This is a genomic window from Leisingera sp. ABM4_103, assembly GCF_056158685.1.
Window position 1 is genome coordinate 2,454,548 of record NZ_JBSWTU010000005.1, and the last position, 431,813, is coordinate 2,886,360.

The 431,813-nt window shown below is 64.0% G+C and carries 476 protein-coding genes, 3 tRNA genes, 1 other RNA gene, 1 pseudogene and 1 riboswitch (2 of these 482 running past the window's edge); of the genes and pseudogenes, 259 read left to right on the plus strand and 222 right to left on the minus strand.

Annotated features, from left to right (window positions below; all coding sequences use genetic code 11):
• A protein-coding gene (locus ACXAED_RS13555) for a ribose-phosphate pyrophosphokinase (protein ID WP_475050597.1) crosses the window boundary here: on the minus strand, positions 1–822 show its 5' portion. It extends 201 nt beyond the left edge of the window; 822 of the gene's 1,023 nt are visible here — the first part of the coding sequence; it begins with the start codon at positions 820–822; the stop codon falls past the left edge of the window.
• Between the two features lie 107 nt (positions 823–929).
• Here ACXAED_RS13555 and ACXAED_RS13560 point away from each other — a divergent pair, with 107 nt between their 5' ends.
• From ACXAED_RS13560 to ACXAED_RS13575, 4 genes are all read left to right on the plus strand, one after another.
• Complete coding sequence (locus tag ACXAED_RS13560) at positions 930–1,532, plus strand: DsbA family protein (protein WP_475050598.1); 603 nt, start codon at positions 930–932, stop codon at positions 1,530–1,532.
• Positions 1,529–2,329: an alpha/beta fold hydrolase gene (locus ACXAED_RS13565; RefSeq protein ID WP_475050599.1), complete on the plus strand. Its 801-nt coding sequence runs from the start codon at positions 1,529–1,531 to the stop codon at positions 2,327–2,329. The genes ACXAED_RS13560 and ACXAED_RS13565 overlap by 4 nt, the downstream gene beginning before the upstream one ends.
• A 69-nt stretch (positions 2,330–2,398) precedes the next feature.
• On the plus strand, positions 2,399–3,157 hold the full coding sequence (locus tag ACXAED_RS13570; protein ID WP_475050602.1) for a nuclear transport factor 2 family protein: 759 nt from the start codon (positions 2,399–2,401) through the stop codon (positions 3,155–3,157).
• Positions 3,158–3,250: 93 nt separating this feature from the next.
• Complete coding sequence (locus ACXAED_RS13575) at positions 3,251–3,844, plus strand: DsbA family protein (protein WP_475050604.1); 594 nt, start codon at positions 3,251–3,253, stop codon at positions 3,842–3,844.
• Positions 3,845–3,862: 18 nt separating this feature from the next.
• On the opposite strand, the gene ACXAED_RS13580 is transcribed toward ACXAED_RS13575, so the two are convergent.
• The 7 genes from ACXAED_RS13580 to ACXAED_RS13610 form a co-directional block, all read right to left on the minus strand.
• A complete protein-coding gene (locus ACXAED_RS13580; RefSeq protein WP_475050605.1) occupies positions 3,863–4,897 on the minus strand; it encodes a threonine aldolase family protein in 1,035 nt (344 codons plus the stop codon).
• Positions 4,898–4,984: 87 nt separating this feature from the next.
• A complete protein-coding gene (locus ACXAED_RS13585) occupies positions 4,985–5,191 on the minus strand; it encodes a hypothetical protein (protein WP_475050608.1) in 207 nt (68 codons plus the stop codon).
• A gap of 159 nt (positions 5,192–5,350) precedes the next feature.
• Entirely contained in the window at positions 5,351–5,833 is a 483-nt protein-coding gene (locus tag ACXAED_RS13590) for a YcgN family cysteine cluster protein (RefSeq protein ID WP_475050610.1), read from the minus strand.
• A complete protein-coding gene (locus tag ACXAED_RS13595) occupies positions 5,830–6,762 on the minus strand; it encodes a bifunctional riboflavin kinase/FAD synthetase (protein WP_475050613.1) in 933 nt (310 codons plus the stop codon). Before ACXAED_RS13595 ends, ACXAED_RS13590 begins: the two co-directional genes overlap by 4 nt.
• Before the next feature lie 161 nt (positions 6,763–6,923).
• Positions 6,924–7,391: a GFA family protein gene (locus ACXAED_RS13600; RefSeq protein ID WP_475053113.1), complete on the minus strand. Its 468-nt coding sequence runs from the start codon at positions 7,389–7,391 to the stop codon at positions 6,924–6,926.
• Between the two features lie 511 nt (positions 7,392–7,902).
• The gene (locus ACXAED_RS13605) at positions 7,903–8,346 is read right to left on the minus strand and encodes a MaoC family dehydratase (RefSeq protein ID WP_475050615.1); all 444 of its coding nucleotides are present in this window, start codon (positions 8,344–8,346) and stop codon (positions 7,903–7,905) included.
• A 197-nt stretch (positions 8,347–8,543) separates the two neighbouring features.
• Entirely contained in the window at positions 8,544–9,419 is an 876-nt protein-coding gene (locus ACXAED_RS13610) for a TIGR01459 family HAD-type hydrolase (protein WP_475050617.1), read from the minus strand.
• 192 nt (positions 9,420–9,611) lie between these two features.
• Between ACXAED_RS13610 and ACXAED_RS13615 the strand changes: the two genes are divergently transcribed.
• The gene (locus tag ACXAED_RS13615) at positions 9,612–11,516 is read left to right on the plus strand and encodes a methyl-accepting chemotaxis protein (RefSeq protein ID WP_475050619.1); all 1,905 of its coding nucleotides are present in this window, start codon (positions 9,612–9,614) and stop codon (positions 11,514–11,516) included.
• Between the two features lie 588 nt (positions 11,517–12,104).
• Here the strand turns inward: ACXAED_RS13615 and ACXAED_RS13620 are convergent.
• The 3 genes from ACXAED_RS13620 to ACXAED_RS13630 form a co-directional block, all read right to left on the minus strand.
• Positions 12,105–13,025 carry a manganese-dependent inorganic pyrophosphatase gene (locus tag ACXAED_RS13620; RefSeq protein WP_475050622.1) on the minus strand — a complete coding sequence of 307 codons (921 nt, stop codon included), beginning with the start codon at positions 13,023–13,025 and terminating at the stop codon, positions 12,105–12,107.
• Positions 13,026–13,132: 107 nt separating this feature from the next.
• Positions 13,133–14,113, minus strand: a complete 981-nt coding sequence (locus ACXAED_RS13625; protein ID WP_475050624.1) for a TraB/GumN family protein — start codon at positions 14,111–14,113, stop codon at positions 13,133–13,135.
• Between the two features lie 47 nt (positions 14,114–14,160).
• Positions 14,161–15,144 (minus strand): TraB/GumN family protein, encoded by a 984-nt coding sequence (locus ACXAED_RS13630; protein ID WP_475050625.1) that lies wholly within the window; start codon positions 15,142–15,144, stop codon positions 14,161–14,163.
• A gap of 149 nt (positions 15,145–15,293) precedes the next feature.
• Between ACXAED_RS13630 and ACXAED_RS13635 the strand changes: the two genes are divergently transcribed.
• The 8 genes from ACXAED_RS13635 (at position 15,294) to ACXAED_RS13670 (ending at position 22,941) form a co-directional block, all read left to right on the plus strand.
• Entirely contained in the window at positions 15,294–15,965 is a 672-nt protein-coding gene (locus tag ACXAED_RS13635; protein ID WP_475050628.1) for a DUF2161 domain-containing phosphodiesterase, read from the plus strand.
• 175 nt (positions 15,966–16,140) lie between these two features.
• Positions 16,141–17,142: an isopenicillin N synthase family dioxygenase gene (locus tag ACXAED_RS13640; protein ID WP_475050630.1), complete on the plus strand. Its 1,002-nt coding sequence runs from the start codon at positions 16,141–16,143 to the stop codon at positions 17,140–17,142.
• A gap of 192 nt (positions 17,143–17,334) precedes the next feature.
• A complete protein-coding gene (locus ACXAED_RS13645) occupies positions 17,335–17,622 on the plus strand; it encodes a co-chaperone GroES (RefSeq protein WP_475050633.1) in 288 nt (95 codons plus the stop codon).
• 63 nt (positions 17,623–17,685) lie between these two features.
• Entirely contained in the window at positions 17,686–19,335 is a 1,650-nt protein-coding gene (gene groL / locus ACXAED_RS13650) for a chaperonin GroEL (RefSeq protein ID WP_475050636.1), read from the plus strand.
• 138 nt (positions 19,336–19,473) lie between these two features.
• Positions 19,474–20,055, plus strand: a complete 582-nt coding sequence (locus ACXAED_RS13655; RefSeq protein ID WP_475050638.1) for a GNAT family N-acetyltransferase — start codon at positions 19,474–19,476, stop codon at positions 20,053–20,055.
• Positions 20,056–20,104: 49 nt separating this feature from the next.
• Positions 20,105–20,974 (plus strand): DMT family transporter, encoded by an 870-nt coding sequence (locus tag ACXAED_RS13660; RefSeq protein ID WP_475050641.1) that lies wholly within the window; start codon positions 20,105–20,107, stop codon positions 20,972–20,974.
• A 45-nt stretch (positions 20,975–21,019) separates the two neighbouring features.
• Entirely contained in the window at positions 21,020–21,796 is a 777-nt protein-coding gene (locus ACXAED_RS13665; protein WP_475050643.1) for an alpha/beta fold hydrolase, read from the plus strand.
• Positions 21,793–22,941, plus strand: a complete 1,149-nt coding sequence (locus tag ACXAED_RS13670; protein ID WP_475050645.1) for an alpha-D-ribose 1-methylphosphonate 5-triphosphate diphosphatase — start codon at positions 21,793–21,795, stop codon at positions 22,939–22,941. The genes ACXAED_RS13665 and ACXAED_RS13670 overlap by 4 nt, the downstream gene beginning before the upstream one ends.
• A 157-nt stretch (positions 22,942–23,098) precedes the next feature.
• Here ACXAED_RS13670 and ACXAED_RS13675 read toward each other — a convergent pair whose 3' ends face one another.
• The 5 genes from ACXAED_RS13675 to ACXAED_RS13695 form a co-directional block, all read right to left on the minus strand.
• A complete protein-coding gene (locus ACXAED_RS13675; protein ID WP_475050646.1) occupies positions 23,099–24,175 on the minus strand; it encodes a 5-(carboxyamino)imidazole ribonucleotide synthase in 1,077 nt (358 codons plus the stop codon).
• The gene (purE, locus tag ACXAED_RS13680; protein ID WP_475050649.1) at positions 24,168–24,656 is read right to left on the minus strand and encodes a 5-(carboxyamino)imidazole ribonucleotide mutase; all 489 of its coding nucleotides are present in this window, start codon (positions 24,654–24,656) and stop codon (positions 24,168–24,170) included. The genes ACXAED_RS13675 and purE overlap by 8 nt, the downstream gene beginning before the upstream one ends.
• A gap of 245 nt (positions 24,657–24,901) precedes the next feature.
• Positions 24,902–25,393 (minus strand): 2TM domain-containing protein, encoded by a 492-nt coding sequence (locus ACXAED_RS13685; protein ID WP_475053116.1) that lies wholly within the window; start codon positions 25,391–25,393, stop codon positions 24,902–24,904.
• A gap of 221 nt (positions 25,394–25,614) precedes the next feature.
• Complete coding sequence (locus ACXAED_RS13690) at positions 25,615–26,898, minus strand: uracil-xanthine permease family protein (protein ID WP_475050652.1); 1,284 nt, start codon at positions 26,896–26,898, stop codon at positions 25,615–25,617.
• 342 nt (positions 26,899–27,240) lie between these two features.
• The gene (locus ACXAED_RS13695; protein ID WP_174148795.1) at positions 27,241–27,465 is read right to left on the minus strand and encodes a YdcH family protein; all 225 of its coding nucleotides are present in this window, start codon (positions 27,463–27,465) and stop codon (positions 27,241–27,243) included.
• A 181-nt stretch (positions 27,466–27,646) separates the two neighbouring features.
• On the opposite strand from ACXAED_RS13695, the gene ACXAED_RS13700 reads away from it, so the two are divergent.
• The 3 genes from ACXAED_RS13700 to ACXAED_RS13710 all read left to right on the plus strand — a co-directional run bounded on the left by ACXAED_RS13700 (position 27,647) and on the right by ACXAED_RS13710 (position 29,290).
• Entirely contained in the window at positions 27,647–28,060 is a 414-nt protein-coding gene (locus ACXAED_RS13700; RefSeq protein ID WP_027244437.1) for an Hsp20 family protein, read from the plus strand.
• A 5-nt stretch (positions 28,061–28,065) separates the two neighbouring features.
• On the plus strand, positions 28,066–28,290 hold the full coding sequence (locus ACXAED_RS13705; RefSeq protein WP_475050655.1) for a DUF1150 family protein: 225 nt from the start codon (positions 28,066–28,068) through the stop codon (positions 28,288–28,290).
• A 115-nt stretch (positions 28,291–28,405) separates the two neighbouring features.
• A complete protein-coding gene (locus ACXAED_RS13710; RefSeq protein ID WP_475050657.1) occupies positions 28,406–29,290 on the plus strand; it encodes a PhzF family phenazine biosynthesis protein in 885 nt (294 codons plus the stop codon).
• Between the two features lie 15 nt (positions 29,291–29,305).
• Here the strand turns inward: ACXAED_RS13710 and ACXAED_RS13715 are convergent, their stop codons facing one another.
• The 5 genes from ACXAED_RS13715 to trxB all read right to left on the minus strand — a co-directional run bounded on the left by ACXAED_RS13715 (position 29,306) and on the right by trxB (position 36,785).
• Positions 29,306–30,082: a hypothetical protein gene (locus tag ACXAED_RS13715; protein WP_475050660.1), complete on the minus strand. Its 777-nt coding sequence runs from the start codon at positions 30,080–30,082 to the stop codon at positions 29,306–29,308.
• A 260-nt stretch (positions 30,083–30,342) separates the two neighbouring features.
• Positions 30,343–32,418: a bifunctional sulfate adenylyltransferase/adenylylsulfate kinase gene (locus ACXAED_RS13720; RefSeq protein ID WP_475050662.1), complete on the minus strand. Its 2,076-nt coding sequence runs from the start codon at positions 32,416–32,418 to the stop codon at positions 30,343–30,345.
• A 236-nt stretch (positions 32,419–32,654) separates the two neighbouring features.
• Positions 32,655–34,334, minus strand: coding sequence for an adenylate/guanylate cyclase domain-containing protein (locus ACXAED_RS13725; RefSeq protein ID WP_475050664.1), 1,680 nt, complete (start codon positions 34,332–34,334; stop codon positions 32,655–32,657).
• 73 nt (positions 34,335–34,407) lie between these two features.
• Positions 34,408–35,466 (minus strand): Hint domain-containing protein, encoded by a 1,059-nt coding sequence (locus ACXAED_RS13730; RefSeq protein ID WP_475050665.1) that lies wholly within the window; start codon positions 35,464–35,466, stop codon positions 34,408–34,410.
• A 377-nt stretch (positions 35,467–35,843) separates the two neighbouring features.
• Entirely contained in the window at positions 35,844–36,785 is a 942-nt protein-coding gene (gene trxB / locus ACXAED_RS13735; protein ID WP_475050668.1) for a thioredoxin-disulfide reductase, read from the minus strand.
• A 239-nt stretch (positions 36,786–37,024) separates the two neighbouring features.
• Here trxB and ACXAED_RS13740 point away from each other — a divergent pair, with 239 nt between their 5' ends.
• Positions 37,025–37,525, plus strand: a complete 501-nt coding sequence (locus tag ACXAED_RS13740) for an Lrp/AsnC family transcriptional regulator (protein ID WP_475050671.1) — start codon at positions 37,025–37,027, stop codon at positions 37,523–37,525.
• 177 nt (positions 37,526–37,702) lie between these two features.
• A complete protein-coding gene (locus ACXAED_RS13745; RefSeq protein ID WP_475050674.1) occupies positions 37,703–38,137 on the plus strand; it encodes a CBS domain-containing protein in 435 nt (144 codons plus the stop codon).
• A 90-nt stretch (positions 38,138–38,227) separates the two neighbouring features.
• Here ACXAED_RS13745 and ACXAED_RS13750 read toward each other — a convergent pair whose 3' ends face one another.
• The 5 genes from ACXAED_RS13750 to lgt all read right to left on the minus strand — a co-directional run bounded on the left by ACXAED_RS13750 (position 38,228) and on the right by lgt (position 42,461).
• A complete protein-coding gene (locus tag ACXAED_RS13750; protein WP_475050677.1) occupies positions 38,228–39,013 on the minus strand; it encodes a Hint domain-containing protein in 786 nt (261 codons plus the stop codon).
• A gap of 319 nt (positions 39,014–39,332) precedes the next feature.
• Positions 39,333–39,455 carry a hypothetical protein gene (locus ACXAED_RS13755; RefSeq protein ID WP_475050678.1) on the minus strand — a complete coding sequence of 41 codons (123 nt, stop codon included), beginning with the start codon at positions 39,453–39,455 and terminating at the stop codon, positions 39,333–39,335.
• A 290-nt stretch (positions 39,456–39,745) separates the two neighbouring features.
• A complete protein-coding gene (gene pgeF, locus ACXAED_RS13760) occupies positions 39,746–40,501 on the minus strand; it encodes a peptidoglycan editing factor PgeF (protein ID WP_475050680.1) in 756 nt (251 codons plus the stop codon).
• Positions 40,498–41,565, minus strand: a complete 1,068-nt coding sequence (locus ACXAED_RS13765) for a class I SAM-dependent methyltransferase (protein WP_475050683.1) — start codon at positions 41,563–41,565, stop codon at positions 40,498–40,500. The genes pgeF and ACXAED_RS13765 overlap by 4 nt, the downstream gene beginning before the upstream one ends.
• On the minus strand, positions 41,562–42,461 hold the full coding sequence (lgt, locus tag ACXAED_RS13770) for a prolipoprotein diacylglyceryl transferase (protein ID WP_475050685.1): 900 nt from the start codon (positions 42,459–42,461) through the stop codon (positions 41,562–41,564). Before lgt ends, ACXAED_RS13765 begins: the two co-directional genes overlap by 4 nt.
• 97 nt (positions 42,462–42,558) lie before the next feature.
• Between lgt and ACXAED_RS13775 the strand changes: the two genes are divergently transcribed.
• The 7 genes from ACXAED_RS13775 (at position 42,559) to ACXAED_RS13805 (ending at position 46,972) form a co-directional block, all read left to right on the plus strand.
• On the plus strand, positions 42,559–42,807 hold the full coding sequence (locus ACXAED_RS13775) for an accessory factor UbiK family protein (protein ID WP_421054680.1): 249 nt from the start codon (positions 42,559–42,561) through the stop codon (positions 42,805–42,807).
• A gap of 138 nt (positions 42,808–42,945) precedes the next feature.
• Positions 42,946–43,299, plus strand: coding sequence for a hypothetical protein (locus ACXAED_RS13780; protein WP_475050687.1), 354 nt, complete (start codon positions 42,946–42,948; stop codon positions 43,297–43,299).
• Between the two features lie 119 nt (positions 43,300–43,418).
• The gene (locus ACXAED_RS13785) at positions 43,419–43,970 is read left to right on the plus strand and encodes a 2OG-Fe(II) oxygenase (protein WP_475050689.1); all 552 of its coding nucleotides are present in this window, start codon (positions 43,419–43,421) and stop codon (positions 43,968–43,970) included.
• 360 nt (positions 43,971–44,330) lie between these two features.
• Positions 44,331–44,831, plus strand: a complete 501-nt coding sequence (locus tag ACXAED_RS13790) for a type III secretion system chaperone family protein (RefSeq protein ID WP_475050690.1) — start codon at positions 44,331–44,333, stop codon at positions 44,829–44,831.
• A 39-nt stretch (positions 44,832–44,870) separates the two neighbouring features.
• A complete protein-coding gene (gene proC, locus ACXAED_RS13795) occupies positions 44,871–45,686 on the plus strand; it encodes a pyrroline-5-carboxylate reductase (RefSeq protein WP_475050692.1) in 816 nt (271 codons plus the stop codon).
• Positions 45,679–46,017 (plus strand): tRNA-binding protein, encoded by a 339-nt coding sequence (locus tag ACXAED_RS13800; RefSeq protein WP_475050693.1) that lies wholly within the window; start codon positions 45,679–45,681, stop codon positions 46,015–46,017. The genes proC and ACXAED_RS13800 overlap by 8 nt, the downstream gene beginning before the upstream one ends.
• Position 46,018: 1 nt before the next feature.
• On the plus strand, positions 46,019–46,972 hold the full coding sequence (locus ACXAED_RS13805) for a 2-hydroxyacid dehydrogenase (RefSeq protein ID WP_475050694.1): 954 nt from the start codon (positions 46,019–46,021) through the stop codon (positions 46,970–46,972).
• 9 nt (positions 46,973–46,981) lie between these two features.
• Here the strand turns inward: ACXAED_RS13805 and ACXAED_RS13810 are convergent, their stop codons facing one another.
• Positions 46,982–47,239 carry a hypothetical protein gene (locus tag ACXAED_RS13810; RefSeq protein WP_475050695.1) on the minus strand — a complete coding sequence of 86 codons (258 nt, stop codon included), beginning with the start codon at positions 47,237–47,239 and terminating at the stop codon, positions 46,982–46,984.
• A 75-nt stretch (positions 47,240–47,314) separates the two neighbouring features.
• Positions 47,315–47,896, minus strand: a complete 582-nt coding sequence (locus ACXAED_RS13815) for a thymidine kinase (RefSeq protein ID WP_475050697.1) — start codon at positions 47,894–47,896, stop codon at positions 47,315–47,317.
• 378 nt (positions 47,897–48,274) lie between these two features.
• Between ACXAED_RS13815 and ACXAED_RS13820 the strand changes: the two genes are divergently transcribed.
• The 3 genes from ACXAED_RS13820 (at position 48,275) to ACXAED_RS13830 (ending at position 50,810) form a co-directional block, all read left to right on the plus strand.
• The gene (locus tag ACXAED_RS13820; protein WP_475050699.1) at positions 48,275–48,739 is read left to right on the plus strand and encodes a hypothetical protein; all 465 of its coding nucleotides are present in this window, start codon (positions 48,275–48,277) and stop codon (positions 48,737–48,739) included.
• Entirely contained in the window at positions 48,732–49,460 is a 729-nt protein-coding gene (gene arsH / locus ACXAED_RS13825; protein WP_475050700.1) for an arsenical resistance protein ArsH, read from the plus strand. Before ACXAED_RS13820 ends, arsH begins: the two co-directional genes overlap by 8 nt.
• Positions 49,461–50,096: 636 nt before the next feature.
• Entirely contained in the window at positions 50,097–50,810 is a 714-nt protein-coding gene (locus tag ACXAED_RS13830; RefSeq protein ID WP_475050702.1) for a trypsin-like serine peptidase, read from the plus strand.
• Positions 50,811–50,893: 83 nt separating this feature from the next.
• Here ACXAED_RS13830 and carB read toward each other — a convergent pair whose 3' ends face one another.
• Positions 50,894–54,250: a carbamoyl-phosphate synthase large subunit gene (gene carB, locus ACXAED_RS13835; RefSeq protein WP_475050705.1), complete on the minus strand. Its 3,357-nt coding sequence runs from the start codon at positions 54,248–54,250 to the stop codon at positions 50,894–50,896.
• Between the two features lie 199 nt (positions 54,251–54,449).
• Here carB and ACXAED_RS13840 point away from each other — a divergent pair, with 199 nt between their 5' ends.
• The 5 genes from ACXAED_RS13840 to ACXAED_RS13860 all read left to right on the plus strand — a co-directional run bounded on the left by ACXAED_RS13840 (position 54,450) and on the right by ACXAED_RS13860 (position 61,239).
• Positions 54,450–55,655 (plus strand): aminodeoxychorismate synthase component I, encoded by a 1,206-nt coding sequence (locus tag ACXAED_RS13840; protein ID WP_475050707.1) that lies wholly within the window; start codon positions 54,450–54,452, stop codon positions 55,653–55,655.
• A complete protein-coding gene (locus ACXAED_RS13845) occupies positions 55,598–56,251 on the plus strand; it encodes an aminotransferase class IV family protein (protein ID WP_475050710.1) in 654 nt (217 codons plus the stop codon). The genes ACXAED_RS13840 and ACXAED_RS13845 overlap by 58 nt, the downstream gene beginning before the upstream one ends.
• Positions 56,252–56,580: 329 nt before the next feature.
• Positions 56,581–58,359, plus strand: coding sequence for an aspartate--tRNA ligase (aspS, locus tag ACXAED_RS13850; RefSeq protein WP_475050711.1), 1,779 nt, complete (start codon positions 56,581–56,583; stop codon positions 58,357–58,359).
• A gap of 259 nt (positions 58,360–58,618) precedes the next feature.
• Complete coding sequence (locus ACXAED_RS13855; RefSeq protein ID WP_475050712.1) at positions 58,619–60,004, plus strand: DUF1800 domain-containing protein; 1,386 nt, start codon at positions 58,619–58,621, stop codon at positions 60,002–60,004.
• Positions 60,005–60,018: 14 nt separating this feature from the next.
• On the plus strand, positions 60,019–61,239 hold the full coding sequence (locus tag ACXAED_RS13860; RefSeq protein WP_475050713.1) for a DUF1501 domain-containing protein: 1,221 nt from the start codon (positions 60,019–60,021) through the stop codon (positions 61,237–61,239).
• Between the two features lie 623 nt (positions 61,240–61,862).
• Here ACXAED_RS13860 and ACXAED_RS13865 read toward each other — a convergent pair.
• Together ACXAED_RS13865 and ACXAED_RS13870 are read right to left on the minus strand one after the other, a co-directional pair.
• Positions 61,863–62,003 (minus strand): hypothetical protein, encoded by a 141-nt coding sequence (locus tag ACXAED_RS13865; RefSeq protein WP_475050714.1) that lies wholly within the window; start codon positions 62,001–62,003, stop codon positions 61,863–61,865.
• A gap of 1 nt (position 62,004) precedes the next feature.
• Complete coding sequence (locus tag ACXAED_RS13870; protein ID WP_475050716.1) at positions 62,005–62,724, minus strand: response regulator; 720 nt, start codon at positions 62,722–62,724, stop codon at positions 62,005–62,007.
• A gap of 176 nt (positions 62,725–62,900) precedes the next feature.
• On the opposite strand from ACXAED_RS13870, the gene mce reads away from it, so the two are divergent.
• Positions 62,901–63,305, plus strand: a complete 405-nt coding sequence (gene mce / locus ACXAED_RS13875) for a methylmalonyl-CoA epimerase (protein WP_475050717.1) — start codon at positions 62,901–62,903, stop codon at positions 63,303–63,305.
• A gap of 56 nt (positions 63,306–63,361) precedes the next feature.
• A complete protein-coding gene (locus tag ACXAED_RS13880) occupies positions 63,362–63,637 on the plus strand; it encodes a DUF1467 family protein (protein WP_475050719.1) in 276 nt (91 codons plus the stop codon).
• A 318-nt stretch (positions 63,638–63,955) separates the two neighbouring features.
• Here the strand turns inward: ACXAED_RS13880 and ACXAED_RS13885 are convergent, their stop codons facing one another.
• The 9 genes from ACXAED_RS13885 to ACXAED_RS13925 form a co-directional block, all read right to left on the minus strand.
• The gene (locus ACXAED_RS13885; RefSeq protein WP_475050721.1) at positions 63,956–64,645 is read right to left on the minus strand and encodes an EI24 domain-containing protein; all 690 of its coding nucleotides are present in this window, start codon (positions 64,643–64,645) and stop codon (positions 63,956–63,958) included.
• Positions 64,642–65,220 (minus strand): nitroreductase family protein, encoded by a 579-nt coding sequence (locus tag ACXAED_RS13890; protein ID WP_475050723.1) that lies wholly within the window; start codon positions 65,218–65,220, stop codon positions 64,642–64,644. Before ACXAED_RS13890 ends, ACXAED_RS13885 begins: the two co-directional genes overlap by 4 nt.
• Before the next feature lie 397 nt (positions 65,221–65,617).
• The gene (locus ACXAED_RS13895; RefSeq protein ID WP_475050726.1) at positions 65,618–65,980 is read right to left on the minus strand and encodes a hypothetical protein; all 363 of its coding nucleotides are present in this window, start codon (positions 65,978–65,980) and stop codon (positions 65,618–65,620) included.
• Complete coding sequence (locus ACXAED_RS13900; RefSeq protein ID WP_475050728.1) at positions 65,977–66,957, minus strand: hypothetical protein; 981 nt, start codon at positions 66,955–66,957, stop codon at positions 65,977–65,979. The genes ACXAED_RS13895 and ACXAED_RS13900 overlap by 4 nt, the downstream gene beginning before the upstream one ends.
• A gap of 172 nt (positions 66,958–67,129) precedes the next feature.
• Positions 67,130–67,411: a hypothetical protein gene (locus ACXAED_RS13905; RefSeq protein WP_475050729.1), complete on the minus strand. Its 282-nt coding sequence runs from the start codon at positions 67,409–67,411 to the stop codon at positions 67,130–67,132.
• 545 nt (positions 67,412–67,956) lie between these two features.
• Positions 67,957–68,388 carry a DUF4376 domain-containing protein gene (locus ACXAED_RS13910; RefSeq protein ID WP_475050730.1) on the minus strand — a complete coding sequence of 144 codons (432 nt, stop codon included), beginning with the start codon at positions 68,386–68,388 and terminating at the stop codon, positions 67,957–67,959.
• Positions 68,389–68,605: 217 nt separating this feature from the next.
• The gene (gene istB / locus ACXAED_RS13915) at positions 68,606–69,337 is read right to left on the minus strand and encodes an IS21-like element helper ATPase IstB (RefSeq protein ID WP_027234437.1); all 732 of its coding nucleotides are present in this window, start codon (positions 69,335–69,337) and stop codon (positions 68,606–68,608) included.
• Positions 69,334–70,833 (minus strand): IS21 family transposase, encoded by a 1,500-nt coding sequence (gene istA, locus ACXAED_RS13920; RefSeq protein ID WP_475046390.1) that lies wholly within the window; start codon positions 70,831–70,833, stop codon positions 69,334–69,336. The genes istB and istA overlap by 4 nt, the downstream gene beginning before the upstream one ends.
• Positions 70,834–71,073: 240 nt before the next feature.
• The gene (locus ACXAED_RS13925; RefSeq protein ID WP_475050732.1) at positions 71,074–71,991 is read right to left on the minus strand and encodes a DUF6236 family protein; all 918 of its coding nucleotides are present in this window, start codon (positions 71,989–71,991) and stop codon (positions 71,074–71,076) included.
• Between the two features lie 704 nt (positions 71,992–72,695).
• Between ACXAED_RS13925 and ACXAED_RS13930 the strand changes: the two genes are divergently transcribed.
• A complete protein-coding gene (locus ACXAED_RS13930; RefSeq protein WP_475050734.1) occupies positions 72,696–72,977 on the plus strand; it encodes a DUF167 domain-containing protein in 282 nt (93 codons plus the stop codon).
• 3 nt (positions 72,978–72,980) lie between these two features.
• On the opposite strand, the gene ACXAED_RS13935 is transcribed toward ACXAED_RS13930, so the two are convergent.
• Positions 72,981–73,229, minus strand: a complete 249-nt coding sequence (locus ACXAED_RS13935; RefSeq protein WP_421054140.1) for a hypothetical protein — start codon at positions 73,227–73,229, stop codon at positions 72,981–72,983.
• A gap of 151 nt (positions 73,230–73,380) precedes the next feature.
• On the opposite strand from ACXAED_RS13935, the gene ACXAED_RS13940 reads away from it, so the two are divergent.
• From ACXAED_RS13940 to ACXAED_RS13960, 5 genes are all read left to right on the plus strand, one after another.
• Positions 73,381–74,094 (plus strand): M48 family metalloprotease, encoded by a 714-nt coding sequence (locus ACXAED_RS13940; protein ID WP_475050737.1) that lies wholly within the window; start codon positions 73,381–73,383, stop codon positions 74,092–74,094.
• A gap of 2 nt (positions 74,095–74,096) precedes the next feature.
• Positions 74,097–74,489: a YigZ family protein gene (locus ACXAED_RS13945; protein ID WP_475050739.1), complete on the plus strand. Its 393-nt coding sequence runs from the start codon at positions 74,097–74,099 to the stop codon at positions 74,487–74,489.
• An 86-nt stretch (positions 74,490–74,575) separates the two neighbouring features.
• Positions 74,576–74,839, plus strand: a complete 264-nt coding sequence (locus tag ACXAED_RS13950) for a DUF6455 family protein (protein WP_475050741.1) — start codon at positions 74,576–74,578, stop codon at positions 74,837–74,839.
• A gap of 43 nt (positions 74,840–74,882) precedes the next feature.
• Entirely contained in the window at positions 74,883–75,140 is a 258-nt protein-coding gene (locus tag ACXAED_RS13955; protein ID WP_475050743.1) for a DUF6455 family protein, read from the plus strand.
• The gene (locus tag ACXAED_RS13960) at positions 75,140–75,415 is read left to right on the plus strand and encodes a DUF6455 family protein (protein ID WP_475050746.1); all 276 of its coding nucleotides are present in this window, start codon (positions 75,140–75,142) and stop codon (positions 75,413–75,415) included. Before ACXAED_RS13955 ends, ACXAED_RS13960 begins: the two co-directional genes overlap by 1 nt.
• Before the next feature lie 75 nt (positions 75,416–75,490).
• Here ACXAED_RS13960 and ACXAED_RS13965 read toward each other — a convergent pair whose 3' ends face one another.
• The 3 genes from ACXAED_RS13965 to rimO form a co-directional block, all read right to left on the minus strand.
• Entirely contained in the window at positions 75,491–75,733 is a 243-nt protein-coding gene (locus ACXAED_RS13965) for a CDGSH iron-sulfur domain-containing protein (RefSeq protein WP_475050748.1), read from the minus strand.
• A 171-nt stretch (positions 75,734–75,904) separates the two neighbouring features.
• Positions 75,905–76,681 carry a hypothetical protein gene (locus ACXAED_RS13970; protein WP_475050750.1) on the minus strand — a complete coding sequence of 259 codons (777 nt, stop codon included), beginning with the start codon at positions 76,679–76,681 and terminating at the stop codon, positions 75,905–75,907.
• A gap of 13 nt (positions 76,682–76,694) precedes the next feature.
• A complete protein-coding gene (gene rimO, locus ACXAED_RS13975) occupies positions 76,695–78,113 on the minus strand; it encodes a 30S ribosomal protein S12 methylthiotransferase RimO (RefSeq protein WP_475050752.1) in 1,419 nt (472 codons plus the stop codon).
• Positions 78,114–78,577: 464 nt separating this feature from the next.
• Between rimO and ACXAED_RS13980 the strand changes: the two genes are divergently transcribed.
• Entirely contained in the window at positions 78,578–80,494 is a 1,917-nt protein-coding gene (locus ACXAED_RS13980; protein ID WP_475050755.1) for an AsmA family protein, read from the plus strand.
• A gap of 213 nt (positions 80,495–80,707) precedes the next feature.
• On the opposite strand, the gene ACXAED_RS13985 is transcribed toward ACXAED_RS13980, so the two are convergent.
• From ACXAED_RS13985 to ACXAED_RS14000, 4 genes are read right to left on the minus strand one after another with little or no spacing between them, the layout of a single operon-like run.
• The gene (locus ACXAED_RS13985; protein WP_475050758.1) at positions 80,708–82,204 is read right to left on the minus strand and encodes a phosphomannomutase/phosphoglucomutase; all 1,497 of its coding nucleotides are present in this window, start codon (positions 82,202–82,204) and stop codon (positions 80,708–80,710) included.
• Between the two features lie 21 nt (positions 82,205–82,225).
• Positions 82,226–83,059 carry a 3-deoxy-8-phosphooctulonate synthase gene (gene kdsA / locus ACXAED_RS13990; protein ID WP_475050759.1) on the minus strand — a complete coding sequence of 278 codons (834 nt, stop codon included), beginning with the start codon at positions 83,057–83,059 and terminating at the stop codon, positions 82,226–82,228.
• 15 nt (positions 83,060–83,074) lie between these two features.
• Positions 83,075–84,766 carry a KpsE/RkpR family capsule polysaccharide export protein gene (locus ACXAED_RS13995; protein ID WP_475050761.1) on the minus strand — a complete coding sequence of 564 codons (1,692 nt, stop codon included), beginning with the start codon at positions 84,764–84,766 and terminating at the stop codon, positions 83,075–83,077.
• A complete protein-coding gene (locus tag ACXAED_RS14000; RefSeq protein WP_475050764.1) occupies positions 84,744–85,403 on the minus strand; it encodes an ABC transporter ATP-binding protein in 660 nt (219 codons plus the stop codon). Before ACXAED_RS14000 ends, ACXAED_RS13995 begins: the two co-directional genes overlap by 23 nt.
• A gap of 240 nt (positions 85,404–85,643) precedes the next feature.
• Here ACXAED_RS14000 and ACXAED_RS14005 point away from each other — a divergent pair, with 240 nt between their 5' ends.
• The 3 genes from ACXAED_RS14005 (at position 85,644) to ACXAED_RS14015 (ending at position 87,557) form a co-directional block, all read left to right on the plus strand.
• Positions 85,644–86,261 (plus strand): uracil-DNA glycosylase family protein, encoded by a 618-nt coding sequence (locus ACXAED_RS14005; RefSeq protein WP_475050766.1) that lies wholly within the window; start codon positions 85,644–85,646, stop codon positions 86,259–86,261.
• The gene (locus ACXAED_RS14010; protein ID WP_475050768.1) at positions 86,258–87,049 is read left to right on the plus strand and encodes an SseB family protein; all 792 of its coding nucleotides are present in this window, start codon (positions 86,258–86,260) and stop codon (positions 87,047–87,049) included. Before ACXAED_RS14005 ends, ACXAED_RS14010 begins: the two co-directional genes overlap by 4 nt.
• 94 nt (positions 87,050–87,143) lie before the next feature.
• A complete protein-coding gene (locus ACXAED_RS14015; protein ID WP_475050770.1) occupies positions 87,144–87,557 on the plus strand; it encodes an ester cyclase in 414 nt (137 codons plus the stop codon).
• 65 nt (positions 87,558–87,622) lie between these two features.
• On the opposite strand, the gene yghU is transcribed toward ACXAED_RS14015, so the two are convergent.
• On the minus strand, positions 87,623–88,498 hold the full coding sequence (gene yghU, locus ACXAED_RS14020) for a glutathione-dependent disulfide-bond oxidoreductase (protein ID WP_475050772.1): 876 nt from the start codon (positions 88,496–88,498) through the stop codon (positions 87,623–87,625).
• Positions 88,499–88,771: 273 nt separating this feature from the next.
• On the opposite strand from yghU, the gene ACXAED_RS14025 reads away from it, so the two are divergent.
• The gene (locus ACXAED_RS14025; protein WP_475050775.1) at positions 88,772–89,290 is read left to right on the plus strand and encodes a YHS domain-containing (seleno)protein; all 519 of its coding nucleotides are present in this window, start codon (positions 88,772–88,774) and stop codon (positions 89,288–89,290) included.
• A gap of 149 nt (positions 89,291–89,439) precedes the next feature.
• Here ACXAED_RS14025 and ACXAED_RS14030 read toward each other — a convergent pair whose 3' ends face one another.
• Positions 89,440–90,303: a LysR family transcriptional regulator gene (locus tag ACXAED_RS14030; RefSeq protein ID WP_475050776.1), complete on the minus strand. Its 864-nt coding sequence runs from the start codon at positions 90,301–90,303 to the stop codon at positions 89,440–89,442.
• Positions 90,304–90,413: 110 nt separating this feature from the next.
• Here ACXAED_RS14030 and ACXAED_RS14035 point away from each other — a divergent pair, with 110 nt between their 5' ends.
• From ACXAED_RS14035 to ACXAED_RS14055, 5 genes are all read left to right on the plus strand, one after another.
• A complete protein-coding gene (locus tag ACXAED_RS14035; protein WP_475050777.1) occupies positions 90,414–91,571 on the plus strand; it encodes an ABC transporter ATP-binding protein in 1,158 nt (385 codons plus the stop codon).
• 22 nt (positions 91,572–91,593) lie between these two features.
• Complete coding sequence (locus tag ACXAED_RS14040; RefSeq protein ID WP_475053118.1) at positions 91,594–92,556, plus strand: carbohydrate ABC transporter permease; 963 nt, start codon at positions 91,594–91,596, stop codon at positions 92,554–92,556.
• Entirely contained in the window at positions 92,553–93,515 is a 963-nt protein-coding gene (locus ACXAED_RS14045) for a carbohydrate ABC transporter permease (RefSeq protein WP_475050778.1), read from the plus strand. The genes ACXAED_RS14040 and ACXAED_RS14045 overlap by 4 nt, the downstream gene beginning before the upstream one ends.
• Before the next feature lie 110 nt (positions 93,516–93,625).
• Positions 93,626–94,873 (plus strand): ABC transporter substrate-binding protein, encoded by a 1,248-nt coding sequence (locus tag ACXAED_RS14050; RefSeq protein WP_475050780.1) that lies wholly within the window; start codon positions 93,626–93,628, stop codon positions 94,871–94,873.
• 64 nt (positions 94,874–94,937) lie between these two features.
• Entirely contained in the window at positions 94,938–95,768 is an 831-nt protein-coding gene (locus tag ACXAED_RS14055) for a metallophosphoesterase (RefSeq protein WP_475050781.1), read from the plus strand.
• A gap of 301 nt (positions 95,769–96,069) precedes the next feature.
• Here ACXAED_RS14055 and ACXAED_RS14060 read toward each other — a convergent pair whose 3' ends face one another.
• Positions 96,070–96,666 (minus strand): GcrA family cell cycle regulator, encoded by a 597-nt coding sequence (locus tag ACXAED_RS14060; protein WP_027234793.1) that lies wholly within the window; start codon positions 96,664–96,666, stop codon positions 96,070–96,072.
• Between the two features lie 162 nt (positions 96,667–96,828).
• Between ACXAED_RS14060 and ACXAED_RS14065 the strand changes: the two genes are divergently transcribed.
• A complete protein-coding gene (locus ACXAED_RS14065) occupies positions 96,829–97,641 on the plus strand; it encodes an ABC transporter permease (protein ID WP_475050783.1) in 813 nt (270 codons plus the stop codon).
• A 36-nt stretch (positions 97,642–97,677) separates the two neighbouring features.
• On the opposite strand, the gene ACXAED_RS14070 is transcribed toward ACXAED_RS14065, so the two are convergent.
• The gene (locus tag ACXAED_RS14070; protein ID WP_475050786.1) at positions 97,678–98,589 is read right to left on the minus strand and encodes a DMT family transporter; all 912 of its coding nucleotides are present in this window, start codon (positions 98,587–98,589) and stop codon (positions 97,678–97,680) included.
• Between the two features lie 438 nt (positions 98,590–99,027).
• On the opposite strand from ACXAED_RS14070, the gene ACXAED_RS14075 reads away from it, so the two are divergent.
• The 3 genes from ACXAED_RS14075 to ACXAED_RS14085 all read left to right on the plus strand — a co-directional run bounded on the left by ACXAED_RS14075 (position 99,028) and on the right by ACXAED_RS14085 (position 102,193).
• Positions 99,028–100,203, plus strand: coding sequence for an acetylornithine transaminase (locus tag ACXAED_RS14075; RefSeq protein ID WP_475050788.1), 1,176 nt, complete (start codon positions 99,028–99,030; stop codon positions 100,201–100,203).
• Between the two features lie 78 nt (positions 100,204–100,281).
• Positions 100,282–101,208 carry an ornithine carbamoyltransferase gene (gene argF, locus ACXAED_RS14080; protein ID WP_475050789.1) on the plus strand — a complete coding sequence of 309 codons (927 nt, stop codon included), beginning with the start codon at positions 100,282–100,284 and terminating at the stop codon, positions 101,206–101,208.
• Positions 101,209–101,473: 265 nt separating this feature from the next.
• Positions 101,474–102,193, plus strand: a complete 720-nt coding sequence (locus tag ACXAED_RS14085) for an SDR family NAD(P)-dependent oxidoreductase (RefSeq protein ID WP_475050792.1) — start codon at positions 101,474–101,476, stop codon at positions 102,191–102,193.
• Between the two features lie 65 nt (positions 102,194–102,258).
• Here the strand turns inward: ACXAED_RS14085 and ACXAED_RS14090 are convergent, their stop codons facing one another.
• From ACXAED_RS14090 to hrpB, 3 genes are all read right to left on the minus strand, one after another.
• Positions 102,259–103,740 (minus strand): inorganic phosphate transporter, encoded by a 1,482-nt coding sequence (locus ACXAED_RS14090; RefSeq protein WP_475050793.1) that lies wholly within the window; start codon positions 103,738–103,740, stop codon positions 102,259–102,261.
• Between the two features lie 90 nt (positions 103,741–103,830).
• Positions 103,831–104,289: an NUDIX hydrolase gene (locus ACXAED_RS14095; protein WP_475050795.1), complete on the minus strand. Its 459-nt coding sequence runs from the start codon at positions 104,287–104,289 to the stop codon at positions 103,831–103,833.
• A 310-nt stretch (positions 104,290–104,599) separates the two neighbouring features.
• Positions 104,600–107,047: an ATP-dependent helicase HrpB gene (gene hrpB, locus ACXAED_RS14100; RefSeq protein WP_475050796.1), complete on the minus strand. Its 2,448-nt coding sequence runs from the start codon at positions 107,045–107,047 to the stop codon at positions 104,600–104,602.
• A 352-nt stretch (positions 107,048–107,399) separates the two neighbouring features.
• Here hrpB and meaB point away from each other — a divergent pair, with 352 nt between their 5' ends.
• From meaB to ACXAED_RS14120, 4 genes are all read left to right on the plus strand, one after another.
• Positions 107,400–108,377, plus strand: a complete 978-nt coding sequence (gene meaB, locus ACXAED_RS14105; RefSeq protein WP_475050798.1) for a methylmalonyl Co-A mutase-associated GTPase MeaB — start codon at positions 107,400–107,402, stop codon at positions 108,375–108,377.
• 215 nt (positions 108,378–108,592) lie between these two features.
• Positions 108,593–108,883, plus strand: a complete 291-nt coding sequence (gene rpmB / locus ACXAED_RS14110; RefSeq protein WP_019296104.1) for a 50S ribosomal protein L28 — start codon at positions 108,593–108,595, stop codon at positions 108,881–108,883.
• A 138-nt stretch (positions 108,884–109,021) separates the two neighbouring features.
• Positions 109,022–109,372 carry a DUF2946 family protein gene (locus tag ACXAED_RS14115; protein ID WP_475050800.1) on the plus strand — a complete coding sequence of 117 codons (351 nt, stop codon included), beginning with the start codon at positions 109,022–109,024 and terminating at the stop codon, positions 109,370–109,372.
• A gap of 57 nt (positions 109,373–109,429) precedes the next feature.
• Complete coding sequence (locus tag ACXAED_RS14120) at positions 109,430–109,918, plus strand: copper chaperone PCu(A)C (RefSeq protein WP_475050802.1); 489 nt, start codon at positions 109,430–109,432, stop codon at positions 109,916–109,918.
• A 95-nt stretch (positions 109,919–110,013) separates the two neighbouring features.
• On the opposite strand, the gene ACXAED_RS14125 is transcribed toward ACXAED_RS14120, so the two are convergent.
• The gene (locus ACXAED_RS14125) at positions 110,014–110,712 is read right to left on the minus strand and encodes an NAD-dependent deacylase (protein ID WP_475050804.1); all 699 of its coding nucleotides are present in this window, start codon (positions 110,710–110,712) and stop codon (positions 110,014–110,016) included.
• Between the two features lie 49 nt (positions 110,713–110,761).
• On the opposite strand from ACXAED_RS14125, the gene ACXAED_RS14130 reads away from it, so the two are divergent.
• Complete coding sequence (locus ACXAED_RS14130; RefSeq protein ID WP_475050805.1) at positions 110,762–111,199, plus strand: low molecular weight protein-tyrosine-phosphatase; 438 nt, start codon at positions 110,762–110,764, stop codon at positions 111,197–111,199.
• Here the strand turns inward: ACXAED_RS14130 and ACXAED_RS14135 are convergent, their stop codons facing one another.
• The 4 genes from ACXAED_RS14135 to ACXAED_RS14150 all read right to left on the minus strand — a co-directional run bounded on the left by ACXAED_RS14135 (position 111,200) and on the right by ACXAED_RS14150 (position 114,736).
• Positions 111,200–112,165 (minus strand): LysR family transcriptional regulator, encoded by a 966-nt coding sequence (locus tag ACXAED_RS14135; RefSeq protein WP_475050807.1) that lies wholly within the window; start codon positions 112,163–112,165, stop codon positions 111,200–111,202. It lies immediately after the preceding gene.
• A gap of 169 nt (positions 112,166–112,334) precedes the next feature.
• Positions 112,335–112,646, minus strand: coding sequence for a hypothetical protein (locus tag ACXAED_RS14140; protein ID WP_475050809.1), 312 nt, complete (start codon positions 112,644–112,646; stop codon positions 112,335–112,337).
• A 161-nt stretch (positions 112,647–112,807) separates the two neighbouring features.
• On the minus strand, positions 112,808–112,990 hold the full coding sequence (locus ACXAED_RS14145; protein WP_475050810.1) for a hypothetical protein: 183 nt from the start codon (positions 112,988–112,990) through the stop codon (positions 112,808–112,810).
• A gap of 231 nt (positions 112,991–113,221) precedes the next feature.
• On the minus strand, positions 113,222–114,736 hold the full coding sequence (locus tag ACXAED_RS14150) for a hypothetical protein (protein ID WP_475050812.1): 1,515 nt from the start codon (positions 114,734–114,736) through the stop codon (positions 113,222–113,224).
• A gap of 38 nt (positions 114,737–114,774) precedes the next feature.
• Here ACXAED_RS14150 and lepA point away from each other — a divergent pair, with 38 nt between their 5' ends.
• The 4 genes from lepA (at position 114,775) to ACXAED_RS14170 (ending at position 118,703) form a co-directional block, all read left to right on the plus strand.
• Positions 114,775–116,589: a translation elongation factor 4 gene (gene lepA / locus ACXAED_RS14155; RefSeq protein ID WP_475050814.1), complete on the plus strand. Its 1,815-nt coding sequence runs from the start codon at positions 114,775–114,777 to the stop codon at positions 116,587–116,589.
• 154 nt (positions 116,590–116,743) lie between these two features.
• Positions 116,744–117,649, plus strand: a complete 906-nt coding sequence (locus ACXAED_RS14160; RefSeq protein WP_475050815.1) for a hypothetical protein — start codon at positions 116,744–116,746, stop codon at positions 117,647–117,649.
• Between the two features lie 2 nt (positions 117,650–117,651).
• Positions 117,652–118,182: a hypothetical protein gene (locus ACXAED_RS14165; protein WP_475050816.1), complete on the plus strand. Its 531-nt coding sequence runs from the start codon at positions 117,652–117,654 to the stop codon at positions 118,180–118,182.
• Positions 118,183–118,463: 281 nt separating this feature from the next.
• On the plus strand, positions 118,464–118,703 hold the full coding sequence (locus ACXAED_RS14170) for a hypothetical protein (RefSeq protein ID WP_475050818.1): 240 nt from the start codon (positions 118,464–118,466) through the stop codon (positions 118,701–118,703).
• A 68-nt stretch (positions 118,704–118,771) separates the two neighbouring features.
• Here ACXAED_RS14170 and ACXAED_RS14175 read toward each other — a convergent pair whose 3' ends face one another.
• Positions 118,772–118,909 (minus strand): entericidin A/B family lipoprotein, encoded by a 138-nt coding sequence (locus ACXAED_RS14175; protein WP_008557432.1) that lies wholly within the window; start codon positions 118,907–118,909, stop codon positions 118,772–118,774.
• 181 nt (positions 118,910–119,090) lie between these two features.
• Here ACXAED_RS14175 and ACXAED_RS14180 point away from each other — a divergent pair, with 181 nt between their 5' ends.
• From ACXAED_RS14180 to ACXAED_RS14200, 5 genes are all read left to right on the plus strand, one after another.
• Complete coding sequence (locus tag ACXAED_RS14180; RefSeq protein ID WP_259944836.1) at positions 119,091–119,417, plus strand: TraR/DksA family transcriptional regulator; 327 nt, start codon at positions 119,091–119,093, stop codon at positions 119,415–119,417.
• 153 nt (positions 119,418–119,570) lie between these two features.
• On the plus strand, positions 119,571–119,867 hold the full coding sequence (locus tag ACXAED_RS14185) for a TraR/DksA family transcriptional regulator (protein WP_475050820.1): 297 nt from the start codon (positions 119,571–119,573) through the stop codon (positions 119,865–119,867).
• A gap of 221 nt (positions 119,868–120,088) precedes the next feature.
• Entirely contained in the window at positions 120,089–120,742 is a 654-nt protein-coding gene (locus ACXAED_RS14190) for a protein-L-isoaspartate O-methyltransferase family protein (RefSeq protein ID WP_475050822.1), read from the plus strand.
• A 133-nt stretch (positions 120,743–120,875) separates the two neighbouring features.
• Positions 120,876–122,282 (plus strand): TolC family outer membrane protein, encoded by a 1,407-nt coding sequence (locus tag ACXAED_RS14195; protein ID WP_475050824.1) that lies wholly within the window; start codon positions 120,876–120,878, stop codon positions 122,280–122,282.
• A gap of 75 nt (positions 122,283–122,357) precedes the next feature.
• Positions 122,358–123,479 (plus strand): hypothetical protein, encoded by a 1,122-nt coding sequence (locus ACXAED_RS14200; protein ID WP_475050826.1) that lies wholly within the window; start codon positions 122,358–122,360, stop codon positions 123,477–123,479.
• A gap of 282 nt (positions 123,480–123,761) precedes the next feature.
• Here ACXAED_RS14200 and ACXAED_RS14205 read toward each other — a convergent pair whose 3' ends face one another.
• A complete protein-coding gene (locus ACXAED_RS14205) occupies positions 123,762–125,222 on the minus strand; it encodes a cobyric acid synthase (protein WP_475050828.1) in 1,461 nt (486 codons plus the stop codon).
• Between the two features lie 197 nt (positions 125,223–125,419).
• Positions 125,420–125,737, minus strand: a complete 318-nt coding sequence (locus ACXAED_RS14210) for a DUF6280 family protein (RefSeq protein WP_065270891.1) — start codon at positions 125,735–125,737, stop codon at positions 125,420–125,422.
• 217 nt (positions 125,738–125,954) lie between these two features.
• Here ACXAED_RS14210 and efp point away from each other — a divergent pair, with 217 nt between their 5' ends.
• Entirely contained in the window at positions 125,955–126,518 is a 564-nt protein-coding gene (efp, locus tag ACXAED_RS14215; protein WP_420395470.1) for an elongation factor P, read from the plus strand.
• A 142-nt stretch (positions 126,519–126,660) separates the two neighbouring features.
• Here the strand turns inward: efp and ACXAED_RS14220 are convergent, their stop codons facing one another.
• The 3 genes from ACXAED_RS14220 to ygfZ are packed head-to-tail and all read right to left on the minus strand — an operon-like array spanning position 126,661 to position 128,801.
• The gene (locus ACXAED_RS14220; RefSeq protein WP_475050830.1) at positions 126,661–127,206 is read right to left on the minus strand and encodes a hypothetical protein; all 546 of its coding nucleotides are present in this window, start codon (positions 127,204–127,206) and stop codon (positions 126,661–126,663) included.
• Between the two features lie 60 nt (positions 127,207–127,266).
• Positions 127,267–128,070 (minus strand): fructosamine kinase family protein, encoded by an 804-nt coding sequence (locus tag ACXAED_RS14225; protein ID WP_475050831.1) that lies wholly within the window; start codon positions 128,068–128,070, stop codon positions 127,267–127,269.
• Positions 128,067–128,801, minus strand: a complete 735-nt coding sequence (gene ygfZ, locus ACXAED_RS14230; RefSeq protein ID WP_475050833.1) for a CAF17-like 4Fe-4S cluster assembly/insertion protein YgfZ — start codon at positions 128,799–128,801, stop codon at positions 128,067–128,069. Before ygfZ ends, ACXAED_RS14225 begins: the two co-directional genes overlap by 4 nt.
• A gap of 98 nt (positions 128,802–128,899) precedes the next feature.
• Between ygfZ and ACXAED_RS14235 the strand changes: the two genes are divergently transcribed.
• On the plus strand, positions 128,900–129,580 hold the full coding sequence (locus ACXAED_RS14235; protein WP_475050835.1) for a TIGR04283 family arsenosugar biosynthesis glycosyltransferase: 681 nt from the start codon (positions 128,900–128,902) through the stop codon (positions 129,578–129,580).
• Positions 129,581–129,693: 113 nt separating this feature from the next.
• Here the strand turns inward: ACXAED_RS14235 and ACXAED_RS14240 are convergent, their stop codons facing one another.
• Positions 129,694–131,559: an ABC transporter ATP-binding protein gene (locus ACXAED_RS14240; protein ID WP_475050837.1), complete on the minus strand. Its 1,866-nt coding sequence runs from the start codon at positions 131,557–131,559 to the stop codon at positions 129,694–129,696.
• Between the two features lie 208 nt (positions 131,560–131,767).
• Here ACXAED_RS14240 and ACXAED_RS14245 point away from each other — a divergent pair, with 208 nt between their 5' ends.
• Positions 131,768–132,976: a pyridoxal-phosphate-dependent aminotransferase family protein gene (locus ACXAED_RS14245; RefSeq protein ID WP_475050839.1), complete on the plus strand. Its 1,209-nt coding sequence runs from the start codon at positions 131,768–131,770 to the stop codon at positions 132,974–132,976.
• Positions 132,977–133,006: 30 nt separating this feature from the next.
• Here ACXAED_RS14245 and ACXAED_RS14250 read toward each other — a convergent pair whose 3' ends face one another.
• Both ACXAED_RS14250 and ACXAED_RS14255 read right to left on the minus strand, forming a co-directional pair.
• The gene (locus ACXAED_RS14250) at positions 133,007–133,201 is read right to left on the minus strand and encodes a histidinol phosphate aminotransferase (protein WP_475050841.1); all 195 of its coding nucleotides are present in this window, start codon (positions 133,199–133,201) and stop codon (positions 133,007–133,009) included.
• A 90-nt stretch (positions 133,202–133,291) separates the two neighbouring features.
• Positions 133,292–134,404 (minus strand): pyridoxal phosphate-dependent aminotransferase, encoded by a 1,113-nt coding sequence (locus tag ACXAED_RS14255; RefSeq protein WP_475050843.1) that lies wholly within the window; start codon positions 134,402–134,404, stop codon positions 133,292–133,294.
• A gap of 133 nt (positions 134,405–134,537) precedes the next feature.
• Here ACXAED_RS14255 and ACXAED_RS14260 point away from each other — a divergent pair, with 133 nt between their 5' ends.
• From ACXAED_RS14260 to ACXAED_RS14270, 3 genes are all read left to right on the plus strand, one after another.
• On the plus strand, positions 134,538–135,323 hold the full coding sequence (locus tag ACXAED_RS14260) for a crotonase/enoyl-CoA hydratase family protein (RefSeq protein ID WP_475050845.1): 786 nt from the start codon (positions 134,538–134,540) through the stop codon (positions 135,321–135,323).
• A 415-nt stretch (positions 135,324–135,738) separates the two neighbouring features.
• Positions 135,739–135,936 carry a hypothetical protein gene (locus ACXAED_RS14265; protein WP_475050847.1) on the plus strand — a complete coding sequence of 66 codons (198 nt, stop codon included), beginning with the start codon at positions 135,739–135,741 and terminating at the stop codon, positions 135,934–135,936.
• Positions 135,933–136,208 (plus strand): hypothetical protein, encoded by a 276-nt coding sequence (locus ACXAED_RS14270; RefSeq protein ID WP_475050849.1) that lies wholly within the window; start codon positions 135,933–135,935, stop codon positions 136,206–136,208. Before ACXAED_RS14265 ends, ACXAED_RS14270 begins: the two co-directional genes overlap by 4 nt.
• 117 nt (positions 136,209–136,325) lie before the next feature.
• Here ACXAED_RS14270 and ACXAED_RS14275 read toward each other — a convergent pair whose 3' ends face one another.
• From ACXAED_RS14275 to ACXAED_RS14285, 3 genes are all read right to left on the minus strand, one after another.
• Positions 136,326–137,228 (minus strand): fructose bisphosphate aldolase, encoded by a 903-nt coding sequence (locus ACXAED_RS14275; protein WP_475050850.1) that lies wholly within the window; start codon positions 137,226–137,228, stop codon positions 136,326–136,328.
• A gap of 80 nt (positions 137,229–137,308) precedes the next feature.
• Complete coding sequence (locus ACXAED_RS14280) at positions 137,309–137,641, minus strand: DnaJ family domain-containing protein (RefSeq protein WP_475050851.1); 333 nt, start codon at positions 137,639–137,641, stop codon at positions 137,309–137,311.
• 42 nt (positions 137,642–137,683) lie between these two features.
• Positions 137,684–139,054 (minus strand): aminotransferase-like domain-containing protein, encoded by a 1,371-nt coding sequence (locus ACXAED_RS14285; RefSeq protein WP_475050853.1) that lies wholly within the window; start codon positions 139,052–139,054, stop codon positions 137,684–137,686.
• A gap of 146 nt (positions 139,055–139,200) precedes the next feature.
• On the opposite strand from ACXAED_RS14285, the gene ACXAED_RS14290 reads away from it, so the two are divergent.
• Positions 139,201–139,581 (plus strand): DUF983 domain-containing protein, encoded by a 381-nt coding sequence (locus tag ACXAED_RS14290; protein ID WP_475050855.1) that lies wholly within the window; start codon positions 139,201–139,203, stop codon positions 139,579–139,581.
• A 161-nt stretch (positions 139,582–139,742) separates the two neighbouring features.
• Here the strand turns inward: ACXAED_RS14290 and ACXAED_RS14295 are convergent, their stop codons facing one another.
• Positions 139,743–141,386, minus strand: a complete 1,644-nt coding sequence (locus ACXAED_RS14295; RefSeq protein WP_475050856.1) for a CTP synthase — start codon at positions 141,384–141,386, stop codon at positions 139,743–139,745.
• 172 nt (positions 141,387–141,558) lie between these two features.
• Positions 141,559–141,924 (minus strand): preprotein translocase subunit SecG, encoded by a 366-nt coding sequence (secG, locus tag ACXAED_RS14300; protein ID WP_475050858.1) that lies wholly within the window; start codon positions 141,922–141,924, stop codon positions 141,559–141,561.
• A gap of 172 nt (positions 141,925–142,096) precedes the next feature.
• Between secG and nthA the strand changes: the two genes are divergently transcribed.
• The 5 genes from nthA to ACXAED_RS14325 all read left to right on the plus strand — a co-directional run bounded on the left by nthA (position 142,097) and on the right by ACXAED_RS14325 (position 145,820).
• Positions 142,097–142,711, plus strand: a complete 615-nt coding sequence (nthA, locus tag ACXAED_RS14305; protein ID WP_475050860.1) for a nitrile hydratase subunit alpha — start codon at positions 142,097–142,099, stop codon at positions 142,709–142,711.
• Complete coding sequence (gene nthB, locus ACXAED_RS14310; protein WP_475050862.1) at positions 142,708–143,385, plus strand: nitrile hydratase subunit beta; 678 nt, start codon at positions 142,708–142,710, stop codon at positions 143,383–143,385. Before nthA ends, nthB begins: the two co-directional genes overlap by 4 nt.
• Positions 143,382–143,714, plus strand: a complete 333-nt coding sequence (locus ACXAED_RS14315) for a nitrile hydratase accessory protein (RefSeq protein ID WP_475050863.1) — start codon at positions 143,382–143,384, stop codon at positions 143,712–143,714. Before nthB ends, ACXAED_RS14315 begins: the two co-directional genes overlap by 4 nt.
• Before the next feature lie 553 nt (positions 143,715–144,267).
• On the plus strand, positions 144,268–145,581 hold the full coding sequence (locus tag ACXAED_RS14320) for an adenylosuccinate synthase (RefSeq protein ID WP_475050864.1): 1,314 nt from the start codon (positions 144,268–144,270) through the stop codon (positions 145,579–145,581).
• Positions 145,581–145,820 carry a DUF2842 domain-containing protein gene (locus tag ACXAED_RS14325; protein ID WP_475050866.1) on the plus strand — a complete coding sequence of 80 codons (240 nt, stop codon included), beginning with the start codon at positions 145,581–145,583 and terminating at the stop codon, positions 145,818–145,820. Before ACXAED_RS14320 ends, ACXAED_RS14325 begins: the two co-directional genes overlap by 1 nt.
• A gap of 167 nt (positions 145,821–145,987) precedes the next feature.
• On the opposite strand, the gene ACXAED_RS14330 is transcribed toward ACXAED_RS14325, so the two are convergent.
• Complete coding sequence (locus tag ACXAED_RS14330) at positions 145,988–148,195, minus strand: chemotaxis protein CheA (RefSeq protein ID WP_475050867.1); 2,208 nt, start codon at positions 148,193–148,195, stop codon at positions 145,988–145,990.
• A 140-nt stretch (positions 148,196–148,335) separates the two neighbouring features.
• Between ACXAED_RS14330 and ACXAED_RS14335 the strand changes: the two genes are divergently transcribed.
• Complete coding sequence (locus tag ACXAED_RS14335) at positions 148,336–148,998, plus strand: thiamine diphosphokinase (RefSeq protein WP_475050868.1); 663 nt, start codon at positions 148,336–148,338, stop codon at positions 148,996–148,998.
• On the opposite strand, the gene ACXAED_RS14340 is transcribed toward ACXAED_RS14335, so the two are convergent.
• The 4 genes from ACXAED_RS14340 to ACXAED_RS14355 form a co-directional block, all read right to left on the minus strand.
• Positions 148,985–149,899 carry a DMT family transporter gene (locus ACXAED_RS14340; RefSeq protein WP_475050869.1) on the minus strand — a complete coding sequence of 305 codons (915 nt, stop codon included), beginning with the start codon at positions 149,897–149,899 and terminating at the stop codon, positions 148,985–148,987. The two genes, ACXAED_RS14335 and ACXAED_RS14340, sit on opposite strands and share 14 nt — an antisense overlap.
• Before the next feature lie 224 nt (positions 149,900–150,123).
• Positions 150,124–151,497 carry an L-serine ammonia-lyase gene (locus ACXAED_RS14345; protein WP_475050870.1) on the minus strand — a complete coding sequence of 458 codons (1,374 nt, stop codon included), beginning with the start codon at positions 151,495–151,497 and terminating at the stop codon, positions 150,124–150,126.
• Complete coding sequence (locus ACXAED_RS14350; protein WP_475050871.1) at positions 151,497–152,204, minus strand: glutathione S-transferase family protein; 708 nt, start codon at positions 152,202–152,204, stop codon at positions 151,497–151,499. The genes ACXAED_RS14345 and ACXAED_RS14350 overlap by 1 nt, the downstream gene beginning before the upstream one ends.
• A gap of 163 nt (positions 152,205–152,367) precedes the next feature.
• Positions 152,368–152,817 carry a hypothetical protein gene (locus ACXAED_RS14355; RefSeq protein WP_475050873.1) on the minus strand — a complete coding sequence of 150 codons (450 nt, stop codon included), beginning with the start codon at positions 152,815–152,817 and terminating at the stop codon, positions 152,368–152,370.
• A 77-nt stretch (positions 152,818–152,894) separates the two neighbouring features.
• Here ACXAED_RS14355 and ACXAED_RS14360 point away from each other — a divergent pair, with 77 nt between their 5' ends.
• The gene (locus ACXAED_RS14360; protein ID WP_475050874.1) at positions 152,895–153,332 is read left to right on the plus strand and encodes a MarR family winged helix-turn-helix transcriptional regulator; all 438 of its coding nucleotides are present in this window, start codon (positions 152,895–152,897) and stop codon (positions 153,330–153,332) included.
• Positions 153,333–153,364: 32 nt separating this feature from the next.
• Here the strand turns inward: ACXAED_RS14360 and ACXAED_RS14365 are convergent, their stop codons facing one another.
• Positions 153,365–154,141, minus strand: a complete 777-nt coding sequence (locus tag ACXAED_RS14365) for a methyltransferase domain-containing protein (protein WP_475050876.1) — start codon at positions 154,139–154,141, stop codon at positions 153,365–153,367.
• Positions 154,142–154,282: 141 nt separating this feature from the next.
• Between ACXAED_RS14365 and rpiA the strand changes: the two genes are divergently transcribed.
• From rpiA to ACXAED_RS14395, 6 genes are all read left to right on the plus strand, one after another.
• On the plus strand, positions 154,283–155,071 hold the full coding sequence (gene rpiA, locus ACXAED_RS14370) for a ribose-5-phosphate isomerase RpiA (protein ID WP_475050878.1): 789 nt from the start codon (positions 154,283–154,285) through the stop codon (positions 155,069–155,071).
• A gap of 387 nt (positions 155,072–155,458) precedes the next feature.
• Positions 155,459–156,814 (plus strand): glutathione-disulfide reductase, encoded by a 1,356-nt coding sequence (gor, locus tag ACXAED_RS14375; RefSeq protein WP_475050880.1) that lies wholly within the window; start codon positions 155,459–155,461, stop codon positions 156,812–156,814.
• A gap of 79 nt (positions 156,815–156,893) precedes the next feature.
• A complete protein-coding gene (gene hflK, locus ACXAED_RS14380) occupies positions 156,894–158,048 on the plus strand; it encodes an FtsH protease activity modulator HflK (RefSeq protein ID WP_475050882.1) in 1,155 nt (384 codons plus the stop codon).
• The gene (gene hflC / locus ACXAED_RS14385) at positions 158,048–158,929 is read left to right on the plus strand and encodes a protease modulator HflC (RefSeq protein WP_475050883.1); all 882 of its coding nucleotides are present in this window, start codon (positions 158,048–158,050) and stop codon (positions 158,927–158,929) included. Before hflK ends, hflC begins: the two co-directional genes overlap by 1 nt.
• Positions 158,929–159,123 carry a DUF2065 domain-containing protein gene (locus ACXAED_RS14390; RefSeq protein WP_259958806.1) on the plus strand — a complete coding sequence of 65 codons (195 nt, stop codon included), beginning with the start codon at positions 158,929–158,931 and terminating at the stop codon, positions 159,121–159,123. The genes hflC and ACXAED_RS14390 overlap by 1 nt, the downstream gene beginning before the upstream one ends.
• A 307-nt stretch (positions 159,124–159,430) precedes the next feature.
• On the plus strand, positions 159,431–160,867 hold the full coding sequence (locus ACXAED_RS14395) for a Do family serine endopeptidase (RefSeq protein WP_475053119.1): 1,437 nt from the start codon (positions 159,431–159,433) through the stop codon (positions 160,865–160,867).
• A 73-nt stretch (positions 160,868–160,940) separates the two neighbouring features.
• On the opposite strand, the gene ACXAED_RS14400 is transcribed toward ACXAED_RS14395, so the two are convergent.
• From ACXAED_RS14400 to ACXAED_RS14415, 4 genes are all read right to left on the minus strand, one after another.
• The gene (locus tag ACXAED_RS14400; protein WP_475050885.1) at positions 160,941–161,453 is read right to left on the minus strand and encodes a class I SAM-dependent methyltransferase; all 513 of its coding nucleotides are present in this window, start codon (positions 161,451–161,453) and stop codon (positions 160,941–160,943) included.
• Between the two features lie 354 nt (positions 161,454–161,807).
• Entirely contained in the window at positions 161,808–162,476 is a 669-nt protein-coding gene (locus ACXAED_RS14405) for a Crp/Fnr family transcriptional regulator (protein WP_475050886.1), read from the minus strand.
• Between the two features lie 87 nt (positions 162,477–162,563).
• Positions 162,564–163,094 (minus strand): peptidoglycan-binding domain-containing protein, encoded by a 531-nt coding sequence (locus tag ACXAED_RS14410; RefSeq protein WP_475050887.1) that lies wholly within the window; start codon positions 163,092–163,094, stop codon positions 162,564–162,566.
• A gap of 74 nt (positions 163,095–163,168) precedes the next feature.
• Positions 163,169–163,618 carry an OB-fold nucleic acid binding domain-containing protein gene (locus ACXAED_RS14415; RefSeq protein WP_475050889.1) on the minus strand — a complete coding sequence of 150 codons (450 nt, stop codon included), beginning with the start codon at positions 163,616–163,618 and terminating at the stop codon, positions 163,169–163,171.
• A 166-nt stretch (positions 163,619–163,784) separates the two neighbouring features.
• Between ACXAED_RS14415 and ACXAED_RS14420 the strand changes: the two genes are divergently transcribed.
• The 3 genes from ACXAED_RS14420 to ACXAED_RS14430 all read left to right on the plus strand — a co-directional run bounded on the left by ACXAED_RS14420 (position 163,785) and on the right by ACXAED_RS14430 (position 166,882).
• On the plus strand, positions 163,785–164,108 hold the full coding sequence (locus tag ACXAED_RS14420; protein ID WP_475050891.1) for a 2Fe-2S iron-sulfur cluster-binding protein: 324 nt from the start codon (positions 163,785–163,787) through the stop codon (positions 164,106–164,108).
• The gene (locus ACXAED_RS14425) at positions 164,108–164,950 is read left to right on the plus strand and encodes an FG-GAP repeat domain-containing protein (RefSeq protein WP_475050892.1); all 843 of its coding nucleotides are present in this window, start codon (positions 164,108–164,110) and stop codon (positions 164,948–164,950) included. The genes ACXAED_RS14420 and ACXAED_RS14425 overlap by 1 nt, the downstream gene beginning before the upstream one ends.
• Before the next feature lie 207 nt (positions 164,951–165,157).
• Positions 165,158–166,882 carry a DUF1217 domain-containing protein gene (locus ACXAED_RS14430; RefSeq protein WP_475050893.1) on the plus strand — a complete coding sequence of 575 codons (1,725 nt, stop codon included), beginning with the start codon at positions 165,158–165,160 and terminating at the stop codon, positions 166,880–166,882.
• Between the two features lie 101 nt (positions 166,883–166,983).
• Here ACXAED_RS14430 and purD read toward each other — a convergent pair whose 3' ends face one another.
• On the minus strand, positions 166,984–168,249 hold the full coding sequence (gene purD, locus ACXAED_RS14435; RefSeq protein WP_475050894.1) for a phosphoribosylamine--glycine ligase: 1,266 nt from the start codon (positions 168,247–168,249) through the stop codon (positions 166,984–166,986).
• A 134-nt stretch (positions 168,250–168,383) separates the two neighbouring features.
• Here purD and xseA point away from each other — a divergent pair, with 134 nt between their 5' ends.
• On the plus strand, positions 168,384–169,898 hold the full coding sequence (gene xseA / locus ACXAED_RS14440) for an exodeoxyribonuclease VII large subunit (RefSeq protein WP_475050895.1): 1,515 nt from the start codon (positions 168,384–168,386) through the stop codon (positions 169,896–169,898).
• A gap of 41 nt (positions 169,899–169,939) precedes the next feature.
• On the opposite strand, the gene ACXAED_RS14445 is transcribed toward xseA, so the two are convergent.
• Positions 169,940–170,335: a hypothetical protein gene (locus tag ACXAED_RS14445; protein WP_475050896.1), complete on the minus strand. Its 396-nt coding sequence runs from the start codon at positions 170,333–170,335 to the stop codon at positions 169,940–169,942.
• 146 nt (positions 170,336–170,481) lie between these two features.
• Here ACXAED_RS14445 and ACXAED_RS14450 point away from each other — a divergent pair, with 146 nt between their 5' ends.
• The 4 genes from ACXAED_RS14450 (at position 170,482) to ACXAED_RS14465 (ending at position 174,006) form a co-directional block, all read left to right on the plus strand.
• Positions 170,482–171,123 carry a lysoplasmalogenase gene (locus ACXAED_RS14450; protein ID WP_475050897.1) on the plus strand — a complete coding sequence of 214 codons (642 nt, stop codon included), beginning with the start codon at positions 170,482–170,484 and terminating at the stop codon, positions 171,121–171,123.
• Positions 171,124–171,200: 77 nt separating this feature from the next.
• Positions 171,201–172,379: a signal recognition particle-docking protein FtsY gene (gene ftsY / locus ACXAED_RS14455; RefSeq protein ID WP_475050898.1), complete on the plus strand. Its 1,179-nt coding sequence runs from the start codon at positions 171,201–171,203 to the stop codon at positions 172,377–172,379.
• A gap of 83 nt (positions 172,380–172,462) precedes the next feature.
• On the plus strand, positions 172,463–173,365 hold the full coding sequence (locus ACXAED_RS14460; protein WP_475050900.1) for a DMT family transporter: 903 nt from the start codon (positions 172,463–172,465) through the stop codon (positions 173,363–173,365).
• 29 nt (positions 173,366–173,394) lie between these two features.
• Positions 173,395–174,006, plus strand: coding sequence for an inner membrane-spanning protein YciB (locus ACXAED_RS14465; protein WP_475050901.1), 612 nt, complete (start codon positions 173,395–173,397; stop codon positions 174,004–174,006).
• Between the two features lie 106 nt (positions 174,007–174,112).
• Here ACXAED_RS14465 and ACXAED_RS14470 read toward each other — a convergent pair whose 3' ends face one another.
• Complete coding sequence (locus ACXAED_RS14470; protein WP_475050903.1) at positions 174,113–174,802, minus strand: glutathione S-transferase N-terminal domain-containing protein; 690 nt, start codon at positions 174,800–174,802, stop codon at positions 174,113–174,115.
• Between the two features lie 135 nt (positions 174,803–174,937).
• A riboswitch (SAM riboswitch) is annotated at positions 174,938–175,016 on the plus strand.
• A 59-nt stretch (positions 175,017–175,075) separates the two neighbouring features.
• Between ACXAED_RS14470 and metZ the strand changes: the two genes are divergently transcribed.
• From metZ to ACXAED_RS14535, 13 genes and pseudogenes are all read left to right on the plus strand, one after another.
• Positions 175,076–176,266, plus strand: a complete 1,191-nt coding sequence (gene metZ / locus ACXAED_RS14475; protein WP_475050905.1) for an O-succinylhomoserine sulfhydrylase — start codon at positions 175,076–175,078, stop codon at positions 176,264–176,266.
• 84 nt (positions 176,267–176,350) lie between these two features.
• Positions 176,351–177,965 (plus strand): annotated as a pseudogene (locus ACXAED_RS14480) (GMC family oxidoreductase).
• Between the two features lie 161 nt (positions 177,966–178,126).
• Positions 178,127–179,230, plus strand: coding sequence for a GTP cyclohydrolase FolE2 (gene folE2 / locus ACXAED_RS14485; protein WP_475050906.1), 1,104 nt, complete (start codon positions 178,127–178,129; stop codon positions 179,228–179,230).
• 293 nt (positions 179,231–179,523) lie between these two features.
• Positions 179,524–180,435 (plus strand): hypothetical protein, encoded by a 912-nt coding sequence (locus ACXAED_RS14490; protein WP_475050908.1) that lies wholly within the window; start codon positions 179,524–179,526, stop codon positions 180,433–180,435.
• Positions 180,436–180,482: 47 nt separating this feature from the next.
• The gene (locus tag ACXAED_RS14495) at positions 180,483–181,931 is read left to right on the plus strand and encodes a TrkH family potassium uptake protein (RefSeq protein ID WP_475050909.1); all 1,449 of its coding nucleotides are present in this window, start codon (positions 180,483–180,485) and stop codon (positions 181,929–181,931) included.
• A gap of 178 nt (positions 181,932–182,109) precedes the next feature.
• Positions 182,110–183,348: an aspartate kinase gene (locus tag ACXAED_RS14500; protein ID WP_475050911.1), complete on the plus strand. Its 1,239-nt coding sequence runs from the start codon at positions 182,110–182,112 to the stop codon at positions 183,346–183,348.
• 272 nt (positions 183,349–183,620) lie between these two features.
• Entirely contained in the window at positions 183,621–185,861 is a 2,241-nt protein-coding gene (gene ptsP, locus ACXAED_RS14505; protein WP_475050912.1) for a phosphoenolpyruvate--protein phosphotransferase, read from the plus strand.
• A 193-nt stretch (positions 185,862–186,054) separates the two neighbouring features.
• A complete protein-coding gene (locus ACXAED_RS14510; protein WP_475050914.1) occupies positions 186,055–188,349 on the plus strand; it encodes a bifunctional salicylyl-CoA 5-hydroxylase/oxidoreductase in 2,295 nt (764 codons plus the stop codon).
• Positions 188,346–189,101, plus strand: coding sequence for an SDR family NAD(P)-dependent oxidoreductase (locus ACXAED_RS14515; RefSeq protein ID WP_475050916.1), 756 nt, complete (start codon positions 188,346–188,348; stop codon positions 189,099–189,101). Before ACXAED_RS14510 ends, ACXAED_RS14515 begins: the two co-directional genes overlap by 4 nt.
• Complete coding sequence (locus tag ACXAED_RS14520) at positions 189,098–189,550, plus strand: MarR family winged helix-turn-helix transcriptional regulator (protein WP_475050918.1); 453 nt, start codon at positions 189,098–189,100, stop codon at positions 189,548–189,550. The genes ACXAED_RS14515 and ACXAED_RS14520 overlap by 4 nt, the downstream gene beginning before the upstream one ends.
• Entirely contained in the window at positions 189,550–190,353 is an 804-nt protein-coding gene (locus tag ACXAED_RS14525; protein WP_475050919.1) for an enoyl-CoA hydratase family protein, read from the plus strand. The genes ACXAED_RS14520 and ACXAED_RS14525 overlap by 1 nt, the downstream gene beginning before the upstream one ends.
• A 110-nt stretch (positions 190,354–190,463) precedes the next feature.
• Complete coding sequence (locus ACXAED_RS14530) at positions 190,464–191,624, plus strand: acyl-CoA dehydrogenase family protein (protein WP_475050920.1); 1,161 nt, start codon at positions 190,464–190,466, stop codon at positions 191,622–191,624.
• A gap of 1 nt (position 191,625) precedes the next feature.
• Complete coding sequence (locus tag ACXAED_RS14535) at positions 191,626–193,239, plus strand: AMP-binding protein (RefSeq protein ID WP_475050921.1); 1,614 nt, start codon at positions 191,626–191,628, stop codon at positions 193,237–193,239.
• Positions 193,240–193,362: 123 nt separating this feature from the next.
• Here ACXAED_RS14535 and ACXAED_RS14540 read toward each other — a convergent pair.
• A tRNA-Cys gene (locus ACXAED_RS14540) sits at positions 193,363–193,436 on the minus strand.
• A 138-nt stretch (positions 193,437–193,574) separates the two neighbouring features.
• Positions 193,575–194,267 (minus strand): CbiX/SirB N-terminal domain-containing protein, encoded by a 693-nt coding sequence (locus ACXAED_RS14545; protein WP_475050922.1) that lies wholly within the window; start codon positions 194,265–194,267, stop codon positions 193,575–193,577.
• Between the two features lie 175 nt (positions 194,268–194,442).
• On the opposite strand from ACXAED_RS14545, the gene ACXAED_RS14550 reads away from it, so the two are divergent.
• From ACXAED_RS14550 to ACXAED_RS14565, 4 genes are all read left to right on the plus strand, one after another.
• Positions 194,443–194,516, plus strand: a tRNA-Gly gene (locus tag ACXAED_RS14550).
• Between the two features lie 213 nt (positions 194,517–194,729).
• Positions 194,730–196,529 carry an ABC transporter transmembrane domain-containing protein gene (locus ACXAED_RS14555; RefSeq protein ID WP_475050923.1) on the plus strand — a complete coding sequence of 600 codons (1,800 nt, stop codon included), beginning with the start codon at positions 194,730–194,732 and terminating at the stop codon, positions 196,527–196,529.
• A gap of 210 nt (positions 196,530–196,739) precedes the next feature.
• The gene (locus ACXAED_RS14560) at positions 196,740–198,635 is read left to right on the plus strand and encodes an acyl-CoA synthetase (RefSeq protein WP_475050925.1); all 1,896 of its coding nucleotides are present in this window, start codon (positions 196,740–196,742) and stop codon (positions 198,633–198,635) included.
• A gap of 119 nt (positions 198,636–198,754) precedes the next feature.
• Positions 198,755–199,681 (plus strand): alpha/beta hydrolase, encoded by a 927-nt coding sequence (locus tag ACXAED_RS14565; RefSeq protein ID WP_475050926.1) that lies wholly within the window; start codon positions 198,755–198,757, stop codon positions 199,679–199,681.
• 6 nt (positions 199,682–199,687) lie between these two features.
• On the opposite strand, the gene ACXAED_RS14570 is transcribed toward ACXAED_RS14565, so the two are convergent.
• The 10 genes from ACXAED_RS14570 to ACXAED_RS14615 all read right to left on the minus strand — a co-directional run bounded on the left by ACXAED_RS14570 (position 199,688) and on the right by ACXAED_RS14615 (position 209,558).
• Positions 199,688–200,245: a DUF4453 domain-containing protein gene (locus ACXAED_RS14570; protein ID WP_475050927.1), complete on the minus strand. Its 558-nt coding sequence runs from the start codon at positions 200,243–200,245 to the stop codon at positions 199,688–199,690.
• Positions 200,246–200,313: 68 nt separating this feature from the next.
• A complete protein-coding gene (locus ACXAED_RS14575; RefSeq protein WP_475050928.1) occupies positions 200,314–201,150 on the minus strand; it encodes an alkaline phosphatase family protein in 837 nt (278 codons plus the stop codon).
• A gap of 132 nt (positions 201,151–201,282) precedes the next feature.
• Positions 201,283–202,101 (minus strand): DUF2182 domain-containing protein, encoded by an 819-nt coding sequence (locus tag ACXAED_RS14580; RefSeq protein ID WP_475050930.1) that lies wholly within the window; start codon positions 202,099–202,101, stop codon positions 201,283–201,285.
• Between the two features lie 12 nt (positions 202,102–202,113).
• A complete protein-coding gene (locus ACXAED_RS14585) occupies positions 202,114–202,755 on the minus strand; it encodes a DUF1326 domain-containing protein (protein ID WP_475050931.1) in 642 nt (213 codons plus the stop codon).
• 215 nt (positions 202,756–202,970) lie between these two features.
• The gene (locus tag ACXAED_RS14590) at positions 202,971–204,608 is read right to left on the minus strand and encodes an ABC transporter ATP-binding protein (protein ID WP_475050932.1); all 1,638 of its coding nucleotides are present in this window, start codon (positions 204,606–204,608) and stop codon (positions 202,971–202,973) included.
• Positions 204,605–205,420, minus strand: coding sequence for an ABC transporter permease (locus ACXAED_RS14595; RefSeq protein ID WP_475050933.1), 816 nt, complete (start codon positions 205,418–205,420; stop codon positions 204,605–204,607). The genes ACXAED_RS14590 and ACXAED_RS14595 overlap by 4 nt, the downstream gene beginning before the upstream one ends.
• Entirely contained in the window at positions 205,417–206,373 is a 957-nt protein-coding gene (locus tag ACXAED_RS14600) for an ABC transporter permease (RefSeq protein WP_475050934.1), read from the minus strand. The genes ACXAED_RS14595 and ACXAED_RS14600 overlap by 4 nt, the downstream gene beginning before the upstream one ends.
• Positions 206,374–207,957, minus strand: coding sequence for an ABC transporter substrate-binding protein (locus ACXAED_RS14605; protein WP_475050936.1), 1,584 nt, complete (start codon positions 207,955–207,957; stop codon positions 206,374–206,376). It lies immediately after the preceding gene.
• A gap of 427 nt (positions 207,958–208,384) precedes the next feature.
• Complete coding sequence (dtd, locus tag ACXAED_RS14610) at positions 208,385–208,831, minus strand: D-aminoacyl-tRNA deacylase (RefSeq protein WP_475050938.1); 447 nt, start codon at positions 208,829–208,831, stop codon at positions 208,385–208,387.
• A 22-nt stretch (positions 208,832–208,853) separates the two neighbouring features.
• Positions 208,854–209,558, minus strand: coding sequence for a nitroreductase (locus ACXAED_RS14615; RefSeq protein ID WP_475050939.1), 705 nt, complete (start codon positions 209,556–209,558; stop codon positions 208,854–208,856).
• A gap of 106 nt (positions 209,559–209,664) precedes the next feature.
• Between ACXAED_RS14615 and ACXAED_RS14620 the strand changes: the two genes are divergently transcribed.
• The gene (locus tag ACXAED_RS14620; protein ID WP_475050941.1) at positions 209,665–210,084 is read left to right on the plus strand and encodes an Hsp20/alpha crystallin family protein; all 420 of its coding nucleotides are present in this window, start codon (positions 209,665–209,667) and stop codon (positions 210,082–210,084) included.
• A 105-nt stretch (positions 210,085–210,189) separates the two neighbouring features.
• On the opposite strand, the gene ACXAED_RS14625 is transcribed toward ACXAED_RS14620, so the two are convergent.
• The 6 genes from ACXAED_RS14625 to ACXAED_RS14650 form a co-directional block, all read right to left on the minus strand.
• A complete protein-coding gene (locus ACXAED_RS14625; protein ID WP_475053122.1) occupies positions 210,190–211,311 on the minus strand; it encodes a TFIIB-type zinc ribbon-containing protein in 1,122 nt (373 codons plus the stop codon).
• Between the two features lie 88 nt (positions 211,312–211,399).
• A complete protein-coding gene (locus ACXAED_RS14630) occupies positions 211,400–212,581 on the minus strand; it encodes an SPFH domain-containing protein (RefSeq protein ID WP_475050942.1) in 1,182 nt (393 codons plus the stop codon).
• Between the two features lie 25 nt (positions 212,582–212,606).
• The gene (locus tag ACXAED_RS14635) at positions 212,607–213,524 is read right to left on the minus strand and encodes a DUF2927 domain-containing protein (protein WP_475050943.1); all 918 of its coding nucleotides are present in this window, start codon (positions 213,522–213,524) and stop codon (positions 212,607–212,609) included.
• Positions 213,525–213,553: 29 nt separating this feature from the next.
• The gene (locus tag ACXAED_RS14640) at positions 213,554–214,744 is read right to left on the minus strand and encodes a toxic anion resistance protein (protein ID WP_475050944.1); all 1,191 of its coding nucleotides are present in this window, start codon (positions 214,742–214,744) and stop codon (positions 213,554–213,556) included.
• Between the two features lie 18 nt (positions 214,745–214,762).
• On the minus strand, positions 214,763–215,656 hold the full coding sequence (locus tag ACXAED_RS14645; protein WP_475050945.1) for a 5-bromo-4-chloroindolyl phosphate hydrolysis family protein: 894 nt from the start codon (positions 215,654–215,656) through the stop codon (positions 214,763–214,765).
• Positions 215,657–215,830: 174 nt separating this feature from the next.
• Positions 215,831–216,856: a pseudouridine synthase gene (locus tag ACXAED_RS14650; RefSeq protein WP_475050946.1), complete on the minus strand. Its 1,026-nt coding sequence runs from the start codon at positions 216,854–216,856 to the stop codon at positions 215,831–215,833.
• A gap of 61 nt (positions 216,857–216,917) precedes the next feature.
• Between ACXAED_RS14650 and ACXAED_RS14655 the strand changes: the two genes are divergently transcribed.
• The 4 genes from ACXAED_RS14655 (at position 216,918) to ACXAED_RS14670 (ending at position 218,977) form a co-directional block, all read left to right on the plus strand.
• On the plus strand, positions 216,918–217,367 hold the full coding sequence (locus tag ACXAED_RS14655) for a nucleoside deaminase (RefSeq protein ID WP_475050948.1): 450 nt from the start codon (positions 216,918–216,920) through the stop codon (positions 217,365–217,367).
• 93 nt (positions 217,368–217,460) lie between these two features.
• Entirely contained in the window at positions 217,461–218,042 is a 582-nt protein-coding gene (locus ACXAED_RS14660) for a TetR/AcrR family transcriptional regulator (RefSeq protein WP_475050949.1), read from the plus strand.
• A 21-nt stretch (positions 218,043–218,063) separates the two neighbouring features.
• Entirely contained in the window at positions 218,064–218,357 is a 294-nt protein-coding gene (locus ACXAED_RS14665) for a YciI family protein (protein WP_475050951.1), read from the plus strand.
• Positions 218,354–218,977, plus strand: coding sequence for a DNA-3-methyladenine glycosylase I (locus ACXAED_RS14670; protein ID WP_475050953.1), 624 nt, complete (start codon positions 218,354–218,356; stop codon positions 218,975–218,977). Before ACXAED_RS14665 ends, ACXAED_RS14670 begins: the two co-directional genes overlap by 4 nt.
• 105 nt (positions 218,978–219,082) lie before the next feature.
• Here ACXAED_RS14670 and ACXAED_RS14675 read toward each other — a convergent pair whose 3' ends face one another.
• The gene (locus ACXAED_RS14675; RefSeq protein WP_475050954.1) at positions 219,083–219,775 is read right to left on the minus strand and encodes a metal-dependent hydrolase; all 693 of its coding nucleotides are present in this window, start codon (positions 219,773–219,775) and stop codon (positions 219,083–219,085) included.
• A gap of 174 nt (positions 219,776–219,949) precedes the next feature.
• Here ACXAED_RS14675 and gatC point away from each other — a divergent pair, with 174 nt between their 5' ends.
• The 7 genes from gatC to ACXAED_RS14710 all read left to right on the plus strand — a co-directional run bounded on the left by gatC (position 219,950) and on the right by ACXAED_RS14710 (position 224,767).
• Positions 219,950–220,237 (plus strand): Asp-tRNA(Asn)/Glu-tRNA(Gln) amidotransferase subunit GatC, encoded by a 288-nt coding sequence (gatC, locus tag ACXAED_RS14680; protein ID WP_222478346.1) that lies wholly within the window; start codon positions 219,950–219,952, stop codon positions 220,235–220,237.
• A gap of 5 nt (positions 220,238–220,242) precedes the next feature.
• Positions 220,243–221,730 carry an Asp-tRNA(Asn)/Glu-tRNA(Gln) amidotransferase subunit GatA gene (gene gatA / locus ACXAED_RS14685; protein ID WP_475050956.1) on the plus strand — a complete coding sequence of 496 codons (1,488 nt, stop codon included), beginning with the start codon at positions 220,243–220,245 and terminating at the stop codon, positions 221,728–221,730.
• A 41-nt stretch (positions 221,731–221,771) separates the two neighbouring features.
• Positions 221,772–222,527: a hypothetical protein gene (locus ACXAED_RS14690; RefSeq protein WP_475050957.1), complete on the plus strand. Its 756-nt coding sequence runs from the start codon at positions 221,772–221,774 to the stop codon at positions 222,525–222,527.
• On the plus strand, positions 222,527–223,216 hold the full coding sequence (locus tag ACXAED_RS14695; RefSeq protein ID WP_475050958.1) for an N-acetylmuramoyl-L-alanine amidase: 690 nt from the start codon (positions 222,527–222,529) through the stop codon (positions 223,214–223,216). The genes ACXAED_RS14690 and ACXAED_RS14695 overlap by 1 nt, the downstream gene beginning before the upstream one ends.
• A 186-nt stretch (positions 223,217–223,402) precedes the next feature.
• Positions 223,403–223,837, plus strand: an RNA gene (gene rnpB / locus ACXAED_RS14700) — RNase P RNA component class A.
• 119 nt (positions 223,838–223,956) lie between these two features.
• Positions 223,957–224,124, plus strand: a complete 168-nt coding sequence (rpmG, locus tag ACXAED_RS14705; RefSeq protein ID WP_008554190.1) for a 50S ribosomal protein L33 — start codon at positions 223,957–223,959, stop codon at positions 224,122–224,124.
• 211 nt (positions 224,125–224,335) lie between these two features.
• Positions 224,336–224,767: a hypothetical protein gene (locus ACXAED_RS14710; RefSeq protein WP_475050960.1), complete on the plus strand. Its 432-nt coding sequence runs from the start codon at positions 224,336–224,338 to the stop codon at positions 224,765–224,767.
• A 28-nt stretch (positions 224,768–224,795) separates the two neighbouring features.
• Here the strand turns inward: ACXAED_RS14710 and ACXAED_RS14715 are convergent, their stop codons facing one another.
• The 3 genes from ACXAED_RS14715 to ACXAED_RS14725 all read right to left on the minus strand — a co-directional run bounded on the left by ACXAED_RS14715 (position 224,796) and on the right by ACXAED_RS14725 (position 226,549).
• Positions 224,796–225,269, minus strand: coding sequence for an N-acetyltransferase family protein (locus ACXAED_RS14715; RefSeq protein ID WP_475050961.1), 474 nt, complete (start codon positions 225,267–225,269; stop codon positions 224,796–224,798).
• Positions 225,270–225,354: 85 nt separating this feature from the next.
• Positions 225,355–226,131: a Bax inhibitor-1/YccA family protein gene (locus tag ACXAED_RS14720; protein ID WP_475050962.1), complete on the minus strand. Its 777-nt coding sequence runs from the start codon at positions 226,129–226,131 to the stop codon at positions 225,355–225,357.
• Positions 226,132–226,327: 196 nt separating this feature from the next.
• The gene (locus tag ACXAED_RS14725; protein ID WP_475050964.1) at positions 226,328–226,549 is read right to left on the minus strand and encodes a DUF1127 domain-containing protein; all 222 of its coding nucleotides are present in this window, start codon (positions 226,547–226,549) and stop codon (positions 226,328–226,330) included.
• A 125-nt stretch (positions 226,550–226,674) separates the two neighbouring features.
• On the opposite strand from ACXAED_RS14725, the gene ACXAED_RS14730 reads away from it, so the two are divergent.
• Entirely contained in the window at positions 226,675–227,556 is an 882-nt protein-coding gene (locus ACXAED_RS14730) for a LysR family transcriptional regulator (protein WP_475050966.1), read from the plus strand.
• A 232-nt stretch (positions 227,557–227,788) separates the two neighbouring features.
• Here ACXAED_RS14730 and ACXAED_RS14735 read toward each other — a convergent pair whose 3' ends face one another.
• On the minus strand, positions 227,789–228,757 hold the full coding sequence (locus ACXAED_RS14735) for an NADPH:quinone oxidoreductase family protein (protein WP_475050968.1): 969 nt from the start codon (positions 228,755–228,757) through the stop codon (positions 227,789–227,791).
• A 352-nt stretch (positions 228,758–229,109) separates the two neighbouring features.
• On the opposite strand from ACXAED_RS14735, the gene ACXAED_RS14740 reads away from it, so the two are divergent.
• The 3 genes from ACXAED_RS14740 to ACXAED_RS14750 all read left to right on the plus strand — a co-directional run bounded on the left by ACXAED_RS14740 (position 229,110) and on the right by ACXAED_RS14750 (position 231,830).
• The gene (locus ACXAED_RS14740) at positions 229,110–229,481 is read left to right on the plus strand and encodes a helix-turn-helix domain-containing protein (RefSeq protein ID WP_039168241.1); all 372 of its coding nucleotides are present in this window, start codon (positions 229,110–229,112) and stop codon (positions 229,479–229,481) included.
• A 98-nt stretch (positions 229,482–229,579) separates the two neighbouring features.
• A complete protein-coding gene (gene hisN / locus ACXAED_RS14745) occupies positions 229,580–230,371 on the plus strand; it encodes a histidinol-phosphatase (protein WP_475050970.1) in 792 nt (263 codons plus the stop codon).
• A 118-nt stretch (positions 230,372–230,489) separates the two neighbouring features.
• Entirely contained in the window at positions 230,490–231,830 is a 1,341-nt protein-coding gene (locus tag ACXAED_RS14750) for an 8-oxoguanine deaminase (protein ID WP_475050971.1), read from the plus strand.
• Positions 231,831–231,870: 40 nt separating this feature from the next.
• Here ACXAED_RS14750 and guaD read toward each other — a convergent pair whose 3' ends face one another.
• Entirely contained in the window at positions 231,871–233,157 is a 1,287-nt protein-coding gene (gene guaD, locus ACXAED_RS14755; RefSeq protein ID WP_475050973.1) for a guanine deaminase, read from the minus strand.
• A 145-nt stretch (positions 233,158–233,302) separates the two neighbouring features.
• Here guaD and mgtE point away from each other — a divergent pair, with 145 nt between their 5' ends.
• The 4 genes from mgtE to ACXAED_RS14775 all read left to right on the plus strand — a co-directional run bounded on the left by mgtE (position 233,303) and on the right by ACXAED_RS14775 (position 238,181).
• A complete protein-coding gene (gene mgtE / locus ACXAED_RS14760; RefSeq protein ID WP_475050975.1) occupies positions 233,303–234,691 on the plus strand; it encodes a magnesium transporter in 1,389 nt (462 codons plus the stop codon).
• A gap of 9 nt (positions 234,692–234,700) precedes the next feature.
• Positions 234,701–235,264, plus strand: a complete 564-nt coding sequence (locus ACXAED_RS14765; RefSeq protein ID WP_475050977.1) for a 5-formyltetrahydrofolate cyclo-ligase — start codon at positions 234,701–234,703, stop codon at positions 235,262–235,264.
• Positions 235,265–235,377: 113 nt separating this feature from the next.
• Positions 235,378–236,190 (plus strand): TIGR00282 family metallophosphoesterase, encoded by an 813-nt coding sequence (locus ACXAED_RS14770; protein ID WP_475050978.1) that lies wholly within the window; start codon positions 235,378–235,380, stop codon positions 236,188–236,190.
• 212 nt (positions 236,191–236,402) lie between these two features.
• On the plus strand, positions 236,403–238,181 hold the full coding sequence (locus ACXAED_RS14775; RefSeq protein ID WP_475050979.1) for an SLC13 family permease: 1,779 nt from the start codon (positions 236,403–236,405) through the stop codon (positions 238,179–238,181).
• A 286-nt stretch (positions 238,182–238,467) separates the two neighbouring features.
• Here the strand turns inward: ACXAED_RS14775 and ACXAED_RS14780 are convergent, their stop codons facing one another.
• Positions 238,468–240,243 (minus strand): SLC13 family permease, encoded by a 1,776-nt coding sequence (locus tag ACXAED_RS14780; protein WP_475050980.1) that lies wholly within the window; start codon positions 240,241–240,243, stop codon positions 238,468–238,470.
• Positions 240,244–240,366: 123 nt separating this feature from the next.
• Between ACXAED_RS14780 and ACXAED_RS14785 the strand changes: the two genes are divergently transcribed.
• Positions 240,367–241,107 carry a YebC/PmpR family DNA-binding transcriptional regulator gene (locus ACXAED_RS14785; RefSeq protein ID WP_475050981.1) on the plus strand — a complete coding sequence of 247 codons (741 nt, stop codon included), beginning with the start codon at positions 240,367–240,369 and terminating at the stop codon, positions 241,105–241,107.
• A gap of 134 nt (positions 241,108–241,241) precedes the next feature.
• On the opposite strand, the gene ACXAED_RS14790 is transcribed toward ACXAED_RS14785, so the two are convergent.
• The 3 genes from ACXAED_RS14790 to ACXAED_RS14800 form a co-directional block, all read right to left on the minus strand.
• Positions 241,242–242,090, minus strand: coding sequence for a COG3904 family protein (locus tag ACXAED_RS14790; protein WP_475050982.1), 849 nt, complete (start codon positions 242,088–242,090; stop codon positions 241,242–241,244).
• Between the two features lie 85 nt (positions 242,091–242,175).
• Positions 242,176–242,868 (minus strand): nitroreductase family protein, encoded by a 693-nt coding sequence (locus ACXAED_RS14795; protein ID WP_475050983.1) that lies wholly within the window; start codon positions 242,866–242,868, stop codon positions 242,176–242,178.
• A 16-nt stretch (positions 242,869–242,884) separates the two neighbouring features.
• Positions 242,885–243,769: a LysR family transcriptional regulator ArgP gene (locus ACXAED_RS14800; RefSeq protein ID WP_475050985.1), complete on the minus strand. Its 885-nt coding sequence runs from the start codon at positions 243,767–243,769 to the stop codon at positions 242,885–242,887.
• A 90-nt stretch (positions 243,770–243,859) separates the two neighbouring features.
• Between ACXAED_RS14800 and ACXAED_RS14805 the strand changes: the two genes are divergently transcribed.
• The 4 genes from ACXAED_RS14805 to ACXAED_RS14820 all read left to right on the plus strand — a co-directional run bounded on the left by ACXAED_RS14805 (position 243,860) and on the right by ACXAED_RS14820 (position 247,564).
• Positions 243,860–244,462, plus strand: coding sequence for a LysE/ArgO family amino acid transporter (locus ACXAED_RS14805; protein ID WP_475050987.1), 603 nt, complete (start codon positions 243,860–243,862; stop codon positions 244,460–244,462).
• Positions 244,463–244,546: 84 nt separating this feature from the next.
• On the plus strand, positions 244,547–245,479 hold the full coding sequence (locus ACXAED_RS14810; protein WP_475050989.1) for a pirin family protein: 933 nt from the start codon (positions 244,547–244,549) through the stop codon (positions 245,477–245,479).
• A 93-nt stretch (positions 245,480–245,572) separates the two neighbouring features.
• Positions 245,573–246,493 (plus strand): DMT family transporter, encoded by a 921-nt coding sequence (locus tag ACXAED_RS14815; protein WP_475050991.1) that lies wholly within the window; start codon positions 245,573–245,575, stop codon positions 246,491–246,493.
• A 66-nt stretch (positions 246,494–246,559) separates the two neighbouring features.
• Entirely contained in the window at positions 246,560–247,564 is a 1,005-nt protein-coding gene (locus tag ACXAED_RS14820; RefSeq protein ID WP_475050993.1) for a DUF1036 domain-containing protein, read from the plus strand.
• A 10-nt stretch (positions 247,565–247,574) separates the two neighbouring features.
• On the opposite strand, the gene betI is transcribed toward ACXAED_RS14820, so the two are convergent.
• Positions 247,575–248,150, minus strand: a complete 576-nt coding sequence (gene betI / locus ACXAED_RS14825) for a choline-binding transcriptional repressor BetI (protein ID WP_475050995.1) — start codon at positions 248,148–248,150, stop codon at positions 247,575–247,577.
• 159 nt (positions 248,151–248,309) lie between these two features.
• Between betI and ACXAED_RS14830 the strand changes: the two genes are divergently transcribed.
• The 5 genes from ACXAED_RS14830 to ACXAED_RS14850 all read left to right on the plus strand — a co-directional run bounded on the left by ACXAED_RS14830 (position 248,310) and on the right by ACXAED_RS14850 (position 254,903).
• Positions 248,310–249,518, plus strand: a complete 1,209-nt coding sequence (locus tag ACXAED_RS14830; RefSeq protein ID WP_475050997.1) for a BCCT family transporter — start codon at positions 248,310–248,312, stop codon at positions 249,516–249,518.
• Positions 249,519–249,644: 126 nt separating this feature from the next.
• Entirely contained in the window at positions 249,645–251,153 is a 1,509-nt protein-coding gene (gene betC, locus ACXAED_RS14835) for a choline-sulfatase (RefSeq protein ID WP_475050999.1), read from the plus strand.
• A 56-nt stretch (positions 251,154–251,209) separates the two neighbouring features.
• Positions 251,210–252,667 (plus strand): betaine-aldehyde dehydrogenase, encoded by a 1,458-nt coding sequence (gene betB, locus ACXAED_RS14840; protein WP_475051001.1) that lies wholly within the window; start codon positions 251,210–251,212, stop codon positions 252,665–252,667.
• A gap of 166 nt (positions 252,668–252,833) precedes the next feature.
• Positions 252,834–254,489 (plus strand): choline dehydrogenase, encoded by a 1,656-nt coding sequence (gene betA, locus ACXAED_RS14845; RefSeq protein WP_475051003.1) that lies wholly within the window; start codon positions 252,834–252,836, stop codon positions 254,487–254,489.
• Between the two features lie 174 nt (positions 254,490–254,663).
• Positions 254,664–254,903: an HP1242/YdcH family protein gene (locus tag ACXAED_RS14850; protein ID WP_475051005.1), complete on the plus strand. Its 240-nt coding sequence runs from the start codon at positions 254,664–254,666 to the stop codon at positions 254,901–254,903.
• Between the two features lie 87 nt (positions 254,904–254,990).
• Here the strand turns inward: ACXAED_RS14850 and ACXAED_RS14855 are convergent, their stop codons facing one another.
• Positions 254,991–255,470 carry a DUF1579 domain-containing protein gene (locus tag ACXAED_RS14855; protein WP_475051007.1) on the minus strand — a complete coding sequence of 160 codons (480 nt, stop codon included), beginning with the start codon at positions 255,468–255,470 and terminating at the stop codon, positions 254,991–254,993.
• A gap of 501 nt (positions 255,471–255,971) precedes the next feature.
• Here ACXAED_RS14855 and ACXAED_RS14860 point away from each other — a divergent pair.
• Positions 255,972–256,280 carry a hypothetical protein gene (locus tag ACXAED_RS14860; RefSeq protein WP_475051008.1) on the plus strand — a complete coding sequence of 103 codons (309 nt, stop codon included), beginning with the start codon at positions 255,972–255,974 and terminating at the stop codon, positions 256,278–256,280.
• Between the two features lie 78 nt (positions 256,281–256,358).
• Here the strand turns inward: ACXAED_RS14860 and ACXAED_RS14865 are convergent, their stop codons facing one another.
• The 3 genes from ACXAED_RS14865 to ACXAED_RS14875 all read right to left on the minus strand — a co-directional run bounded on the left by ACXAED_RS14865 (position 256,359) and on the right by ACXAED_RS14875 (position 259,906).
• Positions 256,359–257,186 carry a patatin-like phospholipase family protein gene (locus ACXAED_RS14865; protein ID WP_475051010.1) on the minus strand — a complete coding sequence of 276 codons (828 nt, stop codon included), beginning with the start codon at positions 257,184–257,186 and terminating at the stop codon, positions 256,359–256,361.
• 44 nt (positions 257,187–257,230) lie between these two features.
• Positions 257,231–258,619, minus strand: coding sequence for a helix-turn-helix domain-containing protein (locus tag ACXAED_RS14870; protein WP_475051011.1), 1,389 nt, complete (start codon positions 258,617–258,619; stop codon positions 257,231–257,233).
• Positions 258,620–258,694: 75 nt separating this feature from the next.
• Entirely contained in the window at positions 258,695–259,906 is a 1,212-nt protein-coding gene (locus ACXAED_RS14875; protein WP_475051013.1) for a multidrug effflux MFS transporter, read from the minus strand.
• A gap of 181 nt (positions 259,907–260,087) precedes the next feature.
• Between ACXAED_RS14875 and ACXAED_RS14880 the strand changes: the two genes are divergently transcribed.
• The 8 genes from ACXAED_RS14880 to ACXAED_RS14915 all read left to right on the plus strand — a co-directional run bounded on the left by ACXAED_RS14880 (position 260,088) and on the right by ACXAED_RS14915 (position 267,933).
• Positions 260,088–262,868, plus strand: coding sequence for a hypothetical protein (locus ACXAED_RS14880; protein ID WP_475051014.1), 2,781 nt, complete (start codon positions 260,088–260,090; stop codon positions 262,866–262,868).
• On the plus strand, positions 262,865–263,245 hold the full coding sequence (locus ACXAED_RS14885; protein ID WP_475051016.1) for a hypothetical protein: 381 nt from the start codon (positions 262,865–262,867) through the stop codon (positions 263,243–263,245). Before ACXAED_RS14880 ends, ACXAED_RS14885 begins: the two co-directional genes overlap by 4 nt.
• Positions 263,246–263,254: 9 nt before the next feature.
• Positions 263,255–264,463: a hypothetical protein gene (locus ACXAED_RS14890; RefSeq protein WP_475051018.1), complete on the plus strand. Its 1,209-nt coding sequence runs from the start codon at positions 263,255–263,257 to the stop codon at positions 264,461–264,463.
• Between the two features lie 168 nt (positions 264,464–264,631).
• Positions 264,632–266,164 (plus strand): acyl-CoA carboxylase subunit beta, encoded by a 1,533-nt coding sequence (locus ACXAED_RS14895; RefSeq protein ID WP_475051019.1) that lies wholly within the window; start codon positions 264,632–264,634, stop codon positions 266,162–266,164.
• Positions 266,165–266,244: 80 nt separating this feature from the next.
• Positions 266,245–266,673 carry a hypothetical protein gene (locus tag ACXAED_RS14900; RefSeq protein WP_475051022.1) on the plus strand — a complete coding sequence of 143 codons (429 nt, stop codon included), beginning with the start codon at positions 266,245–266,247 and terminating at the stop codon, positions 266,671–266,673.
• Entirely contained in the window at positions 266,670–267,164 is a 495-nt protein-coding gene (locus tag ACXAED_RS14905) for a DUF6497 family protein (protein WP_475051023.1), read from the plus strand. Before ACXAED_RS14900 ends, ACXAED_RS14905 begins: the two co-directional genes overlap by 4 nt.
• A 214-nt stretch (positions 267,165–267,378) precedes the next feature.
• Positions 267,379–267,519 (plus strand): hypothetical protein, encoded by a 141-nt coding sequence (locus ACXAED_RS14910; protein WP_008556504.1) that lies wholly within the window; start codon positions 267,379–267,381, stop codon positions 267,517–267,519.
• 69 nt (positions 267,520–267,588) lie between these two features.
• Entirely contained in the window at positions 267,589–267,933 is a 345-nt protein-coding gene (locus ACXAED_RS14915) for a hypothetical protein (RefSeq protein WP_475051025.1), read from the plus strand.
• Positions 267,934–268,019: 86 nt separating this feature from the next.
• On the opposite strand, the gene ACXAED_RS14920 is transcribed toward ACXAED_RS14915, so the two are convergent.
• A complete protein-coding gene (locus ACXAED_RS14920; protein ID WP_475051027.1) occupies positions 268,020–269,162 on the minus strand; it encodes a DcaP family trimeric outer membrane transporter in 1,143 nt (380 codons plus the stop codon).
• A 677-nt stretch (positions 269,163–269,839) separates the two neighbouring features.
• Here ACXAED_RS14920 and ACXAED_RS14925 point away from each other — a divergent pair.
• From ACXAED_RS14925 to ACXAED_RS14935, 3 genes are all read left to right on the plus strand, one after another.
• Positions 269,840–270,043, plus strand: a complete 204-nt coding sequence (locus tag ACXAED_RS14925; RefSeq protein WP_008555836.1) for a hypothetical protein — start codon at positions 269,840–269,842, stop codon at positions 270,041–270,043.
• A gap of 128 nt (positions 270,044–270,171) precedes the next feature.
• On the plus strand, positions 270,172–272,217 hold the full coding sequence (locus ACXAED_RS14930) for an acetyl-CoA carboxylase biotin carboxylase subunit (RefSeq protein ID WP_475051029.1): 2,046 nt from the start codon (positions 270,172–270,174) through the stop codon (positions 272,215–272,217).
• A 147-nt stretch (positions 272,218–272,364) separates the two neighbouring features.
• Positions 272,365–272,868 (plus strand): hypothetical protein, encoded by a 504-nt coding sequence (locus ACXAED_RS14935; RefSeq protein ID WP_475051031.1) that lies wholly within the window; start codon positions 272,365–272,367, stop codon positions 272,866–272,868.
• A 19-nt stretch (positions 272,869–272,887) separates the two neighbouring features.
• Here the strand turns inward: ACXAED_RS14935 and ACXAED_RS14940 are convergent, their stop codons facing one another.
• Positions 272,888–273,322 (minus strand): DUF4174 domain-containing protein, encoded by a 435-nt coding sequence (locus ACXAED_RS14940; RefSeq protein WP_475051032.1) that lies wholly within the window; start codon positions 273,320–273,322, stop codon positions 272,888–272,890.
• A 177-nt stretch (positions 273,323–273,499) separates the two neighbouring features.
• Between ACXAED_RS14940 and ACXAED_RS14945 the strand changes: the two genes are divergently transcribed.
• The 7 genes from ACXAED_RS14945 (at position 273,500) to ACXAED_RS14975 (ending at position 280,222) form a co-directional block, all read left to right on the plus strand.
• Positions 273,500–274,432: a hypothetical protein gene (locus tag ACXAED_RS14945; RefSeq protein WP_475051033.1), complete on the plus strand. Its 933-nt coding sequence runs from the start codon at positions 273,500–273,502 to the stop codon at positions 274,430–274,432.
• Entirely contained in the window at positions 274,398–276,527 is a 2,130-nt protein-coding gene (gene scpA, locus ACXAED_RS14950; protein ID WP_475051035.1) for a methylmalonyl-CoA mutase, read from the plus strand. The genes ACXAED_RS14945 and scpA overlap by 35 nt, the downstream gene beginning before the upstream one ends.
• A 293-nt stretch (positions 276,528–276,820) precedes the next feature.
• Positions 276,821–277,309 (plus strand): MAPEG family protein, encoded by a 489-nt coding sequence (locus ACXAED_RS14955; protein ID WP_475051036.1) that lies wholly within the window; start codon positions 276,821–276,823, stop codon positions 277,307–277,309.
• A gap of 101 nt (positions 277,310–277,410) precedes the next feature.
• Entirely contained in the window at positions 277,411–278,019 is a 609-nt protein-coding gene (locus ACXAED_RS14960) for a VOC family protein (protein ID WP_475051038.1), read from the plus strand.
• The gene (locus ACXAED_RS14965) at positions 278,016–278,537 is read left to right on the plus strand and encodes an N-acetyltransferase family protein (RefSeq protein ID WP_475051040.1); all 522 of its coding nucleotides are present in this window, start codon (positions 278,016–278,018) and stop codon (positions 278,535–278,537) included. Before ACXAED_RS14960 ends, ACXAED_RS14965 begins: the two co-directional genes overlap by 4 nt.
• Positions 278,538–278,547: 10 nt before the next feature.
• A complete protein-coding gene (locus ACXAED_RS14970; protein ID WP_475051042.1) occupies positions 278,548–279,246 on the plus strand; it encodes a TerB family tellurite resistance protein in 699 nt (232 codons plus the stop codon).
• Positions 279,227–280,222: an endonuclease/exonuclease/phosphatase family protein gene (locus ACXAED_RS14975; protein WP_475051043.1), complete on the plus strand. Its 996-nt coding sequence runs from the start codon at positions 279,227–279,229 to the stop codon at positions 280,220–280,222. Before ACXAED_RS14970 ends, ACXAED_RS14975 begins: the two co-directional genes overlap by 20 nt.
• 54 nt (positions 280,223–280,276) lie before the next feature.
• On the opposite strand, the gene ACXAED_RS14980 is transcribed toward ACXAED_RS14975, so the two are convergent.
• On the minus strand, positions 280,277–281,326 hold the full coding sequence (locus tag ACXAED_RS14980) for a hypothetical protein (protein WP_475051045.1): 1,050 nt from the start codon (positions 281,324–281,326) through the stop codon (positions 280,277–280,279).
• Between the two features lie 185 nt (positions 281,327–281,511).
• On the opposite strand from ACXAED_RS14980, the gene ACXAED_RS14985 reads away from it, so the two are divergent.
• Positions 281,512–281,892, plus strand: a complete 381-nt coding sequence (locus tag ACXAED_RS14985; RefSeq protein ID WP_141890694.1) for a hypothetical protein — start codon at positions 281,512–281,514, stop codon at positions 281,890–281,892.
• A 15-nt stretch (positions 281,893–281,907) separates the two neighbouring features.
• Here ACXAED_RS14985 and ACXAED_RS14990 read toward each other — a convergent pair whose 3' ends face one another.
• From ACXAED_RS14990 to ACXAED_RS15010, 5 genes are all read right to left on the minus strand, one after another.
• On the minus strand, positions 281,908–283,482 hold the full coding sequence (locus tag ACXAED_RS14990) for a Ppx/GppA family phosphatase (protein ID WP_475051047.1): 1,575 nt from the start codon (positions 283,480–283,482) through the stop codon (positions 281,908–281,910).
• A 52-nt stretch (positions 283,483–283,534) separates the two neighbouring features.
• Positions 283,535–284,242, minus strand: coding sequence for an HdaA/DnaA family protein (locus ACXAED_RS14995; protein WP_421053891.1), 708 nt, complete (start codon positions 284,240–284,242; stop codon positions 283,535–283,537).
• 5 nt (positions 284,243–284,247) lie between these two features.
• A complete protein-coding gene (locus tag ACXAED_RS15000; protein ID WP_475053124.1) occupies positions 284,248–285,321 on the minus strand; it encodes an AI-2E family transporter in 1,074 nt (357 codons plus the stop codon).
• Positions 285,322–285,636: 315 nt separating this feature from the next.
• Entirely contained in the window at positions 285,637–286,614 is a 978-nt protein-coding gene (locus ACXAED_RS15005; protein ID WP_475051049.1) for an isopenicillin N synthase family dioxygenase, read from the minus strand.
• Entirely contained in the window at positions 286,611–287,975 is a 1,365-nt protein-coding gene (locus ACXAED_RS15010; RefSeq protein WP_475051051.1) for an FAD-dependent oxidoreductase, read from the minus strand. Before ACXAED_RS15010 ends, ACXAED_RS15005 begins: the two co-directional genes overlap by 4 nt.
• A gap of 287 nt (positions 287,976–288,262) precedes the next feature.
• Here ACXAED_RS15010 and ACXAED_RS15015 point away from each other — a divergent pair, with 287 nt between their 5' ends.
• The 7 genes from ACXAED_RS15015 (at position 288,263) to ACXAED_RS15045 (ending at position 295,309) form a co-directional block, all read left to right on the plus strand.
• Positions 288,263–289,864 (plus strand): BCCT family transporter, encoded by a 1,602-nt coding sequence (locus tag ACXAED_RS15015; protein WP_475051053.1) that lies wholly within the window; start codon positions 288,263–288,265, stop codon positions 289,862–289,864.
• A 171-nt stretch (positions 289,865–290,035) separates the two neighbouring features.
• Positions 290,036–291,394, plus strand: coding sequence for a proline--tRNA ligase (gene proS, locus ACXAED_RS15020; RefSeq protein ID WP_475051055.1), 1,359 nt, complete (start codon positions 290,036–290,038; stop codon positions 291,392–291,394).
• A 176-nt stretch (positions 291,395–291,570) separates the two neighbouring features.
• A complete protein-coding gene (locus tag ACXAED_RS15025) occupies positions 291,571–292,857 on the plus strand; it encodes a lipoprotein-releasing ABC transporter permease subunit (RefSeq protein WP_475051057.1) in 1,287 nt (428 codons plus the stop codon).
• A complete protein-coding gene (locus tag ACXAED_RS15030) occupies positions 292,850–293,533 on the plus strand; it encodes an ABC transporter ATP-binding protein (protein ID WP_475051059.1) in 684 nt (227 codons plus the stop codon). The genes ACXAED_RS15025 and ACXAED_RS15030 overlap by 8 nt, the downstream gene beginning before the upstream one ends.
• A 254-nt stretch (positions 293,534–293,787) precedes the next feature.
• On the plus strand, positions 293,788–294,432 hold the full coding sequence (locus ACXAED_RS15035) for a hypothetical protein (RefSeq protein ID WP_475051061.1): 645 nt from the start codon (positions 293,788–293,790) through the stop codon (positions 294,430–294,432).
• 139 nt (positions 294,433–294,571) lie between these two features.
• The gene (locus ACXAED_RS15040) at positions 294,572–294,889 is read left to right on the plus strand and encodes a bactofilin family protein (RefSeq protein ID WP_475051063.1); all 318 of its coding nucleotides are present in this window, start codon (positions 294,572–294,574) and stop codon (positions 294,887–294,889) included.
• A gap of 78 nt (positions 294,890–294,967) precedes the next feature.
• Positions 294,968–295,309: a zinc ribbon domain-containing protein YjdM gene (locus ACXAED_RS15045; protein ID WP_475051065.1), complete on the plus strand. Its 342-nt coding sequence runs from the start codon at positions 294,968–294,970 to the stop codon at positions 295,307–295,309.
• A gap of 41 nt (positions 295,310–295,350) precedes the next feature.
• On the opposite strand, the gene ACXAED_RS15050 is transcribed toward ACXAED_RS15045, so the two are convergent.
• The 6 genes from ACXAED_RS15050 to ACXAED_RS15075 all read right to left on the minus strand — a co-directional run bounded on the left by ACXAED_RS15050 (position 295,351) and on the right by ACXAED_RS15075 (position 300,643).
• Entirely contained in the window at positions 295,351–295,737 is a 387-nt protein-coding gene (locus ACXAED_RS15050; RefSeq protein ID WP_475051066.1) for a hypothetical protein, read from the minus strand.
• A gap of 167 nt (positions 295,738–295,904) precedes the next feature.
• A complete protein-coding gene (locus tag ACXAED_RS15055) occupies positions 295,905–296,339 on the minus strand; it encodes a DMT family transporter (RefSeq protein WP_475051068.1) in 435 nt (144 codons plus the stop codon).
• Between the two features lie 153 nt (positions 296,340–296,492).
• A complete protein-coding gene (locus tag ACXAED_RS15060) occupies positions 296,493–297,173 on the minus strand; it encodes a hypothetical protein (RefSeq protein ID WP_475051070.1) in 681 nt (226 codons plus the stop codon).
• Between the two features lie 18 nt (positions 297,174–297,191).
• Complete coding sequence (locus ACXAED_RS15065) at positions 297,192–297,848, minus strand: DNA-3-methyladenine glycosylase I (protein ID WP_475051071.1); 657 nt, start codon at positions 297,846–297,848, stop codon at positions 297,192–297,194.
• A gap of 27 nt (positions 297,849–297,875) precedes the next feature.
• Entirely contained in the window at positions 297,876–298,637 is a 762-nt protein-coding gene (locus ACXAED_RS15070) for a hypothetical protein (RefSeq protein ID WP_475051072.1), read from the minus strand.
• Positions 298,638–299,227: 590 nt separating this feature from the next.
• Complete coding sequence (locus ACXAED_RS15075; RefSeq protein ID WP_475051073.1) at positions 299,228–300,643, minus strand: pyridoxal phosphate-dependent decarboxylase family protein; 1,416 nt, start codon at positions 300,641–300,643, stop codon at positions 299,228–299,230.
• 313 nt (positions 300,644–300,956) lie between these two features.
• Here ACXAED_RS15075 and parE point away from each other — a divergent pair, with 313 nt between their 5' ends.
• The 6 genes from parE (at position 300,957) to ACXAED_RS15105 (ending at position 307,175) form a co-directional block, all read left to right on the plus strand.
• Positions 300,957–302,915, plus strand: a complete 1,959-nt coding sequence (parE, locus tag ACXAED_RS15080) for a DNA topoisomerase IV subunit B (protein WP_475051075.1) — start codon at positions 300,957–300,959, stop codon at positions 302,913–302,915.
• 9 nt (positions 302,916–302,924) lie between these two features.
• Positions 302,925–303,473 (plus strand): hypothetical protein, encoded by a 549-nt coding sequence (locus ACXAED_RS15085; protein WP_475051077.1) that lies wholly within the window; start codon positions 302,925–302,927, stop codon positions 303,471–303,473.
• A gap of 355 nt (positions 303,474–303,828) precedes the next feature.
• Complete coding sequence (locus ACXAED_RS15090) at positions 303,829–304,437, plus strand: carboxymuconolactone decarboxylase family protein (protein WP_475051079.1); 609 nt, start codon at positions 303,829–303,831, stop codon at positions 304,435–304,437.
• Positions 304,438–304,618: 181 nt separating this feature from the next.
• Positions 304,619–305,560: a polyphosphate kinase 2 gene (ppk2, locus tag ACXAED_RS15095; RefSeq protein WP_475051080.1), complete on the plus strand. Its 942-nt coding sequence runs from the start codon at positions 304,619–304,621 to the stop codon at positions 305,558–305,560.
• 63 nt (positions 305,561–305,623) lie between these two features.
• Positions 305,624–306,259: a DUF1007 family protein gene (locus ACXAED_RS15100; protein WP_475051081.1), complete on the plus strand. Its 636-nt coding sequence runs from the start codon at positions 305,624–305,626 to the stop codon at positions 306,257–306,259.
• A 1-nt stretch (position 306,260) separates the two neighbouring features.
• Entirely contained in the window at positions 306,261–307,175 is a 915-nt protein-coding gene (locus tag ACXAED_RS15105) for a nickel/cobalt transporter (protein ID WP_475051083.1), read from the plus strand.
• 3 nt (positions 307,176–307,178) lie between these two features.
• Here the strand turns inward: ACXAED_RS15105 and ACXAED_RS15110 are convergent, their stop codons facing one another.
• Complete coding sequence (locus ACXAED_RS15110) at positions 307,179–307,829, minus strand: TIGR02453 family protein (protein WP_475051085.1); 651 nt, start codon at positions 307,827–307,829, stop codon at positions 307,179–307,181.
• A gap of 118 nt (positions 307,830–307,947) precedes the next feature.
• On the opposite strand from ACXAED_RS15110, the gene ACXAED_RS15115 reads away from it, so the two are divergent.
• A complete protein-coding gene (locus tag ACXAED_RS15115; protein WP_475051086.1) occupies positions 307,948–309,330 on the plus strand; it encodes an MATE family efflux transporter in 1,383 nt (460 codons plus the stop codon).
• A gap of 25 nt (positions 309,331–309,355) precedes the next feature.
• Here the strand turns inward: ACXAED_RS15115 and ACXAED_RS15120 are convergent, their stop codons facing one another.
• Positions 309,356–309,724, minus strand: coding sequence for a DUF1428 domain-containing protein (locus tag ACXAED_RS15120; protein ID WP_475051087.1), 369 nt, complete (start codon positions 309,722–309,724; stop codon positions 309,356–309,358).
• 170 nt (positions 309,725–309,894) lie between these two features.
• Here ACXAED_RS15120 and ACXAED_RS15125 point away from each other — a divergent pair, with 170 nt between their 5' ends.
• Positions 309,895–310,341, plus strand: coding sequence for a nucleoside deaminase (locus ACXAED_RS15125; RefSeq protein WP_475051089.1), 447 nt, complete (start codon positions 309,895–309,897; stop codon positions 310,339–310,341).
• A 13-nt stretch (positions 310,342–310,354) separates the two neighbouring features.
• On the opposite strand, the gene ACXAED_RS15130 is transcribed toward ACXAED_RS15125, so the two are convergent.
• On the minus strand, positions 310,355–310,717 hold the full coding sequence (locus tag ACXAED_RS15130; RefSeq protein WP_475051091.1) for a PRC-barrel domain-containing protein: 363 nt from the start codon (positions 310,715–310,717) through the stop codon (positions 310,355–310,357).
• A gap of 145 nt (positions 310,718–310,862) precedes the next feature.
• On the opposite strand from ACXAED_RS15130, the gene ACXAED_RS15135 reads away from it, so the two are divergent.
• Entirely contained in the window at positions 310,863–311,642 is a 780-nt protein-coding gene (locus ACXAED_RS15135; RefSeq protein ID WP_475051092.1) for a hypothetical protein, read from the plus strand.
• Between the two features lie 21 nt (positions 311,643–311,663).
• On the opposite strand, the gene ACXAED_RS15140 is transcribed toward ACXAED_RS15135, so the two are convergent.
• Positions 311,664–312,077, minus strand: a complete 414-nt coding sequence (locus tag ACXAED_RS15140) for a hypothetical protein (RefSeq protein WP_475051094.1) — start codon at positions 312,075–312,077, stop codon at positions 311,664–311,666.
• Between the two features lie 14 nt (positions 312,078–312,091).
• Positions 312,092–313,294 carry a pyridoxal phosphate-dependent aminotransferase gene (locus tag ACXAED_RS15145; protein ID WP_475051095.1) on the minus strand — a complete coding sequence of 401 codons (1,203 nt, stop codon included), beginning with the start codon at positions 313,292–313,294 and terminating at the stop codon, positions 312,092–312,094.
• A gap of 96 nt (positions 313,295–313,390) precedes the next feature.
• Between ACXAED_RS15145 and ACXAED_RS15150 the strand changes: the two genes are divergently transcribed.
• The 3 genes from ACXAED_RS15150 to ACXAED_RS15160 all read left to right on the plus strand — a co-directional run bounded on the left by ACXAED_RS15150 (position 313,391) and on the right by ACXAED_RS15160 (position 314,646).
• Positions 313,391–313,807: a helix-turn-helix domain-containing protein gene (locus ACXAED_RS15150; protein ID WP_475051097.1), complete on the plus strand. Its 417-nt coding sequence runs from the start codon at positions 313,391–313,393 to the stop codon at positions 313,805–313,807.
• A gap of 7 nt (positions 313,808–313,814) precedes the next feature.
• On the plus strand, positions 313,815–314,072 hold the full coding sequence (locus tag ACXAED_RS15155; RefSeq protein WP_475051099.1) for a succinate dehydrogenase assembly factor 2: 258 nt from the start codon (positions 313,815–313,817) through the stop codon (positions 314,070–314,072).
• Between the two features lie 76 nt (positions 314,073–314,148).
• Positions 314,149–314,646, plus strand: a complete 498-nt coding sequence (locus ACXAED_RS15160; RefSeq protein WP_475051100.1) for a MarR family winged helix-turn-helix transcriptional regulator — start codon at positions 314,149–314,151, stop codon at positions 314,644–314,646.
• 523 nt (positions 314,647–315,169) lie between these two features.
• Here ACXAED_RS15160 and ACXAED_RS15165 read toward each other — a convergent pair.
• On the minus strand, positions 315,170–316,093 hold the full coding sequence (locus ACXAED_RS15165; RefSeq protein WP_475051101.1) for a hydrogen peroxide-inducible genes activator: 924 nt from the start codon (positions 316,091–316,093) through the stop codon (positions 315,170–315,172).
• Between the two features lie 143 nt (positions 316,094–316,236).
• Between ACXAED_RS15165 and ACXAED_RS15170 the strand changes: the two genes are divergently transcribed.
• Positions 316,237–316,476, plus strand: coding sequence for a YdcH family protein (locus ACXAED_RS15170; RefSeq protein WP_475051102.1), 240 nt, complete (start codon positions 316,237–316,239; stop codon positions 316,474–316,476).
• Between the two features lie 11 nt (positions 316,477–316,487).
• On the plus strand, positions 316,488–316,679 hold the full coding sequence (locus ACXAED_RS15175) for a hypothetical protein (RefSeq protein WP_475051103.1): 192 nt from the start codon (positions 316,488–316,490) through the stop codon (positions 316,677–316,679).
• Between the two features lie 134 nt (positions 316,680–316,813).
• Here ACXAED_RS15175 and ACXAED_RS15180 read toward each other — a convergent pair whose 3' ends face one another.
• The 3 genes from ACXAED_RS15180 to ACXAED_RS15190 all read right to left on the minus strand — a co-directional run bounded on the left by ACXAED_RS15180 (position 316,814) and on the right by ACXAED_RS15190 (position 319,656).
• Positions 316,814–317,242 carry a VOC family protein gene (locus ACXAED_RS15180; protein WP_475051104.1) on the minus strand — a complete coding sequence of 143 codons (429 nt, stop codon included), beginning with the start codon at positions 317,240–317,242 and terminating at the stop codon, positions 316,814–316,816.
• A gap of 74 nt (positions 317,243–317,316) precedes the next feature.
• Complete coding sequence (locus ACXAED_RS15185; RefSeq protein WP_475051106.1) at positions 317,317–318,723, minus strand: porin family protein; 1,407 nt, start codon at positions 318,721–318,723, stop codon at positions 317,317–317,319.
• 30 nt (positions 318,724–318,753) lie between these two features.
• Positions 318,754–319,656, minus strand: a complete 903-nt coding sequence (locus ACXAED_RS15190) for a HupA family protein (RefSeq protein WP_475051108.1) — start codon at positions 319,654–319,656, stop codon at positions 318,754–318,756.
• 247 nt (positions 319,657–319,903) lie between these two features.
• Between ACXAED_RS15190 and ACXAED_RS15195 the strand changes: the two genes are divergently transcribed.
• Positions 319,904–320,737: a thymidylate synthase gene (locus ACXAED_RS15195; protein ID WP_475051110.1), complete on the plus strand. Its 834-nt coding sequence runs from the start codon at positions 319,904–319,906 to the stop codon at positions 320,735–320,737.
• Positions 320,738–320,755: 18 nt separating this feature from the next.
• Entirely contained in the window at positions 320,756–321,235 is a 480-nt protein-coding gene (locus tag ACXAED_RS15200; protein WP_475051111.1) for a dihydrofolate reductase, read from the plus strand.
• 71 nt (positions 321,236–321,306) lie between these two features.
• Here ACXAED_RS15200 and ACXAED_RS15205 read toward each other — a convergent pair whose 3' ends face one another.
• Positions 321,307–321,513: a cold-shock protein gene (locus tag ACXAED_RS15205; protein ID WP_475051112.1), complete on the minus strand. Its 207-nt coding sequence runs from the start codon at positions 321,511–321,513 to the stop codon at positions 321,307–321,309.
• A gap of 191 nt (positions 321,514–321,704) precedes the next feature.
• On the opposite strand from ACXAED_RS15205, the gene ACXAED_RS15210 reads away from it, so the two are divergent.
• Entirely contained in the window at positions 321,705–322,022 is a 318-nt protein-coding gene (locus tag ACXAED_RS15210; protein ID WP_475051113.1) for an arsenate reductase family protein, read from the plus strand.
• Positions 322,023–322,064: 42 nt separating this feature from the next.
• Positions 322,065–322,433 (plus strand): hypothetical protein, encoded by a 369-nt coding sequence (locus ACXAED_RS15215; RefSeq protein ID WP_475051114.1) that lies wholly within the window; start codon positions 322,065–322,067, stop codon positions 322,431–322,433.
• Between the two features lie 75 nt (positions 322,434–322,508).
• Here the strand turns inward: ACXAED_RS15215 and ACXAED_RS15220 are convergent, their stop codons facing one another.
• The 5 genes from ACXAED_RS15220 to thrS all read right to left on the minus strand — a co-directional run bounded on the left by ACXAED_RS15220 (position 322,509) and on the right by thrS (position 327,209).
• Positions 322,509–323,045 carry a DoxX family protein gene (locus tag ACXAED_RS15220; protein WP_475051115.1) on the minus strand — a complete coding sequence of 179 codons (537 nt, stop codon included), beginning with the start codon at positions 323,043–323,045 and terminating at the stop codon, positions 322,509–322,511.
• Between the two features lie 4 nt (positions 323,046–323,049).
• The gene (locus tag ACXAED_RS15225) at positions 323,050–323,805 is read right to left on the minus strand and encodes an HvfC/BufC N-terminal domain-containing protein (protein WP_475051117.1); all 756 of its coding nucleotides are present in this window, start codon (positions 323,803–323,805) and stop codon (positions 323,050–323,052) included.
• Positions 323,802–324,656, minus strand: a complete 855-nt coding sequence (bufB, locus tag ACXAED_RS15230; RefSeq protein ID WP_475051119.1) for an MNIO family bufferin maturase — start codon at positions 324,654–324,656, stop codon at positions 323,802–323,804. Before bufB ends, ACXAED_RS15225 begins: the two co-directional genes overlap by 4 nt.
• Before the next feature lie 69 nt (positions 324,657–324,725).
• Complete coding sequence (locus ACXAED_RS15235; RefSeq protein ID WP_475051121.1) at positions 324,726–325,031, minus strand: BufA1 family periplasmic bufferin-type metallophore; 306 nt, start codon at positions 325,029–325,031, stop codon at positions 324,726–324,728.
• Positions 325,032–325,262: 231 nt separating this feature from the next.
• Positions 325,263–327,209, minus strand: a complete 1,947-nt coding sequence (gene thrS / locus ACXAED_RS15240; protein WP_475051123.1) for a threonine--tRNA ligase — start codon at positions 327,207–327,209, stop codon at positions 325,263–325,265.
• Positions 327,210–327,489: 280 nt separating this feature from the next.
• Here thrS and ACXAED_RS15245 point away from each other — a divergent pair, with 280 nt between their 5' ends.
• A complete protein-coding gene (locus ACXAED_RS15245; protein ID WP_475051124.1) occupies positions 327,490–327,738 on the plus strand; it encodes a hypothetical protein in 249 nt (82 codons plus the stop codon).
• Positions 327,739–327,839: 101 nt separating this feature from the next.
• Here the strand turns inward: ACXAED_RS15245 and ACXAED_RS15250 are convergent, their stop codons facing one another.
• Positions 327,840–328,844: an Lnb N-terminal periplasmic domain-containing protein gene (locus tag ACXAED_RS15250; RefSeq protein ID WP_475051125.1), complete on the minus strand. Its 1,005-nt coding sequence runs from the start codon at positions 328,842–328,844 to the stop codon at positions 327,840–327,842.
• Positions 328,845–328,977: 133 nt separating this feature from the next.
• Here ACXAED_RS15250 and ACXAED_RS15255 point away from each other — a divergent pair, with 133 nt between their 5' ends.
• The 3 genes from ACXAED_RS15255 (at position 328,978) to ACXAED_RS15265 (ending at position 331,100) form a co-directional block, all read left to right on the plus strand.
• A complete protein-coding gene (locus ACXAED_RS15255) occupies positions 328,978–329,727 on the plus strand; it encodes an alpha/beta hydrolase (protein WP_475051126.1) in 750 nt (249 codons plus the stop codon).
• 102 nt (positions 329,728–329,829) lie between these two features.
• Positions 329,830–330,255, plus strand: coding sequence for a VOC family protein (locus ACXAED_RS15260; protein ID WP_475051127.1), 426 nt, complete (start codon positions 329,830–329,832; stop codon positions 330,253–330,255).
• A gap of 122 nt (positions 330,256–330,377) precedes the next feature.
• Positions 330,378–331,100 (plus strand): alpha/beta fold hydrolase, encoded by a 723-nt coding sequence (locus tag ACXAED_RS15265; protein ID WP_475051129.1) that lies wholly within the window; start codon positions 330,378–330,380, stop codon positions 331,098–331,100.
• Here ACXAED_RS15265 and ACXAED_RS15270 read toward each other — a convergent pair.
• On the minus strand, positions 331,097–331,669 hold the full coding sequence (locus ACXAED_RS15270) for a DUF6151 family protein (RefSeq protein ID WP_475051130.1): 573 nt from the start codon (positions 331,667–331,669) through the stop codon (positions 331,097–331,099). The genes ACXAED_RS15265 and ACXAED_RS15270 overlap by 4 nt on opposite strands.
• 4 nt (positions 331,670–331,673) lie before the next feature.
• Complete coding sequence (phaZ, locus tag ACXAED_RS15275; RefSeq protein WP_475051131.1) at positions 331,674–332,948, minus strand: polyhydroxyalkanoate depolymerase; 1,275 nt, start codon at positions 332,946–332,948, stop codon at positions 331,674–331,676.
• Between the two features lie 133 nt (positions 332,949–333,081).
• On the opposite strand from phaZ, the gene ACXAED_RS15280 reads away from it, so the two are divergent.
• Together ACXAED_RS15280 and ACXAED_RS15285 are read left to right on the plus strand one after the other, a co-directional pair.
• Positions 333,082–334,884: a PHA/PHB synthase family protein gene (locus ACXAED_RS15280; RefSeq protein WP_475051132.1), complete on the plus strand. Its 1,803-nt coding sequence runs from the start codon at positions 333,082–333,084 to the stop codon at positions 334,882–334,884.
• Positions 334,885–335,016: 132 nt separating this feature from the next.
• A complete protein-coding gene (locus ACXAED_RS15285; protein ID WP_475051134.1) occupies positions 335,017–335,466 on the plus strand; it encodes a phasin family protein in 450 nt (149 codons plus the stop codon).
• Between the two features lie 106 nt (positions 335,467–335,572).
• Here the strand turns inward: ACXAED_RS15285 and ACXAED_RS15290 are convergent, their stop codons facing one another.
• Positions 335,573–337,321, minus strand: a complete 1,749-nt coding sequence (locus tag ACXAED_RS15290; RefSeq protein WP_475051135.1) for an adenylate/guanylate cyclase domain-containing protein — start codon at positions 337,319–337,321, stop codon at positions 335,573–335,575.
• 117 nt (positions 337,322–337,438) lie between these two features.
• On the minus strand, positions 337,439–338,308 hold the full coding sequence (locus ACXAED_RS15295) for an NAD-dependent epimerase/dehydratase family protein (protein WP_475051137.1): 870 nt from the start codon (positions 338,306–338,308) through the stop codon (positions 337,439–337,441).
• Positions 338,309–338,507: 199 nt separating this feature from the next.
• Between ACXAED_RS15295 and phaR the strand changes: the two genes are divergently transcribed.
• Positions 338,508–339,065, plus strand: a complete 558-nt coding sequence (phaR, locus tag ACXAED_RS15300) for a polyhydroxyalkanoate synthesis repressor PhaR (RefSeq protein WP_475051138.1) — start codon at positions 338,508–338,510, stop codon at positions 339,063–339,065.
• Positions 339,066–339,152: 87 nt separating this feature from the next.
• Here the strand turns inward: phaR and ACXAED_RS15305 are convergent, their stop codons facing one another.
• From ACXAED_RS15305 to ACXAED_RS15385, 17 genes are all read right to left on the minus strand, one after another.
• Positions 339,153–339,350 (minus strand): hypothetical protein, encoded by a 198-nt coding sequence (locus ACXAED_RS15305; RefSeq protein ID WP_475051140.1) that lies wholly within the window; start codon positions 339,348–339,350, stop codon positions 339,153–339,155.
• Positions 339,351–339,403: 53 nt separating this feature from the next.
• A complete protein-coding gene (locus ACXAED_RS15310) occupies positions 339,404–339,874 on the minus strand; it encodes a hypothetical protein (RefSeq protein ID WP_475051142.1) in 471 nt (156 codons plus the stop codon).
• Between the two features lie 143 nt (positions 339,875–340,017).
• Positions 340,018–341,223, minus strand: a complete 1,206-nt coding sequence (locus tag ACXAED_RS15315) for a DegT/DnrJ/EryC1/StrS family aminotransferase (protein ID WP_475051143.1) — start codon at positions 341,221–341,223, stop codon at positions 340,018–340,020.
• Positions 341,224–341,370: 147 nt separating this feature from the next.
• On the minus strand, positions 341,371–342,681 hold the full coding sequence (locus tag ACXAED_RS15320) for an NAD(P)/FAD-dependent oxidoreductase (protein WP_475051145.1): 1,311 nt from the start codon (positions 342,679–342,681) through the stop codon (positions 341,371–341,373).
• Between the two features lie 103 nt (positions 342,682–342,784).
• Positions 342,785–344,143 carry a glutamine synthetase family protein gene (locus ACXAED_RS15325; protein ID WP_475051146.1) on the minus strand — a complete coding sequence of 453 codons (1,359 nt, stop codon included), beginning with the start codon at positions 344,141–344,143 and terminating at the stop codon, positions 342,785–342,787.
• Positions 344,143–344,823, minus strand: coding sequence for a type 1 glutamine amidotransferase (locus ACXAED_RS15330; RefSeq protein WP_475051147.1), 681 nt, complete (start codon positions 344,821–344,823; stop codon positions 344,143–344,145). The genes ACXAED_RS15325 and ACXAED_RS15330 overlap by 1 nt, the downstream gene beginning before the upstream one ends.
• A gap of 70 nt (positions 344,824–344,893) precedes the next feature.
• Positions 344,894–346,228, minus strand: a complete 1,335-nt coding sequence (locus tag ACXAED_RS15335; protein ID WP_475051148.1) for a glutamine synthetase family protein — start codon at positions 346,226–346,228, stop codon at positions 344,894–344,896.
• Between the two features lie 191 nt (positions 346,229–346,419).
• Entirely contained in the window at positions 346,420–347,226 is an 807-nt protein-coding gene (locus tag ACXAED_RS15340) for an ABC transporter permease (RefSeq protein WP_475051150.1), read from the minus strand.
• On the minus strand, positions 347,223–348,107 hold the full coding sequence (locus tag ACXAED_RS15345; protein ID WP_475051151.1) for an ABC transporter permease: 885 nt from the start codon (positions 348,105–348,107) through the stop codon (positions 347,223–347,225). Before ACXAED_RS15345 ends, ACXAED_RS15340 begins: the two co-directional genes overlap by 4 nt.
• A 111-nt stretch (positions 348,108–348,218) precedes the next feature.
• Positions 348,219–348,926: a transporter substrate-binding domain-containing protein gene (locus tag ACXAED_RS15350; protein WP_475051153.1), complete on the minus strand. Its 708-nt coding sequence runs from the start codon at positions 348,924–348,926 to the stop codon at positions 348,219–348,221.
• A gap of 46 nt (positions 348,927–348,972) precedes the next feature.
• Complete coding sequence (locus ACXAED_RS15355; protein ID WP_475051155.1) at positions 348,973–349,752, minus strand: ABC transporter ATP-binding protein; 780 nt, start codon at positions 349,750–349,752, stop codon at positions 348,973–348,975.
• Positions 349,753–349,886: 134 nt separating this feature from the next.
• Positions 349,887–350,660, minus strand: a complete 774-nt coding sequence (locus ACXAED_RS15360) for a phosphate/phosphite/phosphonate ABC transporter substrate-binding protein (protein ID WP_475051157.1) — start codon at positions 350,658–350,660, stop codon at positions 349,887–349,889.
• Positions 350,657–351,097 carry a tellurite resistance TerB family protein gene (locus ACXAED_RS15365; RefSeq protein ID WP_475051159.1) on the minus strand — a complete coding sequence of 147 codons (441 nt, stop codon included), beginning with the start codon at positions 351,095–351,097 and terminating at the stop codon, positions 350,657–350,659. Before ACXAED_RS15365 ends, ACXAED_RS15360 begins: the two co-directional genes overlap by 4 nt.
• Positions 351,097–351,558 carry a tellurite resistance TerB family protein gene (locus ACXAED_RS15370; protein ID WP_475053126.1) on the minus strand — a complete coding sequence of 154 codons (462 nt, stop codon included), beginning with the start codon at positions 351,556–351,558 and terminating at the stop codon, positions 351,097–351,099. Before ACXAED_RS15370 ends, ACXAED_RS15365 begins: the two co-directional genes overlap by 1 nt.
• A 43-nt stretch (positions 351,559–351,601) precedes the next feature.
• Positions 351,602–351,895, minus strand: coding sequence for a DUF1330 domain-containing protein (locus ACXAED_RS15375; RefSeq protein WP_475051161.1), 294 nt, complete (start codon positions 351,893–351,895; stop codon positions 351,602–351,604).
• 184 nt (positions 351,896–352,079) lie between these two features.
• Positions 352,080–355,151, minus strand: coding sequence for a valine--tRNA ligase (locus ACXAED_RS15380; RefSeq protein WP_475051163.1), 3,072 nt, complete (start codon positions 355,149–355,151; stop codon positions 352,080–352,082).
• Positions 355,152–355,468: 317 nt separating this feature from the next.
• Complete coding sequence (locus ACXAED_RS15385; RefSeq protein WP_475051165.1) at positions 355,469–356,470, minus strand: sterol desaturase family protein; 1,002 nt, start codon at positions 356,468–356,470, stop codon at positions 355,469–355,471.
• A gap of 138 nt (positions 356,471–356,608) precedes the next feature.
• On the opposite strand from ACXAED_RS15385, the gene ACXAED_RS15390 reads away from it, so the two are divergent.
• Positions 356,609–357,490 (plus strand): LysR substrate-binding domain-containing protein, encoded by an 882-nt coding sequence (locus ACXAED_RS15390; RefSeq protein ID WP_475051166.1) that lies wholly within the window; start codon positions 356,609–356,611, stop codon positions 357,488–357,490.
• Between the two features lie 3 nt (positions 357,491–357,493).
• Here ACXAED_RS15390 and ACXAED_RS15395 read toward each other — a convergent pair whose 3' ends face one another.
• A complete protein-coding gene (locus ACXAED_RS15395; protein WP_475051167.1) occupies positions 357,494–357,931 on the minus strand; it encodes an Lrp/AsnC family transcriptional regulator in 438 nt (145 codons plus the stop codon).
• 105 nt (positions 357,932–358,036) lie between these two features.
• On the opposite strand from ACXAED_RS15395, the gene ACXAED_RS15400 reads away from it, so the two are divergent.
• The 3 genes from ACXAED_RS15400 to ACXAED_RS15410 are packed head-to-tail and all read left to right on the plus strand — an operon-like array spanning position 358,037 to position 362,588.
• A complete protein-coding gene (locus ACXAED_RS15400) occupies positions 358,037–359,188 on the plus strand; it encodes a type III PLP-dependent enzyme (protein ID WP_475051168.1) in 1,152 nt (383 codons plus the stop codon).
• Between the two features lie 48 nt (positions 359,189–359,236).
• The gene (locus ACXAED_RS15405; RefSeq protein WP_475051169.1) at positions 359,237–361,534 is read left to right on the plus strand and encodes a xanthine dehydrogenase family protein molybdopterin-binding subunit; all 2,298 of its coding nucleotides are present in this window, start codon (positions 359,237–359,239) and stop codon (positions 361,532–361,534) included.
• Positions 361,512–362,588, plus strand: a complete 1,077-nt coding sequence (locus ACXAED_RS15410; RefSeq protein ID WP_475051171.1) for a DUF2235 domain-containing protein — start codon at positions 361,512–361,514, stop codon at positions 362,586–362,588. Before ACXAED_RS15405 ends, ACXAED_RS15410 begins: the two co-directional genes overlap by 23 nt.
• Positions 362,589–362,681: 93 nt before the next feature.
• On the opposite strand, the gene ACXAED_RS15415 is transcribed toward ACXAED_RS15410, so the two are convergent.
• From ACXAED_RS15415 to ACXAED_RS15425, 3 genes are all read right to left on the minus strand, one after another.
• Positions 362,682–363,197 carry a DUF2867 domain-containing protein gene (locus tag ACXAED_RS15415; protein ID WP_475051172.1) on the minus strand — a complete coding sequence of 172 codons (516 nt, stop codon included), beginning with the start codon at positions 363,195–363,197 and terminating at the stop codon, positions 362,682–362,684.
• Positions 363,198–363,291: 94 nt separating this feature from the next.
• The gene (locus ACXAED_RS15420; protein ID WP_475051173.1) at positions 363,292–363,771 is read right to left on the minus strand and encodes a PaaI family thioesterase; all 480 of its coding nucleotides are present in this window, start codon (positions 363,769–363,771) and stop codon (positions 363,292–363,294) included.
• Positions 363,772–363,835: 64 nt separating this feature from the next.
• Positions 363,836–364,705: a methylenetetrahydrofolate reductase gene (locus ACXAED_RS15425; RefSeq protein ID WP_475051175.1), complete on the minus strand. Its 870-nt coding sequence runs from the start codon at positions 364,703–364,705 to the stop codon at positions 363,836–363,838.
• Between the two features lie 98 nt (positions 364,706–364,803).
• Between ACXAED_RS15425 and ACXAED_RS15430 the strand changes: the two genes are divergently transcribed.
• Positions 364,804–365,709 carry a LysR family transcriptional regulator gene (locus ACXAED_RS15430; RefSeq protein ID WP_475051177.1) on the plus strand — a complete coding sequence of 302 codons (906 nt, stop codon included), beginning with the start codon at positions 364,804–364,806 and terminating at the stop codon, positions 365,707–365,709.
• 97 nt (positions 365,710–365,806) lie between these two features.
• Here the strand turns inward: ACXAED_RS15430 and ACXAED_RS15435 are convergent, their stop codons facing one another.
• Positions 365,807–366,826, minus strand: a complete 1,020-nt coding sequence (locus ACXAED_RS15435; RefSeq protein WP_475051178.1) for an NADP-dependent oxidoreductase — start codon at positions 366,824–366,826, stop codon at positions 365,807–365,809.
• A gap of 191 nt (positions 366,827–367,017) precedes the next feature.
• Here ACXAED_RS15435 and ACXAED_RS15440 point away from each other — a divergent pair, with 191 nt between their 5' ends.
• Positions 367,018–367,803, plus strand: coding sequence for an inositol monophosphatase family protein (locus tag ACXAED_RS15440; protein ID WP_019295568.1), 786 nt, complete (start codon positions 367,018–367,020; stop codon positions 367,801–367,803).
• A 143-nt stretch (positions 367,804–367,946) separates the two neighbouring features.
• Here ACXAED_RS15440 and ACXAED_RS15445 read toward each other — a convergent pair whose 3' ends face one another.
• From ACXAED_RS15445 to putA, 4 genes are read right to left on the minus strand one after another with little or no spacing between them, the layout of a single operon-like run.
• Positions 367,947–368,324: a GFA family protein gene (locus ACXAED_RS15445; protein WP_475051180.1), complete on the minus strand. Its 378-nt coding sequence runs from the start codon at positions 368,322–368,324 to the stop codon at positions 367,947–367,949.
• A gap of 32 nt (positions 368,325–368,356) precedes the next feature.
• Positions 368,357–368,707 carry a hypothetical protein gene (locus tag ACXAED_RS15450; protein WP_475051181.1) on the minus strand — a complete coding sequence of 117 codons (351 nt, stop codon included), beginning with the start codon at positions 368,705–368,707 and terminating at the stop codon, positions 368,357–368,359.
• Between the two features lie 3 nt (positions 368,708–368,710).
• Entirely contained in the window at positions 368,711–369,481 is a 771-nt protein-coding gene (locus ACXAED_RS15455) for a rhomboid family intramembrane serine protease (RefSeq protein ID WP_475051183.1), read from the minus strand.
• 53 nt (positions 369,482–369,534) lie between these two features.
• Positions 369,535–372,948 (minus strand): bifunctional proline dehydrogenase/L-glutamate gamma-semialdehyde dehydrogenase PutA, encoded by a 3,414-nt coding sequence (putA, locus tag ACXAED_RS15460; RefSeq protein WP_475051184.1) that lies wholly within the window; start codon positions 372,946–372,948, stop codon positions 369,535–369,537.
• A gap of 125 nt (positions 372,949–373,073) precedes the next feature.
• Between putA and ACXAED_RS15465 the strand changes: the two genes are divergently transcribed.
• The 3 genes from ACXAED_RS15465 (at position 373,074) to ACXAED_RS15475 (ending at position 374,407) form a co-directional block, all read left to right on the plus strand.
• Positions 373,074–373,544, plus strand: coding sequence for an Lrp/AsnC family transcriptional regulator (locus ACXAED_RS15465; RefSeq protein WP_475051186.1), 471 nt, complete (start codon positions 373,074–373,076; stop codon positions 373,542–373,544).
• Positions 373,545–373,610: 66 nt separating this feature from the next.
• Positions 373,611–374,216 carry a tetratricopeptide repeat protein gene (locus tag ACXAED_RS15470; protein ID WP_475051187.1) on the plus strand — a complete coding sequence of 202 codons (606 nt, stop codon included), beginning with the start codon at positions 373,611–373,613 and terminating at the stop codon, positions 374,214–374,216.
• Between the two features lie 105 nt (positions 374,217–374,321).
• Positions 374,322–374,407: transfer RNA gene (locus ACXAED_RS15475), tRNA-Leu, on the plus strand.
• A 110-nt stretch (positions 374,408–374,517) separates the two neighbouring features.
• On the opposite strand, the gene ACXAED_RS15480 is transcribed toward ACXAED_RS15475, so the two are convergent.
• The 18 genes from ACXAED_RS15480 to ACXAED_RS15565 form a co-directional block, all read right to left on the minus strand.
• Positions 374,518–375,564 carry a tyrosine-type recombinase/integrase gene (locus ACXAED_RS15480; protein WP_475051189.1) on the minus strand — a complete coding sequence of 349 codons (1,047 nt, stop codon included), beginning with the start codon at positions 375,562–375,564 and terminating at the stop codon, positions 374,518–374,520.
• Entirely contained in the window at positions 375,561–375,770 is a 210-nt protein-coding gene (locus tag ACXAED_RS15485) for a hypothetical protein (RefSeq protein WP_475051191.1), read from the minus strand. Before ACXAED_RS15485 ends, ACXAED_RS15480 begins: the two co-directional genes overlap by 4 nt.
• Positions 375,770–376,012: a hypothetical protein gene (locus ACXAED_RS15490; RefSeq protein ID WP_475051193.1), complete on the minus strand. Its 243-nt coding sequence runs from the start codon at positions 376,010–376,012 to the stop codon at positions 375,770–375,772. The genes ACXAED_RS15485 and ACXAED_RS15490 overlap by 1 nt, the downstream gene beginning before the upstream one ends.
• Positions 376,009–376,383 carry a hypothetical protein gene (locus tag ACXAED_RS15495; RefSeq protein ID WP_475051195.1) on the minus strand — a complete coding sequence of 125 codons (375 nt, stop codon included), beginning with the start codon at positions 376,381–376,383 and terminating at the stop codon, positions 376,009–376,011. Before ACXAED_RS15495 ends, ACXAED_RS15490 begins: the two co-directional genes overlap by 4 nt.
• Positions 376,380–376,712: a hypothetical protein gene (locus tag ACXAED_RS15500; RefSeq protein WP_475051196.1), complete on the minus strand. Its 333-nt coding sequence runs from the start codon at positions 376,710–376,712 to the stop codon at positions 376,380–376,382. The genes ACXAED_RS15495 and ACXAED_RS15500 overlap by 4 nt, the downstream gene beginning before the upstream one ends.
• Before the next feature lie 286 nt (positions 376,713–376,998).
• Complete coding sequence (locus tag ACXAED_RS15505) at positions 376,999–377,640, minus strand: Lar family restriction alleviation protein (RefSeq protein ID WP_475051198.1); 642 nt, start codon at positions 377,638–377,640, stop codon at positions 376,999–377,001.
• Entirely contained in the window at positions 377,637–377,933 is a 297-nt protein-coding gene (locus ACXAED_RS15510) for a hypothetical protein (RefSeq protein WP_475051199.1), read from the minus strand. The genes ACXAED_RS15505 and ACXAED_RS15510 overlap by 4 nt, the downstream gene beginning before the upstream one ends.
• Entirely contained in the window at positions 377,930–378,259 is a 330-nt protein-coding gene (locus ACXAED_RS15515; RefSeq protein ID WP_475051201.1) for a hypothetical protein, read from the minus strand. Before ACXAED_RS15515 ends, ACXAED_RS15510 begins: the two co-directional genes overlap by 4 nt.
• Positions 378,260–378,264: 5 nt before the next feature.
• Complete coding sequence (locus ACXAED_RS15520; protein ID WP_475051202.1) at positions 378,265–378,528, minus strand: DUF2312 domain-containing protein; 264 nt, start codon at positions 378,526–378,528, stop codon at positions 378,265–378,267.
• Positions 378,529–378,573: 45 nt separating this feature from the next.
• A complete protein-coding gene (locus tag ACXAED_RS15525; RefSeq protein ID WP_475051204.1) occupies positions 378,574–378,798 on the minus strand; it encodes a hypothetical protein in 225 nt (74 codons plus the stop codon).
• 159 nt (positions 378,799–378,957) lie between these two features.
• The gene (locus tag ACXAED_RS15530; RefSeq protein WP_475051205.1) at positions 378,958–379,335 is read right to left on the minus strand and encodes an HNH endonuclease; all 378 of its coding nucleotides are present in this window, start codon (positions 379,333–379,335) and stop codon (positions 378,958–378,960) included.
• Positions 379,332–379,676, minus strand: a complete 345-nt coding sequence (locus ACXAED_RS15535; RefSeq protein ID WP_475051206.1) for a hypothetical protein — start codon at positions 379,674–379,676, stop codon at positions 379,332–379,334. Before ACXAED_RS15535 ends, ACXAED_RS15530 begins: the two co-directional genes overlap by 4 nt.
• A 1-nt stretch (position 379,677) precedes the next feature.
• Positions 379,678–379,866 carry a hypothetical protein gene (locus ACXAED_RS15540; RefSeq protein WP_475051207.1) on the minus strand — a complete coding sequence of 63 codons (189 nt, stop codon included), beginning with the start codon at positions 379,864–379,866 and terminating at the stop codon, positions 379,678–379,680.
• Positions 379,866–380,459, minus strand: a complete 594-nt coding sequence (locus tag ACXAED_RS15545) for a hypothetical protein (RefSeq protein WP_475051208.1) — start codon at positions 380,457–380,459, stop codon at positions 379,866–379,868. Before ACXAED_RS15545 ends, ACXAED_RS15540 begins: the two co-directional genes overlap by 1 nt.
• Positions 380,456–381,154: a lambda exonuclease family protein gene (locus ACXAED_RS15550; RefSeq protein WP_475051209.1), complete on the minus strand. Its 699-nt coding sequence runs from the start codon at positions 381,152–381,154 to the stop codon at positions 380,456–380,458. The genes ACXAED_RS15545 and ACXAED_RS15550 overlap by 4 nt, the downstream gene beginning before the upstream one ends.
• Positions 381,155–381,253: 99 nt before the next feature.
• Positions 381,254–381,526, minus strand: a complete 273-nt coding sequence (locus ACXAED_RS15555) for a hypothetical protein (RefSeq protein WP_475051210.1) — start codon at positions 381,524–381,526, stop codon at positions 381,254–381,256.
• Positions 381,523–381,906: a hypothetical protein gene (locus tag ACXAED_RS15560; protein WP_475051211.1), complete on the minus strand. Its 384-nt coding sequence runs from the start codon at positions 381,904–381,906 to the stop codon at positions 381,523–381,525. The genes ACXAED_RS15555 and ACXAED_RS15560 overlap by 4 nt, the downstream gene beginning before the upstream one ends.
• Before the next feature lie 5 nt (positions 381,907–381,911).
• Positions 381,912–382,346, minus strand: coding sequence for a hypothetical protein (locus tag ACXAED_RS15565; RefSeq protein ID WP_475051212.1), 435 nt, complete (start codon positions 382,344–382,346; stop codon positions 381,912–381,914).
• Positions 382,347–382,501: 155 nt separating this feature from the next.
• Between ACXAED_RS15565 and ACXAED_RS15570 the strand changes: the two genes are divergently transcribed.
• Positions 382,502–382,903: a hypothetical protein gene (locus ACXAED_RS15570; protein ID WP_475051214.1), complete on the plus strand. Its 402-nt coding sequence runs from the start codon at positions 382,502–382,504 to the stop codon at positions 382,901–382,903.
• Between the two features lie 142 nt (positions 382,904–383,045).
• Here the strand turns inward: ACXAED_RS15570 and ACXAED_RS15575 are convergent, their stop codons facing one another.
• Positions 383,046–383,435 carry a helix-turn-helix domain-containing protein gene (locus ACXAED_RS15575; protein ID WP_475051216.1) on the minus strand — a complete coding sequence of 130 codons (390 nt, stop codon included), beginning with the start codon at positions 383,433–383,435 and terminating at the stop codon, positions 383,046–383,048.
• Positions 383,436–383,754: 319 nt separating this feature from the next.
• On the opposite strand from ACXAED_RS15575, the gene ACXAED_RS15580 reads away from it, so the two are divergent.
• The 27 genes from ACXAED_RS15580 to ACXAED_RS15710 all read left to right on the plus strand — a co-directional run bounded on the left by ACXAED_RS15580 (position 383,755) and on the right by ACXAED_RS15710 (position 398,696).
• Positions 383,755–383,985 carry a hypothetical protein gene (locus ACXAED_RS15580; RefSeq protein WP_475051217.1) on the plus strand — a complete coding sequence of 77 codons (231 nt, stop codon included), beginning with the start codon at positions 383,755–383,757 and terminating at the stop codon, positions 383,983–383,985.
• Positions 383,982–384,266 (plus strand): hypothetical protein, encoded by a 285-nt coding sequence (locus ACXAED_RS15585; RefSeq protein WP_475051219.1) that lies wholly within the window; start codon positions 383,982–383,984, stop codon positions 384,264–384,266. Before ACXAED_RS15580 ends, ACXAED_RS15585 begins: the two co-directional genes overlap by 4 nt.
• Positions 384,263–384,553 (plus strand): hypothetical protein, encoded by a 291-nt coding sequence (locus ACXAED_RS15590; protein ID WP_475051220.1) that lies wholly within the window; start codon positions 384,263–384,265, stop codon positions 384,551–384,553. Before ACXAED_RS15585 ends, ACXAED_RS15590 begins: the two co-directional genes overlap by 4 nt.
• Positions 384,546–384,707, plus strand: a complete 162-nt coding sequence (locus tag ACXAED_RS15595) for a hypothetical protein (RefSeq protein ID WP_475051221.1) — start codon at positions 384,546–384,548, stop codon at positions 384,705–384,707. The genes ACXAED_RS15590 and ACXAED_RS15595 overlap by 8 nt, the downstream gene beginning before the upstream one ends.
• Positions 384,704–384,877, plus strand: a complete 174-nt coding sequence (locus ACXAED_RS15600) for a hypothetical protein (RefSeq protein WP_475051222.1) — start codon at positions 384,704–384,706, stop codon at positions 384,875–384,877. Before ACXAED_RS15595 ends, ACXAED_RS15600 begins: the two co-directional genes overlap by 4 nt.
• Positions 384,874–385,182 carry a hypothetical protein gene (locus tag ACXAED_RS15605; protein ID WP_475051223.1) on the plus strand — a complete coding sequence of 103 codons (309 nt, stop codon included), beginning with the start codon at positions 384,874–384,876 and terminating at the stop codon, positions 385,180–385,182. Before ACXAED_RS15600 ends, ACXAED_RS15605 begins: the two co-directional genes overlap by 4 nt.
• Before the next feature lie 109 nt (positions 385,183–385,291).
• On the plus strand, positions 385,292–385,414 hold the full coding sequence (locus tag ACXAED_RS15610) for a hypothetical protein (RefSeq protein ID WP_475051224.1): 123 nt from the start codon (positions 385,292–385,294) through the stop codon (positions 385,412–385,414).
• Positions 385,411–385,881: a helix-turn-helix domain-containing protein gene (locus ACXAED_RS15615; protein WP_475051225.1), complete on the plus strand. Its 471-nt coding sequence runs from the start codon at positions 385,411–385,413 to the stop codon at positions 385,879–385,881. The genes ACXAED_RS15610 and ACXAED_RS15615 overlap by 4 nt, the downstream gene beginning before the upstream one ends.
• A complete protein-coding gene (locus ACXAED_RS15620; RefSeq protein ID WP_475051226.1) occupies positions 385,862–387,355 on the plus strand; it encodes a DEAD/DEAH box helicase in 1,494 nt (497 codons plus the stop codon). Before ACXAED_RS15615 ends, ACXAED_RS15620 begins: the two co-directional genes overlap by 20 nt.
• Before the next feature lie 2 nt (positions 387,356–387,357).
• Entirely contained in the window at positions 387,358–388,290 is a 933-nt protein-coding gene (locus tag ACXAED_RS15625) for a DUF7146 domain-containing protein (RefSeq protein WP_475051228.1), read from the plus strand.
• A complete protein-coding gene (locus ACXAED_RS15630) occupies positions 388,287–388,631 on the plus strand; it encodes a helix-turn-helix domain-containing protein (protein ID WP_475051230.1) in 345 nt (114 codons plus the stop codon). Before ACXAED_RS15625 ends, ACXAED_RS15630 begins: the two co-directional genes overlap by 4 nt.
• Positions 388,631–388,876 carry a hypothetical protein gene (locus ACXAED_RS15635; protein WP_475051232.1) on the plus strand — a complete coding sequence of 82 codons (246 nt, stop codon included), beginning with the start codon at positions 388,631–388,633 and terminating at the stop codon, positions 388,874–388,876. The genes ACXAED_RS15630 and ACXAED_RS15635 overlap by 1 nt, the downstream gene beginning before the upstream one ends.
• A gap of 12 nt (positions 388,877–388,888) precedes the next feature.
• A complete protein-coding gene (locus ACXAED_RS15640) occupies positions 388,889–389,215 on the plus strand; it encodes a hypothetical protein (RefSeq protein WP_475051233.1) in 327 nt (108 codons plus the stop codon).
• Positions 389,216–389,235: 20 nt separating this feature from the next.
• On the plus strand, positions 389,236–389,847 hold the full coding sequence (gene nusG / locus ACXAED_RS15645; RefSeq protein ID WP_475051234.1) for a transcription termination/antitermination protein NusG: 612 nt from the start codon (positions 389,236–389,238) through the stop codon (positions 389,845–389,847).
• Positions 389,847–390,089 carry a hypothetical protein gene (locus ACXAED_RS15650; protein WP_475051236.1) on the plus strand — a complete coding sequence of 81 codons (243 nt, stop codon included), beginning with the start codon at positions 389,847–389,849 and terminating at the stop codon, positions 390,087–390,089. The genes nusG and ACXAED_RS15650 overlap by 1 nt, the downstream gene beginning before the upstream one ends.
• 611 nt (positions 390,090–390,700) lie before the next feature.
• Positions 390,701–390,961, plus strand: a complete 261-nt coding sequence (locus tag ACXAED_RS15655; protein WP_475051238.1) for a spike base protein, RCAP_Rcc01079 family — start codon at positions 390,701–390,703, stop codon at positions 390,959–390,961.
• A complete protein-coding gene (locus ACXAED_RS15660; RefSeq protein ID WP_475051240.1) occupies positions 390,962–391,324 on the plus strand; it encodes an HNH endonuclease in 363 nt (120 codons plus the stop codon).
• A gap of 131 nt (positions 391,325–391,455) precedes the next feature.
• Positions 391,456–391,854 carry a P27 family phage terminase small subunit gene (locus ACXAED_RS15665; protein WP_475051241.1) on the plus strand — a complete coding sequence of 133 codons (399 nt, stop codon included), beginning with the start codon at positions 391,456–391,458 and terminating at the stop codon, positions 391,852–391,854.
• Positions 391,832–393,613, plus strand: a complete 1,782-nt coding sequence (locus ACXAED_RS15670; protein ID WP_475051243.1) for a terminase large subunit — start codon at positions 391,832–391,834, stop codon at positions 393,611–393,613. The genes ACXAED_RS15665 and ACXAED_RS15670 overlap by 23 nt, the downstream gene beginning before the upstream one ends.
• Positions 393,614–394,837 (plus strand): phage portal protein, encoded by a 1,224-nt coding sequence (locus tag ACXAED_RS15675; protein ID WP_475051244.1) that lies wholly within the window; start codon positions 393,614–393,616, stop codon positions 394,835–394,837. It begins immediately after the preceding gene.
• Positions 394,821–395,510 (plus strand): HK97 family phage prohead protease, encoded by a 690-nt coding sequence (locus ACXAED_RS15680; protein ID WP_475051245.1) that lies wholly within the window; start codon positions 394,821–394,823, stop codon positions 395,508–395,510. Before ACXAED_RS15675 ends, ACXAED_RS15680 begins: the two co-directional genes overlap by 17 nt.
• Before the next feature lie 26 nt (positions 395,511–395,536).
• Positions 395,537–396,748, plus strand: coding sequence for a phage major capsid protein (locus ACXAED_RS15685; RefSeq protein WP_475051246.1), 1,212 nt, complete (start codon positions 395,537–395,539; stop codon positions 396,746–396,748).
• A 62-nt stretch (positions 396,749–396,810) separates the two neighbouring features.
• Positions 396,811–396,993, plus strand: coding sequence for a hypothetical protein (locus ACXAED_RS15690; protein WP_475051247.1), 183 nt, complete (start codon positions 396,811–396,813; stop codon positions 396,991–396,993).
• The gene (locus ACXAED_RS15695) at positions 396,990–397,562 is read left to right on the plus strand and encodes a head-tail connector protein (protein ID WP_475051248.1); all 573 of its coding nucleotides are present in this window, start codon (positions 396,990–396,992) and stop codon (positions 397,560–397,562) included. Before ACXAED_RS15690 ends, ACXAED_RS15695 begins: the two co-directional genes overlap by 4 nt.
• Complete coding sequence (locus ACXAED_RS15700) at positions 397,559–397,885, plus strand: phage head completion protein (protein ID WP_475051250.1); 327 nt, start codon at positions 397,559–397,561, stop codon at positions 397,883–397,885. The genes ACXAED_RS15695 and ACXAED_RS15700 overlap by 4 nt, the downstream gene beginning before the upstream one ends.
• On the plus strand, positions 397,885–398,289 hold the full coding sequence (locus ACXAED_RS15705) for a DUF3168 domain-containing protein (RefSeq protein ID WP_475051252.1): 405 nt from the start codon (positions 397,885–397,887) through the stop codon (positions 398,287–398,289). Before ACXAED_RS15700 ends, ACXAED_RS15705 begins: the two co-directional genes overlap by 1 nt.
• The gene (locus tag ACXAED_RS15710) at positions 398,289–398,696 is read left to right on the plus strand and encodes an HK97-gp10 family putative phage morphogenesis protein (protein WP_475051254.1); all 408 of its coding nucleotides are present in this window, start codon (positions 398,289–398,291) and stop codon (positions 398,694–398,696) included. The genes ACXAED_RS15705 and ACXAED_RS15710 overlap by 1 nt, the downstream gene beginning before the upstream one ends.
• Here the strand turns inward: ACXAED_RS15710 and ACXAED_RS15715 are convergent.
• Positions 398,680–398,985: a hypothetical protein gene (locus tag ACXAED_RS15715; RefSeq protein WP_475051255.1), complete on the minus strand. Its 306-nt coding sequence runs from the start codon at positions 398,983–398,985 to the stop codon at positions 398,680–398,682. The genes ACXAED_RS15710 and ACXAED_RS15715 overlap by 17 nt on opposite strands.
• A 14-nt stretch (positions 398,986–398,999) precedes the next feature.
• Here ACXAED_RS15715 and ACXAED_RS15720 point away from each other — a divergent pair, with 14 nt between their 5' ends.
• From ACXAED_RS15720 to ACXAED_RS15800, 17 genes are all read left to right on the plus strand, one after another.
• Positions 399,000–399,161, plus strand: a complete 162-nt coding sequence (locus tag ACXAED_RS15720; protein ID WP_475051256.1) for a hypothetical protein — start codon at positions 399,000–399,002, stop codon at positions 399,159–399,161.
• A gap of 1 nt (position 399,162) precedes the next feature.
• Positions 399,163–399,609: a phage tail tube protein gene (locus ACXAED_RS15725; RefSeq protein WP_475051257.1), complete on the plus strand. Its 447-nt coding sequence runs from the start codon at positions 399,163–399,165 to the stop codon at positions 399,607–399,609.
• On the plus strand, positions 399,609–400,142 hold the full coding sequence (locus ACXAED_RS15730) for a gene transfer agent family protein (RefSeq protein ID WP_475051258.1): 534 nt from the start codon (positions 399,609–399,611) through the stop codon (positions 400,140–400,142). Before ACXAED_RS15725 ends, ACXAED_RS15730 begins: the two co-directional genes overlap by 1 nt.
• Positions 400,142–402,187, plus strand: a complete 2,046-nt coding sequence (locus ACXAED_RS15735) for a hypothetical protein (RefSeq protein WP_475051259.1) — start codon at positions 400,142–400,144, stop codon at positions 402,185–402,187. Before ACXAED_RS15730 ends, ACXAED_RS15735 begins: the two co-directional genes overlap by 1 nt.
• Entirely contained in the window at positions 402,187–402,849 is a 663-nt protein-coding gene (locus ACXAED_RS15740; protein ID WP_475051260.1) for a hypothetical protein, read from the plus strand. Before ACXAED_RS15735 ends, ACXAED_RS15740 begins: the two co-directional genes overlap by 1 nt.
• A gap of 57 nt (positions 402,850–402,906) precedes the next feature.
• Positions 402,907–403,503 (plus strand): hypothetical protein, encoded by a 597-nt coding sequence (locus tag ACXAED_RS15745; protein WP_475051261.1) that lies wholly within the window; start codon positions 402,907–402,909, stop codon positions 403,501–403,503.
• Positions 403,500–403,928 (plus strand): DUF6950 family protein, encoded by a 429-nt coding sequence (locus ACXAED_RS15750; protein WP_475051264.1) that lies wholly within the window; start codon positions 403,500–403,502, stop codon positions 403,926–403,928. The genes ACXAED_RS15745 and ACXAED_RS15750 overlap by 4 nt, the downstream gene beginning before the upstream one ends.
• A gap of 287 nt (positions 403,929–404,215) precedes the next feature.
• Complete coding sequence (locus ACXAED_RS15755; protein ID WP_475051266.1) at positions 404,216–407,917, plus strand: phage tail protein; 3,702 nt, start codon at positions 404,216–404,218, stop codon at positions 407,915–407,917.
• A complete protein-coding gene (locus ACXAED_RS15760) occupies positions 407,914–408,291 on the plus strand; it encodes a hypothetical protein (RefSeq protein ID WP_475051267.1) in 378 nt (125 codons plus the stop codon). Before ACXAED_RS15755 ends, ACXAED_RS15760 begins: the two co-directional genes overlap by 4 nt.
• Positions 408,291–408,692, plus strand: a complete 402-nt coding sequence (locus ACXAED_RS15765) for a DUF4376 domain-containing protein (RefSeq protein WP_475051268.1) — start codon at positions 408,291–408,293, stop codon at positions 408,690–408,692. The genes ACXAED_RS15760 and ACXAED_RS15765 overlap by 1 nt, the downstream gene beginning before the upstream one ends.
• A gap of 89 nt (positions 408,693–408,781) precedes the next feature.
• The gene (locus tag ACXAED_RS15770) at positions 408,782–408,994 is read left to right on the plus strand and encodes a hypothetical protein (RefSeq protein WP_475051270.1); all 213 of its coding nucleotides are present in this window, start codon (positions 408,782–408,784) and stop codon (positions 408,992–408,994) included.
• Entirely contained in the window at positions 408,991–409,452 is a 462-nt protein-coding gene (locus ACXAED_RS15775; protein ID WP_475051271.1) for a hypothetical protein, read from the plus strand. Before ACXAED_RS15770 ends, ACXAED_RS15775 begins: the two co-directional genes overlap by 4 nt.
• 3 nt (positions 409,453–409,455) lie before the next feature.
• A complete protein-coding gene (locus ACXAED_RS15780; RefSeq protein ID WP_475051273.1) occupies positions 409,456–409,965 on the plus strand; it encodes an N-acetylmuramoyl-L-alanine amidase in 510 nt (169 codons plus the stop codon).
• Positions 409,958–410,140 (plus strand): hypothetical protein, encoded by a 183-nt coding sequence (locus tag ACXAED_RS15785; RefSeq protein ID WP_475051274.1) that lies wholly within the window; start codon positions 409,958–409,960, stop codon positions 410,138–410,140. Before ACXAED_RS15780 ends, ACXAED_RS15785 begins: the two co-directional genes overlap by 8 nt.
• Positions 410,137–410,388 carry a hypothetical protein gene (locus tag ACXAED_RS15790; RefSeq protein ID WP_475051276.1) on the plus strand — a complete coding sequence of 84 codons (252 nt, stop codon included), beginning with the start codon at positions 410,137–410,139 and terminating at the stop codon, positions 410,386–410,388. Before ACXAED_RS15785 ends, ACXAED_RS15790 begins: the two co-directional genes overlap by 4 nt.
• A 133-nt stretch (positions 410,389–410,521) precedes the next feature.
• Positions 410,522–411,487, plus strand: a complete 966-nt coding sequence (locus tag ACXAED_RS15795; RefSeq protein ID WP_475051277.1) for a hypothetical protein — start codon at positions 410,522–410,524, stop codon at positions 411,485–411,487.
• Between the two features lie 134 nt (positions 411,488–411,621).
• Complete coding sequence (locus ACXAED_RS15800; RefSeq protein ID WP_475051279.1) at positions 411,622–412,848, plus strand: hypothetical protein; 1,227 nt, start codon at positions 411,622–411,624, stop codon at positions 412,846–412,848.
• A gap of 314 nt (positions 412,849–413,162) precedes the next feature.
• Here the strand turns inward: ACXAED_RS15800 and ACXAED_RS15805 are convergent, their stop codons facing one another.
• Genes ACXAED_RS15805 through ACXAED_RS15855 form a run of 11 tightly spaced genes read right to left on the minus strand, consistent with a single transcriptional unit; the run spans position 413,163 to position 415,833 of the window.
• Positions 413,163–413,408 carry a hypothetical protein gene (locus ACXAED_RS15805; RefSeq protein ID WP_475051281.1) on the minus strand — a complete coding sequence of 82 codons (246 nt, stop codon included), beginning with the start codon at positions 413,406–413,408 and terminating at the stop codon, positions 413,163–413,165.
• Positions 413,409–413,426: 18 nt separating this feature from the next.
• Positions 413,427–413,708, minus strand: a complete 282-nt coding sequence (locus ACXAED_RS15810; protein WP_475051282.1) for a hypothetical protein — start codon at positions 413,706–413,708, stop codon at positions 413,427–413,429.
• Between the two features lie 27 nt (positions 413,709–413,735).
• Positions 413,736–413,906: a hypothetical protein gene (locus ACXAED_RS15815; protein WP_475051284.1), complete on the minus strand. Its 171-nt coding sequence runs from the start codon at positions 413,904–413,906 to the stop codon at positions 413,736–413,738.
• 17 nt (positions 413,907–413,923) lie between these two features.
• Positions 413,924–414,142, minus strand: a complete 219-nt coding sequence (locus ACXAED_RS15820; RefSeq protein WP_475051285.1) for a DNA translocase FtsK — start codon at positions 414,140–414,142, stop codon at positions 413,924–413,926.
• Positions 414,143–414,160: 18 nt separating this feature from the next.
• A complete protein-coding gene (locus tag ACXAED_RS15825; RefSeq protein WP_475051287.1) occupies positions 414,161–414,322 on the minus strand; it encodes a hypothetical protein in 162 nt (53 codons plus the stop codon).
• 21 nt (positions 414,323–414,343) lie between these two features.
• Positions 414,344–414,535 carry a hypothetical protein gene (locus ACXAED_RS15830; protein ID WP_475051289.1) on the minus strand — a complete coding sequence of 64 codons (192 nt, stop codon included), beginning with the start codon at positions 414,533–414,535 and terminating at the stop codon, positions 414,344–414,346.
• A gap of 14 nt (positions 414,536–414,549) precedes the next feature.
• Positions 414,550–414,834: a hypothetical protein gene (locus ACXAED_RS15835; protein WP_475051290.1), complete on the minus strand. Its 285-nt coding sequence runs from the start codon at positions 414,832–414,834 to the stop codon at positions 414,550–414,552.
• Between the two features lie 14 nt (positions 414,835–414,848).
• The gene (locus ACXAED_RS15840; RefSeq protein ID WP_475051291.1) at positions 414,849–415,034 is read right to left on the minus strand and encodes a hypothetical protein; all 186 of its coding nucleotides are present in this window, start codon (positions 415,032–415,034) and stop codon (positions 414,849–414,851) included.
• 24 nt (positions 415,035–415,058) lie between these two features.
• Positions 415,059–415,316 (minus strand): hypothetical protein, encoded by a 258-nt coding sequence (locus tag ACXAED_RS15845; RefSeq protein ID WP_475051292.1) that lies wholly within the window; start codon positions 415,314–415,316, stop codon positions 415,059–415,061.
• A 29-nt stretch (positions 415,317–415,345) separates the two neighbouring features.
• On the minus strand, positions 415,346–415,555 hold the full coding sequence (locus tag ACXAED_RS15850) for a hypothetical protein (RefSeq protein ID WP_475051294.1): 210 nt from the start codon (positions 415,553–415,555) through the stop codon (positions 415,346–415,348).
• A gap of 14 nt (positions 415,556–415,569) precedes the next feature.
• On the minus strand, positions 415,570–415,833 hold the full coding sequence (locus tag ACXAED_RS15855; RefSeq protein WP_475051295.1) for a hypothetical protein: 264 nt from the start codon (positions 415,831–415,833) through the stop codon (positions 415,570–415,572).
• Positions 415,834–415,940: 107 nt separating this feature from the next.
• Here ACXAED_RS15855 and ACXAED_RS15860 point away from each other — a divergent pair, with 107 nt between their 5' ends.
• The 4 genes from ACXAED_RS15860 (at position 415,941) to ACXAED_RS15875 (ending at position 418,364) form a co-directional block, all read left to right on the plus strand.
• Entirely contained in the window at positions 415,941–416,102 is a 162-nt protein-coding gene (locus ACXAED_RS15860; protein ID WP_475051297.1) for a hypothetical protein, read from the plus strand.
• A 57-nt stretch (positions 416,103–416,159) separates the two neighbouring features.
• Positions 416,160–416,945: a GIY-YIG nuclease family protein gene (locus tag ACXAED_RS15865; RefSeq protein WP_475051299.1), complete on the plus strand. Its 786-nt coding sequence runs from the start codon at positions 416,160–416,162 to the stop codon at positions 416,943–416,945.
• Between the two features lie 11 nt (positions 416,946–416,956).
• Entirely contained in the window at positions 416,957–417,157 is a 201-nt protein-coding gene (locus ACXAED_RS15870; RefSeq protein ID WP_475051300.1) for a hypothetical protein, read from the plus strand.
• Between the two features lie 475 nt (positions 417,158–417,632).
• Positions 417,633–418,364, plus strand: a complete 732-nt coding sequence (locus ACXAED_RS15875; protein ID WP_475051301.1) for a helix-turn-helix domain-containing protein — start codon at positions 417,633–417,635, stop codon at positions 418,362–418,364.
• Here ACXAED_RS15875 and ACXAED_RS15880 read toward each other — a convergent pair.
• The 8 genes from ACXAED_RS15880 to ACXAED_RS15915 form a co-directional block, all read right to left on the minus strand.
• Positions 418,341–419,027 (minus strand): hypothetical protein, encoded by a 687-nt coding sequence (locus ACXAED_RS15880; RefSeq protein ID WP_475051304.1) that lies wholly within the window; start codon positions 419,025–419,027, stop codon positions 418,341–418,343. The two genes, ACXAED_RS15875 and ACXAED_RS15880, sit on opposite strands and share 24 nt — an antisense overlap.
• 250 nt (positions 419,028–419,277) lie before the next feature.
• On the minus strand, positions 419,278–419,667 hold the full coding sequence (locus ACXAED_RS15885; protein ID WP_475051305.1) for a rhodanese-like domain-containing protein: 390 nt from the start codon (positions 419,665–419,667) through the stop codon (positions 419,278–419,280).
• Positions 419,668–419,677: 10 nt separating this feature from the next.
• A complete protein-coding gene (locus tag ACXAED_RS15890) occupies positions 419,678–420,598 on the minus strand; it encodes an MBL fold metallo-hydrolase (RefSeq protein ID WP_475051306.1) in 921 nt (306 codons plus the stop codon).
• Between the two features lie 204 nt (positions 420,599–420,802).
• Positions 420,803–421,267: a preQ(1) synthase gene (queF, locus tag ACXAED_RS15895; protein ID WP_475051307.1), complete on the minus strand. Its 465-nt coding sequence runs from the start codon at positions 421,265–421,267 to the stop codon at positions 420,803–420,805.
• Positions 421,268–421,283: 16 nt separating this feature from the next.
• Positions 421,284–421,991, minus strand: coding sequence for a 7-carboxy-7-deazaguanine synthase QueE (queE, locus tag ACXAED_RS15900; RefSeq protein WP_475051308.1), 708 nt, complete (start codon positions 421,989–421,991; stop codon positions 421,284–421,286).
• The gene (gene queD / locus ACXAED_RS15905) at positions 421,988–422,341 is read right to left on the minus strand and encodes a 6-carboxytetrahydropterin synthase QueD (RefSeq protein ID WP_475051310.1); all 354 of its coding nucleotides are present in this window, start codon (positions 422,339–422,341) and stop codon (positions 421,988–421,990) included. The genes queE and queD overlap by 4 nt, the downstream gene beginning before the upstream one ends.
• On the minus strand, positions 422,341–423,042 hold the full coding sequence (gene queC / locus ACXAED_RS15910) for a 7-cyano-7-deazaguanine synthase QueC (RefSeq protein ID WP_475051311.1): 702 nt from the start codon (positions 423,040–423,042) through the stop codon (positions 422,341–422,343). Before queC ends, queD begins: the two co-directional genes overlap by 1 nt.
• Positions 423,043–423,282: 240 nt before the next feature.
• Positions 423,283–424,173: a LysR family transcriptional regulator gene (locus ACXAED_RS15915; RefSeq protein WP_475051312.1), complete on the minus strand. Its 891-nt coding sequence runs from the start codon at positions 424,171–424,173 to the stop codon at positions 423,283–423,285.
• Between the two features lie 109 nt (positions 424,174–424,282).
• On the opposite strand from ACXAED_RS15915, the gene ACXAED_RS15920 reads away from it, so the two are divergent.
• From ACXAED_RS15920 to ACXAED_RS15930, 3 genes are all read left to right on the plus strand, one after another.
• A complete protein-coding gene (locus ACXAED_RS15920; RefSeq protein WP_475051314.1) occupies positions 424,283–425,041 on the plus strand; it encodes a class II aldolase and adducin N-terminal domain-containing protein in 759 nt (252 codons plus the stop codon).
• A gap of 23 nt (positions 425,042–425,064) precedes the next feature.
• Complete coding sequence (locus ACXAED_RS15925; protein ID WP_475051315.1) at positions 425,065–426,057, plus strand: sterol desaturase family protein; 993 nt, start codon at positions 425,065–425,067, stop codon at positions 426,055–426,057.
• A gap of 96 nt (positions 426,058–426,153) precedes the next feature.
• Positions 426,154–426,342, plus strand: coding sequence for a hypothetical protein (locus tag ACXAED_RS15930; protein WP_475051316.1), 189 nt, complete (start codon positions 426,154–426,156; stop codon positions 426,340–426,342).
• On the opposite strand, the gene ACXAED_RS15935 is transcribed toward ACXAED_RS15930, so the two are convergent.
• On the minus strand, positions 426,339–427,139 hold the full coding sequence (locus ACXAED_RS15935; protein WP_475051318.1) for an alpha/beta fold hydrolase: 801 nt from the start codon (positions 427,137–427,139) through the stop codon (positions 426,339–426,341). The two genes, ACXAED_RS15930 and ACXAED_RS15935, sit on opposite strands and share 4 nt — an antisense overlap.
• Positions 427,140–427,200: 61 nt before the next feature.
• Between ACXAED_RS15935 and ACXAED_RS15940 the strand changes: the two genes are divergently transcribed.
• The gene (locus ACXAED_RS15940; protein WP_475051319.1) at positions 427,201–427,566 is read left to right on the plus strand and encodes a hypothetical protein; all 366 of its coding nucleotides are present in this window, start codon (positions 427,201–427,203) and stop codon (positions 427,564–427,566) included.
• Between the two features lie 780 nt (positions 427,567–428,346).
• Here the strand turns inward: ACXAED_RS15940 and glyA are convergent.
• The gene (glyA, locus tag ACXAED_RS15945; RefSeq protein WP_475051320.1) at positions 428,347–429,642 is read right to left on the minus strand and encodes a serine hydroxymethyltransferase; all 1,296 of its coding nucleotides are present in this window, start codon (positions 429,640–429,642) and stop codon (positions 428,347–428,349) included.
• A 169-nt stretch (positions 429,643–429,811) separates the two neighbouring features.
• On the opposite strand from glyA, the gene ACXAED_RS15950 reads away from it, so the two are divergent.
• On the plus strand, positions 429,812–430,573 hold the full coding sequence (locus ACXAED_RS15950; RefSeq protein ID WP_475051321.1) for an NAD kinase: 762 nt from the start codon (positions 429,812–429,814) through the stop codon (positions 430,571–430,573).
• 438 nt (positions 430,574–431,011) lie between these two features.
• On the opposite strand, the gene ACXAED_RS15955 is transcribed toward ACXAED_RS15950, so the two are convergent.
• Positions 431,012–431,813 carry the 3' portion of an amidase family protein gene (locus ACXAED_RS15955; RefSeq protein WP_475051322.1) on the minus strand. 644 nt of this gene lie beyond the right edge of the window, so the window shows 802 of its 1,446 coding nt (coding positions 645–1,446); its start codon lies beyond the right edge, outside the window; the stop codon is at positions 431,012–431,014.

The following is a 431,813-nucleotide window of genomic DNA, read 5'->3' on the forward strand; positions in this document are numbered from 1 at the left end:
CGAGTTGGTGACGCGCTCCACCGCCGGGCCGCTCATGACACCGTGGGTGATATAGGCGTGGACTTCCTTGGCGCCGTTATCCAGCAGCACCTGCGCCGCCTTGCACAGGGTGCCGGCGGTGTCGCACATGTCGTCGACGATCAGGCAGATCTTGTCCTTCACGTCGCCGATCACGGTCATCTCTGCAACTTCACCCGGCTTCTCGCGGCGCTTGTCGACGATCGACAGCGGCGCGTTGATGCGCTTGGCCAGCTCGCGGGCGCGGGCCACGCCGCCGACGTCCGGCGACACCACCATCAGCTCGCCCATCCGGTCCTTGAACTGGTCCTTCACGTCCAGCGCAAAGATCGGGCTGGCATACAGGTTGTCCACCGGAATGTCGAAAAAGCCCTGGATTTGGGCTGCGTGCAGGTCCATGGTCAGCACCCGCTCGATACCCGCACCGGTCAGCATGTTGGCCACCAGCTTGGCCGAAATCGGCGTGCGCGCCTTGGTGCGGCGGTCCTGGCGGGCATAGCCGAAGTAAGGGATCACTGCGGTGATCCGCTGGGCCGAGGACCGGCGCAGCGCGTCGGAGATGATCAGCAGCTCCATCAGGTTGTCATTGGCCGGGTTCGAGGTCGGCTGGATGATGAACATGTCCTCGCCGCGGACGTTCTCATAGACTTCGACGAAGATCTCGCCATCATTGAACCGCTCGACGCGGGCATCCACCAGGCCCTGGTCGACACCGCGGTGCATGCTCATACGGCGGGTGATGGCTTGGGCAAGAGGAAGGTTGGCGTTCCCAGCAATCAGCTTGGGTTCGTTCAAGGTCGGCATTGGCTGTTATCCCCAGGCAGCAATGGCAATGTGTCAAATTCGTGATATTGAACCCCGCTTATCATGCACTTACCTTCGCGCAAAGTTCTAAGCGGGAGATACATCCTATGGCAGTAATTGATTTCTACTTTTCCACCCTTTCGCCGTTTTCCTATCTCGCAGGAACCCGCCCGTGGGAGATTGCGGCCCGCCACGGGGCAGAGGTGAACTGCAAGCCGCTGGACATCCTGGCGCTGTTTTCCCGCACCGGCGGCACGCCTCCGGGCGAGCGGCATCCGTCGCGCCAGGAATACCGGCTGATCGAGCTGCAGCGGCAGGCGGCCAAGCTCGGTCTGCCGATCAACCTGAAACCGGCCCATTGGCCAACCAATGCGGCGCCCTCGTCCTATGCCATCATCGCGGCGCAAAACACAGGCGGCGGCGATATGGGGCAGCTGGTCCATTCGATCCTGCGCGCCTGCTGGGCGGAGGAGAAGGACATTGCCGGTGACGCGGTGATCCGCGCCTGCCTCGAGGGCGCCGGCTTCGACCCCGCGCTGGCGGACAGCGGCCTCCTGGCCGGCGCGGAGACCTATGCGCAAAACCTCGAGGATGCGGTCACAGCCGGCGTCTTTGGCGCGCCGTTCTGGGTGACGGCGGACGGCGCTAGGTTCTGGGGCCAGGACCGGCTGGAGGACCTGGACGCGCATCTGGCGGAGACGGCGGCGTGAAGGATCAGCTGGACGGTATTTTCTCGCGCAGCTTCGGGCAGGGCCCGCGGCCTGTGCTGGCGGTGCATTGCTCGCTGGCCCATTCCGGCGCCTGGCGCGGCCTGGCAGAGGTGATGGCGGAGGAAATCACCCTCACCGCCTTTGACATGCTCAGTCACGGCCGCAGCCCGGACTGGGACGGGCAGGGCAATTACCAGCTGCTGAACGTGGAGGCAGGCCTCGCGCTGCTGACGGACCCGGTGGACCTGGTCGGCCATTCCTTCGGGGCCACTGTCGCCCTGCGCATGGCGATGGCCAAGCCGCATCTGGTGCGCAGCCTGACTCTGATTGAGCCGGTGCTGTTTGCCGTCGCCAAGGCCGATGCCCCGGACGTGCTGGCCGCGGTGGAGGCCGACAGCCAGCCCATCGACGCCGCCTGGGCCGCCGGCGATCTGGAGCTGACGACCCGGCTGTTCAACCGCCTGTGGGGGCCGGGAGAGCCGAAGTGGCCGGACCTGCCAGAGCAGCTGCGCGCCGCGATGATGCGCGCAATGCCGGTGATCCCCGCCAGCCACGGCACGCTCTACCTGGATGAGAACGGCACCCTGGCGCCGGGGGCGCTGGATCCGGTCACGATGCCTGCACTGCTGGTCACCGGATCGGACAGCCCGCCGGTGATGGCAGAGATCGCCCAGGGCCTCACCCGCCGCCTGGGCAATGCCCGCGCCGTATCGGTGCCCGGCGCAGGCCACATGCTGCCGGTGACGCATCCGGCAGAGACGGCTGAACTCTTGCGCGGGTTCTGGCAGCGGGCCTGAGCCTTTGCGCCGCCGCTGCAGGCAAGGCAGGATAAGCCAGCACGGGCTGCAGCGGCGGAGGACGCACCGATGGCATCGAAGAAGGATCTCTTGAAAACGCTCCTCAAGGGCTTGGAGACCGGCGACCCCGCGGCTGCCGCTGTGGTCAATGAGGACAAGTACATCCAGCACAACCCCCAGACCCATGAGGGCAGCGAAGGGCTGGCCGAGCTGTTTGCCCGCCTCGCCAAGACCTCCCCCAAGGTGCGTTTCATACGGGTGTTCGAGGATGGCGATTTCGCCTTTGCCCATGTCGAGTACGACTTCTCCTCCCTGCGCGCAGCCTTCGAGGTGTTCCGGTTTGAGGACGGCAAGGCGGTGGAGCATTGGGACAACATCCAAGCCCTGCGCGGCCCCAACCCCTCCGGCCGGGGGATGCAGGACGGCACCACGGAGATCACGGATCTGGACAAGACCGAGGAGAACCGGACCCTCGCGCGCCGCTTCACCGAGCAGGTGCTGATCGGGCAGCGGCTGGACCTTTTGCCGGACTATGTCCGCGCGGATCTTATCCAGCACAGCCCGGACCTGGCGGACGGTTTGCCCGCGCTGCAGGAGGCTCTGGCGGCCACGCACGACGGCACACCCGCGATCCGGTACCAGCGCCTCCACCGGGTGCTGGCGGAAGGCGACTTCGCTCTCTGCGCCAGCGAGGGTCATCTGAACGGCTCGCACACCAGTTTCTACGACCTGTACCGTATCGCAGACGGCAAGATCGCGGAGCATTGGGACACGGTCGAGACCATCCCGCCGCGCAGCGCATGGAAGAACGACAACGGCAAGTTCTGAACCGCCAGGGTCCGCTCCCTGGCCCCGGACGTTTGATTCTGACGGCACTGACCCTAGACTGGCAGGCAGTTGGTTCATCGGCGGGAGGGTCACATGCCCGGACTTGATTTCTGGTATTCGATCGGCAGCACCTACACCTACTTGACCGTGATGCGGATCGCGGACGCGGCGGCCGAGGCCGGCGTTGCGGTCCGCTGGCGCCCCTTCAACGTGCGCCACGTGATGACGGTGCAGAACAACATCCCCTTCAAGGACAAGCCGGAAAAGACCGCCTACATGTGGCGCGATGTCGAACGCCGCGCGCAGCGCTATGGCTTCCATGTGCGGCTGCCGGCGCCCTATCCGCTGCCGGAGCTGGTGCTGGCCAACCAGGTCGCGGCGCTCGGCGCGGCGGAGGGCTGGGGAGAGGCCTATACCCAGGCCGCCTACCGCTGCTGGTTCGAGGCGGGCCAGCCCGCGGGCGAGGACCCGAACCTCAGCGCCAGCCTGGAGGCCGCAGGCCAGGATCCGGCCCGTGTGCTGGAGGCGGCGCAGTCAGAGGAAACTGTCCGGATGCTGGCCAAAGCGACAGACGAAGCAATGGCCCTTGGCATCTTCGGCGCGCCCAGCTTTGCGGTGGGCAAGGAGATCTTCTGGGGCGACGACCGGCTGGAAGACGCGCTGCTCTGGGCGCAGGGCCGCCAGTAACCGCGGCCCGGCCGCACTTTAAAGCAACGACAGGAACGCCCGGATATCCTCTTCCGGAACCGACCAGTCGCAGACAAAGCGGGCTGTGACCAGCTCATGCTCCGGCCCCTGCAGCAGCCCGTCCCACAGGTGGTAGATGGCGCCTGCGGCGAACAGTTCCTGATGCTTCCCGCGGGGCAGGGCGGCAAAGATCATGTTGGCCTGCGGCGGATGGGTGAAATGCGCACCCGCCGCCTCCAGACCCTCGGCCAGCAGCGCCGCCTTGGAATTGGCCGCGCGGGCGTTTTTAAGCCACAGATCATCGTTCAGATAGGCGAGCATCTGCGCCGACAGATACCGGTGCTTGGAAAACAGATGCGCCCCGCGCTTGCGGCGGTACTCGAACTCCTGCGCGTGTTTGGGATCAAAGAAGATCACCGCCTCCACCCCCAGGCAGCCGTTCTTGGTGCCGCCGAACGACACCGCATCCACGCCAGCCTTCCAGGTCATCTCCGCCGGCGTGCAGCCCAGCGACACCAGCGCATTGGTGAACCGCGCGCCGTCCATATGCACCGGCAGCCCGTATTCCTTGGCTGCCGCGCAGACCGATTGCAGCTCCGTCAGGCTGTAAACGGTGCCGAACTCCGTGACTTGCGTCAGCGACACCGGCCCCCGCTGCGGCCCATGCACACCGCGGGTCTCCTCGCCCTCGATGGCGGCGCGCAAAGCCTCAGACGTCATCTTGTCCGCATCTGTGACCAGCGTCAGCTTGGCACCGCCGCTGTAGAACTCCGGCGCGTTGCATTCATCCATGTTGATATGGGCAGGCTTGGTGCAGAACACCGTCTGCCACGGCTGCGCCAGCGTCGACAGCGCCAGCACATTGGCCGCAGTGCCGGTCGCCACCAAGTAAACCGCCGCCTCCGGCGCCTCGAAAATCTCCCGGATCCGCGCCGTCACCTCGGCCATTTCCGCATCGGCGCCATAGCCCATGGCATAGCCCCGGTTGGCCGCGGCCAGGGCGTCAAGGATCTGCTGCGGCACCGGGCCGGAATTGTCGGAGGCGAAATGCATCGGGCTGTGTCCTTGGTCTGCATGCGGTTACGCCCCAAGCAGTAGGCAGTTCTGCGGCGGATTCCAAGCCGTGCCTGTCCCGCGCTTTCAGAACATTTGCGCGAACAGATACCCCATTGCGAAGCCGGTGCAGGTGCCGGCAATGGCCCAGACGGTCAGCTGCCGCGCCAGATGATACCTGTGCCAGGCCTGGATATCATTGGCCTGCCGGCCGCTCAGATCCAGGGTCGAGAGGAACTCTTTCGCCTTATAGATTTCCCGCCGGCTGAAATAGGCGCCGTGCTTGAATGGCATTGACCGCCCTCCTGCTGGAATACCAGTTCGGACCCGGAGCCGCTGCTGTGCCGGCCCGGCGCCCGGTTCTTCCCAGAATGCGGGAGGGGGAGTGCGCTTTGCAACCCTGAATTGCAAGGGTGCTTAATGAAACCGACCCGGCCGGCGGGGCAAACCCGCTCAGCCCAGGGGCTCGTCGATGATGTGGTCTTCCCACTCTTCTTCGGCGATCTCGAACTCCGACACCGTCCAGCCGCGCACCGAAACCCCGGCCTCATGCACGCTCTCCGGGGTGCCCGTCAGCAAAGGGTGCCATTCCGGCAGCGGTTTGCCCTGCCACAGCAGCCGGTAGGCGCAGGTTTCCGGCATCCAATAGGCGTGGGTGTCCAGGTTGTCCGGTTTCAGCACGATGCATTCCGGCACGAACTGATGCCGGATCGGATACTGCGCGCAGCGGCAGGTGCTGTCGTCCAGCAGGCGGCAGGCCACCCGGGTCAGCGCCACCTCGCCGCTGTCCTCATCCTCCAGCTTGTTCAGGCAGCACTTGCCGCAGCCGTCGCACAGCGCTTCCCATTCCTTCTGGCTCAGCTTTGCCAGCGGCTTCTTCTCCCAGAAGCGCGCGCCCAGGCCGGAGCGGTCGATCACGTCCTTGCCCCGTCTCATAGCGCCGCCAGGATTTCGCGCGCCTGGGCGCAATCCGCGTCCATCTGGGCGGTCAGCGCGTCCAGCCCGTCGAACTTCAGCTCAGGCCGCAGGAATTCCACCAGCCCGACCGACAGCGTCGCCCCGTAAAGGTCGCCGGAGAAATCGAACAGGAAGGTCTCGATATTCGGGACCACGCCGCCGAACATCGGCCTGACCCCGATGGAGGCCGCGCCGTGATAGCTGCCCTGATGCGGGCCGTCCAAGACATCGACCAGCACCGCATAGACGCCAAAGCGCGGCTGGTGCAGCCCCTCGATCGACATGTTGGCGGTGGGAAAGCCCAGCTCCCGCCCGCGCTGCTCGCCGCCGATCACCACCCCCTCGATCCGGTGCCAGTGGCCCAGCATCTCCTTGGCATCCGCAGGCCGCCCCTCGCTCAGCGCGTTGCGGATCGCGGTAGAGGACACCGCGTGCTCGGAATACTCCATCAGCGGCGCAATGGTGACGCCAAACCCGTATTGCGCGCCAAACCGCTGCAGGTCTTCGGCATTGCCGGCCCGGCCCTTGCCGAAACAGAAATCGGCACCCACCACCACATGCGCCAGACCCAGCCCTTCGGCGATCACGTCGCGGGCGAATTCCTCCGGCGTCAGGCTCGACAGCGCGGTGTTGAAGTTCAGCTCATACAGCCGCTCCACCCCCAGCTTCTCCAGCCGGTGAGCGCGGGTCTCGGCCCGCATCAGGCGGAAGGGCGGGGCATCGGGCGCAAAAAACTCGCGCGGATGCGGCTCAAACGTCATCACCCCCAAGGGCGCCCCGGGAGCGGCCTCGCGGGCCAGCTCGATCACCGATTGATGGCCCAAATGCACGCCGTCGAAGTTGCCGATGGCAACAGTGGCGCCCCGGTCCTGGTCTTCGACGAATTCAAAATCTCTGACGATACGCATGGCGCATCCGTACCCGCACCCGCGCGGCGGTTCAAGCGGCCAGTGGCGGGGGAAGGAAGAGAGCAGGGGCGGCTCTGTCAGGGAACAGCGCCAGCGCTGCCCGGTGGCGCGCAACGCCAGGCCAGTATGTGCCTGCAGGCGGCAGTTTCAGATACAGCCGGTCAGTCCTTGCTGCCGGGCAGTTTGCCTTGCGTGAAAGCGATGCTTGGATCGGCTGAGTGCTCAACGTCCCCGCCTGCAATTTCCACCCAGGAATGCTTCCGGTGCTCATAAACCGAAAACCGCGGTGCGGGGAATTGAGGGTCTGCAAATGCGCCAACAGGAACTGCAATGACCCCCGGCCAGCCTTCGATTACAAATGCCAGTGTCGAACCGCAGTCCGGGCAAAACTTGTAAGTTGCCTTGTGGCCGCTGTCGGCAACGCGCTCCCAAATTGCGAACTTTCCGCGGACCGTCACATCGGCATCCGGCCAACGGGCCTGAGCGGCAAAGACGCTGCCGGAGCGTTTTTGGCACTCAAGGCAGTGGCATACCGAGACCCGGACCGGCTCACCTCTGCAGGTTGCGGTCAGCTGGCCGCATCTGCATGTTGCTGTTCGTTCGACCATCGTTGCTCCAGTGTGTTTCATCGCTGGAAAACCAGGACCAGCTCCCTTGCTATCACTTTCCGGGTGCAACTCAAAACCGGCCCCGCCAGGCGCGCGGGACGCCGCAACCGCAAAACACGCGCAACCCGACCCTGACAGGGGTGGTTGAGCCTTGGCCCGTTGCTTTTCCGCCGCACGCCCCCTTCACGCAATCCTCATGGCCATATGCCAGACTGCCAGACGATCGAGATCACCCGCCATGGGCTCGCGCGCGGGGCCATGATACGAGGCGCAGGCATCTGTGCGGCTGCCTGCGCGACACCCGGAGACCGGCCCTGATAAAAAGGGGGTCGCTCAGGAAATCCTGTCCGAGCAGGCCCCGAGGGGGCTGTCCACCTCCACCCGGCGGCGCCGCCCCCTTAATTGGGACACAGCGTTCCAACAGCACGAAACGAACGAAACAACAGAGACCAGCAAAGCAAAACCGCCAAGGGCAAAGGCCCCGGGCGGCTGAAACTGCTGGCAAATGCTGGCTGGCCAGCAGGCTGCCGGCTCAGTCGAACTTGCGCGACGGCGCCATCACCATCGCCTCGCCCACCAGAACCTTCTTGCCGTCGACCATGCAGCGGCAGTCCAGTTTCACCCGGCGCTTGTCGATCACGATGTCGGTCACCTCGACCTCTGCCAGCACCATGTCGCCGGGACGCACCGGGGCCAGGAACTTCAGCGACTGGCTCATGTAGATGGTGCCATGGCCGGGCAGCTGCTCGCCGATCACCGCCGAGATCAGCCCCGCCGTCAGCATCCCATGCGCGATCCGGCCCTCAAAGATCGTGTCGCGGGCATAATCGTCATCCATATGCACCGGGTTATGGTCGGTGGAGACATCGGCAAACATCCGGATGTCCTCATCGGTGATGGTTTTGCGCAGGTAACGCACCATTCCCATCTCGATGTCTTCGATGCAGATGGTTCCGCGCGGCATGTTGTCCAACATTCGATCCTCCGTTCACCTGTCTGGCCTCAGGTGCCGATGAAATAATTGCGCGCTCCATTGCCCGCTTGCGCAACTTTATTACTTTGCAGTTGCAGAAAATCAAGAGGGTTTGGCAAAAGAAAACCCCGCCTGTTGCGGCGGGGTCTGGTCGTTCAGGTCTGCGGGATACCCGGGGCCTGCTGCCCGGCAGGGGCGTTTTACCGCAGGAAACCAATGGCATAGGTCGGGCCGGACTGTTCCTTCTGCAAATAGGCCTCCAGCGCTTCGGGGTCCGGCTGGACCGATGTTTTTGTCTCTCTGGCCGCAAGGCCGCCGGTGATGAACAGGGAATCGATGCCTTCCCCCATGGCGCCGGCAATATCGGTGTGCGGCCCGTCGCCGATCGCCAGGATCTCCGCGTCGGCAATGTCCTGGCCCAGCTCCGCCAGCCGGCGGCGCGCCAGATCATAGATCGGCGGGTGCGGCTTGCCGAAATACAGGCTCTCGCCGCCCATCTCGGTATAAAGCCGCGCCAGCGCGCCCGCGCACCACTCCCGCGTCTCGCCGCGGTCGACCACGATATCGGGGTTGGCGCACAGCAGTTTCATCCCCATCTGCTTGGCATAAAGGAAATCGGGCCGGTTCACTGCCGGGTCCGCATGCGGGTCGAACGGACCGCAGCAGACGATGCCCTCGGCCTCCTTCAGCGGCACCCGGGTGATCTCCACCGGGTTGTGGATGACATGCAGCGGCTCGAAAAAGCCCGCGTCGCGCTCCCATTCACCCATGAAATACACCTTGTTGCCGACCGCCCCGGTGAACATCGCCGCCCGCGCGGAATCGCCGGAGGTCGAGATGGTGTCATAGGCGTCGTCGGGCACGTTGAACTGCCCCAGCTGCGCCGCCACGCCCGCGCGCGGTTTCGGGGAGTTGGTGACCAGCACCACAATACCGCCCTGCGCCCGGTACGCCTGGAGCGCCGCCACCGCGTCCGGAAAGGCAGTGATCCCGTTGTGCACGCAGCCCCAAAGGTCGACAAACAGTGCCTTGTAACGGCTGGAGACTTCGGAAAGGGAGGTAATGATCTGGGTCATGGGGTCTACTTTCGCGCAAAGGTCCTTTGGTCTCACCTATGGCAGAGCCTCCTGGCGAAGGCCAGTGCAGCGGCGGCGGGCGCGGCACCAAAAAAAGCGCGCAAAATCGTGTCAGAGCCTCTGCGGCTTCAGGAGTGATTAAATCTAAGCGGAAATAATGGGCGTCACAATCAGCTCTAAGGTGTGTTGCCCATGTTCCGTACGATGTCCATGAAGTCCCGGTTTCTTATCTCCGGTATCATTTCGGTCGCCGCGATTTTGATTCTGTCCTCCTTCGCGATTTACAGCCTCTGGCAAAGCGAGCTGGAACTGGAACGGCAGATCAGCGCGACGCAGGCCTCCCGTCATGTGCTGCGGGCAGACATGATGCATGACGCGGTGGAGGCTTCGGTGTTTGCCGCCGTTCTGGCCGGGCGGGATGGCGCGCAAACGGCAAGGGCAGACGCACGGGCCGAAGTGGCAGAGAGAGATGCGGTCTTCCGCCAGGAGCTGTCGGCGCTTCAGGCCATGGATCTGGAGGACGATGTGCGTGGCCTGCTGGAAACCGCGCTGCCGCAAGTGGACCAGTTTCTGCTTTCGGCCGGCGGGACCACGGATGCCGCGCTCAGCGGCGGCGCCGGGCTGGATGCGGCGTTGGCGTCCTTCCAGCTGCGGTCTGAGCAGCTTGGGGCCGTCCTCGGCCCGCTTGGGGACAGGATCGTCAGCAACGCGCGCGCGACAGCCGTGTCTGCCCGCGCCCATGACATGATGCTGCTTTATTCGCTGCTCGCGGTCTCCGCTGCCCTGATCCTCCTGTCAATCTACAATGCCCGCAAAATGATGCTCAACATCGTGCGCCCGGTCGGGCGGCTGCGCGATGCCCTGCAGGAAGTGGCCGAGGGTGAATTCGGCATCAGGGTTTCCGACAGGATGCGGAGCGACGATTTCGGAGAAATCGCCAAGGACATTGATAGGGTGTCGGCGCGGGTGATCGACGCTCTGGAAGAACAGAACGCGCTGCGCGAGGAAAGCGAGCAGGTGATCGAGCGCTTGCGCAGCGGTCTCCAGCGGCTGTCCAATGGCGACCTGAGCGACCGGATCGGTGAGAAATTCAATAGCGATTACGACGCTTTGCGCGTGAATTACAATGAAACCGTCGACAAGCTGAATGAGCTGATGTCCGACGTGGTTCAGGCGGGTGCCCGCATTCAGCAGCAATCGGCTGAAATCCAAGCCGCGTCGGACGATCTGTCGTCGCGCACCGAAAGCCAGGCAGCGACGCTGGAGGAAACCGCCGCCGCGCTGGAGCAGATGACCGCCAGCGTCAACTCCTCGGCGCACAACGCCCAGCAGGTCCAGGACGTGGTGAACACTGCCCGCAAGGAGGTGGAGCGCAGCGGCGAAGTGGTCGAAGGCGCCATTGCCGCAATGAACGAGATCGAGCAGTCCTCGCATCAGATTTCGCAAATCATCGGGGTGATCGACGACATCGCCTTCCAGACCAACCTGCTGGCGCTCAATGCCGGGGTCGAGGCGGCCCGGGCCGGCGAGGTCGGGCGCGGCTTTGCCGTGGTGGCCTCAGAGGTGCGGGCGCTGGCGCAGCGCTCTTCGGAGGCGGCCAATGAAATCAAGACCCTGATCAGTGCCAGCACCGCTCATGTGGAAGACGGGGTGCGCAAGGTGGATGGCGCCGGCCAGGCGCTGACCGGGGTTGTCAGCCAGGTCGGCACCATCGCCGAGCTGGTGTCCGGCATCTCCAGCGAATCCGGCGAGCAGGCGCAGGGGCTGAATGAGATCAATTCGGGTGTGTCCCAGCTGGATCAGGTGACTCAGCAGAATGCATCCATGGTTGTCCAGGCCGGCTCTGCCATCCGCGCGATGAATGCCGAGACCGTGGGGCTCAACCGGCTGGTGCGCCAGTTTGTCCTGCGCGGCGGCGGGAACGCCGTGGAGGCCGCAGCCGCAGAGACACGCGCGGCCCCGGTGCCGGCGCAGCCGCCCCGGCCCGTGGCTGAGGCGGAAGGAGAGCCGCTCGCTGATGCCGCCTGGGAGGATTTCAACGACGGCAGCGAAGCCTGGCCGGACCGTAATGGCGCAGCCCTGCCGCGTTCGGCCTGACCCGAACGGTCCCGCGGCGCGGCCGGGCCGGGCCGCACTCCATCCTGGCAGAATTCCAACCCTATCAATATCGATAGATTGGCGCGGGGCCGGCGGTTGGGCAACATTGTTGCGCGGTCCGGCCAGCTGGCGGGGCCGCGGTGTCTGGCAGGCGCACGCGTGTAGTGAGTAACGGCGGCCTTTGCGAGCGAGGGGCGTCAGGTACGCCGGGGGGCAAAGCCGGCCGGTGATTGGCGGCGCCAGCCAGATGCCTTTGCCCACGGCACCGTTTGCTGGATTTCCGAAAACAGTTTCAGCGGGTTGGTGCGGACTCAGCGTGTCAAGATGGCTGTTGAGGCTTCTGTCCGGGCGCTCCGGCCAGTCAAGCGGATCAAGGCAGCTTCGCCGGAAGCGGCTTTGCTGTTTTATGGGGCCGGAACCCGAACCGGAACAAACACTCAGATGCCTGCTGGGCGCCGCACCGCGGTCTCCGCACAATCAGCAAAGACAGGGGGCTCCAAGCCCGCGGACACAGGCCGCCACAGCATCCCGCCACGAAAAAAGGCGCCCCGCGGGGCGCCTTTTGCGGTTCTGCAAACCTGAAGCGGATTACATTTTCAGGTTCGGAATGATCTGTTTCTTGCGGGACATGATGCCCGGCAGCACCACGGTGTCGCCCGAGGCATCGGCGCCGAAGGACTTGCTTGCCACGGTCTTGACCAGGTCGTTGGGCACCAGCAGGGTGGCTTCCTCGTTCAGGATGTCGACCACGAACAGCAGCACCTGATCGACGCCGTCCTCAGACGCGACGGTGGTCATGGTGTCCATCAGCGACGCCTTGCGGTCCAGCACCACGGCCGGCGCGGTGGTTTCCAGAACCGAGACGCGGAACTTGGTGCCGTCGACCTCATATTCCTTGGAGTCCATGCGCAGCAGTTCGGCATCGGAGAAGGAGGAGACGTCGGACTTGGCAGCAAACATCTCAGCCGCGTAGTCGGCAATATTGATGCCCAGGTCGGCAGCCAGCTTCTCGGCCACTTCCTTGTCGTGGGCGGTGGTGGTCGGCGAGCGGAATTCCAGGGTGTCGGACAGGATGCAGGTCAGCGCTGCGCCCTTGACCGCCTCGGGCATCTTGGCGGCATCGTCGCCCATCAGGTCGTGCATGATGGTGGCGGTGCAGGCCAGCGGGCGGATGGTGATGTCGATCGGGCCTTTGGTTTCCAGGCCGCCGACCAGCTTGTGGTGGTCGATGATCGCCTGCACGTCGGCGCCGTTGATGTTGGCGGGCAGCTCGGCCGGGTTGTTGGTGTCGACGATCACAACAGCCGCGTCATCAGCGACGTCGGCGATGATTTCCGGCTTTTCCAGGCCCCAGCGCTGCAGCATGAAGGCCGCTTCGGTGTTCGGCTCGCCCAGCAGTTTGGGCTCGGCAGCAACGCCTTTCACCTCGTTCAGGTACCAGGCCCAGACGATCGGGGAGCCGGTGGAGTCGGTGTCGGGGGATTTATGGCCGAAAACTTGAATGGTCATGGGGCTGTCCTGTTCACTCATGAGGTCAGTAAAGGGGAGATTTGCGCGCCTTATAGGACCGGCGCGCACGCTTGTCACCCCGCTGCTGCTGCAATGCGGCGATGTGCTCAGAAGGGTGCGCGTTCGAGGGTGTAGCCCTGCTGCTGCAGCAGGTTCAGCACGCCGTTCTCCCCCGGCAGGTGCAGCGCGCCTGCGGCCACCACGATCACGCCGTCCTCAGCCGCTTCAATCACCGGGATCCAGGCCTGGTTGCGCTGGTCCAGCAGCTCTTGCATCGCGTCGGTCCAGATGGCCTCCCGCTCTTCCTGCGTCAGGGCGCCGCTTTCCAGAAACTCCTGCTCGCTCAGGTACAGGGCGTGCAGCACCTGCTGGTCAAAATAGGCCTCAGCCGTGGTAAAGAAATTGTCCTGGCCGCCGCCCAGCAGAGCGGTAAAGGCGCGCAGCTGGCGGACCTGCTCCTCCAGCGGGTCGCCGTCCAGCATCCGGATCACGGACATCGGGTCTTCCAGCGACCGGATTGGCACGCCGGCCTCCTCGGCAGCGGCGGCCAGGCGCAGGTCGAGGCCGTTCTTGAACTCCGGCTGCCGCAGCACGCAGGGCGGCACCGCCATCGACAGGGCCAGGAACCAGGGCCGCATCTTGGCGGCCATCCAGGGCGCGACCCCGTGCGCGCGGGCCTTGGCGGAGAGGCTCTCCCACTCCTCCTGCGGCAGGCGGTCGATCAGGGTCGGGCCTTCGGTGATCAGCATCAGCGACGGGGTGCGGCCGAGTTCATTTTCAAACGCGGCCTTGTCGGCGGGGCTGGCCTCCATCAGCAAGAGATCGGCCTGGCGGACCACCGGTGCCAGAGCGCTGGTGATCCGGTCCATCCGCGGGTCGTTGATGTGCAGGGTGCCGATCACGTGAACAGTGCGGGCGCCGCGGCGGGCAATCCAGTGGTTGCCTTCGGCAAAGGGGGCCGCCGCGGCCCGTGCCTGGAGCCGGGCCAGATCGTCCGCCGGAAGGGTGGTGCGCAGATCGGTGCCGGTGCAGGCGGCCCACAGCGCGGCGGGCAGCAGCAGGAAGAGAACGGAGAGGAAAAGCCGCATGAAAGACAGGTCCTGAAAAGGGTGGCGGAAATGGATGCGCCCCATCCCTACCACGGGGCGCGGCTGAGGCTGAAGCCCTTGGCATTCAACAGGTTCAGCACGCCGTTCCTGCCAGGCAAATGGGCCGCGCCGACCGCAACCACGATCCGCTCCTGCCGGGCAGCCAGGATCACCTTCATCCAGCGTTTGTTGCGCTGGTCCAGCAGGCGGTCATTGTACTGGCGCCACAGCCGCGCGGTCTCGGCGCCGGAGAAGCTGCTGTACTGGGCGCTGATCCACGGCGCGAGCACGAAGGCGGACCAGACGCTTTGGTCGAAATAGGCTTCGACCGGGGTGGCATCCTCTGGTTTGTCCGATTGCACCAGCTCCAGTTCCAGTTCCAGCATCCGCGCCTGATCGCGCAGCGGCAGGCTGGCGATGGCCGTCAGCGCCTGCGCCGGGGTTTCCAGCGCGCCGATGGGGATGCGTTTGCGGCTGGCGAAATCCGAGATCCGGTCGTCCAGGCCGCGCTTCAGGCCAAAGCCATAGGGGCGGCAGCCGCTTTGCACGAGGAACATGGAAATCGCCCAGGGCTGCATCCGGTTCATGGTTTCCACATTGGCGCCGGAAACCCGGGCGGTCAGCTCGAAATGCTGCCAGGCCTCCTTGCCCAGCAGGTGCCGCAGCTCCTGCCCCTGCGGCAGCAGAAAGCTGCGGGCGAGGGAGGCGGGCATGGCGTCAACGTCGCCCATTTCGGCTTGCACTGTCTCCAGGTAAATGGCCTGGGCCGAGGCCAGCGCCGGGCGCAGGTTGCGCATCACCCGCGCCATGCGGGAATCGCCGCCATGCATGGTGCCGATCACGTGGATGGTGCGGTTGCCCTTGGTCGCGACCCAGTGATTGCCGCGGGAAAACGGGGTGGCGGCCATTTCGCGCTCCAGCCGCGCTTCGGTGGCGGGCGGCAGGTGATCGCGGTAGTCGATGCCGCGGCAGGCGGCAAAGCCGGCAGTGGCCTGCAGCGCCAGGGCCAAGGCAAGTGCAATCCGTTTCATCAAGCGCCCTTTCCCCGGGGTTCCGGTACTGTGGCCTGAGCATTTGACCCTAGGGCGGAGCAGGGGGCGCGGCAATGGCAAACCCGGCACCGGGGCGCAAATTCGGGCGGCGGATTGCCAAGGGCGGCGCTTGATGCCAGTCATGGGGCATGGAACGGGAAGAACAGCTTTATGCGCCGGTGAAGGCGCTGCTGGAAGGGCAGGGCTACGCCGTCAAGGGCGAGGTGGGGGCCGCCGATGTGGTGGCGGTCCGCGGTGCGGAGCCGCCGGTGATTGTCGAGCTGAAGCTGAAGTTTTCGCTGTCGCTGTTTCACCAGGCGGTGGCCCGTCTGGCCATCACCGACCATGTCTATATTGCGGTGCCGCGGCCCAACGGGCGGCAGGCGCGGCGGATGCTGAAGGACAATCTGGCGATGTGCCGGCGGCTGGGTCTGGGGCTGATCACGGTGCTGGCGGACGGCCGTGCGGAGGTGCATTGCGATCCCGGGCCGTATGCGCCGCGCAAGTCCAGGAAAAAACAGGCACGGCTGCTGCGCGAGTTCCAAGCCTTGCGCGGCGACCCCAACGCGGGCGGCGCCACCCGGCATGGCATTGTCACCGCCTACCGCCAGGACGCGCTGGCCTGCGCCGCGCATCTGGCCGGAACCGGCGCCTGCAAGGGCAGTGAGGTCGCCAAGGCCACCGGCGTGGCCCGCGCTACCCAGTTGATGGCCAGGAACCACTATGGCTGGTTCGAGCGGGTGGAAACCGGCATTTATCAGCTTACCGAGGCGGGCCGCGAGGGGCTGGTGCATTGGGCGGAAAGCTGGGAGGGGGAGTGAAGCTGTAAGCTTGGCTTTCTCCAATCTAATGTGTGCGGTTGCCTATGCGACTTATTTTCATCTCAGTTTCCGAAGTTCGGTTTAATTCAACTCATGTGAGTTGCATTTTTTCCCTGTTGAGCAAGAGCCGGTCTGCGCCGATGACGGGCGCAACTTTGCACAAGGGGAGAGAGCAATGGCAGATCAGGACATCGACCGGCTTCAGGACCGGCTGCGGGCGCAGCGGGTTTCCTTCGACAAGATCCCGGTGATCGACGTCAGCGCGCTGAACACGGGCGGCAGCCTGTTTGAGGTGGCCAAGGAAATCCGCTGGGCGCTGACCAACGTTGGCTTCTTCTACGTGAAGAACCACGGGGTGCCGGAGGCGGTTGTGAACGGCGCCTTTGATGAGACCCGGGCGTTCTTTGACCTGCCGCTGCAGGACAAGATGGACCTGCATATCTCCAAATCGGGCCTTGCCCTGCGCGGCTATATCGAGATTTTCGGCGAGAACACCGACCCCGCGAAGACCAAGGACCTGAAGGAATGTTTCGACATCGGGCCGGCCGGGCTGGCCGGGCATGCGCCGTTCTTCGGCCCCAACCTGTGGCCCGCGGCGCAGCCGGAATTTCAACGCGCGGTCTATGGCTACCATCAGGAGATGAAGGGCCTGGCGCAGCGGCTGATGCGGGCGATTGCGGTCAGCCTGGATCTGGAGGCGGATTTCTTTGTGCCGCGGATGCAGAAGCCGATCACCATCCAGCGGCTGCTGCATTACCCGCCGCAGGAGGGCCGGATTGATGAGAGCGTGATGGGGATCGGCGCCCATACGGATTACGGCAGCCTGACTATCCTGGCGCAGGATGATGTGGGCGGTTTGCAGGTGATGAACCGCGACGGCCAATGGGTCGAGGGGCCGCCCGTTGCCGGAACCTTTGTCATCAACATCGGCGATCTGGTTCAGCGGCTGACCAATGATCTGTATCTGGCCAACCTGCACCGGGTGGTGAATGCTTCGGGCCGGGAACGCTATTCGATCCCGTTTTTCATTGATGCGGATGCGGACGCGGTGTTCCAGCCGCTGGACAGTTGCGTCAGTGCGGAAAACCCGGCGCGCTATGAACCGGTCACCTGCGGCGCGCACAAGTTCGGCCGCTTTAAGGACAGCTTCCCGCACCTGAAAGACAAGGCCGCATAAGGCCGCGAAATAGGCGGAACAGAGGGCGCTCCGGCGCCCTCATTTTTTTTGCTGATTCCATGTTGACAACATGCGGGGGCATTCCTAGCTTCCCCGTCGTTAGCACTCACCCCGTGTGAGTGATAACGGCCCCGCCGGGGAGGCGGAGGTCCAACAGATAACAACCTTTGAGCCTTTCAAGGAGCTGCAAAGATGGCATTGAAACCGCTTCATGACCGCGTGCTGGTGCGCCGCACCGAAAGCGAAGAAAAAACCGCGGGCGGCCTGATCATCCCCAATTCCGCCAAGGAAAAGCCGAGCGAAGGCGTTGTGGTTGCTTGCGGCGCAGGCGCCCGCAAGGACAGCGGCGAGCTGATCGAGATGGCCGTGTCCGCTGGCGACCGCATCATGTTCGGCAAGTGGTCCGGCACCGAAGTGACCGTCGACGGCGAAGAGCTGCTGATGATGAAGGAAAGCGACATCATGGGCATCATCGAGTAAGCCGTCCGGCTTCTCTGATCCCTGATCGCTGAAACCCACAGAATTTCTCTAGGAGAGTGAAAAATGGCTGCTAAGGACGTCAAATTCGACACCGATGCCCGCAACCGCATGCTGAAAGGCGTCAACATTCTGGCCGACGCCGTGAAAGTGACCCTGGGCCCGAAAGGCCGCAACGTGGTTCTGGACAAATCCTTCGGCGCACCGCGCATCACCAAGGACGGTGTGTCCGTGGCGAAGGAAATCGAACTGGAAGACAAGTTCGAGAACATGGGCGCCCAGATGGTGAAGGAAGTTGCTTCCCGCACCAACGACGAAGCCGGCGACGGCACCACCACCGCAACCGTTCTGGCCCAGGCGATCGTCAAAGAAGGCCTGAAGCAGGTTGCTGCCGGCCTGAACCCGATGGACCTGAAGCGCGGCATCGACCTGGCAACCGCCAAAGTCGTGCAGGGCATCAAGGACATGGCCCGCGAAGTGAAAGACTCCGACGAGGTTGCGCAGGTTGGCACCATCTCCGCCAACGGCGAAGCTGAAATCGGCCGCCAGATCGCTGACGCGATGCAGAAAGTCGGCAACGAAGGCGTCATCACCGTCGAAGAGAACAAAGGCATGGAAACCGAGACCGACGTGGTCGAGGGCATGCAGTTCGACCGCGGCTACCTGTCGCCCTACTTCGTCACCAACCCCGACAAGATGGTCGCGGATCTGGAAGACTGCATGATCCTGCTGCACGAGAAGAAACTGTCTTCGCTGCAGCCGATGGTTCCGCTGCTGGAGCAGGTGATCCAGTCGCAGAAGCCGCTGCTGATCATTGCTGAGGACGTCGAAGGCGAAGCGCTGGCAACCCTGGTTGTCAACAAGCTGCGCGGCGGCCTGAAAATCGCAGCCGTCAAGGCACCGGGCTTCGGCGACCGCCGCAAGGCCATGCTGCAGGACATCGCGATCCTGACCGGCGGCCAGGTGATCTCCGAAGATCTGGGCATGAAGCTCGAGTCCGTGACCATGGACATGCTGGGCACCGCCAAGAAAGTCACCATCACCAAAGACGAAACCACCATCGTCGACGGCGCTGGCGAGAAGGCCGAGATCGAAGCACGTGTTGCCCAGATCCGCACCCAGATCGAGGAAACCACCTCTGACTACGACCGCGAGAAGCTGCAGGAACGCGTTGCCAAACTGGCAGGCGGTGTTGCCGTGATCCGCGTCGGCGGCATGACCGAAGTGGAAGTGAAAGAGCGCAAGGACCGTGTGGACGACGCTCTGAACGCGACCCGCGCAGCCGTGCAGGAAGGCGTGATCGTCGGCGGCGGTGTTGCCCTGGTGCAGGCCGGCAAGGGCCTGGAAGGCCTGGAAGGCGCCAACGCCGACCAGAACGCAGGCATCAACATCGTCCGCAAGGCCATCGAGGCGCCGCTGCGCCAGATCGCCGAGAACGCAGGCGTCGACGGTGCCGTGGTTGCCGGCAAGATCCGCGAATCCGTGGACAGCGCATTCGGCTACAACGCGCAGACCGGTGAATATGGCGACATGTTCTCCTTCGGCGTGATCGACCCGGCCAAAGTGACCCGTACCGCTCTGGAAGACGCATCCTCGGTTGCTGGTCTGCTGATCACCACTGAGGCCATGGTTGCCGACAAGCCCGCCAAAGAAGGCGCGGCAGCCGGCGGCATGCCCGACATGGGCGGCATGGGCGGCATGGGCGGCATGATGTAAGCATCAGCCATCCATCCGGATGACTTTGGGGCTGCCTTCGGGCGGCCCCTTTCCGTTTCGGAGGGGAGAAGAAGGCCCGCCTTGCGGGCCTGCCTGCGGCGCGAGTATTTGTGCAAAGGTGAATGCAGGAGGTTTGGGATGGTCGTCGGGCCGGATACTTTGAATGAAGTGAAGGAAGAGCACTTTGACGAGGTCGAGGCGCTCTTGCTTGCCGCCTTTCCCACCGATGCCGAAGTGCGGCTGGTGCGGCAGCTGCGGGCAGATGGGGACGTGCTGCATGAGTATCGCAAGTCTTGGGACGGTAAGATTGGCGGCTATCTTGCCCTGAGCCGGATGCAAGCGCCCGCGGGCTGGGCTTGCCTGGCACCAATGGCGGTGCGGCCGGAATGGCAGGGCGGCAGGCTGGCGGAGCGCAATCCGAATATGGAGGCCGGCGGGCCTGAGGATGAGTCGTATCGCAGGCCGTGGCGGTTCGGCACCCGGATGCTGCGGGAACTGGCGCAGTACTATGAGATGCCGGCGGAGGCGTTTGCAGGGCAGCTTCCCGAAACCATCGTCGTTCTGGGTAAACCCTCTTTCTACGGCCGCTATGGCTTCAGCCGGGAGCGGGCGCAGAAGCTCAAGAGCCCCTATCCGCTGGAATACACGCTGATCCTACGCCGCGGCTATGATGTGCCGGAGGAGGAGCTGGCCTACCCGCGGGCATTCTCAGGCCTCTAACACGAAGAAATCAGTGGTCCTGCGTGCCTTGCCACGCTACCCCTTGAAAATGCGCCTGTTTCTTCTCGTCTCCCTGACCATGATTGCCTTTGCCGCGAACTCCATCCTCAGCCGGCTGGCCATCGGGGGCGGGTATATGGATGCTGGCAGCTTTGGTCTGCTGCGGCTGGCCTCCGGCGCGGCGATGCTGGTCGTTCTGTGCCTGGCGCAGGGGCAGGCGGTGCGGCAGGACCTGCGGGCGAGCCTGGGGGGCGGGGCGGCGCTGACGCTTTATATGGCCGGGTTTTCGCTTGCGTATCAGCAGCTTGATGCGGGCCTTGGCGCGCTGGTGCTGTTCGGCGTGGTGCAGGTGTCTATGTTCCTGTGGGGCGCGCTGCGGGGCAATCCGGTCAGCGGCGGCCAGGTGGCGGGCGCGGTTCTGGCCTTTCTGGGGCTGGCTTATGTGGTCTGGCCCGATGGCTCCGGCACAGCGCCCCTTGGCGCGTCGCTGTTGATGGCGGCGGCGGGGCTGGGCTGGGGGATCTACAGCATCCTGGGCCGCGGGGCGGTGCAGCCGCTGGCAGCAACGGCGGTGAATTTCCTATGGTCCACGGCGATGTTTCTGCCCGTTGCCCTGTGGCTGGGCGGCAGCACGGTGAGCCTTTACGGCGCGGTGCTGGCGGTTGTGTCGGGGGCGGTGACCTCTGGCATGGGCTATGCGCTGTGGTACCGGCTGCTGCCGCAGATCCTGCCTGCAGTGGCCGCAACGGTGCAGCTGAGCGTGCCGGTGATTGCAATTGTTGCAGGGGCCGTTCTGCTGGGGGAGGCGATCGGGCTGCGGCTGGTTTTCGGCTCCATTGCGGTGCTGGGCGGCATCGCGCTGGTGGTGCGGCGGGCGCCCGCGCGCAAGGCGCAGGCAGCCGAACAGGCCGCCAAGTAGCCGCAAGGTCTTCCCTGTGCCGCCGCTTGCGCTTATCTGGGCGTCATGCGTGAGTTTGCCAAACCTTTGCTTGCCGCGGCTGCGGCGCTGCTGCCGCTGCCTGCGGCGGCCGATTGCGTGATCCTGCTGCACGGGCTGGCGCGCTCCGAGACGTCTTTTGCGGTGATGGAGGAGGTGCTGCAGTCGCGCGGGTATGATGTGGTGCGGCCCGGCTATGCCTCGACGGAGGAGACCATTCAGGTGCTGGCAGAGGAAACCCTGCCGGAGGCTTTTGCAGCCTGCGGGGCGCAGCAAACCCATGTGGTCAGCCACTCGATGGGGGGTATCCTGCTGCGCCACTGGCTGCAGGGCAACAGTCCTGCAAACCTGGGCCGGGTGGTGATGATGGGGCCGCCCAACCAGGGCAGCGAGCTGGTGGATGAGCTGGGGGACTGGGAGGTGTTCGGCCTGTTGAACGGCCCCGCCGGCCTGCAGCTGGGCACCGGGGCGGAGAGCCTGCCCAGGCGCCTGCCGCCGGTGAATTTCGAGCTGGGGGTGATTGCCGGGAATGAGACGCTGAACCCGGTGTTTTCCTCGCTGATCCCGGGTGCAGATGACGGCAAGGTTTCGGTCGCCAGCACCAAGGTTGACGGAATGGCCGCGCATCTGACCCTGCCGGTGACCCATACCTACATGATGAACAACCCGCAGGTGATGGCGCAGACGCTGCATTTCCTGGAGGAAGGGCGGTTTGAACCCTCGCTCACCTGGCTGGCGGCGGTGGAAGAGATTATCAGCGAGGCCTGCCAGCTGAATGGCGGCTGTGAAGAGGCGGAAGAATGACGTTGGAACTGACCCTGCAGGGCGGTGATGTGCTGCGCCCCGGCGGGCTGCAGCGCGGCGGTGAGATTGCGATCGCGGGCGGGCTGGTGGCGGATGCGCCCGCCGGGCGGGCCGTGGATTTGTCCGGCTATCTGGTGCTGCCGGGGATCGTGGACGTGCATGGCGACGGGTTCGAGCGCCATCTGGCACCGCGCCGGGGGGCGATGAAGCAGATGGCCGAGGGCGTGGTGGCCGCCGAGGCGGAGCTGGCCGCCAACGGCATCACCACTGCGGTGCTGGCGCAGTTCTACTCCTGGGAAGGCGGCCTGCGCGGGCCGGAGTTTGCGGCGCAGGTGTTCGAGGGCATCAAAGCGGTGCGCGGGTCGCTCGTGACCGATCTGCTGCCGCAGCTGCGGTTCGAGATCCATATGCTGGAGGAGTACGCCGGGCTGGCCGCCAGGGTTGCCGAATGGCAGGTGCCCTATGTGGTGTTCAACGACCACCTGCCGCATGAGCGGCTGGCGGCGGGCAAGAAGCCGCCGCGGCTGACCGGCCAGGCGCTGAAGGCGGGGCGCAACCCGGAAGTGCACTGGCAGATGCTGAAGGACATGCACGCGCGCCGGGATGAGGTGCCGGGCAGGCTGGATGCGCTGTGCCGCGAACTGGCGGCGCTGGATGTGCGCCTTGGCAGCCATGACGACCAGACCGCAGAGGACCGTGCCGTCTGGCGCGAGCGCGGGGCGCGGATTGCCGAGTTCCCCGAGACGCTGGAGGCGGCTGAGGCCGCGCGGGGCGCCGGAGATCCGGTGATCCTGGGTTCGCCCAACGTCGTGCGGGGCGGCTCGCACAAGGGCAATGCCTCGGCTTTGGAGCTGATCGCCATGGGGCTGTGCGATGCGCTGGCCTCTGACTACCACTATCCCAGTCCGCGCCGCGCGGCCTTGATGCTGGAACGCTCGGGCCTGCTGGATCTGGAGGGAGCCTGGCGGCTGGTCTCACACGGGCCTGCGCAGCTGTTGGGGCTGACCGACCGCGGGAGATTGGAGACCGGCAAGCGCGCCGACATTCTGGTGCTGGACAAGCAGACCCAGCGGGTCGCCGCGACGATTGCCGGCGGGCGGGTCAGCTATATGTCGGGGGAGATTGCGGGCCGTTTCATAGCCTGAGGGGGACGCGCCGCGCATCAGGCCGGATGACCCTCTTTGCGGCGCGTGAAACCGGCGGGGCCGGTTTCACCTTGCGTGACTTCCTCTTGCCGGAAATATCCCGGGGTTTGGGGCAGAGCCCCAAGTTGGGGGCTTGTCCGGGGGCAGTGCCCCAGCCTCAGGATTGCGGCTTTTGCACCCGGTTCACATGGCCCATCTTGCGGCCCGGCTTGGCTTCCGCCTTGCCATAAAGGTGGATGGCGCAATCGGCTTCCTTGGCCAGTTCGGGCAAGCGCTCCACGTCGGCGCCGATCAGGTTTTCCATCACCACGTCGGAGTGGCGCTGGCCGTCGCCGAGCGGCCAGCCGGCCACCGCGCGGATGTGCTGTTCGAACTGGTCGACGGTGCAGCCGTTCTGGGTCCAGTGGCCGGAATTATGGACGCGCGGGGCGATCTCGTTGACGATCAGGCCCTGCGGCGTGACGAAGAGTTCGACGCCGAGGACGCCGACATATTCCAGCGCGTTCAGGATCTTGCCAGCCATCAGCACCGCGTCCATGCGCTGTCCGGTGGTCAGCTTGGCAGGCACGGTGGTGGTGTGCAGGATGCCGTCGCGGTGAACGTTTTCTCCTGGGTCGAAACAGGCGATCTCACCCGTCGTGCCGCGGGCAGCGATCACGGAGACCTCGTGGGTGAAATTGACGAAGCCTTCGAGGATCGAGGGCGCGCCGGCCATGGCGGCGAGCGCTTCGCCGGCGTCCTCAGCCGCCTTGATGCGGGCCTGGCCCTTGCCGTCATAACCGAAGCGGCGGGTTTTCAGGATCGAAGGGGCGCCGATCTCTGCCAGGGCGGCGTCGAGGCTGGCCTGGTCAGTGATGTCGGCGAAGGGGGCTGTTTGCAGGCCGAGGTTCTGCAGGAAGGTCTTTTCCGTCAGCCGGTCCTGGCTGATCCGCAGCGCCTCGCGGCCCGGGCGGATCGGTTTTTGCGATTCCAGGAGATCCAGCGCGGAGGTCGGGATGTTCTCGAACTCATAGGTGATGACGTCGACGGAGGCTGCAAAGGCGGCGAGCGCCTCTGCGTCCTCGTAGCCCGCGGTGGTCACCTGGTCGGCGACATGGCCTGCGGGCGGGTTGGCGCCCGGTTCAAAGATATGAGTCTTGAAGCCGAGGCGGGAGGCCGCAACCGAGAGCATCCGGCCGAGCTGGCCGCCGCCGAGGATGCCGATGGTGGAACCGGGTGCGAGCACGTCAGTCATCGGAGGGTTCCTCGGGGATGGAGGCGGAGAGGGCGTCGCGCCAGTCGTCGAGGCGCTGGGCGAGGTCCGCGTCCTGCAGCGCCAGGATGCCCGCGGCCATCAGGCCCGCGTTGGCGGCGCCGGCGGCGCCGATCGCCATGGTGGCGACGGGGAAGCCCTTGGGCATCTGCACGATGGAATAAAGCGAGTCGACACCGGACAGCGCCCGGGTTTGGACCGGCACGCCGACCACCGGCACGCGGGTCTTGGAGGCGACCATGCCGGGCAGGTGGGCCGCACCGCCGGCGCCTGCGATGATCACCTGCAGGCCGCGGTCCGCTGCGGATTTTCCGTAGCTCCACAGCCGGTCCGGGGTGCGGTGGGCAGAGACGATCTTGGCCTCGTATTCAACGCCCAGTTCATCGAGGATATTGGCGGCTTCCTTCATGGTGGGCCAGTCGGATTGGCTGCCCATGATGATGCCCACTTTGATGTCGGCCATGGCTGGTGGCTCCTGTCGCGGCTTGTGGAGCGCGCACTATAGGGAAACCTGGGTTTTACGCAATGCGGGTTGGATGGGAATACGGGTGGATTTGCCCTGTTTTCCGGGGGCTGGCGCTATGCCGCAGGGGGCTCCCGCCCGCGCGGGGATGCAGCGGAGCTGCACCGCCCCCGCGGTTGGGCGTGGCGCCGCGCGGGCGTGCGGCGCGGGCGCTTCTTATGGCCGGCAGAAGGGCTGGCCGGGCGCTATCCCCGGTTGCGGCGGGACTTCAGGCGCCGTGCGATCTGGCGGTCTTCCCAATCCTGGCCAAATAGGCCGATCACTTCGAAGACGCTGAACCCGTGTATCGCGAGGCCGATGCCCCAGCCGAGAGCGGGCCAGATAACCCAGAAGTGCCCGGGGCTGGTCAGCAGATTCAGGATCAGCAGCGCGGCTATTACCACGGCGTATTGGATGGCATGAGTGTAGAAGGCCCGGATGTCGCGCGCATACTGCATGGCGTCCTGTTCCTCTTCACTCGGTTCCGGCGCGGCTGCTGCTGGGGTGGTCTGCATGTCCTGTTCCCTTCGAAGGCTGGAGAATTCCGTTTCCAGAACAGCGGCAATGCATTTCAGGGTTTCCGGGCTTGCCTTGGCGCCGCGTTCGATCCGCTGCAGCGTGCGGGTGCTGATCCCGGCCATGCCGGCGAGCTGCTCTTGCGACAAGCCATTTTCGAGGCGTAGCTTTCTGACAATCACTTTGAGCAATCCTGCTGTTCACATGCGGACGGTCTAACCGGGCCGGGAAATTTGGCCACGACAGGACCCTGACACGCACCCGACAATTGAGTGCACGCAACGGTTTTATCGTCATTTCCGGGGAGGGGCCACAGGTTGGGCCGCGGCTTTGCGGCCATCGCCGCCGGGCGGCGAGGCCGCGGAGGGCTGCGCCCGCCGGATTAGGCGGGCGCAGCGCAGGATCAGTCCCGCTGTTTCGGCAGGATCAGGTTCAGCAGCAGGCCCGCAACGCCGGAGAGGCCGATGCCTGCCAGGGTGAAGCCTTCGCCGAATTGCAGTGTCAGGCCGCCGAGGCCGATGATCAGAACGGTGGAGATGATCACCATGTTGCGGGCCTCGGTCAGCGCCTCGCCCAGTTTGGCCAGAACCGACAGGCCGACCACGGTGACCATGCCGAAGAGCAGGATCATGATACCGCCCATCACCGGCATCGGGATGGTGGAGAGAGCGCCGGAGAGCTTGCCGACAAAGGACAGCGCAATCGCGAACATCGCCGCCCAGGTCATGATCGCCGGGTTGAAGGCGCGGGTCAGGGTCACGGCGCCGGTCACCTCGGAATAGGTGGTGTTGGGCGGCCCGCCCAACAGGCCCGCGGCGGCGGTGGCGAGGCCGTCGCCCAGCATGGTGTTCTGGATGCCGGGCTTCTCCATGTAGTCGCGCTTGGTCACGTTGGAGATCGCCAGGATGTCGCCGAAATGCTCAATCGCGGGGGCGATGGCGACCGGCAGGATGAACAGGATGGCGGCCAGGTTGAATTCCGGCGCGACAAAGCCGGGAACCTTGAACCAGGGGGCATCGGCCACGGCGGCGGTGCTGACCAGGGTTTCGCCGGTCACAGCGCCGAGGATCAGGGCCGCGATATAGCCTGCGGCGACACCGGCCAGGATCGGCACGATGCGCATGATGCCGCGGCCGAGGATGGCGGTCAGCATCGTGGTGCCGAGCGAAATGGCGGCGAGCAGCAGCGCGGTGTTGCGCGGCATAACCTGGGTGTCGCCTGCCAGGCCGGTGGCCATGTTGACCGCAACCGGCGCCAGCGACAGGCCGATCACCATGATCACGGGGCCGACCACCACCGGCGGCAGCAGCCGGTGCAGGAAGCCGGAGCCAAAGGCGCGGATGGCGAAGCTGAGCGCCACATAGAGCAGGCCCGCCGCAGCGAGGCCGCCGGTGGTGGCGGCCATGCCCCAGGTCTGCACGCTGTAGATGATCGGCGCGATGAAGGCGAAAGACGACGCCAGGAACACCGGCACCTGGCCGCGGGTCACGATCTGGAAGATCAGTGTGCCAAGCCCCGCAGTGAACAGCGCCACGCTGGGGTCGAGGCCGGTCAGCAGCGGCACCAGCACCAGCGCGCCAAAGGCGACAAACAGCATCTGGGCGCCGATCAGCGCTTGTTTCGGTGTGAAGTTGTAATCAGCAGCCTGCGTCTCAGGCGCCGGGATCTGTTCCCTCGCAGCGGTCATTGTCTCGCTCGTTTTTTGTTCAGAGGCTTGTTTCCGAAGGCTTCGCGGGGAAACCGCCGGAGACAATCGGGCTGCTCCTAGCGGGTTCATGGCTGTTTGACCATCCGTTAAGGCGGATAATCCGGGCCGGAATGCCTGCCGGCAGCGGGGCAGGCGGGCGGGACGGCAGCGCTCCTTCAGGCGCGCTGCCGCGCCCAACGCCAGGCTGGGCAGCCCGGCTGCACCGCCAGGGGGCGGGAGAGCTTGGCTTTTGGAAAAAATGCTGCGTTCTGCAGCGGGATCCCGGGCAGCTTCGGCTCCGGGCAACAGGCACTGTGCGCGGCCGGTCCGGCCGGCGCGGCGTCAGGCGATAATGTCCGGGGTCAGCCGGTCTTCGATCAAGGCGATCTTGTCCTTGAGGATGAGCTTTTGTTTCTTCAGGCGGCGGATGGTCAGCTGGTCGGCGGTGCCGCGCTCTTCCAGCGCGGAAATCGCTTCGTCCAGATCGCGGTGCTGCCTGCGGAAAACCTCCAGCTCAACCTTGAGGACCTCATCCGTCTTCATCGACACATCTGTGGGTGCATTCATGGGCGACTCTGCAAAGCTGATGAATGAAGTGAGGCTGAAGATACTTCGTTAACGGCTTTTCCGCTAGACCTATGAGCACATGCTCTTGTGAAACCAGCAGGAACTTCCCATATTCTTTCGCAGGCGGCTGCCGTGTGAGGGGCCGTAAGCATCCGTCGCTTTGGCATAAAGGACGATTAAAGTGTCGAAACTTACCTTGGGCTCCTACCCGCATATGCTGGGGTTTGAGCAGCTGGAACGCCTCCTCGAACGCTCGGCAAAATCGGGCAACGAGGGCTATCCGCCGTATAATATCGAACAGACTTCCGATTTTTCCTACCGCATCACCCTGGCCGTGGCCGGTTTCGCCGAGGAGGACCTCGCGATCACCGTCGAGGACCGGCAGCTGGTGATCCGCGGCCGCCAGCGCGACGACAGCGAAGGGCGGGTATTCCTGCACCGCGGCATCGCGGCGCGCCAGTTCCAGCGCATGTTCGTGCTGGCCGATGGCGTCGAAGTGGGCGAGGCGGTGATGGAAAACGGGCTGCTGCATGTGGATCTGACCCGCTCGCGGCCGGAAACCGTTGTCCAGACGATCAACATCAAGAAGGGGTAAGAGCTATGCATACACCGTTTGACTTCAAGCAAGGCGCTGACCGGACCGTCTATGTGAAGGCGGTCGCGGTGGCAGATCTTCCCGCGGACGTGCAGCAGAACGCGGGCGGCCGCGAGCAGCTTTATGCGGTGCACGATGCCGAGGGCGGCCAGCTGGCGCTGGTGGCGGACCGCAGCCTGGCCTTTGTGCTGGCGCGCCAGAACGACATGACGCCGGTGCCCGTGCACTAAGTCCAGCGGGCGTCCAAGTGTAAGGCCAGCGGATTGACTTCCGCTAACAGGCTTTCAAGATGCGAAAGGCGGGCAGGGGCCCGCCTTTTTGATTTTCTGAAACCGGGGGACGGCAATGGCACGCTATGATTTCGACTGGGTGGATGCGTTCTCTGCCCATGCTTTCGGCGGCAACGGCTGTGCAGTGGTGCATGGCGGCGCGCATCTGCCGGAGGCGGTCTGCACGGCTTACGTGCGGGAGACCTCGCTTGTGGAATGCACCTTCACCGGCCCGTCGGAGGTGGCGGACGTGAAGGTGCGCTATTTCCTGGCCAGCCGCGAGATCCCCTTTGCCGGCCACCCGACCGTTGCCACGGTGGCGGCGATGCGGGACCGCGGGCTGATTGAGGGTGACAGCATCACGCTGGAAACCGGGGCGGGGATTGTGCCGGTCAGGCTGGACGGCGATCTGATCGAAATGACGCAAGTGGCGCCGGAGTTCGGCCCCTTTGCCGATCCCGGGCTGGTGGCAGAGGCGGTGAGCCTGCCGGTTGAGGCGATCGTGGGGCAGCCGCAGAAGGTCTCCACCGGGCTGCCGTTCTGCGTCACTGTGCTGCGCGACCGGGCGGCGCTGGAGGCAGCAAAGCTGAATCTGGAGGCGCTGGCGGCCTTGGGCCAATCGCTGGGGGCTGATGGCATCGACATGATGGAGCCGTTTCTGGTGACGCTGGAGGGGGCGACGGAGGCGGGCGACACATTCTCGCGCCTGCTGATGGCGCCGCCCAGCCCGCCGGAGGATCCGTTCACCGGGTCCGCCACCGGGGCGATGGCGTCTTATCTGTGGCATCACGGCCTGATGGAGAAGACGGAATTCACGGCGGAGCAGGGTCACGGCCTGGGCCGCCCCGGCCAGGCGCGGGTGGTCCGCGTTGGCAGTGCGGAGGCGATTGAGGGCGTGCGCGTTGCGGGTGAAGGGTTTGTGCTGATGCGCGGCACGGTGGACCTGCCAGCGGCCTTGTGAGCGCAGGCGGCGGCGTCAGGCGGGTTCTGCCGCCGCCAGTCCGTATTCGCGCAGCGTCAGGTCAAACGCGCTGCCGCTGCGGGGCGGCTGGGTGGAGGGGCCTTTCTGATGCACGTGCAGGCCGATGATATCGGGTTGCCCCAGCAATGAGGCCGTGTGCGCCGGGTCATAGAAATCGCAGCTGGCACCGGGCAGGTAGTACATTGATTTCATTGGCTTGGCCTCCCCGAACCGGTTCTGCCGCTTGAGGATCCGCACCATTGCCTCGTTGCCGTAGACGGTCATGCCGAGGTCGGTTGCGCGGAACTTGCGGCCGAGCGCGCGCAGCAGCGCGGGCTTGACCACCCTCCGCTTGAAGCCCAGCCAGTCCGGCCAGAGGTCCGGGTGGTCCAGCACCTTGAGGAAATCGCAGACGAAGGGATCGTCCGGCGGAAAGTACAGCGCGGAATAGCCCACGGTTGAAGCGCCGTCGAAGGCGAACCAGGCTTGATCCGGGTCCGGCTGGAAGTCCTGGAACAGGATGACGTCGGTATCGAGCCAGAACCCAAGCCCCTGTTTCTGAAGGGCGATCCGGAAGATGTCGGAGTAGCTGAGCCGTTCCTGGCGCGGGCTGTACCGGGTGCGGATCAGCGGTTTCAGGCGCTCCAGCGTGTCCAGCGGCAGGATCTCCCCGGCCGGTTTCAGGCGGACGCCGGGCGGCACGCCAAGGGGCGGGCAGGCGGGGTCGGGAACGTAGAGATCCACGCCGCAGGTGTGGCGCTGCCAGGACAGGAGGGCCAGTTGTGTCAGCAAAGGCAGCTCTTCACCGATCCAAAGAGAAACAGCTCGCACCTGAAATCCGCCTGTAATTCTATATATTTGCCACAGGATTAGCGGATTTCCGCCGACGCGGAAAGCGTTCCGGCGCAGGGCCGTGCGCATCAGCGGGGGACCGTTGCCTTTTTGACCACGGCTAAGAAAGGGGCGCTGCATCGGTTCAGGGGCCTTGGGGCGCTGAACAGAAAACGGCCCGCCGGATGGCGGGCCGTTCCAAAATCTCGCTGCCGTCAGGCTCAGGCTTTGATCAGGCCCATGCTTTCCAGCTTGAGCAGCACCTGGTGGGCGCAGTTGTCGACGTCGACGTTCTCGGTCTCGACCGACAGTTCCGGGTTCTGCGGCACGTCGTAGGGGTCGGAGATGCCGGTGAACTCTTTGATCTTGCCTTCGCGGGCCAGTTTATACAGGCCCTTGCGGTCGCGGCGCTCGCATTCCTCGATCGAGGTGGCAACGTGTACTTCGACGAAGGCGCCGAACTGTTCGATGTCCTCGCGCACGGCGCGGCGGGTGGTGGCGTAGGGCGCGATCGGGGCGCAGATGGCGATGCCGCCGTTCTTGGTGATCTCCGACGCGACATAGCCGATGCGGCGGATGTTGAGGTCACGGTGCTCTTTCGAGAAGCCCAGCTCGCTCGACAGGTTCTTACGAACGATGTCGCCGTCCAGCAGGGTCACGGGGCGGCCGCCCATTTCCATCAGCTTGACCATCAGCGCGTTGGCGATGGTGGATTTGCCGGAGCCGGAGAAGCCGGTGAAGAACACGGTGAAGCCCTGCTCGGCGCGCGGCGGCTTGGTCTTGCGCAGCTCGGCAACCACCTCGGGGAAGGAGAACCATTCCGGGATTTCCAGGCCCTCGGCCAGGCGGCGGCGCAGTTCGGTGCCCGAGATGTTGAGGATGGTGACGTTATCGCGGTCTTCGATCTCGTCGTTCGGCTCGTACTGGGCGCGCTCCTGCACATAAACCATGTGCTTGAAGTCCACCATTTTCAGGCCGATTTCCTCTTCATAGGCGCGGAACAGCTCCTGTGCGTCGTAGGGGCCGTAGAAGTCTTCGCCTGCGGAGTTCTTGCCCGGGCCCGCGTGGTCGCGGCCGACGATGAAGTGGGTGCAGCCGTGGTTCTTGCGGATCAGGCCGTGCCAGACCGCCTCGCGCGGGCCGGCCATGCGCATTGCCAGGTTCAGCAGCGACATGGTGGTGGTGGCCGCCGGGTATTTGTCCAGAACCGCCTCATAGCAGCGCACGCGGGTGAAGTGGTCGACGTCGCCCGGCTTGGTCATGCCGACAACCGGGTGGATCAGCAGGTTGGCCTGGGCTTCGCGCGCGGCGCGGAAGGTCAGCTCCTGGTGGGCGCGGTGCAGCGGGTTGCGGGTCTGGAAGGCCACGACCTTGTTCCAGCCCAGCTTGCGGAAGTAGGCGCGCAGCTCGTTCGGGGTGTCGCGGCGGCCGCGGAAGTCATAGTGGACGGGCTGCTGGATGCCGGTCACGGGACCGCCCAGGTAGACCTTGCCCGCGGTGTTGTGCAGGTAGTTCACCGCCGGGTGGGCGTCGTCATCGGCGCCAAAGACCTTCTCCGCCTCGCGCGCCTTGTTCGGCACCCAGTTGTCGGTGACGGTCATGGTGGCGAGGATCACGCCTTCCTGGTCGCGCAGCGCGATGTCCTGGCCCGCTTCCAGCTTGGCGGCGAAGTCTTCAGACACATCCAGGGTGATCGGCATCGGCCACAGGGTGCCGTCCGCCAGGCGCATGTTTTCGACAACGCCGTCATAGTCGGCCTCGGACAGGAAGCCCTTGAGCGGGTTGAAGCCGCCGTTCATCAGCAGTTCCAGGTCGCAGATCTGGCGCGGGGTCAGGTCCCAGCTGACCAGGTCGGCTGCTTCGACCTTCAGTTTCTGCGCGCTTTCGTAGGAGACATAAAGCTCAGGGATGGGAGCCAGGTTGCTTTGCATCGGATGGGTCCTGTGTTTGAGAGGGGGAAGGCCGCTTGCGGAGCCGGTGAGTTCCGCATGCAGCGCGTTGTATTCTGCGAGCTTGCGGGCGAGGAAACGATCGGTGAGGCGCACTTTTTCCGCAGCGCCCCGGGTGGTGAGCGAATAGGCGAACCGCTGCCGTTTGTCGGGGCCGGGGCGGGCGCTGACGGTGATCAGGCCGCCCTCTGCCGCCAGCCGAAGCTGGGTATTCAGCCGCCCGAGCGAAATCCCCAGCGCCGCAGCGGTCGCGCGCTGCGACGCATCCGGCGCCGTGTCGAGCTGGCGCAGGAGGCGGAAGAGCAGGTCTTCCTCGTCCGGGGTGGATATTGTCGCAATGTCGGTCACGGCGGGCAGCAGTAGGCTCAACGGGTTAAAAGTGTGTTCACGCGTGAACGCATTGCATGGTTCGGCCCGGAAGCAAAGCGCAATTTAGGCCGGATTGGCGATTTTTTGCCAAGTTGTTTTGGTGCAACGCATCCGTGTGTGCGGCAGAATATTCCCCAGAGGCGTGTCTGGCGGACGGTATCGTCCAGGGCAGCTGCCGGGCCGCAAACAGGTGTTCCCGCTGGCGGGCGGCAGGCTCAACCCTGTTCCCTGCCAAGCAGGCGGGGCAGGGCGGCCGCGTGTTCCACCGGCAGAGCGGCCAGCGGCGCGGAGACGCCCCTGAGCTGGAACTCCTGCAGGGCAAACCGCTCCGGCGCGTAGCCTGCGGCCTGCAGCACGCGGGCGGAAACCAGCAATTCGATTCCCAGCTCCTTGGTCTTGGCTTCCAGGCGGCTGGCGGTGTTGACGCTGCCGCCGATGATGGTGCGCGGGGCATGGCCGGCGCTGCCGATCTCGCCCAGCACCAGCTGACCCAAGTGGACACCGATGCCGATTCGGATCTGCGGCTCGCCATCCGCCGCCAGCCGGGCGTTGAAGTCCTGCAGCGCGGTGCCGATGGCGGCGGCGGCGTCCAGCGCGGCCTGGGCGGAACGGGCCGGGCTTGGGGCCTCGAACAGCGCCAGCAGGCCGTCGCCGAGGTATTTGTCGACGGTGCCGCCTGCCGCGATGATGGCGGGGACGATGGCGTCGAAGAACCGGTTGAGCAGGAACACAACGTCATAGGGCAGCTGTCCGGAGGTGCGGGCGGTGAAGCCGCGCATGTCGAGGAACAGGACGGCGAGCTGCTGTTCGCTGCCCTGACTGGCATGGGCGCGCCCCTTGCCCCCGTCGGGGCGGAACATGCGGGTGACGGTAAGCGGCGTCTCAGGCCGGATCTGGCAGGCCAGGCGCATATTGGCAGGCGCCTTGACCGCGGCCAGGCTGCGGGCCTCGGGCGGGGCGGGCGGCGGCAGCGCCTCGCCGCCTTCCTCCACCACAACCCGGCAGGTGGTGCAGCGCCCCTTGCCGCCGCAGAGCGAGGTGTGGTGGACGCCATTTGCCTGGGACATCTCCAGCAGGGTCAGGCCGCGTTCGGCGCGGATCTCGGGGCCGAAGGCATAGCGGATGCGCACCGCCCGGCGCCGCCGCAGCAGCCGGTTGATAACATGCGCCGCGGCTGCCAGGGCGAGCAGGATCAGGAATGCGGCGAACCAGCGGTTGTCCGTCTGGAACAGCTCGGCAAAGACCTCGCGGCTGGGCCAGTTGAATTCCTCCATCAGCGCCGGGCGCTGGCTGCCCTCCACGAACAGGCCATGGATGCGGCGGCCCTCGGTCAGGAAGCCGGCCAGGGCGAAGCCGGGGATGAACACCGCCAGCCCCGCCATCCAGGGGATGAGCTGCCGCCACCAGCGGGTCAGGCGCAGCCAGTAATGCAGGCCGATGCAGCCGTGGATCCAGACCGCCAGCAAGAGCGCGCTTTGCTGCCAGGCCTCCGGCGAGGCCCACATCAGCACGATCACATAGGCCATCTCGTCGTTGACGCCGTGGATTTCATGCGAATAGCGGGTGAAGAGCAGATGGCTGAGCAATTGAAGCGGGATCAGAAAGCCCAGCAGGGTTTGCAGCGCCTCGCCGGGCCGCATCCTGAGGCTGCGGCGGCGGGCCAGGTTCCACAGCGCCAGACCGGCGTGCAGGATCAGGGAGGCGTAAAGGATGAGGCCGCCGGGAAAGCTGCGGGTGATCAGCTGGCGGGCGTCCTGGAACTCCTCCATCCAGACCGGGGACAGCAGCCCCAGGCCGATATTAATGAAATGAAAGAAGACATAGGTGAACAGCACCAGGCCGGTGACGATCCGGGTGCGGGTGATCCAGTTGCCCTGCCAGAGCGCGCTCGCCAATCCGGTCCTCCTGCCTTGGGGTGTCCGGGGCAGACTGCGGGCCGCGCGCGCGCCGGTCAAGGCGGCAGGCGGGTCAGGCGTGCGGCAGTGCGGCCAGCAGGCGGCTTTCGTTTTGTTTCAGAACCATGCGGGCGGCCGGGTAGCTGCTGCCCGCATCGCGGGCCAGATCCGGGAACAGCTCCAGGATTTCCTGCCGGGTGGCGCCTGCGTCCTTGCCCAGGGCGCGGGCGCCCGGCTGGAAGCTCTCGGTCCACATGCCGTTGGAAAACACCGCCTGATGGCGGCTGAACAGCAGGTGGACGTAAGTGGTGCGGTCCACCTGCGGCTGGCTGACATTGGGATGCGCCTGCAAGTGGCTGGCGGCGGCGAACACCTCCGGCTCGCCGAACAGCATCTGGCAGTTTGCGCCCTTGAGCAGCAGCCGGTGCTGCGGCGACACCCACAGATCCTGCGCGGGCTGGCCGGGGCCAAAGGCGTTGGCGGCGATCCGCACCGGCTGCAGGTGCGGGCAGGCCTGCATCCAGCTGCGCCCGACCTGGCGGATGCCGGCCCAGAGCACCGGCTGGAACCCGTTGTCCCGGGTCAGCACCATGTCGCCGGGGCACAGCCGCTCCACCGGGCGCAGGCCCTGGTCGGTGCAGATCGTGGTGCCGGATACGAAGCAGGGCACAAAGCTGGAGTATTCCGAAGACCCGTAGTTGCTGCCGGAGATTTTCTCGTAGCGGGCGCCATCCTTCAGCGGCGTGTCGGTCGAGAAGCCCCAGACATCGGAGGTGTAGCCGTTCTGCGAGAATACCGTGATGGTGATGACCGGGCCGAACGGGCTTCCGTATGCATCGACCTCCTGCACGTAGTGGTGCGATTCGGCCTCGACCGGGGTGCCGCTGGCCACCATGGAGCCGCCATCAATGATCTTGTGGCCCCATTCCTTGTCATCCTCCATGATGTCGGCGCTGCCTGCGGTGTCTTCCAGGGTGACCTGTTCGATGGGGTAGCTGGAATTGTAGGTGAACACCGTGCCGACGGGCGTGTCGGAGTTGTTGATGATCGAGCTGCCCGAGGACATGTAGGGGGAGCTGCCATCCACAGTGAATGCGTTCGCGTTGAACGCGCTTAAGGTGCGAATAGCCATAAAGCCCCCGGCAGAAAAGGATTTGGTTGCGGTGTTTTTCAGTAGGTTTCGCGCCTCAACCGCTAACGCCGGGTTAAGGTGCCGCGGGAAGTAAGCCGCATTTTAGCAATTGCCTGCCGGAGGTGGCTGCGCTGATAAGTCTATTTTAATCATAGGGTTGCGCAATTTTAACGCAGCAGCAGGCGAGGCGCGTGCGACGCCGGCGCAGTGCGCCTGCCGGCTGAACCGGAACTTGGAAGGCGCGCGCAGGGCTGGCAGATTCTATTGCGGTCTGCGGAGCGCGCGAAAGCCGCGAAGGCGTGCCGGGAAGCAGGCAGAAGCCCCGGCTGCGGGCGGTGTCAGGGCCCCCGGAAAAACCGGGCGCCCCTGAGAATTTTTTAGTCCTGCTCTGCCAGGAAGCGTTCGGCGTCCAGTGCGGCCATACAGCCCATGCCGGCCGAGGTCACCGCCTGGCGGTACTTGTGGTCGGTCAGGTCGCCCGCGGCGTAAATGCCGGGGATCGAGGTCTCGGTGGAGCCGGGCTTGACCTTGACGTAGCCGCCGTTGTGCAGCTCCAGCACGTCCTTGACCAGCTCGGTCGCCGGGGCGTGGCCAATGGCGACAAAGACGCCCTTGCAGGGGATTTCCTTCAGCTCGCCGGTCTGCACGTTCTTGACCACTACGCCCTCGACCCCCAGCGGGTTGTCGGTGCCCACCACCTCTTCGAGGGTGTGGAACCACAGGGTCTCGATCTTGTCGTTCTTGAGCAGGCGGTCCTGCAGGATCTTTTCGGCGCGCAGCTCGTCGCGGCGGTGGATCAGAGTTACCTTGGAGGCGAAGTTGGTGAGGAACAGCGCCTCTTCCACGGCGGTGTTGCCGCCGCCGATCACCACGATCTCCTGGCCGCGGTAGAAGAAGCCGTCGCAGGTGGCACAGGCGGAAACGCCGAAGCCCTTGAACTTCTCTTCCGACTCCAGGCCCAGCCATTTGGCGCGGGCGCCGGTGGCCAGGATCACCGCGTCAGCGGTGTAGGTGGTGCCGCTGTCGCCCTTGGCCACAAACGGGCGGGAGGAGGTGTCGAGCGAGGTGATGATGTCGCCGATGATTTCGGTGCCCATCGCCTTGGCGTGCTCCTGCATCCGCACCATCAGGTCGGGGCCCTGCACCTCGGTGTCGCCGGGCCAGTTCTCGACTTCGGTGGTGGTGGTCAGCTGGCCGCCGGGCTCAATGCCCTGGACCAGAATGGGTTCCAGCATGGCGCGGGAGGCATAGACCCCTGCAGTGTAGCCGGCAGGCCCGGAGCCGATGATCAGAACCTTGGTGTGGCGCGTCTCGCTCATGTTCGTCCCTTACGTAAGCAGCATGGCGGGCTTGCCGCCGTCAGGAAATGCATATAGCGGCAGGACCCGCTGGCTTAAACCCCCAGCCTTTGCATGCCGCGGGATGCAGATTTGCGGAAGCCGCCCGGGATTGCGGCTTGCACCTTCGGAGTGCAAAGAATATTGCGCGGCGATGAAACATTATTGCGCGGCCCAGTGGCGGTGCTATAAGAAACGCAAAATTCACAGGAGTTTCCGGCATGGTCACAACCCGTCTAGATCCGATTGATCGCAAGATTTTGTCGGAGCTTCAGGCCGATGGGCGGATGACCAACGTCGAGCTGGCCAAGCGGGTCGGCATTTCGGCACCGCCCTGCCTGCGCAGGGTGCGGGCGCTGGAGGAGGCCGGGCTGATCCACGGCTATCATGCGGATGTGAACGCGCGCGAGCTGGGATTCGAGGTGCAGGTCTTTGCCATGGTGGGGCTGGAGAGCCAGGCCGAGGTGGAGCTGAGCGCCTTTGAGGAAAAGTGCCGCAGCTGGCCGCTGGTGCGCGAGTGCCACATGCTGAACGGCGAGGTGGATTTCATCCTGAAATGCGTCTCCCCGGATCTCAGCACCTTTCAAAGCTTTCTGACCGCCGATCTGCTGACCACGCCGAATGTGGCCAGCGTCAAGACCTCGCTGGTGATCCGCGGCGCCAAGGATGAGCCGGGCGTGCCGTTCGAGGTGCTGGAGGAGCGGCTGGCCCGCGAGGCCTGATCCTGCGCCGGCCCTGCGGGGCCGCATCCGAGGCGCGGTGCACCGTTCTTGATCCAAGTCACTGTTTCTTGATCCAAATCATCGACGCGGCGGCGGAAACGCCGGATGCTGAAGGGGCGGGGCATGCCGGTATGTCGGTTTGACCCGGTCGTTGTTCCGCCGACTGGAGGTGTAACGATGGCAACTGTTCAGCAAATACTTGATGGCAAGGACAAGAGGCTGCACACGCTTCCGCCGGAGGCCATGGTGGTCGATGCCCTGAAGCTGATGGCGGAGGAGGACGTGGGGTCGGTTCTGGTGATGTCCGGCGGCAGGCTGGCCGGGATTTTCACCGAGCGGCACTATACCCGCAAAGTCTTTCTGGCGGGCAAGACCTCTCCGAAGACGCCGCTTGCCGATGTTATGGCAACGGATTTCACCAGCGTCGAACCGGGGCAGAGCGCCGAAGCCTGCATGGCGCTGATGGTTGAAAAGCATGTCCGGCACCTGCCGGTCCTGAAGGGCGGGCAGCTGGCCGGGATTGTCTCGATCGGCGACCTGATGAAAAGCATCATCGACGAAGAGCAGTTCAACGCCAGCCAGCTGGTGCGTTATGTGCGCGGCATGAACTGACCCTTGCCACTGCGGCGGCCGGCGGGCCGGTCCGGCGGTGCCGGGCCGTGCCTCCTGCCGTATGCAAGTGCCGGGTCCGCCGGATGGCGCCTACAGCAGCGCGCCGCTGGCGGCGGGGCCTTGGCTGTCGGCACGCGGATACGCCAGCGGACCGAAGTCCTGGATGCTGTCGGCATGGGCAAACAGGTTCAGGAACAAGGTCTTGATCGCATAGCTTGCCAGCTTCAGCGCATCCGGGCCGGGGTGGTAGGTTTCAAACTCCAGCCCGCCGGCAATGATCACCGCATGGCGGGGCAGGCACAGGTGATACATTTCCACCGGTGTCGGCGGCGCGGTTTCAAAAATGCTCATGCCGTCCTGGAACTCGGCCACGGGGGTCAGCAGCGGGCCCTTGCCGCTGCTCTGCATGTGCGGCGGTGTGCGCAGCAGCCGGGCGGCGGGGCCGGCGATCAGGCTGGAGGCCGGTTTCTGCAGGCCCAGGCTGTCGGCCATGAAGCTGGTGAGGCGGTGGCTGCGGCCGCGGCTGCCGGGCCGGGCGGGCAGCAGGCTGGTGCGGCCGATCCAGACCAGCGGCTGGCTGCCGCCGCCGCTGGTCAGCAGCTCGTCGCCGGGCAGCAGATCCTCGACCGCCACCGGGCCAGCACTGGTTTCGACCAGCGAGCCGCGCGAAAACGCGCAGAAGGCGTCCTCGAACAGCGGCAGCGCCGGGGCGATGTGGCGGGTTTCCGAGATGGCACCGCTTGGCAGCAGGCTGCTGACCTCGAACCGCCGCAGCTGCGGTTTGTTGGCCGCGCGCAGGACTGCCGGATCCTGCAGGAAGGCATTGGCTTCGACGGCATTGGCTGCAGCCCTCTGCAGCGAATGGGGGATGGTCATTTGCGGACCTCTCCTTTCAAACTGCCCGTTTGCATCGGCCCCCACCGGCAACACAGACGCGCTTGAACGATCTATATGTGCCCAAAAGGCGGGATTTAATTCGAATTGTCAAAGAATCTGAAGCAAACTGGTTAACGGCCGGCCCTTTGCCGCTGCGGGCGGGACCCAGCGGCAGGCCGGGATGGTGCTAAGGCGATTCTGCTAATGAAGCGTCAAGACCGGTCCGGCCTTTGCCAGTCCGGTTGGGTGCCCGGGCGGCGGCAACGGGCTGGCGCAGCTGCACCAGTGCTGACCGCCGCGCGGGCACCCGTCCCCGGCGTTAACTCAGTTTCCGCTTGGGCGCCTGGCCGGCAGACTGGCGTGCAGCAGCCCAGGGCAGGGTCACGGTTTCGCTCTTGGCGGTGCGGATGATGGAGGCAATGAAACGCTTGTTCATCTTCATGGTCGGTCTGTCCTTCGCCCGGCAGCGCCGCCCTTCTGCGGAGCGGCGGCTGTTTTGTGTTGTTCTGACCTCGTTATGGGTAATCTTTGCGCCGCGAATATGACCAGCCCGGGGCATTTTCACTGCATGAGCGTCCGCGCCGGGGACTGGCAGGCGGGCAGGGTGGGTACGGTTAGGCGGCTGATTTGGCACGGAAAATTCTGCGCTTTGAGCGCGGCTTACCCGGCGGAAGACAGCAATTGCGGCGGAATTTCTTAAAATCCGCCACAATTCGCCGGGTTAACGGGCGCTTAAAGCCGGATGCAGGAGATCAGGCGGCCGTAGTCGGCCTCTTTCGCGTGGGTCGCGCGGCGGTAGGAAAAGAATTTCTCCGCATCGGAATAGGTGCAGTGGCGGGTCCATTCCGCGGCGCCGGCGCCGGCCTCGCGCAGCTTGTGCAGGCCCAGGCCCGGCAGGTCGAACAGGTAGCGGCCGCCCTCGCCGTTGGCAAAGAAACGGGCGTAGGCGTCGTCCTGCATCATGAAGTCGTCAAAGAACTCCGGGCCGACTTCATAGGCGCGCTGGGAGATGGTCGGGCCGATCACCGCGGCGGTGTTTTCGCGCCGGGCGCCGAGGGACTCCATGGCATCCAGAGTGGCTTCGAGCACCCCGTCGAGGGTGCCGCGCCAGCCCGCATGGGCGGCGCCGATAACCCCCGCTTCAGGGTCGGAAAACAGCACCGGCTGGCAGTCGGCGGTCAGAATCGACAGCGCCAGGCCCGGCACATTGGTGACCATCGCATCGGCGCGCGGGCGGTCCTGCGACGGTTCGGTGATAACGGCCACATCTGCGCTGTGGACCTGGTGCACCGCGCTCAGATGCTCTGCCGGCACCTCCATCGCGGCTGCGACGCGGTTGCGGTTGATCTGCACCGCCTCGCGCTGATCGGTCGAACCCAGCCCGCAGTTGAGGCCCTTGTAGATGCCGGAAGACGCACCGCCCCTGCGGGTGAAAAACCCGTGCCGCACCGGGCCAAGCAGTTCGGACGTCAGAATTTCAAGCGTCATGGGTTCAATCCTGGCGGAGGGGCGGCCTGCGAAGGGTAGAGGCCGAGCACTTTGAACAGGTTTCCCATTTCCTCCGGGTGCGTCAACCGCCGATGTGCGGCGATCAGGGTTTCCAGACCTTCGCCCTGCAGCGGCGCGGCGAGGGCGCGGGCGCGGCCGGTGATGCCGAGCCGTTCGAGGAATACCCCTTGGGGGGTGAGGCGGGTGAAGCCGCAACCATTGGTTTTTGCGGCCATGGCCAGCGCTTCGAAGTCCACATGGGCGGTAAGGTCGGCTTCGCCCGGCGTTTGCAGCGGATCGGCAGGTTCATGCGCGCGCAGGGCTTGAAGGGTGTCCCCGAGGGCCCGCCAGTCGCCGTAATCCACGATCAGCGCCGCGCCGCCGCGGGAGGCGATTTGCGCGGCGATGGCGGCGGTGACGGGGCCGGCGGCCTCGCACAGTTCGACCACATCGCCGTCTTGCGTATCTTCCAGCCGGTGGTCCAGCGCGGGCTGCGGCGCGGGGGCCTCAAGGCCGAAGCTGAGCGCGCCGTCCCTGAGGCCGATGCGCTTTTCGCTCCAGTGGCCGCCGCTGCGGGCAAACTGGCGGATGGGCAGGGCGTCGAAGAACTCGTTTGCCACCAGGAACAGGGGCTGGTCCGGCAGGTCTGTGACACTGTCCAGCCATTCCGGGGCATAGCCCTCCAGCGCCTTGGCTTGCGCCGCACGCAAGGCGGGCGAGGCCTCGACCAGGCGGATTTCCATCGCCGCATGAAACCCCGGCACGCCGCGGGTAGCGCGCAGCAGGTCGGCCATCAGGGTGCCGCGGCCGGGGCCAAGTTCCGCCAGCGTGAAGGGGGCAGGCGACCCCTGATCGAGCCAGGCCTGCGCCAGGGCGAGGCCCACCAGTTCGCCGAACATCTGGCTGATTTCCGGAGCGGTGGTGAAATCGCCCTGAACCCCCAGCGGGTCGCGGGTGGTGTAATAGCCGAATTGCGGGTGCAGCAGGCACTCCGACATGTAGTCCGCCACCGAGATGGGGCCGTCCTCCCTGATGCGGGCGGTGAGGTGATCCATCAGGCTCATGCCGGGCTCCGGGCGGATTGCCGGGCGCGGATCAGGAAATAAAGGCCGATGGCGATCATCGGCAGCGACAGCGCCTGGCCTTGCGTCAGGCCGATGCCATCAATGTGCCAGGCCAGCCCCAGCGGGTTGCCGGGGGTGACGAACTGCGCGTCCGGCTGGCGGAAGAATTCGACGATGAACCGGGCCAGGCCATAACCCGCCAGGAACAGGCCCAACAGCCGTCCCGGGGTGTGAAAGGCGCCCCGCCGCCAGGCGAGGTACAGCAGTACGGCGCCGAGGATCAGCCCCTCCAGAATGGCTTCATAGAGCTGGGAGGGGTGGCGGGCGCAGAGCTCCCCCAGCGCCTGGCCGCAGTCCTGCGCCGCCTGGCCGGGGAAGGCGACACCCCAGGGCAGGTCCGTCGGGCGGCCCCACAGCTCAGCATTGATGAAATTTGCCATCCGCCCCAGCAGCAGCCCCGGCGGCACCGTGTGGGCGACCAGGTCAGAGATCTGCAGTTTCGGTATGTTGTGGCGCGCGGCAAAGATCAGGGTGGCCAGCACCACGCCGATCAGCCCGCCGTGAAAGGCCATGCCGCCCTGCCAGATCTTCAAGATCTCCGCAGGGTTCGCCAGGTAATAGGCCGGCTGGTAGAACAGCACGAACCCCAGGCGCCCGCCCAGGATCACCCCGAGAATGATCCAGGTCAGCAGATCCTCGACCTGTTCGGGGCTCATCGGAGGCTGGCTGGCGGGCCAAAGCGCGGGGCGGCGCAGCGCGGCCACCGCCAGACGCCAGGCAATGACGATGCCAGCGATATAGGCCAGCGCGTACCAGCGCAGGGCGAACTCGAACGAGCCGAGGGAGATCGAGAAAATCTCGGGCGAGAGGTCGGGGAATTGGATCAAGGCCTGCATGTGCGACTGAATGCCTTTGCGGGTTATGGGAAGTCAACGGCTTGCCGCCGCGGCTTTGCTTGCCCATATAGGGGACAACCTTGAGACGGAGAAGAACATGCAGACCCGCAACAAGATCCTGGACGATATTTCGCAACTGATGACCAATGCGATGGGCGTGGCCCAGGGCGCCAAGGACGAGGCGGACACGGCGCTGAAAGGCATGATTGACCGCTGGCTGGCCGACCGTGATTTCGTGACCCGCGAGGAGTTCGACGCGGTGCGCGCGATGGCGCAGAAGGCGCGCGAGGAAAACGAGGCGCTGAAGGCGCGGCTGGACGCGCTGGAGGCGAAAGACAAGGCCTGAGGCTTGAACTGGGGCAGGTTGCCCGCCCCGCGCTGAATTGAGGCCCGCCGCTGAGGGATCTGCGGCGGGCTTTTTTGTTTTGAGAGAATTGCTACCTTGCTAGAACAGGTTGAGGCTGTTCCCGGCAAAGGAAGTAACATGCGTATCACTGTTGCGTTTGATGAGCTGGGAAAGGATGAATTGCCACCGCTGGGAGAGGCGTTCTGGCTGGCAGATATTCCGGCTCATAGAGCCTATGCCGAAAGTCTCTGGAAGCATGAAGCAGGTGTGCCGAACAGCGCATTGTTTGCAGTGCCCCGCAGCGGGGCGCCACTAGCTGGGCTGTTCGAGCCGTTCGAGCAGGTTGAAGTCCACTTTCCCGAATGGAGTGAAGTCCTGTTCGCCAGAGTTGGCCTGACGCCTGAGCATTCTGCGTATTTTGCGGACCGCGGCTTTGCTGCTGAAACTGTGCGAAGCGGTTTTATTGTGCGCCGGTCTGCGCACAGCGCATAGCTGCTCTGTGGTGCAACGGATAAAAACAAGTCGCTTTCTGTCCGCCGGGTCGAAAACCGTCCAGCGCCTGCAGTGTAGTCCAGTACATGCTGCCTCTGCTGCTTGAAGAGGAGTGTGGCATGGTTGCGGTCTATTCGGTGCCCAATGCGTTCAGCACGCAGGAATGCGCGGAGATTTTACGGAAAGTAGAAGCGGAGCCGGACAGCGAGGCGCGGCTGGTGGGGCAGACCCGCGACCACAACCTGCGCCGGGCCAGCGTGGTGTGGCTGGATGACGTGCCGGGCACCGGATGGGTGATGGACCGGCTGATTTCTGTGGTGCGCCGGGCCAACCGGGAGCAGTTCAACTTTGATCTGCGCGAATTTGCCGAAAGCCCGCAGGTGGCCAGCTATGCGGGAGAGGAAAACGGGCATTTCACCTGGCATTCCGACATCGGAGACGGGCCGGTGGCGGGCAAGCGCAAGCTGACCCTGGTGGTGCAGCTGAGCAAGCCGGGATCCTATGATGGCGGCGAACTGGAAATCATGCCGGGCGCCCATGTGGTAGCCGCCAGCCGGGTGCAGGGCAGCTGCACGGTGTTTCCCAGCTTCCTGCTGCACCAGGTGACGCCGGTCACCCGCGGCACGCGCCGGTCGCTGACCGTATGGGCCCACGGTCCCGCCTTCCGCTGAGAGAAGCAGGCTGGCCTGCGGGATTGCGGCTGGAAGGCTGCGCCGCGGGCCAGCCTGTACGGCGCTGCGGGCGGTGGCCGGCGACACGGCAGGCGGTTGACGGCAACGCAATATATGGGGCTTTTCTGGCGCCCCGCTCGTTTCGCGCACCCCTCTGCAAAATGCCGGCATTTTGGGGGCTGTGGATAGTTCGTCCACAAGTTATTGCAGATATCCCCAAATAAAGGGTTGCCAGATTATGAAATCAGCCCCACCATATTTAGTATGGGAGCGGGGATGCCTCCCCGGCCCGTAGCACAAAAACCTGGCTATTGGGCGCCTCTGTGCCTCGTAAGCCGGGCAAAATAGAGAGGTGGCATCATGGCACTATCCGAGCTTCACCTGGAAGAAGACATCCATCCCATCGACATCGTCGAGACCCTGGCGTCGCACCACGACTGGGACTTTGACCGGGTTGGCGATGACCAGATCGCGATGTCGGTGGAAGGGCAGTGGCGCACCTATTCGCTGACACTGGCCTGGTCGGGCTATGAGGAATGCCTGCGGCTGGTCTGCAGCTTTGAGATGGAGCCGCCGGAGGCGGAGCTGCCGCGGCTCTATGAGCTGATCAACCAGATGAACGACCAGTGCTGGGAAGGCTCCTTTACCTATTGGGCGGATCACAAGCTGATGCTGTTCCGTTATGGGCTGATGCTGGCCGGCGGCCAGATGGCCAGCCCGCAGCAGATTGACGCAATGCTGAACGCAGCCGTGGCCAATGCGGAGCGCTACTATCCGGCGATCCAGCTGGCGGTCTGGGGCAAGCGCAGCCCGCAGGAGGCGATGCAGGTCGCCATTGCAGAGGCTTACGGGCGGGCGTAAACCTTGCCCTGAACCTGAGATTTAGGGGAGGGGCGAAAGATGGATATGCAGGAAATCGCTGCGCGCGGGCTGGTGCTGCTGGGCTGCGGCAAGATGGGATCGGCGATGCTGGCCGGCTGGCTGGAGGGCGGATTGCCCGCATCCTCGGTCTGGGTGATTGACCCGAACCCCTCGGACTGGCTGAAGGGCACCGGCGTTCACCTGAATGCGGAGCTGCCCAAGGCGCCGGGCATCGTGCTGATTGCGGTGAAGCCGCAGATGATGGGCGAGGCACTGTCGACGCTGCAAAGCTATGGCAACGGCCAGACGCTGTTCATTTCGGTGGCGGCGGGCACCTCGATTGCAACGTTCCAGGACATTCTGGGGGCCGAAACCCCGATCGTGCGGGCAATGCCGAACACCCCGGCCGCGGTGGGCCGCGGTATCACCGCGATCATCGGCAATGCCCACGCCGCGCCCATGGACTTGGAACGGGCCGAAGGGCTGCTGCAGGCCGTGGGCCAGACCGTGCGGCTGGACAACGAAGGCCAGATGGATGCGGTGACTGGCGTCAGCGGCTCCGGCCCGGCCTATGTGTTCCACTTGATCGAGACGCTGGCCGCGGCGGGCGAGGCGCAGGGGCTGCCGGCGGAGCTGGCGATGAAACTGGCCAAGGCAACCGTGGGCGGCGCCGGTGCGCTGGCCGAGGCGGCTGAGGAAAGCCCCAGCCAGCTGCGCATCAACGTGACCAGCCCCAATGGCACCACACAGGCGGCCTTGGAAGTGCTGATGGATGAGCGGGACGGCTTCCCGCCGCTGCTGAAACGTGCCGTTGCGGCGGCAACGGAGCGGTCAAAGGAGCTGTCGCGTGGCTGAGATTACTTTTGACGACTTCCTGAAGGTCGACGTCCGCGTCGGCGAAGTGGTCCGAGCGGAGCCGTTTCCCGAGGCGCGCAAGCCGGCAATCAAGCTGTGGGTCGATTTTGGGGGCGAAATCGGCGTAAAAAAGAGCTCAGCGCAGATTACGGCGCATTACATGCCGGAAACGCTGGTGGGCAAGCAGGTTCTGGCCGTCGTAAACTTCCCGCCGCGGCAGATCGGCACGTTCATGTCAGAGATCCTGGTTCTGGGCCTGCCGGATGAAAACGGAGAGATATTCCTGGCGGGCCCCGACGGAAAGGTCCCGCTGGGCGGGAGGATGCACTGAGATGAAAATCTGGATAGCGCGGCCGATGACGGCAGCGGTCACGGCACGGGCGCGGGAGGCCTTTGCCGATCTGGAGATCCGTGAGACCAACGCGGTGATGAGCGAGGCGGAGATGCTGCGGGCACTCCAGGAGTTCGACATTGTCGTGCCGACGCTGGGCGACAAGTTCACGGCGGAGATCTTTGCCAAGGCGGGCACGCCCCGCTGCAAGCTCTTGGCCAACTTCGGGGTCGGCTACAACCATATCGACGTGGAGGCTGCGCGGGCCGCGGGTGTCGAGGTGACCAACACGCCCGGTGCCGTGACCGATGCCACCGCCGATATCGCGATGACGCTGATCCTGATGTCGGCGCGCCGCGCCTCGGAAGGCGAGCGGATGCTGCGCAAGGGCGATTGGGAGGGCTGGCACCCGACCCAGATGCTGGGCCTGCATGCGACCGGCAAGCGCGTCGGTATCGCCGGCATGGGCCGCATCGGCCAGGCGATTGCGCGGCGCTGCCACTTCGGGTTCGGCATGGATGTGTCCTATGTGGCGCGCTCTGCGAAGGATCTGGATTTCCCGGCCGACCGTGCTGAAAGCCTGACGGCGATGGCGGGGCAGGTGGATTTCCTGGTGGTGGCGGTTCCGGGCGGAGCGGAGACCTATCACCTGATCAATGCCGAGGTGCTGAACGCGATGCAGCCCCACGCGCATCTGATCAACATCGCCCGCGGCGAAGTGGTGGCGGAGGCGGCGCTGATCGAGGCGCTGCAAAACAACCGCATCGGCGGGGCAGGTCTGGACGTCTACGAGTTCGAGCCGAAGGTGCCGCAGGCGCTGATTGATCTGGACAACGCCACCCTGCTGCCGCATCTGGGCACCGCCACAGAAGAAGTGCGCAGCAACATGGGCCATATGGCGCTGGATAATGTCGCGGCTTACTTGGCTGGAGAGGCGCTGCCAAACCGGGTCTGACGCGGGCGGTCAGCTGTCCTTGGGATCATCGCGGGGCTCGTCGCGGCGGTGATCCCAGGCGGGGTCGTCCTTCTTGATCTTGCGGGTCATCCAGGCGCCTGCGGGCCAGGCCGTTACGGCGGCGATGGCGACACAGACGGCAATGGACTGCCAGGAGTAGTAGCCAAGGGTGAAAGAAGCGATGATCAGGGCGCCTGCGATGCAGGCGCCTGCCAGGCTGGCCATGTGAAAGCGCAGCTTGCCTGCGAGCGGATCCCGTGCGGTCATGACGATCTCCTGTAGTAAAGGTTGCACAGGAGGAAAACGCAGACGGTGCCGGCCGGGTTCCGCACCGGTGGTGCTCTAGCGGCTGCCGACGGCCTCGCGCCAATGGCGGCGGCACAGCGAGACATAAGTCTCATTGCCGCCGATCTGAACTTGGTCGCCCTCGGTCATGACACGGCCATGATCGTCCTGGCGGACCACCATTGTGGCTTTCTTGCCGCAGTGGCAGATGGTGCGCACCTCGCGCATCTCGTCCGCCAGCGCCAGCAGGGTGGCGGAGCCGGGGAACAGGTTGCCCTGGAAATCCACCCGCAGGCCATAAGCCAGCACCGGCACCCGCAGGTCATCGACTACGCGGGCCAGCTGCCAGACCTGCTCCGGCTCCAGGAACTGCGCCTCGTCCACGAAAATGGCCGCCACCGGGCCGCGCGCCAGCCGCTGTTCGATGCGCTGGTACAGGTCGTCGCCGGCCGAGAACATGTCGGCCTCCTCGCCGATGCCGATGCGGGAGGCGATTTTGCCCGCGCCGGCCCGGTCATCCAGCTGGGCTGTCAGCAGGTAGGTGTCCATGCGGTTTTCGCGGTAGTTGTGCGAGGCCTGCAGCAGCACCGTCGACTTGCCCGCGTTCATGGTGGAGTAATTGAAATAGAGCTTGGCCATGGCGGCGGGTTTACCCGCACAGGGGAGGAGGGAAAACCGGATTCGCGCAGGTTTTTCCGCGGCAGCGGCAGACCGGCATCAGCTGGGATGGCCCCCCGGGGCTGGCATGGCCGGGGTGGAACAAAACCCCGTGTAACGGCCAACGCCAATAGCCCCGGAAGGCGCAAGTTCCGGGCAGACCAATTACCCTTACCGCGGGACGTCACTCACCCGTCCCGCTTCGCACCGGACAACAGATGCCAATCGCACCATGTCACTCGCTAAATCCCTGAAAACCTGAGGGATGGATAAGGTATCGCAATTCCTCTACAACTCAGGAATGGGAAATTAACCGGTTCGTTCCCCATGGGGGCGGCAGGCAAGCCAGGTAGGATGTATATGGCTGAAATCGGAACGTATCTGAAGAAGCACACCGAAGCGCTGGTGAAGGATGTCGGCATCGAAGCGGCCTGCCAGATTACCGGCAAGTCCAAGGCGACGCTGGGACGGTATTACTCGGACAATGCCGAACATACGGACCGGTTCATGCCGGTGGATGCGGTGGCCAAGCTGGAAGGCGCGGCGTCTTATCCGCATGTGACCTCTGCGCTGGCGGACCTGAAGAACATCACGCTGTCCTACAACGGCAACGGCTCCGCCGAGGAGACCGGCCGCAGCGGCGGGGTGAATGCTGATGTGATCGCGCTGAGCCAGCGGTTTGCCCAGCTGATGAGCGAATACCAGGCGGCCATCGAGGACGGCATCATCACCGTCAATGAGGCCAAGCGGCTCTTGCGGGAAACCGTGCTTTTGCAGCAGGTGCTGCTGGACATGAAACTGCACCTGGAAGAAGAAAGTGCCTGAAACGCCTGATCTGAGCGGCCTGCCTGCGGTTGCGGCAGGGGAATTGCACCCGATTGACGTGGACGCGCTGGCCGCGCCCGGCGATCTCCGCCATCCGCCGCGAATCCTGCTGCTGTATGGCAGCCTGCGCGAGGTGAGCTATTCCCGCAAGGCGGCGGAGGAGGCGGCGCGGGTGCTGCAGGCCTTGGGCTGCGAGACGCGGATCTTTGACCCCTCCGGCCTGCCTTTGCCCGATGATGCGGGCGCGGCGGAGCATCCAAAGGTGGCGGAGCTGCGCGATCTGGCGGTCTGGTCCGAGGGCATGGTCTGGTCCAGCCCGGAGCGCCACGGCGCGATGACCGGCATCATGAAGCTGCAGATCGACTGGCTGCCGCTGTCGCTGCAGGGGGGCATCCGCACCACGCAAGGCAAGACGCTGGCTGTGATGCAGGTCTCGGGCGGATCGCAAAGCTTTAACGCGGTCAATCAGATGCGCATCCTGGGCCGCTGGATGCGCATGGTGACGATCCCGAACCAAAGTTCGATCCCCAAGGCCTGGCTGGAATTCAGCGAGGGCGGGCGGCTGCCGGAAGGCCCGTACTACCGCCGTCTGGTGGACGTGATGGAGGAGCTGGTGAAATTCACCTGGCTGGTGCGGGGGCGCAAGGACTATCTGGTCGACCGCTACTCGGAACGGGTGGAAAGCGCCGAAGAGGTGCACAAGCGCGTGTCGCAGAAGTAACCCTGGCAGGATTGGCCCCAGGTCAAAAAGAAGCCCCGGCGCTGCTGCCGGGGCTTTTTGCGTGTCAGATCAGCGGTATCAGCGGGACATCGCAGGCGGCGAGCATCAACAGCGCAGTGACAAGCAGGGGTAGCCGCATCCGGGGGCTCCTTTTATGTGTATTACAGTTGCCGCGAACACTGCCCTGCCGCTGCAACCGCGGCAAGTGCCGGCGTCTCTCACAAGCGGGAACATGCGCGGATTGCGCTGCCGGCACGGCGCGCTGTGCTGTTAAAGACTCGGGCCGCGCCGGACGTTGGATTTAGGCATTTGTTAAGGCTCATTTGTGCCGCATTTGGGCCGCGAAGTTACCGCCAAACGCAGTTTTCCCGCGAAAACAGGGGAAATTGCGGCCTGTCTTCCTAACGAAAACCATAAGGTTTTCCAGTGATTTGACCTGCATTTTAGGAAAACCGGAGGGAGGTGTTAAGAAAATAAGGGGTTTCCCCACCGTGGCCGATGCACGCGGGGCGGGTTTTAACCTTCTGTTAATCCTGTCGCATTCTGCCCATGTTTCTGCCCGCGCGGCACCGCAGCAAGCCGCATTCAAGCCTCAGGACTCACGCACCATGCCGGTGTGGGAAAATGGAGTGGGTCATGAGACGATTTCTAGGAATTGCCGCCGCTGTGTTGATGAGTTTTGGTGCCGGAGCTGCCGCCGCAGACGGGCAGCGGGCCCCGGTGCAGTCCGTCCCCGGATGGGAGGCGGTGGGCCGGTTGAACATCGGCGGGCGAAGCATGTGCACCGCGAGCCTGATTGCTCCGGACATGGTGCTGACCGCTGCGCATTGCATGTACGACATCCGCACCGGCCGTGCGGTCAATCCGCGGAGCGTCGAGTTTGAGGCGGGCCTCAACGGCCGCCAGTCGAAGGCCGCGCGCAGAGTATCCAAGGTGGCGATTCACGCTGGATACCAGCATGGGCGGACCGGGCAGTTCCAGACCAGCACCGATATTGCCGTGCTGCGGCTGGAGCGGCCGATCAGCGCCGATGTGGTGCGCCCGTTGGCGCTGGCCGGCGCTCCGCAGCGGGGGGAACGGGTGGACGTGATGTCCTATTCCCACCGCAACGCCAGATCGCCCCGGCTGCAGACCGCCTGCCAGGTGCTGGTGGCACGCCAAAGCTCGCTGATCACCTCTTGCCGGGTTGGACTCGGGGCGTCCGGCTCGCCGGTGCTGCAGACACGCCCTGGCCGTGCGCCGCGGCTGGTCTCGGTGATTTCTTCCAAGGCGCAGCTGGGCGGCAAAGGCGTGTCGCTGGCAGCCCCGCTGGACCACTCGCTGCAAAGGCTGATGCGTCAGGCGGGGTGAAGTTCCCAGACCCGCGCCGCAAGAAAAAGCCCCGGGAGTTCCCGGGGCTTTGCTGTGTTCGTCTGTAAGCCGTCGGGCCTTGCTCAGCCCTGCAGGCTCTTTACCTCAACGTCCCCTTCGGCCTGGGCCTTGATCGCGCGCGCGGCGGCGTTGGCGCCGGCCGCGGTGGTGAAGTAGGGGATCTTGTCATAGAGCGCGACGGAGCGCATTTCCTTGCTGTCCTCAACAGCTTGCGCGCCCTCGGTGGTGTTCATCAGCAGCTGGACGTCGCCGTCCTTGAGCATGTCGACCACGTGCGGGCGGCCCTCATAGACCTTGTTGACCAGCTCGCAGGACACGCCCTGGTCTTCGAGCCAGGTCTGGGTGCCGCGGGTTGCGACCAGGGTAAAGCCCTGTTCCACAAGGATCTGCGCCGCTTCCAGCATCAGTTGGCCCTTGTCGGCGTCCTTGATCGAGATGAAGGCGCGGCCCTTGGACGGCAGCACCATGCCGGCGCCCATCTGCGCCTTGAGGAAGGCGCGGGCAAAGGAGCGATCCCAGCCCATGACTTCGCCGGTGGAGCGCATTTCCGGGCCGAGGATGGTGTCGACGCCCGGGAAGCGGGCGAACGGCAGCACCGCTTCCTTGACCGAGAACCAGGGCATGTCCGGGTCGGCCAGGGTCATCGGATCGGCGATCGGGGTGTTGACGTCATAGCCTGCGTCCGGTCCGTAGGGCGGGCGCAGCGGGAAGTTCGACAACGGCTCACCTGCCATCACGCGGGCGGCGATGGAGGCGATGGCGCTGTCGGTGGCCTTGGCGACAAACGGCACGGTGCGCGAGGCGCGCGGGTTCACCTCGATGAGGTAGATCTCGCCGTCCTTGATCGCGAACTGCACGTTCATCAGGCCGACCACGTTGAGTGCCAGCGCCAAGGCGTTGGTCTGGACCTTGATCTGCTCGATCATGTCCTTCTCAAGCGAGTAGGGCGGCAGCGAGCAGGCAGAGTCGCCGGAGTGCACACCGGCTTCCTCGATGTGCTGCATGATGCCGGTGACGTGCACGTCTTTTCCGTCGCAGAGCGCGTCCACGTCCAGCTCAACCGCGCCGGCCAGGTAGCTGTCCAGCAGAACCGGGCTGTCGCCGGAAACCACCACCGCCTCGGCGATGTAGCGCTTGAGCTGATCCATGTCGCGGACGATTTCCATCGCCCGGCCGCCCAGAACATAGGACGGGCGGATCACCAGCGGGAAGCCGATTTCGCCTGCGATTTCCAGCGCCTGTTCGTCGGTGGAGGCGATGCCGTTCTTGGGCTGCTTGAGGCCCAGCTTGTTGACCAGCGCCTGGAAGCGCTCGCGGTCCTCGGCCAGGTCAATGGCGTCGGGGGAGGTGCCCAGGATCGGGATGCCTTCCTCTTCCAGCGCGTTCGCCAGTTTCAGCGGGGTCTGGCCGCCGAACTGCACGATGACGCCGTGCAGGGTGCCGTTGTCCTGCTCCACCCGCAGGATCTCCATCACGTGCTCGAACGTCAGCGGTTCGAAATACAGCCGGTCCGAAGTGTCATAGTCGGTCGACACCGTTTCCGGGTTGCAGTTGATCATGATGGTTTCATAACCCGCGTCGGTCAGCGCAAAGCAGGCGTGGCAGCAGCAGTAGTCGAACTCGATCCCCTGGCCGATCCGGTTGGGGCCGCCGCCGAGGATGACGACTTTCTTCTTGTCCGAGGGGCGCGCCTCGCATTCGACGTCACCGAAAGCGGGGGTCTCGTAGGTCGAATACATGTAGGGGGTCTGCGCCTCGAACTCGGCGGCGCAAGTGTCGATCCGCTTGAACACGGCGTTGACGCCGGCCGCGCGGCGGGCCTTGCGGACGTCAGCTTCTTTCTGGCCGGTCAGCTTGGCGAGGCGGGCGTCGGTGAAGCCCAGCATTTTCAGCGCGCGCAGGCCCGCCTCATCAGACGGCAGGCCGCTTTCGCGGATTTCAGCCTCGGCCTCGACGATTTCGCGGATGCGGGCCAGGAACCAAGGGTCGAACTTGGTGACCGCGTGGATTTCGTCATCAGACAGGCCGTGGCGCATTGCCTGGGCAATGGTGCGCATCCGGTCGGGGGTTTGCTGGCCGATGGCCTTGATCACCGCGGCGGTGTCGCCTGCGGGTTCCCACGGGCCGGCACCGACGCCGTCGATCATCACCTCGTCAAACCCGGTGAGGCCCGATTCCATCGAGGCCAGCGCCTTTTGCAGCGATTTATGGATGGTGCGGCCGATGGCCATCGCCTCACCCACCGACTTCATCGCGGTGGTCAGGTACGGCTCGGAGCCCGGGAATTTCTCGAATGCGAATTTCGGGATCTTGGTGACAACATAGTCGATGGTCGGCTCGAACGACGCGGGCGTCACCTTGGTGATGTCGTTGTCCAGCTCGTCCAGCGTGTAGCCGACCGCCAGCTTGGCCGCGATTTTGGCAATCGGGAAGCCGGTTGCCTTGGAGGCCAGCGCGGAGGAGCGGCTGACGCGCGGGTTCATCTCGATCACCACCATGCGGCCGTCGGCGGGGTTCACCGCCCATTGCACGTTGGAACCGCCGGTTTCCACGCCGATCTCGCGCAGCACGTTGATCGAGTGGGTGCGCATGATCTGGTATTCTTTGTCGGTCAGCGTCAGCGCCGGCGCCACGGTGATCGAGTCGCCGGTGTGGACGCCCATCGGATCGACGTTTTCGATGGAGCAGACGATGATCGCGTTGTCCGCCTTGTCGCGGACCACTTCCATCTCGTATTCCTTCCAGCCCAGCAGGCTCTCGTCGACCAGGATCTGGTTCACTGGCGAGGCATCCATGCCGGAGCGGCAGAAATGGATGTAGTCGTCGCGGTTGTACGCCACGCCGCCGCCGGTGCCGCCGAGGGTGAAGGCGGGGCGGATGATTGCGGGCAGGCCGATTTCATCCAGCGCTTCCAGTGCGATGCGGACGCCTTCCTCCAGGTCGGCGGTGCCGTTTTCCCGCTTGGGCGCGGTGACGATGGTGGCCTTGGGGTTCTCAATGCCCAGGCGGTCCATCGCTTCGCGGAACAGTTTGCGGTCTTCGGCCATCTCAATGGCGTCGCGCTTGGCGCCGATCATCTCAACGCCGAATTTCTCCAGCACGCCCATCTCTTCCAGCGCCAGCGAGGTGTTGAGGCCGGTCTGCCCGCCCATGGTCGGCAGCAGCGCGTCGGGGCGTTCTTTCTCGATGATCTTGGCAACCACTTCGGGGGTGATCGGCTCGATATAGGTGGCGTCGGCCAGGCCCGGGTCGGTCATGATGGTGGCCGGGTTGGAGTTCACCAGAATGACCCGGTAGCCCTCTTCGCGCAGCGCTTTACAGGCCTGGGCGCCGGAGTAGTCAAACTCGCAGGCCTGCCCGATGACGATCGGACCGGCTCCGATGATCATGATCGACTGGATGTCGGTTCTTTTGGGCATGGCCATATTCCTTTGGTTGACGCGCGGGCAGCTTTAAATCAGGGGCGCCATCGTGCGCCCAAATTGTCCTGCGTTATAGGGACCGCGCCGAAAGGTTCAAGGGGGATCGGAAACGGATTTGAAAATGCCGCATCCGCCCCTTTTGTTCGCATAGCGAACAGATATATGTGGGGGCCAAGACCTCGGGGAGTCAATTGCGGTGCGGATTCGCTTTGATCAGGGGCCCAAAGGGGCCGGCACGTGTTTCGACCAGCCGCTGCGTGTGATCCGCGCGGACGGGCCGGAAGAGGTGCCCGCTGCACTGGCCGCGCTGGATGCAGCGCGGGACGCCGGGCACTGGCTGGCGGGCTATGCGTCTTATGAACTGGGCTATGCGCTGGAGACGAAGCTGGCCGGGCGGATGCCAGAAGGGCGGCGGCTGCCGCTGATCTGCTTTGGGGTTTTTGAGGAACCGTCCCAGTTTGCCACTGAGGGCGGCGCCCGGCCGCGGGCGGAAGCGATAGCGCCCGCCCAGGGGGGCGGACGGGCGCTGCCCGGCGTTCCGCCGGGCGATGCAGGATTAGAAAGCATCACACCCCGATGGACCTATGACCGCTACGCCGAGGCTTTCTCCGAGGTGAACCGCAACATCGGCAAGGGTGATATCTATCAGGCCAACCTGACCTTCCCGATTGATGCCGTGGCCTATGGCACCACTGAGGAGCTCTATGCCGCCTTGCAGGCCCGGCAGGCTGTGGGCTACGGCGCGCTGGTCCAGCAGGACGGCCTGCCGGACCTGCTGTCGCGCTCGCCGGAGCTGTTCTTCCGCACCGGTGCGGATGGCGTCATTGAGACCCGCCCGATGAAGGGCACCCAGCCGCGCAGCGACGATCCGGTGGAGGACGCCCGCCGCCGCGACTTCCTGCGCCAGGATGAGAAGAACCGAGCCGAGAACCTGATGATCGTCGATCTGCTGCGCAACGACATCAGCCGGGTGGCACAGACCGGCTCGGTGCATGTGCCGGAACTGTTTGCGGTGGAAAGCTATGCCACCGTGCATCAGATGGTGTCGCTGGTGCGGGCGAAGCTGCGGCCCGATGCGGGGCTTGCGGACATCTTTGCAGCGCTGTTCCCCTGCGGTTCGATCACCGGCGCGCCCAAGATCCGGTCGATGGAGATCCTGGCGGAGCTGGAGCCCTGGGCGCGCGACATCTATTGCGGCACCATCGGCTGGGCGGCGCCGGACGGGGCGTCCGAGTTCAACGTGGCCATCCGCACGCTGATGCTGGAAGAGGGCCGCGCGACGCTCAACGTCGGCGGCGGCGTGGTCTGGGACAGCACCGCGGAATCGGAATATGAGGAAGCGCTATGGAAAGCCCGGTTTGCCCGCGTGACGCCCTCCAGAACGATCCCGCTTTCCGCCTGATCGAAACGCTGGCCTGGCACCCGGGCGAGGGGTTCCGGCATCTGCCGCTGCATCTGGCCCGGATGGGGCGCAGCGCTGGGGTTTTCGGGATTCCGTTTGATCCTGAGCAGGCGCAGGCGGTTCTGACTGGGGCCGCCGGAGATACGATGCTGCGCTGCCGGCTGACGCTGGATGCGGCTGGCCAATTGGAGCTGACCACAGCACCGCTGGTAAACAACCCGGCTGAATGGCGCCTCGGCATTGCGGAGACCCGGCTGGAGGCCGGTGACCTCTGGCTGCAGCACAAGACCACCCGCCGCGCGCTCTATGACACCGCGCGGGCAAACCTGCCTGACGGGGTGGACGAGCTGCTGTTCCTGAACGAACGCGATGAGATTTGCGAGGGCACCATCACCAATCTCTTTGTGACCCGCGCGGACGGGCAGAGGGTGACGCCGCCGCTCCGCTGCGGGCTGTTGCCGGGTGTTCTGCGCCGGACGCTGCTGGAAAGCGGACGGTGCCGGGAGCAGGTGCTGAGGGTACAGGACCTGAACGATGCGAAGGCCATCCACGTGGGCAACTCCCTGCGCGGTCTGATCCCGGCCCGTATGGTGTAAGGGGCGTAGCGCTCCCGCGGGCGCGCGCCTGCGGCGCGCTGCGGTTGCCGCAGAACGCCCCCGGCGCCCCGCCGCCGACGGGGCGCCGGGCCCAACGCTTGCCGCCGGGCCGCGCAGCGGCGGGGCGGCAAGGGGCGGGAGCCTTTGCGCCGCCAGCGTGCCGAACCGGCAAAAACAGGGCCGCTGCCGGGGCGGAAATGGCCCTGTTTGCTTGACAACTGAGCCGCAAACTTGTGTACCACCCCGGACGAATTCCGCGCCGTTTCCGTGCGCATCTCCCGAACGACGGCCCGCCCGGGCACAAGACCGGTATAACGAAAGGTCAACCGATGCACGCTTACCGCAGCCATACCTGCGCCGAACTGAACAAATCCAACGTGGGGGAAACCGTCCGCCTGTCGGGCTGGGTCCACCGCGTCCGCGACCACGGCGGCCTGCTGTTCATCGACCTGCGCGACCATTACGGCATGACCCAGGTCATGGCCGACCCGGACAGCCCGGTGTTTGCCGAAATCGAGAAGGTCCGCAGCGAATGGTGCATCCGCATCGACGGTGAGGTGAAGGCGCGTGACGAGAGCCTGGTGAACCCCAAGATCCCGACCGGCGAGGTTGAGGTCTTCATCCGCGACATCGAAGTGCTGGGCAAATCCGAGGAACTGCCGCTGATGGTGTTCGGCGACCAGGAATACCCGGAGGAAACCCGCCTGCGCTACCGCTACCTGGACCTGCGCCGCGAGAAGATGCAGAAGAACATGCTGCTGCGCTCCAACATGGTGGCCTCGATCCGCCGCCGCATGTGGGACATCGGCTTCAACGAATACCAGACCCCGATCATCACCGCCTCGTCGCCTGAGGGCGCGCGCGACTTCCTGGTGCCGTCGCGCCTGCATCCGGGCAAGTTCTATGCGCTGCCGCAGGCACCGCAGCAGTTCAAGCAGCTGATGATGGTCTCGGGCTTTGACAAGTATTTCCAGATCGCGCCCTGCTTCCGCGACGAGGACCCGCGCGCCGACCGCTCGCCGACCGATTTCTACCAGCTCGACATGGAAATGTCCTTTGTCACCCAGCAGGACGTGTTCGACACCATCGAGCCGTTGATGAAAGGCGTGTTCGAGGAATTCGGCGGCGGCCGCAAGGTGGATCAGACCTGGCCGCAGATCTCCTATAAGGACGCAGCACTGTGGTATGGCACCGACAAGCCGGACCTGCGCAACCCGATCAAGATGCAGGTGGTCTCCGACCATTTCCGCGGCTCTGGCTTTGCGATCTTCGCCAAGCTGCTGGAGCAGGAAGGCACCGAAATCCGCGCCATCCCGGCGCCCACCGGCGGCTCCCGCAAGTTCTGCGACCGGATGAACGCATTCGCCCAGAAAGAGGGCCTGCCGGGCATGGGCTACATCTTCTGGCGCGAGGGCGCGGACGGCATGGAGGCGGCCGGCCCGCTGGCCAAGAACATCGGCCCCGAGCGCACCGAGGCGATCCGCCAGCAGCTGGAACTGGGCGTGGGCGATGCCGCCTTCTTCCTGGGCGGCAAGCCCAAGACCTTCCAGACCGTGGCGGGCAAGGCGCGCAACGTGATCGGCGAGGAGCTGGGCCTGACCGAGCAGGACCGCTTTGCCTTTGCCTGGATCGTGGATTTCCCGATCTACCAGGAGGACGAGGAGAGCGGGAAGCTGGACTTCGACCACAACCCGTTCTCGATGCCCAAAGGCGGGATGGAAGCGCTGGAAGGCGATCCGCTGGCTGTGACCGGCTATCAGTATGACCTGGCCTGCAACGGCTATGAGCTGGTCTCCGGCGCGATCCGGAACCACAAGCCGGAGATCATGTTCAAGGCGTTTGAAATCGCCGGTTACGGCGAGGAAGAAGTGCGCAAGCGCTTTGGCGGCATGGTCAACGCCTTCCAGTACGGCGCCCCGCCGCACGGCGGCTGCGCGGCCGGTATCGACCGCATGGTGATGCTGCTGGCCGATGAGGCCAACATCCGCGAAGTCATCATGTTCCCGATGAACCAGCGCGCCGAAGACCTGATGATGGCTGCGCCGTCTGAGCCCATGGCCGAACAGCTGATGGAACTGGGCCTGCGCGTGATCCCGCAGGATCAGTAAACCGCTTTCACTGTTTAACGGAGGCCCGGGCTTTTGCCCGGGCCTTTTCTTTTGCCGCCGTGCTGGTGCAGAGTTTCCCGGGAAATCCGGCGTGCGCGATGCGCGGGGAATCGCTCTGCCGGAATTCCGCCGGGCAGGCGACGGAAACCGCGATGAACCGCGTATCACCTGAAAATCACCTGTGGGGCAGGGCGGCAATGCTCTAACCTGCGGGCAGGGCGGCTGTGCAGGGCCGGCAGTGCAAGGAGAGAGCAGGGCGATGCAATTTGACGGAGACTTGGCCGAGATCCGCTTTGGTGCCGGGCTGTCGCCGGCGGTTGCGCCTCCTGCATCGGCGGATGAGATGCTCAGCCGTCTGCGGGGCCCTGACGAAATGGCGCAGCGGTTTCCGGTCACCCCTTTGGAAGACGCGGTCTCGGGCGCTGCGACGTACCGGCGGCTGCGGCGGAAGCGCAAGCGGCAAGACGGCAAGCCTGGCTATGAGGCCGCGGACAAGGCGTTCAAGGACTTCCGTCGGTTGCAGAACCACACCCGGTTCGGATGGCACGGCCAGCGGCTGCTGCGCCATGTCCATACCCGCGACGGGTTCCGCGAACGGCTGGTGCTGTTCTGGGCGGACCATTTCACCGCGCAAGGGAAATCGGGAGCGACCCGGGTGCTGGCCGCGCCCTATGCCGAGAGCGTGATCCGGCCGCATCTCAGCGGCCGTTTCGAGGATTTGCTGATCGCCGCTGCCACCAGCCCGCTGATGCTGATGTACTTGGACCAGAACCGCTCTGCCGGGCCGGGCAGCCGCGCCGCCGCGCGGCGCAAGCGGCTGAGCGGGCTGAATGAAAACCTGGCCCGGGAGGTGCTGGAACTGCACACGCTGGGGGTGGACGGCCCCTACAGCCAGACCGATGTGCGCCAGCTTGCGGAACTGTTCACCGGTCTGACCGTGTCCAAGGAAGCCCAGTTTGTCTTTCACCCAGGGATGGCGGAGCCGGGGGCGGAAACCGTGCTGGGGAACACGTACGGCGGCGGCAAGCCGCAGCTGGAGCAGGTGCTGAGCGCGCTGCGCGATCTGGCCCGCCATCCCGTCACCGCGCAGCATATCGCCCGCAAGCTGGCTGTGCATTTCGTCTCCGACACGCCGGATCCGGCGCTGGTGTCCCATGTGGCAGCGCGGTTTCAGGGCAGCGGCGGCGACCTCATGCAGGTCTATGCGGCGCTGCTGGAGCATCCGGCCGCCTGGGAGCCGCAGCTGCGCAACGTGAAGCCGCCGTTTGACTATGTGGCATCGGCCTGCCGGGCGCTCGCGGTGCCTGAAGCGCGGATTGCGGGATTCAGGCCGGGACAGGTGAACCGTTTGCTGCTGGCGCCGCTGACGCCGATGGGACAGCGCTGGGAGTTTTCCGGCGGGCCGGACGGCTGGCCGGAGGAAGACGCCGCCTGGGTGACGCCGCAGGCTCTGGCCGCCCGTCTGCGCTGGGCGATGGCGGCCCCGCGGCGGCTTGCGCAGCCGCTGCCCGATCCGCGCGGCTTTGCCTCTGCGGCACTGGGCGGCTTTGCCAATGAGCGGGTGATGTTTGCCGCCCGCGCCGCTGAAACCGAAGCCGAGGCGGTCGGGCTCATCCTGTCCTCTCCCGCCTTTCAGCGCCGCTAGCAGGAGGCCATCCGATGCAGCTGACCCGCCGTTCTCTCCTGACCCGCTCCGCCCTGCTGGGCTGTTCGCTGGCGGCCAGCCCGCTGGTCACGCCTGTCAGTTTTGCTGCCGCCCCCTGGGACACGCGGCTTGTGGTGATTATCCTGCGCGGCGGCATGGACGCGCTGGATGTGGTGCAGCCCTATGGCGACCCGGATTTTGCCGGGCTGCGGCAGACCTTGTCGGGCGGGCCCGCCGCCGGGGCAGCGGATCTGGACGGCTTTTACGCCCTGCACCCTGCGCTGGCGCCGCTGCTGCCGCTGTGGCGCAAGGGTGAGCTTGGGTTCGTGCAGGCGGTGTCCACACCCTACCGCGACCGGCGCAGCCACTTCGACGGGCAGGACTTGCTGGAGGCTGGCACCGCCGGGCTGGGCGAGGCGCGGGACGGCTGGCTGAACCGGCTGCTGCAGCAGACGCCGGGGACGGATGCGCGCACCGCCTTTGCCATCGGCCAGGAGCGGATGCTGCTGCTGGAGGGTGCTGCGCCGGTGTCGCAATGGGCGCCCGGGGCCGGGCTGGCGATGAGCCCGCAGGCGGAGCGGCTGGCGGCGCTTTTGATGGAGGACGACCCGCTGTTCCACGCCGCGCTGAATGAGGCGCTGGAGCTGACCCGCCAGGACATGTCCCTGGGCCTTGAAGATGGCGGCGGCGGCAGCGCGGACAGCGGCATGATGGAGATGATGAAGACGCCGAAGGGCAAGGCGCACACCGCCATTGCCGCCTATGCCGCCGAACAGCTGCGCGGCGACAGCCGGATTGCGGCGTTCTCGATCAACGGCTGGGACACGCATTACCGCCAGGCGGGCGGTCTGAAGGCAGCGCTGGGGCGGCTGGCCGATACGGTTCTGGAGCTGCAAAACGGCATGGGGCCGGAGATCTGGGGCAAGACCGCTGTTGCGGCGGTGACAGAATTCGGGCGCACCGTGCGGGAGAACGGCACCGGCGGCACCGACCACGGCACTGGCGGCGCGATGCTGCTGGCGGGCGGCGCTGTCCGCGGCGGCCGGGTGCTGGGGCGCTGGCCGGGGCTGGCGGAGGCCGACCTTTATGACCGGCGCGACCTGATGCCGACCGCGGACGTGCGCCGCTACCTCGCCTGGCTGCTGCACGGGCTCGCAGGCGCGCAGAGAAGCGGGCTTGAAGCGGCAGTGTTCCCGGGGCTTGCGATGGAGGACGATCCGGGACTGCTGCTGTAGCGGCCGGTTGCCTGGTCTTCCCGCGCCGCTGACATAGGTGACCCGCTCCGGCTGCGGGCGTGCACTCCGCTGCCCGGTGCGTCCGGCATAGCAGCCGGCTGCTCCCGCCCGCTCAGATCATTCGGGGAATGACCTGAGCCGTTGGGCCCGGCACCGCCTGAAGGCGGTGCCGGGCCTAAGGCCGCCAAGCGGTGCGGCCTTGGCCGCGCAGCTGCGGGCGCGGGAGAGGACCGGAAAGGGCTGGCTGAATGATCGCTCAGTCGGCGCGTGATCTGCTGGCAGAGATGGGCAGCGGACGCGGGGCCGCAACTGCCTGCCCGCAGGGCGGACGGAGGACGCAGGGGGCGGGCGCCAGCGGCTGACGGGCATGCGGCTGGACCTGGTCGGGCCTCAGGACGTCACCATGCTGCCTGGGAATCGAACTGCCGGTTCGCCTGTCTTGCTGCAGGGGCGGGGCATGGAACGGGACGTCTGGGCTGAAGATCCGGCGCTTGCTGGGGACCAAGGCGGCGCAGGGGGGAAACCGGGACGCCAGAACCATGGGCGCTTTGTTGCATCGGCAACTGCGTGGCAATATGAACCGCGGCCGGCAGGCCAGTGCAAGCGCGGCGGGCGGATCCCGGTCAGCGGTTTGGCTGACTGATGATCAGCGGGCGGTTGTCCGTCTGACCGCGGTTGCGGCGGATTGCCCGCGCGTCGAGCCGGGTCTGCCCGTACAGCACGATGACCAGCGTGGCGAGCGTGATCAGGAAAACCTCTGCCATGTCAGATCGCCGCGCGGCGGTCGAGCCGTTCCTGAACCAGGCCGGCCAGTGTGGCGGTATCCTGCGAAAGCGGCTTGCCTTTTTGCCGGGCGCTGTCCAGCCGGTCTGCCGCATCCGCAAGCGGCCGGTCGCCGGCGCTGCGGGCGACGCCGCCCAGGAACTGCGCCAGATAGGCCAGGGTTTTTTCTTCCTGAGACATGCTGAGCACGTCCGCGGCGTGCGCCATGTCGTCCCGGTAAGCTAGCAAATCCGGCTCTACCGTCTCGTCATCCAGGGCGCGCGGGCCGGCCAGCTGGCGGTCGGCGGGAAGGTTCGACAGGATCGCCTGCTGGAAGGCGGCCAGCGATGTGATCGGCTTTTCCAGGAAGCCGGCAGCGCCGGCCTCAATCGCAGCGGCTTCCAGCGTGGGGTCGCCGGAGGTGGCCAGGATCACGCTGGGGCGCGGGCTGGCCCCCGCCAGTTCGCGGATGAGGTCGAGACCGGAGCCATCCGGCAGCCCGACATCGGCGATCAGCACGGAGGGGCGGTAGACCTGCAGGTGGCGGCGGGCGGATTTCAGGCAATCGGCCCGGCGGATGCGGGCACCGCTGCGCAGGCAGAGGAGCCGCAGCGCCTCGCAGGCAAAGCGGCTGTCCTCGACAACCAGAATGGTCAGCCCCAGCAGCGGGCGCCGGGTGGTGGGCAGGCGTTGAGCGGCAGCAAACAGTTCCGAATCGTCCATAACGTATCCTCCTTGCGGGATATGGACCGACGCTAGGAACTCTAGGCTAACACCCGGTTAACGGCGCGTGCGCTGCCGCGTCCGGAGGCCCCCGTGCGCAATGGCGCACTTGCCGCGGCGCAGCATCCGCCGCATAACCGGATGCGAGGAAAGATTGTGAGAGGAGCACACCAAAGATGATTGGCCGTCTGAACCATGTTGCCATTGCTGTCCCGGACCTGGAGGCAGCCTCGGCCCAGTACCGCAACGCGCTGGGCGCCAAGGTGGGGGAGCCGCAGGATGAGCCGGATCACGGGGTGACCGTGGTGTTCATCGAACTGCCCAACACCAAGATCGAGCTGCTGTATCCCCTGGGGGCGAACTCGCCGATCAACGGCTTCCTGGAGAAGAACCCGGCGGGCGGCATCCACCATGTATGCTATGAGGTGGAGGACATCCTGGCGGCGCGTGACCACCTGAAAGCGCAAGGCGCGCGGGTGCTGGGCACGGGCGAGCCGAAGATCGGTGCCCATGGCAAGCCGGTGCTGTTCCTGCATCCCAAGGATTTCAACGGCTGCCTGGTGGAACTCGAGGAAGTTTGACGCTATGAGCGTCCTGCCCCGGCTGCGGGGCAGGGCAAACCAGAGGAGCCGGAGCCATGGGCATTACATCAGCGATCGTATTGTATGCGGTGATCTGGTTCATGACCTTTCTGGTGGTCATTCCGATCCGGCTGGAAACCCAGGGCGACAAGGGCGACGTGGTGCCGGGCACCCATGCGGGCGCGCCCGAGAACCATTACCTGAAGCAGAAAGCCTGGATCACCACCGGGGTGGCTGCGGTGATCTGGGCGATTGTTGCCGGCATCATCTTTTCCGGCGTGATCTCGGTGCGGGATTTCGACTGGATGGGGATGCTGCCCGAGCGGGATTGAGGCCGCGGGTCTCCTTTTCTAAAGTGGAAGAAGTTCTCCCGCCCGGCCGGGAGGCATTGGCATGCCTGCGTGCCGGTTGGGCGTGGCGCCGCGCTGGCGCGCGGCGCGGTTGCGGCCAGCCCAGGCGGGCTGGGGCGGGGCAGGGTTCCGGTTTTGATGATGGAAAGCTTGCTGAGAAGCGCTTGAGGGGCAGGTCTGCCCCTCAAGGCGCCATTTCCAGTGTATTCCGTCCTCCGCCGCGTCAAGGCTGAACCGCGCGTGCCGCGCGGCGGCTCAAGCCGGCCTTGACCCGGCTGCGGCCGGGGGGCGCGGCCCGTCTTATCTGCGGGCCAGCGCGTGGTAGAGGTGGGTGAAGGTTGCGGCCCCCAGGATCGGGACCACCAGGTTCACCAGCGGCACCGACAGCGGCATCGCCATCAGGGTGCCGGCCGCCCAGATCGTGGTGGCATGGCGGCGGCGCAGCTTCTTTGCCTCCGCCGTGCCCACCCGGCGGGCGGCTGCGAGGGTGAAATATTCACGCCCCAGCAAAAAGCCGTTCAGCCCCCAGAAGATGAACACCGCCGCAGGCGGAAACAGCACATAGAGGAACAGCGCCAGGATATTGGCCCCGATCAGAAGGCCGAGGAAGTTCACCGTGTCCTTGACCGCATCCCAGAACGGCACCTTGGCCGCGGGCGGCAGGGCGGGATAGTGCTTGTCCTCCACTGCCTGCGCCACCTCGTCCAGGAACATCGAGGTGATCGCCGAGGCTACCGGCACCATCAGGAAGACCGACAGCAGCAGCATGAGGAGCAGCGAGCCGATGGACAGCAGATCATCGAGCCAGGTGATCTCGCCCAGCACCGGCACCGTCGCTTCGGGGCCGACCAGCCATTGGATCAGCACCAGAAAGCCCGCGTAGGCGGCGATCAGCAGGGCGACGGTCAGGCCCAGCCCCAGGAACAGCACCTTGCGGAAGCGCGGGTCGCCGGTCTGGCCGAGGGTCTTGAAAAAGGCGGTAAAGATCATGCGCTCATCCAGGTGGTGATTGCGTCAAGGTCCGGGCGCGGGCGCTCGGGCGGGGCGGAGCTTTCGGTGGCGATGTGGATGAGGCCGGCAATGCGCTCATTCTCTGCCAAGCCAAAGGCGGCCTCGCAGAAGCCGCGGTCATGGCTGGCCCAGCCGCTGAGCCAGTTGGCGCCCCAGCCGGCCGCCAGCGCCGCGTTGAGCAGCGACAGGCACACCGCGCCGGCGGAGTAGCTTTGCTCGATGGCGGGCACCTTGGGGCTTGGGGTCTGCACCTCGACCACGGCCACGGCAAGCTGGCCCAGGTCGAACTGGCTGCGGCCCTTGGCGATGTCCTCGGGGCTTTTGCCCAGCCGGGTGCCGGTGTCCTCGCACAGGGCGGCCAGCCGTGCCATGGCGGGCCTTTCCACCACGATAAAGCGCCAGGGCTCCAGCTTGCCATGATCGGGGGTGCGGGCGGCGGCGGTCAGGATCGGCCGCAGCTCCTCGCGCGTGGGGGCCGGGGCCACCAGCGTTTTGGCCGGGCGCGAGCGGCGCGACAGCAGGAATTCAAGGGCGGCATCATTGCGTGCGGGCATATGTGAAACCTTTTTACATCTGTTGCTGCCTATCTCGGCAGGCATGGGCGTTTTTTCAAGAGCCAATGGGCCTTGCGCGCTTGTAGCGGGACACTTCGCGTTGCAGTGCGGGACACTTCGCGTTGCAGCAACTCGTTTGTGAGATTTCCTTGATTTTTAGGGCTTTTCCGGAGGGGTTTCCAGCCCCGGCGCGGCGGCACCAGCGGCTGCCAGGGCGGCAAGCTTGGGACACTTCGGATTGCAATACCGGGAAATCTGCCGCCCAAACCGTTTAAATCCGTTGCCAGCAGCAGCCGTTTAAACGCGGCTTACACAGGGTTTGTGCAAAAGGATGGCTTGCAAGAAGACAAAAGCCCCGGCTATCACCGGGGCTTTCTCTCGGCCAAATTGCACCGCGCTACGCTTCGGCCTCAATCCGCTTCAGCCCGTGTTCCTCCAGTATGTCGGCGAACTGCTCCCCGGCGCTGGTGGTGCCTGCCGGGCCGGAGGTCACCGCCAAATGATGCGCGACCACTTGCCAATCTACCGGAGCCAGATCTTCAACTGGTGGGGTGAACCGCTTCGCCAGCGCAACCGCTCGCACGAACGCATCCGTCTCCACAGCTGACCCGCCCACGTGGGTTGCAGGCTCCTGCCCGGTTGCGGACAGCCTGACCCCGAAGTTCATGCCTGACCGGCCAAGGGCGTTTGCTGCGCGGTTGCAAGCGTCCGCATGTTTCAGCGGGGCCAGGAAGGCGATGCGGTTGGTGTGCAGGGTCATGCGATGCCTCCCGAACGCTGTGCGAACCACTGGCGAACTGCTGCGAGTTGGTTGCTTGTTGGGGTGCTGTTGACCTGCACGGTGCCGTAGAACCGACCACTGAAACGGTTGCCCCCACTAATCCGGAAAGGCGTCGTTTCGCCTGCGACCAGAACAGGGCCGTCAGAGTTAGTGTTCTCAACCCCGTTGGCCCGGTAAACCCGGTCCATACCAACTGACTGCATTGACACAACCAAGTCCTTGTTAAGTACGGCCCCCCCGAGGTCGAACGCATAGGAGTTGTTCTGTGCGATGTTCGTACCAATGTTTCCCGACGATTGACTAAGGTAGATCATTGGGTGCCTTTGGTCGGGAACCAGGGATGGACCCCGGTTTGATATTACTTCTGGAAATGAGCGATTGAATGCATCAAGCCGGAACGCTGTGCAGTTGAGGATGTCGGTCGAGAACGGCAGCGGACCAATCGCAACCAGCTCATCGTCGACCCCATCGAACGCCAGCCAGTGAAGCCCGCCGCCGGTCTGATAGGTTGGCCTTGCGGCGTCAGATGGGGCGGTGAGGTGGTTGCCGGGGAGAGTGCGGCAGGACAGGTTCCTGACGGTCGCAGATACTCCAGTCGCGTAGATGTTGAAGCGCAGCTCACCGGCCCCATAACTCGACCCGCCGATAACTCTAATGGTGTGGTCCCCGGCAGTGAAATTGCCCAGAGAGGTGGACCCCACGGTCACGTTGGCTTGATCTTGTGGACTGGAGGTCTCCAATGAGAAGGAAATCTCGTGGTAACCACTGCGCAGATCAACTGCGGTCAGGTACGCGCGGGCAGTAGAACCGGCATGCTCCAGGACCACTGATTGACCGTCGTCGCCTACCCGGGCTACAGAGTCCCCAGTAGCGGTGAACTGCCATGTGCCCAAGCCGGTTGTGAAAACATCTCCGTAGAGTTCCGGTCCGCGCACCAACCCCTGCGACTTGTCCATCACCAGGCCGACCGGGTCACCTTGGACGGTGACGGGCCTGGTGCCTGCAGCGTCCTGAAACAGCGTTGAGGTGTCGGAGGGGTCGATGAACAGGACTAGGCTTAGGGTAAGCGGTGAGAACTGCCTCGAACGGAAAGGGCTATGGAGTGCGAAGGGGCCGCTAGTAAACGGGCTACGCATGATCGACCATTACTTCAGAGCCTGCGCTGCGGCGGCCCTTTGCCCATAGGCGGGCGCCAGTCCCAGCACTGATGGAAGTCAGGTTGATTTCCCGCTCGCCAGTGCCGCCAGCGTAGATCCAACCTCTGTCTGAAAATTCTGGCTGATTGGTATTTGCGCGCCGGATTTCGACCGCACCGTCTAGCACTTGAAAGCTGATGACGGTGACGTCATTTGCGGTCAGCTCAACCCATTCGTCCTTATCAACTGCAACTGTCTCCTGGTGTCGGGGCATTTTAGTCTCTCCTCTTGGGTGGTTTTTGTGAGCCGCCGCGGTCAACCTCCTGATTGGAAATGCGGTTACTCGGAGTGGTCAGCGGGCCAGCCGTTGCAGTGCCCGATTTCGTGTCGCACAACGTCTTCCGGCAGAGTGTTCCGGAACTCGCGGTCAATGGTGATGACGATGCAGGAACCAGGGATCCGCCATGCGCATCCTCTTTGTGTGTGTGTGACCGGGATAGCAGCTTCGTTGTTTTCAAAGAGCTGCCTGCACAACTCCCTCACTTGCCTCTGGGGCATTTGAAACAGTGTCAAATGCCCTTCGTATTGGTGGTCATATTCTGCAGGCGGGTTCCAGACTGTGCGTTCGACCTCTTGGACCGCAAAGGCAGCGGGAGATAAAGCGAGACTTAAGAATTGTGGCGGTCATGCAAGTAAATGCAGTCTTCATTGAAGTGTCCTTAATTTAGAGTTTTTCCCGATTGTCAGAGCCGGAAGACGGTTTCTCCGTCTGCTCTGGCTGGGGCGAAAGGTATTTGTCCTTTAGAGGTAAGAATCACCCTAAGATTGCGCAAGACCTTTCTGTTCACTTGCAGGCGGCCAGAGCTGATCGTCAGTGAAATCCTGCAGTGGCGGGTCTGTGTCCTTGAGGTTCCTGGCTGCGCGAATATGGGCCTGCTTGTGCCTGAGTGCAGCTTGGCTGAAAGCGAAGCAGGTCTGGGCGTCCATTGGCACCCAGACGTTTTCTTGGTTCAGGAAGGAAAAATCCGTGTCCGGATCTGCCCACCGCAAGTCCCCGGCTTTTGCTCCCATTGCTATTGCTATACCGGCGCTGGCCCCTGCACCGGTAATGTTCGTCACGCTGTCCGGGTCAAAGTCAAACCAGTGTCCCTGGAACTCGAACCCAGCACTGATGCGGCGGTCCCGCTCAGCGTGGATGGCTTCCTTTAGCCGTTGCCGGACCCGCTCCAGGTTCTGACCGAACTCAAGCATGATCCACCTCGATCTCACCGATGAAGTCTTGATAGGGAAAGGCGCCGCGTAGAACCGCCGCATAGCGTCCCTGGTCACGAAGGACCAGGATGTCAATGAGCGTTCAAAACTGACCCGGTTTCAGCGTTTGAATTTGACCCACCCCTTGTGGCGCAAAGGCCCCAGGCGGGCCGCCCTCATATAGCGAGTCCGACTGGGGGCTTTGCTTGCGCGACGTTTATGTTTTTCTGCGTCGCTTGCTCTGTGCGAACCGGTATGACGTGTTGCCTGTCTCGATGATTGCGCAGTGATGGGTTACGCGATCCAGAAGCGCGGTTGTCATCTTGGCGTCACCGAAGACCGAGACCCATTCGCCGAACTCCAGGTTCGTCGTGATGATGACACTGGTCTTCTCATAGAGCTTGCTGATCAGATGGAACAGCAACGCGCCGCCGGACTTGGGGAACGGGATGTAGCCCAGCTCGTCGATGATGACGCAGTCCAGGGCCGAGAGCTGCCGGATGATCTTCCCGGCATTGCCCTCGGCCTGTTCCTTGATCAGGGCGTTGATCAGGTCGACGGCGTTGAAGAAGCGCGCCTTCTTGCCGTTGCTGATCAGGGTGGTTCCAAGCGCGATGGCGATGTGGGTTTTGCCGGTGCCGGTTCCGCCCACCAGGATGAGATTATGTGCCTCTTCTGTGAATTGGCCTGAGCAGAACGGCTCGATTTGGGGCTGGGTGACGGCGGCCGCGCTGTAATCGAAGGTGGCGAAGTCCTTGTGGTGGGGGAACTTCGCAATCCTCATTTGATACTGGATGGAGCGCACCCGCCGCTCTACAGTCTCAGCGTCGATCAGTTGCTTTATCGCTGTGGTCAGACTTGGTGGCTTGCGCGCGGACAGCAAATCATGGGCGCAAGCTGCCATCCCGTGCAGCCTCAGGGCGGTCAGTTGGTCGATGAGGGCGTTCATGCGGCAGCCTCCTCAGCCGAGCACAGCGTCTCATAGCGCTTGCAATCGGCCTCGGGCCGCAAGGTCAGCTGCGGATAGGTATAGGCGTCGCTGAGCGGCGTGATGACCGGCTCCACCAACTGGTTAATCAGGTTGATGATGGCGGGCAGGCGCAGGGTGTTTTGTTCCACCGCCAGTTCGCAAGCCGTCTCGACCACCTCGACCCCGTGATCCTGGGCCAGCAGAAGCAGATCGACGAACTCCCGATCCCCGCCTTTGCCGGCCATGTAGTGCTCCCTGATCTGATGCATGGCCTCAGGCAGTTGCCAGTCCACAAAGGGGGCGCCGTCGCGCAGGGCGCCGGGCTTGCGATCCAGCAGCGGCACGTAGTGCCAAGGTTCAAAATAGCTGACATTGCGGGTGAAGCGACGCTTGTGCTCGGCGATGACATCCTGGCCCGACACCAGCACGATCCGGCCTGCATAGGCGCGCAGCGACACATGTTGCCCCGCGAACCGGGACGGCACGCTGTAGCGATTGCTGGCATATTGAACCAGGCAGGTGGAGCGAACACGAACGGTCTTTTCCACGTATCCGTCAAATGCTCGCCCCAGAGGGCGCAGTTCGGCGCGTTCGTCTTCGAACAGCTCTGCAATCGTGCGATCCGATTGCTCGGGATGGGGCCGGTTTGCCAGCTCTTCACAGCGCAGGCGCAGCCAATCGTTCAGCGCATCGAGATCATCAAAGGCAGGTTTGGGCACAAACAACCGGCCGCGCAAAAACTGGACCTGGTTCTCGACCTGTCCCTTCTCCCAGCCCGCAGCCGGGGTGCAGGCCACCGGCTCCATAACGTAATGGTTCATCAAGGCAAGGAACCGGGGATGGAATATCCGGTCCTTGGAGCGGGAGACATAGGTCACCATGGTCTTGGGGTTGTCGATGATCACCCGGCGTGGAACCCCGCCATAGAAAGACAGCGCCTGCGCAAAGGCATCCAGCACCATCTCCTGGGCTTCGCCGGGATAGGCGACGACAAAGGGCTTGCGGCTGTGGCACAGGCGGAAATGGGCAACCTTCACCTTCTGCTCGATACCGCCCAGGACAACCCGTTCTTCGCTCCAGTCAAATTGCAGCGCATCGCCTGCCGCAAAATGCAGCGGGATAAAGGCCTCGCCCGAACCGGCACCGGCCCGCCTCAGATCGCGGACAAATCGCTGAACTGGCGAATAGGAACCGGTGTAGCCTTCCACCACGAGCTGCTCATAGAGCTTCTGGGCCGTCCGCCGCTCCCGGCGTGGTCGCTTCTGGTCCTGATCGAACAGCTCCTGAAGCCGAAGATCAAACCCGTTGCACAGTTTGTGCCGAACCGGCGGGGCCTGGCGCTGGTAGCTCGGCGGGCTCTCATCCTTCAGATACTTCTTGATCGTGTTCCGCGATAATCCCGTCGCCCGCGCAACAGACCGGATGCTGCGTCCCTCAACCAATACCCATCGTCGGATCTTCGACACGCTTTCCATCAGTAACACCTGCTCTTTCCTCCGCACTTTTTGTGCGGATGTTAACGAAAACAGGTGGGTCAATTTTACTCGCTCATAACCCACCCAAGTGGGTCAATTTTGCACGCCGATTCACAAATGAACATAACTGTGCTTATTGGTACCTAGTTTCTGCATGATCGAAGCATAAGCTTCGCTTCTGAGCTGTCACTAGCCGAAGTTTCAAGCTTGAGAGAAGACTGCTTTGGTAGTTCGTGTCGACTATATTGGCTCGTTTACCAGTCGGCTCACAACTCTATAAGGCGAAAGAGCGATTTTTTCTGCCTTCTTGTTTCTAGCAATTTTGGCGCCTAGGTCCGCTTTCAGCTTCAACTGGGAGGCCATGCCTAGTAAGGCGCCCACCGTTGGCAGTCCGAAGCTTTGGCCGATCACTTCTCCGATTCCCGAGGCGCCGATCAATCTGCCAAAACTGTCTTCTAGCGAGATACCAAAGCTTAAGTCCCCTAAGATAAACTTGACATTTGACTCCTTTCCAACTGCCAAAATGGAGGCGCACTTTTTATCGACTTCGTTGATGGCACGTCTCAGTTCAAAGTTAACGTCTCCTGCTTGCTCAATCCGGCTGAACAGCCCATCAAGTTCTAGAGTCAAGTCCCTGATCTCATCCTTTCGCTTTTCCTTGAACTCTAGTAGGTCGGCTAAAGGTACATCTTCTGCAGGTAGCGGAATGGCCCGGTGAAGTTCCATCAGGGCTCCACGACCAGGGCGAAAAGTCTCGCCTTGTTCTAAGAGGAAAGAATTCGGCACTTCCGACATAGCCCATAGGCCGGGTTCGGCAGCCTCCAGTTCCGTGAACGCTCTAATGTAAGACTGGGCAAGGGCCTTTCCGGTAATGCCTGCTGGTACGCTTAGGTCTTCATGCCTCTCAATTACTCCACAGGAAGCCAAAAACTCCTCGTCGGGAGATGGCGCGAAACTGATCAATTTGGTGCCCGGGCGTCTTATCCGGTCCCAAAAAAGTACCGCTCGGCGAAGTTCTGAAGGGTCACAGCCGGCAATGAGAGTAAACTTGCCATCAGGTGCGATAGACATGGGCGGAGCAAGAAGTATGCCTTTTCCAACTTTTGGCACCTTGCCGTAGAAACGATCAGTCTGCTTTCTGCGCTTGGCTTCGCCCATCCGGTTTCCTTTTATCGTGCATTGCTGTCAATCGGCTCATTCATAGGCTGAAACTGAGTCAAGTTGCAACTTTGCTATCTTGGCGCGGTTTGATCGTTATGTGACTGGTTGAAGCTGCATCAGGTAGGCACTTGCGCGCTGTATGATTATGGGGAATGCGCGCGTTACAGGGCTTGCCTGACAACGACTCAAAAAACCGTTCCAAGTTTGTTAGGTGGCTCTACGCCTTCACTTTTGACTAGTGGTTTGATTTTAAGGCGCCTTTCCCGTTCTTGGAAGGTGCCGGCAGGATTTGAGGCTAGTTCCAAGTTCGGGAGCGCGATTTCAGCGCGCTTCCTGCAGCCGTACTCGCATAAAAACCCTGTTCTACGGGCCTTTCAGGGGTTTTAGAGAGTTTGCAATGGGAAGTGTCCCAGATTTGCCTTCAAGCGCCTTATCGGCCTTTTTGCCGAGTGTTGAAGGACAAACGCCCCGGGCCTGCCCTTAGTCGCAAACCTTCCTAAAAACCCTTTATTATATGGCGCCAACCGGGTTCTTCCGGGGTCTGCGGCCATCTTCCGGTTACTGCAATATCAAGTGTCCCCTAACAGCGCTGCATCTGTGCTTTGGGAGCAGCGGGGCTGGGTTTCGCTGCCGGGGTGATAGCTGCGCCGGGCGGGCAAAGTCTATGGCTTTTGCCGCCTGCACAGGGCATGTGTGGCCATATGGGAAAGCCAAAGAAAAAGGACCTGCCGGACTTGAGCCATCTGCGCGTGCCGGGAACGGAAATTGCGGTGCGGGCCGCGCCGAAGGCGGCGCGCAATGCAATCGTGCAGGCTGAGGGTGTGCTGAAAATCTCTGTCACCGCAGCCCCGGAGAACGGCAAGGCGAATGAGGCCATCCGCCAGCTGCTGGCAACAGCCATGGGAACGGCACCGTCGGGCCTGGAGCTGCGCCGCGGCGCAGCCTCGCGCGACAAGGTCTTTGTCTATCAGGGAGCGGGCTGACGCCTAGTCTTCCCCGTCTTCTCCGCCCACCAGGCGGTAGACCCCTTCGGGCAAGTCCAGCGCCGCCGCCAGGTCGCGCACCTGAAGATGCGACAGGGTGATTTTCTGCACGCTGTCGGTGCGCGGGTCGTATTGTTCGACCGTGACGCATTCTGCAAAGGAATTGATGGTCACATCCTCGGCAAGGGGGGCGCCGCCCTCATCCACCAAGGTGATAACCGTCGAGTCGAATTCATGTTCGATTGTAAACATGGAACCAGCCTGCCACTGCGGCCTGCCTGCTGGCAAGACCTTGCAAACATTCGCTATCGTACCAATGTAACGGCAATCTTCCGCCGCCGCCGCAATTGCTATCCCCCGGGCTTGCGCGGTATGTTGGCGGCGAATTGCAAAAGGATCTGCCATGCGCCGTTTTCTGTGTCTGTTTGCCCTTGCTGTCAGCGCCTGTAATGTGGCGATTGAGCCTGCCTCGCAGTCCGCGCCGGTCGTTCAGGCGCCGCGGGTTCAGGGGATGGCGCCCGGCGAGGCGCGCAACGCATTTGCCTCCGTGTCGCGGCGGGTGGAGCCGGTGGCCGAGCGCGAGTGCCGCAGCCGCACCCAGGGGCTGAACTGCGATTTCCTGATCCGCATTGACCCCAACCCGAACGCAGCGCCCAACGCCTACCAGAGCCTCGACCGCAATGGCCGCCCGGTGATTACCTTCACCCAGCGGATGCTGGGCCAGATCGCCAACCATGACGAGCTGGCCTTTGTCATGTCGCATGAGGCCGCCCACCACATCCGCGGCCACCTGGCACGTCAGGCGCAGAACTCTGCACTGGTGAGCGCCGGCGCCGGTCTGATCACCGCACTGGCAGGGGGCGGATCGTCCAGCGTCTCGACAGCGCAGGACCTTGGCGGCTTTGTCGGCGCGCGCACCTATTCCAAGGATTTTGAGCTGGAGGCGGATGAACTGGGCACCATCATCACCCATAAATCCGGTTACCGCCCCAGCATCGGCGTGCGCTTCTTCAACCGGCTGCCGGATCCCGGCGACCGTTTTCTGGGCACGCACCCCGCCAATCCCGACCGGGTTCGGGTGGTGCAGGCAACCATCGACCGCTACGGGCTGAACTGAGCATGGCCGCCAGGGACCAGGCCGCGCCTGAGCTGACGATGCTTGGCGTGGTCCTGACCGACCGCGGCTCGCGCTATGCGGTGACCGGCGCGCCGGCCGCCTCGCGCGAGGAGGTGGACGCCGTTCTGGCAGAGCTGAAATCCGACCGGGCCTATGCCAAGGCGACCCATAACACCTGGGCGGCGATGCTGCCCGCGGGCGGGCTCAAGGCCGATGACGGCGAGTCCGGGGCGGGGATGGTGATCCTGCGGATGATGGAGCGCGAGGGCCTCAAGGATCACGTTATCATCGTAACGCGCTGGTACGGCGGCAAGAAGCTGGGCGGCGACCGCTTCCGCCGGGTACAGGATGCGGTGCGGGCCTATCTCGACCACCTTGGCGCGAAAACGTTATAATTTCTATCCCGTTTGACCTGAGTCAAATTCTCCCTCCGCGCCCGCGGCTAAGCTGCACCCGGAATAAATGATTCCGGGAGAGCGCGATGACCACCCATGCTGACCTGAAGACGCACGCCGAGCTGTTTGACCGGATGGCCGAAACCGTCGGCCTGGATCTGGAGGAAGAGGCGGTGGCGGGCACCCTGCGGTTCGACGAGATCGCCGAGGCGGTGCTTCGCTGCACGCGTTGCGGCGGCGTCGGCGCCTGCCGCAAATGGCTGGCCGAAGGCCTGCGCCCTGGGGCAGATGCCCCGGATTTTTGCCGCAACCGCGACCTGCTTGGTTATCTGACCGAGCAGCAGGCGTGACGCGCACCTGCGCCCGGCCCGGAATCCAACAGGAGTTCAAGAGATGCAGCCATTGGGGGATCCCCTTTACCATCTGCGGCTGATGACCCGGATGGGCGACACCGCAGGTGCCGATCTGACCGGCGCCTTCGCAGCAGGCAAGATCAGTCACGAGGACTGGGCCGCCATGATCACCCGCTGCCGCGGGTGCGCGGTGCCGGATCAATGCGAGGCCTTCCTGGCCGCCCATGAGCGCGCGGACGCGCCGATGCCAGGCTGCCGCAATGCGGACGCGCTGATGCAGCTGAAGGACCTCGCCTGATGAAGGACATGGCAGCGGAGGCCGAGGGCCTGGGCAATATCTTCCGCCACATGTGGCTGCTGCGCGCGGTGGCAGAGGCGGCGGGCATCGACCTGGACCAGGAAATGAAGGCCGGGCGGCTGAACGGGCTGGACTACGCCCGGATGGTGACCTCCTGCCGCGGCGCGGGCTGCAGCAAGTCCTGCGCGCTGTGGATCTCGTCGCGCCGCGATGACACGCCCGCGGTGCCGGACTTCTGCCCCAGCGCAGACCTGTTCAAGCGGCTGATGCCCTGAGCCCAAAATCAGACCACCCCACAAGCCCGGCTTGCGGGGTGGTTTGCTGCTGTTCGGGCGCTCAGGCCTGATCCCCTACAGTTTTGAGTGCGTGCCGTCACACAGGGGTTTCTTCCCCGAATGCTTGCAGCCGCAGAAGAACACCTTGCCGTCTTTCTCTGCCTTGTATTTCACCGGCTCGAACTCCGTGTCCTTGTGGGATCCATCGCAGAACGGCTGCCGCGAGGACTTGCCGCAGGCGCACCAGAAATAGGTCTTTCCTTCGGTCACCTCGACGGGGAAGGGGGCTTTCTGGGCGATTTCCGGAGTGTCAGTCATAGCTGGGCGCTCTCCCTGGCTGGTTGCGGTTTGGGGAGAGCGTAGCAGGGATATGCCGGGAGGGGAGGGGGAGAATGGAAAATCCAGAGTGCGTGGGCAGCATCGAAGTTGAAGTGGTAGAGGTTGCCCTAGTGTTTTGCGGTAAGAGGTTTTGACAGTGGGTTGAGCCTATTAATCTCGCATTTCAGAAGGCTTTGTGTAGCGGTTTTCATAGCCTTTACGATCGATGAATTTGTCTAGAATCCCTGAAAAGTCAGTGTAGTTGTCTGGGTAAACGTTTGCAAAGTTTAGCGCGGACTTTATCCTGACTGGGTCAAGAGTCCCCTCTATCCTGCTGTGCTCGTCTCTTGAGAACGGGAATGCCTGATCGCAGAGTGCATAGATCACAGCCCAATCAATTGCGTGGTACATTCTATTATACCCGTCCAGAGTTTGTGGTGTTGGTTTCTCGACTATTTTTCCAAGTTTTCCGTTTTCCCAAGCATTTCTAACTTGGTAAATTCTAATAATACTTGCTAGTTGCTCTCCAGTTTCAATGTCACTGAATTCAATGCATTCCTTCAGTATCTTGATCGTGGGTTCGCCAATATGTTCAGGTGCTTTTACAAGGAGGTCTGGGTCGAAAGTACTTGTGTCTACACAGTCCTGAATTTTGGAAAGAGCTATATTGCATATTTCCGACAATGCTAAGGGAAGGGTAGATTTTGCAGCCCTAAGAGATGCTGCCCGTCTCGCTTCTTCTATCTTTCTTCCATGTTCAATTTGCCGCTGGACACCGATCAATGCGATAAGCGCAGCACAAATGGCTGCGAAAATCGTCGCAAACTGTACCCAGTTTTCGGCGATGCGGTCGGTTACACGCGAGTTTATTCGTGAAGCCAACAGTAGTGCTGCGAGCGAGCCAAGAAGCAGCCCTGAGGTGAAACGGTCAAAAAAATTCGGCTTCATAACAATTTCGGATCTAGGAGTTTAATTTACCCCACAGGTCATACTCCCCGGCCTCGTCAACTTCAACGGTCACCAGATCGCCCGCCTGCAACCCGCCCGTTCCCTCATCAATGAACAGGTTGCCGTCGATCTCCGGCGCGTCGGCCTTGGTGCGGCAGGTGGCGATGCCGTCTTCGTCGATGTCGTCCACGATCACTTGGCAAGTCTGGCCAACCTTGGCCGCCAGCTTGGCCTCGGAGATCGCCTGGGCCTTCTCCATGAACCGCTCCCAGCGCTCCTGCTTCACCTCTTCCGGCACGTGGTCCGGCAGATCGTTGGAGCGCGCTCCGTCGACGTTTTCGTACTTAAAACAACCCACCCGGTCCAGCTGGGCCTCGTCCATCCAGTCCAGCAGGTGCTGGAACTCGGCTTCGGTCTCGCCGGGGAAGCCGACGATGAAGGTGGAGCGCAGGGTGATGTCCGGGCAGGTCTCGCGCCAGGCGCGGATCTCGTCCAGCGTCTTGGCCGCCGCAGCCGGGCGGGCCATGCGGCGCAGCACATCCGGGTGGGCGTGCTGGAAGGGGATGTCCAGATAGGGCAAGAGCGCGTTGTCCGGATCCGCCATCAGCGGGATCAGCTCGCGTACATGCGGGTAGGGGTAGACATAGTGCAGCCGCACCCACAGGTCCTCCGCCGGGGCCAGCTTGCCCAGCTCGCGGGAGAGGTCTTGAATGTGGCTGCGCACCTCCTCGCCCTTCCAGGGGTGGGTGGAATACTTGCGGTCGAGCCCATAGGCAGAGGTGTCCTGCGAAATCACCAGCAGTTCGCGCACCCCGGCCTCGACCAGTTTCTCCGCCTCGCGCAGCACCGCGTGGACCGGGCGCGACGCCAGCTTGCCGCGCATGTCCGGGATGATGCAGAACTTGCACTTGTGGTTGCAGCCCTCTGAAATCTTGAGATAGCTGAAGTGCCGCGGGGTGAGTTTCACACCCGCCGCGGGCAGCAGGTCCACATAAGGGTTCGGAGAGGGCGGCACCGCGGAATGCACCGCGTCCAGCACCTGCTCATACTGGTGCGGGCCAGTGACCGCGTGGATGCGCGGGTGATGCTCGCGGATGTAGTCCGGCTCGGCGCCCAGGCAGCCGGTCACGATCACCTTGCCGTTTTCCTTCAGCGCCTCGCCGATGGCCTCCAGGCTCTCCGCCTTGGCGCTGTCGAGGAAGCCGCAGGTGTTGACGATCACCGCGTCGGCGCCCGCGTAGTCGGGCGAGATCCCATAGCCCTCGGCGCGCAGCCGGGTCAGGATCCGCTCGCTGTCCACCAGCGCCTTGGGGCAGCCGAGCGAGACCATGCCGAGGGTCGGCTGGCCGTCACGGGGCGCCTCGCGGAACTGCGGTTCCGGAGCTAGGTCAGGGCGGAGGCTGGGCGGGTTGCTGGGCGGGGTACTGGTCATGCGCGCGCATATATCAGGAATGCGGCAGGAGGCAAGGAAAACGGGGGGTGCCAGGCGTGCACACCCTGTACACCGCCTGTGCACCCCCCTGTGCACCAGGGGCTGCATTTTCCCCTTGCCCGGACGATAGGCCGGGCAGCGCCTGACCTTCCCCGTGGGAAGGCGCTTTGCACCTCCCCAAGGTCAGGCGCTGCCCTCCGTCAGGTATGGAAGCCAGTGCGCCAAAGCCCTTAGCCTGCGGCAAAAGCGATTTGCATGACGAGAGCGATTGATGCGTGACGAGGTTGAAGCGCTGGCCCTTGTCATCCCGAAGCCTGGCTGAAGCCTGTCCTCGCGGCCCCTGCTGCATTGTGATGACGCTTTATGTTGGCAGGGGGCTTCCTGCATTGCGCACCTCTCCGCAAAAGGTAAGCTGGGGAAAAGACCCTCGGGAAACAGGGGGACAAGGCATGAGGAGTGGGCCGATGAAGCTGATAATCCGGGTCGTGATGGCGCTGGTTCTGACGGTGGTGCTGCTGGCGGGGCTGATCTTGCTGCTGCCGGGCGAGAAGGTCGCGCGGCTGGCCGCCGATCAGCTGGAGGCGCAGACCGGGCGGCAGCTGGGGCTTGGCGGCAAGGTGAGCTTTACCTTCTGGCCGACGCTGGGGGTCAAGGCGGATGCGGTGACGCTGTCCAATGCGGACTGGGCCGGGCCGGAGCCGATGCTGCGGGCGGAGCGGGTGACCATCGGCGTTGCGGCGGCGGATCTGCTGCAGGGCAATGTGCGGGTCACCGAAGTCTCTGCCATCCTGCCGCATCTGAACCTGGCCACCAACGCGGACGGTGTTGGCAACTGGGTCTTTGGCAGCGGCGGGGCGGCGGCCACGGGCGGCACCGGGTCCGCGGGCAGCGCCGGGCAGCCGTTGCGGATCGAGGCGGTGGAGCTGACGGGGGCCTCCGTGCGCTACACGGCGCATGGGGAAGAGCCGGTGGAGATGAAGAACGCCGACCTCAGCCTGATGTGGCCGGAGCTTGACGGCACGGTGAACGCCAAGTTCACGCTGCGCCCGGCGGGCGAGCCGGTGGAGATCGACGCGGAGATCGGCACCTTTGCTGCCTTCCTCGCGGGCGAGGTGTCCTCGGTCGGCGCCACGGTGACGGCGCCCGGCGGCAAGGGGCGGTTTGATGGCCACGCGGGTATCAATGGCGAGGCCAGCGGGCGGCTGACTTTCGGGGCTGAGGATGCCTTGCAGACCGGGCTGGCGCTGGGGGTGTTCCTGCCCGACGCGCTGGCGCAGAAGGCGGTGCTTGGCGCCGATGTGACCTATACCGCGGACGGGCGCCTCTCGATGCGCGATTTGGCGGTGGAGCTGGGCAAGAACAAACTGACGGGCGCAGCGGATGTGGAGTTTGCCGGGCGCCCGCAGATCACTGCCCAGTTGCAGGGCGGGGCGCTCGATTTCGCCGGCCTCGGGGGGGCTGGCGGGCCGGACAGCCGCGGCGCGGCGGCGGACGGCTGGCCGAAGCAGCGCATCGACGCCTCGGCGCTGGGGCTGGCTGATGCCGGGGTGGATCTGACCTTTGACAGCCTTGATACCGGCAGTGTCAAACTGGGGCCAAGCCAGCTGAACCTGAGCCTCGAGCGCGAGCGTGCGGTGGTGAAATTCCTGCCGGCATCGATGTTCGGCGGCCAGGTGCAGGGGCAGGTGGTGGCGAACAACCGCGACGGCCTGTCGGTTGGCGGAAACCTCACGTTCACCGGTATCCGGCTGGAGCGCGCCCTGGGCGAGACCGCGGGCTACAGCCGCCTGAACGGCGAGGCGCTGGGCGGGCTGGAGTTCCTCGGCTCCGGCAATTCGGTGGCCGCGATCATGCGGTCGCTGAGCGGCAAGGGCTGGCTGGAAGCGGGCAAGGGGTTCTTTACCGGCTTTGACCTGGAACAGCTGATGCGCTCCGGCGGCAATGGCGGCAGCACCGTGTTCGACCAGCTGACCGCAAGCTACACGATCGAGGGCGGCAACCTCAGAAACCAGGACCTTTTGGTGCTGCTCAAGGGTTTCCGCGCCGATGGCAAAGGGCGGATAGGGCTGGGTGCGCGCGACATCGACTATCTGTTCACACCGCAGCTGGTGCGGGCGGGAAGCGATCAGGTGCTGACCATTCCGGTGCGGATCACCGGTCCGTGGGAAGATCCGCACATCCGCCCGGATCTGAGCCAGGCGCTGCAGACGCGGGTGGATGAGGTGGAGCAAAGCGCCAAGGACCGGGTGCGCCAGAAGATCAGCGAGGAGCTGAACCTGACCCCGGAAACCGCACCCGAGCAGGATCTGAACGACCTGCTGAAACAGCGGATCGAGCAGGAAGCCCGCGACCAGCTGCTGAAACTGCTCGGCGGCAACTGAGCGCCCCAGCCGGACGCCGGGTCAAGGAGGGCCGAAGGCCCCCGGGCACAGCCCGGCGTGTCCTTGACGCGGCCGCAGGCGCATTACACTCGAATGGGCGCATTCAAGGGCAGACCTGCGCTTAAATCGCTTCTCAGTAAAAAGAAAAAGCGCCCGCCGAAGGCGGGCGCGGATCGCCTGCGAAGCAGGCGAAACCCCTCATTTGCGCCGAACTCAGATGGTCTGGTCGTAATCGCCCACCAGCGGCTCGGTGCGGATCACCGCGTCGATGTCGGCAAAGATCGCCCGCATCTCGGCTTCGCTCTCGGAGCTTTCGCAGACCACCACCAGGTTCGGGGTGTTGGATGACGCCCGCACCAGACCCCAGGAGCCGTTGTCCAGGATCACCCGGGCGCCGTTCACAGTGACGACTTCCTTGATTGCGCGGCCTGCCAGCTGTTCGCCCGCTTCGTGCTTGGCCACCAGCTTCTGCACCAGCCGCTCCAGCACGGCGTATTTCTCGGTGTCGGCACAGTAGGGCGACATGGTCGGGGTGGACCAGGTCTTGGGCAGCGCCTTGCGCAGATCGGACATCGACTGATCCGGGTTGCGGTCCAGCATCTTGCAGACCTCAACCGCCACCCGCATGCCGCAGTCATAGCCGCGGCCAACCGGTTCGGCCAGGAAGTAGTGGCCGGACTTCTCGAACCCCGCCAGGGCGCCGATTTCCTTGACCCGCCGCTTCATGTGGCTGTGGCCGGTCTTCCAGTAGTCGGCGGTGACGCCGTTTTTCTGAAGTTCGGGATCGGAGGCAAACAGGCCGGTGGATTTCACATCCGCCACAAACGTGGAGTTCGGATAGAGCTTGGACAGGTCGCGGGCCATGATCACGCCCACCTTGTCGGCAAAGATCTCCTCGCCCTCGTCATCGACCACGCCGCAGCGGTCGCCGTCGCCGTCAAAGCCAAGCGCCAGGTCGGCGCCGGAGGCCTTCACGCTGGCAGACATGTCGTGCAGCATTTCCATGGCTTCGGGGTTCGGGTTGTAGTGCGGGAAGGTGTAGTCCAGCTCGTTGTGGCTCTCCACCACTTCGACGCCGATGCGCTTGAACAGCTCCGGCGCAAAGGCCGAGGCAGTGCCGTTGCCGGTGGCGCAGACCACCTTGAGCGGGCGGGACATTTTGAAATCGCCGGCCAGATCGTCGAGATAAGCTTCCTTGACGCCCTCCACGAACTCGTAGGAGCCGCCAGGGGCGGGCTGGCCTTCGCCGTTCAGAACGATATCGCGCAGCTCTGCCATCTCGTCCGGGCCGTGGGTCAGCGGGCGGTCAAAGCCCATCTTGACGCCGGTCCAGCCGTTGGGGTTGTGCGAAGCGGTGACCATGGCGACCGCGGGCACATCCAGATGGAACTGGGCGAAATAGGCCATCGGCGACAGTGCCGGGCCAATGTCCTTGACCTGGATGCCGGCCTGCATCAGGCCGAGGATCAGGGCGTTCTTGATCGCCAGCGAATAGTCGCGGTAGTCGTTGCCGACGGCAATCACCGGCTCGATGCCGCGCTTGCGCATCTGGGTGCCAAGGCCGAGGCCAAGGGCGGTCATGCCGGGGAGGTTGATCTCCTCCGGGTACTTCCAGCGGGCGTCATATTCGCGAAAGCCGGTGGGCTTGATCATCGCGTCACGCAGAAAGCTCCAGGTGTTCGGGGTCACCTCAGGCTGCGGTTTGGTCATGTCTGAAATCTCTTTACTGGATCAAATACGGATGGGGTCGGCCTTGGCCAGCGCATCAAAGCGCATCAGGCTTTCGATCAGCTGCGGCATCTGGTCAAGGTAAATCATGTTCGGCCCGTCAGAGGGCGCGTTGTCGGGGTCCTGGTGGGTCTCGATGAAGACGGAGGCGATGCCGAGCGACACCGCCGCCCGCGCCATCAGCGGGGCAAATTCGCGCTGGCCGCCGGTGGAGCCGCCTTTGCCGCCGGGCTGCTGGACGGAATGGGTGGCGTCCATCACCACCGGGTAGCCGCCCTGCGCCATCTGCGGCAGCGAGCGCATGTCGGCCACAAGCGTGTTGTAGCCGAAGGAGGTGCCGCGTTCGGTCAGCAGGATGTTCTGGTTGCCGGTGCTTTCGACCTTGGCGACCACATTGGCCATGTCCCAGGGCGCCAGGAACTGGCCCTTTTTGATGTTGACGGCCTTGCCGGTGTTGCCTGCGGCCAGCAGCATGTCGGTCTGGCGGCACAGGAAGGCGGGGATCTGCAGGATGTCCACGGCCTCCGCCGCCACCGCGCATTGCGCCTCCGTGTGCACGTCGGTCAGCACCGGCACGCCGAATTCGCTGCGGATGGTGTCCAGCACCTTCAGCCCCTCGTCGATGCCAAGCCCGCGCTTGCCGGAGAGCGAGGTGCGGTTGGCCTTGTCATAGGAGGCCTTGAACACGAATTGGGCGCCTGCCTTCTCGCAGGCCTCCTTGAGGGCGCCTGCGATCATCCGGGCGTGGTCCGCGGTTTCCAGCTGGCAGGGGCCGGCAATGATGGTCAGCGGACGGTCATTGCCGATGGTGAGGCCGACGATATCGATGTTTTTCATGGGTACCCGATGGCTTTACGATGACACCTGCTCCCGCAGGATGGACGCGGTGAGCGAACACATCAGGTAGATACCGGAAAAGATCAGGAATGCCAAAACGGTATTCTCGAACTTGCGCGGATAGGAGGGTTCGTCGCTGGGCACTGGCTCCACCGCGGTGGTCAGGTACCGGACCTGGCGGTTGGCCTCCAGCCGGGTGGTTTCCACTTGCTGCAAGGCCGATTGCAGCATCAGGTCGCGGGTGGCGAGGTCGGCCTGGGCCATCTGGATCTGGATGCGCAGGTTGGCAAGCGAGTTTTCGCCGGCCGAGGCATCGACCATCCGGTTGTTGAGGCTGGTAATCACCGCTTCCAGCCGCCGGATGTCGGCCTCCGCGCCGCTGACCTTGGCCCGGTTGGGGCGGGCGTTGTCCTGCAGGGCGGCCAGTTCCAGCCGCTTCTCCTCCAGCTGGATTTCAAAGGTGCTGATCTGCTGGCGCAGGGAGGCGACCACGCCCTCAGGGTCCAGCACGGAACCTTGCTGCTGCAGCACCACCAGCCGCTGCTGCGCGGCGCGGCGCTGGGCCTCTGCATCTGCAAGGGCTGTTTCCGCTTCGGACATCTGGTCCGCGCGTTTCTGCTGCGACAGGTTGTTCACCTTTTCCTGGGCATAGGAAATCAGCTTGCGCGAAAACTCCGCTGCAGCTTCGGGGTCGGCGGCGGACACTTCCATCCGCACCACGCCCTCGGTCGGGTCATAGCCGATTTTCACGTTGCGGCTGTAGGTGGCATAGGCCTCCTCGTTGGTGGGGGCGCTCTCCAGCCGTTGGATCGGGTCCAGCCAGTCTTGCGTGAAATGCGCCTTGAAGCCCGCCTCCCGGTCCAGCCGCAGCATCGCCTCCTTGGACATCAGGTAGCTTTGCACCGCGATGGAATCCTGGCTGGTGGCGAACTGGGTGCCGGACAGCAGCCCGCCGACGCCTCCGGCCGCGCTGTCGGCCTTGAGCACCAGGAATTCCGATTTCGACGAATACATCGGCGTGGCCACCGAATAGAAGTAATAGCCCGCGGCCAGTGTCGGCAGCAGCACGAAGAACGCCAGCCGCGCCGCCAGCAGCGACAGCTTGCGGCGGCGGCGCCGCGCGATATCGCGCTGAATTTCCTGAATTTCGCGGTTGCGCCGCTCAGCCGGGCTGAGCTCGCTCGAGGGCAGGGTGGTGTTGGCGGCGGGCACGGTCTGCGGCAGCTGCACAGAGCCCGGCGCGGGCGGGGTGCCTGCGGGCTGCGACTTGTTCTGGGGGACCACCAGTTCCAGCATATTGGTGCGCTGGAACGGGTCGATGCCGCGCTCGCGCAGCATCCGCACCGCCTCAAAATCCGAGGTGGCGGGCAGGTTGTGCTTTTGCGCCATGCGCCGGGCCAGACGCAGCTGTCGGCCGGTCAGCCCTTCGCGGCGGATCGCATCAATATCGGTTTCCAGTTTGGTTTCGCGCGCGGAACTGACCATGCCGGAGAGCGGCGTGCCGCCCGTCGCGGTGTTCTTGGCTGGCGCAGAGGAGGCCGCCGCGGGCCGGACGGCAGAGGCGGCGGCAGCCTGCTGGCCCGGCTGGGGCTGCCCGGCCGCTGCAGCAGCGCCCGGCGCCGCCGGCGGGGCGCTGGCATCGCGGGCCCCGGCCGCCGCAGTGCTGCGGCGGATGCGGAACTTCTTAGCTCTCGGTTTCGTAGTCATAGAGCTGTTTCGCTTCTTCTAAAGTGTCAAACATATGCAGCTGTCCCTGCAGCAGGACAGCCGCGGAACGGGCAAATTTCTCCAGCGTCTTGGCCTGGTGCGAGACGATGATAATGGTGGTGGTCTGCAAGCGCTCCTGCAGGATCTCGCCGGCCTTGCGGTTGAACTCCACGTCGGTGGTGCTCGGCATGCCTTCGTCGATCAGGTAGATGTCGAAATCCAGCGCCAGCATCAGCGAAAAGCTGAACCGCGCCCGCATCCCCGCCGAATAGGTGCCGATCGGCTGGTCGAAATACTCCTTGAGGCCGCACAGCCAGCGGCAATAGGCCTCCACGTAATCCGGGTCCAGGCCGTAAAGCTTGGCAATGTAGCGGCTGTTTTCCATCGCCGACAGGCGGCTGATGACCCCGCCCATGAAGCCCAGCGGAAAGGAAATCTTGCAGTTGCGGCGGATCTCGCCCTCATCCGGCTTTTCCAGCCCGGCCATCATGTTGATCAGCGTGGTCTTGCCAGTGCCGTTCGGGGCCAGAACGCCCAGCGATTTGCCCGGCTCGACGCGGAACGACACGCGGTCAAGGATCACCTTGCGCTGGGTTCCCGTCCAGAAGGACTTGCTGACGTTTTCAAACTCAAGCATTGCTTGTTCCGGTACTGCCCGTGCGGCCCTGCGGCCGGCTCAATCTGCCTCGTCCTGCGCAGGCTTTCTTGCGTGCCCGCGTCTTCTTCCTATCAAAAGAGTGTTAATGGCATAGGTGGCGAATTTGACCTTATTATGTCGAATTGTGTCATAGATGTTCAACGAAGTTTTAACGAATTGAGCCGTCAGCGGGTGTTCCGGGCGGGTCTTTAAGGGCAAACCGGACAAGCGGAGCGGTGGATGGCTGTTTCCAGGCGCGAAACAATGAGCGGCAGCGGGGAGCTTAAGGCGCAGATTCGCAACTGCCGGCTCTGTGCCGACCGCTTTGCCGCCACCGCAACTGCGCACGCCCCCCGTCCGGTGGTCTGGTTCCGCCCCACCGCCCGCATCCTGATCGCAGGCCAGGCGCCAGGGGCGCGGGTGCATGAAAGCGGCAGGCCGTTTACCGACCCCTCCGGCGACCGGCTGCGGGCCTGGCTGGGACTGACGGAGGCGGAGTTCTATGACAAGGACCAGGTCGCGGTGGTGCCGATGGGCTTTTGCTTTCCCGGCTATAACGACAAGAAAGCCGACCTGCCGCCGCCTGCCATCTGCGGCAAGACCTGGCACCATCAAGTGATGGACCATCTGCCGGATGTGCAGCTCAGGGTGCTGGTCGGGGCCCATGCGCAGCGTTATCACCTGGGGGTGAAGGGGCCGCTGACAGAGCTGGTGCGCGGCTGGCGGGATCATGCGCCGCAGGTCTTCCCCTTGCCGCACCCGTCCTGGCGTAATACCGGGTGGCTGAAGAAAAACCCCTGGTTCGAGGCCGAGCTGCTGCCGGTGCTGCAGGCCCGGGTGAAGGAGCTGATGCGATGACAGATGAAACCCCGCTGGATCTGGCCCATGCCGCGATGGAGGCAGCACCCGCAGAGGATGCCGCGCGCCTGCGGTTCTATGAGCGGCTGGCCGATTGCGAGCTGTTCCTGATGCTGGCGGCGGAGGCGGACGGTGACCAGATCTCGCCGGAGCTGTTCGAGACGCCGGACGGGGCCTTTGTGCTGGTGTTCGACCGCGAGGAGCGGCTGGCGCAGTTCGCAGGCAAACCTGTGCCTTACGCGGCGCTGTCAGGCCGGGTGATTGCGCAGATGCTGGCCGGGCAGGGCATTGGCCTGGGGCTGAACCTGGAGGTGGCGCCCTCGGCCATTCTGATCCCGGCGGAGGCGGTTGGCTGGCTGCACCAGACGCTGGGCCACGCGCCGGATGAGGTGGAGGCCGCGGTGGAGATGTTCACGGCGCCCAAGGGGTTGCCGGAGGCGCTGCTGACGGCACTGGATGCCAAGCTTGCCACTGCGGGCGGGCTGGCGGCGGCGGCTTATCTGGCTGGTGTGCGCTATGCCGACGGCGGGCAGGGGCATCTCTTGGGCTTTGTCGGCGCCAAGGAGGCGGCGCAGGCCTCGCTCGCCAAGGCGGCCGGCGAGGCGCTGACCTTTTCCGGCATCGAGGCCGGGGCGATGGATGTGGCGTTTTTCGATGCGGAGGACCCGGCGGCGGCCAAGCTTGCCCGTGCCGGATTGCGCTTTGACCTGCCGCAGCCGGAAGCGCCGCAGGAGTTCTCGCCGGTGACGCCGGGCAGCGACCCCGATAAACCGCCGCGCCTCAAGTAGCCCGGCCTCGCCCGCGGCCGTTTTCGCCTTATCTGCTGCTGCAAGGGCGTGGCCAAGCGCCATGCCCGGCGACCCAGCAGCGAGGGAGAGAACGATGGCCATCAAACAGACCGCACATGATTTCTGCGAAGCCTGTGATGCGGGCAAGGGTTGGGATGTGTGCCAGGAATGGTGCACGCCGGACGCCACCTTCGCGGTCCAGTCGGACGCGCTGGCGGACATCAGGACGCTGGCAGACTATACGGAATGGGCCAAGGGGCTGCTCGTGCCGATGCCGGACGCCCATGCCGAGTTCAAATCCCTGGCTGTGGATGAGGACAGCAACCGCGCGATCCTGTTTGCCGTCTTTCATGGCACCCACACGGCAGATACCGGAAACGGCGCGCCGACGGGCAAGAAAGTGGCCTCGGATTATGTCTATGTGCTGGATTTCGACGGGCCGAAGATCCGCCATATGACGAAGGTTTGGAATGATGTGCACGCCCTGACGCAATTGGGCTGGATGTAGGAGCGCGAAAAGCAAAAACGCCCGCGTTGCCGCGGGCGCTTGATGCTCTTCGCGGGCGGAGCGGGTTACTCCGCCGCCGCTTCCAGCTTGTCCTGGGTGCGGGTCTCGAAATCGCTGGCGTCGTGGCGCTCGTGCAGCTGCATGTGCAGATCGCCGAAGGAGCGGTTCACCTTGCGGCCGCGCTGCACCGCCGGGCGGTCGTCGATGGCCTTGGCCCAGCGGACCACATTGGTATAGCTTTCCGCGTCCAGGAATTCGGCGGCGTCATAGAGGCGGCCCAGAACCAGCTGGCCGTACCACGGCCAGATCGCCATATCGGCGATGGTGTAGTCCTCGCCCGCGATATAGGTGCGGTCCGCCAGCTGGCGGTCCAGCACGTCAAGCTGGCGCTTGGTTTCCATTGCAAATCGGTCGATCGGGTATTGCCACTTCTCCGGCGCATAGGCGTAGAAATGGCCGAAACCGCCGCCCAGGTAGGGCGCGCTGCCCATCTGCCAGAACAGCCAGTTCAAGGTCTCGATACGGGCCGGGCCGTCCTTGGGCAGGAATTCTCCGAATTTCTCCGCCAGATGCACCAGGATCGAGCCGCTCTCGAACACCCGCACCGGCTCAGTGCCGCTGCGGTCCATCAGCGCCGGGATCTTGGAGTTGGGGTTGATCTCCACAAAGCCCGAGCCGAATTGGTCGCCCTCGCCGATGTCGATCAGCCAGGCGTCATACTCGGCGCCCTTGTGGCCCTTCGCCAGAAGCTCCTCCAGCATCACGGTGACCTTGACCCCGTTCGGTGTCGCCAGCGAGTAGAGCTGGAAGGGGTGCTCGCCCACCGGCAGCTCCTTGTCGTGGGTGGGGCCGGCAACCGGGCGGTTTGTGGAGGCAAACTGGCCGCCGTTGCCTTTTTCCCATTTCCAGACTTTCGGCGGGGTGTAGGAGGTATCGCTCATCTGTCGGGCCTTGTTCTGATTGTTTCCTGTCATTGGCCGCCCGCAGGGTCGCGGCGGCCGGCTTTGGCAGAGATAAGGGGAAAATCGGAAATTCCAATGACTGGAAGGTCTGGGCCGCGGAAATTTTACAAAACGCTCACATCCTCTCGTCCCCGGACACAGAGGCGTGAGCCCCCCTTCGCATTTGCCGCAGCGGCAGTAATGTCAGTGCCAAGGCTGGTGCCGAGGACCGGTACCCAATTTGAACCGATCACCGATGAAAGGGATGATTTCATGAAGCGTCTTGCATTTGCTGCTGCGGCAGCACTGTCCTTTGCCCTGCCGGCCTTTGCCGGGGAGCAGTACGTCGATGGCACCGGCTATGCGGTGTCCGGCTATGACGTGGTCGCTTACCGCAGCTTGGAGATGAACCCGGTGGGCACGCCGCAGACCGCGCCGGTGCGGGGCCATGCGGATATCACCGCAGACTACAATGGCGCCACCTGGGCGTTCTCGACCGAGGAAAACCGCGACAAGTTTCTGGAAAACCCGGCCTATTACGCGCCGCAGTATGACGGCCACTGCGCCTATGGCGTCTCCAAGGGCGGCAAGGTGCCGGCGAACCCGAACCTGTGGCGCATCGTCGACGACAAGCTGTACCTGAACATCACCGATGTGGTTGTCGGCTTCTGGGAGGAAGACATCCCCGGCAACATCAACCTGGCCGAAGGCAACTGGCCGGGGATTGAGCCCAAGGCAGCCTCCGACAGCGTGATCCCGAAGTTCACGTCTGAGGGGCCGGTCGCGAACTGATCTGAGTATGCAGGCAGGGCGAGGGCTTTGCCTGCACGACACTCAAAGGGGGCATTGAGAGCCAACGCAGCGAATACCTGTACTGAGCTCATCGCGGCGAACGCTGCGCGTGGTGCGAACGTCTAGGAAGCGCAGATTGCGACTTGGGGTCAGGAGGAGGCAATTCCAATGAAAGCCTTTACCAGCCGCAGTTTTGCTCTGTCCTTTGGAGCCACAATCGCGGTTTCGTGCTGCTGGGTCAGTTCAGCAATCGGAACTTCGGCCAAACCTCTCGAAATCAACCCGCTCTTACCAAGGAAGATCGCTGTTCCGGCCCCTTGCAACACCGCCTCACACATCAAGGGGAATGTGCTCATCGTTATTGTTCGCTGAAAGCGCACCCCGCTTTTAAGTTGTGCTTCGCGCACGACACGTTCCGTCAGAGATCCGGTTTCCGGCAGGATGACGGTTTCCCCCTGAAGATCCTCGAAGCTCAGAATGTCACGTTCGGCGAGCGGAGAAGCGGGCAGGAGATAGGCCACGTATTGGTTCTTTTGCACCGTCACGCGCACCCAGTCATCAGAGCGCGGCGGATCCGTGATCAGGCCGGCATCCGCGCGCCGCTCCTGCAAAAGGCTGATTGCGGTTGTCCAGCCATAAAGGGCAAAGTCGATCTCGACATCAGGATAGGCTTGCCTGAACCGGCTGATCGCTTTGAGCGCGGGAAGAGGGGCGTTGGCGATAATCTTGATGTGGCCGCGGGCCATGGCTTCATACCCTTCCAGCCGCTCGCTGATTTCGGAATTCAGTGCAACCATACGGTCGGCCAGGCCATAGAACTCCTGCCCTGTCCGGGTAAGTGAAATGCCATCCCGGCCGCGCACCAGCAGCTGCGAGCCGACTTGTTTCTCCAGTTTGGCGATATGCTGGGTCACGGCTGATTGCGTCACACCCAGCCGCACGGCAGCGGCTGAGAAGCTGCCCTCGCGGACAACATAGGCAAAGGCAACAAACTGGTAATGGTTGGCGCGCATGTTTGGCCTCCTTTTGAGCGAGGCCATAGCCGCCATTAGTCTCACTAATATGACGTCACAAAAGTGAAGGCTCAGCTGCTTAGACAGCCCCTGTCAGATGGAGGAATTGGATGGCAGGGCTGAGCATCAAAAATGTAACCAAGCGCTTTGGCGAGACCGAGGTGCTCAAAGGGGTATCCCTTGATATTGCCGACGGCGAATTTATCTCGCTGGTTGGACCGTCAGGCTGCGGCAAGTCCACACTGCTGCGGATCATCGCCGGACTGGAAGACCAATGCGCCGGAGTCATCCGGATCGGCGGGCATTCCGTTGCAGGCCAACGCGCGGCGGACCGCAATCTGTCGATGGTGTTCCAGTCCTATGCGCTTTACCCGCATCTGAGCGTGGGCGAAAACATCGCGGTGCCGCTCAGGATGCGGCGCATGAACGGGTTGCAGCGGCTGCCGGTTGCCGGCGGCTTTATGCCCGGCGCACGCACCGTGGCTGGCGGTATAGGCCGGGATGTTCGCCATGCTGCTGAAATGCTTGAGATCGGGCATCTTCTGGACCGCAAGCCGGGTCAGCTTTCCGGTGGCCAGCGTCAGCGGGTGGCTCTGGGGCGGGCCCTGGTGCGGGAGCCTGCCGCGTTTTTGCTGGATGAACCGCTGTCCAATCTCGACGCGAAACTGCGGGTCCAGACCCGGGCTGAGATCGCGCAGCTGCACCGCCGTCTGGCAGCGACATTTATCTATGTGACTCATGATCAGGTCGAGGCGATGACGATGTCAGACCGCATCGCGGTGATGATGGGCGGGCGCATCCTGCAATGTGCAGCACCTGATGTGGTCTATGAAGATCCCGACCGGATCGAGGTTGCCGAATTCATCGGCTCTCCAAAAATCAACATCCTGCCGCTTGAAATCGCAGCTGACGGACGGCTGAGCCTGCTGGATCAGGCCTTGGACCTTGCCGTTATCGACGGGGGCAGAAGTGTCGGCTCACTGGGTATCCGGCCTGAGGCGCTTCGGCTGACAAGCGGAGACAGTCCGATCCGCGGCCGTGTTGTTCATAGCGAAAACCTGGGTTCAGAGCTGTTCGTTCAAGTCGAAGTCGCGGGCCTGGAGGAGCGCGTTACGCTGCGCGCAGAACCTGAGCAACGCGCAGCTTTGGCGCTGGGAGCACCTGTCGCCCTGGCGTTTGATGCGGACAAAGCGCTGGTTTTCGATGCGGATGGGGCACGCGTACGCAGGCTTCGTCATCCGAACGCTGCAACCTCTGAGGTGGCCTGAGATGTCAGCCATCGAAACCTCCATGACTGATACAGCGCCAAGGGCAGTTGCAGGTCACGCAACCAAAGAACGACGCGCCGCATGGGTTTTGACCGCGCCGGCCCTGATATTGATGGTGATCGTCCTGCTGGTGCCAATCATCATCGCGGGGGTGCTGTCCTTCACCAGCTATTCGCTTGGAAACAGCGGTTTTGATTGGGTCGGCAGCCGCAACTATGAAAAGCTGTTTACCCGTTCGGCCTATGAAAAGATGTTTCTGGCCACATTGACCTATGTGGTGACCGTGGTGCCGATCTCGGTCGGGCTTGGGCTGGGGGCCGCGCTGCTGATCAATTCGCTGGGCCGGTTCCGCGAGATCTACAAGACGATCTACTTCCTGCCGGTCATGGCGACGCTTCTGGCGATGGCGATTGCGTGGGAGTTCATGCTTCACCCGTCAATCGGTATGGTGAACCGCACGCTGGAAATGAGCTGCGGCACATTTCTGGAACAGATCTGGCCCTTCCTGGCGCAGGGCTGCGCTGACCGCTTCCCGGTCTGGCTGGGCGACAAACGCTATGCGATCTGGGTGATATGCTTTATCGGCATCTGGCAGGGGTTCGGCTTTAACATGGTGCTGTATCTGGCCGGGCTGACCAGCGTCCACCGTGAGCTGTATCACGCCGCAGAGATGGACGGGGCCAAATCCGCTTGGGAGCGGTTCCGGCTGGTAACCTGGCCTGCGCTGGGGCCGACCACTGTATTTGTCGTCACCATCACCTGCATCCGCGCCTTTCAGGTCTTTGACACCATCGAGGCCTTCTGGCCGCAGGGCGGCGGGCCGAACAAGTCCACCTATGTGATGATGTTTGCCATTTTTGAGAAGGGCATCCAGCAGAACCTGATCGGGATCGGCTCGGCAATCACCATGCTGTTCCTTGCCTTCGTCATGTTTCTCACGCTGATCCAGCGCTGGCTGGTGGAACGAAAGGTCCATTACAAATGACCCGTGACTGGTGGAAGCACCTGATCCTGATCCTTGGCGTGATCGTTGTCCTTGCGCCGTTCTACATGATGGTCAGCTATTCGTTCAAATCCCCAGGTGAGATTGACCGGGGAGAGGGCGGATTTTTCGGACGGCAGGAAATGATGGTGGATGAGCGCTGTGTCAAGCTGCGCGACCCCAGCCGTGATGATATCGCTGCCGCAGCGAACCGTTTCCCGGGGCAAAGCGACAGTGCGATCCGGGAGCTGCTGGTGGCAGAGGCTACGGCTGAGTGCTCGATGCGGCCTGTCGTCTTCAACTATTCCAAGGCTTTCACCGAGGCGCCGCTGCTGCGCTATCTGCTGAACGGGGTCATCGTGACGGCGTCGATCTTCCTGATCCAGGTCGTGGTCGCGCTGCCTGCGGCCTATGCCCTGGCCAAGCTGAAATTCTGGGGCCGGGATGCGGTTTTCGGATTGGTGCTGTTCTGCCTCTTGATCCCCGTTCACGCCATTGCGCTGCCGCTTTACATCATGCTGGCCAAGCTGGGGCTGACCAATACCTATGCCGCGCTTGTTGTGCCCTGGACGATTTCGGTCTTTGGCATCTTCCTGATGCGCCAGTTCTTCATGACGGTGCCGGATGATCTGATTGACGCGGCGCGCATGGACGGGATGGGCGAATTCGCCATCGTCTGGCGGGTCATGCTGCCCACCGCAATCCCGGCGCTGCTGGCCTTTGCCATTTTCTCGATCGTGGCCCATTGGAACGACTACTTCTGGCCCCGCATTGTGGTGACCGGAAACCGCGACCTGTTTACGCCGCCTTTGGGCCTGCGTGAGTTCAAGGGAGATGGCGACGGGTCATTCTTCGGCCCGATGATGGCCACCGCCACCGTGATCGTCACCCCGCTGATCGTTGCGTTCCTGCTGGCGCAGAAGCGCTTCATTGAAGGGATCACCTTGAACGGAATGAAATAAGTTTCGGGTGCGGGCTGCCCCGCACCCTCCCGTAATCCCGACTGGGATCAACCCGGAGCGTGCATCGCCAAACACAAGCGCTCCACGTTTGGAATGAGAGGAAGATTTCCATGAAAACCGCCCTGTCTGCAATGGCCCTGGCGCTGACCGCTGCCGCCGCGATGGCCGAAGACACCGTGACCATCGAATTCGCCTATCCCTACAGCCATCTGTTCGACGTCACCTACGAGGCCATGATGCCGGCCTTCAGGAAAGCGCATCCGAATATTGATGTGAAATTCCGCGCCACCTATGAATCCTACGAGGACGGCACCAACACCATCCTGCGCGAAGCAGTGTCCGGCAACCTCCCCGATGTCACAATGCAGGGTCTGAACCGTCAGCAGATCCTGGTCGACAAGGGCATCGCCAAATCGCTGGAACCGTTCATCGCCAAAGAAGCGGATTTTGCCAAGAATGGCTACCACGAGGCCATGCTGTCGCTGTCGACCTTTGGCGAAAACGTTCACGGCCTGCCGTTCTCGGTCTCGCTGCCGGTTGGCTATTACAACATGGACCTCCTGCAAGAAGCCGGAGTTGAAACCCTGCCCACCACCTGGGACGAGGTGATCGGCATGTGCGAAACCATGAAGGCCAACGGCATCGACAACCCGATTTTCTGGGGTTGGAACATCACCGGCAACTGGTTCATGCAGGCGCTGATGTGGTCACAGGACAAGGCGATTGTCGACAACGGCCGTGTGACTCTGGACAGCCCCGAGGCACTGGCCGCCATGGAGCAGATGCAGGAGATCTTCACCAAATGCGACATGCAGAATCTCGAGTGGAAGGCGGCGCTGGCCTCCTTCTCGGCGGGTGAGATCGGCATGATGTTCTGGTCGACCTCGGCCCTGGGCGCTGTCGAACGCTCGCAAGGTGAGTTCGCGCTGAAAACCGGCCCGTTCCCCGGCATGGGCGAAACTCCCAAAGGCCTGCCTGCGGGTGGCAACGCCGCCATGCTGACCTCAACGTCGGATGATCCGAAAGTGCAGGAGGCCGCCTGGGCCTGGCTCAAGTTCATCACCAGCGGCGAAGGCGCAGCCGAAGTGGCCAAGACCACCGGTTACATGCCGCCGAACAAGGCCGCGAACGAGGTGATCCTAGCTGATTTCTATGACCAGAACCCGAACAAGCAGACTGCCGTGGATCAGCTGCCGCTGCTGCGCGACTGGCTGGCTTATCCGGGCGACAATGGTCTGGCGGCCACTCAGGTGATCTACGACGGCATCGAACGCATTGTCACCGGCGACGCCACCGACATGAAAGCGCTGCAGCAAGAGATGGTCGAAGAAGTCGCCGACCTGCTTCCCAACGGCTAACGCCTTCTTTCCGGCTGCGCGCGCACCTGCGTGCGGCCGGTTCTTCTTCGGGCAGAGTAAGAAAATGAAAATCATCCATATTTCAGACATTCACCTGACAGTCCCCGGCGAGGAAATGGGCGGGCTGAACCCCCATGCCCGGTTCGCAAGCGCTCTGGCGCACGTGATGGAAAACCATGCCGATGCCGCACGCATCATCATTACTGGCGATCTGGCCCACTGGGGGGAACGCGCAGCCTATGAAGCGCTGCAAGCTGCCGTCGCCGATCTGCCGGTTCCGGTGCGGCTGCTGATTGGCAACCACGACGACCGGGCAACCTTCCGGTCCGTTTTTGCGGATCATCCCGTGGACGAAAACGGCTTCGTCAATCATGCTGAAACAGTCGACGGTGCGCGCTTCATCTATCTCGACAGCGTGGGCGAGCGCACTCATGCCGGGCATTTCTGCGCAGTCCGCCGGGCTTGGCTGCGGGCCGAGCTTGAAAGTTGCGAACGCGCACGCATTTTTCTGCATCACAACCCGATGCTGTTGGGGTTGCCCGCCGAAGACAAGATCGCCTTGAACAAGGATGATCGCAGCCCTTTTCAGGGCCTGATCAGAGCCCATGCAGAAAAAATTGACTACATCCATTTCGGCCATGTTCATGCGCCCATCCACGGGTGCCTGGCGGGTGTCCCTTTTGCCAGCGTGCCTTCGACAGGCAACCAGTCAATACCAGACCTGAGTGAAACTGAACTGCTGAAAGGTGCCCCGATGGATCCGGCCTATTTTGTGTTTCAGATCGACGGGCGCGACACCACCATCCATCAGATCCCCTTCGCTTGGGAAGGCCCGGTCATGACAGCTGGAACAGGATGGGAAGATTGGGCAAAACCGGTCGAGGCAGCGGAATGAAGCCTTGTCTTCCGCAAGTCCGTGACGGGCTGCTTGCAGTCGTTGGACAATGCGGCACGGACGGAAGCTCTGCCCGCTCACAAGTCAAATAGATTGGGATATTGCCAGGTCCCATATTTGCGCAAACCGGGCGCCGCTTGCCAGCCAACCGACACATGCGGCGAGAGATAGCCGTGTCCTGCGCTTGTGCCGGATGCATCCTGCCATGCAGACCTTCCTGGAAGACGGGAGGCCCCTCAAAAACAAAAAGCCCCGGACGCAATGCCGGGGCTTTGATATCTCAAACTGTTGCCGGACGCGCTCAGCGGCGGCGGTCGCGGCGGGAGGACATCGGCTGGAAGGCCACGCCCACATGCGCCTCGCAATAGGGTTTGCCCTGCTGGGCGGGCAGGCCGCAGAACCAGAAGTCCTCAGTCGCCGGGTCGCCCACCGGCCATTTGCAGGTGCGCTCGGTCAGCTCCATCAGGCCCAGCTTCTTGGCTTTCTTCTCGACCTCGTTCACCTTGGCCAGCGCCTCGGGGCTGATCTCATTGGCGGAGGGCTGCGGCGGCAGCGGCTGGCCGGCCGGGATGATCTGGCGGCGGGCAGGCGTTGCCGGCTTGGCGTCGGCTGCAGGCTGGGCCGCGGCCGGGCGGGCCGGTTCGGTCTTGGGCTGCGGCTTGGGCTTGGGCGCCGCGGCCGGTTTCGGCGCGGCGGCTGCGGGCGCTGCCGCGGGCTTTTCCTTGGGTTCAGCCGCCTTGGCGCCGCCGCTGTTGCGGTTGGACAGGCCGAGCCGGTGCACCTTGCCGATCACGGCGTTGCGGGTCACGCCGCCCAGTTCCTTGGCGATCTGGCTGGCCGACTGGCCTTCGCCCCACATTTTCTTGAGCAGTTCGACGCGCTCGTCTGTCCAGGACATCTGTTGCCTTTCCAAGCTAATAGCGGCCCCAGGGGTTCTGCGGCCGCCATCATATTCCGTGTGATCGCTCTATTCTAATCACTGCGGGCGGAGTTACAAGGCATCTTGCGCCCCAAGCGGCAGCCGTTATGCAGGCAAAGCAGCAAAAACACAGGGGGCATCATGGCAGATCAGGGATATCAGGTCGAACTGGGCGCGCGCAGGTTCGGACAGGTGAACTGGCTGGGGCTCAAGGCGCTGGCCTGGCGCGAGGTGAAGCGGTTCCTGGTGGTCTGGACCCAGACCCTGCTGGCGCCCCTGGTGACCGCGGCGCTGTTCCTGATGATCTTCAACATCGCCATCGGCCCCAGGCGCGGCGACGTCATGGGCGTGCCGTTCCTGACTTTCCTGGCGCCGGGCATCATGATGATGACGGTGATCCAGAATGCCTTTGCCAATACCTCCTCCTCGATCGTGATTGCCAAGGTGCAGGGCAATATCGTCGACACGCTGATGCCGCCCCTGTCGGGGCTGGAGATCCTGCTGGGCTACCTGGCGGGCGCGGTGGCCCGCGGCACGCTGGTGGCGCTGGGCATCGGGCTGGGTCTGATGGCCGTTCTGCAGATCGTGCCCGCGCATCCGCTGGTGGCGCTGCTGTTCATCGTGCTGGGCGCAGCCTTTCTGGGGGGCTTGGGGATCGTGGCCGGGGTCTTTGCCGACAAGTTCGACCAGATGGCGGCGATCACCAATTTCATCGTGACGCCCTTGGCGTTCCTGTCGGGCACCTTCTATTCGGTGGAGGCGCTGCCGCCGGTGCTCAAGGCGATTTCGCATCTGAACCCGGTGTTCTATCTGATCGACGGGGTGCGATTCGGGGTGATCGGCACGTCGGACAGCTCGCCCTGGCTGGGGCTGGCGGTCTGCGGCGGCGCGACCCTGGCGGTCTGCGGCCTGGCCTGGCTCATGCTGCGCACCGGCTACCGGCTGAAGCCCTGATCCGGCGGCCAAGCGGCGTCCTGCGGAACGCCGGCCTTACCGCGCGGCGGGGGCGGCTGATGCGGCGGTTGGCTTGCGCCGTCCCTCCCGCCAGGCGAGGAGGGCGGCGCCGGCCAGGATGATCACGGCTCCGAACACGGAAACGCCATCCGGCACCGCGCCAAAGCCGAGAAAGTCGTACAGCGCCGCAAAGACCAGCGTGGCATAGCTGAACGGCGCCACAAACGATGCATCGGCGCGCGCCATCCCGTTGATGAAACAGGCCTGCGCGCAGGCCATCAAGAGCCCCAGCGCCGCCAGCGCGCCCCACTGTCCCGGGGTGGGCATCTGCCAGACCGGCAGCACCGCGCAGCTGGCAATTGCCAGCCCCAGCAGGTTGTTGACCCACAAGACCTGCAAGGGCGCCTCGCGGCCCGCCAGCTTCTTGATGAAGATCAGCTCCAGCCCCATCACCGCCGCCGCTGCCAGCGCCAGCAGCGCCGCGGGCTGAAAACTGGCGGGCGTGGGCCGCAGCAGGATCATCGCACCGATCATGGCAATCAGCGCAGCGCCCCAGCGCCAGGGGCCGACCCGCTCACCCAGGAGCGGAATGGCCAGCAGCATCCCGAAGACCGGGTTCAGGAAGGTGATCGCGGTGGCGTCGGCCAGCGGGATGTAGGCGACGGAGGCAAACATCAGCGTGACCCCTGCCCAGCCAAAGGACGTGCGGCCGATGTGATAGCCCCAATGCGGGCGGGTGAACCGCGGCCGCAGGATCAGCACCGCCGTTGAGATCGCCATAAAGGCAAACAGAAAGCGGCCATGGCTGATCTGCATCGGGTGAAGCGGCGTCCCCAGCAGATCCGTCCCCAGCGCCTTGGCCATCAGCGTGGTGCCGGCAATGAAGGTTGTCGCTGCCAGGATCAGGGCAGCGGCCAGGGGCGGGTTCTCAGGGGTCTCACGGCTCATCGCCAAGCGGTGCGGCAAGCCGCGGCGGGATGCAAGGGGAAATGGTTCGGTGCCTGCCTTACGCTGAAGGGCCAGAAGGGGCGCGGCCCCGCAGGTTCGAGGGAAGAGGGGCGCTGCCCCTCTTGGCCTGGCGGCCAATTCACCCCGGAGTATTTCAGCAAAGGTGAATGGGACGGGCGGCGCGCTGCGGCGGTTTGGCGGGAAGGGGTGCACAAAAGGGGTTTTCTTTCGATGAAACCTCCACTATGGAACCTGCCCATGATCAAACGCGCACATACCACCATTTCGCGACGCCGACGCCGCCTGGCGTGACCGGCCACTGATCTGTTGTGCCTGCCATGCGGCACATCCCCCCTTCGAAATCCTATGATCCCCCGTTGACCCAAGGCCAAGCTTACGTCACAGCTTTGGCTTCTATCTGTGAAAAGGATGATCCTGATGATCCCGTCCGTTCTGCCGACCTACAACCGTGCACCGCTGGAATTCGTCAAAGGCGAAGGCGCCTGGCTGACCACGGCGGACGGGCGCCGCTTTCTGGATTTGGGCTCCGGCATCGCGGTGAACGCGCTGGGCCATGCGCATCCGGCGCTGGTGGAGGCGCTGACCACCCAGGCACAAGCCTTGTGGCATGTCTCCAACCTCTACCACATCCCCCAGCAGCAGGCGCTGGCGGACAAGCTGGTCGAGCATACCTTTGCCGACACCGTGTTCTTCACCAACTCCGGCACCGAAGCCTGCGAGCTGGCCGTGAAGATGGCGCGCAAGTATTTCTACGACAAGGGCCAGCCGGAGCGGGTGGAGATCATCACCTTTGACGGCTCCTTCCATGGCCGGTCTTCGGCGGGGATCGCGGCGGCGGGCTCCGAGAAGATGGTCAAGGGCTTCGGCCCGCTGCTGCCCGGCTTCGTGCATCTGACCTTTGGCGATCTGGACGGTGTGACTGATGCGATCAGCGAAAGCACTGCCGCGATCATGATCGAACCGGTGCAGGGCGAGGGCGGCATCCGCCCGGTTCCCGACGCAGAGCTGAAGGCGCTGCGCCAGATCTGCGATGACAACGGCCTCTTGCTGATCCTGGATGAGGTGCAATGCGGCGTCGGGCGGACCGGCAAGCTGTTTGCCCATGAATGGGCGGGCATCGCGCCCGACATCATGATGGTGGCCAAGGGCATCGGCGGCGGCTTCCCGCTGGGCGCGGTGCTGGCCTCTGAGGACGCGGCCAGCGGCATGACCGCGGGCACCCATGGCTCCACCTATGGCGGCAATCCGCTGGGCTGTGCGGTGGGCTGCGCGGTGTTGGACCACATCGCGGATGAGGCCTTCCTGGCCGAGGTGAACCGCAAGGCGGGCCTCTTGCGGCAGAAGCTGGAAGGGCTGGTGGCCGATCACCCGGAAGTGTTCGAAGAGGTGCGCGGTTCCGGCCTGATGCTGGGCCTCAAGTGCAAGGCGGTGAACGCTGATGTGGTCAAGGCGGGCTATGACAACGAGCTAATCACGGTCCCGGCTGCGGACAACGTGATCCGGCTGCTGCCGCCGCTGACCCTGACCGATGAGGACATCGCCGAGGCCGTCAGCCGCCTGGAAAAAACCGCCGCCCAGGTCGAAGCTGCCTGATTTTCACCTTTGCAGAAATACTCCCGGGGGTCCGGGGGCAGGCGCCCCCGGCCTTCGCCAGAACAAAGCGATACCGACATGAACCATTTCCTCGACATCCACAAAACCGGCCCCGCCGATCTGCGCGCGATCATCGACCAGGCCAAGGCCACCAAGCAGGCCCGCCTTGGCCGCCCCAAGGCGGCGCTGGATGATGAGCTGCCGCTGAAAGACAAGATGGTGGCGCTGATTTTTGAGAAACCCTCGACCCGCACCCGGGTGTCCTTTGACGTCGGCGTGCGCCAGATGGGCGGCGAGACCATGGTGCTGTCGGGCAAGGACATGCAGCTGGGCCATGGCGAGACCATCGCCGACACTGCCCGGGTGCTCAGCCGCTATGTCGACATGATCATGATCCGCACCTTTGATGAGACCGTGCTGACCGAGATGGCGGAATACTCCGACGTGCCGGTGATCAACGGGCTGACCGACCGCACCCACCCCTGCCAGATCATGGCCGACATCCTCACCTATGAGGAGCACCGCGGCCCGATCCAGGGCAAGAAGGTGGTGTGGTGCGGTGACGGCAACAACGTCTGCGCGTCCTTCCTGCATGGGGCCGGCCAGTTCGGCTTTGACCTCACCTTTGCGGGCCCGGCGCAGCTGGACCCGGAAGACGAGTTCGTCGGTCTGGCGCGCCAGGCGGGCTCCAAGGTGGTGATCGAGCGCGACGCGGCCAAGGCGGTCGCAGGCGCGGACCTGGTGGTCACGGATACCTGGGTGTCGATGCATGACAGCCAGTCCTCTAAAGAGCGCCGCCACAACATGCTGCGGCCCTATCAGGTCAATGCCGAACTGATGTCCCACGCCAAGCCGGACGCGCTGTTCATGCATTGCCTGCCGGCCCACCGCGAGGAGGAGGCGACCAGCCAGGTGATGGACGGGCCGAACTCGGTGATTTTTGACGAGGCCGAAAACCGGCTGCACGCGCAAAAGGCCATCATGCGCTGGTGCGCCGGCGGCTGAGGCTGCCGGGGCACCGTCAGGTTCCTGAACTTGCGGCCTGCGGGGATGGGGCACTCCCGCCCGCCGCGGCGCATTCCCCGGAATGCGCCCTGACCGTTGGGCGTGGCGCCGGGCCTGCGGCCCGGCGCGGCCCGTAACACGCAGGCATTGCGCTTGTTGCACTGGCCTTGCGTCGGAGTACCCAGGCCCGTGCCGCGCTGTCAGCTCTTGTGCGGCGGGTGAATTGCCCCCAGCATCTCTCCATCACATACGGGGAGGTCCAGCGATGGCAGATACATCAGCAAAACCGGTTGCACTGATCGTGGGGGCAGGGGCGGGCCTGTCGGCCTCCCTGGCCCGGGCGCTGTCCCGGGACGGCTATGCCCTGCATCTGACGGCGCGCAGCACGGATAAGCTGGAAGGGCTGGCGGCGGAAACCGGGGCGCAGGTGCATGCGCTGGATGGCACCGATGCAGAGGGGATCCAGCAGCTTGTCCAGGGCGTGCAGGGCGCATTGCGGGTGGCCTGCTATAACCCCTCGGCCCGGGTCCGCGGCCCCCTGACGGAACTGGACCCGGAGCAGGTCCGCAAGGCGGTGGAGGTGACCGCACATGGGGCGTTCCTGCTGGGGCAGGCAGCGGCCAAACGTATGCTGGCGCAGCAGCCGGAGAACGGCCGTCTCGGCACCATCCTGTTCACCGGCGCCTCGGCCGGGGTAAAGGGCTTTGCCCACTCGGCGCCCTTTGCCATGGGAAAGTTTGCGCAGCGCGGGCTGGCGCAATCAATGGCGCGGGAGCTGCATCCCAAAGGCATTCACGTGGCTTGGGTCAATATCGACGGCGGCATCCGCAATGCCTCCCGCCCTGAAAGGGTAGAGAGCGCGGACAATCCGGACAGCATGCTCGACCCGGATGCGATTGCCCGGGAATACATGCACCTGATCCAGCAGGACCGCTCTGCCTGGAGCGATGAACTGGTGCTGCGGCCATGGGTGGAGCGCTTCTGAGCGCAAAAGAAAAGCCCCCGCAGGCGGATGCTGCGGGGACTTTGTGATTGGCCGGGCTGAACGGCTCAGCCGACGAAGGTGTTGAGCACCAGGTAGATCACGGCCGACAGAAGTGCTGCGGCGGGCACGGTGATCACCCAGGCGGCCACGATGGTCATGAAGTGGCTGCGGCGCACCAACTTGCGGCGGCGGCGTTCCTCCGGCGCGATGCGCCTTTCCACCGGGCGGCCTGCGGCGGATTTCTTCAGGCGGCGCTCCATATGCCACTCGCGGAAGAAGCCGACGCCGAACACCGCGCCCACGGCAATGTGGGTGGAGGAGACCGGCAGGCCCAGCCAGCTGGCCACGATCACGGTGATGGCTGCCGACAGCGACACGCAATAGGCGCGCATCGGGTTCAGCTTGGTGATCTGGCTTCCGACCATGCGGATCAGCTTGGGGCCGAACAGGAAGAGGCCGAAGGAGATGCCGAAGGCTCCGATCACCATCACCCAGGTCGGGATGGTGACCTTGGAGGCGAAATCGCCGAACTCGGTGGCGTGCACGATGGCGGCCAGCGGGCCAACGGCATTGGCCACGTCATTGGCGCCATGGGCAAAGGACAGCAGTGCCGCGGAGATCACCAGCGGCAGGCCGAACAGCGCCTTGAGCGACTTGTTGCGGTTCTCCATGCCCTCGGACTGGCGTTTGATCAGCGGCGCGGTGATGACATAGGACAGCGCACCAATGGCAGCGCCGATCAGCAGCGCGGTCTGGAGGTCGATCTTGACGATCTTCTTGAGGCCCTTCAGCGCCAGGTAGGAGGCAAAGGCGCCTGCCATGATCCCGACCAGAACCGGCACCCAGCGGCGGGCGGCGGCAATCTTGTCTTCTTGGTAGATGATCTTGGCCTTGATGAAGGCGAGGAACAGCGCGGCGATGATACCGCCCAGCACCGGCGAGATCACCCAGCTGGCGGCGATCTTGCCCATGGTGGGCCAGTTCACCGCGGCGGTGCCTGCGGCAGCCACACCGGCGCCAAGCACGCCGCCCACAACCGAATGGGTGGTGGACACGGGGGCGCCGACCCAGGTGGCCAGGTTCACCCACAGGGCGGAGGAGATCAGCGCCGCCATCATCGCCCAGATGAACACGTTGCTGCTGGCCACCGCGGTGGGGTCGATGATGCCCTTGGAAATGGTCGAGACCACGTCGCCGCCCGCCAGCAGCGCGCCTGCGCTTTCGGCGATGGCAGCGATCACGATGGCGCCGCCCATGGTCAGCGCGTTGGCGCCCACCGCCGGGCCCATGTTGTTGGCGACGTCATTGGCGCCGATGTTGATCGCCATATAGGCGCCGAATGCGGCGGCGGCGATTACCACCATGCTCATGGCGGAGCCGCCGAAGAAGACGCCGGCCCCGAGGCCTGCCAGCACGATAAAGGCCAGCGCGATGCCCGGCGCCACCAGCGGGCGGGAGACATAGGCGGTGGCGAGTTCAAGCTGGGAGATCCGGTTCAGGTCCTTGTCCAGCGTGGTCCATTGCGTGCGCTGGGGTGCATCGCTCATTGTCGTATTCCTGATTCTGAGGTCTGCGGACGCGCCTAACGCCGCTCCGGGAGCGGTTCAAGCGTCTGACATGAAAATGTCACATAACTTTTACAATTGACGTAACAGAACCTGCAGCTGCGGCTCATGCACCAGTTCCGCAGCCTGCTCCGGGCGCATCCACTGGCGCTTGCGCTGATCGGATTCGGGGTAATCGTCGGCAAGTGTTTCCACTTCGGCGGCAAAGATCAGCGTGGTCACCGGCTCATCAAGGCCGTGATCGCGGCGTTTGACGTAATTGAATTCGCCGATGGGCTGCCTGGAAACTTTCGCGGATCTGACGCCGGCTTCCTCCCAGGCTTCCTGCAGGGCAGAGGCGGGACCGTCCTTGCCTTCGACCGGCCAGCCCTTGGGGATGATCCAGCGGCCGGTGCCGCGGCTGGTGATCATCAGCACTTCTTTGCCGTCCGCGCCCATGCGGTAGCACAGGGCGGCAACTTGCAGGCGGTTGGGTCGTTTCAGCATCGGCCTGAGGATTTCCTCCCAGGCGCGGGTCAGGGTGCGGGTCATTTCTGCTCAGCCTTTGGTGTTGGGTTTGCCCCGTGTTCTTGTGCGAAGTTGTGGGAAAGTATGCGTACTTGCCCGGAATTTCAAGGCTGCCGCCTGAACGGAGCCGTCCTGCGCGGTTCTCCAGCTGCGCATTGACGGTCCGCTTGCGGCATCCTGCGCAGTATGGCCGCAAACCCGTGAAGAAAGCGATTATACCGTGCAGGACGGCACGGCGGGCTGCTGCGGCGGCGCTCCCGCCCGCTGGCGGCGCATCACAGATGCACGGCCAGCCGTTGGGCCGTGCAGCGCGCCTGCGGCGCGCTGCGGGCGGTCATTTCCGCCGTTTCGCGCGCAGGGTCGGGTCTTCCTGCGTGGGGTCCTCGGGCCAGGGGTGCTTGGGGTACTGCGCGCGCATGTCTTTCCTCACATCCGCATAGGAGCCGGCCCAGAAGCCCGGCAGGTCGCGGGTGATCTGGATCGGACGCTGGGCGGGTGACAAGAGCGAGACTTTCAGCGGCACGCCGCCCGCGGACGGATGGCGGGTCACCCCGAACATCTCCTGCAGGCGGACCGAGATTTCCGGGATCTCGCCGTCATAGCTGATCGGGATCTTGCGCCCCAGCGGGGTGACGAAACTGCCCGGCGCTTCGCGGTCCAGCAGCTGCGTCTGCTCCCAGCTCAGCGCCGCCTTGAGCGCCGGCAGCAGGTCGAAGCGTTTCCAGTCCTCGGCGCTTTTGACCCCGCCAAGCATCGGCAGCAGCCAGTCCTCCAGCGTGTCCGTCAGGCCAAGCAGGGAGAAATCCGGCAGGTCAAATCCTTCCGCCCGCACCAGCTCCACCCGCGCCGCCAGCCGCGCCGCAGCGCCCGTGAGCCGCAGGCCCAGGTCGCGCACCCCGTCCAGCATCGCTCGTGCCACGGCGTCCGGCGGCACGTCCTTCCAGATCCGGTCGTCCAGCACCACGGCGCCGAACCGCTCCTGCTGGCGCGCCACCACCCGGCGGTCGCGCTTGGACCACTCGCAGGTATCTGCCCAGGCAATCTGACCGGCAAACAGCTCGCGGATCTCAGCCAGCGATATCTGTGCGGCCATCCGGATCCTGGCCTCGCGCGGGTTGCCGTCGGTATCGAGCGCCACGATGAACGGCGCGCCCGCCAGCGTGTCGCCGCCGTCGAGAATGGCACCTTTGCCGCCTGACAAAACGAACCGCGGCGCGTCGCCCTTGCGGCGCTGGCCAATACGGTCGGGATAGGCGAGGGCTGCCATCATCGCCGCAGACAGCCCTGCATCACGGCGGCCGGCCTGTTTCTCCAGCCGCCGCGCCTCGCTCTTGATGCGCTCCACGACGGGACGGTTCAGCTGATAGGGGTGATTGCGCACAAACCCTTTGGGGTCCCTCAGCGCCTTCAGCCGCAGGGACAGATCCGCAGGCGCGCCGCGCAGCGGGTCACGCTCGCCCAAGAGTGCCGCCAAGGGCGCCGCCGCTGGACCTGCCTGCAGCAGCATATGGCCAAGCCGCGGGTGCAGGGGCAGGGCGGCCAGTGCCTTGCCATGCTCCGTGATCCGGCCCTGCGCATCCAGCGCCCCCAGCATATGCAATAGCGCTTGCGCCTCTGCCATCGCGCCTGCGGGCGGCTGGGTTAGGAACATCAGATCGTCAGGAGCGGCCCCCCACAGCGCCAGCTCCAGCGCCAGCGCGGTCAGGTCGGCGCTTTCGATCTCAGCGGGCGGAAAGGCCATCAGCGCGCCTTCCTCGCCCTTGGTCCACAGGCGGTAGCAGACGCCCTCCGCCACCCGGCCCGCGCGGCCCTGGCGCTGGGTGGCCTCGGCGCGGGTGACCTTTTCCGTCACCAGCCGCGACATGCCGGAGCCCGGATCAAACCGCGCCCGCCGCGCCTGTCCCATGTCCACCACCACGCGGATGTCCTGAATGGTCAGCGAAGTCTCGGCGATCGAGGTCGCCAGCACCACCTTGCGGCCCTGCGCCTCGGGCTGGATCGCTGCGCGCTGCTCGGCAAAGGGCAGGGCGCCGAACAGCGGGCGGATATGGCAGTGGCCGGGCAGGCGCTTCTCCAGCGCACCGGCGGCGCGGCGGATCTCGCCCTCGCCGGGCAGGAACACCAGGATGCCGCCGCCGGTGGCCTTTGTATCCCGTTCCGCCTGCACCACCAGGTCCACCAAGGCGTCCACACGGCGCGCCTGCGCGGGCAGGGGGCGCTCCAGCCAGCGGGTCTCCACCGGATAGCTGCGGCCCTCGGAGGTCACCATCGGCGCCTCCATCAGCGCCGCCACCGGCCCGGCGTCCAGCGTCGCCGACATCGCCAGCAGCATCAGGTCATCGCGCAGCGCGCCCGCCACCTCCAGGCACAGGGCGAGGCCCAGATCGGCGTTCAGGGAGCGTTCGTGGAATTCGTCAAAGATCACCGCGCCGACGCCGGGCAGGTCCGGGTCCGATTGCAGCATCCGGGTCAGGATGCCCTCGGTCACCACCTCGATCCGCGTCGCCTTGGAGACCTTGGAATCGCCGCGCACCCTATAGCCGACGGTCTGGCCCGGCTTCTCGCCCAGCGTCTCCGCCATCCGCTCAGCCGCGGCACGGGCGGCGAGGCGGCGGGGTTCCAGCATCACGATGCGGCCCGTGACCAGCCCGGCCTCCAGCATCGCCAGCGGCACCCGCGTGGTCTTGCCCGCACCTGGCGGCGCTTGCAGCACGGCACGGCCGCGGGCGCGCAGGGCGTCCAATAGGTCGGGGAGGGCGTCTTCGATCGGCAATCTGGTCATGTCGCCTTATCGCCAAAGGGGAGGGAGAGGTCTAGCGGTGTCGTGGGCAGGACTTCGTTGGTGAAGCGCTGAGGGTTGCAGAGGCCCGCGGGGTGGTGCGAATGCGCCGCCCCATGGGGGCGGGCCGGCGCAGCCCGGCTTTCAGCCGGGCGGGACAGTCTGCTTTTGCATGATTGTTTCTCGAGGCAGGGGTGGGGGGGCGCTGCCCGCACTGCGCAAACCGCATCAGGCGCGGCGGATTTGCCGCCTTTCCTGCGGCTCCTGCTGATGTAGGGTGCCCGGCAGACGGCAGGGGCTGGACTTTGCGGCATGGCTTGCGCCAAGGTCCGCCCATTACGACAGGAAGGCACGCATGGATACCGGACAACTGACGCAGAAAATCCTTGATGGCGACCGGCGGGCGCTGGCCCGGGCCATTACTCTGGTGGAGAGCGGCCGCGAGGATCACCGCGCCAAGGCGGGGGAACTGCTGTCGGAACTGGCCAAGCACAAGCGCCAATCCCTGCGCATCGGCCTGTCGGGCACGCCCGGCGTAGGCAAATCCACCTTCATCGAAAGCTTCGGCATGATGCTGACCGGCCTTGGCCTGCGGGTGGCGGTTCTGGCGGTTGATCCCAGCTCGGCGCGCTCCGGCGGCTCGATCCTGGGCGACAAGACCCGGATGGAGCGCCTCAGCCGCGAGCGTAACGCCTTCATCCGCCCGTCCCCCAGTCAGAGCCACCTTGGCGGCGTCGCCCGCCGCTCTCGCGAAGCGGTGGCCTTATGCGAGGCGGCAGGCTTTGACGTGGTATTGATTGAAACCGTTGGTGTCGGCCAGTCGGAAACCGTGGTGGCGGAGATGTCGGACCTGTTCCTGCTCTTGCTGGCGCCTGCGGGCGGCGATGAACTCCAAGGCGTCAAGCGCGGCATCATGGAAATGGCCGACCTCATTCTGGTGAACAAGGCGGACGGGCCGCTGAAACCGGTGGCGACCCGCACCTGCGCCGATTACGCCGGCGCACTGCGGCTGCTGCGCAAGCGCCCTCAGGACCCGGAGGGCTTTCCCAAGGCGCTGATGGTCTCCGCCGTTGAGGAGCACGGGCTGGACAAGGCCTGGGAAGAAATGCAGGCGCTGACCGCCTGGCGCCGGGAGAACGGCCACTGGGACCGCCGCCGGGCCGATCAGGCCTGTTACTGGTTCGATCAGGAAGTGCGCCAGGCGCTGCTGGCGCGGCTGGAGACGCCGGAGGCCAAGGCGCAGATGGCGGAACTGGCGGGAACAGTTGCCGAGGGCGGCAAAAGCCCGGGCGAGGCGGCGCGGATCATGCTGCGGGCGCTGGGCGCCGCCTGACGCCGGTTGCCGGGCCGGAAACGGGCGGCCGCAAGGGGTTGCGGCAGGACGGAAATAGGTGCAGTAAGCCCGGCAAGAAAGCTGAGTTGAATCACTTGACGCTGTTGCCGGTTGAGCGTAAGAGCAGCGGACCAGTTTTCGGGCGCAGCCAATGGCCGCGCCCCTTGTGATTTGGCGCCGGACTGCCAGCGCCTCCAGAAACGAAGGATGAAGATATGTCGCGCCGTTGCGAACTGACCGGAAAAGGCCCGATGACTGGCAACAATGTCAGCCACGCCAACAACAAAACCAAGCGCCGCTTTCTGCCCAACCTGAACGACGTGACCCTGCAGTCCGAAGTTCTGGGCCGTGGCGTCAAGCTGCGCATCTCCGCAGCCGCCCTGCGCTCGGTCGACCACCGCGGCGGCCTGGACGCGTTCCTGGCCAAAGCCAAGGACGAAGAGCTGTCGGCAAACGCGCTGAAAGTGAAGAAAGAGATCGCCAAGGCACAAGCCGCTCAGGCTTGATTTCCCTGGCCTGATCCCTTCACCGGATCGGATTACGGACACCGCGCAAGGGCTACCCTGCGCGGTGTTTGCGTTTGCGCAATCTGCCGCAGAGCCGGGCCTTGCAGGCCGCAGGGCCAGCGGGCATACCATGCGGAGATGACACGCATTCTGCGCATATGGCTTGGCCTGTTTCTGGCCCTGACCGTCGCCCTGACGGCGCACAGCGCTGCCGCCCGCCAGGGGGAGCGCGATGCCGCAGGCCAAATGGTGATCTGCACCGGCACCGGTCCTGCCACCATTTATGTGGACAGCGACGGCCAGCCGGTAAAACCGCCGCACAATTGCCCCGACTGCGTCATGCATATTTTGGACGCGGTCACGCAGCACGCCGGGCTGATGCTGCCGGTCATCGCCTGCAGCGAAGCGGTTTCGGGGCAGGTGGCTGCACTGGCCTCGGTTCAGAAGATCCTGCGCGCCAGCGCCCGGGCGCCGCCGGCCGCCGCCTGACCGGCCACCCCCTTTACCCATCTGAAATTTGAAAACCCAAGTATGAGGAGACTGAAAATGTCCCTGAAATCTGCTGTCTTTGCAGCCGCCGCTGCCGCTGCCTTTGCCACCTCCGCCTTTGCAGGCGACGCCATGATCATGGTGCACGACCAGTACGCGCGGGTGTCCTCGCCCACGGCCAAGGCCGGCGCGGCCTTCATGGAGATCATGAACAAGGGCGAAGCCGACGACCAGCTGATCGGCGTGCGCTCGGACGTGGCCGCCAAAGTGCAGCTGCACACCCATAAGGAAGGCGATGACGGCGTCATGAAGATGATGCACGTGGAGGAAGGCTTTGCCGTGCCCGCAGGTGCAACCCACATGCTGAAGCGCGGCGGCGACCATGTGATGTTCATGGGCCTGAACCAGCCACTGAACCATGGCGACGTGGTGAAGGTCACGCTGGTGTTCGAGAAGGCCGGCGAGATCGAGATCGACGTGCCGGTTGACCTGGAGCGCAAAGCCGAGGGCCACGGAAGCATGGATCACTCCGGCCATTCCAACTGATCCGCTAAGGCAGGGCGGGCGCGGCGTCAGGCCGCGCTGCAGCCCTCCTTCGCGCCCAAAGCCCGCCCTTGCGGCGGGCTTTTTGCCGCCTGAGGCTAGGCGAGCAGCTCCGCCACCCAGGCCGGCACCGTCTCGCTGGCCGGGCCAAAGCGGCGCTCGGCGAAGCGGGAGCCGGTGGCGGAAGGTTCCAGGTTCAGCTCCACCGTATGGGCTGCCGCCGCCCGTGCCTCGTCGACAAAGGCCGCCGCCGGGTAGACCTCGCCCGAGGTGCCGATGGCGGCAAACACATCCGCCTCTGCCAGATGCGCGTAGATCTCTTCCATGAAATACGGCATCTCTCCGAACCAGACCACATCCGGGCGGCCCGCAGGCGCGGCGCAGGCGGGGCAGGGCTGGCCGGTCTGCATCTCCAGCGGCGCTGCCCAGCGGTGCCCGCAGGCGGCGCAAAGCGCGCCTGAAAGCGTGCCGTGCATATGCAGCACTTGCGCGGCCCCGCCGGCCTCATGCAGCCCGTCCACGTTCTGGGTGACGATCACCACCTCGCCCTTATGCTCCGCTTGCAGCTGCGCCAGAGCCTGATGCGCCGGGTTGGGCTGCGCCTCTGCTGCCTGCGCCCGCCGCGCATTGTAGAAGCCGTGCACCAGGTCCGGATTGCGCGCGAAGCCTTCCGGCGTCGCCACATCCTCGATCCGGTGCTGCGCCCAGAGCCCGCCCTCGTCGCGGAAGGTGCCCAGCCCGCTTTCGGCGGAAATCCCGGCGCCAGTCAGGATGACAATCTTCGCCCTCTTTCCCATTGTCCCGGAACCTCCTATCACTGCGTCCATTCAAAGGAGCCGCTTGCCAATGCCTACCCGTATTCTGTTCGTCTGCCTAGGAAACATCTGCCGCTCTCCCGCGGCTGAGGGCGTGTTCCGCGCGCTTTGCCCGGACGCGAAGACCGACAGCGCGGGCACTGCCTCCTATCACGTGGGGGAGCCGCCCTATGGCCCGATGCAGGCGGCGGCCAAGGCGCGAGGGCTGGATATCTCGGACCTGCGCGCGCGGCAGTTCCGGGGCGCGGATTTCGAGGCCTTCGACCTGATCATCGCGATGGACTCCAGCAATCTGGACAATATCGAAGCGCTGCGCCCGGCAGGCAACGAGACCCCGGTGCGCCTGTTCACGGACTATGCGCCGGAAACCGGCGCCGATCACGTGCCCGATCCCTATTACACCCGCGATTTCGACGGCTGCCTGGACCTGATCGAGGCGGCCGCCACGGGGCTGAAAGCCGCGTTCTGATTACTCCGCAATCACCCGGAAGCCGCCCGCCAGGAACGGCAGCTGCTGCACCGCCGGGTCGATCATCTGGCTTTGGACCAGGCGGCGGACGGTCTCAGCCACGTCGCGCGGCACCCGGTCGGCCCAGTCGGCGGCGGTGAACAGCGAAATCGTCCGCGACATCTCCCCGAACGGCAGCGGGAAGGCGTCGATCTGGTCGTGGAAGCGCCCGGCCCGCATATAGCCCAGCGGCGTGGTGATCGCCCAGCCGATCCGCCGCGCCACCATTGCCATCAGCGCCAGATGCGAGCCGACCTCGAACCGGTCCTCGAATTCCAGTTTCTGACGCGCCAGCAGCCCCTCGATCTGCTGCGAGATCAGCTGCTCGCGGGCATAGCGCAGGAACGGCAGGTCCCGCAGCTGCTCCGCCGCCTGCGCCGCGTCCGACACCGCGCCGCGCGGCGCCGCCAGGATGAAGGGGTCGCGCACCAGCGGGTATTCCACCAGCCCCTCGTGCAAGCCCCCCGCGGTGGCGGCGACGGCGATATGCAGCTCGCGGGCCTCCAGCGCGCGGATGATGTCGTGGCTGGAGGCGGTGATCATCTTGAACCGGCACTGGGTCAGGCTGTCGGCCAGGATGGTGGCCAGCCGCGGCGTCAGGTCATTGTCGAAGTCATCAATCAGCCCGATCGACAGCGCCTGCAGGTGCGTCAGGTCCATCACCGTCAGCTCGCTTTGGGCCAGCCGCAGCTCGCCCAGCACCGCCTCGGTCCGGACCAGAAAGCTGCGCCCCGCCGCGGTCAGCACCATCGGGCGGCGGCCATGGTCGATCAGCTCACTGTCCAGTGCCTTTTCCAGGTTGCGCATCTGCTGGCTGACGGCAGGCTGGCTGAGGCCGGTCAGCTCCGCCGCCTGCGCCACGGATCCGGTCTTGGCCAAGGCCTCAAACACTTCCAGCCCGCGCAGGGTAACACCTTTGATCAACATCTAACTGCTCCAATACCTTGCGCCGTTTGTTCCGCGTTGCCGCGGTCCGGTCAAGGGGGGCAGGAGAGGGGTCTTTCGCCCCCAGCGGAAATGCCGCAGCGACAATGCATCAAAACAGCAAAAAGGCGCCCGAGGGGGCGCCTTCGCTCAAGTCCGGAAGCGGATCGGCTCAGCCGCAGCTGCGGGCGGCGTGATCGCCAAACGCCTTGTAGCGCTGCCACAGGCGCTCATCGCTGCGGTTGCTGGACTGGCGCACCACCTGGGCCTGGTGCGGGTCGCCGAACCACTTGGAGACGGTCTTGCGCTCCGAGCGCGTCAGGCTGCGGTTGGCCACCTTCTGGATGCAGTTGCACAACGACGGCGTCGCGGCAGAGCGGTCCGACTGGCGGCAGGCGCGCTCGATGGCGCCCGCTTCGGCCCCGGAGGGGGCCAGGGTTGCGAGAAATCCTGCGCAAAGCGCGGCTGTCAGGAAGTGTTTCATCTGGCTCGTGCCCCGTTTTTGGCAAGCGGGTCTGCTGCCCGCGGAATTGACACTACTATGCCGCAAGCCGGAATGCGTTTCAATCGTGGTAAACGGGATGTTTCAGGGGAGGGCTGGGGGGCTGGAGCGCCGCACGCCGCGGCCCTCCAGCTGCTTGGTGCTCAAGCCTGGTTCGGCCCGCGCATGGCGCGCACGGCCTGGCGCACGGCTTTCCAGTCTGCGGCCTCGGCGTCCTTGCCGGCCTCTTCGCATTGGCGCATTTTCTGCGCGGCTTCGGCCTCGGCCTTGTCGCCATGCGCGCTGTAGAGCGCGCGGGCATACTCAGCGGCTTTGATTGCATCCATGCGGGTCGTCCTCCTTTGCTGTGTCACCCACCAGAGGGTCGCGCGTCTCGCGGTACGCATGGAGTATAGCGCATTTCGGGGCGGCGTGCAGGGAACGGGGCGAATTTGAGGGGTTTGGGAGATGAAGCGCGGAGGGCAGGGACCAAAGGCCGTGCAGCAAAACGGAGGGCCGCGCCCGCCCGTGGGGGCGGATCGGGCGCTGCCCGGCGCTGCCGCCGGGCGGGAGTTAAACTAGAGGACGCCGAGCAGGCGAAGGCCGATTTGTACAAGTTCAAGCAGTTTGGGCCCGAAGTTAACCCCTGCTGCAATCGCTCCGCCACCAACCAAACCAGCTAGCTGCACGGTCTTGCGTGTATCGCTGTCAAACCATTCGGCGCCTTTGCGTGTGAGCTTGCCGTATTGTTCCTGCAGCAAAGCCATCTTGGACAGGCGGCTGAAAACCCGCGTAGCCGCATCAGCCCCCGGCAAGGGCGGCGCTCCGTCTGGCAGCGGCAGCCGGGCATCGTTTGTCAACTCGGGAATGTCCTGCGCGAAATCATCTGCCAGCTCCGGCTCGCTGATGGCTGTCAGCACAGGCAGGGCCGCTTCCAGCACCTGCTTGTCCTCAGGCGCAAGCGCCTTGAATGCCTGCTGGGCAAGCTGCGCCCGGTTGGAAGCCACCTCCGGATGATTGGCCCGGATGCCTCGCACGCCTTCCTCCACCGCGTTCAGCAGGGCGAGGTTGTCCTCATTGTCCGGCAGCTCACGGTTGTCATGCAGCTGCGCCCGCAGGCTGCCCGCCACCCGGGTCAGGGTCAGCTCCGCATTCTGCGGGTCGTCCCTGTATTTGGTCAGCACCCGGTTGAGTTTCTTAGCGTCGCCCGAGCGATCAGACAGCCCGTTATGCCCGCCCAGGCAATCCTCCAGCGCGTCGCTGATCTGCGACAACAGTGCGGACATGTAGGGCGCGTTTTCGACCGGGATAGGCACTGCGCGGAACTGGCCGGTCTCCGGGTTCAGTTCGATGGTCTCGGCCATCGGCAGTTTTTCCGAGAGCATCTCTGCCTTGATGCGCTCGATCTCGGCGGCGACGGCTTCGGGGCCTGTGGCCCAGATTGCATCGTCGATCAGGGTGACGCGGCGTTGAAGATCCCAGTCCAGTGGTGCGCCATGATAGAAGCCAGAATACCATTCCAGCCAAAACTCATACTGGCCGTTTGTGTCGAGCCAGGCTTCGCCAACAATATCAACTATTGACAGTTTAGTACCATTTCGAACGCTAGGGTCCCAAAGAGGAGCCTTGTCCAGCTCTGATGCATGGTTGAGGTCAAAAGATGCTTGCCTGGAAAGCAATGTTTCCCCTGCTTCTGGAGACGGTAGTGATGCGACATTCTCAGAGGATATCAAAATTATCCTTCGCCATTCATGTTCCGTTTGCCTTTGGTCTCCTTGAATGAACGCGACCAAATTTCTCCAGGTAACGCCAGCGCCCAACATCGCTGCTTGGTCGTCGAACGCTGCAAGAGGTAAGCGATCCTTTTCTGGTTCGAAACATGCGGACACAGCGTAAATCAGGTGGCGAAGTTCATGTAGAACTTCTCCAGAGGCCAACGCTGATTGACTAGCTAGATGTACATTCAGAGTTCGGAGTGCACAGCGCGCCAAGACTTTCAGCGCAGTTTTTGCAGGAAGCTCTTCGATCCTCTGCGCCAAGGCAGTGATCTCAGGAGGCGTCTCTTCGATAAACTCAGGATCTACATCAACCATGCTTGACCAATACGTGATTCCAAATCATATGCCTGAGCATGACTGACCTCGCTCACATCCGCAATTTCTCCATCGTCGCCCATATCGACCATGGCAAATCCACCCTCGCTGACCGGCTCATCCAGGAGACCGGAACGGTGAAGGACCGCGATATGAAGGAGCAGCTGCTCGACGCCATGGACATCGAGCGCGAGCGCGGGATCACCATCAAGGCCAACACCGTCCGCATCGACTACAAGGCGGACGACGGCGAAACCTACGTCCTGAACCTGATCGACACCCCCGGCCACGTCGACTTTGCCTATGAGGTCTCCCGCTCCATGCGTGCGGTTGAGGGCTCGCTGCTGGTGGTCAACTCGACCCAAGGGGTGGAGGCGCAAACGCTCGCCAACGTCTACCAGGCGATTGATGCGGATCATGAGATCGTGCCCGTCCTGAACAAGATCGACCTGCCGGCCTCGGACTGCGACCGGGTGGCGGAGCAGATCGAGGATGTGATCGGCATCGACGCCACCGGCGCCATCCAGGTTTCGGCCAAGACCGGCCAGGGCATCCGCGAGACGCTGGAGGCCATCGTCCAGCACCTGCCCGCACCGCAGGGCACCCGCGATGCGCCGCTGAAGGCGATGCTGGTCGACTCCTGGTACGACAGCTACCTCGGCGTGATCGTCCTGGTCCGCATCATGGACGGCGTCCTGAAAAAGGGCATGCGGGTCAAGTTCATGTCGAACAACACCCTGCACCACGTCGACCGCATCGGCGTGTTCCGCCCCGCCATGCAGGTGGTGGACGAACTGGGCCCGGGCGAGATCGGCTTCCTCACTGCCTCGATCAAGCAGGTGCGCGACACCCGCGTCGGCGACACCATCACCAACGACCGCAACGGCACCGATAAGGCCCTGCCGGGCTTCAAACCCGCCCAGCCGGTGGTGTTCTGCGGGTTGTTCCCGGTCGACTCCGCGGAATTCGAGGACCTGCGCGACGCCATCGACAAGCTGGCCCTGAACGACGCCTCATTCTCGTTTGAAATGGAAACCTCCGCCGCCCTCGGCTTCGGCTTCCGCTGCGGCTTCCTCGGCCTGTTGCACCTTGAGGTGATCCGCGACCGGATCGAACGCGAATATAACATCGAGCTGATCACGACGGCTCCAAGCGTGATCTACCACGTCTACATGAAGGGCAAGGACAACGTGCCCGGCGAGATGATCGAGCTGCACAACCCCGCCGACATGCCCGACCCCTCCAAGGTCGACCACATCCAGGAGCCGCGGATCAAGGCGACCATCCTGGTGCCGGACGAATACCTGGGCGACGTGCTGAAGCTCTGCCAGGACCGCCGCGGTATCCAGATGGACCTGTCCTACGCCGGCTCCCGCGCCATGGTGGTCTATGACCTGCCGCTGAACGAGGTGGTCTTCGACTTCTACGACCGCCTGAAATCGGTGACCAAGGGCTATGCCTCCTTCGATTACCAGATGACAGGCTACCGCCAGGACAACCTGGTCAAGATGTCGGTCTTGGTGAATGACGAGCCGGTGGATGCGCTCTCCACCATGGTCCACCGCGACCGCGCCGAGATGCGCGGCCGGGCGATGTGCGAGAAGCTCAAGGAGCTGATCCCGCGCCACATGTTCAAGATCCCGATCCAGGCCGCCATCGGCGGCAAGGTGATCGCCCGCGAGACCCTCTCCGCCCTGCGCAAGGACGTGACCGCCAAATGCTACGGCGGCGACGCCACCCGGAAGCGCAAGCTCTTGGACAAGCAGAAAGCGGGCAAGAAGAAGATGCGCCAGTTCGGCAAAGTGGATATCCCGCAGGAAGCGTTCATTTCCGCTCTCAAAATGGACAGCTAAGGCTGTCCATTTTGAGAGCGCGCGGGCGAAAGCGGTCAGTTGCGATTGCGCTTCTTGATAGAGGAGAGTGGCCTTTCATATGATCCCATATAGGTTGACTCTTGCTTGAGCAGAAATCTAATGTTGCGGCCAAAGTACACCTAGTGAGCATCGCATGTCAGACAACTCGATCGGCCTACACATCTACTCCTTGAAAATTCGCCGAAAGAGAAAATTCGAGGTGATTCCACTAGGAGAAAATGGTGAAGGAGCCACTCTCTCAAAGGCAGTTCCCGTTCTTCTTAAGAGATTTAAAAGTCCATTGGATGAGGAAACAGGGCGTCCGCGCTCTTGGTACTTTGAGGATGTAAGAAAAGATGGTTTTACCAGCAGTGGAACAATTCGGTACGGCAGCTCTGGTTACGAATTGGAGATTGTTGATGGGAAGACGCGATCAGTAAGGTACAAACGCTCTGTAACAGACTTGGATGTTATTCCAATTTATTTTCGAGTTTGGGTGCCTGATGATGGTGAGTATGGTTTGCTCGCCCTTCAAACATTTGGACAACGGTCTTGCGTTAATCGGGTGCAACAGGCTCTGCAAGACTGCTTCCGGGCTGTAACCGAAGACCATATGTTGGATATGAACCCAGTTCATCCAGCTTCCATGAAGAGCTACATGGAGGGGGATGTGAAAACTATCAGTCTTGTGAAACGGGAATACTCAACTGATTCAGCTGAGAATGCTGTTGTTGACCCTAACGAGATCGTGGATTTGGATGTCTCCTTTAAAGCGAAGCCAAGGTCGTCACTAGGCAAGCTCTCCCAAGTTATGAAACGAATTCGGAAGGGCGACAGTGACCAACAAGAATTGAAGTACAATGATACTTACTTCGATGAAGCATCAGCCAATGTTGTTGTAGGTGGGAAGACAAGAAAAGTAGTCATCGTTGGCCTGAGCAAAAACGCAGGTAAGATCGACCTTTCGGAGGATGTCCTTAGGATGCCCAACGGTCACCCGAAGTATGTATCCATTGATCATGAAGTTGAGCAGTTGTTTGTTGACATAGCGGCGGGGTGACAATGCAAAAGTTGAACATTCTTGTCGTTTTTCGAGACCATTTTAGCACTTTGAGAAACGACAAGACCGGCAACTTGTCGCTGGTAGATGTCGCCGTTTTTTATGGCGGCCCAGCGTTTCTGTCAGTTGTCTACTTTCTCAAACCGTTTAATCTCCCAGACGATCTAACCTCACCATTAATTGCAGTATTTTCGATCTTTTCCGCACTTCTATTCAGCGCCCAAATTGCGCTCTACAGCCTGGCTCCGTCGCCTCCGAGGAAGGTTGAAGATGCTATCCAAAATAGAAAGCGGGAGATCAAGTATCAAAGGCAGAAGCAGTTTTTCAAGGACGTGAATTTTAACACCTCCTATCTCATTTGCATATCCTGCGTAGCTTTATTGCTCTTTCTAGTCTTGGAGGTCTTTGACGTAAGCTCTCGCCTTGAAGGTGCGGCGTTAATACTGGTTGTTACTCACTTTTTCTTATCCCTGTTGATGCTTGTTCGCAGAACACATGTAGCGTTCTCAATTGGCCACGAGTTGAGAGACTAAACAGTCGCCCGGTCGCCAGACCGGGCAGCGCCCGTCCCGCCCCTCGTCACGCCGGAGGCGTGCTTCCAGCACGACGCGGGCGCTTCGCTTCCCACCCCGCCGGGCCGGGCGCTGCCCTCCGCGTGCTGATCAAACACCGTAGGGTGGGCAATCCTGCCTACCATCTACCGCCAACCCCATGCGCCACTCTCCGCCCATCCGTGGCCTCTCCGCAACTCCTGCCTGAAAACGCACCCATTCCGTGTTATCCTCCACCCCGTTCATCTGGGGAGGATAACACCATGAAACACCTGACTTTGGCCGCCGCGATCACCCTTTTGGCGTCGCCGCTTCTGGCCGGGCAATGCCCCGCCGACATTGCCGCCATCGACGCCGCGCTGGCCGCAGGCACCGAACTGTCGGAAGAAGACCTGGCAACCGTCCAGGAACTGCGCGACGAGGGGCAAAGCCTGCATGACGCGGGCGATCACGATGCCTCGGTCGAGACCCTGGCCGAGGCCAAGGCGATGCTGGGGATCTGAGGCCCCGCAGCCCAAACAAAAACGCCCGGCGGCTGGCCGGGCGTCCTCACAGTCTTCGCATCAGCCGCTCAGAAGCTGTCCTGCACGTCCTGCGCGGCGCCGCTGATCGCCTGGCCTGCCTTGGAAATATCGCGCCCCGCGCCCTTGGTGGTTTCGCAGGCCGCCAGGCCCAGCAGCATCAGCGCACATGTGAAAATCCGGATCATCGTCGAAGGCTCCTCATCTCTGCTCAAACCCTTTGGCAAATGTCTAGCAAGCCGCCCCGCCTCAGGCCAGCGGATTTGCGGGCCAGCGGATTTGCGGGGCTTGCAAGGGGCTTGAGCCAAGTCAAGGCCGGGCGTCCGGGGCCGGGCTACGCTGCGCAGGACAAAACAGGAGGCAGACATCATGGATCTTTCCACCCGCAAACAGGCGCTGGAGGCGCGCCGGGCTGAACTGACCGGGCATCTGAGCGAGGTTGAGCACACGCTGGACGCGCCGATGCCCAAGGACTGGGAGGACCGCGCCTCCGAGCGGCAGGGCGACGAGGTGCTGGAAAGCCTCGGCAATGCGGAGCTGGACGAGCTGCGCCGGATCGATGCGGCGCTGGCCCGGATCAAGGCGGGCACCTACGGCATCTGCGCCTCCTGCGGCGAGATGATTTCCGACGCACGTCTGGACCTGCTGCCCGCGGCGCCCCTGTGCAAGACCTGCGCGGCAGAAGGGGCCGGCTGAGCCGCAGCCTCCGGCGCAACAGGGGTTTACAAAAAATTCGCAACTTATAGGGTAGTGCAATCCCCGAAAATCGCGAGTATCTTGATCTGGATCAAGGCTATAGCTTTGGCCTCACGGCACGTTGCGCGAAAATTGAGCTGGAGGGTATGTACTATGGACTTTTCCACCAGAAAACAAACGCTTGAGGTGCGCCGGACGGAGCTGGCAGGGATTCTGTCACAGGCCGGGCTTGGGATGGAGGGGGCGTATGCAGCGCCTCGTATGCCACGGGCGCCGGCCATCGGGGTGCCGGCGAAGGCCAGCCTGGACGAGCTGCGCCGCATCGACGCCGCGCTGGCGCGCCTGCGCGAGGGGTCTTACGGCTTCTGCCAGATTTGCGGCGACGATATCGGCGACGACTGGCTGGACCAGCGCCCGGCCTCGCCCTTCTGCAAAAGCTGCGCTCTCTAGCCGGGGCAGGGCGCCGGCCGCCCGCAGCCGCCGGAAACCATAAATCTATCACAGCCAGCGGCCGCCCGGCCCGCTGGCTGCTGCTGTTTGCGGCGCGCTGAGCGGCGCCGCGCCGCTGCAGCGCTGCACCAGTTGCGGCCCTCGCGCCAAAGGCCCCGTTGCCGTGCCTGCCGGGATGTGCCACAACCTGCTGTAACAGACTGAACACATGAGTTTAGCAGATGCCTGATTTCGCCGAACGCCGCCGCATGATGGTGGATACCCAGATCCGCCCGTCGGATGTCACCAAATACCCGATCATCGAAGCCATGCTGGCGGTCCCGCGCGAGCAGTTCGTGCCGGATGCGCAGCGCGAAGCCGCCTATGCCGACCAGAATGTGAGCCTCGGCGGCAGCCGCGTGCTGCTGGAGCCGCGCACCCTGGCCAAGATGCTGGATGCGCTGGATATCCAGAACGATGAGCTGGTGCTCGATGTGGCCTGCGGGCTGGGCTATTCCACCGCGGTTGCGGCGCGGGTGGCGCAGATGGTGATCGGCGTCGAGGAAGATGAGGACATGGCCGCCGACGCCCAGGCGATGCTGTCCGAAATCAGCGCCGACAACGCGATTGTGCACGTGGGCCCGCTGGCGGACGGCGCGGCAGAACACGGGCCTTATGACGTGATCCTGGTGCAGGGCGGGGTTGAAGAACTGCCCGCGCCGCTGCTGGCGCAGCTCAAGGACGGCGGCCGGATCGCGGCGCTGATGATGAACGGCGCGCTGGGCGAGGTGAAGATCGGCTACAAGAGCGGCGGCAGGATTTCCTGGCGGTTCGACTTCAACGCCGCTGCGCCGGTGCTGCCCGGGTTTGCTGCTGCGCGCGAATTTGCGCTCTGACCGCACAGGTCAGGCACGGCGGCCGGCGGGGCGGGGCCGCTGATAATGGGGAGAGGCCGGGCGCCGGTGACTCTGGCGCCTGATCAGGGACAACTCACCGCGGCTGGCGGCGCGGCAATATAAAAGGCAACCGATGCATAAGAAATTCCCGGCGAGTGTGTTTAAGGCTTTTGTGTTTGCCGGCGGCGTTGCCGCCTCGGCGCTGATGCCGCTCAAGGCGGCCGCGGACAACCTGTCCGACGCCATGATTGGCGCCTATAAAACCAGCGGTCTGCTGGAGCAGAACCGGGCGCTGCTGCGGGCCGCGGATGAAGACGTCGCGATTGCCGTTTCCCGGCTGCGGCCGCTGGTCCAGTGGACGGTGAACGCAATCAACTCCTATAACGAGGTGAACCTCAACCAGACGCGCAACACCCTGTCCACCCAGCTGGAACTGACGCAGCTTCTGTATGACGGCGGCTCCTCGCGACTGGACAAGCTGGCGGCTCAGGAAATCGTGCTGGCCACCCGGCAGGCCTTGCTCAGCGTGGAGCAGACGGTGCTGTTCCGGGCTGTTCAGGCCTATGTCGGCGTTCTTCAGGGGCAGGAAAACGTCGCCCTGCGCCGCAACAACCTCCGTCTGCTGCAGGAGGAGCTTAAGGCCGCGCAGGACCGGTTTGAAGTCGGCGAAGTCACCCGCACCGACGTGGCCCTTGCCGAAAGCCGTGTTGCCGGCGCGCGTGCCAGCCTGACCGACGCCGAGGGCACCCTGCTGACCGCCAAGGCAACCTACCAGCAGGTCGTCGGCCGGGCCCCCGGCGTTATCGCCGGCCAGCCCGCCTTGCCCCGCCAGCGCGTTTCGCTTGGCGCGGCGCAGACTGTGGCGCTGCGGAACCAGCCGGATCTGCTGTCGCAGCAGCACGTCGTCAAGTCGCGGGAGTATCAGGTCGCTGCCGCAACCGCGAGCCTTGGCCCGACGGTGAACTTGCAGGCAAGCGCCGGCGTGAGCGAAGACGTGCAGGACGGGGCCGGGGCAGCCAATTCCTCCAGCATCGGCATCACGCTGAGCCAGCAACTCTATGCTGGCGGCCGCAATGCCGCGGTCCGGCGCCGGGCCATTGCCAACGCCGACGCAGAGCGCGGCGCGCTGATCGACACCCAGCGCGCCGTCCAGCAGGCGGTGAGCGAAGCTTTCTTTAATGTTGAGACCGCCCGGGCCAGCCTGGTGTCTTCGGGCGAGCGCGTGCGCGCCTCCAGGGTTGCTTTTGACGGCATCCGCGAGGAAGCCACCCTGGGCGCCCGCACCACCCTCGACGTGCTTCAGGCAGAGCAGGAATACCTCGACGCGCAGACCGAGCAGGTGAACGCCCGCGCCAACCAGGCGATTGCGGCCTATCAGCTGCTGCAGTCGCAGGGCCTGCTGACCGCCGAGCACCTTGGCCTGGCGGTGGAGATCTATGACCCGACGCTTTACTACAACCTGGTCAAGGACGCCCCCGCGCACCGCAGCAAGCGCGGCAAGGATCTGGACCGGGTGCTCAAGGCCTTGGGGCGCAACTGATAGTTTATCCTATCTGTTGTGCGGTGGCGGGAACGCGGCTACACTCTCTGGTAAGAGGCAAGAGTGGTTTATAAAATGTCCGATCCAGTTACCCATGCTGAGATTGAAGATGTGCTGTCCTCAATCCGCCGCCTGGTGAGCGAAGACAGCCGTGGCGAGCCCGCGGCTCCGGAACCGGCGGCCAAGCTGGTGCTGACGCCTGCGCTGCGGGTTAAGGAACCGGAACCCCGCAGCCCGGACACGGCTGGCAGCCCCGCCCCGGATGAGGACGCGCCGTACTTGGCCGAAGCGTCCTCGCAGGTGGCGCCGGGCACCGCCCCGGATGTTCAGCATGAGACGCCTGAGGCCCTGCCGGCGGCAGAGCGGTCCACGGATGATGCGCGCGAAGAGGCGGCGTCAGAGGAGCCCGCAGCGGAACCGGCTGTTGCCTTCCGCCACCGCGCCGGCGTTTACGACACCGGCCCTGCTGACCTGGACGGCACCCGGCAGGACGGAACCGGAACCGGCGAGGCGGAAGAGACCGGCAGTGCAGAGACCGCGGCCCCCTGGGCCGACCCCGCCGCCACTCTGTTTTCTGCGGCGTCCGGTACGCCGCCGAAGAAGGCGGGGACGAAGATCGCCGCGGGCGAAATACCGGCGGAGGACCAGGCCGGCGGCACCGCGGGTGCCCGCGCAGCCTCAGTGGTCCGCAAGATCGCCGAGCTGGAGGCGCGCAGCACCGGCGCGCGGGATCAGGACCAGCAGCAATGGGAGCCTGACAGCAAGACCGAAGCACCCTTTGCCGCCACGCTGGTCGATACCATCGAATGGCGCGACGAACCGGCACCCGCCCGCTCCGCCGCGCCGGCAGACGGCGAGGCTGCAATCAGCGATGCGGACTTCCGCCCTGAGCCCGCGGAAGATGCGGAAGACGACGGCGAAACACAGTCCGGCAGGCCTCAGCCGGCAGGGCCGGACACTGCGCCCGCAGCAGACCCGGCGGAAACGGTGGTGGAGGCCGCCTTCACCGGCGCGGCCCTGGAGACGCTGGCAGAGACCGGCGACAGCTATCTCGACGAGGACGGCCTGCGCGATCTGGTCGCCAGCATCGTGCGCGAAGAGCTTCAGGGCCCCTTGGGCGAGCGGATCACCCGCAACGTCCGCAAGCTGGTGCGGCGGGAAATCCACCGGGCGCTGGCGGCGCATGACCTGCTCTGAAGCCTGACGGCAATCGGCCAGAAAAGCCGGTTGCAGTAATCTCCACCAAGGCACGCCCCGCGCGTGCCTTTTTCATTTGGCCTGTTCGGACAAGCGGGATCAGAACCACCTTTACGGCTGAGGCTGGCAGAGGCGGGCTCCCGCCCGGCGGGCGGCTTTTGAAAAAGCCTTCCGCCCGTCGGGCCCGGCGCCGCGCAGAGCGCGGCGCCGGGCCCAAGGCTGCGGACGGTGCTGGCGGCAGCCAGCGCTGGCCGGCGGGCGCGGGAGCGCCTCCGCCTGTGGTCAGAACCGGACGGGCTGCGCCAGCTCCAGCAGCTGGTCCAGGTCCATGTAGCGTTCCAGATGCTCTGCCAGCTTGTCCAGCGTCTCGTCAACGCCATCCTCGTAGCCGGCCTGGCTCTCATGCCCCAGCGAAGCCAGGACGCTGGCGCGGAAGGCATCCGAAGAAAACAGCCCGTGCAGATAAGACCCCTTCACCCGGCCATCGGCAGAGGCGGCCCCTTCGGGCCGCCCATTGATGCTGAGCCAGGCGCGGGTGCAGTCGGCGCCCGTGGTGCGGCCCATGTGAATTTCGTAACCGTTCACCGGCAGGTTGCCGTCCCGCGTGACTGCCTCGGTCAGCGTGACGCGTTTTTCACCCGCCATCACCGTGTGCACGTCCAACAGGCCCAGGCCGTCCACCTTACCGGGACGCCCATCGACGCCCTCGGGATCGTCAATGGTCTTGCCCAGCATCTGATAGCCTCCGCACAGGCCCAGCACATGGCCGCCGCGGCGGTAATGCGCGAGGATGTCGATGTCCCAGCCCTGCGCCCGCAGATAAGCCAGATCGCCAATGGTCGACTTGCTGCCGGGCAGGATCACCAGATCCGCATCGCCGGGCAGGGCGCGGCCGGGCGGCACGATCTCCACTGTCACCTCCGGCTCCGCCGCCAGCGGGTCGAGGTCGTCGAAATTGGCCATCCGCTCCAGCTGCGGCACCACCACCTTGCAGGCGCCGCCCTGGCGCGAGGCGATGTCCATCATGTCCTCGGCCGGCAGCTTCCAAGCGTCCCAGAACCATGGCACCACGCCAAGCGAGGGCCAGCCGGTGCGCGCAGCAATGTCATCGCGGCCGCCGTCGAACAGGCTGAGGTCGCCGCGGAACCGGTTCACCATAAAACCCACGACCCGCTCCAGATCCTGCGGCTCCAGCACCGCATGGGTGCCCACGATCTGCGCAATCACCCCGCCGCGGTGGATGTCGCCTGCAATCACCACCGGCACCTCAGCCGCGCAGGCAAAGCCCATATTGGCAATATCGTTCTTGCGCAGGTTTGTCTCTGCCGGCGAGCCCGCGCCCTCGATCAGCACCAGATCCGCGTCCGCCCCCAGCCGCCGGTAGCTCTCCAGCGCTGCCTCCAGCAGGCCGGATTTGTCGCGCATGAACGAACCCGCGCCTTGGGTGCCGCGGCGCTTGCCCTGCACGATCACCTGGGCGCCGGTGTCGGTTTCGGGCTTCAGCAGCACCGGGTTCATGTCGGTATGCGGCGCCCGCATCGCCGCGCGCGCCTGCAAGGCCTGCGCACGGCCGATCTCGCCGCCCTCAGGGGTGACGGCGGCGTTGTTGGACATGTTCTGCGGCTTGAACGGCGCAACCTTCAGCCCGCGCCGCACATAGGCGCGCGCCAGCCCTGCCACCAGAAGTGACTTGCCGACATTGCTGCCGGTGCCCTGGATCATGATCGAACGCGCCCGTGTCATCTTGCTGCCAGCTCCCTGCCTGCGCCCCGCATTTCTGGGGCCTGCATAGCAGGTTAGACGCCGGCGTCCATAACGGCTGCGCCGGAACCGTCGGCACGCTGTCCGGGGGCGACCGGTTGACGCTGGGGAAACCCGCGCGGGCAAAAGAAAAACGCGCCCCGAAGGGGCGCGCTTTTCAGCAATGCAGGCAGCAGCCTTTAGGCGGCTTCAGCCTGTGCGGCATTGCGGCGCTCGCTCTCTTCACGCGACAGCGCAACCGAGGTCCGTACCCCGCGGCCGACAAATTCCATCAGGCCTTCGACCACCCGTTCGTTGGGGTCGATACCGGCGCAGGACAGCACTTCGCGGCCATCGCGGGAGCGTGCCCAGCGGGCGATTTGCTCCGGGCCATTGCCGTATTTCTTGTCGTCGGCGATGGCGTCATCCAGTGCGGCCAGGACCACGGCAGCAAACAGTTTGCGGGCGCGGTTGCCTTGCTCGTTGTTATAAGCGGTGCCGTCTACGAAATCTCGCATCTCGTATCCCTTGTTGTTCTTGCTATTGCAATTTTCGGCGTAGCGCTGCTTATGGCGGAATTGTGACAATTCGGATAGGGCGCAGATGCATAGCTTTCATGCAAATTGCGCATACCTTTTCTCACTCATTCCATACCAGATCCTTGTCTTGCCAGCGCCAAGCCCGCCAGATATAGGGGCTGGTAAGAATTCATCAACCATCTGAAAGGCATTTCTCATGCCCAAGATCAACGGCAATGAAATCCGCCCCGGCAACGTTCTGGAACACAACGGCGGCCTGTGGGCAGCGGTGAAGGTCGATCACGTCAAACCCGGCAAGGGCGGCGCCTTTGCCCAGGTCGAGCTGCGCAACCTGCGCAACGGCTCCAAGCTGAACGAGCGCTTCCGCTCGGCGGACAAGGTAGAGCGCGTCCGCCTGGAGCAGAAGGACCAGCAGTTCCTCTATGAGAGCGACGGCATGCTGGTGTTCATGGATGCCGAAACCTATGAGCAGATCGAGCTGCCCGCGGATCTCTTGGGCGACCGCCGCCCGTTCCTGCAGGACGGCATGACCATCGTGGTGGAATTCTACGAGTCCGAGGCGCTGAACGCGACCGTGCCGCAGAAAGTGACCTGCAAGATCGTCGAGACCGAGCCGGTCGTCAAAGGCCAGACCGCGGCGAACTCCTTCAAGCCGGCGATCCTGGACAACGGCGTCAAGGTCATGGTGCCGCCCTTCGTCGGCCAGGACGAGATGATCGTGGTCAACACCGAGACCATGGAATATTCCGAGCGCGCCTGATCCAGGCCGCGCCCCGGAAAGCAGAAAGCCGCCCTCCCTCGGGGGCGGCTTTTTCCGTGCCCGCAGGGCACCTAAGACTTTTCTGAAAAGTCTTAGGCAAAAGTTTTCAGAAAACTTTTGCCCGGGCTGCCCGCTAGCCGGATCACCCGGCAGGCAGCGCCAGGTCAAAACCGCATTCATCCATCATCTTGCCATAGGCCGCGGTAAAGCCGCTGAGCGAGGCTTCGTAGAACATCTCGCTGCCCGCCCAGATTTCCACCCAGCGTCCCTGTTTCATGGCTTGAAGCATCGGCAGGTGATCCTGGAAACGCAGCACGCTTTCGGCTTCCGCCAGCCCTTCCTCATTGATCCAGGAATTGATCCCGGCGGCGACCGAGAACGTCCGGTCGAAGTCAAAGAGGAAATCCACCGTGCCGCCCTGCTGCATCAGCGTGGGGTAGTGCCGGGGCGCGTATTCCTGCACCTGCGCCATCGGGTAGAACGCGGGCGGACCCGCATCACCGGAAAAAACCTCCAGCGCAAGGATCGGGTCGCCATCGCCGCCGGTCCAGGCGCGGCAGGTCAGGTAACTGTCCTGCTCCGTCACATGCGGCTCCACAGCCGCGTGCCAGTCCTTGTAGCTCCAATACTCCGCCAGCGCCGGGGAGGCCGCCAGCGCGGCCAGGCACATGCCAAACACCAGTCGCATCAAATACCCTTTCAGCAATTCTGCCCGCGACACTAGCGCAATCAGGTGAACAGAGGCTTGTCAGAAACCCAGGGCCGCCAGCCGGTCCTCCACCATTCCGCGGTAGCCGGCGCCGAACAGCCGCAGATGCACCAGCGCGGGCCACAGCTGATAGATGGCCCGGCGCGCCTCATGCCCCGGCTCCAGCGCGCCATAGGCGTCGTGGAACGCGGCCGGCGGCGTGCCGAACAGATGCAGCATCGCCAGATCCACCTCGCCATGGCCCCAGTAACAGGCCGGATCGATCAGATAGGCGGCGGCACGGCTGAACAGAACGTTGCCGGTCCACAGATCGCCATGCAGCAGGGCGGCAGGCGGCGCGGCGGGCAGCAGTTCCGGCAGCCGCTTGCAAAGCGCCTCAATCCGCAGCCGCAGATCACGGGGCAGGGCGTCCGGGGCGGCCAGCAGGCGGCGGCTGGCCCAGAACTCCGGCCAGGCCCGCAGCGGCGTGTTGGGGATTGCGACCGGGCCAAAGGCATAGTCTTCCGGCCAGCCGTAATGGTGGCCTGCCGCCGAATGCAATTGCCGCAGCGCGCGGCCCAGCGTTTGCCACCCCTCCGTGCTGGAAGGGGTCTCCTCCAGCGCTTCCATCAGCAGCACATCACCGGCAACCCCCAGAACCTCCGGCGCAGGCGCGCCCGCGGCCCGGATCGCGCGCAGCATAGCGGCTTCCGCCGCAACCAGCGGACCGGTCTTGGCCGCCACCTGGCGGCCATCGCTCAAGGAGAGAAGCTGCACCTCCGACAGGTCGCCGCCGTGCAGCGGGCGGGCGCGTGAAACCTCCGCGCCCAGCAGGGACAGAACCGTCTTCGCCAGCCTGTTCACGGCTGCCAGGTAACGCGCGCGTCCCCCGCCTGCATCTCCCCCTTGGCGCGGTCGAACCGCAGGTAGGCGATGCCCTTGCCGCCGGATTGGGTGAACAGCGTGCCCGCCGGCTTGCCGTCCGCGGTGATGTCGGTGCCAACAGGCGCGCTGCCCTCGACCTCCACCGTGCGGAACCCCTTGCGCAGCTCGGTCTTGTGCTTCATCCGCGCGGTCACTTCCTGGCCCACATAGCAGCCCTTGCGGAAATCCACCCCGTTCAAACCTTCGAACCCGGCTTCCAGGATATAGCTGTCCGGCCCCAGCTCAGCGCCGGTTTCGGGAATGCAATGGGCCACCCGGATCGCGTCCCAGTCACTGCCGTCATCGCCGCCTTCGAGCCCATACAGGCGCCAGCCCATCGCTGCATGGCGCGGATCAGCCAGCGCGCCCTCCGGAGCCTCCCCGGTGCCGCGGGCCACCTGCAGCTCCGTCATCTCCACCTGCACATCGGCACGCAGCCGGTACATGTTCAGACGTTTCAGCAGGCCCTCGGCCAGCGCGGCGTCCACGTCCAGCAGCACCGCATCGCCCTCGGCGGCGAGGAAGAAATCCGCAATGTACTTCCCCTGCGGCGTCAAGAGCGCGGCATAAACCAGACCATCGCTCAGCTTGTCCACGTTATTGGTGACCAGCCCTTGCAGGAAGCTCTTGGCGTCACTGCCACTCACGCGCAGGATGCGGCGGTCGCTCATGTCTTATCTCCTGTGTGCCTCTGGGGCGTTTTACTGCCTGGCCCAGTGATATAGGAAGCAGGGCGGAAGAAAACAGCAAAACCGCATAGGAAATACCCATGCCCGCGCCGGTCAGCATCGTGATCCCCGCCCTGAACGCAGCCGAAGAGCTGCCCGCCTGCCTGGAGCATCTGATGGAGGGGCTGGGCGCCGGGCTGATCCGCGAACTGGTGATCACTGACGGCGGCTCCACCGATGAGACCCGCGCCATCGCCCAGGCCGCCGGGGCGGAATGGGTCAGCGGCGCGCCGTCGCGCGGCGGCCAGCTGCGCCGCGGCTGCGCGGCGGCCAAGGGCGAGTGGCTGCTGGTGCTGCACGCCGATACGCATCTGGAGCCGGGCTGGTCCGCGGCGGTGGCGCAGCACCTGCAGGAGGGGCAGGGCAGGCCCGCCTATTTCCGGCTGCGGTTCCGGGCGCGCGGTGTGCTGCCGGCCTCGGTCGCCGGCTGGGCCAACCTGCGGTCCCGCCTGTTCGGGCTGCCCTATGGCGATCAGGGGCTGCTGATCCGCCGCGCGGACTATGACGCCGCGGGCGGCTACCCCGATCAGCCGCTGATGGAGGACGTGGCGCTGGTGCGCCGTCTCAAGGGGCTGGCGGCCTTGCCCTCAGCGGCGCTGACCAGTGCGGCGCGCTATCAGCGGGCTGGCTGGCTGCGGCGCGGGGCCCGGAACCTGTGGACGCTGACGCGGTATTTCTTTGGAGTGAACCCCGAACGGCTGGCAAAGTCTTACAGCAAATAGCCTGTTCCGCCCGGCCGATAGGCCGGGCAGCGCCCGACCGCCCCCATGGGCGGGCGCTTCGCTTCCGCCCGCGGACGGGCGATGCCCTAAGCGCTAAATTCGCAGGCCGGTTTTCAGCCGAACACCTTTCGGGCAAAGCGGCGGAACCAGCGTTCCTTGCCGTTGTCCGCCGCGCCATCGGGAACCTGTTCCGCCTGGGCCGCGATGCTGGTGGTATCCACCACCGTCTTGCCGTCCTGGAACTGCAGCCGGTAGAGGTCGGCATAAATGCCGCCGCGCGCCAGCAGTTCGTCATGGGTGCCCTGGTCCAGCACCTGGCCGCGGTCCATCACCACGATCTTGTCGGCGTTGCGGATGGTCGACAGCCTATGCGCAATCACCAGCGTGGTGCGCCCGCCCGACAGCTTGTCCAGCGCCTGCTGCACCACTTTCTCCGACTGCGCATCCAGGGCCGAGGTCGCCTCGTCCAAGAGCAGCACCGGCGTGTTGCGCAGCAGCGCCCGGGCAATCACCACCCGCTGCCGCTGGCCGCCCGACAGGGCCGAGCCGCGCGGACCGACCCGTGTCTCCAGCCCATGCTCCAGCTTGGGCAGGAAATCCGCCACATGCGAGGCATCCAGCGCCGCCTGCAGCTCTTCGTCGCTGACATCGGTGCGCCCCAGCACGATGTTCTCGCGCAGCGTCTCGTCAAACAGCATGGCGTCCTGCGTCACCACCGAAAACAGGCTGCGCAGGTCGGCGGTGTTCAGATCCTGAACCTCGACCCCGCCGACGGTGACCGACCCCGCCTGCGGATCCACCATCCGGGTCAGCAGGTTGAAGATCGTAGACTTGCCCGCACCCGACGCGCCCACCAGCGCGGTGGTCTTGCCCGCCTCGGCCGTCAGCGCCAGACCATTCAGGATCCGCGCATCGCCATAGCTGAGGTCGACACCCTCCAGCTTGATCGCCGGCAGGCCCTCCGGCGCCGGTTTGGGATGCTCCGGCTCGCTCAGCAGGATCGGCGCATCCAGCAGTTCCTTGATCCGCTCCAGCGCCGCCGCCGCCCCCTGCCACACGCCAGAGATATTGGCCAGCCGCCGCATCGGTTCAAACGACAGGCCGATCGAGGTGAAAAAGCTCATGAACTGGCCGACGGTCTTTTCGCCCGCAATGATCTCGGAGCCGCCATAAAGCAGCACCGCCATAAAGCCGACACCGGCCATGATGTCGGTCATCCCGGAAATCGAGGAGGTGCCAAAGGCCGCCTTCACCTCGGAGCGGACAAACTCATCCGTGCGCTCGGAGAAGCGGTTGACCTGATAGTCCTCCAGCCGGTTCAGCTTGACCGGCACGATGCCGTGGAAAATCTCGTCCAGCCGGGTCGCCAGGTCGGCGCCCAGATCGCGCGCCCGCGACGCCTTCTTGCGCACATAACGCTGGATCGAGGCGATCGGCAGCAGCAGCACCGGAACGCCGATAAGCAGGATCAGGGTCCAGCGCCAGTCGATGCTGAAGGCCACGCCCAGCACCGCCACCAGCGCCACCAGATCGCGGCCCGCGCCGGTGATCACCGCCTGCCAGACCGCGTTGATCGCACCCACATCGCTTTGCACCCGCTGCAGCAGCAGCCCCGGCGGGTGCTGCTGGTGAAACGCCGGGTCTTGGCGGATGAGGCGGGCCAGCATGTCCTTGCGCAGATGCGCGGCAGAGGTCTGCGAGACCTTGCTCAGCAGCACCTTCTGGGTGACGCTGGACACGCCGCGCAGGGTGAAGATCGCCAGAAACGCCAGGCTGACCCAGACCAGCGCATCGGTGTTGCCCGCGACAAACACCAGGTCGAACATCGGCTGCATCATATAGCCGAGCGCCCCCATGGTGGCGCCTTCCAGCAGCATGAAAATCACGGCAACGCCCAGCAGCCCGATGTAATGGCGCAGGTATCCGCGCCACAGCCAGCCGAACAGCTCCTTCGAGGACTTGTGCGGTTTCTGGCTCATTTCAGCGCTTTCCGGCAGGAAATTCGTGTCATTGCGGGCCTTTCCCTGTCGTTCCAGCGCCATTTAAGCAGGTGGGCAGCAGGGCGCAAGCAATTCGCCGTGACGCTGCGGCCTGCGGAATTGACCCGGCGGGCCGGGCGGCTACTGTGGCGGCACGGATCAACCGCGGCGGGCAGGGATGCCTTCCGCGCTGCAAGGAATGTCATCCATGAGCGGATCAGTGAACGTGCCGGCAGGGCGCTCCTACCTCGCCATCCCGGGGCCTTCGGTCATACCGGACCAGGTGCTGCAGGCGATGCACCGGCCTTCTCCCAATATCTACGCGGGCGAGCTGGTCGAGATGACCGCCACCCTGATTCCCGACCTGCGCCGCGTGGCGCGCACGCAGCACCAGGTTGCGATCTACATCTCCAACGGCCACGGCGCCTGGGAGGCAGCGCTGCAAAACACCCTGCAGCCGGGCGACAAGGTGCTGGTGCCCTCCTCGGGCCGCTTCGCCATCGGCTGGTCGGAAATGGCTGAGGGGCTGGGGATCGAGGCCGAGATACTGGATTTCGGCAATCACGCGCCCTGGGATCATGCCCGGATTGCCGAAGCGTTGGCCGCCGACACCGGCCACCGCATCAAGGCGGTGCTGGGCGTGCATGTGGATACCTCCAGCTCGATCCGCAACGACGTCGCGGCCCTGCGCCGGGCGCTGGACACGGCCGGCCACCCGGCGCTCCTGATGGCCGATTGCATCGCCTCGCTCGGCTGCGACCGGTTCGAGATGGACCAGTGGGGCGTCGACGTCATGGTCACCGCCTGCCAGAAGGGGCTGATGGTGCCCGCGGGCATGGGCTTTGTGTTCTTCAACACCCGCGCCGCCGAAGCACGCCGCGCGCTGCCGCGGATCAGCCGCTACTGGGACTGGGAGCCGCGCGCCAACCCGGAAGAGTTCTACCAGTATTTCGGCGGCACCGCGCCCACCCATCATCTCTACGGGCTGCGCGCTGCCCTCGACTTGATCCACGCCGAAGGCATGGAGGCCGTCTGGGCCCGCCACGCCCATCTGGCCCGCGCCATCTGGGCGGCGTGCGAGGCCTGGGGCCGGGACGGCCCGCTGAAGATGAATGTGCCTGACCGCGCCCTGCGCTCCCACGCGGTCACCGCGCTGCACATTGGATCACCGCTGGGCACAGAGCTGCGGACCTGGCTGGAGCAGAACCTGGGCCTCACCCTGGGCATCGGCCTGGGCATGGCGCCGCCCCGCAGCCCGGAATGGCACGGCTTCTTCCGGCTTGGCCACATGGGCCACGTGAACGGCCATATGGTGATGGGTCTGCTGGGCGGAATCGAAACCGGCCTCAGGGCGCTGGACATTCCGCACGGGGCGGGTGCGCTGGAAGCGGCCGCATCCGCGCTCGGCGGCGCTTAGCGGCTGGTCAGGTCCGGGCAGAAGGCGGCGTCACGCCTTCTGCGAATTCAGCCGGATGTCCAGCCGGGTGATGAAATGGTTGATCAGCACCGCCAGCACCAGCACGGGAACCATCCCGTACATCACCCAGATCACAAAGAAGATCCACATCAGGTTGATCCCGGCAAAAGTGATCGCGGCAGTGAAGAAATCCGGCATGCCATCCGGCAGTTCAGGGTCACGCATGACAATTCTCCAGGTACTACTTTTAGATGGTAGTCCTGGAGTGGTGAATGTCCGGTAAAACCGCCGCGATCCGGCGGCGGCAGGCAGGTTTCAGCCAGCCCCCCGCGCGGCCTCCAGCGCCCGCGGCAGCGCGGCGGCAAACGCGGCCAGCTCAGCCTCTGGCCCGCAGCTCACGCGGATGCAGCGGTTTTGCGGCGCGGCAAAGGGCATCCGCACAAAAATCCCCTGTTTCACCAGCGAGTCCAGCACCGCCTTGGCAAAGGCTCCGTCCCGGCCGCAGTCGATAGTGACGAAATTGGTGGCCGAGGGCAGGGCGCTCAGCCCGTTCTCCGCCGCGATCTCCGTAATCCGCGCCCGCGCGCCGCCGATCTGGGCCAGCACCTGCGCCAGCCACTCCTGGTCCTGCAGCGCCGCCAGCGCCCCCGCCTGCGCCGCCCGGTTCATGCCGAAATGATTGCGCACCTTGTTGAAGGCAAGGATCAGCTCCGGATGCCCCAGCGCATAGCCCACCCGCGCCCCGGCCATGCCGTAGGCCTTGGAGAAGGTCCGCATCCGGATCACCCGCGGATCGTCCGCGCTGATGGGGGCCGCGGTGCCTTCCGGCGCGCATTCCACATAAGCCTCGTCCAGCAGCAGCAGGCAGCCATCCGGCAGCCCGTCCAGCGCGGCGGCGATCTCCGCCCCCTTGTGCCAGCTGCCCATCGGGTTGTCGGGGTTGGCAAGATACACGATCTTCGCGTCCACCTCCGCCGCCCTGGCAAACAGCGCACCGTAATCCTCGCGGTCGTCCTTGTAGGGCACCGTGTGCAGCACGCCGCCAAAGCCCGCGACGTGATAGTTGAACGTCGGATAGGCCCCCAGCGAGGTCACCACCGCATCGCCCGGGCCGATCAGCAGCCGCACCAGGTAGCCGAGCAGGCCGTCAATGCCTTCGCCCACCATAATATTCGCCGGTGCAACACCATGATGCGCGGCCAGCGCCTGGCGCAGATCATGGTTCTCTGCATCGCCGTATTTCCAGATCTCCGCCGCCGCCTTGCCCATTGCCTCAATCGCCTTGGGCGAGGGGCCAAAGATGTTCTCATTCGCCCCCAGCCGCGCGGCAAAACCATGACCGCGGGCGCGCTCCTGGGTTTCGGGGCCGACAAAGGGCACGGTGGCGGGCAGGGAAAGCGCAAGCGGGGTGTAGCGGGGACCAGTCATGGCGGCAGATAACCCCAAGCCGCAAAGCGGGGCAAGGGCTGCGGCCCATGCAGGACGGCTGCCCCCACGTAGCACTGGAAACGCCGCCGGTTCCGGGGCAGGCTGACGCAAAAGATCCAGCGGGGAGAAGACCATGGACAGAGTGACCATCGGCTACAAGGACCATATCGCCTATGTGACGCTTGCCCGTCCGGACAAGCACAACGCCCTGGACGAGGAGATGGTGAACGCAATCATCGCCGCCGGCCAGGAAGTGGCGGAGTCGGACGCCCGCGCGGTGGTGCTCTCCGGGTCCGGCAAAAGCTTCTGTGCGGGTCTCGACATGGCCGCGCTTGCCAGCTTCGTGCAGCGCGACCTCAGCACCCTGGTGATGGAGCGCACCCACCACGATGCCAATGCCTTTCAGGAGGTCGCGATGGTCTGGCGCCGGGTGCCGGTGCCGGTGATCGCCGCCCTGCACGGCGCCTGTTTCGGCGGCGGGCTGCAGATCGCGCTGGGCGCTGACATCCGCATCGCCCACCCCGAAGCGCAGCTGGCGGTGATGGAGATGAAATGGGGCCTGATCCCCGACATGGGCGGCATGGCGCTGCTGCCGCGGCTGGTGCGCACCGACGTGATGCGCCGCCTGACCTACACGGCGGAGAAGATCGGCGCGCAGCAGGCGCTGGACTGGGGGCTGGTGACCGAACTGGCCGGCAACCCGCTGTCGCGCGCCAATGAGCTGGCCGCAACCATCGCCGCCAAAAGCCCTTCCGCCATCCGCGCCGCCAAGCGGCTGATCGCCCAGGCCGAAAGCGGCGCCAGCCAGGCAGAGGTGCTGCTGGCCGAAAGCGCCGAACAGCTGGAGCTGATCGGCAAACCCGATCATATGGAGGCGGTCGCCGCCCAGCTTCAGAAACGCCCGCCGGACTTCCGCTGAGGGCAAGGCAGCGCGGCGCTGCACCTGTCCCGCTGCCCGGCCTGCGGCTGTGCTGCCGGGAGCTGAGGCAGCGTCCGGCAAGGGGGGCTTTCCCCCAAAAAAACAACTCCGGAAACTGCAACGGCGGGTTTTTGCCAAATTTTACGTAAATCCGCCGACGCAAGCGGGAAACCGCCGTCTGCCGGCAGAAAAATGCCGCGCAAAACCAGCACAAACACCCGTTAACCTTTTGGCAACTTCTGGGCGCAAAACCTGGCTTCAGGAGGGCGCAACAGGGGCAGATCCAGCACCTGGCAGACGGACAGCGGGGGACCCGGCAGGGCCCCGGACGGCTGCGTGCACCCTCAGGAACTGCAGTGGAACCGGCCAGGCGGGAGGATTGCCCTGGCCCGGGCTTCAGAAAGGAGTGAGGCTGATGCAACTGGTGCGTAAGAAGTGGTTTATTCTGTTTGAAAGCGGCGCCTTGCTGTCCCGGACCGGGGACAGGATCACATATTTTTATGATGAGGCCCTGAGCTTCGGGAACCGGGAGGAGGCGCAGCGTTATCTGGCTGCCAATGAAAACCAGGTCAGCTGCACCGGCCTGCGCCCCTCGCTGACTGAAGCGGCGTGAGCGGATGGCTCGCCGCCAGCCGGGCCGCGGATCGTCATCGCACGGCAGAGGCGCGGATGCCTAGCTCTGCCCGCTGGCTGCTCGCCTTCAGCGGCGTTCTGATCTCTGCCGCGGCACTGGTGTTCTGGGCCTGGCTCGGCGGCGCGGGCCAGACGCTGGAGGCGCAGCCCGGCTGGTTCACCTTGGCGGCCCTGCGCTATTTCTGGCTGCCCTTCCTCAGCGGCGCAGGCCTTGTGCTGGCGGTGTGCTGCGCCGGGCGCTCGGGGGTCTGATCTGCCGCCTGGCCCCAGGGCGCGTCAGGCGGCCTGCGGGGCCGCCTGCCAGCCAGCACAAAAAAAGGGCCGCAGCCTCAGCAGGCGCGGCCCTTGCCGTTTCCGGACGCAGCCGGATTACAGCGATGCGTCGTAGATCTTGGAGATATTGGCGCCAAGTGCTGCGTCATATTCCGCATCGGACATCGCCACGTTCAGCCCCTCGGTCAGGGCGCGGCTGAAGGAGGCTATCATCTTGGGGTTCTGCGCCAGGCGCGCGCAGGCGTCATCGGTGGTGTAGCCGCCGGACAGCGCCACAACGCGGACAACATTGGCGTGGTCCGCCAGATCGTCATACAGGCCCGGCTTGGTCGGGATGGTCAGCTTCAGAGCCACTTTGGCATCGGACGGCAGGGCGTCCAGCTGTGCCTTGATCTCTGCCTTCAGCAGCTCTTCCGCCTCGGCCTTGGTGGCGGAGTTGATGTCGACTTCCGGCTCGATGATCGGCACCAGGCCGGCCGCAACGATCTGCCGGCCCACTTCGAACTGCTGCGCGACAACCGCTTTGATGCCCTCGGCATTGGCGTCCTTGACGACCGAGCGCATCTTGGTGCCGAAGATGCCCTTATCGTTGGCGCGCGCCAGCAGCGCGTCCAGCTCCGGCATCGGCTTCATCATCTGCACGCCGTTTTCCTCGTCCGACAGGCCCTTGTCGACCTTCAGAAACGGGACCACACCGCAGTTGTCCCACAGGAACTCGGCGGTCGGCTTGCCTTCGATCTCGCCGTCCATGGTTTTTTCAAACAGGATCGCGCCCAGGATGCGGTCCTTGGTAAAGCTCGGCGAGGTGATGATGCGGGTGCGCATCTTGTGAATCTCGGCGAACATCTCGTCGTCGTTCGAATAGGCGTCTTCGTTCACGCCATAAAGCTTCAGCGCCTTCGGGGTGGAGCCGCCCGACTGGTCCAGCGCGGCAATGAAGCCCTTGCCGCCTGCGATGCGGTCGAGTTGTTCCTGCTGTACGGAAGCGTCTTTAGCCATAATGCGTCACTCTTCTTTTGAAAGGTCTGTCTTGGGGCTGTCTATAGCGTGAATTGCGCCGGAAACAACGGGGTGTTGCGCTAACGGAAGAAGGATTTCCGCGCATCCCGCGCCATGTTGTAGCGCATTTCCAGATCCGAGATCCGCGCCATCGCTGCCTTGCGTGCCTCCGGGTCCGTCAGCGCGGCATACTCCCGGCGCGCGGCGGCCAGCTGGTCCTTCAGGCTGAACTCCTCCGGCACCACGCCGGCCTCGGCCATGATCCGCATCCCGGCCGCCATGCCCGCATCCGCGTACGCCTCGCTGCTGCGGTCGGGCAGCGGCTTGCCTTCGCCTTCGAGGCCCTGCAGCTGCCCCTCGGCCTGCGCCTTGGCCAGCTGGCGTTCGATCAGGTTGCGGAATGCGCGCATCATGCGGGGTCTCCTGCGGTGCGCAGAGACTTTACCACCGGCGCGTCACCCCAGCCAGTCCTTGCGGGTGACCGCGTCGTTCAGCGCCAGCAGGTCTTCGCGCAGCTCGTCCAGGCCGATCGGCCCGCCCAGGCAGACCCGGACCGCTTCCTCCGGCAGGCCGGAGACGGTGAAGGCATCGCTCGGCATGATGCCGATCTGGCGGCCCGCCAGACGGCCCATCACCTCGGCCCGGCTGGTGCCGCGGGGCAGGCTGAGCCACAGGTTGAAGGCCAGCGGATCGCTCTCAACGAAACAATCCTGCAGCACCCCCGCCGCCAGCGCCTGCCGTTCGGCCGCCGCCTTGCGGATGAAACGCTGAAGCGCCGCCGCAGTGCCGTCCTCGATCCAGCGGCCCAGCAGCGCCAGGTTCAAGGGCGACACCATCACATGCATCGACCTGAGCGCCTGGCTGAACTGCCCCAGCAGCGCGCGTCTCGGCACCGTGGTATAGGCCAGCCGCAGCCCGGCGCCAAAGCACTTGGAGAGCCCGGCAATATGCCAGCCCAGATCGGGGATCAGGCTGCTGATGGACTGCGGCGCGCCGTTGTCGACAAAGCAATAGGCGTCATCCTCGATCAGCGGCAGGTCGTGTTTCTGCAGCACCGCGGCAATCTCCTGCCGCCGTTTGGCCGGGATGGTTTTTGTGGTCGGGTTCTGCAGCGTCGGATTGAGATACAGCGCTGCAGGCCAGTGGCCGGTGATGGCTTTCTCCAGCGCGTCCGGCAGGATGCCGTCCTTATCCCCCGCCAGCCCGACCAGACGGATCCCCTGCCGGGCGGCGATGGAGCGCAGGCCGGGATAGGTCACATCCTCGCACATGACGGTCGAGCCGGGCTCGCACAGAACCGTCAGGATGGCATAGAGGCTGGCGTGCGCGCCCGGCGTGATGACCAGCCGCTCCGGCGTGCAGGCCAGCCCGTTGGCCTGCATCCACTCTGCCGCGATGGCACGGTCCTGCGGGCTGCCGGTCACCGACTGATAGCGCAAGAGCGGCAGCAGGTTGGCGGAGACATGCTCCAGCCCTTGCCGCATCCGCGCCAGCAGGGCGGGGTCATCCGGCTCCGGCGGCATGTTCATCATCGGGTCTTCTTCCAGCGCCCGCCGCGGATCGGGCCGCTCTGGCAGCGCTTCCTGCGCCTTCACAAAGGTGCCGCGGCCGACAAAGCTCTCGATGTAACCGCGCCGCACGGCTTCCGCGTATCCCCGCGATACGGTGGAGAAATCCAGCCCCAGGTCCTGCGCAACCCGCCGCTGCGGCGGCAGACGGTCGCCGGGGGACAGCACGCCCGCGTCGATATCGGCCCGGATCGCCTCGGCGATTTCCAGGTAACGGGGCTTGCCGCTGTCCAGGCGGGCAGGGGTCCATTGTTTCATCGCCGTGTCTCCGCTTGGCGCATTGTGCCTTGATTGATTGGTTCAATGCATGACTGCGTCAATAAATGCAACAACAATGATGGCATATTGTTTGCATTCAATCCCGGAATCACTGTATCACGCGGCAAACCCAAGGAGACGCCGCGATGACCGGGATTGATCTAGTGGAAGAGGAGCAGCGGGAGCTGAAACCCGCCTTGCTGAAGGGGCTGCGGCTGCGCTGCCCGAACTGCGGCGGCGGCAAGCTGCTGCACAGCTATCTGAAGGTGAACGACAGCTGCACCGAGTGCGGCCAGGAGCTGCACCACCAGCGCGCCGATGACGGCCCGGCTTACCTGACCATCCTGGTGGTGGGCCACATCCTCGGCTTTGCGCTGCACATCGTCTATATGCAGATGCGCCCGGACCCCTGGACGCTGGCGATCATCATGTCGGTGATCACCGTGGGCGCCTCGCTGATCATGCTGCCGCGGATGAAGGGGCTGGTGGTGGCCTATCAATGGGCCAAGCGGATGCACGGCTTCTAAGCCGCCACAATCCAATTAGGTAAAATGCAAAAGGCGGGCCCTGGGCCCGCCTTTTTCCTGTTTCTCCCTGCGCCGCCTTGGCGGCGCCGGGCCCAACGGGAGCCGCTCACGCGCCGTGAGCCAGGCGACGGGCGGGAGAACCCCGCCAGCCGCGCACGCCCTCAGACCAGCCGCGACGCTTCTTTGGCTGCGCGCACGAAACCGTCGAACAGCGGGTGCGGGGCAAAGGGTTTGGACTTCAGCTCCGGGTGGAACTGCACGCCGATGAACCACGGGTGATCGGACCATTCGACGATCTCCGGCAGGCGCCCGTCCGGCGACATGCCCGAGAATTTGAGGCCGCATTTCTCCAGCTGCTCGCGGTACTTGGTGTCGACCTCGTAGCGGTGGCGGTGGCGCTCCTCGATATGGGTGCTGCCATAGACCCCGGCGACCTTGGAGCCTTCCAGCAGGGTCGCGTCATAGGCGCCCAGGCGCATGGTGCCGCCCTTGTCGTCGCCGACCTTGCGCTCGACCATGGTGTTGCCCTGCACCCATTCCTTGAGGTGGTAGACAACCGGCTCGAAGCGCTTCTTGCCGGCTTCGTGGTCGAACTCCTCGGAGCCCGCCTCGGCAATGCCTGCAACGTTGCGCGCGGCCTCGATCACCGCCATCTGCATGCCGAGGCAGATGCCCAGGTAGGGGACCTTGTTTTCACGCGCGTACTGGGCCGCCTTGATCTTGCCCTCGGTGCCGCGCTCGCCAAAGCCGCCGGGCACCAGGATTGCGTGATAGCCCTGGAGATAGGGGGCGGCGTCTTCCTTGTCGAACAGCTCGGCATCGACCCATTCGATCCGCACCTTCACCCGGTTCGACATGCCGCCATGGGTCAGCGCCTCGGCGATGGATTTATAGGCGTCTTCCAGTTGGGTGTATTTGCCGACGATGGCCACCCGCACTTCGCCCTCGGGGTTGTAGATGCGGTCAGCCACATCTTCCCAGCGCTCCAGGTTCGGCTTGGGGGCGGGGGCAATGCCGAAAGCATCCAGCACCGCCTGGTCCATGCCTTCGCGGTGATAGGCCAGCGGCGCCTCGTAGATGGATTTGAGGTCCTGCGCGGCGATCACCGAGTCGGGGCGCACGTTGCAGAACAGGGCCAGCTTTTCGCGCTCTTTCTTCGGGATCGGGCCCTCGGAACGGCAGACCAGGATGTCCGGCGCCAGGCCGATGGAGCGCAGCTCCTTCACCGAGTGCTGGGTCGGTTTGGTCTTCAGCTCGCCGGAGGCCTTGATGTAGGGCAGCAGCGTCAGGTGCATGAAGATGCATTCGCCGCGCGGCTTGTCCTGGGCGAACTGGCGGATCGCCTCGAAGAAGGGCAGGCCCTCGATATCGCCGACGGTGCCGCCGATCTCGCAGAGCATGAAGTCAACCTCATCCTCGCCGATGGAGATGAAGTCCTTGATTTCGTTGGTGACGTGCGGAATCACCTGGATCGTCTTGCCGAGGTAGTCGCCGCGGCGCTCCTTTTCCAGCACGTTGGTGTAGATCCGGCCGGAGGAGATCGAGTCGGTCTTGCGCGCCGGAACCCCGGTGAAGCGCTCGTAGTGGCCGAGGTCCAGGTCGGTCTCGGCGCCGTCGTCGGTGACGAACACCTCGCCGTGCTCGAACGGGCTCATCGTGCCCGGATCGACGTTCAGATAGGGGTCCAGCTTGCGCAGGCGGACAGAGTATCCGCGGGCCTGCAGAAGCGCCCCCAGTGCTGCCGAAGCCAGGCCTTTGCCCAGGGATGAAACAACACCGCCAGTGATAAAGATGAAACGCGCCATGAGTGTTCGGCTGCCCCCGTGAGAAGTCAGAATCTAGCTGCCCGGCGGCCCTCGGAATGGGTACGAAAACCGCAGCATCACGGGACTTCATATATAAAGGATTCGCGCAATAAGCGCAAGGGAACCGCAAGATGCTGTTGCGGTTCCTAAAACCCTCTCAAGGTGTAGTAGGTTAGTCGGCGCTGGGAACCAGCGGAGCGTTGTCGCCTTCGCTCGGCGGCAGCAGGTCGCTGCCCAGCGGTGCCGGCACCGCCGGTGCGTCGCCGTCTTCGGCCTGCGGAACCGCCAGCCGGTCGGTGACCGAGGAGCCTGCGGATTTCTGCGCTGCCATGATGGTCAGGGTGATCGAGGTGCAGATGAAGGCAATGGCCAGGATCCAGGTCACCTTGCTGAGCGCGGTTGCCGCCGCGCGGCCCGAGATGGCGCCGCCGCCACCGCCGCCCATGCCCAGACCGCCGCCTTCGGAGCGCTGCAGCAGCACCACGGCAATAAGGCCGAGAGCCAGAAGAAGATGGATGATGAGAACAACGTTTTCCATGGGTCCCTGCGGCGGTTGGCTGAGTATCGGGCGGTAAATAGGCAAGATTGCCCGGGGGGGCAAGGGCGGAGTTTGCCTGACGCCGGGCAGCACCCATGACGTGCAGTCAGAGGCCGCCGCAGCGGTGCTTTGTGACTGGACGCAGGGGCTTGGGGCAGGGCAGAGTTTTTTCATGCCACATGATCACCACGACCACCCGCATGCCCTTTTGCCGCCGGACCCTGCCTTGCGGGTCAAGGCGCTGGAAACAATTCTTGTACAGAAGGGGCTGATCGACCCCGCCGCGCTGGAGGAGATCATCGACACCTACCAGAACAAGATCGGCCCGCAGAACGGCGCCCGGGTGGTGGCCCGCGCCTGGAGCGATCCTGAGTTCAAGGCAGCACTGCTGGCCGATGCCGATCCGGTGCTGGCGGAGCTGGGCTATTACGGCCGCCAGGGCGAGCATATGGTGGTGGTGGAGAACACAGCCCAACAGCACAATATGGTCGTGTGCACCTTGTGCAGCTGCTACCCGTGGCCTTTGCTGGGTATTCCGCCCGGCTGGTATAAATCCGACGCCTACCGCGCCCGCGCGGTGCGCGAGCCGCGCAAGGTGCTGGCGGAGTTCGGCGTGAGCCTGCCGGGAGAGACCGCGGTGCGGGTCTGGGATTCGACGGCTGAGGTCCGCTATCTGGTGCTGCCAATGCGGCCCGGGGGCACGGAAGGCTTCAGTGAGGATGAATTGGCCGCGCTGGTCACCCGCGACAGCATGATCGGCACCGGCCAGCCGAAGGTGCCGGCATGACCCGGGTGCATGACATGGGCGGGCAATTCGGCGACGGGCCGGTGGTGCCGGAAGCGGAGGGCGCGCCGGTCTTTGCCGAGGACTGGCATGCGCGCTCCCTGGCGGTGACGCTGGCCTGCGGTGCGCTGGGGCAATGGAACATCGACACGTCGCGCCACGCGCGTGAGCGGCTGTCACCCAAGGATTACACCCGGTTTTCCTATTACGAGAAATGGATCTCGGCACTGGCGGATCTGCTGGTGGAGAAGGGCGTGCTGACGCGCGCGGACCTTGAGGGCAAGGGCGCAGCCGGGCTGCATAAGCTGGCGGAGCGGGCCCTGAAGGCGGAGAATGTTGCGGGCGCGCTGGCCAAGGGCGGCCCGGCGGACCGCGAGGGCGGGCCGGCGCCGCGGTTCTCGCCCGGGCAGGCGGTGCGGGCGCGGATGCCGGCGGACAACGCGCTGGTGGATGGCGGCCACACAAGGCTGCCGCAGTACGCGGCCGGCGCGCGCGGCTATATCCTGCGGCTGCATGGCACCCATGTGTTCCCGGACAGCAGCGCCCATGGTCTGGGCGAGGCGCCGGAGCCGCTTTATGCGGTGCGCTTTTTTGCGCGTGAGCTGTGGGCGCATCCGGAGCACCCGGAGGACGAGGTGGTGCTGGATCTGTGGCAGAGCTATCTGGAGCCGTTATGAGTGATTGCCCCGAGATCGCAGCGCCGGAGCCTGTCTTTGCCGAGCCGTGGCACGCGCAGGTCTTTGCGCTGACCGTGCATCTGAACGAATCCGGGTGGTTTACCTGGGGTGAGTGGGTGGAGCGGTTCTCCGCGGCACTTAAACGCCACGGGCTGAGCCGCGAGCTGGATGGCGGCGAGGACTACTTTCGCGCCTGGCTGGAGACGCTGGAAGCTTTTCTGGCGGAGCAGGGCGCGGCGCCGCGCGCCGAGGCGGAGGTGATGCGCAGCCGCTGGGAGGAGGCGTATCTGACGACGCCGCATGGCGCGCCGGTGCATCTGCGCGGCTGAGCGCGCGCAGCTATGGCCGCCGGGGCCGTTGGGGCCGGGGCGGTTTTTGCTGTTTCTGGTGTTTCATTCCGCTGTCGCGCTGTGTCCCAGTTAAGGGGGCGGCGCCGCCGGGTGGAGGTGGACAGACCCCTCGGGGCCTGCTCGGACAGGATTTCCTGGACGACCCCCTTTTTATCAGGGCCGGTCTCCGGGTGTCGCGCAGGCAGCCGCACAGATGCCTGCGCCTCGTATCATGGCCCCGCGCGCGGGGGCATGGCGGGGGATCGCGATCGTTTGGCAGGATGGCATAGGGACGTGGGTATCAGGTGAAGGGGGCGTGCGGTGGGGGCGCAACACCCTGCCCGGAATCACACCCTGCCCGGAATCAAGGTGCGCAGCACCGCCGGGCTGCCCCCCCGGCAGGCGCATTCGCGCCAGACCAGGCAGGCGCAGCGCTTGGTGATTGGGGCGAAAACCTTGGCCGGGCCGCCAACTGCGGCGAATTTCCGGTTCCACTGCCTGCGCAGCATCGCTATATGAGCGTGGGTTTGAACCAGACTGTAAAGGACCGGATATGGCCAATGTCGTCGTAGTCGGCGCCCAGTGGGGCGACGAAGGGAAAGGCAAGATCGTGGACTGGCTGAGCGAGCGCGCTGACGTGATCGCCCGCTTCCAGGGCGGCCATAACGCCGGCCACACGCTGGTCATTGACGGCAAGGTCTACAAGCTGCACGCGCTGCCCTCGGGCGTGGTGCGCGGCGGCAAGCTCAGCGTCATCGGCAATGGCGTGGTGCTGGATCCCTGGCACTTGCTGAAGGAAATCGAGACGGTCCGCGAGCAGGGTGTCGAGATCACCCCCGAGACGCTGATGATCGCCGAGAACACCCCGCTGATCCTGCCGCTGCACGGCGAGCTGGACCGGGCGCGCGAAGAGGCGGCCTCCAAGGGCACCAAGATCGGCACCACCGGCCGCGGCATCGGCCCGGCTTATGAAGACAAGGTGGGCCGCCGCGCGATCCGCGTTGCCGACCTGGCCGATGAGGCGACCCTGATTGCCCGCGTCGACCGCGCGCTGCAGCACCATGACCCGCTGCGCAAGGGCCTGGGCGTTGATCCGATCGACCGCGACGCGCTGATCGAACAGCTTAAGGAAATCGCGCCCAAGATCCTGCCTTATGCGGCACCGGTCTGGAAGGTGCTGAACGAAAAGCGGAAATCGGGCAAGCGGATCCTGTTCGAAGGCGCGCAGGGCGCGCTCTTGGACATCGATTTCGGCACGTACCCGTTTGTGACCTCCTCGAACGTGATTGCAGGCCAGGCGGCCACCGGCGTCGGCATCGGCCCGGGCTCGATCGATTACGTGCTGGGCATCGTCAAGGCCTATACCACCCGCGTTGGGGAAGGCCCGTTCCCGACCGAGCTTCTGAAGGAAGACGGCACTCCGGACGCGGATGGCGAGCGCCTGGGCACCCGCGGTCATGAGTTCGGCACCACGACCGGCCGCCAGCGCCGCTGCGGCTGGTTTGATGCGGCTCTGGTGCGCCAGACCTGCGCCACGTCGGGCATCAAGGGCATTTGCCTGACCAAGCTGGACGTTCTGGACGGGTTCGAGACCCTGAAGATCTGCACCGGATATGATCTGGACGGCGAGACGCTGGACTATCTGCCGACCGCCGCCGACCAGCAGGCCCGCTGCACCCCCATCTATGAGGAGATGCCGGGCTGGAGCGAGTCCACTGAGGGCGCGCGCAGCTGGAACGACCTGCCCGCCAACGCCATCAAATACGTGAAGCGGGTGGAAGAGCTGATCGACTGCCCGGTGGCGCTTCTGTCCACTAGCCCGGAGCGGGACGACACCATCCTGGTGACCGACCCGTTCGCTGACTGATGGCTGAGAAGAAAGGCCTGAGCTACAAGGCCCGGCGGCGCTGGGCCTTGATCATCCTGCTGGTCGGGATGCCGCTCTACATCGTGGCCGCGGTCACGGTGATGAACTGGCTGGACCGCCCGCCGCTGTGGCTGGAGCTGATCGTCTATGTCGCCCTGGGCATCGTCTGGGTGCTGCCGTTCAAGTTCGTGTTCCGCGGCGTCGGCCAGGCAGATCCGGACGCCGGTGAAGACCAGTAAGAGAAGGGGCGCTGCCCCTCAGGTTTGATTGGAAGTGGGGCGCTGCCCCTCTTGGCCTGTCGGCCAATTCACCCCGGAGTATTTCCGGAAAGATGAATGAGGGTCAGGTTTGAAATTAAAAAGGCGGCCTCGCGGGGCCGCCTTTTTGTGTTGTGCTTTCAGCCTGTTCAGCCCGCGGCGCGTTTGCCGGGCTTGAAGCCGATGTCCCCGGAGGCGGTGAACTGGCCGTTGCCGGAGCGTTCGATCTTGCCGTCGCGCAGCAGCTGGCCGAAGGAGCGCAGCCCGTCCTCGCGGTTGAAGTCGCTGCTGCCGGCGCTGCGCACCTTGTTCATCAGCTGCGGGCGCGAGAAGTGGTCGCGGCCTTCGACAAAGCTCATGTAGGCGGCGGCGGCTTCCAGCAGTTCATGCAGCTCAGCAGCGCCGCGTTCGGCGGCGTAGGCCGCAAAACCGCTGCCGGCGGTCTCGGATTCTTCTCCCAGAACCGCGGCCGAAACCCGGCGCGGGCGCACCGGCTGCTGCGGGTCCGCGCCCTGGTCGATGCGCTGGGCGGCCACCAGTTTCAGCGGCGCCGGGCGGGCAGCCGGGCTGGCCGGGCGCTCGGAGCTGGCCTGGCGGGCCTCCGGGCGGCGCGGGCGCACCACGCTGGCCAGGTCCTCGCGGTAGGCCTGGGCGTCGTCGTTGCCGCCGGTGCCCCCGGCGGAACCGTCCTTGGCGGCGGCGGCGGCGGCGCGCAGGTGGCCGTAGGCTTCGCGCGAGGAGGCTGATTCGGGGTCCTCGAGCTTTTCGTCGGCGGCGGCCATCAGGCGGCTGACATCGCTGTCCGCCAGGCTGGAGGCTGCGGGCTGCTCCGCGGCAGCACCTGCTGCGGGGCTTGCGGCGGCAGTGTCCTGCTCAGCGGCGGTGTCTTCGGGCAGTTCCGAGGCGGCGAGGATTTCCGCTTCCACTTCGGCCAGTTCGCGCATCAGGTCGGCTTCGTCCTCTTCCGACAGGGCCGCCGGAGCGGCGTCCGCTTCGGGACGGCTGCCGGTGTCCTGGAGGCGGCCGGAGGCGATGGCCTTGTCGAAGTCGGAGCGTTTGACCTTGGTGATGCGCACGCGCGCCGCCGGAGCGGGCGCCTGCTCGGCGTCCTCATCCGCCAGAAGGTTTCCGGCATCGCCGGATGCGGGCTGGTCTGCGGCGGCAGCGTCCTTGAGGTCTGCGAACAGGCTGCCGTCAGAGGCGTCTGCGCTGTCTCCGGCTTCTGCTTCCGCTGCGGTTTCAGGCTCCTGAGCTGCTGCGCGGCCCAGGTCCAGGCGGTCCAGCGTGCGGGAGATTTCGTCGTCGCCTTCGTCGTCGAAGTCCGGCGCGCCGGTTGCGTCGTCCTCCATCAGCGCGGAGGTGATTTCCTCAGCCGCGCTTTCCAGCACGTCGTCGGCGTGCTCGTCCTCGCTGAAGTCCTCTTCGGGCGCCTGCGCCACCACGGCGCGGATGCGCTGCAGCTTGGCGGCGATGCTGTCGGCGGCGGGGGCGGTGTCCTCTGCTGCGTGCGGTGCAGCGTCTTCCGCTTCGGCGGCTGCCGGAGCGTCCGCGTCTTCCTGTGCTCCGGCCTCGTTGACCTCCAGCAGCTCGACAGCGGGACTGTCCTTGCGCTCTTCGGTTTGCGCGCCGGTCCCGGTGGCGGGGGTTGCTTCATCCAGCGCTGCGGCGATGATTTCTTCGGCTTCGGCTTCGGCTTCGGCTTCGGCTTCGGCTTCGGCTTCGGCTTCGGCTTCGGCTTCGGCTTCGGCTTCGGCTTCGGCTTCGGCTTCGGCTTCGGCTTCGGCTTCGGCTTCGGCTTCGGCTTCAGCAACCTCTTCCGCGGCCTGATCAGCAGAGGCCGGGGTCTCGGCCGTATCCGCTGCGTATGCTGCCTCAGCGGCGGCGGGAGCTTCGGTGTCTGCGGACTCTGCTGCTGGTGCGGCGGTTTCTTCTGCCGGTTCTGCAGGCGCTTCGGCGGCCGGTTCCGGCGTTGCGGCGGGCTGCTCTGCTTCCGGCTCAGCTTGCGGCGCGGCGGCGACAGGGGCAGGCGTTTCAGCAGGCGCGGAGGTCACAGGGGCAGGAGCGGGCGCAGGCGCTTCAGCCGCGGCAGTCCCCAGAGCCGGGGTGGCTGCACGCAGGTGAATGCCGGTGTCGCTGGTGCGGGCCTCGACCTGGCGGGCGATTTCGCGCTGGGCGATGCGGGCCAGCATGTCGGCATCGGGCTGCGGCGGCTCAGCGCCGAAGTAGCGGTCGTCGGCGGCCAGGTCGCGGAAATACTCGGCAATGGCCTTCATCGTGCCGAAGGAATCCTCAAACCCTTCCAATGTGCAGGAAAAGGTTCCATAGGATACCGTCAAGACTTTGTTGTTGTGTACCATCAGCTCGCTCGTCGTCGCCACATCTGTTGCCATTCACCATATTGGCTGGAAGGACCAATTTTGCTCGAATCCGTGCAATTGATCGTATCATTTTGTGTTCAGAATGTGTCCTGTTTCCAAAACCGGCAGGAATTCGCCGAATGAACCGTAGGATTGTTGAAGCATTGGAACCAGTCACCCTGGTCGGCGGCGGTGAAATCCCCTCTGGCGCGCTGGAGGAGGCGCTGGCGCTGGCGCCGGTGCTGGCGGCGGCGGATGGCGGCGCGGCGGCGGCGCTGGCGGCGGGGCACCGGCCTGAGGCGGTGATCGGCGATTTCGACTCGCTGAGCGAAGCGGTGCGGGCGCAGCTGCCGCCCGAAGCCCTGCACCCGGTGGCGGAGCAGGACAGCACCGATTTCGACAAGGCGCTGCGCTCCATCGGGGCGCCGGTGGTGCTGGCGGTGGGGTTTCTGGGGGGCAGGGTGGACCACCAGCTGGCGGCCTTCAGCACGCTGGTGCAGGGGCACGGGACGCCGTGTGTGCTGATCGGCGAGACCGAGGTGATCTTTCACCTGACGCATGAGGTGGCGCTGCCGGCCCGGGCGGGGGAGGTGATTTCGCTGTTCCCGATGCAGCAGGTGACCGGGCGCTCGGACGGGCTGGAGTGGCCGATCGAAGGGCTGGTGATGTCGCCGATGGGGCGGATCGGCACCTCGAACAGGGCGCTGGGGCCGGTGCGGTTGATGCCGGACGGGCCGGGGCTTTTGGTAATCGTGCCGCGGCGGCTGCTGGCGGATGTGATGAGAGCGCTCAGGCGGGATTGATGCGCTCTTCGGTCTCCGCGGGCTTACGCTCGCGCATCACCGCATAAAGGCCTGCGCCGATGGTCAGCAGGATGCCGAAGGCGGCGAGCGTGTTGGGGAGTTCTGCGAAGATCAGCCAGCCGAAGAACACCGCCACCGGGATCTCAAGATACTGCATCGAGGCAAGGGTGGAGGTGGGGGCGAACCGCAGGCTCCAGGTCATCAGGAGGTGGGCGACGGTGCCAAGGGCGCCTGCGGCGGCCAGCAGGGTCCAGGTATCCTGCGGCGGCAGGGCGGTGGAGAGGGCTGCCACGCCGGCGGCATCGCCGATCAGCAGCACAGGCGCCAGCAGCACGGTGCCCATGACGCCCGCCACCGCCTGGACCGAGATGGGATCGGTTTCCTTGGCAATCTTGCGGGTGATCAGCATGAACAGGGCAAAGATCACCGCGACCAGCAGCGGCCAGAGGGCGTTCCAGCCGACGGCTGCAAAGCTGGGCTGGATGACCAGCAGGGTGCCGGTGAAGCCGACAACGCAGGCGCCAAGGCGGTGCAGGCCGACGTTCTCGTGCAGGACAAATTTGCCCAGGAGCAGCATGATGAACGGCATGACGAAGGCGATTGCCACCGCATCGGCCAAGGGCAGGTATTTGAAGGCGGTGAACATGGCGCCGATGCCGCCCATTTGCAGCAGGGTGCGCAGGAACAGGAGCGGAGCCACCCGGCGCGACAGGCTGAGCGGCAGCCGCAGCGCCAGGGCCAGCGGCAGCAGGATCGCGGCCTGAGCGGCAAAGCGGATGAAGACGATCTGGGCAACCGGCACCCGGTTGGTCAGCAGTTTTGCAATGGCGTCGCCCAGCGGGATCACCATGCAGAAGCCCAGCATCAGGGCGATGCCGAGGAGGGGCCGGTCCTGTGTCATGGCGCTACGCTAGGCGCGGAGGGGGAAACTTACAAGGTGCGGTTGAAAGCGGGACCGTTTGCGGCAGTAGACCCCGGGCCGCTTGCGGCCCGGTACGCGCCCGTCCCCGCCCCGTCATGCCGGAGGCATGCTTTCAGCATGACGCGGGCGCGAAACGCCCACCCTCGGTGCCGGGCGCGAACCTGCGTCCGGTTGTCCCGGCGGAGGCAGGTTAGGGCAAAAACTCAGCAGTTCGGCACGTTCACCGCCAGGCCGCCGAGCGAGGTTTCCTTGTACTTGTCGTGCATGTCGGCACCGGTCTGGCGCATGGTCTCGATGCAGGCGTCCAGCGGCACGAAGTGCTGGCCGTCGCCGCGCAAAGCAAGCGAGGCGGCGGAGACGGCCTTGATCGCCGCGAGGCCGTTGCGCTCGATGCAGGGGACCTGCACCAGGCCCTTGACCGGATCGCAGGTCATGCCGAGGTGATGCTCCAGCGCGATCTCGGCGGCGTTTTCCACCTGTTCCGGGGTGCCGCCCATCACGGCGCAGAGGCCCGCGGCGGACATGGCGGAGGCCGAGCCGACCTCGGCCTGGCAGCCGGCTTCGGCGCCGGAGATGGACGCATTGTATTTCACCAGGCCCGCAATCGCGGCGGCGGTCAGCAGGAAATCTTCGACATGGGCCTCGGACGCGCCCGGCACGTGGTCGAGGTAGTAGCGGATCACCGCGGGCAGGGTGCCGGCGGCGCCGTTGGTGGGTGCGGTCACAACCTGGCCGCCGGCCGCGTTTTCCTCGTTCACCGCCATTGCGTAGACGCTCATCCAGTCGTTGATGGTGTGCGGGGCGGTGAGGTTCATGCCGCGTTCGGCCATCAGCGCGTCATAGATGCCCTTGGCGCGGCGGCGGACCTTCAATCCTCCGGGCAGGATGCCGTCACGCTCCAGCCCGCGGTTGATGCAGTCGTTCATCACCTGCCAGATGCGGGCGGTGCCCTTGGCGAGGCTTTCGGAACAGCCGCGGGAGATCTCGTTGGCGCGCTTCATCTCGGCAATCGACTTGCCGCTGGATTTGGCCATCTCCAGCATCTCGGCCGCGGATTTGAACGGGTAGGGGACCGGGTCGCCCTCGTCGGTGGCCTTGCCTGCCGCCAGTTCCTCCTCGGTGACGACAAAGCCGCCGCCGATCGAGTAGAACACCTGCTTCAGGATCACGTCGCCCTGGGCATCGGTGGCCATCAGGATCATGCCGTTGGCGTGGCCCGGCAGCGCGTGATCGTAGTCAAAGATCATGTCGGCCTTGGGGTCGAAGTGCAGCTCGCCCAAGCCTTCGGGGTGCATCTTATGGGTCTTGTCCAGCTCCGCCAGGAAGGCCTCAGCCTTCTCGTCATCATAGTCATGGGCGACAAAGCCGCCGAGGCCCAGGATGGTGGCCCGGTCGGTGGCGTGGCCGACGCCGGTGAAGGCGAGCGAGCCGTGCAGAGAGGCGCGCAGGCCGTGGAATTCAAACGGCGACGCGCGCATCATGTCGAGGAAGCGCGCGGCGGCGACCATCGGCCCCATGGTGTGGGAGGACGACGGGCCGATGCCCACTTTGAACATGTCGAAGACGGAGAGGAACATTAGGTGGCTGATCCTTCTGGGGGATTGGCGTAGGCCGGGGATGTGAACGGGGTGGCGCCGAGGCCCTCGGCCTCGCGTGCTGCCGTGACGGCGGGGCGGTGCTCCAGCGCGGCGCAGAGGCGCTGCAGGCTGGGGTAATGGGCGATGACGAACCAGGATTTGTCGGCCTGCGCGGGGTAAAGCGCCATCCAGCGCATCTGGCAGGCCAGGTAGTAGTCCAGCACCGAGGGCTGCGGCGCGCCGAGCCAGGCGGGGCGGGCGGCGGCGGCCTGATCAAGGCTGGTCAGGTGCCGGTGCAGGCGCTGGCGCAGGACCTTTTGCAGCTGGTCCTGATCACCCTTGGCCGCGCCGATGTACTTATCCGGGTAGAACAGCATACGCAGGTCGGCGTGCAGCGTGTTGGAGGCGAAGAACAGCCATTTGAGGATGGCCGCGCGGTCGGCGCTGCCGGGCTGCGGCGCCATGGCGGCGTGGCGTTCGGACAGCCACAGCAGGATGGCGGCGGTCTCGAACACCGGACCATCGGGGGTTTCCAGCACCGGGATCAGCCCGCCCGGGTTCAGCGCCCGGTATTCGGGGCTGTTCTGCGCCTGTGCCTTGCGGTCGACCAGCACGGTTTCATAAGGCTGGCCAAGCTCCTCCAGCACCAGCCGGATGACCAGTGAGGCGTTGTCGGGGGCGTAGTGCAGGCGGTACTCGGGTTTCATGACGCAGTATTATGACGCAGACGCGCGGAATATGTGTCCGTTTCCGGCGTTTCCAATAGGAAACCCGCCTTTGTGATGCATGTTTGGCGGGCTGCGGCGGGAAAGGGTCCGGCGGCCTTGCTCCGGCGGCGCGCCGGACCTTGGGAGAGCGGGCAGGGCGCGGTCAGGCGGCGCTGCGCGCGCGGCGCCGGCGGGCAAGGGAAAGGCCGTCGCGCAAGTTCTTGGAAAGCAACGTGATATTCACGGCTCCTGCACACAGCTCCAGGGCCTGAACGGTATAGAACAGGCCGTCGATCTGGCCGGATTGCGCCTTGATCGCGAGGAACACGGCGCTGGGCAGCAGGATCAGCAGGCCGTTGGCGGCGATGAACTTCATGCGGCGGGACTTCGCTGCCACCTGCGGCAGCTTCCAGCCGCGGCCCAGCGATGCGCCTGTTGCCCCCGCGGCGGCCATGGCCGGAATCAGCAGCGCCATACCGTAGAGCACCGCGGTTTTAACTTGAACGATGGTCTGGTGGCTGCCGAAGGCCTCGGAGAAAACCGTGGATATCCAGAAGGTTGAGATGATGAGCAGGGCCAGGGTGCCTGCGATGGCGTGGAGGCGGAGTTTCATGGCGGGTGTCCTTGATTAAGATAGCGTGCTATATAAATGGTATTGAATAGCCTGCTATTCAAGTGTCATCTGAGGAAATGAGCGAATTTCAGAAAACCTCGGCCGGGTTCCTGGCCAATCACATGGCGCGGCTGTTTGCGGCGGCGCTGGCGGGACGGGTGCAGCCGCTGGGGCTGGCGCCGGCGCAGTTCATGGTGCTTTTGGAGCTGTGGGCCGAAGAGGGCCGCACCCAGGCTGAGCTGACGGCGGCTTTGTCGGTGGAGCAGGCGACCATGGCCAACACGCTGGCGCGGATGGAGCGGGACGGGCTGATCGAGCGTCGCCCGTCGCCTGAGGACAAGCGGGCGCGGCTGGTGCATCTGACACCGAAGGCGCGGGGCCTGCGGGAAGAGGCGGTTGCGGAGGCGCAGAGTGTGAACGGCCAGGCGCTGGACGGCTTCAGCGAGGCGGAGGCGTCGCAGTTTCTGGCGCAGATGCGGCGGGTGATCGCCAACCTCCAGCGGACGCGGAGGTAGGGGCGGTGCAGCCCGCTCCGGCCGGGGGAGGGTCAAATCCGCCGGGCGGTGCAGACAAAATGGGTGAGCGACAGGAAGAACCGCCCCTCTGAGGCCAGCTCCTGCTGCTCCTGGGCCCAGGCGGCGGCGTCGTCGGGGTCGGTGGCGCCGATATCCACCGCAAAGGCGCGGATCAGCTGGATCATCATCGCTGCCAGCCCGTCGGGCCGCAGGGTGGTGTCGCAGACGGTCAGCGGCCGGGTGTGCTGGACCTCAAAGCCGCAGCTGCGCATTTCGGCGGGCAATTTGGCGGGCAGGTCGCGCACCGCCATGTGGCGGCCCCAGGCCTCCAGCATCCGTTCCATGCGCCGGGTGTTATCGCTGTGCCAGGCCAGGGTGTCCCAATGCATGTCCCCCACCGCCAGAAGGCCGCCGGGCTTGAGCACCTTATGCAAGGCGCGCAGGGCCGGGCGGCGGTCGGTCAGGTATTCGAACACCTGAAGCGCCGCGGCCTTGTCAAAGCTGGCCTCCTCAAACGGCAGCCGGGCGGCGTCGCCTTCGGTGAGGGTGGTGTTGCCGCGCCCCTCAAGCCGCTGGCGGGCGGCGGCCAGCATCTGCGGGCTGGCGTCCAGCCCGGTGACATGGCCGCTGCGGCCGACGGCGCGGGAAAGCTCCAGCGTCAGCAGCCCGTTGCCGCAGCCCACGTCCAGGATGTGCTCGCCCGGCTCTGGCGCCAGCGCGTCGAATGTTGCCCGCCGCCGCCGCGACACATCGGCGCCCTGATAGGCGTCTTCGAGCAGGCGGGTGGTCTCTTCGTCAAAGTTCAGCATGAAAACGGTCCCCTAGACAGATGAGCTATAGGCCGAAATGGCGCGATTTCCACTGTTGGGGTTGCCTCTGCAAAACCCCTCTCGCACACGGGGGGCAAACTGCCTATAACCGCGGCAAACGCGTTTCACGGAGCCGAACACATGACCGGAGAACTGTCGCCTATCGACAAGGCGAAATTCGTAGCTGCCAAGCGGGCGGCCGAAATGGTGGAAGACGGGATGCGGGTCGGCCTCGGCACCGGCTCCACCGCGGCCTGGCTGGTGCGCTGCCTGGGTGAGATGGTGCAGAAGGACGGTCTGAGGATCACCGCTGTGCCGACCTCCTCGCGCACGGCCGCGCTGGCCCGCGATGTGGGCATCAATGTGGTGTCGCTGGACGAGGCCAAATGGCTGGACATGACCATCGACGGCGCCGATGAGTTTGATGCCGACCTGAACCTGATCAAGGGCGGCGGCGGCGCGCATCTGCAGGAAAAGATCGTCGCCACCGCCTCGGACCAGATGGTGGTGATTGCTGATGCCAGCAAATCGGTCGAGACCCTAGGCGCCTTCCCGCTGCCGGTGGAAGTGCTGCCGTTCGGCTGGCAGAGCAGCCAGGCGCTGATCGAGGAAACCCTGGTGTCGATGGACGTGATGGGCCGCACCACCACCCTGCGGATGAACGGCGATGCGCCGTTTGTGACTGATGAGGGCAACTATATCCTGGACCTGCATCTGAACCGCATCGGCAACGCCCGCCAGCTGGCGCTGGTGCTGAACCAGATCCCCGGCGTGATCGAGAACGGGCTGTTCATCGATATCTGCGACACCGTGGTGATCGGCTATGGCGACGGCCGGGTCGAGGTGCGCGACATCAATGAAGGCACTGTCGAGAAGGACAAGCTGGACTTCGTCGAGAACGACAACCTGTTCACCGACCTCCAGGACTGAACTGGCCGGGCAGCCAGGCTGCCACCTGCTGCTTCAGGGGCAAGGTTAGCGTGCTGCAAGCCGGATTCCTGCGAGGAATCCGGCCCGGTTTCCGGCGCGGAAACCGGGGGAGGGGAAACTGAAGGCGGACGGCTGAAACGGGCCTGAAATCCTCGCAGGATTTCAGGACGGAATTCGCGCCGAATTCCGCCTCCTTCAGAAGCGGAGGACTTGGCGCAGGGGATTGGTGCTGCCCGCGGCTTGCCGGAATGGAGCCATTCCTCTTCACAACCCCGCGTGAATCCGCGCCAAAAGGTTGAAAGCGGTGCAAGAACGCCCACTTGGGCATATGGCGTTTGGTGCTCCGTTGTGGGATACCAGCACAAGACATGCAAAGGGCGGGAATTCATGAGCTTTGATTACGATCTTTTTGTCATCGGCGGCGGCTCTGGCGGGGTGCGGGCAGCCCGCGTCGCGGCGCAGGAAGGCGCCAAGGTGGCGCTGGCCGAAGAGGACCGTTATGGCGGCACCTGCGTGATCCGGGGCTGCGTGCCGAAGAAACTGATGGTTTTCGCCTCCGAATACGCCGGCATGGTGGAGGACGCCCAGGCCTATGGCTGGGACATCCAGCCCGGCGCCTTCAATTGGGACAGTTTCAAGGGCAAGCTGCACGCCGAGCTGGACCGGCTGGAGGGCATTTACCGCAGTCTGCTGAAGAACAGCGGCGTTGAGAGCTTTGACAGCCGCGCCAAGCTGGCCGATGCCCACACGGTCGAGCTGGCCGACGGCACCCGCAAGACCGCCAAGCACATCCTGATCGCCACTGGCGGCTGGCCGTCGGTGCCGGACTTCCCGGGCTCCGAGCTGGCGGTAACCTCGAACGAGATGTTCCACCTGGACAAGCTGCCGGAAAGCCTGCTCATCGTCGGCGGCGGCTATATCGCCTGCGAGTTTGCAGGCATCATGAACGGGCTGGGCGTCAACACCACCCAGTACTACCGCGGCGCGCAGATCCTGCGCGGCTTTGACGACGAGGCGCGCGGGCTGATCTCTGAGGAAATGTGCCAGGCGGGCATTGATGTGCATCTGGGCACCAACGTGCTGGAGATGCGCAAGGAAGGTGATAAGATCTGGGTCAAGTCGACCAACGGCCAGGAACGGCTGTTCGACAAGGTGATGTATGCCACCGGCCGCACCCCCAATGCCGATAACCTCGGCCTGGAGGAGATCGGGGTTGAGCGCGGCCGCAAGGGCGAGATCGTCGTTGACGAGTACAGCCAGACCTCGGTTCCCTCGGTCTATGCGATCGGCGATGTGACCGACCGGGTGGCGCTGACCCCGGTGGCGATCCGCGAGGGCATGGCCTTCGTCGAGACCGTGTTCAAGGGCAACCCGACGAGCCCCGACCATGAGCTGATCCCGACAGCGATTTTCACCCAGCCGGAGATGGGCACCATCGGGCTTAGCGAGGAAGAAGCCAGCGAGCAGGAGCCGGTCGAGGTTTATGCAACCTCCTTCAAGCCGATGCAGCAGGCCTTTGCGGGGCGGGCGCAGCGAGTGCTGATGAAACTGATCGTCAGCAAGGAGACCCGCAAGGTGCTGGGCTGCCATATCGTCGCACCTGGGGCCGGAGAGATGATCCAGCTGGCCGGAATCGCCGTAAAGATGGGCGCGACCAAGGAAGATTTCGACCGCACGGTTGCGGTGCACCCGACAATGTCGGAAGAGTTGGTAACGCTGAAGACTCCGGTGCGCTCGAGCTGAGACGCTGCACCGGCAATAACTGACAACACATGCCGCCCGTTGGGATGATCATGGGCGGCAGCAAACGGATAGGAGACAAATGGCGGGCAATAGCGGTGGCCCATGGGGGGGCGGAGGCTCTTCCGGCGGCGGAGGAGGCAACCGGGGCAACAACGGCGGCAACAATGGCGGCGGCGGCCGCAAGCCGGACGAACCCCAAATCCCCGAAATCGATGAGCTGGTGAAGAAAGGCCAGGAGCAGCTGCGCGTCCTGATGGGCGGGCGCGGCGGTTCCGGCGGCGGCCGCGGCGGACGCGGCGGCCCGGGCGGCGGCGCGCCGCTCTTCACCAAGGGCACGCTGGGCCTGGCGGCTGTTGCCGCTGTGGTGCTGTGGGGCTTTGCCAGTATCTACACCGTGAAGCCGGAAGAGCAGTCGGTGGAACTGTTCCTGGGCGAGTATTCGGCCACCGGCCAGCCGGGCCTTAACTTTGCGCCCTGGCCGCTGGTGACCTATGAGGTGATCCCGGTGCGGGTCGAGCAGACCGAGAACATCGGCGCCGGCGGGCGCGGTTCGGATGCGGGGCTGATGCTGACCGGCGATGAGAACATCATCGACGTGGATTTCCAGGTGGTCTGGAACATTTCCGATCCGGCCCAGTTCCTGTTCAACCTGCGCGACCCGCGCTCGACCATCAACGCGGTGTCGGAATCGGCGATGCGCGAGATCATCGCCCAGTCCGAGCTGGCACCGATCCTGAACCGTGACCGCGGTGCCATCACCGCCCGGCTGGAAGAGCTGATCCAGGCGACGCTGGACAGCTATGACAGCGGCGTGAACATCATCCGGGTGAACTTTGACGGTGCCGACCCGCCCGAGCCGGTGAAAGACGCCTTCCGCGAAGTGCAGTCCGCAGGCCAGGAGCGTGACCGGCTTGAGAAGCAGGCCGATGCCTATGCCAACCGCAAGCTGGCAGGCGCCCGCGGCCAGGCGGCACAGACGCTGGAAGAGGCCGAAGCCTACCGCGCCCAGGTCGTGAACGAAGCCCAGGGTGAGGCGAGCCGCTTCAGCGCGGTTCTGGCGGAGTACCAGAAAGCACCGGAAGTGACCCGCAAGCGCCTGTACCTGGAAACCATGGAAGAAGTGCTGGGCCGCGTGGACAAGATCATTCTGGATGAAACCGGAGGCGGCGAAGGGCAAGGCGTGGTGCCGTACCTGCCGCTCAATGAGCTGCGCAAGCCGCAGGAGGGCAACTGATGCGGAAATCAACTCTTCTTCTGCCGGTCCTGGTGGTTGCGGCAATTGCAGTGCTGTCGGCGATCTTCATCGTGGACGAGCGTGAAAAGGCGCTGGTGCTGCGCTTTGGCCGGGTGGTCGACATCAAGGAAACCCCGGGCCTGGCGTTCAAGCTGCCGGTGGTGGACAACGTGGTGCGCTATGACGACCGCATCCTGAGCCTGGAAGTCGGCCCGCTGGAGGTCACTCCGCTGGATGACCGCCGTCTGATCGTCGATGCGTTCTCGCGCTACCGGATCGCCAATGTGGATACCTTCCGCCAGGCGGTGGGTGCCGGCGGCATCGGTGCCGCGGAATCGCGCCTGGACAAGATCATGCGGGCGCAGACCCGTGAGGTGCTGGGTTCTGTCAGTTCCAACGACATTCTGTCGTCGGACCGGGCCGCGCTGATGCTGCGGATCCGCAACGGCGCGATTGCCCAGGCCCGCGCATTGGGTCTTGAGGTGATCGACGTGCGGCTGAAGCGCACCGACCTGCCGCAGGCCAACCTGGAAGCCACCTTTGCCCGGATGCGTGCTGAGCGCGAGCGGGAAGCAGCGGACGAGATCGCCCGTGGTGAAGAGGCGGCGCAGCGGGTACGGGCGCAGGCCGACCGGACCGAGGTCGAGCTGGTCTCCGAGGCGGAGCGTGAAGCCGAGGTGATCCGCGGTGAAGCGGACGCAGAGCGTAACGCGATCTTTGCCGAGGCCTATGGACGGGACGCGGAATTCTTCGAATTCTACCGCTCTCTGAACGCCTATGCGAATTCGCTGCTGGCGGGGAACTCCTCGCTGGTGCTGTCGCCGGACAACGAGTTTTTCAACTACCTGAAATCCTCGGACGGCAAGACGGCGACGCAGTAATGGGGTTCGTCCTCCTGGCCCTCGGGCTGGTGCTGATTGCAGAGGGGCTGGTGTACGCACTGGCCCCTTCGCTTGTGGAGCGTCTCTTGGAGATGCTGCGGATGCTGAGCGAGGAGCAGCGCCGCAATGCCGGGCTGGCGGCGCTGGCGCTGGGGCTGATTCTGGTCTGGCTGGCCTTCCTGCTTGGGTTTTGACAGGGCTTTGCGGCGCGCCGCGGCACACGCAGAATTTCAGCGAAAACGCAATCTTTCCCTGCTAGGGTGGCGGCAGCAGGGCACGCGTCCGCGGCTGCGGCCGGATTTCCGGCTCACAGCGGCTTTATTCCTTGCAACATTTGTTGCGGGCCGGGCGGAAGTTCCTACATTGGGACCATAAGACTTTCCTGTGCATATCCGGCGTTTGCGCCGGGACGGGGGAGGAGAAGAATTAAACATGACAAGGAGTAGTTCCGTGCAGCCACAGGCAATTGCAATTTCCGGCCAGGCAAGCGGCAGGGGCGCGATGGCGCGCATGATCTGGCTTGCGGTTCTGAGCATGGCGGTTCTGCTGATGCAGGCGGTGACCGCGATGGCCCGGCCCGAGAGCCTGGCGCCGCTGGCCGAGCGGGTGAGCCCGTCGGTGGTCAACATCACCACCACCACAGTGGTGGAGGGGCGCACCGGGCCGCAGGGCATCGTGCCGGAAGGCTCGCCGTTCGAGGATTTCTTCCGCGAGTTCCAGGACCGCAACGGCAATGGCAACCGGCCGCGCCGCTCGTCGGCGCTGGGTTCCGGATTTGTGATTTCCGAGGATGGCTATATCGTCACCAACAATCACGTGATTGATGGCGCGGACGAGATCGAGATTGAGTTCTTTCCCGGTGAAGGCCAGCCTAAGGAGCTGCTGCCGGCGGAGGTGATCGGCACCGATCCCAACACCGATATCGCACTGCTGAAGGTCAAGGCGCCGGCGCCGTTGAAATTCGTCAAATTCGGTGACAGCGACACCGCCCGGGTCGGTGACTGGGTGGTGGCGATGGGCAACCCGCTGGGGCAGGGGTTCTCGCTGTCCGCGGGCATCGTTTCGGCCCGCAACCGCGAGCTGTCGGGCTCCTATGACGACTACATCCAGACCGATGCGGCGATCAACCGGGGCAACTCCGGCGGGCCGCTGTTCAACATGGATGGCGACGTGGTCGGCGTGAACACCGCGATCCTGTCGCCCAACGGCGGCTCCATCGGCATCGGCTTCTCGATGGCGTCCAACGTGGTGGTCAAGGTGGTCGATCAGCTGAAGGAATTCGGCGAGACCCGCCGCGGCTGGCTGGGTGTGAAGATCCAGGATGTGGATGCTGACCTGGCTGAGGCGATCGGGCTGGACAAGGCGCGCGGCGCGCTGGTCACCGATGTGCCGGACGGCCCGGCCAAGGACGCGGGCGTGCTGGCCGGCGATGTGATCGTCAGCTTTGACGGCGTCGATGTGCGCGACACCCGCGGTTTGGTGCGCCAGGTTGGCAACGCCGAGGTCGGCAAGACCGTGCGCGTTGTGGTCTACCGCGAAGGCAAGACCGAAACCCTGCGGGTGACCCTGGGCCGCCGCGAGGATGCCGAGCGCAGCCCCTCCAGCCCGGAAAACGGCAACGGGCAGCCGGATGCCTCCGAGAAGGAGCTGCTGGGGCTGTCGGTTGGCGTTCTGACCGATCAGCTGCGCAGTGAGCTGAGTGTCGGAGAGGATGTCGAGGGGCTGGCGATCCTGTCGGTGGACGAGACTTCGGAGGCCTGGGAGAAGGGCCTGCGCGCCGGTGACGTGATCACCGAGGCGGGCCAGCAGAAGGTCGGCTCGATCAGCGAGCTGGAAACCCGGGTCGAGGAAGCCAGGGACGCGGGCCGCAAGTCGCTGCTCTTGCTGGTGCGCCGCGGCGGAGAGCCGCGCTTTGTGGCGCTGAACCTGTCGGAATAAGGGCCGCAAGGCACCAGTGTTAAACTGTCAAAGGCCGGGCGGTTGCCCGGCCTTTTCCTTTTTCGCGGCCGCGTCAGGCCCGCTGCATGAACAGGAGGCCGCGGGTATCCTTCTGTGTGCGCCATTCCCCGGGCGCGGCGGCAAAGACCCGGCGGAAGTCTTCTAGATTGCGCGGCTCGTCGGCAATCAGCACCCAGCCGCCGGGGCGCAGGTGCAGCAGGCAGCGGGTCAGAACCGCCCGCCGCTCCGCTGCGCTCAGCATGTGCAGGGTGCGATCGAACAGCAGGATGTCGAAGTCCCCGTCCGGCTGCCACGTGATCAGGTCGGTAGCAATGCCGGTCACGTCCAGATCCTCCTGTGCTGCGGCGCGCCGCAGGTCGCGGATGCCATGCGCAGAGAGGTCGACACCTGTCACCCGGTGGCCAAGGCGGGCGATGAACAGCGCGTCGCGGCCCTGGCCGCAACCCGCATCCAGAACATGCAGGCCCGGCGCTTCCAGCCGCTCGAAAAAGGTGGTGAATGCAGGGGAGGGAGCGCCTAGGGCGTCCGGGGTGCCGCGGTAGAGTTTGTCGTAGTCATATGCCATGCGCGGCACCGTAGCGGCCCGGTTCCGGAAAGCCTAAGTGAATAATTTTTGAACAAAGGGGGGCGCCCTGGGGCAATGGTTGCCGGAAAGGGGAGAAGCGGCCTAAGACTTTTCTGAAAACCCTTGGGCAAAAGCTTTCAGAAGACTTTTGCGCCTTGGGGGCTTCCGGTTCCGGGCCGGAAAGGGAAGAGCCATGTGCTGGCGGGCACATGGCTCTTGTTGGACAGGCAGCCATTGGGATGGAACGGATAATGGCTGTCCCTGATCCTGTTATGGAGCGGCCGCGCCATGGCTTCTGTAACCCGGATTACAGAGCGCCGGTTTTCTGCTCTTAAGGAGGCGGTTTACCGCGGCTCAGATGGAATCGGGTTCCGCCAGAACGGCCAGTTCGGTGCGGTCGAGGATCTGCACGCCGCCGCGGCTGATGCTGACCAGCCCGCTGCGTTTCCAGGCGGCCAGGGTCTTGGACACGGCTTCGCGGGTGGCGCCGACAAATTCCGCCAGTTCCGCCTGGGACAGGGCAACCCGCCCGTCGCTGTCACCGGGCGCCAGGTACAGCAGCTTGCGCGCCAGCCGCACCGGCATCGGCAGGAACACCTGCTCGTTCAGCTGGGTGTTCATCCAGCGCATCCGCTGCCCGGCCAGCCGCAGGAGGTCGGCGGCAAGGTCGGGGTGCTGGCGGATCTGGTCCAGCACATCGCCGCTGCGCAGGCGCAAGACCCGGCTGGGCTCGGCGGCGATGGCGGTGGCAGTGCGCTCGCCCGGGTCAAAGAGGGTGATTTCGCCGAACACCGCGCCGGGGCGCATCATGTCGAGCGACAGCTTGCGGCCCGAGGCAGAGAGCACCGAGAACTCCAGCGCGCCTTCGGCAATCGCATAGAGCGCATCGCCTGCATCGCCCTGTTCGAACAGGACCTCGCCTTGGCGCAGGCGCACGTCGGTGGCCTGGCTTTCCAGCATCCGGCGCAGCGGGCCCGAGGCGCCGGAGAGGAAGCCGGAATCCGGCAGGCGGGTTTTCAGCATGTCCATGCCTCTTTGCATCTGGGCCCAGTCTGATGGAGCTTAGCAGAGGCATGGTCACCGGGGAACCGGGGAACTGGACAGGCGGGTTCAGCCTGCCACCGCCACCAGCCCCAGCTTGCGGGCGGTGTCCAGGGACAGGGTGCCGCTGTCCAGCCCCAGCGGCGCCTGGTAGCGCTGCACGGCCCTGCGGGTGCCCATGTCCATCTGGCCGTGGACGGGGCCGCGGTAGAGCCCGCGGGCGGTCAGGGCGCGCTGGATGGTGCGGATGAAGTCCGGGGTCATCATGGCGGGGCAGGGGATTTCGAACCAGTGCTCCTGCCGCGGCGTGACGATCTCCTGGCTGGTTTCGGTGCGGAAGGCGGCGGGGCGGATCACCTGGCCGCTGCTGCCGAGCTGGGCCGGCGCGGCCAGAACCTGGCGGGTCACGGTCTCGATGACGGCGGGAGAGGTGTGCTTGCTCCAGCAGGTATCCGGCGGCGCGCCGGGCGGGGCGTAGCGGCCGGCCCGGGAGACTTCGCTGCCGGTCTGGGGCTGAACGCAGGCGGGCAGGACCGCCAGGGCGGCCAGCAGCAGTGCGGGCGCGATACGCCGGCAGGTCGTGAAAACGGGTGGCGTCATGCCCGGATGCCTTTGTCAGCGTGCCTCAGATCGGCGCCCCGGTCCGTGCCGGGCGCTTTTGCTTTGGCGGCAGCCTAGCCCAGTTCCGGCCCCGGCGCAAAGGCCGGATCGTCCTGGCGGCCCTGATCCGCCAGCAGGAGGTCGAGCATGGGGGAGATGTCCTCGACCGTTTCGGCGATCACATGAGTGACCGAATGGGCCCGCTGCAGCCGCCCGGTGACGCGCAGCAGCCGCCCGGAGATCACCGCGCGGCGGAAGGCCTCGTAGATCTTGCGCCAGACGATCACGTTGACGACGCCGGTCTCGTCCTCGAGCGTGACGAAGATCACCCCTTTGGCGGTGCCGGGGCGCTGGCGCAGGATCACCAGGCCTGCGACGCTGACGCGGGCGTTTTCCGGCGGCTCCTGCAGCCGGGCGGCGGGCAGGCAGTGCGGCGGTCGCGGCCAGGGCCGGGCGCGGCCGGGCACGGCAGGGCATGCTGCGGCGTCGGGCAGTGCAGAGGGGGCAGCAGAAGGGGCTGGCATGAGGCAAACAGGCTCCGCGGTTGAGAAATTTCCGGAGTGAACAAATATAGAACATCTGCCCTGGAAGTCCAGCAGCGGCAGGGCAGGGTCGCAATTGGGGCTGGCACCGGCGCAGGGGCTTGGCTACACAGTCGTCCAAGTACCGGAAAAGGGAAGAGAGCTGACAATGGCAAAGATCACTTACATCGAGCACAACGGCACCGAGCACGTCGTGGATGTCGCCAGCGGGCTGACCGTGATGGAAGGCGCGCGCGACAACAATATCCCGGGCATCGAGGCCGACTGCGGCGGCGCCTGCGCCTGCTCGACCTGCCATGTGTATATCGCGCCGGACTGGGTCGAGAAGCTGCCCGCAAAGGACGACATGGAAGAGGACATGCTGGATTTTGCCTATGAGCCCGATCCGGCACGCTCGCGCCTGACCTGCCAGATCAAGGTGACCGACGCGCTGGACGGTCTGGTGGTGCATATGCCCGAAAAGCAGATCTGATGATCGCCGGGCCGGCAGCGCGGCGTCTGCGGATGCGCGCCCGGCCCGGTTCCGCCCGCCGCGCATGGGCAGCGCTGTGCTTGGGGCTGGCCGTGGCGGGTTCTGCGGCGCAGGCGGGTGAACGCTGCGGGACCGATCCGTCTGCGCGGCCGGGCATTGCGGAGGGATCCCTGGTCCGGCTGGGCGAAGCCGCTGCCGCCTATGAGGATCTGACAGCCCGTTACGGGCATGGGGTTCTGGGCGATGCGCTGGAGCCGGAGACGCTGCGGGTCTGGTCCCCTGAACTGCCGGACCGCTGCGGAACTTCCGTGACCCTGGACCCGCTGCATGTGTTCGAGGATCTGGCGCCGCGGCTGGCGGATCTCGACGGCGACAACCGCCCTGAAGCCATTACCGTGCGCAGCCACCGCAGCAAGGGGGCTCAGGTTGCCGTTTACGGCCTGCGGGCGGGCCGCCTGACGCTGATTGCCCAGACACCCTACATCGGCCGGAGCAATCGCTGGCTCGCCCCGATCGGCGCGGCGGATCTGGACGGCGACGGGCACGTGGAAATCGCCTATATCGACCGGCCGCATCTGGCCAAGACCCTGCGGATCTGGCGGTTCAAGGACGGCAAGCTGAGCGAGGCGGCCAGCGCACCCGGCCTGACCAACCACCGGATCGGCCAGGATTTCCTCACCTCGGGCATCCGCGATTGCGGTCAGGGCCCGGAACTGGTGACAGTCAGCGGCGGCTGGCGCCGGATCATGGCGTCCCGGCTGAAGGACGGCGAAATCTCCACCCGGGACATTGGCCGGTTCCGCCCTGAAACCGGTTTGCAAGACGCGCTGGCCTGCCGCTGAGAGCCGCCCGCGCCGCGCTTGCGCGGCGCCCGGCCCAACTGCGGGGCCCATCCCCGCGGGGATGGGCTGGAGCAGGCGGGAGCGGCTACGGGCGGCCTGCCAGCCTTAGCGTCCGTTTCCGGTTTATTCACCACCTTCGGTTAATCTTGTGCCGGATGAGCAGATCCGGGCGCGCGGGCCCGGTGCGGATTTACGGGAGACAGCAGCGTGAGCTTTACGCCTTATGTGTTCGGCACGGGCATTGCCGGTTGGACGTTCCTGCAGCGGACCCAGGCGCAGCAGCAGGAGGTTTTCGAGAAATCGCCTGTTCTTGACCGGACGGTGCAGGACTTTACGCAGAGGATCACCAGCATCCAGTCGGCGGACCAGTTGCTGGACGACTACAACCTGCTGAGCGTGACCTTGGGGGCCTTTGGCCTGGATGAGGACATCAACAACCGGGCCTTCATCAAGGAGGTGCTGGAATCCGATATGAGCGATCCGCTGGCGATCGTGAACCGGCTCAACGACAGCCGTTACCAGGCTCTGGCGGAAACTTTCGGCTTTGGCAGCTCTGACGGCCCGAAGCTTCCCAGCGCCAGGGCGGAGAATGAATTTGCCGGTATCAGCACTGCCGATGATCTGCTGTCAAACGGCACCATGCTGCGCAAGGCGCTAGGCAACGTCGGGCTGGAAGGCTTGGAAAACAATCAGTTCTTTTTGCAGAAAGTGCTGGAGTCCGACCTGGCGGACCCGGAGTCCTTTGCCAACAAGCTGTCTGATCCGCGCTATGCCGAGTTTTCAAGGCAGTTCAACTTTGGTCAGGCGCCGGAATATGAAAACAGCATCGAGGCGCTGGTCAGTGAATTCAACGAGCATACCGGTGGCATCGCCAGTGCCGACGATCTGCTGGCGGATGAAGACCTGCTGCAGGCCGTCATCGAAACGTTCGATCTGGAAAGGACCAACCCGGATTTTCTGCGGCGGGTCCTGGAATCGGATACCACGGATCCCGATTCCTTTGTGAACCAGCTGGAGGACACGCGGTACCTTGCGGTGTCCGAGGCCTTTGGCTTTGGCTGGCCGGACATCAACGCGATGAGCGATCCGGAGGAGCTGCTGTCGAACGCAGCGCTGCTGGAGCATGCGCTGGACACATTCAACGTCAGCAACCGGGGCGAGAGTTTTTTGCGCCAGGTGCTGGAGTCCGACCTGTCTGATCCGAATTCCTTCGTCAACCAGCCGGAGAACCTGGCCTATTACGATTTTGCCGACGCCTTCCAGAACGAGTGGCCTGAACATGTCAGCAAGATGCAGGTGTTTTCGGATGAAATCTCGGACAAGCTGGGCACCTTCACCGACCCGCGTGAGCTGGTCTTTGACCTGAGCCTGTTTGAGGCAACGCTGGACCTGTTTGGCCAAAGCAAACGGAGCACGGATTTCGATACGGTGATCCGCGCCTTCGAGTCCGATCTGTCGTCCAGCATTTCCTATGCGAACCTGCACTATGACACCGGGCTGAAGGCGATGACGAATGCCTTTTCCTTCAACAAGGGCGAGACAAGCCGGGAGTATCCGGACGGGTTTGCGGAGGAACTTGCAGAGCTCTACACCACCCGCCAGTTCGAGATTGAAATCGGCAACTCGGATCCGAATATGCGGCTTGCGCTGGCGCTGGAGCGCGAATTGCAGGACGTGGCGGATGCAGGCGGCAGCGAGAACGCCCATTGGTACAACATCATCGGGTCGCCGCCGTTGCGGACCGTATTTGAAACGGCGCTGGGCCTGCCGTCCGGCATCGGGCAGCTGGATATCGAGCGGCAGCTGGTTGAAATGAAGGACCGTGCCTACTCAGCGTTCGGGACAACCCATCCGGCGGACTTTCTGGAACCCGACATGCTGGACCAGTTCCGCAGGCGTTTCCTGCTGATGAGCGACCTCAATAGCTTCTAGGGGTGCGGCCGCCGGGCGCGGCAGCGCCCGGCCGCGCCCAACTGCGAAGGGCAATCTTTGATTGCCCGTGAGCAGGCGGGAGCCCCTGCCTGCCAGCGGTCCTATTTCAGCGCGCGCCAGCCGATGTCGCGGCGGAAGAAGCCTTGGGGCCAGTCAACTCCGTCCACCATCGCATAGGCGCGGTCGCGCGCCTCCTGCAGCGAGTTGCCGCGGGCGGTCACGTTCAGCACCCGGCCGCCGACGGCCAGCACCTTGCCGTCCTGCTCCTGGGTGCCCGCGTGGAACACCATGTTGCTGCTGTCCTCGGGCAGCGCGTCCAGCCCCTTGATTTCAGAGAACTTCTCGTAAGACCCCGGGTAGCCTTCGGCCGCCATCACCACGGTGATCGCATGGTCATCACCCCAGTTCACCTGCGCTTCGCCCAAGCGGCCCTCAGCCGCGGCGTGCATCAGGTCGAGAGCCTGGGCGCCGAGGCGCATCATCAGCACCTGGCATTCCGGGTCGCCGAAGCGGACGTTGTATTCCACCAGCCGCGGCTGGCCGTCCTTGATCATCAGGCCCGCGTACAGAACGCCCTGATAGGGCATGCCGCGCTGTGCCATCACCCGCATGGTGGGCTTCACGATCTCTTCCATCGCCTTGGCCTCGACCTCTGCCGACAAAACCGGCGCGGGGGAATAGGCGCCCATGCCGCCGGTGTTGAGGCCGGTGTCGCCTTCGCCGACGCGCTTGTGGTCCTGGGCGGAGCCGATCGCCAGAACGTCCTCGCCGTCGACCAGCACAAAAAGGGAGGCTTCCTCGCCTTCCATGAATTCCTCGATCACCACCTCGGCGCCGGCCCCGCCGAAGGCGCCGCCGAACATGCCGTCGATGGCGGCAATGGCCTCCTCGTCGGTCATGGCGATGATCACGCCCTTGCCGGCCGCCAGACCGTCAGCCTTGACCACGGTCGGCGCGCCATGCTGGCGCACATGCGCCTTGGCGGCGTCCGCATCGGTGAAATGGCCGTAGGCAGCGGTGGGGGCGTTTGCCGCGTCGCAGATTTCCTTGGTGAAGCTTTTGGAGGCTTCCAGCCGGGCCGCCGCCTCGGAGGGGCCGAATACCAGGATGCCCGCCTCGCGCAGCCGGTCGCCGACCCCTGCGGCCAGCGGCGCCTCGGGGCCGATGATCACAAAGTCGATGGCGTTTTCCTCGGCAAAGGCGGCCACGGCGCCGCCATTTTCGATATCCAGGGCGGCGCAATCGGCGATCTGCGCGATGCCTGCGTTGCCCGGCGCCACGATCAGCTTGTCGCATTTGGGGTTCTGCATCACCGCCCAGGCCAGGCTGTGTTCGCGCCCGCCGCTGCCGAGGATAAGGATGTTCATCTGCGTGTTCTCCGATCTGCCTGAGCCGAGAGGCATCCCGGCGCTGTCCGGGGCTTGCCTTGCTTGCGGCGCGTTCTATGCTGCGCGCGACTTCAAAACAAGACCGGCCAAAGGCCGCAGGAGAGCAGCCCCCGATGTCTGACCTGTTTGACGACCCAGCCCCATCCGACCGGCCCGGGCAGAACGCCCCGGAATTCACCGTTTCCGAGATCTCCGGCGAGGTGAAGCGCACGCTGGAGGGCACCTTTGGCCGCATCCGGGTGAGGGGCGAAGTGGGCCGGGTGTTCAAGGCGCGCTCCGGCCACTTGTACTATGACATCAAGGACGACCGCTCAGTGCTGGCCTGCACCACCTGGAAGGGGCAGATCAGCGGGTTGTCGGTGGTGCCGGAGGAAGGGCTGGAGGTGGTGGTCACCGGCCGCCTGACCGCCTTTGGCGCGCAGTCCAAATACAACATGAACGTCGACGAGGTGGCTGTTGCGGGCCAGGGCGCGCTGATGGCGCTGCTGGAAAAGCGCAAGAAGCAGCTGGAGGCGGAGGGGCTGTTTGCGCCGGAGCGCAAGAAGCCGCTGCCCTACCTGCCGCAGATCATCGGGGTGGTGACCTCGCCCTCCGGCGCGGTGATCCGCGATATCCTGCACCGGCTGCGCGACCGCTTCCCGCGCAAGGTGCTGGTCTGGCCGGTCGCTGTCCAAGGGCAGAACTGCGCGCCCGAAGTGGCCCGCGCCATCGAAGGGTTCAACCGGCTGACCCCGGGTGGCGCGCTGCCGCGGCCCGATCTGATCATCGTCGCCCGCGGCGGCGGTTCGATCGAGGATCTGTGGGGGTTCAACGAGGAGATCGTGGCGCGGGCGGCCGCCGCCTCGCAGATCCCGCTGATCTCTGCCGTCGGGCATGAGACCGATACCACGCTGATTGATTTCGTCTCCGACCGGCGTGCGCCGACGCCGACCGCGGCGGCAGAGCTTGCAGTACCGGTGCGGCTGGAGCTGATGGCCTGGTCCGAGAACCAGGGCGCGCGGCTGACCCGTGCCGCGGGGCAGGCGGTGCAGCTCAGGCGTCAGCGGCTGAACGATCTGGCCCGGGCGCTGCCAAAGCCGGACACGCTGCTGGAAACTCCGCGCCAGCGGCTGGACCGGATTTCCGACCGGCTGCCCGGTGCGCTGATTTCAGGCGTTCAGCGGCGACGGGTGCATCTGAGCGAAACCGCGGCCAGCTTGCGTCCGGCCACGCTGAGGCAGCTGGTTGAGGGGCGGCGGAACCGGCTGCAGAACCTGTCGTCGCGGCTGAGCCTGCGGCCGATCCAGCGGGAAATGGCGGCGCAGAAAGACGCGCTGGGACGGCTGGCGCAGCGGCTGGATGCGGCGCAGGCCGCGCGTATCGACCGCCAGCGGCAGGCCCTGACGGCCACCGGACGCCAGCTGGAGATCCTCAGCTACAAGGCGACTTTGGAACGCGGCTATGCGGTGGTGCGCTCGGGCGAGGAGATCCTGACCACCAAGGCCGCCGCCGCCAAGGCCGGCGCGCTGCAGATCGAGTTTGCCGACGGCACGCTGGATCTGGAGGGCGGTGCGCCTGCGCCGGCTGCAAAGAAAGCGGAGCCGAAACCGCCGGCGGAGGGCGGCGGCAGCCAGGGCTCGCTGTTCTAGCGGCTTGCCCGGTCTGAAGGCCTGAAACGCTGCATCCGGTTTCAGGTGCCCACCTCAGGGCCGTAACACAGCATCTCCTCCCCGACGTCCTCGGCCTCGTACAGTTCCGTTGAGGCCGGGTCGTTCTCGAACCGGGCCGTCAGCCCGCCGGGCGTGAGCTCGAAGGTCCAGCATTGCGGATCGTCGCGGTTTTCATAGACGAAACAGATCTGGCCGGCTTCCTCGTACCAGCTGCCTTCCTGGCATTTGCCGTCAAGGAAGGACCAGATCACCCTGCGGTTTGGCAGGTAGCGCTCGACCCCGTACATGGAGCCGCCAAAGCCGTAAAACAGCGTCCGGCCCTGGGTGTAGCGGTCGAATTCCGCAGCCCCGAGCGGCTCGCCCGCCGCCAGCGGGGCGGGCAGGGCTGCGAGCAGGAGAATCATCAAAGAGCGCATGGGACCACTGTGCCTCAGGACCGGGGCCTGCGCCAAGCGTTGGCTGCGGGCTGGCAAGGTATCCGGACAGGCTCCCGCGGGGTCACCTTTGACCGCACGCCGGGTCAAAGGACAGAGTGCCCGGAAAAGATGAGGGGAGGCAGAACATGACGGCGGAACTGGCATTGGGTGCTGCGGCGGCGGCCTGCGCGCTGGTCTATCTGTTTTTGGCCGCGCAGCCGCCCGGGCTGCTGCGCAGCGTGCTGAAGACCGCTTCGGTTGCTTTGCTGGCACTGGCGGCGCTGCCGGCCGGGGCGCCAGTGCTGCTGGCGGTGGCGCTTGGCTTGTGCGCGCTGGGCGATCTGTTCCTGTCGCGTGACGGCGAGGGGGTGTTCATGGCCGGCGTTGGCGCCTTTGCCGCCGGGCATCTGGCCTATGCGGTGCTGTTCCTGACCCGGGCGGACAGCGATCCGGCGCGGCTGGCAGAGATGCCGGGGTCAATGATTGCGGCGGGGCTGCTGGTGCTGGGTCTGGTGATGGCGCGCGTTCTGGCGCCGCGGGCAGGCGCGCTCAGAGGGGCGGTTCTGGCCTATATCCCGGTCATCCTCGGCATGGGGGCGGCGGCGCTGACGCTTCCGTTTGGCAATTGGGTCTTTGCGGCGGCCTGTGCTTTCATGCTGTCGGATATGGTGCTGGCGGCGGAAACCTTTGTCCTGGCGCAGGACCACCCGCTGCGTCGGATCACGCCCTATGCGGTCTGGCCGCTTTATTGGGGGGCGCAAGCGGGCTTTCTGGCGGCATTTTCCTGAGGCGGGCGGCGCCTTGCGCTTTGCACTCCGGTGAATTCCGCATTAGGTGAGGTGCAGACCCTTTTGCGGAGACCAAGATGGCGTTTTTCTCAAAGCTCAAGGAGCGGCTGTTCAAATCCTCCTCCAAGCTCGAGCAAGGGCTCGACGCGATTGTCGAGGAGGGTGCGGACAGCAGCGCGGCTGAGGCCGCAGAGGCTCATGCTGAGGCCCTGGCAGAGTCCCCGGCGGTGACACCGGAGCAGCCTGCGCCTGCACCGGTTCCGCAGCCGGAACCCGTGGTTGAGCCGGAGCCCGAGCCCGCGCCGGCACCGCAGCCGGTCGCGGCCCCCAAGCCTGCGCTGCAGCCTGCTCCGGAGCCGGAGAAGAAGTCTCCGGGCCTGCTGGGACGCCTGATGGGACGCAGCGCTGCGGCGGAACCGCGCCGGGCGCTGGATGACGACATGCTGGAGCAGCTGGAAGAGCTGCTGATCGCCGCCGACATGGGCGTTGACACCGCGCTGCGCGTCACTGCCAACCTGGCTGAGGGACGGATGGGCAAGAAGGTCTCCAGCCGCGAGATCAAGGAACTGCTGGCGCAGGAAGTGGCGCGCATCATGGAGCCGGTGGCCAAGCCCCTGCCGATCTATGCAAAGCGCCCGCAGGTGGTGCTGGTGGTGGGCGTGAACGGCTCCGGCAAGACCACCACCATCGGCAAGCTGGCCAGCCAGTTCAAAGGCGCAGGCAAGAAGGTGGTGATTGCCGCAGGCGACACCTTCCGCGCCGCCGCTGTCGAGCAGCTGCAGGTCTGGGGCGACCGCGCGGGCGTGCCGGTGCTGACGGCGCCGGAAGGTTCCGATCCGGCCTCGCTGGCGTTTGATGCCATGACACGCGCGCAGGAAGAGGGCGCGGACCTGCTGATGATCGACACCGCGGGCCGGCTGCAGAACCGTGCCGACCTGATGGAGGAGCTGGCCAAGATCGTCCGCGTTATCCGCAAGAAGGACGAGACCGCGCCGCACAATACCCTGCTGGTGCTGGACGCCACCACCGGCCAGAACGCGCTGAGCCAGGTGGGGACGTTCCAGCAGCTGGCCGATGTCTCCGGCCTGGTGATGACCAAGCTGGACGGCACCGCCAAGGGCGGTGTGCTGGTCGCGCTCGCGGACAAGTTCGGCCTGCCGATCCACGCCATCGGCGTGGGTGAGCAGATCGACGATCTGGCACCGTTTGATCCGGAGGAGTTCGCGGCAGCCCTCACAGGCTTGGAAAAGACCTAATCCTTCATTCATCTGGCTGAAAATATCCCGGGGGTCCGAGGGCAGAGCCCCCGGCGCTCTCCTCCCGCGCAAAGGCATTTGATTTGAGCGATTGGCTGATCTCCCTGGAAGGCACCGAGGCCGGGCATCAGGCGGCGCTGTTTCTGGCCATCTGGGCGGCCTTTCTGCACGCGGTGTTCGGGGCACTGCAAAAGGGGCGGCATGATCCCTGGCTGTCACGCGGGGCGATCGACTTTTGCTACTGCGTGATGGCGGCGCCGTTTGCGCTGTTCGTGGTGCCCTGGCCGGAGCCGCATATGTGGCTGATCTTTGCCGTCGCCTGGGGGATCCACGTCTTCTACAAGCTGTTTCAGGCGCTGGCCTATACCAAGGGCAGCTACACGGTGGTTTACCCGGTGGTGCGCGGGACCGGGCCGCTGTTCACGGTGATCGGTTCGTTCTTCCTGTTCGGAGAGGTGTTCACCCCGGTGCAATGGCTGGGAGTGGCGGTGCTGCTGGCAGGGATCTTTGGCTTGGCGGCCTATAACTTTGTCTTCCTGGAAGCGAACCGCGACACCTTCGGGGTTGCACTGCTGTTTGCCTTTATCACCGGGTTGTTTGTGGCCGCCTACACCACATATGACGCCTATGGCATCCGGGCGACGGCGGATCCCTTCACCTTCCTGGCGTGGTTTTTCATGATCGACGGCCTGGTGTTTCCGGTGATTGCCTTCACCCGCTGGCGGAACATGCCGGAACCGCCCGCACCCGGACCGCTGATGGTCAAGGGGTTCTTTGGCGGGCTGGTCGCCTTTGCGTCCTTTGGCGCAATCATGCTGGCGACAAGGCTGGACAAGGTGGGGGAGGCCGCGGTGCTGCGGGAGACCTCTACCGTGTTTGCCGCCCTCATTGGCTGGCTGGTGCTGAAGGAAACCGTGGGGCCGCGGCGGATCGCGCTGATGGCTTTGATCGCCCTGGGCGCCGTGATAGTGGAAATGGGCGGCTGAGACCGCCGCGAGAGCATTGAGGAGGCCCCATGGCCGCGAAGAAGATCAACCCGACCCTTAAGATGGTGCTGGAACTGGGCCCGATTGTCCTGTTCTTCATCGGCTATCTGAAGCTGAAGGATGAGGTGTTTCTGATCGGCGGCAGCGAGTACAAGGGCTTCATCGTCATTACCGCGGCGTTCATCCCGCTGATGGTCGCCTCAACGCTCGCCTTGTGGAAGCTGACCGGGCATTTGTCGCGGATGCAGTTTGCCACGCTGATCCTGGTGGTGCTGTTCGGCGGCATGTCGGTGTGGTTCAACGACGACCGTTTCATCAAGATGAAGCCGACGATGCTGTATGTGCTGTTCGGCGGATTGCTGGGGATCGGCCTGATGCGGGGCCAAAGCTGGCTGAAGGTGGTGATGGAGGAACTGATGCCGCTGAAGCAGGAGGGCTGGATGATCCTAACCCGGCGGCTGTGTGCATTCTTCTTCGGGCTGGCGGTGGCGAATGAGCTGATCTGGCGCACCCAGAGCACCGAGGCCTGGGTCTATTTCAAGACCTTCGGTCTGCCGGTTGCGATGTTTGCCTTCTTCATGTTCCAGGGGCAGCTGTTCCAGAAGTACGGCGACGAGGAAGAGGCCGGCCCGGCGGAGTAACCGGGGGCAGCAGGGGCGGGGCTCCCGCGCCTTGGCGCATCATCAAAGATGAAGCGCAAAGTCTTGGGCCCGGCAGCGCACCTGCGGTGCGCTGCGGTTGCGCTGTTTAGCGGGTTTGCCCGAAAATCACTTCCTGTGCCCTTGTGTCGGACCGGTCCCCGCGCAGATCCGCGTGCAGCGCGCGGCCCGCGATGACGCCCGGGCGGGACCACATCAGTTCCAGCCAGCGGGCCAGATGCGGTTTGTCGTCCAGTGTCTGCTGCTGGCCCTCCCACAGCGAGGCCCAGGGCCAGATCGCCATATCGGCAATCGTGTAATCCTGTCCGGCAACATACTCATTCTTCGCCAGCTGCCGGTCCAGCACGCCGTAGAGGCGGGCGACCTCAGAACGGTATCGGTCTTGGGCGTAAGGGAGGTCCTCCGGTGCATACTTCAGGAAGTGATGCGCCTGGCCTGCCATCGGGCCGAGGCCGCCCATTTGCCACATCAGCCATTGATCCACGATGAGCCGCGCGCGTTCGTCCGCGCCGTAAAACTGCCCGGTCTTGCGGGCAAGGTACAGGAGGATGGCGCCGCTTTCGAACAGGGAGACCGGCGCGCCGCCGGGGCCGTCCGGATCCACAATGGCGGGCATCCGGTTGTTGGGGGAGATCTTCAGGAATTCCGGCGCGAACTGGTCGCCCTTGCCGATGTCGATAAGGGTGACCTCGTAAGGAAGCCCCATCTCCGCCAGCGCGATGGAGATTTTCCAGCCGTTCGGGGTGGGCCAGTAGAAAAGCCGGATCGGGTCCTGCATCGCGTGCCTCCGTCTGTTTGCCCGGCCACAGGAGCATGAGGGGTGCGGGCAGGCAAGGGGCACTGGCACTCACATCGGTGTGACCTGGGGGACGGCGGCGGCTTGACCGAATCCCGCAAGATGCGTAAAGCCCCTGCATCACATCGTGGCGATTTGTTACCGGATTGCGGGCCACGTTAAACAATCCCGCTAAAGAGGTCAGGACGTGAAGGACCCCCTTTCGCTTGGCCGATCGGGGGTTTTTTGTGCGCTATGGGCGCGAGGAGACAGAAGATGAGCGACAACTGGAACAGCCGCACCAAGCTGGTTCACGGAGGCACCCGCCGCAGCCAGTACAACGAGGTGAGCGAGGCGATCTTTCTGACCCAGGGCTTTGTCTACGACAGCGCCGAGCAGGCCGAGGCGCGGTTCATCGAGACCGGCCCTGATGAGTTCATCTATGCCCGCTACGGCAACCCGACCGTCGATATGTTCGAAAAGCGCATCGCTGCGCTGGAAGGGGCCGAGGATGCCTTTGCCACCGCCTCCGGCATGGCGGCGGTCAACGGCGCGCTGACCTCGCTGGTGAAGGCGGGGGACCATATCGTGTCGGCCAAGGCTCTGTTCGGCTCCTGCAACTATATCCTGGCGGATGTGCTGGGCCGGTTCGGGGTCGAGGTGACGTTCATCGACGGCACCGATCTGGAGGCCTGGAAGGCAGCTGTGCGCCCGGACACCAAGGCGGTGTTTTTCGAGAGCATGTCGAACCCGACGCTGGAGGTGATCGACATAGCCGCGGTTGCGGAGATCGCGCATTCCGTTGGTGCCACAGTGGTCGTGGACAACGTGTTCTCGACCCCGGTGTTCTCCAATGCCATCGCGCAGGGTGCCGATGTGGTGATCTATTCCGCGACCAAGCATATCGACGGCCAGGGCCGGGCGCTGGGCGGGGTGGTGCTGGGCACCAAGGAGTATATCCGCGGCACCCTGGAACCCTATATGAAACATACCGGCGGATCGCTCAGCCCGTTCAATGCCTGGGTGATGCTGAAGGGGCTGGAGACACTTGCGCTGCGGGTCAATGCACAGGCGGAGACCGCGTTGGAAATTGCCGAGGCGCTGGACGGCCATCCGGCGCTGGAGCGGACCATCTATCCGGGGCTGAAGGACCACGCGCAAAACGCGCTGGTGCAGACCCAGCTGGGCGGCAAGGGCGGCACAGTGCTGTCGCTGGATTTGAAGGGCGGCAAGGAGGCAGCGTTCAAGTTCCTGAACGCAATGACCATCCCGGTGATCTCCAACAACCTGGGTGACGCCAAATCCATCGCCACCCACCCGGCGACCACCACCCACCAGCGCCTCAGCGATGAGCTGAAGGCGGAACTGGGCATTACGCCTGGCCTGGTGCGGTTCTCGGTCGGGCTGGAGGATGCCGGAGACCTGATCGCTGACCTGAAGGCGGCACTGGAGGCGGCGCAGGCCTGAACGCGGGCTTTCTCCCGCGTGCCCCGGCCGCATTCCGCTTGGTAACGGTTGAGCAACCGCTGCCCTTTGTGGTGCGGTGAGCGCATGGAGTTTGATTATGTTATTGCAGGCGGCGGCTCGGCCGGTTCGGTCATGGCGTCTCGCCTGTCGGAAGACCCCGGTGTTTCGGTCTGTCTGATTGAAGCCGGGGGCAACGGGCGCGGGCTCTTTGTCCGCGCGCCTGCGCTTGTCGCCGGGATGATCTCGGGGCGGCCCCGGATCAACAACTGGGCTTTCCACACTGAACCCCAGGCGGCGCTGAACGGGCGGCGGGGGTTCCAGCCGCGGGGCAAGGGCTTGGGGGGATCCTCGGCAATCAACGCCATGCTGTACGTGCGCGGTCATCCATCCGACTATGATGAGTGGGCGCAGATGGGTTGCGAGGGCTGGGACTGGGACTTTGTACTGCCCTATTTCCGCAAGGCAGAGCGCAACGCGCGCGGCGCCGACGGGTTGCATGGCGGGAACGGGCCGTTGCAAGTGGGCGACCAATCCGAGCCGCGCGCCATCACCCATGCCTATGTCGAGGCCTGCTCCCAGTCGCAATTGCCGCTGAGCGATGATTTCAACGGCCCGGTTCAAGAGGGCGCGGGGCTGTATCAGGTCACGCAGTTCCACGACGGGCCGCAGGCCGGGGAGCGCTGTTCCGCCGCTGCAGCCTATCTGCCGCCGCAGGTGCGGCAGCGCAGCAATCTTACGGTTCTGACCCGTACCCATGTGACGTGTATTCTCATGGACGGCAAGCAGGCCGCGGGCGTTGCCTGCAGGCGGCGGGGGCGCGCGCTCAGCATCAAGGCGCGGCGGGAGGTCATCCTGAGCGCCGGTGCTTTTGGCTCTCCCCAGCTGCTGATGCTGTCGGGGGGTCGGCCCGGAGGCGGAGCTGCGGCAGCAAGGTATTACGCCGGTTCATGTGTCCGAGGGCGTCGGGCAGAACCTGCAGGATCATCTGGATTATATCATCTCCTACCGGTCCAAGCGGCCGGACACGGTCGGCCTGAACCCGCGCGGGGCCTGGCAGATGGCGCGCGCCGGTCTGCAGTGGCGGCGGAACGGATCGGGGCTGTTTGCCTCGCCGATGGCAGAGGGGGGCGGCTTTTTCCGGACGTCGCCGGATCTGGAGCGTCCTGATATCCAGTTGCATTTCGTCGTTGGCATCGTGGATGACCACATGCGGAAGCTGCATTTCTCTCATGGCTATTCCTGCCATGTCTGCGTGCTGCGGCCTGCAAGCCGCGGCCAGGTCGGGCTTCATTCAGCCGATCCGGCTGCGCCGCCGCGCATTGACCCGAACTACTTGGGCGCGGCGTCAGATCTTGAAACGATGAAACGCGGCGCGCGGCTTATGGAGCGTATTCTGCAGGCGGAGGCGCTGGCGCCGTGGCGGGGCCGCACCCTGTATGAAACGGATGGCAGCGACGCCGCGCTTGAGGCCGATATCCGCAGGCGTGCCGACAGCATCTATCATCCGGTGGGAACCTGCCGGATGGGCAGCGGCGCAGATACCGTCTGCGATCTGGAAGGGCGCGTCCGGGGGCTGTCCGGGCTGCGCGTCGTTGATGCGTCGCTCATGCCGGCACTGGTGGGCGGGAACACCAATGCGCCAACCATAATGATGGCCGAGAAAATCGCCGCGGGGATGAGGCCATCCGGCGGGGCGTGAAACCGGCTGGCCTGGCCGCCTTGCGGGGCGGCCGGAAGGCTGTCCGTGCAGGCGCAAGTTCTGCCGCATTTGGCGGTTCCGTTTTGTAATTTGCCGCGTAACGGTATATGGGAGTAGCCTGCCAGTCCTTATATGGGCCCTATGATTTGGGGGAAACGCCGATGAACATTCACAACCGCGACGCCGCAGAGGCTCCGGACCGCGAGGCAGCCGCTGCCGCGCTGGATGTGCTGCGGGCCTGGGCCGGCATTGCGTCTGAGACAGAGATTGCCGAGCTGGACCCGGCCGTGGCGCGGCTGCTGCCGGGCCGTGAAGTCGGGAATTATCCGGATTTGTCGCGGACTTACCCCGAGGATTTCAAGTCGGACGAGGCCTATCGCGCGACGCTGCCCGACTTGCAGAACGGGCCGACCAGCCTGATCCGCGGCGCCAAGGAGCAGATCCAGCATGTGGGGATTTCGAATTTCCGCCTGCCGATCCGGTTTCATACCCGCGACGACGGCGACCTGACGCTGGAAACCAGCGTGACCGGCACCGTCAGCCTGGATGCGGGCAAGAAGGGCATCAACATGTCCCGGATCATGCGCACCTTTTACAAGCACGCGGAGCGCACCTTCAGTTTTGAGGTGATGGCGAACGCGCTGGATGATTACCTGAGCGATCTGGACAGCCCGGATGCGCGCATCCAGATGCGGTTCTCCTTCCCGGCGCGCGTTGAAAGCCTGCGCTCCGGCCTCAGCGGCTATCAGTATTACGACTTTGCGCTGGAACTGGTGGACCATGACGGGGTGCGTGAGAAGATCATGCATCTGGACTATGTCTATTCCTCGACCTGCCCATGCTCGCTGGAATTGTCGGAGCACGCCCGCCAGGCGCGCGGCCAGCTGGCAACGCCGCATTCGCAGCGCTCGGTGGCGCGGATTTCGGTGCAATCGGTGCCCGGCAGCGAGTGCCTGTGGTTCGAGGACCTGATCGAGCTGTGCCGCAAGGCGGTGCCGACCGAGACCCAAGTGATGGTGAAGCGCGAGGATGAGCAGGCCTTTGCCGAGCTGAACGCCGCCAACCCGATCTTTGTCGAGGACGCGGCGCGGCTGTTTTGCGAAGCGCTGCAGGGCGATGCCCGGATCGGTGATTTCCGGGTCGTGGCCAGCCATCAGGAGAGCCTGCACAGCCATGATGCGGTCAGCGTGCTGACCCAGGGCCCGCTGTTCAAGGCGATGAGCCTGGACCCCAAGCTGTTCTCTACTCTGATCCATCACGGCTGATTCAACTGCGGGACTGCCTGGTTTGCGGGCAGGTTTCCGCCGGATATGCGGCATTTTCTGCGTTGCCGCAATTTTTACGCCGCTGCGCAGAAACCCATGCTAGCCTGATCCGCGAATCCCCCGGTTATCCTGCCGGGGGGCAGGGGAGCTTGTGCGCAGGTGTCTGCAATTGACGGCCCGAATTCTGCTGTACCCGGCCCGGGGCTCATCCGGTGTCCGCTCCCCTTTACCCTTGCCCGGACCACACAGAACAGCCCCGGCGCGAGGCCAGTGCAGGACTTGAGGAGTATCAGATGACGAGCTTTCACCATATTGCCGGTTTGACGGCCAGGGCGCATGAATGGGCAGGGTTTGCAGCGGGCATGCAGCTGAAGCTGTGGCGCCAGGCGGCAGAGGCCGCGCTGCAGGCGCCCTATGAGCAGATGCGGATGGCGCATTCGATGATGGAAGCGCAACGGCGGCTGATGGGAGCAAACCCGGCAGCGGCAGAGACCGCGCCGGAAGCTAAAGCCGAACCGGCAGCGGAAGCCAAGGCGGCGGCCAAAACAGAACCCAAGGCAGACGCGAAACCTGAAGCAAAGGCGGAATTTGCAGCGGAGCCCAAGCCGGCAGCCGCAGAGCAGACGCAGGCGCGGACAAAGCCGGCTGCCAAGGCGGCCGGGAAATCCGCCGCGAAAAAGCCCGCGGCCCGCAAGACCGCGACCCGCAAGCCTGCCGCGCGGAAAGCGCCGGCACGTGCAAAGGCGGCAAACACGGCAGCCAAGCCGGAGCAGGCCAAAACGGCTGCGGCGCAGCCCGCAAAAGAGGCTGTGGATAATCAGGCCGCCAAGCAGGGCGGACCGGCTGCCGGGTCCGGGATGAAAGAGGCGCCTGCGGTGTTCCGCACGTCCTCAGCCCGCAAGGGCGAGCAAGAGCAGTCTGCCAAGTCTGTAGCGCAACCTGCAGCCAAAACCGAAGCGCCAAAAGCCGCAGCTCCGGAAGCCAAAGCGCCGGAGGCAAAAGCTGTGGAATCCAAAGCGTCTGAGGCAAAAGCTCGGGCACCCGAAGCGAAATCGCCGCAGGCAAAACCGCCGGCAGCGGAGGCAAAGGCACCGGCCAAGGCAGAGGCGCCCCAGTCCGCGTCAGCTAAACGCCCGCGCAAACCTTCGACACCGCCGCAGATGCCGCAGCGCAACGCTCCTGCCAAGAGCGGCAGCGGCGAATAGTGCCGCGCACTTGACACTTACCGCGCGGGGGGCCAACGCTGCGCCGCATGTTGGATCTCCGCCCGGTTGGGTATGTCATCGGCCTGCTGGTCGTCATTTTGGGAGCCATGATGGTGTTCCCGCTGCTGGTCGACCTGCTGGACGGCCGCGGTGAATGGCATGTGTTTCTGGAAAGCTCGGTGTTCTCGATCCTGGTTGGCGGCCTGCTGGCGCTGAGCTGTGCCAACGGGGTCAAGGAGGGGCTGAGCATCCGCCAGACCTTCCTTTTGACCACCACTGTCTGGCTGGCGCTGCCGCTGTTCGGGGCGATCCCGCTGATGCTGGGGGCGACCGAGCTGAGGTTTGTCGACGCCTTCTTTGAAGCGATGTCGGGGCTGACCACCACCGGATCGACGGTGATTTCCGGTCTGGATGACCTGCCGCGCGGATTGCTCTTGTGGCGCGGCATCCTGCAGTGGGTCGGCGGGATCGGCATCATTGTTGTGGCAATGGTGTTCCTGCCCGAGCTGCGGGTCGGGGGGATGCAGATCTTTAAATCCGAAAGCTTTGACACCTTTGGTAAAATCCTGCCGCGCGCGCAGGCGATCGCCAAGCAGATCTCGCTGATCTACGTGTCGCTGACCATGGCCTGCATGCTGGTCTACATGGTGATGGGCATGGGGCCGTTCGATGCGCTGGTGCATTCGATGACCACCATCGCCACCGGCGGCTTTGCCAATTACGATGCGTCCTTCGGGGCCTTTGCCGGGCCGGTCGAGTATGCCGCCTCCGTCTTCATGATCCTGGCCGCGCTGCCGTTCGTGCGCTATGTGCAGCTGATCAACGGCCACGGCACCCCGATGCTGCGCGACAGCCAGATCCGCGGGTTCTTGATGACGCTGGGCTTGCTGGTCGCGATTGCCACTGGTGTGCTGTATTACACGCGCCCGCACGGGGGCGAGGAGGCGCTGCGCTCGGCCCTGTTCAATATCACCTCGATCATGTCCGGCACAGGCTATGCCAGCGCCGATTACATGCAGTGGGGCAGCTTCCTGGTGATGATCTTCTTCTTCACCGGGCTGATCGGCGGCTGCGCGGGCTCGACCGCCTGCTCGGTCAAGATCTTCCGCTACCAGCTGCTGTTTGCCTCAATCCGCGGCCAGATCCAGCGCATCCGCTCGCCGCACGGGGTGTTCATCACCCGCTATGAGGGGCGGCCGGTGAACGCTGAAGTGCTGAGTTCGGTGATCTCTTTCTTCATGTTCTTTGTCGTCACTTTGGGTGTGGTGGCCTGGGCGCTGGCGCTGACCGGGCTGGATTTCGTCACCGCGGTGTCGGGGGCGGCCACGGCTGTGGCCAATATCGGCCCCGGCCTGGGCGATACAATTGGACCGGCCGGCAATTTCTCCACCCTCAACGATCCGGCGAAATGGATCCTGAGCGCGGCGATGCTGATCGGGCGGCTGGAGCTGATGGCGGTTTACGCCATTCTGACGGTGCGGTTCTGGCGCGGCTGAGCGTCCGCGGATTGGCAAAAATTGCGCAAGCCGGGAGTTGTGGCGCTTTGCCGCGCCGGAGGGGCGGGGTGAACCGCAGCTTCCTTGCCCGCAGGGCCTGCGCGCTCTTGCCCTCAAGGGGCCGCTCGCATATGAGGCACGGGACCGAAACCCGCAAGCGCAGGGAGACCCGTTCCATATGCCCGTACTTGTGATGAAATTCGGCGGCACATCTGTCGCCAACCTGGACCGCATCCGCCGTGCCGCCAAACGCGTCGGCGTAGAAGTGGCCAAGGGCTATGACGTGATCGTCATCGTCTCCGCCATGTCCGGCAAGACCAATGAGCTGGTGGGCTGGGTCGATGAGACCTCGCCGCTTTATGACGCGCGGGAATATGACGCCGTGGTGTCCTCGGGCGAGAATGTGACAGCCGGCCTGATGGCGCTGACGCTGCAGGAGATGGATGTTCCGGCGCGCAGCTGGCAGGGATGGCAGGTGCCGCTCAAGACCAACTCGGCGCACAGCCAGGCGCGGATCGAGGAGATCCCGCCGGAAAACATCCGCGCCAAGTTTGCCGAGGGCATGAAGGTGGCCGTCGTCGCCGGTTTTCAGGGCATCAGCCCGGAAGGCCGTATCACCACCCTGGGCCGCGGCGGCTCTGACACCACGGCAGTGGCCTTTGCCGCCTCGTTCGGGGCGGAACGCTGCGATATCTACACCGACGTGGATGGCGTCTATACGACCGATCCGCGGATTTGCGACAAGGCGCGCAAGCTGGATAAAATCGCCTTTGAAGAAATGCTGGAGCTGGCCTCGCTGGGGGCCAAGGTGCTGCAAACCCGCTCGGTCGAACTGGCAATGCGCTATAAGGTGAAGCTGCGCGTTCTGTCGAGCTTTGAGGAACAGTCCGACGAGGCCGGAACCCTGGTCTGCGACGAGGAGGAAATCATGGAATCCAATGTTGTGGCCGGTGTGGCCTATTCCCGTGACGAAGCCAAGCTGACCGTGCAGTCGGTGGCGGACCGCCCTGGCATCGCGGCGACCATCTTTACCACGCTCAGCGACGCGGGCGTGAACGTGGACATGATCGTGCAGGACATCTCCGAAGAGGGCCGCACCGACATGACCTTCTCCTGTCCGACCGATCAGGTTGCCCGCGCCGAGCAGGCACTGCTGGCGATCAAGGAAAAGGGCGAACTGAACTATGCCGAACTGCTGGCCGACCGTGATGTGGCCAAGGTTTCGGTGGTCGGCATCGGCATGCGCTCGCAGTCCGGTGTTGCGGCGAAGATGTTCAAGGTGCTGTCGGATGAGGGCATCAACATCAAGGTGATCACGACCTCGGAAATCAAGATCTCGGTGCTGATCGACCGCAAGTACATGGAACTGGCCGTGCAGGCGCTGCATGATGCGTTTGAATTGCAGAAAGCCGGCTGAAGCGCTGATCTGGCATAAAGGTTCGGAATTTTGCAAAGGCGCCGCTCTGGCGCCTTTGTTGTGTCAGGGCTGCCCTGCGCGGTAATTTGCGCAGCGCCTTGGCGGACTGCGCTGATTGCGGGCAATACTGCAAAAACACTTGGACTTTTCATCTTAGGGTGGGACAAGTGGGTGGAGGAGCGCGCGCTGGCGTACTACTCTGGGCGGTGTCCGTTCCAGAGCAGCAATCTGGACGGCAGCGTGCAGGGGGAAGACCTCGGGAGAGGGTGAGAATGTCCGATACGACGGAATCCGAAAGCAGGAAGCTTCTGGGCCGCTTGCGGGAGGCGATGGCGAGTGATGATGCCGGCCAGGCGCGGCTGGACAAGATCACCCATCTGATCGCTGACAGCATGGGAACCGAGGTGTGCTCGGTCTATCTGTTCCGCGATGACGAGACTCTGGAACTGTGCGCGACTCAAGGTTTGAACCGCGAATCGGTGCACCAGACCCGGATGCGGATCGGCGAGGGCCTGGTCGGCCGGGTGGCGCGCTATGGCAAAGTTGTGAACACGCCGGATGCGCCGAACGCCAAGGGCTTCCGCTATATGCCGGAAACCGGGGAGGAGCGGTATTCTTCCTTCCTCGGCGTGCCGATCCAGCGGCTGGGCGAGATGCTGGGCGTCCTGGTGGTGCAGTCCAAGGAGGCGCGTGAGTTTTCGGCGGACGCGGTCTATGCGCTGGAAGTGGTGGCGATGGTGATCGCCGAGATGACCGAGCTGGGCGCCTTTGTCGGCGAGGGCGCGGCGCTGTCGCCCTTGCACCAGCAGGCAGTTCTGATTCACGGAACTTCGGCCCAGGAAGGCGCGGCAGAAGGCAACGTGTGGCTGCATGAACCTCGGGTGATCGTGACCAACCCGATTGCCGATGATCCCCAGCGTGAGCTGGAGCGGCTGAATGATGCTGTCGAGGAGCTGCGGGTCGGTGTCGACAAGATGCTGGAAGTCTCCCGCAACGGCGACAAGGAGCAGTTGCAGGTCCTGGAAGCCTACCGGATGTTTGCCAACTCCAAGGGCTGGATGCGGCGCATGGAAGAAGACATCGCCCGCGGCCTGAGCGCCGAGGCGGCGGTGGAAAAGGAACAGTCGCAGGCCCGGGCCCGGATGTCGCAAGTTCAGGACGCCTATCTGCGTGAGCGGCTGAGTGATCTGGACGATCTGTCGAACCGGCTGCTGCGGATTCTGACCGGGCAGGGGGCCGACACGGGGGCAGACCTGCCGGAGAACCCGATCCTGATTGCGCGCAATATCGGGCCCGGCGACCTGCTGGAATACGGCCGGTCCTTGCGCGGGATCGTGCTGGAGGAGGGCTCCGTCGGCTCCCACGCGGCCATTGTTGCGCGGGCGCTGGCGATTCCGCTGGTGGTGAATGCCAAGCGCGTCACCACCGAGGCGCTGAATGGCGACCACATCATGGTAGATGGCGATCAGGGCGTGGTGCATCTGCGCCCCGACGAAACCGTCGTCGGCGCCTTTCGCGACAAGATCGCGATGCATGCGCAGGCGCAGGAGCGATATGCCTCGATCCGCGACAAGCCCGCGATAACCACCGACGGGCAGCGCATCAACATGGTGATGAACGCGGGCCTGATGGCCGACCTCCCGTCGCTGGATGGCTCCGGTGCCGAAGGGGTGGGGCTGTTCCGCACGGAATTGCAGTTCCTGGTCCGCAATCAGATGCCGAAACGCTCGGAACTGGTGGCGCTCTACAAGCGGGTTCTGGACGCGGCTCATGGCAAGCCGGTGGTGTTCCGCACCCTGGATATCGGTTCCGACAAAGTGCTGCCCTACATGAAGCCAACGGATGAGCCGAACCCGGCGCTGGGCTGGCGGGCGATCCGGGTGGGGCTGGACAAGCCGGGCGTGATGCGGATGCAGCTGCAGGCGCTGCTGCGTTCTGCTGAAGGCCGCCCGTTGTCGATCATGTTTCCCTTTGTCGCCCAGTTCGAGGAATACCGCGCCGCCAAGGCCGAGGTCGAAAAGACCATCGAGCGCGAGCGAATTCTGGGCCACGTGCTGCCTGCGGATCTGAAGGTGGGCGCGATGCTGGAAACGCCCTCGCTGGCCTATGCGCCGCAAAAGTTCTTTGATGAGGTCGCCTTTATCTCCATTGGCGGAAATGACCTCAAGCAGTTCTTCTTTGCCGCCGACCGTGAAAACGAACGGGTCCGCAAGCGTTATGACACGCTGAATGTGAGCTTTCTGAGCTTCATCGAGCGGATCGTCGAGCGCTGCGCCATCTCAGGCACGCCGCTCAGCTTCTGCGGCGAGGATGCGGGCCGTCCCGTGGAGGCCGTGTGCCTGGCCGCGATGGGCATCCGCACGCTGTCGATGCGCCCGGCCTCGATCGGGCCGGTGAAGTCGCTGCTGCTGCGGGTGGATCTGGGCGAGCTGCGCAAGATCATCTCGGACGCGCGCCACCGCGGCGATCAGGCGGTGCGCCCGGCGGTGATGGAGTATCTGCGGGGGCTGTGATCTGCGCCGGGCTGCGCGGCTGGCCCCGCCCGGAAAATGTGGCTGTGCGTGTTTCTTCCTTTCAGCGGCCCGGTGTCGGGATGCGGCGGTTTCCTGCGGCCATTTGCTTCAAGCTTAAAACTTTAGGCTTGAAGTTTTTTCGGACCCGCTTATCCTGATCTCCGTAATCAGCGCTGAGCGGGAGAGGATGGTCATGAAAGTCGTCTGTCTTGGGGGAGGGCCTGCCGGCCTTTACTTTGCGATCTCGATGAAGCTGCGCCAGCCGGACGCCGAGGTCACGGTGATCGAGCGCAACAAGGCAGATGACACCTTTGGCTGGGGCGTGGTGCTGTCGGATGACGCGCTGGAGAACCTCACCGAAAACGACCCCAAAAGCGCAGCGGCGATCCGGGAGAGTTTTGCCTATTGGGACGACATTGCGGTTGTCCATAACGGGGTTCGCACTGTGTCGGGCGGCCACGGCTTTGCCGGGATCGGGCGTAAGCAAATGCTCTTGCTGCTGCAGGACCGGGCGCGCGAGCTAGGGGTGGACCTGCAGTTCGAGACCGTTGCCAAGACCGCTGCTGAGTACCGGAAGGAATATGATCTGGTGGTTGGTTGCGACGGGCTGAATTCCAGTGTGCGCAATGAGTTCGCGGAACACTTTAAACCGGAAATCGACGTGCGCCCCTGCAAGTTCATCTGGCTGGGCACCCATCAGAAATTCGACGACGCCTTCACCTTTATTTTCGAGAAGACCAAGCACGGCTGGATGTGGATCCACGCCTATCAGTTCGACGATGACACCGCGACGGTGATTGTCGAATGCTCGGCCGAGACCTGGGAGAACTGGGGTTTTGAGGGGATGAGCAAGGAGGAGATCATCCGCACCTGCGAGGAGATCTTTGCAGATCACCTGGACGGTCACGCGCTGATGTCCAACGCGGCGCATCTGCGCGGAGCCGCGGTGTGGATCAACTTCCCGCGGGTTCTGTGCGAAAAGTGGCACCATGAGAACGTGGTGCTGCTGGGCGATGCCTCTGCCACGGCGCATTTCTCCATCGGATCGGGGTCGCGGCTGGCGTTTGACAGCGCGATTGCTCTGGCGGAGCTGCTGACCACGGAACCCTCAATGGAGCGCGCCTTTGAACGCTATCAGGAGGAGCGGCGGCTGGATGTGCTGCGGCTGCAGTCGGCGGCGCGCAACTCCTTGGAGTGGTTTGAGGAAGTCGAGCGCTACCTGGACATGGATCCGGTGCAGTTCAATTACTCGCTGCTGACCCGCTCGCAGCGTATTTCCCACGAAAACCTGCGCTTGCGGGATGCAGAGTGGCTGCAAAGCGCCGAGAAGTGGTTCCAGGACAAGGCAGGCGCGCCCGCGGATGCGCCGGTGCGGCCGCCGATGTTCGCGCCTTACCGCTTGCGCGGGATGGAGCTGAAGAACAGGATCGTGGTCTCGCCCATGGCGCAGTACAAGGCGGTGGAGGGCTGCCCGACAGACTGGCACCTGATCCATTATGGCGAGCGTGCCAAGGGCGGGGCGGGGCTGGTCTATACCGAGATGACCTGTGTCTCGGCGGAGGGGCGGATCACGCCCGGTTGTCCGGGGCTTTATGCGCCGGAGCATGAAGCGGCGTGGAAGCGGCTGACCGATTTCGTCCATGCAGAAACCAGCGCAAAGATCTGCTGCCAGATCGGCCATTCGGGCCGCAAGGGATCGACCCAGCTGGGCTGGGAGGAGATGGACGCGCCCTTGCCTGACGGGAACTGGGAGACGGTCTCGGCCTCACCCATCCCGTGGTCGGACAACAACCCGGCCCCGCGGGAGGTCACGCGCGAAGAAATGGACACGATCAAGGCGGAATTCGTGGCCGCAGCGCAGATGGCAGAGCGCGCAGGGTTTGACATGATCGAACTTCATGCGGCGCATGGCTACCTGATTTCGTCCTTTATCTCGCCAAAATCGAACATGCGCGCGGATGAGTACGGCGGCTCCCTGGAAAACCGCCTGCGCTATCCGCTGGAGGTGTTTCAGGCGATGCGCGCGGTCTGGCCGGAAGAGAAACCGATGTCTGTCCGTATCTCGGCCAACGACTGGGTCGGCGACGAAGGCGTGACGCCGGAGGACGCGGTCGAGATCGCCAAGGCGTTCACCGCAGCCGGTGCGGATATCATTGATGTCTCCGCCGGGCAGACCTCCACTGATGCGCAGCCGGTTTACGGGCGGATGTTCCAGACGCCGTTCTCCGACCGTATCCGCAACGAGGCCGGGATTGCCACCATGGCGGTCGGCAATATCTATGAGGCAGACCATGCAAACTCGATCCTGATGGCGGGCCGGGCGGATCTGGTCTGCGTCGGCCGCCCGCACTTGGCTGATCCCTACTGGAGCCTGCACGAGGCGGCGCGGATCGGTGACCGGCATGGCGAATGGCCGCTGCCTTATCACGCGGGCCGCGATCAGCTGTGGCGGCTGGCCGACCGCGAGGCGGAGGTGATCCGGGCATGAGTGTGGCGGGCAAACATGCGGTGATTTCCGGCGGCGGCTCGGGCGTCGGCGCCGAGCTTGCCGCGCGGTTTGCCGCTGGCGGCGCCAAGGTCACCATCCTGGGCCGCCGCATGGAGCCGTTGCAGGAGGTGGCGGCCGCGACCGGCGCTTTCGCGGCAGTTTGCGATGTGACCGACCGGGGGACGCTTGACGTTGCGTTGAAGGAGGCGGTGGAGGCCAACGGGCCGGTGGGCATCGCGCTGGCCAATGCCGGTGCGGCGCCGTCCAAACCCTTTGAACGGATGACCACCGGGGATTTCGAGGCGGCGCTGTCGGTCAATCTGACCGGTGTCTTCAACCTGTGGCAGGCTTGCCTGCCGGGGATGAAGGGCCAAGGCTGGGGGCGGCTGATTGCCATTGCCTCCACCGCCGGGCTGAAGGGGTATCCTTATGTTTCGGGCTACTGCGCGGCCAAGCATGGCGTTGTGGGCCTGACGCGGGCGCTGGCGGTGGAGCTGGCGAAGACCGGGGTGACGGTGAATGCGATCTGCCCGGGTTTCATTGAAACGCCGCTCTTGCAAAGGTCGGTGGACAACATCGTGGCAAAGACCGGGATGACAGAGGAACAGGCGGCCAAATCCCTGCGCCGCGGCAATCCTCAGGATCGCTTTATCCAGCCGGGGGAAGTGGCGGATGCGGCGCTGTGGCTGGCCAGCGCAGGCGCTGGGTCGGTCAACGGCAGCGCGCTGCCCATATCGGGAGGGGAGATTTGAGCACAACTTCGAAAGACCGCCTGCGGCTGTGGCTGAAGGTGCTGAAGGCCACCAAGGCGGTGGAGAGCGAAGTGCGCGAGAACCTGCGCCGTGATTTCGCAACCACGCTGCCGCGGTTCGACGTGATGGCGGCGCTGATGCAGCACGATAAGGGCCTGAAGATGAGCGAGCTGTCGGGGGTTCTGAAAGTCTCCAACGGCAATGTGACCGGCATCGTCGAGCGGCTGGTCGAGGACGGCCATGTGCTGCGCGAGAAGGTCGAGGGCGACCGGCGCGCCAACCTGGTGCGGCTGACCCCAGCGGGCAAGGCGGAGTTTGCCCGTCAAGCGGACGCCCATGAGGGCTGGATCAATGCAGCCTTCGACGGGCTGACTGCGGATGAGGCGCAGAGAATAACAGAAAGCCTGGACGCGGTGGCCCGGCGTCTGGAAAACGGAGGCAAGTCGTGATGCTGAATACGGACCCGAAACACTTTTTGTGCCGGATCGAAGACGGTGTTGCCACCGTCTCGCTGGACCGGCCGGAGCGGAAGAACCCGCTGACCTTCGAAAGTTACGCCGAGCTGCGCGACTGGTTCCGGGACCTGCATTACGACGATACCGTCAAGGCGGTGGTCTTTGCCTCCAACGGCGGCAATTTCTGCTCCGGTGGTGATGTGCATGACATCATCGGGCCGCTGACGAAGATGAGCATGAAGGAGCTTTTGGCGTTCACCCGGATGACCGGCGATCTGGTCAAGGCGATCGTGAACTGCGGCAAGCCGGTGATTGCGGCGATTGACGGCATTTGTGTGGGCGCGGGCGCGATCATCGCCATGGCCTCCGACATCCGGATCGCGACGCCGGAGGCGAAGACTGCGTTCCTGTTCACCCGTGTGGGTCTGGCGGGCTGCGACATGGGCGCCTGCGCAATCCTGCCCCGGATCATCGGCCAGGGGCGGGCGGCGGAGCTGCTTTATACCGGGCGATCGATGAGCGCCGACGAGGGGTATGCCTGGGGCTTCCACAACAAGCTGGTGGCGGCGGATGACTTGGCGGCTGAAGCGCAAAGCTGGGCGGAGCGGATCGCGGCGGGCCCCAACTTCGGCCACATGATGACCAAGACCATGCTGGCGCAGGAATGGTCGATGTCGATTGAGCAAGCGATCGAAGCGGAGGCGCAGGCGCAGGCGATCTGTATGCAGACAGCAGATTTCGAGCGCGCCTATCATGCCTTTGTGAAGAAGGAAAAGCCGCTGTTTGAAGGCGACTGAGCCGCGGCACCGCTGGGACCTGCGCCGGAGGAGGGCGCGGGTGCCTCCGGCGGGAGTATTTGGGGAAAGATGAAACGGGCGCGCAGCCTGTTCACCGGGAGGAGACGCGGATGGCGGACAAGAGCTTTCTAACCTGGCCGTTCTTTGAAGACCGGCATCGTGCCTTGGCGGCGGAGCTGGAAGAGTGGGCCGGGGCGCATCTGGGCGGGATTGATCATTCCGACACGGATGCGGCCTGCCGCTCGCTGGTGGCGGCGCTTGGCGCGGCGGGCTGGACCCGGCACAGCGGTGCCGAAGCCGGCGAGACCTTGGATGTGCGCAGCCTGTGCCTGATCCGCGAGACGCTGGCGCGCCATGACGGGCTGGCCGACTTCGCCTTTGCCATGCAGGGGCTGGGTACCGGTGCGATCTCGCTGTTTGGCACGCCGGAGCAGCAGGCGGAATGGCTGCCGCTGACCCGGGCAGGCAAGGCGATTTCGGCCTTTGCGCTGACCGAGCCGCAGTCGGGGTCGGATGTGGCGAATTCCACCATGACCGCCACGCTGGATGGCGATCACTATGTGCTGAACGGCGAGAAGACCTGGATTTCCAACGGCGGCATTGCAGATGTCTACACGCTGTTTGCCCGCACCGGCGAGGCGCCGGGGGCGAAGGGGCTTTCGGCCTTTGTCGTGCCCGCAGGCTTGCCTGGGTTCGAGGTTGCGGAGCGCCAGGAGGTGATCGCGCCGCATCCGCTGGCGACGCTGCGGTTCACCGATTGCCGAATTCCGAAATCGGCGCTGCTGGGGCAGCCCGGTGCGGGCTTCAAGATCGCGATGTCGGTGCTGGATGTGTTCCGCTCCACCGTGGCGGCGGCGGCGCTGGGTTTTGCCCGCCGGGCGCTGGACGAGGCGCTGCAGCGGGTGACGGAGCGGCAGGTGCAAGGCGCGCCGCTGTTTGAATTGCAAATGGTGCAGGGCCATATCGCCGATATGGCGCTGGATGTGGATGCCAGCGCGCTGCTGGTCTACCGCGCCGCCTGGGCCAAGGATTCCGGCGCGGCACGCGTCACGCGGGAGGCCGCGATGGCCAAGCTGTTCTCCACCGATCAGGCGCAGCAGGTGATCGACAAGGCGGTGCAGCTGCACGGCGGCGACGGTGTGCGCCGGGGCCAGAAGGTGGAAGAACTTTACCGCGATATCCGCGCCTTGCGGATTTACGAGGGCGCCTCTGACGTGCAGCGGGTGGTGATCGCTCGTCAGGCCCTTGGTGCCTTTCAGGGAGGGAATTGAGATGCTGGGACCATCAGCCCATGCGGATACTTTCACCCGGGACAACCTCCCGCCAGCGGACCAGTGGCCGGAGTTCCTGCTGGAGGGGTTCGACTATCCCGAATACCTGAACGCGGCGGTCGAGTTGACCGATGCGATGGTGGAGAAGGGCTTCGGCGACCATACCGCGCTGATCGGCAACGGACGCTACCGAACTTACAAGGAGCTGGCCGACTGGACCAACCGGCTGGCCCATGTGCTGACCGAGGATCTGGGGGTGAAGCCCGGCAACCGGGTGCTGATCCGCTCCGCCAACAATCCGGCGATGGTGGCCTGCTGGCTGGCGGCGACCAAGGCGGGCGCGGTGGTGGTCAACACCATGCCGATGCTGCGCAAGGGGGAGCTGGCCAAGATCGTCGACAAGGCTGAAATCTCCCACGCGCTGTGCGACACCCGGCTGAAGGATGAGCTGGTCGCCTGTGCCAAGGAGTTGAAGTTCCTGAACACGGTTGTGGGTTTCGACGGCACCTCCAACCACGATGCGGAGCTGGACCGGCTGGCTCTGGAGAAACCGGTCACTTATGAGGCGGTTAAGACGGGGCGGGATGATGTGGCGCTGCTGGGCTTTACTTCCGGCACCACCGGGTCGCCCAAGGCGACGATGCATTTCCACCGCGACCTGCTGATCATCGCTGACGGTTATGCCCGCGAAGTGCTGGATGTGCAGCCGGAGGACGTGTTTGTCGGCTCGCCGCCGCTGGCCTTCACGTTTGGCCTGGGCGGGCTGGCGATTTTCCCGCTGCGGTTCGGTGCGGCGGCAACACTCTTGGAGAATGCCTCTCCGCAGAACCTCATCGAGATCATCGAGAAGTACAAGGCGACTGTCTGCTTCACCGCCCCGACCGCCTACCGGGTGATGCTGCGGGCGATGGACGAGGGCGCGGATCTGTCATCGCTCAGGGCGGCGGTTTCGGCGGGTGAAACCCTGCCCGCGCCGGTTTATCAGGAGTGGATGGGCAAGACCGGAAAGCCGATACTGGACGGGATCGGCGCGACGGAGATGCTGCATATCTTCATCACCAACCGGTTCAGCGACCACCGGCCCGCCTGCACCGGTAAGCCGGTGGGCGGCTACCAGGTCAAGGTGCTGGATGCAGACGGCAACGAAGCCCCGCACGGCGAGGTCGGGCGTCTGGCGGTAAAGGGGCCGACCGGCTGCCGTTATCTCGCCGACGGCCGCCAGGCGGATTACGTCAAGGACGGCTGGAACATCACTGGAGACAGTTTTATCCAGGACGCGGATGGATATCTGCATTTCGCCGCGCGCAACGACGACATGATTGTCTCGGCCGGCTACAACATTGCCGGGCCGGAGGTGGAGGCGGCGCTGCTGGCACATGAGGCGGTGGCGGAATGCGCAGTTGTCGGCGCCCCGGACGAGGCCCGCGGCGAGATCGTGCAGGCGCATGTGGTTCTTGCCGAGGGGCAGGCACCGTCGGAGGATCTTGTCAAACGGTTGCAGGACCACGTGAAGGCGGTGATCGCACCTTACAAGTATCCTCGTTCGGTCGTGTTCGCGGAGGCCTTGCCAAAGACGGAAACCGGCAAGATCCAGCGGTTCCGGCTGAAAGGGTAGCTGCGGCGGGCGCCGCCAGCGAAATGCACCTGGCGGCCTTGGCGCCGCTGGGTGAAACGTTTCAAGGCACATGCCGTGCGGCGGCAGTGCTTTGACTTTTCATGGAATTTCGACAGGAGGATGTGGAGGCGAGTACCGGAATCGAACCGGTGTACACGGATTTGCAATCCGCTGCGTCACCACTCCGCCAACTCGCCATCCGTGGTGTAAGCCGTGATTAATCACATGCCCGGCGCTGGTGCAAGAGGCGTTTTGCCTTTGCCTCGGCCAAAATTGTTTTTCTTTCCGGATAGGTAGTTTCCCGCCTGGCAGGGGGCGGGTCAAGGCCCGCGGGTTCACGCTGCGGTGCGGATCGCCTCGGCGATCAGGCTGGGAACGCCCGGCAGTGCGCCTGTGACCGGCAGCACGGGGCCGTCGAACCGGGCAGCCTGCAGCGCGTCGGGAATGTCGTCTTTCACGTGGTCTCCGGCCTGGGCAAAGAACGGCAGGCAGAGCGCGCGGGCGGGCAGCGGCCCTGCAACCGTTTCGATCCGGGGATCCTGTTCGACATAGCCTGGTGACACGGTGCAGCCAGGCAGCAGCGGGCGCAGTCCGGCGGCAAAGGCCTCGGCGGCCTCGGCTGCCTTGGGGCCGCGGGCAGAGCCATGGGCGGCCAGCAGCAGGTGGAACCCGTCCGCTCCCCACCCTTGCGCCCGCGCCGCGTGATGAACTGCCTGGGCCGCCAGCGGGGGCAGGGCGGCGTCCAGGCCGAAAGGCGCCGCGATGCGGCAATTGACCCCTTCCAGGCGCGCCGGCAGCACCTTGGCAGTGAAATAGCCCTGCGACATGAAGAACGGGTAGACCACGGCGCCGTCCTCTGTCACCTCCTCCAGCCGTCCCGGCGTGGCGAGGGTGGCGGAGCGGATGTCCCACCCCGGCAGAAACGCAGCAACTTCGGCGGCGAGTTTTGCCAGATCCGCCTCGGCCGGAACAGGCGCGGAGGGCTGGCCGTGGGCGGTGATGACGGCGGTTCGGGGGCTTTGGGTCACAGCGGGCGTCCGGATCCTTCAGGGGGGCTGCAAGGCAGCAGATTTATCCCATCATTTGGGGGGCTTGGGGGGTGTTCCGCAAGGGCCGTCCGAAAATTTCCAGCGGTGCCCGGAGAAAGCAAATCAAGACGGTTGACCTTCCCCGGCGCTTCCCATAAATCAGCAAATGTCCTGAGCGGGTATGGTGAAATGGTATCATAAGAGCCTTCCAAGCTTAAGGTGCGGGTTCGATTCCCGCTACCCGCTCCAGACCTTCTCCCTGTCTTGACACCTTGACCCGGCTGCGAGCCCGCCGCTGCCTGCCTGACCGCCGCGCTGATACAGTGTGACGCGGGCTGCCGCTGTTTTCATGCGCTGTTTGAAACTGCTCTGCGCTTGACGTGCGGGGCCTGCGGGGCCATGAACCATTGGCAAATGCGCGGGATCTCAGCCCGCAAGACTGAAAGTGCAGAAGGATCCGGAATGGCGCGGAGACAAGCGGCCCCGAACGCGGAACAGGAGCGGGAGAAGTCCCGGAAGATTGGCGTGCTCTCGGCCCTGTGGCCGTTTATGCGGCCCTACCGGGGACTGATGTTCGCAGCCACCTGCGCGCTGGTGCTGACGGCAGCGCTGTCGCTGACGCTGCCCTTGGCGGTGCGCCGGGTCGTGGACAACTTCCGGGTTTCCGATTCCGAGCTGCTGAACCTCTATTTCAGTGCAGCACTTGGGATTGCAGCTCTGCTGGCCGTGGGCACGGGCGTGCGCTACGCGCTGGTGACGCGCCTGGGCGAACGGGTCGTCGCCGATATCCGCAAGGCTGTGTTCGACCGGGTGATCGGCATGAGCCCGGAGTTTTACGAACGCATTATGACTGGTGAGGTCCTGAGCCGGATCACCACCGACACCACATTGATCCAATCGGTGCTGGGGTCGTCGGTGTCGATCGCGCTGCGCAACCTGCTGATTTTCCTCGGCGGTATGGTTCTGATGCTGCTGACCTCGGCGAAACTCACGATGATGGTGCTGCTGATCGTGCCTGCGGTGATCGTCCCGATTCTGTTTCTGGGCCGCCGCCTGCGCGCCATCAGCAAGGAGAACCAGGACTGGATCGCGGCCTCTTCCGGCAATGCGGGGGAGGCGCTGGGAGCGGTGCAGACAGTGCAGGCCTTCACTCATGAGGACGCCAGCCGCCTGAAGTTCGGCGAGATGACGGAAACCGCCTACGACGTCTCTCGCCGCCGGATCCGGACCCGGGCCCTGCTGACTGTGATCGTGATCTTCCTGGTGTTTTCCGGCATTGTCGGCGTTCTGTGGATGGGCGCCAACGATGTGCGCGCCGGTGTGATGTCCGAGGGCACGCTGATCCAGTTCGTGATCTACGCGGTGCTGGTTGCGGGCTCTGTCGCTGCGCTGTCTGAGATCTGGAGCGAGTTGCAGCGGGCTGCAGGCGCGACCGAACGGCTGGTGGAACTGCTGAACGCTGAGGACACCGTGGTGGATCCGGCGGTGGCGCAGGTTCTGCCCGCGCCAGTGAAGGGCGAGATCGCGTTCGAGAATGTTTCCTTCCGCTATCCGTCGCGCCCGGACGTCTCAGCGCTGGAGGAGGTGTCGCTGACGGTGCAGCCGGGCGAAACAGTTGCCTTTGTCGGCCCGTCCGGTGCGGGCAAGACCACCATTATCCAGCTGCTGCAGCGGTTCTATGATCCCAATCAGGGCGCGGTTAAGCTGGACGGCGTGGCGCTGAAGCATCTGCAGCGGGACGAGTTCCGCCGCCATATCGCGCTGGTGCCGCAGGATCCGGTGATCTTTGCCGCGTCGGCGCGCGAGAACATCCGCTTTGGCCGCCCGGACGCCTCTGACACGGAAGTTGAAGCCGCTGCCAAGGCTGCCGCGGCGCATGAGTTCATCTCGAAACTGCCGGATGGCTACGACAGCTTTGTCGGCGAGCGCGGGGTGATGCTGTCGGGCGGCCAGAAGCAGCGGATCGCCATTGCCCGCGCGATCCTGCGCGATGCGCCGGTGCTGCTGCTGGATGAGGCGACCTCGGCACTTGATGCGGAAAGCGAACGGCTGGTGCAGGCCGCGGTGGATGATTTGAGCCAGGGCCGCACCACTCTGATTGTGGCGCACCGTCTTGCCACTGTGAAAAAGGCTGACCGGATCGTGGTGATGGACCAGGGGCGGATCGTGGCCATGGGCAGCCATGATGAACTGGTGGCGCAGGGCGGTCTGTACGCGCGGCTGGCCAAGCTGCAGTTCACCGAGGGGCTGGCGGCAGAATAACCGAAAGCTTTTGCATGATTCCTGACGCCCCGGACCCTGTCCGGGGCGTTTTTTTCGGCAATCGCCCGTATCTCAGCGGAATTGGCGTCACGTCATGCCGCAACCTGCCTTGACGTGACCCGGTGCCAAAGCTTGCGCAAATGCGTGTTTGCAATAGTCTGTGGCGAACGAGAACACACCCCGAAACACCGGGGCACGGGGAGGAGACGAATGGGTTTTTGCGGGATTACGGACCGTAACGCGCTGCAGAATGAAATGCCGTATGAGGCGCGGGATCTTCCAGCCACGCTGTATGGGCTGCTGTCGCGCACGGCGGACAGATATCCGGACAGCAACGCGGTCAGCTATCAGATCTTCTCTGGCCCCAAGGACAAGGCGGAAACCCTGACCTGGCGCACGCTGAAAGAGCAGGTGTGCCAGGCGGCCAACATGTTCCGGTCGCTGGGCATCGGCGAGAAGGACGTGGTCGCCTATGTGCTTCCGAACTGCAACGAGACGCTGGTGACCATGCTGGGCGGCGCGGTGGCGGGGATCGTGAACCCGATCAACCCGCTCTTGGAGCCGGAGCAGATCGCCTCGATCCTGCGCGAGACCAAGGCCAAGGTGGTGGTGACCCTGCGGCCTTTCCCCAAGACCGACGTGGCGCAGAAAGTGGCCGAGGCAGTGCGCCATGCGCCGGGCGTGAACACAGTGCTGGAAGTGGACCTGAACCGCTATCTCACACCGCCCAAATCCTGGATCGTGCCGCTGGTGCGGCCCAAGCTGGAAAACCAGGCCAAGGCTGCCCATGCCGATTACATGAACTTTGCCAAGGAAATGGCGAAGCATCCCAAGACGCTGAGCTTCGCCGACAGCGACGGTGACCGGGTCGCCTGTTACTTCCACACTGGCGGCACCACGGGCATGCCCAAGGTGGCGCAGCACAAATACTCGGGTCTGGTCTACAATGGCTGGCTGGGCAGTACCCTGCTGTTCAGCGAGGAAGACAACATCATTTGTCCGCTGCCGCTGTTCCACGTCTTTGCGGTGCATGTCATTCTGATGGCAGCGGTGTCTTCTGGCGCGCATGTGGTGTTCCCGACACCGCAGGGCTATCGCGGCGAGGGCGTGTTCGACAACTTCTGGAAGCTGATAGAACGCTGGAACATCACCTTCATCATCACCGTGCCCACGGCGGTATCGGCGCTGATGCAGCGGGAGGTGAACGCGGATATCTCGTCGGTGAAAACCGCCTTCTCGGGGTCGGCGCCAATGCCGATGGAGCTGTTCAAGCGGTTCGAAAGCGCTTCAGGCGTCACCATTGTCGAAGGCTATGGCCTGACGGAGGCCACTTGCCTGGTGTCTTGCAACCCGCCGGGCGGTGAGAAGAAGGTCGGGTCTGTCGGCATCCCGCTGCCCTACACGGAGGTGCGGATCGTCAAGCACACCAATGGCGGACCGATGGAATGCGGGGTGGATGAGGTTGGCGAGATCTGCGTTTCCAATCCGGGGGTCTTTGCCGGCAACACCTATACCGAGGCCGAAAAGAACGTGGACCTCTACTATCAGGAGAAATTCCTGCGCACAGGGGACTTGGGCCGCATCGACGAGGATGGCTACCTGTGGATCACCGGCCGCGCCAAGGACCTGATCATCCGCGGCGGCCACAACATCGACCCGGCGGAGATCGAAGAAGCGCTCCTGGGGCATGCCGCGGTGGCTTTTGCCGGAGCGATCGGCCAGCCGGACGCCCATTCCGGGGAGCTGCCCTGTGCTTTTGTTGAGCTGGTGGAGGGTGCCACGGCCAGCGAGCAGGAACTGCTGGAATACTGCAAGATCCACGTGCATGAGCGCGCGGCGATCCCCAAGCATCTGACCGTGCTGGACGCTTTGCCGAAAACTGCCGTTGGCAAGGTGTTCAAGCCCGACCTGCGCAAACACGCCATCACCCGCGTCTACAACGGCGCGCTGGAGAAGGCGGGCCTGGCCGCGCGTGTTGTCAGTGTCACAGATGACAAGAAGCGCGGGCTTGTGGCCCAGGTGGAAGCCAATGGCTGCGCCGAGGCGGAGATTTCCGGCGTTTTGAACAGCTTCACCCGCCCGTGGGAGCCCGCACAAGCGGCATGATGCTGCGGGAACACGCAACTTCAGAAGCGCCCTGCGGGGCGCTTTTTCAATCAGGCATTCCATTTGCGGGAATCTCTGCCTAGGCTCGGGAAAACCGGGGCGTGCAGGGAGGCTCGCAGATGGATTACGAACGGCTGATCGACGAGGAGACCTGGGATTTCATCCAGAAGACCGGGGAACTCTACCCTGATGATGCCGTGGAGATGTCCATAGACGAGCAGCGCCGCATCTACGACTCCATGGCGCGGGAATTCCGGGCGCCGCGGCCGGACGTCGTGTCCCTCAAGAACTCCCGGGCCGATGGTGTGCCAGTGCGTATCTATACTGCGGGCGATCCTACCCGCACGGTGCTTTACTGCCATGGCGGCGGATTTGTGGTCGGGGGGCTCGACAGCCACGACGACATATGCGCCGAGATCTGCGTCCAGACCGGCTACCGGGTGGTGGCGGTGGATTACCGCCTGGCGCCGGAGCACAAGCACCCCGCCGCGTTCGAAGACGCCTGGACGGTGCTGAACTGGGTCGAGGAGACCTATGGCAAGGGGGTCGTGCTGGCGGGCGACAGCGCCGGGGCGAACATCTGTGCTGCTGTGGCGCACCACGCGCGGGGGCGGACCGATGCGCTGCTGGGGCAGGTGCTGATCTACGGTGTCTTTGGCGGCGATATGGACCAGGGATCCTATATCGAACACGCGCAGGCGCCGATGCTGACCCGCGAGGATGTTCTATATTACATGGACATCCGGACGGACAAAGCCGCGGCCAAGGGCGACCCTCTGTTTGCGCCTCTGCGGGACAGCGATTTTTCCGGTTTGCCGCCGACGGTTCTGGTGACCGCAGATTGCGATCCGGTCCGGGACGACTCGCGCGATTACCGGGACCGCATCCTCGCCGACGGCGGCAAAGCGCATTGGATCAACGAGCCTGGGCTGATCCACGGCTATCTGCGTGCCCGCCACAGCGTCAGCCGCGCCCGCGACAGTTTCGAGCGGATCTCGATTGCGATAGAAGCACTGGGGCAGGGGATCTGGGCTTATGACGATTAGATCCGTCTAGCCGGCAAAGTCGCGGCACCGCTCCTCGTACTGCGAGGTGTCAAGCCAGCCTCCGCTGATGAACTGCCAGTCCGGGCCCGAGGTGGTGACGTAGGTCCAGTTCCCAACCGGGATATGCGAAAACTTGATGTAGTCGCCGGGATTGATCTGCCCGACCAGAGGGGCGTCCGGCCGGTGCCCGGCCCGGAGGCCCATCACGGGCCCCAGCCAGCCTAGGCAGGCGCCCTCGAATTCATCGTGCACCGGCAGGTCCCATAGCTGATAGCGCAGATGCAAGTCGTCCAGGTTCAGATAGGACTGCTTGTTGCTGACCCGGCAGCCTATGCGCCCTTCCAATTCTCTGATCAGTGCCACCGTCCGCGCGTCTTGCGGCGGCAGGTTGACGGATTTTCCGATGCAACCGGTGTTGTCAAAAATGGCCTGCCCCAGAGGCGAGCCAAAGCAGTAGCCTGCCCGGTCGATGATTGCGTTTCTGGTGAACCACAGGTCGTGGCAGGTATCGCTGGCCAGAACCGGCGCGGCAAACAGGGATAGGGCGGCAACAAGGCATTTCATGGCAATCATTCCTGGCAACTGGAAACGGCGGCTGAAAGCTATCCTAGCACACAGCCGCCGCAGTCGCGTTACTTCAGGAAAGGTTCCGCCTTCATGGTTTCGGCAATGGGTGCCCCCAGCCGTTTAAGGATGGTCGGCGCCAGCTGGCGCTGGTCGATGACATCGCTGTGGTCGGGGCCGTCGGCATCGCCAAAGTAATAGAGCGCGGTTTCCTGCTGCAGCGGGCTGCGGCCGCCGTGGTGGCCGCGCTCGTCCTGGCCGTGGTCTGCGGTGACGATCACCTCGTAGCCCAGATCGCGCCAGCGGGTGATGAAGGGGGCCAGCATCTCGTCCATCACGAAACAGGCGTGGTCCATTTCCTGGCAGTCGTGGAAATAGCGGTGGCCCATGCTGTCCAGCGTGCAGGTGTGCAGCATTCCGTAATCCAGGCCGAAGCGCAGGCAGAGATTGGTCAGCGTGCCGAACAGATCGACATCGGACGGGGTCATCTGGTTGTCCTTGCCATAGCCGGTCATGGTGTGGAAGCGGCCGTGGTTGATTGTCTTGCCTTCAGGCTCGTCGTATTCGATGTCGCGGACGTAATCGAACGGGTGGCGGTTAAAGAACGAGGACCAGTAGCTGTGCGCCACCGCACCGGTCACGCCGCCAGCTTCGCGAACCTGGCTGAACACGTCCTTTTCCTTGAGCCGGAACACATTGGCGTTGCCGGTGCAGCCGTGAATGGCAGGCGCCACGCCGGTATGGATCGAGGCATAGCAGCTGGCCGAAATCGATGGCAGCACGCTGCGCAGCTTCCAGACGCGGGCATCGCCGCTGTCCACCCATCCTTCCAGGTTGCCGAACAGGCGGCGGAAGTTGCGCCAGGGCACGCCGTCCAGAATGATGAGAAGAAGTTTGGTGTCCATGGCCCGAATCCCTTTTGCCTTGCGGTGGCTTCGGTGCCCCATTCTGGTGTCAGATTCTTGAAGCGCCATTCAAAAAGCGAATGGATGGTCTGAAACCGGCATTTTCGGGAGATCCGGCACGTCGATTGCGACTCAGAATGCGGTGGCAATCAGGTAGACGCCGGCCAGCATCAGCAGGATGCCGGCTGCCGGGACGAACAGCCGGACATGCGCCAGTCGCTTTTCCGCAAGCACGTACAATGCAATGCCTGCGATCCAGTAAAGGTTCATGATCCCGCCGGCGAACAGCAGCAGCATCAATGCCCAGCAGCAGCCCAGGCAATACGCCCCGTGGTGGGCGCCCATCAGCACAGCACCAGCCAAACCTGTGCGGTGATGCGCGGTCAGGAAATGTACCGGCATACGGCAATGAAGAAGGCAGGCGTGCTTGTAGGGGGTAAACTGATAGGCGCCCGCCGCCAGCAGCAAAGCACCCGCAAAGGCACGGCTGCTGAGCGACATCATCGGGCCATCCGACAGCCCAACTGTTTCCAGCCCCCACTGCAAGGCGGTGGCTGCGGCCGAAAAGGCGCCCCAGGCCAGCAGGTAGCCGCTCAGGAACAAGAGGCTCAGCAGCGGCGCCTGGGCGGGGCGGGAGCCGGCTTTCTTGATGGCGGTGAACAGCAGCAGGACAGGGGCTGCGCTGGGTGTCATCATGGCAATCATCATGATCCACCACATCAGGAAGATCAGGACTGTGTAGGCTGGTGTCCAGACCGGGTCCGCCCCCATTTGCATAGGCGCACCGACCGGGCCGGCCATGCGGGTCATATCGACCGCGCTCATGTCCATTCCGATGCCAAAGACGGTGTAGAGCCCGCTCAGCAGCACAACAAACCCGGCCGCGCTGATGACTATTGCCTGGTCGTGGCGGGCCAGCCTTTCGGCAGGCCCCTGCATGTCCTGCTGCACGCCCATCGCTGCTTATGCCGCGCGCTGGACGCCTGAACCGGTCAGGTGCAGTTCTGCGATATGGGCGTGCGTATTGCTGTTCTTTTGCAGGCTGATGGCAGAGCCTGGGGTGCGGGTGCTGCCCCGTGCCACCGAGGCCTCGGCGTACTCAAACCCGTTCGGCAGTTTGATCTGCACGGAATGCGGGTCTCCGGAAACGATATGCGGTATCGGTTCCACTGAGGTTTCGCCGATATCACCGGCCTTGGCATGGCCCTTGCCGGTTTCCTTGTCATAGCTCAGGGAGACTGGCGCGCTCAGGGTGTCGTGCTTGGTCGTGCACATGGCGTTGAAGACAAAGAACATCGTCGCAAAATCGGCGGTGTCCTGGCCGGTCATGATGGCTTCCAGCGCGGTCTTCTGGTCCGCGGTGGCACGCTCATCAATGATCAGCTGCATCTCGCCGTTGCCCTCGTGGATCGGGCCCGGCCACTTGTAGATCGCTGCGGCCAGCAGACCATCCAGCTTGGTATCCCCGTAGTGCCCGGTGTCGATGCGGAAGGTCAGCATTGCCTCGCAGGTGCCGTCGTTAGGCAGCTGCGAAAACTGGCAGGGGCAGCCCGGCAAGCAGTTGCAGTTGGCAATTTCCAGTCCGTGAATGGCCCAATCCGTCATGAGGTTCCCTCCTGTTCTGCCTGAAAAGCAAAACTGCCCGGAGGTTTCGGGCTCGGCCTGCAGGAAATCAGCTGCGCTCAGTGATGATGCTATTGTTTGCGGCAGGTTTCGCCGCATTCTCCCCGTGGCGTCAAAGTACCACAAAACGGGAAGGGCTGAAAAAGGAAAAAGCCCCCGCCCGCACTGGGGCAGGGGCTTTGCATCCTAGGGTGGTTTCAGTGGCCGGCGCTTTCCATCTTGCGGTGGGCGATCACTTCCTCCAGCCAGCCGAGCTTCATCTCTGGTACGGAACTCAGCAGCAGGTCGGTGTAGTCATCGAACGGCGGGCTCAGCACTTTGGACTTACCGCCGTAGCGCTGCACCTTGCCCTGATACATCACCGCAATGTTGTCCGAGATGGCGCGCACGGTTGCCAGATCGTGGGTGATGAACAGATAGGCCACATTCTCGATCTTCTGCAGCTCCAGGAGCAGCTTGAGGATGCCGTCTGCCACCAGCGGATCGAGTGCCGAGGTGACCTCGTCGCAGATGATCATCTTGGGCTTGGCCGCCAGCGACCGGGCGATGCAGACGCGCTGCTTCTGGCCGCCGGACAGCTCCGCCGGGTAGCGGTCGATGAACTTCTCGCCCAGCTCGATCTCGTCCAGCAGCTCGACGATCCGCTTGCGCTTCTCCTTGCCCCGCATACCGAAGTAGAACTCCAGCGGGCGACCGATGATGGTGCCGACGGTCTGGCGCGGGTTCATCGCCACGTCGGCCATCTGGTAGATCATCTGAAGCTCGCGCAGGTCCTCGCGGGTGCGCCCCTTGAGGTCCGGGGACAGGGTGCGGCCGGCAAATTCGATCTCGCCCTCGCGCGGCGGCAGCAAGCCGGTGATCACGCGGGCGAGGGTCGATTTGCCGGAGCCGGATTCGCCCACCACCGCCAGTGTCTGGCCGGGATACAGATCGACGTTCACATTGTGCAGCACGTCGAACTGGGTGCCCTTGTAGCGCGCAGTGATGTTCCTCACGCTCAGCACCGGTTCCGCGGTCGGGGCCTTTTCCTCATGCTCGATGGAGCGGACCGAGACCAGCGCCTTGGTGTACTCCTCTTGCGGATCATTGATGATCTGGTCAACGTTGCCGTATTCGACCGTGTTGCCCATCTTCAGCACCATGATGTCGTCGCTCACCTGCGCCACAACCGCCAGGTCGTGGGTGATGTAGAGCGCAGCGACGCCGGTGTCGCGGATCGCTTCCTTGATCGCCATCAGAACGTCGATCTGGGTGGTCACGTCGAGCGCGGTGGTCGGCTCGTCGAACACCACCAGATCGGGCTCCGGGCAGAGCGCCAGCGCGGTCATGCAGCGCTGCAGCTGGCCGCCCGACACCTGGTGCGGGTACCGCTCGCCGATGTTGTCTGGATCCGGCAGGCCCAGCTTGGCAAACAGTGTGCGGGCGCGGGCCTCGGCCTCCTTGCGGGAGAACTTCTTCTGCTCCACCGCGGCCTCGACAACCTGGTCCATGATCTTCTTGGCCGGGTTGAAGGAGGCAGCTGCCGATTGCGACACATAGGTCACTTCGGCACCGCGCAGCTTGCGGATATCCTTGTGGCTGCCCTTGAGGATGTCACGGCCGTTGACCCAGACCTCGCCGCCGGTGATCTTCACGCCGCCGCGGCCGTAGGCCATGGAGGCGAGGCCGATGGTCGATTTGCCGGCACCGGATTCGCCGATCAGTCCCAGGACCTTGCCGGGCGCGAGGTCAAAGCTGACCCCGTGCACGATCTCGATGTCGCGGGGGCGTTCCCCGGGCGGGTAGATGGTCGCGCCGATTTTCAGGTCGCGGACTTTCAACAGGGTATCGCTCATCCGCGGCCTCCTTTCAGCGATGTGGTCCGGTTCAGCACCCAGTCAGCCACCAGGTTGACCGAGATCGCCAGGGTGGCGATGGCAAAGGCCGGGATCAGGGCCGCAGGAATGCCATAGACGATGCCTTCCTTGTTCTCCTTCACGATGCCGCCCCAGTCAGCCTCTGGCGGCTGCACGCCCAGGCCCAGGAAGGACAGGGTGGAGACAAACAGGACCGCAAAGATGAAGCGCAGGCCCATCTCCGCGATCAGCGGCGACAGCGCGTTGGGCAGGATCTCGCGGAAGATGATCCAAGCAGTCTTCTCGCCGCGCAGGCGGGCGGCTTCGACGTAGTCCATCACCTCGATATCGACCGCAACAGCGCGGGCCAGGCGGTAGACGCGGGTGGCGTCCAGAAGGCCCATCACCAGGATCAGCATCGGAATGGTGACCGGCGCAACCGACAGCACCACCAGGGCGAAGATCAGAGTAGGGATCGACATCACCAGATCGACAAAGCGCGACAGTGCCTGGTCGACCCATCCGCCCATCACCGCAGCAAAGAAGCCGAGGACAGAGCCCAGGGTGAAGGACAGGACAGTTGCGGCCGTTGCGATGAAGATGGTGGTGCGGCCGCCATAGATCATCCGGCTGAGAAGGTCGCGGCCGATGTTGTCGGTGCCCAGCAGGTAATCGCTGCTGGAGGGCTCCCACACGTCGCCGACGATTTCGCCAACGCCATAGGGCGCCAGCAGCGGCGCAAAGATGGCGCCGAGGAAGTAGAGGGCCGTGAAGAACAGCCCGATGAGTGCAGAAATGGGGATATTCTTCATTTCGGGTGCCTCAGGCGCGGGTTGCTCAGGATAGCGACGATATCGGCGATCATGTTGAGGCCGATATAGACGGCGGCAAAGATCAGGCCGCAGGCCTGCACAACAGGCACGTCACGCTTGGACACGTGGTCAACCAGATACTGGCCCATGCCGGGGTATACAAAGACCACTTCGATCACCACGACGCCGACCACCAGATAGGCGAGGTTCAGCATCACCACGTTGACGATCGGCGCGATCGCGTTGGGGAAGGCATGGCGGTAGATCACCTGAAAAGCGTTGAGGCCCTTCAGCTCAGCGGTTTCGATATAGGCCGACTGCATCACGTTGAGGATCGCGGCGCGGGTCATGCGCATCATGTGCGCCAGCACAACCAGGGTCAGCACCGCAACCGGCAGGGCGATGGCGCTCAGCTTCTCAAACAGGCTCATGCTATCGTTGACCATTGCAACGGACGGGAACCACTGCAGCTTCACTGCAATGAAGTACATCAGCACATAGCCAATCAGGAATTCGGGGATGGAGATTGAGGCCAGGGTTACAGCCGAGATCATCTTGTCGGGCCAGCGGTCCTTGAAACGGACGGCAAGCAGGCCCAGGAAAATTGCCAGCGGAACGGCGACCACGGCGGCCCAGAAGGCCAGGAACAGGGTGTTCCAGAAACGGCTGCTCAGAGCCTCGGCGATGTCCTGGCCACTGGTCAGCGCAGTGCCAAGATCGCCCTGCATGGCACCGAAGAGCCAGGCGAAATAGCGTTGGACAGGAGGATCGTTGACGCCAAGCTCTGCCCGCAGGTTGGCGAGCGCTTCAGGGGTTGCTGACTGGCCGAGGATGGACTGGGCGACATCTCCGGGCAGCACGATGGTGCCGGCAAAGATCACCACTGAGATAAGCAGCAAAAGAAGCAGGCTCAGCGCAACGCGCTGAGCCAGAAGTTTTACAATCGGCGACATTTAGGCTTTGACCCACAGCTTGCTGGCCGCATAGCCGTTCATCAGAACCTGGCCCGGGATTCCCTCGACCCAGCCGTCCACCTTGTCGGTGGTTGCCTCGACAAAGTCGTTGAACATCGGGCAGATCAGGCCGCCTTCGTCGCGCAGGATCGTCGACATGTCGGCATACATCTGGGTCCGCTTGGCAACGTCCAGCTCGCCGCGCGCTGCGACCAGCATCTGGTCGAATTGCTCGTTGTTAAAGCGGGTGTCGTTCCAGTCCGCAGTCGACAGGTAGGCGGTGGTGAACATCTGGTCCTGAGTCGGACGGCCGCCCCAGTAGCTGGTGCAGAACGGTTTGTTGTTCCAGACTTCCGACCAGTAGCCGTCGTTCGGCTCGCGCTTGACGTCCAGCTTGATGCCCGCGCCTGCCAGCGACTGCTGGAACAGGGCAGATGCGTCCGGCGCGCCCGGGAAGGAGTTGTCCGAGGTGCGCAGCAGGATGGAGCCGTCGTGGCCGGACTTCTTCAGGTGGTGCATCGCCTTGTCCGGATCGAACTGGCGCTGTTCCAGCTCGGTGTACATCGGATAGGAGGCGTTGATCGGGGTGTCGTTGCCGACGGTGCCGTAGCCGTTCAGGATCTTGTCGACCATTTCCTGGCGGTTGATGCCGTATTTCAGCGCCAGGCGCACGTCGTTGTTGTCGAACGGCGCGGTGTTGCAGTGCATGATGAACACATAGTGGCCGGCCGCGGAGGTCGAGTGCACGGTGATGTTCGGCGCACGGTCCACCAGGTTCGCGGTGCGCGGCGGCACCCGGTCGATCACGTCCACCTGGCCGGACTGCAGCGCGGCGACGCGGGCGGTGTCGTCGTTGATGACGATGATCTCGACGGTGTCCGCGTTGCCCAGATCGCCCCAGTAGTTCGGGTTCTTCTCGGCCACGAAGCGCACGCCCATGTCGGCGGACTTCATGATGTAGGGGCCGGTGCCGATGGCGGCTGCTGGATCGTCATTGCCGCCGTTCGGCTGTATGATCAGGTGGTAGTCTGCCAGCAGATAGGGCAGGTCGGCGTTCGGGCTGTCCAGTTCGAAGACAACGCTGTCGCCGTCCGCGCGCACGTCCTTGATGCCGCGCATGATGCCCAGGGCACCGGACTTGGTGTCCTCGCCGCTGTGGCGCTCCATGGTCTTGACCACGTCGTCAGCGGTGACGTTCTGGCCGTTCGAGTAGGTCACGCCGGAGCGCAGCTTGAAGGTCCAGGTCTTGGCGTCGGCGGAGGCTTCATAGCTTTCCGCCAGCTTGCCTTCGATGCCGCCGTCGTCGGCCAGCTCGACCAGCGTTTCACCCCACAGGCGGGTGACCATCAGGCCAACAGTGTTGGTGACCAGCGCCGGGTCCAGGCTGTCGGTGGTGGAGCCGCCCTGCAGGCCGAGACGGATGGTGCCGCCTTTTTGCGGGCCGGCCGCCTTGGCGGCGGTGGACAGCAACAGGTTGGCGGAAACAGCGGTAAAGCCCAGTGCGGCGGCCTTGCCCAGGAAGTCGCGGCGGGACAGTTTGCCTGCCGCAGCCTGACTGGCCAGATACTGCATGTGTCTGTTCATAGAGTTCTCCCGATTGGTTGTGGTGCTTCAGGCACCCGTTTTTTTGATTGGTGGTTCAAGATTTGCGCATTTGCTGCCACCTCGCAAGCGTTATTCGCGAAAGGCATGGCGTGGCTTCGGACGCGCCTGCAAGGCCTGCAAAGGTAAGGTCGCCTTTCTCAATCAAGGTGCCGTTTTTGGGTGCCATGCCGGGTGTAAATCAAAAAAACATCCGGAATGCGACAGGAAATTTTTGTGCGCAGAAATGACGAATTTTTTATGAATTGGCCGGATTGAGGGGCAATGCTGGCGGTAACAGGGATAGAATCGATGCTTTCTGGCCTGAAAACGTCGCCCCGCCGCCGCCCGCATGACGTGCGCCACCTGCGTGCGGCCCGCGCCGGAGGCGGTGCAGCTGCAGTCCGCGGCAGCGCTCCGGCGGCGTGGATCAGACCTGTTCCGTGTCCATCCAGATGGTCACCGGGCCGTCGTTCAGAAGCCGAACTTTCATGTCAGCACCGAACCGGCCTTTGGCGGTGCCGAGGCCAAGCCGTGTCAGCTGATCCGCGAAGTATTCATACAGCCGCTCCCCATCGGCCGGGGCGGCAGCCGTTGAAAACCCTGGCCGGTTGCCGCGGCGGGTGTCGGCGGCCAGGGTGAACTGGCTGACCACCAAAGCGCTGCCGCCGGTGTCCAGCACTGAGCGGTTCATCTTGCCGCCGTCATCCTTGAAGATCCTGAGCTTGGAGATTTTCGCGGCCAGCTGATCCGCCTGCGCCTCGCTGTCGCCCTGCATCGCGCAGACCAGGATCAGCAGGCCGGGGCCGATCTCTCCCACGGTTTCGCCATCCACCGTGACCGAGGCCTCGCTGACCCGTTGAATCAATGCCCGCATTTGTGTTTGTCCTTGTTCTGTCTCAGCCGCGCCAGTCGGCAAATTCCTCCAGCGCCGCCCGGCTGGTGCGGAACCCGTTGGCCGGGTGGTCCCCGTCGCCGTAGCCGAAGGAAATTGCGCAGAGGATGATCCGGTCGTCCGGTATGTCCAGCAGCTCATGCAGCAGCGGCGCAAAGGAGGCAACCGCCGCTTGCGGGATGCTCGAAACCCCCGCGGCCTGGGCGGCCAGTGTGAAGGCGGCGACAAAGCCGCCGCAATCCATCGCGCCATAGGATCCCAGCTCTGCCGGAGACGACAGGATCGCGCAATGCGGTGCGCCGAACAGCCGGTAATTCTCCATCATCTGCCGCGCCGACCCGGCGCGGTCGCCCTTTTGCACGCCGACAGCTTCATAGAGCGCCCAGCCGCAGTCGCGGCGGCGCTGCTGGTACTCAGCTGAGTAGCCATCTGGAAAGGGCAGGTCCGGGTTGTGCCCGCCACCCTCCGCCGCCGTGAGCAGGGCGGCCCGCAAACGTTCCGTCTCGGCACCGCTGCAAATGGTCACCTTCCAGGGCTGCGCATTGCACCAGGAGGGCACCTTTTGAGCAGTCCGCAGGATGTCCTCGATCACCGCGCGCGGCACCGGCTCCGGGCGGAAGGCCCGGCAGCTGTGGCGGGCGGCAAACAGGGCGTCCAGGCTTTGCAGAGCGGGTTTCACATCCAGTTCCTCCAGGCGGCTGAGGGCCACACTGGCGTCAGAAATTCCTTTGCGCAAGCGCCCGGATTGCGCGGGATCAAAGCAGTGCCGCAGCGTCAGAGGTACAATGGGCCGAAACACGAAAGGAGGTTGGACTATGGTGGAAAAAACCGAACATGGCGGCTTCTGGCCGTCGCTTTACGATCCTTTCCGCAGCTTCGGAACCCGTCTCGCCGATTGGCTGAATCCCGCAACGGAGGCGTCGTCGGGCAAAGAAGCTTACGATATTGCGATGGAGCTTCCTGGCGTCGCCTTGGGGGATGTCGAGCTGACCGTGGACAACGGCGTGCTGACGATCCGCGGCGAGAAGAAGACCCAATCCGAGAAGTCGGGCGACACCTGGTACTTCAGCGAACGCCAGTACGGGGCATTCCGTCGCTCCTTCCGCCTGCCGGAGGATGCTGACGGGCAGGCGGCCTCTGCCAGAATGGAAGACGGTGTTTTGCATGTTTCGGTGCCGAAGAAGGCGCTGGAGCAGCCTGAAACCGCCCGGAAAATCGAGATCAGCAAGGGCTGACAGAACCCTGACAGGGAGGGCGGCCAGGGTCCCGGCTCAGATCCGGGAGCAGGTATTGGCCGGGAAAGAAGGGGGAGGCTGCTCCCCCTTCTGCTTTTTCAGGGGTTACTGCTGGCTCGCCAGCAGGGCAATGCCCGCTGCGACCGCCAGGGCCGCAATAACCGCAGCGGCAATCTTCCAGGCTGAGTAGGGCCGTTCGCCCTGCACCCGGCCCGATTGCCCGTTCACCACAAAGCGGTAGGTCTTGCCACGGTACTTATAGGCCGCCAGCCAGACCGGCAGCAGGATGTGCTTGAAGGTCACATCGGACATCTGCGTGTCGATGCTGCTGATGCGCTGCCGGTCGCCGCCGATGTCAAACCGCACGTCACGCTCGATAACGCGCTCCATCGTCTGCCCTGCCACGGCAAAGCCTGCCTCCAGGTCCACTGTATAGGCCTCGGCCCGGAAGCCTGCCAGATACTGCGGCTGATAGGGTTCAAGCTGTGACAGGTCCCACGGTTCCAGCGCCTCGGTATACCGCTTTGGCAGGCTCTTGGAGGCGAGCACCAGCACATCGTCAAAGAACCGCTGCACCCGCCCGGCCGCGGGCCGCCAGCGCACCTTGGCCACCTGCCGGGTCTGCATCTTGCCGTCCCGCTGGAAGGTCTCGGTCACATAGTAGACAGTTCCGCGCTGGCCGGTGTAGGAGCTGCGGGTCTGGGCGTCATAGGTCCAGTAGGGCACGTAGATGCCCTGCATCCGCCGCCCCTTGCGGGCGTATTCCTTGAGGCCATTCGGTGCGAACCACAACTGGCCCAGCCAGTCGGTCATGGCCTTGTGCGCCGCGCGTTCCTCGACGGCGAAAGGCAGCACCCCCTTGGGCTTGATGTGCCGGTTCTCGCCAGTGCCGGTGACGACGGGAGTGGCGCAGAACGGGCATTCCCTGGCGTGGGTATCAGGATCGAACTCCACCTGCGCCGCGCAATTGGGGCAGACGGAGACGCGGGTGACTTCGATCTCTGCCTCCGGCAGCTGTTCGGCAATGGCAGAGCGGAAATCCAGCTCCCGCAGGGCGGAGCCTTTCCAGGGCCCGCTGCGGACCTCTTCGCGGCGGCCGCAATGATCGCAGATCAGCGCGCCGGCGTTCGGGTCAAACCGGTAATCGGCGCCGCAATTTGGGCAGGGGAAGCGGTGGCTGTCCTCAGGGGCAGAGGGCGCGCTGGCGGCTGGCGGCGGCGGGGGCATCGTCACGGGGAGGGAAACCTGCGGTGGAAAAAAATTTGAAGGAATGCGGGCGGCGGCATCGCGGTCCGGACGCCGCCGCAGCCAAGGCTCAGCCGGCTGGCGGGGCCGGCGGGGGCGGAGGCGGCGGCAGGATGGTGAACAGCTGCGCCAGTTCCATCACATCGCCCGCCCGTTTCCAGCCGTCCTGGCCCGGGGTCCAGACGTGAGTGTCGCGCGTCAGGCTGCCGTCCTGCGCCATCCGCCCCATCCGCGCTTTGGAGTACGGCCCGGAGGTCTGACCGTCCACCGCGATATGCCAGACATGCTCGACCGGCGGCGGGGGCGGCGCCACGGGCGCAGCCGCTTGCAGCGCAGCGGGTTCGGGCCGTGCGCCCCATGGCCCGGCCGGCTGAACCGCTGCCTGAGAGGGCGCGCCTCCCTGCATGGCCTGGCCCATCTGCTGCGCCATCGCCATTCCCATACCCATCCCCATGCCTGCGCCCATGCCGCTGTTCGGAGTCCTGGCCGCTGCGGTCATCGCCTCAGCCGCGGAAAACTGGGTATAGCGGCCCAGATCGCCCAGCACCCCCATCTGGGTGCGCTTGTCCAGTGCCTCTTCCACCGCGGGCGGCAGCGAGATGTTCTCGATATAGAGCTCTGGCATCATCAGGCCGTAGTCGGCCAGCGTGCCGGATATTTCCGCCGCCACCAGCTTGCCCAGGTCGGCGGTATTGGCGGCCATGTCCAGCACCGGGATGCCGGAGCCTGCAACCACGCGGGAGAATTCCTGCACGATGATGTTTCGGATCTGATAGGAGATCTCGTCCATCGTGAACTCGCCGTCGGTGCCGACGATTTCACTCAGGAAGCGGGCCGGATCGGCCACCTTGATCGTATAGGTGCCATAGGCGCGCAGCCGCACCGGACCGAATTCCGGATCGCGGCAGATGATCGGGTTCTTGGTGCCCCATTTGAGGTCGCTGAACCGGGTGGTGTCGACGAAGTAGATTTCCGACTTGAACGGCGACTGGAAAGCGTGGTCCCAATGCTGCAGCGTGGTCATGATCGGCATGTTGTTGGTCTCAAGCATATAGAGACCCGGCGTGAACACATCGGCCAGCTGGCCCTCGTGCACAAAGACCGCCGCTTGGCCCTCGCGCACCGTCAGTTTGGCGCCGTATTTGATGGCATGCCCTTCACGCTCGAACCGCCAGACCATGGTGTCATGGGTGTCATCCACCCAATGAATGACATCAATGAATTCGCCTTTGAGAAAATCGAAAATACCCATGTGCCGGTCCTCTTCCTTTGGCGGCCTACAGTTCCTGGCCCATCGCCTCGCGGGCGAGAATACGGATGATGGGGCGGGCCTCTTCCAGGCTCATCCCCGTTTTCAGTCTTGGATCATACAGCATCTGCAGCAGTTTTTCGTCAAAGCTGGTCAGAAGCGCAAATTCGTCATCGTCGTTGAAGATCGAGGGCCGCGCGCGCGGGCTGTCGTTTCTGAGGCCCAGGCCTTGCGCCACTTCCTCATGCACGCAGCTTTTGCGCACCAGGTCCGGATGCTCGGCCCGGATCAGCGCCACCCCGCGGGTGTAGGACAGCGGATCGCTTTGCGGCCCGCCCGCAACCACCAGGCAATAAAAACTGCGCGGCGGCGCCGCCAGCAGCGACAGGTCCTTGGCGCTGATCGAAGGCAGCAGCTCGCGCACCCGCTCGGCGACAAAGGCGCTGTCGTCGAGGCTGGCAAAGATCACGTGGAAGTTGCCGCGCGCGGCCACGGTGGCGACCGGGTGGCCTGTGATCCGGGCCAGCCGGGCGGCGTAGGCGCTGAGGGTCTCGCGGTCCGCTGCGCGCTGGGCCGCGGGCACCGAGGGGCCGAACTCTGCCGCGATCCGCACCGGGCCTGCCCAGCGGCCCAAACCGCCGGAGATGCCGGAGCCGCCGTATTCATCGTAAAACGCCAGCGCTTCGAAACTCTCGGCCAGATCTTCAGCGTCATAGGGGGTGTCGGGGCCGCCGCCGTCGGTGCGCAGCAGGCCGCGGGTCAGCAGGTCCCGCTGCAGGGCATTGTAGTAGTATGCCAGCTGGGCGCTGTCGGCGGAGGGTTTGTAGACCGCAGGCTCCGGCGCGGCAGGGCGGGGCTGCGGCACCAGAGATTCCGGCTGGGAAAACGGCAGGCAGGCCGACAGGGCTACAGCCCCGGCCAGGAGGGCGCCTCCATTCCAAACCACTCTGCATGCCAGCACGCCTGATACCTTTCTCAGCCCGGCACCGCGGTGCCCGCGTTGTCGCCAACCCCGTCACCGCGGGCTTTGGCAGCGGCCAGTGTGTCGCGCAGCTCTGCCTCCATCTTCTGCAGTTCAGCCTCGGCGGCAGCACGCTTGGCCTTGCCCTCGTCCGCAATCCGCAGGCTGTCCTGAATGGTGCCGATCAGATCCGCATTGGCTTGTTTGACGGCCTCGATGTCGAACACCCCGCGCTCCATCTCCTGCCGGATCATCTCGTTGGACTGGCGCAGATTGGCGGCGTTGGAGGTCAAGAGCTCGTTGGTCAGGTCATTGGCGTCGCGCACGGCGGCGGCAGCCTGAGCCGAGCGCTGGATTGTCAGCGCCTGGGCCAGCTGGGTCTCCCACAGCGGCACGGTGTTCACCAGCGTCGAGTTGATCTTGGTCACCAGCGACTTGTCGTTCTCCTGCACCAGCCGGATCGAGGGCAGCGACTGCATGGTGACCTGACGGGTGAGTTTGAGGTCATGCACCCGGCGCTCCAGGTCGTCGCGCGCGGCGCGGAGGTCGCGCAGTTCCTGCGCCTTCATCACTTGGTCGTCTTCGGCCGCGGCCTGCACCTCGGCCTCCTTGGCCGGGATCTCCTTGGCGTCCAACTGCGCCAGCTTGGCCTCACCCGCGGCAATGTACAGCGCCAGCTCGTCATAGAATTGCAGCGTCTTCTCATACAGCATGTCGAGCGACTTGATGTCCTTGAGCAGCTGATGCTCGTGGCCCAGCAAGTCGTCGGTGATCCGGTCGATCTGCCCCTGAACGCTTTCATAGCGTGCGGTGAATTTGGCAAAGGGTGCCGCCTTGCCCAGCAGCCGCTCCCAGAAGGTCGGTTTGCGGCGGATGTCCAGCTCAGAGACGGAAAAGCCGCGGATGGCGGTCACGATGTTGCGCAGGGAGTCGCCCGCGGGCCCCACATCCTTGTTGCGCACGTCCGAGAGCATCGCCTGGCTGATCGTCTGCAATTCCGCCTGCGCGTTTGAGCCGAAATGGATGATCGAATTGGTATCCGCCATGTCGATCTTGTCCATCCGCACCCGGATCGCCTCGCTGGTTGGCGCGTCTGCCTGCTCCAGCGGCTGCACCTCAGCAACGGGTTCCGGCAGCTCGATCGCCGTGACCTCCTTGACCAGGGCCTCGGCCTGGACGGCTTTCTGTTGAACAGCTTCAGACATGAACGGCTTCCTCGCTAATCAGTTCCGGTCCAGATGGACCCCTTCACGCTGCAGCCTGTCGCGCAGCACATCAATTTCAATGGTCAGGTCCGCGCGGTCCGCCACCAGCATCTTGCGGGTGCGCGCGGCAAAGTTCTGTTCCAGATCGTCCAGCAGTGCCAGATAGCTCTCCCGGGCACCGGCGTCCTGGCTGCGGGCATAGATATCGGCAAATTTCACGGTCGCGTCACGGGCACCCTGCAGGTAGACGGTCAGGTACTTGCGCGCGGCTGTCAGATCGCGCGGGTCTTCCTCCACCGTGCGGAACAGCTCGCGGGCGACGGACTGGAATTGCTCCACCCGTGCCTCGACCTTGCGGTCGCGGGCGCGCAGGGCGGCGTCCTTCATCGCGACGAGGCTTTGCTCGGCCTCGTCCACAGCGCGGGCCACCCGGGACTGCTGGAAGGTGTCGGCACCTTCCGCGCCCTTGTCGCGCAGCGGGTCGATTCCAAAGGCCGCAAGATGCAGGCCCGCCGCCGCCGTACCATAGATGACGGCGCTCAGCAGGCCGGGTTCCCCTTTCCACGCTGCCAGCGCTGCGCCCGAGCCTGCCAGCAGGGCTGCCAGGATCTTGCGGGGCAGGGCGGGTCTGCGGGCCACCTTGCGGGCGGCAAAGGCGGCCTCGGCCTTGAGCCCCTCGCGCAACAGGAAGGCGCCGCCTGTCCACAGGCCCGCGCCGGCCAGCCCCAGCCCCAGACCGGTTGCGCCGTCGTTCAGCGACAGAAGAGCCAGAATGGCAGGCGGCACAAACAGCACATTGGCGCGCACCCCGACCGGGTCCACTTGGGCATTGCGGTAAGACTGCTGCGGAGCGGAGCCTTGGTGTCCGGGTTTGCTGCCAGGGCTGTGTTTGCCGCCGTAACGCTGTGCCATCCTCTCAGCCCCCCACGATCCAGCCGGTGCTGAGACCGAACATCAGGATCAACAGGGCGACATAGGCAATTTTCTGCACGCGAGCTCCCCCAGGAACGGCCAGCGAAGATTAACTGATTGGAAATCTAGGGGATAGCTGGCGCTGTTGCTAGGGGGAAGTCCGCGGGAAATGGTTCAGCGGCGGGGATTTTTGCCGGCGGGCCGTTTGCCGCCGCCGCGCTGGGCGGGGCGCTCTGCGCGCGGTGCCGGTGATTTGCCTGCTGGTTTGCCGGGTTTGCCGGGACCCTTGCCTGCAGCTTTGCCCGTCGGTTTGCCCGCCGGTTTACCCAATGGCCGTCCCGCATGCTTGCCGCCGCGGGAGCGGGTGGGCCGGGCCGCCGGTTTTTCCTCTTCCTCAGCAAGCCCCAACTGGTCGCGCACCACGCGGGGGCGCAGTTCCTCTACCTCGCCGGGGTTCAGGTTCCCCAGCTGGAACGGCCCGTAAGAAACCCGCAGCAGCCGGTTTACGCTGAACCCGATATCCTCCATCGCGCGGCGGATCTCGCGGTTCTTGCCTTCGCGCAGGCCAACGGTCAGCCAGGCATTGGCGCCTTGCTGGCGGTCCAGCGAAACGGTCATCGGCTGGAATTTCTCGCCGTCGATCACCAGGCCCTTGCGCAGCGGGGCAAAATCCTCGTCCTTGGGGCGGCCGTTGATCCGCACCCGGTAGCGGCGCAGCCAGCCGGTTGCGGGCAGCTCCAGCTTGCGCTTGATGCCGCCGTCATTTGTCAGCAGCAGCAGCCCCTCGGAGTTCAGGTCGAGGCGGCCAACCGTCATCACCCGCGGCATGTCCTCCGGCAGCTCGTCAAAGATCGTCTTGCGGCCCTTCTCGTCGCTGTTCGACGTCACCAGCCCGATGGGTTTGTAATAGAGCCACATCCGCGGCGCTTCGGCCTCCGGCAGCGGCTGGCCGTCGACGCTGATCCGGTCTTTCGCGGTTACGTTCAGCGCCGGGCTGTCGATCTTCTTGCCATTCACCGATACGCGGCCCTCGGCAATCATCCTCTCGGCCTCGCGCCGCGAGGCAACGCCTGCGCGCGACAGGACCTTGGCGATGCGGTCGCCCTCGGGGGAAGCGCCGGCCTCCGGTTTGGCAGCGGCCTTGCGAGGCTGGGATTTCGGGCCGGATTTGCCCTGGGGGGGTGCGGGTGTTTTGCTCATGCAAGTGCCATAGAGCATTCCGCTGCCTTGCGAAAGCGGGCATTCGCGGGCAGGAAGGGGCATGGCATTCAAATCGCATATGGATAAGGCGCTGGAACAGGCGCGGGCGGCAGCGGAGCGCGGCGAGGTGCCGGTCGGCGCTGCGCTGATCGCGCCGGACGGGCAGGTCGCGGCGCTGGCGGGAAACCGCACGCGCGAACTGAATGACCCTACCGCCCACGCCGAGATCCTGACCATCCGCGAGGCCTGTGCGAGCCTGGGCAGCGAGCGGCTGACGGGTTACGACCTCTATGTCACGCTGGAACCCTGCGCCATGTGCGCCGCCGCCATCGCCGCCGCCCGCATCCGCCGCGTCTATTACGGTGCCTCCGACCCCAAGTCCGGCGGTGTGGCCCATGGCGCCTGCGTGTTCTCCCACCCGCAGGCGCATCATGCGCCGGAGGTTTATGACGGCATAGCGGAAGGGGAGGCCAGCGCGCTGCTCAAGGAGTTTTTTGCAAAGAAACGCTGATCGCACCGGGGCGGGGCTGCGGCTGCCTTTGCTGTTGCCGCATTAGGGCATTTGTCCTATAAGCATCTGGGTCAATTGTCCTAGAGGCGTGATGTGGCGCAGGAAACAACCAAAGACCGGATCACTGAGGCCGCGGACCAGCTGTTTTATGAGCGCGGGTTCGAGGCGGCATCATTTGCGGATATCGCCGCGGCGGTCGGTATCTCGCGCGGCAATTTCTATTATCATTTCAAGACCAAAGATGAGATTCTTGAAGCGGTTATCGCGCGCCGGATGGCCAGCACCCGTGCCCTGCTGAACAGCTGGCAGGCGGAGGGCCATACTGCGGAGCAGCGGATCACCTGCTTCATCCGTATCCTGATCGCCAATCAGGCCAAGATCGCGCTCTATGGCTGCCCGGTTGGCACGCTGGTGGCGGAGCTGGGCAAGCTGAATCACGCGGCGCAGGGACAGGCCGCCGCACTCTTCACGCTGTTTCAGGACTGGCTCACCCAGCAGTTTCAGGCGCTGGGGTGCGGCGCGCGGTCCGGCAGCCTGGCGATGCATCTGCTGGCCCGCAGCCAGGGCGTGGCGGTATTGGCACAGGCGTTCGGCGACCTGGATTTTATCGACCGCGAAGTGGCGCTGATGCAGGACTGGCTCCGGGATCAGCTGCCGCAGGATCACACCCTCTAATACACATCTCAGGAGACGATCATGTATTTCATACTGCTGACATTTGCGGCGCAGAAAGACCGGCTGGCCGAGTTTCTGGAGGGCCACAAGGCCTGGCTCCAGCAGGGATTTGAGGACGGGGTGTTCCTTGCTGCCGGGTCCATGACCGATGGCGAAGGCGGAGCGATCCTTGCCGTGGGCGAAAGCGAAGAGGACCTTGCTGCCCGCGTCGCGCAGGATCCTTTTGTAACCGGCGGTGTGGTGGAGCCGGAAATCATCGGCGTGGCGCCGACCATGATGGACCCGCGGCTTGATTTCCTGCGGGGCGGCGAATGAGCCACATCTTCACCGCGGCCGATGGCAATCCCCGTTGCGCCTGGAGCGCCTCGGCCCCGGACTTCCTGCGCTACCACGACGAGGAATGGGGCTATCCGGTGGGCGACGACATCCGCCTGTTCGAGAAGGTCTGCCTGGAAAGCTTCCAGTCCGGCCTCAGCTGGCGGACCATTCTGGACAAGCGCGAGAATTTCCGCGCCGCCTTTGCTGGGTTCGACTTCAACGAGATGGCGAAATTCGGCCCAGCGGATGTGGAGCGGCTCTTGCAGGACAAGGGCATCATCCGCCATCGCGGCAAGATCGAGGCGGTGATCAATAACGCCGCCCGTGCCCAGGAGCTGGTGGAGGAGGCGGGCTCGCTGGCGGCGTTTTTCTGGAGTTTTGAGCCTGCGCCGGACAACCTGCCGGAGCCGCAGACCGCCTCCACCAGCCCGGAATCGGTAGCGCTCTCGAAGGCGCTGAAGAAACGCGGCTGGAAATTTGTCGGCCCCACCACCGCCTTTGCCTTCATGCAGGCGATGGGGCTGATCAACGACCACGCGCACGGCTGCATCTGCCGCGAAAAGGCCGCGGCAGCGCGCAAAGCCTTTTCCGTGCCGGAACTGAAAGCCCAAGATTGAGGCACTGCCGCGCCGGGCCGTCAGGCCCGGCGCCCGGCCCAACGGGCGCGGATCTGCGCTGCAGATCCAGCGCCTGGCGGGAGACCTCCCAGTAGTCTTGGCGGTTCAGATTTCGATCGCCTTCATCACCTCCGGCTCGATCACCTCAACCCCGGGCAAGCCTTCGATCAGGTCCGTGGCGTCCTGCTCCAGCACCGGGAAGCTTTTGTAGTGGCAGGGAATCACCGTTTTGAAGTTGAAGTACCGTTTGGCCGCATAGGCCGCCTGTTTCATGTCCATGGTGAAATGGCCGCCGGCGGACAGGATGCCGACATCCGGCTTGTAATAGTCCCCCATCCAATCCATGTCCGCCATAATGGCGGTGTCGCCTGACAAATAGACCGTCTTGCCCTCTGCCATCACCATGTATCCCACTTCCGAGCCGCCGGTGCGCAGCCCGTCCTGGGTGCTGAAGGTGGAGCTGTGCGAGGCCGGGACCATCGCAACCTTCACCCCGTCCAGATCCACGGTGCCGCCCTTGTTGAAGCCGACTGTTTGCACAGCTTCGGTCTCGCCCCACAACCCCATCAGGTCGTACTGGCCGATCACCGGCACCTCCAGCCGCTTCGCCAGCGGCAGCACATCGACCACATGGTCGAAATGCACATGGGTGAGGAGGATGTGGGTGGCGCCCGCAACCGCCGCTTCATGCTGGTCTTCGGGCAGCACCGGATTGCCGGTCAGCCAGGGATCCACCAGCAGCACCTGGCCGCTTGCTTCGATGCGGAACGAGCCGTGGCCCAGCCAAATGATCTTCATCTCTTATCTCCTCCCGGTTTTGTTGTGCGCAGCGTAACAGGCTGGTGCGAAAATGATATGCGGACGTGCCGGAAATGCGGGGGCCGCCGGTTTCCGGGCGCGGCACGCCCCAGCCGGCTTGCAGCGCAGGCGGCACGGCGGTAAATGCCTATCCAACACCAGATGAGGGTTTCCATGTCGATTGACCAAAGCACCGCCGCCAAGGTGGCCAAACTGGCCCGGATCAAGGTCGAGGATGACGCGCTGCCGGCGCTGGCAGACGAGTTCAACAATATCCTGGGCTTCATCGAGCAGCTGAATGAGGTGGATGTCGAGGGCGTCGAGCCGATGACCTCGGTCACCCCGCAGCGCCTGAAGCGCCGGGCGGACGAAGTCACCGATGGCAACCAGCAGGACAAGGTGCTGGCCAACGCACCGGATGCCCGCGAAGGTTTCTTCGCAGTGCCCAAAGTCGTGGAGTGAAAGACATGAGCGATCTGAACAAACTGGGCCTGGCAGAGGCCCGCGACGCGCTGCGCAAGGGCGACACCACCTCCGCCGAGCTGACCGAGGCCTGCCTCAAGGCCATTGATGCGGCCGACGCGCTAAATGCTTTCGTTCACAAGACGCCTGAGATTGCGATGGAGCGCGCCAAGGCTGCGGATGAACGCATCAAGGCGGGCGATGCGCCCTCCATGTGCGGCCTGCCGGTCGGTATCAAGGACCTGTTCTGCACCAAAGGCGTGCCTTCGCAAGCAGCCTCCAAGATCCTGGAAGGTTTCAAGCCGGAGTATGAATCCACCGTTTCGCAGAAGCTGGCTGATGCCGGCTCCGTGATGCTGGGCAAGCTGAACATGGATGAGTTCGCCATGGGCTCCTCCAACGAAACCTCAGTCTACGGCAATGCTGTCAGCCCCTGGCGCCGCGGCAATGACGACGCCCAGCTGACCCCGGGCGGCTCCTCCGGCGGCTCTGCCGCTGCTGTGGCCGCCGACCTGTGCCTGGCCGCCACCGGCACCGACACCGGCGGCTCTATCCGCCAGCCCGCCGCCTTCACCGGCACCGTCGGCATCAAGCCGACCTACGGTCGCTGCTCGCGCTGGGGCATCGTTGCCTTTGCCTCCTCGCTGGACCAGGCGGGCCCGATGACCAAATCGGTGCGCGACGCCGCCATCATGCTGGAAGCCATGTGCGGCCACGACCCCAAGGATTCGACCTCTGCCGAACTGGCGGTGCCGGATTTTGAGGCGATGCTGACCGGCGACATCAAGGGCAAGAAAATCGGTATCCCCAAGGAATACCGCATGGACGGCATGCCGGGCGAGATCGAGAAGCTGTGGTCCGATGGCGCCGAGATGCTGAAAGCAGCCGGTGCCGAGATCGTCGACATCTCGCTGCCGCACACCAAGTATGCGCTGCCGGCCTACTATGTGATTGCCCCGGCTGAGGCGTCGTCGAACCTCGCGCGCTATGACGGTGTCCGCTACGGCCGCCGCGCCACGCTGGAAGCGGGCGACGGCATCACCGAGATGTACGAGAAAACCCGCGCCGAAGGCTTCGGCCACGAGGTGCAGCGCCGGGTGATGGTCGGCACCTATGTGCTGTCGGCAGGCTTCTACGATGCCTATTACAACCGCGCCCGCCGCGTCCGCACTCTGATCAAAAAGGACTTCGAGGACGTCTTTGCCGCCGGCGTCGACGCCATCCTGACCCCGGCCACCCCGTCGGCGGCCTTTGGCCTGGGCGAGATGACCGAGGCGGATCCGGTGCAGATGTACCTGAACGACGTCTTCACCGTGACCGTGAACCTGGCAGGCCTGCCGGGTGTGGCGGTGCCGGCAGGGCTCGACAAGCAGGGTCTGCCGCTGGGTCTGCAGCTGATCGGCAAGCCTTGGGAAGAAGGCGATCTGCTGAACACTGCCTATGCGCTGGAGAATGCGGCCGGCTTTGTAGCCAAGCCGCAGCAATGGTGGTAAGCCTCTGCCTCAGCACTTGAGCAGAGCAGACAGGTAACCCCATGCGCGCATTCGCATCTTACGCCGCCGCAGGCAGCCTCTTGGTTATGGCTGCCTGTTCTCCGCAGCTCCCCGACAGCGCCGCTGGCATCGACGGCGATCCCTTTGCGCCGGCGCCTGCCGCGGGCACCACCATCAATGGCGATCCGCTGGTGCCGCCGGCGCGGGTTTCGACGGAACCCTATCAAGCCGCGTCAGCCCCGCGCAGCCCGGCCACGGCGGCTGCGGCGGGCACGTTCAACACTGCCAGCGACGCGGACATCGCCCGCGAAACCGCCGCGGCCCTCGCTGCCTCCAGCGCCGGTGCCGGTGCTGCGCCGGTGCAGGCGAGCCCGTCGAACCCGGCGCCGCAGCTGGCCGGAAGCCCGCGGATCTCTGATGAGAACGACTTCCAGGCGGTCTCCGCCCGGCAGTCGATCGAGAGCGACGCCGCCCGGCTGGAGCGTCAGCGGGCGCAATACCAGCAGGTGCAGCCGGTTGCAGTGCCGCAGCGCACGGAGGAGGCAGGGCCCAACATCGTGCGCTATGCTCTCAGCACCAGCAACCCAAAGGGCGTGCGCGTCTACAGCCGCTCCGGCATCAACCTGAAGGCCCGCAACCAGCGCAACTGCGCAGAGTTTGCGTCTCCCGATCAGGCCCAGGTCGCCTTCCTCGACTCCGGCGGGCCGGAACGCGACCGCAAAGCGCTGGACCCGGATGGCGACGGTTATGCCTGCGGCTGGGACCCGGCACCTTACCGGCTGGCCGTCCAGAACTGATGGCGGCGGACCCGCGCGGGGCTGACCAGCCGGGCGCCGTCTGGCACCCCAGTCCGAATTTCGGGCCCCGCAGGGACGGTCTGACGCCGTCCCTGATCGTTTTGCACTACACCGCCATGAAGAGTGCACAGGCCGCGCTTGAGCGGCTCTGCGACCCGGCGGCCGAGGTTTCGGCGCACTATCTGATCGGGGCCGACGGTACCCTGTGGCAGATGGTGGCTGAAGACCACCGCGCCTGGCACGCCGGGGCCGGCGAATGGAGCGGCCAGGACGACATCAACTCCCGTTCCATCGGAATCGAACTCGACAACCTCGGCACGCACCCCTTCAGCGCGCCGCAAATGGCGGCGCTGGAAAAACTCATGCACGGCGTGATGCAGCGCTGGGACATCTCTGCGCCGGGGGTGATCGGGCATTCCTGCATGGCACCGGGGCGCAAGTCCGATCCCGGCCCGCGCTTCGACTGGAACCGGCTGGCACGGCAGGGCCTGGCGGCAGCGGCAAGCAAAGGAAAAGTGCCGCAGGATCCTTCATTTGAACTGTTCCGCAAGTCCGCCGCGGCAGCCGGCTTTACCGCCGCAGCGGATGATGAGGCGCTTCTGGCCGCCGTCCGCTTACGGTTCCGCCCCTGGGCGCGCGGCCCGCTGACGTCCGCGGATTTCGCCCCTCTGGGGGCTGACGCGCTTTAAGTCTGGTATTATGCGAGGCTCTGCCTCGCGCTCCGGGATATTTGGGGCCAGATGAATAAGGGATCCATTCTTCATCTGGCTGGAAATATCCTGGGGTGAATTGGCAGCAGGCCAAGAGGGGCAAGGCCCCTTAATCCGCACTATCCGCTTGACGCCGCACGCCGATGTTTCTACGCCTCCAGTCGCGCAGAAGGCTGGACGGCCGCGCGGGGTGCGCAAGCCCCCCTCGAGGAAAGTCCGGACTCCATGAAGCAACGGTGCCGGGTAACGCCCGGGCGGGGAAACCCGACGGAAAGCGCCACAGAAAACAGACCGCCCGCCGGACCGGAGGTCCGCCGAAGGAGCATCCGCGCGGGTAAGGGTGAAACGGTGGGGTAAGAGCCCACCGCGCTGCTGGCAACAGCGGCGGCACGGCAAGCCCCACCGGGAGCAATGCCAAATAGGGCCCCCGCGCGGGCAGGTCCCGGGCAACCGGGAAACCGCCGCTAGGTACGCTTCAGCCGAGAGGGGCCGGGTTGGCAGCTTGAGCGGCGCAGCAATGCGCCGCCTAGATGAATGGCCGTCGAGCCCGGGATTTCGGTCCCGGAGGGACAGGATCCGGCTTACAGGCCTTCTGTGCATAAATCCCTCGGGGAATAGGGGCGAATCCTATTGACTTGGGGGCTGGGGCAGGTAAAAGCCGGGCTTCAGATAGGAATTTACCGAGAGGCCCCTGCCTTTTCGGACGCAGGAGAAGCACCATGGCGAAGCCGACCACCATCAAGATCCGCCTGAACTCGAGCGCGGGCACCGGCCACTTCTATGTCACCAAGAAGAACGCACGCACCATGACCGAAAAAATGGTTGTGCGTAAGTATGACCCGGTTGTGCGCAAGCACGTCGAGTACAAGGAAGGCAAAATCAAGTAAGCCTTGCTTACGGGATGATTTCCGGAAACGGGTCGCGCCAGGCGCGGCCCGTTTTCTTTTGGAAGGGCCCCAGCGGTTTAAGGGCGTTGTCTAGAATTGCCGGAAAATGCCGCCTTGATTGTCCGCACCCGCTTGCCCCTGCGGCATCTTTCCGCCGCAATTGCGCACTAGGCTTGCCTTCGTGGGTAATGAGCAAACGGGTGGATGAGCTGTGAAAACTTTTGTGATTGCCGCGGCGCTGGGAGCGGCCGCGACGCCAGTTTCAAGTTCTTTCGAAGCAATGGCGGCTCTGCCGCCGCCGCCGGCGGTTGCGGCGCAAAGCTTGCCCCCCGGGCTGGCGGCCGCTGTTCCTGCTGCGGAGCCTGCGGCCCCGGGCCGCGCGGTGGTAGACAGGATCGTGCAGATGGAGGGGCGGGAGCTGGCTTTGTGCCTTGTCCGCTCCGGAAGTGCAGGCATGGCAGTGCTAAGCGTTCCGGAGCATAGTGCGGCGCCAAGCCTGCCGGATATTGCCGAAGCGGACTTCAGCGGCCTGGTGACGTATGCTTCCGGCTGCCGGCTGGATGGCGAGATCCGCGAAGTGTCGAGCACCCGCGGCACCATCGCCATCTCGGCTGGGCTCGACTGCACCGGTACCGGGTCCTGACATCAGGCCTCTGAGCTAGCACCGGGCTTCAGGCGCGCCATTCTGCCAGGGTCAGCACCGGCTCCATTCCCATACCTTTCATCAGCGCCGCTGAGGCGGTATTGAAAGGCGCATAGGTGGCGGCAACAACGGTTGCGCCAGCCTCAAGCGCACGGGCCTTCATCGCCTCGACCAAAGCCTTGCCGACGCCCATCCTACGCCAGGCCTCGGTCACTGAGATGTGGTGCAGCATGGCGCGCGTTTCGGCGGCGCGGAGCGGCAGGGCAGGGCGCTCCTGCAACTCGCAGATCAGATAACCCAGCAGGGTTCCCTGCGGGCTCTCTGCGGCCAGTGCAAAGACGTTGTCCTCACTTAGCCAGTCCTGCAGCCATTCGGCCAGACCGCCGCTGCCCGGCGCCGGAATATGGCGCTCTGGCTGATGGGTGACGTGCAGCGCGTGCAAATCCTGCAGCATCGGCACCAGCCGCTCTGCCTCAGTGGCGGGAATCTCAATGATCTTCACGGGGTAAACCTTGTTATTGTTGTTGAAACGAGAAGGGGCGGATCTGTGCGATCCGCCCCTTGCTGTGCCTGGTATGGAGGTGCGCTTATTCGCGGTTGCCAAGCAGCTGGAGCAGCATCATGAACATGTTGATGAAGTCCAGATACAGGCTCAGCGCACCCATGATCGCGGATTTCGCCAGCCATTCCTGGTCACCCGCGTGGGCCATCTGCAGGTAGTCGTTCTTGATGCGCTGAGTATCATAGGCGGTGAGGCCCGCAAAGATCAGCACGCCGATCACCGAGATCGCAAACGCCATGGCCGACGACGCCAGGAAGATGTTGACGATCGAGGCCACGATCAGGCCGATCAGGCCCATGATCAGGAAGGCGCCCATGCCGCTGAGGTCCTTCTTGGTGGTATAGCCCACCAGCGAAAGACCCGCAAAGGCGACGGAGGTGATCAGGAACACCTGCACGATGCTTTCGCCGGTGAAGACCAGGAAGATCGAGCTGATCGACAGGCCCATCACGGTGGCAAAGACGTAGAACAGCAGCTGCACGCCCGCTGCGGACATGCGGTTTGCTGCGGCGCCGATGCCGAACACAAAGGCCAGCGGGGCGAACATGATGACCCACTTCAGCGGCGAGGCATAAAGCGCATAGCCGACATTGGTCAGGTACTTGTCAGCACTCAGCTGCGCCACGGCGTTTGCCGGGTCGGTGGTGACGGCCAGCCCGGCAATTGCCCAGGCGGCCAGGAAGGTGATGAACGTGCCTGCCGCCATGGTGGCGTAGACTTTGTTCATATGGGCGCGCAGGCCCTCATCAATCTGCGCGGCGCGGGCGCCGGCGGCAGACCGGATGGTGTCAAACTGTGCCATTCTCAATGGTCTCCGTAATCTACTCCCTTGCTGCCCGCGCGCGAATGGAGCCGCGGCCGACAGCTTTCCCGGTAAATATCGGGCGAAGCGCGTTGCGGTTCAAGTATTTCGGACCAAGAAATGCATGAAAAAAGCGACTAAACGGGCCGCTGTTCAGCGGCCCGCCGGTAAGGGCGCATACGGGTGGTACTGCCGCTTAGCGCAGCCAGTGCTCCGGCGCGCTCCAGAACCCGCAGCGGGCTTCGGCCTCGGCGTCTGCCCGGGTCAGCCCGATGTCCTTGAGCGCCCGGTCGTCCAGCGCTGCCAGCTGGTCCCGCTGGCGCCGGACAGACCAGAGCAGTCGCAGGCGGCTGAGCAGTGAACGATGCGGCGCCCGGGTTGTGCAGCCGGCAGGGCAGGGGGCTGTTGCATGGGTCATGGCGAAGGTCCTTCAGTTAAGTTTGTGATGCTTCCCTTTTGGGTGATCAATTGTATTGATGAATATGGGCGCCTGTGGCATATTTTGAAAACGAATGTTTTTGATGGAATGCATCAGGTGTTGTGATGGTGAGAAATCTCGATATTACCACGCTCCGCTCTTTTGTGGCGGTGGCGGACAATGGCGGCGTGACCCGGGCGGCAGGTTTTCTGCATCTCACCCAGTCGGCCGTCTCCATGCAGCTGAAGCGGCTGGAAGAACTGCTGGGAGTGGACCTGCTGGACCGCTCCGGCCGCACCATCGCGCTGACGGCGGAGGGCGAGCAGATGCTGGGCTATGCCCGCAAGATGGTCGCGCTGAACGACGAGGTGATCGGCAGGCTGACCGACCAGGCCTATGAGGGCGAGGTTCTTCTCGGGGTGCCGCATGATGTGGTTCATCCGGTGATCCCGACGGTTCTGAAGCGGTTCAACCTCAGCTATCCGCGGGTGAATGTGAACCTCTGCACCTCCAACACCCGCGACCTCAAGACCGAGTTCGGTCGCGGCGCCTTTGATCTGATCCTGACCACCGAGACCGGAGCGGGCGAGGGCGGCGAGACGATTCACAGCATGCCGCTGCGCTGGGTCGGCGCGCCGGACGGATCGGTCTGGCGGCAGCGGCCCCTGCGGCTCGGCTTCTGCCGCAACTGCAGCTTCCGTCCGGTAGCCACGGCGGCGCTTGATGAGGCCGGGATCGAGTGGGAGATGGCGCTCGACAGCGACTCCGACCGCACGGTCGAAGCGACAGTCAGCGCCGATCTCGCCGTGGGGGTGCTGCTGGAAGGCACCCAGCCGGGCTATCAGGAGCTGATTGACCAGGGCTGCGGTCTGCCTGACCTGCCGATGCAGCACATCAACCTGTACGGGGCTGAACGTGTGCGCGCGCCTTACGTTGAGGAGCTGGCCAAATTCGTCCGTCAGGGGTTCCAGGGGTTGTGGTCGGCACCGCTGCGGGCCGCCAGTTGACCCGCAGAAGCATCGGCAGGGTGCTGCGCCCGTTTAGCAGGGCAAGGGCAGGCAGGGCTGGCTAGCAGGAGCTCCCGCGCCCGCAGGCCGCCCTGGCTTCGCCAGCGCATCCTTTGCGGCCTTGGGCCAGGCTCAGCGCCGCGGGCGCTGAGCCTGGCCCAACGGGAGCGGTGCATTTCCAGATGCACCGGCGACGGGCGGGAGCTGCCCCGCAGTCAGCAGTTTTTTTTCGTCAGCTGCTGGTGCCGGTGGTGATCACGACCTTGCCGGTGGATTTGCGGCTGCGCAGCAGCTCCAGCCCTTCGCCTGCCCGTTCCAGGGGCAGAATGTGGCTGATGTGCGGCTTGATGCGGCCCTCGCCATGCCAGGCAAACAGCGTCTCAAAGGAGCGCCGCACCGCCTCGGGGCGAAACTTCATGTAACCGCCCAGGTAAAAGCCGATGACCGTCAGGTTCTTCACCAGCAGGTGGTTGGCCGGGATCTGCGGCACCTCGCCGCCTGCAAAGCCCACCGGCAGCAGCCGCGCGCCGGGGTTCGCGGACCGGAAGGCGGCCTTCCACACCTCGCCGCCCACAGCGTCATAGACCACATCGGCGCCGCCAAGCGCCTTGACCGCGCTGCGCAGGTCTTCGCTCGCGTCGATCAGATGATCCGCTCCGGCGGCTGCTGCCACCTCCAGCTTTTCCTGGCCACGGGCATGGGCGATCACTGTCGCCCCCATCAGCTTGCCGATCTCAACTGCGGTCAGCCCCACACCGCCCGCAGCTCCCGTCACCAGCAGTGTCTCGCCAGGCTGCAGCCGGGCGCAGTGATCCAGCGCCATATGGCTTGTGCCATAGGCGATTTGCATCGCCGCGGCATGTTCAAAACTCATCGTATCGGGAATGCGGATCAGCCGCGCGGCATCAAACACCCCCGCCTCCGCCAGTCCCCCGGAGCCGCCGAACACCGCCACCCGGTCGCCAATCGCAAAGCCGCCAGTTCCATCGCCAAGCGCCGTCACCACACCGGCAGCCTCCAGCCCCAAAGTGAAGGGCAGCTCCGGCGTGTCCTGATAACTGCCTTTCATCATTAGCAGATCGGCAAAGTTCAGGCCGCAGGCCCGCAGCGCGACCGCCGCCTCCCCGGGACCCGGCGGCGGGCATCCGGTTTCGGTCAGGGTTGCCTGCCGGTCAAAGCCGGAAACTTGGTAAGCCAGCATAGTTTCTCCTCACCTTTTGCGGGAACAGAAATGATTCGCAGGGCCACACTGCCGGGCCTCCGCACCCGGGCACACCTCGCTATTTCTGGGGAGGTACGCGATCGGCAGCCGCTTGGCAATAAAACGTTTAGAAAAATGATACGTGAAATCATGCGCTTGACCTCCTCAACCCCGCCGCGGGCGACGGCAGTCTTGCAATCAATCGCAAGGGTTGTACACTTTTGCATAGAGGTTGATCTCAGATCGCTCTGATGGGGAACCTGTTCAGGGGCAAGAATTGAAGGCGTCAGAACAGGTTATAGGAATGCAGCGGTCCGGGTTGCGGCCGGATTTTAGAGACTAGGAGAAACGCATGGCTCATCCCGTTGACGTGCATGTGGGAAAGCGCATCCGCCACCGCCGGTGGCTGATCGGCATGACGCAGCAGCAGCTTGCCGAACAGGTCGGCATCAAATTTCAGCAAATCCAGAAGTATGAGACCGGTGCCAACCGGGTCAGCGCGTCCCGCCTGTGGGATATTTCCGACGCCCTTGAGGTGCCGGTGAGCTTCTTCTTCGAGGGCCTCCAGGAAGAGGGCAAAGCCCCGGCCGAAAAGGCCGCTGTGCCGGAGGATCTGATGGGTGACAAGGAAGCACTCGATCTGGTGCGGTCCTACTACGCGATTCCGGAAAACCAGCGCCGCCGCCTGTTTGAACTGGCCCGCGTGCTGAGCGACGCCGCCTGAAACCTGGACGGGTCCTGAACGGCCATTGCTGCGCAAGTCCGGCCTAGTGCTGTGATTTGCGCTTGCAATGAAACCGGCCGGGTGGCACCCGTTCCTGTATGACACAGGCCGCATATTCCGATCTCGACGTTGCGCACAGGATGGCAGACGCAGCCCGCTCTGCCATCCTTCCGCATTTCCGCAGCACCTCCTTAAACGCTGAAAACAAGCTGGCAGGCGGGTTTGATCCCGTCACCGTGGCTGATCGCGCGGCGGAGCAGGCGATGCGCGCTGTGCTGGCAGAGTTGCGGCCCGCGGACGGCATCCTGGGCGAGGAGTTCGGTGCTGAGCCCGGCAGCTCTGGCCGCACTTGGGTATTGGACCCGATCGACGGCACCCGCGGCTTCATCAGCGGGACGCCGACTTGGGGCGTGCTGATTGCGCTGGCGGATGAAAACGGCCCGTTCCTGGGGGTGATCGACCAGCCCTACACGGGCGAGCGGTTTTGTGGCGGCCCGGAAATTGCGGTGATGACCGGTCCGCTGGGCGAACGGCCTCTGCAGACCCGCGCCACCGCGGCACTTGAAGACGCTGTTCTCTTCACAACCTTTCCCGAAGTCGGCACTGCCGAGGAACGGGCTGGGTTCGAGCGGGTCTCAGCCCGCGCCAAGCTGACGCGCTATGGTACCGATTGCTATGCTTATGCCCTGGTGGCGGCAGGGCAGGTGGACCTGGTGATCGAGGCGGGCCTGAACGCCTATGACATTCAGGCGCCGATTGCACTGATCCAGGCGGCGGGCGGCATCGTCACCGACTGGCAGGGAAACCCTGCGCATGAGGGCGGCCGTGCCCTCGCTGCGGCCAATTCACAGATTCACGCCGCCGCGCTGGAGCTGCTTCGCCAAGCGTGACAGGGTTGAACCCGGCCGCGCTGGCTTGTAGTCTGCGCATCAGGCCGGTTCTTTGCCCGTTTTCCATCGGCCAATCACACATTCCACTGAAGCGGGCTGCCAAAAGGAGTGTGTGACGATGGCAGAAATTCTGATCCAAAATGCCGATACCATCCTGACGATGGACGACGCGCGCCGTGTGCTGCATGGCGCTGATGTCCTGATCCGGGACGGCGGGATTGCCGCGGTAGGGCAGGGGCTGGAGACCAATGGCGAGACCGTCTCGGGCCCTGGCTGCGTGGTGACACCCGGCCTGGTCAATACCCACCACCACCTCTACCAGAACCTCACCCGGGCGGTGCCGGGCGCGCAGGACGCGCTGCTGTTCGGCTGGCTGCAGCGGCTGTATCCGGTCTGGGCGCGGTTCACTCCGGACGAGATGTTCGTCTCTGCCCAGCTGGGCCTCGCGGAACTGGCGCTGTCGGGCTGCACCCTCAGCTCCGACCACCTGTATCTTTATCCCAATGGCTCCCGGCTGGAGGACACCATTCACGCTGCCCGCGATGTGGGCTTGCGCTTCCATCCGACCCGCGGCGCCATGAGCATCGGCGAAAGCGACGGCGGCCTGCCGCCCGACAGCCTGGTCGAAGATGAGCGCGCCATTCTCGATGACATGATCCGGGTGGTGGACGCCTTTCATGATCCGTCCGAAGGCTCCATGTGCCGTGTCGGCCTGGCGCCCTGTTCGCCCTTTTCCGTCAGCCGCGAGCTGATGCGCGATGCCGCGCTGCTGGCCCGGGACAAGGGGGTGATGCTGCACACCCACCTGGCCGAAAACGACGAGGACATCGCCTATTCCGAGGCGCAATTCGGCTGCCGCCCCGGCCAATATGCCGAGGAGCTCGGGTGGACCGGCGATGACGTCTGGCACGCGCATTGCGTCAAGCTCGACGTGCAAGAGATTGATCTTTTTGCCAGAACCCGCACGGGCGTGGCGCATTGCCCTTGTTCCAACTGCCGCCTTGGCAGCGGTATCGCCCCGGTGCGCGCGATGCGCGACGCAGGCGTGCCGGTCGGGCTGGGGGTGGACGGCTCCGCCAGCAACGACATGGCCAGCCTCAGCGCCGAGGCGCGCCAGGCCATGCTGTTGCAGCGGGTCGCCAACGGCGCCGATGCGATGAGCGCCTATGAAACGCTGGAGATCGCCACCCGCGGCGGCGCCGATGTGCTGGGCCGCCCCGACTGCGGCCGCCTGGAGCCCGGCAAGCGCGCGGATATTGCGATCTGGGACACCACCGGCATCGCCTCCAGCGGCAGCTGGGACCCGGCGGCCTTGCTGCTGGCTGGTCCAACCCAGGTCAAACACCTCTTCGTGGAAGGCAAGCAGATCATCCGCGGCGGCGAACTCACAACTCTTGACCTGCCGCTCCTGATCGAACGCCACGGCGAACTCGCACGCGCCCTGGCTTCCTCTTGCTGAAAATACCCCCGCCGGAGGCAGAGGCGCGCCAGCGCCTCTCCTAGACCCGCTTGCCGCCGATCCAGACCTCGGCGACGGCACGGTCATCGCCCATCATGATCGTCGGGAACACTGCCTCCCACAGGTCCTCTGCCCGCTCGGCACGCTGCGCAATTGCCGGGGTCGAAGCAAGGTCAAGCACCACCAGATCCGCCTCCATGCCTTCTGCGATATTGCCGATCTTTCCGTCCATCCGCAGCGCCACGGCAGACCCTTGGGTCGCCAGCCACAACAGCTGAGGCGCGTGCAGGGGGGTACCGCGCAGCTGTCCGATTTCATAAGCCGCCGCCATTGTGCGCAGCATCGAAAAGCTCGACCCGCCGCCGGTGTCGGTCGCAAGCCCGATCCGCTGGCCTTCGGCCATCAGCCCGGCCATGTCGAACAGGCCCGATCCGATGAAGGTGTTGGACGTCGGGCAATGGATCAGCGCTGCGCCATACTCGCGCAGCCGGTGCCGCTCGCGCTCCTCCAGATGGATGGCGTGACCGTAGAGCCCCTTGGCGCCCAGCAGGCCGAATTCCTCATAGGTGTCCAGGTAATCCCGCGCCTGCGGAAACAGCTCCCGGACCCAGGCAATCTCATCGGTCTGCTCGCTCAGATGCGTCTGCATCAGGCATTCCGGATGCTTGCCCCAAAGCGCGCCCATCGCCTCCAGCTGCTCCGGCGTCGAAGTGGGGGAGAACCGCGGTGTGATGGCGTATTCCAATCGGTCCACCCCGTGCCAGCGCGCAATCAGCGCCTCGCTGTCGTCATAGGCCGACTGCGCCGTGTCCCGCAGACCCTCCGGCGCATTGCGGTCCATGCAGGTCTTGCCAGCCGCCACCCGCTGCCCGCGTGCCTGCGCCGCGGTAAAGAACGCATCGACGCTCTCGGGATGGATGGTGCAATAGCTGCAGACCGTGGTGGTGCCATGCGATGCGGTCAGGTCCAGGTAACGGGCGGCGATTTCGTCAGCATAGGCCCGGTCTGCAAACCGCATTTCCTCCGGAAAGGTATAGCTGTTCAGCCAGTCGATCAGCCGCTTGCCCCAGCTGGCGATGATCGCGGTCTGCGGGTAATGCACATGGGCATCGACAAAGCCGGCCAGGATCAGATTCTGCCCGTGATCGCGCACCTCAGCGTCCGGCAGCAGCGCCTGCATCTCCGATAGCGTGCCGGTGCCCGTAATCACCCCGTTCTGCACCGCCACCGTCTCCTGCAGCCGGGCCGCACCTTCCGGGCTGCCGCCGGTAAAGGGGGAGCGGGTAAAGGACAGCACCTGTCCTTTTAGGATGACTCCGGTGCCCATTCGTTCAACCCTTTCCTTGCAAATCAGCGCAACGCAGGATACCCGCGCATCAGCTCCGGACAGATTATGCCATTGTCATTGTTTTCCGGTAGCGGCTTCTTCTATTTTGCAGGCAATTACTCACAAAATATCCCGGGGGCATCACATGAGCAGCGGCGACAACATCTCCGGCGACCTGTCTCAGGACGACGCCTATGATCTGGACCGCAAGCTGGTCGCACAGATCCTGGAAGCGGTGGAGCAGGGCGATCAGCAGACTCTGACCGAGCTGCTGGAAGACCTGCACGCCGCCGACATCGCCGACCTTCTGGAACAGATCGATTCAGCCGAACGGACCCGGCTGATCCATCTCTATGACCGGGAGTTCGACGGCGAAATCCTCTCGGAACTGGACGACAGCATCCGCGAGGAAGTGATCTCTATCCTCAAACCCGCGGTTCTGGCCGAGGCGGTGCGGGAGCTGGAAAGCGACGATGTGGTCGACCTCCTGGAAGACCTGGAGGAGCCGCAGCAGGAAGCCATCCTCGAGGTGCTGGAAGACGCCGACCGGGTCGCGGTCGAGCAGTCGCTGAGCTATCCCGAAAACTCCGCAGGCCGCCTGATGCAGCGCGAAGTGGTGATGGCGCCGGAGCATTGGAACGTCGGCCAGGCCATTGATTACATGCGCGCCTCCGACGATCTGCCGGAACAATTCTATCACGTGGTTGTGGTCGACCCGCGCGCGCATCCGGTCGGCAATGTGACCCTGGGACGGATCATGGCCTCCAAGCGCGAGGTACCGCTGACCGACCTGCTGGAAGAGACCTTTCAGGTCATTCCGGCGGATCAGGACGAGGAAGACGTCGCCTATGCCTTCAACCAGTACCACTTGATTTCGGCCCCGGTTGTCGATGACGAGGGCCGCCTGGTCGGGGTGATCACCATCGACGACGCGATGATCGTGCTGGATGAGGAGCACGAGGAGGACATCCTGCGCCTGGCCGGTGTCGGCGAGGAAAGCTCGCTGGCCGACAAGGTGATCGAGACCACCAAGCGCCGGTTCCCCTGGCTGGCGGTCAACCTGGTGACGGCGGTTCTGGCCTCGCTGGTGATTGCGCTGTTCGAGGACACCATCGCCCAGTTTGTGGCGCTGGCGGTGCTTATGCCGATTGTCGCCTCCATGGGCGGCAATGCCGGCACCCAGTCGTTGACGGTTGCGGTGCGCGCGATTGCCACCCGCGACCTCACCGGCTCCAACGTCTGGCGGGTGATCCGGCGTGAGGTGCTGGTGGGGCTGGTCAACGGGGTGATCTTTGCGGTGGTGATGGCAGTTGTCGGCATCGCGTGGTTCGGCTCGCCTGTGCTGGGCGGCGTGATTGCCGTCGCGATGGTGATCAATCTGGTCGTCGCCGGGCTCGCAGGCACGGTGATCCCGGTTTTACTGGAGAAAGCCGGAATTGACCCGGCGCTGGCCTCCGGCGCCTTTGTGACCACGGTGACCGATGTGGTCGGCTTCTTTGCCTTCCTCGGCCTCGCCGCCGCCGTACTGCTGTAGGAGACCGCCATGACGGATCTGACTGAAATCAAGGCCGCCGCCCGCAAGGCTGCCTTCGCCCGCCGCAAGGAGGCGCACGCCCGCAACATCCCCGGTGCGGCAGGCCACCTGTCGGAGGTGCTGGCCGGCTACCGCGGCGTGCCGCTGTCGGGCTACATGCCGATCCGCACCGAAATCGACCCGCTGCCCGCGATGGCCGAGGCCGCCGCGCATGGCCCCGTCGGCGTGCCGGTGATCATGGGGGCGGGCCAGCCCCTGCAGTTCAGCCGCTGGCAGCCCGATGGGCCGCTGCGCGAAGGCCCGTTCGGCGCCATGGTGCCCGAGGCTGACGACTTCTTTGAGCCGGAAATCCTGGTGGTTCCACTGGTTGCCTTCGACGCCCGGGGCGGGCGGCTGGGCTACGGCGGCGGCTTTTATGACCGCACGCTGGAACTGCTGCGCGGCAAGCGGGCGACGCTGGCGATTGGCTTTGCCTTTGATGCCCAGGAGGCCGAGGACCTGCCGCTGGAGCCCACCGACCAGCCGCTCGACATGATCGTCACCGAAAGCCGTATCCTGCAGTTCAACCGCTGACATCGTGCATGGCAGCCAAGATTTTTCGAAAAATTTTGGTAAAACTTTTTGAAAAGTTTTACGCGGCCAACGCGGCCCTTGTCCTGAGACCGGCAAGCGCGTACCACGCCGCAATGCGAATTCTGTTTCTAGGCGATGTGATGGGCCGCGCCGGGCGCCGCGCCGTCACCGAAAACCTGCCGCGGCTGCGCGACGAGTGGCGGCTCGATTTTGTTGTGGTGAACGGCGAAAACGCCTCCAACGGCATGGGGCTGAGCGGCGAGCACGCCAAGCTGCTGCTGGATGCGGGTGTCGACTGCCTGACGCTCGGCGATCATGCCTTCGACCAGAAGGACATGCTGCAGTACATCGAGAAAGAGCCGCGCATCATCCGGCCGCTGAACTTTGCCAAGGGCGCGCCGGGCCGCGGCTACCGCCTGTTCAACGCGCCGGGCGGGCGCAAGGTGCTGGTGGTGCAGGTGCTGGGCCAGGTATTCATGAAACGCGCCTTCGATGATCCCTTCGGCGCGGTGGAGGCAGTGCTGAAATCACACCCGCGCGGCGGGCTGGCTCAGGCGGTCATTGTCGACATGCATTGCGAGGCCACATCCGAGAAGATGGCGATGGGCCATTTCTGCAATGGCCGCGCCTCGCTGGTCGCAGGCACCCATACCCATGTGCCGACCGCAGACGCACAGATCCTCTCCGAAGGCACCGGCTATCTGACCGACGCTGGCATGTGCGGCGATTACAATTCGGTCATCGGCATGGACAAGGCCGAACCGATGCGCCGTTTCCTGACCGGAATGCCGAAGACACGCTTTTCCCCGGCAAATGGCGAAGCCACCCTGTCCGGAGTCTTTGTCGAAACCGACGACCGGACCGGTGCGGCCAAACAGATTCGCATGGTGCGCAACGGCGGGCTGCTGCAGGAAGCGCTGCCCTGAGCGGGATGAAACCCTCGCGAAGACGTTTGAAGGCGGAAGGATCGGCCGGAAAAGAAGGGATTTACTGCATATTCTCCTGAATGGCGCCGGAGGAGCCGCTGTAAATGCGGAAATCCTTGCTCCGCCAAAGGGTTTCGGGGAGACTGCGCGATGGCGGCGCGCCGCCCCGCGCGCTAAACCCGCGTTAATCAATATGGGCGTAGTCACGGCACATGCAGTTTATCCAACTTGGTGACACCGGCAGCGCGTTTCTGGCGCTTGCAATTGTCCTGGCCATGTTTGTGGCGTTCCTGCGGGAAACCTACCCGACTGAAGTGGTGGCGCTGACCGGCGTTGCGGCGATGCTGGCCACCGGCGTGCTGCCCTACAGCGCGGCGCTGCCGGTGCTGGCCAACCCGGCGCCGTGGACCATTGCCGCGATGTTCATCATCATGGGTGCCCTGGTGCGCACCGGCGCGCTCGATGCTTTCACCCAGGCAGCCAAGAAGCAGGCGGGGGTCAACCCGAAGCTTGCAGTGGGCCTGCTGATGGCCTTTGTGGTTTCTGCGTCGGCCGTGGTCTCCAATACCCCGGTGGTGGTGGTGATGATCCCGGTGTTCATCCAGATTGCCCGCACTCTCAATGTCTCGGCCTCCAAGATGCTGATCCCGCTCAGCTATGCGGCGATCCTTGGCGGCACGCTGACGCTGATCGGCACTTCGACCAACCTGCTGGTGGACGGTGTCGCCCGGGCGCAAGGCCTGAAACCCTTCACCATTTTTGAAGTTACCCCGCTGGGGCTGATCCTGGTTGCCTATGGCATGGTCTATTTGCGCTTCATCGCGCCGCGGCTGCTGCCGGCCCGCGACAGCATGGCCTCGCTGCTCAGCGACAAATCGAAGATGAAGTTCTTCACCGAGGCGGTGATCCCGCCTGAAAGCAACCTGATCGGCCGCGAAGTAACCGGCGTGCAGCTGTTCAAACGCCCGGGTGTGCGGCTGATCGACGTGATCCGCGGAGATGCCTCGCTGCGCCGCAATCTCGAAGGGGTGGAGCTGCAGGTCGGCGACCGTGTCGTGCTGCGCACCCGGATGACCGAGCTTTTGAGCCTGCAAAGCAACAAGGAGCTGAAGCGGGTCGATCAGGTCTCCGCGGTGGAGACCCAGACCGTAGAGGTGCTGATCACCCCGGGCTGCCGAATGGTCGGCCGCTCGCTTGGCGCCCTGCGCCTGCGCCGCCGCTATGGCGTTTATACGCTGGCAGTGCACCGGCGGAACCAGAATATCGGCGTGCAGCTCGACGACCTTGTGGTCCGGATCGGCGACACCCTGCTGCTGGAGGGCGCTCCCGCCGACATCCAGCGCCTGGCGTCGGATATGGATCTGGCGGATGTCTCTCAGCCGACCCAGCGCGCCTACCGCCGCAGCCACGCGCCGATTGCGGTTGTGGCGCTGTTCAGCATCGTGGTTCTGGCGGCCTTTGGCGTTGCGCCGATCCTGATGCTGTCCGTGCTGTCTGTGTCGCTGGTGTTCATTACCCGTTGCATCGACGCGGACGAGGCATTTTCCTTTGTCGACGGGCGGCTATTGGCGCTGATCTTCTCGATGCTGGCGATTGGTGCGGCACTGGAAAGCTCCGGCGCCGTCAGCCTGATCGTCAACGCCATTGCTCCGGCCCTGTCGATGCTGCCGCCGTTCCTGCTGGTCTGGGCGGTTTACCTGCTGACCTCGGTGCTGACCGAGCTGGTGTCCAACAACGCGGTCGCAGTGGTCGTCACACCGATCGCCATTGGCCTGGCGCAGGCCATGGGTGTCGATCCGCGGCCGCTGGTGGTGGCGGTGATGGTCGCGGCTTCGGCCTCTTTCGCGACTCCGATCGGATATCAGACCAATACGCTGGTCTACGGGCCCGGCGGCTATAAATTCACCGATTTCCTGCGCGTCGGCATTCCTCTGAACCTGACCGTCGGCATGCTGGCCTCGGTGATCATCCCCTTCATCTGGCCGCTCTGATCAAGGACAAAGTGACGCAAAAGCGGCGGTGTCCCGCCGTGCGTGCAAATATTTACGGGAAATTCACAGCGCTGCCCCCATATGAAACATGGTGAGTGTTTTTTGGGGGTAATCATGGCGACCAGGAAAGTTTTCCTTTTTGTTGTTTTGGCTGGATCGACAGCCATCGCGCTGGCATCGCATGCTTTGGCAGGTGCCGTGTAGGCAGCTCAGCCTGCAGAACCGGCCGCAAAATCCTTGCCAAGGATTTTGACAAAACTTTTGAGCAAAAGTTTTGCGCCGCTCGTCACAGCGGCCAGAAGACCAGAATAGACGGGATCGATACGGCGATGACCAGCACTTCCAGCGGCAGGCCCATCCGCCAGTAGTCGCCAAAGCGGTAGCCGCCGGGCCCCAGCACCAGCGTGTTATTCTTGTGCCCGATAGGGGTCAGGAAGGCCGCAGAAGCCGCCACCGCCACTGCCATCAGGAACGGATCGGGTGAGACGCCCAGGGTTTCCGCCATCTGGATCCCCACGGGGGCCGCGACAATCGCCGTGGCAGTGTTGTTCAGCACATCCGACAGCGTCATGGTCACCACCATCAGCACCGTCAGCACCGCCCAGGCCGGCAGCCCCTCTGTCAGCGTGATCAGCGCTCCGGCAATCAGCGCGGTGCCGCCCGAAGCGTCAAGGGCCGCGCCCAGCGGGATCATCGAGCCGAGCAGCACCACCACCGGCCACTCCACATGGTCATAGATTTCCGCCACCGGCAGGATCTTCAGCAGCACATATCCCACCGCAACCAGACCCAGCGCCACAGGCAGGTACAACAGCCCCACAGAGGCCGCGACCACTGCCGCGGCAAACAGCCCGATCGCGGCCCAGGTCTTGTCATTGGCCGTCACCGACAGGCCGCGGGCGGCCAGCGGCAGGCAGCCCAGCCAATCCGCGACATCGGCGCTGCGCCCGCGCGGGCACAAGAGCAGCAGGATATCCCCCGCTTCGATCTTGGTCTGGCGGATATGGTGGGTGATCCGGCGGCCTTGCCGGGAAATTCCCAGCAGCACCGCGCTTTGCCGCCAGGACAGGCCGATCGCCTGGGCGCTTCGGCCGCGGATGCGCGCGGTTTCGGGCACCACCAGCTCCAGCAGTTCCAGCCCTTCACCCGCCGCCGTCAGCTTCTCCTGCCGGGCGGCATCGGCAAAATCCAGCTTCAGCGCGCTGCGGAATTCATCCAGCGCTTCCGGTTCGGCTTCGATCACCAGCGCGTCGCCCTCCCGCAGAATGGCTGCGACGGACCGCCCGTAACGCCGCTTGCCATCACGGATCAGCCCGAGAATGGCGACATCTGCCTTCTCGGCCTCTTCATCCAGTTCCCCCAGCCGCTTGCCGATGAGATCGGACTCCTCGCCCACCGTCAGCTCGGCGATATAAGGCGCCAGCTGCGCCTCCGAGGCGCCGGCCGCATTCTCCCGCGCCGGGATCAGCCGCCAGCCGATCAGCGCCACAAACGCCAGCCCCGCCAGCGCCGCCGCGCCGCCTACGGGGGCGAAATCGAACATCCGGAACGGCTCGCCCAGCGTCTCCTCGCGGATCGCGGCAATGATGATATTGGGCGGTGTGCCGATCAGCGTCGCCATGCCGCCCAGGATGGTGGCAAAGGACAGGGGCATCAGGCTCAGCCCCGGCGCGCGGCCGGCCTTGCGCGCGGTCTGGATGTCCACCGGCATCAGCAGCGCCAGCGCCGCCACATTGTTCATGAAGGCCGACAGCACCGCGCCAACCCCGCCCATCAGCGCGATATGGGCGCCCAGGCCGCGGGCAGAATCCACCAGCGTCCGGGTGATCAGGAACACCGCGCCCGAACGCACCAGCCCGGCCGAGACGATCAGCACCAGTGCCACCACCAGCGTTGCCGGATGCCCAAAGCCGGCAAAGGCCTCGCCCGCGGGCACCACCCCCAGCACCACGCCCGCCATCAGCGCGGCAAAGGCTACCAGGTCATAGCGCCAGCGCCCCCACAGAAGCAGGCCAAAGACGGCACCAAAAAGGGCAAACAAAACAGCTTGATCGAATGTCATACCGCCACCTTAGCCCCTTAAAACAAGGGAACAAGGGCGAAGCCGGGGCAGGGGCGCTTGAAAGCAGGCGCCGGCACGGGCTATATGAGCGCCAATTCAGATATTCAGCAGCAAGGATGCACCATGGCAGGCCATTCAAAATGGGCTAACATTCAGCACCGCAAGGGCCGTCAGGACGCGGCGCGGTCAAAACTGTTTTCCAAGCTGGCCAAGGAGATCACCGTGGCCGCCAAGATGGGCGACCCCGATCCCGACAAGAACCCGCGCCTGCGCCTGGCCGTGAAGGAAGCCAAGAGCCAATCCGTCCCCAAGGACGTGATCGAGCGCGCGATCAAGAAGGCCGTGGGCGGCGACGCCGAAAACTATGACGAAATCCGCTACGAGGGCTACGGCCCCAATGGCGTTGCGGTGATCGTCGAGGCGATGACCGACAACAAGAACCGCACCGCCTCCAACGTGCGTTCCACCTTCTCCAAGAACGGCGGCAACCTGGGCGAGACCGGCTCGGTCGGCTTCATGTTCGACCGCAAGGGCGAAGTCACTTATCCGGCCTCCGTGGGCGACGCGGACACCGTGATGATGGCCGCGATCGAAGCGGGTGCCGAGGATGTCGAAAGCTCCGAGGACGGCCACATCATCTATTGCGCGGACAGCGACCTGAACGATGTGTCCAACGCGCTGGAAGCGGAGCTGGGTGAATCGGAGTCGACCAAGCTGGTCTGGAAGCCGACCACCACCACCGAGCTGGACCTGGAAGGCATGCAGAAGCTGATGAAGCTGGTCGATGCACTGGAAGACGACGACGACGTGCAGCGCGTCACCACCAACTTCGAGGCCACCGACGAGGTCATGGCGCAGCTCTGATCTGCCTCGGACCGAATGCACCAAGGCCCGCCAAAACGGCGGGCCTTTTTCGTGCCGCAGACGCTCAAAACCGCTTCATCTGGCTGGAAATATCCCGGGGGTGAGGCCCAGGGGGACGAAGGGGCAGCGCCCCCTCAGAACGCCTCCCCGGTGAGCACCCCGGCCGCCCGCAGCTCGGAGCTTGACGGGACCCACAGTTCCCCATTGGCGACGGCGAAAACGTCGCGGGCAAACTCCGCGCGGATCCCCTGCTGCTGCAAAAAGGCCAGGTCCTTCTGCTGTTCCTTCAGCAGATCCACCTGCGGCAGCCCGCCTTCGAACATCAGCGCATAGCCGTGAAATCCCAGCTTCCCGCCCTCTGCCAGGCGGCGGGAGCGTCCGGCAGCAAAGACCAGCGTGCAGGCAGAGGCGCAAAGCGCAGCGGCCTCGGTGTCCAGCTGATACCGCCGGATCAGCTTTGCCGCGCCGCGGGCCTCATAGATCAGCCCGCCAGGGCCCGACAGCCGCACCCTGCGCACGTCCGGCGCACTTGCCAGCACCGCTTCCATCCGCCGGGTCAGCCCGTGGGTGATTTCGCCATCAAAAACCAGCACAAGCCCGTCTTCGGACACACGCAGGCTGTATTTGGCTTCGCGCTCCAGCCGCCGCTGCTCGGCATAGGCGGGCTCCTCCACCGCCCGAGCAATCAGCAGCGCGTCCCACCACAGGATCAGCGCAGCAAAGCCTGCAAACAACAGCACCAGGTAACCGCCCCAGACCGGCATCATCGCCCCGGTGCTGCGCACATGCGCATCGGCGCTCAGCTGGAACGCCCGGGCCTGCCACAGCAGAAACAGCCCGTCCGCCGCCATCAGCACAAATACCAGCGGCACCGGCAGCCGGACCCATTGGTTCAGCGCCAGCCACCCCAGCACCAGACAGGCCCGCGGCAGCACCACCTGCAGACCCAGGCTGCGCGGCAGGGAGACGGGCGCCCGCATCATTCGCACTGCCAGCCAGGAGCGATGCAATTTTCTTGCAAGAAAATTGGCCGGAAAATTTGAATTTTCCGGGCCCCCGCGGCTGGTGTCACTCTACAAATACGGCGATCTCCTCCAGCGGTTTCTTCAGCTTGGCAACGGCCGGAACCGTGGCCTGTGCCGCCGGATGGCCCACGGCAATGATCATGGCGGGCTTTTCCGAGGCCGGGCGCCCCAGCGCTTCGTTCAGGAATTTCATCGGGTTCGGCGTATGGGTCAGCGTGCACAGTCCCGCCGTATGCAGCGCCGTCAGCAAGACGCCCGTGGCGATATTCACGCTTTCCGGCACGTAGTAGTTCTTGAACCGGCTGCCGTCCTCGAATTCGCCCCAGCGCTGGGCAAAGACCACGATCAGCCAAGGGGCGATAGTCAGATGCGGTTTGTCGGCGTCAGTGCCAATCGGCTCCAGCGCCTTGATCCATTCATCACCCGCGCCGCCGGCATAGAACTTCTTTTCCTCTTCCTCGGCCTCAGCCCGGATCCGCGCCTTCAGCTTCGGGCTGGAGACCGCGGCAAAGAACCAGGGCTGGTGATTGGCCCCCGACGGCGCGGTGCCGGCGGCGCGGATGCAGTCCTCGATCACGCCCCGCGGCACCGGCCGGTCCGAATAGTCCCGCACCGTGTGCCGCCGCCGCATATGGGCAAGGAAGGCTGCCGCCCTTTCCTGCATTTCCGCATCCGAATACTCCGCCCGGTCGGGCAGGGGCAGCGGGTCATAGCTCAGGGCGTCTTTTGAGAACATGGGCAGGCTTTCCGGATCAGCTTTGCGTTAAATACAGTCTAGCCGATTTCTGCACCGCGCGCGTCACCTCGGCAAGGGCGGGCGCCATCACCCGCGCCACCTGCCACGTGAGCGGCACCGGCAGCGTGCTCTCCGGGATCAGCGGCATCAGCCGGCCGGAGCGGATGTCAGCCTCCACCATCGCCAGCGGGTTCATGCCCCAGCCCAGACCCGCGGCGGCGGCATCAATGAACGCCTGGGTCGAGGGCAGGAAGTGCGCAGGCGGTGCCAGCCCGGGCGCCACATTCCGCTCCAGCCACAGCCGCTGCAGATTGTCCTTTGCGTTGAAGATCATACAGGGCGCTTTTGCAGCGGCCTCCGCAGTCACCCCGTCCGGAAACCAGCGCGCCATGAAGTCCGGGCTGGCAGTCGCCGCGTAATCCAGCGTGCCGAGCGGATAGGCCTCGAACCCGGTCACCGGCTTGGAGCTCGCAGTCACCGCCGCAGAGACCTCTCCCCGTTTCAGCCACTCCGCGCTGTGGTCCTGATCATCGACCAGCAGATCGAACAGCACGCCATCCACCGCGGCCATCGCACCTATAAACCAGCTCGCCAGGCTGTCGGCATTGACCGCAATCCGCAGCCGCACCGGGCCGTGACCCGCCTCCAGCGCCAGCTCCCGCGCCAGCTGCGCCTCCAGCAGGCCGATATCCTCGGCGTGTTTGGCAATCCGAAGGCCTGCCGCGGTGCCGGTGCAAGGCGCCCCGCGCAGCACCAGCGCGGTGCCGATGCGGTCCTCCAGCGCCTTGATCCGCTGCGACACGGCCGACGGCGTCACGGACAGGGCATGCGCCGCCGCCTCGAATGTGCCAAGGCGCAGCACCGCGCTCAGCGCTGCCAGCTGGCTGGGATCCATATGCATTAGCAACTCTAATCTGACATAAATCTCTTTAACTGGATTAATCCCGGGCCGGGCATTAGTCAAACGCCAGCACACAAACGGAGACCTCTCATGCCCCCCAGCCTGCTTGCCGGCTTTGCCCTTGGCCTCAGCCTGATCATGGCGATCGGCGCCCAAAACGCCTTTGTCCTGCGTCAGGGATTGCGGCGCCAGCATGTGTTCTGGATCTGCCTCACCTGCGCAGGCTCCGACGCGGTGCTGATCACTGCGGGTGTCTTCGGCTTCGGCTCGCTGGCGCTGGCGCTGCCGTGGTTCGAGCAGGCGATGCGCTGGGGCGGTGCGGCCTTCCTGATCTGGTACGGCGCCCGCGCCCTGCGCGCCGCCTGGCAGGGCGGGGAGACGCTGGAGGCAGCGGAGGAGGGCGCAGGTGCCGCGCTGTTGCCGGTGCTGGCCACTGTGCTGGCGCTCACCTGGCTGAACCCGCATGTGTACCTCGACACGGTGGTGCTCCTCGGCTCGATCTCTGCCCAGTACCCGCAGCCGCTGGTCTTTGCTGCCGGCGCCACCATCGCCAGCTTCACGTTCTTCTTCACGCTGGGCTATGGCGCCAGCCTGCTGGCCCCGGTCTTTGCCCGCCCGCGCGCCTGGCAGGTGCTGGACGCCGTTGTCGGCCTGACGATGTGGGCGATTGCCGCCAAGCTCCTGCTGATGTGACGAACAGCCCCTGTTCGCGGGCTCCCCTAACGCCTGTGCAGAAACGCGCTACCTTTTCCTCATGACAGCAGACAGGAGGGAAGGATGAGCTGGAACCCGGCACTGGAACCGCAATGCCCCGAGGCGGGCGATCTCGACGCGATCGAAACGGTGATCATCCCGCGCGCCCGCGACATCGGCGGCTTTGAGGTCCGCCGCGCGCTGCCCGCGCCGCGCCGCCAGATGGTCGGGCCCTTTATCTTTTTCGACCAGGCCGGGCCTGCGGAGTTCCTGACCGGCCAGGGCATCGACGTGCGACCGCACCCGCATATCGGCCTGGGCACCGTCACCTATCTCTACGACGGCGAGTTCGAGCACCGCGACTCCCTAGGCACCCACCAGATGATCTATCCGGGCGAGGTGAACTGGATGGTGGCGGGCGAGGGTGTCACCCATTCCGAGCGCACCTCCGCCGCGACCCGTCAGGGCGCCAGCAGCCTGTTTGGCATCCAGACCTGGATCGCGCTGCCCGAAAGTCACGAGGATGCGCCCGCGACCTTCGAGCACCACGGCAAAGAGGCGCTGCCGCTTCTCGAAGGGGAGGGAAAGGCCGTCCGCCTGATCCTCGGTACTGCCTGGGGTGAAAAAGCGCCTGCAACCCTCCACTCCGAAACCTTTTACGCCGATGTGGTGCTGCAGGCCGAATCCAAGTTGCCATTGCCCTCCGACCACGAGGACCGGGGCCTCTATGTGACCCAGGGCTCGGTCGAAATAGCCGGCGAGACCTTTGAGGCCGGCCGTATGATGGTGTTCCGCCCGGGCGACGAAATCACCGTGACCGCGGGCCCCGAGGGCGCCCGGCTGATGGCGCTGGGCGGCGAGACGCTGAACGGGCCGCGCTATATCTGGTGGAACTTCGTTGCCTCCTCCCGCGACCGGATCGAGGCGGCGAAGGAATCCTGGGCCGCCGGTGACTGGCAGCACGGGCGCTTTCAGCTGCCGCCGGGCGATGATCAGGAGTTCATCCCGCTGCCGTGACGCCGCAGTGTTCCGGAGCAGAAAGCGGCTCGCCCTGAATTAATTCACATGTGAAGTCTTGTGCCGCCGCCCGAACGGGTGTTCTCTCACCTCATGAGCCAGACCGCAGAAACCGCACCCGCCGCCCACAACCCGCTCAAAGGGGTGTTCTGGATGGTGGTGACCGGTCTCTGCTTTGTCGCGGTGACGGCGCTGGTCAAATACTTGGGCAGCCGCATCCCGCCCGCCGAAAGCGCCTTTCTGCGCTATCTGCTGGGGCTGGTCTTTCTGCTGCCGATGATCGGCGCCTTGCGCAAGGCACGGCTGACCCCGCGGCTGTGGGGGCTATATGCGGGCCGCGGCGCGGTGCATTCCGCAGGCGTGATCCTGTGGTTCTACGCGATGACCCAGATCCCGCTGGCCGAGGTCACAGCGATGAATTACCTCTCACCGGTCTATGTCACTCTGGGCGCGGCGCTGTTCCTGGGCGAGAAGCTGGCGTTCCGCCGGATCACCGCCATTGCCGTTGCCCTGATCGGCGCGCTGATCATTCTGCGCCCGGGCTTCCGCGAGGTCTCGCCCGGCCACATCGCCATGCTGTTCACGGCGGTGTCCTTCGGTGCCTCCTATCTGATTGCCAAGTTCACCGTCGGCAGCAACAGCCCGGCGGTGGTGGTGGCGATGCTCTCGGTCTTTGTCACCCTTGGCCTTGCCCCCTTTGCGCTGGCGGTCTGGGTTACCCCGACGCTGGCAGAGATTGCGGTTCTGTTCGGCGTCGCCTGCTTTGCCACCGCGGGACATTACACCATGACGCTGGCCTTTGCCGCCGCACCGGTGACGGTGACCCAGCCGGTCACTTTCCTGCAGCTGGTCTGGGCCGCCCTGCTGGGCGCCCTGGTTTTTGCCGAGCCGGTGGACATCTGGGTGGTTTCGGGCGGCGGGCTGATCCTCGCTGCGGTCAGTTTCATCTCCTGGCGTGAAGCCAGGATCAAAAAGAAAGCAGCTACACCTTCCGGTAACCCGGCTGGGCTTTGATCGTCTTATAGATGTTACATGTCCGGCGTAAAATCGCGCCCTTAACGGTGTCAGCGGGGGCTGTAAATGGCGGTACTACTTTGGCTGCCGGCGCTTCTGCTGGCGGCTTTGACAGATCTGCATGCCGCGAATGCCGGGACGGGTATCTGCAATGATACCGGTGCCGTGCACCAGCTTGCGGTGACAGTTCGCGGTACTGGCGGCTGGGTGACCCAGGGCTGGCACGCTCTGGCGCCGGGCGGCTGCAGCAATCCCCTGCCGGACGGGTACGAGGGCCGGTTTTTCTATTTCCGCGCCGAAAGCGCGGGATACACCTTCAGCGACGACAGCATCCGCTTCTGCACCAAGGACGGCCCGTTCCGGATCGAAGGCAGCGGCGATTGCGCCGCCCGCGGTTTTCTTGAGCAGGGGTTCGCCCGGGCCCGCACCAGTGACAGCGCTCAGAAAATCCAGCTCAGCTCCCGCTCGCAGCCAGCAGAACCGCCCGGGCGGCACGCCGAAGCTGAGGAGACGACCTATACGGCGGATGTGACCTTGCAGGGGTGCAGCCGGCAAGTGGAAGGCGCTGCGGTGGCATGCCGCTTTGCCCGGGAAGGTGTTGAGATACGGGCCTTGAGCGGGAAGGCGGCAACTGCCCCCGCCTTTGCGCTGCTGATGGGGCTGGAGCAGGGCGCCCCGCTGACAATTGAGGGCAAGATGATCAGTTCCTATGGCGCTTACGGCGAGCTGGACCTGCACAGTGCCAAGCTGCGCGCGCCGACCCGCCACGACGAGATCCTGCAGCGGTTGCAAGGCGAGTGGGTTTCGGCAGCGGATCCCGGCGACAGGTTCACCATTTCCGGGGCGGTGCGCCAGGTCAGCTATATGGGCAGCGCAATGGCGCCGGAATTCATCGCGGTTCAGGACAGCTGCGATGGTGTGGACTTTACCGCCGATTTCCTGATGGCCCGCGACAGCGAAGGCGGCACCAGCCTGTGCTATCAGATCAAGTCGCTGAGCAGCGGCGAACTGACCCTGATCTATCTGCCGCGCGGCAACCGGCTGGTCTACCGCCGCCTGCCGGAAAGCTAGGGGAGGCCGGTCAGGGGATCACCAGATCCACCACCCGGTGCGCCGCGGCGCGCGCGCCCTCCGGTTCCAGCGGCTCTTCGGACTGCGCAGCCTGCAGCCAGACACCGTCCATATAGCATTGCAGCGCCTGGCGCGCGGTCTCGACCTGCCCGGCCGGCAGCAGCGCCCGCAGCTCGGCCAGGAAATGGCTGCGCACCCGGGCCCGGTTGATTCGGTGCAGGCGGCTGAGGCGCGGCGAATAAGGTGCGTTTGCCCAGAACTGCATCCAGATGCTGCACTGCGGGACGGTGAACAGATCGTCGGCAAAGTTCGCATTCATCACCGCATACAGCCGCTCTCTTGGCGTGCGCGCAGTGGCGTAACCCTCGCTCATCGCGCGCCTCAGCTTGCCTAGAAGATGCAGCATTGTGGCTTCCATCAGCCCTTCCTTGGAGCCGAAATAGTAGTTGATCGAGGCTGCCGAGGCCCCGGCCTCCCGCGCGATTTCCGCCATGGTTACAACGCCGTAACCGCGCTTGTGCACGGCGACGATGGTCGCTTCGATCAGCTCTTCGTTGCGGATGTCCCGGATGCGTTTCCTGCTCATGACAAAGTTGTGCGGCAATTGGGGCGCTGTTTCAACTGTTGTTCGCGCGAAATGAAATCTTGAACGGCCATTCAAAAAACCGTTTGGCCGGTCAGCCGGCTGTGTTATGTACCCGATCCATGTCTAGGGGCGGATACCGCCCGGAAATGGGAGGGACATATGACCTACATAATCTCATTCGGGATTCTGCTGGCCTTTGCGCTGGTGGCGTTCTGCGTGATCAAGTGGTGGAACGTCCGCAACGTCGGCGTGACCCCCGTTCACCTTTTCACCTTCATCGCAATCCTGTTCACCTCCGGCCTGGACGTGGGCCTGATCATGTTCCCGCTGGCCTGGGACTTCCCGCTTTATGCGGACACCGCGGCGGAACCGGCCTATGCCTTCACCAACCCGCTGGCGCTGGAATTCGGCTTCTGGGGCTTCCTGATCTGGGGCTTCTACTTCCTGACCACCTTCTATTTCTGCGTCATCGAACCGCGGGTGAAGTTTTTCGAGATCCCGCTGGTGAAGTGGATCAACAACATCGTGATCATCGGCACCTGCGCCTTCACCGGCGCGCTGTTCCTGATCTACCTGCCGTATTACGCCACCTTCATGGGTGACGGCGAGACGGTGATCCCGGCCTTCTATGTCATCACCTTCCTGGTGATCCTGTTTGCCGCTTTCTCCTCCACCGACATCAAATACGTCCGCATCCTGTCGGTCGGCTCCACCGGGCTGTTCCTGGCGCTGATCCTGGGCATGTGGGCCTATGCCGGCATGGGCCTGGGCGCGTTCGCTGATACTGCCTCCAACATCGGCGGCTACTTCGCGAACATCCACAAGTTCATCCTGCCGCTCACCGACTATCATGAGTTCTACCTGTTCTGGTGGTTCGCATGGTCGATCATGATCGGCCAGTTCACCTCGCGCTTTGTCGGCGGCCTCAAGACCTGGCAGGTTCTGGCAGCGCTGCTGATCTTCCCGTCGATCCCGCTGGGTGTGTGGTTCTCGGTGCTGTACTACTACCACCTGAACAGCATTGAGACGACGCTGCTGATCAACGTCTCCATGGTCGCGGTGGGCATCATCTTCGTGGTCAACTCGTTTGACTCGCTGATCCGCCTGTACACCGACAACCTGAATCTGACGGCCAAGCGCTTCGGCACCATTCCCTATGTGCTCGGCAACGCGGTTGTGCTCTTCGGCCTGACCCTGGCCTTCCAGAGCCAGTGGCTGCAGATCCAGTGGATCGGCACCATCGTGATCGGCATCTATGTGGCCTGCCTGGCCTACATCATGATCGCCAAGCGCAGCGAAGTGATGAGCATCGACGCCTCGCCCGAGGAAAACGTGCTCGACTTCGAGAAGATCAAGACAGCCCACTAAGGGCGGTCTCCCGGCTGGCCCCCAAGTTTCCCCGAATGAGGGGACCAGCCTCCAACTGCCTGGCAGCGCCTTCGGGCCTGCCAGGCGCCTTTCGAAGAAACATCGCCAATACTTGGGAGGTCCGCGATGAGTGCCCCGAATATCCTGATCCTGATGGTTGACCAGTTGAATGGGACACTTTTCCCGGACGGCCCCGCCGAGTGGCTGCACGCACCGAACCTGAAGAAACTAGCGGAACGCTCGACCCGCTTTAAAAACGCCTACACCGCGTCGCCGCTCTGCGCGCCGGGCCGCGCCTCCTTCATGTCGGGCCAGCTGCCCTCGCGCACCGGCGTCTATGACAACGCGGCTGAGTTCCGTTCCGACATCCCGACCTACGCCCACCACCTGCGCCGCGCAGGCTACTACACCTGCCTCTCGGGCAAGATGCACTTTGTCGGCCCCGACCAGCTGCACGGGTTCGAGGACCGACTGACCACCGACATCTACCCGGCCGATTTCGGCTGGACCCCGGATTACCGCAAGCCGGGTGAGCGGATCGACTGGTGGTACCACAACATGGGCTCCGTCACCGGGGCAGGGGTGGCGGAAACCTCCAACCAGATGGAATACGACGACGAGGTCGCCTACAACGCCACCGCCAAGCTTTATGAGCTGTCGCGCGGGCTGGACGACCGCCCCTGGTGCGTCACCGTCTCCTTCACCCACCCGCACGACCCCTATGTGGCGCGCCGCAAGTACTGGGACCTTTACGAGGACTGCGAGCACCTGCTGCCCGAAGTCCCCGCCATGGACTACGAGGACCACGACCCCCACGCCAAGCGGATCTTTGACGCCAACGACTGGCGCAGCTTCGACATCACCGAAGAAAACATCAAACGCTCCCGCCGCGCCTATTTCGCCAATATCTCCTATCTGGATGACAAGATCGGCGAGATCCTGAACGTGCTGGAAACCACCCGGCAGGAGGCGATCATCCTGTTTGTCTCCGACCACGGCGACATGCTGGGCGAGCGGGGCCTGTGGTTCAAGATGAGCTTCTACGAGGGCTCCTCCCGCGTGCCGCTGATGATCTCGTCGCCTGATCTGCCCGCCGGCCTCATTGAAACGCCTGTGTCCACCCTGGACGTGACCCCGACACTGGGCGCGCTGGCCGGTGTCGATATGGCTGAAATCGAACCTTGGACCGACGGCCAGAACCTGGTGCCGCTGGCCAACGGAACGGAACGCACCGAACCGGTCGCCGTGGAATACGCGGCTGAGGCGTCTTATGCGCCGCTGGTGTCGCTGCGCTATGGCAAGTGGAAGTATAACCGCTGCGCGCTGGACCCCGATCAGCTGTTCGATCTGGAGACGGACCCGCACGAGCTCACCAACCTGGCAGAGGACCCGGCCCATGCCGGCACCCTGCAAACCTTGCGCGCCAAATCTGAGGCCCGCTGGAACCTGGAAACCTTCGACGCAGAGGTCCGCGCCAGCCAGGCCCGCCGCTGGGTCGTCTACGAGGCCCTGCGCCAGGGCGGCTATTACCCCTGGGATTACCAGCCGCTGCAAAAGGCCTCAGAGCGCTACATGCGCAACCACATGAATCTCGACAACCTCGAGGAAAGCAAACGCTTTCCCCGCGGCGAATAACCTTAGCAACCGTTCAGCATCTCCCCTGCTGAAGACCCCCGCTGGAGACACACAACATGACACATCCCGCACAGCCCAAGGCCAGCCACTTCATCAACGGCGAATACGTCGAAGACACCGCAGGTACCCCGATCCCGGTGATCTACGCCGCGACCGGCGAACAGATCGCCACCGTCTACGCCGCCACCCCGGCCATCGTGGAGCAGGCGCTCTCCACCGCCAAGGAAGCGCAAAAGGCATGGGCCAAGATGACCGGCACCGAACGCGGCCGCATCCTGCGCCGCGCCGCCGACATCATGCGCGAGCGCAACCACGAACTGTCGGTGCTGGAAACCTATGACACCGGCAAGCCGCTGCAGGAAACCCTGGTCGCCGACGCCACCTCCGGCGCCGACGCGCTGGAATACTTCGGCGGCCTGGCGGCTTCGCTGACCGGAGAGCATATCCCGCTGGGCGAGGACTGGGTTTATACCAAGCGCGAGGCACTGGGCCTGTGTGTCGGCATCGGCGCCTGGAACTACCCGACCCAGATCGCTTGCTGGAAAGGCGCGCCTGCCTTGGCCTGCGGCAACTCGATGGTGTTCAAACCCTCCGAGACCACACCGCTCTGCGCCCTGAAAGTTGCCGAAATCCTGATCGAGGCCGGCGCCCCCGCTGGCATCTACAACGTCATCCAGGGCATGGGCGAGGTTGGCGGCGCGCTGGTCACCGACCCGCGCGTTGACAAGGTCTCGCTGACCGGCTCGGTGCCGACCGGCAAAAAGGTCTACGCCGCCGCTGCCGAGGGCATGAAGCACGTCACCATGGAGCTGGGCGGAAAGTCGCCGCTGATCATCTTTGACGACGCCGACATCGACAACGCCGTCGGCGGCGCCATCAACGGCAACTTCTACTCCTCCGGCCAGGTCTGCTCCAACGGCACCCGCGTGTTCGTGCAGAAGGGCATCAAGGAGAAGTTCCTCGCCCGCCTCGCCGAGCGCACCGGCAACGCCATCATCGGCGACCCGATGGACGAAGCTACCAGCTTTGGCCCGATGGTGTCCGAGAACCAGATGAACATCGTGCTGGGCTACATCGAAAAGGGCAAAGAGGAAGGTGCCCGCCTGATCTGCGGCGGCAAGCGGGCAGACAAGGACGGCTTCTTCGTTGAACCCACCGTATTCGCCGATGTGACCGACAACATGACCATCGCGCGCGAGGAAATCTTCGGCCCGGTGATGTCCGTCCTCGACTTCGACACCGAGGAAGAGGTGATCGCCCGCGCCAATGACACCGAGTTCGGCCTGTCGGCGGGCGTCTTCACCAACGACTTCAGCCGCGCCCACCGGGTGATCGGCCAGCTGGAGGCGGGCAGCTGCTTCATCAACTCCTACAACGACGCGCCGGTCGAGGCGCCGTTCGGCGGGGTGAAGGCATCCGGCGTTGGCCGCGAGAACTCGAAAGAGGCGATCAAGCACTTCAGCCAGGTGAAGTCCGTCTACGTCCGCATGGGCGACGTCGAAGCGGCATTCTGATTGCCCTTTGGGCTGACGCCCGCCCGCCCGCCCCGCCAGCCCAGAGGGCAATCAGGGCAGGGCGGCAGACTACCCGGAGCTGCCTGCCCAAGCGGGCAGCCCGAAGGCAAAGCAAGGCAGAGCCGGGCAGGCATGGCGCCACCGGTCTCAGCGATGGAGAGAAGCGATGAACGCGGATTATGTGATTGTCGGGGCCGGATCAGCCGGCTGTGCCATGGCCTACCGGCTCAGCGAGGCCGGCAAGAAGGTCCTGGTGATTGAACACGGCGGCACCGATGCCGGGCCGTTTATCCAGATGCCGGGCGCGCTCAGCTACCCGATGAACATGCCGCTCTATGACTGGGGCTACAAATCCCAGCCCGAGCCGCATCTGGGCGGCCGCGAACTGGTCTGCCCGCGCGGCAAGGTGATCGGCGGCTCCTCCTCGATCAACGGCATGGTCTATGTGCGCGGCCACGCAGGTGACTATAACCACTGGGCCGAAAGCGGCGCCGCAGGCTGGTCCTATGCCGACGTGCTGCCCTACTTCAAACGCATGGAAACCTGGAACGACCGCGGCCATGGCGGCGACCCGGACTGGCGCGGCAAGGACGGCCCGCTGCATGTGACCCGCGGCCCCCGTGACAACCCGCTGCACGACGCCTTCGTCAAGGCGGGCGAGCAGGCGGGCTACCCGGTCACCTCCGACTACAACGGCGAGCAGCAGGAAGGCTTCGGCCCGATGGAGATGACGGTCTACAAGGGCCGCCGCTGGTCCGCCGCCAACGCCTATCTGAAGCCCGCGCTCAAGCGTGAAAACTGCGACCTGATCCGCGCCTTCGCCCGCAAGGTGGTGATCGAGGACGGCCGCGCCGTCGGCGTCGAGATCGAACGCGGCGGTAAGGTCGAAGTGATCCGCGCCAATGCCGAGGTGATCCTGGCCGCCTCCTCGCTGAACTCCCCCAAAATGCTGATGCTCTCCGGCATCGGCCCGGCCAAACACCTGGCCGAGCACGGCATCGACGTGGTCGCCGACCGTCCCGGCGTCGGCCAGAACCTGCAGGACCACCTGGAATTCTACTTCCAGTTCGCCTGCAAGCAGCCGATCACACTGTTCAAGTACTGGAACCTGTTCGGCAAGGGCCTTGTCGGTGCCCAGTGGATGTTCACCAAGACCGGCCTGGGCGCCTCCAACCAGTTCGAAAGCGCCGCCTTCATCCGCTCCGACAAGGGCGTGGATTACCCGGACATCCAGTACCACTTCCTGCCGATCGCGGTCCGCTACGACGGCCAGGCGGCGGCAGAGGGGCACGGCTTCCAGGCCCACGTCGGCCCGATGCGCTCGCCTTCGCGCGGGGAGGTGACGCTGGCCTCCAGCGACCCCAAGGACGCGCCGAACATCCTGTTCAACTACATGTCGACCGAGCAGGACTGGATCGACTTCCGCAAATGCGTGCGCCTCACGCGGGAGATCTTTGCCCAGGACGCGATGAAGCCGTTCCTCAAGCACGAGATCCAGCCGGGTGCCGACCTGCAGACCGACGACGAGATCGACGGCTTCCTGCGCGAGCATGTGGAAAGCGCCTATCACCCCTGCGGCACCTGCAAGATGGGCGCGGCGGAGGATCCGATGTCGGTGGTCGATCCGGAATGCCGCGTCATCGGTGTCGACGGCCTGCGCGTTGCCGACAGCTCGATCTTCCCGCGGATCACCAACGGCAACCTCAACGGCCCCTCGATCATGACCGGCGAGAAGGCCTCTGACCACATCCTGGGCCGCCGCCTGCCGTCCTCCAACGCAGAGCCGTGGTTCAACCCGAACTGGCGCGAAGCGCAACGCTGATCCTGTTGCGCTGCCAGCAAGCCGCCCGCCACCTCCCCTTTGTGCGGGCGGCTTACTTTCCGCAAAATTCTTTCTGAAAATCAGCGCGCCGCGCACATCTTTTGATCCGCGTCAAAGTGGCGGGGCGGGGGCGGGCATATTCTGCATCCGACCCTAGGAAGAAGGAGCGAACAGGTGTCCCATACTCCCCATGAGCTGTCCGAGGAATTCCCGGAAAAGGCTGCGCTGATGAGCCAGCTGAAGCAGTCGGATGCGCATTTTGCCAAGCTGTCGGATGAGTATCACGAAGTGAACCGGGCAGTGCACCGGGCGGAAACCAACGTGGAGCCGGTGAGCGAACAAGCCGAAACCGATCTGCGCAAGCAGCGCGCCGCCCTGAAGGATGAGATCTGGGGGATCCTGTCCAAGGCATAAGGCCCGGACCACAATCCAGCAAAGGGGAAGGAGCGCCGGTGGCGCTCCTTTTCAGTTACTAGGGCACGGCGCGGTCCGCGGCGCGCTTCACGCGCGCGTGAAATCCATGGTCCAATTCGTTTCCCAGGTCTTGCCGCCGTCCTGAGACATGGCCTGTTCCCAGCGGGGGGTCTCAGTTCGGGTGTGCAGCCAAAGAAACCTGACCGCCACGGGGTCACCCCGCAGGGTATCTTCTGCAAAGAATGAGCCGGTACCGTCCTTGAACTTGCCGATCACTGGCACGTCCAGCTGATGCGGGTCGTTGGCCGACAGCCACCATATGGCCCAGGTCTGGCTGGCCGTATCAAAAGACCGCAGCGCGATTGCCCGGTAGGCCCCGCCAGGAAATTTGAGAAGATTGTCTTCGACATTACCATTCCCGCCCAGCACATGCCGGGTTTCCGAGGTGCCTGGGAACTCTTCCCATTCATCGCAGCCAGCCAGGCGCTCTTTCAGCCTGCGGTGGCGCACATTCCATCGGCCGATCTCAAAATCGAAATCCCGGGATATGCTGAGATTCTCTTCCATAGGCTGTCCCCTTGCGGCTTATAAACTTTAATTGTTCCTGTTTTGTTCTTGGTTGACCGCGAAGTCAAGGATGATGCCTCGCCGTGTCGTGCCTTGGCAAATTGAGGGGGTGATTTCCCCTTCTCTTCATATTGTCAGCGGTTGAAATCCCTCGTGATTTCTTCAGTCCGGGCCCGAGATCATGGCGGTGCCGGGCAGGGGGCAAAGTGAAACAGGGTGCCGTAAACACCGCGCCGTGCCGAAGGGCGGGATCCGGGGCTTCGGTCCGCAGCATGCGGCTGAATAGAAGCATCCTGAGAAACGGGCGCCCGACGGAACTTTTTTACAGCCAAAGTTGCCATGCGATTCGCTGCGGTCGGTTTGATCTCGAATGGGAAACAATGCTGCACCATCCAGCCAATGTTGACCGAACCCTCCGCCAGATGAGGCAATTTTGGTGAATTTAAGGCAAATTCGTCAAAATTGTGACCGGACGCGCTACGTATAGCCTGCAGCTCAGGTTTGACCTCAGACCGGCTGCTGCGCAGCAGTGTGCGAGGGAGCAACCGTATGGGACACATCTATCAGCCGGGCCTTTGGCAGGAGATTGAAGGGACACCAGCCGAGGTTTCCGACGCGGAAATCATTGCGGCGGTTCGAAGCGTGATCCGGGAAGACACGGCAGTGCGTACTGATGAAGAAAAACCTGCACCGCGCCGGTTGCGCCATTGGCAGCCAGCCCCACAGGATCAACCCAAACAGCCGCCGGCAGCTGCCGTTCAGGCGGAACGCGCCCTGCTGGCCCGCCTGCTGGACCGTTTGCGCGGCTGACAATCCCGCCCGGATTTCCGTAGGCCTGCCGCAGCTCACCGCTGAAGGCGGCACAGTGCCGCGCAGCCGCCGCAGGCCTTACTCCGCCGCGGCCTTCCGAAGAAACGCTTCACCTGCTGCAAGCCCCGCATCCCAGGTTGCCTGGATCTTCTCCGGATCGGTAAAATCGATCTTGTCCGCGGGCACCTCGTCCTCAGGCCAGACGTACAGCCGCCCGGCGACGTCCGGCAGCCGCTTGTAGAGGCGCGTCAGCAGCACCAGCGTACGCCCCTTGTTCGGCTCCGGCATCGGCGCCTGATCGGCCATGCCGCCGTCGATCACCGCCCGCCCGTTCCAGCGCGGCGGCTCGAACACCGGCGGGATGGTGGCGGCGAACCGCACCAGATCGGCCAGCCGGCCCTCCCGCGCCGCCGCATTTGCGTCCACCAGGCTGGAGGTCACGCCAAACCGCTCCGCCCAGTTGAAATGCGGCGAGCCAACCAGGTGCAGCTCCGCCTCATAGGCCATCGTCGCCAGGCTGCCGGTCAGCCGCGCCCAGCGGTCGGAGGGCGGATGGCCGATCAGGATCTGCGCCTGCGGCCCGGCAGCCACCCGCGCCATGGCATCGCCGTCCAGCGACCGGGTGACCACGTCCTCATAGACCTGCTGATGCGGCGTCAGTCCGCCCTCGCCGGGCTGGTGCCAGTTGATGTTGCTGACGGTTTTCCGGAAGGCGTCCTTCATCTCCGCCAGCACCCGCTCGCCACGGCCCGCAAGGAACCCCGCCAGCGTCAGCGCGCCGCCGGACACCCCCGTCACCCGGGCCGGGCTCAGCGGCAGTTCATCCTGCACCACATGCAGAAAGCCGCCCTGCCAGAAACAGCGGCAGCCGCCGCCGGACAGGACCAGTTGTTCGAAATCCGCCATGACCCTAACCTAGGACGCGCAGCGCACGCAGGCCAGCCGCAGCCTCAGCTCACCTCATAGGGCAGCACGCCGCGCTGGTCGGTGTTGATGGTCAGCCGCCGCTCCAGGGGCGGGACAGAGCGCTGGTGGCAGTCCTTGCGCTCGCAGATGCGGCAGGAAATCCCGATCGGCTCATAGGCGCTGTCCTGGCTCACATCCAGCCCGTCGGCATAGACCAGCGCGTCCGCGTGGCGCACCTCGCACCCCAGCGCAATCGCATAGCGGCGCACCGGCGCACCGAACGAGCCGCCCGGTTTCGACACATCCCGCGCCAGCGAGATATAGCGCACCCCGTCCGGTGTCTCCGCCAGCTGCCGCAGGAACCGGCCCGGGGTCTCAAACGCCCGGTGCACGTTCCACAGCGGGCAGGCGCCGCCGAAACGGGCAAACTGCAGCCGCGTTGCCGAGTGGCGCTTGGTGATGGTGCCTGCCTGATCGACCCGCACAAAGAAGAACGGCACCCCCTTGGCGCCGGGCCGCTGCATGGTCGAAAGCCTGTGCGCGATCTGCTCGATCGAGGCGCCGAAACGGATCGCCAGCAGCTCCAGGTCGTGCCGGCAGGCCTGCGCCGCCTCCAGAAACCGCGTGTAGGGCATCAGCGCGGCCCCGGCGAAGTAGTTGGCCAGGCCGATCTTGGCGATGGCGCGGGCCTCCTCGCTCTGGAACTTTGCAAAATCCAGCGTCGCCTCCAGCAGCTGGTTCTGCCGCAGCAGAGCCACCTGCAACAGCATCTGGAACAGCTGCGTCTGCGGGGCGGAGCGGTTGGACAGATGCAGCACGCCCGCCTCCGCATCATAGTGGCGCAGCCCCTCCATCTCGGTCTGCTTCACGGCAACCCCGCCGCGCTCCAGCTCTGCCACTGCCGCTGCGCGGATATCGCTGGTGGCGGCAAAATGCTCTGCCGCGCGGTCGACCGCGTCGATGTAGTTGTCGCAATAGTGGAAGAAGTCCCGCACCTCTTCCCAAGGGCTGGCCTGGATACGCGCATCCTCCCGCCCCAGCGCCTCATCCAATGAGGCAAGGCGTTCGTGGGTCTGCCGGTAGGCCTGGTGCAGAGTCAGAAACGCCCGCGCCAGCGCCGGCGCGTTCGACGCCGTCAGCCGCAGATCCGCCAAGGGCGGCGCATCATCGGCAAACACCGGATCCGCCATCGCCTCGCGCATGTCGCTGACCAGGCGTTCGCTGTCGCCGGCGCTCAGCTCGGTCACATCCATGCCGAATTCCTGCGCCAGCGCCAGCACCACCGTGGTCGACACCGGGCGGTTGTTGTTCTCCATCTGGTTCAGATAGGGCAGGGAAACCCCCAGCTTGGCGGCGAAATCCTTCTGCGTCAGCTCCAGCCGCTGCCGCATCTCGCGCAGCTTGGCGCCGGCGTAAAGTTTCTGGGTGGCCATGAGGCGTGCCTTTGCAAATCGAACTCCTGCGAAGAGTATAATTGCAAAGGGTGCCCTGCAAGCCTGCGGCAGAACTTATGCGCGGATCTGCCGCTCCCGCCAGACCACCAGCAGAATTGCAACCAGCCCGCAGGCGGCGGTGGCAAACATGATCGCCAGAAGCGGCACCGCCGTGGAACCCGGCACCAGCATCATCCCGGCAAAGGCGCTGAGCGCCGCGCCTGCGCCGATCATAATCGCGCCGCTGAGGCCGGAGGCCGTGCCTGCCAGATGCGGCCGCACCGAAATCGCGCCCGCGGTGGCATTGGGGATCGCCATGCCATTGCCAAGCCCGACAAAGCACATGAGGCCAAAGAAGGTCCACACAGTATCTGCGCCCGCCATCGCAATCAGCAGCGACAGCAGCACTCCGCCGCCATTGATCACGCAGCCCCACAGCACCATGCGGTTGACCCCCAAACGGGTGGAATAGCGCCCGGAGATGAAGTTGCCGGCAAAATACCCCACCGCAGGCGCAGAGAAGTAAACGCCCAGCTCTGCCGTGCTGAGGCCGTAGACCTCGGTGCCGACAAAGGGCGCGCCGCCAAGGTAGGCGAAGAACGCGCCCGAGGCCAAACCGGAAGACAGCGAATAGCCCCAGAACCGCGGCGAGCGCAGCAGCTCGGGATACTCGCGAAACTGCGCCATCAGCGTCTTGCCGCTCTTGTGCGCGGTCTCGCCAAAGTCGGTGAAGGTGATCATCAGCGTGGCCGCACCGACCAGGAACAGCAGCCAGAAATTGGCCTTCCAGCCCATCCACTGATCCAGGAAGCCGCCGATCGCCGGGCCGATCATCGGCACGATAGCCATGCCCATGGTGACATAGCCGATCATGCTGGCGGCCTCGTTGGTGTCATACATGTCGCGCACCGCCGCGCGGCTCAGCACCATGGTGGCCGCGACCGCCGTTTGCGCCACCCGGAACATCAGGAATATCTCCGCGGTGGGCGCATAGATGCAGCCCAGCGTGGCCAGCAGGAACAGCACGATGCTGCCCAGGATCACCGGCCGCCGCCCCATCTGGTCGGAAATCGGCCCGACAAAGATCTGCACCACCGCATTGCCCGCCAGATACAGCGCCACCGACAGCTGCATCACCCGGTAGTCGACCGCGTAATACTCCGACATGCCCGCCAGCGACGGCAGATGCAGGTTCATGCCAAGCGCCGACAGGCCGGCGAGCAGGATCAGGGTGAAAATGCGCGGGGGCGTCCGCTGTCCGGACACGCGGGTATTATATGTGGACATACCATCGGGTTAGAGCAGTCCGGGGCGGTTGTCCATCAATCCTCTGCGCGGCTGCGCACAGGCTTGCCGCAGCGTCAGAATACCCTTGCATGAAAATCGCGGCGTCACCTATGGTTGCTTAGGCAGCGCATATTTTCGCGCATTTTCCCTAGGCCGCCCCTTTGTTGTGTTGAGGTGATACATGGCCAATACCCCGGATCCGCTTGCCAACAACCCTGCCATCCGCCAGTGGGCCGAACGGTTTTATGCCATTAAGGCCTGGACCATGCCGGATATGGCGGATCCCGCGGATGAGGAACTGGAGGCCCGGCGCAAGGCGGCGCTGGCGGAACTGGCCAAGATCACCATCCCCGCCACTCTCAGCTCCGGCGCCCGGCGCAGCCTGGCGGGCGGGCGCAAGGCGCTGAAAAAGGAAATCCTCAGCGCGGGCGGCGCGGATGCTTTCGATCAGATCGACAGTGATATCCAGGAACTGTCCAGCCAGCTCGCCGCGCAGACTGCCACCGCCGCGGCCCGCGGCAAGGCGCAGGCCGCCCAGGCTGAGGCTGAGGCCAAGTTTGCCGCCGTGCGCGACACCCTCGATCAGGGCGCTTTCACCTATCTTGAGGGGCTGATTAAAGCCGCGCACACAGCGATGGCCGCTGCCGTCACGGCCACTGACTTCGAGGCGGTGGAGGCGCAGGCCAAGGACATGACCGCCAAGGCGGAGGCCGCCAATACATACGGCCTCTACTTCGACAACTGGACCCGCGCGACCCTGTCGCTGATCGAGCCTATGGGCGATCCGGGCAAGGGTACCGCCACAGCCGCCCGCAGCGCGCAGATGAAAACTGCGGCAGACCATTCCAAGGCCGGCGATTTCGGCGCAGCCAAGGCGGCGCTGGAGTCCTGGAAGGCCAACCTCGGCGACGAGGGCGACATGGCCAAGGCGCTCAGCTTTGACGCTCTGCTGGCGGATTACATGGCCAACACCCATGACCGCTGCGACTTCATCCTGTCCAGCATGGTCCCGGACGCCAAGGATTACCGCAACCACCTGAAAAACGCCAAGAAAAAGGCCTATAAGGAGCAGAAGTACACCGAAGGCGAGGCGCTCTTGCAGGAGCTGATAGATTACAGTTCCCCGGAGCGCGGCGCGCTGGCCAGATACATGCGCACCTTCGATGCTTCGCTGAAGGCGGACAAGGGTTTCCGCGACGCCTTGGCGGCGGCTGATACCAAGCAGAATTTCAAGGGCACCAATGATCCTGCCGGCGCCATGGCGGATTTGAAGGTCTGGGAGGGGGCCAACAAAGTGCTGATGCGCCAGAGCCGGTCCAAGCAGATCGTCAAGGCGCTGGAGAAGAAATACCAGGCGCTCCGCCAGGTGCTGACAGAGCCGGAGCTGTCCGATCTGACCGCCACCTGGGATGCGCATAAGGCGCTGGCGGACGCCGGCAATTTCGACAAGGACGCAGGCGCCCCGCAGTATCACGCCAAGCTCAATGAGCTGTTCAAACTGGAGAAGGTGGTGGATGAGCGCCGCGAGATGGCGCTGATCCTGCAGCGCTATCCGGCGGCTGCGGGGTACGATTTCCAGAAACAGGTGGCAGACGCCCTGGCCGCTAAAAAATACACCGAAGCAGTGGCCGCGGTCCCCGGGGCGCTGGCGCTGCTGCGCGCGATGCCTGCCTATCTGGACGCCCGGATGGCCGCAGAGGATCTGCTGGCAGTGCTGCCCGGCGATGCGGATGAACTGACCGGCCCGCTCGATGCTGCGATCAAGGCGGCAGAGGCCACCGCCCGCGGCGGCGATCCGGCCAAGGCTGCCAGCAATCTGCAGGCGGTGCTGGACGGCACTGATTACATGGACCTCGTGCTGGCCATGGCGGACTACCGCGCCAAGCTGGCCAAAGTTCAGAAAGAGCACAACCGGACCAAAAAATACCTCGACCTTACACCGGCCAAAGACAAGCTCGACGAGTCGCTGAAAACCGCCACGGACCGGGCGGACAATGACAAGGAATACGGCGACGCCTTCCTGATGCTGGACACCCACCAGAAGCTGCTGCAGCAGGTCAAGCCCATGGCCACCGCGCGGTTTCAGGTGCAGGGTATCCTCAAGGCGCTGGAGCGGGCCGGCACGGACGCCGGCAAGCTGACCCCCTTCAAGGAGCGGGTCGCGGCGGCCGAGGATGAGGCCAGGAAACCCGACTTCCCCGAGGCCAAGACCGCCTTCGACGGCATCCGCACCGACCTGCAGGCGCTCTGCAAAGAAGCCGCCGAGGACTGCGAGGCGCAAGACGGCGTGGACAGCAACGCGGGCCACTCGCTGGACCGCCACGGCCCGGACGTCAGCGACGACGACCTGATCCAGCGGCTCAAGACAGGCAAACCGCCGAATGCCAAAACCGACGACGAGCGCTCCTACACCGGCGCCTCCTCCAAGTTCCACAGCCCGCAGGACTGGCTGGCCGGCCGCGAACTGGCGGCCCAGGCTGCGCTGGACAGTGATGAGAAAATTGACATCAACGTGACCAAAATGGATGTCTCGGGCAATCCGCTGGACTGGCCCGAGGAAAACTTCGACTGCACCGTCGAGCACGGCCGCCCGATCGACAAGGCCTTTGTCGGCCACAAGAAACACGTGCGCCTCGACGACAATGGCGAACCGATCCCCGATAAGACCTACGAGACCTTTGAGGAGATCGAGGGCCTGACCCGCGCCTATGTGAACTTCATCTGGGAGCCGGACAAGCTGCCCGCCGAAACCACCCCCTTTCCTGCCGATCCGACGGACCACCCCGAGGAAAAGGCCCAGGACAACGCCGACTACGTCGAGAAGTACAAAGAGCGGCACAACACCGCTCCGACGGAGATCCCGGGCCGCTGGGTGATGATGCAGCAATATCCGGTCGCCGACGGCTGGGACAATGAGACCAAGACTTACACCAACGCCAATCCGGGGAACATGATCCCATGAAAATCCGCAAGGAATTGATCGCGGGCTACACGCGTCTGCTGACCATGGGCCGGGCCGTCAACGCGCCCGATCCGATGGCCGATCTGGCCCAGTTCGACGCCGACATCCGCGCCATGCACAGGCGCGCCCACAAGGACGGCAACCTCGACTGGCTGCGGCTGGCGCTGGACTCTCTGATCGCCAATCCGCGCGGCCGCATCGGCCAGTTCGCGGGCCAGCAGTACCCCTTCGACGACGCCGAACTGCAGGCGCTGTTCCGCCGCGCCTATGAGACGATCTGGCCGGATCAGCCGCTGTCAGAGCCCGGCGATGAGGCGGATCTGGAGTTCGTGGATATGAGCGCAGAGGACTGGGCCGCGGCCACCGGCGCCAGCTAGGAGTACACCATGGCAGACCAGGCTTTTGATTCCGACGCCGTCCTGAAGCTCCTGAAAAAGTCCAAGGCTTCCGGCAAGGAGCTGCCCTTTGCCTTCGGGCTGGCGGGCAAACCGGAAAACTGCGGCCTGATGATCGACCTGCGAAAGCCTGGCAAGGTGCTGCGCGGCGACTTGAAGAAGATGCCGGGGATCAAGAAAACCTGCTTCGGCACCCTGCGGGTGGAGGAAAACGAGGTTTTCCTGCGGCCGGAAAAGCCGCTCAAGGGCATCGTCAAGCAGCTGAAGAAGAAGTTCAAAACCGAAGGCATGGTCAAGTTCAAGCCGGTGCTGGTCGGCCCCGACGGCAGCATCATCGACGAAGACAGCCTGCCCGATGACGATGCTGTGCTGCCTGAAACCAGCGCGCCGGAACAGCCGGATGACGGCATGGCAGCAGTGTTGAAGCAGCGCATCGCCGCCGCCGCGGAAACGGTCAAGGCGCTGGGCAAACCGGAGCTCGCGGCCAAGCTCGCGCCGGAGATCAAGGCCAGCGCCAAACTGCTGGGGCAGGGCGACCACGACGGCTGCGCCGCCCGGCTCGACCGGCTGGAGGCGGCGCTTGCCAAGCTTCAGGCGCAGCCCAAACCGGCCCCCGCGCAGTCAGAGCAGGCTGCCAAGCTGAGCAAGCTGCTGGCGGCGCAGGCAGCCAGGATCAAAACCCTGCCGCCGGAGCAGGCCGCACCACTGGCCGAGCAGGCCCGCGCCATTGCCGCCAGCCTCAAATCCGGCGCCCTGCCGGAGGCCGCGGAGGGGCTGAAGGCGCTGATCGCTGCCCTGGACGCCCCGGCAGAGGCGGAGCAGACCCAGGCCGACCCGATGGAAATCTGGCAGGCCGCCAAGGAGGATGTCGACCGCGGCGTCTCCAGCCTGCAGGACGCGCTCAAGGCGCAGAACCACCCGGTGCTGGCGCAGATCGCCGATGCCGGGCTGGCCGGCGCCACCGACGGCAATCAGACCGCCCTGATGAAGGCGCTGTTCGAGATGAAATCCGCCACCGGCGACGCCCGCAAGGCAGCGGCGCAGGCGCTGCTGGCCCAGATCGCCGCGTACCTCAAGTTCCTCAAGGATGATCCGGTGATCACAATGGTCGAGGACAACCCCTTTGGCGTCTCCGTCCCGGTCAAGGCGCCGCTGACGGCAGCATTGCGGCAAATGGCGGATATCGCAAAAGCGGCCTGACCCCGCTGTCCGGCCAGCGCCGCACAGCGGGCAAAGGACGCCCGGACTTTGCTGATTTTCAGGTTTGCTAACACCATATGCAAACGGTTTGCAAATTTGCGAAAATTACCTTTGGCTTGCTGCGCGCGCAATATATGGTCCCGGTGAAATCTACAGGGGACATGTGCCATGAAAGACATTCTTTCCGAGCTGGAAGACCGCCGCCAGGACGCGCGGCTGGGCGGCGGCCAGCGCCGCATCGATGCACAGCACGGGCGCGGCAAGCTGACAGCCCGCGAACGGATCGAGCTGTTGCTGGACGAGGGCAGCTTCGAAGAATTCGACATGTTCGTCAGCCACCGCTGCGCCGATTTCGGCATGGAAGACAACAAGCCGGCGGGTGACGGCGTGGTCACCGGCTGGGGCACCATCAACGGCCGCCAGGTCTATGTCTTCTCCCAGGACTTCACCGTGCTGGGCGGCTCGGTCTCCGCGACACACGCGCAAAAGATCTGCAAGATCATGGACATGGCTGTGCAGAACGGCGCGCCGGTGATCGGCATCAACGACTCCGGCGGCGCCCGCATCCAGGAAGGCGTCGACGCGCTCGCAGGCTACGCCGAGATCTTCCAGCGCAACATCATGGCGTCCGGCGTGATCCCGCAGATCTCTGTCATCATGGGCCCCTGCGCCGGCGGCGCAGTCTACAGCCCGGCGATGACCGACTTCATCTTCATGGTCAAAGACACCTCCTACATGTTCGTGACCGGCCCCGACGTGGTGAAAACCGTGACCAACGAAGTGGTTACGGCTGAGGAACTGGGCGGTGCCTCCACCCACACCCGTAAATCCTCCGTCGCCGATGGCGCCTTTGAAAACGACGTGGAAGCCCTGGCCGAAGTCCGCCGCCTGGTCGATTTCCTGCCGCTCAACAACCGCGAAAAGCCGCCGGTGCGCCCGTTCTTTGACGAGCCCGGCCGCATCGAGACCAGCCTCGACACCCTGATCCCGGAAAACCCCAACAGCCCCTACGACATGAAGGAGCTGATCACCAAGGTCGCGGACGAAGGTGACTTCTACGAAATCCAGGAGGATTTCGCCAAGAACATCATCACCGGCTTCATCCGTCTTGAGGGCCAGACCGTGGGCGTTGTTGCCAACCAGCCGATGGTGCTGGCGGGCTGCCTCGACATCGACTCCAGCCGCAAGGCCGCCCGTTTCGTGCGCTTCTGCGACTGTTTCGAGATCCCGATCCTGACCTTCGTCGACGTGCCGGGCTTCCTGCCGGGCACCTCCCAGGAATACGGCGGCGTCATCAAGCACGGTGCAAAACTGCTGTTCGCCTATGGCGAGGCCACCGTGCCCAAGGTCACCGTAATCACCCGCAAGGCTTACGGCGGCGCCTATGACGTGATGGCCTCCAAGCATCTGCGCGGTGACTTCAACTATGCCTGGCCGACCGCCGAGATCGCGGTGATGGGCGCCAAGGGCGCCACCGAGATCATCCACCGCGCCGATCTGAACGATCCCGAAAAGATCGCCCAGAAAACTGCGGAGTATGAAGACCGCTTCGCCAACCCGTTTGTGGCGGCCGAGCGCGGCTTCATTGACGAGGTGATCATGCCCCAGTCCACCCGCCGCCGGGTCAGCCGCGCCTTTGCCTCCCTGCGGGGCAAGCAGCTGAAGAACCCGTGGAAAAAGCACGACAACATCCCGCTGTAACAGCGGATGTGTCAGCGGGGGCTGTCTGCCCCCGCACCCCCGAGGATATTTTTAAGCCAGATGAAGAGGGATCCGGTAGCTTGACCCGCAGCCGTTGGCATATCACCCGCACAGACAACAGCCTGACGCTGTCGCGCCGCCTGCCTGCGCGCTTTGACGTGGCGGCGGAAACGGTGCTGCCCGCCGGCGACCCGCTGCGGCTGGCGCATCAGATCCGTCAGGATATGTGGCGGCGCCTGCAATCCTTGCGCGGCTTCTCCCCGGTGGTGGAAATTGCCGCTGAAGGGCAGGGGTTCAAGGTGCGCGCTGGCGGCCAAGTGACGGGCCGGGTGCCTTCAAATGCCGCCGGGCAGATCGCTGAGGTTCTGGAAAACCCCGCCAGCCGCGCCCGCTGGATCCGCCATGCCGGCCGGGGGCAGGGGAACGCACTGCGTGATTCCCGGGCAGCTGCGAGGGAATCGCACAGATTCGCGGCAAAAATTGACATGAAGAGCAAATCAGCGTCATGATCCGCTCCAGCCGATATCAGACAGCGCGCGCGACTTGCGCAGCGCCTGCAGCTCCGGCCGGAGGAGCCCGGGTAACCGGGGGCCGGGGCTGCGGATATCTGGCGGCCATCCCCTTTGCGCTCTTTGCCCAGGCCGCGCTGGCCGCGGACGCCATCGCCGTGCCTTCGGGCCAGCTGGTGACCCTGGCCGAAGTGCTGCTGGACGAAGCACCCGGCCAGCCGGACCAGACTTGGGCCAGGTTCCGCTTTCTGGCGCCGCAGATCGCCCGCGGCACCGGCACCGTCAGCTATGACACCGCGGCCCCCGACATGGATCACCTGTGCGGCACCCTGGCGCTGCCCTATCTGGCCGAACACGGAATGACGGCCGCGCGGGTGGTGATCTCGCTGTCCGACCGGGAGGTGCCCTTTGGCGCGCAGGATCCGGAAGCGACCCAGTTCTTTGAAGCCTACCGGCCCGACGGCACGGCCTGCATGTGGGAGGCTTTCTGATGCGTCCACAATATCTTGCGGGGCAAAGCTCAGATCGGCGGAAACTTGCGGCATTGCAGCCACAGCGCTGCCAATTGCCGCGATTTGCATGTGACTCGGATGTAAACCCGGCTATCCTCGGCACGGGCAGTTGGTTGACTGCCTTCGCATTGAGGTTGAGGCAGGCGGCGGGCACAGCCCCCGCAGGTTTCACAAATTTTATCAGGAGACAGAAATGTCCAAGAGCATCAAGCTTATCGCCCTCGCCGGCCTGCTGGCCGCTGTTACCGCCTGCGCCCAGCAGGAAGAAGAATTCGTCGTGGTTGAGCCGCAGCCGGTCTCGCAAGAGCCGGAATTCACCGGCAAGTACAACTAATCCCTACAGGGGTCCGGCCCTGCGGCCGGCCCCCGCCGCCCCGTGGGGTGCCGGACCGGAGGCACCCAAATGCTGAAACACCGCGGGTTCCCGGGCCGTATGCCCGGTACTGATTTCCAATTCACCATCCGCCGCCCCAACCCCAAGGGGGCCACGCCGCTGATCCGGCGCGAGCGCTTCCGCGACCGCAAGAACGTCGACAAACGCGTCGACCAGACGTTCATGCAGGCGCTGTGGGAGCAATTCGGCGACCAGCCATTTGAACGCGGCAACCTTGATGCCGGCCGTCTTAGCTGGCTGTTCGGCCGCGAGGTGATCCCGGCCGAAGAACCCTTCGATCCCGAAAGCTATGAGGCACTGCTGGTCATTGACGAAGCCGTGGCCCGTGCCTCTTTCCCGGAGGCGTTCAGCTGATGCGGGCGCCCCGCACGCATAGCACCCCGGGAACCCCGCAAGTTTCCTTGCGGGGCAGGGGACGGTGCTGCGGGGCAGGCCGCCGCTCAGAAGTCCAGCTGCACCGCCAGCTGGACCCGGTCTCCGTCAAAGGTGCTGCCGGAGACAGTGTCGTTGCGCTCGCCAAAGATGTACTCGGCGCTCAGCGTCAGATTGTCGGTCGGGTTGAAGAACGCATTGACGTGAATGGTCTCCAGCTCGGTAAAGGACAGTGTGCCGGTCGAGGTCGGCAGGTCGTAGTCCTCGCGCCCGTAGCCGATGCCGACATTCCATTTCTCGCCGATGTCCTGGCGGAACTCGAGGGTGTAACCCTCCACGTCATTGGCCTGACCGCCAACAATGGCATCGCCAACCCCGATCAGCAGCGGTCCAAGGGCTTCACCGTCGACGTAAGTGGCCTGAAACAGTCCGCCTTCCCAGGGGGTGACCGCGCCGGACAGGGTGACGCCGGTCTGATCCGCTTCAACGCCGCCGCTCTCGATGGTGCCGGTCAGCCCGGCAATCCGCGCGGTGAACAGGTCGTTGCTGTATTGCGCGGCCGCGGTGAACACCGGATCGCTGGACGAGGAGCTGTTTTCCTCCAGCGACAGGCTGTAATCGAAGCCGCCGCCAAAGCTGTTGCTGTAGCGGATCTGCGGCACGCGGGCAAAGGCGATGCCGACAGGGCCGTTGAACTCCACGCTGGCAGGGTACTGGCCCAACGGCATGAAGTTGGTCCAGGTCTGGCCAAAGGTCCAGTGATCGCCGATCTGGATATTGGCGTGGCGCAGCCGCAGTTCGGACCGGCCGCCCGAGGCGAACAGGTCGAATTCCAGCTGCCCGCGCAGGGTGCCGATATCGCTCTCGGTGCTGGTGCGGATGCCCAGGCGCGACTGGCGCACGGTGGCGCCGAACTCGCCGCCGGTGGCGTTTGCCGGCTCACCGATATTGTTCACAAAGGCAGTATCGCCCTGAGTGAAATCAAAGTCGTAATAGAAATCGGCCTTGGCATAGCCGTAGATGTCGACCGCGGTATTGCCCAGCCGGAAATCGCCGGGGGCGCCGGTCACCTGCTGGTTACCGGCCTCCAGGGCCTCGACGCGGTTGCGCAGCTCCTGCAGCTCGGACTGCGTGTCTGCCTGCGCCAGCCCGGCGCTGCCGGCAAGCGCTGCGGCAGCCAGGGCGAAACGCCCCTTTTGCACCTTGATCATGGGGTTATCCCTCCTCCTTGCGTGGTGTCGGGCCACGCTTTCACGGGGTGCAAACAAGGGGAAATGACATCCAAGGGAGTGATCGTGACCGCGGGCGCCGGGAAAAGTGACCAATTCCCACGGCGCGGTCCCGCAGATGTGACCGCATCCGCCAAACCTTTGGCTGCACGGCAAAACCTGGCGCCGCAATTCCCCCGCCGGTCACGCGGGCGCAGCAGCGGCGGCCGGGCTGGCTCTGATCCGCGCCGCCTCCGTAACGGTTATGTGACAGCGCCGCTGCGCAGCCGCGCCAGCAGCCGCCGGGCCAACCGTTATGTCGGCGTGAATCTGCACACGGCCCGCGGGATTCAGCAGGAATCTGCCCAAATCAACGGCCCCGCATTTCCTGTGCTTACAGCGGCCTCCGCGGCGTGCATCGTGAGTTAAGCAGCGCAGCCACGCTGCTGTGCCGAGCATCTGTTCCGGCCCCTTCGCCTGAACGGGCAGGTACGCGACCCCATCCGCGGCCTGCCCGTCTTTTATCCCCTTCAGGCAGCGGCGGAAGCTTGCCATTCGCCCCCCCCGATGCGGCAAGCCTCCGCCCATGTGAAGGGGCGTGTCTCTCCGCCGTTGCACCGGACCGTTCTGCCTGCAAATTCCGCAGGGACACTGACGTCCCCGGAAGAAGGAACATGGACATGCGGGCAAAATCTCTTATCGCAGCGCTCTCGCTGTGCGGCTTGGCGGCAGCATGCGGCGACACCACTGGCGAGCGGGTCGTTTACGGCGCAGGCGCCGGCGCAGCAGGCGCTGCGCTGCTGGACGCCAATCTGGTCACCGGCGCCGCGGTCGGCGTTGCCGCAAACCTCGTTTACTGCGAACAAAACCCCCGCAAATGCTGAGGCTGCCGCCGCAGCTCTGAAAAGCGGCCCCGCCGGGGCTGCACATCCTATCGCGCTGACGCCGTGCCTGGGCTTGCCCCGGGCGCGGCGTTTTGCATTCCGGAATACCAAGAAACAAGGGACTGCCTATGTTTGATAAGATCCTGATCGCCAACCGGGGCGAGATCGCCTGCCGCGTGATCAAAACCGCGCGGAAAATGGGCATCAAGACCGTTGCCATCTACTCCGACGCCGACAAGCAGGCCCTGCATGTGCAGATGGCCGACGAGGCTGTCCACATCGGCCCGCCGCCGGCCAACCAGTCCTATATCGTGATCGACAAGGTGATGGACGCGATCCGCCAGACCGGCGCGCAGGCGGTGCATCCGGGCTATGGCTTCCTGTCCGAAAACTCCAAATTCGCCGAGGCGCTGGAGGCCGAAGGCGTCGCCTTTGTCGGCCCCCCGAAAGGCGCGATCGAGGCGATGGGGGACAAGATCACCTCCAAGAAGATCGCCCAGGAGGCCGGGGTCTCCACCGTGCCCGGCTACATGGGCCTGATTGCCGATGCCGACGAGGCGGTGAAGATTTCGAATGAGATCGGCTACCCGGTGATGATCAAGGCCTCCGCCGGCGGCGGCGGCAAGGGCATGCGGATCGCCTGGAACGACGAAGAAGCCCGCGAAGGCTTCCAGTCCTCCAAGAACGAGGCCGCGAACTCCTTCGGCGACGACCGCATCTTCATCGAGAAGTTCGTGACACAGCCGCGCCACATCGAAATCCAGGTGCTCTGCGACAAGCACGGCAACGGCATCTATCTGGGCGAGCGCGAATGCTCGATCCAGCGCCGCAACCAGAAAGTCGTGGAAGAGGCCCCGTCGCCGTTCCTGGATGAAGAAACCCGCAAAGCCATGGGCGAACAGGCCGTCGCGCTGGCCAAGGCGGTGGGCTATTCCTCCGCAGGCACCGTGGAATTCATCGTCGACGGCGACAAGAATTTCTACTTCCTGGAAATGAACACCCGCCTGCAGGTGGAGCACCCGGTGACGGAACTGATCACCGGCGTCGACCTGGTGGAGCAGATGATCCGCGTCGCCGACGGAGCGGAACTGCCGCTGCGCCAGGAGGACGTGAAACTCACCGGCTGGGCGATTGAAAACCGCCTTTATGCCGAGGACCCCTACCGCGGCTTCCTGCCGTCCATCGGCCGCCTGACCCGCTACCGCCCGCCGCAGGAAACCGCCGCAGGCCCGATGCTGGAAAACGGCAAGTGGCAGGGCGATGCGCCGGCAGGCGAAGCCGCCGTGCGCAACGACACCGGCGTCTATGAGGGCGGCGAGATCTCGATGTACTACGACCCGATGATCGCCAAGCTCTGCACCTGGGCGCCGACCCGCGAGGACGCCATCGGCGCCATGCGCACCGCGCTCGACAGCTTCGAGGTAGAGGGCATCGGCCACAACCTGCCGTTCCTGTCTGCGGTGATGGACCACCCGATCTTCATCGAGGGCTCGATGACCACCGCCTTCATCGAGGAGCAGTATCCCGAGGGCTTCGAGGGGGTCGAACTGCACAGCGACGACCTGCGCAAGATCGCGGCGTCCTGCGCCGCAATGCACCGGGTTGCCGAAATCCGCCGCACCCGCGTGTCCGGCCGGATGGACAACCACGAGCGCAAGGTCGGCACTGATTGGGTCGTCACCCTTCAGGGCCAGTCCTTTAACGTGGTGATCGACGCCGACCGCGAAGGCGCCACCGTCAATTTCGAGGGCGGCGGCAGCTACCGTGTGACCTCGGACTGGACGCCGGGCGACCAGCTGGCCACCCTGCAGGTGAATGGCGAGACTCTGGTGCTGAAGACCGGCAAGGTGACGCAGGGCTTCCGCATCCGCTCCCGCGGCGCCGACCTCAAGGTGCATGTGCGCACCCCGCGCCAGGCCGAGCTGGCCCAGCTGATGCCGGAGAAAGTGGCACCCGATACCTCCAAGATGCTGCTCTGCCCGATGCCCGGCCTGATCGTGAAGGTCGATGTCGAAGTGGGGCAGGAGGTCCAGGAGGGCCAGGCGCTCTGCACCGTCGAGGCGATGAAGATGGAAAACATCCTGCGCGCCGAGCGCAAGGGCGTGGTGTCCAAGATCAACGCCGCCGCGGGCGACAGCCTGGCGGTCGACGATGTGATCATGGAATTCGAATAATGCACCGCGGGGCAGGCATATATGCAGCCGGGCAGGCGGGTTTTCCCGCCGCCGCTGCCGTGCCTGCCCCGCACCGCATGGTGCCATGCACCGAATCTTCAGGAATTTCCGCGACACTCAGGGCGTTTGACGACCTCAAGGTGCCGCATGATCCGTCTTCTGACCTGCCTTTTGACCGCTCTGGCGCTCCTGTCGGCTTGTGCCCTGGACGAGGAGGAGGCGCTGCGCGCCCGGCTCTCCGGCTGGGTGGAGCTGGGGGAGACGTTCTTTTTCCAAAGCTCGATGAGCTGCACCGCTGCGGTGTTTCACACGGCGGAATATCCGCGCATCACCTCTCTGGTGGACCGCGCGCGCTCCCTCAACACCGGCATGAAGATGCTGGAGGCGGGCAAACCGGTGATGTTTGCGGTCTCCGGAAAATCCCCCAACGCCGTGACAGAGGACATCATGTCCCGCGACCTGCCGCAGGGGCTGGGGGTGCTGAATTCGGGGCTGGCAGGGGTCAGCTGCATGACCGATCTGGTCAAGTCAGTCTATTACCAGGCGATCCGCAATCCCGCCTCCAGCCTTGTCTTCGTGCCGGAAACCGGCGCGATGGTGGTGCTGGACAAGCAGGCAATGGCGCTGATCTACGTCCGCGGCAACGGCTAGACGTTCAGCGCAGCCAGGCTCACCCGCCGCGCCGTTCTTCCACTTCGCGCAAGCGCTCCGGGAACTTGTCGATGGTGCGCGACAGCTCACGTACCGTCCAGGGGTGCGGCTTCCGCAGCTTGACGCCGCCGTCCTTGCCCACCAGAACCAGCATGAACCCGCGCGGCCGCAGCTTCTTGCGCAAGGCAGAACGCGCCGCCGGATCGGTATCGGTCAGAACCACCACATCGCGCTCGCGCAGGGCTTCGGCGCCCTGCATCAGCCGCTCGATCTGCTCATGGTACCGGGGGTCCTCGGGGCTGTCGGCAAACACCACCACCGGGCGGTGCGTCCACTGGAATTCCTCCAGGTCCCCATCGTACCCGGGCTGGATCAGTTCAGGCGCGCTGCCATCGGCCGCGACGGCCGCCAGCGGAAGAAAACCTGCCAAAACAACGGATAGGATTGCTTTCATGATCTCTCCTGTTCCGTTGAATATATGTGCGGCGGCGGCAAATGCGACGGAGAAAACCCGCACACGGGCAAAAAATATCATCGTTAACGGGATAATGAGGGGTTGCCGGCCATGATTGTGCAATTCCCCTTGACCGGGCTGCGGCCTGCGGCCCTCCAGCAGAGGTCCCGTAACACGATGAAAGTCATCCTTCATACCGGCGCACACCGCTGCGCGACAACATCCTTTCAGGAATATCTGCGCCAGAACGCCCAGGGGCTGAACAAGCAGGGCGTCAGCTTCTGGGGCCCGTACCGCACACGCAACGGACTGTTTCACGGCATTCAGCCGGGCCCGGTGCCGGTGACGGGCCGCGATCCGGTGCAACGCGCTCAGGGGCGGCTGCAGATGCGGATGGCCGGCTGCCGCGACCGGGGCATCCGCCACCTGCTGGTGAGCGAGGAAAACATGATCGGAGCGGTGCGCCAGAACCTGCGCCTCGGCGACCTCTACAGCGGCGCCGGGGAACGCATGGCGCGGTTCGCCCAGGCTTTCGGCGGCGCGGTGACCGATGTGGCGCTGAGCATCCGCAGCCTCGACAGCTACTGGACCTCGGCGCTGGCTTATGCGGTGGCGCGCGGCCACAAGATGCCGACGGCGAACAGCCTCGACCGGCTGGCCTATTCGCCCCGCAGCTGGCGCGACGTGATCACCGATATTGCCTGCGCGATGCCCGGCGTGCGCCTGCGGGTGCTGCCGTTTGAAACCTTCGGCGCCCGGCCGGAGGCGGCGCTGGAGACCCTCACCGGCATTGAGGCGCCGCGCACCCACGCGCGGGTGCGCCTGAACGCCTCGCTCTGCCTGCAGGACCTGCGCGCCAGCCTGCCGTCCTCCGCAGCAGCCCAGCTGCCGGAAGGGACAGGCCGCTGGCGCCCCTTCGACGGCGCGCAGACCGCATATCTGCGCGAGGCTTATGCCGACGACATGATGTGGCTTGCGGGCGGGGCGGACGGCCTCGCTGCGCTGGCACAGGACCCGGATAAACAGGCGGCGGGCACGAACCCGCCCCGTATCGCACTGACAAGAGGAAGACCTGATGACAAACAAAGACGAATGGCGGGCTCTGGCTGAGAAAGAGCTGCGCGGACGGGCGGTCGATGACCTCAACTGGCAGACGCTGGAAGGCATCGAGGTCAAGCCGCTCTATACCGAAGACGACACCAAGGGCCTGCCGCACATGGGCACGCTCCCCGGATTCGGCCCCTTCACCCGCGGGGTGAAGGCCACGATGTACGCAGGCCGCCCCTGGACCATCCGCCAGTATGCGGGCTTCTCCACCGCCGAGGAATCCAACGCCTTCTACCGCCGCAACCTGGCCGCGGGCCAGCAGGGCGTCTCGGTGGCCTTCGACCTCGCCACCCACCGCGGCTATGACAGCGACCACCCCCGGGTGGTCGGGGACGTGGGCAAGGCAGGCGTCGCCATCGACAGCGTCGAGGACATGAAGATCCTGTTCGACGGTATCCCGCTCGACAAGGTCTCGGTCTCGATGACCATGAACGGCGCGGTGATCCCGGTTCTGGCCTCCTTTATCGTCGCAGGCGAGGAGCAGGGCCACGACAAATCCCTGCTCGCGGGCACCATCCAGAACGACATCCTCAAGGAGTTCATGGTCCGCAACACCTATATCTATCCGCCGAAACCCTCGATGCGGATCATCTCGGACATTATCGAATACACCTCGAACGAGATGCCCAAGTTCAACTCCATCTCGATCTCCGGCTACCACATGCAGGAGGCCGGCGCGAACCTGGTGCAGGAGCTGGCCTATACCATCGCGGACGGGCGCGAATATGTGCGTGCGGCGCTGGATGCCGGCATGGACGTGGACAAGTTCGCAGGGCGCCTGTCGTTCTTCTTTGCGATCGGCATGAACTTCTTCATGGAAATCGCCAAGCTGCGCGCGGCGCGCACCCTGTGGCACCGGGTGATGACCGAATTCGGCGCCAAGTCCGAACGCTCCAAGATGCTGCGCACCCACTGCCAGACCTCCGGCGTCTCGCTGCAGGAGCAGGACCCCTACAACAACGTGATCCGCACCGCCTATGAGGCAATGAGTGCGGTGCTCGGCGGCACCCAAAGCTTGCACACCAACGCGCTGGATGAGGCCATCGCGCTGCCCACCGACTTCTCCGCCCGCATCGCCCGCAACACCCAGCTGGTGCTGCAGGAGGAAACCGGCGTCACCAACGTCGTGGACCCGCTGGCCGGCTCCTACTACATCGAAAGCCTCACCAACGAACTGGTCGAAAAAGCCTGGGCGCTGATGGAAGAGGTCGAGGAGATGGGCGGCATGACCAAGGCGGTCGAGTCCGGCATGCCCAAGCTGCGCATCGAAGAGAGCGCCGCCCGCCGCCAGGCTATGATCGACCGCGGCGAAGAGGTCGTGGTGGGCGTCAACAAGTACCGCAAGGACAAGGAAGACCCGATCGACATTCTGGATGTCGACAACCACGCGGTGCGCGAGGCGCAGATTGCACGTCTGCAAAAGATGCGCGAAACCCGCGACGAGGCCGCCTGCCAGGCCGCCCTCGACGAACTCACCCGCCGCGCCGCATCAGGCGAGGGCAACCTTCTTGAAGCCGCAGTCGAAGCCGCCCGCGCGCGGGCCTCAGTCGGAGAAATTTCCATGGCGATGGAAAAGGAATTCGGCCGCCACCGTGCGGAAGTTAAAACCCTGGCCGGCGTCTATGGCGCGGCTTATGAGGGCGACGAGGGCTTTGCCGCGATCCAGAAGTCGATCGAGGATTTCGCCGAGGAAGAAGGCCGCCGCCCGCGCCTTCTGGTGGTCAAGATGGGCCAGGACGGCCACGACCGCGGCGCCAAGGTGATTGCGACCGCCTTCGCCGACATCGGTTTCGACGTCGACGTGGGCCCGCTGTTCCAGACCCCGGCAGAGGCCGCCCAGGACGCCATCGACAACGACGTCCATGTGATCGGCATCTCCAGCCAGGCCGCGGGCCACAAGACCCTCGCGCCGCAGCTGGTCGAGGCGCTGAAGGCGGAAGGCGCGGAGGACATCATCGTGATCTGCGGCGGTGTGATCCCGCAGCAGGATTACGAGTTCCTGTACAGCAAAGGCGTCAAGGCGATCTTCGGCCCCGGCACCAACATCCCGGAAGCGGCCCAGGACATCCTGCGCCTGATCCGCGAAGCCCGCGCTTAAGCAAACGGCACCTACCGGGCAGGGGAGGCTCTCCCGCACCCGCAGGTGCCTGCCCTTCGGGCAAACCCCTTGACGGCTTTGGGTCCGGCAGCCAGCCTGAAGGCTGGCTGCCGGCATCGCGCGCCGCAAGGCGCGCGATGCCGCGCCCAACGGGCGCGGATGTGCCAAAGGCACAGCCCGGCGCCGGGCGGGAGGCCCTGCTCCCGATAACGTGATACCGCGGGCCGCAGCTTTCTGCCGGCCCCACTGCAGCGCGCCTTGGCAAACCGGCAACACGGTGGTTGAGTGGCGCCATGCTGCGAACCAAACGCCCTCAGATCCTCACTGGCATGGCCCTTGGCGCCCTCTGGGGCGTGCTGGTCACCGGCCTGCCGCAATGGCTGGGCCTGCCGTATATCCCGGCCCCCATCGCCTTGCCCGGCGCCTTCCTCGCGCCCGGCCTGGTGCTGGCGCTGATCATCGGCCGCCTGGCGCAGCGGCGGTTCTTTGATGACGCCGTCATCGACGGCGACCCCTTCGCCCCCGGCTCCGCGGCAGAGATTGACCAGCGGGTGCTGGCCAACACGGTGGAGCAGCTGGTTCTGGCGCTGGCTGTCTGGCCCTTCGCTGCCGTCACCCTGGGCGGCGCTGTGGCGATCGCCCTTGGCCTGTCGTTTGCGCTGATGCGGGTCCTGTTCTGGGCCGGGTATCACCTCTCGCCACCGCTCAGGGGGCTGGGGTTTGCCGGGACGTTCTACCCGACGGTGATTGCGGGTGTCTGGGCGGTGGCGGTTTGGATGTGAAACAATCCCGCCCGCTACGTGCCGGATCACCGGGTGCAAATCCCGTCTTGCACCCCGCCGCGGTCCCGCTAGTCTCTGCCCGCAAACCGGGGAGAGCGCATATGATACTCGATCATTTGGCCGTGGCGGGCGAAACGCTGGCGGAGGCCGCGGCGCATGTGGAGGAAGCTCTGGGCGTCGCGCTTGGCCCCGGCGGCAGCCATCTCCGCTATGGCACCCATAACCGGCTGATCGGGCTGGAGGACGGGCTGTATCTGGAGGCCATTGCCATCGACCCGGAGGCCCAGCCGCAGGAGCGGCCGCGCTGGTTCAACCTCGACCGCCTCAACGGCCCCGCCAGGCTCAGCAACTGGATCCTGCGGGCCGAAGACCTCGAGACGGAGAAATCCTTGCTGCCGCCCCATGCGCAGCGCCATGTGGCGATGCAGCGCGGGGATCTGCGCTGGCTGATGACGGTGCCCGCGGACGGGCTTTTGCCCTATGACAACCTGTTCCCCGCGGTCCTGCAATGGCAGGCAGAGCCGCCCGCGGGCAAACTGCCGCAATCGGGCTGCCGCCTTACCCGGCTCATCCTCAGCCACCCGGAGGCCGCAGATTTGCGGGCGGCGCTGAACCGGATTCTTGACGACCCGCGCGTCAAGGTAGAGCAGGGCGCGCCCGCAATGATGGCGGAGTTCGAGACCCCGCATGGAAAAAGGCAGCTCAGATGATCATCCGCCCCGCAACCGCCGCTGACGCCGAAGCCGTCTGCACCATCGCCAACTGGGTGATCCGCGACACGCTGGCCACCTTCAACACCATCGAGAAGACCCCGGACCAGGTGCGCCAGCAGATCGCCGCCGCCAGCGGCAGCTACCTGGTGGCGGAGCAGGACGGAGAGATCCTCGGCCACGCGCATTTCTTCCCGTTCCGCTCCGGCCCCGGCTACCGCTTCACGGCGGAGCATACCGTTCACCTGCTGCCGTCCGCGCAGGGTAAGGGGGCAGGCCGGGCGCTGATGCAGGCGCTGGAGGCCAAGGCCAGGGAGGCGGGCCTGCACGTTCTGATCGCCAGCGTCAGCAGCGCCAACCCCGCAGCCATCGCCTTTCATGCCGCCTTGGGGTATGCGGAAACCGCCCGGATGCCGGAGCTCGGCTGCAAGAACGGCCTCTGGCTGGACACTGTTTTTATGCAGAAAATCCTGACGCCGGGCATTCCCGCCCCTGACAGTGCTGCTAAACCCGGATAGGCTGAGCCCCATGTCACTTTGGACCCGCATATCCGACGCGCTGGCCGCGCTTGCCGCAGGCGAAGGCCTGGCGGAGGTGTTCGACCGCCTGCGCGCGCCGCCCGAACGCACAGTGGCCTTTGCCATTGCCGTCATCGCGCTTGGCGCCAAGATGGCCAAGGCGGACGGGCAGGTCACGCGCGACGAGGTCACCGCCTTCCGCGAGGTGTTCCAGATCGCCCAGGATGATGAGACCGGCGCCGCGCGGGTCTTTAACATGGCCCGCACCGACGTGGCCGGCTACCAGGAATATGCCCGCCGCATCCAGAAGATGTTCGCCGACGATCCGACCACCCTGTGCGACCTGATGGAGGGGCTGTTTCACATTGCCATGGCGGACGGTTTCTATCACCCCGGCGAGAACGAATTCCTGGAAGAGGTGAGCCGCATCTTCGGCCAGAGTCCGCAGCAGTTCCAGGCGCTGCGGGCGCGGTTCGTGCCGGATGCGCCCAAGGACCCCTATACGGTGCTGGGGGTCTCCCCGGAGATGAGCAAGGAAGACATCCGCAAGCACTGGCGCAAGCTGGTGCGCGACACCCACCCGGACGCGATGATCGCCCGCGGGGTGCCGGAGGAGGCTGTGCGGCTGGCGGAAAAGCGGATGATCGACATCAACCGCGCCTGGGATGAGATCAGCGGGTGCGGCGGCAATGCGGCTGGCCACGTATAATATCGAGTGGTTCGCCTACCTGTTCGACAAGAACGACCGGTTGATGCTGGACGGCAAGCCGTCCGGTGTCCACGGGGTTGACCGCTACACCCAGGGCCGGGCGATTGCTCATGTGCTGCGCCGGCTGGACGCCGATGCCGTCATGGTGATCGAGGCGCCCAACACGGGCCGTACCCAACGGACCACCCGCGCGCTGGAGGCCTTTGCCGCAGAGGCGGGCCTGCGCGCGCGCGAGGCGGTCAGCGGCTTTGCCAACGACACCCACCAGGAAATCGCGCTGCTCTATGACCCGGACATGCTGGACGCGGTACATGACGCCCGCGCCAGTGCGGCAGCGCCGCAGTTCAACGGCGTGTTCGAGATCGACCTCGACGTGGATGACCAGCGGGACACGGTTGCGTTCTCAAAACCGCCGCTGGAGCTGGCTGTCACCACCCGTGGCGGCACCGCGCTGCGGATGATCGGGGCGCATCTGAAGTCCAAGGCGCCGCATGGGGCCAACGGGCCGGAGGAGATCACCGCGCTGTCCATCGCCAACCAGCGCAAGCAGCTGGCGCAGGCGAACTGGCTGCACCGGCGGGTGGCGGAGCATGTGGCCGCGGGCGAGCACGTGATCGTTCTGGGCGACCTCAACGACGGCCCCGGCGCTGACGACTATGAAAAGCACTTCGGCCAGTCCTCGATCGAGATCGTCCTGGGCGATCTGCTGAACGACCCCAACGCGCAATCCCTGCTGCAGCCGCGCGCCACCTCGCTGCCCAGCACCTCGCGGTTTTACAACCCTGACACCAAACGCTATTTCCCGGCGCTGCTGGACTATGTGATGATCTCGCACAGCCTGATGAGGTTTAGCCCGCAGTGGCGGATCTGGCACCCGTTCGACGATGCGGAATGCTACGCCGACGAGGACCTGCGCGACGCGCTGCTCAAGGCTTCCGACCACTTCCCGGTGACGCTGGATATCGCGCTGGAGTGATGGCGGGGACCCGGGCGGGCCATAATCCCCGGCCATGCCGCCGCCAAAAAATACTTATTCAGCGATGGTTGTCGTGACGATCACTTCAGCCGCCGCAACGTCTCCGATACGATCCCAGGCTTCTTCAGGAACATCCAAGTCTGCGGCCTTCTCCACAAAATCTGCATCTTCTGACGCAAAAAGCCGTTCCCTGTACTGGGTGAGGCTCTCTTCAGGCTGGTCGAGTTTTTCCCATAGCGACCAGATTTCTTTTTTAACGTCTGCCAGCAGTCCAGGCTCTTCGCCCGAAATATAGCTTTCGATCAGCGCTTCCAGTTCCGCCCAGGTCTCCAGATTATTCTGAGCCAGCGCATAATAGTCCATCAGGGCGCGGCGGCTGATAAAGGCGGACTGCACAGCGATAGTGCCTTCCGGGCGCAGATGGGCGATGACGGATGTTGTGCTGGTGCTCGCATCCACATCGCCAGTAACTTCCACCGGCAGCCCTCTGGGTGTCAGCTTGGCGCTGGCCTCAATCCCGGCTGCAATGTCGCTGTCGACTGCCTGCTGCGTGATCAGTTTGCCGGTGAAGACGGACGACACCAGCAGTCCGGGGCCCATCGGAATACTGGCAGGCGGAAAAAGCGCCTCGCAGTCAGGACTGTCCCCTGTAGGGGACACCAATTCGATTGCACCGGCCATCGGGTAAGCCAGGGACGTTCTCACCAGTACCGACTGGACGCTTCTGCGAACATTCCTGTTGAACTGAGCCTCGGCGGAAGCGGGGATGCCGTAAACGCTTGCGCTTCCCCCAAGACCCAAGGCAACCGCCGATTTCCGCGACAGCGAAACGGATACGGATTCCGTTGTGGTGTCTTCTTCAATCTCAAGTCCCGGGTAGCATTTGGCGCTTTCAAACAGCCGCTGTTCATCCTGGATGCGGATGACTTCACCAACTTCCACATCGTACCGGAGGTGCAGAGGCATGGCCTTGAAATGCGAAAAAGCCGTGCGCGCGAAGGACGCCCGAAGCTTTGTCAGTGCCTCGGCTAGTTCACTTGCTTGAACCGCAGCAGGGGAAACGGCGAGGACCAAAGTTAATAGGGAAACCCAAAGGGAGCGCATGAAGTGGTCTCCTTGTACAAATTAACATACCAGATCAGAATACACTAATTTGTTGTGGCTTAATATCTATAAGGTTGTGCCAGCGGCAAAGTGCTCTGAGTGTCTACGGGCCGAAGACACACCCGGCCCGGCACCATTTTCCACCCCCTCTGTTCGCGCAGCGCGGGTGCCCCTATATTAGCCCCATGAAACAGATCCTTCTGCCCGCCGCCCTGATTGCCCTCATCTCCAGCCCGCTTGCCGCCCAGGAGGCGGAAGGGGAGGACAGCGGCCCCTCGCTGATGGAGCGCGGGGCGGAGCTGTTCTGGGAGGGCCTGCGCCAGGAGATGGCGCCGGCACTGGAAGACCTGCAGGGCATGATGGAGGAGATCGGCCCGGCGATGGGCGCGTTCCTGGCTGAAATGGGCCCCGCGCTGGCGGAAATCGCCAAGGAGGTGGAGGATTGGAGCGTCTATGAGATGCCCGAGATCCTGCCCAACGGCGATATCATCATCCGCAAAAAGCCCAAGGACAACGCGCCCGCCGACAAGGAAACCGCCGAAGAGGAAGGCGTGACCGAGATCTGACGCCCTCCGCCTGGGTTATTCCGTCTCCGGCGGCGGGGCGGGCTTGCTGAATTTCAGGTCAATCTCCGCCTCCAGCGCCTTACCCAGCGATTGCAGCCGGGCCTCGGCGACCTCTCCGTAAAGCGGCCGCGCCGCATCCGGCAGCTCCACATGCAGCACCCGCTTGCGCGGCTGCCAGCGCAAGGAACCGATGTTGCCGTTGCCGGTGACCATCAGCATGGCCCCGAAGCGCATCGCCTTGCCCAGGACTTCGGCCTCGTGCTGCCCCTTCTCGTCCAGCAGGTGATAGAGGTATTCGAAACTGCTGCCGCGCCGCTTGTTGCTGTAGCGGTGCAGCAGCGCCAGCCCCAGGAACACCCGCTCCGAATGCTTGAGCCCGCCCAGGTTGGCGCGGGTGGCGTTGTCGAAACAGACCTCGGCGCGGTAGTCGGGATGGGCGCGCCAGCTGACGTCATGCAGCAGGCAGGCCGCCTTGACCAGCCGCCGCTTGCTGTGCCGGGCATTGGCGAACAGGGGGCTCACGAAATCATAAAGCGTCTTGCCGAAGCCGGGGACGCGGGCGTCCTTCATCTCAGCAAAGCGCGACGCCTCGACCAGCGGATCGCGGGCGCGCAGCCGCTGCGGCATCTGTTCGTACAGCAAACCCTCACGGATGCCATAGCTGGACACCGCGATGTCCTTGGGCTTGAAGGTTTTGATCAGCCGGGTCAGCACGTCGATGGCGTAAGGCACCAGCGACATCCGGCTGGAGGAGACCCCGCAGGCGTCGCGCAGCTTGTCCAGGTCACGGGTTTCGATATAGCGCGCGGTCTCGCGCACGTCCTTGGCCGACATCCGGTATTCATGCAGCACCTTCAGCGGATAGCCGCGCCGGTGCATGTCGATACGGGCAATGGCGCGCCAGCTGCCGCCGACCAGGAACAGCCGGTCGCGCTGGGTGCCCATCTCTTCCTTCAGCTGCTCGATAACAGTCTTGATGTATTCCTTGCGGCCCTTGCGCCCGCCCTTGACGTCGCGCAGCTTGAGCGGCCCCAGCGGCGAGGTCACCCGGCGGCCCACGGTGTTTTCCTGGATCTCCGCCAGCTCCATCGAGGAGCCGCCGATATCGCAGACCAGCCCATAGGCGCCGGGCCAGCCCAAGAGCACGCCCTGCGCCGACAGCCGCGCCTCTTCGCGCCCGTCAATGACGTGGATCTTGAGGCCGGTCTGGCGCAGCACTTCCTCGCAGAATTCCGGCCCGTCCTCGGCATCGCGCACCGCGGCGGTCGCCACGGCGGACAAGGGCGGCAGACCCATGCCCTTGGCCAGGTACTGGAACCGGTGCAGCGCCGACAGGGCGCGCGCGCGGCCCTCGGGGTTCAGGCGGCCCGATTCCGACAGGCCCGCGCCAAGCGCGCACATGATTTTTTCGTTGTAGAAATAGGCGGGGCTGCGGGCGGCGCCGTCGAACACCACCAGGCGGACCGAGTTGGAGCCCACATCGACAACCCCCACCCGGGACAGCGCCCGGGCACCGGGGTCGTGAAAGATCGGACGCCCGAAGGGGCCCCAATCGGTACTGGCGTCGGCGGGGTCCTGGGTCACGTTCATGAGGGCTCCGTCTTGCAATCCGCGGTCAGGATGGTGCAAGGGCGGGCAGGGGTCAACCGCTTGCGGATGCGTCATTTTCCGTTGCCTCTTCGCGGATCTCCGACAGCGCCCGCACCGCCAGGGGGCGGGACAGGCTGCGTTTTTCGGCCAGCGACAGGTGGTCCAGCCGCCGCACGATCTGCGCCGCCGCAGCAAAGGAGCGGTTCATATGCGCCACCAGATAGGGAATCACATCCGGTTTGGGGGTGATCTGGCGGTCGTTGAACAGCTTGGCCAGCACCACCGCCAGCAGCTGGTCGTCCGGCGGCTGAAGCTCAGCATGGGTGGCGGCTTGCACCCGGCTTTGCAGGTCGGGCAGGGTCAGCCCCCACAGGTTCGGCGCGCCCTGGCCGGTCATCACCAGCGAATGCCCCTGCGCCAGCACCAGGTTGTGCAGGTGGAACAGGGCGTTCTGCCGTTCTGCATCGCCGGCGATCTGCGGCACGTCCTCCACCGCGATGGGGCCGTGCGCCAGCTCCGGCACCGCCTCGGCTGTCAGCTTGGCCGCGGGGATGATGCGGGCGCCGGTCTGGCTGGCCCAAACATGCGCCAGATGGGTCTTGCCAGAGCCCTTGGGCCCGGTCAGCACCAGCTTGCCGCTGGGCCAGGCAAAGCCGGGGTCCAGAAGTGCCACCGCCATCGCGTTGGAGGGCGCCACAAAGAAATCATCCCGCCCCAGCGCAGGTTTCGCCGGGAGATCAAAGCTCAGCTGCTGTGCCATCTGGTTTATTCCGATCCCGCGTCCCGGTGGCCTTGGCCCTGATACAGGCGGCTGTCCAGGTACCGCTCCGTCACAAAGCGGGCGACGACCCCCAGCGCGGCGGCGACGGGCACCGCGACCAGCATCCCGACAAAGCCGAACAGGGCGCCGAAGACCGACAGCGCCAGCAGGAGCCAAACCGGGTGCAGCCCGACCGAGTTGCCCACCAGCTTGGGTGTCAGGAAGTTGCCTTCGACTACCTGGCCGATGGCAAAGATCAGCGCCACCAGCCCGATCGAAACCCAATCACCCCAGAACTGGAACAGCGCGAGCCCGATCGCCAGCGCGCCGCCAATGAGTGCGCCAAGATAGGGGATGAAGGTGATCAGCCCGGCGATGAAGCCGACGGCGAGGCCGAAGTTCAGCCCCACCAGCATCAGCGCGACGGCATAGTAGGTGCCAAGGATCAGGCAGACGGTGCCCATGCCGCGGATAAAGGACGCCAGCGCCGCGTCGATTTCACTGGCCAAACGGCGGATCACCGGCTGGTGGTCGCGCGGCAAGAGCTCGTCAATGCGGGCAACCATCCGGTCCCAGTCGAGCAGCAGATAGACCGCCACCACCGGCACGATCACCAGCAGGATCACGATGTTAAAGAAGGAAGCCGCGCCGCCCAGCACCGATTGCACCACTTCCATAGCCCGCGACTGCAGCGTCTGCACAAAGGAGGTCACCGCCTGGTGAATGCGGCTGTTTTCCTCGAACAGGGAGGGGAAATGCTCGGCGGCAAAGGCGCGGGCATCGCGCAGCAGCTGCGGCAGCACCTGCGCCAGGTCGATCATCTGCGAAATCAGTGTCGGCAGCACCAGCACCAGCAGCAAGAGGAAGATCAGCAGCGCGCCCACGGTGATAGTGGCGGTGGCGCCGGTACGGCTCATGCCCCAGGCCTCCAGCCGGTCGGCAAGCGGGTCGATCAGATAAGCGATGGCGGCGCCCAGCACGAAGGGCATCAGCACGTTGCCAAGCGCCCACATGACGACCGCAAAGGCAATGGCGGCGATGCCCCAGTATCTGAACTGCTGTTTTGCTGAAAGCGCCATGGTCCGCGTGCCGTCCTTGGTCCGTTGCATCAGGATCTTTGCGCCAGTCTTTCCTGAAGGGGCAGGGGCTTGCAAGGGGCGCGGGCGATTCCCCTGTGGGCAAGGCGGGGATAAGGCGGAAAAGGCCGGGGGCAAGTTAAGGAAATGTTCTCCTTCTGGAGCGGGGCGCCGCCTGGGCCGAGGATCTGCCTGTTGATCCGGTACGATCAGCAGCAAAGCACATAGGGCAGCGCCCGAGCCTCGGGGCGGGTGCTGAAAGCGCCCTCCCCGTGGGGGAGGGGCGGGCGCTGCCCGGCCTGCCGGCCGGGCGGGCGGTTAGCTGTGAAGGGTCCCCAGCTCCGGGGTGTCCGCACCCGCGTCCTCATCCGGCCAGTTGGTGCGCCAGATCTCTGCCGACCAGTGGCCGCAATGCACCGCGGGGCGGTCAAAGCCTTCGACCGGCGGCAGCAGCGGTTGCACCACCACGTCATGGCGGGGCACCGCGAAATAGGGAAAGGAGTAGCGCTCCCGCCCGGATTTGTTCACCACCCGGTGCGGGGTGGAGACCAGCCGCCCGCCGGACCACAGCTCCAGCATGTCGCCAATATTGACCACAAAACCGCCGGGCGGGCAGTCCGGTGTGATCCAGCCGCTGTCGCGGGTCTGCACCTCGAGGCCCCCCACAGGGTCCGGCGCGATGATGGTCAGCGCGTCGGTGTCCTTATGCGGGTGGATGCCAAAGCCTTCCTCCTCCGGCGCTTGCGGCGGGTAGTGCAGCAGCGACATGTTGGTGAGGGGCGTCTCGAACGGCTTCTGAAACGCCGCCGGGTCCAGCCCCAGCCCCTCTGCCAGGGCGCCCAGCAGCAGGTGGAACACGCCGTCCAGCTGCGCCCAGTAGCCGAGGATCACATCGCGCGCTTCCGGCACCTCCGCGGGCCAGCGGTTGGGGCCGTAAAGCGGGCAGGCGGCGCGGATGGGATCATCCGCCGCCACCTCATGATGCAGCTTGTAGCCCTCGTATTTGTCCGCCGTGCCCGAGCCGTCGTTCGGCGTGAAGAACCCCATCGGGATATAGCCGCGGTAATTCTCCCGCGTAATTGCCTGATCCCATTTGGATTTCTCATCCACGGCAAAGATCGCCCGGACCGACTCCCGCACCGCCTCCACCGTCTCCTGCGCCAGGCCGGTGCCGGTGATCGACAGGAACCCGATATCCTCAGCCGCCGCCAGAATGGCTGCGACGGTTTGCTGCCGCTGCGGATGGCCGGCCTCCCGCAGCGGTGTGATGTCGATGGTGGGGATGGCCTGCGTCAATGGATCCGCACCCCCTGGCGTTTCAGCTCCGCCTGCACCTCGGTGATATTCACCGCGTCGAACTCGCAGCCTGATTTCACTGACAGCGCCGCGGCGATGCCTGCGCCTTGTCCCGCAACAGCGCAGCAGGCCATGTTGCGGGTGGCGGCATGGGCGATCTTGTCACCGCCGATAGCGCGGCCGGTGACCAGCAGGCCCTGAACGCCCTTGGGCAGCATCGACCGGTAGGGGATTTGCATATAGCGCCCGGTGGTCGGCAGGATAAGCACGCCGTAGCCGTCGATGAACTCCGGGTAGATGCCGATGGTGTCCTCGAAGCGGCCCTGGTTGCGGGTCTCATCCTCGGTGATGTTGTGATGCGCGTCGATCTTGCGGGTGTCGCGGATGCCGATGGTCATGCCGAAGTTGCGCAGCCGTGCGCCCTCGCAGCCCGGGGTGTAGGCGCGCAGCGCATCAATGGCATGCATCGCCTGCTTGCGCCCCTCGATCTCGCCCTTGGTCATGCTGTCGGGGTCGGTGCCGTCGATGCCCGCCAGATGCACCAGGTTCATATAGGTCATCTCACCTAAGTCATGCACCGCGCCCCAGGTGCCGCCGATGGTGTTTAGATGCGCCGGGATCACCCCGTCGCGGATCGCCTGGGAGAACGGCTTGGCCAGGAAGGGGGAGAACATCTCATCCTCCTTGCCGGAGGTCTCCACCTGCCATTCGCCGGTCGACCAGTTGGCATAGGTTTGCGGATCGGCCTTCACGCCCTCCATGAACTTCTGCTTGTCGACGCCCGCAATGTGGAACATCACGCTGGCCGCCTGCATCTGCTCCACCGGGGTTTTCACGCAAGGCGCGCCCATCATATGGGCAATGTCAGCATCGCCGGTGGCGTCGATCACCCGTTTCGCCAGCACCGCCTCGCGGCCTGCCTTGGATTCCACGATGACGCCGGTGATGCGGCTGCCCTCGCGGATCGGGGCCACGAACACCCGGTGCAGCATCGGGTGGATGCCGGCCTCTTCGACCAGCTTGTCGGCGACCAGCTTGAAGCCCTCGCTGTCCAGCTCATAGCTCAGCGACTGGCTCTCCGGCACCGCGGCGCCCATCGCCTTGGCGCGCTCCTCGAACTCCCAGCCGATGCCGCCGGCCTCCACTGTCTCCTCGTGCCGGTACCAGGCAAAGCCCTCGACACCCACGGTGGTGATATTGCCGCCAAAGCAGCCGAACCGGTCCAGCAGGGTGACCTCCACCCCCGCCCGCGCTGCCGCCAAGGCCGCCGCCAGCCCGCCGGGGCCGGAGCCGACGACCAGCACGTCTGTTTCATGGATGACCGGGATCTCCCGCGCCGGCTCATGGATGGTTTTGGTCACGTCTCTCTCCCCACGGACTCAGTGCGCCCCGGTCTGTCCGGGGCGTTTCCGCTAACACTTTCGAATCTTGAATGACGATTCAAGTTCTTTTGCGCCCCGATGCCGCAAAAACGACAGGAGTCTGCAAATGCCGCAAATAGCGGGGTCTTTGCCGGGTTCCGGCAGGTTGCAGCGCTGGAAACTTCCGCAGCCAGCCCCCGCAAAACAGCGGGAAGACACGCAAATTAGGAGATTTTCGCGTTTGATGCGACACTTGGCGGGCTTTTAGCGAGTTTTAGGGAGGAAACATGCCAGAGACAAAGAAAATGCTCGATCCCGACCCGAGAGTCTGGGACTTCGAGACTGAGTATGAGCTGGGACAGGACAACATCCGGCCGCTTGGCTTGGATATCCACAATCCTGTCTTCCTGATTTCCAGTATCCTGATTGCCGCTTTCGTGCTGATCGCGCTTGCCAACCAGGAGGCGGCAGCGGCCTTCTTCGGCTGGCTGCGGCCGTGGCTGACAAGCACCTTCGACTGGTTTCTGGTCTTGTCGGTGGATGCCATAACCCTGTTCTGCCTGGCACTGATCGTCCTGCCTGTCGGCTCTGTCCGGATCGGCGGCAAGGATGCCAAGCCGGACTATTCCTATGCCGGGTGGATTGCGATGATGTTCGCGGCCGGCATCGGCATCGGCCTGCTGTTCTTCGGCGTGCTTGAGCCTGTCTACTACAACTTCTCCGAAGGCGGAGCCGCACGGCCCTTGGGGATCGACATCAATGAGCCGGGAAATGAATACATCGGCATTGTCGGCACCATTCACCACTGGGGGCTGGAGGGCTGGGCGGTCTACGCCGCGGTTGGCCTGTCGCTGGCGATCTTCTGTTACAACCTCGACCTGCCGCTGACCCTGCGCTCGGCGTTTTATCCGCTGCTGGGTGAACGGGTCTGGGGCTGGTGGGGCCACGCCATCGACACGCTGGCAGTGTTTGCCACCCTGTTCGGCCTGACCACCTCGCTGGGCCTTGGCGCGCAGCAGGTCGCGGCCGGCCTTTATGAGGTGTTCGGGATCGAGCCGACTCCGACGGTTGTCGTGCTGCTGATCATCGGCATCACTGCGATCGCGCTGGGCTCGGTTCTGCTGGGCATGGACGCGGGCGTGAAACGGCTGTCGGAAATCAACATGGTGATGGCGGTCGGTCTGTTTATCTTTGTGATCCTTGTGACCGGCATCGGCACCGCAATTGCGCGCTATTTCAGCGTGATGGTGGACTATGTTCAGCTGCTGCCGGCGCTTTCAAACCCGTTCGGGCGCGAGGACACCAGCTACTTCCACGGCTGGACCACCTTCTACTGGGCCTGGTGGATCGCCTGGTCGCCCTTTGTCGGCATGTTCATCGCCCGCATCTCCAAGGGCCGCACGGTGCGCGAATTCGTGCTGTGCGCGCTGATCGCGCCTACAGCGGTCTGCGCGCTGTGGATGTCGACCTTTGGCGGCGGCGCCATCGACATGCTGAACGCCGGCGGCGCCGAGGGCGTCAAAGCGACGGTGATCGACAGCTACAAGCCCGAGGGCGCGCTGTTCGGCTTCCTGAAGGAGCTGCCTTTGTACTCAATCGTGGCGCCGGTCTCGCTGGTGCTGATCGTGATCTTCTTCGTGACGTCATCGGACTCCGGCTCGCTGGTGATCGACACCATCACCGCAGGCGGCAAGATGGACGCGCCGGTGATCCAGCGGGTGTTCTGGTGCACGCTGGAGGGTCTGGTGGCCATCGCGCTCTTGCTCGGCGGCGGGCTGTCGGCGCTGCAGGGCGCGGCGGTCTCAACCGGTATCCCGTTCACACTGGTGGTGCTGACGATGTGCTACTGCCTGTGGCTGGCGCTGCGGGCTGAGCGGGCGAAGATGTAAGTCGCCGCAGAAGACCGTTTGAAATTGCCGCGGGCGTTCCGGTGCCCGCGGTTTTCATTTTCGGGAGCTGGCGCGCAGCGGCAGCGGCAAGCCCACCTCCGCCCTTGCCCGCATCCCCATCACCCACTAAACCGGGCGGGAACTCGAACCCACATCACCGATGGAGCCAAGATGCGCCTGTCCCGCTATTTTCTGCCGGTTCTGAAAGAGAACCCCTCGGAAGCCCAGATCGTCAGCCACCGGCTGATGCTGCGCGCCGGGATGATCAAGCAATCCTCCGCCGGGATCTATTCCTGGCTGCCGCTCGGCTTCAAGGTGCTGAAGAAGATCGAAAGCATCGTCCATGACGAGCAGATCCGCGCGGGCCACATCCCGATGCTGATGGCCACCATGCAGCCCGCCGACCTGTGGCGCGAGTCGGGCCGCTACGACGACTACGGCCAGGAAATGCTGCGCATCAAGGACCGCCACGACCGCGACATGCTGTTCGGCCCCACCAACGAGGAGATGATCACCGACATCTTCCGCGCCCATGTCAGCTCCTACAAGGACCTGCCGCTGACCATGTACCAGGTGCAGTGGAAGTTCCGCGACGAGATCCGCCCGCGCTTTGGCGTGATGCGGGGGCGTGAGTTCTACATGAAGGACGGCTACAACTTCGATCTTTCCAAGGAAGACGCGCTGCACGCCTACAACCGCCACCTGGTCAGCTACCTGCGCACCTATGAGCGGATGGGCCTGCAGGCGATCCCGATGCGCGCGGACGGCGGCCCGATCGGCGGCGACTACACCCATGAATTCCTGGTGCTGGCCGAAACCGGCGAGTCCGAGGTGTTCTATGACTTTGCAGTGACCGACCTCACCTTCGGCGACCGCGAGATCGATTATGACAGCGTTGAGCAGTGCCAGGCGGTGCTGGAGGAATTCACCTCCAAATACGCCCGCACCGACGAGACCCACGACGAGGTGGTGTTCCAGGAGCAGGTTCCCGAAGAGCGCCGCCGTTTTGCCCGCGGCATCGAAGTCGGTCAGATCTTCTACTTCGGCACCAAGTATTCCGAAGCGCTGGGCGCCACGGTGCAGACCGCGGATGGCCAGAACGTGCCGGTTCACATGGGCTCTCACGGCATTGGCGTGTCGCGTCTCCTGGGCGCGATCATCGAGGCCAGCCATGACGACAAGGGCATCATCTGGCCCGAGGGCGTGACCCCGTTCCATTGCGGTATCGTCAACCTCAAGCAGGGCGACGACGAAGCCGATGCAGCCTGCAACCAGCTTTACGCGGCGCTTACCGCAGCCGGGCTGGATCCGCTGTACGATGACCGCAACGAGCGTGCGGGCGGCAAGTTTGCCACCATGGACCTGATCGGTCTGCCCTGGCGCATCACCGTCGGCCCGCGCGGCCTGAAGAACGGCGTGGTGGAGCTGACCTCGCGCCGCACCGGCGAGAGCGAAGAGCTGAGCCCGGAAGAGGCGGTGAAGAAGGTGGTTGCCATCTACGAGAAACACCGCACCGGCCGCGGGTTCTGAGCAGCGCGGGGAACCGGCTGAACGATTTTGGAAAGGGGAGCGGCAACGCTCCCTTTTTTTTGCGGCTTGCGGCGCGGCCCGCAGCAGGCGGATTACCGGCGGATATGCAACCGCACCTTGACCCCGCGCGTTATGCAGCACAGGTTGCAGGCAAATTTCCCGGGCAGGACCCCTCTATGGCCACGACACCACCGCCGTTTTCCCGTTTCGAATGGATCATCGCCTGGCGCTACCTTCGCGCCCGCAAGGCCGAGGGCGGGGTCAGCGTGATGACCTGGATCAGCCTGATCGGCATCACCCTGGCGGTATTTGCGCTGATTGCCACGCTGGCGGTGCGCTCCGGCTTCCGGTCGGAATTTGTCGGCACCATCCTGGGCGCCAATGCCCATGTCACTGTCTATTCCTATGGCGAGGTGAACGAAGCGGGTGTGCTGGACCGCTCGCTGAAGGACTACGAGGCACTGGCCGAGACCGTGGCCGCAGTGCCGGGCGTCACCCGCGCAGCGCCGCTGGTCAAGGGGCAGGTGATGGCGAACCTGAGACAGCGTAATGCGGGGGTCGAGGTCTATGGCATCTCCGCCGCGGATATTCAGGGCATTCCGGGTGTCGCCCAAAGCGAAGAGGCCATAGGGGATCTGTCGCGCTTTGAAGAGGGCATCGCCATTGGCTCCGGCGTGGCGCGGGAGCTTGGGGTGAGCGTCGGCGACAAGATCAAGCTGATCTCCCCCAATGGCGTCAAAACCGCCTTTGGCACCAGCCCGCGGGTCAATGCCTATGAGGTGGTCTATGTGTTCACTGCGGGCCGCTGGGACATTGATCGCACCCGGGTCTACCTGCCGTTTGCCGAGGCGCAAGCGTTCTTCAACCGCGAGGGCGTGGCGGATGAGATCGAGGTGATGGTCGAGGACCCCGAAAATGTTGACGCAATGGCGCTGGATATCCAGCAGGCGGCGGGCGGCACTGCAGGCGTCTGGACGTGGCGCGATGCCTCCGGCGGCTTCCTGCGGGCGCTGGAGGTCGAGGACAACGTGATGTTCATTATCCTGTCGATCCTGGTGCTGATCGCGGCGATGAACATCGTCTCGGGGCTGATCATGCTGGTCAAGAACAAGGGCCGCGACATCGGCATCCTGCGCACCATCGGCCTCAGCGAAGGCTCGGTGATGCGGGTGTTCTTCATCTGCGGCGCCTTCACCGGAGTGATCGGTACCATTTGCGGCGTGGTGCTGGGCTGCCTGTTTGCGCTTTATATCGATCCGATCTTCTCCTTTGTGAACTACATCATGGGCGGCGGCGTCTGGGACCCTTCGATCCGCGGCATCTATGCGCTGCCTGCGGAGCTGCGGCTGGCGGATGTGGTCTCGGCCACCGCGCTGTCGCTGGGGCTGTCGTTCTTTGTGACCATTTTCCCGGCCCGCCGCGCGGCGCGGCTCAATCCGGTGGAGGCGCTGCGCTATGAATGAGATCACGCTGGAGCTGAAGGGGATCGCCAAATCCTATCTGAAAGGCACGCCAGGGCAGGTCGAGGTGCTGCGCGGTGCCGATCTGGCCTTGCAGGCCGGTGAGATCGTGGCACTGGTTGCGCCCTCGGGCGCGGGCAAGTCGACGCTCTTGCATATCGCGGGGCTCTTGGACACGCCGGACGCGGGCGAGGTTCGGGTGGCTGGTGAAGACGTGACCCGCAAGGGCGATCGCCGCCGCACCCGTGTGCGCCGTCAGGAGGTGGGCTTTGTCTATCAGTTCCACCACCTGCTGCCGGAGTTCTCGGCGCTGGAAAACATCGTGCTGCCGCAGCTGGCCAATGGCGCTTCGCAGAAATCCGCGGTGGCGCGGGCGGCGGAGCTGCTGGGCACCGTGGGCCTTGCAGGCCGCGCCGATCACCGCCCGGCGGCGCTGTCGGGCGGCGAGCAGCAGCGGGTGGCTTTCTGCCGGGCGCTGGCCAACGCGCCGCGGGTTCTGCTGGCGGATGAGCCGACCGGGAACCTCGATCCCGGCACCTCGGACCAGGTGTTTGCGGCGCTGATGGAGCTGGTGCGCGGCACCGGCCTGTCAGCGCTGATTGCCACCCACAACCTGGAACTGGCAGCGCGGATGGACCGGCAGGTCAAGCTGGAGAACGGGCTGCTGGTGCCGGTTTAGGTGCCTGCCGCCCGGAACAAGGCGCGCAGCGCCGCCGGGCGAGCGCCTGCCCGCCCGCACGGGCTGGCGCTTTTGCGGGGGCAGTGATCTTCTGACAACTCGTACGGATTTGGCAGGGATAAACTGCCTTGCATCAGCGTCACGGCGCCACCCCGCGGGCAGGCGCTCGCCCGGCTGTTCTCCGCCATTTGACCTTATCAACGGCACTGGTCCACTCTGGTGCATGGTACGTTCTCCAGTGACGGTGGTTTCAGATGCAGAAGACGGTCTCGGTCCTGAAGGATCTGGTGGTGCTGTTGCGCGATGCTTCGGTGATTGCGCTGTTTGCGGTGTTCCTGCTGTTTCCGCAGAAGCTGAACGGCATTCTGGTCAGCGCGGGGTTTGAGGAGGGCAGCTTTGCCGGCTTCAAGTGGAAATCCAAGCTGGTCGAATACGACGCCACCGTGGCGGAGCTGCAGACGGCGCTGGCGGAGGCGCAGAAGGTGAACGCGCGGCTGACCCAGGCGCTGCAGGCCGCCGGGGGCGGAACCGGGGATCTGGAGCGCGAGGCCGAGCTGGTGCAGCAGGACGCCGCCGTGGCGCTGGAGGCGGCCAGCAAGACGGTGGCCGGAAACCAGCAGCTGGTCGAGCAGGCCCGCGCGCAGCTGCAGGAGGAAGCGATCCGCTATTGCTACCAGGAGGACAGCGGCAGGAAAGGGGCGCAGAACTTTCTGGTAGCCTGCCACACCACGCCGGAGCGCTGTGAGCGGGCCAAGGAAAACCCGGCCACGCGGTCCTCTGCCTGCGTGGCGCTGGACATGAACACGGCGCCCTGGCAGCCCAGTCCGGGCGGGTTCTGGGGGTCGCTGTTCCAGTACAGCGCCGCGCCGCTGCCCGCGCCGTTTCCCCAGGTGGAGTAGCCCGGCAGAAGGGCGGGGCGGCGGAACCTTGCCTGCCGGGGCCAGGCGGCTTTGGCGGCCGGGCGGTGGTTTGCTATCAGCTGTTAAATTCCAGCCGGGCGGGCTAGGCTGTCCGGGGATGCGCAGAAAGGGCTGAGACGTGGTGAATTCGGTAATCGAGAAAGATGTGACGGTCGAAGGCAATGTCACCTCCAGCAAAGGCAGCGTCGAGGTCCGCGGCCGGGTGGTCGGCGATGTCTCGGCGCAGGCGGTGACAGTGCTGGAAGGCGGCACCGTCGATGGCGCGCTGAGTGCGAAGTCGGTCACCGTGGAAGGCGCCTACAGCGGCAAGATCGAGTGCGACGACCTGCGGCTGGCGGCCAGCTCGAGGGTGCGGGCCGACGTCTCGGCGCAAAGCATGTCGACCGAAAGCGGTGCCCAGGTTGAAGGCAACATCAAGGTCAGCGGCAAGAGCTGAGGCCGCTGGTGCAGCGGCCCATTGCAGGGCAGGCAATTCCTGCTGGCCTCCCTGCGCCTTGCCGGCTACGAGCGGGGCATGACTGACACATTGCCGCCGTGCCCCGAATGCGCCTCTGCCTATACATATCAGGTGGACGCCCTGCTGATCTGCCCTGAGTGCGCCCATGAATGGGCGGCGGGGGAGGCTGCGGACACTGCTGCGGAAGTCCGTGACAGTGTCGGCAATCTGCTGAGCGACGGGGACACTGTGACGGTGATCAAGGACCTGAAGCTCAAGGGGACATCCTCTGTCATCAAGGTCGGAACCAAGGTGCGCGGCATCCGTCTGGTGGATGGCGATCACGACATCGACTGCAAGGTGCCGGGGGTGGGGCCGATCGGGCTGAAATCCCAGTTCGTGAAGAAGGTGGCGGGCTGAAGTCTTTGCGCTGTCAGGCCGGAAACCGCGAGGCCGGTGCGTCACTGCTGCGGTACGGCGGCTTCGGCGTGTCCGGCTGCCAGCGAAATTGACAGCTTCGATCCCGTCACCACAATCGCTGTGAACATCGCCAGTGCAAAGACCGCGAATACGGGGATGCGCCAAAGCAGGGACCGTTTTGTTATGGCGGTACCGGAATTCTGCCGCTTGGCGGCAACGGCCCCGTGAAGCCAGATTCCTGCCAGCATACCGCCGAGCATGGGCAAAGAAGCCAGTATCACGATGAGTCCGTCGGGCAATCCCGGCGGTTTGCCAGCGGGGATGATCGCCGGGAGCAGCAGATTTGCAGCCAGAGTGCCAGCCAGCCCGCCTGTGAGTGTGTAGACGAACAGGAGGGGCAGCTGGCGCAGGCGTGTGCTTTTGTTCATGTGAAATTGCCTGAAATAATAAGGTTTTAAATCTGCTTCTTAACGCTTCCGTGCTCAATGGGCCTTCCGGGCTGCGGACTGCGAGTCCGGTGTTTTATTGCCCGGACAGGGCCGTGTTAGGGGGCAATGGAGCGTCTGCCCGGGAAGGGGCGCGGTCGGGGCCGCCATCACGCCATCTGGGTGATCCAGACCCCCAGCGCCATCACTGAGATGCCCGCGGCGCGGGTGAGTGTCAGCGGGCTGATCTGGGCGCCGAACAGGCCGAAGTGGTCGATGGCTGCGGCAGAGATCAGCTGGCCGATCAGCACGAAGAACACCGCATTCCCCACCCCGAAATGCGGCGCCACATGGGTGATCGACAGGACGTAAAAGGCCACCAGAACCCCAGCCAGAAACAGATGCTTGGGCGCCGCCGGGATCTTGGCCAGCGCCTGCGGGCCTGCAATCAGCGCATAAAGAACTGTTGCAACCAGCGCGATCAGGAACAGCACCACGGCGGCGGATGCGGGGGAGCCGATAAGTTTTCCCAAAGCTGCATTCAGCGCCGCCAGCACCGGGATGCCGAGGCCTGCGGCCAGCATGATGAGGGCGTATTGGGTCATGTCGCGGCTCCTGCAGGTGTCTCTGCGGTTTTGTGAACGGAAATCCCTTGGCAGCACAAGCGCTACGTTGCGGCCTAGTGCCGGAATCCGGCGCGAATTCCGGCCATAAAAATAGACTTTCTATGGCCGTTCTCCGCGGCGGAAAACGGCGGGTCAGTCGCAGATGCCGTCCAGCTCTGCACCGTTCCACGGCAGGTAGACATCGCTTTCGCGGCTTTGCGGCAGCGGGCTCACCGGCATGGCGGCGGCCAGCATCTTGTGCAGCCGCCGGGTGCGGGGCGCCTGCGGGGCCAGGGCGCGGCAGCAGACGTATTCCTCCATGATGGCGCCTTGCTGCTCAAACCCGTAGGTCAGGAAATCGGGCTCTCCCTCCAGGTCGAACAGATAGGGGTCGCGGCTTTGTCCATGCTCCACCGCCGCGCGCAGCGGCGAATAGCCGGTGCGCTTGCGGTTCTGCCATTGCCAGGCATGGGTGATCTCATGCGCCAGCAGCATCGCCTCCACCAGGTGCAGCCGGTCCGGGTACTCCGGCAGGTAGTTTTCCAGGTACCAGTCGCGGGTGAAGAAGATCCGGTTGAACAGCGCCACCGCGGCCGGGGAGGAAGTAACGATCTCATCCTTGACCGGCGGCAGGATGCGCTCGCGGCAGGTGACGCGCGGGCGCGGCATCCGGCGGAAGGTGACCGCGCCGACCGGGGCCCCCTTGACGATGCGGATCCTGTCCGTGTTCAGGCTGGTGCCGTGCAGCCCGTCCAGATAGGCGCGTTCGGTTTGCGTCAGCGGGCGGCCGCAGGCGGTGAGGATCAGGAAAGCGAGGAGCAGCAGGCGGATCATCTGCACAGGGCCTTTGCGTCAGCAGCTCATCGCCAGCACGCGGCTGATTTCGGTGAGCGTGCGTCCCGATTGCTCCATCCAGTCGTTGAACGCGGCTTGCACCGCCTTCAGCGCGGTCTTGGAGGTGGCGGGTTTGTCTATGATGCCTTCGGCGATCAGGCGGGTGGTGACGTCCTGACTGAGGATGAAACTGTCGCGGCCGGCAAAGCGCATGGCGTACTGGCCGGTGTTGCCGCCAAGGCGGGCGCCGCGTTTCTTGAGCATGTCCAGCAGCCCGATGTAATCGGTGGAGGGCCAGCCGCCCAGCACTTGGCCCGCGCCGCCCTCGTCGCGCAGCTCCATCAGGAAGGCGGCGTTGTGGCGCACGGTGGCGAGCTTGGCGCCATTGCGCACGACGCGGGTGTCGCTGAGGATCCGGTCGAACTCGTCCTCGGCCATGAAGGCGCAGGGGCCCGGGTCGAAGCCGTGGAAGACCTCCTCGAACCCGTCCCATTTCGCCTCGATCACTTTCCAGTTGAAGCCTGCCTGGAAGATGCATTTGGTCATCACGGACAGCCAGCGGTCTTCCGGCAGCGCCGTCACCTTGGGATCGGGTCTGCTGAGTTTCTCCTCCAGCGCCGCGGCGCCGCCGTGGCGGTCTGCGGAAATGGCGTAGATCTCGTCGAATGTGCGCATGGCAGGGTCCTGTGGCGTCAGGTCAGGTTAGCGGCGCTGGCGCAGCTCGACAATGGATTTGCCGAGACGGAAGGGGGCGGCGAAGCTGACGAGGCACAGCGCAATGATCTGCAGGACCAGGATATGGGCATTGTCCTGCAGGTATTCCCACTCCTCCTTGAGCTTGGACACATGGGCGATCAGGTCGTCATAGGCGCGGGCGATGATCAGGTAATCGCCGGCGATGGCGGGCACCTTGCGGCGCATGTTGTCCACGGCTTCCTGGGCCGGGGCGTCGAGCGAGGTGAAGACCAGGAACGCCTCGGGATCGAAGGCGCTGGCCTGGGCTTCCATTTCTTTCATTCCGTCTGCTGTGCCGCGGCCGCCGAACAGGAAGCTGAGACCCTGCAGGGGCGCGACCTCATCCGTCACTGCGATGAACAGGGGCAGCTCGGCGTTGCCCGCGGTGGAGGCGGAGAGGAATTCGACCTTTTCGCACAGGACGGCGATGTCGGCGTCATAGGCCGGGTCGCAGAAGCGCAGGCGGAAGCGGGCGGCGTCGCGGTCGAAGGCCGCCGTTGCGGCATAGGCGATGTCGATCTGGCGTTCGAGCTTGGAGCTGTCGGCGGCGTAAATGCCGGAGATGACGGCGACCAGCGCGCCGAAGCCGCCGAGGACCACCCAGACGAGGTCCGCCAGTTTCCAGGCGCGGTGGCCTGCGGGTTTGCGGAACAGGAAGGCGGTGCCGATCAGCCCTGCGAAGAAGAACATGAGGAGCAGGGGCAGCTGGTTGTCCGCGATGAAGGCCATGCCCGGTCTCCTGGCTGGGTGTGATGGCCTAACCATAGGAAGAGGCAGGGGTTTCAGGCAACCGCCCTCACGAAGCTGTCACCGCGCAGGGCTGCGGCCCGGCGGGAGGGTGTCTCCGTCCGGGGCGGCTGGCTGTGCGGGGCGGGTGCCCCTTGTCTCGTGTGGCCGGTGGTCAGCGGCCGGAGTAGAGGAGGCGGCGCCGCCAGAGGGCGGAGGGCCGGGCAGGGGGTCGCAAGCCCCCATGTCCGCTCGAAAGCTCTCATCTGCGGAAAACCCCTGCACCCAATGAAGGAGGTGGTCTTGGGGGTTCCGTATCTCCTGACGGTGCGGGGTGTCAGACCGCACCATGTGTCGCGACGCAGGTGAGTATGGCAGAGCCGGGTTAAGGCGCGGCAAGCGGGGCGTGCGGTGGTTTGCGGCGTGAGGCAACGGGGAAGCCGTTTTGACCGAACCGCTTGCGGCCTGGTCTGCGCCGGTCTGCCTTTCGAACTGAAGGGCTGGAGGTTCGTCTCCGGCAAAACGGACAGGCGTCTGCGTGCCGTCCCAAGGTCAGGCCCGGGCCTTGTGCCGCGGCACACTCGCAGCAAGCGTTATTTTGCCGCTTCCCGCGCCACTGCAGCAATGGCCGCCCGCACATCCGCCTCGCGGCTGCGGTGGTTGGTGATCGCCGCCCGCAGCATCACCCGGCCGTCTGCCCGGGTGGTCGAGAATACCGCCTCGCCGCTTTCCTGCAGGGTCTGGGCGATGCGGGCGTTCACCTGCGACTGCGCCTCCGGCGGCAGATTGCTGCGTGCCGTGAACACGCAGACATTCGACACCACCGGCGCCCCCAGCGCCATATCGGGCTGTCGCTCCACCTCTGCCGCCATAAACGCCGCCAGCTCGCAATTGCCGGTGATCGCCTCGGAAAAGGCTGCTTCGCCATATGTTTCCAGCGCCGTCCAGACCTTCAGCGCCCTGTTGCCGCGGCTGAGGTCAATGCCATAGTCGCAGAACCAAGGCTCGCCGCCCGCCAGCCCGCGCTCGGCCCCTTCCAGATAGGCGGGCCGCGCCGCGAAGGCCGCCCGGTGCTCGTCTTCGTTGCGCAAAAGCGCCATGCCGCAGTCATAGCCCACATACATCCACTTGTGGAAATCCAGCGCAATGCTGTCGGCCCGCCCGATCCCGTCGCTGAGCGACCGGTACGGCTCCTCCGCGATCCGGGTCCAGGCGCCGAAGGCCCCGTCCACATGCAGCCACAACCCCAGATCCGCCGCGGCATCCGCCAGCGCGTTCAGATCGTCAAACAGCCCAAGGTCCACCGTGCCGGCATTGCCCACCACCAGAAAGGGCTTCGCCCCGGCGGCCTTGTCGCTTGCAACCATCGCCGCCAAAGCAGCGCAGTCCATTTGACCGTCCTTCAGCGGCACCTTGCGCAGGTTGTCCGAGCCGATGCCCAAAAGCTCCACCGCCTTCAGCGTTGCGTTATGGACGCCGTCCCCGGCGTAGGCGGTCAGCCGCACAGCGCCTTGGCCATGCTTGCGCAGGTCCTTCAGCACCCTGAGCCGCGCCGCCTGAAAGGCAATCACCGTCGCTTGCGAAGTGCCGGTCACCAGGAGCCCGCTGGCGCCCTCCGGCATCCCCATCTTGCGGCGTGTCCAGTCAACCACCGCGCGCTCCATGTAGTTCGCGCCGTGATCGCGCCCGCCCATGTTGGCGTTGACGGCCGCCGCCGCCAGTGAGCTGATCAGGTCCGAGGCCAAACCCGAGCCCTGCACCCAGCCCCAGAACCGCGGATGGGTGTTGCCGCCGTGATAGGGCAGCACGTCGCGGATGATCCGGTCCACCGCTGCCCGCGGCCCCAGCGCCTCTGCCGTCACCGCATAACGCGCATCAATATCCTCCGGCACCGGCTGCCAGGGACGCTCCGCAGCCTGCTGCATCTGGTCGAGCGCGGCGTCCAGCATCCGCTGCGCCTCAGCCCGGAACGCCGCCCAGTCCTGCGTCTTGATTCCCTTCTCAGCCACCCGCGCGCCCTCCTTCTGCCCTTAGCTGGCAGAGGTTTAGCCCGCAGCCCCTTGCGCCGCACGGAAAATATCGACGCACCCGAATAACCGGAACTTAGCTTCGATGGTTTGAAAACTCGCACATGCCAGCAGCCCGGCGGCACGCCGGATGGCCTCCAATCCGGGGCCAGGCGCAGCCCTGTCCTTAGAAGATTTAAAGCGGTACGAAGCTCAGCCCGGCCTTATCCACAGCCCCTTGCGGCCCTCTTCCACCCGGCCCCAACACCTGCCATAATGGCCGCCAATCAACACCAAGGAAGAGCAGTTCCCGCACATGGCCGACGACCTTCTCAGCACGCCTGCAGCCGATACCTATGACGCGTCCTCGATCGAGGTTCTGGAAGGCCTCGAACCGGTCCGCCAGCGCCCCGGCATGTATATCGGCGGCACCGATGAGCGCGCGCTGCACCATATGGTGGCCGAGATCCTCGACAACTCGATGGACGAGGCGGTTGCGGGCCATGCCAACCGGATCGAGGTGACGCTGCACGCCGATTACGCCGTCACCATCTCCGACAACGGCCGCGGCATCCCGATCGACCCGCACCCCAAGTTCCCGGACAAATCGGCGCTGGAGGTGATCCTGTGCACCCTGCACGCGGGCGGCAAGTTCTCGGGCAAGGCCTATCAGACCTCCGGCGGCCTGCACGGTGTCGGCTCCTCGGTTGTGAACGCGCTGTCGGATTCCATGGTCGTGCAAGTGGCCAAGAACAAGGAACTGTTCGAACAGCGCTTCTCCCGCGGTCTGCCATTGGGTCCGGTCGAGAAGGTCGGTGCCGCCCCCAACAAGCGCGGCACCTTCGTGACCTTCCACGCCGACGAGGAAATCTTCGGCCACCACCGCTTCAAGCCCAAGCGGCTGTTCACCCTGGTGCGCTCCAAGGCCTATCTGTTCTCCGGCGTCGAAATCCGCTGGAAATCGGAAATCGACGACGGGGAGACGCCGCAAGAGGCCACCTTCCACTTCCCCGGGGGCCTGCGCGACTACCTGACCGAAGTGCTGGGCAAATCCTCCGTCTATGCAGACGTGCCCTTTGCGGGCAAGGTCGAGTTCCGCGAGAAGTTCGGCGAGCCGGGCTATGTGGAGTGGGCGATCAACTGGACGCCGTCGCGCGACGGTTTCACCCAGTCCTACTGTAACACCGTTCCCACGCCCGAGGGCGGCACCCATGTGGCGGGTTTCTGGTCCGCCATCCTTAAGGGCATCAAGGCCTATGGCGAGCTGGTCAGCAACAAGAAGGCCGCCCAGATCACCCGCGACGACCTGATGGCGGGCGGCTGCGCGCTGGTCAGCTGCTTCATCGCCGACCCGGCCTTTGTCGGCCAGACCAAGGACCGCCTGTCGACTGAATCTGCCAACAAAATGGTGGAAAACTCGGTCCGCGACCATTTCGACAACTGGCTGGCCGCCGACACCAAATCGGCCGGCGCCATTCTCGACTTCCTGATCCTGCGCGCCGAGGAACGCCTGCGCCGCAAGCAGGAGAAGGAGACCCAGCGCAAGTCCGCCACCAAGAAGCTGCGCCTGCCCGGCAAGCTCACCGACTGCACCGCCAAGAACCGCGCGGGCACCGAGCTGTTCATCGTCGAGGGCGACTCCGCCGGCGGCTCCGGCAAGGGCGCGCGCAACCGCGAAAATCAGGCACTGCTGCCCTTGAAGGGCAAGATCCTGAACGTGCTGGGCGCCGCCTCCAACAAGCTCGGCTCAAACGCCGAGATCAACGACCTCTGCGAAGCGCTAGGGGTCGGCCTCGGCACCAAGTTCAACCTTGATGACTTGCGCTATGACAAGATCATCATCATGACCGATGCGGACGTCGACGGCGCCCATATCGCGTCGCTGCTGATGACCTTCTTCTTCACCCAGATGCGCCCGCTGATCGACGGCGGCCACCTCTACCTCGCCTGCCCGCCGCTGTTCCGACTGACCCAAGGCGCACGCCGCGTCTACTGTCTGGACGAGGCCGAGCGCGACAAATGGCTGGAAAAGGGCCTGGGCGGCAAGGGCAAGATTGATGTGAGCCGCTTCAAGGGTCTTGGCGAAATGGACGCCAAGGACCTGAAGGAGACCACGATGGACCCCAAGACCCGGAAATTGATCCGGGTGACGATCGATGAGGACGAGCCCGGCGAGACCGGCGACCTGGTCGAGCGTCTGATGGGCAAGAAACCCGAGCTTCGCTTCCAGTATATTCAGGAGAATGCGAAGTTTGTTGAGGAGCTGGATGTTTGAGGGCTGACTATGCTCCCAATTTTGCTCGAACACCACGAACTTAAGTCAGCAAGAAGAGCTTTGCTAGCTTGCTCTTCTGCAACAATTTTTCTGGCAGGCGTCAGTGTTACCGGAAACAATGTAGACCTGTTGGGGCTAACAATTGAGATCCGTGAAAGCCAGATTTTAACAACTGCACGCTTGCTAACTTTGTATTTTGCGTGGGTCTATTTTTTACTCAACTTTTCAAATATACTAGGTGCCGCTCAGGGCTTTATCTTTAGATCAATCGACCAAAGAATTAAGATCGAAAAGGACAAGGCTTACTCCGTCGACGTCAACCCCGATGAACTCGGGTATGAAGATGACTATGGCCCACCTGATCCGTGGTGGGTGTATTTTGACGAGATCAAACAGAAATTGACTAAATGGCGGGGGGTGACAGCGAATGTCACGATGTGGCTAACCCAACTCTCAATACTGCTGATCGAATACTTCCCACCAGTTGCCTTATCAGTAGGTTCAATATTGTTCCCAGAGCAGGTCAACGGCTGGCTTTATAGCGTATTCAATCGCTAAGCTCCCACACCACAAGGCCCGCGCCTGACCTTGGGAGGGCGCGAATGCGCCTTCCCGGGGGGAAGGTCAGGCGCGGGCCGTGCGGCTGACGCCTCACGGCCCAAGGGGCATCCAGCCAGCGCCGCTCTTTGATTTGCGCTGTTGGCTGCGAAGGGCTCCGCCCGTCCACGCCTCAAACAGTCCCCCGGACCGTTTGTCCCTGCGGGAACCGGCGTGAACTCCCCGGGGAAGGTCAGGCGCGGGCCGTGCGGCTGGCGCCTCACGTCCCAAGGGGGCAGGCGTCTGACGTTCCGTTTTGTCTTCCACTGATGCGTGCAGCCGCTACTCTTCCGCCCAGACAGTCAGGGAGAGACGCATGGCCTGGATCAGAACCGTTCCGTTCGAGGACGCCGCCGGCAAGCTGAAGAAGCTTTATGAGCGGGTCACCGGGCCGGGGAACAATGTCGACAATATCATGATGGTGCACTCGCTGCGGCCGCATTCGATGGAAGGCCACATGGCGCTTTACAAGAATGTGCTGCACCACACGGGCAACACGGTGCCGAAGTGGTTCCTGGAGGTGCTGGGGGTCTGGGTCTCAAGCCTCAACGAATGCGCCTATTGCGTGGAGCACCATTTCGCCGGGCTGCAGCGGCTTTTGGGGGATGAGGCGCGGGGGCGGGCGATCCGGGCGGCGATCGAGGCGCGTGATCCGGGCGCGGCGCCGCTGGAGCCGGGGCAGGCGCAGGCGATGGTGTATGCGCGGCGGCTGACGGAGGACCCCGCCAGCGTGACCGCGGCGGATATCGAGGCCTTGCGGGATGCAGGCTTTGACGACGGGGAGATCCTGGAGATCAACCAGGTGACCGCCTATTTCGCCTATGCCAACCGGACGGTGCTGGGGCTGGGATGCTCCACCAAAGGCGATGTGCTGGGCCTGAGCCCGAACAATTCGCAGAACCCGGATGATTGGGGGCATACGTAAGGGGCGCTGCCCCTCGGCCCTGGCGGGCCTCACCCCGGGATATTTTCAGCCAGATGAAGAGGATCAAGCGGCCTGGCGTCCGCTTTTAGGTGTGCAAACCGCTCATCTTTTGATGCAGGTCAGGGCGGGGCGGCGGCGGCGGCAGTATGGTTGCGGCGCAGATTCAAAGAAGGAGCTTTTTATGGACGCCGCAGCACAGAACATTGTGAACAGCGCCGCAGGGACAGTTCAGGCACCGGAGCCGGAGGTGCCCCCCGCCGTACCGCGGGCGCCAACTGCAGAGGATATCCGGCGGGCCTTTGAGAGCGGCAAGTACCCGTACCCGCGCAAGATGGTGCGCAAGGAGTACGAGGCGGAAAAGGCCCGGCTGCAGGCGGAACTGCTGAAAGTTCAGCTGTGGGCACAGGAGACCGGCGAGAAGTTCGTGATGCTGTTCGAGGGCCGCGATGCGGCGGGCAAGGGCGGCACCATCAAGCGGTTCACCGAGCACCTGAACCCGCGCTCGGCCCGGGTGGTTGCCCTGAACAAGCCTTCGGACGAGGAGCGCGGGCAGTGGTATTTCCAGCGCTACGTGCGGCATCTGCCGACCAGCGGCGAGATCGTGTTCTATGACCGGTCCTGGTACAACCGCGCAGGCGTCGAACGGGTGATGAGTTTCTGCGAGCCGAACGAATACCTGGAATTCATGCGCCAGGCGCCGGAGTTTGAGCGGATGCTGGTGCGGTCGGGCATCCGGCTCTACAAATACTGGTTTTCGGTCACCCAGGAAGAGCAGAAACGCCGCTTCGACTCGCGCGAGACCGACCCCCTGAAGCAGTGGAAGCTGTCGCCGATCGACAAGGCGTCCCTGGGCAAGTGGGATGACTACACCGAGGCCAAGGAGGCGATGTTCTTTTACACCGATACGGCGGATGCGCCCTGGACGGTGATAAAGTCCAACTGCAAGAAACGGGCGCGGATCAACTGCATGCGGCACTTCCTGGCCTCGCTGGATTACCCCGGCAAGGACCCTGAGATTGTGCAGGAGCCGGATCCGCTGATCGTCGGGCAGGCGCATCATGTGATCCATCAGTCCGATCACATTCTGGGCAAAGCCTTGCATCCGGGCACACGGGCGCGCTGAAGCCCGCCTGCGGCGCAGCCCTGCGGTTGCGGGGCTGCAGTCAGGCGCGTAATGCTTTGACGCATGAAACATATTGCTCCCTTGTTCGCAGCTGCGCTGCTGGCTCCGCAGGACGCCGGGTCGCACCCGCATATCTTTGTCGATACCGCGCTGAAGGTGATTGTCTCGGACGCGGGGCAGCTGGAAGCGGTTGAGATCACCTGGGCCTATGACGAGTTCTATTCGCTGCTGATCTTCGAGGACCGGGGACTGGACAGCGATTACGATGGTGCGCTGACGGCGGAGGAGCTGGCCAAGCTGCAAGGGTTCGACATGGCCTGGACCGAGGGGTTCGAGGGGGATACTTACCTGACCCGCGACGGCGCCGAACTGGAAATGGGGGCGCCGGTGCATCTGGCGACGGTGGTCGCGGACGGGCGCATCACCACCCGGCACCGCCGCGCCCTGGTGCAGCCGCAGGCGGCCGATGGCGTGGTGATCAAGGCATATGACCCGGGCTATTACACCGCTTACACGATGACCGGCGGGCTGGAGGTCTCCGGCGGCTGCCAGGGCAGCATCACGCCGCCGGATCTGGATGCGGCCTATACCAAGGTGGAGGAGCTGCTGTATGCGATGCCGGCCGATCAGGCAGAGGAGGCATACCCTGAGGTGGGCGAGGCCTTTGCCGATACTGTGCGGCTGAGCTGCGGGGCCTAAGGTGCGGATTTTCCTGACCATAGCTGCGCTGGGCGTGGCGGGTCTGGCGCTATGGCTCTGGGGTTTTGGCGGGGCCGGGGTGGTGTCGGCCTGGGCGGCGGAAGGGCAGCGGGAGGCGCAGAACGCGATGGCGCGGGGGCTGCGGGCCTTGCGCGCGGGCGAGCCGGGCGCGCTGATGGCGCTGCTCAGCTTGTGCTTTGCTTACGGGTTCTTCCACGCCGCAGGTCCTGGCCATGGCAAGCTGGTGATCGGCGGCTATGGCATGGGCAAGCCTGTGCCCCTGGCACGGCTGGCCGGGCTGGCGCTGGCGTCCTCGCTGGCGCAGGCGGCCACTGCGGTGCTGCTGGTGGCGGGCGGGCTGATGCTGCTGGACTGGGGGCGCGAGCAGCTGACCAGTGCAGCCGAGGACGTGCTGGCGCCGGTGTCCTACGGGCTGATTGCACTGGTGGGCCTGTGGCTGCTGGGACGGGGCCTGCGGCGGCTGCTGGGCAGCCGGGCTGGCGGACACGGGGCCCATGATCATCACCACCATCATCATGAGGCCGACGAGGTGTGTTCCTCCTGCGGGCACCGGCACGGGCCGACCGTGGAGGAAGCGGCCAATGTTCATTCGCTGCGCGATGCGCTGGCGATTGTGGGCGCGGTGGCGCTGCGGCCTTGCACCGGGGCGGTGTTCCTGCTGCTGCTGACCTGGCGGATGGGCGTTTTGTGGTCCGGGATTGCCGGCGCCTTTGCCATGGGGCTGGGCACCGCCACGGTCACCGTCGCTGTGGCCGCGGCTGCCGTGACCATGCGAAAGGGGGCGCTGGCGCAAATGCAGGGAACGGGCGCCTTGCGCGCTGCCGCGGTGCTGGAGATCCTCGCGGGTGGCGTTGTTGCCGTGCTGGCGGGTCAGATCATGCTGCGGGCGCTGTAACGGTCACGCGTCCAGGGCTTCCTGCAGAAGAGTGAACATCGGCTCCAGCGTCAGGTAGGCGGACATCAGCGCCGCCATCGGCGCGTCCTGTTCGCGCGGACTCATTTCGTGCCAGAAGGTTAGGGACTTGCGCTGCAGCAGGTGCCCGTGGGGATGCGCCTTGCCATAGGGGGCAGGGACTCGCTTCAGCTCGGGTTCATTGGCGGCAAAGCCCTTGAGCGCCAGGATGTCCACGAGGGCTGCGGCTTCGTCCCCGGTTTCGCCGTCCACGGCCTCGCGCCAGCATGGCAGCTGCGGTTTGGTGAAGTTCATTATGCCGCCGCCGGTGGTGCAGGACTTGGGGTCGATGCCGAAGAACAGCGCACAGCCTGCGCTGTTCACCGTCCACATCATGTGCAGATGGGTCTTGTAGGGCGTCTTGTCCTTGGAGAACCGGATGTCGCGCTGAGGGCGGAACAGTCTGGGCACCGCTTGCGCGCCGGTCCGTTTGGTGATCGCCTGCGCGACCTCGTCCAGCAGCAGCAGGGCGGGGGATTTCAGCTGCGCCTCATAGCGGTCCTTATGGGCAGTGAACCAGTCGCGGCTGTTGTTCTGTGACAGCTCGGTCAGAAAGGCGCGGGCGTCGGGGATCAGCTGCGCAAAGGGGTCGGTCATCTGAAATGGCTCCTGCAAGCGGTGGGGCGGTCTGTGCAGAATACCACCATGGGCCTGTGCAGGGGGCAAGGAGACTCTGCTCTTGCCGGAACCGTCCGGCAAGCCTAAGGCTGGCTTCATGAGCACGTTAACCAACCGACACACCGAAATGTCACCGGGCGGCCATGCCCGGGCGATTGCCGTTCTTGGCCTGCCGCTGATCGGCGGCCACGTGGCGCAGTTTGCCATCGGCCTGACCGATACGGTCATGCTGGGCTGGTACGGGGTGGAGGCGCTGGCGGCGGTGACACTGGGCTCGACCTATTTCTTTTCGATCTTTCTGCTGGGCTCCGGCTTTGCCTTTGCGGTGATGCCGATGGTGGCGGCTGCGGCGGGCGCTGGAGAGGAGCGCCAGATCCGCCGCTCCACCCGCATGGGGCTGTGGTTGTCACTGGCCTATGGCGCGCTGGCAATGCCCTTGCTGTGGTGGTCGGAGCCGATCCTGCTGCTGCTGGGGCAGGAGCCCGAGGTGGCCCATGCGGCGGCCGAATATCTGCGGATTGCCGGCTGGGCGATCTTTCCCGCGCTGTTGTACATGGTGGCCAAGTCCTATCTGGCGGCGCTGGAGCGGACACAGATCGTGCTGTGGCTGTCGGTGTTCGGGGCGGTGCTGAACGCGCTGGTGAACTATGCGCTGATTTTCGGCAATTGGGGCGCGCCGGAGCTGGGGATTACAGGGGCGGCGATTGCGTCCCTTGTGACCAACGGTGTGTCCTTTGTGCTGGTGCTGGCCTATGCGCTGAAGGTGCTGCCGGAGCATGAGCTGCTGAAGAACTTCCAGCGCCCCGACTGGGAGATGCTGGGCCGGGTGTTCCGGATGGGCACGCCGATCGGCCTCACGACGCTGAGCGAGAGCAGCCTGTTTGCGGCCTCGGCGATGATGATGGGGTGGCTGGGCACGGTGCCGCTGGCGGCGCATGGGATTGCGATCTCGCTGGCGGGGCTCACATTTATGGTGCACCTGGGGCTGTCCAATGCCGCCACCATCCGGGCGGGCAATGCCTTTGGCCGCGGCGACCGGGCGCACATGGCGCGCGGCGGCAAGGTGGTGACGGCGATGTCGCTGGGGGTTTCAGTGGTGGGGGTCACCCTGTTCCTGACCATTCCCGGACCGCTGATGTCGCTGTTCCTGGACTCGGCGGACCCGCAGAAAGACCAGATCCTGCTGATCGGTGCGGGCCTTTTAGCGGCGGCGGCGCTGTTTCAGATGATGGACGGGATGCAGGCGATTGCGCTGGGCCTGTTGCGCGGGGTGCAGGATACAGGCGTGCCGATGGTGATTGCCGCGCTCAGCTATTGGGCGGTGGGTATCCCGGCCTCTTATGTGATGGGGTTTGTATTCGGCTGGGGCGGTGTGGGCGTCTGGATGGGGCTGGTTGCCGGCCTGACGACGGCGGGGCTGTTCCTGATGAAACGGTTCTGGGGGCAGTCGATCAAGCTGGTGGGGGCAAAGCCCGCGTAGGCCGCGCTGGGCCGCACAGCGCTTGTCAGTCCGCGCCGCTGCCGCGTCCCATGATGTGGATCGGGGAAAACGCGCCCAGTATCAGGCGGCGGTGGTCGAAGGGGATCTCGACGGGGATGTCGAAGCGGGTGTCCTTGGCGATGCGGGCTTCGGCGTCCTCCATCTCCTCCCTGCTGGGCCAGACCTGCCAGGAGAGGACGATGCGCTCCCCCGGGCGGGCAGCCACAGCGCGGCGGAAATCGGTGTGCTGGCCGTCGGGCACGTTGTCCTCCCAGGAGTTGACAATCTCCAAACAGCCGTATTCGCGGAACAGCTCGGCACTGGTCTTGGCCCAGGCCTTGTACGCCTCGAAGTTTTCTTCGGGGACGGGGATCACAAATCCGGCAACATACATGGCGGCCCTCCCTAGGATCGGCCCGGGCACCGCCCGGCCTTGGCGAGTTTGGCACGGGGCGGCGTTTCACTCCAGCGTCTTGCTGAGGGCCGCGGCGCGGGGTTGACCGCCTGGTGCCCTGCGGGCAGGATTCCGGAACAGCCTGATTTTCAACCGGAAAGCCCCTTGCCATGATGACCGACGACGACAAGCGACTGCTGCGGATTGCCTATGAGGAAGCCAAGGCAGGTTTTGACGAGGGCGGCTGCCCGATCGGTTCGGTGCTGGCGCGCGGCGGCCAGGTGGTGGCGCAGGGGCGCAATCAGCGGGTGCAGAAGGGCGACCCGATTGCCCATGGCGAGATGGATGCGCTGCGCAAGGCCGGGCGGCAGAAGACCTACCGGGACACGGTGCTGTATACCTCGCTGTCGCCTTGCATGATGTGCAGCGGCACCATCGTGCAGTTCGGTATTCCGCGGGTGGTGATCGGCGACACGCAGAACTTTGGCGGCAACGAGGATTTCCTGCGCGCCCGCGGCGTGGAAGTGGTGATTGCCGAGGACCCGGACTGCATCGCGCTGATGCAGCGGTTCATCCGCGAAAAGCCGGAGCTGTGGGCGGAAGACATCGCCGAATAGGACGCCCGGGCGGTCAGAACCAGTAATAGGGCACCTGGTAATGATCGTAGATGCTTTCCTCGTGCTTGCGGTCCCGGTGCCAGCCTTCGTACTGCGCCGGAGCGCTTTCGAGCTGTTCAGGGGTGATGCTGGTGCGGAACCCTTGCAGGCCGCTGTCGTAGGAAAGTGAGCCCCAGGGGATAACGTATTCCTGTTCGCCAAGGCCCAGGAACCCTCCGAACGTCACGATGGCATAGGCCGCTTTGCCGGATGATTTGTCGATCATCAGGTGATCAATGGTGCCGGCCTTCTCGCCAGCCTCATCATAGACCGCGGTGCCGGTCACATCGTTTGTGGAGACGAGACTGCTTTCAGTGCCGTGTTGAGCCTGTTGCATGGGTTTTCTCCTGTTTGTGGTGTGATGGAAACTCAACGTTCCGGCCCTGCGATTGTTCCGGCGGCGCGTTGGACGGGGCGATGGATGACCGGCATATGTGCTAGGCTGGCAGCGAACCCGCCGCTGCGGCGCAAAGGAGGCTGCCATGAGGCTCAGGATTGCTGTTGAACACGCAGGCAGGCGTCTGGCTGCGGTGCTGGCGCTGATGCTCTCCTGCCTTGCGCCGCTGGCGCTGATGGCGGAGCCGCCGCGGGCCGGGCTGATGTGGAACCGTACCGGGCTGCCGGCAGTGTTCCCCTTGCAAGTGAAGACGCCGGAGGGGGCGGATTATTATCTCACCCTCAGCGATGCGCAGACCGGAAAGGCGGCGCTGGCGGCCTATATCGAGGGCGGCGAATTCTTCAAGGTGCTGGTGCCGCCTGGGCGCTATGTGCTGCGTTTTGCCAGCGGGGAGGTCTGGCAGGGCGAGGACCGGCTGTTCGGGCCGGGTGCCCTGACGCAGCGGTTTGAGCTGCCGCATCCGCTGGAATTCGCCATTCGCGGGGCTGGTATCAAGGGCGGTCACGTCGTGACGCTGTCGCGGAACCAGCCGGGCGGAGGGGTGCGGGCAGCGGTGAAGGCCCAGTACATCTGCCAGATTGCCAGCGTGGAGGGGGCGGAGCCTCTGACCGGGCGCGCGAGCGCCAGCCGCCCGTTCTGGCTGGGCGGCGATGCCCGTTCAAGGGCAATTCTGCATCTGCGGTGGCGGCTGGAACTGGGCGGGCCGGGGTCCGGGACACCGCTGGAGAGGTGGCAGCGCAGCCTGTTTGTGCTGGGCAACCCGCTGCTGCCGCCGCGGCCTTCGGGGCTGGACAGCCGGTCCGGGCAGCGGCTGCCGCAGATGCAGTTCCCGTCCTATTCGGTTCGGTCGCTAATCTGCGGGTGATTTGGACGCGGAAACAATGTCTTACTCGCCGCCCCGGGCCTTGATCAGCCGGTCGGCCTTTTTGCGCACCAGCACGCTGCGCAGGTCGTGCATGGCCAGCAGCAGGGCGTCTGTGACTTCCTCCAGCTGCTCATCCGTGGCACGGCTGTTGGCCCAGTGGGCGGTGAGGTTCAGATGGTCGATGGCGCGGTGGATATCGTCCAAATCGCGGGCCGCGAGGGTGGCGGTGCGGGCCTCCATCCAGGACTTGATCTCGGCAATGTCCTGATCGCTGAGCTGGCGCTGGCCGTGCGGTTTGATCTCGCCGTTGCGGATATTCACAACGGCGATCTGGTCCATCTCGATCCGCCGCTGGCGGTTCTCGGTGTCGACGCGGAAGACAAAAGCGCCGTTCTCGCGGACACGGAAGTAATATTCCGGCAGATCGGCGCTCATGTCTGGTCTCCTGTTTATTTGAGCGACGCGCAGAAGTTCTGGATGCGGCTGCAAGCCTCCTCCAGCGCGGCGTCAGAGGTGGCGTAGCTGACCCGGAAGTTCGGCGACAGGCCGAAGGCAGCGCCAAAGACCACGGCGACATCGGCCTCCTCCAGCAGAGCGGTAGCGAAATCCTCGTCGGTTTCGATCACCTTGCCAGCCGGCGTGGTCTTGCCGATCAGCCCGGCGATGGAGGGGTAGACGTAAAACGCGCCCTCCGGCGTGGGGCAGGAGATGCCGTCGATTTCATTCAGCATCGACACCACCAGGTCACGGCGGCGGACAAACATTTCGTTGTTGGGCGCCAGGAAGTCCTGGGTGCCGTTCAGCGCCTCCACCGCGGCCCATTGGCTGACCGAGCAGGGGTTGGAGGTCGATTGCGACTGGACCTTGCGCATCGCCGCGATCAGCTGTTCCGGGCCTGCGGCATAGCCGATGCGCCAGCCGGTCATCGCATAGGCCTTGGACACACCATTGCAAGTAAGGGTGCGGTCATAAAGCTGCGGCTCCACCTGGGCCGGGGTGCAGAATTCGAACCCGTCATAGGCGAGGTGCTCATACATGTCGTCGGTCATCACCCAGACGTGCGGGTGGCGCAGCAGCACATCTGTCAGCGCCTTCAGTTCCGCCCGGCTGTAGCCCGCGCCGGTGGGGTTGGAGGGGGAGTTGAAGATGAACCATTTGGTCTTGGGGGTGATCGCCGCCTCCAGCTGATCGGCGGTCAGCTTGAAATTTGTTTGCAGCGAGGTTTCAGCAATGACCGGGGTGCCGCCGGCCAGCAGCACCATGTCGGGGTAGGAGACCCAGTAGGGGGCTGGAATCACCACCTCGTCCCCCTCGTTCAGGGTGGCCATCAGGGCGTTGTAGAGCGTCTGCTTGCCGCCGGTGCCGACAGAGACCTGCGCCGGAGTGTAGCCGAGCCCGTGGTCGCGCTTCATCTTGGCGCAGACCGCCTGTTTCAGCTCCGGGATGCCGTCGGGGGCGGTGTATTTGGTCTTGCCCGCGGCGATGGCGGCGACGGCTGCGTCCTTGATGTTCTGCGGCGTGTCAAAGTCCGGCTCGCCCGCGCTGAGGCCAATGACGTCGCGTCCGGCTGCCTTCAGTTCGGCGGCTTTTGCCGTCATCGCGATGGTGGGTGACGGTTTGACGCGCGAGAGTGTCTCGGACAGGAAAGACATTGGCTGTGCCCCGGTTTGTATGTTCTGCGGAACTGTCATAGGGTGCCGCCAAACAGCGATCAAGCTGCATTGGCGATTTGAGTTAGGAGAACTGACATGACTGAGCAGAACACAGACTGGTACGGCCCGGATGCAGCAACTTTCGGTGACCGCGTAGCGGCTGCGCGCGAGGCTGCAGGGATGACCCAGGGCCAGCTTGCGCGCCGGCTTGGGATCAAGAAATCGACCCTCAGCGCCTGGGAACGCGATCTGGCTGAGCCGCGCGCCAACAAGCTGACGATGCTGGCCGGCGTCTTGAACGTGTCGATGTCCTGGCTGCTGACCGGCGAAGGCGAAGGCATGTCGGAACCGGCGCCGCTGGAGCTGGAAGCAGGCGATTTCACAAGCGTCCTGAACGAGTTGCGCGACCTGCGCAGCGAAATGCGCCAGAACGCGGAGCGGGCGGCACGGCTGGAGAAGAAGCTGCGGACCCTGCTGCAGGTCAATGACGGCCAGACCACCGAAGTTGCCTGAGACCGAAATGCAGGAAGACCGGACCATCCGCCTGAAGCGGCTGCAGATGCGCTCTATGCGCCGGGGTATCAAGGAAATGGATATCCTGCTGTCGGCCTTTGCAGCCGCCAATCTGGAGCAGATGGACGCTGCGCAGCTGGATCTTTATGACCAGCTGCTGCACGAAAACGACCAGGATCTGTACCAGTGGGTGACCGGCCAGGCGGAACCGCATGAGCGGTTCCGCGCACTGGTCGCAGACATAGCGCAAACGCACCAAAAATAATAAAATCCCGGCTTAACTGATTTTTCGGGAATTGTTGGCATCTTGTCTCAGAAGCAAATTCGAGTCGGAGATGCGAATGAGTATGGAAATGCCAATTGGCCAGACGGACCGCAAAGGTTTCATGACTGGCTATCTGGAGGCGCTGGCCCTTGTCGAGCGTCTCCACCGTCTGCTGCTGGATGTCATCAAGGACGAGTTTGAACGCGTTGGCGTGCTGGAAATCAACGCGGTTCAGGCGCTCTTGCTGTTCAACATCGGCGACAATGAGGTGACGGCCGGGGAACTGAAGACCCGCGGCTATTATCAGGGCAGCAATGTCAGCTACAACCTGAAGAAGCTGGTCGAGATGGGCTATATGCACCACCAGCGCTGCGAGATTGACCGCCGCTCGGTGCGGGTGCGCCTGACCCAGCGCGGCCGCGAAATCCGCGATATCGTGTCGGCGCTGTTCTCCCGCCATGCCGAAGGGCTGGAGGGCAAGAACGTGATCTCTTCGCAGGGCATTGAGGACATTACCGCCTCGCTCAAGCGGGTGGAGCGCTACTGGTCGGATCAGATCCGCTATATTTACTAAGGCGCTGGCCGGGCGATCATCCCGGCGGGCAACGGGCCGCAAAATGCCGGCAAAGCACCGGCAGGCCGAAACGGGGCATGAGGGGAAACCGTGCTCCGGTTGGATTGAAGGGTAAAGCGCCGGGATCCGGGAAGGGGCCACGGCTGAAGGTTGCAGAAGTGACCGCCCTTGTTACCGCGTGTGTGTTTTGCCGCAAGGGCAGGGGAATCCTCTGCCGCGGGGCGTGGTTGACGTTGTTATGTTTTGCAGGAAACCGGAAGGCGGGTCTTTGCACCGCCGGGCACGGACAGCACCAGACAGGCGCTGTGCCGGTTTTTTGCGTTTTGGGAAGCTATGCAATTGCCTGCACCTCGGCAGGCTGAAGCGCAGGGCCTGGAGGCGTGGCTGGACGGGTCCGGCCCTCCACCGGCAGCGGCCGGGTTTGTTTGTGCGTGAGGAAGCGAGGCAGCGGACGGGAGCAGAGCGGTTTAGCTTCGGTTGCCGGCTGCCAGTAGTAGCGTGGCAGGGGCTGCGCTGCCTGGATTCAGAGGATCACCTGCCTGGCGAATTCCTGTTCGACAACGCTGCGGATGAAGTCTGCAAGCTTGAGGAAGGCGGGCGGGCTGCCGCTGCTGCGGCGCCAGGCGAGCCCGGCTTGCCGGTAAAGCACCGGCTGCATGGGGACCACGGCGACGTCGCCTTCTCCGCGTTTGACCTCCGACTCGACGTAAAGCGCGGGCAGCAGAGTTGCGCCCATGCCGAGCGACACCATCTGGCGGAGCGCATCGAGGCTGGTGCCCTCGAAATCCTCGCGCAGGTTCGCGCCTGACGCCGCGCTGAGGTGCGAAACCTGACGGCTCAGCGTGTAGGACGGGTTCAGGCTGAGCAGGCTTTCCCCGTCCAGATCCGCAGGTCTCACCCGTTCCCGGCCCGCCAGCGGATGGTCGCGCGCCACCGCGAGGCTCAGCGGCTCCCGGAACAGGAACGTATGGCGGATGTCATCGCGCGGGACCGGCAGCTGGGTCAGGATCAGATCGTGCCTGCCCGCCAGCAGATCCTCGGTCAGCTCGCGCGGGGGGGCGTCGCGGATGACCAGCTTGAGGTCCGGAAAGGACTGATGCAGGCGCCGCAGCACCCGCGGCAGCAGGTAGGGGCCGATGGTCGGCGAAGACCCCAGCCGCAGAGTGCCCTCAAGCTGGTTGCCGGAGGCCCCGGCCGTTTGGCTGAGCCGCTCCACATCCTGAAGGATCCTTTCGGCCTGGGCCGCGGTGTCCCGGCCTGCCGGTGTCAGGATCAGGCCGCTGCGCCGCCGTTCGATCAGGCGTGTGTCCAGGGCTTTTTCCAGCGCGGCGATCTGGAGGCTGAGAGAGGGCTGGCTGATGCCCAGCTGCCGTGCCGCATTGCGGTACTGCAGCGCCTTGCTGAGGACTGCGAAATAGCGGAGCTGGCGCAGGGTGATCTCCGGCATGTGTGGCCCTTCCTCGCATTGAATAGGTAAAACCTATCTTTATCAGCAATACTATTGGGTTCTTAAAGGGTAACGCCAGCCCATCTTGAAAGGGAGGCCGCGGTTTGCCGCGTTGCCGGACACCGGACAAAAGGAGGCAATTGATGAAGAACAGTCCACGGGTAAAGGTTTTCTCGCTGCAGGTCAGGCTGGCCAAGCTGCGCCTGAAGCATCAGTCGCTGAAGGCGAAAATCGCCAAAGAGCTGAAACGCCCGTCGCCGTGCAGCATGATGCTGCAGGGGCTTAAGCGCCAGCGCCTGCGGACCAAGGATGAGATCATGCGCTGCCTGGGCCAGCTGCGCCGCACCGGGCTGCCTGGCTTCAAGCAGCAGCAATCCGCGTAAGGGGGGCGGTGATGTTTCAGTTTACCCATCCGCTCAGCGGCGCAGGCCTTATGCACAGCGCCGACCTGGACGATATGCGGGCGGCCATACTCGATGACGGAGGCGAAGAGGATGACGACGGTCCCGACGGCGGCAGCCCTTTCATCGCCGCAAAGGGTACGGGTGTGACCATTACATGCGGAAATAAAGTCCGCCGGGCCTGAGGCGCCGCACGATGGCGCATCCCGCGCCGCCGCCTGACGCCCTCCGGTGCAAGCCGGAGGGCCGTTTCGTTCGCGAATAGAGTACGGCAATGGCCGCGGGTGATCCGCGGGACGCCTGCGGCTTGCCCGGTCGGTTACCAGTGGCCGGTGTTTTCCATGCTTGCCCAGGGTTCTGCCGGAGCCAGGGAGTCGCCGTTTTGCAGCAGCTCGATCGAGACATTGTCGGGCGAGCGCACGAACGCCATGTGCCCATCACGCGGCGGCCGGTTAATGGTGACGCCATTGTCCATAAGATGCTGGCAGGTGGCATAGATATCGTCCACCCCATAGGCGAGATGGCCGAAATGGCGGCTGTCATCCGGCAGCCCCTCGTCGCCGTCCCAGTTGTAAGTCAGCTCCAGCGGGGTTTCCTCCTGGCCCGGCGGCGCCATGAAGACCAGGGTAAAGCGGCCCTGCTCATTTTCCCAGCGGCGGGTTTCCTTGAGGCCCAGCAGCTCATAGAAAGCCATGGATTTCTCCAGGTCTTTCACCCGGACCATCGTGTGCAGATATTTGAGGGGCATGGGGGTCTCCTGTTATCACTTTCAGGGACTTTAGCGGGGCAGGGCGCGAAGGCCAATAAAAGCGCCGGGCAGTCTCAGAATTTTGACTCGATCCCCAGGGAGATGGAGAATTCCGAGCTGTCGAAGCGGCTGTGGTTGGAGCTGCGCTTGCCGGCCCGGACCCGCAGCATCGGGGCAAATCCGGCGTAGTCATAGTCTTCAAAGAACAGGTTCAGGTCGGCGTAGACAGAGTGGTCCTTGCGCCCGCCGGGAATGGGTTGCCAGGTGCTGCCATCAAAGAAGGTGTGGTCCGGGTAATCTGCGGTCCCCAGGATCAGGCCGGTGCTGATCCTGGCAGGGCCGATCAGCTGCCCGAAGGCATAGCCGACGCGGAAGGTGGCGGTATGGCCGCTCGAGTTCACACTGTCGGCCTGGGTGTCGCGCAGGCCGAGTGTGAAGCTGAGGCTGCTGCCGTTTTCAAGCTTGCGGGACAATGACGCGCCCAGGCCGAAGACGTCGGCGTTCAAGGTGGCCAAACGCGGGTCCAGACGGTGTTCGGCACTGCCGTTGAGGGTGAGAGAGCTGCGGGGGGACAAGGCCCAGCTCCGGGCAGCGGACAGTTTCGCAAGATTGTAATTCCTTTGGCCGCCGTACCAGGAGGTGGCAGCTGTCAGGGCAACCCGGGCGCTGCCGCGCTTTTCCGCGGGGCCTGCGGCGAAGGCGTGGCTCAGGGTGATCTCGCCATAGGTCGATCCGAATTCGGAGTTCCGCGGCGTTGTGGTTCCGGTGCTGGCGGCGAGGTCTGCCGCTTTTTCCTTGGCGCTGGAGGACAGCGCCACCCGCTGCACGTACAGGCGTCCGCTGAGCGTGGTCAGGCTGGCGTCGCTTTGGCGCAGGCGGCGGGTTATGCCCGCATCAAGGGTTCCCGTCAGGCCGGACAGGGCAATGGCCCGCGGCCCGAACCTGTTTTCATGCGAGGAGAGACCGTCAATTTCCTGTGTGGCGGCGTCGGAGCCGCTGTTCACATTGTTCGAGGGCTTCAACCCGCCGGTCAGCCGGAAGGACCAGGGGCTGATACGCCGCAGCGCCTGATAGTCCTTGGCGATCAGCTCCTCGGATTTGTTGTCTGGTGCGTACACCGCCGTGCGGCGCAGCCAGTACTGCGACAGGACCGGGCTGCCGCCCTGAAAGGCCAGCCGGGAGGCAAGCTGGGCCATCTGGTATTTGGTGGCGCTGTCGGGGGCAAAGCGGAAGGCGCGGGCGGCGGATTTGCGGCCTTTTCCCGGCTGTCCCGCCTGTGCATAGGCGGCGGCCTGAAGGTGCCAGGCGACGTGATTCCTGCGGTCAGCCTGCAGCAGCGCATCCGACAGCCGCAGCGCCAGCTGCGGGTTGCCGGAGCGCAGCGCGTGCGCTGCCAGAACATGCCCCTGCTGGAGCGACAGGTGCATCTGGGGCTGTTTGGTCTCCTGGGCGGAGGGCTGGGCCGTTGCCAGGCCCAGCATCAGACATGCCGCAACGGCCTTGCGCATGGCTTAGGGGCAGGCCGGGTCCGCGCTGGCGCCATCGCAGGAGTCCAGGACGAAGATGCCGTATTCTTCAATGGGAACCGTGCCGCCGCTGAGGGCGCTGATGTGGTCGGTGGCGTGAATGGAACCGGCGACTGCGGCGGCATTGGACCCAGAGAAGACGCCGCCATATTGACCGACTGAACTGCCGTTATTGGAGAGGTCTCCGGTGAAGCTGCCGTCAGAGGCAATGTCGGTGGGGGTAAGGGCAATGTCTTCGACCGCGGTCGAGGGCTGATCGGTAATCTGGCGGTTGTAGATGCTGCCCTTGACCCGGTTGTCGGTGAAATCGGCGTTTATAAAGACATCGCCGGTAACCTCAGCCGCCTGACCGGGCAGAATGGACGGATCGGTTCCGTTGGAGGGATCGATCAGGTCGCCTTTGTCGCCGTCGACGTTCAGCAGGCCAACGTAGCTGCCGGCGTAGCTGACAATGCCAGTGCCGCTTTGACTGGTGTCCGGTGCAGAAAAGTTGCCGCTGCGGCCGTAGGTGGTGCCGCCCTGGAAATAGCCGAATTGCCCGCCGGTCACGACCACTGTCGCATAGCCGCCTTCGGTTTCGCGCACATAGGCAGTGGAATGTTCCGTCAATGCGTTGTCCTGAACGGTGTAGGCTTCATAACCGGCCCGGTCGAGCGCTGGCTTGCGCACGTATGTGGCGGAGAACGGAGAGTCATCCAAGCCAACACCTGTTACCGTCAGGGTTTGATCGGCGGCGTTGTAGCTGACGCTGTCCACATCCCCCGCAAGATCTTCGGGGATCGTTCCGGTGACGTCCGTGGGGTCATCGTCACTCGTGATGAAAGGGTTGCCCCCGCCGCACGCGGACAGCGCGGACGCCGCCGCGATCCCTAGCCAAAACCGCCTCATCTGCCTTTACCTCAATATCTTTATCGTTTTGCGCCACCTTCGGGCGGCGCTGCGGCAAAGTCAATTGAACACTGCGGATTCCGGTGCAACCGTGGCGGATACGCTACCTGTATGTAGGTTTCGCGCGGGCTGAGCGTGGCATATATTGTGCAGCAGGGCGGGCGCAGCGGTTATTTTTCCCCTTGGCGGCTGGCCAGCCAGCGGGTATTGCGGAGCGTGATAATCCGGTAAAAACCAGGGGGGCTCCATGCAGCAGTATCTGGATCAGCTACGCCACATTCTGGACAATGGCGTGCCGTCGGACGACCGCACCGGCACCGGCACGCTGAGCTGTTTCGGGATGCAGGCACGCTACAGCCTGGCCGATGGGTTCCCGCTGGTGACCACCAAGAAATTGCATCTGCGCTCGATCATCCACGAGCTTTTGTGGTTTCTGTCAGGCGACACCAACATCCGCTACCTGAAAGAAAACGGCGTTTCGATCTGGGACGAATGGGCGGATGAAAACGGTGATCTGGGCCCGGTTTACGGCCATCAGTGGCGCCGGTTTCCCAAGCTTGAACTGGCCGAGGGCACAATGGGGGATGAGCCGCTTTACCGCGCCGGCAGCGTCGATCAGATCGCGGATCTGGTGGAGATGATCCGCAAAAGCCCCGACAGCCGCCGCCTGATCGTGTCGGCCTGGAACCCGGGTGATGTGCCGGACATGGCGCTGCCGCCCTGCCACACGCTGTGGCAGGTGCGGGTGGCGGGCGGCAAGATGCATTTGCAGCTGTACCAGCGCTCCGCCGACATGTTCCTGGGCGTGCCGTTCAACATTGCCTCTTACGCGCTGCTGCTGGCCATGCTGGCGCATGTGACCGGGTATGAGGCGGGGGATTTCGTGCACACGATGGGCGATGCGCATATCTATTCCAACCATGTGGAGCAGGTGCAGCTGCAACTGTCGCGCACGCCCAAGCCGCTGCCGCAGTTGCGGATCAAGCGGCAGGTCAGCTCGATCTTCGATTTCAAGTACGAGGATTTCGAGATCCTGAACTATGACCCGGATCCGGTGATCAAAGCGCCGGTTGCGGTCTGATTTCAAAGGAAAGCTCTCATGATTACCCTGATCGCTGCGCGGGCGCGCAACGGGGCCATTGGCAAGGACAATGACATCCCCTGGTTTGCGCCGGAGGATCTGAAGGCGTTTCAGCGCGAAACTCTGGGCGGTGCCATCATCATGGGCCGCAACACCTGGGACAGCCTGCCGGTGAAGCCTTTGAAGAACCGGCTGAACCTGGTGGTGTCCTCGAAACCTGATGCGGCGGAGACCGTGCTGCCGTCGATCGAAGCGGCGGTGGCGGAGGCCCATGCGCAAGGGTACAGGCGCGTTTACGGCATTGGCGGAGAGGGGATCTACCGCGGAATGCTGGGTATGGCGGACCGGCTGCTGATCACCGAGGTGGATTTGACCGTTGCAGAGGCCGATGCCTACTTCCCCGAGTTCGACCCGGAGAATTGGATCAAGGCCGGCGAAACGGTCCTGCGGGAGAGCGATCCGGCCTGTGTGATGGTTGAGTTTTTGCGGCGGGCGTAACGGAGCCTGAAGGCGCTGCCCGCGATTGCCTGCGCCCAGCCCAAGTCCGGGCGCAGTGCATAATCAATTGATCAAAGCGCCTTGAGATCAGCAGCCATTTTCCGGCCGTCTCGGCCTTCGGACAGCTCGTAGCCGATCTTCATATTGTCGGCGAGGCCGGTCATGCCCGACCGTTCCACCGCGGAAATGTGCACAAACACATCCTTGCCGCCTTCATCGGGTTCAATAAACCCATACCCCTTGGTGGTGTTAAACCACTTCACGGTGCCGCTTGGCATTTCCCGTGTCTCCTTCTACTTTGCACTCTGCCTTGGGGGCTGCCCAAGGCATCCGGCACGTTCCCTGCCAAATTTCCGTAGGGTGAGGCCGGACAGCCATGAGTGTTGCACGGGCCGGGCAAAAATCAAGAGAAACCGGTGAATTCTACCATAAATTGTATTCGCCCCTCTGTGGGGCGGAGGGAGGAAGCATGAAAATCTACGGGCTGAAGACTTGCGATACCTGCCGTAAGGCATTGAAGCAGCTACCGGATTCGGTTTTGGTCGATATCCGCACGGATGGGGTGCCGGACGCTCTGCTGGAGGCGGCATATGCGCAATTCGGCGCCAAGCTGGTCAATACGCGGTCAACCACTTGGCGCGGGCTCAGCGAGGCGGAGCGGGGCGGTGAACCGCTGAGCCTGCTTCGGGCGCATCCGGCGCTGATGAAGCGGCCGCTGATCGACCGCGACGGGGAATTATTCCTGGGTTGGGATCAGAACACGCGGACTGCCCTTGGTGCCGCGTGACCGGCTGACTATGTCGGTACGGCAGATTTTGGGAGATTGAAGATGCGCAATGCAGCGCTGGTACTGGGGATCATCGCCGGTATTTTCGGCATGATCGTGGGTTTTTTCGGCTACGGCTACACCGCTGCGGTCGAGCATTTCGGCGAGGCCGAAGGGCTGGCCGAACAGGTTGGCAATGTGCAGCAGCTGCGGCTGCTGGCTGTGCTGTCGCCGCTCCTGGCGATTGCGGGCGGAGCGATGGCGCGGGCGCGGGCCCTGTGGGGCGGCGTGCTGCTGCTGGGGTCCGCGGCGGGCATGTATGCGGGTTTCGGCTTTAACGTCTTTACCATCTTCCCGATCAGCTTTGCCGTCACCGCCGGGCTGATGGCGCTGGCCGCGGGGCAGCCGGATGAGCCCAAAGCGCATTTCTGAGACCTGTCAGGGGACGAAAAAAGGCGCCGCTGCCGGGGGCAGGGCGCCTTAATTCGTTTCAGGCCGGGCGGGTCGTCAAGCGGCGGCGGGTTTGGTCACCCGGTGCAGCAGCGCATCGACGGACAGCGGGCCAGCGCCCCTGATCACCAGCACCAGCAGCAGGAAGGTCCACATCACGCGCTGGTCGATCAGCCCGATGCTGTTGTCGAATAGGCTGCCCAGCTTGACGCCGTGGCCGGTAACATCGACCAGGGTCTGCACCCATATGAACCCGATGGTGCCGAGTGCGGCCAGGCGGGTCAGCAGGCCGATCAGGATCAGTGCGGGCAGCACGTATTCGGCCACGGTGCCGGCGAAAATCACCAGCCGCTGGAAGATATTCATCTGCGAGACGTCATAAAGAACTTCCTCAGCCGCTTTGGGAAAGATCTGCCCGAAAGCACCGGCCGAGGGGGAGAAGATCGAGCCGTCGATCTTCAGCCCGGCGGAGTTCCAGTAGTAGACCAGCAGGACGGCCGCAAAGACCAGCCGTGCCAGGGTCGGGACCAGGAAACCCGACAGATCGTCGGCTTTGCCGGTGATGGAATTGTATGTGGAGACAAGTGCGTGCATGGTCTTACCCTTTGCTGTCCAGGCCCGTTACCGCACCGCCCTGCAACAGCAGGGCCAGTGTGGAACCCAGGTCGAATGCTTCGTCTTCGGCGGCGGCGTGTTCCATTGCCTCGCCGATGGTGGCGCCCGCCATCAGGGCGCGGATCCAGACCGCGCCAGCGGGCGGCAGGTTCTGGGGAATGGGATCGAATTCGGGACGGGTGATCAGCACGTCCTGGGCCTGGGGGGCTGGCTTGGGCGCGCCGTCCTCGGTGTTGTAGCGCCAGATGGCGTGAATGGGCCAGGGCGAGCGCAGCACCTGCACTGCCGGCGCCAGCGTCAGCCGGGTGTTCAGCAGCGCATCCGGCGGCAGCGCGCCAAGCGTTTCGGGCGCGATGGGAGCAGCATCGGCGGCGTGGTAGGCGCGGCGCAGGGCCAGTTCCAGCCGGGCCACATCGCCGAGGTAGCCCAGATGCTTGAGCTGCTCCATGCCTTCCAGGAAGGCGGGGAAGTGTTCGCCGTAGAACATCATCAGGGGCGAAGACGGCGGGTGCTGGCGCAGGTAGATGCCCGTCAGCCCGTCCATGTTCTGCTTGCCCAGGAGCTTGGCGATCACCGGAAAGGCGCTGTGCATCGCCTCGGTCAGCGAAACCGCGACATTGTTGCGGTAAACGCTGAAGCGGCGGCCCGCGGGTTCGCCGAGGTGATCGGTGAGCCCCTCCGGCACCGGCTGGCCCGCATCCATCATGGCGCGGGTGAAATCTGCTTGGCTCACACTCATGCCGGGATGCGCTCCAGCGCAGCTGCGGCGCGGGCGGCCTCGGCCTCAAGGACCGGCCAGTCCGGCACGTCGTTGTCCCATTCGATCAGCACCGGTTTGGGGCCGGATTTGGCGAGCGTGTAGTCCAGAAGCGCCCAGACCGGTTCCACCACCTCGCGCCCGTGGCTGTCGATCAGGAGCGGGCGGCCGTGGCCGTCCTCATCCTCGTCATGTCCGCCAAGGTGGATTTCGCCGACCTTGTCCAGCGGGAAGGCGTCGATGTAGCCCTGCGGGGAGAAATCGAGGTTGGTGGCCGAAACAAAGACGTTGTTCACGTCCAGCAGCAGCCCGCAGCCTGTGCGGCGGGAGATTTCCGCCAGAAACTCCGGCTCGGACAAGGTGCTCTCGGCAAAGGCGAGGTAGCTTGAGGGGTTTTCCAGCAGCATCCGCCGCCCGATGGTCTCCTGCACCTCGTCAATGTGGTCGCAGATCCGCTGCAGGCTGGCATCCGTGTAGGGTAGCGGCAGTAGGTCGTTGTAGAAGTGGCTGTCGTGGGTGGACCAGGCCAGATGCTCAGAGAAGCTGGCGGGGTTCAGCCAGCCGACCAGATGCTTGAGCCGGGCGAGGTGATCGGAATCCAACGCCCCTTCGCCGCCGATCGAGAGGCCGACACCGTGCACCGACATGGCAAAGTGTTCGGCAAGGCGGCGCAGCTGCGCAAGCGGGCGGCCGCCATCGCCCATGTAGTTTTCCGCGTGGATTTCCAGCCACTTGACCGTGCCGGGATCCGAAGTGATCCGGGCAAAATGCTGCGGCTTGTAACCAACGCCGGGGGCGGCGGGCAGTTTGTCATGTGCTGCGGCGTCAAGCATGGCGGGTCCTGTGTCCGGGTGCAAAAGGGGCGGGAATTCGCACTCCCGCCCCCCACAATCCAACGTTAATTATGCCGGCAGGTCGCGCTCCAGCGGCTCCAGCGAGCCCTTGCGTTCGCTGCCGTCTGCCGTGGCCGGCAGTTCCATGCCTTCGCAGGTGCCTGCGTCAACCAGGGTCCAGGCGTTGCCCTGGTAATCGACAGTCGAGGTGCCTGCGCAAGTGGTGCCGGGGCCTGCGGCGCAGTCGTTCTGGCCTGCCAGCGACACGCCATAGCACTTTTCCTTGGTGCCGGCGGCAGCGGGGATGGTGGAAGCTGCGGTCAGGGCGGCGGCAACGGCGCTGGCGACGGCCAGGGATTTTGCGGTGGTCGACATCTCGTGAATTCCTTTCGGTTTAACGTGCGGTGTCGTGTTGACAGGAAAACACTAACCCGAGGTTTGCCGGACTTTAAGTCACGAGGCCGTGTCTCACATCCGCGTCAGAGCTTGTGACCCGAAAGAGGGCTCCAAAGATGCGCAAGCCTATGTTTTCAGGGGATTTGAGGGGGGCTTGTAACAAAACGGCCCCCGGATGGGGGCCGCTTGCGTTAAAAATGCGGGAAATTGTTACAGGAGATCCGGCGGGGTGGCTTCCGCGGCCAGTGCCTTTGTAACATTTTCCAGGCTTTCCACCTTGGTCTGCTTTTCACCCAGGCGGCGGACGGAGACGGTGCGCTCCTCCACTTCCCGGTGGCCGACCGCGAGAATGACCGGCACCTTGCCCACGGAATGCTCGCGGACCTTGTAGTTGATCTTCTCGTTGCGGATGTCGGCCTCGGCCCGCACACCGGCCTTTTGCAGATCGGCGACAACCTCCATCACATAGTCATCCGCCTCGGAGGTGATCGAGGCAACCACCACCTGGCGCGGGGCCAGCCAGAACGGCAGCTTGCCTGCGTGCTCCTCGATCAGGATGCCGATGAAGCGCTCGAAGCTGCCCAGCGTTGCGCGGTGCAGCATGACCGGGCGGTGCTTGGCACCGTCTGCGCCGATGTAGGTGGCGTCCAGGCGTTCCGGCAGAACGAAGTCCACCTGCAGGGTGCCGCACTGCCAGTCGCGGCCGATGGCGTCGGTCAGCACGAACTCCAGCTTGGGGCCGTAGAAAGCGCCTTCGCCCGGGTTCAGTTCGAATTCGCAGCCTGCCGCTTCGGTTGCGGCCTTCAGCGCCGACTCTGATTTGTCCCAGACCTCATCCGAGCCTGAGCGCTTCTCCGGGCGGTCGGAGAATTTGACCGAGAACTTCTCAAAGCCCAGATCCTTGTAAATCTCGGACAGGAAGTCGATGAACTTCTTGGTTTCCGCCTCGATCTGGTCTTCGGCGCAGAAGATATGCGCGTCGTCCTGAGTAAAGCCGCGCACCCGCATGATGCCGTGCAGCGCGCCCGAGGGCTCATAGCGGTTGCAGGAGCCGAATTCGGCCATGCGCAGCGGCAGGTCGCGGTAGGATTTGAGGCCCTGGTTGAAGATCTGCACGTGGCAGGGGCAGTTCATCGGCTTCAGCGCGTTTACCGCCTTTTCGCGGGCGTGCTCCTCGTCGACTTCGACGATGAACATGTTCTCCTGGTATTTCTCCCAGTGGCCCGAGGCCTCCCACAGCTTGCGGTCAACCACCTGCGGGGTGTTCACCTCGACATAGCCGCCCTTTTCCTGCTGGCGGCGCATGTAGTCCTGCAGGGTGGTGTAAACCTTCCAGCCGTTCGGGTGCCAGAAGATCTGGCCCGGCGCCTCTTCCTGCATGTGGAACAGGTCCATCTCGCGGCCCAGCTTGCGGTGGTCGCGCTTGGCGGCTTCCTCCAGCATGGTGAGATGCGCTTTCAGCTTCTCCTTGCCGGTGAAGGCAACGCCGTAGATCCGCTGCAGCATCGCGCGGGAGCTGTCGCCGCGCCAATAGGCGCCCGCGATGCTCATCAGTTTAAACGCGTCGCCCGGCAGCTGGCCGGTGTGCTGCAGGTGCGGGCCGCGGCAGAGGTCCTGCCAGTCGCCGTGCCAGTACATCCGCAGCGGCTCATCACCGGGGATGCTCTCGATCAGCTCGACCTTATAGGGCTCGTTATTGTCGGTGTAATGCCGGATCGCCCGGTCGCGCTCCCACACCTCGGTGCGGACCTCATCACGCTTGTTGATGATTTCCTTCATCTTTTTTTCGATGGCGCCGAGGTCCTCGGGGGTGAAGGGCTCCGCCCGGTCGAAGTCGTAGTACCAGCCGTTTTCGATCACCGGGCCGATGGTGACCTTGGTGTCGGGCCAGATTTCCTGCACCGCACGCGCCATCACATGTGCCAGGTCGTGGCGGATCAGCTCGTTGGCCTGAACCTCGTCCTTCATGGTGTGGATGGCGATAGTGGCGTCGGCATCAATGGGCCACTGCAGGTCCCAGTGCTGATCGTTGACGGTGGCGGAGATGGCCTTTTTGGCCAGCGAGGTGGAAATGCTGGAAGCCACCTGCGCGGGCGTGACGCCTGCGTCGTAGGATCGTGCATTGCCATCGGGGAAGGTGAGAGAGATTTGGGCCATTGGCTGGCTGCTCCTCGTCGGTTTGGCGCCCACAGAACGCCCGGTTGCGGGTATATGTTTGGTCCGCGCGTTTTGCGGTCAATGCGGCTGCAAGTCAAGGCGGCTTTGTATGTGATTGTTATTGCGCCGGAAAATCCAATTGTGTGCTTGCGTATGCGATTGCACAAATATGTATACTGATAACTATATGATAAATAACGAAAAAATCGTTGCCATGGGCGGTGATCCGCGGCAGGGTGGCCGAAATCTTAGGCCCGATGGACATACCAGGAGTGTTCCGATGACCCGCCCGAACCCGAGCTTTGACCTGACGGTTGAAGATGTGGACCTGATTGAAACCGCGTTGTGCCAGTCCCGGGAGATCTTGTCGCAGCGCCATCTGTCCTATGAGCATTGCGCGCATATCGAAGGCGGGGCGAGCCGGGAGAAGGCAGTGCGGACTAAGGAAGCCTTGGGCAGGATCCAGAGCTTGCTTGGCCGCTTGCAGACGCAGAAGGTCAGCGGAACACCGGCTGCCGGCCTGTCCTGACCTTATTGCGGCCGACGGGCGTCATGCCCGCCGGAAGATGGGCGAGGGGCCGGCCCCTCGCGCTCCCCGGGATAATTCCAGCCAGATGAAGGGATCGCGGATCAGCGTGCCGGCGAAGGGACGCCATCGCGGATCACGGCGGAATAGTCGGGGGTGAGGCCATGCGCCTGGGCGATGGGGGTGATGCTGCCAAGGGCGCGGAGCTCTTCGACGCTGCGGGACTGATCCAGCACCCCTTGCTCCCAAGCGTACTCCGGCAGGTAGCCGTTGGCCAGAACCCGCCAGTCCAGCGGCACCTCGGCGGCGAAGGTGCGGATCAGCGCCATCACCACGGTGGTGCAATTGGTGGTGAGCGAGTTGTACCATTGCGGCTGAGCGGCAAGGCTGTTTGCGGCTGCCACATAGCGCAGCAGCAGGGCGCGGCCGGTGTCGGGGCTGACGCCGATGCGGAACAGCTGCACGTCTTCGCCGCGGGCGTTGGTCCGGGTGCCGACCAGGTCGCGCTCATCCGCTGCAATCAGCACCAGGGTGTTGGATTTGAACATGTCGGCAATCGGCGAGAAGCCGCCGACCTTTTGGCGGCGCACTTCGACCGACCAGGCGATCTGCTCGCCGTTTTCAAAGCCGAAGCTGACAATCATATGCGCCATCTGCGGCCCCGCCCAGTAGGACATGAAGAGGTCCACGGTCTGGAGCGCGGTCAGGTCGTAGCTGCGGGTTTCCCAGTTTATCTTGTAGTCCTCGGGCGTGTCCCAGGTGAAATTGCGGACACCGGTGAGGGTAAGGGTATCGCCCTCCACCTGGCCAGTAACCTGGCGGGCGACATCGGGGGACCAGTTGCCGTCTTCGGGCGGGGTGAGGGTGGACCACCACAGGATCACCGCCGCGAGCGCAAGGGCAAAGGTCGTGAGAGCGCGCAGGGCGTGCCTGCGGAATAGCCCCGCCATGACCGCAAGCCCCAGCAAGGCAAATCCGCCCGACAGGGCGGCGCGCGGCAGCGTGCCGAAGGGCAGCCGGTACCATAGCGCCAGCGCCGCCCAGGCGGTGGCCAGCGCCACCGCGAGAATGGCGGCGGCCAGCGCGGCGGTTTTGAAGATCTTGAACATGCCCGTGGTCCCCCGGAAAATTTTGGCGGACCATAAGGAGGACGGCAGGGGGCATGCAAGCGCGCAGTGCTGCCGCTTGCAGGGCAGGCGAAGCCGTGCCACATCTTGAGGAAAAGGACAGGAGACCAAAGACATGCCCGCCACTTCTTTTCTCGACACCGCCCAGGGCCGCCGGATTGCCTATCACAAGAGCGAAGGGCAGGGGCCGTGCGTGGTGTTTCTGGGCGGGCTGAAGTCGGACATGGAGGGCACCAAGGCGGTGCATCTGGAGGCCTGGGCCAAGGCGCGCGGGCAGGCGTTTCTGCGGTTTGACTACTCCGGCCATGGCGAAAGCTCGGGCACTTTCGAGGAAGGCTGTATCGGTGATTGGCACGAGGACACGCTGGCGGCGGTGGAGGAACTGACCGAGGGCGAGATCGTGCCGGTGGGTTCCTCCATGGGCGGCTGGCAGGCGCTGCTGCTGGCGCGGGAGATACCCGAGCGGATCAAGGGGATGGTGACCATCGCCGCCGCTCCGGATTTCACCGAGGACGGGTATTGGGCGAATTTCTCGGCGGAGCAGAAGGCGGAGCTGGAGAGCCGAGGTTATGTTGAGCTGCCAAGCGACTACATGGAGCCCTACCACATCTCCAAGCGGATGATTGAGGACGGGCGCAAGCGGCTGGTGCTGCGCTCGCCGCTGTTTCTGCCGTTCAAGGTGCGCTGCCTGCAGGGGACAGCCGATACTGCGGTGTCCACCCGCACCGCGCTGCGGCTGCTGGAACATGCGACGTGCCCGGACATGCGGCTGAACCTCGTTAAGGATGCCGACCACCGGTTCTCGGACGGGCCTTGCCTGAAGATGATCGAGGACGCGGTGCTGGACGTGCTGGGCGAAGCCTGACACCGCGCCCTGGGGCAGGAGCCGGGACGGGCCGTATCGGCTTTCCGCGTTTGCAGCCGCGGGCAGTGTTGCGGCGAGAGCGAAGTTTCGAGGAGGTGAAGGATGGATCAAAGGGTAAGCCTGATCACGCTGGGGGTGCCGGACATGGAGAAGGCTGCGGCCTTCTATGAGGCTTTGGGCTGGCAGCGGGCGGACAGCCCGGACGGGGTGATCGCCTTTGACCTGATTTCCCAGACGCTGGGGCTGTACCCGCTGGCGGCGCTGGCCGCGGATAGCGGTGTGCCGGAGGGGGAACTGGGCACTGGCGCCGTGACGCTGAGCCACAACACCCGCAGCAAGCAGGACGTGGCGGAGCTGCTGGCGGCGGCTGAGGCTGCCGGCGCGGAAATTCTGAAACCGGCGCAGGACGTGTTCTGGGGCGGCCATCACGGTTATTTCCGCAGCCCGGACGGGCATATCTGGGAGATCGCCTTCAACCCGTTTTCTCCGCTGGCGGAGAATGGCGCCTTTCGCTGGAACGGCTACTGAGCGTGGCGCGGCGGTGGCAGCAGCTTGAGGATTGCCTGTCGCCGTGAGGTTTTTCTTGATCCCGCAGCCGGCTCTCCGCACAGTGAAGGCGACGGGTGGCAGGCAAACCGCGAGGGCAGGATATGCCTTATGACCAGCAACCGAGCCGCGAACCATTGGTTCTGCTGCCGGGGATGATGTGCGACGGCCGGATATTTGAAGCTCAGATCAGAACGTTTTCCGGCAGTATGCCGGTGATGGTGCTGCCGCTGGCCGGCGGCGACACGGTGGAGAAGATTGCAGCCCGGATGCTGAGCCACCTGCCGCCGCGCTTTTGCCTGGCGGGGCTGTCGATGGGCGGGATCCTGGCGATGGAGCTGGTGCGCCGGGCACCGGAGCGGATCAGCCGGCTGTGCCTGATGGGGGCGAGTCCGCTGGCGGAGACGCCGGAGCAAGCCGCCGACCGGGAGCCGCAGATCATCGCCGCGCGGGCCGGGCGGCTGGAAGATGTTCTGCGCGGGACGCTGCCGATGGAGGCGCTGGCGCCGGGACCGTCGCGGCTGGAGGTGCACAATCTGTTCTGCCACATGGGAATGGAGCTGGGACCGGAGCTGTATGTGGCGCAAGCGCGCGCACTGCAGCGGCGGTCTGACCAGCAGGCGACGATGCGGCGGGTGCATATGCCGACGCTGGTGCTGGCGGGGGAGCATGACACGATCGTGCCGCCTGCCAAGCAGGAGTTGCTGGCACAGCTGATCCCGCACGCGCGGCTGGAGATTATTCCGGAGGCGGGGCATTTCCCTGTGCTGGAGGCGCCCGATGCAGTGAACCGGGCGCTGCTGCACTGGCTGGCAGTGCCGGCCTAGGGGTAGAGGGCGGCGCGCTGCGCCTTGCTGAGCAACTCAGGCTCGGCCACCGGTTTGCCGGTTTCTGCGTCAAAGAATGGCGTGTCTTTCCAGCGGCCCGACAGCCGGGCAGTAATCATCCGGCTGAGGATGCCCCAGGCCATGGTGCTGCCGCCCTTGGTTCTGGACTGCTTGCCGGGGACGGGCACGAAGGACCTTGCGCGGATCTTGCCCAAGGCGGATTTGTCCTGGAACAGATCTGAGCGCATACCGGCAAACGGCAGGCCGGGCTTGGCGAGTGTATTGGCAAACGGCGTGCCGCAGCAGGCGGCGTACCACCGCAAGGGGCCGCGGCGGCCCAGGCGGATCGCCCTCAGCTGTTCCGCCCCTTGGGTGATGGTGATGGTGTCGGGCGAGAGCTGGAACAAGTCGACCGGATCCGGGGCCGGATCCGGCTGGCCGTGGTACAGCTCATTGGCGCGGCAGTCGGCGCAGTAACAGACAACGCGGGTGCCGCCTTTGACACCCGCTGCTGAAACTTCGCCGCGCAAGGTCCCGCATTTGCAGGAAAATGCCAGCCCGCCACTCATCCCGTCAGGCGGCAGTGTTCTTGTTGGCCGGCTTGCGGGCCGGCTTGCTGCGGCTGTTGGCGTTCATGAAATCGATCACCAGCGGCCGGATGTTGTCGCGCCAGCTGCGGCCTGCGAAGATACCGTAGTGGCCCGCGCCCGGTTCCACGTGGCTGGCTTTCTTGCTGTCCGGCAGGCCTGTGCAGAGGCCCAGCGCCGCGACGCATTGGCCGGGGGCGGAGATGTCGTCCTTGGCGCCCTCGACTGTCTTGACCGCCACATCGGTGATCTTGCTGAAATCGACCTTGTGGCCGTTGACGGTGAAATCGTTGCGCGCAATCTCGCGGTTCTTGAAAACGCGCTCGACCGTCGAAAGGTAGAATTCCGCGGTCATGTCCATCACCGCCAGGTATTCGTCATAGAAACGGTTGTGGGCGTCGTGATCCGAGGCCTCCCCGCGAGAGACGCGCTGAATCTGGTCCAGGAACGCCTTGGTGTGGCGCTCGCCGTTCATCGACATGAAGGACGCCAGCTGCAGCAGCCCCGGATAGACCTTGCGGCCGACGCCCGGGTATTTGAAGCCGACCTGCTGGATCATGGTCTCCTCCAGCTGGCCCATGGTGACACGGCGGCCGAAGTCGGTGACCTCTGTCGGGGTGGCGTCCGGGTCCACCGGGCCGCCGATCAGGGTCAGCGAGGACGGCTGCGCCTTGGGGTCGCGCTCCGCCAGGTAGGCGGTCGCGGCGAGCGTCAGCGGCACCGGCTGGCAGACTGCGACGACATGGGTGTCGGGGCCCAGCTCCCGCATGAAATCGACGAGGTAGAGCGTGTAGTCCTCGATATCGAATTTCCCTGCGGAAACAGGGATGTCGCGGGCGTTGTGCCAGTCCGTCACATAGACTTCACAGTTTACCAGCAAGCTTTTGACGGTGGACCGCAGGAGGGTGGCGTAGTGGCCGGACATCGGGGCAACCAGCAGCACTTTGCGGGGCTGTTCCTCGCGGCCGTTGACCTTGAAATGGATCAGGTCGCCAAAGGGACGCTCGACCACGGTGGTGATGTCGACCAGGTGGTCCTTGCCGTCTTCGCAAGTGAAGGTGCGGATGCCCCAGTCAGGCTTCACCACCATCCGCTGGTAGGTGCGTTCGGTTACTTCGCCCCAGGCGGCCATCCAGCTCAGCGCCGGATTTGGCAAGGCGGAAAAGACCGGGTAAGATGCCATGGAGAGGGCGGTTGCGCCCAGCCATTGGTTGGTGTTCCGGACGGTCTCCATCAGGTCGTAGGTCATCATGTATCGCATACGCGTCTCCTTCGGGCTCTGTCCCCGAGTTGTCGGACCAGAAAATCCGGAACGTCGGACCAATCGCCGCTTTGCCCTGCCTTCTGCAGAAGAGTATTCTGCATAGCAGAAAGCCTATGAGGGATTCCTTTATATGACAACTAGTGACGAAGTATCCGCAACGTCCAATTCTGAGAGCTTTGAAAAACTTAAGGAAAATATGAGCCGTGTCGAGGAGCTGAGCAAGCGCCTGGCTGAAGTCATGTCCCGGAAGGTGCCGCATAACCCGGCGCTGGACGGTCCGAATCAAGAACTTTATGCGCGCGCAGCAACCGCCTATTGGACGGAAGCTATGCAGAACCCTGCCAAACTCCTGGAGCATCAGCTCGAATTCTGGAGCAAGTCTGTGCTGAATTTCGCCGAAGCGCAGAAAGCTCTGGCAGGGCAAATGGACAGCACGGATGACGGCGGCCCCAAGGACCGCCGTTTTTCGAATCCGCTGTGGCAAAGCAGCCCGTACTTCAACTATGTCAAACAGCAGTACCTGACCAACGCCGAAGCGATCCGCAAGGCGGTGCAGAGTGCTGGTGAGATGGATGGCAAGGACAAGCAGCGGCTGAGCTACTTTGCCGATCAGATCATCGAAATGATGTCGCCGACCAATTTTCTGCCGACCAACCCCGATGCGCTGGAGAAGGCGATTGAAACGGAAGGCCAGTCGCTGATCGACGGGCTGGAGAACCTGGTCACAGACCTGGAGGCTAACAACGGCGAACTGGTGGTGCGTTTGGCGGACGAGAGCGCGTTCGAGCTTGGCGGCAATATCGCCACTACCCCCGGCGACGTGATCTACCGCAACCGGATGATGGAGCTGATCCAGTACAAACCGGTGACGGAGACGGTGCATGAAACTCCCATTGTTCTGTTCCCGCCCTGGATCAACAAGTTTTACATCCTCGACCTCAAGGCACAGAACAGCCTGATCAAATGGGTGACCGAGCAGGGCTATACGCTGTTCGTTGTGTCCTGGGTCAACGCCGATGCGAGCCACTCCGATGTGGGGATGGAGGATTATATTCAGGAAGGCTTCCTGGCCGCGATTGAAACCGCCAAGGAGGTCTGCAAAGTCGATCAGGTCAATGCGGTGGGATACTGCATCGCCGGCACCACTTTAAGCCTGACGCTGTCGCTGCTGAAACAGCGCGGCGACAAATCGGTGAAGTCGGCGACCTTTTTCACCACGCTGACCGATTTCGGGGACCAAGGCGAGTTCACGCCTTTCCTGCAGAATGATTTTATCGACGGGATCGAGGCCCAGGTGGAGCAGGAGGGCCTGCTGCGGTCATGGGTGATTGCGCGGACTATGTCGTTCCTGCGCTCCAAGGACCTGATCTATGGCCCGGCAGTGAAAAGCTACATGATGGGCGAGACGCCGCCCGCCTTTGATCTGCTCTATTGGAACGGCGACGGTGCCAACTTGCCGGGGCGGATGGCGATCCAGTACCTGCGGGGGCTGTGTCAGAACAATGAATTCGTCGGCGATGGCTTTGAGCTGATGGGCCACAAGCTGCACATCAAGGATGTGGACGTGCCGCTGATGTCGATCACTTGTGAGACCGACCACATCGCCCGCTGGAAGGACTGCTACCACGGGGTGCAGCAGATGGCATCGCGCAGCAAGAGCTTCATTGTGTCGGAGTCCGGCCACATTGCGGGCATCGTCAACCCGCCCAGCAAGAAGAAGTACGGCCACTACGTCAACGACGACCTGAAGGGAGACAGCGAGGCCTGGATGGCCGGAGCGGAATACCACGAGGGCTCCTGGTGGCCGCGCTGGAATGACTGGCTCAAGAAGCGGTCCGGCAAGCAGGTTCCCGCGCGTGAAGTGGGGGATTCGGGCTTTCCCTCTTTGATGCCGGCCCCGGGCTCCTATGTGAAGGTCAAGGCAAACCATTGATTTCACGGGGTTTGCAAAAGTTTTCTGCACCGCAGCATAAAAAACCTTGAAATGCTGCGGTGCGGCACCCATATTCCTCTCATGCTAAGAGCGCAGGATGGTCCTGCTGCAGCTTTCTGAGGAATTAGAACTATGGCAAAGACCCAAGACTTCACCGCGATGATGAAAGACTTCATGGGCGCCTTCCCGGTCGACACCAAAGCGATGGAAGACGCATTCAAGAACACCGCAGCCCTGAACGAGAAGCTGTCCGCCGTTGCGCTGGACGCTGCCGGCAAGTCTGCCGAGATCTCGAACAAGTGGACCAAAGAGACCATCGCCAAGCTGAGCGATGTCGCCAAGGTCAAGGAAGAGCCGGCGGACTACGCCAAGGCCGCGACCGACTTTGCTTCCGCTTCCGCCGAAGTGGCCGCCGAGAACATGGCTGCCTTTGCTGAAGTGGCCAAGAAGGTTCAGATGGAAACCGTCGAACTGATGATGGCAGCTGGCAAAGACATGTCCGAAGAGGCAACCGCAGCCGTGAAAAAGGCCACCGAAGAGGTGACCACTGCCGCGAAAAAAGCTTCGGCAACCGCCAAGTAAGAACGTCCGCGGACCGGCCCTCGCTCTCCTCCCTGACGGAGCCGGACCGTGAAGAAGGGCAGGCCGCAAGGCCTGTCCTTTTGCGATTTAGGGGTCATGCCGGCGGTTAGTCAGGCAGCCCGGCCTGGCGCAGTCCGTCGCAGTAATGCTCCAGATCCTGCGCCCGGGCAAAGGGCAGCGTCTTGCTGATGCGGTCAACCGAAAACCTGGGCTCAAGTTCCAGAATGCGCCCGCATTCCCGCGCAGCAGCGGGCCGGTCGCCCAGCTGGGCATAGCAGGCTGCCAGATGGCGGTGCGGCGCCGGGAAGCCCGGAAACAGCTCAACCGCCTTGTTCACTTCGGAGACAGCCGGATCATAGGCCCTGCACATGTACAGTGCGAGCCCCCGGAACCAGTGGAAATACGTCGGGTGGAACGGATTCAGGGCTGTCGCCTGATCCAGGTCCTCCAGCGCTTTTTCAGGCCTGCCCTGATAGACCAGTGACAGCCCGCGGAAGGCCATTGCATCAGTGTCATTGGGGTTAAGCATCAGGGCACGCTGAAAGTGATCCTCTGCCAGCGTAAAGTTTCCCTTGCACAGATGCATGACGGCGAGCCTGCGCTGCGCCACGCTGTCGAGCGGATCTATCCGGGCGGCGTGGCGCAGCAGCGGAAAGGCCTTGTCCAGCGTCAGTTCCGCCGACAGGCCCCAGCCGCTCATCCATTCCACCAGATAGGTCAGCGCCAGACCGGAATATGCCGCAGCGCTGCCAAAGTCGGCATCGCAGGCCTGCTGGTACAGCTTGCGGCACTGCTTCAGCCTGCTGCGCGAATCCAGAACGACGGATTTGGCCTGCATCACAAGATCCCGCGCCGTCGGCTTGCCGCCTTTGGCCGCATACGCCGCTGACTTCTGCCTTGCCACGGACTGGAGCTGCGCAGCGAGGGTTTGGGTAATCTGCCCGGCAAGGGCGTCCTGCTGGCTGAAGTCGGATGAGACGTCACGGTCATAACGGCCGCTCCACAGCGACAGGCTGCTGGCACCGTCCGAAAGCGTGACAGTGACCCGCAGTTTGCCGGGCAGCTGCCGGACGCTGCCTTCAGCCAGGAAACGCACGCCAAGCTCAGCCGCCACAACGGAAGCTCCGGCTGTGCTGCCGGCAAAGCGCAGCGCCGCATTGCGGGATACAACGCGCAGCGCCCGGAACCGGGAGAGGCCAATGGTGATGTCCTCAGTCAGAGTTTGCGCAATGGCTTCGGTTTCCGCGCTGGCGGGGCTGGCATTGGCGAAGGGAAGCACCGCCACCGATGCTTCCGGCGATGGGCCTTCGGGATCCAGGGGCGGCAGGGAGTTTCCTGTTATGCGGTAAATCCGGACGGGTTCGGAGATATTGCGGACCTGCTGCAATCCCAAGTCGTCGAAAGCTGCGCCGACCTTGCCGCGGACCTGCTCATGCACGGTGCCTGAGATGCAGATTTCCCCGGGTGCGGAAAGGCTTTGCAGCCGGGCGGCGATATTGACGCAATTGCCCAGCAGGTCATCGTCGGCCGGGAATACCTTGCCCGCGTGGATTCCCATCCTCAGTCTCAAGCCCAGCCCGCGGGGGCCGTTGCGCCAAGCGGCTGCCTTGGCGGCAATTGCCAGAGCCGCCTTGACGGCCCGCACAGCGGTCCCGAACTCAAGCAGGAAGCCGTCTCCCACCGTTTTGACAAGCCATCCTTCATGCTCTTGCGCAACCGGTGCGATGATACGGTTGCCAAGATCGCGGACCGCCGCGATGGTTTCGGATTCCCGCGCCTCAGCCAAGGCGGAGTATCCGGCCACGTCAGCGATCAGAATGGCGGCTTGTCTTTGCCTGTCCCTTTGGTCAGCCATTTTCCCCGGTACCACAAACTCGAAAGACTTAAAGTTAATTGTATCACATTGATAATCTTTTGCTGCTATTTAGTTGCAAATAATTCTGTATTTTGTTCAATCTGGCGCGCTTTGGCGTCAAAATCGCGCGTTCCGAAAGTTCAAGTGTCTCACCTGCCAGCCGGTCAGACGGCGCAGCTTGCTGGACGCCATTTGCTGATCCAGCGTGGGCCCCTCGGCCCAGGCGCCGTAATTGATCAGCACGTGTTTCAGGCTGCGCACCACATAGGACGCATCATGCCCGTGGCGGCGTGCGATCTCGCCAGTGATCTCTGCCACTGGCACGCCGGTCTCGGCGCTTGCGTTGAAATGGCCGGTGAGCTCCGGCTGTTCCAGCAGCAGCCGGTACGCGCCGGCCAGATCCTCCCGGTGAACCAGCGGCCAGCGGGTGGCGATGCTGCCCCAGATTTCGAACGGTCTGCCGCCGCGGGCAGCCTCCAGGTAACGCAAGAAGGCGCCGCCGTCTTCGTGGTACACCAATGCCGGATGCACCACCGCGGCAGAGACGGCAGGGGACGCCAGTACGGCCGCACCGTTTTCCTGCATCCAGGAAAAGGGCTTGATCGGCTGCATTGGGCTGGTCTCATCTGCAACCCGGTTGCCGGTGGCACCATACAGCCAGCAACCGCCGGTGTAGATCAGCCGCAGCGGTTCCGGCCGCAGAGCGGCTTGATCCAGAATTGCGGCAATGGCGGTGGTATCGGCCTCGGCCATCCCGTCGTCGAAAGTAGCGGCGAGCTGGATCAGCGCATCAGTTCTGGCGACCTCCTGAACCCAGGTGCCGGGGCTGCGCAGATTTCCCCGCAGGGGGCGGGCGCCCATCGCTGCGAGATTGCGGTCAGAGTCCGCGGAGCGGCTGAGACCGGTTACTTGGTGGCCATAGCGGACCAGCTCCCGGGTGACGGCAGTGCCAATGGAACCAGTGCCGCCGAGAATCAGAACTTTCATTTTGGATACGCTCCTGCTGCGGGTTGCGGTGCAGGACAGATCTGTAAAAGCTCAAGTCAGGATCAGGTCAAGGGCTGAAGCGGCTCTATACCAGGATTTCTAACGGGAACTAATGTTGCGGAAACTGCGCTTAGGCTTCCCTTTTGTTCTGCCGTGGCATAGGCTTTGCTGCGATGCGTCATGACCGGGGAGGGAACACATGGCAGAACAGGACAAACCCTTGCTGATCAAAAGGTATGCAAGCCGCAGGCTGTATAACACCGAGACCAGCGATTACGTCACGCTGGAAGATATCGCGGGGTTTATCCGGGATGGCCGCGAGGTGCAGATCGTCGATCTGAAAACCGGTGACGACCTGACCCGCCAGTACCTGCTGCAGATCATCGCCGAGCATGAAAGCCGCGGCGAGAACGTGCTGCCGGTGAACGTGCTGAACGATCTGGTGCGCAGCTACATGGTCCCCGGCGGCGGGGTGATGCCGCAGTTCCTGCAGACATCGTTCGACATGCTGCGCGAAAGCCAGTCGAAGATGATGGAGAACATGAACGCGATGAACCCGATGTCCAAGATGCCGGGGTTCGAGGCGGTGAAGGCGCAGCAGGAAGCATTCCTGAAGGCGATGACCGGCGGCTTTGGCGCCGCGGGCTGGACCGGCGGTGCGCAGGAGGACGAAAAATCCGAAAGCGGCGGCGAGGATCTGGACGACATCAAAAAGCAGCTGGCGGCGCTGCAGGAAAAACTGTCCAAGATGAAGTGAGCCTTAGCGGCTAGCGCAGATGACAGAGCCCCCGGTCCGGTTCGGCGGGGGCTTTTCTCGTTTGCGGGTTTTGGTGTGGTGGGCGGATCAGGAGGAACGGGCCTCAACCTTCAGCACGTTGTGCAGCCGGTGATATGGGGCGTTCTTGACGATTTCGTCCAAGTTCTTTGTCTCAGGCGCGGGACGCGCGCGCAGGAACAGATAAGCGCTGGCACCAAAAGACAGGGCGCAGGCGCCGATGATCGTGCTGACGATGACTGTTTCGAGTCCCATGGCTTCAAACATGTGTTTCTCCGGTTGCACTGACAATATAGGCGAGGAAAGCTGAAAATTCCATATCACTTCCCGTCCTGCCTTAGTTTGCCGGCTTCCAGGACGTGGCGGGCAAGGGACTCGGCGCTGTTGCGTGCCTGTTCATGGCGGCGCATTTTCACCCGTCCACCAATTCTGGACGCCGTTGCAAATACGAAGCCTGAAAACGACAGCAATGTGAGGCCGAATGCCGGCCCGCCGGTGACCGTTCCGGCTATTGCCGCACCAAAGCTCGCCAGCAGCGCGCCGGCTGCCAGCCGCTGTGCCCACTGGCCGATGACCTGATCCGCGTCGCGGGCGCGCGCCTCTGCCTCTGCGGCTTCGCTGGAGAATGCGGTCAGCAGGTCGGCCACAGCAAGACCGCTGTCCGGGTCATTGGATGCGCGGATGGCGGCCAGCAGCGCAGCCCGCTCCGCCCGGTCCGAAACAACCGCGCTGATGATCTGGGTCAGTTCATCTTTGGGGACGGCATCTCCCATGCTGAGGGAGTTTGCCATGGCAACCAGCGCGGTTGCCGGGCGCCGTTTGAATTTGGCGGGAGCTTTCATAGGCGGCAAGGTGGACGGCACAAGCCAGGATTGCAATCATGAAAAGCCCCGGCGCGGGGCCGGGGCTGCAACAATCAGGGTCCGGCTGCGTCTCAGGCGGCGGCCTTGCCCATGGTTTCTTCAACAGCACCCAGCAGGATGTCCGCGATCACGTCCAGCTCGGCGCGGGTCAGGCGCACGGGCAGGCGCACGTCGCAGGCCTTCATCAGCATGGCGCGGGTCTGCGGCAGGTCGGGCACATCGCGCAGGAACTGCCAGTTCCAGAAGGCGCGGGCGTTGTCGGTCGACAGGCCAAAGACCTGCACCTTGACCCCCTTGGCTTCGGCAGCGGCGGCAAAGGCGCGGGTCTGTTCCTCGCTGAGGCCCACCAGGTTGAACTGGATCGAGTCCGGCGCGCGGCGTTCCGGGCCCAGCGGCTCCGGCACGTGGAAGAAGGGCGAGCCGTTCAGCCGTTCCGCCACGTAGTCGTGATTGGCCAGCCCGTCGCGCACCCGGCGCGCCAGTTCCGGCAGCTGCGGGCTGATCACGGCGGCGGACAGGTTACTCATCCGCAGGTTATAGAGCGGCAGCTGGTTCTGCCACTTGGCAAAGGCCTGCGCCAGGTCCGGGGTGTTTTCCCCGTGCGGGCCCTTGTGCTTTTTCCAGTTGTGCTCATAGGCGCCGGACATGATCACGGCGCGGGCGATCAGGTCGGCGTCGTCGGTGATCAGGATGCCGCCTTCGCCGGCGTTGACCATCTTGTAGGACTGGAAGGAGAAGCAGCCCACCTTGCCGATGGTGCCGATGTTGCGCCCGTTCCAGGTGGTGCCCAGCGAGTGGGCCGCGTCCTCGACCACCGGGATGCCACGGGCATCGCACAGCGCCATGATCGCGTCCATGTCAGAGGTATGGCCGCGCATGTGGCTGATGATCACCGCCTGCACGCTGTCCAGCTTGGCTTCGAAATCCGCTAGATCGACGCGGTAGTTTTCGCTCACCTCGCACAGCACCGGCACGCAGTCTGCATGCACGACCGAGGAGGGCACGGCGGCGAAGGTGAAGGCAGGGATCAGCACGCGGGCGTCGCGCGGCAGGCCGAGCGCCTTCAGCGACAGGAACAGCGCTGCCGAGCAGGAAGAAACCGCCAGCGCGTATTTGCTGCCCAGAAGCTCCGCGTACTCCTGTTCCAGCAGCGTGACCGGCGCATCTTCGGGCGCGGTGTAGCGGAACAGGTCGCCCGACTGCATAAGGGCGTCGATGGCCTCGCGGGCGGCTGCGGGAATGGGTTCAGCGTCATGAACGTTGGGCGGCAGGGCCATATTTCAAAATCCTGAATTGTTGCTTTGAGAAACGTAAAACTAAGCGCTGCGGATGCCAAGACCGGACGCGGCGGAATTTGCCGCGCCCGGCGGGATTTCACAGAATTGTTGCGAAGTTGCGCGGAAACCGGCCCAGCGGCCCCGGCTTTAAACTCCCATCCGGTCGCGCAGGGCGAACCAGGTCATCGCCAGCACCAGCAGCGGCGAGCGCATCCGCGGCCCGCCAGGGAAGCGCGGAGCCGGGACGCGGGCCATCGTGTTGAACCCCTCGGCCTGCCCTTGGATCGCCTGCGCCATCAGCTGGCCCGCGTGGGTGGCGGTGCCGACGCCGTGGCCGGAATAGCCGGAGGCGGTCAGCACATTGGGCGCAAGCCGCGCCAGATACGGCATCCGCTTCATGGTAATGCCTAGGGTGCCGCCCCAGGCGTAGTCGATTTTCACGTCTTTCAGATGCGGGAAGATCCCGGTCATCGGTTTGCGCACCGTGGCGGAGATATCTGACGGGAAGCGGTAGCCGTAGCTCTCCCCGCCGCCGAACAGCAGCCGCTTGTCATGGCTGAGGCGGAAGTAGTTCACCACGAATTTGGTATCGGCCACGGCAACGTCGCGGGTCAGAACCCGTGCGGCGTCCTCTCCCAGCGGCTCAGTGGCCACGACGAAGTTGTTGATCGGCATCACCCGTGCCGCCACCTGGCCGTTCAGCCCGCCCAGGTAGCCGTTGCAGGCAAGGATCAGATGGTCGGCAGTGACGCTGCCGCCCGCTGTGCGGATGCGCAGCTTGGCGCCTTCCTGGATGTCCAGAACCTCGCTGCCTTCAAAAATCCCGGCCCCTGCAGCCGCGGCGGCGCGGGCCAGGCTGAAGGCATAGTTCAACGGATGCAGATGCCCCGCACCATGATCCAGGATGCCGCCCTTATAGGCGGGCGAGGGGCACATGGCCCAGCAGGCGTCCTTGTCGAGCAGCTCAACGCTGCTGTAGCCATACTGGTCCTGCAGGTGGCGGCCATAGTCGTGCAGCTCTGCCGCTTCCTTTTCGGAAAAGGCGGTCCAGGCCACGCCGGGCTTCAGATGGCAGTCCTGGCCGTGGCGCGCGATCAGCGATTTAACCAGGTCCTTGGCGTCCTCGCCCAGTTGCCAGAGCTTTTGCGCCTCCGGCCCGCCCATCAGCGCTTCCAGCCCTTCCTGGTCTATCCGCTGGCCGCTGCCGAGCTGGCCGCCGTTGCGCCCCGAGGCGCCAAAGCCCACGCGCTGCGCTTCCAGCAGCACCACGGACATCCCGGCCTCAGCCAGATGCAGCGCCGCGGACAGGCCAGTATAGCCGCCGCCGACGATACAGACATCTGCCTTTACCTCACCGTCCAGCGCTGCAAAGCGCTCCATCGGAATAGCGGTTGCCGCATACCAGCTGTCTGGATATTCGCCCTTGCGGTCATTGGAATAGAGCAGGTTCATCCCCATCGCGCACCTCATCAGAAGCAGGCCCCCGGCGGGACACCTGCTCTTCATCTTTCCATAAATACTCAATTAAACTGGCGCTGCACCGGGGCGCAGCGCCCGAGGTTCAGACGTTCATCAGCAGATGTTCGCGCTCCCAGGGCGAGATCACCTGCAGGAACTCCTCATACTCCGTGCGTTTCACGATGGAATACACGCGGGCAAATTCCGGTCCCAGAACTTCGTGCAGCTCGGTCGCCTCGTCGAACAGATCCAGCGCTTGGCCCATCACCTGCGGGATATCGCCTTCGCCCTCATAGGCGTCGCCCTTGAACTGCTTGCGCGGGCGTTCCTCCTTGATCAGGCCGAGATAGCCGCAGGCGAGCGACAGGGCGATGCCCAGATAGGGGTTGCAGTCCATGCCGGCGATGCGGTTCTCCACCCGGCGCGCCTCTGGCCCGGACAGCGGGATGCGGATGCCGGTGGTGCGGTTGTCGCGCGCCCACTCCAGATTGATCGGCGCCGCGTGGTCCTTCACGTAGCGGCGGTAGGAGTTCACGTAGGGCGCCATCACCGCCAGGCCCGCGGGCAGGTGGTTCTGCAGTCCGGCGATGAAGTGATAGAACGCATCCGTTTCGCCGCCCTGCGGGCCGGAGAAGATGTTCTCGCCGGTTTCGATATCCAGGATCGAGTGGTGGATGTGCATGGCAGAGCCCGGCTCATCCTCGATCGGTTTGGCCATGAAGGTGGCAAAGCAATCGTGCCGCAGCGCCGCCTCGCGGATCAGCCGTTTGAAGTAGAACACCTCGTCCGCCAGCTTGACCGGGTCGCCGTGGCGCAGGTTAATCTCCAGCTGGCCGGCGCCGCCCTCCTGGGTGATGCCGTCGATCTCAAAGCCCTGGTGCTCGGCGAAATCATAGATGTCGTCGATAACGGGTCCGAACTCGTCCACCGCGGTCATCGAATAGGCCTGCCGCGCCGCCGCCGGGCGGCCGGAGCGGCCCATCATGGGCTTGATTTCGTGTGCCGGGTCGATGTTGCGCGCGACCAGGAAGAACTCCATTTCCGGCGCCACAACCGGTTTCCAGCCCTTGTCGTGATAAAGCTGCACTACGCGTTTCAGAACATTGCGCGGGCTGTAGGGGATCGGCTGGTCGTGCCGGTCATAGGCATCGTGGATCACTTGCAGGGTCCAGTCGCCGGTCCAGGGCGCGGCCGTGGCCGTGGACATGTCCGGCTTCAGCGTCATGTCCTTTTCAATCCAGCCGTCGTCATCCGCAGCATCGGCCCAGTCCCCGGTGATGGTCTGGTAGAAGATGCTGTCCGGCAGATGGAAATAATCGGTTTTTGCAAACTTCGATGCCGGTACCGCCTTGCCCCGGGCGATACCGGGAAGGTCCGAGATAACGCATTCAACTTCGTCGAGACGACGGCCCTCCAGATAGGTTTTTGCTGCTTCGGGAAGGGCGTCGAGCCAAGCTGACATTAGGTCCTCTCTTTCCTGTAAAACTCTGCGAGGAAGGTTGCGATTTCGGGGTTGTCCACGGGGGCGTCCAGATCGGCGGCGGCACGGTCGAGCAAGTCGTCCGGCACAACGCCGCGCCCGCGTTTTTCGATCAGGCCGCCAACAAAGGCGCTGGGGAATTCGGGGTGGGGCTGCCAGGAGATGATGTGGTCGCCATAGGCCAGGATGCCGTTCCGGCAAAAGCCGTTGCCGCCCAGCACACGCGCGCCTTCGGGCAGCTCCACCACCTGGTCCTGGTGCCAGGCGTTGAGGGTCAGGTCCTTGCCGTCCACCTGGTAGGTGACGCGGCCCACCGCCCAGCCGCCTTCGAACTTGGCAACCTTGCCGCCAAGCGCCTGGGCGATGATCTGGTGGCCAAAGCAGATCCCGGCAAGCGGCCGCTTGTGCGCGTGGATCTGGCGGATCAGGTCCTCCAGCGGTGCAATCCAGGCATGATCCTCATAGGCGCCGTGCTTGGACCCGGTGATCAGCCAGCCGTCGGCGTCCTCCGGGCTGTCCGGGAAGATGCCGTCCACGACGGCCCAGGTCTGAAACTCGAAGCCGTTGCCATCCAGCATGTCGCGGAACATGCCGTCGTAGTCGCCGAACGGTTCATACAGGTCTTCGGGGGAGTGGCCGGTTTGCAGGATGCCGATTTTCATAAGTCACCAGTTGGAAGGAATTCGCTGCGCGGGACGGTAGCCCGCCGCCGAGACGGCGGGCAAGGGGCCGTCAGACCGTATCCAGGTAGATCTCGACCCGTTCTTCCGGGGTGAGTTCTTCCATGTAGCGCAGCTCCTGCCGCTTGGTCAGAACCATGTTGCGGATCATCTCGGCAGAGAAGAAATGCGGGATGACGTCCGAGTTCTCGAACGCATCAATGGCGCTTTGCCAGGTGTTGGGAACCTGCGGCAGGTTCAGCGCATAGGCGTTGCCGGTGATCGGCTCTGAGGGCTCGATCTTGTTTTCGATCCCATAGAGCGCAGCACCCAGGATGGCGGTCAGCATCAGGTAGGGGTTCACGTCGCCGCCAGCAAAGCGGTGCTCGATCCGGCGCGCCTTGGGGCTGCCGGAGGGCACGCGGATGGCGGCGGTGCGGTTCTCATAGGCCCAGCAGATGCCGGTGGGGGCGTGGGCGCCCGGGACCATGCGGTCATAGCTGTTGCCATGCGGCGCGAAGACCAGGGTGGAATTGCTCATCGCCTTCAGGCAGCCGCCGACGGCGTGGCGCATGGCATCGGTGCCCTTGGGGCCGCCATCGTCAAAGATGTTGTTGCCGTCCTGATCCAGCACCGAGAAATGGGTGTGCAGGCCGTTGCCCGCATAGTCCTCATACGGTTTCGCCATGAAGCTGGCGGCAAAGCCGTGGCGGCGGGCCAGGCCCTTGACCAGCATCTTGAACAGCCAGGCATCGTCAGCGGCGCGCAGCGCATCGGGGCCGTGCATCAGGTTAATCTCGAACTGACCCAGGCCCGCCTCGGAAATCGCGGTGTCGGCGGGGATGTCCATATCCTCGCAGGCGTCATAGAGATCGGTAAAGAACGTGTCGAACTGGTCCAGCGCCCGGATCGACATGGTCTCCGCGGCCTTGCGGCGTTTGCCGGACCGTGGCGAGGTCGGCACCTGCAGGTTCTTGCCGCTGTCGTCGATCAGAAAGAATTCCAGCTCCACCGCGACCACCGGGGTCAGCCCCAGTTCCTTGTAGCGGTCGACCACGGCGCGCAGCGCGTGGCGCGGGTCGCCGTCATAGGGGCGGCCGTCTTCGCGGTACATCCAGATCGGCAGCATAGCGGAGGGCGATTCCAGCCAGGGCATCGGCACAAAGCCGCGCTCAGTCGGCTTCAGCACGCCGTCGGCGTCGCCGCTCTCGAACACCAGCGGGCTGTCGTCGATGTCCTCGCCCCAGATGTCCAGGTTGAGAACCGACAGCGGAAAGCGGGTGCCTTCCTCGACCGCCTTGTCGGCAAAGCGGGCAGGGACACGCTTGCCCCGGGCCTGACCGTTGATGTCCGCCGCCGCAACACGGATGGTGCGCACATGCGGGTTTTTCCTGAGCCAGTTCTTCATCCAATCACCTGACGGTTTCGGGGCACCGCCGGCCGCCAGCGCCCCGGACGGGGCGCAGCAGGGCCGGGGCAGCTTATCACCCCTGGTCCATTTTTTTTGATCATAATCCAACGCAGCCTTGAGTTTGCCCATGAACTCGCAGGATTCTGCGGTCAGACACCCGGACTTTGAATTTGATCAAATAATGGATACTACCGGATCAGATTAGGACGCAAGCGAAATTTTCTCCGCCGTTCCTGGGGCAGGTGTTTGTTCAGCCGTTTATTCACCAGGCCAAAAATGGCGATGATCACCAAGGTCAGCAGGATGAAGTAGAAGGCCAGGATCGGGTAGGGGATGAACGGGTTGAAGGTCTTGTCCGCGAAATAGCTGGCGTAGTAGAGCGCATCGCCCTGCTGCCGCCAGGCCGGAAAGCCGGTGAAGAACACCAGCGTGGTGGCGTGGAACAAGAAAATCGCCTCGTTGGTGTAGGCGGGCCAGGCCAGCCGCAGCATGGTCGGGAAGGTGATGCGGCGGAACCGGGTCCAGCCGGTCATGCCGTATGCATCCGCGGCCTCGATATCGCCCTTGGGGATCGACAGCAGCGCGCCATAGAAGATTTCACCCGAGTAGGCGGCGGTGTTGCAGAACAGTACGATCAGCGCCCCGAGCCAGGCCGAGGTGAACGGGTCGAAGAAGCTCGAAACGCTCTTGAGGCTCAGGAAGCATGCGTAGGCAAAGAAAAACTGGATGAACAGCGGGCTGCCGCGGAACACGAAGATGAACCACTCCGCCGGTTTTCGCCACAGCGGGTTGGGGCTGGATTTCCCGACTGCCAAGGCAACCGCCAGGAAAAAACCGGTCATCAGCGCCAGCGCGCCGAAATAGACGTTCCAGATCAGGCCTGAGCCGATCAGGGTGAAATGCTCGCACAAGGTATACTCGCCGCGCGGCAGCAGGCGTTCGCCAAAACCCAAGGAACGGAAGGCATAGGCCTGGATGGTTTCAACGCAACTCATGCCGCTGCCTTTCTTTGTGCTTCGCCGCCCGCAGTGGCCTGGCCTTTTGTCAGGCGCTTCATGATCCGGTCCAGCAACACTTCGGACACTTTGGTGAAGCAAAGGTAGAACACCAGCAGCGCGGCAAAGTACCAGACATGCCAGTTCGGGTGCGGGTAGTCGGTGAAGCGCGCGGTCTTGGTGCCGCCCAGTTCACGGGCCCAATAGACGATGTCCTCGACCCCCAGCAGGAACAGCAGCGGCGTGGACTTGATCAGCACCATCCACAGGTTCGACAGCCCCGGCAGCGCATAAACCCACATCTGCGGCACCAGGATGCGCCAGAACGCCTGGCGGGAGGTCATGCCATAGGCCTCGGCGGTTTCGATCTGGGCGCGCGGCACGGCCCGCATCGCGCCAAACAAAACGTTCGCGGCAAAGGCTCCGAACACGATCGAGAAGGTGAGGACCGCCAGGAAGAAGCCGTAGGTTTCATGCACCCACTGCGGTGCGGTCGACAGCGGCAGCTTGGCCGCGTCGCAGACCACAAAGTCGATGCCCTGGCGGATCGGCTGATCCCAGTCCGGGCATTTCACCTTGTGGCGCATCCATTCGAACGCCTGGTCGAGCGCGATGACGAAGAACAGGAAAAACGCAATGTCCGGCACGCCGCGCACGATGCTGGTGTAACCCTTGCCGAACCAGCGCAGCGGCGGGAATTTGGAGCGGGCAGCGCTGGCAGCGCCAAACCCGAAGAGCAGGGCAACCGGGGCAGTGATGGCCAGCAGGGTCAGAACCACAAAAACCGAGATATAGAGGTTCAGATGCTTGCCTGTGGTCAGGTAGCAGCTGAGCCAGCTCAGCCCTTCAAGCGTGGTCGGGTCCGTGCAATAGGAAAACATGTTGGTGCCTGTCTTTCTCCGGCCGTGCCCGGCAGCGTGTCTGCCGGAAGAGAATGAATGAGGCCCGCGCGCCGCGGCGGCGGGCCTGCAAGATCCTGTAGCAGGATCAGATTACCACTGGGAGGAAACTTCCCACTTGGCGATCAGCTCGTTCAGCGAGCCGTCGTCTTTCATCGACTGGATCGCCGCGTCGAACTTGCCGCGCAGTTCGGCATCCGATTCACGGAAGCCCATGCCAACGCCGCCGCCGAGCAATTCGGATTTCTCCAGCATCACCAGATCGTCGCCGACCACGGTATCGAGGAAGCTCTTGTCGGCCAGAACCGCGTCCGCTTCGCCGTTGCGCACGGCGGCGACGGTTTCTTCCGGGGTGGCGAATTCGACCAGGGTCCAGCCCTGCTCGGCGATGAAGGCCGCCTGGATGGTGGTGGCCTGGGCGGCGATCACGCCGGATGCCAGGTCGACGTCAGCCGACTGGGCCACATAGGCGGACGGATCCGGCGGCGTGTAGGGCTGGGTGAAGTCAATGACCTCGTCCCGCTCGTCGGTGATCGACATGCCGGCGATGATGGTGTCGTAGTTGCCGGAGACCAGGTTCGGAATGATCGAATCCCAGTCGTTCTTCACCCACTCGCAGGTCAGCTCGGCGCGCTTGCACAGCTCGTCGCCCAGCTCGCGCTCGAAACCGTCGATCTCGCCCGCGTCGTTGACGAAGTTCCAGGGCGCATAGGCGCCTTCGGTGCCCAGGCGCACTGTTTCCGCCAGGCCCATGCCCGCGGTCAGCGCCAGGGCGGCGGTGCCAAGGATCAGTGATTTCATGAGTTTACTCCCGTTTGGTTTGGTTTTTGGATTTATTAGTTATTGCTCAATGCGCGTGGCGCGTCGAGGACAGGAAGGCACGCAGCCGCTCAGAACGGGTGCCGCCGAATACTTCGTCCGGCGTGCCTTCCTCTTCGATCAGCCCCTGATGCAAAAAGACGACGTGGCTGGAGACATCGGCAGCCATTTTCATGTCGTGGGTCACGATCATCATGGTGCGGCCTTCGGCAGCCAGATCCTTGATCACCTTGATCACTTCCTGTTCCAGCTCCGGATCGAGCGCGGAGGTGGGTTCATCGAACAGCAGCGCCTCAGGTTCCATGCAAAGCGCGCGGGCAATCGCGGCACGCTGCTGCTGGCCGCCCGACAGCTGGGCTGGGTAGACATCGCATTTGTCGCCAATGCCGACCTTGGTCAGGTAATATCGGGCTTTCTCCTCCACTTCGGCCTTGTCGCGGCCCAGCACCGTGACCGGCGCCTCCATCACGTTCTGCAGAATGGTCATGTGGGCCCACAGGTTGAACTGCTGGAACACCATGCTCAGGTTGGTACGGATACGCAGGATCTGCTTGGCGTCGGAGGGGCGGCGGTTGAGCCCCTGACCGGTCCAGGTAACCGGTTCGCCCTTGAACAGAATCTCGCCTTCCTGGCTGTCCTCCAGCAGGTTGCAGCAGCGCAAAAGCGTAGACTTGCCCGACCCCGAAGACCCGATCAGCGAAACCACATCGCCCTTGTGGGCGGTGATATCCACGCCTTTGATCACTTCCAGCTCACCATAGGATTTGTGCAGGCCGCGGATTTGCAGAACAGGCGTTGTGTCGGTCAAGGTGTCTTTGTCCCTATGAGTGGAAATTCGTTCTTATTGGACCGAAAAAAAGACCGAATGCAACGTTCAAACCGCATAAGCTGGCACAGCAGGTGCCAAAATGACCGGTTGTGCTGCCATTTTGGAAAGGGCCGTTACGTCAGCTCCGCCGCGCGGATGCGCTGCCCGGTCAGCACCGGGCCTGGCGGTGTCGGCACTGCCAGGTAGTCGCTGGGAGCGATCTTTACCAGCCCCTTCAGATGCAGCAGGCTGCGGGTCTCCGGGTCCAGTCCGCGGATGGCGGATTCGATGGCGAAAAATAGCGCCTCGGCATCGCCTCCCAAGCTGGTGATGTAGGGCAGGGCCGGAGTTGGATCCGTACGCTCGATCTCGGTCAGCCCGGCGGCGAAACCGTCGTATTTGCGGACCATTTCCCAGGTCAGCGCGTCCAGGGCTGCAAAATCGGCGCGGCCCTCTGCCACGGCTTCGGCCGACAGCCGGTGGCCGCCGGTTTCCACCAGCGCGCCGGGCAGGATGCTGCGGTCGTGCAGATGCACCATCGGTGCCGCCCAGCCGGATTGTGACAGCGCTTCGTTGTAAGCAAAGCGGCGCCCGGCAAAGCTGCCAAGCGGCTGGCCTGCGTCCTCGGTGCGGGTAACAAAGACGCTGTTGTAATAACCGGGCGGGCAGCCGGGCAGGCCGTAATCCGGGGTGCCCACCAGTTCCACCTCGCCATAAAGCCGGGTGCGGTAGGGACAGCCGCAGGTCTGCGACAGCAGCAGATCAGGGGACTTCCAGACTCCCCAGAAATCGGCGCCGCGGGTCAGCTGTTCGGGTCCGCCGCCAAGATGATCGCGGACCGAGGCCCAGAACCGGTCGTTCGCCGCAGCGGTTTCCGGGCGGTCGTACATACCGAGATGTGCAATCATAAAGCGGCCTCTGCCCGTTTGCGCGCCTTTGCGCTGTCTACGTCCGATACTCCCAGCAGGCTGGCGGACAGCCGCAGGAGCGCGTCTTCGTTTGCATCGCGGTGCCCGTCAGCCAGGGCCACCTGCCACAGCGCCTCAATGACACCGGTGCGGTCCTCATAGACCACCGCGTCCTTGATCGCGCGGGTAAAGCGGACGGTGTCGGGCGCCTCGGCCTCCATCGCCTCGGCCTGTTCGCGCAGGATCAGCGCGCCGCCGGTGTCCAGCCCGTAGCGGGCAGTCAGGATGCGGTCGATGCGGTCTTTCTCCACTTCGGAGTAATTGTGGTCGGAGCGTGCGATCCGAACCAGCAGCGCTGTCAGCGCCAGACGCGCGCCCTCGTCATCCAGCGTGTCAGGTGCGGGTTCCAGCAGGCGGTTCAGAAGCTCCCGGAACATCAGCGCTCTCCAGTGGTGCTGGCGAGTTTCTCCTCGGCGCGTTCCCGCGCCTTCTGGCTGTCGGCGTATGACAGGCCCATCGCCTTGCGCGCGTCCTCAACGATGGTGACCTCGCCCTCGTGGGCGCTGCCATCGGCCAGCACCACTTCCCACAGCGCATCGAGCGCGGCGAGGCGTTCCTCCAAGCCGGTTGTCTCGCGGATCAGCCGCCCGAAGGTGTCGGTCTCCGGTGCCGCGGCGTGCAGCTTCTCGCAGGTGGCGCGCACCTTGGCGGCTTCGATCGCGTTGTGCTGGTAGAGCCGCGCGAGGATACGGTCGATCAGGCTGATCTCCTCCAGCTGATAGTCGCGGTCGGATTGCGCCACCCGCACCAGCAGCGCCCCCAGCGCCAGTTCGGCATCCGGGTCCGGCAGGGCCGGCGGTTCGGACGGGCGGAAAGCTTGAAAGAATTTCTTAAGCAGGGGCATTCGGTGACCTCAGTCAGCTGCGCAGCGGGGCGCGGGATTATTCGCCGTAGCCTTCGATGATTTCCATATCACCGGCAGACACCGGATCACGCAAGGTCTTGGCGTCCTGGTAGGCCACTAAATCATAGCAGGCTTTTGCGGTTGCGAAATCCTTGAATTCAATCACCACGGTGCGCGACCGCATCTGCCCTTCGCGCACTTCCTTCTGGCCGCCGCGGATCAGGAACCTGGCGCCGTGTTCGGCAAACACCGGCCCGTTAGCGCTGATGTAATCCTTGTAGCGTTCCGCGTCATCCACATCCACATGGGCCACCCAGTATCCTTTGGGCATGGGGTGAAGCCTCCCTTCTTTTTATGGTTGAGTGCAGGCTTATATAAATCGCTGACGAAAACAATGGGGCGGTTATTAAGAATTTCCCGGTTCAGCGGAATTTTCGGTTGTTTCAACGCGTTGCGCAATAAACGAAAACGCCCGCCGGATGGGGCGGGCGCTTCAAACATGATTAACGGATGGCTCAGCCGAGCTCGGCCAGACGCGCCAGCGCTTCCTGGACCTTCGCTTCCTCCTCTTCGCGCGCAGCGAGGTTTTCGCGGGCTTCCGCCACAACCTCTTCGGGCGCGGAGGCCGCGAATTTCGGGTTGTTCAGCCGCCCGCGCAGGCCGCCCAGCTCCTTGGCCAATTTCCCCAAGGTTTTCTCCAGACGCGCCTTTTCGGCGCCCACGTCAATCACATCCGCCAGCGGCAGGCCGAAGGATGCACCGGGCGCCGCCACGCTTGCGCAGCCTTTGGGGAAGCTCTCCACCTGCTCCAGCGAGGTGATGCGGGCCAGCTTCTGGATCATCGCCTCGTTCTTCTCCCAGGCCGCACGCGCCTGATCAGAGAATTCGGTTACCACCATCGGGATCTTGGCGCCTGCCGGCACATGCATCTGCGCGCGGGTGGAGCGGATGTTTTCAATCGCGGTGATCACCCAGTTCATCTCGGCGTCAGCCTCGGCGTTGACCAGCTCGGTGCCATATGTCGGCCAATCGGCATGTACCAGCATCTTCTCGCGCTTGGCGGTGTTGCCCCACAGCTCTTCGGTGATGAAGGGCATGATCGGGTGCAAGAGGATCATGCACTGATCCAGCACCCAGCCCAGCGTCTGGCGGGTTTCTGCGATCACCGCCTCATCCTCGGAGTTAAACAGTGGTTTCGAAAGCTCGATATACCAGTCGCAGACCTTGCCCCAGACAAAGGCGTAAAGCGCATTGGCCGCGTCGTTGAAGCGGTAGGCTTCCAGTGCCGCGTCGACTTCCACCCGCACCTTGGCGGTTTCACCGATGATCCACTGGTTCACCGCGGCCTTGGCATCCGGGCAGGCATAGGCAGGGACCTCGGGGTCATAGACCTTGTTGAAATGGGCGAAATTCACCGCATTCCACAGCTTGGTGCCAAAGTTCCGGTAGCCCTTCAGTCGCTCCATATCCAGCTTCAGCACGCCGCCCAGGGCCGCCATCGCCGCGGAGGAGAAGCGCAGCGCGTCGGCGCCGAATTCCTCGATGATCTCCAGCGGGTCGACCACGTTGCCGGTGGATTTCGACATCTTCTTGCCCTTCGCATCGCGCACCAGGCCATGCAGGTAGACGGTGTCAAAGGGGATGCGCTTCTTGACCGGCAGGTTTTCGTCCAGAACCGCCAGCTGCATCATCATCATCCGGGCGACCCAGAAGAACAGGATGTCCTGGCCGGTGACCAGGGTCGAAGTCGGGAAGTACTTCTCCATTTCCGGAGTAACGTCCGGCCAGCCCAGCGTGCCGATCGGCCACAGGCCGGAGGAGAACCAGGTGTCCAGCACGTCGGGGTCACGGAACATCGGCACCTGCATCGGCCCGTCAAAGCTGCGGATCGCGCCCTCGTCCTGCACATCCATCAGCTTGACCTGTTCGGCCAGGATCTGCGCCGCTTCGTGGCGGTCGGCGACGATGCGGAATTCGGTGCCTTCAGCGGACTGAAGGCGGGCCTTTTCCAGCGCCTCTTCCTCGGTCGCAGCGCAAATGGCGTACCAATCGTCCTCGCCGGGGATGTACCAGACCGGGATCTGGTGGCCCCACCAAAGCTGGCGCGAGATACACCAGGGCTCGATGTTTTCCAGCCAGTGGTAATAGGTCTTCTCACCGCTTTCCGGCAGGATCTTCACATCGCCGTTGCGCACCGCATCCAGCGCCGGGCCGACAACCTTTTCCGCATCCACGAACCACTGGTCGGTCAGCATCGGCTCGATCACAACCTTGGAACGGTCGCCGAAGGGCTGCATGATCGGCTTGTTCTCGACGTAAGGCTCTTGCACCTGAACGTCCTCGCCGGTGTCCGGGTCGGTCTTGGTGACGGTCTGCATCACCGCCAGGCCTTCGCTGGTGATTTCCTCGACCACTTTCTTGCGTGCTTCAAACCGGTCCAGCCCGCGCAGGTGATCGGGCACCAGGTTGATGGCGTCGGCCTCATTCTCCGACAGGGTCTGTTCGCACTTGGCGGCCGCCATGGCGATGCCCGCGGCCTCCGCGTAGGGCGCGCCGTCGTCGCGCATCTGGCCCTTGGTGTCCATCAGGCGGTACATGGGGATGCCGCCGCGCTTGGCGACCTGATAGTCGTTGAAGTCATGCGCGCCAGTGATCTTCACCGCGCCGGAGCCAAAGTCCTTGTCGGGGTATTCGTCGGTGATGATCGGGATCAGGCGGCGGTGCTCCTTTGGGCCGACCGGGATTTCGCACAGCTTGCCGACGATGGGGGCATACCGCTCGTCGCTCGGATGCACCGCAACCGCGCCGTCGCCCAGCATGGTCTCGGGCCTGGTGGTGGCGATGGAGATATAGTCGCGCTCTTCCTCAAGGATGACGTTGCCGTCTTCATCCTTCTCCACATAGGTGTAGGTGGCGCCATTCGCGAGCGGGTACTTGAAGTGCCACATGTGGCCTGCCACTTCGATGTTCTCGACCTCAAGGTCGGAAATCGCGGTCTCGAAATGCGGGTCCCAGTTGACCAGCCGCTTGCCGCGGTAGATCAGACCCTTGTTGTACATCTCCACAAACACCTTGATCACGGCATCGTGGAAGTTGGGGGAGTTCTCGTGGCCCACGCGGGTGTCGCCATGGGCGCCCGCCATGGTGAAGGCCGTGCGGGAGAAGTCGCAGGACGCGCCGAGGCGTTTCAGCTGCTCAACAATGGTGCCGCCGGATTTCTCTTTCCATTCCCAGACCTTCTCCAGGAACTTCTCGCGGCCCAGCTCGCGGCGCGAGGGCTGCTGGGTCTTGGCCAGCTCGCGCTCCACGACCATCTGGGTCGCGATACCCGCGTGGTCGGTGCCCGGCTGCCAAAGGGTGTCGAACCCCTGCATCCGCTTCCAGCGGATCAGGATGTCCTGCAGGGTGTTGTTGAAGGCATGGCCCATGTGCAGCACGCCGGTCACGTTCGGCGGCGGGATCATGATGCAGTAGGCGGAGGCCTCCGGCTTGGCATTTGCGCCTGCCTTGAAACAGCCGGCTTCTTCCCAGGCCTTGTAAAGTCGGCTTTCGGCTTCGGCCGCATTAAATGTCTTTTCCATCGCCATGCGCTTGGTCCTGCGTGCGTATCAATTTCGGGTCGCGCTATCCCTTACCGAAAGGGGCGGCAAAGGGAAAGTCCCAGAGGCAACGGAGCAGGCCGGCAGACTGCGGGGCGCTGCATAAATCGAATTTTATGGAACCAGAGGCGGGCGGGCGCGTTTCTCCATCACTGTGCGCCACGCGGTCCAGCGGGCGCGCACCGGTCTTCAAGGCGTGCCGCAGCGGCGGCGCGGTCAAAGACGCCCGGCCCTTGCTGACGCGCATTCCGCGGTACGGGCCGGGCGCACGATTTCCAGGATCGCGCTCAGGGTGGCTGACGGGTTCAGCCCGTGTTCCAGATCTTGCGCCGGCGCTCCTTGACCATTTCGTTGCCCTCTTCGGTGCCGTCATGGAAGGTGTTAAACCACTCATCCCAAGGCGTTTCCCAGGTGCCGTAGTTGCAGTCAAAAAAACGGTGGTGCAGCTGGTGGAAAAAGTCGCCCACCAGGAATTTGGCCTTGTTGCCGAATTTCACATGCTCGAACCCTGCATGGGACGTCGGGGCGCCTATGCCGTGGTGGAACAGCAGGAAGATCGCGTGCACCGGGTGCGACGGCAGCAGGAAAAAGATCATGGTGTCGAACATCAGAAAGAAGCTCTCCACCGGGTGCATCGCCAGGCCGGACCAGGGGCCGGTGTTGATGTTGCGGTGATGCCAGGCATGCACCTTGGTATAGAGCGCGCCAACATGCAGCAGCCGGTGCAGCCAGTAGAAGTGAAAGCCCGCCCAGATCGGGATGAAGACGGTCATGATTGTGAACCAGACCGGATTGCTCTCCAGCGTGATCATCGTCACCCAGCCGTTGGCATAGGCATACAGGATGAAACTCTCCCAGAAGGTCCAGAAGGTGAGCGCCGGGCCTAGTGTCCAGAACATGTTGTCCCAGACCTGGTTCTTGAAGGTGAAGACCTTGGCGCCCTTCATCATCGGGCGCATGTCATAGCGGTATTCATCCTGTTGGGTGCGGAACTTCCACAAGGCAAGATGCAGGCCGCCGGCCACCACCATCAGGATACAGAAGTTGCGCAGCCAGATCTCGAACACCCAGTCCCAGCTGAATGTCGCGATGCGGTCCAGCGCGGGGGTGAGATACGCCCAGGTGATGATGGTAAACACCAGCAGCAGTGCCCGCAGCGCCAGCGGGTTCCAGCTTTGCAGCAGGTATTTGATTGAGGCTAATGGCTTCATCGGCCAATCCCAATAGGGGGAGGTCTGGATCGGCAGCTGGGGAGTGAAGTTCCAGATCTTGCGTTTGGGGCGCGGGGCGTTGGCGGGACCTGTCATATCGCGTCTCTTATGTGGGTGGTCGAAGTGCGGCTGCCGCCGCGGGATCTGTTCGCTGCTGAAACCCTAGGCGGCGGGCGGAAAATCTCAGCACGGTATGTCTTGCCGGTTAGGCTAAGTTCTGCTTAGCCTGCCTGCATGGCGACCCGGATCCCCTCTCTCAACTGGCTGCGCGTGTTCGAGGCGGCGGCGCGCACCGAAAGCTTTGCCCGCGCGGCAGCGCAGCTGAACATGTCGGCGGCTGCGGTCAGCCAGCAGGTGAAGGCGCTGGAGACGCAGCTGGGGACGCCGCTGTTTCACCGTCACGCCCATGCGGTTACCCTGACGGAGGCGGGGCGGGCCTATCTGCCCTCGGTTCAGCAGTCGCTGTTGATGCTGGAAACTGCGACGACCGGGCTGTTCGGCGAGAGCCGCGAGCAGCGGCTGTTTGTGCAGTCGGTGCTGCTGTTTGCGCATGGGGTGCTGGCGCGGGGCCTGCCGCAGTTCCAGGCAGCGCACCCGCAGGTCAGTCTGGCGCTCAGCACCGGCAATTTGGCGGCGGATTTTGCCAACCAGTTCACCGATCTGCAGATCGTCTTCGGCAATCCGTCACTGTACGGCACCGAAGGGGACGAGCTGCTGCGCGAGGTGCTTTACCCTGTCGCGCCGCCAGATATTGCCGTGCAGGTCCGATCGCCGCAGGATCTGTTCCGCTTTCCATTGATAGAGGTGTCTACCCACCGCGCCAGTTGGATACAGGTGTTTGAGCATCTGCGGCTCTCCCACGGGCAGGCACGCTATTTCTTCGCCGATAACTCGCTGATGGCAGCCGAGTTGTCGGCGCAGGGGATGGGGATTGCGCTGGCGAGGGCGCCCGCCTCTGACGCGGTGGCCGCCGCCAGCGGGCTGGTGCGCTGTCTGCCGGATGTCGAAGTGCCGGGGCAGGAGGCCTATCACCTGATCTACCCGGACCGGGGCGCCATGCGTCCCGCTGCCAAGCTGTTCCGGGACTGGCTGCTGGACTACGTGCGGACCGTTTGACCCTTATTGCCCGGTGCGGTCCAGCTTGGTCGCCAGATGGATCAGGCTTTCGGAAGAGCGCACCCCGCGGGCTTCCGCGATCTTGTCGATGGTTTCATCAAGTTCCGCGGTGCTTTGCGCCACCACCTGCGCCAGAAGATCAAACCGGCCGGAGGTTGTATGCACCACCTCCACCCCCGGCAGCTTGCGCAGCCGGGCCAGCACCTCCGGACCGGTGCGCGGTTCAATCGACATCAGGACCGTCGCTTGCAGCGGCGGGCGGGCAGCCGCGGAGGATTTCAGCGTGTAGCCGGTGATAACACTTGTGGCCTCCAGCCGTTCGATGCGCGCCTGCACCGTGGTGCGGGCCAGGCCGAGCGTGCGGGCAATCTCGGCCACCGGGCGGCGGGCATTCTCCCGCAGCAGGGCGATAAGGCGCTGGTCTGTGCCGTCGGTTTGCATGTTTTTCCTGCGATATGACGAAAGTATTCGTCACTATATGCAGAGTGACGAGCGGAATCGACGGAAAATTCGCGGAAAATATGCAAAACGAATGAGGGTTACACGATGCAGCAGATTCCCCCGCTATGGCTTTCGCCTGAATCCCACCTGGCCCGCAGCGCGCCGGATCATCCGATCCTGTATTTCTCGCCGCGCGTTTTACACGAGGTGGCGCGGCGGTTCAGCCAGGGGTTTCCGGGGCTGGTGACCTATGCGGTGAAAGCCAACCCGCACCCGGCGGTTCTGTCCAACCTTGTGGCTGCGGGGATCACCGCCTTTGACGTGGCCTCGCCCGCAGAAATGGAGGCAGTGCGTGCGGCCAGCCCCGATGCGGTCATGCACTACAACAACCCGATGCGGTCCGAGGCGGAGATCGCCGCCGGGATCGAACATGGCGTTGCCAGCTGGTCGGTGGATGAACTGAGCGAGCTGGAAAAGCTGGACGCGGTGCCGCGCTCCTGCGAGATCGCGGTGCGCTTTGCGCTGCCAGTGGCGGGGGCGGCCTATGATTTCGGCAGCAAGTTCGGCGCCGCGCCGGAGGAGGCGGTGGAGCTGCTGAAGCAGGTCGCGGCCAAGGGCTGGACACCCGCCTTGTGCTTCCACCCGGGCACCCAATGCGAAGATGAGATGGCTTGGGTCGAATACGTCCATGCCGCCAAACGGATCGTCGATACGGCGGGTGTGCGGATTGCGCGGCTGAACGTGGGCGGCGGCTTTGCTGCCAACCGCGACGGCGTGGCGCCGGATCTGGAGAAGGTCTTTGCCGCGATCGGCCAGGCGGCGGATCAGGCGTTTGGCGCGGACAAGCCCACGCTGATCTGCGAGCCGGGCCGGGCGATGGTCTCCGAAAGCTTCACCCTGGCCGCCCGCATCAAGGGGATGCGCAAGGATGGTGCGGTGGTGTTCCTGAACGATGGGATCTATGGCGGACTGGTCGATATCCGTGACATGGGCCTGCCGGGCCGGGTTGAGGTCGTCGCCTCCGACGGCACCCACCGCGGCGGCGTCCGCAAGCCGCGGGTGGTGTTCGGCCCGACCTGCGACAGCCTTGACCGGCTGCCGGACGGGCTGCCGCTGCCTTGCGATTGCGCCGCGGGGGACTATGTGCTGTTTCCGGGGCTGGGCGCCTATTCTTCCGCCATGAGTACGCAATTCAACGGCTATGGCCTGTCTGACGTGGCGACGGTGATCGAGCTGGCTGGACAAGCGGCCCGCTGACAGTAGTCTCGCCCCCGCAACAGCAGCCAGCGCGGACAGGGGGCGAGCATGGAAAAATTCGGGAAAAGCCAGCCGGTAAAACGGGTCGAGGATGTCAGGTTCCTGACCGGCCAGGGGCGGTACATCGAGGATGCCGCCCCGGCGGATGCCTTGCGCGCCTGGGTGCTGCGCAGCCCGGTGGCGCATGGGATGATTTCTGCGCTGAATGTGGAGGACGCGTGCGAAGCGGACGGTGTCCATGCGGTGATCGCCCTGGCCGATCTGGAAGCCGCGGGTATCAACATCTCAATGGACGGCTCGCTGGTGACCAACCGCGACGGCACCAAGGGCGCGTCGCCCGAGCGACCGGTGCTGGCGCGCGATCGGGTCCGCTATGTCGGGGAGCCGGTCGCCGTGGTGATTGCGGACACGCTGGATCAGGCCCGCGACGCCGGCGAGCTGATCGAACTGGATATCGACGACTTGCCGGTGAAGCTGGATGTGCTGCCCGGCGGCGAGCCTCTGCATGACGGGGTGCCGGACAACAAGGCGTTTGACTGGGGCATGGGCGACGAGGCCGCGACCGAAGCGGCGTTCGCAAGCGCCGCCCATACCGTTGCGCTGCAGGTCGAGGACAACCGGATCATCGTCAATTCGATGGAGCCGCGCGGCTGTTTTGCTGAATGGTCCGAAGGGCGGCTGCATTTCTGCTATGGCGGGCAGGGGGTCTGGGCGATGAAGTCCCAGCTGGTTGCCAAGCTGGGGCTGGATGAAGCTGACGTTAAGGTCACCACCCCCGATGTGGGCGGCGGGTTCGGCATGAAGGCGATGCCTTACCCGGAGTATTTCGCCGTTGCCCATGCCGCCCGCACGCTGGGGCGGCCAGTGTTCTGGATGTCCGATCGCAGCGAGGCGATGCTGAGCGACAATGGCGGCCGCGACCTCACCTCGCTGGCAGAGCTGGCCTTTGACGAAAACCTGAAGATCACCGCCTACAGGGTCACCACCCGCTGCAACCTCGGCGCGTACAACTCCCATTTCGGGCAGCCGATCCAGACGCAGCTGTTCAGCCGGGTGCTGGCAGGTGTCTATGACATACAGACCGCCTGGCTGCAGGTGGAGGGGATCTATACCAACACCACCCAGGTCGATGCCTACCGAGGTGCAGGGCGGCCGGAAGCGATCTATGTGCTGGAGCGGGCAATGGACCGGGCCGCGCGCGAGCTGGGGGTGGATCCGTGGGAGCTGAGGCGGCGGAACTTCATTCAGGCTGATGCGTTCCCTTATGACACCGCGACCGGAGAAACCTATGATGTGGGTGATTTTAGCAAAGTCCTGAGCCGCGCCGCGCAAGAGGCTGATATCGCAGGATTCGCAGCCCGCCGCGCCGAAGATGGTAAACGCGGCAAGTTGCGGGGCGTCGGGCTTTGTTACTATATCGAAAGCATTTTGGGCGATCCTTCTGAAGGCGCGGAAGTGGAGTTTCTGGAGGACGGTCGGGTGCAGATCTACGTTGGCACGCAAAGCAACGGACAGGGGCATGAAACTGTCTATGCCCAGTTTCTGGCCGATCAGAGCGGTATTCCGGCAGACAAGATCGAGGTCATTCAGGGCGACAGCGACCGCATTGCCACAGGCGGCGGCACCGGCGGGTCTCGGTCGGTGACAACCCAGGCCAATGCCACGCTGGCGGCGGTGGACGCGATGATCGCCGCCTTCATCCCCTTCCTGGCAGAGGAAATGGGAGTGGAGGAGGAGGCCGTTGAATTTGATGGCGAAACCTTCCGCGCGCCGGGATCCAACCTGACCCCCACCATGCTGGAAGCGGCAGAGATGGCCCGCGCGCAAGGCCGGCTTGATCTGCAGCGTCACGCGGCGCGGGCCCGGCTGCCGGGGCGCTCGTTTCCGAACGGCGCCCATGTTGCCGAGGTCGTGATCGATCCGGAGACTGGGAATTCCGACGTGGAGCGCTACACTGTAGTCGACGATTTCGGTAATCTGATCAACCCGGTGCTGGCCGAAGGCCAGGTGCAAGGCGGGGTGGCGCAGGGGCTGGGACAGGCCATGCTGGAGCGGGTTGTCTATGACGAGGACGGACAACTGCTCACGGCTTCGTTCATGGACTATGCCTTGCCGCGGGCAAGCGGCGTCCCCATGATTGGATTCACCTCCGAGCCGGTGCCTTCGACACAGAACCCGATGGGGATGAAAGGCTGCGGCGAGGCGGGCACCGTCGGCGCACTGGCAGCGGTTGCAAACGCGGTGCAGGACGCGGTCTGGGACCGCGGCGTGCGGCAGGTGGACATGCCGTTCACCCCGCTGAGAATTTGGGAAGTGCTTAGGGATGTTTCTGACGCAGCTGAGTAAAAGGGTTCTAGGGTGGCTGGGACGGCCGCTGCGCTCGGAGCATTCCGGCGAAACCAAGCTGCGCGGGCCGCAGGCCCATGTGATCATTCTGGATGGCACCATGTCGACGCTGGAGGAGGGGCATGAAACCCACGCAGGCCAGCTGTACCGGCTGTGCCGCCAGATGGGCGGGCCGGTTTCGGTTTTCTACAAATCCGGCGTCCAGTGGAAGGGCTGGGGCAGTGCGCCTGATGTAATGATGGGGCGCGGCATCAACCGCCAGATCCGCCGCGCTTATGGCTATCTTGCATCGCGGTACCGCCCCGGTGATCAGATCTACTTGTTCGGCTACTCCCGCGGCGCCTATGCGGTGCGGTCGCTGGCCGGGGTGATCGACCGGATCGGCCTGCTGAAAGCTGAGCACGCCACCGTGCGCAACATCCGCACAGCCTACCGGCACTACCGGCTGAACGGGCGCTCCAAGACCGGCGCCGCCTTCACCAAGGCGCATTGCCATGATGAGATCGAGATCGAGATGGTCGGCGTCTGGGACACCGTCAAGGCGCTGGGCCTGCGGCTGCCGCTGCTGTGGCGCTGGGCGGAAAACCGGCACAACTTCCACAACCACGAGTTGGGCCATCACGTCAAAAGCGGGTATCACGCGCTGGCGCTGGACGAGACCCGTGATGTGTTCCGGCCGGTGCTGTGGGATTGCCCCAAGGGATGGGACGGTCATGTTGAGCAGGTCTGGTTCAGCGGCGCCCACGGTGATGTCGGCGGTCAGCTGGGCGGCTATGAAGACGCCCGGCCGCTGGCCAATGTCTCTTTGATCTGGATGCTGGAAAAGGCCGAAGACCGTGGCTTGCCGCTGCCCTTGGACTGGCGGATGCGGTACCCGGTTGACCCGAACGCGCCGTCGGTCGGCACCTGGCGCGGCTGGGGCAAGATCTTCCTGCTGCGCAGCCGCCGCCGGGTCGGGCTGGATGGCAGCGAGCGGCTACATAGCAGCGTCGATGCGGGCAAGCAGAGCGCTGCGTCTTCCGGCGGCTGGCTGGCGATGTTTTCCAAGACCTGAGAGCCGCCACGCGGCTCTGCCGGGAGCATGCATAAGTTCCGCGAATGGACCGGTTCCGCCGCCGGCTGTGCGGCTGGCGAGGGGGGAAGCGGATCAGCCTGCGGCGCGGCGCTGCTTGAGCGCGCGCTCCAAGCGCTTCAGCGACAGCGCGACGATCAGCTTATGAGCCGGCCGGACCGGGATCATGTAGGCGCGGCCGAACCAGTTGTGGGTTTTGACCGAAGACGTGACAGATACAACACCGTGTTTGCTGGTGATGCAGGTCATCACGTCCAGGTGCCGGTCCCGCACCGTCAGGGTCAGTACCGTGCCGGACACCGCTTCCACCAGGAAGAAGTCCAGCTTGTCGCCGGGCTGCACGTCTGTGCGCGGTTTGCCGGTAATGCCGCCGATGCGTTTGACACCAAAGCAGGCGGATATCGCATCCCGCAGCCAGAACGCCAGTTTCAGGCCCGGCAGCGGCTGCGCGTGCATCAGGTTCCAGGCCTCCAGCGGAGTGATCTGTTCAGGCAGGACGACGGATTGAGTATCCAGGAAATCCAGCTCCGCGGCGGGGGCCAGGATTTGGATGCGGGCGGTGGCGGCCCGCGCGAAGGAGTTTGGCGGCATGGCCGGCCTTTCCGCTGCTCGTCAATTTACTGCTCTGAAGATAATCGGAGAATTGCGGCCGGCAAGGCGGGGGGCTGCATTCCCGTAGCTTTGTTCACGCGATCTGCATCACGATGCAGGTCGTGGAGCCGGTCGCATAGAGGCGGCCGTCTTCGACCCCGCGCAGCTCACCATGCGCCACGCCTGTAGAGCGGCCCGCATGGTCGATGGTGCCGGTGCAGTCGATCTGCGTGCCCAGCGGGATGGGGCGCAGAATGTTGATCTTGTATTCCAGCGTTGTGTAGACCGAGCCCAGCGGCACCTTGGTCATCACGGCGCAGGCCATGGCGCTGTCCAGAAGCGTGCCGTACCATCCGCCATGCACAGTTCCCATCGGGTTGGTGACGTGGAACTCCGGCGTGCCGCGGAACACGACCTGGCCTTCCTCCACGCTGTGCAGGTGATAGCCCAGCGTCTCGGCGATCGGCGGGCCGGGCAGGCGGCCGTCCAGAATGCCCCGCATGAAATCGAGGCCGGAAATCCGGGAGATTTGCTCGATCGTCAGCAGGTCGGAAGGCTGTTTGGCATAGAACATAGCGCGCGGGTCCTTGGCAGGGGTGTACCCTGCATTAGAAACCGCGCGCCGGGGCCTGCAAGGCTTACGCCACGTTCTCCAGCGCTACCTTGGGGGTCACACCCAGGGCAAAGCAGACGTCGCGGGTCAATTCCGGGCGGTTCAGCGTGTAGAAATGCAGTTTGTCCACGCCGCCTTCCAGCAGGTCGGAACACAGCTCGGTGCAAAGCGCGGTGGCCAGCAGCTCTTCGCGGCCGTCGCGCAGCGCTTTGTCGAACGCCTTCTCGACCCATTCCGGGATGACGGTGCCGCAGCGTTTGGCGAAATTGCGCGCGCCTTTCCAGTTCTCGATCGGCAGAATGCCCGGTGTCAGTTTGCTGCCGTCGATACCCGCCTTTTCGCAGGCGTCGCGGAACCGGAAAAAAGTGTCCGCCTCAAAGAAGAACTGAGTCAAAGCTTCATCGGCGCCGGCATCCAGCTTGCGCTTCAGCCACTCCACATTTGCGGCCTGGCTGGCGGCCTCCGGGTGGCAGTCCGGGTAGGCGCCAACGCGGATCGTGAAGCCGCCGCGCGCGGCCAGCCCCTTGATCAGCTCCACCGAGTCGGCAAAGCCTTCGGGATGCGGAGTGAACTTGCCTTCGTCTTTAGGCGGGTCGCCGCGCAGGGCGACGATCTCGGTCACACCAGCCTCGGCAAACTGGTCCGCGATCTCCAGTGTTTCTGCCTTGGAAGCATTCACGCAAGTCAGATGCGCCGCCACATTCAGGCCGGAGGAGTTGTGCAGGGTCGCTACTGCATCGCGGGTCAGGGTGCGCGTTGTGCCGCCTGCGCCATAGGTCACAGAAACAAAGCGCGGGTCCATCGGGGCGAGAACCTGCACGGTGTCCCAAAGCCGGAAGGAGGCTTCGAGATTTTTCGGCGGGAAGAATTCAAAGGAAATCTTGGGCGTCGTCATCTCAGGTCTCTCGCTAGGTTTATGTCTGCTCTTGTTGCATGCGCAGCATTGTGAGACAATTTCATAATACTCAAGATTAACATGAGCGATCTGATAGGATGCATATCGAATTCCGCCATCTCCGCACCATCAAGGCCATCCATGAGGTCGGCGGTCTGGCCCGGGCTGCCGAGCAGCTGAACATCACCCAAAGCGCGCTGAGCCATCAGGTAAAGGGACTGGAGGACCAGGCCGGTGTGGAGCTGTTCATCCGCCGCTCCAAGCCGATGAAACTATCCCCGGCGGGCCTGCGGCTGCTGCGGCTGGCAGAGCAGGTGTTGCCGCAAGTTGAAGCAGCGCAAGCAGAATTTTCATCTCTGCGCGATGGTAATACAGGCCGGATGCATATCGCGATCGAATGCCACGCCTGTTTTGAATGGCTGTTCCCGGTGCTGGAGGGGTTCCGCAAGAACTGGGGCGACGTGGATGTCGACATTCGGCCCGGCCTGGCCTTTGACGCGCTGCCCGCACTGCAAAAGGAGGAGGTGGATCTGGTGGTCTCCTCCGACCCGGAGGACATCAATGGCGTCGAGTTCATCGAGCTGTTTGATTACAATCCGGTGTTTGTTGCCTCTGCCCAGAATCCGCTGGCGGAGAAGCCTTATGTCGAGGCGGAGGATTTCATCGGTCAGAACCTGATCACATACCCGGTGGAGAAGACCCGGCTGGATGTGTTCAGCCAGCTGCTGATCCCGGCCGGGGTGGAGCCGGCCTCGATCCGCCAGGTGGAGCTAACGGCGGTGATCCTGCTGCTGGTTGCCTCCAACCGCGGCGTGTCGGTGCTGCCGGACTGGGTGGTGCGGGAGGTGAAATACTCCTCAGACTACGTGACCCGGCCGCTGACGAAGTCCGGCATTACCCGCAGCCTGTATGCTGCGATCCGGACCGAGGACCGTGAGAAACCCTACATGCAAGAGCTGATCCGGCTGGCCAAGGTAGAGGCGCGCAAGCTGCAGCTTCAATAGAGGCCGCACCCAGGCAAGGCGCGGAGCGGCCTGCGCCGTTCCGGCGCCTGTGCCCGCTCCGCGCGGTTGCGCAATCCGGCAGGTGCCGGCGCGCGGCTCAGACCAGTTTGACGATCTGCTTGCCGGTATTGCCGCCCTGCATCATCGACAGAAAGGTCTTGGGCGCGTTCTCCAGTCCTTCGGCGATGTCTTCCAGATACTTGATGTCTCCGCTGGCGATCTTCGGGGCCACCTCCTGCAGGAACGCCGCATAGCGGTCGTAGTGGTTGAAGATGATAAAGCCATTGACCGACAGGAACTTGGTCAGCACCGAGCGCCAGATCGCAGGCGCGGTCAGATCTGTCTCAGCACTGTTGTACCAGGCGATCATGCCGCAGACCGGGATACGGCCGAAGTTATTCATCAAAGGCAGCACCGCCTCCAGCACCTTGCCGCCGACGTTTTCGTAATAGATGTCGATGCCGTCCGGGCATTCCGCCGCCAGGGCCTCGCTCAACGCTTCGCCATCCGCATAGGCGCGGTGGTCGAGGCAGGCGTCAAAGCCGAAGGTTTCCACCGCCAGTTTGCACTTGTCCGCACCGCCGGCGATGCCGACCACGCGCAGGCCTTTCTGCTTGGCCAGCTGGCCGACCATCGAGCCGACCGGGCCGGTTGCGGCGGCAACCACCAGCGTTTCACCCGCTTGCGGGCGGCCATAGGCGTCCAAGCCATGCCAGGCGGTAAACCCCGGCATGCCGAGAGCGCCAAGCGCGGTGGTGAGCGGCGCCATATCCGGGTCCAGCTTGCGGATGTCGGGGGCCTGTGCGCAGGCGTGGCTGGCCCAGCCGAAGGCGCCGAGGGCAAAGTCGCCCGGGGCAAAGTCCGGGCTGTTGGAGGCAATCACTTCCCCTACGCCGCCTGCGGTCATGGTCTCGCCGATCTCGACCGGCGGGGCATAGGACTTGCCTGCATTCATGCGCCCGCGCATGTAGGGGTCCAGCGACATATAGTGAACCTTCACAAGCACTTCGCCATCACCGGGCTGAGGCATGTCCACGCTTTCCAAGCGGAAGTTCTCTTCGCTGGCCTGGCCTTCGGGGCGGCTGGCCAGCACGATACGCTGCATTTGGTCGGGCATGAGAGCTCTCCTTCGATTATTTGCAGCCGAGACTGGGCCTCGCCGGGGCGGAATTCAACCGCTTACCGGGCCGTGACCGGGCGTCAGAGCCGATACCCTCTTTCCGGTAAAGCCCCTTGGCAATTGGGGGCAGGGGGCGTATAGGCACGGTTTGACCCGGCATCTCCCCGACGTGACAGGATTCTGCAGACATGATTGGCAGCGCAAACCTCAATGTGATGATCAAAGCCGCCCGCAAGGCCGGCCGTTCCCTGGTGAAAGACTTCCGCGAGGTGGAAAACCTGCAGGTGTCGATGAAAGGCGCAGGTGATTTTGTCTCCAAGGCCGACATCGCCGCCGAGAAAATCATCAAGGAAGAGCTGCGCAACGCCCGCCCGACCTATGGCTGGATTGCGGAAGAGGGCGGCGAGATCGAGGGGGAAGACCCGACCCGCCGCTGGATCGTCGACCCGCTGGACGGCACCACCAACTTCCTGCACGGGCTGCCGCACTGGGCGATCTCTATTGCGCTGGAACACAAGGGCAAGATCGTTGCGGGCGTGGTTTATGACGCTGCCAAGGACGAGATGTTCTTTGCCGAGAAGGGCGCAGGCGCCTGGATGAACGACACCCGCATCCGCGTGTCGGGCCGCCACCGGATGATCGAGTCCATCTTTGCCACCGGCGTGCCGTTCGGCGGCCGCGCCGACCTGCCGCTGACGCTGCAGGATCTGGCCCGCCTGATGCCCGCCTGCGCTGGTGTGCGCCGTTGGGGTTCCGCGGCGCTGGATATGGCCTATGTGGCCGCTGGCCGCTACGAAGGCTTCTGGGAACGCCGCCTGAACCCGTGGGACCTGGCCGCAGGCATCATCATCGTGAAGGAGGCCGGAGGCCTGGCCGAAGCGATCGACCCGGAGGCAGGCATCATCGACAGCGGTTCCGTCGTCTGCTCGAACGAGCCGATCTTCGAGAACTTCGCCAAGGTGATCCGCGGCTGAACCGGCCTGAGAAAATGAGATTTTGAAACGCGGCCTCTGTGCCGCGTTTTTTGTTGTTGCGGAGGATATTTTTCTACGATGAGGGCTGTGCCCGCCTTTGGGGGCGGACGGGCGCTGCCTGGCCTATCGGCCAGGCGTAAGAGTTATTGGTCCGACGGATGGTTCACCCCGTCGTTCCACGGGATCTCGCCATAGGTCTCGGCGTGCGTGCGCGGGTTGGCGCCCTCGATACAGCCCAGGTTGACACCGCATTCCTTGGGGTCGGAGCGGCGCTGGTGGTGGGTGTAGATGCCGCAGGTCTTGCAGAAGTAGTGTTTGGCCGTGTGGGTGCCCCAGGTGTAGAGGCTGAGGTTTTCCTCCCCTTTCAGCACCTTCAGGCTGGCGGTCAGGGCGGTGACGGCAGCCGCCCCGCGGCGGCGGCAGAAGGAACAGTCGCAGCGCGCGGCGGAGGCGAGGCCTTCAGGGAACTCCGCCTCGATCTCGACAGCGCCGCAGTGGCAGGTGGCTTTCAGGTGGGGCATGTGGGGTTCTATATCCGGGCGAAACCAGGAAGTTAGCTGTCGCTCCAGAAACCTTTTCCTGTAATTTCAAACTCTTTATAGCTGAGCTTGATTACTCGTAACGTCACAAAGATCTCAACATATTTGGCCTGCTCATCAATCATTAGATCACGTACCTCATACTCATGAATTTCATCTTCGGAAATGTCTTCCAGTAATTGGGCGCCTGTTGCGGTGATTGAAACCAATGCCTTAGGACCCAAGTAGTTCCAGTAATCCGGGTAGACTGCGAGATGCAGCGCAAAGTCGCCTGGCGGCGGCTGGGGCAAAGAAACACTTACAACATCCATGTTGTAAGCCACGTCACTTCCGGGCGGAATGATCTGGCTTAGAAACGATTTCACTATTCACTTTCCCCAAGGTCCGGGAGTGCGCTTCTTGCGCGGCAGCTTGGGGATGCGGCTGGCGGAGTATTCATACTCGTTTTCCGGATGCGGCGGCTGGCCGTGGGTGCGGTTCCAGAACGCCGGGCCGCCGCGGCGCAGCCACAGGGGCAGGCACAGGATCAGCCCGACAGAAAATCCTCCGGCATGGGCCCAGTAGGCCACGCCGCCCTGGTCGGGATCCGCGCCGAGGCCTCCGAGGAACTGCATCGCCAGCCACACCCCCAGCATTACAAAGGCGGGGATCGAGAAGATGCGGAAAAAGACAATCAGTATCAGCAGGATATCGACGCGGGCCTTGGGAAACATCAGCAGGTAGCCGCCCATGATGCCGGCAATCGCACCGGACGCCCCCACGGTGGGCACTATGGAACCGGGCGCCGACATCACATGGATCAGCCCGGCGCCAATGCCGCTGGCGAGGTAGAACAGGAGGAAGGGGATATGCCCCATCTCATCCTCCAGGTTGTCGCCGAAGATCCACAGGAACAGCATGTTGCCGCCCAGGTGCATCAACCCTGCATGGATGAAGAGAGAGGTGATGAGCGTCTCAAACCCGTAACCGCGGCTGATCTCGGCCGGCACCACCGCGTAGGCGTCATAGAAATAGGCAAGCGCTAGGGGCGAGGCGTAGCTGGCCGAGTAATAGAAATAGGCCAGAATATTCGCCGCCATCAGCGCATACACGACATATGGCCTGCGGCCGGACGGGTTGTGGTCGCGGATCGGAAACATGGGGGAACGCTGGGCCGGAAAGGGCCCAGCGTCAAGTGCTCAGCGCCGGTAGCTCAGGCGTTGCCGCCCAACAGCGCCGCGTTGCCGCCCGAGGCGGTGGTGTCGACGCAGACGTGGCGCTCTGCCAGGACGCGGGCGCGGTCGGGCTTGCCGGGGATCAGCGGGATGATCGGGCCGTCGCGCTTGGCAAGGCATTGCTCAATGTCGCGCCCCGTTTTCTCATCGCCCCACCACAGCACGCCGGAGATGCCTTCGATGGTTTCCAGCTGGTTCAGCCCGAGAAGGCCATGCGCCTCAATCGCGGTGCCGCCGAGGCTGATCACCTGTTTTGCCTGTTCCGCGGCGGCCTCCGGCCCCGGGCCCATGCACAGAAGCGGCGGGCGGGCCGAGACCGTCAGGCGGTTCGATTCACCGGTTGGGCCAGGCAGGGAGGTGGTCATCGGTTGCGCGGGAACGCCGCTTGCCCCGGGAAGCCCGGCAGCTTCGGTCTCCCACTCGTCGTGGACCTGCTGCCGGTCCGGCGCGCAGAAGCGGTTGAGGTAGAAGGGGCCGCCTGCCTTGGGGCCGGTGCCGGACAGCCCCTCGCCGCCAAAGGGCTGGCTGCCGACAATCGCGCCGATCTGGTTGCGGTTCACGTAGATGTTGCCCGCATGCACCCGGTCGCAGACATGCTGCACCCGGTCGTCGATGCGGGTGTGCAGCCCGAAGGTGAGCCCGTAACCGGTTGCGTTGATGTCGGAAATCACCTGGTCCAGTTCGTGCGACTTGAACCGCGCCACATGCAGGACGGGGCCAAAGATCTCCTCCTCCAGCGCGCTGATGCCTGGCACCTCAATCATAGTGGGCGCCACAAAGGTGCCGCCCTGCGGCGCCATCAGCTCCTTCATGACCCGGCCTTCAGCCCGGGCCAGGTCGATGTGGGCCAGGATGCCTGCGCGGGCGCCTTCGTCGATGACGGGGCCGCTGTCGGTGGACAGGTGCCAGGGATCGTCCAGTTTCAGGCAGTCCATCGCGCCCTTCAGCATCTTCAGCACGGTGTCGGCAATGTCATCTTGCAGGTACAGGCAGCGCAGCGCCGAGCAGCGCTGGCCCGCGGATTGGAAGGCGCTTTCGATCACCGCCTGCACCGCCTGTTCCGGCAGCGCGGTGGAGTCGACGATCATCGCATTGAGGCCGCCGGTTTCCGCAATCAGCGGGGCGCCCGGCTGCAGGTTGTCGGCCATCGCCTTGCGGATGCGCAACGCGGTGGCGGTGGAGCCGGTGAAGGCGACGCCGTTGACACGCGGGTCAGAGGTGATGGCAGCGCCGACAACGCTGCCGCGGCCCGGCACCAGCTGCAGGGCGCTGCGCGGCACCCCGGCCTCGTGCATCAGCTGCACGGCGCGGTGGGCGATCAGCGGCGTCTGGTCTGCAGGTTTGGCCAGCACCGCATTGCCCGCGGCCAGCGCGGCCGAAACCTGACCGGTGAAGATCGCCAGCGGGAAGTTCCACGGCGAAATGCAGGAAAAGATGCCCGCGGGCGGCGCGTCGGGAATGCGCGCCGCGTAGTAGCGCAGGAAATCCACCGCTTCGCGCAGCTCCGCCACGGCATCGGGAATGGTCTTGCCGGCCTCGCGGGCAAGGATGGCGAACAGCTCGCCAAAGTTCTCCTCATAGAGATCCGCGGCCTTGTTCAGGATGGCAGCGCGCTCTGCTGCCGGAGCATCCCAAGGGTCGGCCACGGCCAGCGCCAGTTCGATATCCTCGGCGCTGCACTGGCTGACGGTGCCGGCGACACTCAGGTCGGTCGGGCTGGTCACGTCTTTTGCGGCCTCCGGCTGGGCATCGCCGGCCAGCAGCGGCCCGGCGTGCCACTGGTGGCTGCGCCACGGCGCGCGGGCTTCTTCGATCTTCGCCAGCGTCGGCGCGTGGCCCAGGTCGAAGCCCTTGGAGTTCGGCCGCTCCGGCGCATAGAGCTCCGGCCCGGTCGGGATCTTGCGGGTAATGTCTTCAACCGCGGCGAACGGGTCGGCGGCGACGACTTCCGGCGGCACGTTTTCGTCCACGATCTGGTTCACAAAGGAGCTGTTGGCGCCGTTTTCCAGCAGACGCCGCACCAGGTAGGCCAGCAGGTCGCGATGCGCGCCGACGGGCGCGTAGATCCGGCAGTTGGTCTTGTTCTGTTCCAGCACCATCTGGTGCAGGGTCTCGCCCATGCCGTGCAGGCGCTGGAATTCGTAAAGACCCTTATCCATGCCATCCGCCATATGCAGAATAGCGGCGACCGTATGAGCGTTATGGGTGGCAAACTGCGGGTAGATCCGGTCTGTCAGCCCCAGAAGTTTGCGGGCGTTGGAGATATAGGAAACGTCGGTAAGCGGTTTGGAGGTGAACACCGGGAAGCCGTCGACCCCCTCGACCTGCGCCTGCTTGATTTCGGTATCCCAATAGGCGCCCTTCACCAGCCGCACCATGAAGCGGCGGTTGTACTTTTCCGCCATCTCGTGCAGCGCGTCGATCGCCAGTCCGGTGCGGGGCCCGTAGGCCTGCACCACCACGCCAAAGCCGTCCCAGCCCGCCAGCGCCGGGTCGGAGACCACGGCGTCGATCACTTCCAGCGACAGCGACAGGCGGTCGGCTTCCTCGGCGTCGACATTCAGGCCCATCTTGGCGGCTTTGGCCAGCAGCGCCAGCGCCTTGAGGCGCGGCACAAGATGCTCCATCACGCTGGCGTCCTGCGCCAGCTCATAGCGCGGGTGCAGCGCCGACAGTTTCACCGAGATGCCGGGGTTCTTGCGGATGTCGTCGCTATTGCAGGCGGCAGCAATCGCCGAAATCGCCTTGGAATAGGACAGGTGATAGCGCGACGCGTCGGCCTCGGTGCGGGCGGCTTCGCCCAGCATGTCATAGGAATAGGTGTAGCCCTTGGCTTCCATCCCGGCGGCGCGGTTCATCGCGCTTTCAATGGTTTCGCCCAGCACGAACTGGCGGCCCATTTCCTTCATCGCGCGGCTGACGGCGGTGCGGATCACCGGCTCGCCCAGGCGTTTGATGGCGCCGCGAAGCGCACCGATGGGGCTGCGCTCCTCGTCCAGCACCTTGCCGGTCAGCATCAGCGCCCAAGTGGAGGCGTTGACCAGCGAGGAGGTGGATTTGCCCAGGTGCTTGCCCCAGTCGGAAGGCGCGATCTTGTCTTCGATCAGCGCGTCGATGGTGTCGGCGTCCGGCACCCGCAGCAGTGCCTCGGCAAGGCACATCAGGGCGATGCCTTCCTCGGTCGACAGGCCGTACTCAGCGAGGAAAACCTCCATCATCCCAGGCGCCGAATGGCCGCGGATGTCGCGCACCAGGGCGGCGGCATTTGAACAGATACGGGCGCGGTCGGCCTCGGAGAGGGCGGCTTGGGCAATCAGCTGGTCGCGCATGGCGGTCTGATCGGCATAAGTGCCGGCATCGATCCGGTAACGCAGCTTGGGTTGGGTGGTCATGCAGGGAACTCCACAGAAAACATGCAGGGCTTTTGCTTAGATTACACGCTTTCCCGCGGGACAATCGCCCGAAAATGTGACACAAGCAGGTCGAATGGATGAAAAGATGAGAATTTGAGGTTCAAATGGCCTTCTCCGACATCGACAGGTTCGACCGCGCGATTCTGAATGTGCTGGCGGAGGACGGACGGATCTCCATCGCTGATCTTGCCCGCCGGATCGGCCTGTCGAAAACTCCGACCCAAACCCGGCTGCGGCGGCTGGAGGCGGAGGGGATCATCACCGGCTACCGTGCGCTGGTCGATCCGATCCGGCTGGGGCTGGATCATGTGGCATTTGTCGAGGTTAAGCTGGACGACACCCGGCAGGCGGCTCTGGCCAAATTCAACGCGGCGGTATCCAAGCTGCCGGAGATTGAACAGGCCTACATGATGGCCTCGCATTTCGACTACCTGCTGAAAGTGCGCACCCGCTCGATGACCGACTACCGGGCGGTGCTGGGGGAAAAGATATCCTCGCTGCCGCATGTCTCCTCGACCTCCACCTACGTCGCGATGGAGGCCGTGAAGGAGGACGGAGCGCTGGGGCCGCTATAGCGCGTTGCGGATGCAGCGCGCGCACAGTTGACTTGAACGAAACCGTAATTGTGCCAGCATAAGGGCATGTCCTGTTCTGTGTTCCGCGCCCCGTATTTTCCGGTCTGTTTTGTCTTGGCGGCTGCCGCCGTGCCGCTGATTTCGCAGGCTGCCGCGGCGGATTGCCCGTCCGCGCCTGACCACAGCACTCCGCTTGAAGCGCTGCTGAGCGAGGTTCAGGAGGCTGACAGCGAGGCGCAGGCCCGCGAGATCGCCAACCGGATGTGGGAGTTTTGGGCCGATGCTCCGGATGAGCGCGCGCAAGAGATCCTGAACCGCGGCATGACCCGGCGCTCGTCTTTTGATTTCCTAGGTGCGCTGGAGGATTTCGACCAGCTGATCGACTATTGCCCGGAGTATGCGGAGGGCTACAACCAGCGCGCCTTTGTGCATTACCTGCGCCGGGATTTTACCGCGGCGCTGCGGGATCTTGACCGGGCGCTGGAGCTTTCGCCGCGCCATGTCGCGGCGATGAGCGGGCGGGCGTTGTCGCTTTACGGCTTGTCCCGGATGGAGGAGGCGCGGGAGGCGCTGGCCGCGGCGCTGGCGCTGAATCCCTGGCTGCCGGAGCGCTATTTGGCCGATCCGGGCGGGCCGCTGGCGCCGCCGGGGGCAGGCGACGTTGAATTGTAGTTGCACACGGAACCCAGAAAATTCCCGGCAAACGCCGAAAAGCGATTGTCCGCCTGAAATCAGGAGGCTAGACCTGCTGTTGTAGCAGCGCATCAGATGCTGCACGCGGACGTGGTGGAATGGTAGACACCGGAGACTTAAAATCTCCTGGCCTTATGGCCGTGCGGGTTCGAGTCCCGCCGTCCGCACCATTGATTTTAAAGGGAAATCAGCGCTTCCCGCAAGCCGCTAATTGCAGGCGATCTGCGCCACTCCCACACCCGACTCCCACAGTCACGTTCTGTTCCTGTTCTGGTCCAGGCTATGTCCGTCGCTGCTGGGCCGACCGGGACAGGGCCTTGCGGCTGGCGCGCGCGCGGTAATAGGCGACCATTTCGGCGCTTTGGTTCGTCACAGCCTGGATCTCGGCGTCACTGCATCCGGCTTCGGCAAGGCGGATGATTGCCAGCTTTCGCAGGCCGTGCAGCACGTACTTCGCAGCCTTCGGCCCCAGATCATCCCGCCAGGCGCGGAACGCCTTGGAGACGGCCCAATAGCCGCGCGGCTGCGTCAGGTTCTTCGCCAGCACATAGGCGCCTTTGCGCGACGCTGAGGCGATGAAGGTGCGCAGCTCTGCCGGGCAATAGACCTCGATCCGCTCGTCGTTCTTTTCGTCCAGAACACTCATCCAATCGCCGTCGAAGTCCGCGAATTTCATGGAGATTGCGGCGTTCGGGCGTTGGCCGGTGTTCAGGATCAGGAAAGCGGCCGTGCGCACGTCCTCCGGCGCCGTGTCAAGCTTATCCACCATCCATTGCGGCCAAGGCTCGTATTCGCGCTGCTTGCCGTAGTGATCGACGCCTTTTGTCGGGTTGTCGCCAAGCGGCCAGTCCAGCTTGTTCGCGCCATAGTTCCACAGCAGGCTGACGGTTTGCAGGAAGCGGTCGGCCTTGCGCGGCGTCTCGGACAGCTTGGCGTGAGCCGCGCGAACGGCCGCCTTGGTGGTGCGGCGCACGTCCTTGTCCGCGTTCTTCTCCAGAATACCCTCCATGTCGCGCCGATAGGTCTTTTTCGTGCCTTCGGACAGCTTGCCCTGCACCCGCGGGTCTTTGCGCCAGGCGTCGATCAGCGCGCGCCATGTGTGCTTGGCCGGCGCCTGCTGTTTCTCATGCTTGCCGGTCGCGCATTCCCAATAGAGCGCGTCCAGGCGCTCGGCATCGCCCTGCCAATCCAGTTTCACGGCGCGCTCGCGGCGCTTGCCGCCTTCCGTCCACGTCACCCGGTGATATGGATCCCAAACGCTGCGGCGCTTGTTCCACTTCCACGCAAGGTGCGGCTTGGCGATCCTGGGCTTGGCAGGTTTTCTCACAGCTCAAAGTCCTCGGACGGCCGGGCGGCCTTCCCGCTGAGGATGGCGCGCAGATCGTCGGTGCGCCAGCGTTCTACGCCATCGGCCAGCCGCACCGGGCCAGGCAGGGCGCCGCAGCTCACCAGCTTGCGGAAGCGGGAGACGGACAGATCGAGGAATGCGGCTGCATTTGCCTCTCTGAAGGCCGCCGGCTCATGCTTGCCCATCAGCTTCCCTCCTTCGGGTTCGGCTCGCCGCGAACTTCCCTCTCGACTTCGCGGATGTAGCCCATCCAGAAATCAAGCCGCTCAAGAAGCCGCGTCGGATAGTCGTCGGTGAAGCCGCGGATCGGCCCGAGGTTTTCCTTGGTAGCGTCGGCGGCTTCCCGAGAAAGCCCGGCGAGGGCAAAAGTCAGTCGGTCTCCTGCGTCCCAGTCTTCCACCTCTCTGTTCTCAAGCTTAACCATCATTCCCCCTCCTTTGCGATGAGAGGCTCCCAGTTCTCAATCAAGCGTTCTGCATGATTAGCGAGAAATTCCCGCGCGACAGGCTCATCATTGCGGCACACATTGATCTCATGTGAGGCCAATAGCGCCTTGCGCTGGTGAACCATTTGTACCATCAGCCGCGCAATGCGGTCAGTGTCGCTGCCGTTGTAATCGGCTAGATCCCAGTCACTGCCCTCACGCCAATCCCAGCGCACAACCAGGTTTCTGTCGATGTCAGAATCGCCGAAGTCGGCCAGGAACAGTTCTAGGCTTTCCCATTTGGTATGGCAGTCTCGACCGAAGTAGTTCCCTTCTGTCATGTAGTAGGGGTGATCTGTTTCCCATAGTCTCACTTCCCTTCCTCCTTCTCCAGCTTGGCGAGGACGTTGCGCACTGCCGTTAGAGCGTGATCTTGCGGACTGTCGCCATTGGCGGGGTAGTCCACCACCTGATAGCTGGTGGCTAATGCGCTTTCGGCCTCCCGCAGCGCCTCCGCCAGTTCCTCAGCGTGAAGGCGGGCGGGAGATACTGGGGCAAATGCGAAATCAGCCCAAGGCTCGTAGCGATCAAGTGCATGTTGTGCCGCATCATTGTCCCCAGACCGAACAGCCGTCCGTAAATCGTCATAGGCAGCCTTGATTTTTGCTACTCGGGTGCTCCCATACCGATCCGGCGCGCTCATGACTGGCCCTCCTTCATTGGGCAGTTTGTGACGGGCGGATTTGCCGACGAACAATCCCCACCACAGACCGGACACCCGCAACTACGAAATATCTCCAGCGCCGCCTCCAGCCTCTCTATCCGCGCGGCCTGGGATTGGATGAGGCCGCGCAACGGGCCAACCGCCTCCAAAGCATCTGCCCCCTCTCCATAGGCGGTGCTTTCCTGCCCGGCGTCGCATCCTTGCTCAAAACACAATTGGTTGTGCTGGCGCCGCAGGAAGGACGCATATCGCTTCACCCGATCACTCATGCCTCTGTCCCTTCTGCGAGTGCCTTAAGGATTGCCCCGAAGATTCTACCTGCGAACACCTTGTCCCGCAGTTCCCAGCCATTGGCGCATTCTGCTACCATTGCGGTATGGATATGGTCGGCCACCTCGCCGCGTCCGCAGGCACTCAACAACACCCTTGCCGCCTCTTGTGGCGACAGCGGGGGCTGGGGAGAGAGGGCGGAGAGGATGCGGCGCTCGTAATCGGCTTGGGCAGCGGATTTCAGTGGGGAAAGGTCATCGTCATGATGCCTGTCCATAATCATTTCGCTTGTGGAGCGGACATGTTGCCACCATCGCGCGTTGTCGTGGCTGATTAGTTCCACATAAAACCCGGAGAAGTCGTCGGTGTCGTCGCAAATAAAATAGGTGCCGATCTGGGTAACGGCTTTCGTCCATACTTCCGCATCCTTGTCGTCCACCCACTCCAGCGGCTTCACTTCCACGGCGGGGGCCGGGCGGGTGTTCCAGTAATCTTTAACGTCCTCTGGAACGTATGGTCCGCGCGCCTTGCAGTCGCCGCATTTGACCCATTCATGACTGTTTCGGAAATCATCCTCGACAACGAGATTCTCACTCCCGCAGAACGGGCACGGCAGCAGTTCGGGTTTCGCGTTCACGCTGCATCCTCCATCCAGAACGGGGGCTGTTCCCCCAGAAGCTCCCACCCGGCAGGGGTGAGAGTAAGGCGGCCTGACGGCTCGCGGCGGTCGATCAGGTCCGCATTCAACAGGCTGGCGACTGAGGCGGGGAAAGACCTGTTCCCCTTGCCCATCTTCTGTTGCAGATCCCAGGACTTCGGCGGGCGGCGCATGTTGTGCGCTGCGTCCTTCAGCTCGTGCATGATCCGCATCGCCTGCGCATCGGCGCGGATGCGGTCGGTAAGCGAGGGGATGGGGGCGAAGAAGGTCATGCGGTGGCGCCCCGTCTCGCTTCCCTGCCGGCCAAAATCTCGGCCATCTCCGATGGTGTCGGGTCACGTCGCTTTTCGCACGCCTGACACTCCATCTTTGTGTATTCAACCGGCGCGGTGAAAGTTGGCTTGAAGTCGTGGGGTTCCCCGTTCAGGCAATCTGCTTCCCGAGGGCTGTAGTAGAAAGAAATCGACGTGTAGAAGACGAAATGCTTCTCGCAGTCCCAGCACTCGTAATGGTGCGCTTCATCTTCCGAGAAGCCGAACCCGTCGTCGTGGCAAACCTCGATATCAGCGCCGCAGTATGGACAGTTCATATCGCTCATTTCGCTCACATCCCCAACGCTTCTTTATACATTCCCAGCACCGCCTCTTCCTCGGCGATATCGTTCTGGTCGCGCTTGCGCAGGGCGATGATCTTTCGCATCACCTTGGTGTCGTAGCCGCGACACTTGGCTTCGGCGAACACCTCTTTCTGCTGATCAGCGGCGGCCTGCTTTTCCGTTTCGAGCCGTTCCACGCGCTCAATAAAGGCCCGCAGCTCGCCCGCGGTCACGCGCATGTTTTCGCTCATTTCGTTCTCGGTCATGTCCATGCTCTTTCTCCTGTCTCACTGGTTCTCAGAAAGTGACCGGGCTAACTACTCGTCAGACGCCTTGATGCCGATAACCGAAACATCATCCTCGCGATCAATTACGCCGAACCCACACCCTTGGCGCAGCAAGGGCGCAAAGGGGCGCAGGGCCTGCGCTAGGGCTTGGCTAAGCGCCATGTTGTCAAGGCCCACCGCCTCTATCTTGCGCGGGTCAAAAGCGCCTTCTTCTCCGCTGGTGCCTGCGCCTGTGATAAGGTCGATCTCTTCCATCTTATTTCCTCTCTATGCCTTCCTCAGAAAGTGACCGGTCGGGTGAATGATTGGCGCATTCGGTAGCGCAATGACCAATGAACTTCCCAGATGCTCGCGCCTGGCGTTGTGCCAACGCTTCGTATCAAGTTGCTGCTGTGCCCGGTCACTGTCAGAGGATCAGCGGGGAACCCATGTCCCGTCGATTTTTCGTTTCCACTTGCTGCCCTTGGAGCCGGGCAGGGTTGATTTTGGCTTGTGAAGGCCCAGGTCCTTGTTCCGCTTCCGGGCCTCGACCGACTTCTGCGCAACGTCGGCGTTGGTCTTCACCCGGTGGCAAGGACGGCGCAGGGCGCGCAGGTTGCCCTCCCGGTTCTCGCCGCCCAGGATCAGCGCGGTTTCGTGGTCGAACTCAATAGCCTCGCCAGAGGCGCCAAGCTTGACGCCGCAGCCGCAGGCGCAGATCCCGTCCTGCGCCATGATGATCCGGGCCTTGACGCGCGCTGGGGCCGGGGTGGTGTCGGCCTTCCCGACCCATTCTTTGACGGGGCGGCTCATGCTGCGCTACCATAGCCGCGCTCAGCGGCCCGCTGATTGGCATTCAAAGAGCGCCAGTACTCGATTTGCATCTTGGCCCCTTCGCGCAGCGCCCGCAGCTTCTCGTATTCTCCTGCAACCAGCGCCAGCTCATTGACCGCAGCAAGATACTTCTGGCTGGCATAGGCTTCCCGTTCCTGTGCCGCGGCGCTCTTTTCATCGCTGTGCTTCATCGCCATTGCCTTGACTACGCGCAGCATGTTCTCCGCCTTGGTCAGGTCAGCCTTGGCAGCGGCAATCTCTGCCGCGCTGTCGATCAGGTATTGCGTGGCCTTCGCGGCCCTGTTCATCGAGTTTTCCATGTCACCCGCTCCCCACCATTGCCCATTCGTCCAGCATCACGCTGCGGGCTTCCTCATAGGTGCAGCCGCACTGCTCAGCCGCCATTTCAACGCACAGGCGGTAATCATCCTCGCCCAGCAGCGGAACGGTGCGCTTCATGGCGGCCTCGTTCTCGGCGTAGGCCTCGCGGATGGCTTTCCGGTCGATCATCAGAACCCACCATCCGCCGGCACAGTCAGCGCCACTTTGCGCTCATCCTTGCGCTGAACAAAGGCCTCGACGGTGTGGAAGGCAGGGCGCGACTTCCAGACCTGCACCAAAGCATCCATGTTTTCTGCCGCATCCAGTTCCGCCAGGGCGTCATGCAGTTCCTCGGCGGTCGGCTCCTGCGGCATCTTCTGGCTTTGCTGCGCTGCCAGCGGCTTGACGGTGTGCTGCTTCTTCTTGCCGCGCGTCTCGGTCAGATAGAAGGACTGCGGCCTGTCCATTTCGGACATGTGCGAAATGCGGATGCCGCCAACCTTCATCCCGCCGTATTTGACTTCCGGGTCCAGATAGAGCGTCATGGAGCGGCCGGCATAGGTCGCGCTGTCGTCGCCCCAAACCCGGATCAGCAGGCGTCGCATGGTCTTACAGGGCTTGAACGGCTTGCCGTTGTCGCCTTCGAAGTGAATCCAGACCGGCTGGTCCTCGGATGTGTTGACCTTCACCCCGGTGATGCGGACGGTGAGCGGGCCGCCGATCAGATCCTCGGCGTTGAGCTGGTCGGACTTGGCGGCGATGGTGTGCAAGATCGAGGTCACAGGATCATCCCTTCATAGTCAATGCGTTCGGTCGGGGTGTAGACAGAGGCGTCAGAGGTCGCGGCCTGATACTCGGCAATGATGCCTTGAACGGTTGCCTCGAATGCCTTGGCCGCATCAGCGATAGCCGCCTGATAGTCGGCGTCCGGGTAGACCCGGTGAACCATCATCGGCAGGCCGTGCGAGAAGCTGATGAAGTCCAGCCAGTCGCGCCCGGAGAGCAGCAGGCCGGTTTGAACCTGCGCCATGTATTCCTTCGGGATACCTTCGCCGCGCTCGCGAGCGGTGATGCTGGCAAGGTGCAGGTGCGGGTCGCGGCTTTTCACCTCGATCAACCCGTCCGCGCCGACCAACCCGTCAGGTGAGTATCCGAAGTGCGGGAAGCGGTCATTGGTGATGAAGCCCACCTCGGACACGGGCGCATATTTCTTGCTGTAGAGGTCGCGCGCGACTTCTTCGTCAATGTGGCCGCGCAGCATCTTTTCCGTGGTGAAGGTTTCTTCGGGAATGCCGGTGATGCGCTGAATGGCGATCTTGTTTGCCAGGGCGCGGGTCTTGTCGTTCGCGGCCAGCTTGAGGGTTGGCGTCACGATTTCCTTGACGACGCTGGCGGTCAGGACGCCGCAGCGGATCTGCAGCCACTCGTCCGAGCCTTGCTCTGCGTCGTGCAGTTTGACCGGGGAAACTTGGTTCATATCTCGCTCCTTTGAAAAGCCCCGGCGGGCAGTTTTGGGCAAAACGAGGCCCGCCGGGGTGAGGTGGCGCACGGCGGTAAAACGCGCGCTACAGGGAGTTCAGAAGGCCGGAGCCATGATGTAGAGGCCGATTGCCAGACCGGCGGCGAAGGCCAACGCAGAGAAGGCGCAAACGTCGGTCAGGTCGCCCACGCGCTGGTAGCGCTCAGCGGCTTTCTTGCCCGCCTTCCAGCCCTCGATGTAGCTGGCCTGTTCTGCGAGTTCGAAAGCCTCATCCATGGTTCCCCGGCGGCCGCTGCCGTGAGTGGTGGTCTTTGCCGCCGGGGTGGCAGCGAGGGAGGGCGCTGCCGGGGTTGTGGTGATGTAGGTCATGCGCTGGCCTCCCGGAATGCGTTGAGGGCAGCCAGCTCATCCTTGAAATCATCCTCAAAGGTATATCCGCCGTGCTCAACGAGATCCTTCATCATCACCTCCGCCAGCGCAGCGAACCCCTCCGCCGCCAGAGCGATGCGCTCCAACTGAGGTACGCGGGCGATGCGGCGGGCGTTGGCGTCGCGCTCACTCCTGGTAATACCGCCAATATGCTCAGCGCTGAAAACCGTTGCGATGCTTCCGCGGTACTCATCTGCGGAGTTGTCCTCAATGGTCCAGTAGAGCATCTCATCCTCTTCACCGAACGCCTTTTCGGTAATCCATTCCGCCGGCGACCCCGCCTCACGGTCTGCTTTGATCTGGTCGAAAATGGTGGTCACGCGCTTCACTCCGCTGCCATTGCGCCGCCGGTAACGCGGTCGCCGTTTTCGTATTCGGTTTGCATTTGGTCGGTCAGGAATTGCTCGTACCGGCTCAGCTCTGCCTTTGCGGCAGCCGTGTCCTCGCTGATGAAGTCCAGCAGGTCGCAGCGGTACGGGTCAGCCAGATTGCGGCGGATGGTCAGGCCGGAAACCTTGATGGCGGTAATCTCGCCCTCAACGTCCCAAGTCGCTTGGTCGTAGCCGGTGGACGGGTCCGCATCTTCGCGGGTCACGTCGAAGGCGAAAGCCGCCTCAACAGCCAGAGAGCCGCAGTCAATGTCGAAATCTGCGAGGTGCAGCATTTCTGTGAAACGGCGGCGCGGGCGGCGAGGGGCCATCCTCAAGCTGGCCCGGGTTTCAGCGTAGTGGCTGTGAAGCGCTTCGGCGGTGCTGTGCATGTCTCGGTTCTCCCTTGCTTGAGACTAAGCTACGCTATTCCCGTAGTTTGCGCAAGAGGCTTTCGAGAAAAAATTGCGGTATGTTCGTAATTCGTGTACCAAGCAGCATGAACATTGGCAACATACCACCGCTATCAGCAGAGGAGCGCGGCCTGATGGAATTTCAGGTTCGGTATGGGTTTGCCATTCGTTCGCTGGGCTTATCCTACGGGGGAATGACCATCTTTCGCATACTGTCAACGCATGGCGGCGGGTGGTCGATCAGCGCCCTGGCTGAGTTCTCCGGCATGTCGCGCGCAGGCGTTCGCAGCATCCTGCGGGCCGGTGAGGGCGACGGCGCGTTTGAGAAAGGCCCCAAAGGCTACAGCATGACAGATGAGGGCGCGCGGTTGTTCTCGCTCATCCATAGGCAGGCGGTAGGAATCAGCATGGGCCGCCGCGCCGGGTTCACCCATGAATTGATCCGCTACATGCGCGACCTTGACCTGCCCAACCCAACGTCAAACGCGGCGCGCCTCAGCTTCTCAATCCTAAAGCCAATCAGAATAGACGGTTAGGGGTGGCGGAAACTTCCACCATAAAACTTGCGTAAATCGCCAGTGTAGGAATATATTTTGAGCATGGATAAAGACACTGAACAATTCATGGCTGAATTTCAGCGATTGAGCATTGATGCTCAAAGCCAGGTCCGCAAGGCGGTCACTCTTTTGCGGCTAGGGATGCAACCAGCTTGCGCACTACCTCTTTCTGCTCCTCCGAAAGGGCAGCGTAGTCCTCACGCAGTTTGATATCATCGGGATCATCATCGCCCTCTATAAGCTCTGAGGGCGGCACCCCAAGCGCTCGCGCAATTGCGTCGAGCCGGATGCTGTTGATTGGGCTGTCTCCGCGCTCAAGATCCGCGAAGTAGCTGGGGGAGACCCCGGCCAACTCCGCGACAACCCTTTGGGTTAGCTTCTTCTGCTTACGGATCTCTTTGATTCTGAGCCTCATTTCCCCCATATAGCGTAGTTTCGCCGCACGTGTGGGCGGATAATACCGTATTTTGTCCTTGCGCTTACCTACGATTATGCCGTAGTTTTGAGCCATGCTGACATTCTCCGAATACTTCAAAACATCCAGTCACACCCGCGCCGAATTGGCGCAGGAGCTAGGTATTAGCTACTCGTACCTGTGTGACCTCGTTCGCGGGGAGTGTCTCCCCGCCGTGCGGCTCGCTGTGAAGATCCAGCGCGCCACCAAAGGGGCTATCCCTGTCGAATATTGGGCTGCGGAGGCTGCTGATCCCCCGCTGAGCCGTTCTGCCTAATACGGATATAGCGTAGCAGGCTGGAAAGTTCAAGATTTCACGCTGGCTTTTTGGGGCCTTAGCCGAAAGAGCCGCCAGCTACCCGAAAGGAGTAGACGTATGAGTGACCTATTGCGGCGCATCGACGCGCACCTGACCCAATGCCATCGCGAAGACGACGACAGCGAATTGCTGCTGGTGGAGGCTAAGGCTGAAATTGCCCGCCTCACCCTCGGGCTGGAAAGCGTGATCGACGCGGCAGACAGCTTCTGCGACGGTGATGGCGACTTTGTTGCTGGGCAGGTAAAGGTCCGCGCTTACGCCACCCTGAACGGGGAGGCCGACCAGTGACCCGTGGTTCCGCAATGCAAGCCGCCCTGGTCGAGCTGAGAAAGGACCCGGCCCGCAGCTCCAAAGAGATCGCCGCGGCCTGCGGCCAGTCTGCTGAGTACGTCCGCACTGTCGCCCGCCGCCACGGCATTTCCGTTGGCATCAAGCGAGTGCCGCGCGGCATCACCTATGTGAACCGCTGCTGGCTGGAAGCGGAAGCCAAGAAGTCCGGCAGCACCTATCTGGACATGCTCAACGCGGTTTTGAACGACGCGCGTTGCGAAGCGGAGGAGGTGGCATGAGAAAGCGCCCGATCACCGACGCCATCCTGGCAGAGCTTCACAGCGACCCGCACCGTTCGGCAGAGGAAATCGCAAAGGCCGCTGGCAGCACCGCCGCAAGCGTTCGCGCCATCGCCTGCCGCGCCCAAGTCAAGTTTGGCGTCAAGGGTCCGCGCCGCGGCCTCAGCGAAGAAAACAGCCCCTGGGTTTGGGAGTTGGCGAACTCCAGCGATTGCACCTTCACCAGCGCGCTTAACGCCATCGTCACAGATGCGCGCTGTGAGGCAGAGGAGGCAGGCAATGTCTGACCCTATCCTGCGCAAGATCCGCGCCCAGAAAGCCGCCTGTATGCTCACTGCGCTCCGTAGCTGGGCCATCAGCGAAGAGCGTTGGGAAGACCCGATCCACCAGCCCGCATACGACGCCAAGCTGGCCGAGCTGAAAGAGCGGTGGCTGAAATGAAACGCACAGCCGCCATCGCCGCCTATCAGGCCGCCAAGGCCCGCAAGGACACCAGAGGCCAGCACAGCGCCCGTGAGGCCACCTATCGCGCCACACACGCCATTCTGGCCAACCCGCCTCGTCAATCACTCGCTGCCCGCCTCTGGGCGCGCATCTGGGGGAAAGCATGAGCAGACGTTACGCCGCAAAGGTGGATGCCAACCAGGCGGAGATCGTCGCCGCCCTGCGCGCGGTCGGCGCAACCGTCACGCCGACGCACACCGCTGGTGCCGGGTTCCCGGATCTGGCTGTCGGGTTTCGGGGCATCAACCTGCTGATTGAGGTGAAGGACGGCACCAAGCCGCCAAGCGCCCGGAAGCTGACGCCAGACCAGGAGAAATGGCACGCCACATGGACCGGGCAGAAGGCTGTCGTGTCGAGCGTGGCCGAGGCCCTGGCGGTTCTGGGCATCGAATTTCGGGGGCAGGTATCGTGAGAAAAGCCTTTGAAAATAAGGGAAATTCCCTTATAAACGAGCAAGAGGCCGAGCTGCGCCAACAGCCCGACCTCTCTAATCAAAGCGACCCTAGTAAGGAGGATCGGCAGTGACTGAATTCAGTCAGTATTATGATTCCACACGCGTGGACAATCAAGAAAATTCCGACAACTGGCGCAGCATCGGAGAGATCGCCCGCCGTCTGGCTGAAAAAGCCGGGGGTGCCAAATGAGCATCCGGGCAATCAATTGGGCAATCGACGTGTGCAAGCGCATTGGCGCACCGTCCCGACACCGCCATGTGCTGCTGATCATCGCCAGCCACCACCACGACAAAACTGGCGACTGCTTTCCCGCCTATGACACCATTGCAGAAGGCTGCGGCGTGAGCCGTCGCAGCGTCATGCGGTTCGTTGCTGAGCTGGAAGAAAACGGCCTGTTGGTTGTCCAAAAGCGCCGCAAGAACGGCCACCAGGGGAGCAACCAGTTTGTGCTTTTTGGCCGCCCCGCTGGCAAGAAGTGGCTCGAAACCAGAGTGACAAAAAAAGCACCCTGCGAGAGTGACAACAGTGTCACCCTGCCCAGAGTGACACCCGTGTCACCCGATAGGGATTGGTATAATAGGGGCGACAGCACCGGCCCCGCAAACGTTCTGAATTTCCCTAGCCAGAAAGTGGCGAATGGGGGTTCCGATGTTTGACCTGTTCCAGACTTCCCAAGCCAAACCGAAAGACCTTCGTCCGCATCAGCGCAAGGCCATCGAGCTGATCCGCAATTCTCTGGCACAGGGAAATACCCGGGTTGTCCTAGAGGCGGGAACTGGTTTTGGCAAAACACTGACCTCGGCAAAGATCATCGAGGGCGCTCTGGCTAAGGGTAACCGGGTGATTTTCACCGCGCCCGCCGTCAGCCTGATCGACCAGACCGTCAGCGCGTTCGAAAACGAGGGAATCCGCGATATCGGCGTGATGCAGGCGAACCATCCCCGCACCGATGCGCTGGCAACGGTTCAGGTCGCATCGGTGCAAACGCTGGCCCGCCGTGAAATCCCAGAGGCTGCGCTTGTGATCGTGGACGAATGCCATCTGCGCGCAAAGGTGATCGAGGACATGATGGCCGAGCGCCAGGACGTGGTTTTCATCGGCATGAGCGCCACGCCTTGGGCGCGCGGTATGGGCCTGCTGTGGCAGGATAAGGTTACGCCCATCACCATCGGAGAGCTGATCGAGAACGGCTATCTCTCCAAGTTCACCGTGTTCGCCCCGGATGTGCCGGACCTGAGCGGCGTGAAGACCGTGGCAGGCGACTACCACGAGGGCGAGGTGGCCGACGTGATGGAGGGCAAGGCCCTGATGGCGTCAGTGGTCGAGACGTGGCTTGCCCGCGGCGAGAACCGCCCAACGCTGCTGTTCGGCGTGAACCGGGCGCACGCAAAGCAGCTTTCCGAAGCCTTCGAGCGCGCCGGGGTGGCAACTGCCTATGTGGACGCCTTCACCGACAGCGTAGAGCGCCAGTTGATCGAAAAGCGGTTTCGGGCGGGCGAAGTCAAGGTGGCCTGTTCAGTCCGCACGCTGACCACGGGCGTTGACTGGCCGGTGAGCTGCATCATCGACGCGGCGCCCACCAAGTCGATCATGCTGCACGTCCAGAAGATCGGTCGCGGCCTGCGGGTGAACGAAGGCACCGAGGACTTGCTTGTGCTGGACCACGCGGGAAACAGCCTGCGCTTGGGGCTGGTGACAGACATTCACCGCGACGGCCTGGACGCGACCCCCAAGGGCGAGCGCCAGCCGGTCGAGCGCAAGGAAAAGCTGCCCAAGGAGTGCGGCAACTGCGCGGCGCTGATTACGTCCCTCACATGCCCGTTCTGCGGCCATGAGCGCAAACCCGTGGCAGGCGTGGAGACGGTCGACGGGGAGCTTGTGGAGCTGACCCCGAAGAAGAAGCCCGCACCCACCAAGGAGGAAAAGCAGCGGTTCTATGGCATGTGCCTGTGGCTGGCGAAAGAGCGCGGCTACAAGCGCGGCTGGGCGGCAAACCTCTACAGAGGGAAGTTCGATGTGTGGCCCCGCGGCCTGGATGATGTGCCGGCGGCTCCTGATCAAGCGTTTCTGAATTACGAGAAATCCCGCCGCATCGCCTGGGCGAAGAAAAAAGCGAAGGGGGCGCAGTGAGCATGTTCCACGAAAAGACCACCCACGCGGCCCGCGGCAAGTGGAAGGGCATTCTGCTGAGCCTCGGCATCCCGGAGAAATCCCTGAGCGGCAAGCACAGCCCGTGCCCGCTCTGCATGTCGAAAGACAACTTCCGATTCGATAATAAAGATCAGCGCGGGACGTACATCTGCACCTGCGGCGCTGGCGACGGCATGAAGCTGGCAATCGAATACACCGGCAAGAGCTTCGCCGATGTGGCCCGGCTGATTGACGATATGGTCGGCAACGTGAAGGCGGATGCGCCGCAGCGCCCGGCCATGACCGACGATCAGCGCCGGGATGTTCTCAAGCGGACCTATCTGGAGACGCAGGAGGTGCAGCCGGGCGATCTGGTTCACACCTACCTCGCTGCCCGCGGCGTTGATGATCTGATCTATGCGCCGGCCATTCGCTTTGCCCCCAAGCTGCGCGACGGCGAGGGCGGCATTCGCCCGGCGATGGTGGCAATGGTCGGCGTGCCGGGGCAGGGCAAGTTCGTGTCGATGCACCGGACATTCCTCAAGCCAGATGGTTCTGGAAAGGCCGAAATGGCAGCGCCCCGCAAGATGATGCCTGGGGACCTGCCGGAAGGCGCATGCGTCATGCTGTCGGACTACACGCCCGGCGGCCCACTGGGCATCGCTGAGGGCATCGAAACCGCGCTGGCGGCATCGGCAATCTACGGCATCCCGGTTTGGTCGGCGATCAATACCGCGATCCTCAAGAAGTGGTGGCCGCCGGAAGGCTGCACCGAGGTCGCGATCTTTGGCGACAACGACCCGAAGTTCGGAGGCCACGCAGCAGCCTGGACGCTGGCGCACCGGCTTTCGGTCAAGGGCATCGAGGCAACCGTTCATATCCCGGACCAGCCGGGGAAGGACTTCAACGATATTCTGATGGAGCAGCAGGCATGAACGCAATGGTGAGACTGGCGGCGCAGGAAAACGCCCGCGCCAGCCGCGAATGGGATGATGGCAACCGGTCGCAAGGCGGCCACAAAGTCAAGACTGGCGCGTATCTGGTGGCAGAGTTCGCCGCCGCCAAGGGCGTTGAGGTGCTTGAGCTTCTCCGCAAGGACGGCAACGGTCGCCTGGGGCGCATCGGCGAGCTGCACGACCTGCGCTATGAGTGCTGGGCCATGCTGCGGGACAAGACCGCGCTGAGCTATCCGCAGATTGGCCGCATGTTCTCTGGCCGCGACCATTCAACCATCATCACCGGCGTCAAAAAACACCGGGCAAAGGAGGCGATCTGATGGCATACCCGAGAGCACAACCAGCCCCGCCGAGCTTCTGGGAGCGCGTTTGCGTTGCCCTGGCGGCACAGGGCGAGACCGTATCGAGCTGGGCGCGGGAGGCGCGGGCACCGCAGACCACATTTGCAGCCCACAAAGCCAAAGGCCAGCTGCCGCGCGATGAGGACGTTGACGCGCTCTGCATCCTCACCGGCTGCACCCGCGAGTTTCTGTTCAACCCCAACCCCGTTGACCTTTCGAGATAGCAGGAGGCCGCTATGAGCTACAAATACATCCGCGAGGAGCACAAGCTGGACCGGCAGAAGGCGCAGCAGATCCGCAACGCAGAACACATCCTGGAGGAAATCATAGGGCGGCAGAACTGGTCTGCCCCCGTCCGGGATAGCCTGGCCCGCACGTTAGCGCTGGTGGCCGATGGGCGGGAATTGCGGGAAGGTGCCGATCAGATGGCGAATGCGGCGTTTATCCTGCAGCGAGTTCTGTGCCGCCGGGTTTGGCCGGTGGGGCTGCAGGAGCGGCTTGCAGGGGCGCTGAAATCGGTTGCGGCAGGTGAGGCCCTGCGCGGCCCGCGTCACGCAGCATAGCAGGCAGGAGGCAGGCAGGAATGACATGGTATCTGGGCATCACGACGACGAAGATCGTCAAGCTCCCGCGTCACGTTCACTTTCGGGAGAATGAGGGTGACGAGGAATTGCCGGTAATCACGCAGGAGCGCGGAGAATTCGCCGTGGAGCGCCAGCTTCGCGCCCTCGGCATCGAGGCATTCGCCCCCCGCAAGATCGAATTCAAGCGCCAGGGCAAGAAGCGGCACGCTGAGCCGGTCACATCGGCCTACCTGCCGGGCTACATCTTCGCCGATATCCCGGCGGCTATGTTCACCAAGGCCATCCAGTGCCGCGGCCTCAGCCCGTCGCTGATGGCCGTAAACCCGCAGGAAGTCCGCAGGCATGTTCAGCCCTTCCTCAGCAAGGTGGAGCAGGAGAACGCCGAGGCGCAGCGCATCATCGACAGCCGGGACCGGGCGGCCATGTGCCAGTTCGAGCCGGGCGCTGCGCTGGAGGTGCTGGCCGGGCCGTTCATGGAGCGCGCCGCCAAGTTCCTGCGCATGGTGCAGGCGGCCCATGACATGCACCCGATGATTGAGGCTGAGGCGGAGATGTTCGGGCGCGCGGTGAAGGTGCGGATTGACCCGCTGGACGTGAAGGGGGCGGCGTGATGGATAGCAGCGCATTTAACCACTGGAGCAGCGTGAGCGGAAGTCAGATTGCTTGGCTCTTGCTGGGCGTCCCGGCAGTCATTTCGTGGCTGGCTGCCGGAGTGGCATGGCTTCTTGCCCCGCACCTTGGCTTGGAGCCGGACTTTATCCGCGTGGCCATGTGGGGCGCTGCGGGCTGGTACGGCTTGCTCGTATGTTTGTTTGGCGGCTGGTGGGGGCTACTTCTTTTGACCGCGCTGTGATGCCGCACAACCACTTGATGCATCCGCAAGATGTGGTATACTCTCGGGCATCTACCGAACTGCGCGTGTATCGCAAGGCTTAGGGCCGGCCACGTGGCGTACCGGGCGGGATACCCCGGAACAGGTGGCGCTCAATGGCGTTGCCGCAGACGCCCTATGTGCCGGTCAAGGCCGCAGAACTCGATCTTGGAGCATCGCCATGCAATCGCCCGGTAACGCGGGCATCAAGGCATATCGGGGTCGCGCCCCGGTCTCAGGTCCAGAGTAGGGCTGACAGGCGGGGAAAGACCCGCACAGCCGCTTTCCTGCGGTGCGACCTCCTGCCCCCGCAGGCTCCGGCAGCTCATCGTGCTGGATACAGGCCGCACCTCATGAGCGCGGCGGATCTCTCAAGGCAACTAAGATCGGTCGCGAAAAGTCCGTTTCCACTGTCCCGGCATGTTCGGTGATACGAGTGACTGACCCGCGCTCAAACAATCCGCTTTCTGTAGGCCCTCCGGCACTCCTGCAATTTGCATACACCCTCCCTGTCAGTTGGCTATGCCGCCGGGGTGCCTACAGAGCGCGGATACACACATTCCCCAGCACATCCCGGCACAGGAGCCTGACCTATGGCAGACCCATTCGAGCATATGGCGGCAGGCATGGACAGCCCGGCGACCAATCACTACACCGTGGCCCCCGCTGACAACACCGCACTGCCCAATCGCCCACGCGCCCTCTATGTGGCTGCTGCGGGTGACGTTGCTATCCGTGACGCACAGGGCGCAATGCCGATCACCTACAGCGTGAATGCCGGTGATATCCTGCCGTTCCGTGCGTGGAGCATCGACGCTACCGGAACCACCGCAACCGTCATCGCCTGGTACTGATTGGCTGCAATCCACAAGACAAAGCGATGGCAGAAGCTTCGGCCTGTCATTCTGCAGCGCGATCTATGGACCTGCCAGATATGCGGTTCCGTACTGAGGCCGGGCAGGCGCCACCCATCGAGCGCGGTCGTGGACCACAAGCAGCCCTATGATTTGCGGCCCGACCTCGCGCACGAGCCAAGCAACCTCTGGGCCGTGTGCTTCGACTGTCACCAGCGGGAATGCAGACGCATAGAGGACAAGGCCCGCAGCATGAGGCAGTGGACCGTCGCAGGAGCCGCGTGGATAGCCCAGGAGAAGGCGAAAGCCCGAGTGGTAGGGCTGGATGGCAGGCCGATAGGACAGGGTCCTGGTAGGGCCTGATAGCGGCTGTGTGATGGCGCGGGCAGGGGGGGGTGGTTGAAAGTTCAGAGGCCCTGATCCGGTAGACCCGCGCCCCCGCTTCATTTTCACACAGATCGCGTTTCAAACAGGGGTAGGGGTTATAAAGTAACATGCGCAAGCCTGCCTATTCCCGGATCTACAAGGATGCGCCAGAGGGCGAGGCCCGCGCGGAGGCCGCAGATCGAGAGTGGAAAGCGCTCTGTGAGGATCTGGAGGCCCGCGGCCAGTTGTCCGATCAGCGGAAGCGGATTGTTGACCGGCTGGTGCGCGAACGTGTCGAGTATGAGTTCCTGGCGCCAACCGTCGCGCAGGAGGGGCCGGTGAAGGTCGGGCCGAATGGCGGCGACGTGTTCAACTTCAACTGGTCGGCGCTGCAGAAGATCAAGGATCAAATCCTGAAACTGGAAGACGCGCTCAAGCTGACCGTGGAAAAGGGCGAGAAGGCGGAGGGCAAGGCCCCGCCCAAAACAGCGGCGGACAAGTTCCTTGGCAGACTTGGACCCCACTAGCGAATATGCGCGGCGGGTTCTGGATGGCGAGATCGTCGCGGGCAAGTTCGTGCGCCTGGCGTGCGAGCGCCATTTCTCGGATCTGGAATCCGGCGCTGAGCGCGGTCTTTACTTCGATGAAGCGGCGGCCCAGGAGGCGATAGACTTCTTCCCGGCCATGTTCACGATCACGGACGGGCCGAAGGCTGGCGAGCCGTTTCACCTGCTGGATTGGCATCGGTTCGTGGTCGGCTCGCTGTTCGGATGGCATAAGGGCGGGCGGCTGCGGTTCCGCAACGTCTGGATGGAGACAGGCAAGGGGCAGGCGAAATCACCTCTGATGGGGGGCATATCGCTCTACGTCTGCGGGTTCATGGGGATCAGCCGGGCGCAGTGCTATGCGATTGCGTCCAAGCTGGATCAGGCAAAGATCCCGTTCAAGGATGGCGCGGCGCTGTGCCGGGCAGAAATTCCCGGCCTTGGCGAGAGCCTGGAGAGCCGCGGGGATGTGTTCGTTTCCGGCAAGGGCGAGAACGCTTGGCGGATCGAGTTCACCGGCAGCCAGTCATTCTTCGAGGCCAAGGCGACAACAGACAGCCTTTCCGGGCCGCGGCCCGACTGCGTGATTGCAGATGAGGTGCACGAGTTCGCCAGCGCCAAGCCGATTGAGCTTTGGGCGGCCGGTGTAGCGAAAAAATCCGGCTCGGCGTTCATGATGCTGGGGACCAACACCCCGGCGATTGACCAGATCGTCGGCACGGAACAGTCGGAATACTACCAGCGCTTGCTTGAAGGCGTGTTCGATGATGACGAGGCGTTTGCCTACATCGCGCGGGTTGATGAGGATGATGACCCGTTCAACGACGAGAGTTGTTGGATCAAGGCGATGCCGGCGCTCGGCGTCACGTTCGATCACGAGAACGTCCGCGGCGTCGTGAATCGGGCCAGAAACGACGAGGGTAAGCGCCTCACGGTTTCGCGGCTCTATTTCGGCATCCCGGTTGGATCAAGCGGGTTCTGGGTGGATGAGGCGGCCTGGCGCGCGTGCATCGGGCCGGTGTCGGACGAAGATACCGAGGGCAAGAAGTGCTATCTGTCCCTCGACCTGTCGGAGAAAAACGACCTTACCGCGCTTGGCGGCGTCTGGAAGGGCGAGGATGACAGCCTGATCGGGCGGCTCTGGTACTGGACCACCCCCGCGGGGCTGGAGCGCAGGAGCGCCTTGGACCGCATCCCGTATGCCGTCTACGTCGAAAAGGGCGAATTGAGCGTCACGCAGTCGGCGGTGGTCGATTACGAGTTTGTCGCGGCGAAGATCAAGGAGCTGGTCGCGCAATACGATGTGGACAGCCTGACGATTGACCCCAGCTTCTGGGAGAAATTCCGGGACGCCTGCGAGCGGATCGGGCTGTCGGTCTGGGTTTATGAGGGACCAGACGAGCCGGAGGGCGATGGCCTCAAGGTCGTTCGGCACTCCCAGGGCACAAAGGTAGCCTTTGGCGAGCGAAATCTCTGTATGCCGCATTCAATCACGCGGCTAACTGACAAGGTTCTGACCGGACAGATCAGGATCGAGGAAAACCGGCTGACGCAATACTGCGCGGCCAACACGGTAATCAAAACAGACCCCATCGGAAACCAGATGTTCGACAAGTCGCGGCAGCGTGGTCGGATGGATGGCATGATTGCGCTGGCAATGGCTGCTGGCGCCTCTGAGGGGGTGAAGGCCAATAAAGACAGCGGCCTGGATGATTACTTTGCGGCACTTGGGGGCGGCTAAATGGGTCTGCGAGATCGCTTGAAATCCATGATCGTTCGCCGCTTTGGGCTGATGGACGCGCATCATGCGGGCTTTCAGCGTACGAGTGAGGCGGGGGAGCTTGTCACCGGGCAAAGCGCGCTTGGAATTTCGACGGTTTGGGCCTGTACCAACCTGATTTCAGGCACAATCGGCTCACTTCCGTTGATGGTCTACCGACGGAACGGCGAAACGCGGACTGTTGACCGCTCGCACGTCATTTACCGTCTGCTGCACGACAGCCCGAACTATGATCAGACGGCCCTGGACTTCTGGGAGTTCATGGCGGCGTCCCTGGAGTTGTGGGGCAACGCCTACGCGCATATCCTGCGCGATAACGGCAAGATCGTCGGCTTGGTGCCGGTTGCGCCGGATCTGATGGGCGTTCGGCGCCTGCCGACCGGCGAAATCGAATACCGCTGGTCCGATGAGGGCAAGGCGCACCGGGAACTTGACGGAAACGTCCTGCATATCCGCGGCTTTGGCGGCTCGCCGCTTGGCGGCATGTCCACCCTGCAGTTCGCCCGCAATGCTTTCGGGCTTGCGCGGGCTGTTGACCGGGCTGCTGGGGAGACATTCAAGAACGGGATGCGCCCTTCTGGAGCTCTGAAATTCGAGGCATGGCTGACCGCTGAGCAGCGCGAGGTGGCAAAGTCCACGTTGATTGACGATATGGTCGGCGCGCAGAATACCGGGCGCCCGATTGTGCTTGAGGGCGGCGTCGATTGGGTGCCGTTCACCATCAACCCCGATGACGCCCAGATGCTGGAGAGCCGGAAGTTCTCGGTTGAGGAAATCTGCCGGTTCTTCGGGGTTCCGCCGCACATGGTCGGACATACCGAAAAAAGCACGAGTTGGGGCACCGGTTTGGAGCAGCAAACCTTGGCGTTCCAGAAATTCACCCTGCGCCGCCGCATCAAGCGCATCGAGCAGGCGCTGATGAAGCAGCTTTTGACCCCTGCCGAGCGCGCGCGCGGGCTGGTGATCGAGTTCAATCTGGAAGGGCTGCTGCGCGGTGACAGCAAGTCGCGGGCAGATTTCTACCAATCCGGCCTGCAGAATGGCTGGCTGACCATCAATGAGGTGCGCGGGCTGGAGAATAAGCCGCCGGTTGCGGGCGGCGAAGTGCCGCGGATGCAGATGCAGAATGTGCCGATCACCGAGGCAGGCAACCAATTGGAGGCTGGAAATGACGATGATGCATAAGGCGGCGGCTCCGGTCCTTTCGATTAAGGCACTGGACGAGGAAACCGGCGAGTTTGAAGGCTACGGCAGCACCTTCGGCGGTGAGCCTGACAGCTATGGCGATGTTGTGATGGCGGGCGCGTTCGCGGACAGCCTGGCAGACCACAAGGCCAAGGGCACCATGCCGAAACTGTTCTGGCAGCACGACCCTTCGCAGCCCATTGGCAAGTGGCTTGAGGCCGAGGAAGACAAAACCGGCCTCCTGATGCGCGGCAAGCTGAATATGGGCGTCCAGCGCGGGCGGGAGGCCGCAGCGCTGCTCAAGGCGGGCGATATCGACGGCCTGTCCATCGGCTACCGCATCACTCCGGGCGGCTTCCATGTCGATGATGAAAAGGGCGTTTGGTACCTCGAAAAGCTTGATCTGTTCGAGGTCTCGATTGTCTCCATCGGCGCCAACGAAAACGCGACGATCACCAGCGTCAAGGCGGCAAAGGCCGCGCACGAAATCACGGAAAAGCTCAAGGCCGGGGATCGGCTCACTGAGCGGGAGTTTGAAACGCTGCTCAAGGGGAGCTTGGGGCTTTCAAACTCGCAGGCGGAGCGTGCCGCACGCATCCACCTGAAAGGGCCGGGGGAACCGGCAAGAGCGGCGCAACAGACGGAAGCCTTTTTGAAAGAGCTGCTGTCTTAACCCCCATCCCAATACAGGAGGCCAAAATGGCTTTGGATGATACCAAAACTGCGGAACAGATGGCCGCAGAAGTGAAGGCGGATTTTGCCAGCAAGTTCGATGCGGTCAAAGAGATTGCAGAGGATGCGCTTGGTAAGGCCGCCAAGGGCGAAGAACTGGCGAACGGCGTCAAGGAAAAGGCTGATGAAGCCCTTACCGAAATGAACGGCCTGAAAGCGTCTCTGGACGCGCTGGAGCAGAAGCTGGCGCGCGGCGCAGGCGGCGAAGGCGGCGAACAGCATAAGACGCTGGGTCAGCGTTTCGTGGATAGCGAAGGCTTCAAGGCGTTCAAGGAAAACGGCTTTGACCGCCACAGCAAGGCGAAGCTGGAAACCAAGGCAACCCTGACCCTGGCGACCACTGACACCGATGGCGCCGTGGGCGATGGCGCCGACGCGAACCGCCTGCCGGGCATTCAGGGCCTGCCGCAGCGCCGCCTGACCATCCGTGACCTGCTGGCGCAGGGCCGCATGGATGGCAACACCATCGAGTACGTGCAGGAAACCGGCTTCAACAACAACGCCGCCCCGGTGGCCGAAGGCGCGGCCAAGCCGTCCTCGGATGTGAAGCTGGATGTGAAAACCACCACCGCGAAGGTGATTGCGCACTGGATGAAGGCATCGCGTCAGGCTCTGGACGATGTTTCCGCCCTGCGTTCGATGATCGACCAGCGCCTGCTGTTCGGCCTGGCTCTGGCGGAAGAAAACCAGATCCTGAACGGCGACGGCACCGGCCAGAACCTGTCCGGCCTGATCACCAACTCCACCGCCTATTCGGCGGCGTTTGCCCCGGCATCGGAGACCGCAATCGACAAGATGCGTCTCGCCATGCTGCAGGCCGCGCTGGCTGAATACCCGGCGACCGGCCATGTGATGCACCCGACCGACTGGGCGCGGATCGAGCTGACCAAGGATGGCAATGCCAACTACATCATCGGCAAGCCGCAGGGCACCACCGCGCCGACCCTCTGGGGCCTGCCGGTTGTGGCCACTCAGGCGATCACGGTGGACAAGTTCTTGACCGGTGCATTCAACATGGGCGCGCAGATCTTCGACCGCTGGGATGCCAGCGTAGAAACCGGCTATGAAAACGACGACTTCACCAAGAACCTCGTCACCATCCTGGCCGAAGAACGTCTGGCGCTGGCGATCTATCGCCCCGAGGCGTTCATCTACGGCGATCTGGGCTACGTGGTCTAAGCGTCGGCTGATCAAGGAGGGCGGGTTCGCTCGCCCTCTCTATGAGCCGAAAGGAGGCTTTCATGGCAAAATTTGACGTTCTGCGCCCGCACCAGGGCGATAAATGGTATGCCGAGGGCGACGAGCGCACCGCTGACGAGCGCGAAGTGGCGCACCTGGTGGCGCGCGGTGTTCTGCGCAAGAGGGAACCCGAGGTGAAGAACAAGGCCCGCTCGGTGCCGAAGAACAAGGCCCGCGGCAAGTGAAGTTCCGCCCGGTTCTCATCACGCCCCCGGCTGAATTGCCGGTGACGGTTGCCGAATGCAAGGCGCATGGCGTCGTGGACTATACCGACGATGATGCTGTAATTTCCTCGCTGCTGAGCGCGGCAGTTGACCGCCTGGACGGCTTCCGGGGCATCTTGGGCCGGGCGATGGTCGCGCAGACGTGGCGTCTCTCTCTGGCGGACTGGCAGTCCTGCATTTCTTTGCCGGTGCCGGACGTGTCGGCGGTGGCGATCAAATACGACGACGAGAACGGCACAGAGCAGACACTGGCGGCAGCAGGCTACAGCTTCCACCCGGTTGCGCAGGGGGCGGAAATCGTGTTCGCGTCTGATTTCTCCGGCCCGACGCTGGAGACCGGCAACCCGGCACCTGTCCGGGTTGAGTTCACCGCCGGATTTGGACCCGCGGCTGATGTTCCCGAGGCGCTCAAGGCGGCGGTCAAGCAACTGGTGCGCCAGATGTATGACGACCGGCCTGGCGCTTCCGAGCTGGAGCCTAACAGCATCGTCAATAGCCTGATTTCGGGCTACCGGTGGACGCGCGTATGAACCTGCGGGAGAGCGTGGCCTTTGACGCCCCTACGCAGGTGCCAGACGGCTACGGCGGCCAGGAACAGGGCTGGACGGAAACCTACGCCTGCCGGGCTGAGTTCATCTATTCCCGCGGTTCTGAGGCCGTGGATGCGGCCCGGCTGCAAGGCCGGTCGATTTACAAGGTTCGGGTGCGCTCCAGCGCGGCGGCGCGGGCAGTCACCACGGATTACCGGATGCGGGACGCGCGGCGCGGCACGGGATACCAGATCCGCGAAGTTGACGCGATCACCGACCGGCAGTGGGTCTATATCGTGGTCGAGGCTGGAGTGGCGAACTGATGAGCGTTTCCGCAGAGCTGCAGAAAGCGATCTACGACGCCCTCGTTGCTGACGCCGCAGTCGGCGCGCTGGTGGGTGATAGGATCTACGACGGCGCCCCGGCTGACCGGGAGTTCCCTTGCATCACCTTCGGCCCGACTGACAGCGTGCAGGATGATATGGATTGCATCACGGCGCGCACAGAAACTGTGCAGTTGGACGTGTGGTCGCGGGATCAGGGCCGGATGCGCCCGTGCAAGGAAATCTGCGATGCGGTGAAGGATGCATTGCATCTGGCCGGTTTGTCTCTGACCGTCAATGCGCTGGTGCTGATCCGCATCGACGGAATGCGCGTGTTTATGGATAGCGATGGCGTGACGGCGCACGGGGTTTTGACGGTAGAGGCCGATCTGGAGGAAACCTGATGGTCCAGGGCCTCGACAAGTTCAACAAGCGCTGGGAGGCGATCCCGAAGAACGCGCGCAAAAATGTGCGGGCCGCGATGGAAGACGCGGCAAACGATATTGTCGATGAGATGTGGAGCCGGGCACCGCAGGGCGAGACGCTGCGCCTTGGGGCTTCCATCGGCTGGACCTGGGGGGAGGCCCCAGCGGGTTCTATCACGGTCGGCAAGGTGGGCGGCAAAGAATACGGCACCATGCGGATCACGATCTACGCAGGTGGCGGTGACGCCTTCTATGCGCGCTTTCAAGAGTTCGGCACGGTGGATATGCCCGCCAATCCGTTTTTCTACCCTGTCTGGCGGGCGCGCAGCCGCCGGGTCAAAACACGGATTTCGCGCGCGATCAGCAAGTCTATTCGGGAGAGCTAGGGCAGGCCGAGGCGTGCAGCTTATTTGAAGCTAGGTTGGCGCCTTCAACCGCGTCAATGAGCTTGCCGATAGAGGCCGCGGCTTCAAGCGCCATTACGCGGCGGGCTGCTGGCTGCTTTTGGTCCATGAGTACGACGCGGAGTTCCTGCAGCTTCAGGTTCACGTTCTCCAGGTTGGCGCGGTCAAGGCCCCAACCCAAGCACGCAACCTTGTGCCGTTGTTCGGCGCTGACCCCCGCTGAGAGGGAACCGGCGCAGGAGATTAGAATGGCGGCAAGTGCAAATCGCATAGGGGTAACTCCACATGAAAATCAGAATTTTGGCTGATGCGCACCATCGCATCAGTTCCGCCCGCTCGCAATCGTTTCGCGCGGGCAGCGAAATCAACGTGCCGAAGGCCACCGCAGAAAAGCTCATCGCGGACGGCAAGGCAGAGGCATTGAAACCGTCAACCAAAGGAGATTGACATGGCGACGGGCAATCAGACTACACGGCTGGTCATTCAACTGGGCGACGGCGGCGATCCCACCGAGACCTTTGCACACACTTGCGGCGCAAACAGCTTCGGTATCACCCTGACCAACAATCTGGGCGAAAATACCGTTCTGGACTGCGCCAGCCCGCTGGATGTGCCGGCGGCTATCGTGCGCCACCTGGAGAGCCAGGACACCAGCGCCACGATCAGCGGCATGGTGACGACTGAGGCTTGGCCGACCTGGCGCGCATGGGCTGATGGCGGCACCGAAAAGAACATCAAGCTGTTCCTGGATGAAAGCGCGGCCAACAACGGCGGCCACTGGATCTTGCCTGCCTTCCTGCAGCAGCTTGAGCTGTCCAAGGAAAGCTCCGGCAAGGTGACTTTCACCGCCACATTGAGCGGCGCAGGCCAGCGCACTTGGACCGACGCCACCTAATGGCGGAACACATCCAAGAATGGGCCGGGAAAGAACGCCTTTTCCGGCTCAGCTTTGGCGGTGTCCTCGATTTGGAGGAGGCGACCGGCGACGGCATCGCGGCGATTTTCGCGCGCGTGGCTGGCGGGCGCTTCATGCTCAAGGACGTTTACCACACCATCCGCCTTTCCCTGATTGGCGGGGGATTGTCGATCCTTGACGCCAAGCGGCTTATGGAAGCGCATTTCGACACGCGCCCTTACATGGAAAACGCCTCGCTTGCGGGCCAGATCCTCGCCGCGCTCATGGTTGGCGTTGAACCAGCGGACGGCGAGCCGGAAACTGACGGTAAGGGCCGCTATGTGTTCTCCGAGGTGAGCCAGATTTGCCGGGTGTTCAACCTGTCGCCGCTCGACCTGCGGCAGATGCCCTATGCGGATTTCGTGAACATGGTGCGCGGCTTCAATGCCGGGTCCGAGACCAAGGCGCCGCACATCACCGAAGATGAGTTCATCGACATTCTCAACCGCTATGAGCCGGAGGCCGTGCAGTAATGGCTAAGACCGTCGAAGATACCCTTCTGGTTCGCATGGAAGCGAGCCTGCGCAAGTTTGAGCGCCAAATGGAGGCGGGCCGCAAAGCGGCGGAGGGTTCGGCGGTCAAGTCTGAACGCGCGTGGAAAAAAGCGGGCGATCAGATCACAGCCAATTCCAACCGGGCGGCAACCGGCTTGCAGAGGCTCACCAGTGTCGGCGGGCAAGGCCGTTTTGTCCTGCAAAACACCGCCAACCAGATTGGCGACATTGCGGTGCAGATGCAGGGCGGCACCAGCGCGTCAAAGGCGCTCGGGCAGCAGCTTCCTCAATTATTCGGCGGCTTCGCGGCCCTGGGCGGCCCACTGGGGCTTGTCGGCCCCCTGCTGGGCACTGTGGCCGCTCTTGGATTGCCTGTGGCTGGCGCGCTTCTGGATATCGGCAGCGCGGCTGACACCCTTGACGACAAGATGAAGGCGCTCAAGGAAAGCATCAGCGCTGTGAAGTCGGCGCAGGAGCTTTCGGCCACATCGGCCACCGATCTTCTGAGCAGCTACGGCGGCCTTGCCGATGAAGCTCAGGCCATTTTCGAGATTAACCGGCAGATTGCGTCCGTTCGCGCGGGGAGCGCCCTGGACGGCGCCGCTCGTGGCATCGCGGGCGAATTGGGCGTTGCTGGGGTTTTCGGGTTCGGCCCCGATGAAATCCGGGAGCTGGAGGGAACCATCGCGTCGATCAAGGCGGAATTGTCCACCCTCAACAGCACCCCGGCGGGCACACTGTCCGACAGTGAGCTGGCCGCCGCAAACCGTGAGATTGAACGGCTGGAGGAAAACCTTGCCAATCTGAAAACTGTATCGCGGAATGTTGACGATCTGGCCGATACCCTCGGGCTTTCGGAAGACGCCGCGCGCGAAGTGGTGGCGCAGTTCGCCGCCATCGGACAGGCAGAGGGGCCGCGCGCGCAGGCGCAGGCGATGCTTGACCTCGCCGATTATATCCACGGCGCATCCAACAATCTGGCCGATGCAGAGGAAGAAGGGCAGGCGCTCTATGACCGACTCCTGGAGGCGGCATTGCAGGCTCTTGAGCTGGCTAAGGTCGATGTGGCGAGCGGTATTTCTGACGGGGCTGATGCGGCTAGGGAATTCAGCCAAGAGCTGTGGAACGCTGTGTCCGCCAAGAATGCCTTAGAGGGAAATGGCGTTGCGGGTGGTCGGGGTGGCGATCCGCGGCAATTTGAGAACGACCCCTATTGGCGTTCTCGATATTTCCCGGACCCAGAGAAGGGGCGCAGCCCATCCAGAGCGCGCAGCGGGGGCAGCCGAGCGCGCATCGACCCCGGACTGCGCGAAGCCGAACAGCTCTTTGAAAGCACTCGCACAAAAGCAGAGCAGTACGCCGCAGAGATGGAGCGCATCGAGGAACTGCACCGCCAGTTCCCGCAGGTTGTTACATCAGAGGTGCGAGACCGGGCTGTTGATGCGCTGAACGATGCTGCGAGCGCGGCAGAGGGCATGGGCAAGCGCATGGAAAGCAGTTTTGAGAGCGCTTTCACCGCGCTTATCGCCGGGGCAGGCAGCGGGCGTGAGGCCCTGCAGGCGCTCTTAGCCGATCTGGCGAAGATGGCTGCACAATCGGCGTTCAAGAGCCTGATTGGGGGCAGCGGGGTATTCGGAGATGTGGCGGACTTCCTGTTCAACGCGAATGGCAACGTATTTCAGGGCGGGCAGGTCACGCCCTTTGCTAGTGGCGGGGTGGTGAGTTCTCCGACATTCTTCCCAATGGCCGGTAGCAAGACGGGCGTCATGGGGGAGGCCGGGCCGGAAGCGATTATGCCCCTGGCGCGCGTGAACGGAAAGCTCGGCGTGCGCACGCAGGGCGGCGGCGCAGGAGGGCGTGTGACAGTGGATGTACGCCTGACAGACGATCTGGACGCCCGCATAGACAGCCGGGCAGAGAATGTATCCACCCGCGTCACCCGGCGCGGCATTGAGGACTTCAATCGGACAGTGCTGCCGCGATCCGTGCAGCAGATCCAAAACGACCCGAGAAAGGTTCGCTGATGCCCTTGAGCTTCCCATTGGATCGGGCGTCGTTCATTGAAAAGCTGAACAGACGCATCAGTTCTGCTCGTTTCAATGTGTCCGCACATCGGCAAGTCACCGGCTTGCGGGGCGGCGAAGTGCTGTCGGCGGAATTGTCCCCAACTATGTGGGAGGGTAGCATTAGCCTCTATCCGCTGAACCCATTTGAAGCGAGCGAAATCCTGCCAGTATTGCAGGCCCTGGACGCGCCGGGCGCGTCATTTCTGGCATTTGACCCGCAGCGCGCCGGGCCGCTTAAAGACGCATCAGGAGCGGCTCTTAGCGGCCATACCCCCATTATTCAGTCCTATGACGCGGCAGCAAGCACTGTGGTTCTGGCCGGGCTGCCAGTCGGGTACGAAATAAGCCCCGGCGACATGATCGGCTGGGAATACGGGTCAAGCCCGGTCCGGAACGCCCTTCACAGCTTTGTAGAGGGCGGCACGGCAAGCGGCTCAGGTGTGACCGGGGCTTTGCAAGTGAACCCTCACATTCGCGGCACTATCGCGGCAAATGCCCCCGCAGCGCTGGTCAAGGCTTACTGCAAGGCGGTGATAGTGCCGGGTTCGGTCAACTATGGCGAGAAGCGAAACCAGCGACTGAGCGGCGTTTCGTTCAGCTTCCGACAGACTTTCAGGTGAGCCATGAGGACATATGACGGCGCGACTTCAGCGGCGCTAAACGCTCGCGGCGACTTGGTGCCACATCGCTTGGTTTGGATCGTCGCGCGCAACCGATCTACCGGCATTCTGGAGAACCTGGGCATCTGGAGCGGTGAGGACGACCTTACGGTGGTGGTGGGCGGTCAGAGCCGCACCTACACTGGCGCTGGCGCTTTGCTTGAGGCTGAGCCAGTCACCGCGGGGACCGGGCTGGATGTGCGCTCCTATCAGATTGGCTTGTCGGCTGTGGCCCCAGAGGTGGAGGACTTGGCTAAGGGGTATGAGACCAGGTTTGCGCCAGTGGAGGTTCACCGGGCGCTATTCGACCCTGCCAGCCGAACGCTGGTGGCGGAGCCGCATCAAGTTTTTTCTGGGTTCGTCAACGGCCTTGACTTTGCCACCGGTGAAGCAGGCGGCTGCACCCTTGAATTGGTCAGCGAAACCCGCGCCTTGACGCGCCGTCTCGCCAGCAAGAAATCCGATGAAAGCCAACAGCGGCGCGGCGGCGACCGCTTCCGGCGATACGGCAATATTTCCGGCGTGGTCCCGGTCTATTGGGGGGAAATTCGGGTTGAGGCTCCCGCCGACCCTAGCCCTGGATCATCCGCAGATAGGTGGGAGCCGTCCAAGTGAAAACTCTCCCCGAAACAAAACCGCGCCTCCCGGATTGGCGCGCGCGTCTGGCCGACTACCTCGCCCGTGTTGCGCACATGCCGTTTCGGCCTGGGCGGCACGATTGTGCGCTGTTTGCTGCCGGGGCCGTGGAGGCAATGACGGGCGCTGATTTGGCGGCTCCGTTCCGCGGCAGCTACAGGCGCTTGGAGGATGGTCGCGCCGCGCTGGAGAAAGCTGGTTTCGCCAGCCACGTGGAGATGGTTGCGAGCCTCTTTTCTGAGGTGCCCCCTAGCTTTGCACAGGCTGGAGATTTGGGCGTTTTTGAAGGAGGCGGCCCCGGCGAGGCGCTGGGGATCGTTCAGGGCGGCGCGGCTTATGTGCTGCGCCCAGAGGGGCTTGCCATTGTGAGCCGTCTGCATATGAAAAGGGCGTTCCGGGTATGAGCGACAAGCGGACTTTTATCGCCGTATTGGCAACCGCGCTTCTGGCGCCGGTTGCGGCGGCAGCGGACCCAATCACCGCCGCGGTTGCCACTTGGCTGGGGGTGTCCGCGACAACGGCGGCCCTCATTGTCCGTATCGGCTTCTCGCTGGTGCTATCGTCGCTTTCCTCGGCTCTACGCAAAAAGCCGGGCCAGCAGCGGCAGCCGGGCATCAAGACTGAAAGCACCACCTCGGGCGGCAGCAACCCGCAGAGCTTCATCCTTGGCACCTATGCCACCGCGGGCAACATGGTGGCACCGCCTTATTCGCATCCGAATGACGGCGATATCCCGAATAAGTGGCTGACCTATGTGGTGGATATCAGCGACATGCCGGGCGTTCAGTTCTCCAGGGTTATGGTGGCAGGCGAATACGTCACAGACCTTGAGGATGCTGTGGGCCTCACCCACGACCTGCGCGGAATGCTGCAGGATGATGGCGGGTATTATTTCCGCATGACCTGGCATGATGGCACCCAAACCGCGGCTGATGCCTATATGCTGGAGAACTATTCAGACCATCCGGACCGGCCATGGTCCGCGGATATGGTTGGCACCGGTGTGACTTATGCGGTTCTCACCTTCCATTATAGCCGCAAGCTGTTCAACCAGCTGCCGGGTGTGCGCTTTGAGGTGAAAGGCATCCCGCTCTATGACCCGCGCAAGGATGATACTGTTGGCGGGACTGGCGCGCACCGCTGGGCAGACCCGTCAACTTGGGAGTTTACAGAGAACCCAATCGTGATGGTGTACAACATCCTGCGCGGCCTCACTCTGCCGGACGGCCAGCGCTGGGGCGGCCATGTCGCGGCTTCTGATCTCCCGCTGGACAACTGGTTCGCTGGCATGAACGAATGCGACGTGTCCGTGCCTCTGGCTGATGGCGGCAACGAGGCGCAGTACCGCGCCGGTCTTGAAGTCCTCGTAGATGACGAGCCTGCGGAGGTGATTGGGGAGCTGCTGAAAGCCTGCTCTGCAGACATTGCTGAACTTGGCGGGACGTACAAGGTGCGGGTGGGGCCGCCCGCGCTTCCGGTCTATTTTTTCACTGATGACGATGTTGTCGCTGACAGGCCGCAGAGTTTGGCCCCCTATCCTGGGCTGGACGGGGTGCATAACGCCATCCACGCCACCCACCCGGACCCGGAAAGCCTATGGGAAAGCCGCGATGCGCCGCCGCGCTACAATGCCGAATGGGAAGCCGAGGACGGCGACCGCCAGCTGGTAGCGGAAGTGGAACTGCCGGCGGTGGCATCAGGCACCCAAGCGCAACGGCTCATGAAGGCTTGGATTGAGGATGAGCGCCGATTCCGGCGGCACAGCCTGACCCTGCCGCCGGATGCGGCGCTGCTGGAGCCGCTTGATACTGTGGCATGGACCAGCACGCAGGAGGGGTATTCCTCCAAGGTGTTTGAAGTTGGCGAGTTGACCGACGATCTTACAACCTGCCTGCAAACCCTGGCTTTGCGCGAGCGGGATGCTGGAGATTTCACCTGGGTGCCTGCAACCGATGAGGTGTCGGTGGATCACCCTAGCACTGCGGTTACGGTGGTGGCACCTCGCACCCTACCTGGCTTCAATCTGCTGGCGCACAGCCTGCCAGACGGCAATGGAACGGCGCGGCGCCCGGCGCTGCGCATGGTCTGGACCGCCGCGGCTCTGCTGGCCGATGATGTAGTGGAGTGGGAAATCCAGTTGGCGGATGGCACCCTGGTGGCCGCTGGCCGGGCCTCTAGCGCGCTTAGTGGTGAGGTGGTGTATTCGGCGGGCATACTCCCCCAAACCTCCTATCGGGCAAAGGGGCGCATCCGAGATGGAAACTCCGGCATCTGGACCGGGTGGATCTCCGCCACAACTGCCGATGTGCGGCTGAGCTATGATGACCTGGCGGAACAGATCGAAGCCGAAATTTCAGCCGGGCAGGCTGCTGCCGATGCTGCGGCTGCGGATGCCGCGGCGGCCAGCTCTGCGGCAGCTTCGGTGCAGTCTGATTTTGACGCTCTCGTTGCTGGTTACTCAGGCACATCTCTCCAGCAATCTTTGGACGGCGTGTTGAGCAGCGCCAACTCTTACTCGGACTCGATTGAAGATAGCCTGACGGCGAGCATCAACTCGGTTTCAGCAGACCTCTCGAACAACTATTATACGGCTGCCAGCACGGACCAGGCGATCTCGGCGGCACAGCAAGTTCTGCGCGCTTCGATTGGCACTGGCGGCATCCTTGCAACAAACAAGGGCGACAACGGGGTCGGCGAGTGGGTCAACGCAACAGCCAGCAGTGACGTACCAGCGGACGCCCCGAACGGCGCCAATTCCCTGCTGCTGACAGACACTGCCCGAGAAGTCATTCCCCGCACTGGTAGCCCCATCGGCAAGTCATTCCGGGTCCGCGGCTGGGTCAAGGTCAACAGCGCAGGCTCCGGCATCCGCTTTATCGTCCGCTCCGATACTGGTGCCTACTTCGGAACAGATGACGGCGGTATCGTCACCCCGGCTCAGGCTTCCACTTGGACTTACATCGACCGGCAGTTCAAGGTGACTTCTGGCACCGCGACCAACTGGTGCCCGGCGATTGACGTCATTGACAACGGCTCCGGTGACAGCGTGTACGTCTACGACCTGCTGTGGGAAGACTTCGACGCTGAAGCGGAACTGACCGGTGAGATCGAGACCGTCAAGGCAGTTGACGTTAACGCACTGTCTGGCACCGCTCTGGGGGTCCTCCTGACGCAGCTGGCCGTCAGCGCCGGTGGGACTTCCGCGACGATCACCAATCAAGGCACTGCGATCTCTGACCTTGAGGGAAATGCCTCTGCTGGTTACTTGATCAAGGCACAAGGCGGCGGGGAGGTTTCGCTGCTGCAGTTGATCGCCGCAGATGGTTCTGCCGGGTCTGTGTCAGTTGCCAAAATCGCCGCCACTGACATTTTGCTTGATGGCACAGTCTACGCCTCAAAGCTGGCCGTCAGCAGCTTCGACAACCTCAACCCGGATTTCGACTTTGATGATAAGGACCTGTGGGTAGATGCCGACAGCTTCTATAGCACCAGCTTCGAAGGCTGGGGCGGCAAGCGCGTCATGCGGATCACCGGCCCTGGCAATACTTACGAGTTCGTCAGGGGGCCGGTGTTCAGTGTTTCCCCGGAGGGTGAGGAAATCAAAGCAGCTGCCCGCGGCGAGCGGTTTTCCGGCACCAATAATGGCAACGGCGACGATATGGCCCTGCGCCTCAAGTTGAGCAATGTGGAGGATTTTTCCAGCGGCACGACTGAGGTATGGGCCAGTCCCGCATTGGCTTGGGACACTGGAACCATCACGAAAAAGGAAGGTGTTTTCACCATCCCGCCAGGCTACCGGTTTGCCCGGATCGAGCCTTACATTCGCCCGACCGGTGCCACCGAGGTACGCATCGGAGGCATTGAGCTGCGGCGTATGAATGCTGGCGAACTGATTGTGGACGGCTCCATCTTCGCAAATCACCTTGCCGCCAACAGCGTTACAGCAGACAAGGCAAACTTCGCTGATCTGGCAGCCCTCAATATCACGGTGAAAAACCTGGATGTGGAAGACCTGACCCTCAGCGGCGAAAAGATGAAAGCCAACGCCGTCACTAAGTCGCGCATTTCGTCCGGCGGCAGCCCGTCAATCACATGGACCCCATCAATCGACGGTGAGGCTACGTTCCTGCTGGACGTGGAAAGCACGGTCGGAACTTTTTCTGCGGCCCGGACAATCGACATCTGGCTTCGCGTCAACGGGTCTAACAAGCGCAGGGTCATTATTTACAACGCTCAGGACGGCCAAACTGCGGAAGGCAGAGGTACGTGTGTTTGGAAAACGCAAACCACTTCTGGAAGCCAAATCACCGTGGAAATGTGGGTTAGCCACACTGGCGGCGGCCCGCCCCCGGTACAAGACGCAAGCCTTGTTGCCCTGGAGACGAAGCGATGAACGCCACTGCAACATTTTACCTACAGGCCTCAGGGGAAATTCTACGGGTCAATGAAATGCAGGATGCGGTCGAAATCCTCGAAACGCTTCGGGACGGTGAGGATTGGATCGCGGGAGAATTCAGTGCCAAGACCCACTGGGTCAACAATGGCTCCGCAGAAGCCCGGCCCCACGTCCCGGCACCAACCGGGGACGAATATGACCTTTCCCAGCTCCCTGATGGGGCGGAGCTGCATGTGACGGATGAGGAAGAGTTCACGACGGTGATTGCAGCGCAGAACGACACCCTGCAGCTGACGGATACAGGCACTTACCGGATGTATTCGGTGAGCCCTTTCCCATACCTGGACTTCGTTGCGGAGGTGACAGTCTGATGCCTATTCAGATCGGGATCAACCAGGAGGCCAGAGCACAGCGCCTGAGGGCCGCGGTGAATGCGGAACGTGACCGGCGCATCGCGGGCGGCTTTCTGTTCAACGGTCGGGTCTACCAGTTCCGCCCCGAGGATAAGGCGCGGATCAATGGGGCCGGTGCTCTTGCTGGCTTCGCCATCGCGGGCGGAACTGGAGCGGGAGACTTTTTCTGGCATGGCGGCCCGGCCCCCTTCACATGGATTTCGGCAGACAACACCGAAGTGCAGATGGATGCTCAGACCATGTTTGCTATGGCGCAGGCGGCGGCTGCTCACGAAGCCGCCCATGTCTTTGCGGCGAAATCCTTGAAGGACACCGCCCCGATCCCTGAGAACTACGCAGACGAGGCATTCTGGCCGTGAATTGCGGTCGGCGGAGTTGAAAGGCCGGTGGCGCAGCGGCCCAAGGTTCTCGCAAGTTCCACATATCCAAAAAACAAGAGGGCGGCGAAGTGACCGACGACGAACACGCCATGATGAAGCGGGTACACGACTACCTGTTTCATCCGCCGATGGAGGGCAAGCCGACGCGGGCGGCCCAGCTTGACGAGGTTTTGGGCGCTGTCCGGGCCGGTAAGCTGGGAACGCGCGCGCTTCTGTGGCTGGCGGGTATCGTCGCGGCGGCCTCCGCTATTTGGATGAAACTCCCCTGGGGGCTGAAATGAGCAAGAGCCGCGCTGCGAGACTGATAGATTTAACCTTTGTTTTAATCCTGCTTTGGACGGCCCTGGCGGCGGTTCCGGCGTCCTGGCTGTGGTTTTCGCCCGGCGCGGTGATTGTCTCAGACAGCACCACTGGCAAGCCTCCGGTGATCGAGTTTGACCGGACAATCAAGCGCAACGTGAAAATGACATATCAAGTCACGATCCGGCGCATGACCACCAAGGAGCCGGTGTGCGACCCGCAGCGGGGTCCGTTCACGTATCACCACGACGCCAGCCTGCCGCGGCCTGTTGATCTGATCTGGTGGTCAGGGGCTGACAAGCGCTGCTGGCCGCGCGATCCCGGAACCTACCTGATGGAAACCTGCTGGACGGTTGTTCGCCCGTTCTGGGGCATTGTGCCGCCCAAGCCGGTTTGCCGCACGTCCAACCCGTTCACCATTTCCCCAGCCAAGGAATAAGCCATGAGGCAGATCACAGGCGCAATCATTCACTGCACTGCAACCCGGCCCGACTTCATGCCCGGTTCTGCAACCGCGGCCCGCGTTGCGGAAATCCGGCGCTGGCACCTCGGCAGGGGGTTCAGCGATATCGGCTATCACTTCCTGATTGACCGGGACGGCACTGTTTATCCTGGCCGCCCGATAGAGCGCGACGGCGCGCACGTCCGGGGCCACAATCGCGGCACCATCGGCGTTTCCCTGTTTGGCGGCCACGGCTCCAGTGAAACCGATCGGTTCGCGGACAACTTCACCCCCGAGCAGGAAGCGGCACTGCGCAAGCTCCTGCGCGATCTGCGCGGCAAATACGGCCCGGTGCCGGTGACGGGGCACAACCAGTATGCCGCCAAGGCCTGCCCTGGCTTCAATGTGCCGGCGTGGCTGGAGGATGTGAAGCGACCGCATGAGCCTTGGTGGTTCGGCGTATTCGACGCGCTTGCAAAGCTGTTTGGAAAGGAAGCCCGCGATGCTTGAGAAACTCCGCAACCCGCAGGTTCAAGGCGCGCTGCGCCACCTGCTGACCGCAACCGGCCCGCTGCTGGCCGCCTGGGGCGTCACAGACGAGGCTACATGGGCGATTGCCGTTGGCGTTGGCATGGCTGGCCTTGGCTTCTGGGCGTCCCTCACAGCCCCGGAGAAGCGGCAATGATCGGCGTGCTTCTGGCTGACCTTCTGCCGTGGGCTATCGGCATCGTAGCGGCCATTCTGGGCGTGCTGGGCTACGGCGCGCACAAGGAGCGCAAGGGCCGGAAGGCCGGGCGCGAGGAAACCTATATCGAAACCCTGCGTGAAAGCGCTGAGAAAGTGGAGGCAGGCCGTGAAGCTGTTTCAGACCTGCGCGGGAATAGCCGTGCTGATGACCTTGAGCAATTGCGCCGCAACAACGCTGAGTGGTGATGCTGGTTGCCAATCATACGGCGAGGCCCGGATCTCAATGCCCGTCGACCCGGAGGCGCTGCCGGACCACTGGCTCGCATGGCTGACCCGCGCTGATACGCGCATGACCGCGACCTGCAAGGAAGGATAACAGATGCTTTCACTTGGACTAGGGCTTGGGCTGTCACGGCAGCAGGCAGCCTTCTCGCCTTTGCAGCTCTCACCGGAACTGTTCCTGGACCCGTCCGACACTTCAACGCTGTTTCAGGACGCCGCAGGCACCACGCCCGTCACCTCTGCTGGTGATCCGGTCGGGCTGGCGCTGGACAAGTCGCAGGGTTTGGCGCTGGGGCCGGACCTGTTCGCCACCGGCCCGCAGGTGAACTCGCCTTGGGTGGATAACGGAAACCGGAATTACACCATAGACGGTAGTCAAGCTTCGCAGGCGTCCTTGTTCTGGTCCGGATTGGTGGAAGCCGGCGCAGTTTACTATGCGGCAATTCGCGTCAATTCCGTATCGGGCGGGGTGGTGCGCTTGGGCGCTGGGCCAAACAATACATCCACAGGCGCGCCAGATGTTCTTTCAAGCTACCTTGTCGCCGGGGCCAATAACATCGGATTGTTCGCCCCGGCTGGTGTGGCGGCCGATGTAGACCTCATCGAATTGCGGAAAGTTTCTGGCAACCACCTTACCGCCCCGTCAGACGCCGCAAGGCCGACGTATCAGACCAGCGGCGGGCTGCACTGGCTGGAATTCGATGGCGTAGACGATGAGCTTGCAACTGCTGCGGCGCTACCGTTCTCGGCACAGGTGTTCAATTGTACCGCGTTTCGGCTGGATGCGTATAATTCAAGCTTCCCTGAGGTCATAACAAGCCGGGGCAACTCCGTGGCTACGTCACAGCGGCACCCGATCCTTACATTGCCGCAGTCCTCCCCAAACAATGTGCGTGTGAACTATGGTGATAGCGGTGGTGGTCTGGGGATGGGCGAGGCCGCTCTCGGGTTGGGCGTTGTTGTATCATCATACGCAGATGGGACAGATCGGACCATCGAGGCGAACGGACAGTCGCAAATCGGTCATTTTCTGGACAGCGGAATTCGAAAGGTGGTGAGCTGATGCTTGGGCTAGGTGTTTCAGTCATGGCTTTATCGGTGCGCGGGCGGCGGCGCTTGCCTAGTTTGCCTCAAGGGCTTGGGTGGGATGAGGTGCAGTTCCCCATGCCGCTTATCAGGTCTCAGCAGGGCTACGGAGTGGATCTGGAACCGCGCGATTTGGTGGATGCGGCGATCTGGTCTGGAACCGCGTACCATGTGGACGTTGCAACCGGTGATGATGGCAACAGCGGGCTGGGCGCTCAGGACGGCGATTTTTCAAATGCAAAGCGCACAATCCACGCGGCATTCACAGCGGGAAACGCCGGTGGCAGCGCCTACCGGGTTCTTGTCAAAAGCGGCTTTTACGCTGAGAGCAGCTTCACCAGCAACGGCAATGTTGAACCGAACCAGCCTGTTGCTTTGGTGGCATGGGGTGGCCGGGTTCAATACCGCACCGGGCCTGAATCTCCTAGTTTCACCCTGGACCAAGGCACGACCTACCACACTTCAAAAAGCTCCGTTAAGCGGGTTTTCCGCACCGATGCTGTAGATGCGGCGGGCCGGTACACGGAGCTGCCCGCTGCGGCGGATCTGGCGACTTGCCGGTCTGAGGCTGGGACGCATTTTGTCAGCGGGTCAGATGTCTATGTCAACATCGGTGCCGATCCGAACGGGAGTATTGCCTTGATCAGGAGCTTCCACGGCGCGCGGTTCATGACACATGCCGATGATTTCTATATCGAGGGTTTCGACATTGAAGGAGGTATTACCGGCGCCCTGCACATGGATGCCGTTGCCTCAAGAAATGTAGTCGCTGACGATTGTACCTTCCGGTACCCGGCACCCAGCAACCCGACGTCAGAACAGGATGCTTTTCGTATAGTCAGCACCACTGGCCTGGCTTGGGCGCGGAGTTGCGATGCCGCTTATGGCGCCAAGGACAATTGGAATTTTCACGCGAACAGCGCCGCCAGCCTTCACGTCCTGCTGGAGGATTGCACGGCGGCAAAGTCCGGCTGGAATACAGCCACCTCCTGTAACGACTTCACCACGCACGACGATGTGAAGGCTGCGGCCATCAGTTGCACGTTTGAAGGAGGCGGGATCAGGCCCGGCACCACTGTGCATAGCATCGAAACAACTAAGACGTGGCTGCTTGATTGCCAGGTGATGGCCGATGACGGCGACGGTGACGGATCGGCAAATGCGGTTGCCTGCTCCAACACCGCGGAAATGTGGATTGAAGGGTCCAGCCTGCAGGCGCAGGGGGCGGCAACGGAGAACATCTCAATTCGCGCGAACGGCGGTAGCGTATTTGTGCGGCGCACGTCAGAAGCAGGGACGCAGGAAATCACCAGCGGCGGGAGCGTATCTCCATTCTGACTTAGCGGGCCTCTCTCTGCGTATCAATCTTCCAATGGGTATTCATAAGCTACGTCGTCGGAGTAAGGCTCGGACAGGTTGGAGTTGTAGTTGGCGTAAATGTTGACCCCTAAAAGGACAGCGATCAACGCTGCGGCGCGTAAAAAAGTTTTCATATTCAACCCTCTTCATTTCTTGCACTTGTGTTGGCGCAGTCCTCGACAAGAAGCAAGTGATAGATACCCGAGATCGAGCCTTAGAACGGTCTGACCTCAATAGCAAAGCCCCGGTTTGCGCCGGGGCTTTTGTCGTTTCAGGGGCGGCGGCTTCTGGATTTAGTGAAGTTCAACGGTGATGTGACGGGGCATCGGGAAGCCCTTCAGCCATTTGATCGGCTCGCAGCAGATATCCTGATCGCTGTGAGACCAGTATTCATCGCCATCATTGAAGCTGCCGCCCGGCACTGCCTCGCGGAGCATGTCGAGCGTCCAGTAGACGGCCGACACAAGATATCCCTCATCGGTTTCGACCAAGACTGGCTTGCCGTCATGGGGCGCGGTTGAAATGTCTTCCCACTGCATAGGTGCCTCCCGGCGGTTTTAGGACTTCGGGGTTTCAGGTGCAGGCGGCTGCGGCGGGAGCCGCGTCCAATGCGTGTGATAGTCAGGCCAGCCGCCTACGTCGGTGCGGATCGCCTTCTCAGGCTGGTCGCTACTGCGCATCTCGACAGTGAACCCGCAGTCAAGCGGGCTGCCGACGTATGGCGGCTCGGCAAGCCATTCGCGGCCATCCCAAGCCCACCACAAAACGTCGCCGTCTTCCTCCGTCCACCAGCTGGCAGGGAACGGCCCGTCCGTATCGCGTTTCAAATCTTCGCTCATCGTTCCTCCTGGGCGGCGGTTTTAGGATTACTTGATAACGATAGCTTCCGCCGGAATGGCGGGTGCGCCAGTGATGGGGTCAATCGGGTAGGAGAAATCCACCTCCTCGACCGCTTTCCCGCTGTCCAGTTCAACGACCATATCGCCGTTCTGTTCCAGCAAATCTTCGAGTTCTGCGATTAGGTTGGATAGGAGCATTTCGGCCTCCGGCGGTTTTAGGACTGCGGCGCAGTGGTGAGGACTTCGCGCTTCCCGACATGATCGGGGCGAGAGACAATTCCTTCATCTTCCGCCCGCTCGATAAGCCGCGCGGCAGCATTGTAGCCGAGGGCGAGCTTGCGCTGCAGGAATGACGTTGATGCGCGCTGGCTCAGGATGAGCAACCCAACAGCCTGCTCATATTTCTCGTCTCGGTTCTCAAGGTCGTATGCCATGGGCTTCTCCTGGTGGGGTTAGCTGGATAGTTCGAGTGAAAAGACAAAGCCGCGCATTTCCTCGGCGTGACCTTGCGCTTGATGAGCGGCATCCATGAAGTCGTCGGCATACTCAATCTTAACTTCTTCTTCCCATGTGTCAGGGCCTTCGCCTCCGACAATGACCGCGAGAAATTCCATGTGATGCCTCCGGTGGCGGTTTCAGGATTTAGTTTCGGTGCCGTGCTTTTCGTTCCACGCATCGACCATCTCGCGGAGCGTATCGACATTGCGCGCGAACCGTGCGGTGTCAGCGCTGTCGGCCACTTTGGCGACGCTGCGAGGCGTACCATTTCGGTTGTAGTCACCTTCGAACTGAACGTTGAATACTGCGTTCATGCGTAGCTTTGGCATGATGCCTCCGGGGATTATTGGATTGGGGTGTCGAGCTTGTAGTCGCAGTAATAATCGCAACCGCTTTCGACCGGCGCTTCCTGAACGCTGCATTCTTGCGAGGACAGGATCAGTTTCCCATCTTCATCCGGTGCTTCACAGCTTGCGGGCGCCTCATAAATCGAAATGTTGTTGACCCGATCCGGCCACTCCGGGTCACAGGCGTCCCGGCACACATCGATCGCGTCTTCGGCGGCCCGTATAGCGTGCTTCAGATCGGTGTGCTTGGACCATTCGTTGCCATTGAATACGTGATACATATCGGCCTCCGGGATTAGTTGGACTGCTTGGAAAGGCGGCATCCACCGCTGCTGGCCATGTAGTCACCGCCAGCGTCTATGCACTTCATCCGCCAAGCGAAGCTGTTGGAGGTCCAAATGCTGATGAATGCCACCAGGGCAATTGCGCCGAACCACGCGAGTGCCGGCCACATGTACTTGTCGATCAATTCTTGGGGCATTGGTCCCTCCCGGCGGTTTCTGGATCAGGTGGCGGCGGTGATGGCCAGCAGGGCCAGCCATCCGCCAAAGATCACGAAAAGCAGGCCGTACCAGCCAAGGGCGGCCCACATGGCCCACGCCATCGGGGAGACCTCGGCAGCAAGGCGCGGCTCAATGAACCAGCAAAGCGCGGCTGCGACCCATGCCATCGCGGCAGGGATGCCGATCAGGGACCACGCAACACCGTTTCCGGTGGCGTTCTCAAGCCAGTGAAAGTTGGTCATTCCGTCGCCGTTGGACATGGCGGTTCTCCTTGGTGGCGGTTTCTGGATTATTCGACTGCGGCGATGATTTCGCGCACGGCCTGATGGTTCCAGCCTTTGCCCTGGCAGGGCTGGCAAACCCATGTGTTGTGGAACATGTCGCCTGCCTCAGCGTCGTTGCGCTCGCCCGTGCCGCCGCAGGCTTCACATTGGGCACTCGTCAGAACGGAAAGGATATCCTTGGCGTCCCCTCCGGTGATGAATTCAAAGGCGTCCATGTGGTTCTCCGGGGTTAGCTGGATTGCCCGCGCAGGCGCGGCATGTCGGGAGTTTTGCGGGCGCGCTCGCGCTGCCACTTCTCCATTTCGCGCGCCTGGCGGAGCGTGGCCTCGATGATGTTCGGCTCCGCGCCGCAGCGGTGTGCTTCCATGGCGTATGCGCGCAGGGCCGCAGGGGCTGCAAGGTCTTGGCCGCGGATCAGGAACACGGGCTCATTCTCAGGGATCTTGCCGTCTGGGTCTTGGATGCGGGCATAATCTTTGCGGGCGTGTTTCATGGTGCCTCCGGCGGTTTCTGGATTAGTCGCGCCATCATGTACGCACATTGCATTGCATGTCAATAAGTGTATTGACACTAGCATAGGTGTACAGCATGAATTAAAGCATGATGGACATGGCACGAAAAAAGCAGATGGTGACGCTCACCCTCGACCCGGAATTGGTCGAACGGTTGAAAGCATGGATTGCGCGGCAGGACTTTCCGCCCGCGCAGAACGCCGTGGTGGCAAAGGCCATCGAGAAGTTCCTGGATGAAAACGGCGGCTGAAATCAGGCGGTGTAAGTTAGCTGGTTTCACCGAATTTGACGGCGAGGGTGTAAGTTAATGTCCGGAAAATGCGTTCAATGGGGCTATATCTTGGTTGCGCCAGGTCGCCCGTCTTACGCGGAGCAGGTGGAGTTCCTCAGGGATCTGGGTATCTCGCGGGACGCCTACGGCCCCGTCTGGGTCGACAAGATTTCGCGCGGATCAACCCGGCCAAAGTCACAGCTTGAGGAACGAAACGACGTGCTTAAGGCGTCCCTCGATGGTGATACGGTTCACGTCATGTCGCCGATCTGCGCGGGCTTGTCTGCCGCTGATGTGCGCTGGTTTGCAAGCGAGATACTGGCAGGCGGTCGTCGCCTGTTCGTTGGCGGCAATGAAGTCAGCACAGATGAGCAGATCGCGGAGGTGGCTGGGGCGGCATCGCGCGCAATTGGTGCGGCTCATGTTGCGGAGAACCGGAAAACGGGCGGGAAGCGGCGCAAGAAAAAAGAGGTTCCTGCGCCTGTCTACAAGAAGGCACCGTGTGTGTATCGCCACTTCGATGAGGATGGCGTGTTGCTCTACATCGGCGCCTGCACGAGCTACGAGAACCGTGAGCGCAAGCACCGAAGCAGCGCCGAATGGTTCCCGCAGATTGCGCGCGTGGAGTTCGAATATTTCGACAGCCTGCGAGAGGCATTCGCCGCGGAAAGGTCGGCAATTTGGTTCGAGAACCCGAAGCACAATCGCATGGTTGCCGAGCCGGATTTTGATGCCTTCATCGAAAAGGCCACGGAACTTGCCATGCGGTCAGATCCGGAACTTGCGGCGAAAATTCGCGCGATGAAACCGAAGTCCATCTAAGGAGCGAGACGTTGACCAGAGAGCAAGAAATGAGGGCGCTTAACATTCTCCACAATATGGCGGTCGAGCGCACCGGCTGGCGCGGGTTCTTTCGTCGCTGGTGGATTAGTGACGAGCCGCTGCGAAATGATGCGGCCAACCTGATCCGCGATGTCGGATATACGGCACTGATGCCGGTTAACTCGCGCCTCGTTGGCGACGAGTCCACATAGGAGCGAAGGCGATGCCAGTCCCGAAGGAGCACGCTGCACGGTTGTTGAAAGAAACCCCAGACCTTACGGAGCAAGAGCGGTCTTATCTTGAGGAGGTGGTGGCCGGTCAGCACTCCTGCTTGGTCTTTCGCTGCTCCGTCATCGACCCGCCGGATTCAGATCTGTGCAAATAGCGCCCGCTCCCACATTCCCCCTACGTTTCCGCTTTGTCCGTGGGAGCAGATCCGGCCAAGTGGCTGATTTTGCGCGGTTCAACTGGAACTTAAAATCTCCTGGCCTTATGGCCGTGCGGGTTCGAGTCCCGCCGTCCGCACCATTGTTTTCTCAGCAGCAAATGCCCCTAGAGCACCAGCCTCGGCTGGATCCGGCTTTGGCTCCAGAGCAATCGAAACATGGCGCGATCACGTAAAGATTGCATTGCTGTAACGGTAGTTTTGTGCAAGATGTCGGTTGAAATGTGAAAGATCTTTAACACATGGCGCTGATACACGAAAAAATCTCCGCGCTGCTCGCGGACATGAACCTGTCCAACCGCCAAGCAGCGCTGAAATGCGGCATTCCCTATGGCACTTTCAACAGTGCGCTCAAAAATGAGCGCGAGATCGGCTGGAGCACGCTTGATGCACTGGCGCGCGGGCTTGGGGTGTCGTTTCATTACTTTGCATCTGAGACAACGGCGCTGGAGCTGTTGCCGGAACGCCAGGCAGGCGGGCACAGCAGCAAGGCTTTTGAGATCCTGAACGCGCAGATGCAGGCCGCTGCCCGCACCCGGCAGTACTGCGGCACGGACGTCTCGCTGCAGGATTTCCTGGACTGGTGGTTTTCCAACAGCGGGCGGCTGGAGGGCTTTGACCAGCTGCAGCACGCGGTGGACATGTTCGATCCGCCGGATCCGGAGAAGAACCGCATCCAGCCGATCCAGTCCGGAGCCCACAGCCTCGCCTCCATCTGCTTCGAGGTGTCCAGCAGCGGTCAGCTGCGGGACACGCTGAACGGCTTCAGCGACAAGGTTAACGCCGATCTGGTGATGGCCCACAGCGAGGCGATCAACCGCGGAGAGCCGGTCATCACCCACCCGTCGCTGGACGTAAAGCTGCTGAACGGCCGCCGCTTCACCCGGCAGTACCGGCGGGTTCTCGCGCCGGTCTACTTGCCGGACGGCAAGCTGTTGGTGGCCAATTTCTCACAGGATATCAAATTCGGCTAGGTCGCTTTGCAGCATGTGCTCCATTTCCAGCCGGGAGGAGCCGACAAACCATTCGGTGCTGCTGCGCACTTCCGGTTCCGGGGCGCGCCATTTCTGCGCGCGGGGAATCGCTCGGCTGAAGCCATAGACCAGATCCAGCCGCGCTTGCATGTGACGGTCTGGAATGAACGCATAGATCCAGTCCACGTCCCATTTCTGGATCGCCAGAATCTGGAAGGTCCGCATGAATGGCGCCAGCCGCTCCGCCCGCTTTCCGCGGCGGCCCGGAAGGAAATTCAGCTCGCCGATATAGGCCAGCCGCCCGCTGACCTCACGAGCCAGCGGCTCAGCGACACTTTCGACACCGCCGCCTGCCGCATTGGGAAACTGGTGGCGGGAGGTGCGCAACAGGAATTCCGCCAGAGTTTCGCGGCCCAGGTCCTGCAGCATCGCCGCCGCGCCGCCGATATAGGTGCCATTCTCCTTCAGAAACAGCCAAAAGGCCGAATTCTCGGTGTGGTCGGCGCGCTCAATTGCAAAACCCGGCATCTGGAACTGGCGGCCTGACAGGGCAGCGGTTGCGGGCACTTTCTCGAAATCGGTGAACATTTCGATCTGAAGGCCAGCCTGCGAAAGCGTATGCAAGTAGCCTGAAAGTGTTTTTCCCATATCGAGCGAATTCATTAAGGTCCCCCGTTATTTAATTTTCCCTCCCAATAGCCTGAAACTCCCGTTGGCGCCGCCAAAGAGTGCGAGTTGCATAAAATCTTAAACATTTTTTCAGAAAATTGACCGGTTTTCGAGTCCAATTAATGCAGCTTTCGGCTGCATCCGGTTTTTACGGCTGCACCCAAGAAAAAACTGCTTTGAAACAGGTTTGACGAGGCGCTGGGGGGCGCGCCCGGCAACGCCCGGTCACAGGTTCCGAACAGCCCTATGCTGATTGCTGAACCGGAAGACCGGCTTCTTTCCACCCTTCCAATCCGCCTTCAATGAGAGCGGCGTCATAGCCCATTTGGCAGAGCGTATGCGCGGCCAGTGCTGCGCGGGCGCCGGACGCACAGAGCACATAGACTTTCGTGTCGTCACGCCGGGTGGTGAGAGCCGACTCGGCGCCGCCGCTGTCCGGATCGGCTTTGGATTCCAGCAGGCCGCGGGGGACGTGGAGACTGCCGGATACGGTGCCCTCCTGCTGCAGCTCATTGCCTTCGCGCACATCCAGGATCAGGCCGCCCGTACCGGCCGCGGCATGTGCTTCATGGGGGCTGGCCTTGCTGATCTGCGCCCGGGCGGATTCGATCATCTCTTTCACGCTGAGTGCCATTGGTCTCACCTCAGAATTTGTTGACGGGGATTTTCAGGTAGTGATTGCCGTCGCTTTCGGCCTTGGCAAAGCGGCCGCCGCGCAGGTTCACCTGCAGTGCTGCCAGCATCCGGTCCGGCAGGGCGAGCGTCTCGTCGCGCTCCTCGCGCTGCGCGATCCAGTCTTCCTTCCGGGTGCCCGCCTTCACGTGCGGATTGTGCTCCAGGTGCTCGCCCCCGGTGGCTTCCCAAGCCGGGGTGTCCCGGTCATCGGTGCCGTAGTCATGGCCGATGAAGAGCCGGGTTTTTTCCGGCAGGGACAGTATAGCTTGGATCGACTGCCACAGCTCTTCCGCCGACCCGCCCGGGAAATCCGCCCGCGCAGTGCCAACGTCGACGTGCATCAGCGTGTCGTGCACAAAGGCCGCGTCGCCGCAGACATAGGTGACCGAGCCCAGCGTGTGCCCGGGCGACAGCATTACCCGTATCTGCAGATTGCCTAGCTCCAAAGTATCTCCATCCGCCAGCAGGCGGTCAAAGTCACGCCCCGGATCGAACGCGTCCGGCATGTGGTAGTAATCGCGCCACAGCTCAGCGATGTCGCGCACCTTTTCACCGATGGCCGTTGGCGCTGCCGTGCGCTCTTTCAGCCGGGCCGAGGCCATCAGATGGTCGGCGTGCGGATGGGTGTCCAAAATCCAGGCGGGCTCCAGCCCTTCATTCTCGACCACGCGCATCACGTGGTCGATGCTGTCCTGCGTGGTGCGGGCGCTCTGCGTGTCGAAATCCCAGACCACGTCGATCAGCGCTGCTTTCCGTGTTTGCGGATCCGCACAGATGTATTGCACTGACCCGGTTTCCGGCTCGTACAGGCCCCAGACTTCGGGGCTGTTGCCATCGCCTGCGGGGGAATGCCGGACGATGCGGTCCCCTTGGGTGTAATCCTTTGCCATAAGTTGCCCTCCGTTACGCATACGCTTTGCCGAAGGCCGCAGGATTTGGATCCGCGGCGTTATCAGCTTAACGCTTGGATGGAGGACCGGTTCCAGCACATGCCGGGCGCCGCCGCGGAATATGCGGGTGAAACGTGCTGCAAATAAAACGGCCCGGGAGCTGAGTGCTCGCGGGCCGTTTCCATTTCTTACTGCAAAATCCGCTCAGCCGCGGCCGCGGTAGGGGGGCACGCCCTGGTCCGGGATCCAGACGCCGTCGGGCATCGGGCCGGTCTGCCAGAATACGTCGATCGGAATGCCGCCGCGCGGATACCAGTAGCCGCCGATGCGAAGCCACTGCGGCTCCAGGAAGTCCGCCAGGCGGCGGGCGATGGAGACGGTGCAATCCTCGTGAAAGGCTCCGTGGTTGCGGAAGGAGGTGAGGAAGAGCTTCAGCGACTTGCTTTCCACCAGCCATTCGCCGGGCACATAGTCAATCACCAGATGCGCAAAATCCGGCTGCCCGGTCATCGGGCAGAGCGAGGTGAACTCCGGCGCGGTGAAACGCACGTTATAGGCCACATCGGCCTGCGGGTTCTGGACACGCTCCAGTTCCGCCTCTTCCGGGCTGGCGGGCACGATGGTGTCGCCGCCCAGCTGTTTCAAGTTGCTGTAGATGCTGTCGGACATATCAGGTTCCTTGTCTTCAGACGCCGCGCTTGTTGCCCCAGACCAGCACATGAAGCTGGGGCAGGACGCGGGGGGTGAACCAGCCGTCGCCGGTCACTTTTTCGATGAGCCACAGCAGCCGGTCCGTGGCCTGCTGCAAGTCGACCGGCAGGTCCGGGTCAACCTCAGGGTTGCCGGGCTGCAGGTACAGCGGCAGCTCGGGGTGGCGTTCGGCGGCGGCCTTGGCCCAGGCGTAATCCTTGTCGTCAAAGATCACGATCTTCATCACCGCCTGGCCGCATCCCTCGGCCGCTTCAAGGCAGCGGTCGAAGGCCTTCCAGTCCACCGTTTCGCCGCTGGAGGGCGGCTTGGGGCTCAGCACCAGCGTATCCAGATCGGCAAACCACGGCTTGCTGACCGATCCTTGCGTCTCGCAGGCAAAACGGTAGCCTTCCGCCTTGCCGTAGGCGATCACCGGGGCGAAGTCCTGGATCGCCGGGTTCCCTCCGGAAATCGACACCGTCAGCGGTTTGCCACCCGACAGGCGGCGCACCTCGGCCATGACCTGTTCCGGCGCCATCACCGCCCAGTCATGCCGGTGGGCGCTGTCGACTGCATGCATGCTGTCGCACCACGAGCAGCGGTAGTCGCAGCCGCCTGCGCGTACAAACACCGTTGGTTCCCCGATCAGGGCGCCTTCGCCCTGGATCGTGGGGCCGAAGATTTCCGCGATGCGCAGGGTCACGGCCGGTACTCCGCCCAGGTTTTCGGGGTCTCCGAGACTTTCACGGCGGCGACTTCCGGCCACCGCGCATGACACCAGTCATAGAAGTGCTTGGCCATGTTTTCCGCCGTCGAATGCCCCTCCAGCACGTCGTTCAGATGCCGGTGGTCGAAGGTTTCGTCGATATAGTCCTTCAGCGGCTTCAGCTCGTGATAGTCGCGCACGAACCCGTCGCTGTTCAGCTCCTTGGCCGCCAGTTCCACCACCACGACATAGTTGTGGCCGTGCAGCCGGGCGCATTGGTGGTCCGCAGGCAGATGGGTCAGCTGATGCGAGGCGGAGAAATGGAACTCCTTGGTGATCCGGAACATCAGGCGCCGTCCTTGGCGGCAATTGCCGCTTTCCAGAAATCGGGGTCGGCGTATTCCGTCGGATCCTCAACGCCTGCCAGATGGAACGCTTCGCGCCGTTCCACACAAGTGCCGCAGCGGCCGCAATGCTTCTCCCCGCCCTTGTAGCAGGACCAGGTGTCGGCAAAGGGGGTGTTGTGCTTGGCGCCCGCGGTGACGATGTCGCCCTTGGTGCGGTGTACAAACGGGGTGTAGAGCCGCACGTCGGCATAGCCGTCGAGTGCTGCGCGCTGCATGGCGTCAAACGCTTCGGTAAAGGCCGGGCGGCAGTCCGGATAGATGAAGTGGTCGCCGCCATGCACCGCCGTGGCCACGGCGTCGTCGCCGTTTGCAGCGGCTATGCCGTATGCGATGGTCAGCATGATCGCGTTGCGGTTCGGCACCACGGTGACCTTCATGGTCTCTTCCTCGTAGTGGCCGTCCGGCACGTCGATGTCATCGGTCAGGGCAGAGCCCGAAAGCGCGGCGCCGATACCCCTCATGTCGATGATGTCATGCGGCACGCCCAGCCGTTTGGCTGCGGCGGCGGCAAAGTCGAGTTCCTTCTTGTGGCGCTGGCCGTAATCAAAGGAGACAAGACGGGTCAGCTGATGTTCCTCAGCGACCATATGGGCAAGCGAAACGGAATCCAGCCCGCCCGAGCAGATAACGATAGTTTTCATTTTTGAACCCTTGTTTTGGTGACCGGGTAGGCTGCGACCGGTGGCGCGCGTTTAGCAGCAAGCGGGTAATGGTGCAAGGTACGGGCGTATTGCGAACATTCGGCAGGACTTGTAGGGAAAAGTTGAAAATTCAAAGCTGGTGAGCGCATGAAAAGGGCGGCGACCGTCCGCGGGCGGAAGCGAAGCGCCCGCCCGTGGGGGCGGAGTGGCGCTGCCCGGCGTGCCGCCGGGCGGAACTTTCTAAATTGGCGGCAGCTCCCCCTCCAGCCACTCCAGAAACGCCCGCGACGCCGGGGTGCTGGCATGGCTTGGCGGCGGCATCAGAAAATAGTTCTCAAGCAGCTCTGCCGAATGACCGCTGGCGCGGACCAGCTGCCCGCTCTCCAAGAGCCCGCCCGCCAGCGTGTCATGCGACATCGCCATGCCCGCGCCATTCACCGCAGCCGTCATGGCAATCACGTAGGTGGAAGCCAGGTTGATCTCGTGATTGCGGTCAAACGGCAGATCCTGTGACTTGAACCACGCCCCCCAAGAGCCTGTGACGCCCGCACAATCCAGCAGCGTCGCAGTGCTGAAATCAACCTCACCGCCTTGATAGCCCGGCGCGCAGACCGGGTAGAACCGGTCGCGGGTCAGCCGCACCGCCGCCGCCGACATGTCATTGGGGCGGCCGAACCGGATTTCCGTTCCGGCAGAGGCGGCATGCCGCTCCGGGTCCCAGATCGGGGTCACGATGTTCAGCACCAGCCAAGGGAAACGCGCATACAGCCGCGGCAGGCGCGGAGACAGCCAGAATACTGAGAATGCCATATTGCATTGCAGGACCAGATGCCGCCCCTGGTCGCCGCCGGTAAAGGCCTGAGTGCCCGCCGCGATCAGGTCAAAGGCCTCCCGCACGATCGGCATGTAATTGGCGCCGGCCTCCGACAGCTCCAGCGCTCGGGTTTTGCGGATGAACAGCTCCCGGCCCAGAAAGTTCTCAAGGCTGCGCACATGCTGGCTGATGGCGGATTGCGTCAGGTTCAACTCGCTGGCGGCACGGGTGAAGGACAGGTGCCGGGCGCTGGCCTCAAAGGCGCGCAGCCAGGTCAGCGGGGGCAGGGAAGGTGATGGCGAAACGGGCGAAGACATGGATGCGCGACCTATGCATTAGTTCAATTAATGCATAGCGGTTGAATCAATCGTTTGTCAGCAGGGAATGCGGCTGGCACCACTAGGGAAACCGGCTTTGGAGGTGCAGATGAACAAGCAAACAGCAGTGAACCCGAACCTCACCCATTGGCGGGAACGCGTCGACATGGCCGCGGCCTTCCGCTGGACCGAGCGGCTGAACATGCATGAGGCGGTGGCCAACCACTTCAGCCTGGCGGTGAACGAGGACGGCAGCCAGTTCCTGATGAACCCGAACCAGGTGCATTTCGCAAGGGTAAAGGCTTCGGATCTGCTGCTGCTTGACGCAAACGACCCCAAGACAATGGAGCGCCCCGACGCGCCGGACCCCACCGCCTGGGGGCTGCACGGCTCGATCCACCGGCTCTGCCCGCACGCGCGCTGTGTGATGCATGTGCATTCGATCCACGCAACCGTCCTGGCCTGCCTCGCCGACAGCACCCTGCCGCCGATCGACCAGAACACCGCCACCTTCTACAACCGCTATGTTGTGGATGGCGATTTCAGCGGTCTGGCGTTTGAGGACGAGGGCGCCCGCTGCGCCTCGATGCTGACCGACCCCAAGGTGAAGACTATGATCATGGGCAACCACGGCGTGCTGGTGATCGGCGACAGCGTCGCGGACACCTTCAACCGCCTCTACTATTTCGAGCGCGCTGCGGAGACCTATATCCGCGCCCTGCAAACCGGCCGGAAACTGCGGGTGCTGAGCGACGAGATCGCCGAGAAAACCGCGCAGGAACTGGAGGACTACCCGGATCAGGCGGAACGCTACCTGGCGGAGCTGAAGGCGATCCTCGACGACGAAGGTTCCAACTACGCAACCTGAGGCACCAGGAAGGAGGCAGCCCGATGCACGGCACAATCCCGGACCGCGAAGCTGAGCGCTGGAACTACCGCCCCAAGGGGCCGGTGCCGCTCAACCCTTTGTTCACCTGGCCGCCGCGGCCCGCGGCGGTGCTTGCCTGGTACCGCGGCGCCTGGCTGGAGATTACGGCGCTGACGGTTTGCTTCCTGCTGGCGCTTGCCATCTATGCCTGGCTGCTGCCGCCGCTGGCTGACATGGCCGAATTCCGGCCTGGCTGGATGCTGCAGGTCTGGCTCGCCAACCTGCTGCCGCAGGCGGCGGTGGCCGGGGGGCTCCACTGGTGGCTCTACATGCGCAAGGGCCAGGGGATGCGGAAGAAGTTCGACAAGCGCGATCTGTCCCGCGGCAACGGCACCTTCACTTTCAAAAACCAGGTGCTGGACAACATCTGGTGGACTCTCGGCAGCGCCATCACGGTGGCCACGGTCTATCAATGGGGCATCTACTGGCTGATGGCCAACGGCTGGGTGCCGGTTGTGACATTTGCAGAAGCTCCGGTCTGGTGCGTGCTCTGGATGCTGCTGATCCCGATGTGGTCCGGCCTGCATTTCTACTGGGTGCACCGGCTGGAGCATCATCCGCGGCTCTACAAACACGTCCACGCGGTGCACCATCGCAACGTAAACACTGGTCCGTGGTCGGGGATTTCCAACCACTGGTATGAAAACCTGCTCTACTTCACCACCTATTTCATCCACCTGATCGTGCCCTCGCATCCGCTGCACCTCGCGTTTCATGCGATGTTCCAGCAGATCAGCCCTGTGTTGTCCCATTCCGGCTTCGAGCGGGTGATTGCGGGGGGAACAGAGGCCGCCAAGGCCGGCGATTTCTTCCACCAGCTGCATCACCGGTATTTCGAGTGCAACTACGGCACTTCGGAAATTCCCTTCGACAAATGGTTCGGCACCTATCACGACGGCTCAGCCGCAGCGACGGACAGGACCCGGGCCTTCAAGAAACAAATGTATACCCGCTAGGATTGCTTCAGGCGCAAACTGATCAGGATCAAGGCGTAAATATTCGCAAATCCATATGCCTGTGCGCAAGACAGTCGAAGGCATAGGAGAAAGCCCATGTTGCGCCTTGCATCCATCCTCTATTCACTGATCGGCAGCAGCCTGGCAGGGGTTGGCGTGATCGCGGTTCTGGCGGCAGGAATGGTCTCGGTTCAGGCGATTCTCGCTGCGGCAGCGGCAGGAGCGGTTGCGGGAATGCCGGTCGCGTGGCTGGTCGCCAAGCAGCTCTATGCCCGCGGCGCCTAGGCGTTGAGGAATACCCGCGCGGCGGCCTCAAACTCCCGCGGTTTCTCGGCGTGCAGCCAATGGCCCGCGCCGGGCAGCTTGGCAAACCGGGCAGAGGGGAAGCGCGCGCGGATTTCATCCCGGTGCTCCGGCAGCACGTAATCCGACTCGGACCCCGACAGAAACAGCGCAGGCCCTTGCCAGGACGCCTCTGTCTGCGGGAAGGACATGATACTGGGCATCTGATCCGCCAGCGTATCCAGGTTCAGCTTCCAGCGCTTGTTCGGCAGGTCCAGCGACTGGGTGAAAAAGCTCTGCAGCGCCGGCTCCACCCCTGCCTCCGCCAGCTGCGCTGCGGCCTCGGGGCGGCGCTCGATTGTTTCGAGGCTGACTGAGCGCATGGCGTCAATGAACTGGATCTGGGTGTGGCCGTAGGCGACGGGCGCAATGTCGGCGACCACCAGCCGGCGCACCGCTTCGGGGTGGTTCAATGCCAGCATCATCGCAGCCTTGCCGCCCATGGAATGGCCGATCACATCCATCTGCCCGCCATGCGCCGCGATAACTTCGGCCAGATCCTCTGCCAGCTCCGGGTAGGTGTGGCTGTCCGTGCGCGGGCTGTCGCCGTGGTTGCGCATGTCCACGGCCACCACCAGCCGCTCATCCGACAGGCGTTTGGCGATGACGCCCCAGTTACGGGCCGAGCCGTAAAGACCGTGGGCAATCAGAAGCGGCGGTTGTCCGGTGGCAGAGCCATGAGTGATCGTGTTCAGCATGCCGCCTTGATAGCCGGGCAGGCGGAGGCTTGCCAGCCCCATTGAGACGGGCGCCGCCGCAGGCTAGGGTGGCGGCAATAGGCAGTTGAGGGAGAGTGCCGGAATGGCCGCCAGCCTGGACCAGGATATCGAAGAGATCCGCATGTTGCTGAAGGAGCGCGAGCATGCCTCCGGCGACCTCGCCGCCGCGCTGAAACGCGTCCGCCGCCGCCTGCCGCGCAGGATCTACAAGCAGGGCATGAAAATTGCCGATGCCCTGCCGGCGCTGGAACACCCCAAGCTGCGGCAGACCGTGGACGAAAAACCGCTGCGCGGCGCCGCCCGCGAGGTCAAGGCGCATCTCAAGGAAATCGACATTGCCGACCGGCGCAAGGGCTTCTGGCTGGGCATCCTTGGCAATATCGCGTTCTCCATTCTGGTGGTGCTGATCCTGCTGATCGTGGTCTTGCGCTGGCGCGGGCTGATCTGATTTCCCGCGTTACGTTGCCGCCGTACCCAGTGCTTTGAGCGTAGTTCCAATCCGGCGGAAGCTGCGTTCCGCAGAAACCGGGCCGCCGCGGATTGGCATATCCGGAAGGCGCCCGGCTGAGCGCGAAATCCGGGATCTGGCCACTTTCTGCCGGGGATAGCACCTCGCGGAAGACCAGCGTGACGGTGACCAAGCTGAAATTCATCAGCATGTACCAAGACCCCATCTTGGCGTGGCTCACCCACTGGACGCTGACCTGCCCGTTATACAGCCAGGTCCTGCTGCCTATACCTGAATTCTTGGCAGCCACAGGAAAACGCTGAAGAAAACGCCGCCAGCCCTCGCTCCGGCTGCCAGATCCAGCCGCGACCATTCGGAATTCGCTGATCGCCTGAGGCAGGCGTTTGCGCATCCAGTCGCCCAAACTGCGCTTCCGCCGCCGGGTTCGTTTCAATCTGACGCGTCCCATACGGGGGTGAATCGAACGGTCCATGGTCTGAAAAATAAGCCGGAATTCGAGGCCAGACACTCCCGCCCCTTTCCGGACTGCCTGATGCCGTCCCGAAAGCGTTGGGCATGGCGCCGTGCTTGCCGCACGGCGCGGGCAGCGCCCCTGCAAGGGGCGCTGCCGGGCCCAAGGCCCGTGCCGGTGCATCCGGGATGCCCGGCAGGGCATCCGGAATGCTCCGGCGGGGCGCGGGAGAACTTCCTTTGCTGCCAACAGAAAACCGCCGCGGCTGCTGGGCCGCGGCGGTTCGGTTTCTCAGTCCCCAAAAGGGCTTACAGGTTCGGGTACAGCGGGAACCTGGCGCAGAGGTCCGCGACCTTGGCGCGCACCGAGGCTTCCACATCGGCGTTGCCTTCCTCACCGTTGGCCGCCAGCCCGTCGATCACCTCGATGATCAGGTCGGCGATCTGGCGGAACTCCGCTTCGCCGAAGCCGCGGGTGGTGCCGGCCGGGGTCCCGAGGCGCAGGCCGGAGGTCACAGTGGGTTTCTCGGGGTCGAACGGGATGCCGTTCTTGTTGGTGGTGATATGGGCCCGCCCCAGCGCCTTGTCGGCGATGTTGCCGGTCACGCCCTTGGGGCGCAGGTCGACCAGCATCACGTGGGTGTCGGTGCCGCCGGTCACGATGTCCAGGCCGCCCTGGATCAGCTGATCCGCCAGCGCCGCCGCGTTGGCGCGCACCTGCTTCTGGTAGGCCTTGAACTCCGGCTTCAGCGCCTCGCCGAAGGCCGCCGCCTTGCCCGCGATCACATGCATCAGCGGGCCGCCCTGGATGCCCGGGAAGATCGCCGAGTTCACCTTCTTGGCGATGGCCTCGTCGTTGGTCACGATCATGCCGCCGCGGGGGCCGCGCAGGGTCTTGTGAGTGGTGGTGGTGGCGACATGCGCGTGCGGGAACGGCGAGGGGTGCTCACCGGCCGCGATCAGGCCCGCGATGTGGGCCATGTCGACCATGAAATAGGCGCCGACGCTGTCGGCGATCTCACGGAATTTGGCAAAGTCGATCTGGCGCGGGATGGCGGAGCCGCCGGCGATGATCAGCTTCGGCTGGTGCTCGGTCGCCAGCGCCTGGATCTGGTCGTAGTCGATCAGGTTGTCGCTTTGGCGCACGCCGTAATGCACCGCGTTGAACCACTTGCCCGACTGGTTCGGCGCCGCGCCATGGGTCAGGTGGCCGCCGGAGGCCAGGTCCATGCCGAGGATGGTGTCGCCGGGCTTCAGCAGCGCCTGGAACACGCCCTGGTTGGCCTGGGAGCCGGAGTTCGGCTGCACGTTGGCGAACTCACAGCCAAAGAGCTGCTTGGCGCGGTCGATGGCCAGGTTTTCGGCGACGTCGACATACTGGCAGCCGCCGTAGTAGCGGCGCCCCGGGTAGCCTTCGGCATACTTGTTGGTCAGTACCGAGCCTTGCGCTTCCATCACTGCGGCGGAGACGATGTTCTCCGAGGCGATCAGCTCGATCTCGTCGCGCTGGCGGCCCAGTTCCGCGGTGATCGAAGCATAAAGCTCAGGATCGCGCTCGGCGAGGGATTGGGTGAAAAAGCCGGGATCACGGGTCGCTTCAGTCATGGTGGCTCCGTTTGAGCTGGGGTCAGAATTGAGGGATTTCCTATCGGAAACATCTTTGCGCAGGAAGCCTGTAAAGCGACATTTCCCTGCGACAGAACGGCAACTATGGCCTTTGGCGGAAAGCTGTGATTGTTTCGGAACCAGTTGCCTAATACCGGAAACAGATTTGATGGGTTTGAGAATTGCATTTCTGGCCAGCGAGGTGGAGGTTGCCCAGGAAGCCCTCGCCGAACTGACCCGCCGCTATGGGCAAGTGCCCCCCGAAGAGGCTGACATTATCGTGGCGCTCGGCGGCGACGGCTTCATGCTGCGCACCCTGCACACAATGGTCGATCACCCGGCGCCGGTTTACGGCATGAACCGCGGCACCGTCGGCTTTCTGATGAACGAATACCGCGAGGACGGGCTGATCGAGCGGCTTGGTGATGCGGTGAAGGAGATCATCAACCCGCTGTCGATGACCGCCATGGACCGCCGCGGCGAGGTGCACAAGGCGCTGGCAATCAACGAGGTGTCGCTGCTGCGCGCGGGCCCGCAGGCGGCGCGGCTCAGGGTGTCGGTGGACGGCCGGGTGCGGATGGAGGAATTGGTGTGCGACGGCGCGCTGGTGTCCACCCCTGCAGGCTCCACTGCCTACAACTACTCGGCGCATGGGCCGATCCTGCCGATCGGGGCCGATGTGCTGGCGCTGACCGCCATTGCCGCCTTCCGCCCGCGGCGCTGGCGCGGGGCGCTGTTGCCCAGCAATGCAATGGTGCGGTTTGACGTGCTGGAGGCGGACAAGCGCCCGGTGATGGCTGATGCGGACTCGATCTCGGTGGCCGATATCGACTGGGTCGAGATCCGCACCGATCCGAAGATCCGCCACAAGATCCTGTTCGATCCCGGCCACGGGCTGGAAGAAAGGCTTATTTCAGAGCAGTTTACTTAACTGTTTAACGGGCCATTCACGAGTTTGTGAACTTCCCGGTAAGGATTCCATGCGATGCTTTTCCACAGGCAGATGTGGATGGCTTCTGCCGCAGGGCTGACGCGCCACGGTGCCGTGCCGGTGTGTTTCGAGTAACCAGTGTCATTGTTTTCCGCCGGTAACGCCCAGGGGACCAGCGCCCCAAGCCGGGTTCGCCTGGTGTGGCGGGACGGCTGCTGTATGTAGTGAGTTGATTGGGTATGGAAGTTCCCCGGGGGCGGTTTACTCCGTTCCCCGGGACCTAAGCGTTTATTGCGGAGCCATTTCCATTGCGGAGGCAAGGTGCCTTCAGCGCTTCTTCGCCTTTAGCGCTACTTGGGTTGAGTGGGCATCGCCGGGTTTTTATCTGTTCAGGGCCACAAGCCGGCACGCCGCCGTCTTGGCTTGAAACCTTACGGATCACGCAGTGCAACCCGACTGCATCTTCTCCCACAGCGGCAGGCACATGCGGCCGGCGCGGGCCTCGATTGCGGCGCAGGCGTCCACGGCCAGGTCCTCGCGCCAGCGGCGGGCGGCGATCTGCACATTGATCGGCTGGGGGCCGTTGGGCAGCTTCGCCAGCCGGGCCGGAACGGAGGCTGCAGGCAGGCCGAGGAAGTTCATCGCGTAGGAATAGACGGCACACCCCAGCACCTCATGCACGCCGTCCGCGCCCTCGGTGTCGCGGTCGGGCCGGAAGAATGGCTGCGGCAGGAAGGGTGACAGCACCAGCGGGTAGTCCTCCATGAACAGTGACCATTGCCGTGCGTAATGGGTGCGTTTGGCCATCATCTGCAACAGCTCCTCGCCGGAGAAGGGCGGAAACTCCTGGAAGTAGACGGCGAAGATATCCCGCACGGTCTGCGAGCCGGCGGCATCCACGTCCTGCTTCATCAGCGCATAGATTTCTCCCATCAATGCGCGGTAGCCAGTGCGCCCGGCCTCAAAGACATTCGGCGGCTCCGCCTCCTCGACAGCATAACCGGCATCTGCCAGCGCATCGCGTGCAAAGTCGAGCGCTGCTTCGACCTCCGGGTGCAGATCATAGCCGTGGGTGTTCTTGGTAAAGGCAACCTTTATGGGGCCGTCCGGCGCCGCGCCGCGCCAGGGCATCGGCACATGGAAGGGGTCGCGCGGATCGGCGGCAATCAGCGAAGGCATCGACAGGTGCAGGTCCTCTGCCGTGCGGGTGATCAGCCCCTGCACAGACATCAGTTGCGCC

Excerpts from the sequence above, each read along its gene's own strand:
- ACXAED_RS13560 (WP_475050598.1), top strand. The coding sequence starts at position 930 with ATGGCAGTAATTGATTTCTACTTTTCCACCCTTTCGCCGTTTTCCTAT.
- ACXAED_RS13570 (WP_475050602.1), top strand. The coding sequence starts at position 2,399 with ATGGCATCGAAGAAGGATCTCTTGAAAACGCTCCTCAAGGGCTTGGAG.
- ACXAED_RS13575 (WP_475050604.1), top strand. The coding sequence starts at position 3,251 with ATGCCCGGACTTGATTTCTGGTATTCGATCGGCAGCACCTACACCTAC.
- ACXAED_RS13580 (WP_475050605.1), bottom strand. The coding sequence starts at position 4,897 with ATGCATTTCGCCTCCGACAATTCCGGCCCGGTGCCGCAGCAGATCCTT.
- ACXAED_RS13585 (WP_475050608.1), bottom strand. The coding sequence starts at position 5,191 with ATGCCATTCAAGCACGGCGCCTATTTCAGCCGGCGGGAAATCTATAAG.
- ACXAED_RS13590 (WP_475050610.1), bottom strand. The coding sequence starts at position 5,833 with ATGAGACGGGGCAAGGACGTGATCGACCGCTCCGGCCTGGGCGCGCGC.
- ACXAED_RS13595 (WP_475050613.1), bottom strand. The coding sequence starts at position 6,762 with ATGCGTATCGTCAGAGATTTTGAATTCGTCGAAGACCAGGACCGGGGC.
- ACXAED_RS13600 (WP_475053113.1), bottom strand. The coding sequence starts at position 7,391 with ATGAAACACACTGGAGCAACGATGGTCGAACGAACAGCAACATGCAGA.
- ACXAED_RS13605 (WP_475050615.1), bottom strand. The coding sequence starts at position 8,346 with ATGTTGGACAACATGCCGCGCGGAACCATCTGCATCGAAGACATCGAG.
- ACXAED_RS13610 (WP_475050617.1), bottom strand. The coding sequence starts at position 9,419 with ATGACCCAGATCATTACCTCCCTTTCCGAAGTCTCCAGCCGTTACAAG.
- ACXAED_RS13615 (WP_475050619.1), top strand. The coding sequence starts at position 9,612 with ATGTTCCGTACGATGTCCATGAAGTCCCGGTTTCTTATCTCCGGTATC.
- ACXAED_RS13620 (WP_475050622.1), bottom strand. The coding sequence starts at position 13,025 with ATGACCATTCAAGTTTTCGGCCATAAATCCCCCGACACCGACTCCACC.
- ACXAED_RS13625 (WP_475050624.1), bottom strand. The coding sequence starts at position 14,113 with ATGCGGCTTTTCCTCTCCGTTCTCTTCCTGCTGCTGCCCGCCGCGCTG.
- ACXAED_RS13630 (WP_475050625.1), bottom strand. The coding sequence starts at position 15,144 with ATGAAACGGATTGCACTTGCCTTGGCCCTGGCGCTGCAGGCCACTGCC.
- ACXAED_RS13635 (WP_475050628.1), top strand. The coding sequence starts at position 15,294 with ATGGAACGGGAAGAACAGCTTTATGCGCCGGTGAAGGCGCTGCTGGAA.
- ACXAED_RS13640 (WP_475050630.1), top strand. The coding sequence starts at position 16,141 with ATGGCAGATCAGGACATCGACCGGCTTCAGGACCGGCTGCGGGCGCAG.
- ACXAED_RS13645 (WP_475050633.1), top strand. The coding sequence starts at position 17,335 with ATGGCATTGAAACCGCTTCATGACCGCGTGCTGGTGCGCCGCACCGAA.
- groL (WP_475050636.1), top strand. The coding sequence starts at position 17,686 with ATGGCTGCTAAGGACGTCAAATTCGACACCGATGCCCGCAACCGCATG.
- ACXAED_RS13655 (WP_475050638.1), top strand. The coding sequence starts at position 19,474 with ATGGTCGTCGGGCCGGATACTTTGAATGAAGTGAAGGAAGAGCACTTT.
- ACXAED_RS13660 (WP_475050641.1), top strand. The coding sequence starts at position 20,105 with ATGCGCCTGTTTCTTCTCGTCTCCCTGACCATGATTGCCTTTGCCGCG.
- ACXAED_RS13665 (WP_475050643.1), top strand. The coding sequence starts at position 21,020 with ATGCGTGAGTTTGCCAAACCTTTGCTTGCCGCGGCTGCGGCGCTGCTG.
- ACXAED_RS13670 (WP_475050645.1), top strand. The coding sequence starts at position 21,793 with ATGACGTTGGAACTGACCCTGCAGGGCGGTGATGTGCTGCGCCCCGGC.
- ACXAED_RS13675 (WP_475050646.1), bottom strand. The coding sequence starts at position 24,175 with ATGACTGACGTGCTCGCACCCGGTTCCACCATCGGCATCCTCGGCGGC.
- purE (WP_475050649.1), bottom strand. The coding sequence starts at position 24,656 with ATGGCCGACATCAAAGTGGGCATCATCATGGGCAGCCAATCCGACTGG.
- ACXAED_RS13690 (WP_475050652.1), bottom strand. The coding sequence starts at position 26,898 with ATGACCGCTGCGAGGGAACAGATCCCGGCGCCTGAGACGCAGGCTGCT.
- ACXAED_RS13695 (WP_174148795.1), bottom strand. The coding sequence starts at position 27,465 with ATGAATGCACCCACAGATGTGTCGATGAAGACGGATGAGGTCCTCAAG.
- ACXAED_RS13705 (WP_475050655.1), top strand. The coding sequence starts at position 28,066 with ATGCATACACCGTTTGACTTCAAGCAAGGCGCTGACCGGACCGTCTAT.
- ACXAED_RS13710 (WP_475050657.1), top strand. The coding sequence starts at position 28,406 with ATGGCACGCTATGATTTCGACTGGGTGGATGCGTTCTCTGCCCATGCT.
- ACXAED_RS13730 (WP_475050665.1), bottom strand. The coding sequence starts at position 35,466 with ATGGCTATTCGCACCTTAAGCGCGTTCAACGCGAACGCATTCACTGTG.
- trxB (WP_475050668.1), bottom strand. The coding sequence starts at position 36,785 with ATGAGCGAGACGCGCCACACCAAGGTTCTGATCATCGGCTCCGGGCCT.
- ACXAED_RS13740 (WP_475050671.1), top strand. The coding sequence starts at position 37,025 with ATGGTCACAACCCGTCTAGATCCGATTGATCGCAAGATTTTGTCGGAG.
- ACXAED_RS13745 (WP_475050674.1), top strand. The coding sequence starts at position 37,703 with ATGGCAACTGTTCAGCAAATACTTGATGGCAAGGACAAGAGGCTGCAC.
- ACXAED_RS13750 (WP_475050677.1), bottom strand. The coding sequence starts at position 39,013 with ATGACCATCCCCCATTCGCTGCAGAGGGCTGCAGCCAATGCCGTCGAA.
- ACXAED_RS13755 (WP_475050678.1), bottom strand. The coding sequence starts at position 39,455 with ATGAAGATGAACAAGCGTTTCATTGCCTCCATCATCCGCACCGCCAAG.
- pgeF (WP_475050680.1), bottom strand. The coding sequence starts at position 40,501 with ATGACGCTTGAAATTCTGACGTCCGAACTGCTTGGCCCGGTGCGGCAC.
- ACXAED_RS13765 (WP_475050683.1), bottom strand. The coding sequence starts at position 41,565 with ATGAGCCTGATGGATCACCTCACCGCCCGCATCAGGGAGGACGGCCCC.
- lgt (WP_475050685.1), bottom strand. The coding sequence starts at position 42,461 with ATGCAGGCCTTGATCCAATTCCCCGACCTCTCGCCCGAGATTTTCTCG.
- ACXAED_RS13775 (WP_421054680.1), top strand. The coding sequence starts at position 42,559 with ATGCAGACCCGCAACAAGATCCTGGACGATATTTCGCAACTGATGACC.
- ACXAED_RS13780 (WP_475050687.1), top strand. The coding sequence starts at position 42,946 with ATGCGTATCACTGTTGCGTTTGATGAGCTGGGAAAGGATGAATTGCCA.
- ACXAED_RS13785 (WP_475050689.1), top strand. The coding sequence starts at position 43,419 with ATGGTTGCGGTCTATTCGGTGCCCAATGCGTTCAGCACGCAGGAATGC.
- ACXAED_RS13790 (WP_475050690.1), top strand. The coding sequence starts at position 44,331 with ATGGCACTATCCGAGCTTCACCTGGAAGAAGACATCCATCCCATCGAC.
- proC (WP_475050692.1), top strand. The coding sequence starts at position 44,871 with ATGGATATGCAGGAAATCGCTGCGCGCGGGCTGGTGCTGCTGGGCTGC.
- ACXAED_RS13805 (WP_475050694.1), top strand. The coding sequence starts at position 46,019 with ATGAAAATCTGGATAGCGCGGCCGATGACGGCAGCGGTCACGGCACGG.
- ACXAED_RS13810 (WP_475050695.1), bottom strand. The coding sequence starts at position 47,239 with ATGACCGCACGGGATCCGCTCGCAGGCAAGCTGCGCTTTCACATGGCC.
- ACXAED_RS13815 (WP_475050697.1), bottom strand. The coding sequence starts at position 47,896 with ATGGCCAAGCTCTATTTCAATTACTCCACCATGAACGCGGGCAAGTCG.
- ACXAED_RS13820 (WP_475050699.1), top strand. The coding sequence starts at position 48,275 with ATGGCTGAAATCGGAACGTATCTGAAGAAGCACACCGAAGCGCTGGTG.
- ACXAED_RS13830 (WP_475050702.1), top strand. The coding sequence starts at position 50,097 with ATGAGACGATTTCTAGGAATTGCCGCCGCTGTGTTGATGAGTTTTGGT.
- carB (WP_475050705.1), bottom strand. The coding sequence starts at position 54,250 with ATGCCCAAAAGAACCGACATCCAGTCGATCATGATCATCGGAGCCGGT.
- ACXAED_RS13845 (WP_475050710.1), top strand. The coding sequence starts at position 55,598 with ATGGAAAGCCCGGTTTGCCCGCGTGACGCCCTCCAGAACGATCCCGCT.
- aspS (WP_475050711.1), top strand. The coding sequence starts at position 56,581 with ATGCACGCTTACCGCAGCCATACCTGCGCCGAACTGAACAAATCCAAC.
- ACXAED_RS13855 (WP_475050712.1), top strand. The coding sequence starts at position 58,619 with ATGCAATTTGACGGAGACTTGGCCGAGATCCGCTTTGGTGCCGGGCTG.
- ACXAED_RS13860 (WP_475050713.1), top strand. The coding sequence starts at position 60,019 with ATGCAGCTGACCCGCCGTTCTCTCCTGACCCGCTCCGCCCTGCTGGGC.
- ACXAED_RS13865 (WP_475050714.1), bottom strand. The coding sequence starts at position 62,003 with ATGGCAGAGGTTTTCCTGATCACGCTCGCCACGCTGGTCATCGTGCTG.
- ACXAED_RS13870 (WP_475050716.1), bottom strand. The coding sequence starts at position 62,724 with ATGGACGATTCGGAACTGTTTGCTGCCGCTCAACGCCTGCCCACCACC.
- mce (WP_475050717.1), top strand. The coding sequence starts at position 62,901 with ATGATTGGCCGTCTGAACCATGTTGCCATTGCTGTCCCGGACCTGGAG.
- ACXAED_RS13880 (WP_475050719.1), top strand. The coding sequence starts at position 63,362 with ATGGGCATTACATCAGCGATCGTATTGTATGCGGTGATCTGGTTCATG.
- ACXAED_RS13885 (WP_475050721.1), bottom strand. The coding sequence starts at position 64,645 with ATGATCTTTACCGCCTTTTTCAAGACCCTCGGCCAGACCGGCGACCCG.
- ACXAED_RS13890 (WP_475050723.1), bottom strand. The coding sequence starts at position 65,220 with ATGCCCGCACGCAATGATGCCGCCCTTGAATTCCTGCTGTCGCGCCGC.
- ACXAED_RS13895 (WP_475050726.1), bottom strand. The coding sequence starts at position 65,980 with ATGACCCTGCACACCAACCGCATCGCCTTCCTGGCCCCGCTGAAACAT.
- ACXAED_RS13900 (WP_475050728.1), bottom strand. The coding sequence starts at position 66,957 with ATGGACAAGTCGCAGGGGTTGGTGCGCGGACCGGAACTCTACGGAGAT.
- ACXAED_RS13905 (WP_475050729.1), bottom strand. The coding sequence starts at position 67,411 with ATGCCCCGACACCAGGAGACAGTTGCAGTTGATAAGGACGAATGGGTT.
- ACXAED_RS13910 (WP_475050730.1), bottom strand. The coding sequence starts at position 68,388 with ATGCTTGAGTTCGGTCAGAACCTGGAGCGGGTCCGGCAACGGCTAAAG.
- istB (WP_027234437.1), bottom strand. The coding sequence starts at position 69,337 with ATGAACGCCCTCATCGACCAACTGACCGCCCTGAGGCTGCACGGGATG.
- istA (WP_475046390.1), bottom strand. The coding sequence starts at position 70,833 with ATGGAAAGCGTGTCGAAGATCCGACGATGGGTATTGGTTGAGGGACGC.
- ACXAED_RS13925 (WP_475050732.1), bottom strand. The coding sequence starts at position 71,991 with ATGGGCGAAGCCAAGCGCAGAAAGCAGACTGATCGTTTCTACGGCAAG.
- ACXAED_RS13930 (WP_475050734.1), top strand. The coding sequence starts at position 72,696 with ATGGGAAAGCCAAAGAAAAAGGACCTGCCGGACTTGAGCCATCTGCGC.
- ACXAED_RS13935 (WP_421054140.1), bottom strand. The coding sequence starts at position 73,229 with ATGTTTACAATCGAACATGAATTCGACTCGACGGTTATCACCTTGGTG.
- ACXAED_RS13940 (WP_475050737.1), top strand. The coding sequence starts at position 73,381 with ATGCGCCGTTTTCTGTGTCTGTTTGCCCTTGCTGTCAGCGCCTGTAAT.
- ACXAED_RS13945 (WP_475050739.1), top strand. The coding sequence starts at position 74,097 with ATGGCCGCCAGGGACCAGGCCGCGCCTGAGCTGACGATGCTTGGCGTG.
- ACXAED_RS13950 (WP_475050741.1), top strand. The coding sequence starts at position 74,576 with ATGACCACCCATGCTGACCTGAAGACGCACGCCGAGCTGTTTGACCGG.
- ACXAED_RS13955 (WP_475050743.1), top strand. The coding sequence starts at position 74,883 with ATGCAGCCATTGGGGGATCCCCTTTACCATCTGCGGCTGATGACCCGG.
- ACXAED_RS13960 (WP_475050746.1), top strand. The coding sequence starts at position 75,140 with ATGAAGGACATGGCAGCGGAGGCCGAGGGCCTGGGCAATATCTTCCGC.
- ACXAED_RS13965 (WP_475050748.1), bottom strand. The coding sequence starts at position 75,733 with ATGACTGACACTCCGGAAATCGCCCAGAAAGCCCCCTTCCCCGTCGAG.
- ACXAED_RS13970 (WP_475050750.1), bottom strand. The coding sequence starts at position 76,681 with ATGAAGCCGAATTTTTTTGACCGTTTCACCTCAGGGCTGCTTCTTGGC.
- rimO (WP_475050752.1), bottom strand. The coding sequence starts at position 78,113 with ATGACCAGTACCCCGCCCAGCAACCCGCCCAGCCTCCGCCCTGACCTA.
- ACXAED_RS13980 (WP_475050755.1), top strand. The coding sequence starts at position 78,578 with ATGAAGCTGATAATCCGGGTCGTGATGGCGCTGGTTCTGACGGTGGTG.
- ACXAED_RS13985 (WP_475050758.1), bottom strand. The coding sequence starts at position 82,204 with ATGACCAAACCGCAGCCTGAGGTGACCCCGAACACCTGGAGCTTTCTG.
- kdsA (WP_475050759.1), bottom strand. The coding sequence starts at position 83,059 with ATGAAAAACATCGATATCGTCGGCCTCACCATCGGCAATGACCGTCCG.
- ACXAED_RS13995 (WP_475050761.1), bottom strand. The coding sequence starts at position 84,766 with ATGACTACGAAACCGAGAGCTAAGAAGTTCCGCATCCGCCGCAGCACT.
- ACXAED_RS14000 (WP_475050764.1), bottom strand. The coding sequence starts at position 85,403 with ATGCTTGAGTTTGAAAACGTCAGCAAGTCCTTCTGGACGGGAACCCAG.
- ACXAED_RS14005 (WP_475050766.1), top strand. The coding sequence starts at position 85,644 with ATGGCTGTTTCCAGGCGCGAAACAATGAGCGGCAGCGGGGAGCTTAAG.
- ACXAED_RS14010 (WP_475050768.1), top strand. The coding sequence starts at position 86,258 with ATGACAGATGAAACCCCGCTGGATCTGGCCCATGCCGCGATGGAGGCA.
- ACXAED_RS14015 (WP_475050770.1), top strand. The coding sequence starts at position 87,144 with ATGGCCATCAAACAGACCGCACATGATTTCTGCGAAGCCTGTGATGCG.
- yghU (WP_475050772.1), bottom strand. The coding sequence starts at position 88,498 with ATGAGCGATACCTCCTACACCCCGCCGAAAGTCTGGAAATGGGAAAAA.
- ACXAED_RS14025 (WP_475050775.1), top strand. The coding sequence starts at position 88,772 with ATGAAGCGTCTTGCATTTGCTGCTGCGGCAGCACTGTCCTTTGCCCTG.
- ACXAED_RS14030 (WP_475050776.1), bottom strand. The coding sequence starts at position 90,303 with ATGCGCGCCAACCATTACCAGTTTGTTGCCTTTGCCTATGTTGTCCGC.
- ACXAED_RS14035 (WP_475050777.1), top strand. The coding sequence starts at position 90,414 with ATGGCAGGGCTGAGCATCAAAAATGTAACCAAGCGCTTTGGCGAGACC.
- ACXAED_RS14040 (WP_475053118.1), top strand. The coding sequence starts at position 91,594 with ATGACTGATACAGCGCCAAGGGCAGTTGCAGGTCACGCAACCAAAGAA.
- ACXAED_RS14045 (WP_475050778.1), top strand. The coding sequence starts at position 92,553 with ATGACCCGTGACTGGTGGAAGCACCTGATCCTGATCCTTGGCGTGATC.
- ACXAED_RS14050 (WP_475050780.1), top strand. The coding sequence starts at position 93,626 with ATGAAAACCGCCCTGTCTGCAATGGCCCTGGCGCTGACCGCTGCCGCC.
- ACXAED_RS14055 (WP_475050781.1), top strand. The coding sequence starts at position 94,938 with ATGAAAATCATCCATATTTCAGACATTCACCTGACAGTCCCCGGCGAG.
- ACXAED_RS14060 (WP_027234793.1), bottom strand. The coding sequence starts at position 96,666 with ATGTCCTGGACAGACGAGCGCGTCGAACTGCTCAAGAAAATGTGGGGC.
- ACXAED_RS14065 (WP_475050783.1), top strand. The coding sequence starts at position 96,829 with ATGGCAGATCAGGGATATCAGGTCGAACTGGGCGCGCGCAGGTTCGGA.
- ACXAED_RS14070 (WP_475050786.1), bottom strand. The coding sequence starts at position 98,589 with ATGAGCCGTGAGACCCCTGAGAACCCGCCCCTGGCCGCTGCCCTGATC.
- ACXAED_RS14075 (WP_475050788.1), top strand. The coding sequence starts at position 99,028 with ATGATCCCGTCCGTTCTGCCGACCTACAACCGTGCACCGCTGGAATTC.
- argF (WP_475050789.1), top strand. The coding sequence starts at position 100,282 with ATGAACCATTTCCTCGACATCCACAAAACCGGCCCCGCCGATCTGCGC.
- ACXAED_RS14085 (WP_475050792.1), top strand. The coding sequence starts at position 101,474 with ATGGCAGATACATCAGCAAAACCGGTTGCACTGATCGTGGGGGCAGGG.
- ACXAED_RS14090 (WP_475050793.1), bottom strand. The coding sequence starts at position 103,740 with ATGAGCGATGCACCCCAGCGCACGCAATGGACCACGCTGGACAAGGAC.
- ACXAED_RS14095 (WP_475050795.1), bottom strand. The coding sequence starts at position 104,289 with ATGACCCGCACCCTGACCCGCGCCTGGGAGGAAATCCTCAGGCCGATG.
- hrpB (WP_475050796.1), bottom strand. The coding sequence starts at position 107,047 with ATGACCAGATTGCCGATCGAAGACGCCCTCCCCGACCTATTGGACGCC.
- meaB (WP_475050798.1), top strand. The coding sequence starts at position 107,400 with ATGGATACCGGACAACTGACGCAGAAAATCCTTGATGGCGACCGGCGG.
- rpmB (WP_019296104.1), top strand. The coding sequence starts at position 108,593 with ATGTCGCGCCGTTGCGAACTGACCGGAAAAGGCCCGATGACTGGCAAC.
- ACXAED_RS14115 (WP_475050800.1), top strand. The coding sequence starts at position 109,022 with ATGACACGCATTCTGCGCATATGGCTTGGCCTGTTTCTGGCCCTGACC.
- ACXAED_RS14120 (WP_475050802.1), top strand. The coding sequence starts at position 109,430 with ATGTCCCTGAAATCTGCTGTCTTTGCAGCCGCCGCTGCCGCTGCCTTT.
- ACXAED_RS14125 (WP_475050804.1), bottom strand. The coding sequence starts at position 110,712 with ATGGGAAAGAGGGCGAAGATTGTCATCCTGACTGGCGCCGGGATTTCC.
- ACXAED_RS14130 (WP_475050805.1), top strand. The coding sequence starts at position 110,762 with ATGCCTACCCGTATTCTGTTCGTCTGCCTAGGAAACATCTGCCGCTCT.
- ACXAED_RS14135 (WP_475050807.1), bottom strand. The coding sequence starts at position 112,165 with ATGTTGATCAAAGGTGTTACCCTGCGCGGGCTGGAAGTGTTTGAGGCC.
- ACXAED_RS14140 (WP_475050809.1), bottom strand. The coding sequence starts at position 112,646 with ATGAAACACTTCCTGACAGCCGCGCTTTGCGCAGGATTTCTCGCAACC.
- ACXAED_RS14145 (WP_475050810.1), bottom strand. The coding sequence starts at position 112,990 with ATGGATGCAATCAAAGCCGCTGAGTATGCCCGCGCGCTCTACAGCGCG.
- ACXAED_RS14150 (WP_475050812.1), bottom strand. The coding sequence starts at position 114,736 with ATGGTTGATGTAGATCCTGAGTTTATCGAAGAGACGCCTCCTGAGATC.
- lepA (WP_475050814.1), top strand. The coding sequence starts at position 114,775 with ATGACTGACCTCGCTCACATCCGCAATTTCTCCATCGTCGCCCATATC.
- ACXAED_RS14160 (WP_475050815.1), top strand. The coding sequence starts at position 116,744 with ATGTCAGACAACTCGATCGGCCTACACATCTACTCCTTGAAAATTCGC.
- ACXAED_RS14165 (WP_475050816.1), top strand. The coding sequence starts at position 117,652 with ATGCAAAAGTTGAACATTCTTGTCGTTTTTCGAGACCATTTTAGCACT.
- ACXAED_RS14170 (WP_475050818.1), top strand. The coding sequence starts at position 118,464 with ATGAAACACCTGACTTTGGCCGCCGCGATCACCCTTTTGGCGTCGCCG.
- ACXAED_RS14175 (WP_008557432.1), bottom strand. The coding sequence starts at position 118,909 with ATGATCCGGATTTTCACATGTGCGCTGATGCTGCTGGGCCTGGCGGCC.
- ACXAED_RS14180 (WP_259944836.1), top strand. The coding sequence starts at position 119,091 with ATGGATCTTTCCACCCGCAAACAGGCGCTGGAGGCGCGCCGGGCTGAA.
- ACXAED_RS14185 (WP_475050820.1), top strand. The coding sequence starts at position 119,571 with ATGGACTTTTCCACCAGAAAACAAACGCTTGAGGTGCGCCGGACGGAG.
- ACXAED_RS14190 (WP_475050822.1), top strand. The coding sequence starts at position 120,089 with ATGCCTGATTTCGCCGAACGCCGCCGCATGATGGTGGATACCCAGATC.
- ACXAED_RS14195 (WP_475050824.1), top strand. The coding sequence starts at position 120,876 with ATGCATAAGAAATTCCCGGCGAGTGTGTTTAAGGCTTTTGTGTTTGCC.
- ACXAED_RS14200 (WP_475050826.1), top strand. The coding sequence starts at position 122,358 with ATGTCCGATCCAGTTACCCATGCTGAGATTGAAGATGTGCTGTCCTCA.
- ACXAED_RS14205 (WP_475050828.1), bottom strand. The coding sequence starts at position 125,222 with ATGACACGGGCGCGTTCGATCATGATCCAGGGCACCGGCAGCAATGTC.
- ACXAED_RS14210 (WP_065270891.1), bottom strand. The coding sequence starts at position 125,737 with ATGCGAGATTTCGTAGACGGCACCGCTTATAACAACGAGCAAGGCAAC.
- efp (WP_420395470.1), top strand. The coding sequence starts at position 125,955 with ATGCCCAAGATCAACGGCAATGAAATCCGCCCCGGCAACGTTCTGGAA.
- ACXAED_RS14220 (WP_475050830.1), bottom strand. The coding sequence starts at position 127,206 with ATGCGACTGGTGTTTGGCATGTGCCTGGCCGCGCTGGCGGCCTCCCCG.
- ygfZ (WP_475050833.1), bottom strand. The coding sequence starts at position 128,801 with ATGAGCGACCGCCGCATCCTGCGCGTGAGTGGCAGTGACGCCAAGAGC.
- ACXAED_RS14235 (WP_475050835.1), top strand. The coding sequence starts at position 128,900 with ATGCCCGCGCCGGTCAGCATCGTGATCCCCGCCCTGAACGCAGCCGAA.
- ACXAED_RS14240 (WP_475050837.1), bottom strand. The coding sequence starts at position 131,559 with ATGAGCCAGAAACCGCACAAGTCCTCGAAGGAGCTGTTCGGCTGGCTG.
- ACXAED_RS14245 (WP_475050839.1), top strand. The coding sequence starts at position 131,768 with ATGAGCGGATCAGTGAACGTGCCGGCAGGGCGCTCCTACCTCGCCATC.
- ACXAED_RS14250 (WP_475050841.1), bottom strand. The coding sequence starts at position 133,201 with ATGCGTGACCCTGAACTGCCGGATGGCATGCCGGATTTCTTCACTGCC.
- ACXAED_RS14255 (WP_475050843.1), bottom strand. The coding sequence starts at position 134,404 with ATGACTGGTCCCCGCTACACCCCGCTTGCGCTTTCCCTGCCCGCCACC.
- ACXAED_RS14260 (WP_475050845.1), top strand. The coding sequence starts at position 134,538 with ATGGACAGAGTGACCATCGGCTACAAGGACCATATCGCCTATGTGACG.
- ACXAED_RS14265 (WP_475050847.1), top strand. The coding sequence starts at position 135,739 with ATGCAACTGGTGCGTAAGAAGTGGTTTATTCTGTTTGAAAGCGGCGCC.
- ACXAED_RS14275 (WP_475050850.1), bottom strand. The coding sequence starts at position 137,228 with ATGGCTAAAGACGCTTCCGTACAGCAGGAACAACTCGACCGCATCGCA.
- ACXAED_RS14280 (WP_475050851.1), bottom strand. The coding sequence starts at position 137,641 with ATGATGCGCGCATTCCGCAACCTGATCGAACGCCAGCTGGCCAAGGCG.
- ACXAED_RS14285 (WP_475050853.1), bottom strand. The coding sequence starts at position 139,054 with ATGAAACAATGGACCCCTGCCCGCCTGGACAGCGGCAAGCCCCGTTAC.
- ACXAED_RS14290 (WP_475050855.1), top strand. The coding sequence starts at position 139,201 with ATGACCGGGATTGATCTAGTGGAAGAGGAGCAGCGGGAGCTGAAACCC.
- ACXAED_RS14295 (WP_475050856.1), bottom strand. The coding sequence starts at position 141,386 with ATGGCGCGTTTCATCTTTATCACTGGCGGTGTTGTTTCATCCCTGGGC.
- secG (WP_475050858.1), bottom strand. The coding sequence starts at position 141,924 with ATGGAAAACGTTGTTCTCATCATCCATCTTCTTCTGGCTCTCGGCCTT.
- nthA (WP_475050860.1), top strand. The coding sequence starts at position 142,097 with ATGCCACATGATCACCACGACCACCCGCATGCCCTTTTGCCGCCGGAC.
- nthB (WP_475050862.1), top strand. The coding sequence starts at position 142,708 with ATGACCCGGGTGCATGACATGGGCGGGCAATTCGGCGACGGGCCGGTG.
- ACXAED_RS14315 (WP_475050863.1), top strand. The coding sequence starts at position 143,382 with ATGAGTGATTGCCCCGAGATCGCAGCGCCGGAGCCTGTCTTTGCCGAG.
- ACXAED_RS14320 (WP_475050864.1), top strand. The coding sequence starts at position 144,268 with ATGGCCAATGTCGTCGTAGTCGGCGCCCAGTGGGGCGACGAAGGGAAA.
- ACXAED_RS14325 (WP_475050866.1), top strand. The coding sequence starts at position 145,581 with ATGGCTGAGAAGAAAGGCCTGAGCTACAAGGCCCGGCGGCGCTGGGCC.
- ACXAED_RS14330 (WP_475050867.1), bottom strand. The coding sequence starts at position 148,195 with ATGGTACACAACAACAAAGTCTTGACGGTATCCTATGGAACCTTTTCC.
- ACXAED_RS14335 (WP_475050868.1), top strand. The coding sequence starts at position 148,336 with ATGAACCGTAGGATTGTTGAAGCATTGGAACCAGTCACCCTGGTCGGC.
- ACXAED_RS14340 (WP_475050869.1), bottom strand. The coding sequence starts at position 149,899 with ATGACACAGGACCGGCCCCTCCTCGGCATCGCCCTGATGCTGGGCTTC.
- ACXAED_RS14345 (WP_475050870.1), bottom strand. The coding sequence starts at position 151,497 with ATGTTCCTCTCCGTCTTCGACATGTTCAAAGTGGGCATCGGCCCGTCG.
- ACXAED_RS14350 (WP_475050871.1), bottom strand. The coding sequence starts at position 152,204 with ATGAAACCCGAGTACCGCCTGCACTACGCCCCCGACAACGCCTCACTG.
- ACXAED_RS14355 (WP_475050873.1), bottom strand. The coding sequence starts at position 152,817 with ATGAAACTCCGCCTCCACGCCATCGCAGGCACCCTGGCCCTGCTCATC.
- ACXAED_RS14360 (WP_475050874.1), top strand. The coding sequence starts at position 152,895 with ATGAGCGAATTTCAGAAAACCTCGGCCGGGTTCCTGGCCAATCACATG.
- ACXAED_RS14365 (WP_475050876.1), bottom strand. The coding sequence starts at position 154,141 with ATGCTGAACTTTGACGAAGAGACCACCCGCCTGCTCGAAGACGCCTAT.
- rpiA (WP_475050878.1), top strand. The coding sequence starts at position 154,283 with ATGACCGGAGAACTGTCGCCTATCGACAAGGCGAAATTCGTAGCTGCC.
- gor (WP_475050880.1), top strand. The coding sequence starts at position 155,459 with ATGAGCTTTGATTACGATCTTTTTGTCATCGGCGGCGGCTCTGGCGGG.
- hflK (WP_475050882.1), top strand. The coding sequence starts at position 156,894 with ATGGCGGGCAATAGCGGTGGCCCATGGGGGGGCGGAGGCTCTTCCGGC.
- hflC (WP_475050883.1), top strand. The coding sequence starts at position 158,048 with ATGCGGAAATCAACTCTTCTTCTGCCGGTCCTGGTGGTTGCGGCAATT.
- ACXAED_RS14390 (WP_259958806.1), top strand. The coding sequence starts at position 158,929 with ATGGGGTTCGTCCTCCTGGCCCTCGGGCTGGTGCTGATTGCAGAGGGG.
- ACXAED_RS14395 (WP_475053119.1), top strand. The coding sequence starts at position 159,431 with ATGGCGCGCATGATCTGGCTTGCGGTTCTGAGCATGGCGGTTCTGCTG.
- ACXAED_RS14400 (WP_475050885.1), bottom strand. The coding sequence starts at position 161,453 with ATGGCATATGACTACGACAAACTCTACCGCGGCACCCCGGACGCCCTA.
- ACXAED_RS14405 (WP_475050886.1), bottom strand. The coding sequence starts at position 162,476 with ATGCTGAAAACCCGCCTGCCGGATTCCGGCTTCCTCTCCGGCGCCTCG.
- ACXAED_RS14410 (WP_475050887.1), bottom strand. The coding sequence starts at position 163,094 with ATGACGCCACCCGTTTTCACGACCTGCCGGCGTATCGCGCCCGCACTG.
- ACXAED_RS14415 (WP_475050889.1), bottom strand. The coding sequence starts at position 163,618 with ATGCCAGCCCCTTCTGCTGCCCCCTCTGCACTGCCCGACGCCGCAGCA.
- ACXAED_RS14420 (WP_475050891.1), top strand. The coding sequence starts at position 163,785 with ATGGCAAAGATCACTTACATCGAGCACAACGGCACCGAGCACGTCGTG.
- ACXAED_RS14425 (WP_475050892.1), top strand. The coding sequence starts at position 164,108 with ATGATCGCCGGGCCGGCAGCGCGGCGTCTGCGGATGCGCGCCCGGCCC.
- purD (WP_475050894.1), bottom strand. The coding sequence starts at position 168,249 with ATGAACATCCTTATCCTCGGCAGCGGCGGGCGCGAACACAGCCTGGCC.
- xseA (WP_475050895.1), top strand. The coding sequence starts at position 168,384 with ATGTCTGACCTGTTTGACGACCCAGCCCCATCCGACCGGCCCGGGCAG.
- ACXAED_RS14445 (WP_475050896.1), bottom strand. The coding sequence starts at position 170,335 with ATGCGCTCTTTGATGATTCTCCTGCTCGCAGCCCTGCCCGCCCCGCTG.
- ACXAED_RS14450 (WP_475050897.1), top strand. The coding sequence starts at position 170,482 with ATGACGGCGGAACTGGCATTGGGTGCTGCGGCGGCGGCCTGCGCGCTG.
- ftsY (WP_475050898.1), top strand. The coding sequence starts at position 171,201 with ATGGCGTTTTTCTCAAAGCTCAAGGAGCGGCTGTTCAAATCCTCCTCC.
- ACXAED_RS14465 (WP_475050901.1), top strand. The coding sequence starts at position 173,395 with ATGGCCGCGAAGAAGATCAACCCGACCCTTAAGATGGTGCTGGAACTG.
- ACXAED_RS14470 (WP_475050903.1), bottom strand. The coding sequence starts at position 174,802 with ATGCAGGACCCGATCCGGCTTTTCTACTGGCCCACCCCGAACGGCTGG.
- metZ (WP_475050905.1), top strand. The coding sequence starts at position 175,076 with ATGAGCGACAACTGGAACAGCCGCACCAAGCTGGTTCACGGAGGCACC.
- folE2 (WP_475050906.1), top strand. The coding sequence starts at position 178,127 with ATGAACATTCACAACCGCGACGCCGCAGAGGCTCCGGACCGCGAGGCA.
- ACXAED_RS14490 (WP_475050908.1), top strand. The coding sequence starts at position 179,524 with ATGACGAGCTTTCACCATATTGCCGGTTTGACGGCCAGGGCGCATGAA.
- ACXAED_RS14495 (WP_475050909.1), top strand. The coding sequence starts at position 180,483 with ATGTTGGATCTCCGCCCGGTTGGGTATGTCATCGGCCTGCTGGTCGTC.
- ACXAED_RS14500 (WP_475050911.1), top strand. The coding sequence starts at position 182,110 with ATGCCCGTACTTGTGATGAAATTCGGCGGCACATCTGTCGCCAACCTG.
- ptsP (WP_475050912.1), top strand. The coding sequence starts at position 183,621 with ATGTCCGATACGACGGAATCCGAAAGCAGGAAGCTTCTGGGCCGCTTG.
- ACXAED_RS14510 (WP_475050914.1), top strand. The coding sequence starts at position 186,055 with ATGAAAGTCGTCTGTCTTGGGGGAGGGCCTGCCGGCCTTTACTTTGCG.
- ACXAED_RS14515 (WP_475050916.1), top strand. The coding sequence starts at position 188,346 with ATGAGTGTGGCGGGCAAACATGCGGTGATTTCCGGCGGCGGCTCGGGC.
- ACXAED_RS14525 (WP_475050919.1), top strand. The coding sequence starts at position 189,550 with ATGCTGAATACGGACCCGAAACACTTTTTGTGCCGGATCGAAGACGGT.
- ACXAED_RS14530 (WP_475050920.1), top strand. The coding sequence starts at position 190,464 with ATGGCGGACAAGAGCTTTCTAACCTGGCCGTTCTTTGAAGACCGGCAT.
- ACXAED_RS14535 (WP_475050921.1), top strand. The coding sequence starts at position 191,626 with ATGCTGGGACCATCAGCCCATGCGGATACTTTCACCCGGGACAACCTC.
- ACXAED_RS14555 (WP_475050923.1), top strand. The coding sequence starts at position 194,730 with ATGGCGCGGAGACAAGCGGCCCCGAACGCGGAACAGGAGCGGGAGAAG.
- ACXAED_RS14560 (WP_475050925.1), top strand. The coding sequence starts at position 196,740 with ATGGGTTTTTGCGGGATTACGGACCGTAACGCGCTGCAGAATGAAATG.
- ACXAED_RS14565 (WP_475050926.1), top strand. The coding sequence starts at position 198,755 with ATGGATTACGAACGGCTGATCGACGAGGAGACCTGGGATTTCATCCAG.
- ACXAED_RS14570 (WP_475050927.1), bottom strand. The coding sequence starts at position 200,245 with ATGAAATGCCTTGTTGCCGCCCTATCCCTGTTTGCCGCGCCGGTTCTG.
- ACXAED_RS14575 (WP_475050928.1), bottom strand. The coding sequence starts at position 201,150 with ATGGACACCAAACTTCTTCTCATCATTCTGGACGGCGTGCCCTGGCGC.
- ACXAED_RS14585 (WP_475050931.1), bottom strand. The coding sequence starts at position 202,755 with ATGACGGATTGGGCCATTCACGGACTGGAAATTGCCAACTGCAACTGC.
- ACXAED_RS14590 (WP_475050932.1), bottom strand. The coding sequence starts at position 204,608 with ATGAGCGATACCCTGTTGAAAGTCCGCGACCTGAAAATCGGCGCGACC.
- ACXAED_RS14595 (WP_475050933.1), bottom strand. The coding sequence starts at position 205,420 with ATGAAGAATATCCCCATTTCTGCACTCATCGGGCTGTTCTTCACGGCC.
- ACXAED_RS14600 (WP_475050934.1), bottom strand. The coding sequence starts at position 206,373 with ATGTCGCCGATTGTAAAACTTCTGGCTCAGCGCGTTGCGCTGAGCCTG.
- ACXAED_RS14605 (WP_475050936.1), bottom strand. The coding sequence starts at position 207,957 with ATGAACAGACACATGCAGTATCTGGCCAGTCAGGCTGCGGCAGGCAAA.
- dtd (WP_475050938.1), bottom strand. The coding sequence starts at position 208,831 with ATGCGGGCATTGATTCAACGGGTCAGCGAGGCCTCGGTCACGGTGGAT.
- ACXAED_RS14620 (WP_475050941.1), top strand. The coding sequence starts at position 209,665 with ATGGTGGAAAAAACCGAACATGGCGGCTTCTGGCCGTCGCTTTACGAT.
- ACXAED_RS14625 (WP_475053122.1), bottom strand. The coding sequence starts at position 211,311 with ATGCCCCCGCCGCCGCCAGCCGCCAGCGCGCCCTCTGCCCCTGAGGAC.
- ACXAED_RS14630 (WP_475050942.1), bottom strand. The coding sequence starts at position 212,581 with ATGGGTATTTTCGATTTTCTCAAAGGCGAATTCATTGATGTCATTCAT.
- ACXAED_RS14640 (WP_475050944.1), bottom strand. The coding sequence starts at position 214,744 with ATGTCTGAAGCTGTTCAACAGAAAGCCGTCCAGGCCGAGGCCCTGGTC.
- ACXAED_RS14645 (WP_475050945.1), bottom strand. The coding sequence starts at position 215,656 with ATGGCACAGCGTTACGGCGGCAAACACAGCCCTGGCAGCAAACCCGGA.
- ACXAED_RS14650 (WP_475050946.1), bottom strand. The coding sequence starts at position 216,856 with ATGAGCAAAACACCCGCACCCCCCCAGGGCAAATCCGGCCCGAAATCC.
- ACXAED_RS14655 (WP_475050948.1), top strand. The coding sequence starts at position 216,918 with ATGGCATTCAAATCGCATATGGATAAGGCGCTGGAACAGGCGCGGGCG.
- ACXAED_RS14665 (WP_475050951.1), top strand. The coding sequence starts at position 218,064 with ATGTATTTCATACTGCTGACATTTGCGGCGCAGAAAGACCGGCTGGCC.
- ACXAED_RS14670 (WP_475050953.1), top strand. The coding sequence starts at position 218,354 with ATGAGCCACATCTTCACCGCGGCCGATGGCAATCCCCGTTGCGCCTGG.
- ACXAED_RS14675 (WP_475050954.1), bottom strand. The coding sequence starts at position 219,775 with ATGAAGATCATTTGGCTGGGCCACGGCTCGTTCCGCATCGAAGCAAGC.
- gatC (WP_222478346.1), top strand. The coding sequence starts at position 219,950 with ATGTCGATTGACCAAAGCACCGCCGCCAAGGTGGCCAAACTGGCCCGG.
- gatA (WP_475050956.1), top strand. The coding sequence starts at position 220,243 with ATGAGCGATCTGAACAAACTGGGCCTGGCAGAGGCCCGCGACGCGCTG.
- ACXAED_RS14690 (WP_475050957.1), top strand. The coding sequence starts at position 221,772 with ATGCGCGCATTCGCATCTTACGCCGCCGCAGGCAGCCTCTTGGTTATG.
- ACXAED_RS14695 (WP_475050958.1), top strand. The coding sequence starts at position 222,527 with ATGGCGGCGGACCCGCGCGGGGCTGACCAGCCGGGCGCCGTCTGGCAC.
- rpmG (WP_008554190.1), top strand. The coding sequence starts at position 223,957 with ATGGCGAAGCCGACCACCATCAAGATCCGCCTGAACTCGAGCGCGGGC.
- ACXAED_RS14720 (WP_475050962.1), bottom strand. The coding sequence starts at position 226,131 with ATGGCACAGTTTGACACCATCCGGTCTGCCGCCGGCGCCCGCGCCGCG.
- ACXAED_RS14725 (WP_475050964.1), bottom strand. The coding sequence starts at position 226,549 with ATGACCCATGCAACAGCCCCCTGCCCTGCCGGCTGCACAACCCGGGCG.
- ACXAED_RS14730 (WP_475050966.1), top strand. The coding sequence starts at position 226,675 with ATGGTGAGAAATCTCGATATTACCACGCTCCGCTCTTTTGTGGCGGTG.
- ACXAED_RS14735 (WP_475050968.1), bottom strand. The coding sequence starts at position 228,757 with ATGCTGGCTTACCAAGTTTCCGGCTTTGACCGGCAGGCAACCCTGACC.
- ACXAED_RS14740 (WP_039168241.1), top strand. The coding sequence starts at position 229,110 with ATGGCTCATCCCGTTGACGTGCATGTGGGAAAGCGCATCCGCCACCGC.
- hisN (WP_475050970.1), top strand. The coding sequence starts at position 229,580 with ATGACACAGGCCGCATATTCCGATCTCGACGTTGCGCACAGGATGGCA.
- ACXAED_RS14750 (WP_475050971.1), top strand. The coding sequence starts at position 230,490 with ATGGCAGAAATTCTGATCCAAAATGCCGATACCATCCTGACGATGGAC.
- guaD (WP_475050973.1), bottom strand. The coding sequence starts at position 233,157 with ATGGGCACCGGAGTCATCCTAAAAGGACAGGTGCTGTCCTTTACCCGC.
- mgtE (WP_475050975.1), top strand. The coding sequence starts at position 233,303 with ATGAGCAGCGGCGACAACATCTCCGGCGACCTGTCTCAGGACGACGCC.
- ACXAED_RS14765 (WP_475050977.1), top strand. The coding sequence starts at position 234,701 with ATGACGGATCTGACTGAAATCAAGGCCGCCGCCCGCAAGGCTGCCTTC.
- ACXAED_RS14770 (WP_475050978.1), top strand. The coding sequence starts at position 235,378 with ATGCGAATTCTGTTTCTAGGCGATGTGATGGGCCGCGCCGGGCGCCGC.
- ACXAED_RS14775 (WP_475050979.1), top strand. The coding sequence starts at position 236,403 with ATGCAGTTTATCCAACTTGGTGACACCGGCAGCGCGTTTCTGGCGCTT.
- ACXAED_RS14780 (WP_475050980.1), bottom strand. The coding sequence starts at position 240,243 with ATGACATTCGATCAAGCTGTTTTGTTTGCCCTTTTTGGTGCCGTCTTT.
- ACXAED_RS14785 (WP_475050981.1), top strand. The coding sequence starts at position 240,367 with ATGGCAGGCCATTCAAAATGGGCTAACATTCAGCACCGCAAGGGCCGT.
- ACXAED_RS14790 (WP_475050982.1), bottom strand. The coding sequence starts at position 242,090 with ATGATGCGGGCGCCCGTCTCCCTGCCGCGCAGCCTGGGTCTGCAGGTG.
- ACXAED_RS14795 (WP_475050983.1), bottom strand. The coding sequence starts at position 242,868 with ATGTTCTCAAAAGACGCCCTGAGCTATGACCCGCTGCCCCTGCCCGAC.
- ACXAED_RS14800 (WP_475050985.1), bottom strand. The coding sequence starts at position 243,769 with ATGCATATGGATCCCAGCCAGCTGGCAGCGCTGAGCGCGGTGCTGCGC.
- ACXAED_RS14805 (WP_475050987.1), top strand. The coding sequence starts at position 243,860 with ATGCCCCCCAGCCTGCTTGCCGGCTTTGCCCTTGGCCTCAGCCTGATC.
- ACXAED_RS14810 (WP_475050989.1), top strand. The coding sequence starts at position 244,547 with ATGAGCTGGAACCCGGCACTGGAACCGCAATGCCCCGAGGCGGGCGAT.
- ACXAED_RS14815 (WP_475050991.1), top strand. The coding sequence starts at position 245,573 with ATGAGCCAGACCGCAGAAACCGCACCCGCCGCCCACAACCCGCTCAAA.
- ACXAED_RS14820 (WP_475050993.1), top strand. The coding sequence starts at position 246,560 with ATGGCGGTACTACTTTGGCTGCCGGCGCTTCTGCTGGCGGCTTTGACA.
- betI (WP_475050995.1), bottom strand. The coding sequence starts at position 248,150 with ATGAGCAGGAAACGCATCCGGGACATCCGCAACGAAGAGCTGATCGAA.
- ACXAED_RS14830 (WP_475050997.1), top strand. The coding sequence starts at position 248,310 with ATGACCTACATAATCTCATTCGGGATTCTGCTGGCCTTTGCGCTGGTG.
- betC (WP_475050999.1), top strand. The coding sequence starts at position 249,645 with ATGAGTGCCCCGAATATCCTGATCCTGATGGTTGACCAGTTGAATGGG.
- betB (WP_475051001.1), top strand. The coding sequence starts at position 251,210 with ATGACACATCCCGCACAGCCCAAGGCCAGCCACTTCATCAACGGCGAA.
- betA (WP_475051003.1), top strand. The coding sequence starts at position 252,834 with ATGAACGCGGATTATGTGATTGTCGGGGCCGGATCAGCCGGCTGTGCC.
- ACXAED_RS14855 (WP_475051007.1), bottom strand. The coding sequence starts at position 255,470 with ATGGAAGAGAATCTCAGCATATCCCGGGATTTCGATTTTGAGATCGGC.
- ACXAED_RS14865 (WP_475051010.1), bottom strand. The coding sequence starts at position 257,186 with ATGGCGGATTTCGAACAACTGGTCCTGTCCGGCGGCGGCTGCCGCTGT.
- ACXAED_RS14870 (WP_475051011.1), bottom strand. The coding sequence starts at position 258,619 with ATGGCCACCCAGAAACTTTACGCCGGCGCCAAGCTGCGCGAGATGCGG.
- ACXAED_RS14875 (WP_475051013.1), bottom strand. The coding sequence starts at position 259,906 with ATGTCCACATATAATACCCGCGTGTCCGGACAGCGGACGCCCCCGCGC.
- ACXAED_RS14880 (WP_475051014.1), top strand. The coding sequence starts at position 260,088 with ATGGCCAATACCCCGGATCCGCTTGCCAACAACCCTGCCATCCGCCAG.
- ACXAED_RS14885 (WP_475051016.1), top strand. The coding sequence starts at position 262,865 with ATGAAAATCCGCAAGGAATTGATCGCGGGCTACACGCGTCTGCTGACC.
- ACXAED_RS14890 (WP_475051018.1), top strand. The coding sequence starts at position 263,255 with ATGGCAGACCAGGCTTTTGATTCCGACGCCGTCCTGAAGCTCCTGAAA.
- ACXAED_RS14895 (WP_475051019.1), top strand. The coding sequence starts at position 264,632 with ATGAAAGACATTCTTTCCGAGCTGGAAGACCGCCGCCAGGACGCGCGG.
- ACXAED_RS14905 (WP_475051023.1), top strand. The coding sequence starts at position 266,670 with ATGATCCGCTCCAGCCGATATCAGACAGCGCGCGCGACTTGCGCAGCG.
- ACXAED_RS14910 (WP_008556504.1), top strand. The coding sequence starts at position 267,379 with ATGTCCAAGAGCATCAAGCTTATCGCCCTCGCCGGCCTGCTGGCCGCT.
- ACXAED_RS14915 (WP_475051025.1), top strand. The coding sequence starts at position 267,589 with ATGCTGAAACACCGCGGGTTCCCGGGCCGTATGCCCGGTACTGATTTC.
- ACXAED_RS14920 (WP_475051027.1), bottom strand. The coding sequence starts at position 269,162 with ATGATCAAGGTGCAAAAGGGGCGTTTCGCCCTGGCTGCCGCAGCGCTT.
- ACXAED_RS14925 (WP_008555836.1), top strand. The coding sequence starts at position 269,840 with ATGCGGGCAAAATCTCTTATCGCAGCGCTCTCGCTGTGCGGCTTGGCG.
- ACXAED_RS14930 (WP_475051029.1), top strand. The coding sequence starts at position 270,172 with ATGTTTGATAAGATCCTGATCGCCAACCGGGGCGAGATCGCCTGCCGC.
- ACXAED_RS14935 (WP_475051031.1), top strand. The coding sequence starts at position 272,365 with ATGATCCGTCTTCTGACCTGCCTTTTGACCGCTCTGGCGCTCCTGTCG.
- ACXAED_RS14940 (WP_475051032.1), bottom strand. The coding sequence starts at position 273,322 with ATGAAAGCAATCCTATCCGTTGTTTTGGCAGGTTTTCTTCCGCTGGCG.
- ACXAED_RS14945 (WP_475051033.1), top strand. The coding sequence starts at position 273,500 with ATGAAAGTCATCCTTCATACCGGCGCACACCGCTGCGCGACAACATCC.
- scpA (WP_475051035.1), top strand. The coding sequence starts at position 274,398 with ATGACAAACAAAGACGAATGGCGGGCTCTGGCTGAGAAAGAGCTGCGC.
- ACXAED_RS14955 (WP_475051036.1), top strand. The coding sequence starts at position 276,821 with ATGCTGCGAACCAAACGCCCTCAGATCCTCACTGGCATGGCCCTTGGC.
- ACXAED_RS14960 (WP_475051038.1), top strand. The coding sequence starts at position 277,411 with ATGATACTCGATCATTTGGCCGTGGCGGGCGAAACGCTGGCGGAGGCC.
- ACXAED_RS14965 (WP_475051040.1), top strand. The coding sequence starts at position 278,016 with ATGATCATCCGCCCCGCAACCGCCGCTGACGCCGAAGCCGTCTGCACC.
- ACXAED_RS14970 (WP_475051042.1), top strand. The coding sequence starts at position 278,548 with ATGTCACTTTGGACCCGCATATCCGACGCGCTGGCCGCGCTTGCCGCA.
- ACXAED_RS14975 (WP_475051043.1), top strand. The coding sequence starts at position 279,227 with ATGCGGCTGGCCACGTATAATATCGAGTGGTTCGCCTACCTGTTCGAC.
- ACXAED_RS14980 (WP_475051045.1), bottom strand. The coding sequence starts at position 281,326 with ATGCGCTCCCTTTGGGTTTCCCTATTAACTTTGGTCCTCGCCGTTTCC.
- ACXAED_RS14985 (WP_141890694.1), top strand. The coding sequence starts at position 281,512 with ATGAAACAGATCCTTCTGCCCGCCGCCCTGATTGCCCTCATCTCCAGC.
- ACXAED_RS14990 (WP_475051047.1), bottom strand. The coding sequence starts at position 283,482 with ATGAACGTGACCCAGGACCCCGCCGACGCCAGTACCGATTGGGGCCCC.
- ACXAED_RS14995 (WP_421053891.1), bottom strand. The coding sequence starts at position 284,242 with ATGGCACAGCAGCTGAGCTTTGATCTCCCGGCGAAACCTGCGCTGGGG.
- ACXAED_RS15000 (WP_475053124.1), bottom strand. The coding sequence starts at position 285,321 with ATGGCGCTTTCAGCAAAACAGCAGTTCAGATACTGGGGCATCGCCGCC.
- ACXAED_RS15015 (WP_475051053.1), top strand. The coding sequence starts at position 288,263 with ATGCCAGAGACAAAGAAAATGCTCGATCCCGACCCGAGAGTCTGGGAC.
- proS (WP_475051055.1), top strand. The coding sequence starts at position 290,036 with ATGCGCCTGTCCCGCTATTTTCTGCCGGTTCTGAAAGAGAACCCCTCG.
- ACXAED_RS15025 (WP_475051057.1), top strand. The coding sequence starts at position 291,571 with ATGGCCACGACACCACCGCCGTTTTCCCGTTTCGAATGGATCATCGCC.
- ACXAED_RS15030 (WP_475051059.1), top strand. The coding sequence starts at position 292,850 with ATGAATGAGATCACGCTGGAGCTGAAGGGGATCGCCAAATCCTATCTG.
- ACXAED_RS15035 (WP_475051061.1), top strand. The coding sequence starts at position 293,788 with ATGCAGAAGACGGTCTCGGTCCTGAAGGATCTGGTGGTGCTGTTGCGC.
- ACXAED_RS15045 (WP_475051065.1), top strand. The coding sequence starts at position 294,968 with ATGACTGACACATTGCCGCCGTGCCCCGAATGCGCCTCTGCCTATACA.
- ACXAED_RS15050 (WP_475051066.1), bottom strand. The coding sequence starts at position 295,737 with ATGAACAAAAGCACACGCCTGCGCCAGCTGCCCCTCCTGTTCGTCTAC.
- ACXAED_RS15055 (WP_475051068.1), bottom strand. The coding sequence starts at position 296,339 with ATGACCCAATACGCCCTCATCATGCTGGCCGCAGGCCTCGGCATCCCG.
- ACXAED_RS15060 (WP_475051070.1), bottom strand. The coding sequence starts at position 297,173 with ATGATCCGCCTGCTGCTCCTCGCTTTCCTGATCCTCACCGCCTGCGGC.
- ACXAED_RS15065 (WP_475051071.1), bottom strand. The coding sequence starts at position 297,848 with ATGCGCACATTCGACGAGATCTACGCCATTTCCGCAGACCGCCACGGC.
- ACXAED_RS15070 (WP_475051072.1), bottom strand. The coding sequence starts at position 298,637 with ATGGCCTTCATCGCGGACAACCAGCTGCCCCTGCTCCTCATGTTCTTC.
- parE (WP_475051075.1), top strand. The coding sequence starts at position 300,957 with ATGGCCGACGACCTTCTCAGCACGCCTGCAGCCGATACCTATGACGCG.
- ACXAED_RS15085 (WP_475051077.1), top strand. The coding sequence starts at position 302,925 with ATGCTCCCAATTTTGCTCGAACACCACGAACTTAAGTCAGCAAGAAGA.
- ACXAED_RS15090 (WP_475051079.1), top strand. The coding sequence starts at position 303,829 with ATGGCCTGGATCAGAACCGTTCCGTTCGAGGACGCCGCCGGCAAGCTG.
- ppk2 (WP_475051080.1), top strand. The coding sequence starts at position 304,619 with ATGGACGCCGCAGCACAGAACATTGTGAACAGCGCCGCAGGGACAGTT.
- ACXAED_RS15100 (WP_475051081.1), top strand. The coding sequence starts at position 305,624 with ATGAAACATATTGCTCCCTTGTTCGCAGCTGCGCTGCTGGCTCCGCAG.
- ACXAED_RS15110 (WP_475051085.1), bottom strand. The coding sequence starts at position 307,829 with ATGACCGACCCCTTTGCGCAGCTGATCCCCGACGCCCGCGCCTTTCTG.
- ACXAED_RS15115 (WP_475051086.1), top strand. The coding sequence starts at position 307,948 with ATGAGCACGTTAACCAACCGACACACCGAAATGTCACCGGGCGGCCAT.
- ACXAED_RS15120 (WP_475051087.1), bottom strand. The coding sequence starts at position 309,724 with ATGTATGTTGCCGGATTTGTGATCCCCGTCCCCGAAGAAAACTTCGAG.
- ACXAED_RS15125 (WP_475051089.1), top strand. The coding sequence starts at position 309,895 with ATGATGACCGACGACGACAAGCGACTGCTGCGGATTGCCTATGAGGAA.
- ACXAED_RS15130 (WP_475051091.1), bottom strand. The coding sequence starts at position 310,717 with ATGCAACAGGCTCAACACGGCACTGAAAGCAGTCTCGTCTCCACAAAC.
- ACXAED_RS15135 (WP_475051092.1), top strand. The coding sequence starts at position 310,863 with ATGAGGCTCAGGATTGCTGTTGAACACGCAGGCAGGCGTCTGGCTGCG.
- ACXAED_RS15140 (WP_475051094.1), bottom strand. The coding sequence starts at position 312,077 with ATGAGCGCCGATCTGCCGGAATATTACTTCCGTGTCCGCGAGAACGGC.
- ACXAED_RS15145 (WP_475051095.1), bottom strand. The coding sequence starts at position 313,294 with ATGTCTTTCCTGTCCGAGACACTCTCGCGCGTCAAACCGTCACCCACC.
- ACXAED_RS15150 (WP_475051097.1), top strand. The coding sequence starts at position 313,391 with ATGACTGAGCAGAACACAGACTGGTACGGCCCGGATGCAGCAACTTTC.
- ACXAED_RS15155 (WP_475051099.1), top strand. The coding sequence starts at position 313,815 with ATGCAGGAAGACCGGACCATCCGCCTGAAGCGGCTGCAGATGCGCTCT.
- ACXAED_RS15160 (WP_475051100.1), top strand. The coding sequence starts at position 314,149 with ATGAGTATGGAAATGCCAATTGGCCAGACGGACCGCAAAGGTTTCATG.
- ACXAED_RS15165 (WP_475051101.1), bottom strand. The coding sequence starts at position 316,093 with ATGCCGGAGATCACCCTGCGCCAGCTCCGCTATTTCGCAGTCCTCAGC.
- ACXAED_RS15170 (WP_475051102.1), top strand. The coding sequence starts at position 316,237 with ATGAAGAACAGTCCACGGGTAAAGGTTTTCTCGCTGCAGGTCAGGCTG.
- ACXAED_RS15175 (WP_475051103.1), top strand. The coding sequence starts at position 316,488 with ATGTTTCAGTTTACCCATCCGCTCAGCGGCGCAGGCCTTATGCACAGC.
- ACXAED_RS15180 (WP_475051104.1), bottom strand. The coding sequence starts at position 317,242 with ATGCCCCTCAAATATCTGCACACGATGGTCCGGGTGAAAGACCTGGAG.
- ACXAED_RS15185 (WP_475051106.1), bottom strand. The coding sequence starts at position 318,723 with ATGCTGGGCCTGGCAACGGCCCAGCCCTCCGCCCAGGAGACCAAACAG.
- ACXAED_RS15190 (WP_475051108.1), bottom strand. The coding sequence starts at position 319,656 with ATGAGGCGGTTTTGGCTAGGGATCGCGGCGGCGTCCGCGCTGTCCGCG.
- ACXAED_RS15195 (WP_475051110.1), top strand. The coding sequence starts at position 319,904 with ATGCAGCAGTATCTGGATCAGCTACGCCACATTCTGGACAATGGCGTG.
- ACXAED_RS15200 (WP_475051111.1), top strand. The coding sequence starts at position 320,756 with ATGATTACCCTGATCGCTGCGCGGGCGCGCAACGGGGCCATTGGCAAG.
- ACXAED_RS15205 (WP_475051112.1), bottom strand. The coding sequence starts at position 321,513 with ATGCCAAGCGGCACCGTGAAGTGGTTTAACACCACCAAGGGGTATGGG.
- ACXAED_RS15210 (WP_475051113.1), top strand. The coding sequence starts at position 321,705 with ATGAAAATCTACGGGCTGAAGACTTGCGATACCTGCCGTAAGGCATTG.
- ACXAED_RS15215 (WP_475051114.1), top strand. The coding sequence starts at position 322,065 with ATGCGCAATGCAGCGCTGGTACTGGGGATCATCGCCGGTATTTTCGGC.
- ACXAED_RS15220 (WP_475051115.1), bottom strand. The coding sequence starts at position 323,045 with ATGCACGCACTTGTCTCCACATACAATTCCATCACCGGCAAAGCCGAC.
- ACXAED_RS15225 (WP_475051117.1), bottom strand. The coding sequence starts at position 323,805 with ATGAGTGTGAGCCAAGCAGATTTCACCCGCGCCATGATGGATGCGGGC.
- bufB (WP_475051119.1), bottom strand. The coding sequence starts at position 324,656 with ATGCTTGACGCCGCAGCACATGACAAACTGCCCGCCGCCCCCGGCGTT.
- ACXAED_RS15235 (WP_475051121.1), bottom strand. The coding sequence starts at position 325,031 with ATGTCGACCACCGCAAAATCCCTGGCCGTCGCCAGCGCCGTTGCCGCC.
- thrS (WP_475051123.1), bottom strand. The coding sequence starts at position 327,209 with ATGGCCCAAATCTCTCTCACCTTCCCCGATGGCAATGCACGATCCTAC.
- ACXAED_RS15245 (WP_475051124.1), top strand. The coding sequence starts at position 327,490 with ATGACCCGCCCGAACCCGAGCTTTGACCTGACGGTTGAAGATGTGGAC.
- ACXAED_RS15250 (WP_475051125.1), bottom strand. The coding sequence starts at position 328,844 with ATGTTCAAGATCTTCAAAACCGCCGCGCTGGCCGCCGCCATTCTCGCG.
- ACXAED_RS15255 (WP_475051126.1), top strand. The coding sequence starts at position 328,978 with ATGCCCGCCACTTCTTTTCTCGACACCGCCCAGGGCCGCCGGATTGCC.
- ACXAED_RS15260 (WP_475051127.1), top strand. The coding sequence starts at position 329,830 with ATGGATCAAAGGGTAAGCCTGATCACGCTGGGGGTGCCGGACATGGAG.
- ACXAED_RS15265 (WP_475051129.1), top strand. The coding sequence starts at position 330,378 with ATGCCTTATGACCAGCAACCGAGCCGCGAACCATTGGTTCTGCTGCCG.
- ACXAED_RS15270 (WP_475051130.1), bottom strand. The coding sequence starts at position 331,669 with ATGAGTGGCGGGCTGGCATTTTCCTGCAAATGCGGGACCTTGCGCGGC.
- phaZ (WP_475051131.1), bottom strand. The coding sequence starts at position 332,948 with ATGCGATACATGATGACCTACGACCTGATGGAGACCGTCCGGAACACC.
- ACXAED_RS15280 (WP_475051132.1), top strand. The coding sequence starts at position 333,082 with ATGACAACTAGTGACGAAGTATCCGCAACGTCCAATTCTGAGAGCTTT.
- ACXAED_RS15285 (WP_475051134.1), top strand. The coding sequence starts at position 335,017 with ATGGCAAAGACCCAAGACTTCACCGCGATGATGAAAGACTTCATGGGC.
- ACXAED_RS15290 (WP_475051135.1), bottom strand. The coding sequence starts at position 337,321 with ATGGCTGACCAAAGGGACAGGCAAAGACAAGCCGCCATTCTGATCGCT.
- ACXAED_RS15295 (WP_475051137.1), bottom strand. The coding sequence starts at position 338,308 with ATGAAAGTTCTGATTCTCGGCGGCACTGGTTCCATTGGCACTGCCGTC.
- phaR (WP_475051138.1), top strand. The coding sequence starts at position 338,508 with ATGGCAGAACAGGACAAACCCTTGCTGATCAAAAGGTATGCAAGCCGC.
- ACXAED_RS15305 (WP_475051140.1), bottom strand. The coding sequence starts at position 339,350 with ATGTTTGAAGCCATGGGACTCGAAACAGTCATCGTCAGCACGATCATC.
- ACXAED_RS15310 (WP_475051142.1), bottom strand. The coding sequence starts at position 339,874 with ATGGCAAACTCCCTCAGCATGGGAGATGCCGTCCCCAAAGATGAACTG.
- ACXAED_RS15315 (WP_475051143.1), bottom strand. The coding sequence starts at position 341,223 with ATGGCCCTGCCGCCCAACGTTCATGACGCTGAACCCATTCCCGCAGCC.
- ACXAED_RS15320 (WP_475051145.1), bottom strand. The coding sequence starts at position 342,681 with ATGGGGATGAACCTGCTCTATTCCAATGACCGCAAGGGCGAATATCCA.
- ACXAED_RS15325 (WP_475051146.1), bottom strand. The coding sequence starts at position 344,143 with ATGTCAGCTTGGCTCGACGCCCTTCCCGAAGCAGCAAAAACCTATCTG.
- ACXAED_RS15330 (WP_475051147.1), bottom strand. The coding sequence starts at position 344,823 with ATGAAAATCGGCATCCTGCAAACCGGCCACTCCCCCGAAGACCTGTAT.
- ACXAED_RS15335 (WP_475051148.1), bottom strand. The coding sequence starts at position 346,228 with ATGAAGAACTGGCTCAGGAAAAACCCGCATGTGCGCACCATCCGTGTT.
- ACXAED_RS15340 (WP_475051150.1), bottom strand. The coding sequence starts at position 347,226 with ATGAGTTGCGTTGAAACCATCCAGGCCTATGCCTTCCGTTCCTTGGGT.
- ACXAED_RS15345 (WP_475051151.1), bottom strand. The coding sequence starts at position 348,107 with ATGTTTTCCTATTGCACGGACCCGACCACGCTTGAAGGGCTGAGCTGG.
- ACXAED_RS15350 (WP_475051153.1), bottom strand. The coding sequence starts at position 348,926 with ATGAAATCACTGATCCTTGGCACCGCCGCCCTGGCGCTGACCGCGGGC.
- ACXAED_RS15360 (WP_475051157.1), bottom strand. The coding sequence starts at position 350,660 with ATGATTGCACATCTCGGTATGTACGACCGCCCGGAAACCGCTGCGGCG.
- ACXAED_RS15365 (WP_475051159.1), bottom strand. The coding sequence starts at position 351,097 with ATGTTCCGGGAGCTTCTGAACCGCCTGCTGGAACCCGCACCTGACACG.
- ACXAED_RS15375 (WP_475051161.1), bottom strand. The coding sequence starts at position 351,895 with ATGCCCAAAGGATACTGGGTGGCCCATGTGGATGTGGATGACGCGGAA.
- ACXAED_RS15380 (WP_475051163.1), bottom strand. The coding sequence starts at position 355,151 with ATGGCGATGGAAAAGACATTTAATGCGGCCGAAGCCGAAAGCCGACTT.
- ACXAED_RS15385 (WP_475051165.1), bottom strand. The coding sequence starts at position 356,470 with ATGACAGGTCCCGCCAACGCCCCGCGCCCCAAACGCAAGATCTGGAAC.
- ACXAED_RS15390 (WP_475051166.1), top strand. The coding sequence starts at position 356,609 with ATGGCGACCCGGATCCCCTCTCTCAACTGGCTGCGCGTGTTCGAGGCG.
- ACXAED_RS15395 (WP_475051167.1), bottom strand. The coding sequence starts at position 357,931 with ATGCAAACCGACGGCACAGACCAGCGCCTTATCGCCCTGCTGCGGGAG.
- ACXAED_RS15400 (WP_475051168.1), top strand. The coding sequence starts at position 358,037 with ATGCAGCAGATTCCCCCGCTATGGCTTTCGCCTGAATCCCACCTGGCC.
- ACXAED_RS15405 (WP_475051169.1), top strand. The coding sequence starts at position 359,237 with ATGGAAAAATTCGGGAAAAGCCAGCCGGTAAAACGGGTCGAGGATGTC.
- ACXAED_RS15410 (WP_475051171.1), top strand. The coding sequence starts at position 361,512 with ATGTTTCTGACGCAGCTGAGTAAAAGGGTTCTAGGGTGGCTGGGACGG.
- ACXAED_RS15415 (WP_475051172.1), bottom strand. The coding sequence starts at position 363,197 with ATGCCGCCAAACTCCTTCGCGCGGGCCGCCACCGCCCGCATCCAAATC.
- ACXAED_RS15420 (WP_475051173.1), bottom strand. The coding sequence starts at position 363,771 with ATGTTCTATGCCAAACAGCCTTCCGACCTGCTGACGATCGAGCAAATC.
- ACXAED_RS15425 (WP_475051175.1), bottom strand. The coding sequence starts at position 364,705 with ATGACGACGCCCAAGATTTCCTTTGAATTCTTCCCGCCGAAAAATCTC.
- ACXAED_RS15430 (WP_475051177.1), top strand. The coding sequence starts at position 364,804 with ATGCATATCGAATTCCGCCATCTCCGCACCATCAAGGCCATCCATGAG.
- ACXAED_RS15435 (WP_475051178.1), bottom strand. The coding sequence starts at position 366,826 with ATGCCCGACCAAATGCAGCGTATCGTGCTGGCCAGCCGCCCCGAAGGC.
- ACXAED_RS15440 (WP_019295568.1), top strand. The coding sequence starts at position 367,018 with ATGATTGGCAGCGCAAACCTCAATGTGATGATCAAAGCCGCCCGCAAG.
- ACXAED_RS15445 (WP_475051180.1), bottom strand. The coding sequence starts at position 368,324 with ATGCCCCACCTGAAAGCCACCTGCCACTGCGGCGCTGTCGAGATCGAG.
- ACXAED_RS15455 (WP_475051183.1), bottom strand. The coding sequence starts at position 369,481 with ATGTTTCCGATCCGCGACCACAACCCGTCCGGCCGCAGGCCATATGTC.
- putA (WP_475051184.1), bottom strand. The coding sequence starts at position 372,948 with ATGACCACCCAACCCAAGCTGCGTTACCGGATCGATGCCGGCACTTAT.
- ACXAED_RS15465 (WP_475051186.1), top strand. The coding sequence starts at position 373,074 with ATGGCCTTCTCCGACATCGACAGGTTCGACCGCGCGATTCTGAATGTG.
- ACXAED_RS15470 (WP_475051187.1), top strand. The coding sequence starts at position 373,611 with ATGTCCTGTTCTGTGTTCCGCGCCCCGTATTTTCCGGTCTGTTTTGTC.
- ACXAED_RS15485 (WP_475051191.1), bottom strand. The coding sequence starts at position 375,770 with ATGGGCAAGCATGAGCCGGCGGCCTTCAGAGAGGCAAATGCAGCCGCA.
- ACXAED_RS15490 (WP_475051193.1), bottom strand. The coding sequence starts at position 376,012 with ATGATGGTTAAGCTTGAGAACAGAGAGGTGGAAGACTGGGACGCAGGA.
- ACXAED_RS15500 (WP_475051196.1), bottom strand. The coding sequence starts at position 376,712 with ATGAGCGCGCCGGATCGGTATGGGAGCACCCGAGTAGCAAAAATCAAG.
- ACXAED_RS15510 (WP_475051199.1), bottom strand. The coding sequence starts at position 377,933 with ATGACCTTCTTCGCCCCCATCCCCTCGCTTACCGACCGCATCCGCGCC.
- ACXAED_RS15515 (WP_475051201.1), bottom strand. The coding sequence starts at position 378,259 with ATGAGCGATATGAACTGTCCATACTGCGGCGCTGATATCGAGGTTTGC.
- ACXAED_RS15520 (WP_475051202.1), bottom strand. The coding sequence starts at position 378,528 with ATGGACATGACCGAGAACGAAATGAGCGAAAACATGCGCGTGACCGCG.
- ACXAED_RS15525 (WP_475051204.1), bottom strand. The coding sequence starts at position 378,798 with ATGGAAGAGATCGACCTTATCACAGGCGCAGGCACCAGCGGAGAAGAA.
- ACXAED_RS15530 (WP_475051205.1), bottom strand. The coding sequence starts at position 379,335 with ATGAGCCGCCCCGTCAAAGAATGGGTCGGGAAGGCCGACACCACCCCG.
- ACXAED_RS15535 (WP_475051206.1), bottom strand. The coding sequence starts at position 379,676 with ATGGAAAACTCGATGAACAGGGCCGCGAAGGCCACGCAATACCTGATC.
- ACXAED_RS15540 (WP_475051207.1), bottom strand. The coding sequence starts at position 379,866 with ATGATCGACCGGAAAGCCATCCGCGAGGCCTACGCCGAGAACGAGGCC.
- ACXAED_RS15550 (WP_475051209.1), bottom strand. The coding sequence starts at position 381,154 with ATGAACCAAGTTTCCCCGGTCAAACTGCACGACGCAGAGCAAGGCTCG.
- ACXAED_RS15555 (WP_475051210.1), bottom strand. The coding sequence starts at position 381,526 with ATGACCTACATCACCACAACCCCGGCAGCGCCCTCCCTCGCTGCCACC.
- ACXAED_RS15565 (WP_475051212.1), bottom strand. The coding sequence starts at position 382,346 with ATGCACAGCACCGCCGAAGCGCTTCACAGCCACTACGCTGAAACCCGG.
- ACXAED_RS15570 (WP_475051214.1), top strand. The coding sequence starts at position 382,502 with ATGGAATTTCAGGTTCGGTATGGGTTTGCCATTCGTTCGCTGGGCTTA.
- ACXAED_RS15575 (WP_475051216.1), bottom strand. The coding sequence starts at position 383,435 with ATGGCTCAAAACTACGGCATAATCGTAGGTAAGCGCAAGGACAAAATA.
- ACXAED_RS15580 (WP_475051217.1), top strand. The coding sequence starts at position 383,755 with ATGAGTGACCTATTGCGGCGCATCGACGCGCACCTGACCCAATGCCAT.
- ACXAED_RS15590 (WP_475051220.1), top strand. The coding sequence starts at position 384,263 with ATGAGAAAGCGCCCGATCACCGACGCCATCCTGGCAGAGCTTCACAGC.
- ACXAED_RS15595 (WP_475051221.1), top strand. The coding sequence starts at position 384,546 with ATGTCTGACCCTATCCTGCGCAAGATCCGCGCCCAGAAAGCCGCCTGT.
- ACXAED_RS15600 (WP_475051222.1), top strand. The coding sequence starts at position 384,704 with ATGAAACGCACAGCCGCCATCGCCGCCTATCAGGCCGCCAAGGCCCGC.
- ACXAED_RS15605 (WP_475051223.1), top strand. The coding sequence starts at position 384,874 with ATGAGCAGACGTTACGCCGCAAAGGTGGATGCCAACCAGGCGGAGATC.
- ACXAED_RS15615 (WP_475051225.1), top strand. The coding sequence starts at position 385,411 with ATGAGCATCCGGGCAATCAATTGGGCAATCGACGTGTGCAAGCGCATT.
- ACXAED_RS15620 (WP_475051226.1), top strand. The coding sequence starts at position 385,862 with ATGGGGGTTCCGATGTTTGACCTGTTCCAGACTTCCCAAGCCAAACCG.
- ACXAED_RS15625 (WP_475051228.1), top strand. The coding sequence starts at position 387,358 with ATGTTCCACGAAAAGACCACCCACGCGGCCCGCGGCAAGTGGAAGGGC.
- ACXAED_RS15630 (WP_475051230.1), top strand. The coding sequence starts at position 388,287 with ATGAACGCAATGGTGAGACTGGCGGCGCAGGAAAACGCCCGCGCCAGC.
- ACXAED_RS15635 (WP_475051232.1), top strand. The coding sequence starts at position 388,631 with ATGGCATACCCGAGAGCACAACCAGCCCCGCCGAGCTTCTGGGAGCGC.
- ACXAED_RS15640 (WP_475051233.1), top strand. The coding sequence starts at position 388,889 with ATGAGCTACAAATACATCCGCGAGGAGCACAAGCTGGACCGGCAGAAG.
- nusG (WP_475051234.1), top strand. The coding sequence starts at position 389,236 with ATGACATGGTATCTGGGCATCACGACGACGAAGATCGTCAAGCTCCCG.
- ACXAED_RS15650 (WP_475051236.1), top strand. The coding sequence starts at position 389,847 with ATGGATAGCAGCGCATTTAACCACTGGAGCAGCGTGAGCGGAAGTCAG.
- ACXAED_RS15655 (WP_475051238.1), top strand. The coding sequence starts at position 390,701 with ATGGCAGACCCATTCGAGCATATGGCGGCAGGCATGGACAGCCCGGCG.
- ACXAED_RS15665 (WP_475051241.1), top strand. The coding sequence starts at position 391,456 with ATGCGCAAGCCTGCCTATTCCCGGATCTACAAGGATGCGCCAGAGGGC.
- ACXAED_RS15675 (WP_475051244.1), top strand. The coding sequence starts at position 393,614 with ATGGGTCTGCGAGATCGCTTGAAATCCATGATCGTTCGCCGCTTTGGG.
- ACXAED_RS15680 (WP_475051245.1), top strand. The coding sequence starts at position 394,821 with ATGACGATGATGCATAAGGCGGCGGCTCCGGTCCTTTCGATTAAGGCA.
- ACXAED_RS15685 (WP_475051246.1), top strand. The coding sequence starts at position 395,537 with ATGGCTTTGGATGATACCAAAACTGCGGAACAGATGGCCGCAGAAGTG.
- ACXAED_RS15690 (WP_475051247.1), top strand. The coding sequence starts at position 396,811 with ATGGCAAAATTTGACGTTCTGCGCCCGCACCAGGGCGATAAATGGTAT.
- ACXAED_RS15700 (WP_475051250.1), top strand. The coding sequence starts at position 397,559 with ATGAACCTGCGGGAGAGCGTGGCCTTTGACGCCCCTACGCAGGTGCCA.
- ACXAED_RS15705 (WP_475051252.1), top strand. The coding sequence starts at position 397,885 with ATGAGCGTTTCCGCAGAGCTGCAGAAAGCGATCTACGACGCCCTCGTT.
- ACXAED_RS15710 (WP_475051254.1), top strand. The coding sequence starts at position 398,289 with ATGGTCCAGGGCCTCGACAAGTTCAACAAGCGCTGGGAGGCGATCCCG.
- ACXAED_RS15715 (WP_475051255.1), bottom strand. The coding sequence starts at position 398,985 with ATGCGATTTGCACTTGCCGCCATTCTAATCTCCTGCGCCGGTTCCCTC.
- ACXAED_RS15720 (WP_475051256.1), top strand. The coding sequence starts at position 399,000 with ATGAAAATCAGAATTTTGGCTGATGCGCACCATCGCATCAGTTCCGCC.
- ACXAED_RS15725 (WP_475051257.1), top strand. The coding sequence starts at position 399,163 with ATGGCGACGGGCAATCAGACTACACGGCTGGTCATTCAACTGGGCGAC.
- ACXAED_RS15730 (WP_475051258.1), top strand. The coding sequence starts at position 399,609 with ATGGCGGAACACATCCAAGAATGGGCCGGGAAAGAACGCCTTTTCCGG.
- ACXAED_RS15735 (WP_475051259.1), top strand. The coding sequence starts at position 400,142 with ATGGCTAAGACCGTCGAAGATACCCTTCTGGTTCGCATGGAAGCGAGC.
- ACXAED_RS15740 (WP_475051260.1), top strand. The coding sequence starts at position 402,187 with ATGCCCTTGAGCTTCCCATTGGATCGGGCGTCGTTCATTGAAAAGCTG.
- ACXAED_RS15755 (WP_475051266.1), top strand. The coding sequence starts at position 404,216 with ATGGTGGCACCGCCTTATTCGCATCCGAATGACGGCGATATCCCGAAT.
- ACXAED_RS15760 (WP_475051267.1), top strand. The coding sequence starts at position 407,914 with ATGAACGCCACTGCAACATTTTACCTACAGGCCTCAGGGGAAATTCTA.
- ACXAED_RS15765 (WP_475051268.1), top strand. The coding sequence starts at position 408,291 with ATGCCTATTCAGATCGGGATCAACCAGGAGGCCAGAGCACAGCGCCTG.
- ACXAED_RS15775 (WP_475051271.1), top strand. The coding sequence starts at position 408,991 with ATGAGCAAGAGCCGCGCTGCGAGACTGATAGATTTAACCTTTGTTTTA.
- ACXAED_RS15780 (WP_475051273.1), top strand. The coding sequence starts at position 409,456 with ATGAGGCAGATCACAGGCGCAATCATTCACTGCACTGCAACCCGGCCC.
- ACXAED_RS15785 (WP_475051274.1), top strand. The coding sequence starts at position 409,958 with ATGCTTGAGAAACTCCGCAACCCGCAGGTTCAAGGCGCGCTGCGCCAC.
- ACXAED_RS15790 (WP_475051276.1), top strand. The coding sequence starts at position 410,137 with ATGATCGGCGTGCTTCTGGCTGACCTTCTGCCGTGGGCTATCGGCATC.
- ACXAED_RS15795 (WP_475051277.1), top strand. The coding sequence starts at position 410,522 with ATGCTTTCACTTGGACTAGGGCTTGGGCTGTCACGGCAGCAGGCAGCC.
- ACXAED_RS15805 (WP_475051281.1), bottom strand. The coding sequence starts at position 413,408 with ATGCAGTGGGAAGACATTTCAACCGCGCCCCATGACGGCAAGCCAGTC.
- ACXAED_RS15810 (WP_475051282.1), bottom strand. The coding sequence starts at position 413,708 with ATGAGCGAAGATTTGAAACGCGATACGGACGGGCCGTTCCCTGCCAGC.
- ACXAED_RS15815 (WP_475051284.1), bottom strand. The coding sequence starts at position 413,906 with ATGCTCCTATCCAACCTAATCGCAGAACTCGAAGATTTGCTGGAACAG.
- ACXAED_RS15820 (WP_475051285.1), bottom strand. The coding sequence starts at position 414,142 with ATGGCATACGACCTTGAGAACCGAGACGAGAAATATGAGCAGGCTGTT.
- ACXAED_RS15825 (WP_475051287.1), bottom strand. The coding sequence starts at position 414,322 with ATGGAATTTCTCGCGGTCATTGTCGGAGGCGAAGGCCCTGACACATGG.
- ACXAED_RS15830 (WP_475051289.1), bottom strand. The coding sequence starts at position 414,535 with ATGCCAAAGCTACGCATGAACGCAGTATTCAACGTTCAGTTCGAAGGT.
- ACXAED_RS15835 (WP_475051290.1), bottom strand. The coding sequence starts at position 414,834 with ATGTATCACGTATTCAATGGCAACGAATGGTCCAAGCACACCGATCTG.
- ACXAED_RS15840 (WP_475051291.1), bottom strand. The coding sequence starts at position 415,034 with ATGCCCCAAGAATTGATCGACAAGTACATGTGGCCGGCACTCGCGTGG.
- ACXAED_RS15845 (WP_475051292.1), bottom strand. The coding sequence starts at position 415,316 with ATGTCCAACGGCGACGGAATGACCAACTTTCACTGGCTTGAGAACGCC.
- ACXAED_RS15850 (WP_475051294.1), bottom strand. The coding sequence starts at position 415,555 with ATGGACGCCTTTGAATTCATCACCGGAGGGGACGCCAAGGATATCCTT.
- ACXAED_RS15855 (WP_475051295.1), bottom strand. The coding sequence starts at position 415,833 with ATGAAACACGCCCGCAAAGATTATGCCCGCATCCAAGACCCAGACGGC.
- ACXAED_RS15860 (WP_475051297.1), top strand. The coding sequence starts at position 415,941 with ATGATGGACATGGCACGAAAAAAGCAGATGGTGACGCTCACCCTCGAC.
- ACXAED_RS15865 (WP_475051299.1), top strand. The coding sequence starts at position 416,160 with ATGTCCGGAAAATGCGTTCAATGGGGCTATATCTTGGTTGCGCCAGGT.
- ACXAED_RS15875 (WP_475051301.1), top strand. The coding sequence starts at position 417,633 with ATGGCGCTGATACACGAAAAAATCTCCGCGCTGCTCGCGGACATGAAC.
- ACXAED_RS15880 (WP_475051304.1), bottom strand. The coding sequence starts at position 419,027 with ATGAATTCGCTCGATATGGGAAAAACACTTTCAGGCTACTTGCATACG.
- ACXAED_RS15885 (WP_475051305.1), bottom strand. The coding sequence starts at position 419,667 with ATGGCACTCAGCGTGAAAGAGATGATCGAATCCGCCCGGGCGCAGATC.
- ACXAED_RS15890 (WP_475051306.1), bottom strand. The coding sequence starts at position 420,598 with ATGGCAAAGGATTACACCCAAGGGGACCGCATCGTCCGGCATTCCCCC.
- queF (WP_475051307.1), bottom strand. The coding sequence starts at position 421,267 with ATGTCCGACAGCATCTACAGCAACTTGAAACAGCTGGGCGGCGACACC.
- queD (WP_475051310.1), bottom strand. The coding sequence starts at position 422,341 with ATGTTCCGGATCACCAAGGAGTTCCATTTCTCCGCCTCGCATCAGCTG.
- queC (WP_475051311.1), bottom strand. The coding sequence starts at position 423,042 with ATGAAAACTATCGTTATCTGCTCGGGCGGGCTGGATTCCGTTTCGCTT.
- ACXAED_RS15915 (WP_475051312.1), bottom strand. The coding sequence starts at position 424,173 with ATGTCTTCGCCCGTTTCGCCATCACCTTCCCTGCCCCCGCTGACCTGG.
- ACXAED_RS15920 (WP_475051314.1), top strand. The coding sequence starts at position 424,283 with ATGAACAAGCAAACAGCAGTGAACCCGAACCTCACCCATTGGCGGGAA.
- ACXAED_RS15925 (WP_475051315.1), top strand. The coding sequence starts at position 425,065 with ATGCACGGCACAATCCCGGACCGCGAAGCTGAGCGCTGGAACTACCGC.
- ACXAED_RS15930 (WP_475051316.1), top strand. The coding sequence starts at position 426,154 with ATGTTGCGCCTTGCATCCATCCTCTATTCACTGATCGGCAGCAGCCTG.
- ACXAED_RS15935 (WP_475051318.1), bottom strand. The coding sequence starts at position 427,139 with ATGGGGCTGGCAAGCCTCCGCCTGCCCGGCTATCAAGGCGGCATGCTG.
- ACXAED_RS15940 (WP_475051319.1), top strand. The coding sequence starts at position 427,201 with ATGGCCGCCAGCCTGGACCAGGATATCGAAGAGATCCGCATGTTGCTG.
- glyA (WP_475051320.1), bottom strand. The coding sequence starts at position 429,642 with ATGACTGAAGCGACCCGTGATCCCGGCTTTTTCACCCAATCCCTCGCC.
- ACXAED_RS15950 (WP_475051321.1), top strand. The coding sequence starts at position 429,812 with ATGGGTTTGAGAATTGCATTTCTGGCCAGCGAGGTGGAGGTTGCCCAG.